Source organism: Natronococcus pandeyae, from assembly GCF_008122205.1.
Lineage (GTDB): Archaea > Halobacteriota > Halobacteria > Halobacteriales > Natrialbaceae > Natronococcus > Natronococcus pandeyae.
The window spans coordinates 1-340799 of the sequence record NZ_PHNJ01000005.1 but is presented as its reverse complement, the minus strand read 5'-3'; the positions used below and the strand labels follow the sequence as shown (position 1 = coordinate 340799).

Genomic DNA, 340799 nt, shown 5'->3' with positions numbered 1-340799 from the left:
TCGTTCCTCGTCTGGATGCACCACATGTTCCTGACGACCATCAACCTCGAGATCAAGACGCTGATGATGGCGACGACAATCGGGATCTCGCTGCCGTTCGATCTGATCGTCTTCGCGCTGATCTACACGATGGTCAAGGGACGCGTCCGGTTTACGACACCGTTTCTCTTCGCGCTGGGCGCACTCGTGTTGTTCATCCTCGGTGGGATCACCGGCGTCTTCTTGGGTGCGGTCGTGCTCGACTACGAGTTCCGTGGCACCTACTGGGTCGTCGCCCACTTCCACTACGTGATGGCCTCTGGCGTGACGGCGTTGGTCGGCGGCCTCTACTACTGGTGGCCGAAGATCACGGGGAAGATGTACTCCGAGACGCTGGGCAAGCTCAACTTCGCGGTCTACTTCGTCGGCTTCAACCTGCTGTACTTCCCGCAGTTCATCGCGTGGGAGACGCCGCGGCGTGTCTTCCACTACGCCGAGGGCGTTCAGTTCTACCACCAGCTCTCGACGGTCGGAGCGTTCGTCTTCGGCGCGTCGTTCCTGATCATGTTCGCGACGTTCGCTCACAGCTGGGTTGCAGGACCTCGCGCTCCCGAAAACCCGTGGGAGTTCTCCCGGACTGCCGAGTGGGCAATCCCCTCGCCCCCGCCGCTCGAGAACTGGGACGGTCGTCCCAGCTACGCCAGTGGCTCCCTCGAGTTCGTCGACGACTCGGCGGCCGCGACCGACGGCGGTGCCGCACACAGCGAGGGGACGACTGCTGGGGTCAGCACCGCCGGCGAGGAGGAACACGCCGACCACGCCAGCATCTGGCCGCTCGGCGTCGGCTTCGGGCTCTTCGTGTTCTTCCTCGGACTGACCGGCATCACGCCGTACACCGTCGACTTCGCCGAGGGAACCGGCGTCGCACCGGAGGGACTCGTCGGCACCGGCGCCGAACCGAACATCGTGTATCCGGTTCTCACCGCGCTCGGCGTGGTGATCCTCGCGTACACGCTGTTCCACTTCGGTCGCGAGCAGTTCGTCGTTCCCGAAATGGCCATCGCCGAGCGCTGGCCGTTCGGGGGCGTCGGTAACACGAAGTTCGGCGTCTGGGTGTTCCTCGCCTCCGACGTCGTCGTCTTCGGTGCCGTCATCGGGGGATACATCTTCATGCGTCTCCACGCAGGGTGGGGCGACTGGACGAGAGTCCCGTTCGCTTCCTGGCCCGGCCTGTTGAACACGTACGTCCTGCTCACCTCGAGTTTCACGGTCGTCCTTGCGCTCGTGATGGCCGAACGGCAGAACAAACGAGGACTGTTCGCCTCGCTCGGTGCGACACTGCTGCTCGGACTGACCTTCATGGGTGTGAAGGCCTACGAGTACGGCTACAAGTTCTCGATCGGCGAGTACTGGTGGACCAGTATCGAGCACTCGATCTACTTCGTAACCACCGGGTTACACGCACTCCACGTGATCCTCGGGCTGCTGATCGCCATCTTCATGCTCTACCGGATCTGGTCGATCGACGCCTACCTCGAGGACCACCGGCCGGTCGAGTTCTTCGGCCTCTACTGGCACTTCGTCGACATCGTCTGGGTCTTCCTGTTCCCGCTGTTCTACCTGATGTAGCGGGCCGTCCGCGACGTTCGGAGGCACGGTCCGGTCGCTGCGGATCGTCGGGCGGACGTTCGAGCACCCGAAGACGTATTATCCACAGCTACTTTGTGAGTTTCGTGTATCTCCGTACCTCTTTATGCGTTATCCGTGTATTTCTATACGTATGTTCGAGAAGATCCTCCTTCCGACGGACGGCAGCGAGCGGGCCGAGAAGGCGGCGCCGTACGCCGTCGAACTGGCGGAGCGATTCGACGGGACCCTGTACCCGATGTACGTCGTCGACACGGACGCGATCAGCCACGCGCTGGGACCAGAACAGGTCGAGCGAATCGACGCCGGACAGTTCGGCGAGATGACCGAACTCCACGAGCAGGCCGCGGCCGCGATCGACAGCATCCGCGACTACACCGAGTCGGCCGACGTCTCGGTCGATCCGGTGATCGAGGCCGGCGTGCCCCGTACGGTGATCTCCCGGTTCGCGGAGGAGAACGACGTCGACCTCATCGTGATGACTTCGCAGGGCCGCGGCGGCGTCAAGCGTGCGCTCTTCGGGAGCGTCACCGAGACCGTCGCTCGCGAAACGAGCGTTCCCGTGATGGTCGTCGACGCGAAAGACGAACGCTCGGACCGAACCGAACCGGAACCCGAAGCAGCCTGAATCGTCGGCCGACGGACTCGCCTCGAGGGCGTCGTCTGCCGGGGAGGACTTTTTTGACGCTACCGAACCACCGGCGGGAGTCGACCGCAGGGTTACAAGCCACCAGCGGCGCAACTGCCCGACATGACGCTCGAACTCTCCACGGTCGTCGACCGACTCGACGAGCAGCTACGCACGGACGACTACGCCGATATCGACGCCAGCGCGAACGGACTCCAGGTAGGTCCCGACGAGGGAAGCGTCGACCACGTCGCGTTCGCCGTCGACGGCGTCGCCGAGACGTTCGAGCGCGCGGTCGACGCCGGCGCGGACGCGCTCGTCGTCCACCACGGCATCTCCTGGGGTGGCTTCGACCGGGTGACCGGCCGCACCTACGACCGGCTCGAGCCCCTGCTCGAGAACGACCTCGCGCTGTACGTCTCGCACCTGCCGCTGGACGGCCACCAGGAACTGGGTAACGCCGCCGGCGTCGCCGACGTGCTCGAACTCGAAGCGCGAGCACCGTTCGGTGAACTCGGGCCCGAACACATCGGCCAGCGCGGGACGGCGGCCGATCCCTACGCGCCCGACGAGTTACGGCGACGCCTCGGGGCCGAACTCGAGAACGGCGGCCAGCCGGTCCGACTCCTCGAGTTTGGCCCCGACGAGATCGATGAGGTCGCGATCGTCACCGGCAGCGGAACCGACTGGCTCGACGAGGCCGTCGCGACGGGCGCGGATGCGCTCGTCACGGGCGAAGGCAAACAGAAGGCCTACCACGAGGCCAAGGAAGCGGGAATCCACGTCGCGCTGGCGGGCCACTACGCCACCGAGACGTTCGGCGTCCGGGCGCTGCAGGAACTCGTCGAGGGCTGGGGGCTCGAGACGACGTATCTCGAGGTCCCGACCGGGCTGTGATCGGGCAGCTGTACGTCCCCCCATCCCTCGTCAGGGGCGACGTACACCGTCGTCTCGATCCGTAGCCGGGACGTACAGTCGGTACGGTCGGCCGAGAGGCGGTCGTCACAGCCAGACGGAGCCTCGACGGTGAACCCCGCGCTACGGAGTCGTTTCCGCTCCGGAGCACTGTTGGGCCTCGTGAACCGTTCTGCAGACTGTCGATAACAATGGTCGATGCGGCGTAACTCACTGGTGTTCTCGGGGTCGTTCCCGGGGAAACCAACCAATGACACAAGAGACCCCTTCTAGACGAGAGTGGCTTCGAAGGGTCACCGTTACGACCGCGGTGATCGGTGGTGCGTCGGGAGCCGTCGCGGGCACCGCCATCGGCGACGGTCGAATCGACGACGAGACGACGACTGACAGCCCGAAGAGCGGCGACGAGAGCCGCGTCGCTCCGACGGACGTTCGACTCACGCCCGTCTGCGCCGGCGAAAAACACGACTCGGCGGTTTTCTGCGTGACTAACGACGGGACTCACGAGGTTACGCTCGAGTGGCGACCCGTAACTCCGCCCGAGGAGCGCATCGAGTTCGTCGACTGCCAGACGGTCCGCGTCTTCGGCGAGTTCGTCGACGTGATTCTCGAGGCGACCTTCGTCGGCCCAGGCGGCGAGATCGGGAACGTGATCGAACCGGTCGGCGCCGTCGACGGCGCCCGAACGTTCGACGTGCGCGACCTCGAGCAGATCCCCGACGACGCCATCGTCGGCACCGCGGAGGCGTTCCGGGGCGATCCCGTCGTTCCCGGCGCCGGCGACCTCACGGCGTCGAACCCCGCGTTCGACGCTTGCCAGGAGGAATTCTTCGGCGAGATTATCGTCGGAAGCGACGGGGATGGTGCGGACGACGCGACCGACGACCGCGATCGAGAACCGGCCGAGAGACGCGACGACGCGGACTCCGCTGCCGACGACCTCCAGACGCTGACGGTGCCGCCGGGCGCGACGACGTGTTTCCCCGTCGAAGCACCCGACGGCTTGATCGCCGTCCAGCTCTTCCGCGAGGACGACCTGCTCGCCGAACGATCCAGCGCCGTCGACGTGGCGTGCCCGTTCCCGATCCCGGTCGAACGGATCGGCCCTGTCACGCTTCCGACGAGCGTTCTGGACGCGTCCCTGTCGGCGACCCGCGACTGAGAACGGAGGGGGTCGCCCGGCTGTGTGACCGCCCCAGAACGAGACCGCGGCGTTCAAAGCGCTGGCCCGCCGACTCGGGGACATGACCGAGGAGCACGGCGACGGGAGCGACGAAGACGACCACGCGCACCACGAACCCGAGCGAGAGACGTTCGAACACGATCCGGTCGGCCACGCCGAGGCTCGAGCCGGGATGACCGTCGGCGAACTGGCCGACGAGTACGGCAACGCGGGCGTCGGGGCGGCGAACCTCCACGAGGCGGTCAACGTGACGGAGGCGATGTTCGACGACGACGTGACCGTCTTCTTCGGGCTGGCGGGCGCGATGGTCCCGACGGGAATGCGACGGATCGTCGCCGACCTGATCCGGGACGGCTACATCGACGCGCTGATTACGACCGGGGCGAACCTCACCCACGACTCGATCGAGGCGATCGGCGGCAAACACCACCACGGCTGCGTTCAGGCGGAGGGAAAGACCGAGCGCGAACACGACGAGACGCTCCGCGACGAGGGCGTCGACCGGATCTACAACGTCTATCTCCCACAGGAGTTCTTCGCGACGTTCGAATCGCATCTCCGCGAGGAGGTCTTCCCCGTACTCGAGGAAGAGGCCGAGGAGTCGGGACCGGTCTCGATCGAGCGACTCACTCGCGAACTCGGCCGGGCGAACGCCGAAGTCAACGAACGCGACGACGTCGGCGAGGGGCCCGGCGTCGCCGCCGCGGCCTACGAGAACGACGTCCCGATCTACTGTCCCGCGGTCCAGGACTCCGTGCTCGGCCTCCAGGCGTGGATGTACTCCCAGACCTCGCCCTTTTCGCTCGACGCGCTCGCCGACATGACCGGTCTCACCGACCTCGCGTTCGAGGCCGACGAGGCCGGCGCGTTCGTCGTCGGCGGCGGCGTTCCGAAGAACTTCACCCTCCAGACGATGCTCGTCGCGCCCGGCGCCTACGACTACGGCGTTCAGTTGACGATGGACCCCCAGCAGACCGGCGGCCTCTCGGGCGCGTCGCTCGAGGAGGCCCGTTCCTGGGGCAAACTCGAGAAGGACGCCGAGAACGTCTCGGTTTACGGCGACGCGACGATCACGCTCCCGCTCGTTATCGCGGCCGTGCGGGAGCGACTCGAGTCGCGGTAGCTTTTTCGCCCGAACTACCGGGACGCGTGTGCACATGCACGCCGTACCGTCAACACGCTCCGAGGTGGAGTTGGCGCCGATGAGCGACCACTCGATTCCGTCCTACGAGGTCGTCGTCGTCGGCGGCGGGCCGGCCGGCCTGACGACGGCGATCTATACGACGCGCCTCGGCCACAGCACCGCCGTCTTCGAGAAGGAAGGCGGTCGCCACGCGACCGTCAATCACGTCCACAACCTGCTCGGCGTCTCCGAGAACGTCTCGGGGAGCGAACTGGCAGCCCACGCCGTCGCCCAGTTCGAGCACTACGGCGGGGACTTCTACGCGGACGCAGTCGACTCTATCACCGAGACCGGAGACGACGGGGGCCGGTTTCGGCTCGAGGCCGCCCACGCCACCGTCGAGGCCGACAGGGTGGTCTTCGCGACCGGCTTCCGCGACCGTAGTCCGGAGGTTCCGGAACTCGAGCGCTTTACCGGCCGCGGACTCCACTACTGTCTCCACTGCGACGCCTACACGCTGGGCGACGGCCCCGTCTTCGTCCTCGGCCACGACGAGAGCGCGGCCCACGTCGCGATGACGATGCTCAACTTCACGGCCGACGTCGACCTCCTGCTGGACGGCCGGGAACCCGAGTGGAGCGACGAAACCGACGAGCAGCTGCGGGCGCATCCGATCGATCGCGTCGACACGAGCGTCGTCTCGGCGTACGCAGACGAGAGCATCGACGAAGACGAACCGCCGTGGCTCGGCGGCCTCTCCTTCGGTGATGGGACCGAACGCGACTACCTCGGCGGCTTCGCGATGTACGGGACGGCCTACAACGCCGACCTCGCCGCCGATCTCGGCTGCGCGCTCACCGACGAGGGTGCGATCGACGTCGACGAAAATCGGGAGGCCAGCGTCGACGGCGTCTACGCGGTCGGCGACGTCACCCACGGCCAGAACCAGACGACGATCGCGATCGGCGACGGCGCGTACGCCGGGCTCGCGATTCACAAGGATCTGCGCCGCTTCCCGAAGTCGCTCGAGGAGCTCGAAGGGGACGACGAGACAGTGGCCGACGACGACCTCGCGGTGCCTGGGACGGCGCCCGATCTCCGGGCCACCATGCGACGCGTGCGCGACCTGAAAACCCATCCGGGACTTCGCGAACCGTCGCCGGGAGGGGACTGATCTGGCGGGTCGATCACAGACGGGATCGATTCCGTCGCCGTCGAGACTCGAGTGCGGTCTCAGTACGTCCGGTAGGTCGCCGACCCGATTTCGATCCGGACCAGCGTGTTCTCGGCGTAGGCGTCCGGCGACGCGCCGTACTTCTCGTTGATCCGTCTCTGCGCCGCGGCCGTCTCGTCCTCGTCGTCGACGATCGTCGCGGTTCCGAGCAGGGTAACCATCCACTTCGTCTCTCCGGCGTCGTCGGCCTGGATCGAGAGGGAGACGCGCGGGTTCTTCCGCACGTTCTCGAGTTTCCGTCCGGTCGTAACGATCTCGACCGCGTCGTCCTCGTACCGGTACCAGACGGGCGCGACGTGGGGTCGGCCGTCGACGCAGGTGCCGAGGTGGGCCATCAGCGGTTCGCTCTCGAGCAGCCGTTCGGCCTCCGGTGGAACCGTCGTCACGGTGCTAGGACCTGCTCGTATCCGCAAAAGCGGTCGGCCTGACGGTGCCGAGCGGGGGCGATCGACAGTCGGGTCGGCGGCGGGTCAGGTGCTCGCGCGGATCCGTTCGACGTCCAGCGTCGCGTAGTGCCAGAGCGTCCCCGTCAGACCGTCGTCGGCGATCCGCCGGCCCGAACTCTCCACGAGAACCGACGGGTAGTAGTCGGTCGGGAGCTGGCGAGCGAGCCGACGGCTGAACGCAGTATCTTCGTTCGGAACCGGCGGAAAGCCACCCACCTCCTCGAACGCAGCCCGGTGGACGAAGACGTTGAAGCCGGGGAGGATGGGGTACTCGAGCCGCGGGAAGACGTGGTTGATCGTCGCCTCCACGAGCTTCGCCCGCCAGGGGCCGGTCATCCGGCAGGCCGAGCTCGCGGCCGCCAGCCCGTTCGACTCGACGAAGCCGAGCATCTCCGTCAGGTAGGTCGGTCGGACGCGGGTGTCGGCGTCGACGAACGCCAGCCACTCGCCGCTCGCGCGTTCCGCGCCGCGATTTCTGTCGGCGGCGATGCTCGAGCCCTCGCCGACGATCAGGGTCGCGTCGTACTCGCGGGCGATGGCCCGGGTCTCGTCGGTCGATTCGCCGTCGACAACGACCACCTCGTAGGCGTAGTCCGTCTCGAGGGCCGCGATGCTCGCGAGCGTCTCGCGAAGGTAGTCCGCCTCGTTCTTCGCGGGGACGACGAAACTCACGTCCGGTTCGGGCATCGTTGTACTCGAGTACTCTGCCATCCGCCGGGATAACGTATCGGGGCGCAGGCGCCGACACGGTCGGTGTTCAGCGGAGTCGGTCGTGTGTTCGCGCATATTTGATCCATCACGAACTTTTATGATCTACCCCCCGGAAGGGAGAGGTACAGATGTCGGTCGTACACGTAGCCGTACTCGCCTAATTCTCGACGAGCTAGCACCGTCCGCCGCCGAACCAGCCGATCACGACCGACAATGAGCACACAACGACTTCACCCCCAGCCAGACTCGACCCGAAACCACCCGACAACCGGTCCGTACTCCGCCACGACGCCGCCAGAAGATGGGACCGAATCGCCGACCGATCGCGCCCCGGCGACGTTCTCCCGTGGGCGAACCAACCGACTCGAGAACCTCATCGACGAGTGGAACGCCGGCTTCGCCGCGTCGTCGGAGTGACCGCGTCGTCGGATTCAAACCGTAGCGTCGTCGTCGGATCCAAACCGTCTTTGGGAGGAGTAGCGTAGACTCGAGTGGCCGATGACGACGCACCCGCTCCGAGCCGGACTCGGCACCCGGTGGTGACGAGCCCTATGAGTGCCGAGGCCATTGATTTCGAGGAGACTATTACCGATAGACAGGGCATACTGCCAGGTACTCATCGTATCTGATAATACTCGTGAGGATTGCGGACGAGAGACGCACGACCTCACTGGCGACGGGCAGGACCTCCTCGAGGCCGCCGATTACCCGACGAGTTCACGCTCCCGCCGACTGCGACGACTGTGAGCGGACTACCGGTCGGTGATCCGCCTGAGCGCGACGCCAACGAAGGTCAGGAGGGCGCCGAGAACGATCCCCAGCGGCGGTGGGAGGGGAACGAGCCGTGCGATTCCGACGAGGATGACGACCGTCGAGAGTCGAGTCACGGACCCCCTACCCTGGCGACACTGAAAAGCTCGCTGCGCGCGTGAGCGAGCGAGAGACGGGATGGGGGTCCGGTTCCTCGTCTCTCGCACTCAGACTCGGCCGCCGAGCCGATCGGCAAACGTCCGTAGCGACTGTGTCACTTCGGCCGGGTGAGGGAGTCCGAGCCGGTATCGGATGCGGTCCTGTCGCTTGAACGGCTCGAGAAACGCGGGTTCCTCGAGGTCCCAGATCCGCGCCTCGTCGCGGATGCCGTGGCGCCGACAGATCGCGTTCGCGGCCCGGCGGCCGGCCTCGTTGGCCGACTCCATCGATGCGAGATCGCTGTTCGTTCGCACGTAGTCGCCTGCGAGCGTGAGGTTTCGAACCCCGACGTCTGCCGGCGGGCGGTTGCGCAGCGCGCCGACGGTGTTGATCAGCAGGGGGGAACGGTTCTCGACGCCGTCAACGGCGTCGCCGTCTCCTCGGTGTGTCTCCGACCTACTGCCGACCTCGACGAGCGCGGGATCGAGGAACCAGTCGACCAGTAGCTCGTCAGTAAGGCGGGTCTCGGGGCCGTTGAGGTGGCGCTTGAGCTGTTCCCAGATCTCGGTGGCGATCTGCTCGCGGCTGCAGTGCTTCGCCGGCTTGCCGTAGACGATTCCGGGCGTCTCCCAGTCGGAGGCGATCACCGAGAGGACGCCTTCGACCTCGTCGGGGCCGTGCTCGTCGACGTCGTAGCCGGTCCAGAACTGGCGCTGGGAGATCGAGGTGAGCGCCCAGGGCGCGTCGGCGTACACCTGGTGGCCGCGGGTGAGTTCGACGTCCTCGGCGAGGTAGAACTGGATCCCGTTCATCCACGCGGTCTCGAGGCGCTCGATCCGTCCGAGTTCGGGCGCCGCCCGTGCCAGCTCGGGCGTGACGAACTCGGGGGCGACCTCGACGGGCACCGCGAGAACGTACTCGTCGCCGTTCGCGCGGCTTCCGTCGGCCAGCTCGACACCCGTGATCCGTCGACCGTCGAAGGTGAGCCCGCGCGCCGGCGTTCCGGGGTGGAACTCGACTCCGAGACGGTCGAGGTACTCGATCCAGGGATCGATCCAGACCTCGTTCGTCGGCCCGTTTAGAATCCGCTCGGTCGGTCTCGTCGGATCGAGCTGACCGAACAGTAACTGCATGTAGATCGTCCCGATCGTCCGGGCGCTGCCGACCTCCGGCCGAAGCGCCACCAGCGACTGCGTGGCGAACGCGAGCCGATCCTGGAACTCCTGCGATCGGTTCTCGGCGTCGATGAACTCCCACCAGGAGATTTCGTCCAGTTCGTGCTCGCGTCGCTGCTCACAGGCGGTCAGCAGGTACGCCAGCCGCTCGAGCAGAAAGCGGACGTCGTCGGCGGGCAGATCCTCAGCGAACGCCGGCCGGAGTGCCTCGAGCCACCCGCGAAGCGAGTCGGGCGTCCCGGTTTCGGCGATCCGATCGGGCTGATACGTGCTCGCGATCAGTGTCGCCTCGGTTTCGACGAGGTTGTCGGCGACGGTCCCGGCGCCGTCGGGAATCCGCTCCATCGTGTCGACGACGTGACGGTAGAACGCCGGGAAGAAGCGAAAGCCGTGCTCGCCGTGGAGCGGCTCCGGCCCGTCGGCGATCGGCATCGACCGAGCTTTTCCGCCGAAACGGTCGTTCGCCTCGTAGACGGTCACGTCGAACCCGCGCTCGGCGAGTTCCTGTGCCGCCGAGAGGCCGCCGATCCCGCCACCGATCACGGTAACGTCGGTCATCAGCGTCGGTAGGAACACGACGCATCTAACCGACGTGCCTAACAGTGGTGTCCGCGAGCGTTCGGATACCGGCGGGCTACGCCATCGTCGTCCGACTCGAGGGTCTTTCCCGACGGAACTCGTCAGTTCGTCAGAGGTCGACTATTTGTCCCTCCTCGGTGAGAGGCTCCCTATGACTCGATCGTTCGAATCACCAGCAGCGTACGTACAGGGCCGCGACGTCGTCGATCAGCTCGGGGATCGACTCAAACCGGTCGCCGATTCGGCGCTCGTGCTCGCCGACGCCGACGTCCTCGAGATCGTCGGCGAGCAGGCCGAAACGAGCCTCGAGGGGAGCGACGTCGACGCGACGCTCGAGGAGTTCGGCGGCGAGTCTTCCGAGGCGGAGATCGATCGGCTGACGGAGGTCGCTCGGGACGCCGATGCCGACGCGATCGTCGGCGCCGGCGGCGGGAAAGCGCTCGATACCGCGAAAGCCGTTCGGGAACAGGCGGGCGGTGCGATGGTATCGATGCCGACGATCGCCTCGACCGACGCGCCGACCTCGAGTCTCTCCGTGATCTACTCCGAGGACGGCGAGTTCGAGCGCTACTGGTTCTACGAGGAGCATCCGGATCTGGTGCTCGTCGATACGTCGATCATCGCCGGCGCACCCGTACGGTTCTTTACGTCGGGGATCGCGGACGCGATGGCGACGTGGTTCGAGGCCGACGCGGTTCGTCGGGCCGACGGGGAGAACTTCTTCGACGAGGACCCCACTTACGCCGCACACTCGCTCTCGAGGCTCTGCTACGACCTGTTGCGGGATCACGGCGTCTCGTCGGTACAGGCGATCGAGAAGGGGATCGTCACCGAAAGCGTCGAAGCGGTCACCGAGGCAAACACCCTCCTGAGCGGACTCGGCTTCGAAAACGGCGGCATTGCGGCCGCCCACTCGGTCCACAACGGGCTCACGCAACTTGAGGAGACTCACCACGCGACCCACGGCGAGAAGGTGAACGTCGGGACGATCACCCAACTCGTCCTCGAGGGGCGAAGCGACGCGTTCGTCGAGGACGTGATCGACTTCTCGATCGAGGTCGATCTCCCCGTAACGCTCGCCGAAGTCGGCGTCGAGGATCCCTCACACGACGACCTCGACCGGGTCGCGCAGGCAGCGGTCGCCGACGAGGAGACGATTCACAATGCGTTCGACGTCAGTAGTGACGAGGTCCGGGACGCGATGATCGCAGCCGACGAACTCGGTTCCAGGCGGCTGTCGTAGTCCGGTCGTCGAGGTCGATCGCCCGACTTCGTCAGTCGCCGATTCGTTCGAGGTCCGACTGCTCGATCGGCAAGAACCGATCGGGGAGGTACTCCAGGACGGGGTCGGGGACTCGCTCGAGCAGCCACTCGGCGACCACGACGAGCGGCTTTCGCACGAGCGCGTACCCCGCCGAAACCGCGAGCAGCGCGATCACGACGGTCTGGACGATCCCGTCGAAGACCACCAGCGCGGGAACCGCCAGCACGCCGGCGAGCGCGAGGTCCGCCGGCGACCCGTCGTAGCGAACCCAGCGTCGCGGCTCGAGCCAGCGGCCGTGGTAGTGGCTGTAGACCGCCCGGTCGGAGGTCCCCTCCCACGGCTTCAACTCGAGGCCGCCGCCGAAGACGTCCGTAAACGAGTGCAGCGCGGCGGCGAGGAGGAAGACCGCGACGGCGACGGTCGTCTCGGTCGGGACGGCCACCGCGACGACGGCCGCCGGCGCCGCGAGCAGCCAGTAGTAGACGGGGAAGTGGAGCGTCCGCCGGTGACCCGCATAGAGGTCGAGGTCGGGAAATATCCCGCCGGCGATCGCCGCGACGGCGACGACGAACGCGAACTGCGGCGCGACGAGTGCGAGGACGGCGGCGAGTGCGAGTCCCGCGAACGCGTGGGTCGTGGCCATCATCGTGTGATCACACGTGTTCGATAGGGAACCACATATGGGCGCGGCGTGTTCGAGCAAGCGGCCGTTGCGCTCTCCCCCCCCACCCCACCCTCGGTCGAATTCTGCAAGCCTCGAACTTTACCTCAAACTCGACATACGGTGCACTGACCCGCCGATATCGACCGCGTACGACGGACGACGAACGAACCTGTTGCCTGACGATGTCACGCACCCCAACTCGAGCGTTCCACGGCGAGCGATCGAACGCCGCGATCTCCTGGCTAGCGCTCGCAGTCGTGCTGTTCATCGGTGCGCGAGCGCTCCTCGACGGTCTCGTCCACGAAGTACTGTTCGCCGCGACCGTCGCGACGGTCGCGCTCGTCCCCGTGATCGCGCTCGGTTCGAAGCAGGCGGCCCTCCCCTGGGAAGTGACGGCGATCGCGATCCTCCCGCTGCTTGCGGCCGTGTTCGCTCCCGACCTCTGGAGCCGCCAGCTCGTCCTCTACGCCGGCGCCGCGGCGATCGCGCTCGCGCTCACGCTCGAGGTGCACGCGCTCACCGAGGTTCGGCTCGAGCGGTGGCTCGCCGTCAGCTTCGTCACGATGCTGACGGCAGCGATCGCGGCGACCTGGGCGATGCTCACCTGGGCACAGGACCTCGTCGCGGGAACCGGCATCCTCGCGAACAACACGCAGCTGATGTGGCTGCTGATCACCGCGACCGCGGCGGGGCTCTTCGCGGGGGTCTGCTTCGATCTCTACTACCGGCGCTTTCCCGGCGAAGAGCTCGTCTCGGCGCCCGTCGAGGGCGTCGACGAGGATGTGTTCGCGACGAAAGCCGACATCGACGGTCGCCCGCCACTCGAGGAGCGCCTGCCGTTTTCCGAACGCGCACAGGGCGGACTCGTCTGGGCGCTTCGGCTCGGGATGGTCGCGATCCTCGTCTACGGCGTCACGACGCTCGACACCGGGGCGATCTCCAACGCGACCGCAATGCTCGCGGTGACGTTCGTACCCACCGTGCTCCGTCGGCGGTACGATATCCCGTTCGATTCGGGACTCGTGCTCTGGATCACGCTGGTCGTCTTCCTCCACGCGATCGGCTCGTTCTACATCTACGACCGCTCGTTCTGGTGGCACAACATCACCCACCCGCTCTCGGCGACGCTCGTCGGTGGCCTCGGTTACATCGCAATCCGAACTCTCGACGAGCACCGCGACGAGATCCATCTTCCGTCCGAACTGACGCCGGGATTCATCGTGGTCTTCGTCCTCGCGTTCGGCGTCTTCTGGGAGATCGGCGAGTTCGGGTTCGACGTCGTCGCGGGCGTCACCGGCCTCGAGATGCCCCTCGCCCAGCACGGACTCGACGACACGATGACGGATATCGTGTTCAACACGATCGGCGCGATCGTCGTCGCCCGCTGGGGGCTTCCCTACCTCACCGACGTCACCGACGCCGTGACGGATCGGCTCGAGGGGTGGTGGATCCTGGGCGAGTGATCGGGGCCGTCACTGGGAGTCCGAACCGTCCTCCGGGGCCGATCCCCAGTCGGTCTCTCCGTACGGCGGGCAGGGCTCGTACCCGGGTTCCGCGGCGCCCGGATTCCCCGAGATGCAGGTCCCGTCGTCCGGAAGCTGGTCGGCGTGGGGACCGTCGTACTCGAGGACGTAGAGCCCGCTGTGGACGTCGGCGTAGACGACGGAGCCGTCGTGGATCACGGGGAAGCTGAACGCGAACAGGTGGTTCGGTCCGGGCGCGGGTCGTCGCAGGGCGAGGTCGTCGTCGACGTCCGCCGGGCCGAGGTTCGGGGGAAGGTCGTCTTCGTCGAGGTCGGTTTCGTTCCGGTACTCCGTCTCGCCGTAGATGCCGTAGGATGCCCAGCGAACCTCCTCGACCGGGTCGTTGAAGAAGTAGCCAGCCTCGACCGGGGAGAACGGGTTCGAGATGTCGATCGCCCGGAGGCCGGCGCCGTAGTACGTGACGAACGCGACGTCCGGGAACACCGTCGCGTAGTGGGGGCTGAACCACGCCGGGAGCGCGACTTCGTCCCCGTTCTCGTCCTCGTCCGGTTCCCACCCCTCAGGCCCGCAGTGCTCGAGTCGCTGCTCCGGGAGCCCGAAGACGCCGGCGATTTCGGGGTGGCGATCACCTCGCATCGGCTCGCCCCGGCCGGCCGGCCCGTGGGCGTACTCGTCCTCGCCGACGTAGACCAGCCTGGTGAACGCGCCGGGGCAGTTGGCCGTGAGGATTTCTTCGTCGTCCTCGTCCCAGCGCGGACCCGCGGACTCCGACAGCGACAGGAGGTACGGCCGGTCGGGAACCTTGAGCGGCGTGTGGTGCCACTCGCCGTGGAAGGGCGGATCCGTCTCGAGCCGATCGTCGACGTCCGGATTGAGGAGGGTCAACCGGTGGTCGTCGCCGGGGGTCGACTCGGGCGGCGCGGGGTTGTACTCGTCGGCGTCGTCGCGGAGGTCCGAGAGCAGGTTCGTGCTGTCGAGCAGGAAGAGGCCGGCGTCGAACTGCGAGACGTACAGTCGCCGGCCGTCGGTCGACAACATCGCCTCGTGCGTGTGCTCGTCGATCCCGGTCTGGGTCTCGAGCGCCCACTCGGCGACGACTTCGGGGTCGCAGTCGTCTTCGTCGGGACAGCCGGTCAGATCGAGGACCATAATGTTCGGCACGTCGGTGAACGACTGGACGGCGAGCAGTCGCTCCGGTTCCTCGGGATCCCGCCAGAGCGAGACCGCGTGGACGTCGAGCCCGCCGTAATCGTACCGCGTCACGAGTTCCGGCTCTCGAGGCGTCGAGACGTCGTAGACGCTCAACCCGCGCTCGGGGTCGTCCTCGGGGGGAGTGAACTCGAGGTCGCCGAGCGGATCGCGGTGGTCGATCACCAGTACGTCGCCGCTCGCTTCGATACCCTCGATGCCGTTGCCGACGCCCGGAACGGCGTCGGGAACCGGACCGACGACCTCGGGATCGCTCGGATTGCCGATATCGACGATCAGTGGCGGCTGGTAGCCGACGAACGAGCCGACGTAGACGCAGTCGCCGGCGACGGTGATATCGCCGTTCGATCCCCTGGGAACGTCGAAGAACTCGTCGCCGACGTACTGGTGCTCGTCGAGCAGGGGCACGTGGCCGACGAGTTCGAAGCCGTCACCGGTTCCGCCCGGCGGAATCTCGTCGACCGGCGGCGTCGGCGTCGCACCGGGCGTCTCCGCTTCCTCCTGCTCGGACTGGTCTTCTGCAGCGGTCGTCTCCCTGATACCCCCGAGTGCGCCCGCCGCACCGACCGCCCGGAGCAGGGTTCGCCGCGTCGGTTCCATCTCGCTCACCCGGTTCTCGTCGTACCTCGAGCAGCGACTTCGTGCTTCGGGGTGGTTCGCTGGTCCGAATCGCCCGGCGGGTGCGACCGCGTTACGTCTCCCAGGACGTCTCCTTGTCCGCGGCCCGGGGCGGCGCCTCCGGGTCGGGCATCGTCGGTCGATCGTCCGGCGTCGGCTGGTCGCGCCAGTCGCCGGCCTCGAAATCGCCGTCCTCGGCCCGTTGCTCCTGTTCCTCGTACACCGCGGTGACTCGCTCGGATCCGTCGCTCACGGCCGCCTCGGACTCGATGTCCTCGGGGAGACTCGAGCGGAACTCGTTGTCCGCGAATCGGTTGTCGTCTCCCGCGGGGTCGCCGAGCGCCAGGTCGGCGACTCCGGAGTCGCCGACGTCGTTCTCTCGCACCTCGTTTCCCGACGGTTCGGCCACGTTCGGTTCGGCGGCGATGCCGAAATTCTCGTGGTCGCGCACCTCGTTGTCTTCGACGAGGTTGTCCAGGCCGCCCCAGAGGAGGATCCCCGTCCCGAACGCCGGGTAGGTGAGTTCCTTCGCCGGCGCGTCGGTGTTGTGGTTCTCGTAGACTTCGTTGTTCACGATGTGGTTCTCCTCCTGGGGCGGGTCCGCCTCGTCCAGCGTGTTCGGAACGATTCCGGCCCTGTTGTACCGCCAGGTCGAGTCCCGGATCGTCAGGTCGCCGCCCGCGCTCGTGCCGGAGTACCCCAGGTTGTTGTGCTCGGCCACGACGTTCTCGATCACGGCCTCGAAGGGGTGGTTCCGCCCGAGGTAGAAGCCGGCGCTGACGTGCCCCGACGCGTAGCTGTGCTCGAACCGGCCGTCGCGAGATCGGTAGCCATAGACGCCGTAGTCCCCGTTGTTGTACGCCGTGAGGAAGCTTCCCCGGAACCCCTCGACGTACCGCCAGTAGAAGGCGTTGACCCGGTAGTGTCGTGCGGTCATGTTCTCGAGTGCGACGCCGTCGGCTTCGACGACGATCCCGTGCTCCCGGTCGAACTCGCCGTCCAGGACGACCTCGTTACGGTCCGTTCCCCGGATCGTGAGTTCCGGCGTCTCGACCTCGATGGCCTCCTCGTACGTGCCCGGTTCGACGAGGACGAGGGTACCTGGATCGGCGTCGTCGACGGCCGCCTGGATCGTCGAGCGGTCCTCGGGAACGCGAATCGTCTCGTGGTCCGCTCGACGGGTCCGCGCCCCGGACGGGACGGCGACGCCGGCGAGCCCTGCGATGCCGACTGTCCGGAGGAGCGTTCGCCGGGTTTGGTTGGTGTTCTCATACAGCATGGGTTCGTTCAACCGGCACACTACCTCGAGCAGCGGCTTTGCTTTTCGGGGAGTGGTTCGGTCAGCGGGGACGACGCGCCACGAGACGCACCGTACAGTCCTCCGGCGTCACCTCGAGTGGTTCCTCGTAGCGAACGATCCGCAGGTCGAGACACGCGCGGAGGAGTTCGTTCGGCTGGACGCGAAAGCGGTGTCCCTCGCCGGTCTCCAGTCGGTGTTCGTAGCAGAGCACGCCGCCCGGCGTGAGCGCGTCGACGAGGTCGGGGAGTCGCTCCCGCGTCCGGAAGTAGGTGACAACGATGACGTCGTACGTCTGCTCCCCGAGATCCATCGCGTCCACGTCCGTTCGAACGAAGTCGACGTCGACGCCAGCGTCGTCGGCGCGTCGGCGAGCGTGCTCGAGCGCCTCGTCGGAGATGTCGGTCGCCGTGACGTCGAAGCCGTGCTCCGCGAGGAAGATCGCGTTCCGGCCGCCGCCACACGCCACGTCGAGGGCGGTCCCTCGCGGGAGGTCGTCGACGTGCTCGTGAACAATCTCAGCGGGCGTCTCCCGCGGCTCGTCCCCCCGGTAGCGGCGGTTCCAGCGGTCGCGGTCGTCCATAGGGAATCGGTCGCATTCGGCCCCGATCAACGCTCCGCTTGCGGTGACGGCCGAGTTCGAGCGACCCGATCCCTGAATAGTTCTGTCCGACAGTATGACGATCGGTACGCTCTCGAGGCGCTACGGTAATCGCCGAGAGAAAACGTATCGAGACGTTATCGGGCACTGTCGGCCAGCGTCGGAAGCGTGAACGAGAACGTCGAGCCGCGACCGGGTTCGGACTCGACCCAGATCTCGCCGCCGTGGCGCTCGACGATCCGTTCACAGAGCGCGAGCCCGATCCCCGTTCCGTCGTACTCCTCGCGACTGTGGAGTCGATCGAAGACGTCGAAGATCCGCTCTTGCTCGCTGGGTTCGATCCCGATCCCCTCGTCGTGGACGGCGATCACCCACGAGTCGCCGTCTCGTTCGGCCGTCACGTCGATCTGTGGCGGCGATTCTCCCGAGTACTTGATCGCGTTACACAGGAGATTCTGGAACAGCTGTCGAAGCTGGTTACTGTCACCCTCGACGCGGGGAAGCGACTCCGCCGAGAGCGCCGCATCGGTTTCCTCGAGGTGGAACCGGAGGTCTTCACGGACGTCCTCGAGAACGGGATCGAGGTCGAGCGGTTCGAACGACTCACCACACCGCTCGATGCGAGAGTACGTGAGGAGTTGATCGATCATGTTGCGCATCCGATCGGCGCCGTCGACCGCGAAGTCGAGGAACTCCTCGCTCTCCGCTGAGAGTTCGTTGTCGGACCGCTGCTCGATCAGCCGGAGGTAGCTCGAGACCATCCGAAGTGGCTCCTGTAAGTCGTGGCTGGCGGCGTGTGCGAACTGCTCGAGGCGTTCGTTCGAGGTCTCGAGGCGATCGACCGTCCGTTCGAGTTCGCGCTCGCGCTGGTGTTGCTCGAGTTCGTACTTCACCCACTGTCCCATCGACCGGAGGAAGGCGTGTTCGTCCTCGGAGAACCCGTCGTTGCGCGGTTCGGAGGAGACGAAAAAGAACGTTCGGTCGGTGCCGCCGTCGACCCCGATGTACGTTCCGAGATACGCTCGAATGCCGAACTCCCGGTAGACGAAGATGTCGTCGTACCCTTCCCGTTCGGGATCCGAGACGCTCCCTGCGGCCCTGATCTCGGTCGCGGCGGTGCAGTACGTTTCCGACAGCGGCAGTTCGACGCCCGGTTCGAAGTGCTCGTGGTCGTCGCTGACGTACTCGACCTGGAACCAGTCGTCCTCGGTGTCGACGCGGGCCATCGCGCCGAGTTCGAGACCGAACCGCTCGGAGCCGAGATCGAGCAGCGCCTGGAGCTTCTCCTCGAACGACTTCTCGGGATCCGCCGTGATCTCGTTCTGTCTGCGGAGGTACCGTTCGCGCTCCTGTAGCTCGGCTCTCGCCTCGGTTCGGTCGAGCAGCGTTCCCAGCATCCGGTCGAGTTCGTGGTCCGACTGGCCCGGGCTGCAGAACGCCTCGGGCGGCGTGTAGTAGAAGTTGTGACAGACCGTGTTGTCGTAGATCAGGTGAGGGTGGACTCGAACGACGTCGCAGATGACGTCCGAGGGAAACTTCCGGCGATCGTACTGACAGAGCGCGATGGCGTCCTCGTCGTCGAAGAGGTCGTTCACTTCGCTCTCGTACTCCATGCACTCCTCGACCGTCACGTCGGCCTCGAGGATCCACGTCATCTCGGCGGCCAACCGAAACGCCTCGTACTCCGCGGTGGCGTCCTCGATGTAGTCGGCGTACAGCGACATCATCCTCTCGGCGTCGAACCCGCCGTCGCCGAGGTAGGTGTCCTGGATCGTCTCGAACGAGAGCGCTCCGGACTCGACGGCGGCGACGACGTCGACGCCCCCCGCTTCGAGCGCCGCCCGGACGCTGGCTTCCGAGTTCTCTCCGACGACGTACAGACACCGCTCGCCTCGTTCGAGCCCCTGGCGGATGAAGGGGACCGCGGCCGCGAACTGGTCGGCCGTGGACTCGTAGATCAGCGCGAAGTGATCGTTACACGAGTCACCGTTTAGTGACTCGACGGGTCCCTGGAAGTCGGCGCTCGTTTGCAGTGCCTCGATGGGGCTCTCGAGGCTCAGCGCCTCCTCGCTGGTAGTTTGAGTAGCTTCCCTGGTTTGGTTGCTCTCACTCATATGGGCTCGAGTATCAGTTAACCCAACTCAGTGATCTGGTGACATAAATGCCGCGGTCGAATGCCGATGACATTTCGTGATCGAACTGCGATATCTGTTCACGGCCGAACGAGTTCGTAGTCCGGAATTCGGACACACGCCTCGACTCACTCACGACACACGTCGCCCAATAGTAGATCGTAGCGCGATTTCGTTATTCAGCGTTGGTCGTGAAACTCGCGTTACGTACGAGGGAACGACGTATCACTTCCGAAAGCGGAGTACGCGGTCCGGCTCCCTTCCTGCGGTGGCGCGCGCTGTCGACCGGCCGAACGTAGCGAGGTGCGAGCCTGCGAGCACCTCGGAAAGCGAACGGTGACCGAAGGGAACCGTGAGCACCAGTGAGGACGGTCGACACCAGTGTGCGAGGGACGAACGAGCGCAGCGCGGCGCGTAGCGCCGCGGAGCGGCGAACGGCCAGCGGCCGTGAGCCCGTCAGCGAGTGAGTCGGCTGGGGAGGGCGTGGCTATCCCGTGTGTTCGTGCGAGCAGGAGCTGCTCCCGGAGCGAGTACCGCGAAAGCCCCTGGCCCTTTCAGCCCCACCTGGCAATGGGTGGGGAGGGTTGCAGGCTCGACGCCGGACGCTCCATGCGCTTCTCTACGCAACGATTCGACCGACGCAGATTCAGCACCAGGACTGAATAACGAAACCGTATTCCCAACTACTGCTAACTGTTTCCAACGACGTGAGTGGATATCGGGAGCTGTCGACGGTCGTCAGTTCGAAGACGGTGGTAGCGTCGCAGTAGATACCCAAAATTCGACGAACGCCTGGATGCGATCCGCGAACTGCTCGGGGTCGACGGGCTTGATCAGACACGCGTTGGCGTGCGTCTCGTAGGCGTCGATCAGATCGTCTTCGGCCCGCGAACTCGTCAGGATAATCACCGGGATCCGCCGCAGATCGGGGTCGGATTTGATCTCCTCGAGCACGGTGTGACCGCTGGTCCCCGGCAGGTTCAGATCCAGCAACACGAGGTCGGGACGCGGCGCGTCCGCGAACGCCTCGTGGCGAGAGAGCCAGTCGAGGGCGTCGTCCCCGGTCTGGACCACGTGTACCGTCCCTGGTAGCTCTCGAGTGTCGAACGCCCGTTCGATCAGGTGAATGTCGCCGTGGTTGTCTTCTACCAGCAGAATATCGATGTCGTTCATGTTCCCGTCGTGTCACCCTGCTCGGACGCCCGGCTCGACGTGCTCGTGGTCGCCGAGCGGTTCGACGGGCCCGCAAAACGCCTGACTCTGGCGGAGCGCCTCGAGGCCGAACACGTCCCCCCGGGTTCCGCTTTCGGCCTGTTTGCTCATTACTGGCACCTCGCGCGCGAAACGGTTAAGCGTGGTGTCGCAATGCGGTGTACTCGCCGTTGACACGGCCGGGAGGATGCCGTCGGCCGGCTGGTCGACGCCCGTGAGCAGCGTCAAGCGACCCCCTTTCGTGGCCCCCGTCGGCCAGTCACACGGACGATTTCTCGAGAACGAACCGCTTTTACTCGGATTGTGCGAACCCACGGTATGGAGCGACTCCTCGACTCTCTGGACGACGCACCGATCATCGACAAGGACGGCTACGAGTACCTCGTGCATCCGATCAGCAACGGCGTCCCGATGCTCGACCCCGCTCTGTTGCGAGAGGTCGTCGTCGAAGTCATGAAGACCGCCGACCTGGACGTCGACAAGATCGTCGCGCCGGAAGCGATGGGGATCCACCTCGCGACCGCCGTCTCGCTCCAGACCGACATCCCGCTGGTCGTGATCCGCAAACGTCCGTACGGTCTCGAGGGCGAGGTGTCGCTCCACCAGGAGACGGGCTACTCGGAGTCGGAGATGTACATCAACGATATCAGTGAGGGAGATCGCGTCGTCGTCATCGACGACATGCTCTCGACCGGCGGAACACTGGCGGCGATCTGCGAGTCCCTGGACGATATCGGTGCCGAAATCGCGGACATCGTCGTCGTCATGCGGAAGGTCGGCGACTCGGCGCTCGACGAGACGGCGTTCGAGGCGACGAGTCTCATCGACATCACCGTCGAGGACGGCGAGGTGACCGTTCACGAGACGCTGGAAACCGTCGACGACGACGTAGCCCCCAATTCTATGCACGAAAGTGAATAGATAGTGGGTATCCAGGTGCCGATTTGGGCGCCATTGCGAAATTTTTTGTAGGCCGGTTCGTAACGTGGCGGCCATACTATGTCGGCTAACACGGATGGGGAGATGGAACTCGAGTACGGTCTCGACGACAGGCCGCCGTGGCCGAAATCGATCCTGCTCGGGTTGCAACACGTCGCGGTGATGATCGTGCCGGCGACCGCGGTAGCGTACATCGTCGCCGACGGCATCGGTCTCGCTCCTGGGGATACAGCCTACATCGTCCAGATGATCCTGCTGTTCTCGGGACTGGCGACCGTCGTCCAGGCGTACACCGTTGGCCCCGTCGGCGCCCGGTTGCCCCTCGTCATGGGTACGAGTTTTACGTTCGTCGGCGCGATCACGACGATCGGCGCCGACTTTGGGCTGGCCGCGGTCTTCGGCGCAATCCTCGTTAGCGGCTTCGCGGTCGAGGGACTCATCGGCTGGCAGTTCGACCGCGTCAAACCCTTCTTCCCGCCGCTCGTCACCGGACTCGTCGTCGTCATCATCGGTCTCTACCTCATCCCGGTCGGGATGGAGTACTCCGCGGGTGGCGTCGGTGCGGAGGACTTCGGCGCGCTCCACAACATCGGACTGGCCGCGCTCGTTCTCGCCGTTGCAGTCGGACTCAACCTCTTTACGCGCGGTATCGCCCGCCTGCTGTCGATCCTCGCGGCGATCGTCGTCGGCTACGCAGCAGCCGTCGCGCTCGGACTCGTCGACTTCTCGCCCGTCGGCGAGGCGGCGTGGGTCGCCGTCCCCTCGCCGACCAGGTACGGCTTCGAGTTCGAACCGATCGCGATCGTTACTTTTGCCTTCCTCTTTCTGGTCTCCGCGATGGAGACCGTCGGCGACATGTCCGGCGTCACGGCCGCCGAGGGTCGCTCTCCCTCCGAGGAGGAGGTCCGCGGCGGACTCTTCACCGACGGAATCGTGAGCTCTCTCGGCTCGATCTTCGCCACGTTCCCCGTGACGACGTTCTCCCAGAACGTCGGCATCGTCAGCTTCACGGGCGTGATGAGCCGCCACGTCGTCGCCGTCAGCGGGGTCATTCTCGGGGTGCTCGGCCTGAGTCCGAAAGTCGGTGCCGTCGTCACGACGATCCCCAGCGCAGTCTTCGGCGGCGCCGTCCTGCTCATGGTCGGCATGGTCGCCGCCAGCGGCGTCCGTCTCATCATCCTCCACACCGAACTGGACCGCCGAAACATGGTTATCGTCGCCGTCTCGCTCGGTCTCGGCCTCGGCATCGCGACCACTCCCGAAGCGCTCGCGGGGCTGCCGTCGGCCGCCCGGACCTTCTTCGGCGAACCCGTCATCCTGACCGCGCTGTCGGCGCTGGTGCTCAACACGTTCGTTCCCGGCGAACAGAGCCCGCTGTTCGACGACGCTTCCGCCCAACCGGGACTCGAATCGCCGACGGTCGGTCCGAACGACGACTGATACGGTCCGTTGTAGCGTTTTACCGGTGATCGCTGCCCCGTCCAAGCGATCACCGATAACGAACGACAACGGACCGTATGAGGCCGCTCGCTATCGACAGCGGTCGTCGCACGAGTCGATTCATCCCTTCCTCGCTGTAGAACCAGAATCTACGTGTAATCGGGCTCGTTCACCGTGTAAGGCGTGAACCACTCGAGCAACTGGGTGGCCCGATCCGGTTTCGCGACCAGGACCGATCGCATCGCCGGCGGATCGTCGACTCGAGTCGCCTCGAGAACGCCGTCGGGAACCGCGAGCGTCCCCGACGGGACGTCGTCGGCCGCGAGAACGGGGAAGTGGCTCTCGTCGACCTTCACAAGAAGTGGTTGGTCCGCCCGTCCGATGCCGTCACCGACGTCGTACACCTGCTCGTTCGCTGCTTCGTGTTGCGTACACTCCATGACCGCGTGTTCGCCGTCGTACGCCGCGACGCAGAGTCGGCTGATGTAGTAGCCGTCCGAGAACTCCTCGAGCATGCTGTTTGATAGCATAGTACGTTTCGAACGCTAATAAGAACGTCGCGGAGCCGGTAACGTGGAACGCAAATCTATCTCCGGTTCCCAGTTCGAAATCGAGTGTAGATACTGGCTGTGCGGTCCAAAACTAGCCTATATATGTTGTTATTCGGAAAATAGATTGTATGGGAAAACACTCGTCAATATCTGGGCAAGTAATCTTTATGTGCTTCGGTAGCATACATCATGCTGTAACGGACGAAGCCACGAGGAGACACCGAACAACTCGGTTCGTTCGAACCGAGTGAGAGGTACAACTGAAGACCCGGTTATACGGGGACGAGGTGAACGCCTCGAAGGAGACCGAAACGGCCCGTAATCCATCCGCGACTGCGGATGGTGGGAAGGCTCAGTAACGGATCCCGCGCGAGCGAGATTCGCGAACGATGGCCGAAAGGGTCGTCGAAACGTACTCCTGTTCGGCTCCAAACCGTGGCGTTCGTCCGTTTTTTCGTTTTATACCGATCGGTAGCGAGACGCTCGCTCCGCGTCCGACGGCCAACGTCGGTCACGGCGGATCCCCTTCGTTAGACGACACGCCATTCTTGACTCTTGGTCCCGTCGAAACGGTATGCGCGTTGCAGTCGCCGGCACGTTCGGGCCGATCCACGACGGCCACCGACTGTTGCTAGACCACGCCCTCCGGTTCGGCGAGGAGCACGTGATCGTCGGACTGACGAGCGACGAACTCGCCGTCGAGACGCGCTCCGTTCCGCGGCCGATCCCATCCCACGAGGAACGAAAGCAGTCACTCGAGTCGGTCATCGACGCCATCGACGAGTGGGATCGCGACGTCACGATCAGCGAACTCGACGATCCGCAGGGGATCATCTCCGACGACCCCGCGATCGACGCACTGGTCACCTCGCCCGAAACCGTCGACGAACTCGAGGCGGTCAACGAAACCCGAAGAGAACGGGGATTCGATCCGCTGACCGGAATCGTCGCCCCCTACGTACTCGCCGAAGACGGCGACCGCATCTCCTCGACGCGGATCGTCCGTGGAGAGATCGACGAACACGGCGCAGTACTCGAGCAGGGAGACGATTCGTATCCAGCCGACACACCGTAACGCGATTTCGAGACGACTGCAATATATGAATGTAGTATAATGCCATACTAGGTATCTTGTATGTTTACCGGGTAGATTTATATTGTAGTTCGATGACCACTCGAGTACCATGTCCGTGAACACGACGACGACCTGGTCCGATCCCGGCACCTGTCCGTTCTGCGGCAGCGAACTGTCCGATCCCGGCGCCGGCTTCATCGATCACATCGACGAGAACGATGGTTGCGAAACTGATTTCGACAACTGGCGAACGAACCTCGCAGACGACCTCACCGGCGAGTGGAGCGGCTAGAACCAGAACGGCGACCGATCGTCCGACGGAAGTTCTTACCGAACGCGAACGGCAGCGGATCTCTCGTACTGGCGAATCTCTCTCTCTCTTTTTAACAGTCCGCACACTCCACGAGTGAGCGGGCGCTACGTTGAAAATGCGTCCGGCTCGAGGGGCTTCGCCGTCCGCCAGTAGTGGTCGTAAGTATCCTCGGCCCACGAACGCACGGCCCGATCGTCGGTATCGATCGAGGCCCGGAGGACGCCGTTCTCGTCGCGCAGGAGCAGGTAGACCACGTCGTCGACAATCATCGCCGCGATGGGAACGCCCTCGTCGCGGACCCTGATCTCGACGGTTTCAGTCTCGAGAAGCGTTCGGAGCCGCTGAGCCAGTTCCGGTTCGTCAGTGAGGGCGTCGATGGCGTTCCGCGAGAAGACGCCCCTGAACCGCTGGTCGCCCGTCGCCGTCCGCTCCTGGACGACCGCGAGCGTCTGCTCGTTGAACGCGTGTGAGAACGTCCGAACCTCGTTCCCGTCTCGCAGCAAGCCGAGCAGGCGCGAGAGCGGCGCGTTCGGTCGCGTCTGGGACGGGACGGTGATCGTCGCGTCGGCCAGGCGTCGCAGGTCGACGTCCATTGCGTGGGTCGGCAGGTAGTCGACGACCTCGCGGAGTCGCATCTCGGCCTCGAGAATCTCCTGGAGATCCGTAAATCCCGAGGCGACGATCCGACCCGTCGCCGTCGCCACGTACGCCTCCTCGTCGCGCCTGATCCACGACCGCTTCTCGAAGTCGCCGAGAATTCGGCCGAGCGTCGCCTGCGAGGCACCGGTTGCCTCGGCCAGTTCGTTGCGGCGGTGTCGCCGCTCGGCGAGGAGGCTGAGTACCTCCACGCGGTTCGCCGAGAGCGCGAGAAATTCGATCTCCTCGAGTGCCGATTCCATACCCCTGCTCTGGGCTCCCTGACTAAACCGCTTTCGTACCCTGAAATAATTTCACACCGCGAAACGGAGACACGGGGCAGCCATCTTTCTTGCTATGAAATAATTTCTGAACGAAACTATATGCCCGGCGTTCGTACGGAATACCAGGATGATGTTTCTGAAATTTTCACGCTCCGCGTTCGATCGAACGGAGGTGTACAGTCAGTGATCGATCGCCGAACGTTCGCGCTGTTCGTGCTCTCGAGTGTCTTCTTCGGCGGCACGTTCGTCGCCGCGAAGGCCGGTCTCGAGTACTTTCCGCCGCTGCTGTTCGTCGCGCTCCGGTTCGACATCGCCGCCGCCCTCATGCTGGTGTACGTGGCGATCCGGTTCTCCCGCGAGGAGTTGCTCCCGCGCACGGCTGGCGACGTCGTCGGCATTCTCGCGACCGGCGTCCTCGTGATCGGACTGGCGAACTCGCTGCTGTTCGTCGGCCAGCAGTACGCGACCAGCGCCGTCGGGGCGATCGTCTTCAGTCTCAACCCGATCCTGACGCCGGTCTTTGCAGCCGTGCTCCTCTCGAACGAGCGACTCTCCGCTCGCGGAACGGCCGGGATGGTACTCGGTCTGCTCGGCGTCGCGCTCGTGGTCAGTCCCGATCCAGCAATGTTGCTCGGTGGCGACGCGCTCGGTCGGGCCATCCTGTTCGCCGGCGCGGTGAGCGCTGCGCTCGGCGCGGTCCTCATCCGACGGGCCGACGCGACGCTCTCGAGTTCGGTCCGCATCGCGTGGGGGCTGCCGCTCGCGGCGGCGCTCAGTCACGGCCTGGCCCTGATCAACGGTGAATCCGTGGCGGCGATCACGTGGAGCACCGGCGCGATCCTGGCGCTCGGATACGTCAGCGTCTTCGCCGGCGTCCTCGCCTATCTCGCGTACTTCGCCCTCCTCGACGAGACCGGGGCGATCCAGGCGAACCTGATCTTCTACGTCGTGCCGGTCGTCTCGACGCTCGGGGGGTGGGCGCTTCTCGGCGAACAGATCGCGCCGCTGGCGGTCGTCGGCTTCCTGACGATCTTCGCTGGTTTTGCGGTCCTCGGCAGCGAGTCGATCGATATCCGCTCGCGACTCCCCGCTCTCCCACACCGGACCGAGAACGTCTGGCCGGACCGCGACGCCCACCGCGCCGAGGAGCGGTCGTCGGTGGCGGACGAACCGAAGTGGCAGCGTTCGGACTGAGCGCTGCTCGATCGGCACGCTCGAGCCACGGGGCTTGATACCGCCGGCAGTCTCCCTAATCGCGCGCTTCCTCTAGCCCGGGACGGTTGCCGGTCCGACGGTCACCCCGCCCCCGGATCGGTACTCGACTCCATGTCACTCTCAGACTACGAACTCCACGAGCAACTCGATCGGCTCTCCGGAACCGTCGCTGACCGGGACGTGCTCGTTACCCTCGTCGTTCCGCCCGACAACTCGATCGGCGAGGCGCGCCAGCCCGTCGAAACCGATTACGCCGAAGCGACGCAACTCGACGAGCAGTCGTTTCCACAGCCACTCGTCGACGCGCTCGAGGCCGTCCGGCGGATCTTAAACGAGTACGACGAGGTTCCGGAAAACGGGCTCGTCGTCTACGCGGGCGCTGCCGACGGAGACCTCCTCACGTCGGTCTTCGACGACTTGCCAGTCGAGATCGAGGAGTCGGTGTACGAGCACAGCAACGAGTTCCATCTCGAGCCCCTGGAGGCCATCACCGAGCCCTCCTCGACGCACGGACTGCTCGTCGTCGAGCGCGGCGGCGCGGCGCTGGGCCGACTCGACGACGAGGGCGTCGAAGCGATCGACTCGTTCGACAGCGACGTCCCGGGGAAATCCAGCGCCGGCGGTCAGTCGGCCGAGCGGTTCGAACGCGACCGCGAGCGCCAGAAGCGCGAGTTCTTCGACGAGGTCGCCGAGCGGGCCGCGTACACCTTCCTCGAGGACGACGAGGTCGACGGCCTGTTACTCGGCGGCACGACGGGAACGATCGAGCGGTTCCGCGAGGAGGCCGACCTCGACCACCGCCTCGAGAACGAGATCGTCGGCGAGTTCGCCGTCGAGTACGCCAGCGAGCAGGGACTCGACCAACTCGCCGAGAAGGGCCAGGAAGCCATCGACGAGCGCGACCGGCACGAGGCCCGCGACGCACTCGGGACCTTTCTCGACGAGGTTGGGTCGGACGAAATCGCGTACGGATACGACGAGATCGATCGGGCGCTCGAGTACGACGCGGTCGAGACGCTGTTGCTCTCGACGACGCTCGACGCGCCACAGCTCCAGTCGCTGGGCGAACGGACGGAAGAACAGGGCGGCGACACGGTGGTCGTTCCCGACGATTTCCCGGACGGAAACCGGTTCGCGGACGCGTTCGACGGGCTCGGAGCCGTTCTCCGGTTCCCGATCGACTGATCGAAAACAGTCGGGAAGCCTCCGGGGAGCGTGGTCGACTCGAGAGCGCTCTCCGTTCTGCGTCGATCGAGACCGTGGACTGGCGGTCGAACCGGACCGACGGGGCTACCGCGAACAGAAATCCTCATAGGACCTGGGTCACAACCCGACGACAATCCATGAGTCTCGTCACTCCCGGTGGCATCGTTCCGAGTATCGTCCCGTTCGATCCCACGATCGGTATCACAGCCGTCGCAACCGTCATGCTGGCGCTGTTCGTCATCATGATGGTCTTCCCCGCCGTCGCGCCGCTCTTTTCCTCGACGTGGGGCGAACAACTGGATCCGAGCGCAAGCCGCGGCACCTCCCCCGAGGCTACCGACGCCGACGCTGACTCCGAAGCTACCGACGCCGGCGCTGACTCCGAAGCTACCGACGCCGGCGCTGATTCCGAGGCCCACGACATCGAGGCTGGTGCAGGCAGTACATCTTTCGACGAAGATGAAGCAAGTGGCAGTATGTCCGGGACGTTTACGAACGAGGAGATCGGCAAACTCGTCGAACGAGCCGACGGCAAGGTGATCGGAACCGTCGCGTCGGCCAGCGGCGAGACGGCCCACGTCGAACCGAAACCCGACGCCATCGACCAGATTCTGATTCGCCTCGACCGAAAGGAGACCGGCGGCTCCTTTACGCTCGAGGCCGACTCGGTTCGCGAGATCAGCGACACGCGAGTTCACCTCGAGCGCGATTTCGTCCGACCGACCGACGGCCCGACAACCGACGCCAACGCCGATGACGTCTCGGCCGCCACGGAGTGAGGACCGGCCGTCCCCCATAGCGGCGCTGAACGCAAGACGGGCGGACGCATAACCGGCTGTTGCAGGCACCACAAATTTTTCTCGACTGTCGATAGGTCGCCCCATGTGCGGGACGTTCACAGACGACGATATCGGGAAACTCGTCGAAACCGCCAGCGGCGAAACAGTTGGCGTCGTTGCCGCAGTCGACGGTACCGTCGCCCGCGTGAGTCCGGTTCCGACGACCGAGGACTCGGATCCGCTCACGCCGTCGATGGGGACCGAAACCGACGAGGTTCGGCCGATCGAGGCACCGCTCGCTCGCGAAGTCACCGACGACCGAGTCGTTCTGACGGAGGAAGCCCCCGTTCCGACCGAGACGGAGACACCCGATTCGAGCGGACGGACGACGGAAGCAACGACCGACGCTTCCGGGAAACTCGACGAGAAACCGACCGGGCCCGGCGCGACGGTCGATCCGGAGGCGCTGACCGAAGACGATCCCGAGGCCGAACTCAGCGTGGACGACGTCGACCGCCGGACCGACGCGGCGGTTTCAGTCGACGACGAACCGCGTCGAACGGACGCGGCGGTCGATTCGGACGATGATGCACGACGCAGCGACGCCGAACTCGAGTCCGACGAGTCCTGACTGTCGGTGAGCCATCGCGCGGAACCCGCGTTCGGCCGTGTCGACTCGTCCGCCGACGTTCTGGACGGTCTCCGGCACGAGTCCAACCGTTTGCAAAAACAGAATTCTTGCAAGAAGGTACAACGTGGGTGAGAATTTGTTCACAGTCGGCGTTCATAGTATCCATACTGTTATCTTTTCACTTACAAAGCAATCTAAAACTATTTCAGTCCACTGTCTGTTTCTTCGACCGTACGAATGGTTGCAATACAAACAGATTCGCTCACGCGGCGATTCGGCGACGTTACGGCCGTCGACGGGCTCGACCTCGAGGTGAAACGCGGTGAGGTGTACGGCTTTCTCGGCCCGAACGGGGCCGGAAAATCGACGACGATCAACATGCTTCTCGGATTTACGCCGGCGACGGCGGGCGCCGGGAACGTCCTGGGTCACGACATCGGGCGCGAATCGCTCGCTATCCGGCAGTCGACCGGCGTCCTTCCCGAAGACTTCGGGATGTACGACCGTTTGACCGCGCGAAAGCACGTCCAGTTCGCTATCGAGACGAAAGGAGCATCGGACGACCCCGACGCGTTGCTCCGGCGCGTCGGTCTCGAGGAGGCCATCGATCGCAAAGCCGGCGGCTTCTCGACCGGGATGAAACAGCGCGTCGCACTCGCGATGGCGCTCGTCGGCGACCCCGAACTGCTGATCCTCGACGAACCGTCGTCGGGTCTCGACCCGAACGGTGCCCGCGAGATGCGACAGATCATCCTGGAAGAGGTCGACCGCGGCGCGACGGTGTTCTTCTCGAGTCACATCATGGAACAGGTCGAGGCGATCTGTGACCGGGTCGGCATCATGCGCGGCGGACGGCTCGTCGCTGAAGATACGATCGACGCGCTGAAAGAACAGTTAGACGCCGAATCGCGGCTTCTCGTCACGGTCGACGCGGTGCCTGACGGACTGCTCTCGGAGCTTCGGACGATGGCGAGCGTCTCGGACGTTCACCGTTCGGGGAGCGACATCGTCGTCGTGTTGAACGACTCGAGCCGAAAGGCGGCCATTATCAACGCCGTCGAGGAAGCCGGTGCCGAGATAGCCGACATCACCTCGGAGGAGCCGTCGCTCGAGGAGCTGTTCGCGGCACTCACGACGTCGGACGACGGTCGACTCGAAGACGCCAACTCGGAGGCGATCGACGCATGAGTTGGATACACATCGCCAGGAAGGACTTCGCGGACGCGGGGCGGTCGCTGATGCTGTGGGCGTTGACGGTGCTGTTGATCCTGCTCGTCGCCGGTGTCTCGTCGATCCCCTCTCTCCTCGCGACCGATGGAGCGACACCAATGTTCGAAGACGCGCTCAGCTTCCTGTTCACGCCGATCGGCTTTCTGATCCCGATCATCGGACTGGTCGTCGGCTATCAGGCGATCGTCAGCGAGCGCGAGTCGGGGAGCATTCGGTTCCTGCTCGGCCTCCCGAACACCCGCCGCGACGTCGTTCTCGGGAAGGTCCTGGGGCGAACCGGCGTCGTCGCCATTCCGACCGTGATCGGGTTCGCCGTCGGCGCGGTCGTCATCGTCGCACTGTACGACGGGTTCGCGGTCGTCGACTATCTCGGACTCTTGGTCTTTTCGCTGCTCATGGGACTCGTCTACGTCGCGATCGCAGTCGGTATCTCGGCGAGCGTCAGTTCCCGCGCGAAGGCGCTCGCGGGCGTCCTCGGGTTCTTCGTGCTCTTCGACTTCCTCTGGGAGTTCGTGACGATGGGGATCTACTGGGCGGTCGAAGGCAGCCTCCCCGGGTTCGACGGGCTTCCCGCCTGGTACCTGTTCGTGTTGCGGCTGAGTCCGGGCCAGTCGCTCAGCGCAATCGCGCTGACCCTCGTCGACTTCGCGGGCGCGGGAGACTTCGACATGACCGCCGCCGGGCGCGTCGCCGGCGAGGTGCCGTTCTACCTCGAAAACTGGTTCGCCTGGATCATCGTCGCGATGTGGATCCTCGTTCCGCTCGGGATCGGCTACGCTCGTTTCAAGAACGCGACACTGAGTTGATCTCGCTCTAACCCCTCTCCGCCGCGAACAGCACTCTCGAGCCGCCCAGACGGGGGTTTCGCTCAGGTCGGACTCGTCCCGTGCGAGCGGATCGGGGATCGTAGGGAAACCGCGAGTCGGTCGCTCGTTCGGATCACGTGACACGTCGCCGGTGGTCCGAACGAACGCACGGTGTTCGCCACGGACCGGTTTGCGCGCCGACTCGCGAGGACGGACTGAACGACGCCATACCGCCACCAGAATCCTTTTCGCCCGCTTCGAGCTATCACGATCAATGCCAAACGCACTGCGGATCGGTATCGTCGGAACCGGCGGCTGGGGAACCCACATCGCGGAGCAGTTTCACGAGAATCCCGACGCGGAAGTCGTCGCGCTTACCGACATCTCGGATGCAAACCGCGAACGGGCCGGTGAGGTACTCGAGGTGGATCCCGAACACCAGTACGAGGGTCACCGGGCGATGCTCGAGGACGAGGAACTGGACGGCGTCCAGATCAGTTCGCCGCACGAACTCCACTACGACCACGCCGTCGCCGCGCTCGACGAGGAGCTTCATATCTTCTGTGAGAAGCCGTTCGTCCCGGATCTCGGACGGGCACGAGAGCTCACCCACCGGATCGAAACCAGCGATCAGGTGACGATGATCGGATATCAGCGCCACGTCAACTCGGCCTACGTCGAAACCCGCGAAGCGGTCACGAGCGGTGATATCGAACCCAAACTCGTCACCGCCGAACTCACGCAAGGGTGGATCCAGGAGGTGTCCGGGACGTGGCGCGTCGATCCGGATCTTAGCGGCGGCGGTCAACTGTACGACAGCGGCAGTCATCTGCTCGATGCGATCGTCTGGATGATCGACGAAATCCCGGTCGCTGTCACCGCGGAAATGGAGTTCGTAACCGAGCGCATCGACGTTCAGGCGGCGCTCACGGTTCGATTCGACGAGGGGACGGTAGCCAGCATTACCGTCTCCGGAGACGCGCCCGACGTCTCCGAGCGGATCACCGTGCGCGGAGACGGTGGCCGCTGCACGATACAGGGAACGGGGTGGTCCGACCGTGAACTCTCTATCACCGATACGGAGGGAACAGAGGTGTCAGCGGTCTCCGAGGAGCTCTCGTCGTACGATAAAGTCGATGCGTTCGTGCAGGCGGTTCGATCCGGCGAAACGCCGCCGGCAACGGCGAGGGACGCGCTGTACGCGACGGCACTGACCGAAGCGGCGTACGAAGCGGCGCGCACCGGCGAACGCGTGGCCGTCGGTATCGAATCGTCAGACACAGCCCCGTCTTCCTGAGGTTCGTTCGTAATTTCCACTCTCGGTAGCCTCCCGTTACCGATCCGTACTCTCACCTCTCGATTGCTGTAGTTTGATATTGCGGTATGCGATTTATCTTGGACATCTCGTTCGGATGCGGGCTAGTTAGGAGAACCGACTCGAGTGCCATCGCCGGGCTGTGAACTAAGGACTTCCTTGTGGTACGAACGCTGGCGATGCCAATATTCGGAGACAGCGACAACCTCGAGGGTGTCGATATCGACGGTCCAGCGGACGCACAGGCCATCGTGTTCGTACACGGAGCAATGTTCACGCGGACCATGTGGCTGCCCCAACAGCGGGCGCTGTCCGACGAGTTCCGCGTGATCGCGCCCGATCTCCCCGGCCACGGAACGTTCGGTGACGAGACGTTCCGGATGGAGCCGGCGATCGAGCGCCTCGAGGCGGTGATCGAGACGCAAACCGACGGAAGCGCGGTCCTCGTCGGCCTCTCGCTCGGCGGGTACGTGGCGACGGAGTACGCCTCCCGACACCCCGAGGAGGTCGACGGGCTAGTGTTGACCGGCAGCAGCGTGAATCCCGTTCGGGGAATGAACCTGCTCACGCGGGTGAACGGCGGGCTCGCCCGGCTCCTCACCAAACCCGACATCGGTAAGCGCGCCGTCGATCGGCTGGCGACGCGGTGGGTTCGCAACCGCGAGCTGCCGCCGGATATCGAGACGGCGATCATCGACGCCGGATTCTATCCCAAGCAGTTCGGGGACGCAGGGCCGGACGTCGCCGGCGTGAACTTCCGGGAGAAGCTGTCGACGTACCCCGGGCCGACGCTGATCCTCAACGGCGAGAACGACAAGATCATGCGACGCGGCGAGCAAGAGCACGCGGCCGCCGCGCAGGACGCCCGCATCGAGGTGCTCGCGGACGTCGGCCACATCTGTAACCTCCACCGTCCGCGCGCCTACACGTCCCGCGTCCGGAACTTCGTGCGCCAGCGGGTCCCACAGAAGCGGTGAACGCGACCGACCGGTCGCACCGTCGGTCCGGCCTCCCCAAACAAACAACCGTTCTCACGGCGGAGTTGCGACTATGACGACCGACGGAACCCACGCGGTGACCGAGATCCCCGTCAGCGACACGACGCTCGAGGGCGAACTCGCCGTTCCGGCCGACGCGAGCGGGCTGGTCGTCTTCGCTCACGGAAGCGGCAGCAGTCGACACAGTCCGCGAAACAACGCCGTCGCAGAAACGCTGCGCAACCGGGGACTCGGGACGCTCCTGTTCGACCTGCTGACCGAAACGGAGGATAGAGACCGGGAGAACCGATTCGACATCCCCCTCCTGACCGACCGACTCGTCGAGACGACGGCCTGGGCTCGCGAGCGAGCCGAGATCGGGGACGCGTATCCGATCGGCTACTTCGGCGCCAGTACGGGCGCTGCGGCGGCTATCCGGGGTGCCGTCCGTTCCGAAACGGATATCGACGCCGTCGTGTCCCGCGGCGGCCGGGTCGACATGGCGTCCGAGGTACTCGACGATCTCGAGACCCCGACGCTGCTGATCGTCGGCGGGGAGGACGAGTCAGTGCTCGGGCTGAACCGGGAAGTCCACGAGGCGATCTCCTGCGAGTCGGACCTCCGGATCGTCGAAGGGGCCGGCCACCTCTTCGAGGGGCCGGGCGAACTCGAGGCGGTGGCCGACCACGCCGCGGACTGGTTCACGACGCACCTCGGCTGACGGCTACGGCTCGAGTTCTCGTCGCTATTCGCTCGAGTCGAGATCGTGTGTCTCGAGCGCGAGCGTCTCGGGATCGAGCGTGTAGTACCGCTCCCAGGCCGGCTCGAGGCTCACGACGCGTGTTCCCTCGATGGTCGCCTCGCGGTGGCGGTGGTGGTGTCCGACCAGGCAGAGTTTCGGAGAGACCGCCTCGAGGATCTCGTCGACGTGCTCGCAGCCCGGATCGTAGCCGTACGACAGCAGTCCGGTCGGGGCCTCGTGGGTGAGGAAGACGTCGACGTCGGACAGCGATTTCGCCCGCTCGACGTCCTCGTGCGTGAAGTGGCGGCGTCGCTCCCCCGAGAGCTCGGATCTGGGGAGGTCGTACTTCGTCGGCGCGTGGTTTCCCGAGAGGCCGGCGACGCGGACGCCGTCGACCGTCGCGGCCGTGCTCGAGAGGAGGTGGACGTTTCGCGTCTCTCCGGTTTCCCCGGCGCGGAGCGCGTCGATCACGTCGAACTCCTCGTTGTTGCCGGCGACGAACCACGTCGGCGCCGGCAGGTCGTAGCACTCGAGGTCGCCGAGCTGTACCACCGCGTCCGGCTCGAGGGCGCGATAGTGGTCGAGCAGTGCCTCCCGGCGCTCCGGGTCGGACGCGTGGGCGTCACCGAGCACGAGCATACTCGGTGAGACGGGCGCGGTTCGAATACGTCTGGTGGCGACCGCTGCCTGCAGAGTCGGCGCGGTCGCGGTAGCCGGGAAGCACATTCAGGGCTCGAGGTTTAGGTCGAGCGCGTCGATACCATACGCTATGGCAGATACGTCAGATCCAGCGGACGCTCCGGTTCGCGCGCCATCCGGACACAGCGAGGTTCGGACGAGCCGTCTCGCGGACGGAAACTGGCTCGTCGCCAGCGTCCCGGACGGGGAGCCGATTTCGGAGTCCGAGGACCGACGCGACCGCGACTCGAGCGGGGGGTCGTAACGTCTCATGACCGACATCGGCTTTCACGCATCCCACGAGCAGTTCGCGCCGAGTGACCTCCTCGAGTGCGCCAAACTCGCGGACGAGTACGCGTTCGACGACGTGCTCGCATCGGACCACTTCCACCCCTGGAGCGAGCGTCAGGGCGAGTCGGGGTTCGTCTGGTCCTGGCTCGGCTCGGCGATGGAGGCGACGTCGCTGTCGTTCGGGACGGTCAACGCGCCCGGCTACCGCTACCACCCCGCGATCATCGCGCAAGCGGCGGCGACGCTCCGGGAGATGTACCCCGAGCGGTTCTGGCTCTCGATCGGCAGCGGACAGCTACTCAACGAGGGAATCGTCGGCCCGGACTGGCCCGTCAAGTCGGACCGAAACGCGCGACTCGAGGAGTGTGCCGACGTGATGCAGCGACTCTGGGACGGCGAGGAGGTCACCCACGACGGGCAGATCACCGTCGAGCGGGCGACGCTCTACTCCCGGCCCGAGACGCCGCCGCCGCTGATCGGCGCCGCCCTCTCCGAGGAGACCGCCCGCTGGCTCGGCCAGTGCGACTGGACCGACGGCATGATTACGATCGCGACGCCGGCCCACGACGAGGTGGCCCAGCGCGTCGAGGCGTTCCGGGAGCACGCACCCGACGAGCCCGTCTACCTCAAGGTGCAGCTCTCCTACGATACCGACGAGGAGGCCGCGCTCGAGGGCGCGTACGACCAGTGGCGGACGAACTGCGTTCCTGGGCCGGTGACCCAGCAGCTCCGGACGCCCGAGGAGTACGACGAACTGGGCGAGGAGATCAGCCGGGAGCAGGTAGAAGAGAACGTCCGGGTCTCGGCCGACCTCGAGCAACACCTCGAGTGGCTCCAGGAGGATCTGTCGCTCGGCGTCGACAAACTCGTGCTTCACAACGTCAACCGGGAGCAAGAACAGTTCGTCGACGATTTCGGCGAGAACGTGCTGCCCGAACTCGACTGATACGGTCTGCTGTAAGCCATTGACGGTGCAACCGCGACTCGTCTTGCGGTTGCACCGGTAAATCGTTACAGTAAACCGTATGACACGTCGAGAACGAACGGCGCTCGCGCTGTGCGGAGCTGCGTCGCCGGTAGCAACGAGTCGTCGAGTTAGGCTTCGGCCTGGTCGATCCAGTCTCGAGCGCGCGACGTCGAGACTTCCGCGGCTTCGGCGACGGTTTCGGGATCGGATCGCGTCAGATCGTCGACCGTCGCGATTCCGGCGTCCGCGAGACGCTCGCGGGTCGTCGTCCCGATTCCTTCGATGTCCTCGAGTGTGTGCTCGGGATCGGTCTGGATCTTCGTCTGCTCCTCTTCCTGCGCGTCGAACTGCTGTTGGACCTGCTCGGCCTGCCGCTCGAGTTGCTGCTGGAAGGACTCGATCTGCTCGGCCTGGCGCTCGAGCAGCTGCTCGACGTCGCCGGTCTGGCTCTCGAGCTGATCTTCGAGTTCGTCCTGCATCTCCTGGGTCTGCTCGAGCTGTTCGCGGAGCTGCGTCGAGAGCTCGCCAATGTTTTCGACCGTCTGGTCCTCGATCGTGTGCGAGGACTCGAGCAGCTGTTCGGTCCCTTCTTCCATCGCGTCGACGAACTCCTCCGAGAGCTCGTCGATCGACTCGACATCGCGCTCGAGTTCGCGCTCGAAGGCGTCGTAGAACTCGGCGTGGGCCGTTTTCAGCTGGTCAAAACTCTCGTCGATCCCCTGGTGGGCGTCCGACTGGCCGCCGCCGGGCATCATCGCGGTCATCGCGCTGACGGCGCCGTGAGTCGCAGCCTGGCCGATCTCGAGTTGCTGGCGCTGCAGCGACTCCTGACCCTTGAGCCCGGTGAGGGCGACGTGGTCGGCGTTTCGCTGGGCTGCGAGGCTCTGCTTGAACAGCTGCTGGCCCTGTTTGATCGCGGTTCGCTGGACGTCGAACATCGCTCGGATGGGTGATTCTGACTGACTCATGATCGTCGAGTGTCACTCCGCCCGTGGACGTAATAAGCTGAGGGCTTGCATACCTCTGCATGGTACTGGATGGTACTGAGTGGTCCGTAAGACGTTCATCGGAGCCGACGGAAGCGTCGAGCCGATCGTCTCACGTCCGTTCTGAAGCGGTGACTGTCCCGATTTCGACGACGAACCATTATGAGCCACGTCGTGGTCGGCTTTCTCATGGTCGACAGCCGAACCTACGAGTTCGAGGGGGCGTCCCCGTCGATTCACGAGGAGGCGCGCGTGAGCCGAGACGCCACGCTCGTCGGCGACGTAACCGTCGAGGCGGATGCGAGCGTCTGGCCGGGCGTCGTGCTCCGCGGCGACATCGATCCCGTTCGTATCGGGAGAGAGACCCACGTCGGTGACAACGCGACGCTTCACGCGGCGACGCTCGAGGACCAGGTGATGGTCGGTCACGGCGCTGTTCTCAACGAGGCGACCGTCGAGACGGGCGCGCTGGTCGGGTTCAACACGACGCTCAACACCGACGCGACAGTTGGGACCAGCAGTATCGTCGCTGCGGGAACGGTGGTTCCCGACGAGTACGCGATTCCGCCGGAGTCGTTCGTCCGCGGCGTTCCGGCCGAGATCACGCCACTCGAGGAGACGGGCATCGATCCCGAGGCCATCTTCGAGGACTTCTCGTCGGGCGAGTACACGGACCTGGCCAAGCGCCACACAGACCTGTTCGAGTAGGCCGCTTTCCGCGATCAGCGAACCGCGCCGGACTCGAGGAGGCGCTCGATTTCGCCGTCGCTGTAGCCTGCGTCGGCGAGGTACTGCTCCGTCTGCTCGCCCTGTTCTGGGATCGTCTCGGCGGTCCCCGTCGATCCCTCGCTACAGCGCGCGGGAAACCCGATCCGCGGTGGCCCGTCGTCGGGACGTTCGACGAGTCCCCGCGCCCGAAATTGGGGATTCTCGAACGCCTCCGCGGGTGTGTACACGCCGGCGAACGCGGCATCGACGTCCTCGAGTCGCGCCTCCCACTCGTCTCGCGTCCGTTCGCGGAACAGCTCTCGGAGTTCGTTTCGAAGGGCAGCGCGTACGTTCGGATCCTGCGAGCCGTGTTCGTCGGCGAGGTCCTCCCGATCGACCGCCTCGCAGAACGCGCGCCAGAACTTCGGTTCGAGGGCGGCTAGCGTCACCCATCTCTCGTCGGCGGTCTCGTAGCTATCGTACCACGGTACGCCACCGGTTAGCGGCGTCTCCCCGGGTCGCGGCTCGGCCGGATCCCCGGTGAGCGCCTGGTAGGCGACCGGCTGGGAGAACGAGGCGACGACGTCGGCCATCGCGACGTCGACGTACTCGCCGCCGGTGTTGCCGAGTTCGCGCGAGAGCAGCGCCTCGCAGACGGCGAACGCGGCGAACAGCCCGCCGGCCATATCCCCGATCGGGTAGCCGGGGACCTGCGGCTTTGCGTCGGGCGAGTCACGAGTCATATCGAGCAGCCCCGAGAGGGCGACGTAGTTGAGGTCGTGACCGGCCCGATCCGCCCAGGGGCCGTCCTGGCCGTAGCCGGTGAGCGAACAGTAGATCAACTCGTCGTTGTACTCGGTGAGGGTCTCGTAGTCGATCCCCAGGCGCTCGGCGACGCCCGGTCGGAACCCCTCGAGGACGACGTCGGCGTCCTCGACGAGCCGATAGAAGGCCGTCCGACCGTCCTCGTCTTTCAGGTCGATCGAGACGCTTCGTTTTCCCCGGTTTACCATCTCGAAAATCGCGCCGACGCCGCGGGACGTCCGCGGCGCCATCGATCGGGCGTAGTCGCCCGCGTCGGTGTCCTCGATCTTCACCACCTCGGCCCCCGAGTCGGCCAGCAGTTGCGTCGCGTACGGGCCGGGCAAGAGTCGCGAGAGATCGAGCACTCGAACGCCGTCCAGTCGCATGTCCGGTTCCTGGTCGTACTGATACTTTACCGTACGGGGACCAGGCGTCGAGCGAGGCGCTCCCCGTGATCGCCGCGGGCGGCAGCAGAACGGAACCGGAACGCCTTACGATCGCTGCGTCGCAGCGCCGATCTCGAAGATCTCCTCGAACAGACTCTCCGCGAGTCGGTCTAGCTCCGCCTCTGCCTCGCTGGCATCCATGGTGTCGCCGACGCCCTGCCACTCGACGGAGAGCCGGCTGACCGGCACCAGCGCGATGCCGCCGATCCTGATCGATCCGTCGGGGGTGTGGACGAGCCACTCCGTTCGCATCCCCTCGGACGTCTTCGTCACGTCCTCGATCCGCCCGCCGGCGTCGGCCCACCGCTCGACGAGTCCGTCCGTGAGCCGGCGCAGTTTGCGTTCGCCGAGCAGGTGGACGGCGACGCCGCCGCCTGCGAGCACCGCGAACGCGACGATCCCGACGGGAAGCCCGCCGTACGGAACGTTCAGCGACGCCGCGAGCGCCGCCGTCACGACGACCAGTCCGAGTACCCGTCCGTCGAGTGCGCTCGGAACCGTCCCGCGCCAGCGGCTCTCCTGAGACTGCTGCTCGAGTTGCATATCGCCGTCTGTGGACGATGGAAGCATAGACCTTGCCATGTCCTGGTTTCGTCTTTAAGAAGGGGCGGTCGCGATTCACTCGACCTCGAGTACTCGATCCCCGGTTGGATCGGTCTCGCCTCGAGAGAGACACTCCTGTACGGACGACACCCGCGTGGAGACCCAGTTTACAGTCGTATTTATTGGTGATCCAGCCGAACAGTCGACTATGTATCGGGTCCTGCTCCCCGTCGACACGAACGAAGAGCGAGCGCGCGCCCAGGCCGAGTACGTGACGTCGTTGCCGAGTGCGGACGAACCGATCGAGGCGTACGTGCTGTTCGTCTTCACCGATGACAGCGACGACCTCCCGAAGGAGTTCCAGCAGTTCAAGACGGCCACGCGAATCGGCTCCGTTCGGCGAGCCATGGAACACCTCGAGGACCACGATGTCGACGTCACTGTCCTCGAGGACAGCGGCGACACCGAGGCCGACATCCTCGAGACGGCCACGGAGTACGACATCGATTCGATCGTGCTCGGCGGCCGAAAGCGCTCTCCGGTCGGGAAAGCGATCTTCGGCAGCGTCAGCCAGTCGGTCATCCTCGAGGCCGACCGGCCGGTGGTTGTGACCGGAAACGTGACACGCTGAGATGCCCCGTTCGGGTTACAGGTTTACGTACCGAGCACCCCAACGGGAGGACGATGACCGACGATATCGAGATCACGGCCGACCGACCGGACAGTCCGATCCAGCTTTCGGGAACCGACCACGTCACCCTCGTCGGGAGCAACGAAGAGGATACGATCGCGTTCTACCGCGACCTGCTCGGCATGCCGCTGGTGCTCAGACAGCCGAATCTCGACGATCCGGATTCGATGCACCTCTTCTTCGACACGGGCGACGGTCGGATCATCACCTTCTTCGTGAGCGACGACCGGCAGTCGAACCCGCAGCCACTTCGCCACCAGATCGGCTCCGTCCACCACCTCTCGTTTTCGGTCGACCCGGAGCGGTTCGTCGAGACGAAAGAAGCGCTCGAGGAGGCCGAACACAGCTACAACGAGTTCGACCGCGGCATCTTCCACTCGCTGTACACCCGGGATCACAACGGCCTCACCATCGAGCTCTCGACCGACAAGTTCGACGTCCCGGACGACCGCCGCGGCGAGGTACTCGCGACGGCCCAGCGACTTCGCGAGGCGGACGGCGCCGACTTCGCCGAGGAACGTCACCTCGAGGGCGCGCTCGAGGAACTGGGACTCGAGGTCGAGAAGTACGAGCTACCGGACGCGCCCTCGGGCGCTGGGCTCTAGGAGTCTGTGATAGCTGACACAGTAGCAGTAGATGGTAGCACGGTTTCTTTATTCAGAATCGCGTGCGAAACTCCCGTTACGTGTAGGCGATATAATCAACAATATCGATTCAATCTCTATAGTTTCTGTCAAAGCCCAAGTGCAACTCGAACGGCTATGCTGAGGACTGGATGGGAACGTAGTTGAGAAACACTACTCCTGAGTGGTAGAGTCGTAGCGTGGATGAGCCTTTTTGAACAGCGGCCATGCCAGTATCATCAATCCGCTCCAAATACCGACGAACGCAATCCCGAGGAATCCGACCGATAGTCCGAGGAGATACAGGCCGAACGTTGCACCAATTGCGAGTACAACGATACCCATACCCACCGCCTGCATACCGTTGTATCCGCCAGTAACGACTGTATCACCTTGCATGAGAGAAATAAAATTATGAAAATGTAAATGCTTTCTGTCATCAAATTGCGTGTTGCACTCGCATCTGCACGTAGCGATTCAACCGGTTCATGTTCAGTTCCACGACTGAATAACAAAACTGTATTACCAACTACTGGTAACGACGGAGCAGCAAACGCGATCGAACGCAAAGTAGCGAAAACGGCCTCCGGCGTGAGTTAGACGATTCCGTCGTCCTCGTCGTCCTCGCCGTCCTCGTCGTTGCTGCCGTCGCCTTCGTCAGCGTCGTCTCCCGCCTCGTCATCGCTCTCGTCAGCCTCTTCGTCGTCCTCGCCGTCTTCGCCTTCCTCACCGCCGTTCTGCTCGCCGGCGTCTTCGACGTCCTCGAGGACGTGTTCGACGAGCGAGCGCACGTTTGGTTCTTCCTGGCCCTCGAGGCGCTCCGGATAGACGCCGATCGTCACGAGCAGGTCGTCGTCGGTCTCGACGGCCTCCGTAACGTGGAGGTTCACGTCGACGCTCTGGCCCTCGAACTCCGCGTCGGCGACGAACGTCGACATCGTCGTCGACTGCTCGAGGATCGTCACCTCGTCGTCCGAGACGTGCTCGACGTCGCCGACCGCGTCGTAGTTGCCGGCGATCAGTTCGACGAGTTCGGCGGCGGACTTGTCCTCGACCGGATTGAAGTTCTGTCCGGCGACCCCGACCTTTGGAGTCGAGAGGATTGTAAACTCCGCTCCTCGCTGTTCGCCGAGCGGACCCATGTCGACGGCCTTCTCGTGTTCGGTGAGATAGTTCGTCACGACGATTTCTTCGGAGGCCGCGGAGACGCCGACCTCCTCTTCGATCCGCAGGTCGTCGACCTCGGTTTGTTCGTATCCGGTGTCGTCGCGGACGGCCGGATCGACACCGGCCGGCGAGGCCTCGTGTGCGTCGAGTCCGGCCAGCCCCAGACAGCCTGCGAGGCTCGCGAGGCCGATACTTCCCGCGCCAGCGATGACGTGTCGACGTTTCATTTCGGCAGAGATTTAGTCCAACCTTATAAGTCTCTTTTGGGATCTGTGAATGTCAGACGGCCAAGTACTACGAGACGCTCTCTCGGAGCAACCACGTTCGACCAGCAGTCAGCTCTCGCCCGAAAACAGCGTGTAATCCTTCTCCGAGGCCGCAAACGGCATGACGGTCGCGTTTCGCTGTGCGACCCACGACAGCCGGAGGACGAACGACGCCAGGATCGCCAGCGGCGCGAAACAGGCGACCATGGCGACGAGCGTCGCCCCGACGATCGTGGCCACGGGGAGGGCTTCGATCGCGGCGAGATCGTACACCGCGAGCGTCGCCGCGAGGAACAGTTGCGCCGGGAGCCCGACGATCAGGAGCACCCTCGAGAGGAAGGAGAGCTCCTTGGTGATGTAGACCGTCCGGAAGTACTTCCGGGCGACGTCGATGTGGAGCAGGTGTTCGCGGATCGAGTCGAACAGCTCGCGTTGCTCGTCCGAGAGCTGGGCGTCGTACTCCGTTTCGACGCGGGAGAGGTCGTACAACTGCTCGGCCTGCGTCGTGCCCAGCGTCGCCGCGATCGCGCCGAAGATCTGTTCGTCCGCGGCGGGCGTATCGAGCGCTCTCGTAACGTCCCGGACGTCGCCCCGGAGCGCGCCGACGAGTTCGTCGATCTCCGCGGCGAGATCGTCGTCGCAGGGATTCGTGATCGTTTCGCGCAACGCCTGTGCTCGTTTGCCGAGGTTCTCGTGAAGCACCAGCAGGAACGAGCCGGGCATCACCGGGCTCACCGTACGATCCATCACCTCCTGGACCTGGTTGCGGTACTCGACGGCGTTTCGGGTTCGCTGCTCCAGATTTCCGGGCGAGCCGAGTTCCCGCGAGAACACGAGCTGGTTGATCGCGATGACGACGGTGATGAGCGTGAGGTTTCCGCCCAGAAACGCACTGATGAGGAGATAGAGCGGGTCGCCGGGCGCTCGCGGAAACAGATTCACGGCGAGCAAGACGAGCAACAGCAGCAGTATCCCGCCGAGGAGCGTGCCCGCGACGATCAGTCGATTCCCCTCGATGACTGTCCACTGGAATGCCGAGTGGCGCCACTCGGTCGTCTCGTCGCTCATAGACCCTGTACAGGGACCACCCACCTGAAGTTTCTACCAGCCAGTGAGAGCGGACGGCTCCACGATTGGACCCACTCGAGCCGGTTTCACGTCGCCGGAGATGCCACCGTCGTCGCCGTCGCCGGCTCCGACTCTCCCGTCTCCTCGATGACGTACCGCTGGCCCACCATCGGATCGAGCAGGCTGTCGACCGGCGCTCTGTCGTCACGCAACACCGGGACGTCGTCGGTTTTGGGATCGGCCATCTGGTTATCGATCTCGTCGCTCAGGTCGACACCCAGCGCTCGCTCGTCGTTTCGCTCCTCGAGGTCGGCCTGCGTGAGTTCGCCGTCGTCTTTCGTCGCGACGAGTCCGATGTTCTGGACGGAGCTCTGTTCGGACGTCCGGAAGCTGTAGACCTTCGGGAACGCCTGCTCTATGGTCTTGTACTCCGCGCGGTAGAACTCCGAGGCGGGTCCGTCCGGCGAGGAGATGACGTTCGCGAACAGGACGCCGTCGTCGCTCAGCCGGTCCGACGCGAGCTGCATGAACTCCTCGGTAGTCAGGTGGAACGGGACCTGGTCCTGCTTGTAGGCGTCGAGGACGATCACGTCGTACGTCTCGTCGGTCTCCTCGAGGAACTGCCGGCCGTCCTGGGCGTAGACGGTCACGTCCTCGTCGTCCCGGTCGAAGCCGAAGTAGTCCTCGGCAGCCTCGGTCACTTCGGGATCGATCTCGACGACGTCGACGGTGACGTCGTAGCGCTCCTCGAAGTCCTGCGGGCCGGTGTAGCCGCCACCGCCGATGAAGAGGACGCGGTCGACGTCGTCGGGATCGTCGGTCATCAGCATCGGCAGGTGGAAGTACCTCGTGTAGGCGAAGACGTGGCGGTCGGGGTCCTCGAGGTCTATCGCGCTGTGACGGGAACCGTCCAGATACATCGTTCGAACGTCGTCGCGGTCGTCCACGACCTCGAGTTGCTGATGAGGGGTCTGACTCTCGTAGACGACGTCACCGCGGTAGTCGAACGCGGCGGGACCGCCGCCGGCCGCGCCGACGAGCAACAGCACGACGACCACGCTCGCGACCGTCGGATTGCGCGACGGCGACGGCAGCGTGAGCGCGAGCGCAGTGGCGACGAGGGTGAGTCCGAAGAGGAGTCCGATCTCTCCGATGCTCAGGACGGGAATGAGGACGAACGTGGTCGCCGCCGAGCCGAGGATACTCCCGATAGTTCCCAGCGCGTAGACGTGGCCCGACGCCTCGCCGATCCCCTGTTTCTGCGAGAGTTCGGCGGCGTAGGGGCTGATGAATCCCAGCAGGTAGGTCGGCGGCCCGAAGAGGACGATCACGGCCGGGAGCGAGGCGTACCGCGGCGGCAGCGCCAGCGTCGACGTGTACGCGAGCAACAGATCGCTCGAGTAGACCACCACTGCGACGTACACCGCGGTCGCGAGCATGATCCAGGACATCTCCCGGTTCGTCGCCAGCCCCGCCCGCTTGCCGCCCTGCCAGTAGCCCAGACTCAGCGCGGCGAGAAAGACCGTCAGAATGCCGCCGACGGTGTAGATGTGGCTCCCGAACTGCGGTGCGACGACGCGCACCGCGAGAATCTCGAGGCCCATACTGGTCACGCCCGAGACGAAAACGGCTATCTCGGGTTTCGTGGGCCGATAGGACGTGAGCGCCTCCCTCTCCATTCGTTGTCCGCACAGTATCGACCGGTCCGTGAGTACCTGTCGGCTCCGACCGACGGCCGCGACACCTCTCCCGCTCGCCTACTGGAGGGAGGCGACCTCGGTCGGCGTGAGCGACCGGTACGGGACGTCGTTCGACTCGAGAACGCGCTTCAGTTCCTCGAGGCCGCGCTCGATGTCGATCCCGACCCGGTCGACGTGCGCGTCGGGCGATTCGCTCGGATCGGTCTCGAAGTGGGCCGTCAGTTCGAGCCCCTCGGGGTGGTGGTAGCCCCGAACGTGAACTTGCCACCACTCGTAGCCGCTCGGGTGATCGGTGACGTACTCGACTCGCCGGAGGTTACACACCTCGCCGAAGTACGCGAACGACATGTCCCAGTTCGGAGCGAAGTGGTGCTCGCCGAGCAGTCGCTCCGCCTCGGCCGCGGAGAGCGAGACGAGGACGGACGGCTCGAGGGGCTTCGGTCGCGTAAAAAAGCGCCCTCGCATCGACAGGAGCAGCCGTCTGCAGTCCCGAAGGAAGACGTCGGTAAGGTTCGCTCGAGAGACGCGTCGCGACATGACGCTCGTACGACGGGTGAGTTCGTAAAACAGTGGGTCTACTGTCTCTCTCGAGGTTCTCCGGAGGAGACAGGTTATCGTCGCTGCCGTCGTCTACTCTCCCATGCCGACCGTTCGCTTTCTCGAGGGAGAGGACACCGACCGAATCGCTGCGCTGAGCGACGGGCTGTTCGCGATCGTGTTGACCCTGCTGGTGTTGCAGTTCCAGGTGCCGGAGATCCCCGCGGATCGCGCAGCGACGGAGCTTCCGGCCGCGCTCGCCGACCAGCAGACGCTGCTGTTGAGCTATAGTAACAACTGAAACGATTTACACACTGATCGCACAGCTGTCGTGCGATCAGGTGTGCATTGACTTTCAGTGGCTACTATACCTGCTCTCGTTTTTCGTCGTCGGTATCTACTGGATCGTCCACCACAACCTCTTCCAGCACATCGTCCGACACGACCGAGTGTTGCTGTACGGCAACCTGCTGTTCCTGCTCGTCGTCTCGTTTCTGCCGTTTCCGACCGAGTTGCTCGGCATCTACGGAACGCGCTTTACGTGGACGCTCTACGCGCTCAACATCTCGCTCGTCGGCCTCACGCTAACGTTCGTGTGGTGGTACGCACACCGTCGCGGATTCACGGGGCCGGAGATTGACGACCGAACCGGGCGGTTCGTCGCGATCCGCGGGCTGATCGTCCCAGCCGTCTTTCTCTGTTCGATCGGCATCGCTGCCGTGAACCTGCCGGCCGCGTTCGTGACCCCGCTCCTGATCGTCCCGCTACAGGCGCTCTGGGTGCGTCGGTTTCGCCGCCAGTAACGGACGTGTCGGTACCGCTGATCCGATCACGATCGGGTCATGACGAGGGTGAGGACGAACAGCCCGATCGCCACGGCGGCGACGGTCGTGAGACTGTACTCGAGCACCCCGATGAAATCCGCGCCGGTAACGAGCATCAGAGCGAACAGCGTCGAGAGGATCGCGTTGAGGACGAGCAGGACGCGAGGATCTCCGTGCGAGGACTCGAGCCCTTCCTGGAACCCCTCCCTGTCGGCGTCGGGACCGCTCATAGGTGAACACGCGAACGTCGCTCACTTAGCCTTTCTGTCCGCTCGTGGGCCAAACGACACCGGTATTTATGTCGGCCGGCGCGAACGACAGCGGTATGCGGGAGGTGACAGTGTCTCGGCGGATCGATGCGACGCCCGTCGAGATTTCGTCGCGATTCGATCCGCCGGCGATCGTCGAGGCTGAGGGCAGCTTTACCGTCGAGATCGTCGACGAGCGCGACGAGACGACGATCGTGGTCGCCAGCGGCCCCGGCATGCAGCTTCCGCTGCGATTCGAATATCGCGACGACGCACTCTACTACACGCAGGAGGGGGAACAGGGACCGTTCGAGCAGATGGAAACGTGGCTCGAGTTCGACGCACTGAACGGTGAAACGGAGGTCACGTTCCGCTCGTCCGTCTCGCTCGCCGCGCCGCTTCCCTTCGGCGATCGGATCGCCGCCTGGAAGCGAAAGGGAGAGCTAAACCGCGCGCTCGACGAGATCGAAGCGGCGTTCGACTAATCGACGGCCGAATCAGGGCTCGCGGAGCACGACCGTCTCCTCGGCCTCGCCCGGAAACGGACTCTCGAGCGTCTCTGCTTGCTCCCACTCCTCGTCGGTGACCAGACAGTCCCGGAGCCGCGATCGCAGCCGCTCCTCGTCGAGATCGGTTCCGATGACGACGAGTTCCGTCCGCCGGTCGCCGTGCTCGTCGTGCCAAGCGAGGTTGGGGCGGTTAGACCGGTATAGGTCCCGCTGGATCTCGGGGAGGGCTGCGACCCAGGGACCGTTGTTCGTCGCCCGGACGGAGGGGCCGGCCTGGGAGAGTTCGATCTTCGCGTCGCGGCCGGCGATCCATACTACTCCCTTCGATCGGACGACGCCGTCGGGCAGTTCCCGCAGGAACGACGCGAACCGTTCGGGGTGGACCGGTCGTCGCTCCCGGAAGACGATCGACTCGACGCCGTAGACCTCGTCGGGATGGCGGTGGTCGTGATCGTGGTCGTGGCCGTGATCGTCCGCGTGGGTCGCCGAGTCCTCGTCGGCTTCGTCGTCCTCCTCGAGCGCCCGCTGCCACCCGGCCCCCTCGCCGAGGTGCTGGGGCTCGAACAGATCGACCCCGAGCAGACGGTTGGGATCTACCACGGAGAACTCCGTTCGGATCGTCTCCGCGTCCGGCTGGAGCGCCCGGACGAGGGCTTCGGCCTCCTCGAGTTCCGAATCGCTGCACAGGTCCGCCTTGTTGAGCAACACGAGGTTCGCTACCTCGAGCTGTTCGATCAGGAGGTCCGAGAGGGGGCGGTCGGCCTCGCCGTCGGGGTCGCCGCGGCGCTCGGGGACGTCCTCGCCGGCGAAGGCGTCGAGGAACAGTCGAGTGTCGAGGACGGTCACGAGTGCGTCGATCTCGTACCGGGCGGCGACCCGCGAGGCGGTCGTGAACAGGCTGGCGACCGGTTCGGGTTCGGAGATACCCGACGATTCGACGATCAGGTGGTCGAACTCCCGGTTGCGGGCCAGTCGAACGACTGCCGTCTCGAGGTCGTCCTGAAGCTCACAGCAGATGCAGCCGTTCGAGAGTTCCGCGACGCCGCCGGCGTCCAGATCCGATCCCTCGGCGACGAGTTCGGCGTCGACGTTCACCGAGCCCATGTCGTTGACCAGTACGGCGAGTTCACGTTCGCCCGCATTTCGCAGCAGGTGATTGAGCAGCGTCGTCTTTCCCGCTCCCAGACTCCCCGAGAGGACGGTGACGGGAATCGTCGATGACATACGTGTGTGATTGTGACTCGAAGGTTAAGAAGCGTCGGCTCTGGGCCGGTTTCCAGCATCGAGTATCGCCGGCTGTCTCGCTTCAGCATCGGATCCGCTGGAAATCAGTCATTTCGACAGTTCATGTTTCTATAACAGAATGTAATGAAAAGTTACTTGTAGATAAACTATCAACTAACTCGTGTATGAAGCAGTGTCCCCGCCGTACCCTCCTCGGTGGTATCGGCACGACGATTACTGTTGCACTGGCTGGAAACGCCGCGGCGGCAGCGGACGACCGCTCGGCGTCGGCCGCCGACGCCGACGAGTCGGCCGTCTCGACGTTCGAGTCGGTACTCGACTACCTGCCGGCGTCGGTCGCCGAGGACTCGATGATGCTTACGGCGACGGACGTCGAACGACAACTCGAGGCCGACGAACCCCACGAACGGCGACCGTTCGGCGGCGCGTTCGAAATCGAACCGGAGTCCGTCTCGAAGAAGGCCCTCGTCTACGCCAACGAGGACGGGTTCTCCCGACCGATCAAAGTCCTCACCGGCGACATCGAACTCGAGGGCGACAATGAATCCCGCGAGACCGACGGCGGGGTCTCCTACGAGTACTACGACGACGGTCGGGTACTCGCCGGAGTCGCCGACGACGTCGTCGTCCTCGCCGACGAACGAGAGACGATCGAGGACGCCTTCGACGCAGGCGCCGACGAGACGGAGCGACTTCTCGAGGCCGAATCCGTCCTGGAAGAGGCCCTCGAAACCTACGACGGCGTCGACAGCTGTCACGTCCAGATCGGCGACGACGAAGATCTTCACCTTCCGATCGACGTCGACGACGAGGACGACGCCATCCGGTATCTGGTACACGGAACGACGGTCGTCGATTCCGACACGATCGAGATGACACACGGGATCGAGTTCGCGGACGAATCGTTCGTCACCGAGGAACTGGTCGACGCCCTCGGGGCGGACCTCGGATACATGGCCGTCAAAGACGAGCCGACAGTCGAGGTCGACGAGACGCTCGTCACAGCCACCCTCACGCGAGATCTCGAACTCGAGCGAGCCGTCCGGGAACACGACAGCCCCGGATTCCTCCGTCCGTCCCGGAACATCGATCCGGACGACGACGTCCTCGAGATCGAACTCGGTCGCGGCGACCCGACGCCGGTCGAGGATCTCACGCTCGAACTCGACGGCGAGGAGTACGATCGAGAGATCTGGGCAGACGGTCACGGCAAACTCGAAGAAGGTGATATGATCGAGGTCGATATGGACGACGTCGAACCGAACCTGTCCGTGCGGCTTCACCACGATCACGAACTCGGCTCGAGCGGAAGCGGGACGACGATCCTCTCGCATTTCCGGTTCACGTTCGACTACGACGTGGACAGCGAGACGGTCACCGCCGAGTACGGCGATGAGTATCCCCTCGACGGCGATCGGGTCTTCCTCGCAGCGTACGAGGAGCGACACCACTACCGACCGGGCGAGGACGAACCAGAGCCACGCGCCGAGAGCCAGCCCTGGACGGACGAGACGCTCAGCAGCGGCGACACTGGGACGCTCGAGGGCGTCCAGCCCGGCGACCGAATCGTCGTCGGCTGGGACGGGACGAGTTCGCAGGACAGTATCGGTCACTTCCGAGCACGACCGCCGGGACGGGTCCGGTTCGACTACGAGTACGAGTCGGAGACGCTCTCGGCGACGCTCGAACTCGAGGACGAACGGTCCGCCGACAGGTACGAGCTGCTGGTCGACGACGAACCCGCAGACACGCAGTGGGTCGACGAGGCCACGACCGTCGAGAGCGGTGCGACGATCGACGTTTCAGACGTCCCGGTCGGCTCCGACGTCACCGTGGTCTGGGACGACGACGTCCGCGTTAGTGGAACGAGACCGCAGCCGCGAGTCGACCTCGTGTACGACGACGGCGACGTCGAACACCTCGACGGCGACGCCCTGCCCGCTTCGAAACTCGAGGCGCGGGTCTGGACCGAGGACGAGCGCCTCGAGATCGATCTCGTCGACCAGATCGACGGCGAGTTCGAGGTTGGTGATAGTTTCACGGTCGATGCTGACGAGATCCACGGTGTGACGTTGATCTACGACGAGCAACATCGGATCGGCCACGCGTATCCGACACGTTAGCCGTCTTCGCGAGTTCTTCTTTCTGACCCAAAAGCTGTGAGCGGATAGCTCGGTCCGTCGTCCCGCTCGTTTTTCGAAACCGCCACTCGGAACAGAGCGTTCGACCCGAAGGAGTTCGTCGTCGACGATTTCTCGAAATAAATCCTATTTTGCGATATTAAATCTCGAGGCAGGCGGGCCACGACACACTTTAGGCTCCAGCACCGAGGATGAGTGACGATGACACTCGCCGATCGGATCGCAACGTTTCGGGCTACGCTCGAGGAGTGGGTCCGGGGGCTCTACCACGGAATGATCAGCCACCCCGCCTACGAGAAGATCGAAGCCGAGGCCGAAGACGAGGAGGACGGGTTCATGCTGGCGTGCTTCCCCGACGCCTTCGGCATTCCGAGCCCGGTATCGTACTACACGGCCGAACTCCTGCCGTACCTGGAAGACGAGTACGAGGCCTGGGAACGACGGCTGTGGGATCGCCAGTCGGTCGTCGAACGCAAGGGCCACCAGTACCACTTCTAATGACCGAGTTCGTCTTCTTCGGCGGCAAAGGCGGGGTCGGCAAGACGACGGTCTCGAGCGCCTACGCGCTCGAGTGCTCCGATACGGGACTCGAGACGCTCATCGTCTCGACGGACCCGGCACACAGCACGGCCGACGTCTTCGACCAGGAGTTCGGCGACGAGCCCCAACCCGTCGAGGGGTACGACGGGCTCTCGGCGCTGGAGATAGATCCGGAACAGGAGGTCCAGGATCACCTGCAGGGACTCAAACGCCAACTGAACTCACAGCTCTCTGCGGCGATGGTCAACGAGGTCGACATTCAACTCGAGATGGCCCACCAGACCCCTGGCGCCTACGAGGCCGCCCTCTTCGACCGGTTCGTCGAGGTGATGCGCAACGCCGACCCCTACGACAGGGTGGTGTTCGACACCTCGCCGACGGGATCGACGCTGCGACTGCTCGCGCTACCGGAACTGCTCGAGCAGTGGATCGACCGGCTGATGGACAAACGCGAGCGCAGCATCGACCTCTACGAGAAGGCTGCGATCGGGAACCGGGAGCCCCGGCGGGTGATGGAGGGTGACCCGATCCTCGCCCGGTTACAGGAGCGCAAGGAACGGTTCGAGTTCGCCGGGGAGGTGTTGCGCAACGACGCCGCCTTCTACCTCGTGATGAACCCCGACGAACTCTCGATCCGGGAGACGCGCCGGTCGGTCGAGACGCTCGGGGACGCCGACCTCCCGGTTCGCGGCCTCGTGGTCAACCGGCTGACGCCCGAACCGGAGCCCCACGAGGAGGGACGGGGGGCGCGCTACCTCCGTCAGCGGGTCGCGACCGAACGCGACCGACTCGAGCAGATCGACGGCGAGTTCGACGTTCCGGTCGTCGCGACGATCGAAACGCGCGTCGAGGAGGTTCGAGGATCGATTCTCGAGGAGGTCGCCGCCGAACTGGAGATTACGGTCGAGGACGAGGGCTCAGTGCGGTCGCCGTGAGTCGAGCGGTAGTGCGATATTGACTCGCGGTACTAGTAGATTGACACGCTCGCCGATAGACTCGCCGCGATTTTCGATAGGATAACCGGTCATTGGAACCTAAACAAATTATATTTATGGTCCGTGGGTTCGTTCGCCGTCACGTGAGCTTATAGCATGGTAGGAGTCATCTGGATCGTCGCACTGGTGCTGACGACGTTTACCGTCGCGTACCTCGTGTACGGCCGGTACCTCTCGCAGTTCGTCAACCTCGACGACAGCCGAGAGACGCCGGCACACAAGTATCAGGACGGCCAGGAGTACGTGCCGGCAAAGAAGTCGGTGTTACTGGGGCACCATTATTCGAGCATTGCGGGGGGAGCACCCGTCGTCGGGCCGATCACGGCCGCACTGGTCTGGGGTTGGGTCCCTGCCGTGCTGTGGGTTGCGATCGGGAACCCGCTGATGGGTGCGGTCCACGACTTCGTCTCGCTGTCGAGCAGCCTTCGACACGAGGGGAAGTCGATCGGCTACATCATCGGCGAGTACGTCGGTGAGCGGGGCAAGAATATGCTGTTGTGGTTCGCGTTCTTGCTGACGATCCTCGTCGTCGCAGTGTTCGCACTGGTTATCGGGGTCGTGCTGAACGCGTACCCGTCGGCAGCGACCGCGAGTCTGCTCTACATTACGCTCGCGTTCGTCTTCGGGGTCTGGCTGTACCAACTGGGACTTCCGTTCTCGGTCGGCACAGTCGTCTTCGTTACGGGCGTCTTCGCGTCGGTCTGGGTCGGTATCCAGTACCCGCTCGCGATCGTCCCCGGCGACTACCCCGCTGGGACGATCGTCTTGCTCGAGTCGGCGGCGTTCTTCCCGGAACTGCTCGACAGTGCGAACATCGGCGCCTGGGTGCTGGTGATACTCGTGTACGGGGCCGCCGCGAGCATCTTGCCGGTCTGGATGCTACTGCAGCCGCGTGACTACCTCTCGTCGTTCCTCCTGTACACGGGGGTCGGTGGGAGTTTGCTCGCGGTTATCGTCGGCACGTTTATTACCGGAATGGGAAGCGACGCGATCCACCCCGAGACCGGTGATCAGTTGAGCTTCGAGATCACGACTGGGGCCTGGTACGGCTTCCTCGGACAGGGCGGCCCGCTCGCGGAGATGCTTCCGCTCATGCCGCTGTTCCCACTGTTGTTCCTCACCATCGCGTGTGGGACCATCAGTGGCTTCCACTCGCTGGTCTCCTCGGGGACGACGTCCAAGCAACTGAACAAGGAAACCGACGCCAAACTGATCGGTTACGGTGGCATGCTCGCGGAGGGACTGCTCGCGGCAGTTGCACTCTGTGCGGTGACGCTCGTCGCAATCCCGGCCGGCGCCGGCGGGATCGGACTGGCGTTGCCGAACTTCGCGACCGGTGGCGGCGCGATCCTCACTGCGCTCGGCATTCCGTTCGAGTACGCCGCACCGTTCATGGCACTCGTGCTCGCGAGTTTCCTGCTGACGAGCATGGACACGGCCGTCCGACTGGGTCGGTACATGTTAGAAGAGATCGTCGGCACGCCGGAGACGCAGGTCGAGGAGTACGCGGCCAACCGCTACGTCAACACGACGGTCATCGCCGTCGCCGCGTTCCTCCTGCTCGGTAGCGGCCGGTGGGAGGACCTCTGGACGCTGTTCGGCGGTGCGAACCAGCTGCTGGCGTCGCTGGCACTGCTCTCGGCCACCGTCTGGCTGGCCAACTGGAGCAACTCCAAACAGCTGATTTCGACCGGCGGCCCCATGGTGCTGATGGGCTTCATCACGGTCGCCGGTCTCAGCTGGGTCGGGCTCTATCAGATCCTCGGCGGTCGGCTGCTCGGCATCACCGCCGAGGCGGAGACGGGACTGATCGGGCAGCTGTCGGCGGTCGCCCAGATCGTCATCATCGCGATCCTGCTCTACCTCGCGCTGTCGCTGTTCAAGATCGGCTACGACAACATGCAGACGGTTCGAGAGACCGGTGACGGCGTTGCAGCCGATGTGAGTACCGACGACGACTGATCGCGATCCCGGGATCGGGATTCGACTGCAATTTTACTTTTTTGACTCGAGTAAGAGCGACTGCGTCGCACGTACGTAGACGAACGAAACGCAAAACGACTCGACGCGTCGACCAACGCCGTCGTATCGGTCGCGACTATAGCTGTAACCGTCGGGAGATCAGGTCGAGAATGCCGGGCTCCTCGCGTTCGATCGGGTCCCAGAGTCGGAAGGCCGTCGCGACGTCGGCGTTCTCGCTCGCGACGAGGTCCTCGCTCTCGGGGGCGACGACGGCCAGATTGATCTCGTAGTGGCCGTGGTAGCCGTACTTCAGCAGGGTTCGGCCGTCGAATCCCGAGACGCGGTCACGGATCTCCTCGGGGATCGACGGGGCGACCGCGACGAACGTAAAGTCGGTCGAGAAGTGTTCTTCGTCCGGGTCGATCCACTCCTCAGCCAGTCGCTCGCCCAGTTCGACGAACCGATCGAGCGTCCGGTCGTCGGCGCGGTCGACCCGCCTGACGAACAGGTGTTCGGTCGACTCGTGTTCGGCCAGCGAGAGCGCGGGGTGGAGGAAGTGCTTCTTGCTCGAGAGCGCCATCTGTCCGTACAGCGTGAACACCTCGCCCTCGACCGAATACTCCTTCTCGAGATCGTAGTTGTGCATGAGCCGGTCGCTCACCCGGTCGACGTACTCGTCGTCCCAGTTGGGAACGCCCTCGCACGCTTCGAGAGGAGGGCGCTCCGCTTCGGGTTCGGTCTTCGGCGCGTCGTCGGCGTCCATGGTTGGCGATACCAGGGAGACGGCAAAAGTGCGTCGGCGTCGCTCCGATCGGTCTCTAGACCCGAGGCTGCGATCGCGTCCCGGCGAGCTAGTTCGTCGTAATAACCTCGATTACGTCCCGCGATTCGACCTCGTAGCTCTTGCCGAGTTGACGGTTCGACCGACAGTCGATCGCGTGGAGGAAGCCGTCGCCGATGTCCGAGTGGAGGCTGTAGGCGAAGTCCTCCGCGCTCGAGTTCGGCGGGATCAGGTAACAGTCGGGCAGCACTTCGCCGCGTTCGTTGCCGAGTCCGTTGGCGCCGCCGGGGAAGACCGGAACGACGCCGAGCACGTCGAACAGCGCGGTCTCGAGGGCCGCCTGGACGCCGGTCGCGCCGTACGCACCGAGGAAGTCGCGGATCTCTTCGAGGCCCTGTTCTTGCTCGCCCGAGACGTCGCCCGTAATTTCGAACTCGTCGTCCCCGGGACGGTAGTCGACGACGTCCGCCTTGTCGGCCGACTTGAGCGCCCGTTCGGCGTGGGCGCTCGCGGGAACGATCGTCAGGTGTTCGTAGTCGGGATCGGTCGTGATCTCCTCGTAGTTCTCCTGTGCCTCCGGGGTGTCCATCTTGTTCGCCGCGATCACCATCGGTTTGGTCTCCGTGCGGATCTCACGGGCGAGCGCGAGTCGATCCTCGTCCTCCCAGGCAGCGGGGTCGAATCCGACGTCGGTCCGCCGGATCAGGCGCTTGATCTCGTCTTCGTTCGTCTTGAAGGCGCTCATCTGCTCGGCGAGCTCTTCCTCGATGGCGTCGTCCTCGGTCGTGTATCCCGACTCGTACCTGTTGATCCCCTTCTCCAAGATGCCGAGGTACCACTGGTCGAGTTCCTCCTCGAGGAAGTCGATGTCCTTCCGGGGGTCGTGATCCTCGGTGGGTTCTCCCTCGAGGTCGGTCTCGCCGGAGAAGTCGACGACGTGGATCAGGACGTCGGTCTCGTTCAGGTCGGTCAGGAACTGGTTGCCGAGGCCGGCACCCTCGTGGGCGCCGGGGATCAGCCCGGCGACGTCGACGAGTTTCGTCGGGACGAATCGCGTTCCGTGGTCGCAGTAGCCGACGTTCGGCGTACACTCCTCGTCGAACTCGGGGGCCGCACACTCGACGCGGACGTACGCCTCGCCCACGCTGGGGTCGATAGTCGTGAACGGGTAGGCCCCTTCTGGCACGTCGTTCATCGTCGCTGCATTGAAAAAACTCGATTTGCCGACAGAGGGTTTTCCGACTAACCCGATCCGGTAACTCATTGACTGCTCTGGACGGGCAGCGCCTAAACGGGTTTCTCTCTCGTCTAGCAGTGCGGCGTGCCTACGTAGCACACGGGAGGAAGGGGTCGGTTACGTCGCCGGTCACCGTCGGGGTCTCTCAGGTGTTACTCCTGCTGACCGCTCGCCAACTCCAGCCGGCGATAGCGAGGACGACGAGCGCGAGGACGCCGAACGCGGCCCACTGTCCCGTCTCGGAGTCGGCGACCGGTGCGAAGACGTCGACGAGCCCGGTCGCCTGCATCATCCCGATGACGAGCAAGAGCAAGCCGAGTATCGAGACGACGGCGATCCCGACCCAACTGCGAGCCATCCACTTCCCCTCGCGTTCGGCTTCCTCCCTGTCCTCCGTCGGTTTCTCGGTGGGCTCCTGATCAGGTTCGTCCATGCGGAAAACTAGTCTAGACTCGTGGGAAACGGTTCCACCTGCAGGTTCCGGGTGCGCCAGAGAGCCGGACTCGTCACTCGAGTACGTTCGCGATCGCGTCCATCGTTCGCTCCACGCGATCCGTTCGCGCGTTGTGGCCCATGTGACCGATCCGGAGGATCTCGTCCTCGAGGTCGCCGAGGCCGGTCGCGAGGACGATATCGTGTTCCTCCAGCACCGCTTGCTGTACGTCGGTCGCCCGCTCGACGTCGAGCGCGGTCACGGTCGGCGAGCAGTCGGCCTCGTCCTCCGCGTACGTCTCCAGGCCGAGGTCCGCGGCGCGCTCGCGACACAGCGTCGCGGTCTCCTCGTGGCGCGCGAAGACGTCGTCGAGTCCCTCCTCGAGCAGCAGGTCGACCGCGGCGTCGAGTCCGTACAGGTTCGACGCGAGGTGCGTGTACGGGAACCACTCCTCGTCGGCCGCGGTTCGCCACGGTTCGAGGTCGGCGTAGAGCGTCGGGTTCTCGACGGACTCGATGCGGTCCCAGGCGCGTTCGCTGACCGCGCAGGTAGTGAGTCCGGGCGGCGCGCTGAGACACTTCTGGCTCGCGCCGAGGCAGACGTCGATCTTCCCGGTCGGGACGGGCGTTCCACCGAGCGAGGAGACCGCGTCGACGACCGACAGTACGTCGTACTCCTCGAGCACGTCCAGGACCGGTTCGAGGTCGTTCAGCGTTCCCGTCGGTGTCTCGCAGTGGACCATCGTCGCCACGTCGAACGGCCCCTCCTCCTCGAGGACGTCCGCGACGACGTCGACGTCGAGCGTCTCGCGCCAGGACACCTCGCTGACGACCGCCTCGCCGCCGTAGTTCTCGACGAAGTCGGCGAACCCCTCGCCGTAGAGGCCGTTGGAGAGGCAGAGCACCTGATCGCCCTCGCCGACGAGCGACGCGATGGCGGCCTCGAGTCCCAGAATGCCTTCGCCGCCGAGGACGACGACGTCCTCGTCTCGCTCGCTCGCACTCGTCCCGTCGGCGTCTATCCCCGCGTGATAGATCGTCTCGAGTTTGTCGGTCAGCGACCGGTAGAACTCGAAGAACTCGGGCTCGAGGTCGGGGTTCGGCGTCGGTTCGCTCATCGCCTGGCGGACGGCGGTCGGGACCTCGGTGGGTCCCGGCGTCATCCGCAGTCTGTCGTCGCTCATGGCTCTATCGGGGGTCTCCTCCCAGATAAAGACCGTCGCCGGCCGCTCCCTCGATCCCGTTCCGACGAGGCAACCGGTGGCGCGGGCGAGGATTCGTTCACCGCGACGGAACACATTTAATTTCGACTGTTTTATTTCCGATATGACCCTCGAGCTTCCGCGCAGGCGGATCTGTGCGCTCCTGTCGGTCGTGCTCGCGAGCGGCGCCGGGTGTCTCTCCGTCTTCGACGAACCGAAGCCCGATATCGGACTTCGACTGGTGAATTTTAGGGAGTCGGAACAAACCGTACACGTCACGTTCGAGGTGCCGGACGACGAGACGGCCCTGGCGGAGTCGTACGAACTCGACGGCGTCGGCGAGGAAAGCCACGACGAGTACACCCGCCGCGACATCGACGACGCGCTCGAGCCCGGTCGATACTCCGTCACCGCCGAACTGCCCGACGGAACGCGCGACCGGTTGGATTACCGGGCGACCTGTAACGCGGACGACGACCTCGAGAACCGCGTCTCGATCGTCGTCAGAGACGACGAAGTGAGCCTGTCCGAGACTTTCTGTGGGTCGTAGCTCGAGGACGATCGCGGGACGGACGCGGAGTCGGTAACGGCTAACTCCCGTCAGTCCGAAAGGGGTGCGTCGCGGCGCCGTCGCAGCGTCCCGCGCACGATCGGCGTCGCCGGAAAGAGCCCGAACGCGATGCGCTCGATCTCTTCGACTGCGAAGGCGTCGTGACAGACGAACCGCTCGACCGTCTCGCGGTTGAGCTGGCAGCCGCCGGCGGCGCGGCTCCAGAGCGGGTTCAGGAGGTCCTGGCCGGTCGCTCGCCAGCCGTCGGCGTGGACGTGCTCGAGGAACCGCAGTTCGCCGCCGGGTTTCAGCACGCGGGCGACCTCCTCGAGGGCGGCGTCGGGATCCGCGATGGTACAGAAGACGAGGCTGGAGATGACGACGTCGACGCTCTCGTCGGGGTAGGGAAGCGATTCGGCCCGGGCGTCCCGCAGCGTCACACTGCAACCGACGTCTCGCGCCTTCTCGGCCGCCTGCTTTCGCATGTGGGGGTCGGGTTCGATCGCGTGGTAGGAGATGCGCTCGCTGTCGTCGGCGACGTAGGTAAAGTTCGCTCCGGTTCCGGCCCCGACGTCGAGCACGCGTCCCGAGAGGTCGTCGGTCAGGTACTCCCGGTGGGGCCCGAAGAGAAACCGGTCGGGGACGACCCAGTCGTAGACCGCCGCGACCAGCGGGTGGGAGATGTCGTCAGTTCCCGTCGCGGCCGCCGCTCGATCGTCGCCGTGTGAAGCCATTGTAGTCGAGCCGACGAGAGACCGTCAGAAATGGGTTACGGGGCTCGAGTCGCGACGGTCGTCAGCGGATCGTATCCGGAATCCGGTCGATGACGTCGGTCGCGAGGACGCCCGGCCCGAACTCGGCCGTCGCGAGTTCGCCGCTCTTGCCGAGGATCCACGCGGCCAGTTCGGCGGCGTCCTCGCGCTCCATTCCCTGCCCGAGCAGCGAGGCAGTGATACCGGCCAGCGTGTCGCCCGTGCCGGCGACGGTCAGCGCCGAGGTTCCGGTGTAGTTTTCCATTCGTTTGCCGCCGGCGATGATCTCGTCGGTACCTCCCGTGAAGGTGATGACGGCACCCGTCTCCTCGGTAAACACCTTGAGCGAGTCGTAGGACTCGGTAATCGTATCCTCTTCGTCGTCGTTCGGCGTGAGCACCGCGTTCGAGAGGTCGGCCTCGAGCGCCGGTTCGATCGCGATGGCGTCGACGACGGTCGGGACGTCGATCCGGTCGATCGTCTCGCGGATCGCCGCCGGCTCGGCGTCGGCGAAGCCGGGACCGATCACCATCGCGTCCGCCCACTCGCTGACCTCGACGGCGCGCTCGACGGCGACCTGGTCGAACCGTTCGCCCTCGTACTTGCTGGCGAGCAGGTTCGGATCGTGAGTCGCGACGATCTCGTAGATCTCTTCCGTGACGACCGCGCGGACGTGATCGGAGCCCGTTCGAAGCGCGGCCCGGCCGACGAGCGCGGGCTGGTTCGGGTAGTCGACGCTGCCGGCGACGATGCCGACGCGGCCGCTGTCGGTGCCGGATTCCTCGGAGATATTCGAGAGCGTTCGCTGGAGTCGTCCCATACTGGTTTTCTCGGCCAGTGACGGGTAGCCGTTCGGCAAGCGTGTTCCAGTCGCCCGACGGAATCGCTGCCGTCGTATGCTACGCCAAGACATAGTACGTGGCCGTCGTAGGACCGTCCATGTTCGAGGATCGAACCGATGCCGGCAACCAACTCGCAACGGAACTCGAACGTCGCGGTCTCGAGGCCGACGTCGTCCTCGGGATTCCTCGTGGTGCGTTACCGGTCGCTCGACCGGTCGCCGACGCGCTCGAGGCCGATCTCGACGTCGTCGTCGCCAGAAAGATGGGCGCGCCGAACAACCCGGAACTGGCGATCGGGGCGGTCGCGAGCGACGGCAGCGTCTGGCAAAACGAGGAGCTCATCGACCGGCTCGGCGTGTCCGAGTCGTACCTCGAGGACGTTCGCGAGGAGGAAGCCGAGAACGCCCGACAGAAGGCCGATCGCTACCGCGACGAGCCGGGGCTGCCGGATCTCGAGGGGAAACGCGTCGTCGTCGTCGACGACGGCGTCGCGACCGGCGCGACCGCGACGGCTTGTCTCCGGCAAGTGCAAGATTCCGGGGCCGAGTACGTCGCGCTCGCGGTTCCCGTGGGCTCGCCCGACTCGGTCAACTCCCTGCAGGACGAAGCCGACGAGGTGATCCCCCTCCAGACCCCCGCGAGCTTCCGGGCCGTCGGCCAGTTCTATCGAACGTTCGGCCAGGTGAGCGACGAGGAGGCGATCGAGTACCTCGAAGGGAACGATCGGTAGCTGGCTCGAGGCTGGATCGGGATGGAACGCCGACTCGGACGCCGAAACCGTGACCTGTGGGGATACCTGCTGTTCTCGCACGGCTGGAGCTGGTTCTTTTGGGGTATCGTCGTCGCGACTGGCTGGGAGGCGTTTTCGTATCCGGGCGTCGTCTTCCTCGTCCTCGGCGGAACGGGACCGATGCTCGGCGGAATCGTGATGAGCTGGGCCGTCGGCGGCCGAGCGGGGCTTCGTGATCTCGGCCGGCGGCTCGTCGACCCGCGGCTCGTTCCGGCCCGCTGGTGGGCGGTCACCGTCCTGTTCGTTCCCGCGCTCACGGCGGTCGCGGCCGGACTGGTCGTCGGGCTCGGACTCTCGAGTCAGCCGGCCGACCTCGAGGGCGCTCGCGAACTGCTCGCCAGTCCGGAATCGCTGCTCGCCTTCGCCGCGTTCGTCCTCGTGCTCGGGCCGCTCCCCGAGGAGATCGGCTGGCGCGGCTTTCTGCTCGATCGCTGTCAGCGACGGTGGAACGCGACCGTCGCGAGCCTCCTCGTCGGCCTCGCCTGGCTGACCTGGCACGCGCCGCTGTTCGCGATGGTCGGCTACTTCGCGGCCGCGGGCGGGCCGCCGGAGCCCGTCCGGTTCGCGGTCGGCATCGTGATCGCGTCCGTCTTCTACACCTGGATCTACAACAACGCGAGTCGAAGCGTCCTCGCGGCGATCGTCTTTCACTTCACGCAGAACTTCACGGGCCAGTTCTTCGATCTGGCACCCGAGACGCGGACGGTCCAGAGTTTCCTGTTCGTCGTCGTCGCGGTCGTCGTAGTGGCCCGGTGGGGGCCGACCCACCTCCGACGGGACGGGACTCGACCCGAACCGCCGTACTGACACGAAAAAACGGCGCCGACGCTCGAGGTCGCCGCTCAGGGCCAGAGCCCTCGCGCCTCGTGTGCATCGGCGATTCGCGAGAGCGCGACGACGTAAGCCGCGTCGCGCCAGGAGACGTCCCGCCGCTCGACCTCCTCGCGGAGGTCGTTCCAGGCCCCGACGATCTCGGCCTCAAGTTCTTCGTTGACTCGCTCCGCGCTCCACGTCCGGCGGTTGATGTCCTGAAGCCACTCGAAGTACGAGACGGTCACCCCGCCCGCGTTGGCGAGGATGTCCGGCAGCACACGGATCCCGCGCTCGGCGAGGATCGAGTCGGCGGCGAACGTCGTCGGCCCGTTCGCCCCCTCGACGACGAGGTCGGCTCGCACGTCGGCGGCGTTGTCCTCGGTGATGACGTTGCCGACCGCGGCCGGGATCAGCACGTCGACGTCGAGTTCCAGGAGCTCCGCGTTCGAGATCCGAGTGCCCTCGGCGTTTCCGGTGACCGCTTCTGGCTCTTCGTCGTGGGACGGGATCGCGGCCACGTCGATCCCGGCGGGGTCGTAGACGGCGCCGTTGACGTCGCTGACGGCGACGACGGTCGCGCCCCACTCCTCGAGCAGGCAGGCTGCGTTGGCGCCGACGCTGCCGAACCCCTGGACGGCGACGGTCGTCTCCTCGAGCGGGGAGTCGTAGTACGCGCAGGTCTCGCGCGTAACGATGGCGACGCTGCGACCGGGCGCTTCCTCGCGGCCGTAACTGCCGCCGATGGCGGGGGGCTTGCCGGTGACCACGCCGGGGATCGTCTCCCCTTCCTGCATGCTGTAGGCGTCCATCAACCAGGCCATCGTCTGCGGATCGGTTCCCATATCGGGGGCGGGGATGTCTTTCGTCGGTCCGACCACCTCACGGATCTCCTGGGTGAACCGGCGAGTGAGCCGCTCCTTCTCGTCGTCGCTCAGCGATTTGGGGTCGACGACGATTCCACCTTTCGCGCCGCCGAAGGGGAGATCCATGACGGCACACTTCCAGGTCATCCACATCGCGAGCCCCACGCACTCGTCGCGGGTGACCGCCGGGTGGTATCGCAACCCCCCTTTGAACGGGCCGCGGACGCTATCGTGCTGGGCTCGGTATCCCGTGAAAATCTCGACCGAACCGTCGTCGCGCTCGAGCGGGATGGTTACCTCGTGGACCTTCGCTGGATGCTTGAGCCGCTCTACGACCGTGTCGTCGAGTTCGAGGTGGGTCGTCGCGCGACGAAGCTGTCTGCGCGCGGTCTCGAGGGCGGTCTCCGAATCGGTGGCCTCCGAGGCCGGCGCATCCGCTGTCGGTGAAGAAGAACGCTGCTGTGAGCTCATCGTTACTCGAGCGGCGTCTGGCGATTACGCATGTCGGCGCCGCAGTCGGGACAGGTGGCCGACGACACCGATCGGACGACGGTCCCGCAGTTGAAACACTCGTAGGTCGATTCTTCACTCGGGTCGAGTTCAACGTCTTTCATGGTGGACACGACGAGCGATTTGAATCGAGGCTCCGTCGTGTATGAACAATAATAGGGATATTAGGTTGAGCATGTCCGTCAGATAACTAGCGTCAGCGTTCGGTGAGGGTTCACTATTCAACCCCTGGCGTGGCGCCGGCTGGGAGGCCGGTCTCCTCGAACAGGACCGCAAAGAGCGAGCGCTGGACGAGCCTGATGTGGCGGTAGAACGCGGCCGGGGAGATGCCGAGCGTCTCGGCGACGTCCTCGCCGGATCGCTCTCGGGGGGATTCGAAGTAGCCGCCGTAGTAAGCCATCTGGACGACCTCGAGCTGTCGCTCGGTCAATCGGTCGACCAGCTCCGAGTGCAGATCACGCGGCGAACTCCGTTCGATACTCCGCTTCGACCGGAGTTCGACGTCCGTGAACGCGTTCGAGACGACGTCGACGCTGCCGCTCGGGTTGACGGCACTCGGGACGTCGACGACGAGCTGTGCGGCCTCCGGCGTCGCCTCGATGCGACGCAGGACGACTCCGTGGTCCGCGAGCTGGAGTGCCAGAAACGGCTGCGCGAGTTCGAGGAGCACCGTCCCACCGGGCTCGTCGCCGCTTTGCTCGTCGCTGATGATCTGGACGTCCTCGACGGCGACGAGATCGGTAGCAGCAGTCGCGACGTCGGTCACCGGCGCCCCGTCGACCGTCACGAACACGGAGATCCGTTCGTCGTGCTGGCGAACGCCGCCGTTGAACGAGAGCATGCAGTCAGCCCGCCGCGCGAGCCGCGTGAAGACGAAGCTGTCGTCGTTCACGTCGAATTCGAGGCGCGTCTGCGAGTCGGTCAACAGTGCCCGCTTGCGCTCGACCGCGGCGATCGCGGAGGCGATCGTCTCGCCGAGTTCCGCGAGGACTGCACGCGTGGTCTCGTCGAACGCGTCGGGCCTGTCGGCGTAGACGGTCAACACGCCGTAGGTGAACTCGTCGTACGCGAGCGGGACGCCGATCGCCGACTGGTAATCCCTCGAGAGCGCGGCCTTCCGCCACGGCTCGTCGTGAAGGCGGTCGACGACGTTCGGAACGACGGTCACCTCGCGCGTCGACGCCGTCCGGGCCGCGGGTTCGGTCGCATCAGCGAGCGAGAACGAGACGCTGTCGAGGTACTCTTGCCCCCGGCCGGTGCCGTCGTGGGCGTTCGACTCGAGGTGGTCGCCGGCGGCGTCGGTCGTGCCGATCCAGGCGAAGGCGAACCGATCCGCCGTCGTGAGCCGCTCGCAGACGGCGCGTTCGATCTCTTCACGGGTCTCGGCTGTGACCAGCGCGGCATCGATCTCCCTGATGATCTCGTTCACCTGGTTGAGCCGGGTGAGCTGCCTGTTGCGGTGTTTGAGCTCCCGGTCGCGTTCGCGAAGGGTCCGTTCTCGCTCGACTCGGTCGAGCGCCGCTTCGGCCGTCGCCGCCAGCAGGTCGGTCAGCTCTCGCGAGACGTCGTCGAAGGCGTCGACCTCCGGCGAGCCGACGACGAAGACGCCGTGGTCCCCGAGCGGAACGTAGCCGGCGCTGCGGAGTTCCGTGGCCGGATTCGACAGCGACGGCGACTCGTGGACGTCCGCGAAGAATCGGGGCTCGCCCCCGACGAAAACCTGGCCGGGGATGCTCTCGTCGTTCGCTCGCCTGGTCGGCAACGGTCCGTGCAGTCGGTCCATCCCCGGCGAGGACGCCACCGGTCGTAACACGTTCTCGTCGGTGTCGAAGCGGAAGGCCGCACTGGCCTCCAGATCGAGGACGTCCGTGCCGTCCGCGACGATGCGGTCTGCGATTTCGCGGTCGGTTTCGGCGTACAGCAGCTCCCGGGCGGTCCGATGGAGTCCCGTCAGCGCCTCCTCGCGGCGCTTGCGTTTGGTGATGTCGCGACAGCTGTAGAGAATCGTCCCGTCCTGGATCGACACCTCGCGGACGTTGACCAGCAGGGTGTGCTCTCGTCCCGCCTTGTCCGTCGCCGTACACTCGATGTTCGTCAGCACGCCCTCCTCGGCGAGGTCTGCGCGGTCGAACAGATCGGGTGCGAGCAGTTCGTCGATCGACCCCATCTCGTGGATCTCGTCGTCGGTGTAGCCGAAGATGAAGTGGACGTTCGGGCAGACGTAGGTGAACGCGCCGTCGTCGTCGGTGATGAGGACGGTGTCGGTCATGTGGTTGAGCGTCACCCGGTGGAGTTCCTCGGACTCCCGAAGCTCCGTCTCGAGCCGGACGCGCTCGGTGACGTCCGTCGCCTGGACGAACAGCGAGACGACCGCACCCGTCTCGTCGCGCACCGGTCGCACCGTCACCTCGTAGGTCCGCGAGCCGTCCCCGTCGGTCCGGTCGTGTTCGGCTGCCGGCGGCGCCGTTCGGGTCAGCTCTCGGTGCGCGACCGTTCCGTTCGCCGCCTGCTCGACCGCGGTCCGGATCGCTTCTCCGCCGTCTTCAGTCCGGTCCCACCAGGGGAGCGTCCAGAACGGCAGGCCGCGGACGTCGCTTCCGGTCGCGTCGATCGCCTCGAGCGCTCCGGTATTCGTCCGCCGAACGTCGCCGTCGGGCTCGAGCACCCACGAGTAGGTGTCCGGGTCCTCGAAGATCGACTCGAACTGGCGGGCGCGCTCCTGGGCAACTCGGTCGGCGCGGCCCTGCGAGATCGCGCGGTCGATTGCCGACACGAGCGAGTCCCGTCGGTCACGAGGGACGTACTCGGTGACGCCCGCGGCGACCGCGTCGCTGGCGAGCGTCTCGTCGCCGTTCGCCGGTGCGAGCACGACCGGCAGGTTCAGCTCGCGGTCTCGAATCGTCTCGAGCAGGTCGAGACCGGTCGTCGTCTCCAGTTCGTGAGCGCTCACGACGCAGTCGATCGCGTTCGACTCGAGAAACTCGAGCGCCGCCTGCGCGCTCGCGAACTGGCGGACGTCGGCGGCGTCGCCCTCGCGCGCTCGTTCCGTGATCGCGCTCGTCTCCTCGTCCCCGGAGGCGGGTTCGACGACGAGGAGACGGGCATCGTCGCGAGTCGGTTCGGGAGCCATTCGTCGTGACTATGTGTCCGTGCTGATAGAAGGTGTCGGTCCGAACCGTCGCGGATCGATACCCGTTCCCCGATCGGGAACGTACCCGTCGCTATGCGCGTCGCGGTCACCGTCGACGATCGGGAACCCGCCGGACTGGTCGAGGCCGTACGGAGTCACGCCGACGTCTCTGCGGTTGCGGTCGATCGACTCGCAGCCGGTGATCTCGTCATCGGATCGGTCGCTGTCGAGCGGAAAACGCCTCGAGATTACGTCAACGGCGTCATGGGCCGCGCCGGCCCGGATCTCCACGACCAACTCGAGCGTCTGGCCGCGAGCTACGACCACCCCTACGTCCTTCTCGAGGGAGACTTCACCGATCTCGACACCATGCGAACGAGTATCGATCCGGCCGCGATCCGGGGTTCGATGGCCTCGATCACGGCCCGCCAGGCCGTCCCGGTCATCCCCTGTACGGATCGCCGACGGCTCGTCGACTTCGCGATCCGTCTCGGGCGCAAGCACGCAGAGGAGCCGTCCCGGCGGCCGCTTCCCGTCGGGTCAGTTCCGAGCCGCCGCGAACCGACGACGAAGCAGATGTACGGCTGCATCGAAGGGATCGGCCCCGAACTCGCCGCGACGCTGTACGAGGCGTACCCGACCGTCGCGGAACTGGTCGAGGCGAGCGTCTCGGACCTCGAACGGATCGACGGGATTGGGGAAACGCGAGCACGGGCGATCCACACCGCATTTCACGACTCTGGCCAGTACTAGGCGGAGAAGGGTAATAGACGGTCTGTCGTCGGTTCTGAGCCGGTCGGACGAGGGCGGATAACAGCACACTAACTATCAAATCCCAATTGTTTCACTCCTTCCAACAGTGAGTATGATGGTGATAGTGACATACGTGATCAGTGATGGATAAGATATGTCGAACCACAATAGACGGAGCCTGATCGCGGGAGGGACGTCGCTGATAACCGTTGGCGCGCTCGCCTCACTCACGACGGTCGGTGCACGAGACGACGATTCCGCCGAAGGAGAGCTCGAACTGTCGATCTCCGCGCCCGATTCGGTTCCCGTTCGAGAGGGATACGCAGATTTCCTCGTCACAGTGACGAACCACGGCGACGACCCTGTCTCGGTGCCGGTCGTCCTCGAGATCGCACACATCTACGACGAACTCGAGACGCTCGAGCTAGCGCCGGGCGAGAGCGGGAACGCGTACACGAGTATCGAGGCCAGAAGCCTCGGCTCGGGCGAGCACGACTGGACGGTTACCGCCGACGGCGAGGTCGAGACCGGCACGGTGACCGTCGAGTCCCACGAGGAGTACGACGAGGACCGCGAGGATCTCGAGTTGACGGTGCACCTCCTCGACGGAGCGACCGCCCGGATCCAGGACGGCGAAACCACCACTCGAATCGGATGTGACCTGACCGTCTTCAACCACGACGACGATCCAGTTTCGGCGGACGGTTCGTTCGAGATCGCCGGCGAACGCGAACCGATCTCCGTCGAACTGGACGGCCGCGAGTCCGAGTACATCTCCACGACGGTCGAACTCGAGCGGGGCGAACACGAGTGGACCGCCACCATCGGCGACGAGACCGAAACCGGCACGCTAGTCGTCATCTGCTGAGCGCGGAGAGCGGTTCCGTCCTGTCTCGCTCCGATTCACTTCTCAGGCGTTTTTCATCCACACCTCTTGCATCGGTACCCACTCCTCGTCGGGATCGACGCGACCGGCCAGAACCGCGTTGAGTACGGCTCCCAGGAGGAGACAGAGCCCGCCGAGGTAGACCCACGTCAGGATCAGCAGGATCGCGCCGGCGATGCCGAAGAGTGCGACGCTCTCTGAGGTGACGACGTAGAACCGAAACCCGGCGCCGAGAACCGTCCACGTAATCGCGGCGAACGCCGTTCCCGGCAGCACCTCGGTTATCGAGACGTCGGCCTGCGGAAAGAGGTAGTACATCGGGAAGAAGACGACCGGCAGGAGCAAAGCGAGACCGACGGCGCTCCCGATCGCCGCCGCCATCCCGCCGGCTTGCACCGGGAGGGTAATTCCAACGATGCTTACCAGGACGATCCCGAACGCGAACGTCGCGGTCAGGAGCAGGGCGTTGACGACGGTCACCGCGGTTACGGTGGCGACGTTACCCACGTACGACTGGTCGTCCCGGGAGTCGTACACGTCGGTAAACGCGCTGTTGACCGCCTGGAACAGTCGGGCGGCGCTCCACAGCAGGATGACGAGCGCGAGCAAGGCTGCTCGGATTCGATCCCCACTCTCGCCGGCCGCCTCCTCGAGACCCTCGTCGGTCACTACGTCTTCTAACCCGAACGCCTCGGCGACCACCTCGAAAATCGGCTCGAGTGCGTCGACGAGCGTCGCGCCGACGAGAACGAGGATGACGAGCGGGACGAGCGTGTTGAACGCGTGGTAGGCCAGTCCCGCGGATTTGACGCTGATCTGTCGTTCCCGGCTGACGGCCGTGACGTCGGTGGCCAGTTCGAGCCACCACGATCTTCCCATGGCCGAACGTCGTCATCCACGAGGATATCGATTCCCCCGGCGATAGAACGGGAGGCGGGAGCCGGGTGCCGAAACGATCGCTACTCGTCGTGGACCACGGACTGGACGTGACCGACGACGCCGTTTTTCAGCTTGACTTTCGGTCCGTCCGGATTGTCCTCGTAGATCGTCCCGATTTCACCGATCAGCGGCTCCGTGTCCTCGGAGAGGACGTCCTGGTCCTCCTGGACGATCTCGACGGTGATTCCCTGTCGCAGTTCGTCCGCAGTCGGTCGTTCGTTGGACATGGACGATGGTGTGCCGTTTTCGTCGAAAAGGGTGCTGCCTGCATTCGCTTCGGCGGACGTTACTCGTCGTCGAACTCGAGCGCGACGGAGTTGATACAGTAGCGCTTGCCCGTCGGCTCCGGTCCGTCCTCGAACACGTGGCCGAGGTGGCCGCCACAGTTCGCACAGAGCACCTCGGTGCGGTTCATCCCGTGGCTGGTGTCGGTGCGGGTTTCGACGCGGTCGTCGTCGACATCGTAGAAACTCGGCCAGCCACAGCCGGAGTCGAACTTCGTTCCGGACTCGAACAGCGTGGTACCACAGCCGGTACAGGCGTAGCTGCCGTCTTCCTTGTGGTCGACGTACTCGCCGCTGAACGGGGCTTCGGTGCCCGCCTCGCGAAGGATTCGATACTCCTCGTCGCTGAGTTCGTCGCGCCACTCGTCGTCCGCACGCGGGAGATCGCTGGTTTCGTTGCTCATGGGACACGGTAGAACGGAGACGGTGAAGAATCTGTCTGCGTCGCTGGATACGCTGTCACACCCCGAACTGCCGTTCGGTGGCGCTTACCGGTGTGTCATGACGTCCGTGCTGCCACACTCCGGACACTGGGTCATCCGGCCGAGTTTCGGGACGTCGATTCGGACCCACGCGTCGTCGCCGCCTGGCGCCTCGAAGCCACAGTTTCGACACCGGGACGCGCCGAGTGTAGATGTGCCGTTAGCCATGTATTGGGATATGGTGTCGAGTGTCATATAGGTTGGTCCCGTACCAGCTCGCGGGGTCGGAGGGAGCGAGCCGACCGGTCGCCGTCGCCGTGCTCGTCAGTCCGTTGCCAGCTCCGTTACCACCGTCGCGGGGTTTCCCTGGACGACGACCTCGGCGGGGACGTCCTCGGTTACGACCGCCCCGGATGCGACGACGGCGCCGTCTCCGACCGTCACACCGGGATTGAGAACCGCCCGTCCACCGACCCAGACGTCGTCACCGATCGTGACCGGGTTCCCGTACTCTCGCCCCTCAGTTCGCTCGCTCGCATCGAGCGGGTGGGTCGCCGTGTAGATGTGGACGCCCGGTCCGAGCAGACAGTTCCGTCCGATCTCCACCCGGCAGACGTCCAGGACGACGCAGTCGAAGTTCGCGTAGAAGTTCTCGCCGACGTGGACGTTGTAGCCGTAGTCACAGCGAAACGGCGACTCCACCTGACACTGGTCTCCCACCGAGCCGAACAGTTCGTTCAAAAGCCGCCGTCGCCGTTCGTGGTCGTCCGCCGGCGTCCGATTGTACTGTCGCGTAAGCTCCCGTGCGCGTCTCCGTTCGGTCACGAGTTCGGGGTCGCTCGCATCGTACAACTCCCCGCGAAGCATCTTCTCCTTCTCACTGCCCATGACCTCCCTCGATCGTGCCGTCGAATAGGCGTTCGTGTTCCGGGAGGGCACTCTCCCGTTCGGTGCAGCCGACACGGCTGCCGCGTGCTCGAGTCGGGTGACGCACAGCGGCTCTGCCATCAGCGACGGTGAGCGATCGCGGTCCCCAGAGCCAGAGCCAGTGCGACGCCGGCCGTACCGGCGGCGAATCCGGGGATAGAGTCGTCTTCGTCGTCGGTGTCCGTCTCGTTCTCGACCTCACTTTGCTCCTCGGTCAGAGAGTCGTCCGTCGCGTCGGGATCGACGCCGTCGACGACGACCGTGTCCGTGACGTCTCCCTCCTGGACCGTTAGCTCGAGTTCACCGTGTCGTTCGATCGTCACGGTCGCCGAACCGTCGTCGTCCGTCGTCGCGACGGTCGAGCCGTCGAGAACGAGTTCGGCGTCGTCGACCGGGTCGCCGTACTCGTCGGTCACGTCGACGCCGACGGTTTCCCCGACGAGGACGCGCTCGTTGGAGGCCTCGAGCGTCAACGCAGGCGCGCGCTCGACCACGTACTCGACCGCTGTCGCGGACTCGCCGACGGTGAACTCGTGTTCGTTGCTCGCGTCGTCGTACTCGTCCGCCTCGACGACGGCCGTATACGCCGTGTTGACCTCGAGCGGGACGCTTCGTTCGCCGTCCGCGTTCGTCGAGAGCGTGGCGTCGCGTTCCCCGTCGTGTCGGATCGTGACGTCGGTCTGAAGCGGTTCCTCGACGTAGCCGTCGGTGACCGAGACGGTGACCCGTTCGGTTCCTGACTCGAGCGCGACGGTCGTTCCGTCGTTCGATCGCAGGTCGACAGACGCGGACTCGTCGTAGTAGCCCGCCTTTTCGACGTCGATCTCGTAGGTGCCGACCTCGATAGCGTCTGCAGTAAAGACGCCGTCGTCGTCGGTCGTCCCCGTCGCTGCGGTTCGGGTGTCGTCCTCCCTGGTGAGCGTGACCGTCGCATCGGCGATCGGGGTGTCGTTTTCGACCACGGTGATCTCACCGTCGGTTTCGGGGTAGAGATCGGCGCTGACCGTCGTGTGGTCGCTGACGGTGCCTACCTCTTTCGGATTGTTCTGGACGAGATCGTCGTGTTCGACGTCGACCGCGACGTCTGCACCGCTCGGAACGTCGATCAGCACCTGTCCGTTCGACCGCGTTTCGTCCGTGCGCTCGCCGTCGTCCCACGACACCGTGACCTGTGCGCCGCCGACGGCGTTCTCGTCGTCGTCGGTAACAGTCACTGCCAGTGTCACATCCTCGCTCGCAACGGCGGTTCCGACGCCGACGAGAGGTGCAGTTATCACGAGAGCCGCGACGAGAAGGGCGATCCGTTTCATAGCACCGGATGGATACCGAACTCACTTAAATTCATCTTTGTTGATCTATACTATTCTTGATGTTTGCGGCGACTCGGGGATATTCGCCAGAGACGCACAGATTGACGGTCCCCGGTCGCCAACTACGGGGCAATGACAGTCTCGCGAACCGTAGAACTCGAGGGCCACATCATCGACTCGGGATCGATGGGCGCGTGTTTCGGCGCCGTGATGGACATGGGTGGCGAGTTCGAGGTCGAGGAGTTCGAGGTCGGGCGCCACAAACACGAAGAAACCTACTGTCGGATGCGAGTGCTGGCCGACACCGAGGAGGATCTCCGGGCGATCCTCCACGAACTCAATCAGCAGGGGGCGGCGGTCGCCGACCCCCGCGACGCGACGCTCGAGGCGGCACCGGGCGACGGGATCGTGCCCGCCGACTTCTACTCGACGACCAACCACCCGACGGTCGTCCGCGTCGACGGCGAATGGCTCGAGGTCGAGGACGTCGAGATGGACTGCGCGCTCGTAGTCGAACGCGAGGGGGGCGAAACCCGCGTTCATACGAAGGTACTCAACGCAATCGAGGAGGGCGATATCGTCGTGACGGGCGAAACCGGGATCAGAGTCGATCCGCCGGAACGACCCCGAAACGGCGGCGGTTCGTTCGGCTTCATGCAGGGCGGCGTCTCGAGCGAACGCCCGTCGGCGTCGCTCATCGAAGAGATCGCCGACGAGATGCGCGAGGTCAACGAGAACGACGGCACCGTCCTCGTGGTCTGTGGACCGGCGATCGTCCACTCCGGCGGCCGAGATGCGCTCGCCGAACTGGTCCGGACGGGGTACGTCGACGCACTCAGCGCAGGGAACGGCTTCGCGGTCCACGACCTCGAGCGAGATCTGTACGGGACGTCCCTCGGCGTCGATACGGAGAGCCTGGAACACCCCCGAAAGGGCCACAAACACCACATCTACACGATCAGCGAGATCGCCCGCCTCGGCGGGATCGAGGCGGCCGTCCACGAGGGCGTCGTCGACGGGGGCGTGATGTACGAGTGCGTCGAGAACGACGTTCCGTACGTGCTCGCGGGGTCGATCCGCGACGACGGTCCGCTCCCGGACACGATCACCGACTCGATCGAGGCCCAGGACGCGATCCGCGAGCAGGCCCAGGAGGCCGACCTCGTGCTCATGCTCTCGACGCTGTTGCACTCCGTCGCCGTCGGCAACTGCCTGCCGTCGACGACGAAGACCGTCTGCGTCGACATCAACCCCGCGACGGTCACCCAGTTACTCGACCGCGGCAGCGCCCAGGCGATCGGGATGGTCACCGACATCGGGACGTTCATCCCGATGCTCGCCGACGAACTGCTCGAGCCGTAACCCGGCCTCGCCCGTTTTCACCGTCGGTACCAAACCATCTCGGCGAACTTCTCGGAAAACAGGTACGTCACAACCACACTAGTGAGGGGGAGTGGTTTTATATGTATCTGCCGTATGATTTGTATCCAATCGTTGTCAGGCGCCGATATCGGCAAAGCAAGGACGGGAAAAACAAACTAGCAAATGCAACAGGAACACATCGACGCAGGCGAGGAGATTCAGAAGCGAACCGGGAAGACGTTCTATCTCGCAACGCGGTTTCTCCCGGACCGGGTTCGCAACGCGACGCACATCCTCTACGCGTTCTTTCGCATCGCCGACGAGGTCGTCGACGACGCAGCGGGCGTCCCGCCCGCACAACAGCGTGCGGAACTCGAGTCGCTTCGCGCCCAGGCGCTCGGCCGCGCCGAACCTGAGGATCCGGTCCTCGAGGCGTTCCAGGAGCTTCGGCGGCGGTACGACATCACCGATAGCGAAGTCGATTCGTTCATCGACGCGATGGAGACGGATATCGCCACCAGCCGGTACGAGACCTACGACGACCTCGAGACGTACATGCGCGGGTCGGCCGCAGCCGTCGGCGTGATGATGACCGCGATCATGGAACCCGACGACCCGGAGACTGCGCTCCCGCACGCGATCACACTCGGGGAGGCGTTCCAGATGACGAACTTTCTCCGGGACGTCCGCGAGGACGTCGTAGAGCGCGACCGAATCTACGTTCCACAGGAGACGCTTCGATCCCACGGCGTGTCCGAGGAGGAGATCGAGAACCTCGAGTACTCGGCGTCGTTCCGGGCGGCGATGGCGGAGGAACTGAAGCGAACGGAGCGACTCTACCGCGAAGGGGTCGCCGGAATTCGGTACCTGCCGGAAGACTGTCAGCTCCCGGTGTTGCTCGCGGCCGTCCTCTACGCGGAACACCACGCCGTCATCCGGGCCCAGGGGTACGACGTCCTCTCGTCGGAGCCGTCGCTCTCGACGAGTCGCAAGCTATGGTGTCTCGCGAAAACGCGCTGGTACTGGCACTGGAACCGAGACCCGGAAGCGGTCTTCGAGCGCGTCTCCGCGATCTCCTCGCCCGAACCGGAACGCCACGGTCCCGAACACGGCGAAGGCGTCCCGACGCAGTGACTCGAGGCGTCGCGGACTCGAACCAACCGGGTTCGACTACCGGACCTATCTACTCTCTGTTCTCCCAGAACTCAGTTTCAGCCGTTCGGTGATCGGTCCGGAACTGGAGAGAACCAGCCCTGGTTCGCTCGTGTCTTCAATACCCTCTATATCGTGGCTCACAATTCGTTGTCGGCGGGCGAGATCGTACAGGTATGAGTCTGGATACGACGCACGACCCTCTCGAGATCGACCGTGAAAACGCTCGGCTCGCCGCCATCGGCCTGGGGATCTGGCTGGCGATTACGGCCGCCGTCATCATGCTCTTGCTCCAGTTCGGCCCCGCCCTGAGCGGCATCTTCGTCTAACGGCCCGTCGAACGTCGTCCTCCGTCGACGGGACGCTCAGGAAATGTCTTCCTCGAGCGCCGTCGTCTCCTCGACGACGAGCCGCGCCAGCTTCCGCTTCTCGTGGACGCTGACGAGGTGGTCCTCGAGCCCCTGGTCGGGCGGCATCGTCTCGCGACAGAGCGGACACTCGACTGGTAATCGGGACGCCATACGTACGACAGAATACTCACGGGGAAAAGGTTGTAGCCGGCAGGTTCGCCGTTTCTTATGCGCCCTCGAGCAAGCGCGCCGCGACCGGGAAACGGATTCGAATCTGCCCGTCAGCGCGTATCCGGAACCGCCGTCCGGAGCATCTCGAGATCGTACCGGCCCGTTCGGAACAGGCCGAGACAGAACAGGCCGGCGACGCCTGCAGCCAGCCAGTTGCCGTAGAGCAGATTGATCGTCCCCCACAGCAGGACGAAGCTCACCAGGTCGTCGAGGATGAACACGCAGCCGCGAACGCGCTCGAGCAGCGCCGCCCGGTCGAAGGCGAGATCGACCAGGACGACCGCGACGCTTCCCGAGATGATCCAGCCGACGTAGTTCGAGAGCGGGACGCCGTAGTACGCGCCGGATTCGAACGCCCAGAAGCCGATGGCGACGGCGGCGGGATCGAGCACGAGGTCGATCGCGACGACGGCGGCGATCGCCGTCGGAACGCGAACGAGGGCGGAGTCGGCCCAGTCTCCGAGCACCAGCAGCGTCAGCAGGTAGGCGTTCAACACGAGCGGGATGAAAAACAGCGGCAGCGCCAGCGGTACCTCGCCGAACAGCATCGGGCCGAGCTGGATCGTGTACTCGAAGGCGCCGTAGGGCCAGTCCGTTCGCACGCCGACGGTCTCGATCGCGTACGTGTAGGCGGTCAACAGGCCGAGACACGCCAGTGCCCACGAACCGATCCGTGGCAAGAGCCCGACGAGTAGCGGCGACCGCATCACCATCGTGCCGAACAGAATCAGCAGGGGGTTGTAGGCCAGCGGCTCCGGCAACAGCCCTTCCGCGCTCGCAACCAGCGTCACCGCGCCGATGAAGGGGAAGACCACGGCGATCGTAAACCGGTTCTCGCGGATGATCTCCTCGAGGCGGCGCTGTACGTCTGCTCGCGTCCAGTCGTTCGTCCGTGATGTCATCGTCTCATCCATACAGAGTCACCCAGAGGCCGCCCATCGTCAGCGTCCCGCCGACGACGGTGTTGATCGCTGGAAACCACCAGTAGGCCCGATCGACAGCCACGCTCGAGGTCGCGATCAGGCCGACGAGAACGGGGTAGACCGCCATGAGCGCGCCGAGGCGGTAGTCGAGCGCACCGAACGCGATGGCGCCGGCGAGCCAGCACGCCCCGCAGTAGGCGTAGGTCCGGCGCTCGCCGAGTACCGTCGCCGTCGTCCGAACGCCGGTCTCTCGGTCGGGTTCGATGTCCGGAATCGCCGAAAACGTGTGCATCCCCATCGCCCACAGCCAGCCGCCGAGAACCGCGAGCGTGGGCGGCTGCGAGCCGGCGACGGCGGCGTACGCCGCGGCTCCCGGCATGATGTAGAGCCCGTTCGAAACCGAGTCCAGCAGCGGCGTCGTCTTGAACCGGAGCGGCGGCGCGCTGTAGGCGGCGCCGAGAACGAGAAAGCCGGCGATCCAGCCCCAGGCTGCCGTCGGGACCAGCGGAAGCACCGCCAGCGCGAGCGCTCCGGAGACGGCGACCGCGAGCGGGACGGAACGCTGCCCCCGGTACCGCGCCTCCCGCTCGTCTTTCTTCGGATTCGCGGCGTCGATCTCTCGATCGAAGATGTCGTTGATCCCGTAGAGGAAGACGTTCGCCGGCAGGAGGAAGTAGCCGAACAGTGCGATCGCTGCGGGCGTGAACAGGTCGTCGGCCGAGCCTGCCGCATAGGCGACGCCGACGAGGACCGGGCCGGCCAGGTAGAGCCAGAACCGGGGCCGCGAGAGCGTCAGCAGGTAGCGTAGCCGGTTGGCAACGCTCGTCTCGCTCGAGACCGCGGTCGAGTTTCCCGTCATTCGTGGATCGTCTCTCCGGTGCCGCCCGACACCCGTCTCACCCGTGATCCTCGAGAACCTTCTCGGCGGTCAGTTCGCCGCTGATGAGACACATCGGGACGCCGATTCCGGGCGTGGTGTCCCCGCCCGTGATGTAGAGGCCGTCGACCCGCTTGGAACGGTGGGGTGGCCGGAAGAGGGCGGTCTGGCGAAGCGTGTGTGCGAGGCCGAGCGCCGTCCCGTCGTAGCTGTTGTACCGATCCGCGAAGTCCTCGATGGAGAACTGTTCCTCGAGGACGATCCGGCCGCGCAGGTCGGTTCCCGTGTTCTCGGAGAGATCGTCCAGGATCGTCTCGCGGTACTGCTCGCGGTTCTCTGGGGTGTCTTCGAGTCCGGGTGCGATAGGGACGAGGACGAAGAGGGCGCTGTGTCCGTCGGGAGCGACGTCGTCGTCGGTCTCGGAGGGGACACAGCAGTAGTAGGCCGGATCGTCGGGCCACGCCGGCTCTTCGAAGATCTGGTCGAAGTGCTCGTTCCAGTCGGTGGGAAGGACGAGGGTGTGGTGGGCGAGTTCGTCCACGTCGCCCTCGATCCCGAGATAGAGCAGAAACGCGGAGGGTGCGTACGTTCGCGACTCCCAGTAGTCGGCGTCGTACCCCTGCCGTTCGGGCGACAGCAGTTCCTGGTCCGTATGTGGGTAGTCCGCGTTGCTGACCACGAGATCCGGACGCAGGGGGCCCTCCGGCGTCTCGACGACGAACGCCCCCTCTCGACCCTTGATCTGGGTCGCGGGACGATTCGTCTCGTACTCGACGCCCAGTTCTCGCCCGAGGTCGGCGATTCCGTCGATGACGCCGCCGATACCGTCCTCGGGGTACCAGACGCCGAGGTTGAAATCGACGTGACTCATCAGGTTGTACAGCGCCGGCGTGTTCTTCGGGGAGCCACCGAGGAACACCAGCGTGTACTGCATGATCTGCTGGAGTTTCGGGTGCTCGAAGTAGTCCTCGACGTGGCCCTGCATCGAGCCGAGAAGCGAGAGGCCCCGAGCCTGCCGGGCGACGTCGAGATCCAGGTAGTCCCGGAGCCGGGATCGGTCCTCGTAGACGAAGTGTTCCATCCCGACCTCGTAGTTCTCCTTCGACTTCTCGAGGTAACGCTCGAGGGCCTCGCCGGCCCCGTCCTCGTACTCCTCGAAGACGTCTTTCGTTCGCTCGAGATCTGGCGTCACGTCGACCTGATCACCGTCCTTGAAGAAGATTCGGTAGTGGGGGTCGAGGTGGGTCAGTCCGTAGTAGTCGCTCGGCGTCCGGTCGAAGGTATCGAAAAAGCGTTCAAAGACGTCCGGCATCAGGTACCACGAGGGCCCCATATCGAACCGAAAGCCGTCCCGCTCGAGGCGGCTCGCCCGTCCGCCGAGCTGCTCGTTCTTCTCGATCACCCGGACGTCGGCACCCGCGTCGGCGAGGTAGCAGGCCGTCGAGAGCCCCCCGACGCCGGCGCCGATCACGACGACCGACTCTCCGGCAAGCGATTGCATGGGTAATACTGAGTGTTGGCTCGGTGATAAACGTACGTCATACCTGCGTAGGTTTCCGGTCCTCGTCGCCGCCCCCTCTGCCGGTCGGGACGGAATCCCCGGTTCCGATGGTTTCCTGTGGCTTCCCGGCTTACATCGGCTATGGACGAGCAGACAGTCGTCGTGACGGGCGGGACGCGCGGAATCGGACGGGCCGTCGCCGACGCGTTCGCACGGGAGGGCGCGACCGTCGTCGTCGGCGCTCGAGACGGGGATGCGGTCGAGGAGACGGTTTCCGAACTCGAGGACGCCGGCGCGACGGCGGCGGGGGTTCGAACGGACGTCCGCGACGAGTACGACGTAGAACGGCTGGTCGAGACCGCCTCGAGAACCGGCGACGAGCGCGGTGTCGACGTCGTCGTCGCCGCAGCAGGCGTCTACCACGGCGATGCGGGTCAGACGCCGACCGATCGGGAGTCCTACGCGGCGTTCGACGACCACTGGCGGACGAACGCCCGCGGAATCTTCGCGACGATCCAGGAGGCGCTCGCCCACCTCAACGAGGGTGCACGGGTGCTCGTTCCGACGGGGTCGATCGCTCGTGAGACGAAACCCGGCTACGGCTCCTACGCGATCTCGAAGGCGACGGCCGAGGCCGTCGTACGCGGCTTCGCGGCCGACACGGACCACGTCGTCGGCTGTCTCGATCCGGGCCAGGTCGCGACGGGACTCGCCGGCGGTCAGGGACGCGACCCCGAAGCCGTCGCCGAGATGTTCGTCTGGGCCGCGACCGACGCGACGGCGGACGATCTGGACGGAGCCGTACTCGGCCTTCGCGAGTGGAAGCAGGCTACCCGGTGAGCGTCACTCGTCTTCGTCCCGCTGAACGTGCTCGCGGGCGAACTCCGACAGCGAGTCCCAGTCGAGGTCGTCGCCGAGGTCCTCGAGGGTTTCGCCGAGCGTCTCGCGGGGCTCGAGTTCGCGCTCGGTTTCGGGCACGTCGACGACCGTCTCGTCGGCTTCGTCGTACTCGCCCTCGAAGACGGTTCGGTTTGCCGTATCGAAGAACATCGGATTCCCCTTCGTCGTCGATGCCACGTACTCGACGTCGTCCTCCCTGTAATCGTCGAACTTCACCGCCGCATCGTATCTGGAGTCGTACATGTCTACCGAGACGACAGCCACTCGGTCAAACGTTTTCGTTGCAAAAGACTGCAGTCGCCGTTCGTCGAGACGTGACGTCGTCTCACCGGTCGCTCTGAGGAGTAACAAATAGCTCCGTTCTGAGGCGTCGCTGCGCGACGTGAACGTAAATTAGTCGATGTGGCCTTCGCGACGCAGCTGATCTGCGTCCTGGCTGGTGTAGCGCCACTCGATGGTGGCCTTCTCGTCCTGCCAATCCCACGGCTCGGCGACGACGATGTCGTCTTGCTCGATCCAGGTTCGGTACTTCATTCGCCCGGGAATGCGGCCGAGACGCTCTTCGCCGTCCGCACACTGGAGCTGGACGTGGTTGCCACCCAGGTGTTCGGTTACGACGGCGAATACTTCATCGCTGTTGGGCATACGGAGGTTCCGACGCCCGGAGTTTTCTGTCACAGTTACTCTACGGGGAGGACACGTTTAAATCGTTGGAGAGACGTGGTATCGTGACACGTGGGTGCACGGAACTCGATTTTCAGCGGTATCTATAGCTCCCGGTCCGAATCCGGGTTCTCGAGTTCCCACAGCAGTTCCGGGAGGAAGGCCTCGAGATTGTCGATGACCGTCCGATCGCTGACGTTCAGGCCCTCGCAGTGCTCGTGTGCGGAGTCTCGAATGTCGACGTGAAGGTCGCCGTCCTCGAGCCAGACCCCGAGCGGGAAGACCGAACACCGGGTCGGCTTCCAGTCCTCCTCGAGGTGAAGCGAGCAGAGGCCGTCCTCCCGGAGAAACGCGCAGGCGCAGCCGTCTTCGGCGACGTGCTCGTCGCGGTCTTTCTCCTCGCGGGTGACGAACTTCTCGCCGCGGAACTCGGTCGTCGTCTCGACGAGGTTCGCCCGCTGGGCGAGTTCGAGGAGGTCCTGATCGTAGAGTAAAACCCCGTGCTGGCAACACCAGGTGCAGTCGTCGACGCACTCGAAGGTGAGTTCGGGATCGAACTCGACGACTGCCTCCCGGCCGGGATAGACCTCGACGCGGCGTGTAGCGTCGGCGCTCACGTCAACAGGGATGGACCGAGTGCGGAAGTGTGTTGCTTTCCGGGGCGGTCGGTCACTCGATCTCGAGCGCGCCGTACATGAAGCCCGCGTGGGGCGAGCAGTAGTACGGCTGCGTGCCAGCCTCCTCGGCGTCCCACTCGAAGGTGTCGTCCTCGCTCGAGATCGTCGCGTCGAACTCGTCGCCGCCGCTCTGTCGACTGTCGATCGAGTCGGTCGACGTCACCGTGTGGAAGACGCCGTCCGTGTTGACCCACTCGATCGCGGTCCCCGCGTCGACGCGGACGAACGCCGGATCGAAGACGAAGTCGGGTTCGTCGTCCTCACCTCTCCGGGTCTCGATTTCGACGGCGTCCTCGCCGGTCATGTCGACGAACTCCTCGTCGATCTCGTCCTCGTCGATCTCGTCCTCGTCGATCTCGTCCTCGTCGTCGACCGGATCGTCGTCCGCATCCTCGTCGTCGACCGATTCGTCGTCCGCGTCGTCGGCTCCCTCGGGGTCGTCGTGGACGTCTTCGGCCGCCTCGAGTTCCTCGTCGTCGACGTCGCCGACGGCGAGCGTCCCGATCATGAATCCGGCGTGGGGCTCACAGTAGTAGTGCTGGATGCCCTCCTCCTCCGGAGTCCACTCGAAGGTGTCTCCCTCGGCACGAATCTCCTCGTTGAACTCCTCGCTCGCGGTCCGATTCTCGAGCGAGTCCGTCGCCGTGACAGTGTGGAAGACGCCGTCGGTGTTGACCCACCGGACGGTCGTGCCGGGCTCGAGTTCGGCGATCGCGGGATCGAAGACGAAGGCGGGTTCGTCGTCCTCGCCCTCCCGGGTCTCGATCTCGAGGACGTCGTCCGCGTCGTCGTCGTTCGTCTCGTCCCCGTTCGCACCGCCCTCGTCGTCGCCGAGACAGCCGGCGAGGGTGGCGATCGTGACGGTGCCGGTCCCGGCTGCTCCGAGCAACAGCTGTCGTCGACTCTGCTCTCGGTCGTCCATCGATCGCTACTCCTCGACAGGGGTGGGCATGAACTCGCGGTCGATGCCGACGTTGGTGGGTTCGTCGTGGAACGGCATCTCGAGTTCCCGCACGGCGTGGTGAACGAGCCACATTCCGTGCTGTTCGGGATCCTGGCCGCCGTGGCCGGCCTCCCAGCCGTCGGCTTCGTGCTTGTGGAAGTGGGTGAAGTCGTCCTCCTGGCCGGCCGGGATGTCGTCGCTCGTGAACTGGCCGCGTTCGCCGATACCGAAGTAGAGCAGATTCTCCGCCTCTTCGGGATTCGGTTCGTCCCAGTGCAGGAACATTAGCGTCTCTTCCGTAATCCACTTCCAGACGTGGCTCGGCGTGTAGCCGTTGGCCTCCTGTTGGTCCTCGTTGGTCCACTCGCCGTCGAAGAGTTCGATCAGTTGGTCCCGGTCGTCGTCAGAGAGATCGCCCTCGCCGTCGTCGGGTGCCTCCCAGGCGACATCGTGACCCTCGCTGCCCTCCTCGGGCGGCGTCGGCATGAATCCGTAGTCGACCTGCGGGTCGATGGGTTCGTCGTGGAACGGGTACTCGATCTCGCGAACCGCCATGTGGGTCAGCCAGTAGCCCTCGTCGCCGGTCTCGCCGCCGTGACCGGCCTCCCAGCCCTCTGCCGTGTGTTGATGGAAGTGCGAGAACTCCTCGTCGGGCTGACTCTCCTCGGTAAAGAGGCCCTTCTGGCCGACCGTGATGTAATCCAGCGCCGTCGCCTCCTCGGGGTTCGGGTCGTCGAAGTGAAGCCCGATCAGCGTCTCGTCGCTGACCCACTTCCAGACGTGTCGCGGCGTGTAGGACCGCTCCTCGCCCTCGATCTCGTGTTGCTCCTCGCTCATCGGCTGATCGTCGAACGCCGCGACGAGCGCCTGGATGTCCTCCTCGGAAAGCGGTTCGCCCTGGGGTGTTTCCTCGAGACTCGCCAGTTCTTCGTCCTCCTCCTCCTCTTCTTCCTCCTCGGCTGGCTCGTCCTCGTCGTCCATCGTCTCTTCGTCGTCTTCTTCTGCTGCCTCTTCGTCACCGACACAACCGGCGAGTGCGAGCACACCACCTGCACCCAGCGCCTGAATCACTCGTCGCCGATCGATCGTCGGGGATCGTTCGATTGTCATACACTGATACCGACGGACGAAGAGGCGATGTCGCTATGGTGGTCGTGTGCGGGCCGCGCACGAGACCGAAACTGATTATGTTTCGGTTCCTCAGCCGCAGTAGCAGTTCCCCTCCGGACAGACTGTCGGTTCCCGGTCGCCGAACTCGAGGCCAAGCGATGCGAGTGCGGCCCGAAGCTGCTGGCCCGTATTCGCCTCCGGCCGGGCCATGCCGCCGACGGCTCCGGTCGGCGATTCCCCGGCGTCGATCGTCGCGACGAGTTCGCGCTCGGCGTGGTCGATGACCGCAACGTGGTTCGCCGTCTGGACGGGGACGTACAGTTTCTCCCGGCGTGGTCCCCACGCCCCCGAAATTGCACTGCCACCGACGTCGATCTCCCGATCGATCGCCCGGTCCACGAGGTCGAGCACGGTCACGCTGTCGGCGCTGGGAGTGAACAGATAGCCGGCCTCGCTGTCGGGATCGATCTCGCTCGTGATCGGCATCGCCGGAAGGCCGTCCTCGCGCGTGATGCGCTCGAGTTCCTCGGGGGACTCGGGCGTGGAGATGTCCCAGATGCTCTCGGATCCTTCTCGCGGCACCTCCGGATCCTCCCCGAGCGTTCCTTCCCCGTTTTCGACGAGCAACAGGTCGCCGGCGAACGACGCGGTGCACATGAACGGCAGGACGTTCCCCTCGCCGACGGGGTCGCCGACGTCGATCTCGGCGGCGGTCTCGAACGGGTCGACGCTGACGACCCTGAGCGTCTCGGCTGCGATGTCGGCGACGAACGCGTACTCGCCGCTCGGCTCGAGCGTGACGTCACACGGACCGGTGTAGCCGGTCCGAATTTCGCCGGTGACCTCCCCGAAGCTATCGCTGTCGCGGTCGGCGTCGACCCGAACGATCACGTGGTCGTCGGGGTCGTCGGGATCGGGTTCCGGATCCATCGACGTCGTCCCGCCCGCAGCCACGATCAGGTGGTCCTCGTCCGGTGTCAGGTTGGGGTAGTTGGGCTCGAAGCCGGTCTCGACGTCGGCGACCTCCTCGAGCGTCCACGCGTCGAGTGCCCTGACGCCGCCGCTGACGTTGATCCAGAGAGTATCGTACGTGGAGTCCGCACCGGTCCCGTACTGGTTGGCCGGGAACGACGCGGTGGTGTCGACGTGGACCGTCTCGAGCGCCTCGTCGTTCTCGGCGTCGATGACCGTCACCGTTCGGTCGCCGGTGTTGAACGCGTAGACGGTCGGGTCGCGCGTCTGATCGCCACCGTCGCCATCGTCCAGACAGCCAGAAAGCGTCGCGGTTGCGCCGATAGCGACCGACGACCGCATGAGGCGACGACGGTCGACACCGTCTTCGAACGGGTTTTTTCGAGTCGGAGTGCTCAGACGATCGTCGTCGGTCGTCTCGTGGTCTCGAGGGGGATTCATACCTCGTTCTCGGGAAAGAGCCACCGCCGCAGTTCGTTATCTCGGGCTCGTCCCGCGCGTTCTCGAACGGGTGGCTGTGTCCCTCCTGTCTGCCTCACGGCCCAAACTCCTCGATGCGTCCGTGAACCGTCTTGGCCCACTCGTCGACCGCCTCGTGCATCACTTCCTGTGCCTCGGGGACCGGAACCGCGAAGTACTGATACACGTAGCCGCCGCCGTCCAGCAGCCGCCGCTCTCGTTCGACGAGTTCCTTCTCACGCAGCGTCGAGAGCGAGCGGTTCACGTTGCTCCTGTCCCGGTCGAGTGCCGAAGCGAGTTCGGCGACGGTGCTCCCCGGTAGCTCGAGCAGTCGGAAGTACGTCCGCGTTTCGTGGGGTTGAATCCCGAAGACGCACTCCATGATCCGCTCGAACTCCGGGCTGTCGACGAGCATGAGTTCTTCCATGCTCTGCTCGCGATTCGGCATAGCCGTCTGTTCGGGCACCAGGAGGTTAACGTCTCCGCCGAGAGAGAGCGTTCTCGCTACTCTCTGATCTGTGCCGGTGTCTCTTCGTCCGTCTCGCTCGCAGGCTCCGGCCGCGCGAGTCGGTATCGCTCGAGACAGGTTCGCATCTCCCCGTCGGTCTCGGAGGTGAGCAGTTTCATCGGGGTGTCGCAGTAGTACGTTCCCTCCTGACGCCGGAGCGCCATCCGCAACGTCTTTCCGAGAACCTCGACGTCGACGATTACGCGATTTCCCTGCTCGAGTTCACGAATGATTTCCGTCGACGTCCGGCCCTTTCGACCGAGACGGATCGCCTCAGTATCACTCGTCGAAACGAGACACTCAGCTAATAATCAGTGTCCGGGCGCAACCGAGACGGTACCGACCCGTGCGGTGCTCGTCGAGAGTACGCGGAGGGATCACCTCCGCCCTCGAGGCGGCTTATGCGTCCGGATCGACGACCGTATTCCGAAGGGTTCCGACGCCCTCGTAGGTAATCTCGACGGCCTCACCGGGTTCGACGAGTCCGGGGTTGGCGGGGCTGCCGAAGGCGACGACATCGCCCGGACGAAAGGTGAACCGTCGCGAGAGGTAGGAGACGACCTCGTCGGGGTCGAACAGCATCAGCTCCGTGTTCGCCTCCTGGCGGCGCTCGCCGCCGACGTCCGTGTGCATATCGATCCCGGTGGGGTCGAGGTCGGTCTCGAGCCACGGACCGAGCGGTCCGGAGCCGTCGAACGCCTTCCGCGCGGTCCGGCCCTGCTGGTCGAGCGCGTCCACGTCGTTCATGATCGTGTAGCCGCGCACGACGTCGGACACCTCGTCTTCCGAAATATCGTGACAGCGTTCGTCGATGACCGCCGCGAGTTCGCCGGCGTAGGTCAGTTCGTTGGTAAACTCCGGGTAGGGAATCGGTTCCTCGTGGGCCAGCAGCGACGCCGGCGGTTTGATGAAGAAGTCGGGTTCGTCGGGTCGGTCGTACTCCATCTGGGCCAGGGTCGCCGCGTAGTTTCGACCGACGCAGTACAGGGCCGAGGGGTCACAGGGCGGGAGCAGGTCGCCGTCGGTGCCGACCTCGTAGCTGTCGCCGTCGGCGTGAACGACGCCGTCCTCGTATCGTCCGGTAACTGGTCCGTCGGGAGTCGCGATCCTCGCGAGTCGCATTGTCGACTGTCGCGACGGCCAGCCGCGTAGAACTACCGGTTCGATTTCGAACGTGTCGTTCCGACCTGTGTTACGTTTTTGCCCCTCCTCGTCGGAGCCACCGTCGCATGTCCGAGCACGACGCAGACGTTCTGGTTTCGGCGGATTGGGTCGAAGACCACCTCGAGGAGTTCCAAGACGACGATCCCGACTACCGACTCGTGGAAGTCAACAGCCCCGAATCGCCCGAGGAGGGCGACTTCCCCTCGCGGTACGACGAGGGCCACATCCCGGGCGCGATCGGGATGCAGTGGGACGAGGATCTCTCCGATCAGGATCAGCGGGACATCCTCAAGAAGGACGACTTCGAGCAGGTCGTCGGCGACCGCGGCATCAGCGAGGAATCAACGGTCGTCTTCTACGGCAACGGCTGGATCCCCAACTGGTTCGCGCTCTTCGCCTACTGGGAGTTCAAGTACTACGGCCACGACGACGCCCGCATCCTCGACGGCGGGAAGGATTACTGGGTGAACGAGGATTACCCGCTCACTGACGAGGAAACCGATTTCGACGCCGTCGAGTACAGCGCGAAGGGCCCCTTCGAGAGCATCCGCGCCTATCAGGACGACGTGGACAAGGCCCGCGAAGCCGGCATCCCGATGGTCGATGTCCGCTCGCCCGAGGAGTTCTCCGGCGAGATCATCGCCCCCGAAGGGCTCCAGGAAACCGCCCAGCGCGGCGGCCACATCCCCGGCGCATCGAACGTCCCGGTAAAGACGAACCTGCGCGACGACGGCCGGTTCAAGGGGCCCGACGAACTCGAGGAGCTGTACGCCGACGAAGGGATCGACGGCGAGGAAACGGTCGTCACCTACTGCCGGGTCGGCGAGCGATCCGCGATCGCGTGGTTCGCGCTCCACGAATTGCTCGAGTACGAGGACGTCCACAACTACGACGGGTCGTGGACCGAGTGGGGGAATTTGATCCGGGCGCCGATAGAGAAAGGGGAGAATTGAGCAGAGCGAAATTCTCCCAAAAAGCGAACGGGGAGCGCGAGCGACCCGTGAGAAGGGCGACGACTGAGCGCAGCGAAGTCTTCGGGAACGCGAACGGGGAACAAAGTGACCCGTGAGGTGGGGCGAGGGCGAGTGAACGGAGTGAGCGAGTCCTCGAGGTGGAGCGGACCGAGGGCAGCGACTGAGCGCAGCGAAGGAGGCCGCTCACTTCGCTCGCGACGTTCCGCACTCTGCGATCGTTCCACTCGCACCTCTCCGTATCGAACCGCCCGGTCCAGATTCGACTCCAGTTCTGAACGACGATACCGGACTGTCAGCTACTGTGCGGGGAAACGGTGTCTGGGACGGAAAAGAGCGGCTCAGAAGCCGTCGAGTCGGGTCTGTCCACCCTCGCTGCCGTCGACGTCGGCGAGCTCCGCCGCGCGCTGGATGGCGTTCTGGAACGTTTCCTCCTGACTGCGGTCGTACAGCGTCGCCGCAGGGTGGACGCAGATCAGCAGTCGGCGCGGCGTGTCGCCGATCCGGACGTCTTCGACGGATCCGGCCTCTTTCGTGACCGCCACGTCGCGCTCGAGCAGGTGCTCGGTCGGGACCTTGCCGAGCGTGACGATTACGTCCGGATCGAGCAGGTCGATTTCCCGCACGAGGTAGCCCCGACAGTTCTCGAGTTCCGCTTTCGTGGGATCGCGGTTCTCCGGGGGACGACAGCGGACGCAGTTGGTGATGCGGACGGTATCGCGATCCAGGCCGACGGTCCGAAGCTGTTCGTCGAGGACGGAGCCGCTCCGGCCGACGAACGGCTCGCCTCCTTCGTCCTCTCGTGCACCCGGCCCTTCGCCGACGAACAGCACGTCGGCGTCCTCGGGGCCGGTGCCGTTGACGATCTGGCTTCGCGACTCGACGAGCGCCGGACAGCGCGTACAGTCGGTGACACAGAGGTCGTCCATTTCTCCCATAGCGGTCCCTCAAGTGGCCGCCTACTACGTCTTTCGGGTCGCGGTGGTGGCGATCGGAAGCCGAACTGGCGAGCGACGTGGATCAGTCGAACGACTCCGCGTAGGAGTCCGCCGCTCGAGCTGCCTGCCGGGCGACGCGAATCGGCTCCGGACGACCGCCTTCAGGGGTGAAGGCTCGGACGACCGCATCGCCGTCGTCGGGTTCGATCCCGGCACTCCGGACGTAGACGGTCTCGTCGTTGACCGAGACGGGCCGTCGTTCCGGAAGTGCGCGATACGTCTCGAGGCGCTGCTCGAGTTCCACACCAGAAAAGGCGTCTTTGAGGCCGGCCTCGAGACCGTCACTCTCCTCGAAGGTGACGGCGATCACCGGCCGCTCGGCGGCGTCGTGGATCGCCGATAGATCCAGGACGTTGTACCACGCCGGGGCGACGGCGCCGAGCAGGACGTACCGAACGTCTGGTCGACCGAGTTCGTCGACGAGTCGACAGACGGCCGTCGTCGCGTCGGTGCCGCCGACGGTACATCGCTGGTACTCCAGACCGTTGAATACGCGGTCGGCCCGAACGACAGCCCCGGCGACCGTACTTCGACACGCCTCGCGAGTAGGGCCGGGTTCGTCGCGGTACGACTCGGCAACGCCTAGCGCCCGCGCCCCGGGCTTCATTCAGGAATCGTCCTTGATCTCCTCCAGACGATCGAGTAGTTCGTCGCTCGAAGCGCCGTTTTCGAACTCGAACGTCCCGTTGTGGTTGTTCTCTGACGACTGAACGGCATCATCGTCGTCAAAATCAGCGTCCACCTCTTGCTGCTCGGATTCGTCGTAGCTCCCGAATCCCATACAGTGTAGAATAGGGGATTGGGACTGAAAAATCTCGTGGTAGAATGTCAAACCGTTGAAATTAGGTCGCGACGGTACCGCGTTCGGACGCCATCGTTTTGCCACCGGCTCACGACGGTCATCGTATGGAGGTCCATCACGTCACCGAAGACGCGGAGACGTTCACCTGTAACGCCTACCTGACAATCGGCGACCGAACGACGCTCGTCGACGCCGGCGGCTGGGACGGCGTCGTCGACGAGATCCGGGAGCACACCGACGACCTCGACGCGGTCGTGATGACCCACCAGCACGGCGACCACGTCGCCCAACTCGAGGCCGTCTGCGACGCGTTCGATCCCGAGGTGTACGCCTACGACCACCACCCGGAGCGAACGCACTCACTCGACGACGGCGACACGGTCCGGATCGGCGACGAGGAGTTCGACGTGGTCTACACGCCGGGCCACGCCGACGACCACGTTTCGTTCGTCTCCGAGTCGACGCTGTTCTCGGGCGACGTGGTCGTCCACGACGACGGCGCCTTCGACTACGGCAGCTTCGGCCGGACCGACATGGCCGGCCAGTCCCGTGAGCGGCTCATCGAGAGCATCGAGGACCTGCTCGAGCGCATGCCAGACGGGGTCGAGCACATGTACGCAGGTCACGGCGACGTCTTCCACGGGGACGTGCGAGACGTCGTGGAGACGTCGCTCGAGCGAGCGGAGAAGCGGGAACCGAAGTACCCCGAGGAGTAGCAGTAGCGAGTAGGACTGGTTCGGTATTGAGAAAGACTCGTGAAAATTCGGTCCGTACAGGTCAGGCAGGTAACGGAGAGACGATCAATCTCTCCGATAGCTGTCAAAAGCCGCCTGCTGAATATAGAGTGTGGATGCAGTACCAGTCTCCGCACGAGCAAAGCGAGCGCGGTTCCCGGACGGCGAGGCCGAAGGCCGAGTCGTCCGCCTTTTTCATCGAAGTTTTTGTGCCCAGCGCGGGACCTTCGGTCCCGCGAGCCGTGCGAACGGGCACAAAGTGCCCGTGAGCAGAGAGAGGTTCGCCACAGGCGAACCCGAGGCGGAAAAAGTTCGCGCCCTCTATTCAGCACGGCTCTAGCAACACATATATTATCTGATGTAGATGATTGCATTAGGTTCGTACATCCACGTATCGGTTAGTTCACCGAAACCGGAATACAAACGACCCCATGAGAATCGTTCTGTGACACCTTCGTGCCGGTTATTTATTGTGTTAGATGTAATACGTTTGATCACAGACAAGAAATGCGAGAGCGAGCACTGACGCGGCGACGGCTCATCACAGGAACGGGCGCGACTCTCGTTACAGGCGTTGCTGGCTGTGTCGGCGATGCGGACGACGATACCGGAACGTTCGATCATCCGGCTGAAGTCCGAGCCGACGAACCGTTCGAGCTAACGATCGATGACCTTCCTGCAGAGACACCGCTGGAGGTGACCATGGAATCCGAGGCCGGGATCGAAGCGAGCGTCACCGTCGAGACCGACAGCGATGGGCGGATCGATCTCGCCCGTTCGTCCATCGTTGACGGCGACGTACCGACCGACCTCGATGTTCCGACCACCGTCGCCCTGATCCAGTTCGCGTCCGAGTCGTTCTGGGAGTATCAGCCGCCAGAAGAGGAACGGCTGACCTACAGCGTGAGAACAGCTGACGAAGCGTTCAGTTCGACCGAACTGACGCGCTCTCATCTCGACCGAGGAGCGTACGATGAGCCCGAGCATGACGAGTTAGTCGGCGGGGTGTTCACCCCGCCTACCGACGACGAGGGGCCGGGTGTTCTCGTCCTGCATGGATCGGAGGGACAACCACAGTTCGAGTATGCAGCCGCATTGGCCCACCGGGGATTCACAACGTTTGCACTGCAGTATTTCGGCGGCCCCGGCCTTCCTGACGACCTCGTCGAAATTCCACTCGAGTACGTCGAGACGGCAGCCCAGTGGCTACTCGAGCACGAGCGCGTGTCGAGCGGCCGAATCGGTGTGATCGGCATGTCGAGGGGCGGTGAACTCGGACTCCTCGCCGGAAGTCGGTTCGACGAGATCGGCCCCGTCGTCTCGGTCGTCGGCAGCGGCCTCGTCTGGGAGGGCGGTGCCACCATCGCCGACCTGCCGGAAACCTCGTCATGGTCGCTCGACGGAGAACCGGTTCTGTACGTCCCGTACGATCTGGACGCGGCCGAAGACGGGATGTCCGGTCGAGAATTTTTCGCGGCAATGCTCGAGGCCGCGAGCGCGGAAACGATCGACGAGGCTACGATTCCTGTCGAAGAGATCGACGGTGACGTGTTACTGGTCTCGGCCGGTGACGACGAACTGTGGCCGACCGAGCGACTCCACGACGTCGCGGCGGATCGACTCGAGGACCATCGCCAGCCGAGCGTCGAACACCTTCGGTACGAGGATGCCGGCCACGGGATCTTTCCGCCGTACAGTCCGGTCATGGGGACGAATAGGGCCGACTTTGGCGGTTCACGGGCCGGAAACGCGCGGGCAGCCCACGACCACTGGCCGTCCGTTCTCGAGACATTATCGACACTCGACTGAATCTCGTCTTGACCTCGCTCACACAGCTCGAAGACCGACGTGAACTGGCGGCCCATCGTGTTAGGACTTCAACCCACTCCCGTGTTAGGAACTGGAGCGGCAGAAATTCGAGAAAACCAATTACTCGGGAGGACTGTCTGGGTCAGTCGCGCTATACTACAGAAGAGCGATCGTTCCTCTGCACTGAGCGATCATCCCTTACGTAAATCGAACCAGATGTCGTGTATCATTCGCGCTCTCTATCCCGCAGATCGTAGTCGAGCTATCGAGCCGCTGTCAAAAGTGGCCTGTTGAATACAGAGGGTTAGTGCAGCACGACACCTCCGTTTGTTACACGACGAAAGCAGTGAACCATCCGCTCACGACACGTGCGAACCTACCGCTGTTACTTCTATCAGCTATCAGTGGTATTGGCAGAGTCGTGCTAAATACACAGCGCGTTTCGGTCACGACACTTACAGACCCGATATAAACGGCTTATTCGATTAAGAGAGAGATCAATCCGGGCACGGTCGGTACATGTTAGTATGGCACAAAGATGCCGTGCTGATGACCGAGGCAGCGACACCGAACCAAAATTCTACCTCCCCGCCGTGGACACCCCACCGTTCTATACCAGTCGCTTCGAGCGTCTCTGGGCGTCGCTATTCAACCAGCACATTGAATCGCCATAATAGATCTCCCTGAGATGCTGTCACAATTTAATGAATTCCTTGAAGGAGAGGATATGACTGGAAAACAGGCAGCGCTAATAGTTGCTGTCTGGATGGGAGCCACCGCCCTCTTTGGAATAATTTCCTATATTATAGTGTTCGTGATTATGTGATCTTGATTATTATTGCTTGCTCTGTCTCTCACCTGTACTGAACGATCACCACCTCCGCAAATTACGCTGAATCTCGTGCCACATTCGCGCTCTCTATTCAGCACTGTCCGACTGTTACCTATAGGATCTGTTAAAAACGGTCTGCTGAATATAGAGGATGGGTGCAGCAAACGGACTTCGTTTGTTTCGCGCCGGAATCAATGAACCATCCGCTCACTACATCTGCGTAGTTAACGGTAGATAGGGGTAGTGAAAGCGAGTGGGTATGACTATGTATCACGGAGATTCAACAACCATCTGAACGATATATACCAAACTGTGGCTCCCCATTATCATCTGGCTTGATGTTGAGACGATATTCACGGCACGTGATGTCTGTATTATCAGCTCTAGCCCAAAACTCGCCCTCTATATCTTCAGGCCGCTGAGCAAGATTAAAATAAACGTCGTAGACTCCGGGTTCGTCGGGTATGTCTTCCACTTCCCGAACCGACGGTGAATCACCATCAGCAGGCGGAACTGCGGTGAAATCCCCGTACACCTGTTCGCCCTCATCTTCAACGATCACTAACACTGACTGCTCGTACTCAGTATGATTTTGAAGTTCTACCTTGGTCAGCCTTGCTTCCTGTTCATCAGACCAAGACAAATCAATGCACCCAGCTAAACTCGTGCTACAGATCGCACCACTGAGTTGGAGGATTTCACGGCGGGACAGGGACATACATCATCATGCTATATTGAGTAGGTGTAAACCTTCTCGTTTGTTTTTATTAACTATATGACCTGTTCTGACCGATCACTAACTCTCGCAGATCGCCTCTCGGTCCGTGCCACATTCGCACTCTCTATTCAGCACTGACTGATTGTTTCCTATAGAAGCTGTCAAAAACAGGTTGCTGAATACAGAGCATGGATGCAGCAAACCGACCCCATTTCGAATGCCACTTATTGTTCTGGCGGAGACTGCACGCAAAAGCCGTTCCCCTCGGGGTCGCGCATAACTGTCCAGGCCTCAGTGTACGGACCTGTGGTTTCGGTCTTGGTTTCTACAATAGATGCGCCGAGTTCAGCGAGTCGTTCGACCTCTTCCTCGCGGTCAGCAGCGTTAAGATCGAGGTGAATCGGAATATGTTCAGGCGACGAGCGGGGCATTTTCTTGAAAAACAGCCGGGGGCCATGACCATCCGGATCGATTGCTGACGCGGCTGCGTTCGGATCGCCGCCCTCAGCCTCTATTGCCTCGAGAAGCCCCGGCGGGGCCTCCTGAAGCTCGTAGTCGACTGCTGCGGTCCAAAACGCGGCGAGGCCGTCGGGGTCCTCGCACGCAAACGTGATGTTGCCGATCGACGCCATGAACTCTAGACGGTGCGCTCCTCGATAACTGTTCACGTCGGATGATTTCGAGGTGAAATCTGTTAGAAACGCTACAACATTCGCGCTCTCTATCCAGCACGGCTCTCCCAACATCTCTAGTAGCTGACCGAAGTAAGCGCGTTACGTTCGCACTCGCTACGTAACGAATCGACTCCGCCTAGGTTCAGAAAAACGGGATAACGAAACCGGATACCCAACTACCGGGAAACGAACTCAGTCCTCCGGCCCGACGACCTCGACTTTGATCCCCTCGGGATCCTCGCAGTAGAGCGCGTAGTAGCCGCCGGCGAACGGATGGCGCTCCTCGTACAGCAGACTCGCTTCCTCGCGGTCGCGAACCTGGCGCGTGAGGTCGTCGACCTGCTCTCGAGAGGCGGCGTGGAACGCGACGTGGTTCACCCCGGCGGCTCGGCGGTCGAACGACTGGTCGGACTCGTCGGCCTGTACGAGCACGACGTAGGTCGGGCCGTTAATCCAGGAGCGGCCGCCCTCCCACTCGGTTTTGGGCTCGTAGCCGAGTTCGTCGAGTAGCCAGTCCCAGAACGGGAGCGAGGCCTCGAGATCGGAGGCGTACAGCTCGAGGTGGTGGAGCTGTCCGGCGCGGTCCGGATCAGCGTGATCGTCTTCCATGGTTGAACGTGCTGACCGACAGATACGAACTACTTGACAGTACCGTCCGTCAACCGGACGGTCGGGTTCGAACGGCAGCCGAACGGCGTCGTTCCCGGACAATGACGCCGTTTCCGGACGACGGCGTACGTGAGCGGAGGCCGGCCGAAAAGCAGAGGGTCAACGCGCGGTCGAACCCGTTCAAGGTTTCCAGATGGCGGTCACCACGTCGTCGTCTCGCTCGAGGGTCTCGTAGGCGTAGCCGCGGTCGTCCAGCTTCGGAAAGAGAAACCGGGGAACGCGGTCGTTACGCTGCAGGAGGACCGTCTCGTCCGGGAGTTCGGCGAGCCGCTCGAGCGTCCGCTGGAGCGGTTCCGGCGGGCCGAGCGAGCGAACGTCCAGGTGGTCGGTCGGTCGATCGGTCGGGGCGTCGGTCCGGTCGAGCATCGATGGCTCCATACGCGAGGATTCGGTCCGACCCGACCAGACGTTCACCCCGAACCCGTTCGGACGGGTCGTGGCGCGCTCGCCGCCCTCGTCCGTTCAGTCGGCTCGCTTCGGGAACGTCGCCTCGAACTCGTTCGGACCGGCCCGTTCGACGGCGTAGCCGTCCGCGTCGAACGAGTCGACTTCCGCCTGGAACTCGTAGAACAGCGGTTTCGGTTCGTGGTCGTTGACGATCGTGAGCGATTCGCCGGGCTCGAGGTCCTCGAAAGCCTCGTGGATCATGGGGTGGCGCTCCGGTGGCGAAACCTCCCTGACGTCGAGTTGCGTCATACACGTCGAGGTCGGTTCTCGAGAGGTATCGGTATTCGTCCGAACGGGTTCGTGTCGGCTCGAATCGTGGGTCGTGTCCGGGGACCTGACGCGCCGACTGAGCGACGCGACTCAGCGACGGTCGATCAGCACATGCCACTCGTTCTCGCTTCGCTGGTCCGTCTCGAACGCGAACCCGCGTTCCTCGAGCACCTCGTACAGCGGAACCGGTTCGAAGCTCGCGATCAGCCGCAGCTGTCTGCCGTCCTCGAGCCGCTCCAGAGCGGCGGTGATCTCGCCGAACGGCGGGCCCTCGATCTCGCGGACGTCGAGCGTCGTTTCGGTCGTGTTCGTTCCCATACGGGATCGATAGCGCGCCGCGGACGGTGGTCGTTCCCGCGAACACGTTCGAGGTCGATTCGATTCCGATGGCGCCGTCCGTTTCGCGAGTACCGAGGACGGAAGGTCCGCCGAATCGGTTCGGGAACAGCGCGACGGACGGGCGGATCGAACGTCGAGACATGAAGACGATTCCGGACGGACTGCGGACGGATCGAACGCCGCCGATCGCGATTCCGCTCCGACACTTTCTGGTCGGCCTGTGCTTTCTCGTCGTCGGAATCGCGGCGGGGGCCGCAGCGTACGTCGCGTCGCCGTCTGGACCGGCCGACGTCGCCCGGCTCCACGTGTTCCTGGTCGGCTGGATCGCCCTGACGATCATGGGAGCGATGACGCAGTTCGTCCCGGTCTGGTCCGGCGTCGAGCTTCACTCGCGGCGACTCGCGAGGGCGCAGCTCTGGCTGGTCGCGGGCGGACTCGTCGGTTTCGCCCTCACCCTCGGTGCCGAAGCGTTCTCGTCCGTGCCGATCACCGCAACGGTGCTGTTCGCGGGAATGTGGCTCTTCGTCTACACCCTCGGGCGAACGCTCGCCCGGGCCCGGCCGCTCGACCGGACGGAACGCCACTTCGCGTTCGCACTCCTCAGCTTCGCCGTTCTCGCCCCGCTCGGATACCTGCTCGCGGTCGGGTTCTCGACGCCGCTGTTCGAGTCCCTGCCCGTGACGCGAGGCGACGTGTTTCTCGTCCACACCACGGTGGCGCTGTACGGGGCCGTACTGGTGACGATCGCCGGTGCGCTGCCCCAACTCGCGACGATGTTCACGCAGACGGAGCACGGCGCGCTCGAGCGGCGGCTCCTGTCCGTCGAGGAGGCGGCCCTCTACGGTGGCGTCACCGCGTTCGCCGTCGGCCGCGGCGCCGGTCTCGAGTCGGTCGCCCGCGTCGGCGCGCTGGCGCTTCTCGTCGGGGCCGTCGCCCTCGGAATCGTGATCGCCCGGTTGCTCTCCCGGTCGACGGTCGAGCGAAGTCCGATGACCGCTCGGTACTGGGTCGTCGCCGGATCGCTGCTCGCCTGGGCCGCCCTCGCCGTGCCGGCGTGGTGGCGCGATCCGACGGGTCACGCGGGCGTGTTCGGCGCACCAGGGACGAGCGAGCTACTCGTCCTCGGCGTGTTCGGCTTCGTCGTCGTCGGCACGCTCTACCACGTGATCCCGTTCATCGTCTGGCTCGAGCGCTACAGCGACCGCATCGGACTGGAACCCGTCCCGATGATCGACGACCTCTACTCGAGTCGACTCGAGCGCGCCGACTTTCGGCTCACGCTCGCCGGGTTCCTCGTGCTCGTCGTTGCGGGCTGGGCTTCGCTTCCGTCGTCGATCGCCGCGGTCGGCGGTCTCCTCGCGAGCGTCGGCTTCGGACTCTTCGCGGTCAACCTGGCGTGGACGATTCACCGGCACGGCTCCAGCGGCGTCGGCTCCGAGAGTCGCGACTCCGCATCGGAAGAAAGTCAAATCGATCGCGTCGGCGAGTAGCCCCGCCGGTCGGAACCGCTGCCGTCTACTCCCGTGTCCCGTGCTCGATAGCCGCCGGGATTCACTTCGAGGTTTCTTGGTCGTCGCGCTCCCGTTCGGCGCGCTCGAGCGAGTCGTCGAGCGCGTCGGCCTGCTGGTGCATCGGGTGGACGCGCACCCGGACCCGGTCGTACTCGTGGCGGTCCGCGAGATCGTTCCAGGCCCGGAACGATCCCGTGACGAGCGCGTCGGCCATCGGACAGAACGCCGTCGTCGGGGTGAACTCCGCGCGGAGAGTTCCGGAGTCGTCGGCGTCTACCGCGTACCTGAAGCCGGCGTCCGGGTGTCGCCGGTCGAGGTTGAGTTTGGCGAGATTGTACCCGAACGTGGCGTCGTACACGCCCCGTTCTTCGAACAGGTCCCGAGTGAGCCGGTGAAACGCCGCGTGGGCGTCGCCACAGAGGAGGTCGTGTCCTTCGAGAAACGGCCCCGGATCGGGGACGTGAGCGGGGACGAACTCGTTCCAGCCGTCGAACTCCGCTTCGGCGTCGTTCGACCGAGTGCGAGAGAACGGATTCATCTCGTTCGAGGGTAAGGACGACGACATCCTCGATGTATCCCCGAACCAGTTCGGCCGCTTCTCGCCGCTCTCGAGCGACGAAAGTCGAGAAAGTCGACGATCCGCCGGGGCCCGCGAACGAGCGTCGTAGGCGGAGTGGGTTCCCGGAACGGTTAGGCCGCGCGCTGCTCCTTCGCCTTGGGACGAAGGTTCTTGTAGCCGCACTTGCGGCAGCGGTTGGCTTCCGGCGAGTTTCGCGCGTTGCAGCGCATGCAGATCATCTTCTCGAGCGTTCGTTTTTCGGCGGCGTCGAAGCTTGGCATGTCGCTTCGTTGGCCCGTAGTGCATATAACCGCTGTGGTCGCGAAACTATCGGAACGCGAATAATTATCAGCCGGCGACACGAACCATCGGCTATGTCCGGATCCGTCCACGAGTGGTCGGCCCTGCCGGAGGAGACGCCGCTTCGCCGGCTGCTCCTGTACGCGCCGTACGGTCTGTACGGCGGGTTCGGCGCGTGGATCGTCGCGGCCGCCGTCCTGTTCACCGTGGGCCAGGCGCTCGTCGGTTCGCCGATCGCGTTGGTGATTGTCGTCGCGCTCGTCGGCGGGCCGGTCTCGATCGTCGCCCTCTGGCTGCTCGTTCGCCACGACAGCTTCCCGAAGTGGATGGACAAACTGTACCTGACGGACAGACTCTCCGCCCACGGGCTCGCAATCGCGATCGCCGTCGGTGCCGCGATCGTCGGCATCGTCGGCCTCCTCTCCCCGCGAGGAACGGTGTTGCTCGTCTTCGTCGGGACGCCCGCGCTGGCGCTCGTCTCGAGTTCGGCCGAGACGACGGTCCAGTTCGATCCGACCGCCCGGCGAGTCGTGGTACGGAACGATCGACGACGCGACAGCGGAGGGACGAAGCGAATCGATCTCGTAAACGTCACGTCCACGTACCGGATCCCGCTCGGGACGGTCGGCCTGTACGTGTGCCGACGCACCGGTTCGAATCCGGTACTCGTCTCGGTTCCCGAGCGCCACCGGCCGGCTTTCGAGCGGGCACTCGAGGAAGCGGAACGGATGGAGCCGGCCGCGGCGCCGAAGACTCCGAGTACCACCCGGCCGATGCGAATCGTGCTCGTCGTCGTCGCCCTCAAGTTCATCGCAATCGCGGTTGGCGTCGGCTATCTCGGTTACAGCGCCGCGGGCAGGGACATCGGTCAAATACTGTTCGCGCTTCCGGGACTGCTGTTGTTCGGTGGCGTCTCGCTCGGCTACGCGTGCTACGAGTCCTGGCTCGCCCGTCGAGAACGACTCAGGCAGTCGTACGAGTAGTCTCGTCGAATCGGCGGAATCGGTAGCGACGCTCCGGCTACGCCGACTCCTCGTCGGCCAGGTAATCCTCCTGGACGGCGACGACCTCGCTCGAGTCCGCACACTCGCTGTACCGGCGCAGTGGCTCCTCGTTGAGCGTGAGAAACGTCTCGCCCCAGCGAAACGGCTCGAGGAGGTCCTCCGCGGCGTCCTGGTCGCCGAAGATACAGAGTGCGGCCGCGAGCGCCTCGACGGTCGTCAGCTGGAAGGGCCGACCGTAGTTGACCGGATTCGCGGCGACGAGGAAGGGCAGCGCCCGGTGGACGCCGTTCATTCGGAAGGATGCCTCCTCAGCGGACTCCCACGAGCAGTCCAGCGCGACCACTGTCTCGAGGCTCTCGTCGGCGTCGGCCGGTGAGAGCGCCTGCTCGGCGTGCGGATTGAGGACGACCCCGTAGGGGACCTGCGCCATCCGTCGGTAGAGGATCGCCTTGTCGAACTTCTCGAGGCGACGGGCGGTGCACTTCTTCGGGTCGTCGTCGCCCTCGTAGTAGACGTGACACTCCACAGTCAGCCTACGATCGGGGACGAAAAAAGGCAGTCGATGCCGAGTCGTTCTCGGTAGCCCGAGATCGACCCGAGATGCGGTCCAGACCCGACTCGGATCACAGAACTCGCCGCCCAATAGTCACACATCTAACGATAACTACAGAGAACCCGACCATCTGCAAATAACTCGATTCGGATTACTATTCGCCGTATGTTTACTATACTGCCCATTGACTGGTCGACAGAAGAATAATAAAAGAGTTTTGGACGTTTATTCATCCGAGAATTTATATACCCCCCACATAAGTTAGCAGTGTGGAAATGGTAGAGGATAACACATCGCGGAGAAGGGTGCTCAAAGGTGCAGGGGTTGCAGGGGCTACGGGACTTGTTACGAGTTTTGCCGGCTGTCTCGGCGACGACGACCCGGACGTCGAGGGGGCAGACGAACTCGACGAAGAGGTGCCGGAGATTCACTTAGTCGCGCCGACTGCGGGCACGAATCCGTTCCGGAACGAACTCGCTTCGATCATTGCCGACAACTGGGAGGAGATCGGGTTCGAGGTCGACCTCGAGGAACTCGAGTTCGGCGCCCACGTCGACAAGGCGGTCGTCCAGCAGGATTTCGACGCATCGCTTCTCGGCTGGGGTGGGACGCCGGAACGGATCGACCCTCACACGTTCATTTACGACATGCACCACTCCAACAATACGGCGGAGGGTGGGCGCAACACGCCGGGGTACGAAAACGACGAGTACGACGAACTCGCGGAGTTGCAGGTGACTCAGGTCGACGAGGACGAGCGCCAGCAGACCGTCTACGACGCCCAGGAGATCATCGCCGAGGACCAGCCGCGAACGTACATCGCGAACGAGGGCGGCTACCATCCCTACGCCAGCGCTCGCGTCACCGACGTCGACCCGACGCTCGGCGAGGGACTCAACTCGTTCTGGAACATGATCTCGGCGACGCCGACCGACGACGACACGGTTCGCTTCGGCTACCCGTCCGAGATCATCTCGCTGAACCCGATGCAGGACCTGGCGACGCCGGACCGTCAGTTCGTTCGACTCATCTACGATCAGCTGTATCGGATCGACGAGGACGGGTTCCCGTCGCCGTGGCTCGCGACGGACGATCCCGAGATCGAAGACGACGGCATGACGTACACTCTCGAGATCCGTGACGGCGTCACGTTCCACGACGGCGAGGATCTCACGGTCGAAGACGTCGAGTTCACGTACGAGATGTACGCCGACTCACCGACCTACAGCGATCTCGTCGACGTGATCGACGAGATCGACACCTCCGGGAACGAGATCACGTTCCACCTCGAGGAACAGTACGCCCCGTTCACGGCGAACGTCCTCGGACAGGTGTACATCTTCCCAGAGCACATCTGGGGGGACGTCGATCCGGACGACCTCGTCGATTTCGAGGACGAGAACTGGACCGGCAGCGGGCCCTTCGAGTTCCGCGACTGGGAGCGCCAGGCTGAACTGCAACTCGAGGCGTTCGACGATCACTTCGAGACGCCGAACGCCGACACGTTCATCCGCATTCCCGGTTCGGACACCTCGACGCTCGTCAACAGCCTCGAGTCCGGACAGATCGACATGGTCGGTGCGGTCCCACAGCCGACGGCCGTCGATCGCGTCAGAGACGACGACGAACTCGACCTCGCCGATTTCGACGCCGTCGGTTACGCGATGGTCGAGTACAACACACGCCGAGAGCCGTTGGACGACCGTCACGCTCGCCGTGCACTCTCCTACGGGGTACCCAAAGAGGAGTACGTCGAGTTCATCCGCGACGGGATGGGGACGGTCACCCACACGACGATCTCCGAGCACAACGAGTTCTGGCACAACCCCGACGTCGAGGAGTTCTACGAGGACCTCGAGGCCGCACAGCAGGAGTTAGCCGATGGGGGGTACGGCTGGGACGACGACGGCCGACTGCACTACGGCGCGGACCAGTAACCGGTCGAAGCCGCCTTTCAGTATTTCAATACGAACATATGACACTCACTAGAGACTCGAGGTGGAGTAGCCGATGGGACTGAGAGCGTACGTTGCCCGACGGATTCTCCAGCTCATCGTTACCTTCTGGGCGTTCTTTACGCTCCTGTTCGTTCTCTTTCGGATGATGCCCGGCGATCCGACGTCGATGTTCATCATGGACGGCATGACTCCGGAACAGCGCGAACAGCGGATCGCAGAACTCGGACTGGACCAACCGCTGTACGTCCAGTACGTCGAGTACGCCCGGCAACTGCTTACCGGCGACTTCGGCCAGTCGTTCATCTACCGCGACCCGGTGATCGACATCATCGTCGTTCGCTTCATGAACACGATCGTCCTGATGGGGACGGCACTGGTCATCGCCTACCTCATCGGAATTACGTTCGGCGCCATTATGGGCTGGTGGCGGGATTCACGCTTCGAGCGCGGCGGAATCGTCGTGACGCTGATCGCCCGCTCCTCACCCGAGTTCTGGGTCGGGATCGTGCTCCTGTCGGTGTTTGCCTTCTGGCTCGGCTGGTTCCCCTCGAGCGGGATGCGGACGACCGGGGGCGAACTCGGCGGCGGCTTCGTCGCCAGGTACGGCTCCGCCGACTTCCTCAGACACCTGTTCCTCCCGGCGTTGACGGGAGCGATCGTCTATCTGGCGACGCCGACGCTGTTGATGCGAAGCACGATGCTCGACGTCCTCAACGCCGATTTCATCGAAATCAAGAAGGCGGAGGGGCTTCCCGAGCGAACGGTGTTGTACAAACACGCTGCCCGGAACTCGATCCTCCCGATCGTGACGGTGATGGCGATTGCTACCGGCGCCGCGATGGGCGGCTCCGTCGTCATCGAGACGGTGTTCAACTGGCCCGGCATGGGACGCGAGATGGTGAACGCAGTGAACAACAACGATTACCCGCTCGCGATGGCGGCGTTCTTCCTCATGGGTTCGGTCGTGATTATCATGAACTTTATCGCTGACCTCACATACGTCTACCTCGATCCGAGGGTGGAGTACGAATGAGCACCGAACGAACGTCTCCGATCGACAGTGCGACGGGAGCCGTCGGCGACGGCCTCGACTACGTTCGGACGAAACTCGAAGTGTTCGAGGGCGACAGGCTCGGCCAGATCGGACTGGCCATTCTGGTTACGTTCCTCCTCATCGGCATCTTCGCCCGGCCGTACACGATCGAGTTCCTCGACCTGACGATTCCGGGACTCACACCCCACGATCCGGGTGAACGCGCCGTCGGCGGACGGCTCGAGTCTCCCTCGGCCGACCACCCGCTTGGAACGACCGACATGGGACGCGACGTGCTCTCGCAGCTGATCGCCGGAACCCGCGTGACGCTCATCGTCGGCAGTCTCGCGGCCTTCATGGCCGTCTTCATCGGGACGAACGTCGGCCTGGTCAGCGCCTACTTCGGCGGCTGGGTCGACGACGTGCTGATGCGGATCACCGACATCGTCTACGGCGTTCCGTTCCTGCCGTTTGCGATCGTCCTCGTGGCGATCCTCGGCAGCAGCCTCGTCAACATCATCGTCGCGATCGTGTTGATCCTCTGGCGATCGACCGCCCGCGTGATTCGCTCGCAGGTACTGAGCCACAAGCAGCGGCCGTACGTCGAGAGCGCACAGGCTATCGGGGCGAGTCACACGCGAATCATGTATCGCCACATTCTGCCCAACGTGTTGCCGCTTACGTTCCTGTACGCGGCCTTCGCGGTCGGCTGGGCAGTTATCGCCGAGGCGAGCCTCTCGTTCCTCGGCTTCGGCGATCCGAATATGCTCTCGTGGGGTGAGATGATCTACAACGTCTACACCGCGAACGCGATCCGCGAGGCCTGGTGGTGGGTCTTCCCACCGGGTATCGCTATCATGCTGTTCGTCATGTCGGTGTTCTTCATCGGTCGCACCCTCGAGGAAGTGGTCAATCCCGAACTCAGACATCAAAAATGACGCTACTCGATATCACCGAACTGAAGACGTACTACCGGGCCGACGACGGCTGGGTCCGTGCAACGGACGACGTCTCGCTGTCGATCGATCGCGGCGAGACGGTCGGACTGGTCGGCGAAAGCGGCAGCGGCAAGACGACGCTCGCGAAGTCGATCATCCGCCTGCTTCCCGACAACGCCGAGGTCGTCGACGGCTCGATCGATTTCGACGGCACCGAAGTCACCGAGCTGTCAAACAGAGAGTTACGCAAACAGATTCGCTGGTCGGAGATCTCGATGATCCCACAGAACGCGATGAACGGGTTCGATCCAGTGTACACCGTCGGCGAACAGATCGTCGAGGTGATCACGTACCACGAGGATACCTCCAAAGCAGAGGCTCGAGAACGGGCGCGAACCCTGTTCGACGACCTCGGGGTCGATCCTGACCGCGTCGACGACTACCCCCACCAGTTCTCCGGTGGAATGGCCCAGCGAGCGATGATCGCGCTCGCCCTCGCACTCTCGCCATCGCTCGTGCTCGCCGACGAGCCGACGACGGCTCTGGACGTAGTGATCCAGGATCGCATCCTCGAGACGATCAAAGAGTTACAGGAGGAACTCAACAGCGCGATGATCATGATCACTCACGACATGTCCGTCGTCAGTGAAACCTGTGACCGGATCGCCGTGGTCTACGGCGGCCGTATCGTCGAGATTGCCGACGCAGAAACGATCATCATGAACCCGCGCCACCCCTACACGCTCGGGTTACGAAACGCCTTCCCCGATATCAGCGACGACGATCAGGAGCTCATCTCCATTCCCGGAACGCCGCCGGATCTCGTCGATCCGGACGACGGCTGTCGGTTCGCGCCCCGCTGTCCGTTCGCCGAAGAGGAGTGCTGGGAGGTGACACCGGAACCCGAATCGTACGGCGACGGCCACGCCGTCGAGTGTCACCGTGCCGACGAGATCGAGCACCTGCAGGAGGAAGCCGGTAAGAAGGAAACCTGGGTCGAACAGGACCTCGGCCGGTCGGAAGAGATCGAACCGAGCCCGCCCGAGGAGGTGGAGCTCGATGACTGACGCAGTCGAGGTGGAACGGGAGACCGACCCCGACGAGACGTACAAGCTCAGGGTCGAGGGGTTGGAGAAACACTTCCCGGTCAACACCGGTCTCGTCTCGCGCATCCTTCGTGGCGAGACCGACGAGGCGGTCAAGGCCGTCGACGGCGTCTCGCTGGGCGTTCGCGAGGGCGAGGCGTTCGGCCTCGCCGGCGAGTCCGGTTGCGGGAAAACGACGCTCGGAAAGAGCGCGATCAGGCTGATCGAACCGACCGGCGGGAACATCTACTTCGACGGCAAGGAGATCACCGACGCCGGCGGCAGCGAGTTGAACCAATTCCGTCGCGAGGCACAGATCATCCACCAGGACCCCTACAAGTCGCTCAACCCGCGGTTTACGGTCTACGAGTGGGTGAAAGAGCCGCTCGACGTCCACGACATCGGGACCGCCGAAGAGCGCGAGGCGCGGGTCTACGAGACAATCGAGCAGGCGGGTCTCGAGCCCGCGGAAGCCTACGCCCACGAGTACCCGAGCGAACTGAGCGGCGGAGAGCGCCAGCGGGTCGGTATCGCCCGCGCGCTGGCGCTCGAGCCATCTTTCCTGCTGGCCGACGAGCCGGCGAGCATGCTCGACGTCTCGATCAGGGCGAGCATCCTCGACCTGTTCAAACGCCTGCAGACGGAGCTCGGACTGACCGCAGTCTACATCAGTCACGATCTCTCGCTGCTCAAGCACATGTGCGATCGGATCGGCATCATGTACCTCGGCGAACTCGTCGAGGTCGGGCCGGCCGACCAGATCATCAACGACCCGAAACACCCCTACACGCAGGCGCTGGTCTCCTCGGTGCCGCGAATCGATCCGACGGAGGACCGCGAACGGATCGAACTCGTCGGCGAGGTTCCCGATCCCATCGACGTGCCGAGCGGCTGTCGGTTCCATCCCCGCTGTCCGAAACTCGTCCAGCCGGAGGGGTACGAACTGGCACAGAACGACTGGCGGGCGGTCGCGAACTTCCGCGGCGATCTGCTTCGGGACGATCTCACGCTCACCGACGAGGAAGAGGAAGCGACGCCCGAAGCGATCCGCGAAAGCTACGACATCCCGCCGCAGCTATCCGATCCGGGGGCCGAAACCGTCCTCTCGGACGTGCTCGCAACCACGACGAACGGGGACCGTGAGGCGGCTCAGGCGACGATCGAGACGGAGTTCGCGACGCCCTGCGAGCGAGGCGAGATCGAGACCTATCAGGTCGAGCCGGATCAGACCGCAAAGTGCGTCCGCTACGACGATTCTTCGCAGTACGGACCGGACGGCGGCGGAACGATCGGCGACGACTGAGTCTACTCGCTTCCCTCGTGGATCGTCTCGCCTCGATTGAGCCGCTGGGCGATCGTAAACGTCTGTTCCGCTTCACGACGGGTCGGGAAGTGCGCGGCCATGTATCGTGCCGTCGCGATCAGCGGGACGCGGCGACGGGACTCGAGGTCGATCGACGTCTCGTCCCCGCCAACTGTCCGCTCCTCGGCGAGGTCGAACTGTCGAAACGCGGCCTCGAGGTTCTGCAGCGTGTGAAAGCCGGCATCTTCTCGCAGGAGCCCGTGACCGAGCGTTCGCTTCAGATCGGCGGAGTCGCCGCCGCAGTCGAAGAACTCGCCGACGAGCCGTCCCGCCTCGTCCACCTCGCCTTCGGCGTCGAACGTCTCGAGGAGGGCCTCGAGAATCGCATCGGGATCGCGACCCGTCTCGTTCGCCCCCGGCTCCGGGATCGGTGCTGGCGGCGTGTTGAGGAACCGGTCGAGGTAGACGCTGATCGCGGCGTCGAAGACACCCCGGTAGAGTTCGATCGCGTCCGTCCGGCGCGTCGCCTGGTGGACCGCGTTGGCGTACGTGAACGTGTGGTGGACCGTGTTCCAGTCGGAGAACTCGTTGGCGGTCCCGAACTGGGCGACGCGCGTGGCGGCGGCGTGAACCACCTCGGCGGCGAGTTCCTCGGTCGTCGCGCCCGCCGAGACCGCGTCCGCGAGCGCGTCGACGACTGTCTCCGGATCGTCCGAGAGCAGCGTCTCCTGGAAATCAGCGGGTGGCTCCCAGGATATCCCCGCACCAGCCGTTGTGAGCTCCTCGAGCCCGCTCGTCTCGGTGACGTCGCCGCCGTAGACGTCCTCGAGCAGCGAGACGAGGTCGATCGGCTGGCGCCAAGACGACTGCTCGTCGCTGCGGGTCGCAGTGACGAGCGGATCGACGAGGCTGGCAAGTGCGTCATCCGCGTGCTCCCAGCCGACGTGTTCGAGGCTTTCGAACGATTTGTTCGCGAAGTCGAGCACGTGACCGCTCGAGAGGTACGGGTGGTCGGTCGCGGCGGCGAAGACCAGTTCGGCGACCTCGGCCTCCGACCGGCCCGACGCGACGGCGGTCCGGAGACAGCGCTCCGCGCCGTCGGCGTCGCGCACCTCGACGCAGTCGCGGAACCAGCGCTTGAGCCGGTCGAACTCGACTTCGCGCGTCGAGAACGACGGCTGATCGAAGTTCGGCGGTTCGTCCGCGCAGTCGCTCGCCACGCGCCGAACCCCGGTGTACAGCGCCCGTTTCCGGTCGTCGGGCTCGAGGTCGTCGATCAGGTTCGCCATGCAACCGAGGATCGTCAGTCCCGGCCCCCAGCCCGACTCGCGGTAGCGGGTGCCGAACTCGAGCGTCGTCGCCGTCGGCTCCCGGTAGTCGACGCCGGCGTCCAGCAGTCCGATGGTCGACTTCGCGACGACCAGCCGGAGGTTCTCCTCGAGGCCGGTCTCGAGGCGGCTCGCCCAGTGCTCCGCCGGCGGCAGGTCGCGCTCGGGGTTCGGGTTCACGTAGACCGTTCCGTCGCTGATCTCGACGGGGTAGGTCCTGACGTCGTCGGCCCACGGATCGAACGTGTCGCCGCAGGCGAGTTCGAACCGCGCGTGGTGCCAGTGACAGGTCAGGATTCCGTCCTCGACGCTCCCCTCGGAGAGGGGAAACCCCATATGCGGACAGCGGTTGTCGACGACCCGTACCTCGCCTTCGTGGTAGAACGCCGCGAGTGGCGTCCCGTCGACGCTCACCTGTGCGCGCTCCCGTTCCTGTAGCTCCTCGAGCGGGAGGAGCTCTCGGAATTCATCGGACGTTGCCATGTGGATGTGATAGACACACGCGATCGTAAGCGTTCGCTGAACGACATTTTTGTAATAATTCGGAGAAGAGGCTCCGTCGAGCCCCTCGAATCGCGATAGGCTTTCGGTAGCCGTGGTACGTATCGGGCAGGTAGTGAGTGGTCGTTCCCAGAAAACTGTCCGACGAGTAGCGTTCTCGAAAATAAAACGGAATACTGTTACCCGGATCATCACATCTAGCGGTCGTCGCGAAAAAAATTATTAAAGAGCGTCGCGACACGTGTTACCATGATTGTCCAGGAACTCGTCCATCTTCGTGCACTGCTGTCGGAAGTGCGTGTATCTCTCGAGCGGGAACGCACCATCTCTTCCAGCAGGTTCGATGCCGACGACGCACAACCGGTTCGCCCGACCCACCTTCATCGTCGGAAAGAGGCACACAAAAGAGCGATTACCTTTTGATTAGACTCCCCTCATTTGTCCTATTCGAAGAGCTCTACGATCGAGCAAACGATACGATCATAAATGAACTCACGTTTCGAAAACCCAGCGGAAAAAAGAGAGCTGAGCGGTGTCGTGGTTGAAAATCCGAACACGCCCAACGTGTGCGTTCTCTATCCAGCAGCGGTGACGGACGAACAGCTTGAAACGATGTGGATTCGAGCGGAAGAAGGCGATTACGCGTGTGTAGAGAACAGTCGATGACGAACGGGCGTCGTAGCCGAGATTCCGAGAGTGCCACAGGTTACGCACCCGTGAGTGCGACAACAATCAGTCTATGCCCCTACCTAACAGCTGCTTCGGCCAAAAACGCGGCTGAAAACGGAGGTTCAACGGAGCCGGAGAAGACGGCGTCTGGACTCCCAGAGGAGTGAGCGAGATGACGGGCGGAGACGTGATGACGCCGCTTTTGACGATCACACCGGTAGGGTCGATATGGACACCGTCGCCCTGGTCGAACGATACTACGACGCCCTCGATGGACACGAGTACGACGCGCTCGAGGAGATTCTCGCTCCAGACTTCGTCCAGCAACGATCGGATCGGCGGTTCGAGAGCCGGGAGGCGTTCGTCCGGTTCATGCGTGACGACCGTCCGAACCCCGACACCCGGCACGAACTCGAGGACGTGATCGACGACGGCGACCGCGTCGCGGTTCGCGGCCGCGTGGTCGACGAGGGCGAGGAGCGGACGCTGTTCGAGTTCGCCGACTTCTTCGACCTCGGGGACGGGAATATCGAGCGGCTCGAGACGTACTCGCGGTAGGCTGCGGCCGACGCCGCCTACGCCGAGCAGTTGTTCGGCCCCAACTCGAGTTCGATCCGATCCTCGGGCGGCAGTTCGAGCGCACCCCGATTACGTTCGATGATCTCCTCGTAGTTCGACGGTTTCTCGCCGGCGTCGGCCATCCGGTCGACGAATGCCTCCTCCTCGAGATTCAGGACGTCGATGCCCGTGCGCGCGTCGCGGATCGTCGTCGTGACGGCCTCGCCGGGCGAGCCGTGGGCGAACTCGCCGTCCGCGGTGACGGTGACGTGTCCCGGCAGGACGAGGACGCTCTCGGGTTCGGCCAGGATCGTCCGGTGGAGCGTCTCGTAGAGCATCCTGGCGCCTTTTTCTCCCTCGTCTTCGCTGAACTCGAGTTCCGTCCGGCCGGTCGAGTCGACGTGGAGCGTATCGGCCGTCAGCAGCGCCCGGTCGTCGACGAGGACGTTGATCATCTCGCTGGTATGGCCCGGCGCGACGACGGCTTTGAGTTCGCGCTCGCCGACCTCGAGCACCTCGTTGCGCTCGAGCGCCGTGTACTCGAACTCGACGTCGCGCTCCTCGGCGCGGTCGCCGAGGTAGTAGGGGACGTCGAACTCGTCGGCGAGCTGGCGACCGCCGGAGACGTGGTCGGCGTGGACGTGGGTGTCGACGACGCCGACAATGGAGAGGTCGGCCTCCTCGGCGGCGACGGTGAACTCGTCGGTGTCCGCCGTCGGATCGACGACGACCGCCTCGCCCGTCTCCTCGCAGCCGACGACGTAGCTCAGACAGCCCTTCGCGCGGCGCTGGACCTGGACGATCCGGGCGTCGCCGGTGCCCTCGATCTCGACGTGGTCGTAGACGCCGCTCCACCCCTTCATCCCGCCGTCGACGGTCTGGACGTCGTACGCGTCGGTGGCCGACTCGAGTTGGGTCGCCAGATTCCCGGAGGAGAGCCCCTTCGCGCAGATGGTGATCACCCGTTCGGCGTCGCCGACGACGTCCTCAAACTCCTCGAGGCGGCCGTCGAGTTGCTCCTCGGGCCCGAACGGGAAGTGAATCGCCCCGGAGACGTGCCAGGACTCGTAGCTGTCCTCGGGACGCGTGTCGACGAGCGCGAACTCCTCGTCGTCGTCCTGTAGTTCCGCGAGCCGGTCCGCAGAGAGTGTCGTGACCATACCTACCAGTACGCGGTCGGGTCACGTAAACGTCGCCGCCACGTGTGCCGGCCGTGCTCAGATTCTACTGTGAGAGATCAGGTTCCGGTGAAACCACCACAAACGCCTCTTTCATTTCCTCCTGAGTCGGCTGCCTGGCCAGCCATCGCGGGTGGGAATGAAAAGGGCTGGGCCTTTCGTAGTGTTCGATTCTCTCAACGAATCGGTATAATCTGAACACCGTCACGTGCGCCGTGGCACCCACCAGACGGCATCTTCGAGCGCCCCCGTAGCTGAATCAGTGTCCCCGAACATCGCTCGCGCCGGTCGCGGACGGAGCACAACCACTACGGTACCGCCCTTCGAACGGGACGACGAACATGTCGACACTGCGTAACCTCCTTCGCGGCCTGCTCGGAAGCGTGATCGGAATCGTCGTCATCGGCCTCGTCGCGACCGTCGTCTTCGCGGTCGCCATCTTCGTCGTCTCGACCGGCGCCGGACTCGCCGGCTACGACCCGAGCGCCGACTTCGTCGTCCTCTCGGCGGCGCTCGTGGTCGTCGCAGTCATCCTCACGGGTGGGTTCACGCCTCGGCTGTCGAACCAGGAACCCGACGAGACGACCGACGAGTTCGACGACCGTACGTTCAACTGACGACGGAATGCAACCGATCCCGCCACCGATTGCGGTCGATCGACGGCCGGTTCCGCGAACGGATGATTTAACTCCGAATTCGAGAAACTAGCGATATGACACTTTCAGCGTCGATCTCCGCCGCCGTCGCGGTTCTTCGACAGCGGCCGAGCGATCTCCTTCCGTTCTACTTGCTCGGTGCGGCAGTCCCGGCCATCGTTCGTCTCATCCCGTTTCTCGGGCTCTTCCTCGGCTACCTCTACCTCGAGTTGACCGGACGGCTCGAACTGCTCCGGGCCGAGTTCGAGGCGGGAACGCTCGATCCACCCGATCCCGAGGCCGAACCCGACGCGTTCGACGCGTGGGCGGAGGGGCTCGTTCCGCTGCTCGAACAGCTGATCACGTTCGAACTCGGCCTGCTCGTGCTGGTGACGATTGCCGCGACCGTGGTGAGTGGAATCGGGCTCTTCGCGGTGATCTCCGCCGGACAGCTTGCGGCCTGTTACGGACGGCTCCGTGACGACCGCGGGCTCCTCGTCGGACTCGCGGGTGCCCGGCGATTCTGGCTGCGGTTCGCCGGACTCTACGTCCTCGAGTTCGTCCTCTGGATCCTCGTCTTCGGGCTGATCGCTATCGGTGTCGCCCTGTTCGGTGCGGTGCTCACTGCCGTCACCGGGACGGGGCTCGCGACGATCCTCGTCGGCCTGCCGGCGGTGTTCCTCGCGGGTCTTCTGGTCGTGGTCATCCGAGCGGTGTTCGCGTTCGCACCGGTCGCGATCGTCGTCGACGACGCGAGCGTGTTCGACTCGGTCTCTCGAGCCGCCGGCTTTATCCGGCGTCAGCCGATCGGTGCAGCGTTCTACTACGTGATCGCCGTCGGAAGCCTGGTCGCGCTGTCCGTCGTCACCGGCGTCCTGGCGATGGTCGACGTCCTCTCCGTCGGCACGCTGGTCACGACGCTCGTTCTGTTCCCGTTTCTCGATCTGCTGAAGACGGCGTTGTACGGCGACTCGAGGGGGAGACTCTCACCGCCGTCGGTTCCGGAGCGGTCGCTCCGTCACCAGTTTACTGGCGGACTTCGTCGAGGCTGGCGCGAGATGCTGTCGTTCGTCCGGGCGACGCCGCTGTTGCACGCCTTCGTCGTCGTCGCGGCCGTCGCGTCGTTCTGGGCGGGCTGGGAGGTCGCCGAGCCGCTGGCCGGCACCGTCGAGACGTCCATCGCGGCCCGACTCGAGGGCCACATCCCGCCGGCGGCAGCCCTCGAGTTCTTCGGCAACAACTGGATGGTCGCCTACACGACCGCGTACGCCGGGCTCGCGCTCGCGATTCCCGCGTTCGTCTCGCTCGCGTTCAACGGCTTCGTGATGGGGATCTACGCCCGACTCGAGGTCGAACTCGTCGAACTCGCCGCGTTCGTCGTCCCCCACGGGATCATCGAGGTCCCAGCGATCTTTATCGCCAGCGCGCTCGGCCTCTGGCTAGGACTCGTCGGCTGGCGATCCATCCGCGGCCGTGCGACGCCCCGCGATCTCGCCGACGCGCTCGAGCGGGCCTTCTGGGTCGTCGTCGGTCTGGGCATCCTGCTCGCCGTCGCAGCGTTCATCGAGGGGTTCGTCAGTCCGTACTACTACGGACTCTTCCTCTGAGTATCTCGGTTCCTCGAGGATGACCGTGACCCTCGACTCGCTTCAATTTCGTTACTCGTCCATCCCGAACGGAACCGTGAACTGGGGCAAGAAGAACGGACCGGGCTGTGAACCCCACGTTCGGTCGTCGTAGTGATACGCACCGACGATCACGAACTCGTCGACGACGTCGAGGGGACACTCCGTCACTGGGATCCGATCGACCCCCGCCTCCTCGTCGGTCGTCGCGCCCGGTGGAAGCGTGAGTTCGGCCGGCTCGTCGACGGTCTCGAGACGACCGACACCGTCGGCGTCGGCGCGGAACACGTTGTTCTCGCCGTCGTTTCCGCCGAGCGGCCTGTGCCACGTCGGCCGGTGGACGACCCAGGCCGTGTAAACGCCTCCGGGGATCAGGCCCTCGAGGTCGAGTTCGACCGTCGCCCGTCGGTTCCCGTCGCCGTCCTCTCCGCGCGTCGTGACCGTCGCGGTTCCCTCCGGGTTGCCGTACTCACCCCAGGTGAGGGGTTCGCCTTCGGGATCGACGATCGATCGGCGCGAATCGAGAAGCGGACCGCTCCCGTGGGGCTCCAGGTACGCTTCGGCCTTCTCCCCGAACTCGTCGACCATCTCGTCGTAGGTGACGTAGGGCGGGAACTCCGGCTCCGGATCGAACAGTTCGGTCCCGTCGTCGGGCTCCTCGAGGGGCGCGCCGCTGCTGTCGACGTAGTCTTCGGGGTCGGGGCCTGCGACCCTCGCCTCCCGGCGTCCGTTTCGGGCTCCGTCGTGTCCGTCGTCGGCGGCTCCAATCGCGGCGGCACCGATACCGAGCGCGCTGGTGCCGAGTACCCCGAGCGCGGTTCGTCGCGTCGTTCGTGATACGCCGTCCGCGTCGCCGGGCTGTGGTAGATTGTCAGTCATGATCGTTCACCGACGGAACCAACCAGAAAGAGCCCACTAAAGGTGGGGCGGTCGTGCGCGAGCGGTGAACACCCGCTGTCGAACCGGAACGAGTCTGATGCTGGCGAATGCCACACCGTCACCGGGGCTCCGCCGCGAACGATCGTTCGCGGCACGAAGCGGGGTTCAACCGAATCAATAAAGGCCGACGGGTTCAACCTCAGTGACATGGCAACGACGCTCGGAACGGCGAGCGCGGACCCCGGTGAGATCGATACGGGTCGTCTCGAGGTCGGCGAGACTCGAGACGGCACTCCCTTCGGTCTTCCCGTCGCCGTGATCAACGGCACGGGGTCGGGGAAAACTCTCTATCTGCAGGCGGCGAGCGACGGTGACGAACTCAACGGTGTCGGCGTGATCCAGCGCGTCGTCCCCCAACTGGATCCGACCGAACTCAGCGGGACGATCCTGATCGTCGGCATCGTCAACTTCCACGCCTTCCAGGTCGCCGAACACCGCAACCCGATCGACGACACGAAGATGAATCGCGCCTACCCGGGCAACGAAACCGGAACCTCGAGCGAGCGGATCGCCGCCGCCACCTTCGACGTGGCCACTCGGGCGGACATGATTCTCGACCTCCACCAGGGCTCGACCAGCCGGATGATCGACGAGGTTCGCGTCCGGTGTGGCTCGCGCCACCGCCTCCACGACGAGTGTCTCGAACTCGCGAAGGTGTTCGACTGTGGCTACGTCCTCGACCAGAAGGGACCGGACGGGCAACTCGCCCGGGCAGCACCGGACGAGGGGATCCCCACAGTCGACCCCGAACTCGGCGGCTGCGTCGGCTGGGACGAGACGAGCATCCAGAAGGGCGTCGACGGGGTGTTCAACGTGCTCCAGTACTACGGCTTCCTCGACGGCGACGTCACCCTCCACTCCCAGACCCGCGCGAAGGGGTTCGAACAGTTCGGCGCGCCCGCCGGCGGCCTCGTCCGCTTCGAGGCCGACCTCGGCGACCGCGTCCGTCACAGCGAGACGCTGTTTACGGTGACGACACCCTTCGGCGAACCGAAGAGCGAGGTGACGGCCGACAGCGACGGGATCCTCTGGCGAACGCGCCGACTGCCCCAGGTCGCGACGGGCGAGTACGTCTGCTCGGTCGCAACCGAGATCGACGAGTACTGAGATGGCAGCCGATCTCATCTGCCCCGACTGCGCCACCGTCTACGAGGCCGGACCCGACGAACCGTGGCGCTGCGCCTGCGGACACGCCCTCGAGTTCACGGACCGTCCGCATCCGCAGGGCAACCCGCTCCCGCTCTCGCAACTCGACACCAGCCAGGGGCTGTGGACCTTCTTCGAGTTTCTCCCGATCGAACAGCACGTCACGTTCTACGAGGGCTTTACACCGATCGTCGAGGCACCCGAGTGGGACGCCGAGTTCAAACTCGAGTACGTCTTCCCGACGGGATCGTTCAAGGATCGCGGCGCGACGACGACGCTCTCGCGGGCGGTCGAACTCGGCGTCGAGAAGGTTCTCGAGGACTCCTCGGGCAACGCGGGGGCCGCAATCGCGACCTACGCGGCCCGCGCGGGGATCGACGCCGACATCTACGTCCCAGCGGACGTCAAACAGTCGAAGCTGATGACGATCCAGCGGGCCGACGCCCGCCCGGTGCGGATCGAGGGCAGCCGACAGGACGTCACCGACGCCTGTATCGAGGCCGTCGAGGGCGAGAACGGAGGCGGAACCGGTTCGGAGAACGAGGGCAACGCGACCGCGGAACCCAATCAAACCGGCGAGGGCTGGTACGCCAGCCACGCCTGGAACCCGGCCTTTTACGCCGGAACGATGACCTTCGCGTTCGAGGTCGCCGCCCAGCGCGACTGGACGGTTCCCGACGCCGTCGTGCTCCCGGTCGGTCACGGAACGCTCTTCCTCGGCGCCTACCGCGGGTTCTCGTTGCTGAACGAGGCCGGCATCGTCGACGAGATGCCGCGACTGCTCGGCGCACAGAGCGCGGGGTACGCGCCGATCGCCGACGCCCTCGGAGCAGCAGCCGACGAGGAAGGCGACGAAACCGAGACGGAGACCATCGCCGACGGCATCCAGATCGCCGATCCCGCCCGCAGAGACGAGATCTTCGAGGCGGTCGAGACGACCGACGGCGACGTTATCGCGCTCGAGTCGGACTCGATCGAGACCGCACTCGACCGCCTCCACCGGGGCGGCTTCTACGTCGAACCGACCAGCGCGGCCGCTCCGGCGGCGCTACTCCAGTACCGAGAGGCCGGCGTCGTCGATAGCGACGACGACGTCGTCGTTCCGCTGACCGGGAGCGGCCTGAAAACACTTTGAGATGGTGGGTCGACCAGCCGAATTCTGTCCCCGCTGTGGCACCGATCTCGAGTCGGTCCGCGTCGAAAATCGCGAGCGCGAGCACTGTTCGAACTGCGAGCGCGTGATCTGGCACAACCCCGTTCCCTGTGCGACCGTCGCCGTCGTCGACCGTGCGGGACCCGAACCCGCCGTACTGTGCGTCGAACGCGGCGTCCCGCCGGGCGTCGGCGAGTGGACCCTTCCCGGCGGCCACATGGAGATCGACGAACAGCCCGAGACGGCCGCCGCACGCGAACTCGAGGAGGAGACCGGCGTCGTCGTCGATCCCGACGCGCTCGAGGTGCTGGACGCCGCGTCGCTGCCGCCTCGAGACGGAAAACAGGTGATGAACGTCTACTACGTCGTCGACCGCGCCGAGACCGACGGCGAACCGGTGGCGGGAAGCGACGCGACGAAGGCGCGGTTCTGGACGTCCGAGGAGTTCGACGCGAGCGACGAGACGTTCCGGCCGGTACACGAGGCGCGGTTCCGAACGGTCGCGACGCTGGACGAGTCGTCGGTCCAGTTCTGCAAAAGATAATGTCGGCGTTCGTCCGCTACTCGAGTCGAAACCGTTAGTTGAACGTCAGGCCGTTCTCGAGCATCGCGTAGAGCTCCTTCTGCTGGAAGTACGCCGCGGCACCGAGCAGCGTCGGCGCCCAGAGACCGACGAAGAGACCCGCGGTCTTGTCCTCCTTCAGGTAGAACAGGTACCACGAGAACGCGACCGAGAGCGCTGCGAGAACCGACACCGGATCGCCGGACGATACCGGCGTCTCCTCGAGCGGGTTCGATTCGTCCGACTCCTCTGACTCGGATTCATCAGCATCAGTTAGTGTCGTCATGCACTTGATAGAGGCCGTGACTGTGTTTGACGCTGATGCCGTCGCACGCAGGGAGGAGCCGTGATCGATAGCGGAGTGGGAACCGAACGCGACGAAACCCGACATCCCTTTAGTCGGCCCCTGAATACGAGCGGGTATGTTCCTTGCCTTACGCGCGGAGGTCGAGAGCGCCATAGCGGAGGCGCTGTCGACCCTCGAGTTCCCGACGGACGACCTCGGGATCGAAGAACCGCCGGAAGACGTCGAAAGCGTACTCGCCTCGAGCGTCGCCTTCCGACTCGCCGGCGAAGCCGGCGCACCGCCGCCGCAGGTAGCCGGTCAACTCGCCGACGAGATCGACGTCGACGCCCTGACCTACGTCTCGGACGTGCAGACCCAGGGACCGTACCTCAACTTCCTGCCGAGCGACGCCTACCTCGGCGAGACGCTCGAGACCGCGACCGACGACACGTACGGCGCACTCGAGGACCGCGGGGAAGACGTCGTCGTCGAACACACGAGCGCGAACCCGACGGGGCCGGTCCACGTCGGCCGCGCGCGGAACCCGATCATCGGCGACGCCGTCGCCACTCTACTCGACTACGCCGGCTACGACGTCGACCGCCACTACTACGTCAACGACGCCGGCCGGCAGATGGCCGTCTTCACCTGGGCCTACGAGACGTTCGACGAGGCGGATCTCGAGTCGGAACCGGAACGCGACCGCCCCGAGTACGACCTCGTCCGCTACTACCGGAAGGGCAACGCCTTCCTCGAGAACGGCCCCGAAGACGAGGTCGCCGAAGCCGAAGCCGAGATCGAGTCGATCATGCAGGGCCTCGAGGCGGGCGACGACGAGGCCTACGAGCGCGTCAGCGAGGTTGTCGACCAGGTGCTCGGCGGCATGAAGGAGTGTCTCGCGCGCCTGCCCGCGGAGTTCGACGAGTTCGTCAAGGAGACGAAATTCATGCGCAACGGCGATACCGACGAACTCGTGAGCCGACTGAAGGAACTCGACGAGGCCGTCTACGAGGAGGACGCCTGGCAACTCGAACTCGAGGATCACGGGATCGACAAGAACCTCGTCTTCCTGCGCGCCGACGGCACCTCGCTCTATCCGACACGCGACCTGGCTCACCACGAGTGGAAGTTCGACAACTACGACCGCGCGGTGACGGTGCTCGGCGAGGACCACAAGCTCCAGGCCAAGCAGCTTCGGACGACCCTCGAGTTGCTCGGTAACGAGACGGAGCCGCTGCGGCAGGTGCTGTACTCCTACGTGAACCTTCCCGAGGGGAAGATGAGCACTCGTAGAGGGACCGGCGTCGATCTGGACGACCTGCTCGACGAGGCGATCGACCGCGCTCGCGACGAGGTCGAAACCCGCCTGGACGACCGGATCCGCGACGACGACCTGGACGAGGAGGACATCGAGCGCATCGCCCACCAGGTCGGTATCGGCGCAGTTCGGTACGACATCGTCTCGAAGCAGCCCACGAAGGCGATCACCTTCGAGTGGGACCAGGCGCTCGACTTCGAGGCGCAGTCCGCCCCCTACGTGCAGTACGTCCACGCGCGCTGCTGTGGAATTCTGGAGGAGGCCGACGTCGATCCCGAGGGTGACCTCGAGGCGCTGGACCTCGACGCCGCCGACGCCGACCTGCTCGAGACGCCCGAAGAGCGCGACCTGCTCGAGACGATCGCTCGCTTCCCGTCGGTCGTCGACGAGGCAGCCGACGATCTGGAGCCCCACCAGGTCGCGACCTACACCCGCGAGTTCGCCGACCGGTTCAATGGCTTCTACCGGGAGTGTCCCGTCCTCGCGGACGAGGTCGACCCCGAAGTCCGCGAGGCGCGGCTCGCGCTCGTGGCCGCTTCGAAACACACGGTCGCGAACGCGCTCTCGATCCTCGGCGTCGACGCGCCGCGCTCGATGTAGCGGTCGCTATTGCTTTCGACAGACGGGAGTCACGACCCGACTCGTCGCTCGAAAGAACACCGGCGGCTCGAGTTACGGCGGACTCGAGTTTCGAGGAACAGGCTCTCGTCTCGACGGGCGATCGCAGGCGTCCGCCTGCGAGAGATACCGGTGGCTGTAAGTCAGTGTGGTGGATTCGCCGCGGCCGTCCGGCGAATCCGACAAACAGTTACAGTCGACAGCGTGCCCCTACTGGGCCGTCGCCGCGATCTTGTCGACGAGCTCCTGCAACGTGAGCTTGCCCTTCAGGTGCTTGACGATCCAGTCGACCTTGACGTAGAACGAGGCGACCAGGTTCTTCTCGTGTTCGACGTGCCAGTAGACGGTGTCGATCTCCGCGGCGAACTTTTCGGGATCGACGACCGCGTCCTCGTGCGTCTTCACGAGCGACTCGATTTCGGCGGCCAGTTTGTCCTCGTCGAGCGTCTTCGTGTCGACGACGACGACCAGCTTCTTGCCGTCACGCTTGATCTTCTCGATCGAGAGCAGGTCGCTTTTGAGGTCGACCTTCCCTTTCTTGAATCCGGGGATCTCGTGGTCGTCCTTGTCGTCGTCTTTGTCGTCTTTCTCGTCGTCGTCTTTGTCAGCGTCTTTCTCGTCCTTGTCGTCGTCTTTGTCGTCTTTCTCGTCGTCTTTGCCGTTACCGCCGACCGAGCTGTCGTCCGAGTCGTCCGAACGTGGATCGTCGGTTTCTGAACTCGAGCAGCCAGCGAGTACGGTTGCGAGCACTGTTCCACTACCGAGGAGGATTTTTCGTCGCTCCATACGAGGGCCGTCGAGAGACTCCCCGATTAGTAATCACCTCGTTCCAATCGGAAAGAAGAGAGAAACGGACTGTCTCGCGGCGAGTACAGTTATTGAAGGTGAAATACCGTCTTTGGGCCCTTCCCAGGCGCTATCACTACCGTTTCTGATTTCGAGACGTCCATCTCACAACGACCGGTCTCGTCGAGAGTCGTCGTCTCGTGGTAGTTTCCCCTTTCGACACATCTCGGTCGCAGACGAGGCCTGCTGGCCCGTCCAGAGACCCCCTACCGTCGCGGTAGTGGCCAACAAACGGCTTCATCACGGCGACCGTCGTCCGGCGTTACCGCTCGGCTTCGGCCTCCGTGATTGCACTCGAGACGTCGTCCTGTTGCGCCTCCGAGTCACGGGTCGCGTCTGCGCTCGCATCCGAATCGTCGGCGGGTGGCGTACCCGATCCACTACCCGATTCGGACCCTCCGTCAGGACGATCGTTCAGAACGTCGACTCCGGCCAGATCGGCTGTGAGCTGGCGATACGCGGCCGACGCAGGGCTGTCGGGTGCGTGAACGACCAGGGGGGTTCCGGCGTAGACGCTCTCGCGGGCCGCGGGATCCTCCGGAATCGTCCCGAGCAGCGGGAGGCCGAGCTGGTCGGCGATCTCCTCGTAGGAGACGTCCGTCTCGGGACGCGTCCGAGTGAGGACGAGACCGGTGACCTCGCCGCCGGCGCGCTCGGTCAACTCGAGCGTCTTCGTCGAGTCGTGGACGGCCGCGGGTTCGGGCGTCGAGACGACGACGACGGCGTCGGCGAGGCCGAGCGGAAGCACGGTTTCGTGGGAGACGCCGGCGCCGACGTCGAGGAGGACGGCGTCGTACTGCGACCGGAGTTCGTCGACGACGTCGCGGAGTTGTTCCGGTGCAGTCTCGGCGTAGTCGTCGAGGCTGGTCCCGCTCGGGACGGCGACGATGTTCTCCGCCAGTCGGTAGGTTGCGTCGTCGACCGACGCGCTCTCGGCGAGGACGTCGGAGAGCGTCGTCGAGTCGGGGTTGAGGCCGACGAACCCTGCCAGGTTCGCCATCCCAAGGTCCGCGTCGACGATGGCGACGCGCTCGCCCGCCTGGGCCAGTGCAGTTCCCAGATTCACCGTCGTCGTCGTCTTCCCGACGCCGCCCTTCCCGCTCGCGATAGCATATACAGTTTCGTAAGACATACTCGATTTCTGTACTGACTGTGGAACGGGAGGCCCTTAAATCGTCACCTCGAGAATCCAGCCAGTGCCGACGGCGTTTCGGCGAGGGCAGTCACGACGCGATCCAGTGGGTCACCCGCGCTACAGAGGCAGCTGAAACGGATCACACACGACTGTGTAATCGGGTGTGCACCGACTGTCGATGGGTACTGTAACCGATGCGTGTCAAAGAATACTTAGCCACAGCTCCGTTTTGTACGGCTAATGAGCCAGGAGGGCGAGCAGGAGCAATCCGACCGGAAGAAGTACGAGTTCCGGAAGGTTATCGAGGATCTCAAGGACTTCGAGGGCTCTGGCACGCAGCTCGTATCGATCTACATTCCCGAGGATCGCCAGGTCAGTGACGTCGTCCAACACGTCACCCAGGAACACAGCGAGGCGGCCAACATCAAGTCCAAGCAGACCCGGACGGCCGTCCAGGACGCGCTGACGAGTATCAAGGACCGGCTGCGATACTACGACACCTTCCCGCCAGAGAACGGGATGGTGGTGTTCTCCGGTGCAGTCGACTCCGGCGGCGGCCAGACCGAGATGGTCACGCGGGTGCTCGAGGGCCCGCCCCAGCCCGTCGAGTCGTTCCGCTATCACTGCGACTCGGACTTCCTGATCGAACCGCTCGAGGAGATGATGGCGGACCAGGGCCTCTACGGCCTGATCGTCCTCGACAGGCGCGAGGCCAACGTCGGCTGGCTGAAGGGCAAACGCGTCGAACCGGTCAAATCCGCCTCCTCCCTCGTTCCCGGCAAACAGCGCAAGGGTGGCCAGTCCGCCCAGCGGTTCGCCCGACTGCGCCTCGAGGCGATCGACAACTTCTACCAGGAGGTCGCGGGGATGGCGAACGACCTGTTCGTCGCCAAGCGACACGAACTCGACGGAATTCTCGTCGGCGGTCCCTCGCCAACCAAGGACGAGTTCCTGGACGGCGACTACCTCCACCACGAGATCCAGGACAGCGTGATCGGAAAGTTCGACGTCGCCTACACCGACGAGTCCGGCCTGAAGGACCTCGTCGACAACGCCGAGGAGGCGCTGGCCGACGCCGAGGTGATGAAGGACAAAAAGCAGATGGAGGAGTTCTTCGAGGAACTCAATGCGGGCGACCTCGCCACGTACGGGTTCGAACAGACCCGACGGAACCTCATGATGGGCGCGGTCGACCGCCTGCTGATCAGCGAGGACCTGCGGAAGGACGTCATCAGCTACGACTGCGAGGAGTGTGGCAACACGGACCGAGAGGTCGTCGACCGACGCAAGTCGACGCCTGCCCACACCTGTACCGAGTGCGGATCCGACGTCGAGGCCACCGAAGAGGACCGCGAGGACGCCATCGACCACCTCATCGAGATCGCCGAACAGCGTGGTACCACGACGAAGTTCATCTCGACCGACTTCGAGAAGGGCGAACAGCTCTACAACGCCTTCGGCGGCTTCGCCGGCATCCTGCGCTACAGCACCGGCGTGTAAACCCTCGAGTAGCGATCGATCGCTCCGCTCTCCTGTGAGATTTTTAGAACCGTTCAGGGGCCGGCTCTCCAGTTGCACGTCTCACAACAGCCCTTCCAACCCGTTCGCACCGCCTACTGTGCGTGAATCAGTCCTTTCGGACGGAACGGTCCCCGGTCATTATCGCTCGACAGCAGCGAAGCTCCGACGAGTATGTGGGGGAAGAGACCACTCCGACGTCGCGTTCTCCAGGGAGCCACAGCCGGGACGGTAGCCGTGTTCGCCCTGGGTGCGACCAGAACTAAGAGAGCCGAGAGCGCCGACGAAACGACCGTTCGAATCCGCGAAACGAACACACCCGTCGAAACGGGCGAGTGGCTCGAGGTGACAGTCGACCTCGAGAACCGCGGCTCCGAGACGGCGGTCGTCGACAGCCGGCTCGTCGTCGGCCACGACCCCGAAACCGTGGCCGACGCGACGGTTTCCGTCGATCCCGGCTCGAGCGAGACGATCACACTGGGTTACGAGACGGCCCGCGTCGCGAACACGCAGCAGTTCCCCGTCAGGGTCGAGGCGGCCGGCGGGAGCGACGAGCGAACCGCGACGGTGATCGGACTCGACGACGACGGCTCCGCCGCGATTCGACCCGCCGACGAGGTGACGGTTCGACCGGAAACGTCGGTGTTGTTCGAGGTCGCGTCGACGGAGCCGCTCGAGCCCGGTGACGTCGAGTGGGACGTCGACGACGACGTCGCGGGTGACCTCGCGCTGGCCACCGACTACACCTACGCGACCGGAATCGGGGCGTACCTCGCCGAACCGGACGCAGAGGGGACGTACGACGTGCGCGCCACCGTTCCAGCGAACGGCGACACTGCGACCCACGAGTGGACGATGCAGGTCGCGTCCGACGGGCCCGAACCGCCGTCGATCACCGACCTCACCACCGACCCCGGTGCGGACGCGGTCGTCGGCGTCGACGAGACGGTCGAGGTCGATCTGACTGCCCACGATCCCGAGGGAACGCTCGATCGGCTCGTCTGGATCGAGGGGCAGAATCACACGGTGGTCGCCGTCGACGATCTCTCCGGGAGGGACGACGACGCGACGTTCGCGCGGGAGCATCCGGGGTGGATCGCCGCCGGCTACCCGACGATGGCGCGGGTCGTCTGCGAGGACGGCCGAACGAGCGACCTCGTGACGGACGACGGCCCCGAGATCCGACCGCCGTTCGCGGTCGAGATCCTCGAGACGAACGCCCCCGTTACCGGCGGCGAGCGCCTCGAGGTAACCGTCGCCGTCGAAAACGAGGGCCACATGATGATGATCGGCGACACGACCCAGGAGATCGAACTGCTGGTCGGTCGAGAGCCCGAACGGGTCGATTCCGCGACCGTGACGGTGGACGCCGGGACGAGCGAAACGGTCGTGCTGGGGTACGAGACTTACCCCGTCGAACGGGACGACGAGTTCCCGATCCGGGTCGAAACCGCCGACGATTCGGACGAACGCACCGTCAGGGTGCATGGAACCGGCGACTGACGACGAGATCCGGACGATCAAGGTTTATTTCAATCCGGCAATTACTTTCGGTGTGCCGATGCGTCCGCCCAGTTCAACGCTCGACGTCCTCCAGACCGTCACGCGACGCCGCCCCCTCCTCGAGGCGCTCGAGAGCGAGCCACGCGACAAGCAAGCGCTCTGTGAGTCACTCGAGTGCTCCCGGTCGACTGTCGACCGCGGGATTCGCGAACTCGAGTGGCTACAGTTCCTCCGGCGCGACGAGGGCACCTATCGCCTGACCGTCGCCGGTCGACTGGCACTCGCGGAACAGCGCCGGAGCGCCGAGACGCTCGAGTCGATCGGCGACGCCAGCGAACTGCTCGCGGACGTGCCGCGGGGCGCACCGATGTCGGCCGCGTTACTGGCCGGTGCACGGACGATCGAGCCACCGTCTCACGCGCCCGCCAAACCGCTTCAGGCGATCGTCGATCTCGTCAGTTCGGCCGAACGGGTACGCGGCGTCAGCGCCGCCGAACGGGTCCCGCAGCTTCGGACGCAGCTGTACGACAGCGTCGTGGACGGGGATCTCGAGGGCGAAGCCGTAGTCACGGCGGAGTTCGCCCGGTTCATTCGGGAGGAGTATCCGGACTGGGTCACCGACGTCGTGATCGACGGCGGGTTCGACCTGCACGTGATCGACTCGGTCCCCTACGAACTCGCGCTCGTCGAAACGCCGTCGGAATCGCGCGTATTCGTGTTCGTTCACGACGAGTCGACCGCGATTCGAGGACTCATCGAGAACGAGACGCCGGAAGCGTTCGAGTGGGGAGAGCGCGTCTACCGGGAGTTCAGGGACGCGTCGACACCGCTGTCACCGTCGATGTGACACCCAGTCGCCGACACCGGGTGACGCTTTTGCACGTTGCGAACGAAGAACACGTATGGCGAGCGAGCAGTACACGATCGTCGTCGCGCTCGCGAATCCCGCGGCTGTCGAGCAGTTGCTGCGGACCGCCTCGGACCTGGCGAACCGACACGGCGGGCGCGTTCACGCGGTCGCAGTCGAGCACAAGCCAGTCACGTCCCCGTTCTTGCTGTTCTCCGACGAGCACGTCGCCGCCGAGTACGCCGACGAGAGCACGCAAGTCCTCGAGCACGCGACGGAGGTCTCAAACGCCGAGATCACGACCGAGCTGCGGATCGACAGCGACGTCCCCGACGCCATCCGATCGGTCGTCGACGACGTCGACGCTAACGCCTTGCTCCTGGGCTGGCGCGAGCCCTCGACCGCCGCGGACGCGGTCCTCGGCACGTCGGTCGATCCGATCCTTCGGCGGCCCCCGTGTGACACCTTCGTCGAGCGCATGGGGACGATCGCCGACGGCGTCGACCGCGTGCTGATGCCGACCGTCGGCGGCCCCCACGTCGAACTCGCGGCCGACGTCGTCGGTGCGGTTGCCCTCTCGAACGACGCCCGCGTGACCGTTCTCTCGATCGTGACACCCGAAGGCCGGATGGCCAACGAGGAGGCCGCCCGCCGGGAGGTTCGGGAAACCGCCGCGCACCTGCCGGACGTTCCGGTCGACCGGTGCGTCGAGAACGCACCCTCGTCGACGACTGGAATCCTCGAGTTCGCCGAAGAACACGACCTCGTCGTACTGAGTGCGACCGGAACCGGTCGAATTCGGCCACCGGTAATCGGTTCGGTCGCGAGAACCGTCGGCCGGGAAGTGACCTGTCCGGTGGTCATCGCAAAACACCCGACGGAGTCGTGGATCGAGCGCGCGCTCGAGCGAGTTCGATCGGCGGCGTTCGCTCGGTAGCGGAGAGAACGGTACTACAGGGTGCCGCGGAGGTAGACGGCGTCGTCGGTGATCTCCTCGATACTTCCCTCGTCGAGTGGGTGTGCGTCCGCCCTGACCTCGCCCCAGCCGAGTTTGGCCTTGATCGTGTCCGTGATGCTCGGGTTCGGATCGACGTAGCCGCGGCCGTCGCTCACCTCCACGATCCGGCCGACCTCCGTGCCGTCGGTATTCAGGACCCGTTTTCCTTCGTCCGCTTTCGTGAGCGCCTCTCGTGTCATAATTGTGTCCAATCGAGCCGGGTCGTCTCCCACGTTCGGGTTTCCGGACGACGGTTCATCGGGCAATAAATCGGCAAAATCGTTTTGGTACACACCGCGCCGTTACGGCGTTTCGATCGCCTAACACGGGCTTGAAACGGCCGCCATCGACCACGAACTCGTATCAACCAACTGTTGCGCAGCGACAACAGAAGGGTTATGCCGGTAGTCACGTATTACCACTCGACCAATGGAGCGGTCCCCGACCTTCGCGGCATCGTTCGACGATCCACGAATCACCGAACAGTTCTGCCGACGGATCGCCGGAGCGCCGAACGATCTCGTTCTCCTCGGCGTCGTCCACGATCATCCGGCCAGCGTCGCCCGCGTCGAGCGCGTCCTCGAAGCGGTCGAGCCGGACGTCCTCGCGCTCGAGTTGCCACCTGCTGCGATACCACTGTACCGAGCGTACGCCCGCGACGGGGCGTCGCCGCCGCGATTCGGTGGCGAGATGAGCGCCGCGATCAGCGCCGCGGCCGACGCGACCGTCACCGGTATCGACGCGCCGAACTGGACGTTTCTGCGGCGTCTCGTCAGTCGACTGATTGCCGACCGCACCTCGCCGTCGACCGTCCGCCGGCTCTTCTCCAGTCTCGGTGGCGCGACGCGAGAGGCGCTTCGGTGTCGCCTCGCCGCGACGCTGACTCGCGCGACGTCGATGACCGTTGCCCGCGACGACCCGGTCGAGTACGAGTGCAGCCACGACGCCTCGCCCGAGCGCCAGGCCGCCCACGAGCGGTCACACGTCGCCAGCGTGCAGGCCCTCCTCGGCGGCGTCGCACCCGACGACGCGCTCGTGTACAGGGACGAAACGCGCGAGGAGTGCATGGTCGATCGACTCGAGGAGATCCGATCGCGCGCCGACGTCGTCGCAGTCGTCGGTGTCGATCACCTCGAGCCGATCGCGACGGCACTATCGACGTAGCCGACCGTCGCGGAGTCGCCGTCGACGGACGTGTAATCTCTGCTTACACGCCAGATTCATCGAGTAGAGCGACGTTGTCGGCACGTCCGTACAGCTAGTGTTGCAGTCTCGCTCGTGGCACTCGAGGGCGAAGCGGTTACTGTCGAAGCGTCGAAATGCAGTTCCAGCAGTAGGTAAACGTCTGGTCGGCCTCGTTGCGGGCGCCGCAGTGGGGGCATCGAATGGTCTCGCCGTCGAACTCGATCCCCTCCTCGAGTTCCTCGGGATCGCCGACGCCGTCGGGCGCGTGTGGGTAGTGGTCGGGGCCGGGAGAAGAGGGCGACTGGGTGCGCCCGGGATCGGTAAACGACGGAGACTGGACACCCTCCCCGTCCTCACGCCGAACGTAGACGTAGTACAGTAACAGGTGCAGGAGGGCAAACAACATCACGTATCCGATGAGCCAGCCCCAGAGCTCCATCGGTGTGATATACGGTCTCAACCCACTTGGATATTCCCTGCCTCATCGTATCTTGACAGTCGGCTCCGGTAGAATTATTTCGACGGCTGGAGATCGCGCTGGAACTCGTCGAAGACCTCGAAATCCTCTGGAAGGTCGTACTCGAGGTGGCGCTCCTCCTGGCGGTTGACGCCCGCTTCCTCGATCGGCGTCGCAATCTCCTCCCAGCCGGGCTTGATCTTGGCGCTCTTGGCGGGCATTCCGACCGCGATATGGTGGGCGGGGATGTCGTGTTGAACGACGCCGCGCGCGCCGACGATGGCGTTCTCCCCGACCTTGTTCCCGGCACGGACCATCGAATCGTAGGTGAGTCGGACGTCGTCCTCGACGATCGTGTGGTAGTTCCGAACCTCGGTCTGGTCGACGACGTCGTGATCGTGGCTGTAGACGTGGACCCCGTCCGAGACCGAGACGCGGTCACCGATCGTCAGTTTGCCGCGGTCGTCGAGGTGGACGTCGTCGTGGACGATGGTGTTGTCGCCGATCGTAATGTTGTGGCCGTAGGTAAACGAGATCCCCTTGAAGAAGCGGCAGTTCTCCCCACACTCCTCGAAGAGGTGATTTGCGAGCATCCCCCGGAATCGCAGCGCGAACTCGACGTTGTCCGCGATCGGCAGGCTGTCGAACTGGCGCCAGAGCCACTGGAGATGTTTCGAACGGCGGAACTTCTCCTCGTCCTTTTCGGCGTAATACTCGCTTTCGAGGGTCGTGTTACACGGATCGTAACTCTGGAGCCGAACCCGCTCGGCCGGTGAAACCGACTCGCCGTTCTGCCACCGTTCGTAGGCCTCGCGGTCGCCCGAAAGGTCGATCAGCACGTCCTCGACGACCGTACAGGTATCTTCGGCGCCCGACAGCCGTCGATCGACCTCGTCGATGAACTCGCGCATCCCTGCCTCCGCCTCGTCGGGGAGCGAGACGTACCGCTTTGTCATACGCCGATGTACTGTGCCGGAGTTCATAGGCATTCGGTTGTCCGTTCTCGATTGCCTTCCCCGGTAACACGAGCGTAATCAGACGTTACACAGGATTCGACGCCCCCGCTCGGAGCGGTCCGGCCGGAGCGGAGGGCTCGTGCCGACGAACGTCGTTATCCGAACTGCTCGACGAGGCGTTCACCGTCCACGTACTGCAAGTCGTTACGGTCCGCATACGCCTTCGCGGAGACTGGCGAGCGTGCCCGTCCCGTCTCGTCGTCGAGCATCTCACAGACCACCACCGCCGGTGACAGCTCCGCCATCTCCGCCAGTGCGATACCGAGTTCCGTATGCCCCTGCCGGTCGCCCAGCGAGTCGGGCGCTGCGCGCAGCAGGTAGACGTGGCCGGGCGCACGGAACGTTGCTGGGAAATCGAGGTTCTCGGGGGCTGCGGCGGCCGTTCCGAGTGTGGGGATAGTGAGCGCACGATCTTCGTCGGTGATTCCCGTGTCGGTGTCGTGGTGGTTCACCGTGAGCGAAAACGAGGACCGCTCGTCGTACTCGAGGTCGCGGTTCGCCGTCGTGGGATGGTTCAATGCCTCCTGAATGAACGGGAGGTCCCACTGTCGGGCTACCCGGTCGGCCACCGCCACGCAGACGAGCCCGCCAGCGTCGTTGCGCAACCGCCTGACCGTATCGGGCCTGACGGCCCGTGCCGGGTAGACGAGATCCGTCTCTCCCTCCCGGTCCGAGGCGTCGTGAATCAACACGGGGCTACCCGCACGGAACGCCGTGACCGCTTCGTCGACGCCCATCGATAGCTGGCGGCGACTGTTGGACATGGCTGTGTCTCTGTCCGTCCCCGGAGAAGGCGGCGGCTCGGCTCCTCCTGAAGAGACTCATGGTGCCGGCTCGATGTTCTGGTTCACACGGAAGAAGTTGTCAGGATCGTAGGTCGCCTTCACTTCCTGTAACCGCGCGTAGTTGTCGCCGTAGGAAGCGCGAATCCGGTCCTGCCCTTCTTCCATCATGAAGTTGACGTACGAGCCCCCGGCCGTGTGCGGATGGACGGCCTTCCAGTAGTCGCGGGCCCAGTCGGCGATCAGGTCGCTGTTGGACGGATCCCGATCGACACCGGCGATGACCATCGACCAGGTAGCATCGCGGTGCACCCAGGCGGTTTCGTCCTCGTCCACGCGGTCGACAGCACCGTCGACGGGGTAGAGGTGCATCGTCGACTGTGGCGTCGGCACCTCGGCAAAGCGCTGGTGTTCGGCGATGGCAGCGTCGGTCAGTTCGCTCACGAAGTCACCCTTCCAGTACCACTGGTCACCCGGCGGATAGAGATCGTCGAACATGCTCTGGAGCGCCGGATAGGGCATCGGTCCGACGTGTTCGAAGAGCGGCTCGGCGACGTCGCGGGCTGGTTGAATCACATCCTCCGCCTCGTCTTCCGGACCCAGATAGCACCACATGAGCCCACAGACCTGCTCGCCGTGGAGCTCCTCGGGGAAGGGGTCGCCCGGGACCTCGGCCGTGAGATAGAACGCGTAAACGTCCTCGGGTGCCTCCGGGAGCCACTCTCGATACCAGCGCATCGTGTCCTCGAGTTCGTCGATCCGCCAGAACAGCGGCCCGGCGACGACCGTCTCGACGGGATGTAACTGGAACTCGAACGACGTGACCACGCCGAAGTTGCCGCCACCGCCGCGCAGCGCCCAAAAGAGGTCCGGGTTTTCGTCCTTGCTCGCGCGAACCAGTCGGCCGTCGGCCAGCACGACGTCTGCGCTCACCAGATTATCGATGGCCAGCCCGTGCTTGCGGGTCAGATAGCCGTGCCCGCCGCCGAGGGTCAGCCCGCCGACGCCGGTCGTCGAGACGACCCCGCTGACCGTCGCCAGCCCGAAGGCGTGGGTAGCGTGATCCACGTCGCCCCACGTGCATCCAGCCTCGACGTGGACCGTCTCTGCGTCGGGATCCACGCGGATACCGGTCATATCCGACAGGTCGATGACCAGGCCGTCGTCGACCGTTCCCAGCCCGGCACCGTTGTGTCCGCCGCTGCGGATCGCCGTTTCCAGATCGTGTTCACGTCCGAACGTCACCGCTGCGAGTACGTCTGCGACGTTGGCACACCGGGCGATCAGTCGCGGGTGCCTGTCGATCATCGCGTTGTAGATCGCGCTCGCGTCGTCGAACTCCGGGTCGTCGGATTGGATCAGTTCGCCTCGGAGTGAGCCCTCGAATCGCTCGATCTCCGCGTCATCGCCTGTTGATGCTGTTGCCATGGTTTTTCTCTCTCGTTCTCTCCTCCGAAGAACGGCTATGGACTCTCGGCAACACGGATACCATCGTGTCGCCGAGCGCGATGGGATCTACAACGACGAGTGTGAGGTAGCTATCTAGTGCCACTCCGGCAGCTACTGACGTCTGTGCAGACGGTGGAAACTATCACTCGTTGCAAATGGGGGCGGTCTTCGCTTCCCGGATCGCGTTTCGAGGTGATATTCCCCACCACCCGACCAGATGCTGATCGCTCGAAGATCAGTCGCAACTGGTTGCGAAATCCGCGCGCTGTATTCAGCGAGCGACTGCTCTCGTATTCTGGAGAAACTGGCCCCGATCCAACCGGCTGGGAACTTCCGTACCCGCTAAGTATCTTCGCTTCCAACCCGCAGACATGCACTACCGGGAACTGGGCGACTCCGGGCTCGAGATCAGCGAGATCGGCTTCGGCGCGTGGGTCGTCGGTACCGACTGGTGGGGCGACCGCTCGGAGGACGACGCCATCGAGATGGTCCAGTACGCCGTCGACCAGGAGATTACGTACTTCGACACGGGTGACGTCTACGGCCACGGCCGGAGCGAGGAGCTGATCGGACAGGCACTCGCCGAGGTCCGCGACGAGGTCACCGTCGCGACCAAGGTCGGCTACGACTTCTACAACAATCCCCAGGCCGGCCACGGCGAACTGCCCAAGGAGATGGATCCGGAGTACCTCCGGGAGGCCGTCGAAAAGAGCCTCGAGCGTCTCGGGATGGACTCGATCGACGTCCTGCAACTACACAACGCGAACGTCGAGGAGATCACGCCCGACGTGCTCGAACTCCTCGACGAACTCGAGGAGGAGGGAACGATCGAGGCGACCGGACTCGCGCTCGGCCCGTCGATCGGCTGGCTCGCGGAGGGCGACCTGGCGATCGAGGAGGAGTTCGACTCCGTACAGCTGGTCTGGAACGTGCTCGAACAGGAGGTCGGCAACCACTTCCTCGAGACGATCGAGGAGACCGGCTCGTCGACCAGCCTGATCCCCCGCGTCCCCCACTCCTCGGGCATCTTGAACGAGCAGGTCACGCCCGAGACCGAACTCGGCGAGGGCGACCACCGCGGCTTCCGGCCCGACGAGTGGTACGAGACCGGCTGGGAGAAACTCGAGAAGTTGCGCTTCCTCGAGCGCGCGGAGCCACGGTCCGTCGACGGCTCGAGCGGGTCGGGAGAGCGAACGATGGGGCAGGCCTCGCTCGCGTGGCTGCTCAGCCACGACGCCGTCGCGTCGGTCACGCCGACGTTCCGCACGAAAGCCGACATCGACGAGTGGGCCGCCGCGAGCGACGTGCCCAAACTCTCCGACGAGGAGTTCGACCGCGTCGCCGAACTCTACGCGAACGATTTCGACATCAACCGCGACGACGGGATGGATTCGCTGCGCTCGTCCGTCGACGGCGAGGACATCGAGTCGGCGGGGCTCGACAAGCTCGCAGCCGACTGACGCTCGGCGAATTTCCTGACGACCGACCGTTCGACTGCTGTTTCACCCAACTGTGCTCGAATTTCTACTGATTCTGGCAGTTTCGAAAACGAATTCCCTTAGTCCCACTTAATCCCCTTGAAGACACACTTTTCACCCCGGTCGTTGTGCTCCTTGTCACTATGACTGAAATCACGTACGTTCAGAAAGCGTGTGCCTACATCACTCGCAGAACGGGCGAATTACTGGTGTTCGAGGGGCCGGGACACGACGGATTGCAGATTCCGAAAGGAACGCTCGAATCGGGAGAGACGCCTCGCGAGGCGCTGTTCAGGGAAGTCATCGAGGAGAGCGGCCTCGGGACGCTCAACGCGACTCGTCACCTGTCGACCGACGTCTGGACCCGCCGACAGTCACCACCCAAGCGCTACGTACGCCACTTCTTCCACTCGAGAGTCCACGAGCCACGCGACCAGTGGACCCACACCGTTACTGATGGCGGGGAGGAACACGGTGCAGAGTTCGACCTGTACTGGGTCAACCCGTCGACTGCCGGCGAGTTCGCGCTCGACCTCGACGATTACGTCCACCTGCTCCCACAGCTGGATCTGGCCGGTGACAGCGGCGGAGAACTCACGACGGCCTCGGATTGACGCCTTCGTCGCCTGCTGACGTCGTCTTCGTCTGCTAAACCGTCTTCGTCTGCTAAACCGTCTTCGTCCGCTGAACCATCTTCGCCTGCAGATCCTCAGTTGCCAAAACTTCCAAGACGAATCTCACTTCGAAAGCGCTCGCTCGACGGCCTCGGCAACGCTTCGGGCTTTCTCCGCCAGTTCCGTCGAAACGACGCCATCCGTGACAGCAGCCTCGAGTTCGTCCCGGTCGACGACCTCGACGGCCCCGTCGGGCGTTCGAATCACGTCGACGTAGAGGTCGACGTACCGAACGCAGTCGGGAAACAGCTCGAGGGGCGTACAGATGTTGACGTACGTCCCTTTCGCTGCTCCATCTGCGTCTCTGTACGTCGTCGGGTACCACCAGCGGCCCTCGCGGAACTTCGTGACCGCGACGTCGCCCGCTTCCTTGGGGACGCCGAGCGCGTCGTACGTGCCGCCGCCGCTCATCGAGCGCTCGAGCGTGATCGTCCCTTCGGGATCCCACTCGGTCACGTCGCCGTAGCCGAGCGAGATGAGTCGCCCGTCGGGTTTGCCGTGGCCGATCTCGAGGCGGTCGCCCTCGAGCGGACCGAACTGCCGGGAGACGGCATCGAAGGGGAACTCACCGCCGAAGCCGTCGCCGGCCGATCCACAGACTGCCTCCGCGAAGTCGACCGCGGCGCTCGCGGCCCGGTCGGCGGCCTTGGTCCGATGGTGGCCCGGCATCGTCGATTCGACCTCCCGCCGGCGGTCGTCCAGCGCGGACCGCGACTCGCGTCCGAACCAGAGCCAGACGGTTCGTTCGGGCGCCGCCAGCCGGGACGGCTCTCCGGGTTCGTCGGGCGTGTCACCGAGTGCGTCCTCGAGTTCCCGAACCCGGTCGACGGCGTCCTCGAGTGCGGTCTTCATCGCCTCGAGGTCCGCGTCGGCCGCCGATCGGTGCCAGCGCAGTCCCCAGCCATCGGGTATCTCGACCGAGAGGAGATCCGTCATCCCGACGAGTTCGTCCGCCCGCTCGTCGCGGACGTCCGCCGAGACGCCGTTTCGATCCCGCGAGAGCGTACAGAGTCCGCCTGCAGCCTCGAGCGTCGGTGCGACGCGCGGATCGTCGTCGTCCCACGGCGGCGTCGGCTCCCGGACCTGAACGCGGTAGCGGTTCCCGCTGTCGACGTAGTCGTCGGCGTCGTCGTAGCCGAGGTAGCCGCGGCGACCCTCGCCGAGGTCGACGACAGCGCCACCGCCGCCCTCGGCCTCGAGCACGTCGGCGTCGAACACCGCGCCGCGCGAGACGTCGGCCTCCCAGCGGAAGGTGTCGATGGCGAGCGACTCGAGCCGCGAGACCGCCTCCTCGACCGCGCCGGGGTCGCCCGAGACCTCGAGGCCCTGCCGGTCGCGGGTCGTCTCGATCGAAACGTCCGCCGGCGCGGTCGCGAACGACACGTCGAACCGCTCGCGGATCGGGGGCGAGGCCTGGACGACCTCCAGGCCGTCGTCGTTCAGCAACTGCGTCACCGCCGTCGTGTAGATGCCGCGCACTCGAGCGGTCGTCATCGTGGCCCCTCCGTGGAACTGCAGCCAGTTGCGAGCACGGGGATCACCGGAACGTCTCGCGGTCGGGAGCGAACCGTACCCGGTCGTTGATCGTCGGACCGAGCGTCAGTTCGACCGAGCCGTCCGGAAGAACTCGTCCGTCCTCGACGTAGACGCCCCAGGTGTCGAACCGGAGCCAGCCGCGCATCTCGTCGGCGTGGGTCGTCACGTCGAGGTAGTCGACGCTGTGTTCGGGATACTCGGTGCTCGAGTGTGCCATATCCATATCCGAATAGACCGTCCCGTGGTCGTCGAAAAACTGCTCGAGTGCCGCCGCGTCTTCGGCGACGGCCTCGACGACCGCCTCCGAGGCGGCACGGAGGTCGTCGGTCTCGAGGCCGACCTCACGAAGCGCCTGCTGCGTACGCTGGTCGAAGTGCATACGGACGCGTTAGCACGGGACCCCTTTGTGAATTCCGAGTCCCGTTCGTCGACGTCTCGTTGTACTGCCGGACAGCAGTCAGTGAGAAGTCGGTCTCGAAATTCCGGCCGTCATCAGCGGTGACGGCCGGCTTCGAGCGACCGGTCTTCAGATAGTTCTGTCTGAGTATTAGTCGTCGGCAGCGAGACCTGTCTCGCCCGCCGATGTCGTCACCGACGCTCCGTCGGTCGGTCGCTCGGACTCGTTCGCGGATTCCGATTCGGATTCGATCTCGTTCGTTCGCTCGTCTTCCCCCTCGTCCGCCGGACTCGGTGGGGCCGTGTAGTGGATACCGCGACTTGCGCTGTACATAGTGAACAGTTCTCACGAGTCAGCGAACATAAGTACACTCCTAATACGAGTCATGAGACTCAATATCATACTAGGACGGGGTGGTACCGAACTATTACCGGACGGGATCCCGTACGCACCGTCATGAAGCGAAGGCGAGACCCGGTCGAGCGGGCGAGCGACGAGTCGACCGACCTCTACGACGTTTCGACGTGGGAGCCGCGTACGGCGATGGACCGACTCTCGGTTGCCACCTATAACGGGATCACGAAGGGGCTGCGGGCGATCATCATCGTCGTCGCGCTGGCGATCACGCTCACCCTGCTCGTCCAGCCCGGACTGCTCGTGCTCGAGGATCCGTGGCTCGGCGTCTTCTTCGGACTGTCGGTCGTGCCGGCGGCGCTGCTCGCAGGGTTCATCTGGTACACCGATATTACGACGAACGAACCGTTGGGGTTGCTGGTGGCAACGTTCGTGCTCGCGATCCTCTTCGCGACGTTCGCAGCCGTCGTCAACTCGGTCGCGAGACCGCGGTTTCAGCTGCTCGGTGCGATCGGCACGGTCCTCTACTTCTTCCTGATCGTCGGCCCCGTCGAAGAGACGGTGAAGATCCTCGCGGTTCGCGTCTTCGCCTACCGGAGCGACACGTTCGACGCCGTCATCGACGGCGCCGTCTACGGTGCGATCGCCGGCCTCGGCTTCGCCGCGATCGAGAACACCATCTACATCACCGGCGTGGTCGCGGAAGCGCAGGTCGGGACGCTCACCGCTGCAACCGACATCGCCACCCAGCGAGCGCTCGTCGGCCCCGGTCACGTCATCTACTCTGCGATCGCCGGCTACTACCTGGGACTGGCGAAGTTCAACCGACAGCACGCCGGCCCGCTCGTCGTCAAGGGACTGCTAATCGCCGCGTTCGTCCACGGGACGTACAACGTCACGGTCGGGATCGTTCCCGGCATCGTCGCGTCGCTGTATCCCATCGGAATCGGCGTCGCGTTCGTGAGCTACGTGATCGTCTTCGACCTCGCGGTCGGCTACTACCTCTACCGAAAGATCGCCCGCTACCGTCGAACGTACCGGGACATTCGGGACGACACCGGCGAGCCACCGACGTCGGAACTGACCGAGTTCGATCCGCCGAAACGTTCGCAGTAACGCTTACTCGAACCGCTCCTCGAGCAGTCGCTCGACGTACTTCGCGAGGACGTCGACCTCGAGGTGGACCGGATCGCCGGGCTCCTTTGCCGAGAGGGTCGTCAGCTCGTAGGTCGTCGGGATGATCGCGACGGTGACGCGGCCGCTTTCGGTGAGGTTGGCGACGGTCAGGCTGATCCCGTCGAGCGTGATCGATCCCTTCTCGACGACGTAGCGCTCGTAGCCGGGCGGGAGTTCGAACTCGAAGAACCAGTCCTCCTCCACTGACTCGATGTTCGAAACCGTCGCGACCGCGTCGACGTGACCCTGGACGACGTGGCCGTCGAACCGACCCTCGGCGGGCATCGCCCGCTCTAGGTTGACCGCGTCGCCCTCCTCGAGATCGCCGAGGTAGGTTCGCTCGACCGTCTCCGAGGCGAGAAAGACCTCGAACCACGCCCCCTCCTCGTAGCGCTCGACCGTGAGACAGACGCCGCTGACGCTGATACTCTGGCCGTGCTCGAGCCCCGTCGCGACCTCGTCGGCGCCGATCCGGAGTCGGAGGCCGTCCTCGGTCCGCGTCCGAGCGTCGATCACACCCGTCTCCTCGACGATTCCCGTGAACATACGTGGAAGTGCGAGCCACCGAATAAAACCGCTCCGGAATCCTGACGCGTCCCAGTTCTGTGATGGTGCCCGTGAAGACGACGGCGTCAGTCGCCGCGCTTTTGACGGCGCTCGCCGTATCCGACTGCGATGGCCGGGATTATCGATACGATCAAACTGGCGGGCATACTCGTGCTCGCGCTCCCCGCCGCGCTCGCCGGACTCGAGTTCCTGCTGGTTCGCGGCGAGACGATCATCGGCGGAACTCTCATCCTGCTGGCGATCGGGCTCGTCGTCATCCAGCGACGACTCACCCTCCCATCGAACGTCCCCACCGTGCTCGCGAAACGGGTCGCCGGGACGGTGACGAAAGACGAGGATCACGACTCCGAAAAACAGTAACTGCGCTCGAGGCGATGAGCGTCGAGCTGAGACCTACTATCGGCCGAACAACGAGCCGTTCTGTAGCGGATTCGAGAACGGACACACCCCTCGTTTTCAGTGAAAGGGCTCGAGCGTGCGGTGCCGAAATCGATAAACAAGAGTCGCTTATATAGCGGGCTTCTCCCGAGAAAATCTCCTGTTGAGAGCACCCAGTACAGCACTCGTATCCGCCCTTACGTGCTACTACAGTACCCATACCATAACTCGTTCACGGGCGTTCGATCCGGAGTCGAAAAGGAGGTCTCAATTTCAACGCCTTTCACTGAAAACGAGGGGTGTCAACCAGTAGCGGTCCACACGAGACTGGCGTTCGAAGGCGTGTAAGCCGCGTCCAGAGTTTACTATCGTAGATCGAAACTGACGTCGAACCGTCGATCGGGGCTCCGGACGGAGGGCAGAGCCGACACACCAGGAGCCGATGTCACCCTCCGCTGGGACCGAGAAGAACGGGCAGCGTCGAACGAACGGTCGTGACTCGAGCGACTACACCGCCGGAACGGGTGGGAGCTTCGCGGTCTGCACCCAGAACTCCTCGACGGCTCGAGCGAGCGAGACGAACTCTTCCTGGCTGTCGGGCTTGGTGAGATAGGCGTTCGCGCACAGATCGTAGCTCTCGCCGATATCCGTCTCGTCGGTCGAATTCGTGAGGACGATCACCGGAAGCGTCACTAGCGCTGGATCGTCCCGGACCTCCTCGAGCACCTCGAACCCGTGCGTCCGTGGGACGTCCAGATCGAGCAACAGCAGATCGGGAAAGGGGGTGGTGTCGTCCTCACGGCCATCTGATAAAAATTCTAGCGCCTCGGTGCCGTCGGAGACGGAGTGGAGCCGAATTTCGTTGGTCACCATTTCGAACGCCTCCTCGACGAGTCGGACGTCCCCGGGATTATCCTCGACGAGAAGAACGTCGATCGGTTTGGACGGGGTCGTGGTTCTCATGTGTATGCTTACTCAGACGGTGCAATAAGGACGATCGCTATACACGTTGGTAGGTGGCACCTGCAACCCCATCGTATATATGGCCCATCTAGATGCCAGAATAACGTACAGTTCGGCCGGAAGAGACCGGCGAACGAGTTACTTGCTGAGTCCAGTCGACGGATCGAGCGACCGGGACGGCGCCTCGAACCAGCCGACCCCGTCGGGACCAACTTCGAGCAGATCCGCGACGTGAACCCGGCCGTCGTCGAGTCGAACGCCGGCGTCGAGACGAACCACGGTCTCCGGAGTAACCTCGTGGCGGCCTCGAGACGGTCGTTCGCGGGGTTCGAGACCGACGCCGGTGACACGCGTCTCGATGCCGTCGTCGTCACCGAAGCCGAACGCCCTGACTTCGGCCTCGAGGTCGGCTTCGACGGCGGTGACCGACTGCGAGTCGGCCGTAAGCAGGGCCGCCGCAGAGCGGAACGCGTGGGTAACGCCGACGTGGGCGCGTCGCTCCCGCCCACCGTCGCTGTCGACGACGAACGTGCGAACGAGTCCGCCGTGGTATCCGCCCGACTCCCGAGGTGCGACCTCGAGGACGACCGAGTCGTCCGGTCGGATCGCGTCGTCCCTGGCGTCGATCGAAACGGCAGTGTTACCGGCCGGAAGCGCCCCGGCCGAGACGACGGCTTCGTCGATTGCCGTCCGCAGGCGAGGGGCCGTCAGCGTCTCGCCGTCGATCGTCAGCCGGCCGTCGACGATCGTCGCGTTCGTGAGCAGCGACGCCGCCCGTCGGACTCCCGCAGTCGCAGCCGTCTGCGCGGTCGCGATCCGTCCGCACTCGGCGTCCGTCTTCGTCGCTCGAGTCCGGTCGACGACGTCTGACGAGGCGAGGCTGAATCCGGCGTCCTCGAGGTAGAGCGCGGCGTCGTGGGGAATTCGCGCCGGTGTCAGCACCGTTCCCGAAAGACCGTCGTCGGCCAACTGGGCGGCCAGCGCCTCGGCTGGGTGCGTCGAGCCGACCTCCGTCGAGCGAACGTGCCACTCGCGGCCGTCGAACGCGATCGCGTGGTAACCTGTCTCGAGCGACGGGCGGCAGTAGCGGATCGTCGGATCGCGACCGCTGCCGGCGTGGACGAACGCCGTCGCTCCGGGGCGCTCGAGGGCGCCAGTCAGCGCGTCCTCGAGGTGATGCTCGCCGCCGCCAGTCACGGCGCTTCGGCTTCGAGCTGGTCGGCTTCGGAGACGGGAGCCTGGGCCTGCTCGAGCAGTTCCTCGAGGGTCATATCGGTCAGCTGATTGTTGAGCAGGACGTCGATCGGCAGCGTCGGCGCGCCGTCGACGAGGTTCTCGAGGATGAAGAGCTGTTCGCGGGCCCGGGACATCCCGACGTAGAAGACGCGGCGTTCGTTGTCCGTGAGCACGGGAACGGGCGAGGTCGTCTTGGTGAACTCCTCACAGCCGGGGACATCCGTGGGATCGTCGACGGTCGCGACCATCTGCTCGACAACCTTCTCGGTGAGGTCGGTCCCGATGAAGACGTGGTCGGCCTCGCGTCCCTTTGCGGAGTGAATGGTGCCGACACGGACCCGGTCGGTGGCCATTCCCTGGTACTCGCCGATGCCGAAGTACGACCGAATACTCTTCTTCTGGAAGTTAGTGACCTTGCGGACCATGTCAGCCGCCGAGGCGGGGCCGGGCATGAACGGAGCGTGGTCCTCGATGACAGCACCGGGGATCATGAGATCCTCGAGGTCCTCGACGCCTTCCTCCTCCTGTTTCTCGTCGATGTAATCGAAGAGGTCGTCCCGCTCGTTGGTGCCAAACGCCGACTCCTGGAGCATATCTGCGAGCCGACGGGCCTGCAGCCCGGTGACGTCCTCGTCGCGGTCGAGCGCCTCGACGGCGCGGACGTACTGAGTGAGTCGGTCGGTCCACATCCGCTGGTCGGTCAGCGACCGGAACGGCACGCCCTCGGTGATGAACTCGTCGATAAACTGGAACATCTGGTAGCGCGCACGGAACAGCACCATGATCGTGCCGTCGCCCTCGACCAGCGTGCGCCGGACCATCCGGACGACGTCGAGCATCGATGCGTTCGCACGGGCGTCGACCGAACCGCCCTCCTTGCGCGGTTTGAGGTCCTTGTCCTGGCGCTTGTCGATGTGGCGAATTTCGCGGTTGACAGCGTTGAGAACGTTCGAGGGGAGCCGGTAGGAGTTCGGGAGAATGACGTCATCGTCGACCTCTTCCTCGAGTAAGAGCGCGGGGTCGGCGCCCTGCCAGGAGTAGACGACCTGGTCGTCGTCGCCGGCGATCAGGACCTGCTCCATGTGAGGCTTCCACTCCTCGTAGACGTCGTACTGCAGGGTGGTGATGTCCTGGAACTCGTCGATCACCAGGTAGTCGACGCTCGGCAGCAGGGAGCGCTGTTTGACGCGCTCGAGCATGTCCGCGAAGCCGATCTTCCCCTGTTCGCCCTTGTAACTGCGCCAGGCACGGATCGCCTCGGGGACGTCGATCCGGTCGTCGTCGGAGGGCCAGGTCGGCGTATACTTGTTGCCTTCCTGTGCGTTCGGGTCGATATCGGGCGGGAGTCGCACCTCTTCCTGGTCCCACTGGAAGGGGACGTCGTACCAGTCCGTGACGTCGCGCCGGGTTCGCTGGAGCCACTGGCTCGTGGCGATTACTTTGTTCCCGATCGTCGTCGAGCGAGCGGTCCGCCGACCGGCGCCGCTGTACTCGTCTTCGTACTCGATGCCGTACTCGTCGCAGAACGCTTCCTTATCAGACTCGCCAATAACGTCGCTTCGAGAGAGATCTAACAGCTCGTAGGCCTTGGCGTGCATCGTACAGACGTTGCCTTGCAACGCACGCGGGCTCTCGTCGAGCCGCTCGGCCAGTCGTTCGCGAACTTCCTGTGCAGCCGCTCGTGTGTACGAGACGACGAGAATGTCCCGGAACGTGACCCCCTCTTGATCGAGGATCTCTTCGACGTGATCGAGGAGTGCGGTCGTCTTCCCGCTTCCCGGACCCCCGAACAGCCGGGTGACCTTCGTCTCCGTAGTAGCCATTGTAGCTGTTCAAGAGCGCAATACCTATAAGTGACGTGGGTTACGGCCAAAAATCGCGTTCCGGATCGGTGACCGGCGTGAACCGATCCGGGCGGTCTCGAATCAGACTCGCTCCGGACCTCCGTGCCAGCAGATTGGAGGGTTACGGCGTCGGTTCCCAGCCACAGACGGTACAGGTGCTGGCGGACTGCTCGTGAAGTCCGCCGCAGTCCGGACATTGCTTCTTATTATAATCCTCTTCCCACCCGATTCGTTCTACCGTGTGACCGCGGTCCGCGAGGAATTCATCGAAGACATCGTCACCGGCATCATTGGGTGAGGTTGCCATAGGTATGCCAATGCGAACCACACTATTAAAATCCTCGGTCCACACAGTAATCTGCCGGATCCTTCGAAGACGTTCGGTCTCGAGCCGTCACCGTTGGTCATTTCACGAGGGTGAGGGCCGACCCCGCGGACTTTTCTCGCTCTCGCCCTAACGATTCTGTATGAGCGACCTGCGCCTGGACGCGACCCAGCTCGATCGCTACTCGAGACACGTGATCATGGACGAGATCGGCCCCGAGGGACAGCAACGCCTGCTCGAGGGCAGCGTCCTCGTCGTCGGCGCGGGCGGCCTGGGCTCGCCGGCGATCCAGTACCTCGCGGCCGCGGGAATCGGACGACTGGGAATCGTCGACGACGACGTCGTCGAGCGGTCGAACCTGCAGCGACAGATCGTCCACGGCGACGACGACGTCGGTCGGCCGAAGGTCGATAGCGCGGCCGACTACGTCGAAGCCCTGAACCCCGACGTCGACGTCGAGCGCCACGAGACGCGCATCACCGCGGACAACGTCGGGGAACTGGTGGACGGCTACGACGTCGTCCTCGACGCCAGCGACAACTTCGGGACCCGGTACCTGCTCAACGACCACTGCGTCCTGACCGGTACCCCCCTCTCTCACGGCGCGATCTACCGCTTCGAAGGACAGGTGACGACGTTCACGAACGAGCGCGGCGACGGGACGGATTCCGAGGGCGAAGACTCGCCGTGTTATCGCTGTATCTTCCCCGAAGCGCCCGAACCAGGCACCGTTCCCGACTGCGCCACGACCGGCGTACTGGGCGTGTTGCCCGGCACGGTGGGCTGCGTCCAGGCCACCGAGGTGGTCAAATATCTGCTCGAGAAGGGCGACCTGCTCGAGGGCCGACTCCTGATGTACGACGCGATGGGAATGACCTTCGAGACGGTCGACGTGCTCGCGAATCCGTCGTGTCCGGTCTGCGGCAACGAACCGAAGATCGAGTCCGTCGAGGACGTCTCCTACGAGGGGAGTTGCGAGATTTCGGCTGATTGAACGGGCCGGTCGGTTGGCATCGAATAGCTTCGATCGCTGAAAGATCGGACGCGAGCAGCCATCTTTCGGTGTTCTGTTCCGGAGAATCGTGGCGCGCCCGTGATGGCCGTCACGCAGAGAGTACGTACCGCACGCTGGAGCTCACAGTTTGCGAGCTATTTCTTCTACAGCGATCACTAATCGGTAAAATAGATAGAGAAGGTATACCGAGATTCCGATGGTGGCGACGCTGAATAGCCACAGAAAGATCTGTCTGGCCAGCAAGGCGTATGCGAGGCTTACGAACAGGACGATAGCAACCCCTGCACCGATTTCAGGAGGGAGTTCTTTCCGTGCGTTTCTGGAGGACATGTAATATCGTGGTAATTTTAGGGTAAAATATCTTCTTGTCCAGTGTCATTCTGTATTCGATACTTGTTGGATACTGTTCGGTAAACGGTCGCTCCATACGTAATACACACACTGACAACAGGGATTTCCACACCCTCCCCATCCGATTCGTTCCGCCGGTCCCGCGCTACTCGCGAAGACCTCGCACAGTATCGTCGATCGGGTCTCGCTGTACTCGCGGTTCCTGCCGGTCACCGCTCGTTTTTCGAGGTGCTCGCACGCTCGCGCCTCGCTTCGCTCGAACCCAATCGACAGCGCGCGCCACCGCAGCGAGGTTGGCCCGCTCAAAACGATACGTAGTTCACCCGAACTTAGCGCCGCGGGCCCCCGACACGATTACTTATTCGCGACTGCAACAGAGACCAGTTGGATCGCAGTGCTACTCAGTTGATACTGACTCTCCCATTGCTGCTGTAGTCTCTGTCTGCTTCGACGAAGCCGGTAACGTAAACGAGAACGTTGTCCCCTCGCCGGGATCGGACTCGACCCAGATCTCACCGTTATGACGTTCGATGATCCGGTTACAGAGTGCGAGTCCGATTCCCGTTCCCGAACTTTCCTCGTGGCTGTGGAGTCGCTCGAATACCTCAAAGATGCGGTCTTGTTCCTCCGGAGGGATTCCAAGACCGCTATCACGAACGGAGATGATCCACTCCTCGCCGTCACGTTCGGCAGAGATGTCGACCTGTGGAGGCGCGTCTCCACTGTACTCGATCGCGTTGGAGATGAGATTCTGGAAGACCTGTCGGAGCTGGCTCGCATCACCTTCGACGCGAGGAAGTTCCTCACTGTCGATGACAGCATCACGTTCGTCGATCTGTATCTCGAGATTTTGGCACGCATCCGCGAGTATTTCGTCGAGATCGATCGGTTCGAACGCTTCTCCCTGTGTTTCCACGCGCGAATATTCGAGCAAGCCGTCGATCATCTCCTTCATTCGTTCCGAGCCGTCGATCGCGTACTCGAGGAACTCTTCACCGTCCTCGTCGAACTCGTCGGCATAGCGGCTCTCGATGAGCTGCAGGTAGCTCGAAACCATTCGCAGTGGCTCCTGCAGGTCGTGGGAGGCCGCATAGGCGAACTGTTCGAGTCGTTCGTTCGATTCTTTGAGACGCTCTTCCGTTCGCTGCAGTTTCCGATTCTGGAGTTTGAGTTCTCGGGCACGTGTTTTGGCCCGTGCATCGTATATTCCGACACCGAAGCCAGCGACGCTGCTGAATCCGGTAAGAATGGGGAGAGAGCGTTCTGGATTGGTAATACCGGTGTCTGGCTGGAGATGATACAACGTTAGAATACCGATCATTACCCCGAATCCGGTGAGACACCTCCCTGCGACGGCGGGGTAACACGTCGGGTGGATGTCCGTTTCTGGCAGTCGATATCCGCCCCCAAAAAGGATGATCCCCGACCCGCCGATGAACGAAGAAACGATCAGGATAGTCGCAACGGACGTGCCCAGAGACGCCTGCCGAAAGATCCATCCAGCAGCGAGTGCGATGTACAGTCCTCCGAGAGCGAGAACGACACGTCTGCTTCCGGGGATGGAAAATACCCGGTTCCAGCGGGTCATTTCATTTACTGTTGCCTGTTCTATCGTTCCTTCCTCCACCATCTATCCTATTCCCCCGTTATCACAAACGAATAGCATCTGTTATGATGATGTGGGTTAACTATCTTCTGATCCCCCCTAGCTCGCAGTTACACAGAGGGCAGAATAGAATAGTTCAATATTTTTCACCTGGACTTGCGACCGGGTTCGATACCGCCCTTCACGATCACCTCGGAATTTCCACACCCTCCCAACCGATTCGTTCGGTTGCTCCGCTCCTTCACTCATCCCTCGCACTCGGTTCGAACGACGGCGAGGGACGAGCGTGCGAGCGCCCCGAAAAGCGAATAGTGCGAGACCGAAGGTCTCGCATACCATGCGAACGGACGCTGTGCGTCCGTGAGCAGACGGTGACCAACGAGAACCGCGAGTACAGCGGGAACGACCGACAGCGCGCCACCGCAAACACGGGGTCGTCAGCGGCTCGCTGTGTGGTGCTAACTCCGCAAGAGGCCGCCGTCGATCGGCACCTCGACGCCGTTGACGAAACTCGAGCGCGGACTCGAGAGGAAGGCCACGACTTCGCCGAGTTCGCGGGGGTCGCCGATGCGATCCATCGGAATCTCGGTCGCGAGGTCGGCCAGCCCCTCCTCGTAGTCGTCGTAGGTGCCGCGGTCGACGCGGGCCTCGACGAGTTCCTCGATCCGAGGCGTCTCGATCGTCCCCGGCAGCACCGCGTTGGCACGGATCTCGGGCGCGAACTCCCTGGAGACCGTCTTGACCAGCCCGATGACGCCGCGTCGCACGGCGTTCGACAGCAGAAGGCCGTCGGCGACCTCCTGGACGGTTCGGGAGGTGATGCAGGTGATCGTGCCATAGTCGGACTCGAGTAAGTGCGGATGGGCCTCCTCGATCGTCCAGACGACGCTCATCACCAGCAGGTCGTAGGCCTGGTACCAGTCCTGTTCGCTGGTCTCGAGGAAGGTCGTGCTCGGCGGCCCGCCGGCGGAGGTGACGACGTGATCGAGTCCGCCGAACTCCTCGACCGTCTCGCTCACGAGCCGCGAGACGTCCGCGGGATCGGTGATGTCGGCCTCGACGGCGAGCACCTCGCCCGCCGCCGTCTCGGCGATCTCCTCGCGGGCCGCCTCGAGTCGATCCTCGTCACGGCCACAGATCGTTACGTTTGCACCCTCCTCGGCGAGTGCCTGCGCGCTCGCGAAGCCGAGCCCACTTGAGGAAGCGGTCACCAGTGCGACGTTGCCGTCGAGATCGAGGTTCATACGGCGACAGACGGCTGCCGGATACAAATACTGTCGGAGAGAACTGTTCGAAGAGCGGTCGCGAACAGTCGGACACCGTCTCACCGCCTTTTGTCCGACAGTACCGCCCACCGTGCTCTGGCAAGCGCCCGCGGCCGACGACGGCTCGAGGGTGGTGGGGCGCTACTCCTGGTGACGAACCTGGACGACGCCCTCCGAGGTGACGCTCACGGTCAGCGACGCCGCGACCTGTCGTCCGGAGATGGCGTTGCCGGCGGCGTCGCTGACGACCTTCATCAGGTCCGGGGCACTGTGGTCGACCTTGACGCCGGCTTCGTCACAGGCCTCGTAGACGAGTTGTGGAACGTCGTAGAGGTCCGTCCCTTCGGGGACGCGGACGCGGACCGGCGCTCGCAGCGCTTCCGCGAACGCGACCGTCTCGCGCGCCTTCGCGACGTTCTCTCGGGCGCTCGCCTCGATCGACGAGACGTTCGCCCGGGAGGTCCCCAGCGCGTCGGCGATGTCGGCCTGAGAGACGTCGCGCTCGCGCAGTACGAGCACCTGTGCCTGCCGGTGGGTCAACACGCTGGTTTCGGGTTCGAAGCCGATCTCCTCGAGCAGTTCCTCGACGTCATCGATCACGGGAATCGCCTCCACCGGAACCCGGGGCTCGCGTCAACATATCAGTTGCTAGCTGTCGGTAGGATCAAAGCTTCCACGGTCGCAGCCGGTGATCGTCACTCGAGACGTCGGCGCGGAGAAGAAAAGCGACGCTGCGTTCCGATTCGGAGCTGTCCACTCCTGTCCGTTCGAGGGCGGTCGATCAGGAACCCCAGAAGTTCTCGCGACTGCCGAGGCGTTCGCGGGAGTAGGGGCGACTGCCGTCACGGTCGTCCTCGTCTTCGTCCTCGGCTTCTTCCTCGCTGTCGGTGTCGTCCTCGTCGGCGTCGTCCGCTTCGGCCTCGAGTTCGTCTCCCTCCTCGTCCATTTCCTCCGGATCCATCGGCAGTAACTCGAGTTTCTCTGCGCGTGCGTGGTTACTGTGGACGCGCGTGATTTCGACGCGTGCGCGAGCCTCCGGCAGGATGCCGTCGACCATTACGATGAAGCCGTCGTCGGTCCGGCCGACGCCGGCACCGCTCTCGTGCATGTCGACGACGTCGACGATAACCTCTTCACCGGACTTGACAGGCTGGGTTTTGAGGTCGTCGATCGGCTGATTGTAGTGGTTGCACCACTCCTTTCCACCCCGGTCACCGTAGTGCTGACAACCCATTCCCGAGATGCGTTCGGAGAAGCTCGGACAGTCGTCAGCGAGTGGACAGTCTGCCATGAGGCGTACTACCGGTGGCGTCGTTAAACCGTTTCCGTCTTGAGAGCGCCAGTTGGCCCCGTACGTCCGAAACACGGACGACGCGATCCGACACGACCACGGCACGAATCCCGATTTCCTCGCGGGGATGACGAATCAACTGGGACTGCGTGACACAGTGTTTCGAAAACGTTTACGGGTGGGGCGTACGAGCAATAGATGATGAAGATCCTCGTTACGGTCAAAGAGGTCTCGACCGTCGAAGACGAGTTCGAGATCGAGGGCACCAGTATCGCCGAGCAGTATCTCGGCGCCGATCTCAACGAATGGGACGACTACGCGGTCGAAGAAGCCGTCCAGATCCAGGAAGCCGGGATCGCCGACGAGGTCGTCACGGTGACGATCGGCCCCGAGGACTGCGAGCAGACGATCCGACAGGCGCTCGCGAAGGGCGCCGATCGCGCGATCCGCGTCTGGGACGACTCCCTCGAGGGCGTCGACGTGCTCGACGTCGGCGCGAAGACGGAGATCCTCCGGGCGGTCGTCGAGGCCGAGGATCCCGACCTCGTACTGACCGGCGTCCAGTCCGGCGACGATAGCTGGGGTGCCACCGGCGTCTCGCTGGCCGAAGAACTCGGCTTCGAGTGGGCCGCCGTCGTCAACCACCTCGAGCACGACTTCGAGGACGACCGCGCCGCCGTCCGTCGCGAACTCGAGGGTGGCGTCGAGGAGCTCACTGAGGTCGAACTCCCCGCCGCGCTCACGATCCAGACGGGGATCAACGAGCCCCGCTACGCCAGCCTGCGCGGTATTCGTCAGGCCCAGCGGAAGGAACTCGACGTCCAGACACTGGCCGACCTCGGCGTCGACGAGAGCACGATCGAGGGCGATGTCACGCTGACCGAGATGTACGAGCCCGAAAGCGAAACCGACGCGACGGTCTGGGAAGGAAGCGCCGAGGAGACCGCCAGCGAACTCGGGGAACTGCTCCGCGAGAAGGGGGTGGCGCCATGACGGACGTCCTCGCAGTCGCGGACCACCGCCGCGGCGAACTGCGCGACGTCAGCTACGAGGTTATCACCGCCGGCCGCCAGCTGGCGGACGACACGGGCGGCGACCTCCACGTCGCCGTCATCAGCGGCACCGTCGACAAGTTCGGCGAGAAACTCAACCGAGAGGGTGTCGACGCCGTCCACACCGTCGATCACGGCGAGGAGTTCAACCACGACGTCTACACGCAGGTGCTCACGCAGCTCTACGACGACCTCGCGCCGCAGTACGTCCTCGCACCGAACAGCGTCAACGGGCTGGACTACGCCCCCGCGGTCGCGAACGCGCTCGATCTCCCGATCGTGACCGACACCGTCGGCCTCGAGACCGACGGCGAGACCCTGGTCGCGACTCGAGAGATGTACGGCGGCAAGGTCGAGGTAACGACCGAACTCGAGGGTACCGCCGTCGCGACGATCCGCGGCGCCGAGTGGTCCGGCGCAGAGGGAACCGGCGACGCCTCGATCGAAGCCTTCGACGCGGAGATCGACGAGGACGCCGTCGGCTCGACGGTCACCGGCTTCGAGGAGGTCGGCGGCGGCGACGTCGACATCAGCGAGGCTGACGTGCTCGTCTCCGTCGGCCGCGGCATCGAAGAGGAGGAGAACCTCGAGATCATCCACGAACTCGCCGACGCGCTCGACGCGACGGTCTCGTCCTCGCGGCCGATCGTCGACAGCGGCTGGCTGCCGAAGAACCGGCAGGTCGGCCAGTCCGGGAAGGTCGTCACGCCGGACGTCTACATCGCGATCGGCATCTCGGGCGCCGTCCAGCACGTCGCCGGGATGAAGGGCTCCGATACGATCGTCGCGATCAACACGGACCCCAACGCGCCGATCATGGACATCGCCGACTACGCGATCCACGACGACCTCTTCGACGTGGTTCCGGCGCTGACCGAGGAGTTCGGCGGGTAAGCACCACTACCCGAGTCGAAGACGCGATCGACATTTTTCGTTCAGATCGTTTCGTGAGTGGTGAGCGAGCGGTGTGAAGACCGAGTGAACGCGAAGTTCTCGCTGCGATCCCGAGCGAAAAAGAAGGTTGCATCGTTCTTGATCCGTTAGCTACTTTTCTGCCCTCTCCTAAGCGCGGGTAATGGAACTTCTGGAGCGCCGCCAGGCGCTGATCGAGGAGCGTCTCGTCACCGTTATCGACGGGGTCGAACCCGAGACGCTCAACGAAGAAGTTCGCCACGTCGCGCTCTCGGGCGGCAAGCGTGTCAGGCCGATGGTCACGCTGCTCGCCTGCGAAACCGTCGGCGGACAGCCCGAAGACGCAGTCGACTTCGGTGTCGGTATCGAACTCGTCCACAACGCCTCGCTGGTCATCGACGATATCATCGACCGTTCCGACCTGCGTCGCGGGACGACGAGCGCCTGGGCAAAGTTCGGTCACGGGCCGGCGATCATCACGAGCGACGGCTTGCTCGGCGAAGCCTTCGCGCTGTTTTCCGCGGATCCGAACGCAACCCAGGTCGTCGCCGAGGCGATGGTCGAACTCGGGATCGGCGAGGCGACCGAACTCTCCGCCCAGCCGACCAACGAAGAGGAGTACATGATCCTTGCCAGGCGAAAGACCGGCGCGCTGTTCCGGGCCGCGGCCGAACTCGGTGCGATCGCTGCCGACTCCGATCCGTTCACGGTCGAAGCGCTCGGCGAGTACGCCGAGCGAGTCGGCATCGCCTTCCAGATCAGGGACGACGTCCTCGACGCGGTCGCCGCACCCGAAGACCTCGGCAAGCCGACCGGACACGACGCCACCCTGGAGCGGCCCTCGGTCGTGCAGGTGACCGACCTCAGTCCGGAGGAAGCGAACACTCGCGCTCGCACGGAGGCTAACCGAGCGATCGACGCCTTAGAACGCGTCGACGTCGTCGACCACGGGGCGCGAGACTACCTGCTCGAACTCGCGGAGTTCGTCGTCGAGCGCGAGCGGTAATCGTCGGAGACGGGTCAGGCGCTGTCAGTTCGAGGCGTCTCTTCGTCCGAGAAGTGTGATTCGGCGACCGCGAAGGTGAGCGTGCTCACGATTCCGAGCAGCGTGCCCGCGGTCAGTGCCGTCGCGAGGAAGGTGATACTGACCGCATTGAGGAAGTAGGCACTGACCGCGTAGAGGACGATCGCGATCGAAACGACGTAAAACGGTGCGTTGAGGTAGCGCCACTCGAGTCGGCCCGCAATGTACTCGTCGGTGATCTGCCCCAGACTCGTGGTGATACCGGCGGCGGCGAACCACTGGACCGAGCCGTACAGCAGCGCCGAAAGCATGACGGGGATGCCGACATCGCCGGCGGCCTCGGCCTGGACGCGCTCGAGTTCGTTCACCCCGCTGACCCCGCCGAGAACGAGCAACGCGGCGGCGACAACGTACGCGAGCAGCGTCGTGCGGCCGGCGTACAGCGATCGACGGGCGCTCTCGACGGTGTCGTCGAGTCGCTCGCCGAGGCCGAGTCCTCGCGAGATGAGATAGAGACCGAGCAGCGTCGAGGTCGTGCCGAGGACGACACCGGGCATCTCGAGCACCGTTCCGACCAGCGCGAGCGGGTAGATGAGCAGAAGGATCCCGAGCGGAATGAGCACCGTTCCGCGGGTCTCGGGATCGTTCAGCACCTGTTTGAACGTGTAGTACATCGACTCCAGGTTCTGGGCCTGCCTGACGACCACCCGACGGACGCCGTCGATGGGGACTCGCGAACGGATCACCGGGATAACGGACTCGTCCTGCGCACCGTCGGTGACCACGAGCGCGGTGACGTCCTCGGCCGTCGAGAGACTCGCGAGGACGGTGTCGACCTCCTCGCCGACCTCGCGGTTGGCGTTGATATCGCCGTCCTCGTTGCCGGTGACGACGGCGACCTCGACGCTCTCGTCGCGGCTCGCCAGATCGTCGTAGATGTGCACCCCCTGGAACGCGACGTTGACGTCGGAGTCTTCGGGGTCCGCTGTCGCGAGCGCGACGGCTGCCTCCTCGACGGCGTCACGGCCGATCACCGGGGTCGTGAAGTCGGTCTTCCGACCGAGGTCGTCGTCGAGGTCGACACACAGGACCAGCAGCATCGCTTCGTGGTTGCACGCCGCGGTATTTCCATCTTCTGGGACCACGGAATCGCAGGCGGATCTGCGTGTGACCCGCAGTCGGAACCAATCGTGTGAACACCACACAGCATTCAGTAACGGCGTTTCGCACAGTTTTTGAGGCTCGGCTGACTACGTTCTAGCGAATGATTTCGAAGGGCTGTGAGCAGTGCGCGAAAGGCGGCAAGATGGTGCTGTTCGTCTACGGTTACTGCGACCAGCGCGACTGCTTCTACTGCCCGCTCGGCGAGAACCGCAAGAACGTCACGGACGTCTACGCCAACGAACGGCAGGTCGAGTCCGACGAGGACGTCCTCACCGAAGCCCACCGGATGGACGCACTCGGCACGTCGATCACGGGCGGCGAGCCCCAGGAGGCCCTCGAGCGGACCTGTCACTACCTCGAGCTGCTGAAAGACGAGTTCGGCGAGGACCACCACACCCACCTCTACACCGGCATTCCTGGCGGGCGCGAGAACATGCGCCGCCTCTCCGAGGCCGGCCTCGACGAGATTCGCTTTCACCCGCCGCTCGAGCTGTGGGGAGAGATGCACGGCACCGAGTGGGAGGAAATCCTCTACATCGCCCGCGAGGAGGGACTCACGCCCGCGTTCGAGATTCCCGGGATCCGCGCCGAGGAGGAGTTCCTCGAGTTCTTAGACGAGGGCGCGGCCGACTTCTGCAACATCAACGAGTTCGAGATGTCCGACGGGAACTACCGCCGGATGCAGGAGAAGGGATTCGAACTCAAGGAGGGCCACATGAGCGCCGTCGACAACGACCGCGACGCTATTCTCGACGTCATGGGCGACCACGAGAAGGTGTACTTCTGTACCTCCGTGTTCAAGGACGCCGCCCAGCACCGTCGTCGTCTGAAACGGGCCGCCCGAAACGTCCGCCGGGAGTTCGACGACGTCACCGACGACGGGACGCTCGTCTACGGGAAGACCCACACCGACCCCGAGCGGTTCGCCGACCTGGGCGTCCCCGAGGAGTTCTACACCGTCAAGTCGAACCACGTCGAGGTCGCCTGGTGGCTCCTAGAGGAGATGATCGAGGAGGGCGATCTCGAGGAGGGCGAGATCGTCGAGCAGTATCCGACCTACGACGGGCAAGTGGTCGAGCGGACGCCGCTGGCGTAATTCACACGACGGATCTACCCGTCTTCGCTTCGTTTTACGAAGCGCCTGCGCGCTATGGCCGGGAGCACGTGCGAGCCACGGACGTGGCGAGCCGTGGGACTCGGGGAAGGGCAGGCAGTTTCTGATCTGCCGCGAACGACCGAAGGGAGTGAGCGGCTTCACCGAGCGCGCTTACAGCGCGCTCGGCCTTTTTTCATCGAAGTTTTTTGGTGGGGGTTGAGCGACCGGCCATAGGCCGGTCGCGATGCCCCCGCGAAAAAAGTTCGTTGCAAAAGGTTCGTTGCTTAGTCGATCTCCGTCGGATCGATCTCGGGCAGCGTGATGAGGTTCTCGCGACCGATTCGGAGCTTCTTGATCTCCTCGTCGTCGTCCATCTTCGAGAGGAGCTGTGACACCTTGGCGTTCGACCAGCCCGTCTCCGTGACGATCGAGGCCTGCTTCATTCGGCCACCGTTCTTCCTGAGCAGGCGCAGGACGCGCTCTTCGTCGCTCAACAGTTCGGGATCGACCTCGTCGTCCGCCTCGGCGTACGCGAACTCCTGGCCCGCGTCGTCGGACTGGTCCACGGCTTCGGGTGCGGGCTCCGGCGGCGAACGCGAGGCCGACGCGACACCGGCCTCCTCCGGCGGATCACTTCCGCTCGAGTTCTCGGTGGTGTCCTCCGTCTTCGACCACGGGAGCCGCTCGAGCGAGAGGTCGGTCGGCCACTCGCGGTCGGCCGACCGACGTGCGAGGACGTAACTCGTGGTGCCGACCGCCACGACGAGGAGGAAAATCCCGCCGGCGAGCCAGCGCGCACTGGGAATCAGGAAGCCGTCGGCGGGACCGGTGCCGCCATTTTCGCCAGCGCCGCGGAGGAAGACGACCTCGAGTTCGTCCCCACTGAACTGGTACGGTCCGTCGATGATCAGTGCGCCCTCTTGTGGACTGACTGGGAGATTGTAGTCGTGGAAGCCGTAGTTCGGCGGCGACTGGACGACGAGACGCTGGTCGTCGGCGAGCATCGAGAGCCAGGAGCCGTCGGCAGTCTGGAACGCGTCGCCGAAGTAGATCCGCTTTTCGTCCACCATCGCGAAGTTGGTCCAGGTAAACGAGTAGGAGAGAACACCGACCCTGGTGTCGTCCTCGCGGTCGTCGTCGGGGGACTCGAGACGCGGCTCTTCCCAGCCGTCGCCTTCGATCGACATCTCGCGGTCGGTCGTCTCCTCGGCAGTCTGGACGTGGGGCTCGAACTGATCACGATCGTAGGCACCGTCACGATCGCCGGATTCGACCGCATCGGCGTACTCGAGGAACGCCTCGACGTCCTCGTCGTCGGTCAGGAGGAATCGACTTTCGATCGTCCACTCGGCGTCGCCGCTCGTGGTCACGTTGATCCGGATCACCTGCGCCGGATCGGCGGGTGAGGATTGCTCGCTGATTTCGGCCTGGCTCGTGCCCGCGGTCGCGGCTGTCGATTCCAGCTGTGATTCCGCCGGAGCGTGAGTCGCCGCTGCTGGTGCGGACGCCACCGATGCGGCGACCGCTGCTCCCGAGACGGAGCCGACGAGAAGGACCACCAGCGCGAACGTTACCGCGGCGGATAACCGCATGTGTATCACCCGGTGGTCTCTCAGAGGAAAAAACACTTTCCATACGAAAATAAAACGTTACAGATGAAACTAAACGGTATCCGTCGGTCTCTGAGAGTCGTTTCACTCCGCTACTGGTCGACTATCTTTTATATCAGGAGTGTTTACCAGTGGAGCGATGAACGGCGCGACAGCTGTCCTCCTCGCGTTGCTGCTCGTCGTCTCGCTTCCCGCGGTGGCCGTCACCGCGGCCGATTCCGGAGCGGGAAGCGTGGGGAACGACCTGGCCGGTGTCGGCGAATCTCCGCAACAGGAGGATTCTCTGCACGTGAGCTCGGTCGAGTCCAATAACACGACGGAGTACGCCGCTCCCGTCGAAGCCAACGATACGACGAACCGCCTCCAGCTCGACGGCGACGTCAGAAGCGAACACACCGATCACAGCAACGACCTGGGGACTGCACTCGCCAGCAGCGACGACGAACTTCGAGTCGATCACAAACAGTATCGCCTGCTCGACCGCGAGTTCGACGACGCCTCGACCGAAGAACAGGCAGAGATGGTCGAGGCAGCCTACGACCGGCTCAAAGAGCGATCCGACGGACTCGAGTCCCGCGAGCGCGAGGTCGTCCGGGAACACGCGGACGGGGGTCCCTCGACTACCGAGCTGATACAGACGCTGATTCGAAACCACAACGAAGCGGAGGTGCTCTCGAGCGTACTCAGCGACCTGCGGGACCGAGCGAACGAGATCCGCGGCTACTCGATTTCGCCACAGGAAGCAAATGCGGTCGATAAGGTACTCAACTTCCATACGACGCCGATACGGAGCGATCTCGAGTCGACGATGCAACCGAATCAGCGCACGGAACTGCTGATCCAGACGTCCGAGGACGGATACAGCATCTCCACCGTCGACGACAGAAACTACGTCGTGGAGACGACCCGGTTCTCCCACCGAGACACCGACAAGCCGGACCAGTTCGCAACCATCGAAACGTCGGAGGCGCTCGATCGAACGATGGTGTTCTATCCGTGGGCAGATACGCACGGCTCACCGCACTTCCAGGACCACAGCTCCGAGAACCTCTACTGGCTCGACGTCGGTCATACGCAGGGAGCACTCGAGGTGTACGTCGACGGCGGGACCGCGAGCGTCCACCGCGAGATCCAGCAGTTGCGCGTCGCGTCCTTGCCCACCACGGACGAGACGAACTGGATCGAGGACGACCTCGAGCTATCGATCACCGAGACGCCCGCGAACGGGCCGGCGAAGGTGTCGGTAACCGGCGCAGACGATGACGAACCGCAAAACGCGACGGTTTCGGTCGACGGCACCGAAGTCGGGGAGACCGGCATCGACGGCACGCTGTGGATCCTGCCGCCTGCGAGCGAGTACGACGTCGAAGTTGCGTCCGCGGACGGAACCGTCGAAGTGACTGTTTCGGGCGGCGAGGGCTGAGCAGGACGAGTGCTGACGGAACGGGGACTGGGAAGTCAGTCGGAACGTTATCTGCGACTTTATGTACGAAGGCGCGGCCAGACGACCCGTGTCTCCGACATCGGTCGACCGACCCGAACGGGCAGGCAGCGTCGGCCGGCGCGGAATCGCCCCGCTGGTCGGCGTGCTATTACTCGTCGGCATTACCGTCGCGCTGGCGACCGTCGTCGTGATCGGAGCCAGCACGTGGACCATGGGGACCATGGAGCCGGCACGCGTGACCGCGGCGTTCGAACTGGCGGTCGACGGCGATTCGGGGACGATCACGCTCGAATACGTCTCCGGCGACCCGATCGATGTCGACGAACTCTCGGTCACCGTCGCAGTGGACGGGGAGTCGCTCTCGAAACAGCCACCCGTTCCCTTCGTCGGGGCGGACGGATTCGCCGGAGCCCCACGCGGACCGTTCAACGCAGCAAGCGATCAGACGTGGACGACGAGAGAACGAGCGGCGTTCACCGTCGCCGGAACGAACGAGCCACGGATCGAATCGGGCGATTCGATCACGGTCACGCTCACCCTCGACGGTCGCCGCGTAGCCTCCCCCGAGACGACGGCGACGTGACGCTTGGCGCGGTGAATCGTGACCCGAAACGCCGACCCGTGACTACTCCGGAGCGCGTCCGATCGTCGTGATCGCGACCTCCGGTTCGTACTCCGGGCCCATGAACGCGTGTTTGACCTCCTCGAAGCCGGCCGTTTTGAACATTCGGTCGGCCTCGTACTCGTCGTAAAAGAGCATTATCGCGTCAGCCAGTTTCTGCGTCACGGGGTTGTCGGGATAGTTCGGCCCGACGACCAGCACCTGCCCGCCGGGTTTCAGCACGCGCCGGAACTCGCGCAGGGCGAGAATCGGGTTCGGCCAGTACTCGATCGAGCCCGACGACCAGACGACGTCGAACGTGTTCGTCGCGAACGGCAGCCGTTCGGCGTCGCCGCGATGGAACTGTACCGGCGGCGCCCGCTTGCCGAACTTGGCGTAGGCCTGCTCGAGCTGGTGTTCGCTCTGGTCGATGGCGTACACCTCGTCGACGTGCTCGAGCAGTCCCTCGGTCGCGAAGCCGGTTCCACAGCCGACGTCGAGGACCGTCATTCCGGACTCGAGGTCGAGTAGCTCGAGGGCGTCGTTTCGCATCTCCTCGGTCCAGACGAAGGGGTTCACCCGATCGTAGACCTGCGAGAGGTACTTGTAGAACAGCCGGGCACGGGCCTTGTTCTCGAGAACTCCCATTGGGAGTGGCTTTCGATCCGACTGGCATATGTCTACTGTTCCCGGACGAACGGCGGCGTTCGGAGACACTGTCGCCGTGAGCCGGTGCGTTGGACTCGCCGGTTGGTCTCGTCGACTTCGACGGGCGGGTACAGCCGGCGGGATAATAACCGACTACCGCCGATTGAGACCGCAATCGGCCGGGATACTTTCGCAACTACCATATACGCGTTGCCGCAAACGTTCCCTTGCTTAGAGTATGCCGAGGCCAGAGGTTCTCGAACGAATTAAGTCGGCGGAGGAAGAGGCCGACGAGATCGTCGCATTGGCAGAGAACGACCGCGACGAGCGGATAGCCGAGGCCCGGAAACGTGCCGAGGAGATTCGCACGGAAGCGGAACAAGAAGCGCGGGATCTCAAGGAGCGTCGCCTCGAGGAGGCGCGCCAGGAGATCGACGAAGAGTGTGAGCGCGTCCTTCGCGAGGGCGAACAGGAGCGCGAGGCGCTCGCCGAGCGTGCCCAAGACCGGGTCGACGAAGTAACCGACTACGTCGTCGAACTGTTCCAGGAGGACGTCCATGCTCAGACCTGAGCGGATGAGCAAGGTTTCGGTGACCGGTTCGAAGGCTGTGATGCCGACGGTCATCGAACGAATCCACGAACTGAACCTGGTTCATCTCTCGGATTACGACGGCTCCTGGCAGGGGTTCGACAACGGAAACCCGATCGAAGGGGCGGAGAACGCCTCCGAGAAGCTGGTGACCGTCCGAGCGCTCGAGAGTGCCCTGGAACTGTCCGAGGAGGACACCGCCCCAGGGACGATCGACGACGACTGGGAACAGCGACTCGAGCGGATTCGCACGAAGATCAACCAGCTCGACGACCGTCGTAGCGAGGTCCGCGAGGAGCTCCGCCAGGTCAACGATCGTATCGACCGGGTCGCCCCGTTCGCGGAGTTGGGGATCGACCTCGACCTGCTGTCGGGGTACGAGTCGGTCGACGTCCTGGTCGGCGAAGGGCCGGTAGCGGACGTCGAGGACGCACTCGAGGCGTCGGACGAGATCCGAGCCTTCGAGACGTTCACCGGCGGTGACGTCGTCGCCGTCGTCGCCGCACCGACGGAAGACGCGACAGAGGAAAACGTCGTCGACGACGCGCTCGTCGGCGTCGAGTTCGCCCGCTACGAGGTGCCCGAAACCGAGCAGGGCCCCGACGCGTACGTCGCCGACCTCGAGGAACGAAAGCGCGAACTCGAATCCGAACTCGAGGAGATCGACGCGGAACTCGAGCAGATCAAGGCCAACGAGGGCTCGTTCCTGCTGCGCGTCGAGGAGGAGCTGACCATCGAGGTCCAGCGCGCGGAAGCGCCGCTGCAGTTCGCGACCAGCGACCGGGCGTTCATCGCCGAGGGCTGGATTCCCGCGAACCAGTACGAGGCGTTCGTCTCCGCGCTGCGCGACGCCGTCGGCGACAGTGTCGAGATCGAAGAGCTCGAGACCGCCGACTACGAGGAGCACGAACACGGTGCGGAGGCCCACACCGGAAGCGGCGGAGACGGTGACGGCGACGAGCCGAGTGCCGAGACCGAGGACGCCGACCAGCCGGCACAGCGAAAGGCCGCGACCGACGGCGGCCAGCCACAGTCCGGCGAACGCGGCAGCGGCGCCGTGACGATGGACGACGAGCCGCCGGTCATTCTCAACAACATCACGCCAGCGAAGCCGTTCGAACTGCTGGTCAAGATGGTGAGCCAGCCCAAGTACAGCGAACTCGATCCCACGGTGCTGGTGTTCCTGACCTACCCGTTCGCGTTCGGGTTTATGATCGGGGACATCGGCTACGGGATCCTCTACATGCTGATGGGCTGGGGCTGCTGGAAGATCTTTGACTCCGACGCCGGCAAGGCGCTGGGTACGATCGGGATCTGGGCCGGCGCGTTCACGATACTGTTCGGTTGGCTGTACGACGACATCTTCGGCGTCCACATGGCCGATCTGGGGCTCATGCTCCCGCTCGCGGGAACGCTCGATAAGGGCCTCCAGGCGACCGACTGGGCGATCTTCTGGATCGTCTTCAGCATCGGCTTCGGCCTGATCCACCTGAACATGGGACTGATCCTGGGCTTCATCAACGAGCTCGGTCACAGCGTCAAGGCTGCAGTCTACGAGCGTCTGTCGTGGATTCTCACGATGAACGGTCTGTTCATCTGGATCTTCAGTGTTCACCTGGTCGACGAGAAGCCCGAATTCCTCGTCGGCACCACCGAAGAAGCCGTTCTCTACGAGTTCTTCGGCTTCGCTGGACTTCCGGAGATCGTCGGCATCGTCGGCCTCGTCGCGTTCTTCGTCGGCGCCGTGATGGTCGGCGTCGGCGAGGGAATCGCTGGCCTCTTCGAGGTCCCAGCGTGGGCGTTCGGCCACGTCCTCTCGTACCTGCGGATGGTCGCCGTCCTGCTCGCGAAGGGTGGGATGGCGTTCGCCGTGAACCTGCTCGTCTTCGGCGGCTACACCCAGGACGGGTACACGGCCTTTAACCTCCCGACGTACGACGTTACGGGCTACGAACAGGACTTCGTCGGCCTCATCCACGCAGATCCGTTCTGGATCACGATTCCGGCCGCAATCCTCGTGTTCGTCCTCGGGCACATCCTGGTCCTCCTGCTGGGGATTACCGCAGCGGGTATCCAGATGCTCCGTCTGGAGTACGTAGAGTTCTTCCAGAAGTTCTACCAGGGCGGTGGCGAGGAGTACGAGCCGTTCGGCTACGAGGACTACGAGGAGACCGAAGAGTCGCCGTCGGCCCAACCACAGGCTGACTGAGACTCGCCTCGGGTAACGTTCTGTTTATATCATTTTTGTGTTGCTGACAACGGGCACCGGTCGGTCGACGTGAGTGAGATGGGTTAGCACGCCGTCTCGAGACCGACGAGAGGGGTTAGCTGTGTCGAATTGTTTCGAGAGTTTTATGGGGGGCGCAGAGACAGATACGGCTGTTCGGAGCAATCGAACCCACAGTGAGTATTAGACACCTATGATCGAAACCCTACCAGAACTCGCCCACATCGTACTGCAAAACGGAGAAGCTGTCGAGGAAGCGCCTTTCCTCACCGACGTGGGTGCCGCTGCACTCGCAGTCGGTCTCGCATCGCTCGCCGCAGGATACGCCGAGCGGGGTATCGGTGCCGCTGCCGTTGGCGCAATCGCAGAAGACGACGACATGTTCGTTCCCGGTATCGTCATGACCGTTCTGCCGGAAACGCTCGTCATTTTCGCGATCGTCGCCATTTTCCTGGTCCAATAAGCGACCACCCCCTCTTACAATGAGTTTGGACACAGTCGTAGAAGACATTCGGGAAGAAGCCCGCGCGCGTGCGGAGGATATCCGCGACGAGGGCGAGGCTCGCGCCGAGGAGATCGAATCGGCCGCCGAAGCCGACGCCGACGAGACTCTCGAGAACGCAGAGCAGGAGATCGAGCGCGAGACCGAGCAACTACGTGAACAGCGACTCTCCAGTGCGAAACTGGAGGCGAAACAGAAGCGCCTGGAGGCCCGCCGCGACGTCCTCGGTGACGTCCGGGAACAGGTCGAAGACGAACTCGCCGCCCTCGAGGGCGACACCCGCGAGGAGCTCACCCGCGAGCTGCTCGAGGCCGCGAGCACGGAGTTCGACGACAGCGAGGCGCTCGGCGCCTCGGACCGTTCGAGCGGGCAAAGCCCACAAGAAGGGGGCGACGACGTCAGCGTCTACGGTCGTGCGGACGACCGGGAGCTGATCGAGTCGATCCTCGACGACTACGACGGCTACGAGTACGCCGGTGAGCGCGACTGTCTCGGTGGCGTCGTCGTCGAGAGCGACCAGTCTCGGGTTCGGGTCAACAACACGTTCGACTCGGTGCTCGAGGACGTGTGGGAAGATAACCTCCGGGAGATCAGCAACCAACTCTTCGAGCAATGAGTGCAGGTGCCTCGAATCCGGAATACGTGAACGCTCGCGTTCGGTCACGCCGAGCCTCGTTGTTCTCGGACGAAGACTATCGCAAGCTGATCCGGATGGGGCCGAGCGAGATCGCACGGTTCATGGAGGAGACGGAGTACGAACGCGAGATCAACGCGCTCGGGACACGCTTTTCGGGAGTCGACCTGATCGAGTACGCGCTGAATCGCAACCTCGCGAAGCACTTCGACGACCTGCTGGACTGGTCGGAGGGACGGCTCTACGACCTCATCGCCCGGTACCTCCGGAAGTTCGACGTCTGGAATCTCAAGACGATCATCCGCGGTGTGTACACCGACTCGGACGCCGAGGAGATTCAGACGGATCTCATCCGCGCCGGCGACCTCGACGATCGGACGATCGATCGGCTGCTCGAGGTCGACGAGATCGAGGACGTGATCGACGTCCTCTACGGCACGATCTACTACGAACCCCTCAGCGTGGCGTACGAGGAGTTCGAGGAGACGGGCGCGCTCGTTCCGCTCGAGAACGCGCTGGACCGGGAGTTCTTCGAGCACCTGCTCGAGGGAGTCAGTCGGCCGAACGCCAGCGAACCCCAGGAGGGGCCGGAAGCCCTCTACATCGAGTTCCTGCAGGCCGAGATCGACTTCCGTAACGCACGGAACGCGCTGCGGCTGGCCCGCAGTGGCGCCGACCTCGACCCCGCAGCCTACTACATCGAGGGCGGCGTCCTGTTCGACGAGACGGAGCTGAGTCGACTCGTCACGGACTACGACGAACTCGTCGATCATATCGGCGAGAACAAACGGTACGGCGACCGACTCTCGGGTGCGATGGATCGACTTCGAGATGCTGACAGCCTTATCCAGTTCGAGCACGCACTAGACGCTGCGTTGCTCGAGTACGCCGATACGCTCTCGAGCATCTACCCGACCTCGGTCTCGGCGGTGCTGTCGTACATCCTCGCGAAGGAGCGCGAGGTCGAGAACATCCGTGCAATCGCACGCGGCCGAGAGGTCGGTCTCACCGAAAGCGAGATCGAAGAAGAGCTGGTGATCCTATGAGTCAGGAGATCGCAGTCGTCGGCAGTCCGGAGTTTACGACCGGGTTCCGACTCGCGGGCGTTCGACGCTTCGAGAACGTCCCCGAGGAGGAGAAAGCGGAGTCGCTCGACGACGCCGCGACGGCCGCCCTCGAGGACGAGGAAATCGGCATCGTCGTCATGCACGACGACGACCTCGAGTACCTCTCGCGGAACGTCCGCCAGAACGTCGAAACGAGCGTCGAGCCGGTCGTCGTCACCATCGGGAGCGGAACCGGTGGCGGCGGACTGCGCGACCAGATCAAGCGCGCGATCGGTATCGACCTAATGGAAGAGGACGAAGACAGCGAGTAACTATGAGCCAGGCAGAAGACATCGAATCCGTCGACGAAGACGGTGTAATCGAAAGCGTGAGCGGTCCGGTCGTATCCGCCACGGACCTCGACGCCCGGATGAACGACGTCGTCTACGTCGGCGACGAAGGACTGATGGGCGAGGTCATCGAGATCGAAGGGAACCTGACCACGATTCAGGTGTACGAAGAAACCTCGGGTGTCAGCCCGGGTGAACCCGTCGAGAACACGGGCGAACCCCTGAGCGTCGACCTCGGACCCGGGATGCTGGACTCCATCTACGACGGTGTCCAGCGCCCGCTCGACGAACTCGAGGAGAAGATGGGCTCGGCGTTCCTCGACCGCGGGGTCGACGCGCCGGGGATCGACCCCGAGAAGCAGTGGGAGTTTACCCCGTCCGTCGCCGAGGGCGAGATCGTCGAACCCGGCGACGTCATCGGCAAAGTCCCCGAAACCGCGAGCATCACGCACAGAGTGATGGTGCCGCCGGACTACGAGGGCGGCAAGATCACCTCGATCGAGGCAGGCGAGTTTACGGTCGAAGAGGTCGTCGCCGAACTCGAATCCGGCGAGGAGATCACGATGCACCAGGAGTGGCCCGTCCGCGAGGCCCGCCCCGCAGCCGAGAAGGAGACGCCGACGATCCCGCTGGTCAGTGGCCAGCGAATCCTCGACGGCCTCTTCCCGATCGCCAAAGGTGGGACCGCAGCGATTCCCGGTCCGTTCGGTTCCGGGAAGACGGTCACCCAGCACCAGCTCGCCAAGTGGGCCGACGCAGACATCGTCGTCTACGTCGGCTGTGGCGAGCGTGGCAACGAGATGACCGAGGTCATCGAGGACTTCCCGGAACTGGAAGACCCGAAGACCGGGAAGCCGCTGATGTCCCGAACGTGTCTCATCGCGAACACGTCCAACATGCCCGTCGCCGCCCGTGAGTCCTGTATCTACACGGGAATCACGATCGCGGAGTACTACCGCGACATGGGGTACGACGTCGCGCTGATGGCCGACTCCACCTCCCGGTGGGCAGAGGCCATGCGCGAGATCTCGAGCCGACTCGAGGAGATGCCCGGCGAAGAGGGGTATCCCGCATACCTGGCCGCTGCGCTCTCCGAGTTCTACGAGCGCGCCGGCCTGTTCCAGAACATCAACGGGACGCAGGGATCGGTGTCGGTGATCGGCGCGGTCTCGCCGCCCGGCGGCGACTTCTCCGAGCCCGTCACCCAGAACACGCTGCGTATCGTCAAGACGTTCTGGGCGCTGGACGCGGACCTCGCCGAGCGACGTCACTTCCCGTCGATCAACTGGAACGAGTCGTACTCGCTGTACCGCCAGCAACTCGACCCGTGGTTCCGGGAGAACGTCGCCGAAGACTGGCCGGAACGGCGCCAGTGGGCTGTCGACGTGCTCGACGAGGAGGACGAACTCCAGGAGATCGTTCAGCTCGTCGGCAAGGACGCACTGCCGGAAGACCAGCAGCTCACGCTCGAGATCGCGCGATACCTGCGTGAGGCCTGGCTCCAGCAGAACGCGTTCCACGACGTTGACACCTACTGCGACCCGAAGAAGACCTACCGGATGCTCGGTGCGATCAAGACGTTCAACGACGAGGCCTTCGAGGCGCTCGAGGCGGGCGTCCCGGTCGAAGAGGTCCAGGACGTCGATGCCGCTCCACGGCTCAACCGGATGGGTGTCGCCGAGGAGTGGAACGAGTTCATCGACGAACTCGAATCGGATCTTGAAGAGCAGATCAGAGCACTGTACTAACAATGAAAGAGTACCAGACAATCACGGAAATCAGTGGTCCGCTGGTGTTCGCCGAGGTCGACGAACCCGTCGGCTACAACGAGATCGTCGAGATCGAGACGCCGGACGGCGACACCCTGCGCGGACAGGTGCTGGAATCGAGTGAGGGTCTCGTCTCGATCCAGGTCTTCGAGGGGACGGGCGGTATCGACCGCAACGCGTCCGTTCGCTTCCTGGGCGAGACGATGAAGATGCCCGTCACCGAGGACCTTCTCGGACGGGTGCTCGACGGCTCCGGGAACCCGATCGACGGCGGTCCCGAGATCGTTCCGGACGAGCGCATCGACATCGTCGGTGAAGCGATCAACCCCTACTCCCGGGAGTACCCCGAGGAGTTCATCCAGACGGGTGTCTCCGCCATCGACGGCATGAACACGCTGGTTCGTGGCCAGAAGCTGCCGATCTTCTCCGGCTCCGGACTGCCCCACAACGAACTCGCACTCCAGATCGCCCGACAGGCGACCGTGCCGGAAGAGGAAGAGGAGGGTGACGACGACGAGGAGGGCTCGGAATTCGCAGTCATCTTCGGCGCGATGGGGATCACCCAGGAAGAGGCGAACGAGTTCATGCAGGACTTCGAGCGCACGGGCGCACTCGAGCGCTCGGTCGTCTTCATGAACCTCGCGGACGACCCCGCAGTCGAGCGAACGGTCACGCCGCGACTCGCGCTGACGACGGCGGAGTACCTCGCCTTCGAGAAGGGATACCACGTGCTGGTCATCCTGACGGACATTACCAACTACTGTGAGGCGCTGCGCGAGATCGGTGCCGCACGTGAGGAGGTTCCGGGTCGCCGTGGCTACCCCGGATACATGTACACGGACCTGGCGCAGCTCTACGAACGCGCCGGCCGTATCGAAGGCCGCGAGGGGTCGGTGACGCAGATCCCGATCCTCACGATGCCCGGGGACGACGACACCCACCCGATCCCGGACCTGACCGGCTACATTACCGAGGGTCAGATCGTGATGGACCGCGACCTGAACAGCCAGGGTATCGAGCCGCCGATCAACGTCCTGCCGAGCCTCTCGCGGCTCATGGACGACGGGATCGGCGAGGGGCTGACCCGCGGCGACCACGGCGACGTCTCCGACCAGATGTACGCCGCCTACGCCGAGGGTGAGGACCTACGCGACCTCGTGAACATCGTCGGCCGCGAGGCGCTGTCCGAGCGCGACAACAAGTTCCTCGACTTCGCCGACCGATTCGAGTCGGAGTTCGTCCAGCAGGGGTACGAGACCGACCGCTCGATCGAAGAGACGCTCGAACTCGGCTGGGACCTGCTCTCGATGCTGCCCAAGGAGGCCCTCAACCGGATCGACGAGGACCTCATCGAGGTCCACTACCGCGAGGAAGAAGCCGAAGCCGTCCAGGCCGACTGATCGGCGCTCGACTCGCGCTGCGTTCTCCCGTTTTTTCGGTGGCCTCGATGCTCTGGCACCAAGACACCGATTCGTGACCGTCGCCCGTAGCCGCGCTACCAGCCGACGAGCGAATCGGATCCGCAATCATTACCCGGTAGATCGTGAGTTACGGAGTATGTCATCGCGTGGCGTTCGGACGTGTACGTTCAACGTCCGGTACGACGAGCCGGCAGACGAACATCCGTGGGACGAGCGCAAATCACGGGTGCTCGAGGCACTCGACCGAATCGATCCGGATCTCGTCGGCTGTCAGGAAGCGCTCCCACACCAGTACGACGACCTGCAAGCGGGACTCGAGGCGTACGACTGGCACGGCGTCGGGCGCCGGAACGGTGAGCGCGACGGCGAGTTCGTCCCCGTCGGATGGCGATCCGACCGGTTCGAGTGCCTCGAGTCGGGCGCGTTCTGGCTTTCGGCGACGCCGACAGAACCGAGCGTCGGCTGGGACGCGGCCCTGCCGCGGGTCGCGACGTGGGTTCGCCTGCGGGACCGACGGTCGGCGGACACGGTCTGGTTCTGTAACACGCACCTCGACCACCGCGGAGAGCGGGCGCGACTCGGGTCCGCCAGACTCCTGCGGCGGCGTGCGAACGAGCGCCTCGAAGAGGGCGAACTACCGGTGGTGACGGGGGACGCGAACTGTACGGCCGGCTCGCCGCCACACCGGACGCTGACCGCGGGCCCCCTCGAGGACGCCCGTCGCGCCGCGAGCGAGGTCGCGGGTCCCGCCGGAACGTTTCACGGCTTCGACGGGAGCGTCGGCAACCGGATCGATTACGTGTTCGTTCCGTCCGGGGTCCCGGTGACGAGCTATCGGGCAGTGGAACCGACGGAGGGCGTGCCTCGATCGGATCACCTCCCGGTGTACACCGAGTTCGAGAGCGGTGACTGAGACAGCAGCCGGCGTCGGAGCCCGTGGCGAGAGAGGCGTGAGGGCGAGAAGCCGTCTGTCGGCCCGAACAAAACTGTAAACAGTTATCCGACTGGGAGCGCAACCACCCCACAAGATGGCCAAGGACGTCAAACCGACCCGCAAGAACTTGATGGAGATCGAGGATCGGATCGAACTCTCCGAACGCGGGCACGGGACCTTAGAGAAGAAACGGGACGGGCTGATCATGGAGTTCATGGACATTCTGGACAAGGCACAGGACGTCCGCGGGGAGCTCTCCGACGACTACGAGGACGCCCAGAAGAAGATCAACATGGCCCGAGCCATGGAAGGTGACGTCGCCGTTCGTGGGGCCGCGGCCGCGCTGCAGGAACACCCCGAGATCACGACCGAGTCCAAGAACATCATGGGCGTCGTCGTCCCGCAGATCGAGTCCTCGCGCGTCTCGAAGAGTCTCGATCAGCGCGGTTACGGGATCATGGGCACCTCCGCGCGCATCGACGAGGCCGCGGAGGCCTACGAGGACCTCCTCGAGAGCATCATCCTCGCCGCCGAGGTCGAGACGGCGATGAAGAAGATGCTCCGCGAGATCGAGACGACGAAGCGCCGCGTCAACGCGCTCGAGTTCAAACTCCTACCCGACCTCTACGACAGCCAGGAGTACATCGAGCAGAAACTCGAGGAACAGGAGCGCGAGGAGACGTTCCGCCTCAAGAAGATCAAGGACAAGAAAGAAGAAGAGGAGAAAGCCGAGCGCGAGGCCGAAGACGACGTCGAGGAGACCGAAGAAGCCGCGACCGGCGACACCGCGGGCACCGACTCCGACGAGATGGAACAGTCGACTGCAGGCGGACTCCCCGGCGGCGACTGAACGTCCGATGGCCTGTTCGGCGTGTGGTTCCGACTCGGCGATCGTTTGCTCCCTTTCTGACGAGTATCGCGACTACGCGCCGGCGGACGCCGCGGTAATCAGTATCTGTACGCACTGTCTCACCGTCGATCCCGCCGACGCCACGAGTGTGGACACCGGACGCGAGGTGGAGCCCGATTTCTCCCGTCTCAGTGATTCCGTCCCGACCCGTCCGGAGCGAGCGATCCCGCTCGTGCTCGCGATCGACCTGTGTTCCTCGATCGCGACCAACCGGTCCGCGATCGAATCACTCCTCGAGGAGGTCGAACGGGCCGGCACGGACCCGCTGCTGGTGATCGATCGACTGCGTGCGGATCCGGACGTCGAGCCGGCGGTCGACCTCGAGCGACGACGCCATCAACTCGAGCAGTTACTGTACTGACCGGCTACTGGAAACGGTTCGGCGCGAGCAGGAGAGTCGGTTCGGATCGATCGAGCGCTACTTCGCGGTCGGCGTAACGTTGTTGCTGACCGCCTGTTTCACCTGGAGCGCGGCGCTCGCGGCCAGTCCGCGCGCGACCTCGTTGCGCTCGTCGGCCGTGATGAGTTCCTCGGCCGCGTCCTCGAGGTCGGGGGTGAAGCCGGCGCTGACTGTGTGGCCGACCGGTGGCTGGACAGCCACGGTCACCTGGGGACCGGTGTGTCCGCTCGAGATATCGGCGTCGACGATGTACTCCTTCGGAAGGAACTCGCGGGTGCGGGCAGCGATCCGCGAGACGTCGCGGTTGAGCCGCCGTTTCTGGGTGCTCGAGAGATCCGGAATATCAGCCGCTGCACGCTGACCAGCGCCCGTCTCGCCCGGCAACCCCGCGTACGGCGTATTTCCGTTCATGAGAAGTCGTATCGGTGGTATCGGCCCGACCGGGTAAAAGGGTTCGCCTTCAGGCAGCTTACAGGATCGGCTCGCTCTCGCCGTACACCGCGAGAACGAGCGCCGTCGTGTACGTTCCCGACTCCGCCTGGCTGCTCTCGACGACGACGTTCGGGTCGTTGAACGTCCAGTCCCGAAGCTCCTGGCCAGCCTCGAGTCCCTCGCGAACGCGTCGCTCGACGGCTTCGCGGTCCATCTCGCCGGCCGTCTCGTAGAACAGGCCGGGTCCGTCGTCGATCGACTGTGACCACGCGAGCGCGGCGCTCGCCCGGCCCGGACCGGTGGTGGTGGCTCGAGCCTCGACGACCGTCAGGCGTTCGCCGACGGGGCCGAGGTCGGGTGCGGTGCCGACGGCTTCGACGTCGACGCCGGCTGGAACGACGGACGAGACGGAGACGAGATTGTAGTTCTCGACCCCGGCGGCGGCGAGCGCGGCGTCGTACGACGCCATCGCCGTCGGCGCGGAGCCGGTTCCCCAGACGACTCGAATCATGCTCATAGAGAGGGGTCAGGGACGAGCGGCGTAAGAAGTTGCGATCCGGACTCGATCGACTCGGATCACTGACCGAACCACAGTCCAGTGGTCGGGAGCGCGGCTCGAGCAGACGTGAGAGCCGCGCGTGCCGGGGAAGGGCAGGCGGTTCACCGACACGTACCGCGAGCAGCCGTCGGCTGCGAGCGGGCCGACGACTGACCCGAAACGAAGTGGAGGGGAAGGAGGAGTGCTTTTAATCGAATTTTTGCCGAGGGTGCGCCGGAGGCGCACCCGCAGAGCAAAACTTCGTTGCTTACTGGTAAAAGTAGCCCGCCGACGAGATGACGTCGCTCGAGTCGTCGTCCTCGATCTTCTCTAATGCCTCGAGGAAGTCCTGGTGGGAGACCTCGTCGCGCTCGTTGCGGATGGCGAACATGCCGGCTTCGGTCGTGAGACTCTCTATTTCGGCGCCGGAGTAGCCGTCGGTCTCGTCGGCCAGCAGTTCGAAGTCGACGTCGTCGCCGACGTTCATGCCGCGGGTGTGGATCGCGAGGATCTGCTCGCGGCCCTCGTGGCTGGGTTCGGGAACCTCGATGAGGCGGTCGAACCGACCGGGCCGGAGGATGGCGCGGTCGAGCATGTCGAAGCGGTTGGTCGCGGCGATGATGCGGATGTCGCCGCGGGCCTCGAAGCCGTCCATCTCTGAGAGCAGTTGCATCATCGTCCGCTGGACCTCGGCGTCGCCGGAGGTCTTCGACTCCGTCCGAGTGGTGGCGACGGCGTCGATCTCGTCGATGAAGATGATGGCGGGTTCGCGCTCGCGGGCCATCTCGAAGAGGTCACGCACGAGTCGAGAGCCCTCACCGATGAACTTGCGGACGAGTTCCGAGCCGGCCATCTTGATGAAGGTGGCGTCGGTCTCGTTGGCGACGGCCTTCGCGAGCATCGTCTTCCCGGTACCCGGCGGGCCGTGGAGGAGGACGCCGCTCGGCGGATCGATGCCGACCTCTTCGAACAGTTCGGGGTTCGTCAGCGGCTGTTCGACGGCCTCTCGGACCTCCTGCATCTGCTCGTCGATGCCGCCGATGTCCGCGTAGGTCACCTCGGGTCGCTCGGTGATCTCCATCGCCTGGGCACGGGCGTCGGTCTCGGTCTCGAGGAGGTTCTGGATGGCGAACGAATCGTTGACGGCGACGCGGTCGCCAGGGGAGACGCGCTCCTGGAGCCGCGGCGAGACGTCCGTGAGGACCTCCTGGTTGTTGCCGTGCTGTTTGACGATGACTTCGTCGTCGATCACGTCCTCGACGGTCGCGATGTACAGCGACGAGCTCTTGAGGGTCTCGTTCTCGCGTTCGACGCGGTCTGCCTTTTCATGGAGGCGCTGGCGGCGGTCCTCGGCGTCGTCGAGCTGCTCGGACAGCTGTTCGTTGACTTCGACGAGGTCTTCGAAGTGACCGCGAAGCGCCTCGAGCCGTTCGTCGTCGGGGAGATCGGGGTCGATCTCGCGGTGGGGTCGGTCGGGGATAGACGGGCTTCGAGACATCTGCTGTACGCCGATTAGTTTTCGACGATAAATGTGCCTTTGGGTCGCGGATGGATTTTGACGGCGATCGGAGCGGGTCGGTTACTCGGTCTCGAGTTCGGAAACCGGGTACTCGAAGAGTCGTTCGTCCGTTTCGGAACAGGTGACGGCGATCACGTCGTGGGACCGACAGCAGGACTCGACCGTCTCCTCGCCCATGACGACCGCCCCGCCGCTGGTCGGGCAGGTCTCGAGAAACAGCCGCAGGCTGTTGAGCAGTTCGCCCTTCACCGCCGGCTCGTAGGACGTCCAGTCGTCGTCGCGGGACTCGAGGACGCGGGCGGCGGTGACGTCGGCGACGAGCGCGGCCTGGGACGGCCAGTTGCCGATCAGCTGTCGGTCCCGCCGGAGCGTTCGCGCGTCGCCGCCGTGGTCGCCGATCTCGAAGGCGTGGTCGTCGACGTCGAACCCGAGCGCGCCGGCGGCGTCCTCGCCGTCGAGCTCGTCGGCGCCGATCCGGTCGATCTCCTCGTTCCAGGCGGACTCGAACGACGCCGTCAGGCAGAGGTCGTCGATCTCGTCGCAGGGCTCGACGGCGTCGACCTCGAGGAAGTACGTCTCCGGGGAGGGCGGCTCCGGCTGCTCGAGTTCGTTCTCGGCGCCGTCGACGGGAGCGTCCACATCGGAGTCTGCGGCCGATTCCTCGGCTCCAGTATCGGGACCGGCGGCGGACCCGCCGGTCGCGTCGGACTGGGAGTCGACGGCGCCGAGACCGCCGTGGATCGTCGGCTCCGGCTCCTTGCCGAACAGCCGAAGCACCGACGGCGGGAGGTACCGTTTCGTCAATTCGGGCGTCCCGGGAACGAGGTAGCCCCGAAGGTAGATCGCTGCGGCGGACAGTCCGACGACGAGCGCTCCCGCGAGCCTGGACCGGCGCGCGACGGCGACGCCGATCGCGCCGGCGATACCGAGGTTGAGAATCGTACACGGCGCACACCGGTTCTCGCCGGTGTACTCCGGTTGACGGAGCGCGGCGATGATCGTCTCTCGCATTCTTTCGTAGATTTCAGGTGAGTATCGTATCACGCTTTCGGTGGTTTCGATCCGGTACGAGGGCGGGCGTCGAACCACCACAGTCACGAGAACACGGTCCGGACTCGACTCGGACGGCGCCCGAAGAGAACGATTATGATACCTGTCGTGTGATTTTCACTATGGCACGATTCCAGCGCCGTTTCGCACTGGTCCTCGGTGTCGGGATACTCCTCTCGTCGGTCGCGGTTCTCGCGCTCGCCGATCCGGCGAGTTGGCCGTCGATCGTCGGCGCCGTCCTCTTTTGCGTCGCCGGCGCCGCGTTCGTGTGTTCGGCGACGACAGACCGGATCCGGGTCGCCGGTCGAACGATTCGCTGGCAACAACTGAACGGCGGCGGAACGATACTGCTCGCGATCGGCTGGCTGTTCACCGCGGTGCCGACGATCGGTTCGTCCCCGCTGTTCACACTGGCGGCGGTCGTCGGCGCGCTGTCGCTGGTTTTCTTCGGCGTCCAGGCGCTGACCGACGGTCCGCACGTCGACCTCGAGGGCTCGCCCTCGAGGACGCGCCTCGGCGCGGTGCTGGTGCTCGTGGTCGTCTCCGTCGGACTCGGGGTCGCGCTCGCGATCTGAACCGGACGCGCCGAACGCTCGAGACGGGCGTCTCCCGGGGAGAACGAAGATATATCGGCACAGCCCGACTCCGGGCAGACGTGAATCGGGACCGTCGGCGACCGCTGATCGTCGCCTCGCACGGACTCGCGGGAGTCGCGCTGATCGGCTACGGGGTTCTCGTGAGCGAGCTCCTCCTCACCGGCTTCGGAGCCGTGTTGCTCGCGATTGGCGTCGTCTACCTTCGGCTCGATCTCAGTTAGCCGTCGAGAAGCAAAGCGCGCCCTCAGGTGAGCAGATCGTCCAGCTGCTCGAGTCGGCGGCCGTACGTCTCGAGCGCGCGGTCGATCGGTTCCGAACTGCTCATGTCGACGCCGGCGACCCGCAGCAGTTCGAGGGGGTACTCCCTGGAGCCGCGTCGGAGGAACTCGAGGTAGTCTTCGGCCGCGTCCGCGCCGTTTTCGTCGATCCCGTCGACGATCGCCAGCGCGGCGGAGATCCCAGTCGAGTACTGGTAGACGTAGAACGCGCGGTAGAAGTGCGGGATGCGCATCCACTCGCGGGGGATCCGGTCGTCGATTTCGGCCGGCTCGTAGTAGCGCTCCTTGAGTCCGCCGTAGATCTCGTCGAGTCGGTCTGCGGTGAGTGGCTCGCCCTCTTCCTCGAGTCGGTGAGCCTCGTGTTCGAACTCCGCGAACAGCGTCTGGCGGTAGAGCGTCGAGCGCACCCGCTCTAAGAACTCGTTCAGGACGTGCTTGCGGAAGTCGGGATCCTCGACCGTCTCGAGCAGGTGGTTCGTCAGCAGCGCCTCGTTGACCGTACTCGCCACCTCGGCCACGAAGATTTCGTAATCCGAGTAGACGTAGGGCTGTTCCTCCTTCGTCAGTTCGGAGTGCATCGAGTGGCCGAGTTCGTGGGCCAGCGTGTACATCGAGGAGATGTCGTCCTGGTAGTTCATCAGGATGAACGGCTGGGTGTCGTAGGTTCCGCCGGAGTAGGCACCCGACTGTTTGCCCTCGTTCTCGTAGACGTCGACCCACTGGGACTCGAGGCCCTCGGCGACGCGAGACTGGTACTCCTCACCGAGTGGCTCGAGCGCGTCGACGATGTACTCGGTCGCCTGGTCGTACTCGACGTCCGGCCCCTCGTCGGCCGTCAACGGCATGTAGAGGTCCCACATCTGGAGCTCGTCGACCTCGAGGGCTTCCCGTTTGAGTTCCGCGTGGTGGTGGAGTTTGTCGAGGTTGTCGTTGACACTGTCGACGAGATTGTCGTAGACGTCGACGGGGACGTTCGGTCCGTCGAGGGCGGCCTCGCGTGCAGTGTCGTAGTTGCGGGCCTGGGCCATCTTGACGTCGGCCTTGACGCTGTTCTTGTAGGAGGCGGCGACCGTGTTGCGGACGTCACTCCACTCGTCGAAGTAGCCCTCATAGACCTCTCGACGGAACTCCCGGTCGGGCCGCTTGAGCAGGTTGACGAAATTACTCTGGGTGATCTCGACGGACTCTCCAGACGGGTCCTCGACCGTCGGGAACGACATATCCGCGTTCGAGAGCATGTTGTACACCTCGCCCGTTGCGCCCGTCACCTCGCTCAGGTCGGCGAGCAGGGCCTCTACCTCCGCCGAACGCGTGTGGGGTTTCATCCGCAACACGTCGTCGACGTAGTGATCGTAGGTCTCGAGACCGGGCTCTTCGTCGACCATCGACTCGAACTCCTCGCGAGTGAGGTCCTGGAGTTCGGGCTCGATAAAGGAGGCTGCCGACTGGGCGTCCGCCGCGAGCGACTGTGCGCGGGCGGACATGGCCTGGTACTCCTGATCGGTCGTGTCCTCGTCGCTTCGCATCCGCGCGTAGGAGAAAACGGTCGACACCTCGCGCATGATCTCGTCGCGAAGTTCGAGAACCGTCTGCAGCGTCTCGGCGTCGTCGGTCGCCTCTCCCTCGTAGGCTTCGAGTTCGGCGACGCGCTCGGCGACCGCCTCGTAGGCGGCCTCCCAGTCGTCGTCGCTCGTGTAGATGCTCTCGAGATCCCAGGTGTATTCCTCGTCGATCTCGGAGCGTTCTGGAACGGAGCTCATAGCCGAGGGTTGCAAACGAAGGTGGTAAAGGGTATCGAAGCCCACGTCTTCGGCCGGCCCGACGGCTTTTGTCGGTCGAGATGAAACGAAGGGACATGAAGGAGAGCGACGGAACGCCGGCGGATCGCAGTTCGGGTTCGGCACTCGAGCGTGCGCTCGGTCGCGCGTGGTCCGACGACCGGCCGTGGAACCTGCTGACACGACTGACCGAACTCCCCGATCGGATGGGCGGCTCGCCAGGCGAGCGGGAGGGCGCCGAGATCGTTCGCGATAGCCTCTCGGAGGCGGGGGTCTCGGACGTCCGGATCGACGACTTCCCGATGCAACACTGGAAGCGAGGGCAGACCGAGTTCGCCGTCGTCGGGAACGAGACGACGGCCGACGACGACAACGGCGAGGCGACTGGGGTTAACCGCTCGTTCGAAGCGATTGCGCTCCCCTACTCGCCGGCAGGAGACGTCGAAGGCCCGCTGGTCGACGTCGGCTACGGGACTCCAGAGGAACTCGACGAGGTGGACCTGCAGGGCGCGATTGCGGTCGCGAGTACGACGACGCCTCCGGGACAGCGGTTCGTCCACCGGATGGAGAAGTTCGGTCACGCGGTCGCCGCGGGCGCGGAGGCGTTCGTCTTCGCCAACCACATCCCCGGCCAGTTACCCCCGACGGGCGCGTTGAAGTTCGACGCCGAAGCCGCGGTGCCGGGTGTGGGCGTGAGCGCCGAAACGCACGACTGGCTCGTGGAGTACGCCGAGCGCGGCGCTCGAGGACGCCTTCGCGTGGACGCCTCGACGACGGACGGCTCGAGCCAGAACGTCCACGGCACGGTCGGCCCGGCAACCGACGAGGAAGTGATCGTCCTCGCACACTACGACGCCCACGACATCGCGGAGGGAGCGCTCGACAACGGCTGTGGCATCGCGACCGCGGTCGGCGCGGCGTCGATCCTCGCGGCGCTCGAGGACGACCTCGCGTGCCAGGTGCGGATCGCCGGCGTCGGCTGCGAAGAGATCGGGCTGCTCGGCGCCGAGGCGCTGGCGGACGAGGTAGACCACGAGTCGGTCCGCGCGGTCGTCAACGTCGACGGCGCCGGTCGGTTCCGTAACCTGAAGGCGCTCTCGCACGCCTCGGAGCCGCTCGCGGACCTGGCCGACGACGTGACGGAGGCGTTCGGACAGCCCGTCGTCCACGACCCGGATCCCCACCCGTTCAGCGACCACTGGCCGTTCCTGCGCGCCGGCGTGCCGTCGATCCAGCTCCACAGCGAGCCGCCGGAGGGCGGCGAGCGGGGCCGCGGCTGGGGGCACACGGCGGCGGACACCCGCGACAAGGTCGAGCCACGGAACCTGCGCGAACACGCCATGCTGACGGCGCTGCTGGTCCGCGAACTGACGCGGACGTCCGTGCCGCGCGTCTCGGCGGACGAACTCCGTGACCGGTTCGAGGAGCAGGACTACGTGCCGGGGATGCGTGCGGCGGAAGTCTGGCCGACGGCATGGGAGTAGCGACGCGACCGTGCACATGCAGGGTGTAGGGGTTTGTCTTCGGTAGGCGAACCTTGCTGTCATAACATGACATTCGATCCACCAGTCACGTGTCCGGTCTGCCAGGAGACCCTGGAGCTGGACCGGGGGCTCGAGGATCACCTCGTCGGAAAACACACGCAGCGAGAGGTGGTTCGGTACATTATCTCGAACCAGGAGCGAACCGAGATCGGATCGCTGGCCGACTGAACGGTTCTTTGAGACACGCTCTTTTACCCGCGCATCTCGGCGTCGACCGCAGTTCGGACGACGCGAGCGACGCCGAGCATCGCGAGGAACGCGCCGGCGAAGGTGAGCGTCGCGAACAGGAAAAGGCCGATCGCGATCGGGCCGGCCTCGGACTGCGAGAACAGCGGCGAGACGACGAATCGATAGCTCAGGAAGACGAGGACTACCCCCGCGGCGACGCGAATCGACGCGCGCCAGTAGGCGCCGTACTCATCGGGCGAGAGCTCCATGCTCCGTCGATCGAACGCGGGGGTCAAAAACGCTCCCCCACGCGGTGGGAAAGTTCGATCCGTCTCGCTCAGTCCACCCCGTCTCGCAACTGCCCGGCCACCCGCGCTCCCGTCCGTCGCTCGAGACGGCGCTCGGCGAACACCGAACGCGCGCTCGCCGCGGCCCGTTCGTCGATCTCGAACTCGAGGTCGGGATACTCGACGTCGGTCAGGACGAGCGGTTCGGGCGGTGCGGGTGCGATCCCCTCGTGACCGGGCAGCGGGTCGGGATCCAGCGCGCGCTCCAGGTCGTCGAACGATCTCTCGCCGATCCCGACCGATCGGGCGAGCGAGACGAGTTGGCGGACGAGTTCGCGGGCGAAACCGCCCGCCGTGACCGTGACGACGAGGTAGTCGCCGTCGCGGCTCGCCTCGACCGTCGGCGATCGCTCGGTGTTGTGGTCGTCGGGTGTGAGGTTGGAGAAGTCGTGAGCGCCGGAGAGGGCGTCGCAGGCATCGCGGAATCGATCGTCGTCGATGGCGTCACGAGCCGGCGGTGCTCCCGTCCCGTCGCGGCGTTCCGCAGGCGGCGCGTACAGGTGGTACGTGTACTCGCGGCGAGTCGCGTGATGGGTCGCGTGGAAGTCGTCGGGCGCGTCCGCGGCCGCCCACGCCCGTATTCCGGCGGGGAGTTCGCCGTTGAACGCTCGCGGGACGAGCCACGCCGGCGCGTCGAAGGCGACCGTCTGGGCGAGCGCGGAGACGCCGGCGTCGGTTCGACCGGCCGCGGCGTAGCCGGCGGGTTTGTCCGCGTCGGGGGCGAACACCTCGAGCGCCCGGAGCGCGTCGAAGATCGCGTCCTCGACGGTCGGGACGTCGGGCTGACGCTGGAAGCCGTAGTAGTCGGTCCCGTCGTAGGCGACCCGGAACGCGCGCATCGACATCTACCTGAATCGAGCGGGGCCACCGTGTTAGAGCCGTCGACCGACGCGAACGGCCGGGCGTCGCCATCGATCCGCGGCGAAACGCCGTTTCGGCCTCCATACTCCGGCTCAACCCTTACCACCAGCGGTTTCGAACTCGGTCGTGAGATGCTCGAACTGTACCAGGCCGAGAGCTGTCCGCACAGTACCGAGGTCCGCGAAACGCTCACCGAACTCGGCTGCTCCTACGTCGTCCACAACCCGCGGCTGCCCGGCGACGAGGGCGGCGACGTGCTCAACGAGCAGAGCCACCGCGCGCTAACCGAGCTCGGCGGGGAGGACTCGATCCCCTTCCTCGTCGACACGGAGCGGGAGGAACAGCTGTACGAGAGCGAGGATATCGTCGACTATCTCGAGGCGAACTACGGCTAATCAGCCCGATCTGCGCCCTCGAGCGCGTCGACGAGCCGACACAGCTCCGAGACGGCGACGTCGACGAGCACCTCGCCTTTCTCCGCGGTCGCGACCGTCGGATCGCCGATGTTGCCGGTGTGAGTCAGTTCGTCCATATCCTCCGCGGTGAGCGCCCAGCCGACCTTGTTGTCGCCGAGCGCGTCGTAGTCGGTGAGCGGCAGCGACTCCTCGGGGGGATCGACCCGTTCGGCCCGGTCCATGTCGACCAGCTCCGGCAGGAGTTCGAGCATGATGCTGGTCTCGAACTCCGAGGCGTGAAAGGAGACCTCGCCGGTTCGGATCTCTTCTGCGACCTCCGCGAAGAGGTTCACGAGCGGGGCGTGAAAGGCCTCGAGACCGTGTTCGGTCCGCAGTTCTCGGACGACGACCTCGAGTTCGGGATCCTGTGCGAGGTAGTGGCCGTTGAGCAGAACGACGTTCTCGATCCCCCACCGGCCGGCGGAGGCACAGATATCCGTGACGTAGCGCTGGAACGTCTCCGAGGAGAGCGTGAACGTTCCCGGCTTGAACGTGTGGTGGGGACTGACGCCGTACCAGATCGGCGGCGCGAGCAGCGCTGGGCTGCGCTCGGCGACGCGCTCGCCGAGCGCCTCGGGCATGTAGACGTCGACCCCGAGCGGGAGGTGGTGGCCGTGCTGTTCGGTGTTGCCGACCGGAACGAGCAGCGTCGAGGTTCGCTCGAGGGCCGCCTCGATCTCCTGCCAGGTCATCTCGGCGACGCGGTACGGGTCGTCGGTCGCGGCCGTCGGATCCTCGGCTTCGTCGGTCATACGTGTCGTTCGCTGTGCGGAGACTAAACCCGTTCGAACGGCGAGGGCTACGGCGCGCCGGATCGATCGGCGACGTCGGGTCGCCGGCGGCGGACGGCAACGCCGGCGCCCAGCAGCGCGGCACCCGTCACGACCGCGAGGATCGTCGCCGGAACGCCGAGCGGATTGCCGAGTGCCTCCCAGCCGACGCCGATGGCAGTTCCGACGAGCATCGCGGCGAGCACCGCCGTTCCCGGAACGCCCCGGAGGTACAGCGCGCCGTAGATCGGGACGAGGAACGCGCTGGTGAGCAGGATCGCGCGAAACTCGTAGATCGCGATGAGCGTCCCTGGCGGGTCCACGGCGATCGCAGTTGCGGTGATGCCGAAGACGATCGTCGCGAGCCGGGAGACTCGCATGAGTCGCTCGTCCGACGCGTCGGGATCGAAGTAGTCGTAGATGTCTCGAGCCGTCGTCACGCCGGTCGAGTGGAGGTAGGTGTCGGTCGTCGAGAGGATCGCGCTGAGCACGGCCAGCACGATGATCGTCCCGATCGTCGTCGGGAGGTACTCGGTGATGAGCACCGGGAACGCGAGGTCCGGGTTGTCGACGGCGAGGCCGGCGTCGACGAGCGCGACGGTCGTTCCCGCGCCGACGAGGACGAGCAGTACGTAGAAGATCGCGAGTACGAACGACGACGCCGCGAGCATCGCTTTCGCCGTGCGAACGTTCCGGGTCGCGTTGATGAGGATGATCTGATTTTGCGACGTGAAGGTCGTCCCGAAGAAGGCGATGAGCGAGGCACCCAGCCCGAAGAGGGTGTAGGTTCCGTCGCCGAGCGGGGCGACGTTCGTCGAGTCGACCGCGGCGAACTGGGTGTTGATCGCGCCGAGACCGCCGAGATCGACGAGGAAGTACGCGAAAACTACGGCGACGGTGGTGACCATGATCGAGGCCTGGATCAGGTCGGTGTACGCGACGCTGACCAGCCCGCCGAGCACCGTATAGAGGATGAAGACGCCGCCGATCAGCCAGACCATGTACCGGTAGGGGACGCCCGTGATCGTCGTCACGAGAAGGCTCGCCCCGACGAGTTGCATGATGAGGTAGGCCCAGGCGTTCCCCAGGAGGACGGTCGCGGTGATCGGCCGGGACCACTCCGCGCCCGTGATGTCAGCAATAATGTCCGGTAGCGTGATCTGGTCGAGTTCGCGGACCCGGCCGACGACGAAGTACAGCGCCGCCGTCCCGAGGACGAGTCCGAAGACGATCCCGGTCAGCACCGAGTAGCCGTCCCCGTAGATCGCCCCGATGAACCCGATCACGCTCACGGCGCTGACGAACTGGGCGACGTACGTCGCCGTTCCCAGTCCCGGCCCCAGTTCCTTTCCGTACACCCAGAAGTCGTCGATCGTCTCCGTCCGCAGGTACGCCCACGCGCCGATCGCGAGCACGATCAGCAGGTAGACGAGGAACGTCCCCAGATAGAACGGGTTCGCGTCCGAGAGGACCATCAGGGCCTCTCTTTGGCGGAAGCGGTGTCGTCGTCGGTCAGCAGATAATGAATCCCCGGGACGATCCCGGCGAGAAGGGTGAGCGCAAACACGACTATCATCTCAGATGGTAACCCAATCATCGCTCTCTGGCGCTCCTAACGGCCTGGCGAGTAGGTATACGTCGACCGCAACAAATCTCTCCGGAACTCGTGACTGTCGGAACGCAACGACGAACGGACGCCGATCACCGATCGGACGCAGCGTCCGTCCGAAGGTCGACCTCCTCCCAGTCGCCGGGTAAAACGGGCCCCTCGAGCAGCGGGTCGTCGGTCGTCTCCATCCACTCGAGTAACTCCTCGCGAAGCCGGTCGCAAACGTCGGCGTGCTCGGGATCGTCAGCGAGGTTCGTCCGCTCGAACGGATCGTTCTCGAGGTCGTACAGTTCGACGTAGGGTCGCTGCTCGCAGTAGTACACCTCTCGAACCTCGCGGCCGGCGGCGCTCTCGTAGATATCCCGCGTCAGGTAGATCTCGGGGAGGTGCCAGAAGTTGCGGACGTACTTCCAGCGCTTGGTCCGAATCGCTCGAATCGGATTGTACCGATCGTGCCAGGTCATGCCGGCGAAGACGCGATCGCGGGGGGTGTACTCGCCGCGGCCGCCGTCGCCTCCGTCGCCCGTCTCGTGTGCGCCGTCGCCGCCGGTCAGCAGCGGTTCGAAACTCCGACCGGCGATGTCGTCGGGGATCGGCGCGTCCGCGAAGTCGAGGAGCGTCGGGAAGACGTCGACGTTGCTCACCAGGTCGTCGACGACGCGCCCCTCCTCGAGCACGCCCGGATACCGCATCAGCAGGGCGGCCTCGATGCCGGGGTCGAAACAGCAGCCCTTCGCCCGCGGGAACGCCAGCCCGTGTTCGGTCGTGAAGACGACGAGGGTGTCGTCGGTGAGGCCAGTCCGCTCGAGGGCGTCCAGAATCGTCCCGACGCCGTCGTCGAGCGCGCCGAGCATTCCCTGGACCTCGGCGATGTCGGACCGGATACCCGGTCGGTCGGGAAGGAAGGAGAGGGGTTCGACCTCATCGGGGACGGGTGTGTCGTATCGCTCGCCGTCGAAGTCGAAGCCGTTCTCGCCCTCGACCCGGTGGAGTTCGAAGAAGCCGACCGAGGCGAAGAAGGGATCGTCGTGGTCCGCCGAGAGGAACCCCGCGACGTTGTCGGCTACGTCTCGAGCGCGGGCCGTCTCGTGGACTGCCGGCGGCGCGTCCGCCGTCAGCGGCTTTTCGGCGTGGATTCGATCGTAGCCGAGCCGGTCCGGATAGTTCGTGACGTGCTGGAGGCCGAAGAGGTGCGTTTCGTAGCCAGCCTCGGAGAGGCTCGTCGGGAGGAGCCGTTCCTCGGGATCGATCTCCCAGTCGGCGTGAGCGAGTCCGAGCATCCCGTTCTGGTGGGGGTGCCGGCCGGTCACGAGACTCGAGCGACTCGGCGAGCACTGGGGTGCCGTGACGAAGTGGCGGTCGAACCGAACGCCGCTGCCGGCGAGTTCGTCGAGACGGGGCGTGTCGACGGCCGCACCGTAACAGCCCAGATACTTCCCCAAATCGTGGCAGTGAATCAGGACGACGTTTGGCGGTGACATGACCACGACCGACGAGAACGGTGAGGGTAAGCGTTCGGCAGGAATCAACAGGCACGTCCTCTCGAGGGTGGGTTTCTTCGATCCGGAACAGTCGTAGATCCCGTGATCACCCTGCATTCTCCGGGCTTGTGACCTTATCTACGAGAGGCGGAAGTGATTCAACCATGGACGAATCCAACGGTCGTGATGACGAGTCACATACTTCTGTGCGGAACGTCGTCTTTGTGGTCTTCGACACGGCTCGAGCGAAAACGGTCAGCGAGGAAACCGCGCCGGCGTTAACGACGCTCGCGGACGAGGGCACGGTCTTCGAGAACGCGTTTGCGACCGCACCGTGGACGTTGCCCTCGCACGCTTCGTTGTTTACCGGGCTGTACCCCTCCGAACACGGCGCCCACGGTGGACACACGTATCTCGACGAGGAGCTCCGAACGCTCCCGGAGGCCTTCGCAGACGCGGGCTACGAGACGGTCGGCGTCTCGAACAACACCTGGATCACCGAGGAGTTCGGCTTCGACCGCGGTTTCGACGACCTCCGGAAGGGATGGCAGTACATCCAGTCCGACGCCGACATGGGCGCGGTCGTCCGGGGCGAGGATCTAAACGAGAAACTCCAGGCCACCCGAAACCGGCTTTTCGACGGCAATCCGATCGTCAACGCCGCGAACATCCTCTACAGCGAGGTGTTCCAGCCGACCGGCGACAACGGGGCCGACCGCTCGACCACGTGGATCCGCAACTGGCTCGAGAGCCGAAGCGACGAGCAGCCCTTCTTCTTGTTCTGTAACTTCATCGAACCCCACGTCCAGTACGATCCACCACGGGAGTACGCGGAACGCTTCCTGCCCGAGGATGCGAGCTACGAGGACGCACTCGCGGTCAGACAGGACCCGCGAGCCTACGACTGCGAGGACTACGACATCACCGAACGGGAGTTCCGCCTCCTTCGGGGACTCTACCGGGCCGAACTCGCGTACGTCGACGACCAGCTCGCACAGCTCCGGGAGGCGCTGGAAGCGACCGGCGAGTGGGAGGATACGCTACTGGTCGTCTGCGGCGACCACGGCGAAAATATCGGCGAACACGGCTTCTTCGGCCACCAGTACAACCTCTACGACACGCTGATCAACGTCCCGCTGGTGGCCCACGGCGGTCCATTTACCGACGGCGGGCGTCGTGAGGACCTCGTGCAACTGCTCGACCTGCCCGCGACGATGCTCGAGACGGTCGGCATCGACGATCCGGAACTGCTCGAGCAGGGACACAGCCGATCGATCCATCCCGACAGCGGCGATGACGAACGGGACGCTGTCTTCGCCGAGTACGTCGCACCGCAGCCCTCGATCGACCGACTCGAGGCCCGCTTCGGCGAGATTCCCGACCGGGTGCGTGCGTTCGACCGCCGCCTCCGGGCCGTCCGCACCAGCGACTACAAGTACGTCCGCGGCGACGACGGCTTCGAGCGACTGCACGACATCGAGCGCGATCCGTCCGAGCGAAACGACGTCGCGGCCGAGAAGCCGGAGCAGGTTCGAACTCTTCGCCAGCGACTCGAGTCGAACTTCGATCCGCTCACGGAGGCCGACGAGGGCGAGGAGGTCGCGATGCGCGAGGGAACGAAGGAGCGACTGGCGGATCTCGGCTACCTCTGAGCGCGGAATCGGGTGCGACGCGGACGGCCGAGAGTGTCCGATCTCGACGCGACGGTGACCGTTATTGTGTTCGGTCGTGTAGCACCGAGACGTGAGTGATTCTCACGCAGAGGGAGACCGGTGTCGGCTCTGCGGAACACCACTCTCCGAGACCACCGTCACTGCGTTCGGAGACGCGTTCTGTTCAGGGGGCTGTCGCGACGTGTACGACGCGCTCGGCGAACCGGGCGACGGTGACGAGGAGAGCGCTGACGCCGATCCGGCGAGTTGCGACGGGAAGACGAGGGCGGGCGGACGGGCCGGAACCGATCGGGGGCAGGGGGACGGTGAAATCGGCCAGGATCGGCCGAACGAAGAGCAGGAGATCGAACCAGCCAGCGCGTTCTTCCGTATCGACGGGATGCACTCCGCGCTGTGCGAATCGTATCTGGAACAGGTCGCCGACGCACACGACGGCGTCCTCGACGCCACGGCGAGCTACGTCACGGAAACCGTCCGGGTCGAGTACGATCCGGACCACACCTCGACGGCCGAACTCCGGGACGTCCTGAGTGGGGTCGGGTACACCGCGTACCGCCGCGAGGAGGCCGACGACGAGACGACGGGTGAAACGCACCGCTCGCGCGAGATGACCGGCCTCCGGAAGCGACGGGCGGACGACGTCCTCGAGCTTCGGTACATCGTCGGCGTCGTCTTCGGCTCCTTCCTCCTGGTGCCGTACATCACGGTCTTCTACCCGGTCTACCTCTCCGCGTTTCTCGAGTGGGAGTTCTTCCGGCGCTACGGCGAGGTGTTCGCGACGTTCGACGGGATACTGTTCCTGCCGCTGTCGCTCACCCTGGCGGGGGCCGTCCTCTACCTGACCGGGATGCCGCTCCTGCGCGGTGCATACGTCGGATTGAAACTGCGCCGGGCGAACACGCACCTGCTGGCGACCCTCACGATCGTCGCCGCCTTCGCCTACGGGACGCTCGCGTTCTTCCTCGAGCGAAGTGACATCTACTACGATCTGACGATCGTCGTCGCGGCGACCGTGATGGGCGCGGTCTTCTACGAGGCGACGATCAAGCGACGCGCCCTGGATCGGCTCACCGAACTCACCGTGTCGCAGGTCGACGAGGCCTGCCGGCTGGAAACGGACGGAGCGACGAACGACGTGCCGGTCGAGGAGCTGACGGCCGGCGACCGCGTTCTCGTCCGCCAGGGCGAGCGGATTCCGGTCGACGGCGTGCTCGCGGAGAGCGCGTGTACGGTCGACGAAGCGGTCGTCACCGGTGAGTCGCTCCCGGTCTCGAAACGGCCGGGAGACGACGTCGTCGGCGGTTCGGTCGTCACCGCCGGCGCCGCGGTCGTCGAAACCGGGACGGAGACCAGAAGCAGTATCGAGCGACTCACGGAGACCGTCTGGAACCTACAGAGCGCGACTCACGGCGTCCAGCGCCGGGCGGACCGGCTCGCTGCGGCGCTCGTCCCGCTCGTCGTCGTCGCCGCCCTCACCGTCGGCGCTGCCCAGTTCGCGTTCGGCCGGGACGCGACGAGCACCGCGATGGCCGTCCTCCTGACCGTGATCGTCGCGAGTCCGTGGGCGCTCGCGCTCGCGGCGCCGGTCTCGGTCGCCTCGAGCATCCGCGACGCGATGGCCCGCGGCGTCGTCGTCTTCGACGAGACCGTCTTCGAACGACTCCGCGGCGTCGACGTCGTCGTCTTCGACAAGACCGGGACGCTGACGACCGGCGAGATGCGCGTCCTCGAGACCGATGCCCCCGCGGAGCTGGTTCGAGCCGCGAGCGCGCTGGAGGAACGGGCGGCCCACCCCGCGGCGACGGCGATCGCGAAGGCGTTCGACCGCGGAGACGACAGCCAGGATCGAGTCCGATCGGACGGCGGCTCCGTCGACGGCGTCTCCGGCGAGGGCGACTCCCCGACGGTCCGGGAGTTCGAGAGCCACGCGACCGGTGCGGAGGCCGTCGTCGACGGCCAGCGGGTGCTCGTCGGCCATCCCGATCTCTTTCGAGAGCAAGAGTGGAGGCTCGAGCCGTCGCTCGAGTCACGGATCGAGGACGCTCGAAGCGGCGGCCGGCTCCCCGTCGTCGTCGGCCGAGACGGGAGCGCCGAGGGCGTGATCGTCGTCGGCGACGAGCCACGAACGGAGTGGGCCGACAGCGTGACGCGGCTGTGCGAGGCCGGGATCGACGTCGTCGTCCTCACCGGCGACCACGCGGCGGCGAGCGAGTTCCTCGAGCGCCACGCCGACGTCACGCACGTCTTCGCGGACGTGCCGCCGGCGGGAAAGACGGCGGCGATCCGCCGACTGGCCGCCGACCGGGAGGTGGCGATGGTCGGCGACGGGACGAACGACGCGCCAGCACTCGCCGCGGCGGACCTCGGCATCTCGCTCGGCAGTGGGACCGCACTGGCCGCCGACGCGGCCGACCTCGCGATCCTCGAGGACGATCTCGCCGCCGTCGAACGCGCGTTCGCGCTGTCGGCCGCCGCCGGCCGCCGCGTCACGCAGAACCTCGGGCTGGCCCTCGTCTATAACGCCATCGCGATTCCGGTCGCGCTGCTAGGGTTGCTGAACCCGCTGGTCACGGCCGCGGGTCTCGCCGTAACCGTGTTGCTGATCGTCGCGAACGTCTCGCGGCCACTGATCGAGGACCGCTGAGGCCGCGCTCGGAGCGATCAGGGACCGACGACCGGGCTCGAGAGCGGACAGCAACCTACTCGGAGCGTCGCCGGCATCTCACGGACGAATGCGTGGACGGGTCGCCGAACGAAGAACCGCGTACGGGCTGGTCACCGTCGCGACGCTCAGCTACACCTGCCTGATGTTCGTCTGGTTCTCGCTGCCGGCGTACCTCTCGACGATCATCGCGGAGCTCGAGCTGTCGGGGACGCAGGCCGGCGTCGTCGCGGGAGCGGTGCCGCTGACCTACATCCCGCTCGCGCTGTTCTCGGGGCTCGCGGTGGATCGGATCGGTCCCGGCCGGAGCCTCGCGGTCGGCGTGGTATGCTACGGGCTCGCGCAGGTCGGCCGGAGCGTCGCGACCGGGTTCCCGTCGCTGCTCGCGTTCACGCTCCTGATCGGCGTCGGCGCGACCGCCGTCACGTTCGGGCTGCCGAAGCTGGTCTCGGTGCTCTTCCCGGCGGACCGGACCGGGTTGCCGTCCTCGATCTACCTCGTCGGCGCGTCGGCCGGAACGGCGGCCGTCTTCGCGATCGGCAGACCGACGATAGGTCCGTGGCTCGGCGGCTGGCGCCCGCTCTTCCTCTGGAGCGGGGTCGTCGCGATCGGTTACGGGTTCGCCTGGTACCTCGTCGCCCGACGACTGCGGGTAGACGAGCGAGCCGCTGAGAACGACGAGAACGAGAGAGCGGGTGCGGACGAGAGGCCGAATAAGAACGGGACGGCGGGCGAGAACGGGGTCGACTCCGAACTCGAGTCGATCCGACGCGATCTGCGGCTGATCCTCACCCACCGCGAACTCCAGCTCGTGGTGGTCGTCGGCACGATGTACCTGCTGGCGAGCCACGGGATTCAGGGCTGGCTCCCGACGGTGCTCGAGTCGCGCGGCGTCTCGGCCGACCGCGCGGGTCAGACGACGGGGCTGTTCGTCGCCGCCTACGCGGTCGGCATCTTCGCCGTTCCCGCGCTCGCGGACCGGTATGGGGCGCGACCGGCCGCCCTGATGCTCTGCGGCGGCGTGTTCTTTGTCGGCGTGGCGGGGATGACGCTCGCGGGATCGCTCGGCGTCGTCCTGCTCGGCAGCGTCGTCGTCGCCGGCATCGGCGTCGGCGGGCTCTCGCCACTGATCCGGGCGATTCCGCCGGCGCTCGAGGGGATCGGCTCGCGGCTGACCGGCACCGCCGTCGGCTTCATCTTCGCAGTCGGCGAGATCGGCGGCTTTCTCGGCCCGGTCCTCGTCGGGAGCCTGCACGACGCGACGGGGTCGTACGCACCCGGCCTCGCGCTAATCGCACTCGCGGGACTCGTCGTAGTCCTCGCCGGCGGCGCGCTGCGTCGAGCGGCCATGTGACCGCGGTTACGGACTCGGAACCGCACGCCGAAGTCGCTCAACCGCGGTCACTCGACTACCAGTTCGGCGTCGCAGGCGGGACAGACGAGACCGGATCGTCCGTCGGTCGGGATTCGCATACTGTCCTGGTCGCAGTCGGGACACGAGACGTCCCGATCGTCGAGCACCGGGATCCGATCGATCCGGACGTCTTCGCCGTCTCGAGGTGCACCTAGCGCCAGGGCGACGAGCGCCTCGTCGGCGTCGTTTCGTCCGGACTGGAACTCGCCGGGTGCGAACCTGATCACCTCGTCTTGCCCGACGACGATCTCCCCGTCTCTCGTCTCGAACGTCGCCTCGCCCTCGAGGACGACGAACACCTCCTCCTGGTCCGCGTGAGCGTGGACGGAGCCGCTGAAGCGCTCGCCCGGCTCGAGGGCGTAGTACGCGATTGCGAGGTGGTCCGTGTCCAGCGGGTCCGACAGCACGCGCCGGTCCGACTGGTACGCCTCCTCGACGGGGTCGGGCTCGAGGTCGTCGATCGAGACGTGTTCCATGCGATCGCCTTCGCGTCTCCGGGCCAAAAGTCCCCCCTTCGACCCCGGGGTCGGCAGCGGGCCCGCGAAGGTTTATCCCGCCGCTGCTGGTGGGAGAAGGCCATGTCTTCGCAGCCACGAACGAACGCGCTTCGACGGATGCTCGAGACCGACGACGTCGCGCTGGGCGTCCTCGAGAGCACCTACAGCCCCCCACTCGTCGAACTCTACGGCGACCTCGGACTGGACTTCGTCTGGATCGACCTCGAGCACGCCGGACCGAGTCCGTGGGACGGCGACCGGATTGAGGACCTCCTCCGCGCGGCGGACGTGACCGACACGGAACTGCTCGTTCGACTGCCGGAGCCCGATCCGGGCATGGTTCGGAAGGCCCTCGACGCGGGCGTCAGGAACCTGTTCGTCTCCCGGATCGAGACGGCCGAGGAGGTTCGGCGGGCGGTCGAAGCGGCGCGGTTCCGGTACGACGGCGGACCCGAAACGCGCGGGTTCGCCAACGCGCGCGCGAGTCGGTGGGGAACGGCCGAGGAGTACGTCGAGACGGAGGACGAAGAGATCGTCGTCGGGGTGACGATCGAGAACGAGACGGCGGTCGACACCCTCGAGGAAATCCTCGAAGTGCCCGAACTGGGGTTCGTCTTCGCAGGCCCGCTCGATCTCGCGGTCGCGCTCGGCCATCCGGGCGAACCGACTCACGAGGACGTCCAGGCGGAGATCGAGACGATCCGGGAGGCAGCCCTCGAGGCCGACGTCCCCCTCGGCGGACTGGGGTTCGGGATGGACGACGTCAACGAGAAGGCCGACGCGGGCTACCGGATACTGAACCTCGGAACGACGACCGGAGCGGTACAGAGTGCGGTAGACTCGTGGTTCGACGACTACGACGGAGACCGTTAGTCGGCGTTGAGCGTCGTTTCTAGTCGGCGTCGAATATTCAGACTCATACAGAAGGCGTCGTGGACGGCACTCGTAGACGAACTCGGTGTGACCGACGGTCTCGGTGCCACTGATAATCGTTGGCCGCCGGTTACGACGCGCTACTCGACGACGTGTCGCGAATGCGCCTCTCGGTCAGGACGTCTGATATATTCTATTATAAAAGTATCCTGCGTAAGCAATGGCCAGGACCAACCGTCTGAGACAGCTACTAGACAGCGATGGGAGATGGACTCGCGAATGCCACCGCCGGAACCGCTGCTGCGATCCGACGGCCAGACGAGGAGCGACAGTCGCGTGTACTGGACGGGATAGTAAGCGGTGGAGCGGCGTTCGACGCGGTATTTTCGAGCGCCGCAGGTGGAACGACTCGAGGGGGCTGTCGAGAGTTGGTTCGATACAGCGTCGGTGATGAGGCGATCCGTAACGAGGGAGCGATCGGACAGGGAGCGGAAACGGATCGGTGCCCCCGATGACGGCCTCGGGCGACGTGGTGCTCGTCGAGGACAACCCCGGCGACGTCCGCCTCGTTCAGGAGGCATTTAACGAGTCTGCGGGCGATCACACGCTCCACGTCGCGACGACCGCCAACGACGCACTGGAGTTGTTGAACGAGCAAGCGCGGGATCCGGACCGGTCCCCGCCGGATCTCGTCCTCCTGGATCTGAACTTGCCCGGGAAGAACGGCTACGACGTGCTCGAGACGATCAGGGAAGACCCGATGCTCCGACGGCTGCCGGTCATCGTCCTCACGAGTTCGAAGGCCAGCGACGACATCAGGCGGTGTTATCGTGCGCAGGCGAACGCCTACCTGACGAAACCGATCGAGACGAGCAAACTCGTCTCCATGGTCCACGCGATCGAACAGTTCTGGTTCGAGCACGCGAGCCTGCCGCCAGAGCCGTCGTAGTCGCCGGAACGACCGTCGTTCGAACGGCGCACAGTCGACGGTGACGAATCGACCAATTCAGAGACACGGCCCAGACTGAATAACAAAACCGTACTACCAACTACTGTAACGGAAAACTGGGCTATTGACGACGAACCGCAACTGAGCCGGAGATCAAGACTCGCGGTCCAATCCCCGGCGAACCGGCGGCGTTTTCGAGACGAACTGCCCCCAGAAGTCGCGGTTGTCCGCGACCCAGCGGTAGCCGTGCTCGCGGAGTCGCTCGTAGTCCTCGAAGTTCCGGAGGAATCCGATCGCTTCCCGCGCCACCCCGTCCTCGTCGTCGATCCGGGCGAGACCCTCCTCGAGCGACGCGCCACAGGAGTACACCTCGTCCTCGGTGATCAGGTGCGAACACTCCTCGTAGTGCTCGGGCAGCCGCTCGCGCAGTTCCGCCGTCAGGTCGGTGAAGCCGACGATGCGGACGTCCGTCCGGTCGTCGAAGAACTCGGCCCACCACGTGCAGAAGCCGCAGTCGTCGTCGAAGACGAGCGTCGGTTGGGACATCGCTTGTCAGAGGAAAACGACGTGCGAGCACTTATATTGTCTGCCGGAAGTCAGGAAGCGATACGGACGTCCAGAAACACCGAGAGGCGGGTTCTCGACAGCCTCACACCCCCGGCCGACTCGACCCGAGATACTTGGCGGAATCGATCGGTATGGAGCGGTTCGTCCAGTTGCTCGTCGTTGGCGGCGTCGCCCTCGTCGGCGGCCTCTGGCTCGTCGCGCTCTTCGATTAGGCGTCGACGCCCTGGCCGCTCGGCATCGCGCTCGCACTGCTCGGGACGGTGAGCCTCGTCGCCGGCACGGTGCGCGAACTCGAGTTTTGAGTTTCCGAGCGGCGAGCGCGATCGACTCGAGGCTACAGGTCTCCGAAGACGGCCTCGATCGACGCCTCGAGCGCGTCGATGGCCTCGTCGATCTCCTCACGGGTGACGCACAGCGGCGGCGCGACAATGATCTGGACGTCGGGTCGGCCGCTGCCGAAGAGCGCGCCGCGGTCCTGTGCCTCGGAGCGAACGTCGGCGACGGGGTTGTCCGCGTCGTCGTCCACCCACGGGTGGACGAACGGCTCGCCCGTCTCCGGATCGGCGAAGACGACGCTCCACAGGAGGCCGCGCCCGCGAACGGTGTCGACGACGTCGAACCGCTCCTCGAGGCCGTGCAGCCGCGACTCCAGGTGCGGGGCGACCTGCCGCCCCTGGTCGATGAGTTCGTTCCGGTAGACGTCGATCGCGGCCTCGCCCGCGGCGCACGCGACCGGGTGGCCGGCGAACGTCTGCCCGAGATCGTACGAGCCGCCGCGGATTTCCTCGCCGATCCACTCGTCGGCGATCACCCCCGCGAGCGGGGCGTACGCGCTCGTCACGCCCTTGGCGAACGTCAGCAGGTCGGGCCGGACGTCCTCGGTCTCGATACCGAACCACTCACCGCACCGACCGAAGCCGGTGATCACCTCGTCGGAGATCAACAGCACGTCGTACTCGTCGCAGATCTCGCGGAGGCGCTCGAAGTAGCCCGGCGGGGCGGGGTACGCCCCGCTGGTCCCGCCGATCGGTTCGGTCACGATAGCGGCCACGGAGTCGGGACCCTCGTTCCGGAGGACGAACTCCACGTGGTTCGCGGCCTGCGCCGCGAGTTCCTCGGGCGTCTCGGCGTCGAAGGCGCCCGGAAGCGGCGGGAGAAACTTCCCGACGCCGGTCGTCGCCGCGCGTCGCTCGAGCGTCTTTCGCGTCCCCGGATCGCCGGTGAGCGCGCCCGAGCCGTACGTCCCGCCGTGGTACGACTGCCAGCGGGTGAGGATCGTCGGGGCGTCCTGGACGGTCCGTGCGATCTGAACCGCCGTCTCGTTGGCTTCGCTACCGGAGATGGCGAAGAACACGTCGGAGAGTGAGCCCGGGGCGATCTCCGCGAGATCGGTGGCGAGTCGGGAACGGGTATCGTTGTGCTTCGCGGAGGAGACGTACGGGATGCGTTCGGCCTGCTCCGCGATGGCCGAGACGATTTGTTCGTTGCTGTGGCCGGCGTTACAGCAGTACAGTTGCGAGAGGAAGTCGAGGTACGCGGTTCCCGCGTCGTCGTAGACCGTCGCGTCGTTTCCCTCCACGATCGTGATCGGCTCGGCGTCGGCGTCGTACCAGTGCTGGATGACGCCACCAGCATCCAATCGCTCGTTTGCCATGTCGTCTCATCTCGTACTGGCGGTCCTTAGCGTCTTGGATCGTCCGACGAGAAGCGTCGCGGTACCCGTCGGATCGTCGAAACATTAGTGATGGCGGTGGCGAATGCGGTCCCATGAGCAGTACGGCCCGGTCGTTCACCGAACCGCAGATCCTCGCCCATACGAAACGGCGGCTCTTCCCGGACGGAGATCCCGAACGCGCCTACGTCGTTGCCGACACGCAGTTCTCCCAGGAAGAGTGGCTCCCCGGCCGCCCCGTCGACCCCGACGTCCGCGAGTGTCTGGCGCCGTTCAACCACGTCCGGATCGGCGGCGGCTACCCGGACCTCGTGGGCGTCCGGACGCTCGAGTCGGAGCTCCTGGCCGTCGAGCGCTTCGGCGAGGAGCCGCCGCTGATCGCCGTCGAGGCGAAGGGCCAGACGAGCGGCGGCGTCGATACGCAGCTCGGGATCGTCCAGGCGTACGATCGGCTCCACGAGGCGAACGCGGCCTACTTCGCCGCGCCCGCGGAAGTCATCTCCCAGACCGACCGAACGCTCGCGCGGGAGTTGAACGTCGGCGTCCTCGGCGTCGAACCCGATGGAGCGGTGACGGCGCTCGAGGTGCCGCGGATCGTCGGGAACCGGACGACGACCGAGGCGACGGCGCTTCGGTTCCAGGCGAGCGCACAGGGCGTCGCCGAGAAGTCGTTCGGGCTGAACCACCCGAAGAACTACCTCGGCTATCCGCTGGCGCAGTACGCCGACGGCGACACCGAGACGCTGCTCTCGGAGTACAAGGTCGTCGGCGCGACGACGGAAGCGCGACGCGGCGCCGCGTTCCTGGGGCTGATCGACGACGGGCCGCGAGGCCCCGCACTGACGTCGCTCGGGACGGAAGTGGTCCGGTTCGCGCTGGCCCGCTGTGGCACCGTCGAGGCTGCCCTCGAGGAGTTCGAGGAGTGGTACCGATCGCGGAAACGGTTCGTCGACCTGGCGCCGGCGTGGGGACAGCTCGCTCGCCGGGTCGTGTTCGCCTACCCGGCGACGGAGCTGCTCGTGACCCAGCTCCAGCGGCTCCACGAGGACGGCAGCCGGGAACCGTCGCTCGTCGAGTTCGTCAGGTACCTCCACGAGCTCCACCCCTCGTTCACCGTGGAACTGTTCGTCCGCGGCGACGAGGCCGTCCGGCGACGCGTTCTGACCGCGGACGGCGAGCTTCGACGGGCAGCGCTCGAGGATGGCACCGTCTACCACTCGCCGACCGTCTTTCAGCTGAAGGCGATGCTGTACCACGCGGGAATTCTCACCGAGCGCGGCTGTGAGCCACACCGACTCGAGCCGACCGCCGACGTCTGGGCGCTTCGAGAGGTAGTCTGACGGTGAACGGGACGGCGGCCGCGCCGGACTCTCGGTAGACGCTCCGTAGCGATCGCTCGGCGAGTCCCTGTCGGATCTCGAACTCGTCTCCGCAGTTCGTCGCGTCCGGTTTCGGGAACGGGAACCGCTACGCCGGCGAGAGTCTACCAGCAGCGCTACGGCATCCAGCACCAACAACAGTACGACGTCCAGCATCAGTAACAGCGGTAGGCACCCGTTTCGAGGCGAACGGTCCTCTCTCAACCGGTCGCTACCGGGGAAGTTCACTCGAGAAACAGTACGCTATCGAACGTTTCACGGCGGCTACTTATGAGACCGTGAGTGTCACGACGAGCCATGCGAACAGCCAGGTACAACGGCGGGAGACGCCGACGGAGAGCGCGCGCGGTCGGTCCCGCGCCGTACGCTACTGCGACAGCCGGCGGATCGGGCCCTCGAGCGAGCGACCGGATGCCCGAACGACCATGACGGACGAGTACACGATCGCGACGGGCGGCACGTTCCCGGACAAAGAGTGGGTGCTGACGGAGATCGAGCAGATGCTCGACGGCGAGGCGCGGCTGACGATGGGTGACCACTGCTCGGCGTTCGAACGCGAGTTCGCCGACTACGTCGGCCGCGACCACGGGATCGTGACGAACTCGTGTACGTCCGCCCTGGAGACGGTGTTCCGGACGCTCGACGTCCGCGGCGAGGAGGTGATCGTCCCGCCCCAGACGTTCGCCGCGAACGGCTCGTCGGTGCTGTCGACCGGCGGCGAACTTCGGTTCGCGGACATCGACCCCTCCGACCACAACATCTCGCTCGAGTCGGTCGAAGAGCGGATCGGCGACGACACCGCCGCGGTCGTCGTCGTTCACTTCGCCGGTAACGTCTGCGAGCGAACGCCGGAACTGCGGGCGCTCTGCGAGGAACACGACGCCGTCCTGATCGAGGACTGCTCGCACGCACACGGCGCCGAACTCGACGACAGACCGGCCGGAAGCATGGGCCACGTGGCGTGTTTCTCCTTTTACGCGACCAAGGTGATGACGACCGGCGAGGGCGGAATGATCCTGACGGACGACGACGAGTTCGCCAGGGAGGCGGCAGCGATCCGGAATCGAGGACTCGATCCGGAAACGGAGTACTCGCGCTTCGAGTTCCTGGGGAGCAACTACCGGCTGTCCGAACTCGCGGCCGTGCTCGGCCGCAGTCAACTCGAGCACGTCGACGAGTTCGTCGACCACCGCAACGAGATTGCCCTGGTCTACGACGACGTCCTCGCCGAACTCGCCGCGGAGGGGGTCGCCCGGCCGGTCTCGCCGCCGTCGAACGTCCGCTCGAGTTACTGGCGGTACCCCGTCGCACTCGAGGACGGCCTGGACCGAACCCGGATCCGGGACCGCCTCGAGGAGGAGGGGATCACGGTCGACTTCGCGTACGATCCGCCGCTGCACCGCCAGCCGTTCGTGACCGAGCGGTGCGACACCGACGGCGTCGCCCCCAACGCGGAGGCGGCGATGAGCCGGCACATCTGTCTCCCGATCCACAGGGACATGTCGCCCGAAGACGCGAAACACGTCGGCGAGCGAGTCGTCAGCGCGATTCGAGAGGAAGAACCAGATCCGGGCGTATCGGAGGGCGGCGAACCGGTAGCGAACGCTTACGAGAGTCGGTAGACGCACGCCTCGTACGGCCGGAGTTCGACCGTCTCGCCGAGCGTGGGCTCCGTCTCGTAGTTGCCGATCAGGCGGTCCGCAGCCGTCGCCTCGAGCGGAAGGTCGACTCCGGGTTCGCCGTCGAAGAAGTTACAGACGACGAGCAGTCGCTCGTCCTCGAGCGTGCGCTCGTAGGCGAACACCTCGGGATGGTCGGGCAGGAGGAGTTCGTACTCGCCGTAGACGAGCGTCTCGTGGTCGTCGCGGAGCGCGAACAGGTCGCGGTAGTAGTGCCAGATCGAGTCCGGGTCGGCGCGGGCCGCCTCGACGGTGATCTCGTCGGCGTCGTCCGCGACGTCGATCCAGGGCTCGCCCTCGGTGAAGCCGGCGTTGGGCCCGTCCGACCACTGCATTGGGGTTCGAGCGTTGTCCCGGGAACACTCCTCGAGCAGCGGTCGAACCTCCTCGAAGGAGTCGTACTCCCCGGAAGCGAGGGCTTCGTCCACGAAGTTCTGCGCCCAGACGTCCTCGACGTCCGATCGGTCCTCGAAGGTCGTGTTCGTCATCCCGATCTCCTGGCCCTGGTAGACGAACGGGGTTCCCTGGAGCGTACAGAGCACCGTCGCGAGCATCGTGGCGGACTCCTCGCGGTACTCGCCGTCGTCGCCGAACCGGGAGACGGTGCGGGGCTGGTCGTGGTTGCTGAAGTAGAGACAGTTCCAGCCCTCCTCGGCGAGTGCGTTCTGCCAGCGCGTGAAGATCTGCTTGAGTTCGACCAGGTCCAGGTCGACCGGATCGTACTTGCCGCCCTCGCCCCGGTCGACGTTCACGTGCTCGAAGTGGATCGCCATGTTGAGCGCCCGCTCGTCGCCGATATACCGCGGCGCCTCCTCGGCTTCCATTCCGACCGTCTCCCCAACGGTCATCGCGTCGTAGTCGGCGAGCGCGTTCTCGTACATCTCCGACAGGTACGCCTCGAGGTCGGGTCCGTTGACGTACTGCTCCGCGCCGACCGGGAGCCCACTCGCGTCGGGGTCGCCGTCCGGAAGCCCCTCGGGTTTGGAGATCAGGTTGATGACGTCCATCCGGAAGCCGTCGATCCCCTTCTCGAGCCACCAGCTCATCATCTCGTAGACATCTTCGCGAACCGCCGGCTCGTCCCAGTTGAGATCGGGCTGGCTCTCGTCGTAGAGGTGGAGGAAGTACGCCTCGCGCTCGTGGTCGTACCGCCAGGCGGACCCGCCGAAGAACGACTCCCAGTTGTTCGGCGGGTTCGACTGGGCGCTCGAGGTCGATTCCGAACTCGAGGTCCCCTCTCCGCCCGTGCCCCCGTCTCCAGGGCGCCAGACGTAGTGGTCCGCGTACTCCTCGTCGCCCTCGCGCGAGCGGACGAACCACTCGTGGCGATCGGAGGTGTGGTTGACGACCAGGTCCATGATCAGGCGCATGTCGCGGTCGTGGAGCTCCTCGAGCAGGCGTTCCCAGTCGTCCATCGTCCCGAACTGCGGGTGGATGGCGCGGTAGTCGGCGATGTCGTACCCGTTGTCTTCCATCGGCGACTCGTAGACCGGGTTCAGCCAGACGACGTCGACCCCGAGGGCCTCGAGGTAGTCGACCTTCTCGACGATGCCGGGGATGTCTCCGATCCCGTCGCCGGTCGAGTCGTTGAAACTTCGCGGGTAGATCTGATAGACGACTGCCTCTTTCCACCACTCGCGGTCGGTCATGCAGGCGAATCACCAGGGAGGCGTATAGTATCCCTCGATCCCGCTCCGTCGAGCGGCGATTGAAGCGTTGATTCGATACCTCTCGACAGGCGTCTCGAGCCGGGAGAAAGTGGTCGGCAGTTCCGTCGCGCTGTCCTACGCCGACCCCCGCCTAGCCCGAAGGGCCGCTGTCGTCGTCGCGCTCGTCGTCCGACGGCTCCGCGTCGGTTTCGTCCTGGCGCTCTTCGTCTTCAGGGATGGTCTCGTTCTTCTCCTCCTCGTCTTCGGTCATACTGGCCCCTCCGTTCGAGCGTTCCTCGCGTTCGACAGCGAAGTTCCTGCGTCGCCGCGTCGAGTGATTTCGCTCATGGCACCAGAAACACACCCTCGAGCGGATTGAAGCTTTACCCGTCACTCGACGACCGTTGGTTCGACGGCTCGAGGGAACGGGAGGCTCGAGAAGACTCGGGAACGGAGGCGTGACGGGGGTGAGCGAACGCGGCGCGTTTGTGAGACGAGCGAAACGAACCGAGCGGGCGTGAGGCGAGCGGAGCGAGCGAACAGGCGCGACGGGATTGTGAACTACGCTCGAGAACCTGCGCTTCGCGCAGAACCTCGATCTAGTTCAAATCCCGCGCGGTTCGCTATTCGTGCTCACTGTCGTTCGCACAGAATAGCGGGCGCGACGGGATTTGAACCCGCGACATCTTGGTCCGGAACCAAGAACTCTGTCCACTGAGCTACGCGCCCTCGAGAACGAACCTAGTCTGACCGATCGTATAACGGTTCTCTTTCATCGACGCACACCGACCACCGTTCAATACCACCAGATACTACACGAGTTACAGCGACGACTCGGCATCGGCGGTGCTCGATGCGTCGGTGCCCAGATACTCCGCCTCTGCAAGCGAAATATCGATGCCCTCGTCGACTGCCTCGACGGTGACCGTCCGGCCTTCGTAGGAGAACGACAGCTGCTGGAACCCGGAACTCGAGTTACAGATCGAATCGAGTTTGTCCGGATCGATCGCGTTGTATAGCGGGTCGAGTGTGACCGGGTCGACGCCGTCGACGCGAGCAACCAGGTCGATAATCGCCGTACTCGGTTGCCGATCCTCCGCTTCGGTTACCCTCGTCGTCGGTGATTGCGAGTTCACTACTAGTGGTGAGCAGGGCAGGAGTAAAGAAAATGACCCAAGATTTCGGCCGAGAACCGACGGAGGAAATGAGTGTCACGTACCGGATCTCGAGCGAGCGTAACCCACGGGAATCGGCCGGTGTCAGGGTTCTCGCAGTGGAGACGGACCGCTGTACGCCAGCGCGTGAGCAGCGTTTCAGTCCTCTCGACGCGGCACCTCGTGGCGGCCGAAACCGTATCGAAGACGGTTCGCCAGTCGCCGCGAGAAGCGCCCATCGTCGGCCCTCGAGCCGAACCGTTCGACGAGTGCGGTGTAGATCAACGGCAGCGGCACTTCCTGCTCGAGCCCCTCCTGGACGGTCCAGGTGCCCGTCGAACCGCCCTCGATGCGGTCTGCGACGGTGCCGAGATCCGTCCCCTCCTCGCGGAACGCCTCCTCGCAGAGTTCGAGCAGCCACGAGCGGATCACCGCGCCGTTGTTCCAGACCGACGCCACGTTCTCGAGGTCGAGATCGTACCGCCCTTCGTGGAGCAACTCGAACCCCTCGCCGTAGGTCTGCATGAGCGCGTACTCGACGCCGTTGTGGACCATCTTGACGTAGTGGCCCGAGCCCGCCTCGCCCATGTGTTCGTGTCCGTCGGGGCCGGTCGCGACGGCGTCGAAGACGGGTGTCAGTTCCTCGTAGGCCCACTCGGGACCGCCGACCATGAGCGAGAAGCCGAGTTCCGCACCTGCCGGGCCGCCCGAGGTCCCGCAGTCGAGATACGCTGCGGAGCAGACTTCCGCTCGGCGGACGGAATCTTCGAAGTAGGAGTTGCCGCCGTCGACGACGACGTCCTCGCTATCGAGGTGTGGATCGAGGTCCTCGAGCGTCGCGTCGACCGCGTCACCCGCAGGGACCATCAGCCAGATACGTTTCTCCTCGCCGAGTCGGTCTGCGAGGTCGGAGACCGATTCCGCGGGTTCGGCCCCCGCGTCGGCGGCGGTCGCGACCGCTTCCGGATCGAGGTCGAAGGCGATGACGTCGTGGCCCGCCTCGAGAACCCGGTCGACGACGATCTGTCCCATACGTCCGAGTCCGATTACGCCCAGTTGCATGACCGTGGATGAGCAGGGCTGTGAGGTAGTGGTTGTGATTCGTCGTGGAGTCCGCCGGTCGCCGAAACGGGAAATCAAGAACGCGGCTGCCTGCGACGCCGAGACAGAAACGAGGACAGACGACGTTCGCCGCCGAAACTACTGGATCGGCTCTTCGAGTCGCGCCCAGCCGATCGCATCGAGGACGATGACGCGGTCGTCGTACTGGACGTAGACGCCGTTGTACTCGCCTTGATCGGCGTTGTAGTACGGCAGGGAGTCGCGAATCGCGTCGACGATCGACCACGCACCGTCGCGTTCGAGCGTCACGTGTTCCCACTCGTCGCGTGCGTTGCTGTGGATCGCACGTTCCAGTGCCGTTCGCGCGCCAGGAATCTCGGCGAGTCGGCGGGTCGAGGCGTCGATGACGGTCGCACCCTCGGGAACCTCCGCGACGATTCTGGCGCCGAGGTTCGCCTTCGAGCGTGCCGTGCAGTTCCGCGAGCGTTCAGACCGGAGGATGTAGCCGGCGGCCGCAGCCGTCCCCACCGCGAGTAGTGGTAGGGCCATGCCCTTGCCCCTGAACATCATGAGAGTACCTTACAGTAACTGACTAAGTATCTTTCGTAACAATGTTGTTTTCTAATAATTATAATAATGAAATAAATTCACGGAAAGCTAGATGAGCGCGGTCACGTTGGTCGTGACCGCACCGCCGACGACGAGCAACAGAACGGCGACGACCGCTCCGGCCTGGTACAGCGGCAACGCGTTGGCCGCGGGTTCCCGGAGCTTCTTGCCGTTGAGCCCGGTTTCGAAGCGCTTCGCACCGATCTCGACGAGGCCGGCCAGCACGAGCCAGAGGGCGACCATCACCAGGACGAGTTGGCCGTTGATCGTCCCGACGAGACTCTCAGCGGTGTATCCCGTCCCCGCGAGGTGACCGCCGCTGAGCAGCAAGACGAGCGCGCTCACGCGCGATATCGTCGTGAGTCGGCTAGAGATCACCTCGAGCGGTTTCGTCGTGTTGAACGCGCCGTCTCGGGCGAGCGGCAGGACGACGAACGCGACGTAGAAGACGCTACCAGCCCAGAGCGCGGCGAAGACGAGATGGGCCGTCTGAGCGAGAAACGTATCAACCATACCGAAGGGCTTTGCGAGGGATGGTATCAGCGTTCCGACTTTCCGCCGAGGCCGACCTCTCGTCTCACCTTACTCGTTCGGTCGCGGACTCGCCGGCCGTTGCAAACTCGCCGGGGCCGCTCGGCCCCGCCGCCCGCTCACTCGAGCCACTCCGGCAGCCACACGACCAGCCGACGACGAAGGAGGACGTAGACGATCGAGACGGCGACGCCTCCGACGACCAGCGCGGTGATCCACCCCTCGAAAACCAGGAGTGGCGGTACTGCGAGCACGACCGCAGCGATGCCGTCCTCGGGTGCACCGTCGTAGCGGATCCACCGACGGGGACGAATCCACCGGCCGCGGACGTGGTCGTAGACCGCACGATCGCCGGGGTCGGTCCAGGGATCCATCTCCGGCCCGTCACCGAGCGCGTCGCTCGCGGCGTGAAGCCACGCGACGACGGCAACGGCGGCGAGCGTGGCGGTCGCGCTCGAGGTCGCGAGGACGGCGAGTCCGACCGCGAGGGCAGCCACCGGGAGACCGACGACCGGAAAGTGGAAGCTCCGCCGGTGCTCGAGGACGAGGTCGAAATCCGGTGCAAGACCGCCGACAATCGCGCCGACGGCGAGCGGGGCGGCGAACTCTGGGGCGACGGCGGCGACGGGAGCGACGACTGCGAGGCCAGCGAACACGTGAGTCGTCGCCATCATGGCCCACCGTAGATGGGCGAGTGAGAAAACGGTAGGCAAATCGGCACGACGGGCAGCCTTCCATCCGGCAATCGTGAGGCGGTCGTGCGAGTGACTGCGCGAGTGCCGGCTGGCGGCTTATCGGCGTCGATATCCAACGGTGAACATGGATCTGGACGACGCTCGACCGCGACGGCGCATCCTTCAGGCCGCAGCCGTGACGATGGCGGGGTCGACGGCCGCGATCGCAGGCTGTGCCGATCAAGAGGACGACGAGGAGGAAACGGAGGCCGAGGAAGGAACCGGGAACGGACAGGAGCAGGACGGCGAAGAGCCGGACGAAGCGGAAGACGACGAGGACGACGATGACGTCGCCCACGACGACGACGGCGACCTCGGTGAGGACGAAGAGGACGACGAGGAGGATGAGGACGACGAACCCGACGAAGACGTCGAGCAAATTCTGCTCGCGACCGACGAGGACGAGGTCTGGATCGGACAGGAACCGTCGGAGATCGAGGGTGAGGAGAATCCTACCCTCGAGCTAGTCGCAGGATGGGAGTACGAGATCGGCTACGTGAACCGCGACGGCGACAGTCACAACCTCGCGCTCTGGGCGGACGACGAGGAGCGCGACGCGACGGACGTCAACGAGGAGGAAGACGAGGAGCAGTGGCTCACCGTCGAGGCGAGCGACGACCTGACGTCGTACCGCTGTGAGGTCCACCCCGACTCGATGGAAGGCGATATCGAGGTCGACGAGTAGCCGACTCCTCGTACTATCGGATAGAACTATTTGAAGATCGGGCGCCGAACTCGGCCGCCACCAGCGGCGACGGCCGGAATTTCACGATCGACGTCTCACTGACAGCCGCCCGACAGTATCAGTCCCCGCCAGTGTTCTCTGGGCGATCCGGCGCGAGTCCCTTCTCGGCGAGTTCTTCGAGCGCCGCGTCGGTCTTCTCGAGCCCGTCGAGTCCCATCCCCTCGAGTACGCTATCGGTTTTCGTGAACTGGATCTCCTCGTAGTCGACGAGCTGGACGCGGTTTCCCCAGGGATCGCGAAACTCGAGCCCCGGCACCTCGAGCCGGTCGACGCCGACCTCGTCCAGTCGTCGCGCAGCGGCGTCGCTGTCGTCGACGACGAGCCCGAAGTGGCGCTGTTCGTCCCGGCGGGTGTCGTCGGCTTCCGCGAGCGCGATGAACTGGTCTCCCATATCGACGAACGCCTTCGACTCCGACCGGCTCCGGAGGTCGAACTCGAACAGATCGCCGTAGAACTCGAGCGCGTCGTCGATATCCCCGACCTCGAGGGCGACGTGGTTGATCCCGACCAGCGTCGGACGTTCGGGTGGCGTCTCGGTCATGCGTACGGTACGTCACCGCTGGACGCCGTCAATGCTCGGCCGGCAGCGCGCAATCCGATTCACACAAAGAATATACAGATCGTTCGGATACAGTTATCCGAATGAGTAACTTTAATTTCGCGTATGCTGGTCTACTCACTGGCCTGTTCAGTCCGCTGGTCGGGCCGGTGGGGGCGTTTATCGGCGCGATCTTCGGGACGGCTCTCGGCGGATTGTTCTGGAAAAACGTTGCGGGAACGTCTCGAGAAGTCGCCGAACTCGAGCAGCGCGTGAGCGAGTTAGAGGGCGAACGGGGGCGAGATCGCGAGGAGTAGTCCGTCTCGGACGGACGTGTTCGATCGGCGCCGAGCGCCGTGAAGGGGGGACGGAGGCGACTGCCGGCTCGAACAACGGACGGGCTGTACCGTCCACTCGTTCAGCCGCCGGTAGCGAGCACGTCGACGGCCTCGTCGATTCGCTCGAGGATTCCGCGGGCGAGCAGGTAGTGCGCGTAGCCGTTGGCCTGCATCCAGCGCCAGTCTTCGTCGTCGTCGAACGAGGTTCGCTCCAGACTCCGGTCGCCGGAGTCGAGGCGCGACCGTGCACGGTCGGCGAAAAACAGCGCGAGCGGATCCGGATCCGACTCGAGGACGTCCTCGAGACGGTCGACCGCGTCGCGCTTTGCGGCGTCGACGAGCCCGCTGTCGAGTCGATCCTCGTCCGCCGCCTCGAGACGGTCGCGCTCGGCGCGGGCGGCGGCGAATCGGAGCCACAGCGTCGCGAGTTCGACGGTCCCGTAGACCTCGTATCCGCCGTCGACGATGCGGTCGATGGTCTCGACGCGCTCGCCCAGGGACCGCGAGTAGAGCGCGCTGTGGACGTCCCGGCGCTCGTCCCCGAAATCGGCGGTGCGATCCATCCAGATGTCGCGGTCGGCCAGCAGGTCCGAGACGCGGCCGGCGAGCACGTCCCGACTCGCGGCCATCGTCTCGCCGAACGGTTCGCCGCCGGAATCGCGCTCGCGAAGCGCCTTGCGGTACCCCCTCGCGTCGCGGACGCGCAGCCGATGGCGCTGAGTGTTGCCGTAGAGGTCCGCGATCCGTTCAGCGCGACTCGCGTGTCGACTCCCGTCGTCGATCTCGGCGTCCGTCAGCCGCGATAGGCCGAGTTCCGCCTGTCGAAGGCTGTACTCGACAGCGCGACCGTACGCGAGAAACGTCGACGGAGCTTCGGTTTCGTAGTCGAACTCCGCCTGAACGGACGCCCGTTCGTCGAGCCAGCGCTCCGCTCCGGCGGTCGGGTCGCGGTCGAACTCGTCGGCCCGCACGCGAGCGTAGGCGTCGCTGCCCGCCGCCTGCGAGAGGTGATAGCCCGCGGTCTCGACCGTGTCGATGGTCGGCGGTTCGGACGGAAGCGAGTCGGCGAACTCGAGGGCGTTCTCGAGCCGTCGACTGCTGTAGACGACGCGTCGCTCCGGACCGTCGATCCGATCCCAGACCTCGAGGCCGTCGGCGTAGGCGTCGATTTCGGTCGCCAGGTCGTGGAGGTGGTCGTCGGTCGTCTCGACGGCCGCAGGAACCGACGGGACGTCCCGAAATCTGGTTCTGGCGTAGGTGACGCGGTTCGGAAGCGCCCCGTAAACGGAGGTACAGCCGGCGAAAGCAGCCGTGGCGCCGACGGCGGCACCCGAGAGAAATCGTCGTCTGGAGGAGGACGCCGAGCGGTCCATATCAGTTCAGTTCGAATACCTATCGTAAAAATTATTTGTTCCGGAGCGTGTCGAAGGAGAGCATCCGACGGGGGAGCAGTCGAGTCGCGTCGAGAGGCGGGGGCAGGCGGCGGTCGATCGCCGATCAGTCGAGATTCTCGCCCTGGTAGCTGCCGTCGTAGACGTCCTCGTGGTCGGCCTCCGCGAACACTATCTGGGCGATGCGGGCACCGCGGGCGATTTCGACGTCGTGGTGGACCTGCAACAGCCCTTCGCCGCGACCCTCGTAGCCCGCATCCCAGACCGCCGTGTTGAGCATACACGAGTTGCGCATCAGTGACGAGCGCGGGTAGACGAAGCCGATGTGGCCGTCGGGAATCTCGATTCGTTCGCTGTACCGGGCGACGTAAGCGCCCTGGGGCAGGTAGTACGTGTCGGGAGCCTTCTGCTCGAGTTCCTCGAGCGGACGGGCAACGCGGTCGCCGATCTGTTTCCCGTCCCGACCGATACGACCCGGTTCCAGTTGTTCGAAGACGACGTCGAGGGTGAGGTCGACGCCGTTGGGCTGGACCTGGTCGTCGGTCGTCGGGGAGATGTGGTCGGCGACGAACGCGCCGGAACGGAACATAAACGCGATACGTCGTGGCACCGAGAAAAACGTGTTCGTTCGCATCGGTCGTGAGAGGCTGTCTCGATACACCCTGGGGCTGCCGTACCGACTCAGCGAGTCGAATCGACGCGCGAACTGACGAACGTCCACTCGAACGGCAATACTTACGCGAAACGTCACCGAGTGTGCGGAAATAACACGGTCGATCCCGATAGAAACACGCTGGATTTATCAGGACGGACGGCCGAGATTCGTACGCTATGGGACAGACTCTCACCGAAAAAATTCTCGACGACCACCTCGTCGAAGGCGAACTCGAAACCGGCGAGGAAATCGGGATCGAGATCGACCAGGTGCTCACCCAGGACACGACCGGAACGATGGTCTGGCTCCAGTTCGAAGCGATGGGACTGGACGAAGTTCAGACCGAGATTGCAGCCCAGTACTGCGACCACCAGACCTACCAGTTTGACTTTAAGAACACCGACGATCACCGTTTCCTCCGCTCTGCAGCCGGTACATACGGCGCTCATTTCTCTCGCCCCGGCAACGGTATCTGTCACAACGTACACCGCGAGAACTTCGCAGCACCCGGCAAGACGCTTCTCGGCTCCGACAGCCACACGCCGACCCCCGGCGGGCTCGGCGAGCTCGCTATCGGTGCCGGCGGGATCGACGTCACCGTCGCCATGGGTGGCGCGCCGTACTACATCGAGATGCCCGAGATCGTCAGCGTACGACTCGAGGGCGAACTCCCCGAGTGGGCCACGGCGAAAGACGTCATCCTCGAGATGCTCCGTCGTCTGTCCGTCAAAGGCGGCGTCGGCAAGATCCTCGAGTACACCGGCCCCGGTGTCGAGACGCTCACCGCTCCCGAGCGGATGACGATCACCAACATGGGGACGGAACTCGGCGCGACCACGTCGATCTTCCCGACCGACCACCAGACCGAGGACTACCTCGAGCGCGTCGGCCGTGGCGACGAATACGTCGAACTCCAGCCCGACGACGACGCCGAGTACGACGACGAAATCGTCGTCGACCTCTCCGACCTCGAGCCGCTGATCGCCACGCCCTCGATGCCGGACAACGTCGTTCCCGTCAGCGAGGTCGCTGGCGAGTCCGTCGAGCAGGTCATCGTCGGCTCCTGTACGAACGGTGGCTACGAGGACATCCTCCCCGTCGCCAAGATGCTCGAAGGTCGCGAGACCTCGATGGAGACGGAGACGATCGTCGCACCCGGCTCCAAGCAGGCCTCCGAGATGCTCGCCCGTGAGGGATGGGTCGCGGAGATGATGGCCGCTGGCGTCAACTTCTCCGAGGCGACGTGTGGTGCCTGTATCGGCATCGGCCACGTTCCGTCTTCGGACTCCGTCTCGCTGCGGACGTTCAACCGCAACTTCGAGGGTCGCTCGGGTATCGAAGACGACAACGTCTACCTCTGTTCGCCGGAGGTCGCCGCCGCCGCGGCGCTCAAGGGCGAGATCATCGACCCACGGGACCTCGAGGAGGAAGAAGAAGACCTCGAGGCTCCCGGCGTCGAGCTCCCCGACGAGTACGACGGCTCCAAGACGGACCTCATCGCACCCGACGAGGCCGTCGACGACGAACTCATCAAGGGCCCGAACATCGGCGACGTCCCGCTGAAGGACCAGCTGGGTTCGGATATCTCCGGTGAGGCACTGCTCAAGATGGAGGACAACATCACGACCGACCACATCATCCCTGCGACGCAGGACATCCTGATGTACCGGTCGAACGTCCCCAAGCTCTCCGAGTTTACCCTCTCGCGTGTCGACGACACCTTCGCCGAGCGCGCGCTCGAGGCCGACGGCGGCTTCCTCGTCGCCGGCGAGAACTACGGTCAGGGCTCCTCGCGTGAACACGCGGCCCTCTGTCCGATGTACCTCGGTATCGAGGGCGTCCTCGCACAGAGCTTCGCACGCATCCACCGTGCGAACCTCTTCAACTTCGGGATCGTCCCGCTGACGATCGACGAGGACACCTACGAGGACATCGATCAGGGCGACGAGATCGAGATCGTCGACAACGTCTACGACGCCGTCACCAGCGGACAGGAGGAGTTCACCGTCCGCGTCAACGGCGACGAGTACACGGCGACGCTCGACGCCTCCGAACGCGAGCGCGCAATCCTCGCGGCCGGTGGCAAGCTCTCCTGGACGAAAGACCAGGCCGAGGACAGCGGCGCCGCGACGGCCGACGACTGATCGAGACGCGACGCATCGAGTTTCCCGTTTTTTGTCGTCGAAACCGGTAGCGGACCGTCTGTCTTTCGAGACGCGAGTGTCACAACCGCCGGCGATGTTCGGCTCGTTGCGCAGGCCGCGGGCTATGTTCGAAGAACTCGTCTCTCAGACTGTCGGACAGCAGTCAGTGAGAAGGCGCTCGCGAAATTCCGGCCGTCACCAGCGGTGACGACCGGGTTCGAGCGACCGATCTTCGAATCGTTCTGCCCAACAGTATCAGCTCTCGTCGGGCACAGAAACGCGAGCGGGACGACGGGAGTAGCGACCGCGGTTCGGATTCACTCCTCGAGAACGTCGTCGACCTGATCTCGTATCGGGTCCAGCAACGGACGAACCGTCTCGAACTGCGGACCTCGTTGTACCTCGTTCGTCGTCCGATCCCACTCGACGAGCCCCGCCGCTTCGAGTTTCGGGAGGTGCACGTGGTACATCTGCACGTGGAGGCGTTCAAGCTCTTCGTCCCCGACGATGATGTCGTCCGGGATTTGGACGTTCGAACGAGTTTGAGAGTCGTGCTCCAGTAGTGCGACGAGCAGTCTTCGTCGGTGTCTGTCCGTCAGGACGTCGAGAACCGCATCCAGCGACGATCTCGAGGACTGTTTCTGACTCACGAGTGCTCACCGTCGACGTTCCGTTCGGACCACCGCTTTGCGAACTTCGAAATCATACCCACAGCTTCAGTGCCAGCCAGGGAAAGAATGATTACGAATATCTCCGAGGTACGCGAGAACTCCTACGAACTATCTAGAGTACAGAGTGGTACACTCGCGTCGGTGGCGCTCGAGAGATCTCTGTCTCTCTGCCCAACATCAGTGTGTGACCCGTCTATTTCGGTACGGAAGCGAGTTGTCGGACGAGCAGCCGCGACAGTGTTCGATCGAAATAGTTAGCTGAGAGAAATTACCCGACAGTTGACTCGCAGTCAGGGGTGCTCGAACGTTAGCTCACAGAGTTTGCGTTCGGCTTCGCGGAGGTGATGAGTAAACGTCGATTGAGAGATGCCGAGCGCGTCGGAGAGTTCGCTGCCCGTTCGGACGCGGGGTGACTCGAAAAATCCGCTCTGATAGGCCGTGTGGAGGACTTCCTTCTGCCGGGGAGTGAGACGGTCCTCGTAGGCCATCCGGAACGTGTGCTGGGTCTCGAGCGGGCGGCTACGGGTGTGGCGTGCGAGCAGATCCAGATCGGCGACGGTCTCTCGAAGACGCTCGATGAACTCCCGGACCTCTGCAGTCTGGTGGAGTTCGACGACTGCAGTCGCGACGTCCTCCTCGATGGTGAGCGAGCGAACCACTGCATCCTGCTCCAGAAACTGCGATGCGAGCGTCGGGTCGGACAGCCGTGCCTTGACCAGCGTTCCCTCCTGGTGTTCGGAGAGAAAGGTCAACTCCTCGATAGCGATGGACTGCTCGCCGGCGGTCGAGAGTTCGTCCGGCGAGACGCCCGTGGCGGTGAAGAAAATGGCTGCGACGTCACCCTCCGACTGGGGAACGAATCCCTCGAACTCGATCGTACATCCCGCCTGCCGTGCGAACCGACACAGCGGCGTGTCCACCTGCTGGAACCGGACCGTGAGTTCGACGACGCTGTCCGCCTGGAGCGTCTCTCTGGTTTCGACGGCGTTGATCGCGTGGGCGATCGTGCTGCCGAGTTCCGCCAACACGTCGTGATCGCGTTCGTCGGGTTGTGGAGTCCTGCCGTAGACCGTCACGACGCCGTGCAGTGATTGCTCGTAAACCAGCGGAATGCTGATGCACGAGCGGGCACCCCGTTCGAGGGTCGCCTCCCGCCACGAGCCGGCTCGTAGATCTGTGGCGATGTCCGCGACGACGTGCGTTTCTTGTGTCCGAAACGCGGCGACGACGGGATCCTCACTGTTCGAACTCCCGCTTGTCGTGACCGAGAGCCCATCCACGTAGCTGCCGTCGATACCGGCCCACTCCCGCGGTTCGATCGTATCAGTGACCGCGTCGTACTCGCCGATCCAGGCGAACTCGAACTGGTCGGAATCGGCCAGTCGCTCGCAGACGGCCAGATCGATCGCCTCGAGCGTGTCGGCCTGCACCAGCGCCTGGTCGATATCCCGAATGAGGCTGTTGAGTCGGTCGAGGCGCGTCAGTTCCTCGTTTTGCCGTTCCAGCCGTCGTTCGCCCTCGGCACGATCCAGCGCCGTTTCGATGGTTGCGACCATGGTCCCCGCGATATCGACTCTCGTCTCGTCGAACACCGCGCTGTGAGTGGATGCCAGACAGATGACACCGTGCCTGCCGAGCGGAACGAGCACGCTACTCCGGAGCTGTGACTCCGACGGCGTGCTCTCGGACGTCGGGAGATCGTTCTCGACGGCGATCTCGTGGCTGATGAACGTCTGCCAGATCTGGTCCGTGAGTCGGTCGGGGAGCCGAATCGACTCACGGTCTGCGTCCGGATCGATCCGAGTGGTGCCCTGCTCGAGTTCCCCGGTCGTCTCGTCGTACTGCCACAGTGCGGCGTACTCGACGCCGAGTACGTCCTGGGCGATGTCGGCGGTCCGGTCGTGGATCTCCTGGGTGTCGGCTTCCATCAACTCCTGACTCACGTCGTTGAGTCGCTCGATGGCGTTCTGGGTCCGTTTGCGCTCGGTGATATCCTGGAAGATTACTCCGACTTGCTCTCTCGACCCGTCTCCGACCTGAAACGCGTACAGCTCCAGGATCCGTCCCTGCGTCGGAAGCTCGCGCTCGAGTCGAATCGGCTCCCCGGTTCGGAGGACGGTTTCGTACGTCTCGACCCACTCTGCAGATTCTCTCGGAAACACCTCCTGGAGCGTCTTCCCGACGACGTCGGCGACGCCGGAGTGCTCTTCGAACGCGGGGTTCACCTTCACGTACCGGAAATCGGTCGGCTTCCCCGAATCGGCGTCGATCCGCTCGATGACGCAAAAGCCCTCGTCGATCGATTCGAACAGCGTGCGGTAGCGCTCCTCGCTCTCGCGCAGTCGTTCGTACGCCCGTTCTTTCATCCGGTGTAACTCCTGTCCGCGCAGGATGACGTCCGTCGTGAGATGGGAGTCGCCGGCGTCGAGATTTCGGAGGACGTCGTCCCTGCCGTCTTCTTTGAACCGCTGAACGACCGACGTGACGTCCTCGACGCGGTGAATAATGTAGTCGATCTCGTTCGTGGCGCTGAACACGGGCGAGTTGACCGGACTCCACCATCGATCCTCGAACCCGCCGCCTTCGGATTCGGGCCGCGGAATCGGATAGTACGTTACGGGCATCATGTCGGCCTGTCGCTCGGCTTCGACCCTGGCGAGTGACTCCCGCAATCTGGAGACGCCCTCGGAGTCCGGATCGTCGGGATCGGGCGGGAAGACCTCGAACAGCGTCTTTCCCATAATGTCCTCGCGTTCCGTCATCGTCGCCTCCAGGTACGCGTCGCTCACCGCCACGATCTCGTAGTCTTCCGGCGCCACGACGAGGTAGAGACCGGGCGCCTTTTCGAACAGCTGGCGGAAGGTCGATTCGGTGGCTTCCGCTTCCGCCCGCCGTCGCTCGGTGGTGTCGCGGGAGATGCCGGCGACGAACTCGACGCTGCCGTCCTGGCCGCGGATCGGGCTGAAGATGTAATCGTAGTAGGCGTTCACACCGGACGAGTCAGTGCAAGAAATCTCGCCGGACGTGGACGCTCCGCTCTCGAAAACTCGCTCGATCTCTCGTTCGAATCGATCGCACAGTTCGGGTGGAAGCCCCAGTTCTCGGTTGGTTTTCCCGAGGTACTCGTCGCGGCTCATCTCGTAGAGCTCTTCCAGGCGCTCGTTCCCGTAGACGTACTCCTTCTCGCGGTTCCAGACGTGCACGTGATCGTCGACGTTAGAGAGAATCGCCTCGAGAAAATGCGCCTGGTGTTCGAGCGCATCACGGTTCTCGTCCGCGTCTTCGCTCCATGCGAGACTAGCGTGTCTGGCTATCGGTTCGGAGGCGGCGGAATCGCGTGCTCGAGGCGGGCGCCACCAGACGCGCCCGCGAGAGCCGACTTTCTTCGTCTCGAGGACGCCGTCGTCGACGAGCGAATCCAGCTTGTTGTAGATCGTTCGGGCCGTACAGTCGAACTCGTCGGCAACCTCCGGCGTCGTCAACGGTGTGCCGGGCGGGGCGAGATCGTCGACCGCCTCGAGAACTGTCGCAGGTGATGGCGCAGACGAACCCATACCTCTGGGTCTCGACGAACGAGTAAAAGGATTCTGTCGACGGAAACGCGAACCGTCGTCGAGCGGGCGATCGACTCGGTACGGCAGCGTTCAGTTCGAATCCGTAGCCGGGTGCGGTGAACCGGAACGAACAGCGTCTTGTAGATACGGCCGATAGCTCGAGCGAATGCCCTCCGGACACGCAAACGCGGGCTATCGGCGGTTGTTCGATCGGAGCGGGCTCACCTTCGGCGCCGGCTTTCCGTTGACGGGAACGAACCGTTCGACGCCGGATCCCGAGGCCGAAATCGAACTCGCGAAACACGCCGAGTCCGTCGGCTTCGACGGCCTCTGGGCGCGTGACGTGCCGACCTACTGGCCGAAATTCGGCGACGCGGGTCAGACGTTCGACACCTGGCCGTGGCTCTCGCACGTCGCCGCCCACACCGACGAGATTGCGCTGGGGACCTCGAGCGTCGTCCTCCCGCTTCGTCACCCCCTCCACGTCGCGAAGTCGGCCGCGACCGTCGACCGCCTCTCCGACGGCCGACTCGTCCTCGGGGTCGCCTCGGGCGACCGTGATCCGGAGTACCCCGCTTTCGACGTCGATCCCGATAGCCGGGGCGAACTGTTCCGCGAGAGCGTCGAGGCGCTCCGAACGGTCTGGCGGGAGGACTACCCCGAACTCGAGGACCGGTGGGGACGCCTGGAGGGCGACCTCGACGTCGTGCCGAACCCGACCGAGGAGACGATCCCCCTGCTGCCGACGGGCAACTCACGGCAGTCCGACGAGTGGATCGCCGAGCACGGCGACGGCTGGCTGTTCTACCACCTCCCGGAGTCCACACTCGAGTCCTACATCCGGCAGTGGCGCGAGGCGACGGCCGACAAACCGTTCGCGATCGCGATCCGGGTCGAACTCGCCGACGATCCGGCGGCCGGACCCGAACCCCTGCACCTCGGCTTTCGCGCCGGCGTCGAGTGGTACCGCGACTACTTCCGGCGACTCGAGGGGTACGGACTCGATCACGCGATCGTCGGCCTGCAAAACGACGACCGGGAGCGAGCGTTCGAGACGTTCGCAGCGGAGATCATCGAGCGGGTGTAGCGGTCCGGGTTCGGTCGGGGCGACTCAGAATCGGTCCAGCGAGAACATCTCGATCGGGTGGTCAGTCTCGCCCTCGAGGGCGAGATCCGCGAGAATCTCGCCGATCACGCTGGCGAACTTGAAGCCGTGCCCGGAGAAGCCGGCACCGACCGCCACCTGTGGGTGGTCGGGCAGCGTATCGAGGACGAAGTGGTCGTCCGGCGTGTTGGTAAAGAGGCAGGTCTGTAGACGCATCGTCGGCCCGGCGCCCTCGGGGAAGTACCGCTCGGCGAACGAGCGGAGGAGTCGCTCGTCCTCCTGGGTCGGCTCGCGCTCGAAGGCGTCGGGATCGACGGTCTTCTCGCGGTGGTTGTAGCGGCCGATCTTGAACCCCGGAACGTCGTGGATCGGAAAGCCGTAGAATCGCCCCTCGGGAACCTGCAGGTTCCAGACCGGGAACCGATCGGGTCGGAATCGGTCGGGTTCGCGGGGCTGGAGCCAGGCCAGCACCTGTCGCTCGGGGACGGCGACCGCCTCGAGCGCGTCGACGAACCGCGCGGCCCACGCGCCCGCCGTGATGACGAGTCGATCGGCCTCGTACGTGTCGTGGTCGGTCTCGACGCGGACGCCGTCGCGGGTCGGCCGCCAGTCCACTACGCGCTCGCGGGCGCGGATCGTCGCGCCTGCACGGTGGGCCTGGTCGACGGACGCGACGATGCACTGTTCGGGAACGAGGTAGCCGCCGTCGGGCTGGTAGACCGCCTCGTACTCCTCGGGGAGCTGATATCCGGGGTAGCGGTCCGTGAGCTCCGCACTCGAGAGTGGTTCGTACTCGAGGTCGTGTTCCTCGCAGGACCGTTTCGATCCCTCGACCAGTGGGCCGCCGGCCGGTCCGGCGTCGACCGAGCCCGTCCGGTAGAGCAGTTGTCGGTCGTGTTCGGCCTCGAGAGCCTCCCAGAGGTCGTACGCTCGCCGCAGGAGGGGCACGTAGGCGGGGTGCTCGGCGTAGGCGAGCCGGATCATTCGCGTGATACCGTGCGAGGAGCCGTAGTCGTGGGGGATATCGTAGCGTTCGAGGCCGAGCACGTCGGCGCCGCGATCCGCCAGGTGGGCAGCCGTGGCGCTTCCCATTCCGCCGACGCCGATGACGATGGCGTCGTACCGATCATTCATGGGTCAGCGTACGGTGTAGGGTTCGAAAACGCTTTTCAGTCGTCGCGAGCGCGGTCGCGCAGCTTCTGTTTCTGTCGGCGCTCGGTGACGTGTCCGATCCCGTCCGCGAGTTCGTCTCTGACCTCGTCTTCGAAGTCGTCGACGTCCTCGAGGAACGACGTAGAGAACTCCTCGACGAGTTCGAACGTCCACTGATCGCTGATCGCCCCCGCGGGGAGGTGGTCGTCGCGGAGCTGGTTCGCCCGCTCCTCGTGGCCGGCCTCGCGCAACAGCTCCTCGGCGTTGCCCATCCGGTCCATCGCGTGACCGAGTTCGTGGTGGAACTCGAGCAGATTTCCGTACGCCCGGTGGACGTACTCCATGCCGAGCTGGAGTTCGTGCAGGGCGTCCTCTTCGGCGTCGGTCAACTCGAGGTCGTCTGGATCGGAACTCATCTCTCGTCGTCACTCGACGAACACCTCAAAAGAGGTTTTCAGCCCGGCAACCGGTGCCGGTTCCGTGACCGCGACGAGAGACGCTCGTCGGTCGAACAGGGAGGCGACCCCCTATCGGCTCACCCGCGGGACGCTGTCGGCCACGGGCTCGGTCCCGGTAATCGTCCTCGTCGCCGGCATCGCCAGTACGCTCACCAGTCCACAGAGCGCCGCGGTGTGGTCCGCTCCGTCGACGTGTTCGCGACAGAGTCGGTGGGCCTCGCCGTAGTCGATCCCGGGAAGGGCTCGGATCGTCGACTCGCGGGCTCGCACGAACTCCGGAAGCCAGTCTCCTCGAAGGGTGTCCGCGTTCGTCCCACCGCCCGAGTTGCGGAACTGGTCGCCGTACAGCTGACCGAACCAGTGGAGCAACCGCGGCCGAGAGAGCGAGACGCCGCTCTCGTTGTGTGGGATCGCCGCGAGATCAGGGGCGATGCGCGAAACCGCCCGGTTGACGACGTTGTGCCGCATGGCGTCTGTTCGGGGGAGCCGAAGCGAGAGCTCGATCAGCCGTCGGTCGAGAAACGGATAGACGGTCGGAAGAACCTGCGTGTCGCCGTACCGGTCGAAGGAGGTCTCGTTCGTCAGCGGAAACCAGAACCCGGTCCGGCCGAGTTCCGCCACCGACGGGTAGTCGATTCCGTGATCGCGGACGCCGTCGCTCGTCTCTACGAGTGACTGCTCCAGAACCCGGTGGGCGGACGGAACGTCGTCGGTGTCGACGTACGCGGGCGTCTCTTCCGACCGCGTCTGCAGATACTGGCGTTGATCCTCGATACGGCGCTCGAGCGGGAGCGAAACGGAGCCGACCGGGGTCGAAAGCCGACGGTGGGGAAGGCTCCAGCCCTTGAAGAAAACGTCGGCGTACAGCCCCGAGACGAGCGTGTCGACCTCCTCACGTACCGCGTCCGTAACTGTGAGGGTGCGCCCCTCGTTGAACCAGCCGATAGCGTTGCCGTGTCGACCGTACTCCTCGAGGAGTTCCGGGTATCGGTCCGCCCCCAGTTCGAACCGGGTGAACGGAACGCCGACGGTTCGTGCGACGCGTGCCGCGACGGTCGACTCGTCGGCCGGCATCGACGAACCGGTGGTAAACCCGTACGCCCGTTCGGGATCGACGGTCGCTGCAAGAAGTCTCGAATCGCTTCCGCCCGAGAGAAGCAACCCGTGACGGCGACCGGATCGAATCCGATCCTCGGTGGCGGCGGTAAACCGGTCGACGAACTGGTCGACGAACCGATCGACGGGCTGGGACGTCGGTTGTAGGACCGGGTTCCAGTAGCGTTCGTGCTCGATCGGCTCCGGGTCCGCGAAGTCGACCGTCGTGATCGACGCGGGCGGCAACTGCTTGACGCCGGCAAACGGGGTCTCGACGCCTCGGACGCTCTTGTGCGTGAGATATTCGACGAGAGAGTCGGGATCGAACGCGGCCGCTACGTCGGGGTGGTGAACCAGTGACTGTGCGGACGTCGAAAAGAGGAGCCACTCCCGGTCCAGAGAGTAGTAGACCGGCTGGCTGCCGAGTAGATCCGTTACGAACCGTAGCGTTCGTCCCTCGTGGTCGACCACGACCGCGACGAACTCGCCGTTTAGCTCGGTCAACGCGTCGATTCCGTCGGCGGCGTACTCCTGTGCACAGTAGGCCGGGGTCGAGACACCTGTCGGCCGTCGATCCGACGAGCCGTCCTGAATTCGGCTGTAAACGCTCCCGAACACGAGCAGCGTCGCGTTTCGTTCCGGAACCGAAATCGGCTGTGACGACCGCCGGTGGGTCGCGGCGAAACCGGTCAGTGCCGATCCGTCGTGTCTCGCCCGCTCGCCGGCGCCGTCTCGGTCGATCCACGCGGGGATCGGATCGATCCCCGGGCGATTCCCTCCGAACGCACCACAGACCCCTACCATGATACCCAGGTTTGGGAAACACCGGGGATGAACCTTCGCCCTACCAAACCAAATTTTCTCTCTGGGGGTCGATACCGCCCGCCGCACCCCGAGTCCCCACCGACTCGAGAGCGAGCTACTCGGGGTCGGCCCGGAGCAGCGTGGTGAACTCCCTCGCGAACGCCTCGACCTCCTCCCAGTCGGTGTACTCGTAGTCCCGGGACGTGTCGGTGTCGCCAACCACCTTGCCGGCGATCCGGCGCATCACGAACCGTTTGAGGAGACCGTACTCGCGGTATTTGAGCGCGCCCGCGACCACCAGCGTGCCGTCCGGATCCCATCCCGTCTCGTCGAGAAACGTCTCGAGCAGTTCCGCTGCCGGCGCTCGAGCATCGGATTCGTCGTGGGCGGCCGTGAGACTCACGGAGAAGAACGCAGACGGGCATCGGTTCAACGCGGCTCGATGCTCGCGAACGAATTTGGTGACGTACCGCTGGTGAGAGCCCGCGTGGATCGACGCACCGACGACGATGCCGTCGTACGAGCCCGGATCGAGATCGTCGGGTGGATGTTTCAGGTGGACGAGCGTCACGTCGTGGCCCTCGTCCTCGATGACGTCGCCCATGTGTTCGGCGATCGTCGACGTCTGTCCCTCGCTCGTCCCGTAACAGAGCAGGACCCGCGCCATCAGCGATCACCTCGAGCAGGCAGGCTGGGAACGGTCATACGGCCGGTTCACCGCGCACGCCTATCAAGGGATAGCCGCCGGCGCGGGTGCCCTCAGACTGGACGCCGATCGCCGAGCGGCGGTGCACTGGCGTCGAACCCCTCCGACTGGAGTTCGTCGGCGAACGCCTCGCAGCGGTCGCCGTGGTTGACCAGCACCCGAGCGTCGGAATAGGACTCGAGGAACTCGAGCAGCCCCTCCCGGTCCGCGTGCGCGGAGAAGTCGTACTGCTCGACCTGGGCGCTGACCCGCATCGCGCGGCCGTCGATCACCGCGCTGCCGGACTCGTACAGTTCGCGGCCGGGCGTCCCCTCGACCTGGTAGCCCGTCATGGCGATCTTGTTCGTCGGGTGGGTGCGGATCGCCGGCACGTACGTCATCGCGGGGCCGCCGTGGAGCATCCCGCTGGTCGTGACGATCACCGTATTCTGTTCGGCGATCCGCTCTCTCTGGCCGTCGCGACCGTCGACGAACCGGGCGTTACCCTTCGCTCGGCGGAGCAGGTCGGGGTCGCGCAGGAACTCGCGGTTTCGCTCGCGAAGGAACAGGTCCGTGACGCGTTTGCCCATCCCGTCGACGTAGCACTCGAGGCCGTACTCCTCACAGATGCAGAGCACCTCCTGGGTTCGGCCGATCGCGAACGCGGGAACGACGACGGTCCCGCCCTCCCAGAGCGTCGTCTCGAGGCTGTCGACGAACGCCCGTTCGATCTCCTCGCGGGGCGGGCGAGTGACGTCGGAGTAGGTGCTCTCACAGATCACGACGTCGGCGTCGGGGCGGGCCGTCGTCCCGGAGAGCAGTTGCTGGTTCTCGGTGTGGAAGTCGCCGGTGTAGAGCAGTCGTCGTTCTCCATCGCTGATCAGCACGTGGGCGCTCCCGGGAACGTGACCGGCGTCGAAGAACGTAATCTCGTATCCTGCGGCGTGGAACGGCTCGCGGTAGCCGTGGGTCTCTGAAACCTGGGCGACGCGAGCCACCTCGGCTTCGGTGAACGGACAGTCGTACGTTCCCCCGTGGAGCTTGATGGTGTCCCGTGCGAGCACCATCGTGAGGTCGTAGGTCGGCGGCGTCCAGTGAATCGTCGGACGGGTGTCGCCCGACAGCAGGGTGGGGATCGAGCCGACGTGGTCGAGGTGACCGTGACTGACGACGACCGCGTCGGGGTCGGCGTCGTCGATCGGAAACGACGGTGGATTCCCCGAATCCATCCCGAAATCCAGCAGCAGCGAGTCGTCGATCAGCACCGCGCTGCGACCGATCTCGCGCGCCCCACCCAGGAACTGAACGTCCATGGCGGCTCGTTCTCACTCGAGGGGCTTGCCTCCGTTGATTCGCCACCTCGGCGCGGTCCCGGCCGTATCCGCTCGGCTTCAGCGAGCGTCTCGGAACGTCCGTCCGGCGAGAACGAGCAACCCGAGACACAGGAGTACCATCACGGCCTGCGAGCCCGCGGCGACGGGGCTCTCGACGGTACCCCCCGTCGCGAGCGTCCAGACGTCTGCGAGCCCCCGCGTACTGCCGGCGATACCGAGTAACGCCAGCAGTCCGTAGCCGTAGACGGCCAGTCGTCGCCGACCCGTCGAACGGCCGATCCAGCCGAGGGCGACGACTGCGATACCGAAAAACGACGGGATGAGCGCCGTGACGCTCGCGAATCCGGTCACGACGTACGCGATACCACCGAGCAGAATCAGCAGGACGCCGATCGCGATCCCACCGTCGAACAGGAACGTGTCGTCCGTTGCCATGTTAGAGACGTCTTCCGGGACCGGTATACTCGTTGTGTTCGAGTCGGGCGACTCGAGCGAGCCAGGGGCTGGCAGGTCGTGCGCTCGAACGCAACGGCCGAAGGGCTCTTCGACTGGACCCCAGCGACGCGTAGTGCGATCTCGAGAAGCGAGCGGAAGCAGCGACAGCCGACTGGACCCAACGAGCGCGGTCAGGACGAGCCGTTCGAGCGGGCATCACCCGTCGACGGATCGCTCGAGGCGTTCGCCCGACGGGTGACTCCGATGAGATAGATATCGAGCAGGCAGGCGAGCAGGACCGCGAGCGGGACGGCGACGTCGGCGTAGCTGACCGCCTCGAACTGGAGGGCGGTGAGGACGAAGGGCTCGCCCGGCTCGAGCGCGCCCGAGAGGGTCCGCGCGCTGAGAAAGACGAGCGCGATCGCGTAGAGTGCGAACCAGGCCACGCCGCGTTTCCACTGGCCGAGATACCAGTGGCCGAGTCCGGCCACGAGAGCGGACAGCGGGTACGCTGGCCAGAGCGGGCGCGCTCGATCGGTCATAGCTGTGCGTTCACCGTGGAAGGCAATCCGTGTTTTCCCCGAACCGATCCCAGCGCGCACCGGGAGTCTGGACGCCACACGAGCATTCAATCACCCGGCTCCGGCGTCGGCCCGGTCGGCTCGTCGCTCACGACGTTCTCGGTCCAGGTGCCGCGCAGGAACCACGCCGTGGTGACGATCGCCGAGAGGACGTAGGAGATCGCGATGGCGTACCAGACGCCGACGACGCCCATGTCGAAGAGGACGATCGCGACGGCCGCGATCGGGATGCGGTACAGCCAGAGTTCCTGGATCGACAGGAACATCGCCGCACGAGTCGAGCCGCTACCCCGGAGTCCGCCGAGCAGTATCTGGAAGACCCCGAGGAACAGATAGGAGGGGCCGGCGATCACGATGTAGGCGGCGCCGTACTCGATTACCTGAGCGGACTCCTCGCCTTCGATGAACACCGCCGTGATGGGTTCGGCGAGCGGGTAGGCGATCGCGATGACGACGGCGAAGATCGAGACGATCATCACCGTACTGAGTTTGACCGCCCGCCTGGCCCGGTCGACCTGCTCGGCGCCGAGGTTCTGGCCGACGACAGTCTCGGTCCCGCGGGCGAGCCCGAGCGCGGGAAGGAACATCAGCGACGAGAGCCGGTTGACGATTCCGTAGGCGGCGACCGCGTCCGTCCCGGCGAGTGCGATCAGTGCCGTGAGGACGGTGATGCCGAACGCGCGAAAGCCCTGCTCGGTCGCGGTCGGTCCGCCGATCTCGAGGATCTTCCGGACCGTCTTCGACCGGAGCCACAGATCCGAGACCGACGGCTCGAGTCCCACCCGGCCCGAAAAGAGCAGGTAGAGACCGATGGTAGCGGCGATCCCGCGCGAAAAGACCGTCGCGATGGCGGCGCCGGCGACGCCGTAGCCCTCGAAGCCGGTGGCGTCGTAGAGGGTGGCCTCGAGTCCCGTCGCCCCGAACCAGACGAACATCGGGTTCTCGGTGAAGCCGAGGATGAGAAACGGGTCGATGACGACGTTGATGACGACGCTGACCAGCATCAGGTACAGCGGCGTCCGCGTATCGCCCCAGCCGCGCGAGAGCGCGTCGAAGATGAAGAACCAGAACATGAACGACACGCCCACGAAGATGATCCTGGTGTAGGTGACGGCGTAGGTGAACGCGTCGGTGCCCGGCTCCGCGCCGATCATGCGGATCATCCAGGGCGAGAGCGCGTAGCCGATGATCGCGAAGGCGATCGCCACGAGCGTGACGAACGAGAGGGTCTGCCCGGCGACGTGGGAAGACTGCGTGAAGTTGCCGGCGCCCTTGTGCTGGGAGATGAGGACCGTCCCCGCGACGGTCAGGCCGCCGCCGACGCTGACCATCAGGAAGACGATCGCCCACGAGTACGAGAGCGCGGCGACGGCGTCACCGCCGAGTCGCCCGACCCAGTACGTGTCCGCGAGATTGTAGCCGACCTGCAGTAGCTGACTGGCGACGATCGGTGCCGAAAGGACCACCAGCGGTTTGAATAGGTCGCCGTCGGTGACGTTGACCGAGCGATCGGTGCCGTCGCCCGCGTCGCCCATGTCGTCCGCGTCACTCGTGTCGCCCGCGTCGTCCGCGTCGTCCGCGTCGTCCGCGTCGCTCACCCCCGGTCACCCGCGTCGCCGTCACCGGGTTCGTCGTCCTCGAGGCCGTCGCCATCGCGAGCCTCGGCGTCGTTGGTCTCGTCGGTGTCAGCCCCACCGGCGTTATCGGCGTTCGTCTCCTCGTCGGCGGCCTCGCCGCGCTCCGCATCGGCGTCACGAGTACCGAAGTCGGCGGCGAGTCGGTTCTCCTCGTCACCCTCGGGAAGCGTTCTCGGGTGTCGCTCCGCCGGGAACGACGCGTCCTCGGCGAGCAGGTCGTCGAACACCCACGTCACGGTCGCCGACCGGACCTGCTCCAGGTACTCGTCGCGGTCGATGGTCAGCTGACGGATGCGCGCCCCGTCGAAGGCCGCGATCAGCAGCGCTGCCGTCTCTTCGGGATCGTGTTCCCTGAACTCGCCCGACTCGAGGCCGTCGCGCAGGATCTCCTCGAGCGTGTCGCGGAGTTGGTCGTCGCTCTTGCGGAGCTTCTCGCGGTAGCGCTCGTTGTACGGCGCCTGCGTTCGCAACTCGAGTATCGCGGTGTGGAACGACTGGCGGTCGTCCTCGCCGGGGCCGTAGAGGAACCAGTCGACGAACGTCGCCAGCCGCTCGACCGGCGGCAGATCCCGGGTCTCCTCGACGCGGTCGTCGAACCGTTCGAGGAGGAACTCGACGAAGTCGGCGAGCAGGTCCTCCTTGGAGTCGTAGTGGTAGAACAGCAGCGACTTGCTCTTGTCCGTCCTGTCGGCGATATCCTGTGCCGTCAGCTCGGTGTAGCCGTGCTCGCAGAGGGCCTCGTAGGTTGCGCGCATGATCGACGCGCGAACGTCCGGATCGGTCACTAACTGACTAGTTAGTCAGGGCGGATAAAGGATATTTCGGTTCGAAAGGGTACGCGAGAGTACCACCCTCACCCCCGGTACCGGCGAACGGCGAACTCCTCGTAGCCGCCGAAGGCAATCTCGAGCGAACCGATCCACCAGTTCCACCGCTCAGGCGGCCCGCCGTCGGGCGCGTCGTCGAGTTCCTCGATCACGACGTCGACCGAAAGCTCGGCGCCGACGTCCGTCTCGTATCGGCCGGCGTCCGCGAGGTCGGCGGCCTGGCGGGCGACGACGCGGGCTGCGCCTCTCGTGCCGCCGAACTCCTCGCGAAGCCGACTCTCGAGCCGGTTACGATCGATAGACACGGACGGTGGTACGGTCCGGAGGTGCTAAACGGCGACGACCGGGAGGGTAGTGTGATTCCGGTTTCGGTCCGGCTCATGTTTCGATGTGTTTTTGAGCGCGCGCCGTTTTTTGCCGGGCATGGCAAGTTTCACAGTCGTCGTTGGCGACCCGGAGTCCGGGTCGACCTACCAGCTCGAGGCGGAGGAACAGGACGCGAACCGGTTCATCGGCAAGTCGATCGGCGAGGAAGTCGACGGCGGCGCCGTCGGTCTCGACGGTTACACGCTCGAGATCACCGGTGGCTCGGACGATGCCGGCCGCCCGCTCAGCCCCGACGTCGGCGGCCCGAACCTCGAGGAGGTCCTGATGAAGGAACAGCAGGTCGGCTACCGACCGAACCGAAAGGGCGAGCGACGCCGAATTACGGTTCGCGGCCGCGAGGTCTCCGACGCCGTCGCCCAGATCAACGCCGCAATCGTCGCCCACGGCAGCGACGACGTCGACGAGCTTCTGAGCAGCGACGACGAGTAACGACCCCCGTTCTTTCTACTCACGATGGCAGACAGAGTTTCGAGCGACCACCCGTCAGTCCGGACCGTTCGCTCGACGTGTGCCGAGACCGCGACAGGTAGCAAACTCGAGATACCCGCAGACGACCGCGACGCGTTCGCCGCCGGCGAGGTCGTCCGAATCGTCCTCGACGGAACGGAGCGATTCGCGACGGTTGAACGGGCGTTGACCGGCGAGGAGCTGTCGGTTTCCGGGATCTACGATACGCCCGATCAGGCCCGCAACCCCAGCGGCGGACCCGACCGGCTCCGGGAGTGGGTCGACGACCAGAACGTCCGTGACGGCGGCTCGGTGCTGATCGACGTCGTCGAACCCGAGTTCCTCTACGGGCTTCGATCCCCCGGTGAGACGGTCTACTACGACGCTCGCGAGCCGCCAAACAGCAGTCTGAGCGACATCGCGAGCGATCTCGAGAACGGAGAGTAGGCGATCCCCCGTCGCCTCGTTTCCCCGTCCGGATCCGAGGCCGTTACTGATCGTCCGCCCCGAGCTGTGGCAGGAGTTCGGACAGCAGTAGCCCGAACGCCAGATGCTGCACCATCGTCCGTTCGACGGCCGCCCGAACGTACTCCTCGTCTTCGATGGAGTACTCCTTCGTCTGGACCTTCGCGTGCATCGTCAGGACGCCTCGTTCCTCCAGGTCGTGGAGACAGGGGTAGACCGTTCCCGGACTGAGTTCAGTTTCGAAGATCCGAGAGAGATCCGAGAGGAGTTGCTTGCCGTGCGTTCCGTCGTGAAGCGCGACGAGCAGGAGGAGAATATCCTCGAGGTTTTCCTTTACGATCGCCTCGTCGAACTGGAACTCGCCGACCGGCAGCGCGTCGTCTACCTGGTTGCACAGTCCGTTGATCGTCCGGTCCACGTCGTCGGTCGACTCGAGGTCGGTATCGGATCCACCATCCTGTGACAGCCGCTTCGCGTCCGTCGTTGTCCGTGATAGTGCCTCGAATACCGGTTCGGAGTTGGGGGAAGTCTCGTGCATTGATAGTCGTGACCGTCTTCACACGCGGCACCGCACCCACGAGCACGTTCCGTGGCATCTGTCGCGTGCCGGCCACTGGTACTGGAGCGGATCCCGCGTGACGGTTACATTCTGTGACCGGTAGATAATAAATATCACTAATGGATACATTCAAATTTCCAATAATTACCGAGTGTGGATACTGAATCGGTGATAGCAGAAGGGAGACCGTACGCGATGATCATCGCGTTTCCCATCGAGTCTCGAGCCGAGTGTTGTCCCCCATCTGACACGCCGTTCGACGGGTCGTTCGCACCGACGAATGACGCGTCCTTTTTCCCACTCGAGCGACGAACACGCCCCATGAGCAATCCACGAGCGGAGTTTCTCGCCGGCGAACGCCCGGATGACGTCGCGCTGTTCCTGGCCGACTCCTATGTCTCCGACGAGCGATTCGAGAAGTTCGGCGACGCGGTCGAGAACGGAATCGTGATGATCGTCGACGGCGAGAGCGGCCGGAACGCGTTCAAGGCCGCGACCGACACCGACGCGATGGGCTTCGCGAAGACCGCGATGCAACAGGAGGGGGAGATCACGGACGATCTCACCGGCGGCAACTGTCCCGACGCGGGCGACGAGGCCGACAGCGAGGAGCACGAACCGCAGTACATCTTCGCCTTCGCGGAGGAACAAAACGAGGACGTCGGGGGTATCTACGCCGAGGGCGCCGTCGTCCACGCCTACGCCCAGTGTACCTGCGGGACGTCGTACTCCGACCGCTGGAACGCGACCGACGCGTAACGGTCGCAGACCCGAGAGTGATCGACTTCGGGCGGCCGTGAGCGGTTGCGAGCATCCGGAAGGAGCAGCCTTTTCCTGTCAGACCGGATAGCCTACTGCAATGAGTTCATTCGAAACTCCGCACGAGACCGAACGCGGCTTCGGACTCTCGGGTCGCGAGGTACAGGTGATCGGCGGCGCGAGCGGGCTGATGGCGATCACTGTCGCCCTGATGTACGTCTTCGCGATGACGCCGCTCGCGGTCGTCAACGACTATCTATTTGCAGCCCCGATCGTCGGCGTCCTCGTCTACGGTGCCGCGATCATGGGCGGCGAAATCGTCGCCGAGCGCGGCGTCACGAACGGTGACATGGGAATCGCGTTCATCGGGATGGTAATTCTCCAGCTCGCCTTCGGTATCTTCGGTGCGGGAGTCATCTCGTTCGCACCGCCGGATACTCGAGTCACGATCCTCGGCATCACGGCGATCGTCACCGCCATCCTGACGGCGCTGATCTCGGGCTACATTTACGCCCGCTCGGCGACGTTCGAGCACTGGGGGAAGTTCGCGAACTTCGCGTTCCTCGGCGGGATCGGCGTCATCCTCGTCGGAACGTTCGTGCTTTCGGAGCTGTTGCTGGTCGGCTTCGTCCTGATCTTCCTCGGCTTCATGCTCCGGCTCGGATACGAGATCTGGCAGGTCCGGGACAAACGCGACGCCTCGGTCGCCCTGCAGACGATCGGCGTCTACATCGCCGTCGCCGGTGTCTTCGTCCACGTCCTGCAGCTGGTGATGCGGTACGTCCTCTCGCAGGAGTGATCGCGATGGCGCCTCGAGACGCCTACTGACGCCGGACGCGGCGTTACGCCGACCCCGACTCTTCGTCCGCCGCAGACTCCTCGGCCGCTTCGTCCTCCGACTCGGCGACGTCCCGGAACGCGTCGAGCAGCACCTGTTTTGCGACCGCGCCGCGGGAGGTCCAGTGCATCGCGTAGTCGAGCATGTCGTCGTAGATGTCGGGTTTGCAGCCCGCGGCCTTGGGGTGGCCGCCGCCGTTGACCTGCCCCGCGACGTCGTGGCAGTGCTGGAATTCGTCCGTTCCCCGGATCGACGCGGAGCCGGCGGGTTTAACGATGATCGAGGCGTCGGCACCGCGCTCGCGCATCGCCTCGGCGACCTCGTTCTGTGAACAGCGGCCGTAGGTGATGCCGACGGTGTAGCCGCCGATCTCGCGGAACTCCGAGCGGCCGACGGCCTGTTCGATGAGCGCCTCCTTCTCGACGCGTCGCTCGGTGAGAAAGTCCTGGACCCACTCGGGCAGGTCGACGCCGTACTCGCGGACGACCTCCACGTACTCGGCGGGGTCGCTCCAGTAGGCGTAGTCCGCGAGGTCGTCGCTGCGTGGATCCTGGCGCAGCCAGAGGTCGTGATCCCGCGTCACGGCCGCCAGTTCTTCGTACATCGGGCTGAACTCGTACCCGAGCGAGCGGAAGACGACGTCGGCGGTACACTCCTCGTCGGAGTCGCCGACGACGAGGTCGGCACCGGCCGCTCGAACCGCCTCGGCAACGTCGTCGCCCCACTGGTGGTGATCGTACCACGAAACTCGATCCGCGGTCTCGAGGGCTGCCTCGAGTTCGTCCTCGACGTACTCGTATCGGTCCGGACAGAGATCGCAGACGAAGATGTCGATGCCGTCGTCGCCGTACTCGGCGACCCGGGCCAGGGCGTCTTCGACGTCGTGTGGACTCGCCGGAATGAGCGCGACGTTGTGCGGCGTCGGCTCTGGCTCCTCGAGCGGCTCCTCGGCGTTTCCGGCGGTGAGGGGAATGTTCTCCTCGCCGGCGTCGTTCGCCGCGTCGGCGTCTCCAACCGACTCGGCTTCCTCGTCTGGCTCGGGAACGTCCCGAACGTCGTCGTACGCCTCCCGGAGCAGCGCGACACAGGCCAGTCCGTCCGCGTCCGGGTCGGCGACGACCGCGACCTCGGCACCCTCGAGGGCGGCTTCGGTCTGCTCGTCCTCGAGGTCCTCCTCGAGGTCGTCGGGCAGGAAGAACCCGGTCCCCGGGAGCACCGATTTCCGGGCGAGCGGGAGGTCGCCGCTGTCTATGAGTTCGTCGTACATATCGCAGAATGCGGGATCCGCCGGGAAGTAACCGCCGGTCTCGACCCTGAAAACGGCGGCGTTCTCAGGCGTCCGCGACGGCGTCGTCGGTCGTCTCGAGCTGTCTGACCGTCAGTACGGGAACGGGTGAGCGGCGGACGACGCGCTCGGCGACGCTGCCCAGCAGCAGGCGATTCTCACCGTGGCGGCCACGGGTTCCGGTCGCGACGACGTCGGCGTCGACGTCACGCGCGTACTCGCAGATCTCGGCGGCGGGCCGGCCCTCGCGGACGGCGGTCGTCACCTCGGCGTCCGTCCGGTCCTCGACGGTAGCGAGGGCGGCGTCGGCGGTCGTCTCGAGAGCGGTGCGCAGTTCCGTGCGGAGCTGTTCCGGCGAGGCGTCGACCTCGCTCGCATCGATCACGGAGAGGGCGTGGACGTCGGCGTCGAACCGATCCGCGAGATCGAGTGCGACGTCGACGGCGCGGTTCACGCTGTCGGAGCCGTCAGTCGCGACGACGACCGTATCGAACATATCCCAACCTACGAGCGAGACGGCTTAAACACAACCCATCGCTCCCGACTGTCGGCGTCGGTGGGGAGTCTTTTTGACGTCGGGCCACACACTCCCGCGTATGGACGACAGCGAGCCGTTTGCCGTCGACACGGTCCTCGCCCCGGTCGACGGCAGCGAGGAGTCCGCCACCGCCGTCGAGTACGCCGTCGCCGTCGCCGACCGATACGACGCATCCGTTCACGTACTGTTCGTGCTCGGGCGTGGCGTCGTCCGCGGGTTGGACGCCGGAACGGTCGAGGAGGAAGACGTCGCCGACAGCACGCAAGGGTTTCTCGACGACGTCGGCCGCATCGCCGCCGACAGCGGCGTCTCGCTGTCGACGTCGGTCGATCACGGCTTCTCGACGACGCGAAAAACCCGCCATCCCGGTAACGTCATCCTCGACATCGCCGACACCGTCGACGCCGACTTCATCGTCCTGCCGCGAGAACCCGTGACCGGGACGTCCGCCGAGGTCCTCGAGAAGGCCGCCGAGTACGTTCTCTCGTACGCGAGCCAGCCCGTCCTCTCAGTGTGACGCGGTAAACTGCCGAGCGCTCACTCGAGTCGGATCCCCATCTCCTGTTCGAAGTTCTCGGTCCCGGTCGGCTCGAAGCCAACGCGTTCGTACAGCGCGATCGCGGGCGTGTTCCAGCGTTCGACCGTCAGCCACACGTGTTCGATGCCGCGGTCGCTCGCGTAACCGAGCAGGTGATTCAGGAGCATCGTTCCGATCCCGGCGCGCTGGTAGTCCTGCAGGACGAATATCGCGAGTTCCCACTCGACGTCGCCCGGTTCGTCGATCGCCGACGGATCGTCGGTGTCGGGAACGAGCACCGCGTGGCCGACGACGTTCTCGCCGTGGTAGGTGACGACGTTGACGCTGTTCTCTGCGATCGTCTCGAGCCAGTTGCGGATCCGCTCCTCGCCGGTCGGCGGGATCCCCTGTGCCCGGTCGGTCGGGTCGAACTCCGTGTACATCTCGACGGTATCGTCGAGGATGTTCCCCTCGATCCCGTCGGCGGGCCGAATCTCGATCTGCCGGCCGGACTGGTCCTCGGCGGTCGTCGGCGGGCAGGGGAACGGTCCGGATCGGTCGTCCGGATACACTCGTTCGACCATCGTTATCGCACCAGTTTGACCGTGGTCGGCGCGTTCAGCAGGACGAACTCGGTGACCGAGCCGAGCTGAATCTTCCCCATCGGACTCTGGGTGCCACCGCCGATCACTAGCTGGTCGAACTCGCCCTGTTCGGCGTAATCGACCAGCGAGCTTCCCGGATCGCCCTCGAGTCGTTCGATCCGCGCGTCGAGGCCGGCTTCCGCGAGCAGTTTCTCGGCCTGGCGATACATCTCCTCCTGCGTTCGATCCGTCTCCGATTTCTCGACGACCGCAACCGTGAGGTCGTCGTCGGCCTGTTCGGTCCGTTCGATCGTGTGGCGCAACGCCGTGACCGACTCGTCACTTCCTGCGAGACCCAGCAACACGTTCATGCCTACGTGTGTGAGCCGATGGACGAAAACCGTTGTGCCGATGGGATCGGTGTGGTGGAGCCGACGGGGAGCCGAAAACCGAGCGCGTTCACGACCGCCGCGAATGACGCGGATGACGACGACGTTAAGAGTGCGTGGAGAATACGTTGACCGAATGAGTGACGCAGCGCTCGATGTCGTCGAGTTCGTGCTCACGACGAGCGTGTATTCCGACGACAGGACGCTGGACGAGAACGATCTCCCGCCGTCGTATCGTCAGGTCTTCTGGACCGGCGGGAGCGAAAGCAGCGACGACACCGACGAGCGACGGCGCGCCGGAATCAGCCGTCCGCTCTCGGCGACGAACAGCACCGCGCGCGAGGCGACCGGCGTCGACCGTCCCTGGGAAGCGATCTCGGGCCTGATGTTCACCGATCGCGACGAGTTCTCGGGGACGATCACGCTCACCCAGGAGGAGATGGCCGAGCAGTGGTTCGTGGATCGCGTCGACGACGAGCGCCTACTCGAGAACCCGACGCTCGCGAAACACTTCGCGGCACACGACGAGTACGACGTCGACGTGAGCCACGAGGCGGCCCGCGAGCAGAACCGCCCGATCCAGGCCGACCGGGTCTGGATCGACGGCCTGCTCGAGGAGTACTTCGACGATGAGGACGACGAGGAGATGCTCGACCTGGTCGACGTGCGCGCACCCGAAGAGGTCGACGTCACGCTCGACGATCTCGTTCTTACGGAGGGCCAGGAGGCCGAAATCGACAAGATCGCGAAAGCGATCGAACACCGCGACTACCTCGCGGAGATCGGCCTGCGCGAGATCGGCAAACTGCTGTTCGTCGGTCCGCCGGGGACCGGGAAGACCTCCACGGCCCAGGCGCTAGCCCAGGACATGGACCTGCCGTTCGTCGAGGTCAAACTCTCGATGATCACGAGTCAGTACCTCGGTGAGACGGCGAAGAACGTCGACAAGACGTTCGAGGTCGCAAAGCGACTCTCCCCGTGTATCCTCTTCATCGACGAGTTCGACTTCGTCGCCAAGACGCGGCGCAGCGACGAGCACGCCGCGCTCAAGCGGGCCGTCAACACCCTGCTGAAGAGCATCGACAACATCTCGCTCATTCAGGACGACGTCCTGCTCATCGGCGCGACGAACCACCCCGATCAGCTCGACGCTGCCGCCTGGCGCCGCTTCGACGAGATCGTCAACTTCCCCAAGCCCGACTACAACATGCGGGCGGACATCCTCCGGGTGATCACCCGGCAGATGCGGATCGACGAGTTCGATCCGGAACTCATCGCCGAAGCCACCGAGGGGCTGACCGGCAGCGACCTCCGGATGGTCCTTCGCGAGGCCGTCCTCGAGGCGCTGACCGAGGACCGAACCATGCTGACACAGGACGATCTGTTGAACGCCGTCGAGGAGTTCGAGGAGCGAGACAACCTGAAGAACATGGACATGATCGAGGGCGACCACGAGGCGCTCGTCGCCGGCGGCGACGTCGGGAAGGCGAGCGACGGGAGCGGCCACTCGCACGATCACGATCACGACCACGACCACGATCACTGAACGAGTCCGCAGGGACGACCAACTATCCAACCGGTGTCGAATCAGCATGTACGATTTCCACGCACACACGAACTACTCCGACGGGACGTTTCTCCCGGGGATGGTCCGGGCCGCCGAGTCGGCCGGCCTCGAGGGAATCGGCTTTACCGACCACTGTTCGGTCAGTACGCGCGACCCGGCGAACGCCGTTCGAAACCGGTACGGGTTCAATCTCGACCTGACCTACGAGCGACGGCGCGACGCGATCGAACAGGTTCGGGAGAGGACCGATATCGAGGTCTACGACGCTGTCGAGATGGATTACGACCCTCGCGACGAAGCCGAGATCGAGGCCTTTCTCGACGAGGCGAACTTCGACTACACGATCGGGAGCGTCCACGCAGTCGAAGGCGAGAACGTCCAGATCGCTTCGAACTTCGAAGAGCTAACCGAGTCCGACCGCGACGACGTCGTCGACACCTACGTCGACGAACTGATCGCGCTCGTTGAATCGGAGCTGTTCGACGTCGCGGCCCACCTCGACCTGATCGAGCGGACGCCGCCGCTGCGCGGCATCGCGACGGGCGACCACTACGAAGCGGTCGCGCGGGCGTTCGCCGACTCGCGGACGATCCCGGAGATCAACGCCGGACGGGCGACGAGGGAGGCCGGAATCGTCCACCCCGACGAGGAGTTCCTCGAGGCGCTGCGCGAGTACGACGTTCCGGTCACCCTCGGAACCGACTCCCACGACCCCGACGAGATCGGCGAACGGGCGGCGTTTCTCGAGGAGTTCGTCGCGGCCCACGACCTCGAGCCGGTCTCGCCGCCGAGCATCCACTGATACGGTCTGTTATAAGTCATTGCCGGTGCAACCGCTGACGTATCGCGGTTGCCCCAGTAAATCGTTACAACAGACCGTATGACCACGCGAGTGCGAGCCCGGGCACAAACGCGCCGACGTCGGCGACGCCATCCTTTTCCGCTCCCCGCCCAACGTGCCGGTATGCCCACCGACCGGAACGTGTTCGGGAGCGAACTCGAGCCCTGTAGCACCGACCCGACGACCGGCTTCCTGCGGGACGGCTGCTGTCGCCGCGTCGAGTCGGATCGCGGCCGTCACGAGCTCTGTGCGGTCGTCACCGAGGAGTTCCTGCAGTTCAGCGCGGCGCGGGGTAACGATCTCACGACGCCCCGACCCGAACTCGAGTTCCCCGGCCTCGAGCCGGGCGATCGCTGGTGTCTCTGTCTCGCGCGCTGGCTCGAGGCCGAGGAGGAGGGCTGTGCGCCCCCGGTCGTCCTCGAGGCGACTCACGAAGCCGTCCTCCGGGACGTGGAGCCGGATCTGCTCCGCGAACACGAGTACGACCGGCGAGAGCGCGGCGATCGAAGCGGGAGAGATCCCAGTTCGGAGACAGAATCATCAAAGTGATCGACGGGACGTGGTGCACGAACGGCGTACGTGTCGAGTGACCACAAACAGAGTCTACCCACCACTGATTGGCCGAGTAGGACGGTGAACAGCGGGTAGGGGCGCTCGTAATTTCTGTTCACCGACATAGCTCCCGTTGAGTGGTGCTGCTACCCACAGACACTGACACGTAATTCAGCGGCGACAGGGGTTTATTTTTCCGTCGGGTGAAGACGGCCTCGTCGCCGGCGATCGCCCGCCGTAGCGACGGAACGGTGACCTCGTATGCCCGAAATTAGATCAATCGTCCGGGAACAGGTGGTACACACGTCGCCAGACGCACCCCTTACCGACGTAGCGCAGTTGATGGACGACGAACAGGTCGGCAGTGTCGTTGTCGTCGAGGATGACCGCCCGCAGGGGATCGTCACGGATCGCGATATCACGATCAGCGCAGTTGCCCGGGGCGAGGATCCCGAGGCGAAGACCGCTGCGGACGTGATGAGCGAGGACCTCGTGACGGTCGAGGCGGACAGCGGGATCTTCGACGTGCTCCGAACCATGGAGGAATCGAACGTGCGGCGGATACCGGCTACCGATTCGGACGGAACCCTCGCCGGGATCGTCACGTTCGACGACTTCGTCGTCCTCCTCGGCCGCGAGTTCAAACTGCTCAGCGACGTCGTCGAAGCCAAAATTCCGCCGTACGAACACGCCTGAGCAGGCGACTCGCTCGAAACCGATCTGCAGGTCGTGTGGCGAACGATTCGAGGTGGACGGAACGAGCGAACAGTTTCGACGATCGACGACGCGCTCCGGTTCCTGCACGACCTGCGGGGAACACCCTTTATACGACGGCTCCGAATGATCGCCCAATGAGCGATGGAACGGAACAGACGGACGCCCCGGCGGCGTTCGCCGAGCGAGCGCAGGCGAACCACGGCGAGTCGATCCGTCACCTCGTCGCGTTCGGCAGCGCCGTTCGCGGCGACGACCGCGGCGTCCACGCCGAGGTGGAGGTCCTGCTGGTGCTCGAGGACACCGAGCCGGAACGGGAACTCGAGGCGCTCGCCCGCGACGTCGGACTCGAGCACGGCGTCGTCTTCTCGGTGCACGTCCTGCCGGCCGAACGGTTCGAGGAGCGCGAGGAGCACTCGTTCATCCAGACGGCGTTCGAGGAAGGGCAGGTGTATGTGTAACCGCCGGCGGGTCGACGGCGTCTCGAGGTCGAGACGTGAACGCGACGCGGCGGACGACCGGAACGAGGGCGAGGACGGGGACGAGTAGCGATGGCGATGCGCGTCACCCTGCTGGGGACCGGCGACACGACCGGGACGCCGACCGTCGGCTGCGACTGCGAAACCTGTCAGCTCGCCCGAGAGCGCGACGTCGAACGCACCCGGTTCTCGGTGCACGTCGAAAACGAGCGGACCGGCGAGTCGCTGCTGATCGATTTCAGCCCGGACTTTCGCTACCAGTTCTTGCGCGACGACGTCCCCTTGCCCGACGCCGGCATCGTCACCCACGTCCACTTCGATCACCTCGACGGTCTCGGCAACGCCTTTCGCGTGTTCGACTCGCTGGACATCTACGCGGCCGACGAGACCGACCCCGAGACCGGCAAGAGCGTCGCGGAGACGGTCGCCGACGACTATCACTACCTCAGGACGATCTCGGTTCAGCCGACGACCCCGCTCGAGACGGTCCGCATCTGCGGCCTCGACGTGACGCTCGTCCCGGTCGATCACCTGCCGCTCGTCTGCTACGGCGTCGCGATCGAGGATCCCGAGACGGGTGCGAAGCTATCGATCACGGGTGACACGAGCTACGACGTTCCCGAGAAATCCCGCGAGGTACTGGACGACCCCGACCTCCTGCTGGCCGACGCCATCGTCCCGGCACATCTCTGTTCGTCCCACCCGATCGGCGGTCGACACGAGGGGCCGGACGGCGTCCCGCGCACGTTCGGGACGAAGCACATGACCCGCGAGGGGGCGCTCACGCTGGCCGACGAACTGGACGCGAGCCAGACGCGCCTCGTCCACGTCGCACACTTCTATCCCGCGAACGAGGCGTTCGAAGCGCCGCTCGCGATCGACGGCGAGGCGTACGTCCTCGAGTAAAAGCCGCCGCCGAACAGCCGATCGAGGACGTCCTGGACCGCGAGGGCGGCGAGAACGACCGCGAACAGAACGAGCGCCGCGTTGACGACGTTTCGCTTCAGGGTGTTTCGGTACTATCGGTCCCAACAGCGCGGCCGCAACGAACAGAATCACGATGGTGGTGGTGCCGACGACGGTGTAGCCGGCCGCCAGATCCCAGCGCGCGGCGGGAAGGCCGTTCTCGTCGGTCACCCGAACCGGTCGAGGCCCGACTGCCGATGTCGCCTGCCGTCGGGATCGGCGACCCAGGACGTCCGACGGTCGCGCTCGGCCGCGAGGTCGACGTCGGCTGCGGATGCTGCCTCGTAGCCCGGACAGGCGGTACCGCAGTCGGAGCCGGCGTCGACGACGCGTTCCGCCCACTCACAGTGAGGAAGCGTCGCACCGCCCGAGTCGTCGGCTCGACAGGCCGCACAGTCGGGGAACGCGTAGGTTCGCCACCCCTTGCCGTAGGCTCGCTCTGCGATCCGGCGTCGTACCCGTGCCTTCTCCGCGGGCGAGACGACGGCGATGTCGGTACGGGCGGGGTGGCTCTCGAGCGGCTCGATTCCCGGTTCGTCGACCGCCAGTGGAGAGGGGTCCCGGACGACCTCGACCTCCTGGACTGCGCCGTCCTCACGGTGGACGCGCCAGATCCCGACCTCGTCGGGGATCCGGTTGCGGTGGGCTCCCGTCACGTAGCTCTCGGTCGCCAGAACGACCTCGTCGACCAGGCCGAGGCTGACGTCCGTGCGTAACTGCGCCTCGAGGTCGCCCGGCCGGCCGAGGTCGGGTTTGTTCTCGATTCCGACGATGCGGCCGTACCAGTCCGGATAGCGGGCGACCTGCCGGACGTAGTCGCGGCCGTTGCGCCGGTCGCGTTCGAAGAAGCCGATCTCGAGGGCGCGTTCGGTCGCCCGGCGCGCTCGCTCCGGGTGGCAGTCGAACGCGTCCTTCCAGTATCGGGCTCGTCCCGTGCCGACGGCGGCGTCGATGGCGGCGCCGGGGATCGGTTCGGGCGTGATCGCGGCCCGGTCGTCGAACTCGGGACCCGGTTCGATGCAGACGACGTCGAGAATTCGCCCGCCGGGGTCGGCCACGCTCGCGCCGAGCTGTCGGGCGAGGAGCTCCTCGCGGCGTGACTCGAGGTGGGCACAGAGCTCGAGTTCGAACGCGAACTCGCTCACGGACGCGAGAAGGGGCGGCGGCGAGAAAAGGAATCGGATTTCAGCCCCTCGTGGGTCGGGGCTCGGGACGCTCCGCGTCCGCAGCCGTCGGCCGCCGGCCGCGCCGCCGGAGGTACTCGAGGAGTCGGCGAGCGAGGACGGACGCACCGATCGGGACGGCGAGGACGGTCGCGAACCCGACGACGAGGGCGACCGAGGCGGTAACCAGCGGAGGACCGCCGACGACCGTCGCGGCGGTGGTCGCGGCCACGAGTGCGGCGCCGAACGCGACGACGGTGAGTACGCTCGAGACGAGCGTCGAACGAAGACTGCGGTCGGCGGTGGACGGTGCAGTCGAACGGTGAGGGTACGGCGGGTGCATCGTTCTTCGAACGAGTAGACGGGCCGCGTCAGTGTAAGTGTAATCTGAAATATATTTCTGTAGCGCCAGTTACTGAAGACGTTTTCAGGAAGCGGGTGGTCAGAACCGGTCGACCTGGGTCAGCGGCGGACGAGTCGAGGATTCGCAGCTCTGGCGTGGTCGTGTGCGCAGCTACGACAGTCTTCGAGAGCAGGATTAATCACCCTGGATCTGCAACCCGTAGAGACAATGGGGGTAATCGAATCGCTGCGAGAGCGAGCATCCAGCACTACTACGCTGTACGAGTGCCGGAACTGTGGCGAGAAGCTCACCGAGGAGAGCGACGAGTGCCCCAGTTGCGGTTCAGCGGAGATCGCACACTACGAGCTGTAGGCCCGACCGAACTGGTGGGAGATGGGACAGCAGTCGCAGCTACACTGAGAATCGACGGCGTTCGTCTCAGCGGTCCGTCTGCAGCCGCGTCTCGAGCACCTCGAGTTCTTCGTCCATTCGGACCCGAAGTTCGTCGCCGGCCAGCGGCATCCGAACCTCGAGGCGGTAGGGATCGCGCTCGAGGACGCGAGTGTACTCGGGGGAGACGCACCACGGGAGCGTCCAGTAGGGTCGCTCGTCGAGCGAGACGCCCCGTTCGTCGTGGAAGCGAACGACCGCCGAGTGATCGAGCAGTCGGAGGCCGGCAGCCGAGCAGAGGGCGTGGCCGCACTGGGCGCACTCGTGGTCGACGCGCACGTCGACCCCGAGACAACAGTCCCCCGTCTCGACGATTCGGGTTTCCATCCGACCGTTACACTCCGGACAGACGCCGTCGGCCGCCAGGCAGTGGAGGTGGCGAACGCGCTGGTCGAAGGCGTCGGCGATCTCGTCGTGCGTTCGGTCGTTCAGTCCGCCCGGCGGAAACGCGTACTCGCCGTGGCACTGGCCGCAGTCGGCACAGTCGATCCCGAGTCGTTCGTCCTCGTAGACGGCCTGGAGCGAGCCGCCGCAGTCGAAACACTCCCCCTCGACCGGGAACGGCTCGAGCGTCGGGTGCTGGTTGAACGAGCCGGCGATCACCGACCGGACGACCTTCTCGCCGGCGTGTTTGAACGTGTAGCCGTCTTCCCGCTGCGTGACGAAGTGGTCCGTCAGCTTCTGGAGGTGGTAGTTGAACTGCGCCGAGTCTCGCATCCCGACTTCTCGACGGAGGTCCGAGAACGAGACCGGCCGATCGTCGGCCGCCCACAGCGCCTCGAGGATCGCCAGCCGGGTCTCGTTGCCGATCAGCGCGAACGCATCGGCCGGCTCGAGACAGTCCGTACACTCGAGGACCGACTCGCGCTCGGACTCGCTCGAGGTGGATGATCTGCTCATGCGGGACGGTACCACCCTCTTCGGCTAAAACGTTCGCTAAACGTCGTTTTTGTAAATTTGTTGTCGGATCGCTACTCGTTTCGGACGGTGCCGCCGATCACGAGCGCGGCGCCGATGATGACGAGGTTCTTGACGATATACTGTCCCTCGACCGTCAGCGCGTACGGGAACGCAACGTACACGACCTCGGGGAGGAGAACGAGCGGCAGGAACGTTCCCGGAAGCTGGAGGAACAGGAGGAAAATGCCGAGTCGGATGAGCGGCCGGTAGAGCAGACACAGACCGATGAACACCTCCCAGACGCCGAGGACGGGGACGAACAGCGACGGCGGGACGACGTAGACGGTCGCCGCGACGAGGTCGGCGGCCGGCGAGACGCCAAAGACCTTCAGCCCGCCGAACCAGATGAACACGACGGCGACCGCGACCCGCAACACCGGCATCCCCCAGCGATCCATTTGTGCGGCGATCGTCGCGTCGAGTTCGTCGAACCGCCGTCGGTACCGCCGGACCCGTTCGGAAACCGCGGTTTCGACCATACGGGAGCTAGCGCCTCGACGACGAAAGTGCTCCTGGTCGACGTCTCGAAACGTCCCCGGAGACGTCCGGTGGACGAACGGGCAGACCGGGCGAAGCGATCATAAATCGTGCAGAATCGAGCGGATCGTAACGACCTTTGCCCGGGTCCGACTGCGCGCAGATAACAATGACCGACGATCGACGCTCGTCGACGCGGCGAGGCGTGCTCGCGGCCTCGAGTTCGCTCGCGACGCTCTGTCTCGCAGGCTGCCTCGACGACGGCTCCGACGGAGGCGAATCGGACGACGACGACGGCCTCGACGACCGCCTCGACGACGATATCGAGGAGGAGGATTTCGACGACGATCTGTCGGACGAGTTCGACGAGGGCGATCACGAGGTGGACGTCTCCGAACTCCTCCTCTACGACCGGGAGAGCGACGAACAGGTCGCAAACGCCCACGCCGGCCACTGGCACTACGAGACGGAGACCGGGGGGTTGCCGGTGCTCGAACCGGGCTCGGCTATCGAACTCGAGACCGTCTTCACGAAAGACGGCGAAGAACTGCCGCTCGGGGCCGACGAAGCGTCTCGGCTCGAGGTGTCGTTCGCGGACGACGCGCCGGCGGACGTCGTGAGCATCGACGCCCAGCCGGATTACGCCTCGCTCACGGGCGAGGAAGCGGGCGAAACGGCCGTCGTGTTCCAGCTCGTCGAGGACGACGAAATCGTCTGGGAAGCGCCGCCGATCGACGCGTTCGTCGAGTAGCGAGCGGCCGGCCGTCCCCGACGCTCGCTGGCGACTGTCGTTCCCCTGATACGCCCCGAGAACAGTAGGTTTATCAGGCGCACGGCGGAACCTCTACCTAAGATTACTCATCGTCTTATGGAAGGAAATCGACAACCGGAGGTGAACATCGGACTCGTCGGCCACGTCGACCACGGCAAGACGACGCTGGTGCAAGCGCTCAGTGGCTCGTGGACGGACCAGCACAGCGAGGAGATGAAGCGCGGTATCTCCATTCGTCTCGGCTATGCGGACGCGACGTTCCGCCACTGCCCCGACGTGGACGAACCCGAATGTTACACCGTTGAGGAGGAGTGTCCGGACGGCTCGGAAAGCGAGCCGCTGCGGACCGTCTCGTTCGTCGATGCCCCGGGTCACGAGACCCTGATGGCGACGATGCTCTCGGGTGCCTCGCTGATGGACGGCGCGGTGCTGGTCGTCAGCGCCAACGAGCCCGTCCCGCAGCCCCAGACCGAGGAGCACCTGATGGCGCTCGACATCATCGGCATCGAAAACATCGTCATCGCTCAGAACAAGATCGACCTCGTCGACTCCGAGACCGCTCGAGACAACTACGAGCAGATCCAGGAGTTCGTCGAGGGGACCGTCGCCGAAGACGCGCCGGTCGTTCCGATCTCCGCAGGCCAGGAGGTCAACGTGGACCTGCTGATTCAGGCGATCCAGGAGGAGATCCCGACGCCCGAACAGGATCCCGACACCGACGCCCGAATGCACGTCGCCCGGAGTTTCGACATCAACAAGCCCGGGACGACCTACGAGAACCTCACCGGAGGCGTCCTCGGCGGCAGTCTCATCCGAGGCGAACTCGAACTCGACGACGAGATCGAGATCCGTCCCGGCCGGGAGGTCGAGGAGGGCGGCCAGACCGAGTACGTACCGATCGAGACGACGATCCGATCGCTCCAGGCCGGTGGCGAGAGCGTCGACTCGGTCACACCGGGTGGCCTGCTCGGCGTCGGGACGGGCCTCGATCCGTCGCTGACGAAGGGTGACGCGCTCGCCGGCCGGATCGCCGGCCCGCCGGGTTCGCTCCCGCCGACGTGGGAGGAGTTCACGATGAGCGTCGACCTGTTGGATCGCATCGTCGGCACCGACGCCGGCGACGTCGAGGAGATCAGCACCGGCGAACCGCTGATGATGACGGTCGGCACGGCGACGACCGTCGGCGCGGTCACGAGTGCCCGAAGCGGCGAGTGCGAGGTCAAACTCAAACGACCCGTTTCGGCCGAACCGGGCGCAAAGATCGCGATCAACCGCCGAATCGGCGCTCGCTGGCGGCTGATCGGACTCGGAACGCTGCAGGAATAACACGACGACAGCGAACATGAGTACCCGGGTCGCTCTCGATACGAGTGCGTTGATGATGCCGGTCGAACTCAACGTTCGGCTGTTCGACGAACTCGACAGGCTACTCGGCGTCTACGAACCGACGGCGCCACAGCCCGTCGTCGAGGAACTTCGACGGCTATCGGAGAAAGGCGGCGCCGAGGGCACCGCGGCGAACGTCGGCCACGACCTGGCGACCGAACGCTGTCTCGTCGTCGACACGGAGGAATCGTACGCCGACGACGCGCTGGTCGAACTCGCCCGCGAGGGTGCCGTCGACTACGTCGTCACGAACGACCGCCCGCTGCGCGACCGGGTGCTCGAGACGAGCATACCGGTAATTGCATTACGCGGGAGAAACAAGTTGGCAATCACTCAACCATAGATGTACAAACGGGTCAGATTAAAGGATACGGTCGAAGTACCGCCGGAAGCGCTCGGCGACGTCTCGCCGAAGCTCGTCAAGCAACTGCTGCAGGACAAACTCGAGGGACGCATGGACGAGGAGGTCGGTAGCGTCGTCTCCGTCACCAAAGTTCACGACATCGGTGACGGGGCGGTCCTCCCGAACCGTCCGGGCGTCTACTACGAGGCCGATTTCGACGCCGTCACGTTCGATCCGGAGATGCAGGAGGTCATCGACGGCACGATCGTCGAGGTCGTCGAGTTCGGCGCCTTCGTCGGGATCGGTCCCGTCGACGGGCTGCTCCACGTCTCGCAGATCAGCGACGAGTACCTCGCCTTCGACGGCGAGAACCAACAGCTCGCCTCGAACGAGTCCAACCGGACCCTCGGCGTCGACGACGCTGTCCGGGCACGCATCGTCACCAAGAGCATCGACGAACGCAACCCGCGCGACTCGAAGATCGGCCTGACGGCCAAGCAGCCGGGGCTCGGCAAGCACGGCTGGCTCGAGGACGAACACGAGAAGCGCGAAGCCACCACGGGTGAGTAACGATGGCATCCGATCGCCTCGTCTGTCGAGAGTGCCACCGGGTCAACGAACCGACCAACGACACCTGTGACTCCTGTAACTCCTCGTCGCTGACCGAGGACTGGGCCGGCTACGTCGTCATCGCCCACCCCGAGGAGAGCGAGATCGCCACGGAGATGCAGGTTACCGAACCAGGTGCGTACGCGCTGAAGGTTCGGTAGACGTGACTCGCGACGACGCTCGAGACGCCGAACTCGGAGACGACCAGCTACTGATTCTGCCCGACGAACTCCGTCACGAACTCAAGGAGCCGATGGGCCCGATCGAAACCGACGCCGAGCAGTTGCTCGAAACCCTCGAGGGACCGCTGATCGCCGTCGGCGACGTCGTTACCTACCACTTTCTTCAGGCTGGTCGACTGCCGGACGTCGCGCTCGTCGACGAGCGGACCAAACGGGAGACGGTCGAGGAGGAGATCCGTGAGACCGTCACGCAGCGAGCCAACGTCGAGGCGACGAACCCGCCCGCGGAACTCACCGCCGACGTCGTCCGCACGCTCAGGGACGCTCTCGAGCGCGACGAACCGACGACGATCCTGGTCGACGGGGAGGAGGACCTGGTCGCGCTCCCGGCCATCGTCGTCGCGCCCGACGGTGCGAGCGTTGTCTACGGCCAGCCCGACGAGGGGATGGTCCACGTCGTCGTCGACGACGAGGTGCGCGCGGAGGTCCGGGCGCTGCTCGAGCGCTTCGAGGGCGACCAGGAGCGGTTCTGGGAGTTGCTCGAGGGCGCGTCCCGAGACGAGTAACACGCATCGGGATTCGTTCTCCGAACGCGACCGGATCGAAACAGCTTCCGAGCCATAATTGCGTTTCTGTGGTCTGTGCCTACCGATACCGCGATATTTGGCGGCGAGTCAATATACTCGTGGACGCCTACTCACACCGATAATGGGAGAGCAAGTTTCTGAGTAGTCAGCGAGTGGGGACGGTCGTCGAACACGGAGAACGCATTACCCAGCCCCTTCGAGAACTCGCGTCCAGAGCGAGCCCGAGTACCGCGGCCGGTTCGCCGACGCCCTCGAGGAGCGGGACGAGTGCCGCCCGAAGGTCCACGAGCGCTTCGAGCGGGACGTCGAGGAGAAGACCGCCGGAAAGGCGGTCGGGAACGGATCGGAGCCGAGCGAAGAGCTGCATTCCCCACGGGTAACCGCACACCACCGCGGTGACTCCCGGTCCGGTTCCCGGTTCGTCGGTGTAACACTCACAGAGGGCGACGCGTGATTTATAGTATTTCGAACACGAACGGATGGAGTATGTCTGACCGATCCGACTCGTCGGAATGGCCGTGGCCGGAATCGCTCGACGCTGCCGAAGCCGCGCCGGATTCGCACCGGATACTCCTGGAGAACGATCGCGTCCGGGTCGTGGAAGTCGTTATTCCGCCCGGCGAGAAAGAACCGGTTCACACTCATCGGTGGCCGAGCGTGATGATGACCGATCGGGCTGCCCGCATCCGCTACTACGACGAGAACGAGGAACTGGCGTACGAGTCGCCGGAACGCGCAGACGGCGAGACAGCCACCCGTTCTCCGCCGGAGACCGAATGGATGGAGCCGGAAGGACCTCATGCAGTCGAAAACATCGACTCGGTCCCGTATCACGCGGTACGGGTCGAGTTGAAGAACAGGTAGCCAGACGATACGTTTGTACGTACATGTGCCGCGGGACGTTTGCGCAGGACTGGTAGCGGTCGTTCGATTTGTTCCGCGGTTGCGGTATTGCCCAGTGCCGGCGGTAATTCTACCACTCCTGTCTCCTTACGCTCGCGGGGAATGTTCGTCTCCAACCTCGCTGCAGAATCACCACCGACCACCTCGCCACACCGCCCATCACGGCTCCCAGGGTCACGTCCGTAGAGTGAGGTCCCGGTGGAATCGATCGACCGATACTCGTTTGCGGTCGACCCGCCGTTCGCAGTATATTTACCGACCCGCGAAAACCTGTTCGACATGTACGACTTCGTCGTCGTCGGCGTCGGTCCCGCCGGCGCGCGGTTCTCCCGTCGGGCCGCCGAGAACGGCTACGACGTGCTCGCACTCGAGCAAGGAACCATCGGCACGCCGCTTGCCTGTTCGGGTCACGTCAGCACGGATATCTGGAGTTTTACCGGCGACGGCGCCCGCGACGAACTCTTTCAGAACGAGATCTACGGCGCACGATTTCACGTCGGCGGTCCGCAAAGCGACGCCTACCCCTTCTACATGCGGGAAGTCGCCTCGAACGTCATCGACCGCGTCGGGCTGGATCGCCACCTCGCCGATCTCGCCCGCGAGGCCGGTGCCGACGTTCGCGAGCGCCACACCGTCACCGGCGTCACCGAACACCGCGACCGCGTCGAAGTCGTCGCGAGCGGTCCCGACGGCCCCGTCACCCACGAGGCGAAGATGGTCGCCGGCTGTGACGGGCCGCGCTCGAGGGTCCGCGACGAACTCGGGCTGCCGGAGCCCGACGAGTTTCTACACGGCGTGCTCGCCTTCTCCGAGGAGGAGGACCACCAGGATTTCGTCGACGTCCACCTCACCGCGCCGACGTTCTTCGCGTGGCGCATTCCCCGCGGCGACGCCGGCGTCGAGTACGGGCTCGCGGCCCCGCCGGGCGTCGAAGTGAACAAGCACTTCGAGGAACTGATCGACGGCTACGAGATCGACGTCGCCCATCGCTGCTCGGGCGCGATCCCGGTCGGCCCGGCGGATCGCGTGACGAGTCGTCGTGGCTTGCTCCTCGGCGACGCGGCCGCCCAGACCAAGCCCTTCACCGGCGGCGGCATCCTCTACGGGATGACCAGCGCCGACCACGCTGCACGGGAGATCGACCCCGACCGACCGACCAGCCTCGCGGCCTACGAACGCGCCTGGCGCGACGACTTAGAGCGCGAACAGCGACTCGGCCACTACCTGCGGCGAGCGTACTCCTTCCCCGAACCCGTTCAACGGATCGGACTCGGGTCGCTCTCCGGCGAGATCGGTGTCCACATGGATCGGCCCACGTCGCTGCTCTCGACGGACCACCTCAGGACGATGCTCTCGCGGCTTCGCCCGTGAGGGGCGCCTCGAGGCCGCGCGGTCGCGCGGGCCACAGCGCCTCTCGCAAGCGCAGCCGACAGACCGAAGACGCGGTGTGCGAAACGACCGAGAGATGACGGATCGACGGACGGCCGCAGTGGAGTTCGTCGCGAGCGCGCTCGAGCGCGCGGGCATCATCGACGCCGAGCGGTTTCGCCCGACGATGGAGCTCGCCTGGCCCCGGATCGTCACCGGGGTCGCGATCATGTCCAAGCAGACGGCCGACCTCGCGATGGTCGGGATCGCCGTCGGCACGGCCGGCACCGCGGGGCTGGCATTCGCGCTGGCGTACTGGGAGATCGTGACGATGCTGGGGCTGGGGCTCGCGGGCGGCACCATCAGCCTCGTCTCCCAGAACTACGGCGGCGAGGAGACCGAGCGCGCGTCGGTCGTGGTCACCCAGAGCGTCCTGCTCGCCGTAGTGATCGCGGTTCCGATGGCGGCTCTCTTCCTCGCGTTCTCCGACCAGTTGATCGGGCTGTTCGGCGCCGGGCCAGAGTCGCTCGCCCACGGCAGCACCTACCTCGTCTTCGTCGCGCCGGCCGTCCTTTTCGAACTCCTCAACCTCATCGCCAGCCGAACGTACACGGGCGTCGGCGACACGTTCACGGAAATGATGGCCCGGGCCGGCGGTGCGGTGCTCAACATCCTGCTCAGCGCGCTCCTCATCTTCGGGTTCGGGATGGGCGTCGCCGGCGCGGCGATCGGCACGACGCTCTCGACCGGCTTCGTGACGGTCGTCCTGGCGTGGGGGATGGTCGGCCGGTCGTACGGACGGCTCGGGATGGAGCCGAGTCCGGTACCGATCGGCCGCGGGGGAGCGTGGCTCGAGCCGACCGTGATCCGACAGCTGATCGAGATCTCCACGCCGGAGATCGGCCGCCGACTCGCCCAGGGGATCGTCGTCTTCCCGCTGCTGTGGATCGCCGCGTCGTTCGGCCCGGTGATCGTCACGGCCCTCGAGGTCGGCCGGCGGGTCCGCAGCCTGATCAACAGCGTCAACTGGGGGCTGTCGCTGGCCTCGAGTTCGCTCGTCGGACAGCACCTCGGCGCGAACGAGGAGGAGGAAGCGGGGGCCTACGGGGCGGCGATCATCCGTCTCTCGACCGTGCTCTACGCCGGGATCGCCGTCCTGGTCGTGCTCCTCGCCGAACCGATCGCGAGCCTGTTCGTGAGCGACTCCGCCGAGGTCGCTCGGGCCGCGCCGTTCGTCGCCATCGGCGCCGTCAGCGCGATCGGCTTCGGCCTCGACGGGGCCGCAACCGGCGTGCTCCTGGGCGCCGGCGACACCCGCTGGCCGTTCGTCGCCGCGCTGGTCGGCCGGTACGCGTTCGCGCTGCCGGCCGCCGCACTGGGTCTCGTCACGCCGCTCGGAGTCGCCGGCCTCTACCTCGCGCTCCTGCTCGAGACGTACGTCCCGGGCGGGATCAACTACTGGCTCTTCAGGCGGGGGCGCTGGAAGGTCGTGAGTCGGCGGTATCGACCCGACGTCGATCCGGGGTCGGGCTGATCCCTTCGGGTTTCTTCGCGTCGGTTCAGTTCGCGGCGCGGCGGCTCCGACGCCACCGTCAGCGCGTCGCAGTGGAGTTGTCGACCGTTCTCGATACCAGTCGAAAAACCGCTATAGGGCGACGGGAGCGTCAGTGGTCGGTGCCGACGATCCCGCACGCGATCGATTCCGGCTCGAGCAGTTCCACGCCGTCGACCGCGTCCGGATCCAGCAGGAGAATCGTATCGTCCGGCATCTCGTCTTCGACCTGCACCTCCCGGCCGAGTTCGTCCTCGAGTTCCTCGACGTCCTCGAGGTCGTACTCGCGCTCGAGCAGGAGTTCGGCGTTGGCCCGGGAGAGCACGAAGACGAGCGAGCCCGGTTCGTCGACCCCGGGCTCGGCGGCCTCGAGCAGTTCCGACAGCGCGTCGGGGTCGAGTTCCTGGAACGAGCGGATCGTCACTCGATCGGTATCCGATCCCGCGGCGTCTTCCGACTGCGTGCGAACGCGCGACGCCAACTCCTCGAAGTCGGTACTCGTATCCATAGTCGAAACACCACGGGCGGCGTCCTTCATGCTGTGCCCGGCCAGTTCCGGCCCGTATCGATTCGCCTGCGTATCGGTCGGCGTTACTCCGACGGCTGCGTACTGAAGTTACCGTGATGGCTGCTATTGAACACCGTCTGCGAGGAAGTGAGCGTCTTCGAAGGAGTGAGCGTCTCCGAGAGCGAATAAGCGGAACGACGTGTCCTGCTATCGTGGCAACACGGAGACGCCACGTCCTCCCCAGCCGATTCGTTCGTTCGCAGTCGCTCACTCACTCATCCCTCGCACGATGTCATCGACCGCCCTCGCTCGCGCTCGGTCGGCCGACAGCGCGCGCCATCGTGTGTCGGAAGCCAGGCACGAAGCCGGTCCGAAGCGGTGCATCGTTCCCCTGTGGCGGGTTCGTGACTTTCAGAAGCGAGGACTCGAGAGAACCGGGACTGCTACTGATACTCCGGCAATCGATCCGAGCGGTCTGACCCCTCGACGAACGGCAGGTCGGTGCGCGTCGCCGGCACCTCCTCGCCCTCGACGCGGACGGTCACCGAATCGGACTCGAGGCCGTAGTCGACGACCGCGAGCGCGATCACGTCCTCGAGCAGCGGGCTGGTATCGGCGCGGGTCACCTCGCCGACCGACGAGTCGCCGTCGAAGACCGCAGCGCCGGATTCGGGAATCGCCCGCTTCGCGTCCCCGTCCTCGTCTGTCCCCTCGAGCGTGAGTCCGACGAGTTTCCGGCTCGGCTGGCCCCGATTCTCGACGCGGGAGACGACCTCCTGGCCGACGTAACAGCCCTTCTCGAAGTCGAGCGCGTTGCGCAGGCCGAGCACGTTCGGGATTCGTCCCTCGAGTTCGGTCTCGAACAGCGGCGAGCCGGCCTCGAGACAGAGCGTGTCCCAGGTCCTGTAGCCGAAGGGCGCGGCGTTCAGCCCCTGGTTCAGGAGCACGTCGTAGACGTCCTCGGCGACGTCGACGGCACAGATCACCTCGTAGCTCTCCTCGCCGGTGAGCGCGTCGGTCCGGATGACGGTGACGCCCGAGTCGCCCATCGTGCCGCGGACGAACGAGTAGCGCTCGTCTGGGGAGCCGGCGCCGTTGAGGACGCTCGCGATCTTCTCCGTCGCGTGCGGACCGTGAACCCCGAAGATGGCGTACTCGTCGGTCGCGACGCGGATCTCGACGTCCTGGATGAACACCTTCTCGGACCACTCCTCGGCGAGCGGGTCGGCGTGTGCCGGCGGCGTAAAGAGCAGCAGTCGCTCGCCAGCGTTGTAGACGTAGAGTTCGACCTCGATCCCGCCCTGGGGGTCGAGCACCAGCGCGTAACAGCCCTGCTCGTCCTCGGCCGGGATTCGGTTCGAGACGACGTTGTCGACGTACTCGAGGCGGTCCTCGCCCTCGACGACGATCACGCCGTAGGCGGCCTCGAACAGACCGACGCCGTTTCGGACGGCGCGATGGGCGCGCTCGGGTCGTCCGTAGTGTTCGGCGACTGTTCGGCCGGCGCGCTCACCGAACGTCGCGCCGAGATCCGTATGAATGGTCTCGATAACGCTCATGGCTACGCTCAGGTGCCAGACCTCCACAGGCGTTTCGATTCAAAAGGGAATTCGTTCGCGAATCCAGTCGCCGATCGACTGCTCGGCTTCGTCGTCGACCGGGGCGTCGGGGACGACGCGCTCGTCGGGCTTGATCACGACCCCTTCGCTGCCACCCGACTCGACGACGATCAGATCGTCCTCCTTGAGCGCCGAGAGGGCCTGCTCGAGTTCGTCGATCCCGACTTCGACTGCGGCCCGAAGTTCGAAAACGGTCATCCCGTCGTCGACCCGGTCGACGAGCGCGTCGAGTACCGCCACCTCCGTCTCCGCGCGGTTCCGGTACTCCCGCTTTGCTTTCATCGGTCTTCCTATTCGTCGACCCGGGATTTGACGTTTGTCGTTCGCTATCGCTGACCCAGCCCCCGATCCGAGGGCAGGCGCTCCCGAACCGAGCGGATTTTCGGGAAGACGTCACAGTGCGGACACAACCCAGGCAGTACGTTTTTTATGGCGTGACTTGATACGGTGAGACAATGGTCCTGCGATGTTCGCTGCTCGGACACGACTACGGTGACTCCGATGTCGAACGCGAGCGCGAAGAACGGGGCAGCGAAGTCGTCGTAACCGTCCGGGAGTACGAAGAGTGTACTCGCTGTAGTGATCGACACGTCATCAGCGAGAACACCGAAGTGCGGAGTCTCTCGACCGCGACGGGCGTCGACTCGCGTCCCGACGAATCCGAACCGACGCCGGCACGCGAACCAGCATCCGAACCGGACGGGCCGGACGGCACGGACGCTACGTTTATCGATGCCGACGAGACTGAACCGGGCGCGGCCACGGGAGAAGCGTCGCCGCCCGAGGTCGATACACTGGAAGTCGACGCCCCGGCCGACGACCTCGAGATTCCGACCGACGAGAACGGCGATCCGGTCACCGACGACGGGGAAATCCTCGAGGACGACGGGACGACCCCGCGCGACCGCGAACACGGCGAGTGGCCCGACTCCGACGACGTCGGCCCGCCAGTCGACGCCGAACGCGGGCCGACGGAGTGGCCGGACGACGAGTCCGAGCCGATCGAGAACGACGGCGCCGAACTGATCGAAAACGGCGAGTCCGAACCGGCCGAGAACGACGACGCCGAACTGATCGAAAACGACGACGCCGTGTTACTCGACACCGGAACGACCGACGACGCCGCGGCGACCACGGTCGAGACGGAACCCGCACCCGAAGCGGCGGCTGGCGGGCCTCCCTCGGCCGAGGAGACGTCCACCGGCCCCGGAAGCGGCATCGAGCGCGCCGGATCGGCGCCGACACCCGGGAGCGAGGGCGGAACGCCGGCGGACGACAGCCCGTCGGAACTGTACTGTCCGCGCTGTGAGTTCGTCGCGGGAAGCGACCGGAGCTCGCTCCGTACCGGCGACATCTGTCCCGACTGTCGAAAGGGCTATCTCGGCGAACGAGGATCCCAGTAGCGTCCGGCGGAGTTCTCCTGCAGCAACATCGTCTCTCGAGCGCGTCGTCTCTTCCCCACTCGAGTGAGCGATCGACCCTCGGGAGTAGTCGGCCAGCGCGCCGTTGCGCTCACCGGCGCCGCCACTCGTTCTACGGCCACGATGTCTATGAAAAGAGGTAAACACTCCGCCGTGTATCACCAATTCATGAAGGAGTACAAGATGCGCCGCGGTGAGTATCTCGAGGAGCGAATCCCCGATATGGAGGCCACTGTCGAGGACTACTTCGGCCCCATTACAGAGACCCAGGAGTACAAGGGGAGCGACCTGTTCGTCATCGGCGAACCCGACAACCCCGTCTTCGAGAAAGTCGTCGTCGGTACCATCGAGTACTCGGGCAAGAAGGACAAACTCGGCGTCGAGTTCTACGAGCGCGACCCCACCGAACTCGGCCCCGACGAACTCGAGGCCGCCGGCGACGCCGTCGACGCGAAGAACGACTTCCTGCTCGAGGCCACCGGTCGCGACGCCAAATCCCGCCGCGACTCGATGAAGCGGACCGTCGAGGACGACCCGGACCACGACTTCGACTAGTCGGCCGTTATTTTGCCGTTTTGAGTTCGAGAAGCACGAGAGGGTGTCGGAGAGCGACGCTCTCGTGAAAGAGCAAACGCGTCGCGTTTGCGATCTCGAGGAGACCGCTGGTCTTGCAGTATGCCGAGACGCCGTCGGCGTCTCGAACTGCGGTTGTCTCGAACCGTGGTTGTCTCGAACCGCGGTTGTTTCGTGCCGGAGCGAAAGCACCGCTCCACGACATGCCGACACCCGTAGCCGGTCGATCAGGAGCGACGGAAGACGCTCCCGCTCAGTTCGTCCGGTGAGCCGACTCGCGGTTCCACCGTCTGCTCGCGGCGAAACCGGTGCAACTGCCTGCCCTCCCCCGAGTCAGGCGGGTCACCGCGGTTTGCGGTGACCCGTCTTCCCGGCCGTAGCGGGATGTGGAACTACAGATTCTCGAGCGATCGCAGACTGGTCGGAGTCGAGGTTCGAAACGGCTATTGGATTCACGTCAAACTACACCGATAATGGACCTCGCAGCGTTTCTGCTCGCGACGGCGGTCGCGCACGTCGGCTTCGCGATCTTCGTGACCGCACACGCCTTCCTGACCGACCGAGACGCCGGAAACTGGCCGTACATTACGCTCGTGCTCGGTCTGGCGGGTATCGCCGGCTACTTCTTCTACGACGAGACCGCCGAGTCGGGACAGAGCTGACTCAGTCGTCCGCAGCGAGACCTTCCTCGCCGTGTTCTGGAGTCGGCGCGTCGCTCCAAACTCCCTGAGTGAAGTCGATCGCGCCGGTCCACTTCCCGACGACCGACGATACCGCAAGATCGCCGGTGACGTTGTTCATCGTCGCGATGCGACCCAGAATCGGGTCGACGCCGGCGACGAAGCCGACGATCGCGAGCGGCAACCCGAGCGCGCTCAGGATGACCGTGAGCATGATCAGGCCGGCCCCGGGAACGCCCGCGGTGCCGATACTGATCAGGATCACAGTAAAGAGGACGAGGATCTGCTCGCCGAGACCCAGCGAAACGCCGACCAAGTTGGCGGCAAACACTGCCGTCACCGCCTGTCGGATCGCCGCTCCGTCCATGTTGATCGTCGCGCCGAGCGGCAGGCCGAAGCCGTACACCGACTCGTCGATCTTGAGGTTCTCCTCCGCGTTCGTGATCGTCACTGGGAGGGTACCGCTCGAGGAACGGATCGCAAATGCCGTCAGCATGGCGTCTTTCGCTCCGCTCAGGAAGGCCAGCGGCGACTGGCCGAGGATCCCGATCGTCATCACGCCGAGGTAGGTGACGGCCATGTGGATCGCGATCCCGATCGCGATGACGCCGACGAGCGAGCCGAGCTGGACGATCGCCCCGAGCCCCTCAGTTCCGATCGCGGCGGCCATCAGCGCGAAGACGCCGATGACGCCGTACTCCATCACGCCCCAGACGATCTTGAACAGCGCCTCCGTGCCGGCGTCGACGAACGCGAAGAAGCCGTCGATCGCGTCCGCGATCGACTCCTCGCTCGTCGCTTCGCGGACCATCGTCAGCGCCAGTCCGAAGACGATCACGAAGAAGATGGTCGCGAGGATGTCGCCCTGCACCATCGCCGCCAGCGGGTTCTCGGGGACGATTCCCAGCAGGACTTCCGTGACCGTCGGGGGTTCGGCTTCCTGTGCCTCGCCGCCGGTAAACTCGACGGCGCTGCCGGGGTCGAACAGGTTCGCGACCGCGAGCCCGATGACGGCCGCGATGGTCGTCGTCACGACGTACAGTCCCACAGTGAGGCCACCGACTTTCCCCAGTCTCGAGGGCGTCAGCTTCCGCATCCCGCCAAGCAGCGTGAAGACGACGATGGGAATGATCAGCATCTCGAGCAGCCGCAAGAAGAGATCCCCGAGCGGGCTGAGAACCCCCGCTTGCTCGCCGACCGTCGCTCCCAGTGCGGTCCCGAGAACGAACGCAACTGCGATACGATAGATAATTGGAACGGATCGATACCGGCGCCACGTCCGCCGCAGAATCGACTCGTGCGTCTCGCTCATCGAGTAAACGCTAGAACCGGACGTATCAACGGATGTCGATATCGGTGAGACTGACCGTCACTTGCGACGGTCAGTCGGCCTCAGGCGAGGAAGACGTGTCGCGGTCGATCCTCGAGGACGTCGCGGCCGAACTCGACGGCGTCGGCGAACGCGTCGCTTCGGAAGAACTCCATGGCGTCCTCGCGGGAGTCCCAGCGGCTGGCGATGAACATATCGTTCTCGTTCTCGCGGTTGACGAGCAGGTCGGTCTTGCGGTGGCCCTCCATCTCCGCGAGCAGCGATTCGGCGTCGCCGAACGTCTCGACGAAGTCCTCGCGGTGTTCCGGCTTGACCGTGTAGAACATCCCCATCGTCCCCCAGGAATCGTCGCTCGCGGGGCCGTCGCCCCGCTCGCCATCGGCGCCAGCAGGCGCCCTGTCATCCCCCGCCTGTCGAACGATATCCGGCAGGTCGGCGAGGAAGCCGGCGGCCGTGTTGGCAGCACGCTCGGTCTCCCAGAGGCTGACGACCGCGTTTTCGCCGTCGTCGTCTCGAGTGCCGTACACCGCCGTCTTCACGTGCGTGTCGTAGTGGTCGAAGTTCGTCCGCAGTCCGTCGACCTCGTCGAAGAGTTCGTCTTCGTCGGCCGCGGAGTAGAGCACGACGGCGTGGACGTCCTCGCCGTGGGGCTGACCCGCGTAGACGCCCATCTCCTCGAGTTCGCTGCGGACCTCTTCACCCTCGTCCTCGTCGTCGCCGGAGCCGCCGGACTCGCCGTGGTGATGACCGCTCGAATCACCGTGGTGACCGCTCGAGTCTCCGTGGCCGCCGCGTGCCGACTCGCCCGCTCCGTGCGGGTGTCCGCCGTGCGGATCGGCGTCGTCCTGCGGGATCGGTTCGCCGGCGAGGAAGGCGCCGAGTTGCTCGGGCGGGAACCGCCGCGCGGAGAGGAACCGGCCGAACTCCGCGAATCGGGAACTCGAGGGATCGAACCGCATCTCGTAGAGCAGTTCCTTCACGTCGGTCGGATCGTCGGCGAACAGCGTCACGCCCCACTCGAAGTCGTCGAGACCGATGCTGCCGGAGATAATCTGGGTGACGCGTCCGGCGTAGTCCCGGCCGATGTCACCGTGACTCGAGAGGTGTTCTGCGCGCTCGTCGAACGGCAGATCGTACCAGTTGTCCTCGGGACCGCGGCGCTTGTCCATCGGGTAGAAGCTGACGAACTCACTGTCGGGGATCTCGGGTTTCAGCCGGGACTCGATGTAGCGTTTCATCCCGGTGTCCTCGACCTCGCTCTCCTCGTCGAAGAACTCCTCGGACATGTAGCCCGAGACCTCCGTTACCGAGAGATAGGAGTCGGCACGCTCGGTGAACTCGGCGAGTGCCGTCTGCTCGAACCGGCGCTCGAGGGCGTCGATCTCGGCCAGCGTCGGCCGCAGGTGGAGCACCAGCAGGTCCGCCTTGTGGCCGAGCACCGCGAACGTCGCGGAGTCGCCGGCCTCGGCGTCGTCGACGCGTTCGGCGCCGGACAGATACTCGATACCCTCGTCGATCGCTCGCGATCGACGCCGTTCGGGGGCGTCCCGCCAGGCATCCCAGTCGATCGACCGGAAATCGTGCAGGACGTACCAGCCCTCCTCGGTCTGTGGCGGTCTCCGTCGTTCCATGAACGCGGGTTGGGCCGGCGCCGCCAAGAAGGAACGGGTTTCGCCTGGCGGCCAGTCGCGTAGCGACACCCCCGCGAGTGTCGGCCGACGCTTCATACGTTTCGCTGGCGAAACACGTCCGATGGCTCGAGACGATGGACGGTCGCGTCGATCAGCGCTCCAGCTGATCGGGGTGACGGCCGGACTCGCGCTCGTCGCCGGTTGTACCGAGGGGACGGGAGACGGTGAAGGCGAACCCGACCAGAACGAGACCGACGAGTCCGTTACGAACGAAACGGACCTGGACGATCCCGATCCGCCAGAATCCGACCGGGACGAGTGGGAAGACGTCTCGACGATCGAGTTCGAGGCCGACACCGACGGCTGGATCGGACGACAACCAGCGATCATCGAGGACGAAGAGAATCCGAATATCGTACTCTACGAGGGTCGAGAATACGAGTTCCAGCTAACGAACGGGGACGGCGACGTCCACAACCTCGCCCTCTGGGACGAGACCGATCCCGTCGTCGCCTCGGAGTTCCTCGAAGACGAGGGAGAGACAGCGACGTTTGTCGCCGAAGCGACCGACGAGATGGAGCAGTACCTTTGCGAGACACACGAAGACGAGATGGCCGGTGCCATCGAACTCCGGAGCGAGTGACGGCTCCGCGATCCGCTCGAGGACGGGTACCGAAACCCTTTACGCTCGTCCGTTTAAACGTCGGGTCACATGCGGAAGAGTGGACCGCCGAAGGGAGTGATCGCCTATCTCGTTCTCGAACTCCTCGAGGAGAAGCCCCGGTACGGCTACGAGATACTGAAAGAGATCCGCGATATCAGCGGTGGCCACTGGGAGCCGTCCTACGGCTCCGTCTACCCGATCCTCTACAAGTTCGAGGAGAAGGGGTGGACCGAGCGCATCGAACGCGAGGACGAACCCGACCGGAAGTACTTCGAACTCACCGACGACGGTCACGAGGAACTCGGCGAGCGCAGAGCGTCCGGCGCCGAAAAGGCCCGGGACTTCGGCGACGTCATTCTCGGCTTCTTCCACGTCTACGCCGCGTTTTCGACGGACGAGCGCTTCGAAATCCCCGAGCAGGACGGCGAGTGGCAGTTCAACGAGGAGTTCAGCGCCTGGATCGTCGAACAGGTCGTTCGCCACCACGAGCACTACTTCGACACCGACTTCGAGCGCATCGAGCAGACGCCCGAGGAGTTCTACGAGCGCCACGGGATCGACGAGGAAAGCTAGCGCCGCGGACGGATCGGGTCTCGACGCACCGCGTCTCGAGTAGTCGCACCTGGCCGCAGCCACTGTTCGGAACCTCCTCCCCTGTCGAAATATCCGTCGTTGATACGCCTTCGCAACTCACGTCGCGTGCAGACAAACGATACTAACGCGACGAGTGCAATCCGTCCAGAACCTATCGTAACGGCGTTTGAAATGAGTCAGTCGCGCAGTCGCGCTACGTACTGAACGAGCAGCAGTGGTCAGTCGACTTACTCCTCTCGAAGAGCGGTAATAGGCGGGTCTTCGACGATTCGAAACTCCGTCGACCCACACTGACAGCCATTTTTCGTTCCAATCGGTTGAATCGTCCCGTCGGTCCATCTTGTAGCCGCATAGGCGGAACCGCAGGCGAGACATTCGGCAAGCGTGCGTTCGCTCTCCCCGTCAGGCATATACGTCTATTGCGGACGGCCAGCATCATCAGCGTATCTTGGTTTATACAAAACCCTTTTTAAGCACCTATCGGTTTGGACGCTCCGTTTCGGGAAGCGTACTCCCGAGGATGTGGTTAATCCCGCGCCGGAGTCGGGACGCGACGGCCTGCTGTGAGATGCCGAGTTCGGTACCGAGCTCGTCCATCGTTACCTCACGTGGGGTCTCGAAGTAGCCCCAATCGTAAGCGAGCACCAGCGCCTCTTGTTGGGTATCGGTCAGTGCCGCCTCGGTCTCCGTTTCGACCGGTGTGAGCGCGTGCAGCTTCGTCAGCGTGATTGGAACGTCTAGCTCCCGACAGCGTTGCTGGAAGGCCGCGATATCGCTTCGGTCGTCGCCGCGCACTTCGAACGTCCACTGCTGCTTCGTACCAACGGCTTTGACGAGTGGAATCCCCGTCTCCACTAGCGTGCTTAGAACACCGGAATAATCCAGCGTCCACTCGACACGCAACAGATACTCGTCAGCGACGGAGTCAACGAGGCGGATGTCTTTCACTCCCGGATGGTCAGTAAACTTCTCCTCGATACTGTCGACATCACTCCCTCGCACCCAGAAGTAGGGCACTACCACGTCCCGAGACGGGATAATTCGCTCTAGAGTAACCTTCGCATCCGGCAGTTGCTCGAACACGGTTCCCAGGGGAAACTGATCGGATGGAACCGTAAACGTCGCTTCAGTAGCCATCGTCCGAACTGTGCCCCTCTGAGGGTAAATATCCACCACGAAAGGATACGACGGAGGTCGAACTGATCTGACAACCCACTTCGACACCTCGTGACGTGCCGAACACACGCAACTTGTTCAGCACCACTCGGCGGAAGTTACCGGTGCCTGATAGAAGTCCTGACGATCGGTTCGTAGAGCTACCTACCAGTTGTTTCGGACGAGAGTCACGCCTGAAGGACCCGATTTCGCTGAAGGTCGATTGCCGTGTGTCCGAGAAAATCGTCCGTCGACGGCTCAGTTCAACAACTGCGGGCCGAACAGCATCAGCACGAAGCTGGCGAGCATCGCCAGGCCGACGGTCGTCGTCACGACCCGGACCATGCCGCGAGTCGCGTCGATCGGCAGCCGCGAGACGATCGCCTCCGTACTCGTCCGGAGGATGTGCCCGCCGTCGAGCGGGAACGCCGGGATGCAGTTGAAGAAGCCGAGCTGGACGTTGATCCAGCCGGTCCAGAACAGCAGGTTAGCGGCCATGAAGATCGTCCAGTCGCCGAAGACCGAGAGCGGCCCCTCCACCTGGTAGAAGTTCTCGATACCGCCGGCGAAGCCCGCGAAGTTGTACGGGAGCACCTCGAGGATACCGGCGAGCGGGAGGAACAGCGCGAAGCCGATCTTCCCGAGGAACGAGTCGGCGAGCGGACCGAGGTCGGTGTCTCCATCACCGCCGAGCGCGGTCAGGTACGCCTCCGCGGGATAGTACTGGACGCCGAGGGCGTCCGCGGAGATCCCGGAGATGCCCGAGATCGGGTGGTATCCGGCACTGCCGCCACCGGTTACCTGGCTCCGGTCGCCGAGAGTGAGTTCGTACTCGACGCGTTCGCCGTCGAGATAGCCGGCGACGGTGATCTCGTCACCGGGGTCGGTCGTTCCGATACGATCCTGAAGCGCCTCCTGTGACGAGGTGCGCTCGCCGTCGAACTCGGTGACGACGAACGTCTCGCCGACCGGTGCACCGGCATCGGCGAACGGTCCGCCCTCGGCGATCTCGACCGCCGCACCGATCGGGACGTCCCGTTCCGTGGTCTCGCCGTCCGCGCCGATCGTCAGCGTCGCGATCTCGTCGTCACCGACGGCCTCGAGCAGTTCGTCCTCGGTCGCGACCGACTGGCCGTCGACGGCGAAGATCGAGTCACCGGTGTCGAGCTCTCCCGGGTTGTCCGAGATGGCGGCCGTCACTACGAGCGACCGCTGGACGGAGACCGTTTGCTCGCCGTTTCGTTCGACCTCGATCGCTTCGTCGTCGGCCGCCTCGAGTTGCTCGAGGAAGTGGTCGTTGTCCTCGATCTCCTCGCCGTTGATCGCCGTGATGCGATCGTTCGGCTCGATACCTGCCTCGGCGGCCGGCGAGTCGGGGGCGACCCCGCCGACGGCGGCGCCGGGGGCGACGGCGATCGCGCCTGCGATCGGCCCGAAAAGGAGCGCGAACGCGATGATCGTGATCGCGAAGTTGTTCGTAACGCCGGCGGCGAACATCCGGGTCTGGCCGCCGCGGGAAGCGTCCTTGCTGCTCTCCTGGTCGGGTTCGACGAACGCGCCGATCGGGAGGATCGCGAGCATCGCGACCCCCATCGACTCGATGTCGATGTCTTCGACGCGACAGAGCAGTCCGTGGCCACCCTCGTGGACGACGAGGCCGACGAGCAGCCCGAAGACGATCCCGGGCGTCGCCGAGAGCGGCAGGAAGTCGTTGACGCCGGGGATGATCAACACGTTGCGCGGCTGCTGGACCGACGACGTCGGCTGTGGCGAGGAGAGGGCGGCGATCGCCGCGAAGAGCAAAAAGACGAACATCGCGACCATCACGACGATGGCGATACCGATGCCGAGGTTGGCCCAGGCACGCCAGAAGCGCTTGGGCGTCGCGAGCCAGTCGAGGAACTCCCGACCGCGCTTCGTGTGGAACGTCAGGATGGGCCCCTGCGTCCCGATGTAGCTGGGGAGCAGGCCGGCGTTTCGAAGCGAAATGATCGCAAACCAGTAGACCGCGATCCCGATGAGTACCCACGTCAGCGTCGACGAACCGAAGAGCTCCGGCACCGAGACGAGAGCGGGAGAGCCGTAGTGCATCTACACTAACTCCGGGTGGCGCTGTCAAATGGTTTTTGTTGCCGGGAACGGTCGGCCGCGCTCAGCGTTCTCGGCGAAGCCGCGCGACGACGAACTCCCGGTCGACCTTTCCGAGGAACGGCCCGAGCTTCGGTCCCTGCTCCTCGTCGAAGAACAGCCGGTAGCCGGCGCTGAAGAACTCCCCGACGTCGACGTCGTGACGCCTGGCCGTCTCGTAGATCTCACCCTGGATCTCGTCGGGATCGTGTCCCTCCTCGACGAAGTCGGCCAGTTCCGCGAGCGCGGCCTCCGTCGCGTCGTCGAACTCGTGGTCCGGGATCTCGCTGCGCTTCAGTTCGTAGTCGAACTCGTTTTCGGTCCGTCGGGCCCAGTTGCGGGCCTGTTCGACCCGGTCGAGCGCCCCTTCGACGGCCCACTCCGGCGCGTCGTCCGGTACGTGGCCCTCACGGCGGGCGATCTCCTCGCGCAGGTCGGGATCGTCGGTCATGCCGAGGACGGCGGCGAAGGTGTACGGCAGGCGGATGCGCTCCTCGCGCGGTTCGTCCGCGCGCTCTGGACCGGCGGCAGTAGCCGCCCCGTCGACGACCAGCGGATAGACTCGCTCCGCGAACGCCTTCTCGTCCTCGCTCCCCTCGATTTCGCCGAAGTAGATCGCCTCGAAGCGGTCGAACTCGTCGACCAGCTGGTCGAGCCGTTCGATGCTGAAGTCTCGAGCGCGCGAGGGATCCTTCGCGAAGAAGTATCGCAACACCTCGGGCTCGAGCAGTTCGAGGACGTCCGAGACGAGGATGACGTTCCCCGCCGAGGAGGAGAACGGTTCGCCCTCGAGCGTGAACCACTCGTAGACCATCGGCACCGGCGGCTCGATCTCGAGGACGTTGCGCGCGACGTCCTGGCCGCTCGGCCACGATCCTTCCGCGTGGTCCTTGCCGAACGGTTCGAAGTCGACGCCAAGCGTCTGCCACTGGCCGGGCCACTCGAAGCGCCAGGGCATCTTCCCCTCGCGGATCGTGGCCGTCCCCTCGTGGCCACAGCCCTCGATAGTCTGGTCGCCGGCGTCCATGTCGGTACAGCGGTAGTCGACGGTCGCGGGGTCGCTCTCTAAGTCCACGCCCGTGACCGTCTCGGTCACCTTCCCGCACTCCTCGCAGATCGGGTTGAACGGGACGTAGTCCTCGTCGACTTTGTCCTGGTACTCGGAGAGCACCTCTCGTGCGCGGTCCTGGTTCGCGAGCACGTGACGCGTGACGTCGTCGAGCTCACCAGTTTCGTAGAGTTCGGTGGTCGACACCATCTCGATCGGGACGTCGACGGCGTCCGCGCTGTCCTGGATGATCGTCGAGAAGTGGTCGCCGTAGGAGTCACAGCAGCCAAAGGGGTCCGGAACGTCTGTGTAGGGCGTTCCGAGATTCCGCCCGAGCGCGCCCGCGTTCACCTCTCCGAGGTCGACGAGATTCCCCTCGAGATCACAGAGCGTGCGGGGCAGCTTTCGAAGCGGGTCGCGGTCGTCGGCGGTGAAGACCTGGCGGACCTCGTGGCCGCGCTCGCGGAGTACCTCCGCGACGTAGTAGCCGCGCATGACCTCGTTGACGTTCCCCAGGTGCGGGACGCCCGAGGGCGAGATGCCGCCCTTGATAACGATCGGTTCGTCCGGCTCCCGTTCCGCTACGCGGTCGGCAACCGCATCGGCCCAGAAGACGTGGCGAGCCTCGTCGCCGTCCTCTCGCTGGAGGGTGTAGGGGCTCTCGGCGTCCGGCCCGCCCGGCTCGTTCGCGTCGTCTTCGTCGGTGCTCATTGTTCGTCGCTCGCCCAGTAGGTCGGCTCCTCGCCGACACCGTCCGGGATGACGTCCGTTCCCTCGTGGTCGCCGTGGCGGATCGCACGGGAGATCCGTTCGGGGTCGGTGCCGTCGAGGACGATCGTTCGCATCCCCGATCGTTCGATGATCTTGGCCGCCAGCAGATCCACCGGTGCCGACGCGCCGGCGTTCATCTCGAGGCCGGCGATCACGTCGACGAGGTCCGCCGCGGGGAGTTGGTCGTACTTCGTCGCTTCGTCGACCTCGTTCGGGTCGTCGCTGTAGACCCCGGGAACGCTCGTCGCGTAGACGAGGAGGTCGGCGTCGACGTACTCCGCGAGCGCGGCGCCGACGGCGTCCGTCGTCTGTGCCGGCGCGACGCCACCCATGACGGAGACGTCCCCCCGTCGGAGCGCCTCGCCGGCCTCTTCGTAGTCCTCCGCCGGTGCGGTTACGGCGCCCTCGCCGAGCGCGGCGATGAGGAGTCGTGCGTTGAGCCGGGTGACGTCGATCCCCAGCTTGTCGAGTTCGATCTCGTTCGCCCCCAGATCCCGAGCGGCGCCGATGTACTCGCGGGCGACGCCGCCGCCCCCGACGACGACTCCGATCCCGCAACCGTCCCCGATGAGGTTCTCGACGACCGCGGCGTGTTCGGCAACCCGATCGGTCCCGAGTTCGGGGACGAGTACGCTCCCGCCGATAGAAACGACCACTTTCATTCTAACCCGGTGTAACGGGGTTGCTATCTTAAGGATTGCCAACTGGGTGGCGACTGTGACGGCGTACCGCTCGTCCGTCGAACGAACGGTCTATTCGTCGAGCGAGAGGACGAGCGCGTCGCCCTCCCGGTCGAACTCGGTTCCGAACGCTGCCGACAGCTCCCGCATTCGGTCCCGGGACCACTCGGCCGCGTCGGGGCTCGCCTCGTGGACCGCACAGTTGTCGATCTCGATCGGATGCAGGCGCAGTTCGGTCGGGTCGCCCGCGTCCGTCACCGAGAGCACGAACAGGAAACTCCGGTCGTTGCGCAACCGACGGTCGACCGCGTAGTCGTCGACGAAATCCCCCGCGTCGTAGATGATCGGACTCCCTTCGTGCACCTCGATCCCGTGGAAAACGTGGGCGCTGTGACCGTGGACGACGTCGACGCCCTCTTCGACCAGCCAGCGACCGAACTCTCGAAACGCCTCGGGCGGTTCCTCGACCATGTTCGGTCCCCAGTGCAGCGAGGCGACGAGCAGGTCGGGATCCGACTCGCGTGCGCGCTCGAGCGCGTCCCGGACCCGTCGCCTGGTCGTCTCGTTTTCGACGTCGTCGTCGGACCGCGTCCGACTGCTCGAGTCGCCTCGCGACTCGTCGATTGCGATCCAGGCGGTTCCCGGCGACTCCGCGTCGGCCGCGTACTCGGGAGTGTTGTCGGTAAACGAGACCACCGCGACCTCGAGGCCGTCGATCGAGACGGCCGCCGGCTCGAGCGCTTCGTCGAGCGTCTCGCCTGCGCCCGTCCGTGCGATTCCCGCCTCGTCCAGATGCTCGAGGGTATCGCCCAGCGCCACCTCCTCGTAGTCGAGGACGTGATTGTTCGCGAGCGCGCAGACGTCGACGCCGGCGCGCTCGAGCGCGGGCACCGCCCAGTCGGGATCCGCGCGGAAGTGAAACGGTCGGTGGGTCCGCTGCCACTGCTGGCCGCGCGTCGAGAGTACGCACTCGAGGTTGATTATCAGTCCATCCAGCCCGCGAAGTCGCTCGAGGACGGTTCCCCACACCGCATCGACGGGACGGCGCCGCTGGCGATCGTCGACGACCCGTCCGAGCATGACGTCGCCCGTAAAGCCGATTCGACGGGACATACGCGATCGTTCGCGCCGCAGGAACAAAGTCCGAACCCACCGACGCCGACAGCTACAAACCACGACCGAACCAATCGTCCGACATGTACGTACTCGGCTGTCTGAACGGCGGCGAGAGCCGTACCACGTTCGAGCGCGTCGTCGATCGCGCCGTCGACCGACTCTCTCGCGAGGGCCGCGTCGGCGTCGTCCGGTACGACGCGACGATCGCGGACGGCACGCACGAATCGCTCACGCTCGGCGGCGACGTCACCTACGGACTCGGTGCCGACGGTGACTGGACCGCCTCGGGGACCGGGATGTCAGTTACTGACGCGCTGGACGCGCTGGCGACCGACTGCGACTACGCGGTCGTCGTCGGCGTCTCCGGACTGCAGTATCCGATGCTCGCCGTCGGCGATTCGGTCGACGAGCGCGAGGAGGTGATCGCGACCGTCTCGGGTCCCGGCGACCTCGACGAGGACGAACTCGTGACGGCACTCGAGTCCTCGGAGGCCTACGAGACGCTCGGCTCGCTGGTCGCGCGAGTCAAACGATCTCCCCGTGCCGACCGCGCGGGAGCGATCGCGACGTTTACCGGCCGCGTCCGCGCGAAGGACGATCCCGACGACGCGCGCACGGAGTACCTCGAGTTCGAGAAGTACGAGGGGGTCGCCGATCGACGAATGGCCGCCCTCGAGGCGGATCTCGAGGCCCGCGACGGCGTACTCGACGTCGAACTCTACCACCGCACGGGTATCGTCGCGGACGGCGAGGATATCGTTTTCGTCGTCGTACTCGCGGGACACCGGGAGGAAGCGTTTCGGACCGTCGAGGACGGAATCAACCGGCTGAAGGACGAAGTACCGCTGTTCAAGAAGGAAGTAACCGTCGAGGACGAGTTCTGGGTTCACGAGAGTTAATAAAGGTTTCTCCTACAATTGTAGGTAAGATCGGGACAGTGGCGGACACAGTTCGGAGTTCGATAACAGTACTAGCGTTTTGTACCTGCCATTGCAAGCACACCCGAAACAATACTAGACAGAGATAGTAATTCTTCACTAACAACTATAGAGAGATATAATAAGTTAGGTCCGCCTATAAAACGTCTCGAGCGATTTTAGCCGCTTGTAAAACATCCGTCGGAGGCCGATGAAAAGACGATTATTCCGCGAAGTGATGAACGCAATCGAAACGCCGCTAACCATCCTTTCTTTATAACATATCCTCGCCACAAGCGGTTGATGTCGATGAGCACGACAGCCCAACCCTCCACGGAAAGCAAAGAACACCGCCTGAAAAGCTACCTGCGCGAACGCGCAGAAGACGGAGAGCTGTACTTCAAAGGGAAGTTCATTGCAGACGATGTCGGCATGTCCCCGAAAGAAATCGGCGCGCTGATGGTCAAGCTCTCGGAGTCCGCGACCGACCTCGAGATCGAGAAGTGGTCGTACACGAGCGCGACCACCTGGCGCGTCGCCCCCGCGTAGCTGTCGAACCATCGACATAACACACACCACTGCCCATCCCGGATCACAGCCGATCCACTCACCCGCGCCGGCGCGTCATCGACGCCATCCGGTGCGGTCCGATCCCCCTGATCGACGCATCGCTACCGACCACCACAGCCAATTACGGTACCACCGTACCCGCAGTTGTCTCGTGCGTGCCCGTTGCTCGCTCCACTTCGGGCACGCAACTCCCCAACTCAGTTCGCTCAGCACCGACTCGAAGACGACCGTTCTCGACCGCGAACAGCAGTCGCCGGGAAGGAAGGCGATTTATACGAGCGGCTGATGAACACGGATGATGGACGACGTCGATTCGTCCGGATTCCGTGCGACCGCCGACGAGGCGGCATCGCTCGAGAACGGACCGCCGCTCGAACGCATCGAGTCGGTGTTCGCCGTTTACGAAGTCCGAGTCGAGGACGACCAGATCCTGTACTACGGAGATCCGCTGGCCGCCCACCAGCCGCTGCTCCAGGAGCTGTGGCCGGTGTTTCGCGAGGCGGGCTACGACGTCGAACTGGCGCAACGACACGGAGAGTACGTCCTCGTCGCCGAGCCGACTACCATCGGTGTCGACGGCGTTCCCTGGACGAACATCCTCCTGTTGCTCGCGACGGTCGTCTCGACGCTGTTCGCCGGGTCGATGTGGTACCACATCGATCCCTTCGCGGACCCGCTGGCGATGTGGCAGGCCTGGCCGTTCATGGTCGCGATTCTCGGCGTCCTCGGGGTTCACGAAATGGGCCACTACGTGTTGAGCCGGTACCACGGGGTCGACGCCTCGCTGCCTTACTTCATTCCCGTGCCGACGCTCATCGGGACCATGGGCGCGGTGATCAAAATGAAAGGCCGAATGCCCGACCGGAGGGCCCTGTTCGACATCGGCGTCGCCGGGCCGCTGGCAGGACTGGTTGCGACGGTCGTCGTGACGATCGTCGGGCTACACCTGCCCCCCGTCGTCGCCCCGGACGACGTCGTCGCCGACCCCAACGCGATCCAGATCGAACTCGGCTACCCGCTGTTGCTCGAGTGGCTCGCCCTCGCGTTCGATCAGCCGCTGTACAGGGACGATCCGGCGACGGCGGTCAACCCGGTCGTTATCGGCGGCTGGGTCGGGATGTTCGTCACCTTCCTCAACCTGATCCCCGTCGGCCAGCTCGACGGCGGACACATCCTCCGGGCGATGGCTGGCGACCTCCAGGAGACCATCGCGGCGCTCGTTCCGGGCATGCTGTTCGCGCTCGCCGCCTACCTCTACTACGTGAGCGGCTACAGCGGCAACTCGGTGTTCATCTGGGTGTTCTGGGGAATCTTCACCGCGGTGCTCGCGTCGGTCGGCCCGGCGCGGCCGATCCACGACGAGCGACTCGGCACCGGCCGGTTCCTGCTCGGCGTCGTCACGTTCGGACTGGGCATCCTCTGTTTCATGCCGGTACCGATCGCCATCGTCGGGTGACCGGTCACTCGGTTCCGCCGCGACGGTTACGTTCCCTCCCCGTGCGTGTAGCCGCGGTCCTCGAGTCGTGTCCCGTCGAGCGTAATCCCTTCCTCGGCGTCGACGACGGAGCCGATCACCGAGAGGGGGACGTCGGTCGCTTCGCGAGCCGCCTCGAGTTCTGCGTCGGGGATCGTGACCACGAGTTCGAAGTCCTCGCCGAACGTCGTTCCGACCTCGAGCGCCTCGTCGTCGGTGTCGGTGACCGCACGGACCGCGTCGTCGATCGGGATCGGATCGGCGTCGACCGCGAACCCGCAACCGCTCGCCTCGCCGAGCTGGTGCAGCGAGCGGGCGAGACCGTCGCTGGAGTCCATCATCGCGCTCGCGTGCGGTGCGAGTGCGCTGCCGGCCGCGACGCGAGGCTCGAACTGAAAGAGCGCGTTCGCGCGCTCGAGGGCCGCCTGGTCGCCGTCAGCGGCTCGGTCGAAGTACCGGAGCGCCGCCCCACTCCGGCCGAGCGTCCCGGTGACGCAGACCCGGTCCCCGGGTCGTGCACCGCTGCGGGGAACGGGGTCGTCAGTGTGACCGATCGCGGTCGTCGCGACGGTAAACTCGTCGTGTCCGTCGAGGTCCCCGCCGACGTACTCCGCGTCGACGAGTTCACAGACGTCCGTCGCGCCGCGAACGAACGCGAGCAGTTCCTCCTCCACGAACTCGGGTGCGGCGTAGGCAGCGACCGCCGCCGTCGCATCGGCACCCATGGCAGCCACGTCCGACAGCGAGGCGGCGACGGAGCGCCACCCGGCCGTGTAGCGGGTCGTCCCCGCCGGAAAGTCCGTCCGTTCGTGGAGCATATCAGTCGTCACGACGAGTCCGTCGACGACGGCGGCATCGTCACCGACGGGCTCGAGTTCACCCTCCAACAGCGCCAGGGCGGCGCGTTCGTCCATACCGACCGTTTCACCCCCCACGACGAAAAACGACCCGAACCGCGACCGGCCGAAGACCCGCCCACGGGGGCGAGCTCGGGGAACAACGATGGTCTTAAATGCCGCGGAAGGAAACCCAACGCCAATGGCTACGATGTATGACGTTCCGGCGGACGACCTCATCGAGGCACTCGCCGAGGACCTCGACGGCCGACTCGACGAACCGGACTGGAGTCAGTTCAGCAAGACTGGCGTCGACCGCGAACTGCCACCCGAACAGGAGGACTTCTGGGCGACTCGCGCCGCGAGCCTCCTGCGGAAGGTTTCCGACCGCGGCCCCATCGGTGTCGAACGACTCTCGACCGAGTACGGCGGCGGCAAGAGTGGCTCGAACCGCTACCGCGTCGCGCCCGACCAGCGGACCGACGGCTCGCGAAACGTGATCCGGACGATCCTCCAGCAGCTCGAAGAGGAGGACCTCGTCGAGACCGCCGAGGGTGAGGGCCGTCGCATCACCCCCGAGGGACAGAGTCTGCTCGACGACACCGCCGGCAACGTTCTCGAGGAGCTCGATCGGCCGGAACTCGAGCGCTACGCGTAAGACGCAGACCGGAAGCTCGTTTTCGCGGCGCACACCGCACCAGTGGCGTCGCTGCCGTCGTCCGTAATCATTTTCCCCGTTCCCAAGCAAAGAGAGAGTATAGCTATGAGTGGTTCACCAGACGAAGAGAAACTCGAGGAGCTTCGACAGAAGAAAATGGAGCAGCTCCAGGATCGTGCCGAATCGCAGGGCGACGAGGGTGCCCAGGAAGCCGCCCAGCAGCAGGCCGAAGCGCAGAAACAGGCGGTGCTCCGGCAGCATCTGACCGACGACGCGCGAAAGCGGCTCAACACCGTCAAGATGAGCAAACAGCAGTTCGGCGAACAGGTCGAGCAACAGGTCGTCGCGCTGGCCCGGAGCGGCCGCATCCAGGGCAAGATCGACGACGAGAAGATGAAACAGCTCCTCCAGGAACTCAAGCCCGACTCGAAGAGCTTCGATATCAAGCGCCGGTAATGGAGCTCGGACTGCTCTACAGCGGGGGGAAGGATTCGACGCTCGCAGCGCTCTTGCTCGAGGAGTTCTACGACGTCACGCTGACGACGGCCCAGTTCGGCATCAGCGACGACTGGAAACACGCCCGCAAAACCGCCGAGACGGCTGGTTTCGAGTTCGAACGGCTCGAACTCGACCCCGACGTGGCCGACGAAGCGGTCGAGATCATCCGCGAGGACGGCTTCCCCCGAAACGGGATCCAGCACGTCCACCTGCACGCACTCGAGGAACTCGCCGAGCGGGGGTTCGACGCGATCGCCGACGGAACCCGCCGGGACGACCGCGTCCCGACCGTCTCCCGGGCGCAGGCCCAGAGCCTCGAGGATCGCCACGACGTCGACTACATCGCGCCGCTGTCCGGCTTCGGCCGGACCGCAGTGGATCGGCTCGTCGAGTCCCACCTCGAGGTGACCGTCGGCCCGAGCGAGGCGATCGATCGGGCGGACTACGAGGCAGAGCTACGGACGCTCATCGCCGAGGAAGACGGTCCGGCGGCCGTCGGGGACCTCTTCCCGGACCACGAGCAGACGTACGTGACCGACGTCCGGTGACCGACGGGCGGGCGTTCGTCACCGGTTGCGTTTCCAGATTCTGTAGTTGATCGTCGTCGCGAACGCGACCCAGAGCAGGTACGGGACGAGCAACAGCGCCGCGCGGCGATCGACCCGGGCGAACGCCGCGAGCGTCAACGCGATCGCTGGACCAAGCAGCGCGATGACGACAAGACCGCCGAAGGTCGACCGTCGGCCGAAGAAGACGAGCGTCCAGAGCGCGTTCAGAGCCAACTGGAGGAGAAACAGTCCTTCGGCTCGCCGTTTTCGGGCCGTATCCCCGGTTCGCGCTCTCCGGATCAGGTGCCACGCAACCCCCATCGCGGCGAACAACACGGTCCAGACGGGAGGAAACGCCCAGTCCGGAGGTGTTCGCGGTGGTTTCTCGAGCGTCGGATACCAGTTCTCTCTCGCGTCTGCAGTGATGAGGCCGGGGACGACGCCGGTGAGTTCGCAGAACGCGATCGCCGAGGCCAGTTCTCGCCACTCGCTGTCGCCGTCTTGACCGCGGAGTTCCACCTCGGCGTTTCGATCCAGTGTGAACATACGGCCAGTACCACGAGTTCCGAATAAATTCATACTCCTGAGAACGGGAACACCGGTTCAACCAGCGAAAGTCGTCTCGAGGCTGTCCGTCGAAAGTGCGCCGAGGTAGAGTTTGCGAACGAGTCGTTCCGTGCGATAGCTGGCGTATCGTCAAACGAAAGGTTAGAAGTCCGCCGTCGCCGAACGGTGTCGTATGTACGACGGGATCAAGGGCTTTCGTGACTTCTACCCCGGCGAGATGGCCGCCAGACGGGCGACCATCGACGTCCTGGAGGACACCGCCCGCCAGTACGGCTTCCGCGAGATCGGAACGCCGGCCTTAGAGCGCGCCGAGATGTGGACCGACAAGAGCGGCGACGAGATCGTCGAAGAACTGTACGCCTTCGAGGATCAGGGCGGTCGCCACGTCACGCTGACCCCTGAACTCACCCCGACGGTCGCCCGGATGGTCGTGGCGAAACAACAGGAGCTTTCGAAGCCGATCAAGTGGTTCTCGACGCGTCCGTTCTGGCGCTACGAACAGGTCCAGCAGGGCCGCCAGCGGGAGTTCTACCAGACCAACGTCGACATCTTCGGCTCTTCCGAGCCCGAGGCCGACGCCGAGATCCTCGCGTGGGCCGCGGACGCGATGACGGGACTCGGCCTGACCGGCGACCACTTCGAGTTCCGAATTTCCCACCGCGATATTCTGGGGGGCGTCCTCGAGACCTACGAGGGGGACGTCGACGTCGACGAGGCCATCCGTGCGGTCGACAAATCGGACAAGATCTCACAGGCCGAGTACCACGACCTGCTGTTCGAGGCCGGCCTCACGTACGATCAGGCGGCCGAGTTCGACGACCTCGTCGCCGCCGGCGACCTCGAGGCCGTCGAATCCTTCGCCAACACTGAACGTGTCACCGCGGCCGTCGAGAACCTCCAGAACGTGCTCGCGGCCGCCGAGGACTTCGGCGCTCGAGAGCACTGTACGATCTCGCTCGAGACGGCGCGGGGACTGGACTACTACACGGGCGTCGTCTTCGAGTGCTTCGACTCCGCCGGCGAGGTCTCCCGATCGATCTTCGGCGGCGGCCGCTACGACGACCTCATCGAGAGCTTCGGCGGCCAGCCGACCCCCGCGGTCGGCGTCGCCCCCGGCCACGCGACGCTGCCGCTCCTGATGCAGCGGGCGGGCGTCTGGCCCGAGGAGGAAGTGACGACGGACTACTACGTGCTCCAGGTCGGCGACACACGCGCCGAGGCCGCTCGAATCACGCGCGAACTGCGCGATCGCGGACACGTCGTCGAGACGGACGTCGCTGGCCGCTCGTTCGGCTCGCAGTTGAACTACGCCGACTCGATCAACGCCGAGACGGTCGTCATCGTCGGCGAGCAGGACCTCGAGAACGACGAGGTGACGATCAAAGACATGGAATCGGGCGAGCAGGTCCAGACCGCCGTCGACGACTTCCCCGGCGACCGCGAGCGGCCGACGTTCGAGGACTTCTCGTAACGGTAGTCGGACCGGGTTCGTCTCGAGACCGAGCGCGCTCGTCCGACCGGTCACCGTTTCCGTCGACGGACGAACCGAGTTTTCCAGACTCACTGCCGGGAGCGAACGTACTGGATCCCCGGACAGCCGTCGGCGTACCAGAGTCCGAGAGCCAATCCGAACAGCGCGAACTCGAATACGAAGAACGTAAGCGGGTCGGTAAACGGTGTCACGAGCAGTTCGACGACTGCAGGCGGCTCGAAAACCCGCTCGGCGTACCCGAACTCCTGGTACGGAAGGAACGGCCAGAACAGAAACTCGCTGCCGAACGGATATCCGAGAACTACCCGTGGCGAAAGATCGGCCACGAGGTGAGACAGGTGTGCGATAACGAACGCGGTGGCCGTTTCGACTCGGTCGAGGGCGAATCCGATGGCGTACACGACGACGATCAGTCCCGCCGCGAACAGCAACGAGTGAGCGAGCGATCGGCCGCTCGGAAGAACGCCGAGCCACCAGGCGAGCGGTTTGTCGATCAGATCTGGGAACTGCGAGCCGATTGCCACTGCCAGCGCTGGTCCCGGACGCGGCGGTCGTCGAAACCGTCCGCGAGAGTACAGCGAATACAGGATGTACGCGACGCCGAAATGGCCCCAGGGCCACATAGACCAGAACAGTCCGCTTCCGATAGTAGTTATCCCACGTCTACTGGTTGGTATAGCGCGGTTACGGCGGGTTGGAACAGCGAATCGGATTCCCGTCTGGGAAGCGGTCCGCTCGAACGGGGCGAGAGAACGCCTACAGCTCCGGTTCGCGGTCCACCCGTCGCTCGTCGCTCTCCGCTCGTTGTTCGACCGAGTGTCCAGTCTCGACGTAGTGGTCGATCATCGCCTGATTGAGTTCGGCGCTCGCTTCGTCGTCGATCCGGCGTTCCCAGTCGCACTCGCTGCAGTACGCGATCGGCACGTGGAAGACGTCGAACAGGTAGCTCTTGAACGATGTGGTTTTCGTGCGTGAACCGCCTCGGCCTGCTCCGCCTGTCGGATCGACCGACTGCCAGGAGCAGCGTTAACTGCGACCCTGCCGTACGTCGGCCGATGGCTGACGCAGACGATCGTCCGAACGTATTGCTCATCCTCACCGATCAGGAACGCTACGATTGTTCCGCGCCAGACGGTCCGCCGGTCGAGACCGAGACGATGGATCGGCTCTCGAGCGACGGGATGCGCTTCGAGCAGGCGTTCACGCCGATCAGCATCTGTACGAGCGCCCGTGCATCCCTGCTTACTGGCCGGTTCCCCCACGGCCACGGCATGCTGAACAACAGCCACGAGGCCGACGCGATTCAGTCGAACCTCCCCACGGAGCTGCCGACCTTCTCCGAAGCGCTCGCCGAGTCGGGCTACGAACTCACTTACACTGGGAAGTGGCACGTCGGGGACGACCAGACGCCCGAGGACTTCGGCTTCTCCTATCTCGGAGGCAGCGACAAACACCACGACGACATCGACGAGGCGTTCCGCGAGTACCGAGAGGAGCGAGGAACGCCGGTCGAGGAGACCGACCTCGAGGACGAGATCTACACTCGCGGCGGCAGGGAAGAGGGGACGTTCGTCGCCGCGACGACGCCCGTCGACGTCGAGGACACGCGGGCGTACTTCCTCGCCGAGCGGACGATCGACGCGATCGAGGCCCACGCGACGGGCGAACGGGACGATCCGTTCTTCCACCGGGCCGACTTCTACGGCCCGCACCACCCCTACGTCGTGCCCGAGCCCTACGCCTCGATGTACGACCCCGGCGACGTCGAGCGCCCCGAGAGTTACGCCGAGACCTACGACGGGAAGCCACAGGTCCACGAGAACTTCCTTCACTATCGGGGCGTCGCCGACTTCGACTGGGAGACCTGGGCCGAGGCAATCGCGAAGTACTGGGGGTTCGTGACGATGATCGACGATCAACTCGAGCGGGTGCTCGAGGCCCTCGAGGAACACGGCCTTGCCGAGGAGACCGCCGTCGTCCACGCCTCGGATCACGGCGACTTCGTCGGCGCCCACCGCCAGTTCAACAAGGGGCCGCTGATGTACGACGACACCTACCACATCCCGCTGCAGGTGCGCTGGCCCGGCGTCGTCGAACCGGGATCGGTCTGTGAGGCCCCCGTTCACCTGCACGATCTGGCGGCGACGTTCCTCGAGATGGGCGACGTCGACGTTCCGGACTCGTTCGATTCGCGGAGCCTCCTCCCGCTGCTCGAGAACGACGGCGACGCGTCCGTGGAGCGGCCCGACTCCACCTTCGCGCAGTACCACGGCGACGAGTTCGGCCTCTACACGCAGCGGATGGTTCGCACGAAGCGCTACAAGTACGTCTACAACGGCCCGGATATCGACGAACTGTACGATCTCGAGAACGATCCGGCCGAACTGCAGAACCTGATCGATCACCCCGGCTACGAGGACGCTCGCGGAGAGATGCGAAACCGGCTGGTCGACTGGATGGACGAGACCGAGGATCCGAACCGGAAGTGGGTGCCTGACGTCCTCGCTGACTGAGGGATCGACGGCCGGTAGGAGATGGAAGCGTACGTTTACAGTGCCGAGGCGGCTACCATCGTCCATGACCGTCGACGCAACCGCAACGGAGGGGAGTCGCTAATGGGAGTTCGAGACGACGAACCGGATCCGGAGGAGCTTCGCGAGAGGGCTGCGGAGTACGAAACGATCGCCGACGCGCTCACGGACCTGGTTATCGAACTGCGGGACGAACCAGTCAGGGAGTCCCGACTCGAGGGCCTCTTCGACGAGGCGACGACGAGCAACCCGCAGATCTGGAACACCGTGACCGCCTTCATCGACGTCGAAGACGGCGAGGCCGTCGTCACCGACGAATCGAAGCTCGCGGAGGGGAAGTGGGCGCCCGAGATCGTCGAGGGCTGTGACGCGATGGTCACGGTCGACGTCCAGCGCGGATTGATGCCGGACGATTTCAAGTACCTCGTCGGGAGTAAACTCGAGGACGAGATCACCGAGTTCGGCGAGGAGGCGGCGAAGGCGAGACAGAAGGCCGACGAACTGGAGGAGTCGTCCGACTCCTAACCGGCTACACCAAGTGGCTCGGCCGGCGGGTCAGCCGAACCACTCGCTGTTGAGTCTCTCGTCGCCGTTCCAGTACCACCGGAGAAACGAGTAGCCGATACCGATCGAGACGCCGACGAACAGGACCGTTCCTATCGTTTCCATAGACTAGCTGGAAAGTCACGGTACAAGAACATACTGCTCAGACGTGGATGGATCCGGCGACGCGGCCCTCGTCACGGAAGGGCGTTCGAATCGACAAGTGACGGCTGAACGAGATGCCGGATTGCGGACGCGAGCGCACCGCTCCGGAGGAAGACGAGGGCGAACTGGAGCAGCGTCGGATAGCTGTCGAAATACCGGCAACGGGTCAAACGATCATTCGAGCACGACGTCTTCTCGCTCGAATCGGCCGTCGCCGTCGTCGGAGGCGCGCCAGCGCCAGGAACCGATCTCGAACGGTTCGAGCGAGACGATCAGGTAGGAGCGATCCGGCCAGGTCGCGCTGGCCGCATCGGTCTTGCTCGGTCGCGGCGGCCCGCGCGGGTGGGAGTGGTAGAAGCCGACGATCTCCTCGCCGCGATCCTCGAGTCGCTCGAAGATCTCGAGCTGTTCCTCGGGGTCAATCCGGTACCGCGTCCGGGGGGTCTCGGCGACGTTTTCGGCCGGATACTGCGAGCGAACGATACTCCGGCCCGTCTTCTCGTACTTGCCGCCGAAGACCCCGCAGATCTCCCGTGGACGTCCCTCTCGAGCACGGCGTACGATCGCGTTCCGAATCTCGGGTGGAAGGACCAGCACGGCTACGGTGCCGGATCGGCTCGCGACTCGGTCGGCTCGTGACCGTCCGACTCGAGCGCCTCGAGGTCGTCGAACGGCACCGCCACCGACTCCGGCGGGCCGTCGAACAGTTCCGGCTGGACGATCGGGGCGAGCGCCTCGAGCGTGTCCACGAGTCGCGGCCCGGGTCGGTTGAGATAGTGGTGGCCGTCTATCGCCCAGACCCGGTCGTTCCGGACCGCCGCGAGGTCGTCCCACCCCTCGCGCTCGGTGAGGTCGGTTCGATTAGCAGCGGTCTGCTCGAGGTCGAATCCGCAGGGGGCGACGATCACGAGTTCGGGATCGTACTCGCGGATTTCCTCCCACTCCCTGGGCCGCGAGCGCTCGCCGACGTCGGCCAGCCCGTACTCCCCGCCGGCCCAGTCGACGAGTTCGGCCGTCCAGTGGCCCGCGATCATGACGGGATCCGTCCAGTCGAAGATCGCGACTCGAGGCCGGTCGCGGTCGTCGATCTCGGCCGTCCGGCTCTCTACGGCAGCATCGTCGGACTGTGTCCGACTGCTCGAGGTGCGACGCACCTCGCTGATTCGATCCTCGAGGTCGGAACGAACGTCGCTGGCGCGCTCCTCCAGGCCGGTCGCGCGACCGACGCGCTCGAGGTCGGTGAGCACGTCCTCGACGGTGTGAGGATCGACGGTCAGGACGTCGGGATCCGCGTCGATGCGCTCGAGCGCGTCCGCGACGACGGCCTCGTCGACCGCGCAGACGTCGCACATGGCCTGCGTGACGATCAGGTCGGGCTCGAGGTCGTCCAGGAGCTCGACGTCGACCTCGTAGACGCCGTCGTCGGTTTCGCCGATCTCGAGGACCTGACGATCGATCTCGCCGCTCGAGGCGTCGGCGTCGACGCGCGAGCGCGTAATCGAGGGGATCGACTCGACGCCGGGCGGATAGTCGCACTCGTGGGAGAGGCCGACCGGCTCGAGGCCGAGCGCGGCGACGAGTTCGGTCGCCGAGGGAAGCGTCGTAACGATTCGCATACCTGCCGTAGGAGCGGCACGGTCAAAAACAGCGGCCTCCGGACGAGTGTTAGCGTTCGTCGGGCTGGAAGTCGTCCGTGCTGTCGAACTCGTCGGACTCCGGCTCGTCGTCAGTGTCGAACTCGCCGGACTCCGGCTCTTCTGCGTCCGGTGACTCGTCGATCGGGCCCTCTTCGATCTCGATGGTCGTCTCGGTGCTCGAGCCTGCCGAACCGGATTCGTCGCCGATGTCGAACTCGTCGGTCTCGAGTTCCGAGCCGTCGACGCCGACGCTCCCGTCGGTGATCTCGACGGTGACGCCGTCGTTCGTGCGTTTCTCGCCGACGAGTTTGCCGGCCGCGGACTCGACCTCGTCGTTGACCGCCCAGACGAACTGCAGGACGGACTCGAGTTCGGCGCCGGCCTGCCGGATCCCCTGCTCGGCGGGGAGTTCGCCCAGACTCCGTGCACCCTCCGGGTGGAGATACTGGATCGGGTGATCGTTGGGCACCTCGCGCAGGTCGACGTCGAACGACCAGAGGTACGGCAGCAGCTGTACGGCGTACCCCTGTGGTTTCGGTGCTCGTCGACCGGCCGCAGTGAGAGCGACGGTCACGGCGGGCGATTCCGCATCGGTATCGTAGTAGAGGCCCCTGAAGCCGGGGATCGAAACTCGCATACTCGAGCGGTAGTACGCGCCAGCGGTGAGTCTGCACCCGGCACTCTCATCCGCCTTTTAAGCGGGTCAGAAGCTGTCGGCGAACTTGTCCCGCCGGTTGATGTCGAGTTCGCTCACGCTCGAGTGATCCTGACTCGCGGCGAAGCGGATCGCCTCGGCGACCTCCTCGGGTTCGCTGGCCTCGTTCGCATCGAACGCCTCGGCGAACGTCCGGCCGTCGGCCGTCTCGAACTCCGAGCGGACCTCCGCCGGGTTGACGACGGTGACGCCGACGCCGTCGTCGCCGACCTGGGCCGCGACGCTCTTGGCGAAGCCGCGCACCCACCACTTCGAGGCGGCGTAGACGGGGTTGAACGAGCGCGGGTACTGGCCGGCGAAACTCCCGACGAAGATCAGATGGCCACCTCGCGCGCGAACGTGGGGGATCGCCGCCCGAGTCGCGTAGAAGACGCCGTCGACGTTGGTCTCCTGCATCGTCTCGTAGTCGTCGGTCGTCATCTCCGCGATCTCGCTGCCCCGGGAGAGCCCCGCGTTGTTCACCAGAGTATCGAACCCGCCGAACTCGTCGACGGTCTCCTCGACGAGCGCGCCGACGTCGTCCTCCTCGCGAACGTTCGTCGGCACGACCAGCGTCTCGACGCCGTGTTCGGTCTCGAGTTCGTCCGCGAGGGCCTCGAGTTCGTCCTCGCTCCGGGCCGCGAGGGCGACGTTCGCACCCTCGGCCGCGAACGCACGGCAGGTCGCCGCACCGATGCCGGAACTCGCGCCGGTCACGATCGCCGTCTGTTGCTCGAGAGACTGCGTTGGCATATCGTTACCAGCCACAGCCGCCGATCTAAGCGTTTCCGAAGTGGGGATATTTTCCGTCAGTCCGTCGGCGAGCCAGTTCTCGCCCAGAACGACGGACGGGAATCGAGACGACGGTCACCTCCAGCGCCGCGGTCGGTTCAATACCCCGAGAGGCCGTAGAGGTCGCCGTACTTCGACTCGACGTACTCGAGGAAGTAGTCGGCGGTGAGCGGTTCGCCCGTCGCGACCTCGATCAGCTCCTCGGTCGGGTAGCGCTGGCCGTGGCGGTGGACGTGCTCGGTCATCCACTCCCAGAGCGGTTCGAACTCGCCCTCGCGGACGAGGCCGTCGACGTCCAGGTCCTCCCGGATCGTCGCATCGAGCTGGGCGGCGAGCACGCTGCCGACGGTGTAGCCCTGGAAGGCCGCGAAGCTGGCCGACCAGTGGGTGTCCTGCAGACAGCCATCGGTGTCGGTCTCGGGGACGACGCCCAGGTAGTCGTCCATCTTCTCGTTCCAGACTTCGGGGACGTCCTCGACCGGAAGGTCGCCCTCGACGAACGCCCGGTCGATCTCACACCGGAGAATGATGTGGAGGTGGTAGGTGAGTTCGTCCGCCTCGACCCGGATCAGGTTCCCCGGGTAGATCCGGTTCACCGCGGCGTAGGCTTCGTCGACGGTGACGTCCTCGAGGTGGGGGAAGTGCTCTTTCATCGTCGGGAGGAAGAACTCCCAGAAGGCCTTCGTGCGGCCGACGTGGTTCTCCCAGAACCGCGACTGGGACTCGTGGACGCCCGAGGAGAGCGACGCGCCGAGGGGGGTTCCGTACTCCGCTTTCGGGAGTCCGAGCTGGTAGCTCGCGTGGCCGAACTCGTGGATCGTCGCCATCAGCGCGTCGATCGGATCGTCCTCCCTGAACCGGGTGGTGATCCGGGCGTCGAACTGGTTGCCGGACATGAACGGGTGTGGTGCGGTGTCGAGACGACCGTGCTCTCTGGGGTAGCCGAGCAGGTCGACGACCTCCTGGGAGAGGGCCATCTGATCGTCCGCGTCGTAGGTGTGGCCCGTGAACACCGACGGGAGCTCCCGTCCGTCGGCTTCGATCTCCTCGATCAGGGGAACGAGCCCCTCGCGAAGCTCGTCGAAGATGTCCTCGACGGTCTCGAGCGGCAGGTACGGCAGGCTGTCCTCGTACAGCACACGGTAGGGGTTCGCGCCGGGCTCGATGGCCGCCGCCCGTTCGCGATGGAGGTCGATCAGTTCCTCCAGCGCGGGCGCAAAGTGGTCGAAGTCGTCCTCGACTTTCGCTTCCTGCCAGACCTGCTGGGTTTCCGCCTGGTGGGCAGCGATCTCCTCGACCAGGACCCCGGGCACTTCTGCTGATCGGTCGTGCTCCCGGCGAAGCTCCCGGACGACCGCGGCCTGGTCGTCGGTCAGGTCGGCCGAATCCAGTTCAGCCAGCCACTCTCCGACCTCGTCGTCGACGAGCAGTTCGTGACCCAGCCCCGAGAGCGTCGAGAGCTGTCCGGCCCTGGCAGGGGTGCCGCCCTCGGGCATCATCACGCGCTGGTCCCAGCCCAGCGCCATCGAGGCCATCCGCACGTCCGTGAGCTTCTCGGAACGCTCGAGGAGGTCGCGGTAGGCGTCGGGAGCGTCGGCGGTATCGTGAGTCTCGTCAGCGGTTGCCATGTTTCGGTTCGAAATATGCAACAGTCGGTACTAAACTCTCGGGTCGAGGCGACGATAGAGTGGTGCTGATGGCTCGAGTCCGTGTGGTGGATCTGGGAGCGGGTCTGTGGGGAGACCTCGTTATGTAGACAGGCGCACTGAACAACCGCCGTTGAGACTGCAGTGCCGATCAGCCGCTATCGGGTGGGACCGAAAGGGGCCAGGGGCTTTCGGGGTGATAACTACAGTAGCGTATCCTACTCGCACGAACACAGGGGATCGCCACGCCCTCCCCAGCCGACTCACTCGCTGACGGGCTCACGGCCGCTGGCCGTTCGCCGCTCCGCGGCGCTACGCGCCGCGCTCCGCTCGTTCGTCCCTCGCACGGTGTCATCGACCACCCTCGCTCGGCTCGGGCGGTCGACAGCGCGCGCCACCGAAGCGGGGTGGATTGATCTGCAGTGATACATAGTTCACCTGTACGGAGCAGTCGTTCTGTACGGAAGAACGGCGAAACGATATCGGCGGCCGACCTCAGTACCCCTCGAGCTCGTACAGCTCGCCGTACTTCGATTTCGCGTACTCGAGGAAGTAGTCCGCAGTAAACTCCTCGCCGGTCGCCTGTTCGATCAGTTCGGGCGTGGTGTAGCGCTTGCCGTGCTGGTGGATGTTCTCGCGGAGCCAGCCGTTGAGGTCGTCGAAATCACCGTCTTCGATGCGGTCGTCGAGGTCGCCCAGATCGTCCTCGGCGGCGGCGTAGAGCTGAGCCGCGAGGACGGAGCCGAGCGAGTACGTCGGGAAGTAGCCGAAGGAGCCGTGGGACCAGTGGATGTCCTGCAGGCAGCCCTCCGCGTCGGTCTCGGGGCGCACACCGAGGTACTCCTCGTACTTGTCGTTCCAGGCTTCGGGAACGTCCTCGACCGCAAGGTCGCCCGAGATCAGGTCGCGTTCGATCTCGAAGCGGATCACGATGTGGAGGTGGTAGGTGAGTTCGTCCGCTTCGACCCGGATCAGGTTGTCGTCGTAGACCTGGTTCGCGGCTTCGTAGGCGTCTTCAGGGGTCGCGTCCTCGAGTTCCGCGAACCGATCGGCGACGGTCGGCAGGAACTGCTCCCAGAACGGCTGCGATCGGCCGACGTGGTTCTCCCAGAGTCGCGATTGGGACTCGTGGACCGTGAGATCACGCGATTCGCCGAGCGGCGTGCCGTAGTTCTCGTCGGGGAGACCGAGCGTGTAGTTGGCGTGGCCGAACTCGTGGATCGTCGAGGTGAGCGAGCCCAGCAGGTCGTCCTCCTCGAAGCGGGTCGTCACGCGGGCGTCGAACTGCGTCCCCGAGGAGAAGGGGTGGGGTGCCGTGTCGAGACGGCCGCGGCCCCAGTCGTAGCCCAGCGAGTCGAGGACGTCGCGGGCCAGCGCCTCCTGATCGTCGTCGTCGAACTCGCCGGCGAACGTATCGGTGGCCAGGTCGACGTCACTGTCGTCGATCGCGTCGATCAGGGGGACGAGCTCGTCGCGCAACTGCTCGAGGACTTGTTCGGCCGTCTCGAGGTCGAGATACGGCTCGTAGTCGGCGAAGAGCACGGCGTACGGGTCGGCGTCGGGGTCGATGTGGTTGGCGTACTCGCGCTTGAGTTCGACCAGTTTCTCGAGGGTCGGCGCGAACTGCTCGAAGTCGTCCTCCTCTTTGGCCTGTTTCCACGTCGGATGAGCGTTCGCGGTCGTCTCCGAGATCTCCTCGACGAGTTCCTGGGGAACGCTGGTCTCGCGATCGTACTTTCGGCGGACCTCGCGGACGGCGGCCTGTCGCTCCTCGGCGAGGTCGCTACTCGCGGCTTCGCCGCTTGCTTCTCGAGACGACTCCGTCGTCTCGCCTGCCTCGAGTTGCTCGAGCAACTCGCCGGTCTCGTCGGCGGTCAGGAGTTCGTGGCTGATCGAGGACAGCGCCGAGAGCTGCTGGGCGCGGGCCGGTGTCCCCTCTTCGGGCATGACAACCTCCTGGTCCCATCGGAGGATGCCGGCGGCGTTTCCGACGTTCGTGATCCGCTCGATTCGGTCTTCGAACTGTTCGTAGGCATCGGTGCGCTGCTCGCTTTTCGCCTGGTCGGTTGCCATTGGCTGGCAATACTTACGGAAGCGTCATCAACGTCGTGGTTCCGGTAGCACGGACGAACCGGGAACGCGAGACGAATCGCACACGACACTGCGGGCCGTCGTCGATCCTCGCTTCGAACGTCGTCGAAAGACGGGGCGAATGATAGAATTGTGGAACGTGCAAGCCACGAACTGTTTACTCGCAGCGGCGAGCGTTAGAGCGTAATGGTCGCAGCATCACTCGTCGTATTCCTCGTCAGCCTGCTGATCGGGGCGCTCGGTATCTTCGTTGGCGCGAAGGTCGTCGTCGACACCGAAGACTACACGTACGCGTTGGTGACCGCGCTCATCGGCGCGATCGTCTGGGCGCTCGTCGGATTTTTCCTCGGATGGATTCCGCTGTTGGGCCCGATACTGGTCTTCCTCGCGTACCTCGCGGTCATCAACTCCCGGTACCCCGGCGGCTGGGTAGAGGCGGTCGCGATCACCGTCATCGCCTGGCTGTCGGTGCTGGTCGTCCTCTACGCGTTCGCGTTCCTCGGCGTCACCGGGTTCGAGGCGGCCGGTGTCCCCGGCGCCTAGGGCCCGACACCACCAGTTACCCGGTAAATCCGGGATCGCCGTTCGTGTCGTGACTGGACGACCGTCGTAGAGTGACGATATTTTCGAAAGCGCACATTGGCGTCTTGGTTCCGAAATTCCGACTGAGCGGGGTACCTCGAGAAAGTTATCGATCGATACCGCTGATTGTAGCCGCTCTCCGCACAGAACGGGGACGAGAAACCCGACCGGTGATAGGAATGTGGAACGTGCAAGCCGTGAACTGTTCGCCCGCAGTGGCGAGGGTTGAGATGCAATGGTCCTAGCATCAGCCGTCGTGTTCCTCGTCAGCCTGCTCATCGGTGCGCTCGGCATCTACGTCGGCGCACGTGTGATCGTTGGCGGTGGAGACTACGACCACGCCATCGTCACGGCGTTAATTGGCGCGATCGTGTGGGCTGTCGTCGGCTTTACGGTCGGCTGGATCCCACTCCTGGGGCCGTTGCTGGCCCTGATCGCGTACATCGCAGTGATCAACTTCCGGTACCCCGGCGAGTGGACGGCCGCCGCGATGATCGGTATCCTCGCATGGGTTACCGTGTTGATCGTGCTGTACGCCCTCGCGGCGCTCGGCATCACCGGGTTCGAGGCCGTCGGCGTCCCCGGCGTCTAACGACCCGCTAGCGGCGACTCGCCGATCGGCCGTGCGACGCAGCCTTCGGCCCACGTCGACGAACCTTCGGCCATTTTTCGGCCGAGAGAGCCGCACTCCATAGCGGAGAGGTATCGCAGCCGCTCGAGACGTCGTACCGCCGGTTAAAGCGATTTTCGCTCGATCACAGTGCCGTGTTGCTATCGAGCGGGGAACGACGTTCACCCGACCGTCTCAGGGAAGTGGTGAAGAGTTATCCGGTTCGATCGTCAAGGTGTGACAAATGGGCTTTTTCGAGAATCTCGGCCGGAAGGTCGGAAAATTCACGCAGGAGGCGAAGGAGGCGGCCGACAACGAAGCGAGCTACGCCTGTGCGGAGTGCGGTGAACGGTTCTACACGGAACACGACGAGTGTCCGGAGTGTGGCAGCGAGGACGTCCGCGAACTCGAGACGACGACGGAGACGAAACCCGACGTGACTGAGGAGGACACCGTCACTGCGGAAGACGACGGAACAGAAGCCGGTGAGGCGACCGAACCACCAACCGCCGACGAATCCTCGGCCGACGAGACGCCCGAACCGACCGACGTATCCGACGCTGACGAAACGACGGACCACGAGTGACGCCCGCTCACCGCGGCCAGCGTTCGGCCGCCCGCCGATAGAGTTCCGCACAGCGCTCGAGCACAGCAATCGAGACGCTCTCGTCGTCGGTGTGCGCCTCGCCGGGCTCTGCGGCACCGCAGACCACGCACTCCGTCCCGGCCGCTGCGAGCCAGCCGGCGTCGGTCGCGTGGGGCTTCGTTACGAGCGCCGGCGTCTCGGGCTGGACGGCGTCGGCCGCCTCGAGGACGGTCCGGGCGAAGGCGTCGTCGTCACACTGCATCGGCGGTAGATCCTGATCGATCACCCACTCCACACCCGCGAGATCCTCGACCGCCTCGAGGGCCGCCCGCTCGCCGGGGACCGTCCGTTCGTCGACGGTAATCTCACAGCGATCGGGAACGACGTTCATCGCCGTTCCGCCCTCGATCTCCGTGACGACGGCGCTGCCCTCGAGCGTTTCACCGGCGACCTCGACGCTCGGCGGCTCGAGGTCGCGAACGATCTCGACGGCGTCCGTCGCGCGGTAGATCGCGTTCTCGCCGGCCTCCTGCTCGCTCGCGTGGGCGCGCTCCCCACGGGCTGTGATCGTACTTCCGCGACGGCCCTTGTGGGCGACGGCCACGTCGGTGACGCCGGGCGCCGAGTAGCCCGTCGATCCCTCGCCGACGATCGCGTACTCGGGCGCGAACCCCTGATCGATGGCGTGGCGCGCACCGACACCGCCGACCTCTTCGCCGACGAAACTCGCGAAGACGAGTTCGCCAGCCGGCTCCGCGTCGTCGGACTGCGTCCGGCCGCTCGAGGTGCGTGGCACCTCGCTGTCCCGAAACGCGATCGCCGCCGCGGCGACCGCGCCCTTCATGTCCGCCGTGCCGCGCCCGTAGAGGCGGCCGTCCCGCTCTTCGACGACGTACTCGTCTTCGTCGCCAGCCACCTGTGACGCGGCAGGTTCGACGACGTCGTGGTGGCCGACGAGTGCGAGCGTCTCGGCGCCCTCGCCCTTTCTTGCGATCACGTTTCCGGCGTCGTCTCGGGTCACTGCGGCCGCGGTCTCGCGGCGAAGCCACTGCTCGAGCACGTCACCTACGGCCGTCTCGTCCTCGTGGCTCGGGATCGCTACGAGTTCGCGCGTTAGTTCGGCGACCGACATACCAGCTCGGTTGGTTCCCCAGCGAGTTGATTGCACCGCAATCGGCGACTCGTGCGCCACCGACCCTTCGTATGCTTGAATATCCTTATTGCCGTTCGGAAACCACTATGGGGTATGAACGTTGTTCCGGATACGAGCGTCGTTATCGACGGTCGCGTCTCAGCGACGATCGAAGACGGGCAGTTCGAGGGAGCGACGATCTCGGTGCCGGAAGCCGTCGTCGCAGAACTCGAGGCCCAGGCAAACGACGGGCTCGACAGCGGCTGGGACGGTCTCTCCGAACTCCAGCGGCTCGCCGAACTCGCCGACGAGGGGGTCATCTCCCTCGAGTACATCGGTGAACGACCCAGCGCGATCGAGCGCGGACACGCCTCCGAGGGCGAGATCGACGCGCTGATTCGCGACCTCGCGGAGGGACTCGACGCCACCTTCCTCACCAGCGACATCGTCCAGGCCGAGGTCGCCCAGGCCAAGGGACTCGACGTCGAGCACGTCTCACCGGAGATCCGAGAGGTCGGAACGCTGACCGTCGAGGAGTTCTTCGACGACCAGACGATGAGCGTCCACCTGCGGTCCGGCGCCGTCCCGAAGGCCAAACGGGGAGAGCTCGGCGAGATGCGCTACGAAGAGATCGCCGACGAACCGCTCGGCGAGGAGACGATCGACGAGTACGCCCGCGAGATCGTCGACGGCGCCAAGGAATCCCACGACGGCTTCATCGAACTCTCGGAGCCGGGGATGAAGATCGTCCAGTTTCGCGACTACCGGATCGCCATCGGCCGGCCCCCGTTCTCGGACGGCATCGAGATCACCGCCGTCCGACCGATCGCCCAGACCGACATCGAGGACTACGAGAAGGCCGACGAGCTGAAGGATCGGCTGCTCGAGCGCCAGCGCGGCGTCCTGATCTCGGGTGCGCCGGGCGCCGGGAAGTCGACGTTCGCCCAGGCGGTCGCCCGGTTCATCTCGGAGCACGACTACGCGGTCAAGACGATGGAGAAACCCCGCGACCTGCAGGTCGGCCCCGAGATCACCCAGTACACGGAGCTGGCCGGCGAGATGGAGAAGACCGCCGACGCACTACTGATGGTCCGGCCGGACTACACCATCTACGACGAGGTCCGCAAGACCAACGACTTCGAGGTGTTCGCGGACATGCGCCTGGCCGGTGTCGGCATGATCGGCGTCGTCCACGCGACGCGACCGATCGACGCGCTCCAGCGACTCGTCGGCCGCGTCGAACTGGGGATGATCCCGCAGGTCGTCGACACCGTCGTCTACATCGAAGCCGGGGAGGTCAACACCGTCTACGACGTGCGGACGGAGGTCAAGGTCCCCGCGGGCCTCACCGAGGAAGACCTCGCCCGTCCCGTGATCCAGGTCACCAACTTCGAGACTGGTGAGCCGGAGTACGAGATCTACACCTTCAACCGCCAGGTCGTCACCGTCCCCCTCAAAGACGACGAGGGCGGCCCCGGAACCGAATCCGGCGTCGACCGCATCGCCAAACAGGAGATCGAACGCGAGATCCGGTCGATCGCCCGCGGCTACGTCGACGTCGAACTCAGGAGCCAGGACAAGGCCGTCGTCTACGTCGAAGACGACGACATCTCGAGCGTCATCGGCAAGGGCGGCGGGCGCATCACCGACGTCGAGAACCGGTTGGGGATCGACATCGACGTCCGAACCCACGACGAGAACCCCAACTACGGGGCGAACGCCGGTGGCGGCGGTGGCGCTGGTGCTGGTGCCAGCGGTGGCGGCGGCTCCCAACCCGGACAGATGGTTCAGCCGGAGATCACCTCGAGGCACATCGTCATCCCCGTCGACGGCAACCACGGCGAGACCGTCGAGGTCCAGGCTGGTGGCGAGTACCTCTTTACCGCGACGGTGAGTCGCGGCGGCGAGATCCAGGTCTCGAGAGGGAGCGCTATCGCGGACGACCTCGAGCACGCGATCGACCGCAAGGACCCGGTTACCGTCGTTCCTTCGTAAGGAAGCGGCCGCGAGTGAGCGGCTCTTTTTTGGTGCAGATTTTTTCGAGGAGTGGTGAGCGACGCGAGCAACGGTGACGAGAGAATCGCGTTTTGGTACGGCAGGTGTCGCGACGAGAATCGTCCGGTCAGCTCTACAGGATCGATGACGAGATCGATACCCACACCGAGACTACTAGTTGTTTAACCAAAGGGCATTTATACCAGACAGATATAGCAACATCCATGAGGAGAGTGCAGGAATGAGTGGGAGTGTCGGAGGAGAGAAGACATTCGTATACTCGGGAGTAGAGCAAAAGAACGGCTCCTTTATTACGAGCGATAACGGAGTCGAGACGATCCGCGAACGCATCATCGCGGAGATACAGCGACTCGTCGCTACCGCGGATGCAGACGGTGTCGTCGTCGCGATGAGTGGCGGCATCGATTCGACGGTGACGGCAGCACTGGCAGTCGAAGCGCTGGGAGGAGACCGCGTGCTCGGACTCGGACTCCCCTGTCACAAGGCCGACCAGCGACACGTCAACGACGCCCGTACGATCGCCGACGGACTCGGCATCTCGTTCCACGAGATTCAGCTACAGCCGTTGCTCACCGCGTTCGAGGAGACGATCATGGCAGAACTCGAGCCGGAATCGGACGGTCGTCCGAACGAGCGTAACCGAACGATCGGCAACGTGATCGCTCGACTGCGGATGTGCTGTGCGTACTACGCGGCGAACCGCCAGTCTCGAGTCGTGCTCGGTACCGCGAACCGCTCGGAGTTGTTGCTCGGATACTTCACGAAGTACGGAGACGGCGCGGCCGACGCCTATCCGATCGGAGACCTGTACAAAACTGAGGTCCGCGCCCTCGCGAAACGACTCGGCGTTCCACGACGAATCATCAGCAAGGATCCGACGGCCGGCTTCTGGGCCGACCAGACGGACGCGGCCGAACTCGGCGCCACTTACGACGTGATCGATCCGCTGTTGCAGCGACTCGTCGACGAGGACGAATCGATCGCGGAAATCACCGCTGCGCTCGAGGTCGATTCACGAACCGCTCGCGCGCTCGCATCTATGTACGTCGAGATGGGTCACAAACGGACGATGCCTCGAACCCCCGGAGTCGCGGGTCGTGAGAACGTCACCGAGAGAGATCCCTGACCGGTCGACACTCTCTCAGTCGAGATCGCGGTAGACCTCCGGATTGCGCCACCAGAACAGCCCCCAGGAGAGCATGAAGCCGACGGCCATCGCGGCGATGTCCTGCAGCATCGGCCAGAGGCCCATATCGACGATCGCGACCAGCGTGATCGCCGACCCCAGCGCTGCGCCGGCGACGATGAAGATCAGGTCGCCGACGATCTGTTCCTGCGATTGCTCCCAGTAGTGTTGACGGTCCTCGTCGTACCAGACGCCGACGTAGATCAACACCGGCGACATGAGCGTAATGACCGTAATCGACTGATACGCTCTCGGCAGCCCGGCCGGATGCAAAACGAGTTGATTGATCAGTTGTGCGACGATCGACATCGCGAACAATCCGGCTAGCAGCCACCCCCACCGAGGTAATCGCTCCTTGTCCATGTAGGAGGGCGGTCACCACTGGAAAATAATCCTGCCGTTTTCCCGACTACTCTGCGCAGCAGGCGTCTTTCTTCGGAGACTCTTCGACCCCGCTGCCGTCGGCCGCGACGGGTTCCTCGAGTCGGTAGAGGCTCTGTCGAGCGTCCGCAAAGTAGATATCCTCGTCGACGATGCCGATCTCCTCGAGCCGTTCGAGCGCGTAGCGAACGGTTCGAGCCGAGAGCATCGACTCCTCAACGATTTGTTTCTGCGTCAGCGGGCCGTCATACTCGAGGACTTTGAAAACGAGTTTCGCGCTCGGTGGCAAGTCTTCGATGTCCTCCCCGTCAGTCGCTTCCATACTACGATTCGAAAGCACCCAGCAGTATAAAAGTTGAGCCTTACTGGGAGGGTACCCGGAAAAATATTCTACAGTATACTACTTGTAAAATGTCTACAAACCCGCCGGAAATACGATATTGGAGGATTTTGACCGGTCAGTCAGTTTTGAGCGGATGTGGGGTGAAGATAATAAGCGACCGCTGCGTTGTGCTCGGCCTATCAGGAGTAACCGTTGGCTACTACACCCGTGTGTCTTCATAAGGGAACAACTCGGGAGTAGAGAACCGACTACGAGTCGGGCACCCCGTGGACCCCGCGCTATCTCGGTTTAGATCTGGTCCCACGCATCGTCGTCGTCCGGATCTGGAAGGTCTTCGGAAAGGTCCTCTCGAGGCGTCGGGACCGTCGGTGGTTCGTCGACCTCGTCGTCGACGGCGGACTGCGTCCCGAGTTCCAGTTCCGGCCAGGCGGTCTGCTCCCACTGGCCGCGCTCGGCGTAGTAGTAGACGACCTCGCCGTTGACGACCGCGAACAGGCCCCGCTGTTCGTCGTGGACGACGCGCTCGTTCGTATCGATCGCGACGTCGACGACGTCCTCGAGACTGTCGAGTGCAACGTGGTAGTCGCCGACCCACATCGGGATCGACCCGCGCGAGATCCACTCCGCGTAGCGGTGTTCGTGTATCGATCGGCGGGCCGTATCGACGTCGATCGGCCCGCGTGTGACGACGACCGCGGCTCCGGCGAGCGCGATCGCCGCGACCAGCGAGAGTCCGCCGATCACCGCGGTGTTCGGCGACTCCTGGACCTCCATCTGGGCGGTCTGGCTGTGCTCGGTCGAGTCGGCCAGCGACTCCTCGAGCCAGTAGGCCTCCTCGGTCGTCTGGAGCGACGTCACCAGTACCTGTTCGCCGCTGTAGGTCCCCGTTTCGTACTCGACGACGACCTGGACGACGGTCCTGATCGTTCCGACGCCGTCGAACTCCTCCTGGAGTTCCGTCTGCCGGTCACGGACGGCTTCGACGTCGATCGTCGCCTCGGAACTGGCGACACCGTCTTCGACGGATGCCGACATCCGCGACTGCTGTTCGGTTTCGTCCCAGAAGACCGAGCCGTCGCGTTCTGCTTCGTGGTGGACCTGCACTTCGTGCGTGACCGACGTCTCGTCGGTCGGGACGGACGTCTCCGGCGTGAGCGTCAACTCGGGCGTCGCAGACAGGACGTAGACCGGGCTGTCCTCGAGTTCCGTTCCCTCCTCCCAGGGCCCGTCCTCGACGACGATGGCGCTCGTCGTCGTCTCGGTCGCGATCGACTCCTGGTCGACCTCCTGAGTCGTCGTCGACGTCGCTGGCGTGGCGGCGACCCAGCCGGTCGCGAGGAGTGCGAGGAGACCGATCCCGACGAGTACGATCGTGAGCGTTCGGCCGTGTTCCGCGATCAACAGATCCAGCCGCGGGTTCTCGATCACGTTCGTCCCTCCGAAGTGTAACGCCGGGTGCTCGGGTCCCCCCTCCCTCGAGCCGTCTCCGAACGAACAGTTCGGATGACGGGACAGTCCATACTGACATTCAGTATATCAAATACTATAACAGTAGTGGTTCCACCCCGTCTGGTCCGTCGCTGCGCGCCGCGCTCAGCGCCACCGGCGAAGTCGGCGGCGCATTCGTGTCGAGAATGGGACGTGATTACCTGCGGTGCGAATCCGGAAGTCGCCCCGCCCGAACAGGAGCAGGGTCGCTCCGACGACGACACCGACGACGACCAGATCGACGGCGGCGATCGCGGCGAGCGGGTGGACGCCGTGCAGCCAGACGAGCACCGACGGCGGGAGGACGGCGAGATACCGATGCTCCCCGACGTGACGAGTGTACTCGCCGGTCGACTCCGGCGCGGACAGCGATAGCGCCGTCTCCCCGCTGTCTCGAGGGCCAACCGTCTGCCAGCCCGGGTCGGCCTCGATGCCGCCGCTTTCGGCCTCGTGAACGACGACGACCGGGACGTAGCCCGCGTTGTCGACGGCTCGAGTCAGTTCGGACGTCCCACCCGGAGCGAGAACCTGCGGATCGTCCGTCGGCGACTCCGTGCTCACGACCGCGTACTCGTACGTGCCCGCGGGGACCACCATCGCCGCCGTCGCGAGTCCCACGACCAGGAACAGCACCAGCGCGAGCGTTCCCCAGAAGGCGTAGACGTTCTCTCGAGACGTCGATCGCGTCGTGTCCCGCCTGTGCGGTCCCCCGTGATCCAGGAGAAAGCCCACCCCGAACAGCGCGACCCCCAGCGCGACCAGCATCGCCCCGAGGTTGTCGCCCTCGAGCGCCGTCGTGAGACCGAGCGCCGAAGCGAACAGCCCGTACCCCGACTCCATCGCACCGTGGACGCCCATGATCGCGGTTCCGAGGTGCGGAATCGTCACGGCTTCGCCGTTTATTTGCCAGGCGACGGCGACGATCTGACCGTCCCTCACCGGCGGCTCGCCGCCGTCCTGATCGGTGAACGGATTCGCGTCCCCCTTCGTGACGTAGCCCTCGTCCGTCTCGCCGACGACCCGGTGCGTCGTGAGCCCGCCGTCGTGGAGCTCTCGAGCGTCGAATACGACGACGTCACCCTCGCTCGGCGAGCCGGTCACGGCGCTCGGAACCGCGACGAAGCCGTCGCCGGCGTCCATCGCTGGCTCCATGCTCCCCGTCGCCACGTAGCCGAGCAGGATCGGCTGTCCGAGCACCTGGCCGAGGATGAGCAGGAGGACCGCGAGCACGGCGACGGCGGCTATCCCTCGTCTGACGAGCCCCGCCGCAGTCATATGTCGGTTCGTACGAGTGTCATAGTCGAGGACTTGTTCGGTTCTCGAGATATGGCCGAGACATTATAAATTCCACCGCCGACGGACGACCCCCGCGACGAACAGCATTCCGACCGCACCCGACAGTCCGACGACTGCGACCGAGGGAGAGCTAAATACCCGGTTGAGAACCTCGTATTCGCGCGGTTCGCCGACGGTGACGGTGCCCGCCTCGAGTCCGCTGACTGCGACGTCGTACGTCCCGGGTTCGTCGAACTGCCACTCGAAGGTCACCGTGTCGGATTCGTTCGGCTCGAGTTCGACGGACCGGTCGTTCACGACGATCCCGCCGACCGCGAGTTCGGCGAGGAACTCGCCGGTCGCGTTGCCGGTGTTCTCGACCGTGGCGGTGACGCGCGTCGACTCGCTCTGGGCGATGGAGTCCGCTGCGAGGTCGGCGTCGGTCACGTCGAAGTCGGGTGCGGGTTCGTCGGGTGGCTGGGCGGTGACGGTCTTCGGTTCGCCGTCGTCGACGCCGACTGCGAACGTCCCGGACTGCTGCATCGTCCGTTCGAAAGTGACCGTTTCGGTCTCGCCGGCTCCGACGGAGACGACCTGTTCGTCGACGACGACGCCGTCGACAGTCAGTTGCGCGACCGTCGTTCCGCTCACGTCGCCGTGATTCTCGTAGGTCGCCTGCACGGTCAGCGTCTCGCCGGCGGTGACGGCCCGGTCGACGGTCGTCATCTCGACGAGTTCGATATTGGCGCTCTTCTCGTCCTCGCCCTCGTCTTCGTACTCGGCGTGAAGGGTAAAGGTCCCGCTCGAGGGCGGGTCCGCGTGCGTGCTGACCGTGACGCCGACGGTGGTCGTCTCGCCCGCGGCCGCCTCGAGCGGCGACGTCTCGTCGATCCTGTCGTGGGCGTTGCCGTCCTGGTAGAACTGGACGCCGTCGGGCGCGTCGGACAGCCAGATCCGTTCGACCGAGTCGTCGGTGACGGTGATCTCGAAGACGTCGTCGAACGTGGATACCGCGCGGTCGTTCAGCGCGTCGAAATCGAGCTCGAGTTGGCCGTCGTCGGTCGTGGTTGCGTAGGGGCTGGTTGGCTCGAGAGAGATATCGTCATTCGCTGGGTTCTCGTTAACCGTGACTGCTGTAGTCGGCACTGCGAGGACGAGGAGAAAACAGACGACCGTGATAACCAAGATATGAGTAGATGCCATTTTGAATATAGAACCCATATTCCATTAGTTTGTTATTATTGTCAGTTTATTCTTGGATGATTAGTTATGGGTTTGATCCGTTTATCGTATAGATCAGAGGTTACCGAAAACGAGCCGACAGTCCCGGGAGATCATATTTACGTATTATAAACGTCTTCGTCCGCAAAGAACGTCACTTCGTCTGGGAAGTCGTTTACGTCAGTATCCTCATCTGCATTGATTTCAAGTGAAATAGTAGTAGATCCATTTTCAGAAGAGAGATCAACCGCGTTGCTGTTTTCGATAATAGTATCTTGGTTTTCTGCTTTGAAATTGAGTAACTCATCCTCTCCAAGATCTTCTTTACTTTCGACGTAAAACCCAACATCTTGAGAGCCGTTGTTGGTAACTTCAAGAAGATCTATGAACGTCGTGGTAGCATTGACATTGACACCCGTATCACCGGTGTCTGAATTATCGTCATCACCAATTACAATTTCAATAGAATCATCGCTGTCATCTACATAGTCACCTGCGTCACCGTTATAACCCTCATTTGGTACAATTTGTAACAATGCACTATCGTCACCGTCTGTTTCAATAGTTACACTTCGATCTGCTTCCACACTACTAAACGCGCCCGTTCCGAGCGCGGCTCCACCGCCTGCGACGATCGTACCCAGTCCAACTAGCACATTGCGTCGATTCAGTTTCATACTGTGTTCACCTTCGATCCGTTCGACGACCGTCGTCCGCCGGACGCGGCCACCGAGCGGTCCTTACTGAGTCCATACGAAGCCACCCCCTTTGTATTAGTTCGCCAGAAATTCGGATCTCCGAGTAATACCGGTTTCAAGCCTGGTCTGAAGACCGGCACTGCTGTCTAACAGATAGATAGTCGTGCTTGAAATCGTCGTTGTAAGTGACTCCCACGCACGTTCTAGCCAGTAATCTTATCTATCAAGGATCGTTATTCTTGTGCGAACAGACATTCTAATGGCGACGAACACAGCCTCGGGTAATGCAGACAGATGCGCCGGCAGCGCGGACACTGATCGCGGTGAGATCTTCGACCTGCTCTCGAATCACCGCCGGCGGTACGCCATCCACTACTGTAAGCGCGAAGACCGACCCGTTGAACTGGGTGAACTCGCCGAACACGTCGCCGCCTGGGAACTCGACAAAGATGTCGAGGGGGTAACTTCGACCGAGCGCAAACGCGTATACACGTCGTTGCAGCAGACGCATTTGCCGACACTCGAGAAGGCGAATATGATCGACTTCGACGAGCGAACGATCGAACTCACAGAGGAAGCCACAGAGTTAGACGTCTACCTCGACGTCGTTCCAGCGGACTCAATTCCGTGGGGACTGTACTATCTGGGTCTGGCTGTCCTGGGTTCAATCGTAATGGCTGGGTTGTGGCTCGAGGTTGTGCCGACGGCAACGATCACCGAACTTGGATGGGCAACGTTAGTGTTCATATCGTTTGCAGTGTCGACGATCGTACACGTGGTGCAGAGCCGACGGATGCGACTGGGTGAGATGGAACAACCACCGTAACACATGTTCCAGCATCCGACACGAAACGTGGCACTCCTGTTCATTGCTGTTGGATTAGTTTTGATTATAGGGCCGGTGTTCGGGTTTACTACGTTTAGCGCTGATCGAGGAGTCGTCGTGAGCACCGCAGAGGATCCAAACGGATTGCTCGGTATCAACGACAACACTATCGAGGAGGAACTCGCCCTCAGCCCGGAACAAGGATGGGGAGACGAGACGGTCGAAATTTACGAACTCGAAGATGAGACCAACCAGTTTGAGGAAGGCGATTTCAGCGCTGACATCTCTCAAATCAGGAACGAAGAAGGGGAGTTAGTCTTCGATCCGGCGATTGATGCGTTCGTAGAGGAAAGCGGCGAGGAGTTCGAGCTTGTGATAGCGTGTGCTGAAAATGAAGACGAAGGGGTTGACGACGATGATTATTATGTTACTGTCAATACCATCGTGAGCGGATCGAATACAGCAGTAGAGTTTGAGCGCGAAACGGATGATTCCGTTCAGATACGCTGTGCCGGCGAAATGCCCGATCAACCACCGTTCTTCGACGTCGAGATCGACGGAACGAACTCCCCAATAGAGGGCGGAGAGGCATTAGAAATCGACGCGGAAGTGACGAACCGAGGTGACGAGACGGATACACAAGATATCCGACTCGAAATCGACGGTACCGAAGTAGATCGGATTGAAGGTGTAACCCTCGGTCCTGACGATGAGGCGATGGAACTCCTCAAATGGGAAAATGCCAAAGAAGGGGAACGGGACGTGACTATCCGTAGTGACGACGACAAGACGACCCGAACAGTGACGATCGGAGATGCAACGTTGGTTACTGCCGTCGCTGAGGACGAATTTGGGAACAACGACGAGACCATCACAGCGTTTGAAATCTACACTGATGAGGGAGTCTACGAATTCGAAATACATCTCGAGACATCGGGTGGAGGCTCCGATGAATGGGAACAAAAGGAAGTCACGATTGATGAAGAAACCTTCGAGTTGACTGACGAGGCAGCCAACGACATTGCAGTAGATATGGTTGAGCAAGATCTGCTCTTGTCCGAGACGTACGAGGATGCAGTCGACGATGAAGAGACACTAATTGAGGTACGCGATTCACTCGATACGGATTCGGAGGTCCAAAATAAGGAGAACACTGGACAAGGAAATCCCATAGATTTAGAAATTGAAATTGAATAATCGACTTTGCTATTATAATCTCTGGTCGACCGATAACCTGCTTCTGGCTCGATGCATCAAATTCAGTCTGCTCCTCCGACACGGAACCCGAACCCCTTTTCACCACCGAAAACAGAACTCAACCCATGTCGACCGAATCGATGAGTGACAGACGCGAGCACATCCGCTCGATCAGCGTGACGGCACTGTCAGCGCTGTTCGGCGTCGGTGCCGCGTTCGCCTCTGTCGCGATCACCGGCGATATGGCGCCCGCCGAGGCGGCGACCGACACTCGAGCGCTGTTGCTCGTGCTGGGTGCGATTCTCGCTCAGTTCGTCCTCTTCGACTTTACGAGTATCTACGGCGAGGACGAGTTCGGCGTGAAACACTACCTGTTCATCACGTTCATGACCTTCTCGTTCTGGTTCGTGGTGTGGGGCATTCTGCTCACGACGGAGGCAATGGCGTAAGATGGCGGACGACAGCATCGCCGTCGTAGACTTAGATCGGTGCCAGCCGGACCGATGTAGCTACGAGTGCAAGAACTACTGCCCGCCGAACCGCACCGGCAAGGAGTGTATCACGCTGCGAGGCGACGAAACGCCCCAGGGCCAGCCGGACCAGGTACACATCTCCGAGGAGATCTGTCTCGGCGAAACCTGCGGGATCTGCGTCGAGAAGTGTCCCTTCGACGCGATCGAGATCATCAATCTCCCCCAGGAACTGCAGGACGACCCCGTCCACCGCTACGGCGAGAACGCGTTCTCTCTCTACGGACTTCCCGCACCACAGGAGGGGAAGGTTACGGGCATCCTCGGGCCGAACGGGATCGGGAAGACGACCGCCGTCCGCATCCTCGCGGGCGACCTCGAGCCCAACCTCGGCCGCCACGACCAGGACGTCGACTGGGACGACGTGCTCGAGGCCTACCGCGGAACCGAACTCCAGGATTACATCGCCGACGTCCGGGACAGCGAGGTCACCGTCGCCCAGAAGCCCCAGTACGTCGATCAGATTCCCGAGACGTTCGACGGCAACACGCGAGAGTTGCTCGAGCGCACGGACGAACGCGGCGCGCTCGATTCGCTGGTCGAACGGCTCGAGATCGGCCCCGTCATGGAGCAGTCGATCGACGACCTCTCCGGTGGGGAGCTCCAGCGCGTTGCGATCGCCGCAACCCTGGCCAGGGATACGGATTTCTACTTCCTCGACGAGGTGACGCCGTATCTCGACATCGGACAGCGAGTGACGGCCGCGCGGCTGATCCAGGAACTCGCCGAGGAGGAGGACAAGTCGATGCTCGTCGTCGAGCACGACCTCGCGATCCTCGACCTGCTCGCGGACACGCTGCACGTCGCCTACGGTGAGCCCGGCGCCTACGGTGTGATCACCTCACCGAAGTCCGTCCGCAACGGGATCAACGAGTATCTCTCGGGCTACCTCGACAACGAGAACATGCGGATCCGCCCGGATCCCATCGAGTTCGAGGAGCACGCCCCGCGGACCGCAACCCACGGCGACGTGCTCGTCGACTACCCCGACCTCACGAAGAGCTACGGCGAGGGCGAGTTCACCCTCGAAGTCCAGGGCGGCGAGATCAACGAGAACGAAGTCCTCGGCATCGTCGGCCCCAACGGGATCGGGAAGTCGACGTTCGCGAAGCTGCTGACGGGCGACCTCGAGCCCGACGAGGGAGATGCCGACCTCGATCTGGACATCTCGTACAAACCCCAGTACGTCACCATCGACCAGCATATGCGGGTCGACGCCTTCCTCTCGTCGATCACGGACCAGTTCGGCTCCTCGTACTGGAACACCGAGATCGCCCAGCCGCTCCAACTCGAGCGCATCATGGAGCAGAACCTCTCGGATCTCTCCGGCGGGGAGCGCCAGCGCGTTGCGATCGCAGCCTGCCTGTCGGATTCGGCCGACCTCTACCTGCTCGACGAACCCTCTGCACACCTCGACGTCGAACAGCGTGTCCAGGCGACGAGCGCGATCCGGCGCTACGCCGAACAGCAGGACGCCACGGTCATGGTCATCGATCACGACATCTACATGATCGACCTGCTCGCCGATCGACTGATGGTCTTCGACGGCGAGCCGGCGGTCCACGGTCGCGCCGGTCAGCCACAGCCGATGCGCAACGGGATGAACGAGTTCCTCGCGAACCTCGAGGTCACGTTCCGCCGAGACGAGCGAACCTCGCGTCCGCGGATCAACAAGCCGGACTCACAGCTGGATCGCGAGCAAAAACGCGAAGGTGAGTACTACTACGCGCCCTGAGACGACGATAAAAAAACCGATAGTTCTCGAGACCGTTACTCCTGTCTCGAGAGCAGGTCGCCTCGCTCCTTTCGCAGTTCGTCGATCCGTGACTGGGCGGTCAACCGACTTTCCCCGACTACAGAGCCGACGAGCGCTCCGAGTGCGGCGCCGGAACTCGCAGCGCTCCGACTGAACAGACCGCCGATCCCGCCGCCGATTGCGGCGCCGATAGCTGCGTACCGTGCGCGGCTGAGCATCAGTTCGAGTTGCTGTTTTACCATGCGAGACTCTCTATTCGGAAGCGGAATAAACGTGTTCCCGGAGAGTCGCAACCACGAACACGTGCGGGGACGAGATCGCGTTTCGCAGTCGGTACGATGGCGACGCGCGTCTCGGTCGCATCGAACCGGTCGTCGTACGCCCCGGTGTGCGTCTCGAACGGGCGGATCGTCGTTATTCCCCATCGTAGTGTGACGAACAGGAACAGCGTGCCGAACAGAAAAATAGCGGACCTGGCGACTGTGAATCGAACCGGTGTGGTCGATGATCAAACGCTGACAGCCTGATCAGTGGATCAAACGCTGACAGCTGCCACAGAGGTTCTCTTCTTTGATGTCGACCTCTCGAACCGTCGGCGAGAAGTTCATCACGCAGCGGTTGTTGTCGCAGTGTTCGAGCCCGTAGGTGTGACCGATCTCGTGGACGATCTCCTTTCGAACGCGGTTTTCGAAGATCTCACTCGAGCTCTTGTTCGAGAAGCCGCCGTCGCTCGACGTCTGGAGGCGGTAGGTGGAGACGACGCTGCCGCTGCCGTCGAGGTACGCGAGCCCGAAGACGTAGTTTCGACGCCGGTAGAAGAGATCGTGTGGCGTGATGGCGATGTTCTTCTCTCCGCGGCCGACGCGTTCGGCGAGCTGGATGAACGTCTCGGCGCAGTACTGGTTCCGTCCGGAGTCGTACGCACCGGTCGGGACTGACTGCGAGTCGTTGACTGTAACGTCGCAGTCGTAGACCGATCGAAGCGCGGTGGAGGCAGCCCGCTTGACCTCTGCGGGCACGCTGCCGACCGGCACGATATCGACGAGCATAGCAACGGCTATGATGGCGGGTGGCATAAACGTCCCGCCATGGCGACTCCCTGCCGTGATCCCGTAACGATCGAAACACATCTCGCAGCGTACGACCGGGTCGTCGAGGTCGGCATCGGGCGCCGAACCGATCTAGCGGCGTCGCTCGCCGACGCGGGAGCGACCGTGACGGCGACGGACATCTACCAGCGTGATGTCCCTGACGGCGTTCGGTTCGTCCGTGACGACATCGTCGATCCCACCCCACAGATCTACGCGGAGGCGGACGTGATCTACGCGCGAAACCTGCCGCCGGAGCTTCATCGACCGGCGCTCGAGGTCGCCAGACGAGCGAACGCCGACTTCCTGTTCACGACGCTAGGCGGGGATCAGCCGGCGATTCCGGTCGAACGACGAACGGTCCGGGAGGGCACACTGTACGTCGCTCGCGCGCCGCCGCGGTGAGACACGAAGGTATTACTTGGATCACGATAGTTTCTCGAGCGATGAACAGCGAGTACGTGATCTACGCCGTCGCTGCGGTGGCTCTCGTTGCAGTGCTCGCACTCGCGGTGAGGGGGATCGAGTATCTACTCAGATACCTGTTCCACCTCTTTGCGTTCCCCGGCGTCGTCGTCCACGAGTTCGCCCACGCGACCGCCTGTCGGGCCGTCGGCGTGCCGGTGCTCGAGGTCGTCTACTTCAGGTTCGACGATCCGCCGGGGTACGTCCGTCACGTCAATCCGGCGCGCTATCGCCAGTCGGTTGTCATCAGCGTCGCCCCGTTTCTCGTCAACACGATCGTCTCGTTCGGCTCGTTCCTGGGCGTCGGCGTCCTGATATCGATGACCGAAAGTCTCGGCACAGCCCAGCCCGAGACGATCATCGCGGGAGTCGTACTCACCTGGATCGGCCTTTCGGTCGGAATGCACGCCTTCCCGAGCACCACCGACGCGAAGACGCTGTGGGATCGGTCGCGACAGGAGTGGCGGCGCTCGCCGGTCGTCCTGCTCGGGATTCCGGTCGTCGCCCTGATCTACGTCGTCAACCTGCTCTCCTGGCTGTGGGCGCACGTTTTCTACGCGATCGGGTTGCTCGTCACGGCACTCTACCTCGTCTGGACGCTCCTCTTTTGACCCGTCTCGAATCCGACCGCCTTTATTTTCGGGAACCCGTTCGAGTCGGTATGAACGCAGATGCCGTCGTTCTCGACATCGATGGGGTACTCGTCGACGTCGCCGACTCCTACCGTCGAGCGATCGTCGACTCCGTCGAGCGCGTCTACGACCGGACGATTCGCAAGGAAGACATCCAGCAGTTCAAGAACGCCGGCGGGTTCAACAACGACTGGGAACTGACCTACGCGGCCGCTCTCTACGTGCTGGCGACCGAAGAGGGCTACCGCGGATCGATCGACGACTTCACCGACGCGATCGCCGCCGAAGGCGGGGGCCTCGAGGCCGCTGAATCCGTCGTTCGCGATGCGATCGGCGCCCAGGCAACGCAGCGGATACAAAACCGCTGGGATCCCGAGGAGCTCCGGGACGTCTTCCAGCAACTGTATCTCGGCGCCGACCTCTACCGGGGTCTCGAGGGCGGCGAACCGGACATCGAGACCCGCGGGTTCATCCACGACGAGCCGGTGATCCTCGAGGCCGAGACGCGGGACGCCCTCCTGGAGCGTTACGACGTCGGCGTCCTGACCGGCCGCCCCGCCGCGGAGGCCGAGATCGCCCTCGACCGCGTCGGCCTCGAGGAGGCGATCCCCCTCGAGCACCGGTTCACGATGGACGACTGGGAGGAGGGCAAGCCTCATCCGCGGGCGCTGACCACGCTCGCCGACCGGTTCGACGCCGAGCGCGTCGTCTTCGTCGGCGATACGCTGGACGACGTGCGGACGGCGAACAACGCCGAGGAGGCGGACCCCCAGCGCGAGTACGACGGCGTCGGCGTCCTGACCGGCGGGCTCACCGGCGAGGAGGGACGCCGAGCCTACGAGGCCGAAGACGCCACGGCGGTGCTCGAGTCGATCAACGACCTCCCGACGCTGCTCGAGTGACGATCGCTCGAGTGCGGTGAGTCGACCGAAGGACGCCTCGATACGGGGCGGCCTGCATCTCCCCCCTCCCGTTTTTTGCGTGCCTTCGGTGTAGTACAGGCCCGTTCTATGGCCGAACCCACCCGCGGCGGCGACCTTCCCGGCGAACCGACGTCTCTCTGGCTCGCGAGTACGCACGACGACGACCCCGAACCGGAACCGCTCGAGACCGACCACACCGTCGACGTCGCCGTCATCGGGGCGGGGATCGCCGGCCTCTCAACGGCGATCAACCTGCGCGAGCGAGGACAGACGGTCACGGTCCTCGAGCGCGACCGCGTCGCGACGGGCGTGACGGGGAAGACGACGGCGAAGCTGACCAGCCAGCACGGGACGATCTACGACCACCTGCGCCGGGAGTTCGGCCGCCGGAAGGCGAGCCAGTACGCCTCGGTCCAGGAGGCCTCGATCGACGAAGTCGAACGCCGGATCGACGAGTTAGATATCGACTGCGGGTTCGAGCGCCAGCCCTCGTACCTCTACAGCAACGAACCCGACGAGATCGAACGCGAGACCGACGCCGCCCGCGCCGCGGGACTCGAGGCGAGCTACGTCACCTCGGTGCCGCCGTTCGAGCGCGCCGCGGCCGCCGTCCGCTTCGACGATCAGGCGTGGTTCCACCCGCGAAAGTACCTGCTCGCGATCGCTGACGAACTCCGGGACGACGACGGCGCGTCGCTCCACGAGGAGACCCGCGTCACCGACCTCGAGCCCGGCACGCCCTGTCGCGTCCGGACCGAGCGGGCGACGGTGACGGCGCGCAACGTCGTGCTCGCGACCGGGTTCCCGATCCTCGACCGGGCGGGCTACTTCGCTCGGATGCACCCGAAACGCTCCTACGTGCTCGGCATCCGCCTCGACGGCGCGCCGCCGGAGGGGATGTACTACCGCAGCGGCAACAACTACCGCTCCGTCCGCACCCACCGCGACGAGGACGGCGAACTCCTGCTGGTCGGCGGCGAGAACCACAAGACGGGGCAGGGCGGCTCGACCGCGGAGCGATACCGACGGCTCGAGACGTGGGCGCGCGAACGGTTCTCCGTCGACGAGATCGCCTACCGGTGGTCGACCCAGGACTACAAGCCGGTCGACAAGGTCCCCTTCATCGGCCGCGCCGGCGCCGGTACCGAGAACGTCTTCGTCGCCACCGGCTTCCGCGGCTGGGGGATGACCAACGGCACCGCCGCGGGCCGACTCCTGGCCGCAGAAATCGACGGCGAGCGCCCCGCCGCGCTCGACCTCTTCGATCCGCTTCGGCTGACACCGAAGGCGTCGTTCGGCAAGACGGTCACCGAGAACGCCGACGCCGCGAGCGAGTTCACCACCGACTGGGTCCGGGCGTTGCTCACCCCCGACCGCTCGAGTCTCGACCCCGGCGAGGGGAAGATCGTTCGCGAGGGCGGAAAACCGATCGCCTGCGCCCGCGACGCCGAGGGCGACGTCCACGCCGTCTCGGCCGTCTGCAGCCACATGTACTGTCTCGTCGAGTGGAACGACGCCGAGGAGAGCTGGGATTGTCCCTGCCACGGCTCGCGGTTCGACCCCGACGGCGAGGTGCTCGAGGGGCCGGCGAACGAGGATTTACCGGCTCGAGACCGGCCGTAACGACCGCCGGAGCTATACACCTCGAAATTATCAGTCAGGTGTAATGGATACCAGCGTTCGGGTGGACGTGAACGGAATCCTCGCGACCGTCGCCGCCTCGATCGGGACGTTCGTCGGGGTGGCCTGGCTCTGTTTTCTCGCCGGAGCGGCGGTCGTTCGCCTTCTCGACGTCTCGCTCGCCGGAGTGCCCGACCAGGCCGTCACGCTAACTCTCGTCGTCGTCGCCCTCGGAGTCACCGGCTGGCTCGAGGACGGCGGGTTCGAGCGACTCGGCGCGGACCCCGACGGTGGTCCCCGATTCGCCTGGCTGGCGATCTTTTTTCTCCCGCTGGCGTTTTCGCCGCTGCCGGTCGCCCTACGGCTGCTCGCCGATTCGACGTCGCCGTTCGGCGCGTTCGTCCTCGGGAGCACGGTCCTCGCGGGCTGGCTCGCGTTCTACGGCGGCCTCGAGCGACTGGGACTCGAACCCGACGATTTCGTCCGGGTCTTCGGCGTCGCCCTCGCGCTCGGAGCGGTTCCCGTCGCGGCGGTCGTCCTGCTCGACGTGGCGTGGCTGACCGAAGCCCCGATCGTGGTCGCTATCGCGGTCGTCGTTCAGTGTCTCGCGCTCTGGGTCGGACTCGAAACGGTTCAGAACGACCGCGAACCGAGCCCCGGATAGTCCGCGATGATCCCGTCGACGCCCGCCGCGGCGAGCTGGTCGAACTGCCCCCAGGTATCGACGGTCCAGACGTTGACGGTCCGGCCCTCGTCGTGGACGGTCTCTACCACGTCGAGGGCGGGTTCGTCCGCGGGAAGGCCGTAGTACGGTTCCGTTGCGAGCGGCGTGCCGGCGATCGCGTTTCGCGGCGGGTGGATCGCCTCGCAGTCGTAGCGGCGCGCGATCTCGAGCCCGGCCTCGAGGTCGTCCCAGACGAGCGCGCCGGCGGCGTAGTCGGGCGCGACGTCGCGTGCGGCGGCGAGCGCGCCCTCGCAGAACGACGAAAAGAGGATCTCGCCGTCGAACGCGTCGCAGGCGTCGACGACGCGCTCGACGAACGGCTCCCAGACGTCGCGCCGTCGACCGCACGCGTCTTCCGACAGGGACTCGGCGAACCGCAAATCCGTCGTCCCCGGATTCTTCAGTTCGACGTTGACGCCGACCGTCTCGGGGACCGCCTCGAGCAGCGCCTCGAGCGTCGGAACCGTTTCGTCGGTGCCGAGCACGTGCGTCGACTCGAGGTCTTCGAGTGCGGTCTCCCAGACCAGTCCCTCGGCATCGGTGATCGGTCGGCCGTCACGCGTGCCGTCGAGTCGTTCGTCATGGAAGACGACCGGCGTCCCGCAGGCCGCGGGCTGGACGTCGATCTCGAGCATCGCGGTCTCGTCGTGGTCGGCCGCGGCGACGGCCGCAGCGACGGTGTTCTCGGGGGCGACGCCGGCGTAGCCGCGGTGCGCGATGACGGCTGGGCGGGACATACCGGTACCTCGAGGGCGAGCCTAACAGTAGTTGGTAATCCGAATTCTGTTGTTCAGACGGAGACGTGACGCTGATACTCTCGATCGATAGCATGCGAACGGAACGCCGGTCTCGAGTCTGCGGTGCCGGCCAACCACCGTCGGGTGGGACTGAAAGGGGCCAGGGGCGTTCGCGGTACTCGCTCCGTGAGCAGGTTCTGCTCACACGAACACACGGGATGGCCACACCCTCCCCAGCCGACTCACTCGCTGACGGGCTCACGGCCGCTGGCCGTTCGCCGCTCCGCGGCGCTACGCGCCGCGCTCCGCTCGTTCGTCCCTCGCACGGTGTTATCGACCCCCTCGCTCGCGCTCGGGCGGTCGACAGCGCGCGCCACTGCAGAAAGAGCGGATGGCCCAGAGCGAGACGTCGTCCGCCTGTACGTAACGCGATTTTCAGAGTTCAGGGCGAATAACGACACCGTGCTACTGTTGGCTGCGACTACCGACTCCGCTCGAGCGTTCGTCTGCCGGGTTGATTTTCAATACCCTCTCGCTCGAATCCACGCCCATGACGGACACGACCCTCGACGACGTCGAACGGAATCTCGACCGCGCGGCCGACCTCGAGGCCGACGAGGCGATTTCGGTGCTGCAGACGGCCAAACAGGACCTCGAGGCGCTCGGCACCGACGCCGACGTCGACGAGGCGCGCCGCCAGGCACTCGAGGATCGACTCGATCAGCGGATGCGAGAAATAAAAGAGCGCGACGCCTACGACAGCGGGCTGGGTGCGGCGATGAATCCGGACGAAGACGACGCGCCCTGATACGGTTTACTGTAACGATTTACCGGTGCAACCGCAAGACGAGTCGCGGTTGCACCGTCAATGACTTACAGCGGACCGTATGACTCGAGCGGGCGTCGACTGCCGGGCCAACGAATTTGAGGACGGCGCCGGCAGTGCCGACCATGGAGGACTATCCTCGCGGACTGGCACACGTCGGGATGACGGTTCCCGACATCGAGGCGGCGATGGACTGGTATGCGGACGTCCTCGGCTTCGAGCCGATCATGGGCCCGGTCGAGGTCGAACACGGCGAAGAGCACATCGGAAAACTCTGTGCGGACGTCCTGGGCGAGTTCGACACCGTCTCGATCGCGCACATGACGACGGGCAACCAGGTCGCCGTCGAACTGTTCGAGTTCGAGGAGACCGGTCCCGAGAACGACCCCGATCCGACCGAGGCCGGCTACTTCCACGCCTGCGTGATCGATCCGAACATCGAAGAACTTGCCGCCGAAATCGCTGACAGCGGCGGCGAACACCACACCGACATTTGGAACCTCTTCCCCGACCAGCCCTACCGGATGACCTACTGCAAGGATCCGTGGGGGAATATCGTCGAAATCTACACCCACAGTCACGAACGGATCTACAGTAATCAGGGCGACTACTAGTCCGCGACGACGCGGAACTCGGGATCGAGCGGTCTCCGTATCCGAGAACCCGGCGAGATCGGCCGACCCCCTACCATTTTATTCGGGTGCCGTCCTGAAAGACGGATATGCGAATCGCACTACTCGGTGGAACCGGCGACATCGGACAGGGGCTCGCACTCCGCTTCGCGCGCGATACGGACCACGAGGTCCTCATCGGCTCTCGAGACCCCGAAAAGGCTCGCGACGCGGTCGAGCGCTACGAGGCGGAACTCGAGGGGCGCGGCGCGGATGCGAACATCAAGGGGTTCGTCAACGAGATGGCGGCCGACCGCGCCGACGTCGTGGTCCTCTCGGTCCCGCCGTACTACGCGGGCGACACGGTCGAAGCGGTCGAAGACGTCCTCGACGAGGAGACGATCCTCGTCACCCCCGCCGTCGGCATGCAGGGCGACGAGGACGGCCTCCACTACCACCCGCCGAGCGTCGGCAGCGTCACGCAGTTGGTTGCCCAGCGCGCACCCGACGAGGTCCCGGTCGTCGGTGCGTTCCACAACCTCGCGGCGGACGCCCTGTCGAATCTGGACGACGAACTCGAGTTGGACACGCTCGTCGTCGGCGACGACGCGGACGCCAAGCGGACGGTACTGAACCTCGCGAACGAAATCGAGGGGCTCCGCGCGCTCGACGTCGGTCCGCTCGCCAACGCCGCGGAGGTCGAGAGCGTGACGCCACTGGTCATCAACATCGCTCGGTACAACGAGGACCTCCACGACGTCGGCGTGCAGTTCCACTGAGAACGGCGGGGCGCTCAGACCCGTTCGAGTGAGTTCACCGTCTCGAGGAACTCCTCGGAGTCGACCGGCTTCGTGAGCGCGGCGTCGACCGGAAGGTCGTCGGTTCCGAGGACTTCGTCCCGCGCCGGGTGGCCGGTCAGGACGATGAGGGGGATCTGCGCCAGGTCCCCCGTGCCATCGATCTTGGCCGCGACTTCGTCCCCGTTCAGTCGTGGCAGTTTGAAATCGAGGAGGATGAGATCTGGTCTGGGTGAGTCGGCGTACTCGCCCCGCTGGTGGAGAAAGTCGATCGCTTCGTCACCGTCGGTGACGACGTGAAACTCGTGTTCGATCGACGTCGCTCGCAGCGCTTCCTTCGTCAACCGAACGTCCCCGGGATTGTCTTCGACGAGTAAGATCTCTAACGCTGTGGGGGACTCACCAGCACCATCCGACATGGTCTCAGTTCGGCGTCGTGGACGGATCCCATCGCTGCCTGAATCTGAAGGCATTGAAGTACTATTCGTCGATCAACGTCCTCTCGACGAGCGTTTTCGTTCCCCGTCGAAGGCGTTCTGAGACCGACTGCGACGCGATGTCGAGTTGTGCGGCGACGTCGGGTTGAGAAGCCCCTCGCGGAACGTCGAAGTAGCCCGACTCGTAGGCGGTGACCAGCGCCTCGTGCTGGTTCGACGTCAACGATGCGGTAGCCCCGTTCGCACCTCCCGTCTCCTGATACAGCGACCGGAGGTGAAACTCGAGTCCGCGATCCCGTAACGCGGCCCGATACTTCGCGAGGGCCTCGCGGTCGGGGAACCGAAGTCGACCCGTCCACCCCTCGTTCGTTGCCGTGATGTCGACCGAGACGATATCGAGGGCAGACCACTCTCGGTACGTCGTGCCTGCCTCCCCCTCGTCGGAGACGGTCACCCGGTACATGGTCCGTGACGGCGTCTCCGCGATCTGTGTCGACTCGGTGACGGTCGGGTCCGCCTCGAGTGCCGACTGAAACTCCCCGTCGCTGACCCCATCCCCTGCGGCCCAGAACAGCACGCGGATCCCTTCGGGAGCGGCGTAGTGCTCCTCGATCGAAAGCGTCACTTCAGGCGCTCGCTCGAGGGCAGTCCGGAAGAGCGGCGAGTCGATCCGGAACTCCGCAATTAGCATACTCGAACAGAGACGTGCTGGGAGCAAAAGGTTGCCTGGTCACCGGTGGCGCTGCGGTCGTCTCCGAACGCAGTACTCGTCAGTAACAGTAGTTGGTAATACGGATTTCTTTATTCAGTCTTGTCTATGAATCCGAATCGGTCGATTCGTTACGTAGATGTGCGCATGGAACGTTGCAGGAGACGCCAGCATTCGCGAACGAAGTGAGCGATTGCCCACCGGAGCGGGGTTTCACCCCGCGACGGCGGGCTTTTTTCATCGAAGTCCGCGAGCGTTCAGCGCTCGCGGGCCCATCAGAAATCTCTGATTTCTGAGGACGTTTTTGGCAGGGGTTGAGCGACCGGCCTGCGACCGGTCGCGATGTCCCTGTTAAAAAAGTTCGCTGTGCGTAACACGAGTTTCACGCGATGTTCTGAATAACGAAACCGTGCTACTATCTACTGGTAACGGTGGAACAAAACGTCGAGAACGGAGTCGTTCGACGACCGGTTACGCGCCTGCGTCCTCGAGGGCCTCTTCGAGGTCCTCGCGCTGGGTGACGCCGACGAATCGCTCGACGACGCCGTCGTCGTTCTCGATGATGAGCGTCGGCAGCGAGCGCACCTGGTACTCGTTCGCGACGTCCTGTTGTTCGTCGACGTTTACCTTCTCGACTTCGAAGCGCCCCTCCCAGTCCTCCTCGAGGTCCTCGAGGATCGGGTCCTGGGTCTTGCAGGGGCCACACCAGTCTGCGTAGAAGTCCTTGAGCGTGACGGACATGTGATCACGGGTATTTGCCACGCGCCGCGCATAAGGGTTTCCCACTCGGGTGTCTCTTGCTCCCATTCGAATGGTCTCGCCTCACGACGGCCGGGTCCTGAGGGTGATGGCTCCCTGCCGTCACTCGAGCCAGTCGACGAACGACCCCTCGAGCAGCGTCTCGCGCTGCTCGTCGATGTACGTCCGCTGTACCTCGGGTATCGCCTCCGTCAGCGACGCGCCGGCCTCGAGTCGCTCTCGAACGCGTCGCCGTTTCCACGCGGCGGGCGTCACCTCCCGATCGACCCGGACCGACAGCGGCTCGAGGTAGCGATCGATCGTCTCGGCGGCGAGCCCGCGCGTCTCGAGGCCGTCCCGTGCCGCCGAGAGGAGTTCGTCGTAGCACCGCTCGCGATCGGTCGTTCGATCGCCGTTGCTGTCGATCCAGACCAGCTCCGCGTCGAGTCCGTCCCGGACGGCCGCATAGAAGTTCTCCCGCGCCCGTTCCCACTCGAGCGTCCCGATCGGATGCTCGCGCCGAGGCAGACTCTCCATGAGCCCTGCGAACGCGGCGAGAAACGCGATGCTGTCGCGGACGGTCGGCTGGGCGGGCAGCGGGCGGAACTCGATCCGGGCGTTCGCCGTCGTCTCGCTCGGAGCGTCGAACACCGGGCGGAGCCACCGCCAGTAGCTGCCGTGTTTGTAGGAGAGGTGACGATACCGGTCGTCGAACCGGCCCCGATCCGGGATCTCGTTTGGGACGATCGGCACGTCCGCGGCGATTCGATCGACGGCGTCCTCGACGGTTTGGATATCCCGCGGGAAGCGAACCTTATCCGGCGTCTCGTCGGTCGGGTTCATGACGGTCTCGAAGATCCCGATCCGGTGTTCCATCCAGCCGTCCGCGAGCACCGCATCCGGGTCCGGATCTTCGTAGAGTTCTGGCGGGAAAAACGGCGAGTTGACGCCGATCGCGAGCAGCGGCCCCGCGATCCGAACCGCGTACCGGAAGAACTCCGGCAGGTCCGCCGCGTACGGCACCTGATAGTGGGGTTGAATCGAGGTGATCAGCGACTCGAGGGCAACCGTATCCGCCGAGAAGTCGACGTGCGGTGCCTCGAGTCGCATCCCCGCCGGATAGCTCGCGTTCGACATCGCCTGGTACCTGACGTCCGGACTCGCGTTCGTCGAGATCGTGATCCCGCCCCGATCGACGGTGTCGGTGAGGTAGCGATTGGCGGACTCGCCGGTCGGCGGGATCGTCCAGATGCCGTCGCTGACGAGTTCGACCCCCTCGGTCCGCGTCCGCTCTCGAGCGGCCGCGAGGCGCGACTGAACCTCCCGTTGCTGGGCCGCGAGTCCGTACGAGTTCAGCGGCTGCGGGCTCGTGTTCAACTCGGCGTTGTGCAAGCCAAGCTCCTTCTCGAAGCCGATGAACCGGAGCAGCCAGCGCGGGATGCGGCGCAGCGCGGCTGTCTCCCGGTCGACGCCGTAGAATTCGTACTCGAGACCGACGATCGCCTGTGGATTGTCGAACGTTCCCTCTCGAACGTCGTCCTTGAGCCGCTCGGCCTCCCGCTCGACACATTCGGCGAACCGATCGGAATCGGTTGCGATCGACGCCCTGACGCTGTCGACGAGGTCCGTATCGATCATGGCCCTCTCACGGAGCATTCGTTCGGCTGGATAATGAACGCTCGTCTCGGTTCCACCGCGGAGACGAGCATGCGTCGAAAGCTTTAGTTCCGGGAGCCCGTATGAGTAGGTATGGATAAAGGACAGAACACCGGTGGGCTGATGTCCAGTGCCGGACTCGTCCGGTACTTCGACGCAGAAGACTCGAACGCGATCCGTATCGACCCGAAGACGGTCATCGCAACCGGCGTCATGCTGGGCGTCCTCGTTCAGCTACTGACGTTCGTCTCGTAACGCGTCGCATCGCCTCCCTTTTGAGACCCAACCGTTCTCGAGCGGCCGCGCTCTCGAATCGGACGGTCGACAGACGGTCAGGACCGGATAGCGTACCGTGACCGGCGACGAGCGGGACTGGTAACGGGTCGAAACCCGTGGTGCGATCCGTGACGTGGCACTTTTGCCGGCCCTCTTCATAGGAGGGGTATGACACTGGTCGCCGGCGTCGTCGCCGTCCAGGGCGACGTCGAAGAACACGCGAAGGCCATCGAACGAGCAGCACGGGCACACGGCCGAGAGGTCACCGTCCACGAAGTTCGCGAGTCGGGGATCGTCCCCGATTGCGATCTGCTGGCGATGCCGGGCGGCGAGTCGACGACCATCTCGCGACTCGTCCACGACCAGGGAATCGACGACGAGATCCGCGACCACGTCGACGCCGGGAAACCCCTGCTCGCCACCTGTGCCGGCCTGATCGTCGCCTCGAGCGACGCGAACGACGACCGGGTCGACGAACTCGGCCTCGTCGACGCGAGCGTCGAGCGCAACGCCTTCGGCCGCCAGAAGGACAGTTTCGAGGCCCCGCTCGAGGTCGCCGGTCTCGAGGAGCCGTACCCGGCGGTGTTCATCCGCGCACCAGCGATCGACGACGCCGGCGAGACCGACGTCCTCGCGCGCTGGGACGGGCGCCCCGTCGCGGTTCGGGACGGGCCGGTCGTCGCAACCGCCTTCCACCCTGAACTGACCCCCGACAGCCGTATTCACGGGTTAGCGTTCTTCGAAAACGAGGAGTCGATCGGTCCGGCCCTCGAGGAGACGGCGGAATGATCGCTCGAGCGCGCCGGAAGCGGGCCGCAGAGTTCTCGAATCGTGCCAGCATTTGCGGCCGAACACGTTTTTCTCCCTCGCCCACATCGGTTGGAGTATGAACGCATCTATCGACGCGGTTCGCGTCGCGGGAACCCCGCAGGGACCGGTGCCCGTGGTCATCCTCGCTGTCGATGGGGAAGACGACATCGTCCCCATCTTCATCGGGTTCAACGAGGCGACCAGTATCGCGCGGGGACTCGAAGCCGAGGATATCGGTCGGCCGCTGACCCACGACCTGCTGCTCGACGTGATGGAGGAACTCGGCAGCCGGATCGACCGCATCGTCGTCAACGAGATCGAACAGCAGGCGGACGGCCGCGGGGGCACCTACATCGCCGACCTCCACCTCCAGACGCCCCGCGGCGAGACCGTCATCGACGCGCGGCCGAGCGACTCGCTCGCGCTCGCCGCCCGCACGAACGCCCCGATCGAGGTCACCGAAGACGTCTTCGAGGACGGACGAGACGACAGCGAAAAGTTCGACCAACTCGAATCCATCCGCAACGTCTCCGGTGAGTTGTAGATGGAAGATACACTCGACGACCTGTTCGCCGTTATCGAAGACCGCAAGGAAACGCTACCCGAGGACTCCTACACCGCGTCGCTGTTCACCCACGAGAAGGGAGAGAACGCGGTACTCGAGAAACTCGGCGAAGAGACCACCGAACTCGTGCTCGCGGCGAAAGACGACGACCACGACGAGATCGCCTACGAGGCGGCCGACATCGTCTACCACCTGCTCGTCCTGCTCTCGATGAAGGAGATGGATCTCGAGGAGCTAGAAGCGGAACTCCAGGCACGACGCTGAAAGATAGCGGTTCGCGATCCGTTCTCGACTCCTTGCAGTCGCTCAGACTACTTTGATGGACGCGACCGGTGATGCTCGACTGCAATGGCACTCGAGCAACTCGAACACGCGGACGACCACATGCAGGAGTGTATCGACAACTGCCTCGAAGCCGCGCAGGTCTGTGAGTGGTGTGCGGACGCCTGCGCCGAGGAGGGCGAGGGGATGGCCCGCTGTATCCGGCTCTGTCGGGACGTCGCCGACATCGCGTCGCTGCACGCACGGTTCATGGCTCGCAACTCGGGTTACCACCAGGAACTGGGCGAACTCTGCGCGGACCTCTGTGAGGAGTGTGCCGAAGAGTGCGAGCAACACGACCACGACCACTGCCAGGCCTGTGCGGAGATCCTCCCGAAATGTGCCGAAAGCTGTCGCGAGATGGCGTCGGCCTGAGTGATCGCGGATGGAGACGCCACTTCCGGGCACGGCCCAACGAGTGCCCGCGAGCACCAGCGAAGAGATCAACGAGGCGATCAGACACGAGACCGGCGACCGACTGCAGTACTACGCCGAACATCCCGAGGAGATCGACGACCGACTCGCCGAACTCGAGCGCGAGTGGGATATCGAACGGACGCTCGAAGCGAACGCGTCCGCGCTGATCCTGGTCTGTCTCGGACTGGGCGCAACCGTCGATCGAAAGTTCCTCGCGATGCCGGCGGTCATCGCGGCGTTCCTGTTCCAGCACGCGCTCCAGGGGTGGTGTCCGCCGATTCCGGTCCTCCGCCGGCTGGGCGTCCGAACGCAGCGGGAGATCGACGCCGAGCGGTACGCGCTCGAGGCGTTACAGAACGCGCAGTGACCGTCCGACAGCGCTAGTACCGGTCGGCGGGCTGACCCGTTCGGTCGGATCGACCGGGGTTGAGCACGCCGCCGATGGCCCCGGCGATCGCGCTCTCGAGCGCCATAATGAACGAGATGAGCAGCGCCATCGCGAAGATTCCGAGGCCGGCGACGCCGCTGATCGCACCGCCGATGGGCCCGCCCGCCCAGCCGGCGATGCCGACGACGATGGCGATCAGCAATCCGCCGACGATACCGCCGAGGGCGCCGGCGAGCAGCCCGTGCCAGAATCCGCTCCCGAGACCGCCGCCGGCGATGTAGCCGGCGACGAACCCCCCGATCAGTCCTGCGGCGAGCTGTCCGACCCCCGGCAGGGCGAGGCCGAGGATTCCAAGGACGGTCGCGACGAGGAAACCGATGATGACGGCACGCCAGTTTGTCATAACTGAAACCAGGTCTCGAGCGGACATAAGCGCTCGGCGTGTATACTGCGGGCTGCAACTCAGCGAGTGGGATTCATCGACGATGTCGGGCGAATTCACAGCCAGTTACAGCCCGCAGGATAACGAACGACCTTTTACGACCGCGCGTTCTATCTCTGGATATGATTTTCGAAGACCTTCCGACGACGCCCACGTCGGAAGAGCTGATCGACAAGGCGTTTTCGCGGGCGGCCCGGGCCGGCAAGGCCAAACACAGCCTCGAGGCCCAGCAGTCGATGCTCCAGACCGCGGCGAACATCATCTCGGACAACTTAGAGAACGTGGTCACCGCGTGGCCGGACTTCGCGTACGAGGACGACGTGCACCCGTTCTACTACGAACTCGCGGACGCGATCGTCGACGTGGACCGGCTCCGCCAGAGTCTCTCCGAAGTGATGTGGGCCAGTCGCAAGGCTCGAGAGATCCACCAGGAGTACCAGCCGAAGCTGCGCAAGACGGACGTCGACACCGCGCGCAAGCACCGCAAGCAGGCGTTCGCGCGGCTTGCAGACATCGTCGAACAGGTCGACGACGAACTCATCTACATCAACGAGTCCCGTAACGACCTTCGGGACCTGCCCGAGATCAACCCCGACGAGCCGACGATCGTCGTCGCGGGCTACCCGAACGTCGGCAAGTCCTCGTTCGTCAACGACGTCACGAACGCCCGCGGCGAGACCGCCTCCTACCCGTTCACGACGAGAGGAATCGGTCTCGGCCACTTCGAGCGGGATCACATCCGCTACCAGATCGTCGATACGCCGGGGCTGCTCGACCGGCCGCCGGCGGAGCGCAACGAGATCGAGACCCAGGCGGTCAGCGCCATCGAACATCTGGCCGACTGTATGCTCGTCGTGCTCGACCCCAGCGCCGAGTGCGGCTACCCGATCGAGTCCCAACTCGAGTTGCGGGACGCGATCGCCGACCGGTTCGAGGACGTCCCGGTACTGACGATCGCGAACAAGGTCGACCGACGCGAGCACTGGAACGCCGACATCGAGGCGGACCACGAGATGAGCGTCGAGACCGGGACGAACGTCGAGGCAGTGCTCGAGGCGGCCGTCGAAGCGATCGACTACGAGCCCAGACTCCCGTTCGAGGAATGAGACAGCGTTCGAGAAGGATACCATGAAGGGACCGGGAATCTTCTGGATGCTTCAGACCGCGGCGGGTCTCTCGATGGCCGGCCCGATGTTCGTCGTCGGAATCGAGTTCGCGCGTACCGGCAGCCCCGTCGCCGGGGTCGGCTTCTTCGCGCTCGGTGCGATCGCGCTGTACTTTCCGACCTACCTCGTCAATCGGATCGGCGGCCCTCGGACGTGGATCCGGCGGCGGTTCGGAGGCAGCGACGGCGACGGCGACGACGAGGGATCGAGCCGTGGACGGTCGGGTGCCGACGCCGGCGAGGAACACGGCGGACTGCGAGCGTCCGTCCTCGACAGACTTCGAAACCGGTGAGAAATCCGCTCGGATCGGGCCGCGTCAGGGCCGCTATTCCTCGAAGATCGCGATATACCTGATCTCGACTTCGATAGGCCCGTCCGAGTGGTGTTCGATCCGATCGCGGAGATCTGAGCCGAGCCCCGGCGCAGTTTCACCCGGCGGACCGCCGATCGTGACGACGACCCGTTCGGGGCTCTGGAACGGGTAGTCGTCGTCCATAATCACCTCGAGTTCGAGCAGCTGGTACTCGGCGAACTCGTCCTCGGAGAGGGCGAGCGCGACCTCCTCGCGGGCGTTCTCCTCGAAGTTCCCCGCCTGGTAGGAGGTGTAGGTAATCACGCCGAGGAACGCGGAGAAGATCAGGACGATCACGACGAGGCCAACGACCCGCTTTCGGACGCGTTGCTCCGTCTCTCCGAGCGCGAACAGGTTCTCCGGTCGGTAGCCGAGGTACCAGAGGGTCAGGAGCCCGGCGAGGTTCACCGAGAGGACGTTCACGAAGACGAGCACCGTCGAGCCGATGGCCGCGTCGGGTTGGCCCCACGCGATCGCGATTCCCGCGGCCGCGGCGGGCGGAATCAGCGCCGCCGCGATCATGACACCGACGAGCGCGACGGAGATCCCCGTCGCGATGCTGACGATGCCCGCGACGCCGGCGCCAAGCGCAACCGCGAGCGAGAGCAGGTCGGGTGCGAGTCGCTCGGAGATTTCGTCGACCTCTCCGAGGACGAGACCCGGCGGGACGATGTTGGTCACCCGGACCATCCAGGCGAAGACGGCCGCAGCGGCAATCGCGAGGATGACGCCGATTATCTGGTAGGTTATGCTCTCGACGAACAGTTCCTCCTCGTCGATCACCGAGCCGACGCTGGCGCCCAGCGCCGGACCGATCAGCGGCGCGATCACCATCGACCCGACGACGACTGCGGGCGAGTCGAGCAACAGCCCCGCCGTCGCGACGACCGAACTGATGATCGTCATGATCGAGTAAACGCCGAACGTCGGCGTCAACGACTCCGCTTCCGTCCGAAGCTCCTGTCGGGAGATCCGGTCGGATTCGACGTCGCCCTCCTCGTACTCCTCGCGCAGTGCCTCGAACCGGCGGGAGACGACCGTCTCCGCGTCGACGACGACCGTGTAGGCGTCCTCGTCGACACCCGCGTCCTGGAGTTCGTCGAGCACCGGCTCGACCGCCGGTGACGGCAGCGGAAAGTACGCGACCGCCGCGTAGTCCCGATTACCATCCTCGTCGGTGACGACGTAATCGATCTCGCGGTCGTCGAGCGTCTCGAGGATCGTTTGTCGCTTACCCGTCGGAACCGTCAGCTGTACGAGCCGCACATGAAGTGGATAACGGCCCGAGGGTCATAACTTCGGGCGCTTTCACTGTGCAGGATGTCGGTTTCACTGGTCCGAATCCGGCGTCTCACGACGGTGGCGACGGCCGGCCGGTCGTGCGTGAACTATACCCGTCTCGCGTTCGTTCCACGAGCTATGACCCGCCGAGTGACGGTCTCGCTGGACGACGACGCCCACACGGCCCTCGAGACGCTCGGCGCCGAAACGGGGATGGGACAGAGCGAACTCGTCCGCCGCGCGCTCTCGTTCTACGCCGCGAACTTCGAAGCCGCGCGCGAACGGCCGAGCGACAACTTAGAGCAGTACTACCAGATGCTCTCCTCGGGCGAGCACGTGCTACTGGACGTGGACTTCCTGCACGCCTTCCTCGAGCACCTTTACGCCGGTGGCGACCCCGATCCAGCGTTCGTCGAAGCGGCCGACCGCGTCTCGGACTATCACGCCCACGAGTACGCCGAACGGTTCGACGAGGTCGGCGAACTCCTCGAGTGGCTCTCCTTCTGTGGGTTTCTCGAGGTGCGCCACGAGGCCGAGAAGGTCTACCACGTCGTCTTCCCCTCGGAAGCGATTCAGTGGTTCATGACCCGCTTCATCGAGCGCAGCACGGCCTCGATGCCGACGGAGATAGCGATCGAACGAGGCGTTTCGAAGACGCTCGTCATCGAGCAGCCGGGCGACTGATCGTCGGGGAGTGCAGACGGTCACAAACCTTCATACGAATTCATACGCCGGTCGGCCGGAGCTGATCGTTTCCCCAATCGTATGATCAATTCTCAACAACCCTTATACCGTTCTCGGAGAGCGGTGTATGTGTACATCCAACATGGGACTTATAGACAGGCTGAAGGCGATCGGACCGGGGGCGCTCGTCGCTGCGGCGTTCGTCGGGCCGGGAACCGTCACGACTGCGAGCGTTATCGGCGCGGAGTACGCGTATCTGCTCGTGTGGACGATCGCGTTCTCGATCCTCGCGACGATCGTTCTCCAGGAGATGAGCGCACGACTCGGGCTGATCACGAAGGAAGGGCTCGGTGAGGCGTTCCGAGACGAGTTCTCGAACCCGCTCGCGAAGGGTGCGACCGTCGTGCTCGTCGTGAGCGCGATCGGCATCGGGACGGCGGCGTTTCAGACCGGCAACATCGTCGGCGGTGCCGCCGGCCTGTCGACGATCACCGGCGTTAGCGAGAACGTCTGGGGGCCGCTCATCGGCCTCGTCGCCGGCGCACTGCTATGGACGGGGAACTACAAACTGATCGAACGGGTGTTCGTCGGCCTCGTGATCGTCATGGGACTTGCGTTCGTGCTCAACGCAATCATGGTTCGTCCGGACCTCGGGGCGTTCAGCGGGGGACTCGTCCCGACGGTGCCCGAGGGCTCAGCGTACTTGATCGCCGGTCTCGTCGGGACCACCGTCGTCGGCTACAACCTGTTCCTGCACGCGAGCACCGTCCAGGAGCGCTGGGGCGGCGCGAGCGATCTGGCGGAGTGTCGCACCGACACGATCGGGATGATCGTCGTCGGCGGGATCATCACGACCTCGATCGTCGTCACGGCCGCCGCGGTGTTCCCCGAGGGAACCCAGATCACCGACGTCGGCGAGATGGCGGACCAGCTCGAGCCGGTCTTCGGCGGCTACGCGCTGACGTTCTTCGCGATCGGCCTCTTCGCGGCCGGCTTCACGAGCGCGATGAGCGCGCCGCTGGCCGGCGCCTACGCGACCGCCGGCGCGCTGGGATGGGAACGCGACCTGAAATCGACCCGGTTCCGGGCGATCTGGGGGACGATCCTCGGCGTCGGCATCGTCTTCTCGGCGCTCGACTACAACCCGGTCGAAGTGATCGTCTTCGCGCAGGTTGCCAACGGCCTGCTGCTCCCGATCCTGGCCGTCTTCCTCATCTACGCGATGAACAACGACGACCTGCTCGGCGAGTACACCAACAGCAGCCTCCAGAACGTTCTCGGCGGACTCGTTACGCTCGTCGTGATCGGCATCGGCGTGCAGACGCTCTACGACGTCCTGATACTCTAATCACGAATGAACGACGCACACGACACACCGGAGAGACGCACAGCACCAAACCACGCCACCTCGACGCTGACGGACGGCGGAACGATCGCCGACTCGAGCGAGACGCGAATCGGCGTCGACGTCGGCGGCACCTTCACCGACGTCGCGCTGTCGGTCGACGACAGCCTCGTCACGGCGAAGGTGCCCACGACCCCCGACCAGCACGTCGGCGTGCTCGAGGGGATCGCGAAGGCCTGCGACCGGGCCGGAATCGATCCCGCCGAGATCGACGCCTTCGCCCACGCGATGACCGTCTCGGTCAACGCCCTGCTCGAGCGCGGCGGCGCCCGAACGGCCCTGGTGACCACCGAGGGGTTCCGCGACGTTCTCGAGATCGGCCGCCAGGATCGACCCGACCTCTACGACCTCGAGGCCGAGAAGCCCGACCCGCTCGTGCCGCGACGACGGCGCTTCGAGGTCGACGAGCGGACCACGACCGACGGCGTCGAGCGACCGGTCGACCCCGACGAAGTACGGGACCTCGCGGCGACCCTCCGAAAACAGGGCGTCGAGAGCGTTGCGATCTGCCTGCTACACGCCTACGCTGACCCCGAGAACGAACAGCAGGTCGCCGAAATCCTGCGCGAGGAACTCGAGGTGCCCGTCTCCGCGTCCCACGAGGTGCTCGCGGAGTTCCGCGAGTTCGAGCGCACGTCGACGACCGCCGTCGACGCCTACGTTCGGCCCGCGATCGACCGGTACGTCGGTCGGTTGGTCGACGAAGCGGAAGAGTCCGGAATCCCCGCGCCGCGGATCATGCAGGCAAACGGCGGAATCGCCGACCCCGAGACGGTTCGCGAACACGCCGTGACGACGACCCTCTCCGGACCGGCGGCGGGCGTCGTCGGCGCCGCCGCGACCGTCGGCGACGAGGACGTCGACGGCCTCGTCACGTTCGACATGGGCGGCACCTCGAGCGACGTGAGCCTCGTCCGGGACGGCGAAGCCGAGCGGACGACCGACGCCGAGATCGACGGCCTCCCCATTCGAACGCCGATGGTCGACGTCAACACCGTCGGCGCGGGCGGCGGTTCGATCGCCTGGGTCGACGCCGGTGGCGCTCTCCGCGTCGGGCCCCGTTCGTCGGGCGCCGAACCCGGCCCCGCCTGCTACGGGAAGGGTGGCACCGAGCCGACCGTGACCGACGCCAACGTCGTGCTGGGCTACATCGGCCCCGAGACGGCACTGGGCGGCGAGATGACCCTCGACGTCGAGGCGGCCCACGACGCGCTCGAGCGCCTCGCCGAGGAGGCCGGCCTCGAGAGCGCGCTCGAGGCGGCCCGCGGCGTCTACCGGGTCGCGAACGCGACGATGACCCGGACCATCAGGTCGGTCACCGTCGAACGCGGCCACGACCCGCGAGAGTTCGCGCTGGTCGCGTTCGGCGGCGCCGGTCCGATGCACGCCACGGCGCTGGCCGAGTCGCTCGAGGTCGACCGCGTCGTCGTCCCCCGTCCCGGCGGCGTCCTCTCCGCGTTCGGGCTGCTCGCGGCCGACGAGAGCTACGACGCCGTCCGAACGGTGGGTGTAGCTCTCGATAGCGCAGAGCCAGCCGATCTCGAAGCGGTCTACGAAGATCTCGTCGCGGACGTGCTCGCGGACGCGTCCGATCGGGACGCCGCACGGGTCGAACGCGCGGCCGACTGCCGATACGCGGGGCAGAGCTTCGAGTTGACCGTCCCCGTCGACGAGTCGTTCGATGCCGAGGCGGTGGCCGAGCGGTTCCACGCGGCCCACGAACGCGCTTACGGCTATGCGATGGACGAATCTCTCGATATCGTCAATCTCCGAGCCACGGCGACCGTGCCGGGGGCGGAGCCAGTCGTCAAGCACGACGGCACGGGTGACGCGCTCGTCGGAACCCGGGAAGCCCACTTCCCCGGTACCGAAGAGAGCGCGACCGGCTCACAGGAGACGACCGTCTACGATCGGGATCGCCTCGAGTCGGGCGCGACGATTTCTGGCCCGGCGATTCTCGAACAGGCCGAAAGTACGACCGTCGTTCCGCCGACGTGGACCGGCAAAATTCTCGACGACGGAACGCTCGTGATGACGCGAGCGGCGAACGAGACGGAGGTAACCGACCGATGACGGAGCATTCGACGGCAGACACGACCGACGCTGACAGTATCGATCCGGTGACCCTCGAGGTGTTGCGCAACCAGCTCGAGAGCGTCGCCGAGGAGATGGGCCAGACCCTCATCCGCGGGGCGTACTCGCCGAACATCAAGGAGCGCCGGGACTGCTCGACGGCGCTGTTCGACGCCGAGGGGCGGATGATCGCCCAGGCCGAGCACATCCCGGTCCACCTGGGGGCGATGCCGGAGGCGGTCGACGCCGTCCGCGAGTTCGATCCCGAACCCGGCGACGTGTTCGTGCTCAACGACCCGTTCGCCGGCGGAACCCACCTGCCGGACGTGACGATGGTGTCACCGATCGCTCCCGCCGAATCGGCGGGCGACGACGGCGACGAAGCCGACGAGAGCGACGAGACCGACGAGACGCTCGAGGGCGCCGAAACCGACGCGGATCGCGAGATCGTCGGCTACGCCGTCTCGCGTGCTCACCACGCCGATGTCGGCGGGATGACCCCCGGCAGCATGCCGGCCGGCGCCCGCGAGATCTACCAGGAGGGGCTCCGACTGCCGCCCACACGGCTCGTCGAAGACGGCGAAATCCGGGAGGACGTCCGGTCGCTGGTGCTCGCGAACGTCCGCAACCCGCGCGAGCGCCGCGCCGACCTCCGGGCACAGCTGGCGGCGAACGACCGCGCGGCCGACCGACTCGCCGCGCTGTTCGACGAACACGGTCGGGCAACCGTCCTCGAGGGGTTCGACGCCGTGATCGACTACTCCGCCGAGCGGATGCGCGACCAGGTGCGGGAGCTGCCCGACGGCACCTACGAGGCGACGGACGTGCTCGAGGGAGACGGCATCACGGACGAAGACATCGAAATTTCGGTCGCAGTGACCGTCGACGGCGAGGCGATCGAGGTCGACTTCGCGGGTACCGCGGGCCAGCTCGAGGGGAACCTCAACGCCCCGCTCGCGGTCGCAAAGAGCGCGGTCTACTTCGTCGTGCGCTGCGTGACGGATCCCGAGATCCCGCCGAACCACGGCTGCTACGACCCCGTCGAGGTACACGCCCCCGATGGGTCGCTCCTGAATCCGAACCCGCCCGCCGCCGTCGTCGGCGGGAACGTCGAGACCAGCCAGCGCGTCACGGACGTGGTCTTCACCGCCCTCGCGGCCGCCGCACCCGAGCGCGTCCCCGCCCAGAGCCAGGGGACGATGAACAACCTGACCGTCGGCGCCCGCGACGGTTCGTTCACCTACTACGAGACCATCGGCGGCGGCTTCGGCGCCCGCGCCGACGCCGACGGGATGGACGGCGTCCAGGTCGGGATGACGAACACGCTCAACACGCCCGTCGAGTCGATCGAGACGGAGTACCCGCTCCGCATCGAGCGCTACGCCCTGCGACCCGACAGCGGCGGTCGCGGCCGCCAGCGCGGCGGACTCGGCCTCGAGCGCACCGTCACCGTCGAGAAAGACGCGACCGTCTCGCTGCTGACCGAGCGCCGGCGCCACGCCCCGAGCGGCGTCGTCGGCGGGGAGTCGGGCGCCCGCGGGGAGAACCTGATCGACGGCGAGTCGGTGCCAGCGAAGACGACCGTCGACGTCGACGCCGGGACGACGGTCACGGTCCGGACGCCGGGCGGCGGCGGTCACGGCGACCCCGAGGAGCGCGATTCGGGGGCGCTCGAGCAGGACCGCGCCGACGAGAAGATCACCTCGGGAGACGATGACTGAACCCACCCCCGACCGACGGACGCGACTGGGGCTGATCGTCCCCTCCTCGAACACGACGGCGGAGCCGGAGTTCCGGCGGTACGGCCCCGAGGACGCGACCGTTCACGGGGCGCGGATGGCCCTCGAGTCGGTCACCGTCGACGAACTCGACGAGATGAGCCGCGGCGCGGTCCGCGCGGCGGAGTTGCTCGGCCACGCGGACGTCGACGCGGTTGCCTATGCCTGCACGACCGGCAGCCTGATCCACGGGCCGGGGTTCGACGCCGAACTCGAGGCGGATCTCGAGGCCGCGGCGGGCGTCCCTGCCGTCGCGACCGCCCGCTCGGTACTCCGGGCACTCGAGGCGCTCTCGGCCGACCGGATCGCCGTCGCCACGCCCTACACCGCGACGCTCGACGAGAAGGAGCGGGCGTTCCTCGAGGCGGCCGGGCTCGAGGTCGCGACGATCGACGGCCGCGGGATCGAAGCCAACACCGAGATCGGGGCGCTCGGTCCCGAAGACGCGCGCCGGCAGGTCCTGAACCTCGACAGCGACCGTCCCGCCGACGTCGACGCCGTCTTCATTTCGTGTACGAACTACCGCTCGCTCGAGGCGGTCGCGGATCTCGAGGCCGAACTCGGCGTTCCAGTCGTCACGAGCAACGGGGCGACGCTGTGGGACGTCTGTCGAGCGGCCGATATTCCGGTCGATGCGCCGGGCGCACTCTTCCGAACGGAGTAGTTCCCGGAAAATCACCGCTGCTACGAGGGTGCTCTCCGCGAGCGCCCGTCACGCCACTTATAAGCCGCGACGCGACTACGGCTACACATGTTCGATACGCGTCCCGACCGCGAGGCGGAAGTCGCCCTCGTCGGTCGCTCGAACGTGGGCAAGTCCACGCTCATGCGCGAGTTGACCGGCCACTCCTTCGATACCGGCGGCAAACCCGGCGTCACCCGCGAGCCGAATCACTACGACTGGGCTCCGGAGGATTTCGTCATCACCGACCTCCCCGGTTTCGGCTTCATGAGCGGCGTCCACGAGGACCGCCGCGAACAGATCAAGACCGACATCGTCCACTACCTAGAGGAGTACGCCGACAACATCCTCGTCGGGATCCTCGTCGTCGACGGCAAGAGCGTCATCGACATCATCGACCGCCACTCCGGTCCCGACGAGATCCCCTACGACGTCGAGATGTTCCACTTCCTGCGCGAACTCGACGTTCCGACGGTGGTCGCCGTCAACAAGATGGACAAGGTCGACGACAAAGACGAGCGCCTGAACGAACTCTGCGATCGGCTGGGGCTGCTCCCGCCGTGGAAGCAGTGGCAGGAGACCATCGCGCCGATCACCGCCAAGCGCGGCCAGATCGAGCCGTTGAACGAGGCCGTTCGCACGCACCTCCACGAGCAGCAGCGAGACGATCTGTTCAAGTTCTTCTAACAACCTTTTGCTCTGCGGTCGTACACGCTCGCGACGGGAATCCCGTCGCGAGCGCGCCGTCCCTCGGCAAAAGGTTGATCAAAATCGCTCCTCCTTCCGTTCAGGCGTGCAAAGCACGCCTTCACATCAGTCGTCGGCCCGCTCGAGCGCCAGCCGGCGCTCTCGCGGCGAACTGCGTGAACTGCCTGCCCTTCCCCGGGTTGCACGGCTCTCGCAGTGCTCGAGCCGTGCGCCCGGCCGGTCGCGCGGCTAACCGTTCGCCTGTACGGGCGTTTCACCGACTGGTAGCCTGCAGTGCCTTCTTGCGTCCGTCCGTGGTCACTCCAATCATGGTCGAACCCGGACGGATCGCGATCTGTCAGTACACTGGACGCATCGTCGACGGCGACGAAGTGGGAGAGCCGTTCGACACCACCGACGCCGACCTCGCGAGGGAGGCCGGCATCTACCACGACGACCGAGACTACAAACCGCTCCAGATCCGCGTCGGCGAGGGCGAAGTCCTGCCCGGCGTCGAGAACGCGCTGCTCGACCTCGAGGCCGACCCCGACGACCTGCCCGTGGAGACGACGATGCGGCTCGAGCCCGAGGAAGCCTTCGGCGAGCACGACGAGAGCCAGGTCGTCGAGATTCCGGTCGACGAGATCGACGACTCCGAGGCGGAAGGGTCGCTCGAGCCCGAGACACCGGTCCACACCGATGACGGCAAGACCGGCTGGGTGACCGACGTCGGCGACGAAACCGCCCTCGTCGACTTCAACCACGAACTCGCCGGCGTCCCCGTCCAGATCGAACTCGAGGTGCTCGAGGTGCGCGACGAGCAGCCGAAAAGCGAGTGAGTCGGCGGCCGGCGGACAGCCCCAACGCGGCTACTCGCAGCCGTCGTCGTCGGAAACCTCGACGCGCTCGACCCGGTCGTCACCTCGCTCGCGGCTGTACGACTCTCGAACGATGAACGTGTCGGCGCGATCCCATTGCGCCGTAACAATCAATCGGTCGCGGACCATCCCGCCGCTTTACACGAACCAGTCGGCCCCTCGTCGCGGTTGCACTCAACGAAACTGATCTCGAGTTACGAGGACGATAGCCGTTTCCGCATTCGGAGTCCCGCGAGCGACACGTCGTCGGCCATCTCGAGTCCGACCGTCTCCTCGCCCTCGTACCCCTGGCGACGGTAGAAGTCGATCGCGTGTTTCGACGCGACGAGGACGACCGCCTCGAGACCGGCGTCGCGGGCGATCCCCTCGAGTCGGTCGAGGAGCACGCTGCCGATCCCTTCGCGAACGACGTCGGGACGGACGTAGACGGCGACGATTTCGCCGACCGACTCGTCGCGGCCGCTCGAATCGCAATCGAGCCAGCCGAAGCCGGCGAGTCGATCCGTGCGCTCGGCGACGAGCACGTGGATCCCGGCGTCGGTCTCCTCGATCGGATAGCGCTCCGGATGGACGTTCTCGAGCCACGCTCGCACCTGCCGATCGTCGTAGTCGCCGCCACCGAGTTCCCGGACCGCCGCGGCGTGAACGGCGGCGATCGTCTCGGCGTCCGCCGGCGTCGCCTCCCGTACTCGAACCTCCGTCACGCTCACACGACCTGATTGTAGAACTGCTCGTCGTCCCCGAGTCGGTCGACGTTCTCGCGGACGATCTCGCCGACGTCCCGGAAGTAGTCCCGTGTGTAGGCCGCGCAGTGGGGGGTGACGATCACCTCGTCCATCTCCCAGAGCGGCGACTCCTCGGGGAGCGGTTCGGTTTCGAAAACGTCCAGGGCCGCCCCGGCGAGAGCGTCGGCCTCGAGGGCGTCGATCAGCGCGGGTTCGTCGACGACGGAGCCGCGACCGACGTTGACGAAGTAGGCGTCCTCGGCCATCGCGTCGAACGCGTCGGCGTCGAAGCGGTGGTGGGTCTCGTCGGTCAGCGGCAGCGTGACGACCACGAAGTCGGCCTCGGCGATCGCCTCGTGGAGGTCGTCGCTCGCGTACACTTCCTCGAAGCCGGGGACCGGCTCGCCGGAGCGCCGAACTCCGATCACCCGAACGCCGAGCGCGCCGAGCACGTCGGCGACGCCCGTGCCGAGCGTTCCCGTGCCGACGACGCAGGCCGTCGTTCCCGGCAGCGTGAACGCCTCGTCCCACTCGGGGCGTTCCCACCGGCGGTCCTGCTGATCGGCGACGTGGTCGTGTAGCCGACGGGAGAACGCGAGCAGGTAGCCCGCGACGGTCTCCCCGACTGTGCGGTCGTGGATCCCCGTGCTGTTCGTAAGGGTCACGCCGTGTTCCTCGAACTCGTCGAACGGGAACCGGTCGACGCCCGCCTGAATCGAGTGGATCCACGAACACTCGAGAAAGGCGTCCCGGTGCTCGAGGGTGACGATCGCGTCGCAGTCGGTGATCTCGTCGTCGCCGACGACGGTGACGTCGGCGGGGAGCTCCGAGAGGAAGTCAGCGAGTTCCGCGGGCGGAAACACCGCCTCGACAGAGTCGTGGACGCCGAGTCGTTCGAGTTCGAACTGCATGGCTGGCGCTACGAAGGACTCGAGGTTCAACGTTTGCATGAAAGGCGGCTCGGAGAAAATCCCTCGTCACAAGGGGCTCGGAGGGGGTAACACTTCGTCACGGCCGCCACGTTCGGTGCTACGCTCGTCACACGCAAAAACCCCACGAACCGCTCGAGTTCGCCGAAACTCGCCGTAAACGACCGCCCGCGTGCTACCGATCGCGCTCGTCCTGCCTCTCCTCGCGCAGTAGCCCGTACTGGATCGTATCGCGGTAGCCCCCATCGACGAACCGATCCTTGCGGATTCGACCCTCCTCCACGAAGCCGAGCGACTCGAGCAACCCGCGGGACACATCGTTGAAGTCGTACGCCGCCGCGCCGACCCCGGGCACGTCGTCCGTCCGGAAGACGTAGTCGACGACCAGGGAGACCGCCTCTCGGCCGTAGCCTTCGCCGTGGACCTCCGGAACGAGCCAGTAGACGAGGTCGGGCCGTCGCCAGTCTGCGTCTTCGACGGTAACCGCGCCGATTCGGCGAGTCGATCCCTCGTCGGGGGTGCCGTCGTCCGCGTCGTCTTCGTCGAGACAGACGAGAAATCGGTCCGCGTCGTCTTCGATCCACGCCTCGAGACGGTCCCGACTCTTCAGCGGCGCCCCGAGCGGGTAGCGAAGTTCGGGATTCGCGTAGGCCCGCTGGAGAAACGGGAGGTCCTCGTCCTCGAGCGACCGCAGCGTCACCCGCTCGCCGCGCTGGATGCGTGCTCCCGGCATACGTTATCGATAGCGACAGTCAGGAAAAACGTTGTGTGTCGGTCGGTGACGCCGCTACGCGTCTCGCCACGCCTCGAGTTCGCGAAGTTCGTCGGCCACGTCCGCTACGTCGCCGGTCTCGAGCCGTCCGCGCTCGGTAGCGACCTCGGTCACGCAGTCGGCGGGCGTCACGTCGAACGTCGGGTTGACGACGTCGATAGCCGCCTCACCGTCGTACACCGCCGATCGAGTCCCGGACTCGAGGTTCACCTCCTCGCGGGTCGAGATCTTGTCCGTGGCCGCGACGACCGTCACCGGCACACCTTCTCGGGCGGCGGCGATCGCGAGTGCCCGCGTCCCGGTCTTGTTCACGACGGCGCCGTCCGGACGGATCGCGTCCGCACCGACGACGACTCGGTCGACGTCCTCGCTCGCGAGAACGTGTGCCGTCGCCGCATCGGTGTGCAGCGTCACGGGGTACTCGTCCGCCAGTTCCTCGGCGACCGTGACGCCCTCTCGAGCCGGGCGGGATTCGGCGACGAACACCCGCGACGGATTGCCGTCGCGGAGCGCCTCGAGGACGGTCCCCGACCGCGAGAGCGTCACGACCGACCCATCGAGCAGGTCGGCCGCGGTCGTCGCCGCCTCGGCGTCGGCCTCGAGCGCGCGGTCGATTCCCGCGAGTGCGGACTCGAGAACATCGGGAGCACCCGCGGTGTCGTCCCCGGTGTCGTCGATAGCATCGGACATCGCTCGGTTCACCCGGTTCCGGAGCACTGCCATCGAGGGTCGGGCCTCGAGGAGTTGTCCCGCGAGCTGGGCGAGTTCGTCCCGCTCGCCCTCGGGGTCGTCGCCGTACTCGACTCGTTCGGCCACTAACAATCCCGCGCGATCGCGCAGCACCTCGAGCGCGCGGATCGACAGGGACGCGGCACCGTGTTCGTCGTCGGCGGCGATCGAGCGGACCGTCGGCGCGACGCGCTCGTAGGCGGTCCAGAGCTTCGGCACCGTTTCGCGGTCCGATTCGGGGTCGAGGAGTTCGGTCGGCGGAACCCACTCGAGTGCGTCGTGTTCCTCGCTCAGTTCGACGTCCCGATCCTCGCAGTCGAAGAGGGAGGGGTGGACGACCCACTCGCGCTCGAGGTCCGGATCCGTGAACTCGACGGGGCGGCCCGAACGGACGAGCGAAACGCCGTCCTCGAGGCCGGTTTCTTCGCGAATCTCCCGTCGAACCTGCTCGTCGGGATCGTCCTCTGCGAACCCCGAGACGCCGCCCCACTGCCCTGTATAGGTGCCGACGGCGTCGCTGCGGCGCAACAGGAGGATCTCGCCTCCGCTGCGGAGAAATGCGGTGACGACGTGAGACGGCTCTGCGTCCTCAGCTTTGCCGGTCATATCTGGCCGGATGACGCCGACGGTGGAGTCGCTTTCGGACGGGTCGGCGTCGTCAATGCGCAATTTCTGGCAGGAAATATAGATATTTATGAAGTTATCTATCGTCAACTACTTATACAGAACATATCAGTATACCACACTGTACACGATAGCTGTTGCAGCGCTGTCGTGTCTGGGTGGAAAATCAATGACGCAGGAGAGAGACGGAGCAGACGAATCTGTATCGTATCGACGAACGTTTTTGACCGCAGCGACCGCCGGCAGCGTCGCGCTCGCCGGCTGTCTGAGCGGCGACGACGACGGCGGCACCGACGACGAGGCCGAGAACGACGAAAGTGACGGCGATAACGGCGGGGACGACGAGGAGTCGAGCGACGAACTCCACGAGCGATACGGCTACCCGTCGACGTCGATGGACGAGGAACCGCCCGTCGACTACGATCACGAGATCGATCTCCTCATGGACTATCCCGGGGAGGACGAGGATCGGCCGCCGGAGTTCTACTTCGAACCGGCGGGGCTGGCGATCGAAGCGGGGGACGTGGTCAAGTTCAACTTCCTGACACCCGACCACGCGGTCGCGGCCTTCCACGAAGGCTTCGGACGAACGCACCGGGTACCCGAAGGCGCGGAACCGCTCTCCTCGCCGATGATGGACGTCGACACCTACTGGCTCTGTTCGTTCGAGGAGAGCGGCGTCTACGACCTCTACTGTCCGCCACACGAGTTCCTCGGAATGGGGATGCGGCTGGTCGTCGACGAAGCGAGCGGCCCCGCCACCGAACCGGCCGTCACGGAGGCCGAGGGGCAGGTGCGTCCGCCCGAGGAGGCGCTCGCCGCGACCTTCAACGCCGACGCGCTCGAGGCCGAGCGGATCCTCGAGGAAGGCAGCGTCTCCTGGCACGACCTCGAGTAAGCGGAGCGGAGTACGTCGACCGTCGTTGCGGGCAGGAATCGCGCGTTCGGCCGACCGTTTTCAAACCCGACTCCCGTAGTCTCGCCCATGTCGCGAATCGCCATCGTCGCCGATACGCACGTTCCATCGCGAGCGACCGGCGTTCCCGACTGGATCGCTGACGAAATCGAACGATCCGATCACACGATCCACGCGGGAGACTTCGATTCGGTACAGACCTACGAGCGGGTACGAGAGCTCACTGGCGGGGACCTGACGAGCGTGCGCGGGAACATGGACCCCCCGACCCTCGAGGTGCCGTCGGTGGCGACGCTCGAGATCGAAGGGACGACGTTCGTCGTCACACATGGAACCGGATCGCCGGACGGCTGGCACCAGCGAGTAGCGTCGACCGCTCGTGAAGAAGCGGGTCCGGATGCGATCGCCGTCGCGGGCCACACTCACGAGATCGTCGACACGACGATCGACGGCATTCGAGTGCTCAACCCGGGCAGCGCGACCGGCGCGAGCCCTGCCGACCGCGAGACGATGCTCGTCGCGACCGTCGACGACGGCGACGTCACCGTCGAGACGCTGACCGGGTGAGTTGTGGTGACGAACCAGACGGCCGAATGCTCCGGTGACGGTGCGTTTTTGGCGACGGTCGCCCACCTTCCTGTATGGAACTACACGCGGTGCCGGATCTGCCCGAGATCCGGCCCGGCGACGACATCGCTACGCTCGTCGCGGATCGGGCCACCCTCGAGCCCGGAGACGTCCTCACGGTCGCGAGCACGATCGTCTCGAAGGCCGAAGGGCGAACGGCGAACCTCGAGGACTACCCCGTCAGCGGCCGCGCGAAGGAGATCGCGAGTCGGATCGAAGACGTCGCCGGCGAGGAGAAAGATCCCAGGTTCGCACAGGCGGTGCTCGAGGAGAGCACCGAGTTGCTGATCGACTGCCCGTTCTTGCTCACCGAGACGCGATTCGGCCACATCTGCGTCAACGCGGGGATCGACCGCTCGAACGTGCCGGATCACGACATCCTGTTGCTCCCGCGAAAGCCGGCCGAGAGCGCCGAGCGCATTCGAGAGGGGCTGGCGGCCCGCGGCCACGAGGACGTCGCCGTGATCGTGACGGACACCTGCGGGCGGCCGTTCCGTCACGGCCAGCGCGGCGTTGCACTCGGCTGGGCGGGGATGCCCGCGAGCCGGGACTGGCGCGGCGAGGTCGACCGCGACGGCCACGAACTCGGCGTCACCGTCCAGTCGGTGGTCGACGAACTCTCGAGCGCCGCGAACCTCGTCACCGGCGAGGCGGCCGACGGGACGCCCGCCGTCGTCGTCCGGGACTGGGAGTTCGGCAACCTCGAGGGGAGCGACGAACTGTTCAGGGACGTCGAGGACGACCTGGTTCGCCAGGCCCTGCGAGAGTGGCGGTTCGAATCATGACTAACGCTAACACATCTGTAGACGACGAGACGACCTGGGGTATCGAACTCACGCCCGAACACCCGCTGGATCGGATGGCCGACCTCGCGGCACTGGCCGAAGACGAGGGGTTCGACGTCGCGTTCGCGAGCAGCCACTACTTCAACCGCGATCCGTTCGTCGCGCTCTCGCAGATGGCCGACGCGACCGACTCGATCCGGCTCGGACCGGGCATCGTCAACCCGTACGAGACCCACCCCGTGAAGCTCGCGAGCCAGACCGCGACGGTCGACGAAATCAGCGACGGCCGCGGCGTCTTCGGCGTCGGAGCGGGCGATCGATCCACACTCGCGAACCTCGGAGTCGAGCACGAGCGCCCGCTCCGGCGGGTCCTCGAGACGTTCGACGTCGCCCGCGATCTGTGGGCCGGCGAGACGGTGACCCACGAGGGGACGTTCACCGCGCGAGATGCCTCGCTCAATCTCGACGAGCGCGAAATCCCCGTCTACGTCGGCGCACAGGGGCCGCACATGCTCCGGATGAGCGCGAAACACGCCGACGGCGTGCTGATCAACGCGGCGCATCCGGACGACCTCGAGTGGGCCGCCGGCCAGCTCGAGAAGGGACTCGACGACCGGTCTAGTGATCGCGGAGAATTCGAGGCGCTCGCCTTCGCGAGCGTCAGCGTCGCTGCGGACGAGGACGCGGCGCGAGAGGCGGCCCGTCCGCCAGTCGCCTTTATCGTCGGCGGCGCGGCCGAACCGGTGCTCGAGCGCCACGACATCGACCGCGACGCGGCGAGTGCGGTCGGTGAGGCGGTCGAGCGAGGTGACCTCCAGGAAGCGTTCGGCCAGGTGACGCCCGCGATGATCGACGCCTTCTGTATCGCCGGAACGACGGAAACGGTCGCAGAACGGTTCGATGCGGCGCTCGAGCACGTCGACGGACTGGTCGTCGGCTCCCCGCTGGGGCCGAACCTCGAGGATGCGATCGAACGCGCGAGTGACGCAATCGAGCGCGTCGACCGCTCACCGAGCAGTTAATTCGACGTAAAGAGACTGCCGACGGCACCGAGGGTCAGCGCGCCGAAGACGCCGATCGAGAAGACGATGAGTAGCGTGCCAGCGAGGACGAGCAGGGGTGCGAGTCCGTCGCCCATCGCGACCTCGGTGAAGTGTTCGTTCATCTCCTGGATATTTTCCACGATGACGTTCAGCACTACGGCGGATTCCATGCGTGGGAATTGTCACCGGTGGTACTTGGGGGTGCCGGTCCGACCGGACGGGAGGTGCGGGCGAACGGAGGAGTCGGCCACAGCGGAGCGATTAAACCGATCCCATTCGTACGACGGCACGTGACTGACGACGCGACGCTCACCGATTTCGAGGCTGCGACGGACGAAACGGACGACGAGCGAGCGGCGCGCGAAACGACTCCCGACGCCGCCGAGCCCGACGAGACGGATACCGACGGGGATTCGGACGACTCGAGCGCAACCGAGTCGAACGCCGGGACGGCCCTGTCGACCTACGCCTGGGGAACGTACGCGTGTGCTCGCTGCGGGACGACGACCGAACGCGCCTGGCGCGACGACGGTGACTACGTCTGCCCCGGTTGCAAGCCCTGGTGATAGCCGATACACCCGAAATCGAGGGAGCCTCCCGAACATTTATATCTTCGTCGCGGCTCTATAAACTTGCAATGGCGAAAGGTACGGTCGACTTCTTCAACGACACTGGCGGCTACGGATTCATCGAAACTGAGGACGCAGACGAGGACGTGTTCTTCCACATGGAAGACGTCGGCGGCCCCGACCTTGAGGAGGGTCAGGAGGTCGAGTTCGAAATCGTCGAAGCCGATAAAGGGCCACGCGCGACCAACGTCGAACGGCTCTGAGGTGAATCAGCGGGAGGTATCGTTTTCCGATCATCGCTCGGTGAGTGGCGACGCTCGTTCTCGACGGAGTTCCGAGGAAACAGCCGGTCAGTGACTCGAGTCGCGGTCAGTATCGGAGCCACCGGACGTCGGTGTACAGCCAACCACACAGCCCTCACGCGATCGAATTACTGTAGGTGTGTGATCCGATTCGGTTGGTACAACCCATCTCTTCGGCACGCACACCTGAAACGGACCGTCAACCTGATCGACACAAAACATATGTTCCTAACACACAGATGACGTACTGATGAGCAATTCGGCCGGGTCCCCCTACGGAGATCGTTTTGAGCCATGACTGACGCCAACCCGACATCTGCGACTGGTCGCGAACCGCACACCCCGAACACCCTCCCCATATCCGCGATCGAATCCCTCTGTTCCGACGTCGAAGCGAACGTTTCGCGCGTGATCGTCGGCCACGACGACGCTATCGAACACGTGATCACGGCGATTCTCGGCCGCGGTCACGTCCTGCTCGACGACGTCCCCGGCGTCGGCAAAACGATGCTCGCTCGCTCGCTCGCGAGATCCGTCGACTGCAGGTTTCGCCGCGTCCAGTTCACGCCCGACCTCCTCCCCGCGGACGTGACCGGTGTCAACGTCTTCAACCAGAAGACGCGGGAGTTCGAGTTCAACGAGGGCCCCGTCTTCGCCAACGTCGTCCTCGGCGACGAGATCAACCGCGCACCGCCGAAGACCCAGTCGGCGCTGCTCGAGGCGATGGCCGAACAACAGGTGACCGTCGACGGCACGACGCGAGAGCTTCCGGACCCGTTTACAGTCATTGCGACCCAGAACGCCGTCGAGCCGAACCAGACCTACGAACTGCCGTTCGCCGAGGTCGACCGCTTCATGAAGAAACTCACCCTCGGCTACCCCGACGCCGACGAGGAGACCGAACTGCTCGGGCGGGCGGTCGGCCACCACCCGATCGACTCGCTCGAGCCGGTAACCGACCTCGAGACGCTCGTTCGCGCCCGCGAGACGGTCGCCGGCGTTCGCGTCGAGGAGCCGATCCGGGAGTACGCGACGCGGCTGGCGGGGTACACTCGCGAACACGCAGAGATCGGCGTGAGCCCCCGTGCGACGATCTCGCTGTTACGGGCCGCACAGGCCCGCGCGGTCACCGACGGCCGGGAGTACGTCATCCCGGACGACGTCCAGACGGAGGCCCCCGTCGTGTTGAGCCACCGCATCAAGACCGACAGTCGCGACCGGGACGGCGCGTCGGTCGTCGAGGACGCACTCGAGTACGTCCGCGTCACATGAGACTCACGACTCGGGGCTGGACCGTCGCCGCCATCGTCGCGTTCGGCATCACGATGAGCTGGCAGTACGGTCCGCGAGCGCTCAACGCCGTCGTCACGCCGCTGCTCGTCGTCCTGTTCGCCGGCGTTCTCACGACGGTCCGCGCCGAGCGCCCGCGAACGAGGCGGCGCCCCGTCGCCGAGGGATTCATCGGCGAGCGTCGGACGGTCACCGTCGCGATCGAAACCGACTCGAGCGTGGCGGCGACCGTCCGCGACGACGTCGGCGACGGACTCTCGGCACCGGGAGCCACCGCAGAGACGACGCTCGAGGGTGAAACCGGGTTCGAGTACGACCTCACCCTCGAGGAGCGAGGCGAACACCGGATCGGACCGCTGTCGATCACCGTCAGCGACATCTTCGGGCTCTTTGAGCGACGGTTCGAGTACGAGGAGACGACGACCGTCCTCGTCTACCCGCGCGTCTACGACCTGCGCGCGGGGGCGAGCCGCGACCTCGAGTTGCTCGCCGACGTGGCGAAGCGGGAGGATCGCGAGGAGTTCGACCACCTTCGGGAGTATCAGCGCGGCGACCCGCTCCGGGACGTCCACTGGAAGTCCGCCGCCAAGCGGCCGGGCGACGAACTGGTCGTCAAGGAGTTCGCCGCCGACGAGACGAGCGGGTCGGCGACGATCGCCGCCGAGTGTATCCCCGGTCGCGAGGACGAACTGGCGGGCGCCGCCGCCAGCGTCGCGACCTACCTGCTCGAACTCGACGTCAGCGTCGGTCTCACCGTCGCGGACGACGGGCGTCCGTCGAGCACCGGTCGCGACCACCACCGATCGCTCCTGCGATTGCTCGCCGTCGTCGAGGGCCGCGAACTCGATGACCGCGACCGGACGGAGGCGGACGTGCTCATCCAGTCCGACGCGAACGGGACGGTCGTCGTCATCGACGGGTACGAGATCCCGTTCGATCGGCTTCGCGGTGCCGCCGGAGACGACGCTCGTGTCGATCGTGAGACCAGCCCCGACGGCGGCTCCTCGCGAGGGGTGGCCGCATGAGCACGGAATCTCGCGGTCGAACCGTCGGCGTCGACCTCGACGAGACGATCGGCCCCGACCCGTTCCGTCTGCTCACACTCGGCTGCGTCGCAGTGTTGATCGGCTCGTACGTCCACGTTCTGCGGGAGGTGACCGGAGTCGTCGGCGGAACCCAGTCGCTGCTGTTGCTCGTCGGCGCGATGATCGTCGCGGCGACGGTGCTCGCACAGACGATCCGACCCCGAACCGCGACGATTGCAGCCGTCGTGGCCGTCGCCGTCGGCTTCACCTACTACTTCGAAGCGACCGGTGCCGGCGTCGGTACCGCGCTCACGGCGAGCGGGACGATCGTGTCCGATACCATTGCGCTCGCGACCGGCCTTCCGCTCCTTCGAATGGTCGAGGTCGGTCTCTGGACGCTCGGGTTCGCGCCCGGCCCCGCGTTCCTCTCGTGGTACCTCGCGCTGCGCGGGCGATACGCACTGAGCGTCCTCCCCGCGGGGTTCGCGCTGCTGTTTCTCGTCCTCACGGGTGACGCGGGAACGACGATCACGCTGATCGGGACGGTCGGCGCGATCGCCGCCGTCGGTTTCGGCGAACTCGAGCGCCGTGGCGGTTCGATCGCACAGGCCGACCTGCTCGCCGTGCTGTTCGCGGCGATCATCGTGCTCTCGCTGTCGGTGACGTTCCTCCCCGGCGACGATAGCGGTCCGGCGTTCGCGGACGGAAGCAGCGGGACCCTCGAGGGAACGATCGACACCGCGGACGAACAGTCGGGGATCAGCGGCCAGGTCGACCTCTCGCCGGAGGTCCGGTTTACGGTCGAGGCGGAGGAGCACTCCTACTGGCGAACCGGCATCTACGACCGGTTCGCCGGTGACGAGTGGGTCCGATCGGGCCAGACCGAGGAGTACGACGGCCGGATCGGCGCGCCGCCGGGCGAACACGAGACGACGACGCAGCGGATTACCGCCGAAACGGAACTCGGCGTCCTCCCCGGCGCGCCCCAGCAGGTCGGACTCGAGGGGCCGCCGGTGAGACACGCCGACGTCTCGAGTCACGGCCAACCACAGCCCGCGGATACGCTCGTCGAGGGCGACGAGTACGAAGTCGAGAGCGCGGTGATTGATCCCGATCCCGACGAGCTCCGGGCGGCGGGAACAGACGATCCTGAGTACGTGACCGACGAACACGACTACCTGCAGATGCCGGAGGACACCTCGAGCGAGTTCGAGGAGTACACCGCCGAGGTGACCGAGGGCGCGGAGACCCGCTACGACACGGCCGCTGCGATCGAACGGTACCTCCGCACGTCGAAGGGCTACTCGCTCGAGGTCGACCAGCCCTCGGGCAACGTCGCCGAGGAGTTCCTGTTCGAGATGGACGAGGGCTACTGCGTCTACTTCGCGACGACGATGGTCCAGATGCTGCGGAGCGAGGACGTTCCGGCACGGTACGTCACGGGCTACACGACTGGACAAAAGATCGACGACGACGAGTACGTCGTCCGCGGGCTGGACGCCCACGCCTGGGTCGAGGTCTACTTCCCCGACCACGGCTGGGTCGCGTTCGAGCCGACCCCCGGCGACGCCCGCGAAGACGTCCACAACGACCGCCTCGAGGACGCCCGCGACGAGGGCCGCGACGACGTGGATACGGAAGAGAGCGAAGACGTTCCGATCTCCGACGAAGCGGACGAGAACGAGTCCGACGACGAACGGGACGACGAGGAGAACGGCGACGACGAAGAGAACGGCGACGACACCGACCCCGACGACGACCCGCCCGGGAGCGACGACCATCCGAACGACGACACGGATGACGGATCCGGCGTCGACGACGGTGACGGCGACGGTGACCGCGATCTGAGCGAACTCGTCACGATCACGCGCGAGCAACTCGCGATCGGATTCGTCGCACTCGTCGGACTGGTGGCCGGCGTCCGCCGGACCGACGCGACGACGCAGGCCCGCCGAGAGTTCCGACTGTACTGGCACGGACGCCGGAGCGACCCCGACGCGGACGCTCGCCGCGCGTATCGCCGGCTCGAACGACTGCTCGCACGCGAGTATCGACCCCGCCACCGCGCGGAGTCGAGCCGGCAGTACCTGGCGGCACTGTCGGCCGAGGAGTCGGTCGATCCCCGTGCGAAACGGGTCGCGGAGGCCTACGAGCGGGCGACCTACGGCGGCGGCGTCGACCGTGAGGAGGCGAACGAGGCGATCACGACCGTCGACGAACTCGCTCGAGAGCGGCTCCCGATCCTCCGTCGGTTCCGTTGAGCCATCGATCACTCAAAAAGAATCGCACGACGCGATGTAGGTCCCGATAGTGTTTAATATGCCCATTTCGTATCATCGGACGTAATGTCGGAAGTCTGCTCGACGTGCGGGCTGCCCGAAGAGCTTTGCGTCTGTGAGGACGTAGCCAAGGGACAACAGCAACTCAACATCCGCATTGACGAGCGCAGATACGGTAAAGAGGTAACGATCGTCGAAGGATTCGATCCGAAGGACGTCGATCTGGACAGTCTCTCGTCGGATCTCAAGTCCAAGTTCGCCTGTGGTGGCACCGTCGAGGACGGCCAGATCGAACTCCAGGGCAACCACACCGGCCGCATCGAGGATTTCCTTCGGGACCGCGGCTTCAATGTCGCCTGAGCCCGCGATGATCTGAGACGACTTCCGAACCACGACTGCGGCGCGCATCGCCTCGGTATCGATTTCTCCGTCGTACGTGCGAAAGCGCACTGATAGCGACCAGCCCCGCGGCTGGTGAAAAAACGCTTCGAAGACGGAAGGCCGGTCTAAACGGAGCGACTCAGAACGGAGACTCGGCGTTCGCGGACTCGTCGGCGTCGCTCTCCTCGTCTCGAACGAGACCGTACTTCAGCCCGTACTCCTCTAACCCACCAGCCATGCTCTCGACCGTCGCGTCGGCGGTACCCTCGTAGGAACCGATGAGTCGGGCGGCCTGGACGCTCGCCTCACCGTGCGGACAGACGGTGACGATACGGTCGGCATCCTCGAGTTCCTCGATACGACCCGAGAGTTCGTGGAACGGGAGGTTCTCGCTGTCGGGGATGTGGCTGTGTCCGAAGCTGTGCTCGTCGCGGATGTCGACGATACGAACGTCGGCATCGTCATCGAGGAGTTCCTTGACTTCCTCGGTCGAGATTTCGCCGTCCATGTTTCGCGAGTTAGAACGCCGCGTGAATAAGCCCCACGGGTTACTGTCCGTTCGAGCGCGTCCTCGTTAGAGCACCCCGTCCTCCTTCGCGAGCAACAGTGCCGTCATCGTCGAATCGTTCGCCGGCTGCTCGCGAGCGCGCTCGAGCGCGTCGTCGATCGGCACCGTCGTCACCTCGAGGAACTCGTTGCTGTCGAGTTCGCGCTCGCCGGGCTCGAGTCCCTCGGCGTAGACGATGGCCCGATCGTGGCGGAGCACGCCGGTCGCGACGGCGTACTCCTGTAGCAGCGACGTACTCGAGGGGCGAAAGCCGGTCTCCTCCTCGAGTTCGCGAGCGCCGGCCCGCGTGTAGGATTCGCCGTCCTCGACGATTCCAGCGGGGAGTTCGAGGTGGGTCTCGCGGATCGTCGGACGGTATTGCTCGACGAACAGCAGGCGGTCGCCGTCTTCGTCGTCCGCGTCCTCGAGCACCTCGGCGTCGATCCGGGCGACCACGACGACCGCGGGCGGCAGATCGGCCCAGTAGTAGCGCTGTTCGCTCCCGTCGGGCTGGACGAGTCGGTCGTAGCCACCATCGTACCAGGGCGTCTCGTACTCGGTCACTTCCTCCAGTAGCTCCCACTCCTCGGGGTCGGTCATGGTGGAAGGCTGCGTCCTCGAGGGTGTAATAGGTGCCGTCTCCGTCGGTCGTCCCCGTCCAGAATCGACGATCAGCGGCGCTTTTGCCAGTCCCTCTCCCGTTCGAAACGTGTTCGGCGATATCGTCCCCGACGCACCGCGGGAGCGACAGACGATCCGCGTCTCGAGGGCGGAGTTCGAGTCGTTCCGAGAGTGGGGGATCGACGGCACCGGACTGACGGCCGCGGCTCGCGTCCGTGACTCCCGTGGCCGAACTGCGCTCGTCAAGAACCGGTGGTCAACCGGCTGGATACTGCCCGGCAGTGTGGTCGAGCCGGGCGAACGCCTTCGTGAGGCCGCACGGCGTGAGGTTCGCGAAGAAACCGGCTTGCATCCGATGATCGACGAACCGCCCGTCGTGCTCGAGCAGACGTACGTCTCGAGTCCCGACGAAGCGCAGTTCGACGCGGCGTACGTGGTCTATGCGGCCAGCGCTGGCGGCAGGATTCCGGATAGTCGCGAGCCAGGAGAGACTCCGGACGAGATCAGGGCCGCGCAGTGGTTCGAGACGCTACCCGACGAACTTCACGACGGCGACCTGCTCCGCCCGTATCTGTAATCGGTCTCGACGCGCCGTTTCCGTTCAGTCAGAATCCTCGAGGAACTCCCGATAGAGCCGGCCGAACGCCTGCCGTCGCAGCGTGGCGACCGCGGCGTCCTCCTCGTCCTGGAAGGTCGCCGCGACGGCGTCGCCAGTCGGCCCGGCGTGCCAGACGACGTGGTCGACGTCCTCGTGGCCGACTTCCGTCACGTCGCCGTCGGCGGACTCGCGCCACTCCTCGTACTCCTCGCGAGAGCCGACGGTAACCTCGAGTAGACTCGCAAACAGCGCGTCACGGGCGGTCTCGACGACGTCGCCGGTGACGCGCTCGTCGTACTCCTCGCGGTCGAACTCCATCGATTTCGCGACCTCGCGGACGACCGTCTGTGCCGCGGGGCCGACCGACTGGTACTGGGTGCGTGCTTCCTCCGGCGACTCGAACGTGAACGTCCCCACCGTGTGCATACGCGACCAGTCGACGGACGGGCAGTTACGCGTTTTCGTTTTCGTCTCCGGACTCGTTCGCATCCGGATCGTCGGCAGAATCGGGAGCCCCCATCTGACGCGTCATCTCGCGTGCTTCCTCGAGCACGCTCTCGGCTTCGGTCGTCATCGCGCCGCGGCCCGGCTGGTTCGCCTGGCGCGCGAGTTCGTCCTCGAGCGCCGGCGGACGGCCGGGGTCGTGTGCGTGATCGTCGAACTCGGGCGTCTCGACCTCGGTCGCGTGCTCGCCGACGATCTCGCCGAGTTCCTCGGGGCCGCAGTCGGCCCAGTCGGGGGCGTGCTCCTCGAGCCAGGCTTGATGGTCCTGACGGCCGAGCGAGGCGGTGACGGCGAGGTGGTTTGCGAGGTGAACCGCATCGGCCTCTTCGACGTCACAGACCGGGCAGACGTATCCCATGGGCGGCCGTACGAACGCCGGCGGTAAAACGTCCTCGCACCCCGCTGGCTCACTCGAGCTTTCGGAGCATCACGATCGCGTCCTCGTCGTTGTAGTACCCCGGAACCCGGCGAAGCCCCTCGAAGCCGAACTTTCGGTAGAGGCGTTTCGCGCCGTCGTTCGACTCCCGAACCTCGAGTTTGACCGAGTCGGCACCGTGGGCCGCGAGGACGGGGAGTACCTGCGACAGCAGCGCGGAGCCGACGCCGCCACCGCGTCGGTCAGGGTGGACGGCGATATCCTTGATGTGGCCGAGATCACGGCCGTAGTTTCGCGTCACGTCGGCGACGACGTATCCCGTGATCTCGCCCTGTCCACCAACCGCGACGAGAAATCCGGGTTCCTCGACGAACCGTTCGAACGCGTCGTAGGGCCAGGGCTGGGCGAACGACGCGTTCTCGATGCGAACGACTGCCAGCAGATCGGCGCGCTCTGCGGATCGGATCGAGAACCCGCTGTCGTCGTGGCTCGTCGGAACCGGGGTTGTCACACCCGTTACTACCGTCTCGAGGCCTAAAAGAGGTGACGCCAGAGACGGCTCAGACGCGATCGAGACGGTCGATCTCTTCGCTCGACCAGTCGTAGTAGTGCATATCGGTGTGTTTGAGCGCGTCGACACACTCGTTGTGTTGCTGGCGGGCCTCGTCGGCCAGCGGATCGTTCGGGTTGTTCTCGATCCACTCGCGCAGCTCCGCGAGCGACTCCGGCGAGTAGGTGTCCATTCGGTCCTGGTGTTTCAGAATCTCGACTTTCCGGTCCTCCTGGCGCAGCGTCCGCACGAGCGACCAGGTCGCGATGCCCCAGAACGCCAACAGAGTAAAGGCGAGCATCCCGATGACTTCGGCGGTCAGCGCCATCAGTCATCACCCCCAGTGAGGTCCGCGGTGTCCGGTTGTTCGCCGCGACCCTCGATGACGGACATGAGCGCGTAGCCGATGATCGGGAACAGCACGAGCACGAGCATGCCGCCGATCATCTCCGCCGTGCCGAAGTTCTCCCAGGCGAAGTAGGCCATGATGAACAGCATCACGGTGGGGATAACGTACTTGATGACGGGATTCCACCAGCGGCCGACGTGGATGCCGGCGTTCTGATTGACCGCGAGCAGGCGGAGCCGTTCGGGGCCCATCACCCAGCCGATGATACCGATGATCATGAGCGTCGCCAGCGGCAGTCCCCAGTTGCCGAAGACGAAGTCCAGGTAGTCCAGGATGTCGACCGAGTACGCGCTCGGCAGGCCGAGCAGCCAGATGCCGCCACAGACACCGAGGACGGTCTGGGTCCGCGTGAAGCGCGTCTCCTCGGCCAGTGTCGTGACGCTCACCTCGGTGATCAACAGCCCGGAAGTGAACGTCGCGAGGAAGAACCCGACGAAAAAGAGGATGGCGACGAGCCCACCGAGCGGAATCTCGGGGAAGACCTCCACCAGCGAGACGAACGCCAGTCCAGCGCCCGCGTCGGGTTCGATACCGACGGCGAAGACGATCGGGAAGATCGCGAGCGCTGCGAGGATGCCGATGCTCGACTCGCCGATCGCGGTGAATACGCCGCCGCCCAGCGGAACGTCGTCGTACTCCCGCAGGTAGCTGCCGACCGTCAGGGCGATCCCCCAACCCAGGCCGGTCGAGAACAGCGCCTGTCCGAGCGCGGCGATCCAGGTGTCGCTGTAGGTCAGAAACGCCCAATCGATCGTGAACGCGAAGGCGATCCCCTCGCTCGCACCGTCGAGTGTGAGCCCGCGGATCGTCATGACGGCGAGGGCGATCACCAGCGCAGGCACGGCGTAGACAACGATTCGCTCGACGCCCCGCCGGATGCCGAGCGCGAGTATCGCGGCAATCGACCCCATCACGACCGTGTGGAGCCCGATCATCAGTGCTGCGTTGTCGAAGAGGCCGAGCATGAACGGCTCGGCTTCGAAGCCGGGTTGCGTGAACGTAAACAGCAACGAGTGGACCGCGTAGTACAGCGTCCACGCGATCACCGGTGAGTAGTACGACATCAGCGCGATGTTCACGAGGAGGACGACGACCCCGAGGCCGACCATTCCTCCCCGACCGACGACGTCACGGAACGCGCCGATGACCCCCTTGTTCGTGTATCGGCCGAGCGCAACTTCGGCCATCAGTCCGGGAACTGCGAGGAGGAACAGGAGCACCAAGAACGCGAGGACGAACGCACCACCGCCGTTGTTCCCCATCACGTACGGGAATCTCCAGATGTTTCCAGCACCCACCATGGCACCGATCATCGCCATCAAGAACCCGAAACGCGTTCCCCACTCCGCTCGAGCCGTTTTTGTCGGAACGTCTGCCATCGTAGACTCACCACGATTCGCACGACCCGCATCGTCGTATAGGTGGGTTATACGTTATCGTGAAACACAGCAGTAATGATCGATTTCGACTGGCCTGGAAAACGGTGCTCAGCAGGCATAGTTCCCTTTGGCCGGAAGCGCGTACGGATCAGCCACACACCGACGGAGCGTCGGTTGCGGGCGCTCAGGAGGGGGAAGCGACGTCGTCTCGAGGCACCTCATCGACCTCGACGAACGAACGGAGGTCGACCTCGACGCGCTCCCGCCGCTGTACGAGCGAATCGAGCCAGACGCGCTCGCACAACTGCTCGAACACAGTAGCGGTCACCTCTCCGTCTCCTTCGTCTACGCAAAATACTGGATCACCGTCACCGACGTCGGTCAAATCAGTTCGATCCGCGATCGAACGTCGCGATGTCGGGCTGACGGTTCTTCGCGAGTAGCTGATTCGTCGTGCCAAAAAATCGGACCGAAACGAGCTACGTCTCGTCTTCCTCCTCCTCGTCCTCGTCGGAAGAGGTCGTTGGCTGCTTGTCCTCGGTTCCACCGTACTGGGTCTGTTCCTCGTCGTTTTCGTTCTCGTCTGTCTCGTCAGTCATGGGTTTACTCGGCCGGGATCGCGTCCATCTCGAAGGACTCGGTCAGCTCCTTCAGTTCGTCGAGCGCGTCCTGTTCTTCCCGAAGGTTCTCCTCCAAGAGGTCGGCTGCGTCGTCCAATCCGAGCTGGTCCGCGAGCGGGATCAGGTTCCCGTAGGCGGCGATTTCGTAGTGCTCGGTCTTCTCCGCTGCGGCCATGCTGTGGTAGTCGAGTACCTCCTGGGACGGGTTCTCCTCGGTAAACTCCTCGTACTCCTGAATCAGCCCCTTGATCCCCTCACACTCTTCTTTCTCGGGCGGCTCGCCGAACATCTCGAAGACCTCCTCGAGCCGATCGATCTGGCCCTCCGTCTCTTCGCGATGCTCGGCGAACGCCTTGGCGATCTCCTCGCGTTCGGTGTGCTGCTCGAGATCCTCGAGCGCATCGAGTAGTTCGTGTTCCGCGTGATAGATGTCCTCGAGGCCGTGCTCGAACAGATCGTGGATGGTATCGACGCTCATGGGTTAACCAGCAATGGCTCCGCTATCCGGGTGAAAAAGTCGCGTCCCTGCGAGGGCAGGCGATACCGAGATCACCACTCTTGGAGCGGCTGTACTGGTAGAGCACCATTTCGAGGAAGTCGTTCCCCGGCTGGTACAGCGCCGAGAGCCAGTCCCGACTCGAGTGACGCCCCATAAGACTCCATGTACTTGCACGCAACGCACTCACTCGCGTTCGTCCACCAGTGTCTACCGGCGCGATCGCGCCGGGGATTCGAATGACCGCGAACGAAAGCGACCTCCTCGAGCAAATCGCATCGACCGACCCCGTCGACTCGACCGAGAGCGCGCGCGAGGTCGTCGAGGCAACGATGGAGACCCTCGGCGAACGAATCACTGACGGACAGGCCACAGATCTCGCGGCGACACTGCCCGACGTCGCCGCCGACCCGCTGCGAGAGGCGCATCCACGAGAGGCCGAGGAGTTCTCGCTCGCCGCGTTCGTCGCCCGCGTCGACGAGCGAACGGACGCGACGGACGACAGTGACGACCCGGTAGAACCCGTCGACCGCATCCGCGCAGCACTGACCGGGATCGGAACGGTTGCCGACGAAACTGAACTCGAGCGCACGCGGGACCAACTCCCCGGAGCGTTCGACGTCGTCTTCGAACCCGGCCAGCTGCTGGACGACGAGGAGTTCTACGGTATCGTCGCAGAGGGCCTTCCGGACACCGTCGACGCTGGACCCGAAGAAGCGACGGACGCGACACTCCACGTCCTCGCGGAGCGCATCACCGGCGGACAGGCTGGTGATCTCGCGCTGTACCTGCCACGGGAGGTTCGACGGCCACTCGTCGACAGCGACGAAGAGACCCGCAAGTTCGACCGAGACGAGTTTCTCGAGCGGATCGCGACGCAGACCGACGTCGAACGGAGCGACGCCCCCGACCTCGCGCGGGCAGTGTTCGACGGGATTCGCGAGTCGACGGCCCGCGAGGAACTCGAGAACGTCCGTACGCAACTCCCCGACGAGTTCGACGACCTCTTCGATAGCTACTCCCCACCACAGGATGACACCGGGTCGTCGGCCCACTCGCGTCGTGGGACTCGGGAGAGCTGACAACCGTAGAACACAACCTCCCTCACCAGTGCCTCACCTATCGGCTAATTTTGCCACACCTCAAAAATTCGATCCGTGATAGTCTCTGTGAAGGCGATTTCGGTTCCGGGAGAGTGATCGTCTTCCCTTCGATGACCGGTCGGAAGCGTCGAACGGACAACTCAAAAAAACGCGCGCGGTTCACAGAACGTCCGTAACGACGGCCCCGACAGCCCGAACGTACCGTCTTCCAGTCCCGGCAACCGAATCGGTCCAGTCCGAAAAACGGAATCACCGAGCCTCGAGTGGACACAAACTGGCTGACAGGGAGCGCGCGCGGAAATAGCACCGTCGCGGAATCGTTCTATTCCGGTGGGCTCTGGTGAGAGTGGCGTCCGAGATAACGGCAGAACTCACCTCTAGGACAGAGCACGGGTATCGCTTGCGGCCGAAGCGCTACTTATCCCTCCGGACCTCGAAGGGGGTTCCATGACTGACGCGGTCGAGCACACACCAGAGACATCCGAGGAAGACGACGAACGCGACGACTCCCACCTCGACGACATCGAGGAAGGCGCGGGTTGCACGGAAATCTGGGAGCACCTTGCAGAGAAACGCGGAAACTGAGTGAGATACTTACCGTAGCATCGCCCTTTTTGACTGCGCCACCCCTACCAGAAGTCATGACTGACAACCGGCCCCGCGAGAACGCTGTCGACCGCGACAAACGTGGTCGATCAGTTCCCACAGACCGTGAGTCACCCGTTGGCACGCCGGTCATCCGGGGCGACGAATCGGTCGCTGGAACGCACGCCCGCGAGGCCGTCCAGTTCAATCCCGACGATCCAGAGAGCCTCGCCAACGCCGCCGAAACCGTCCACCAGTTCGCCAGTGGCGAAATCGCGGACGACCACCTCTACATGCTTCGCGGCGCTGCTGCCTGTGCCGCACTCGTCCGCGGAGAGGGGTCGTACAAGGCCGCAGCCAAACGTGCGGGGGGAGATGCAACCATCTCGTTCATTCGGAAATGGGCCCGCGTCCACGATCTGCCGCGGTCGGTCCGCAAACAGGTCGCGCTCGGCCAGATCGCGCCGACAGCGGCTAAACACATCGCTCGTGTGGCCGGCGAGGCCCGTCTCCTGCTCGCCTGGGCAACCCTCGACGGAGATCTCACCGTTCGTGAGGTTCGCAGCGTCGCCAGTGCCGTCAACGACGGCACCCCTATCGAGCAGGCACTCGAAGAGTACGACGTCGAGCTCGGCCGGATCGACGTAACGCTCTCACCAGCCACGTACCGGGATCTCCGGCGTCGTGCTTCCATTGACGACGTCAAGCCCGGTGAACTCGTGACGAACGCGCTCGAGGAGTACTTCGAGTAATCTCCGTCGTATTCCAGACCGAGAAAGAAACGTTTAACCACTACTCACCGATAGTAGGAAACGAAGGGCCGGTAGCTCAGTCTGGCAGAGCGTCTGGCTTTTAACCAGACGGTCGCGTGTTCAAATCGCGCCCGGCCCGCTTTTCGCCGCGAGCAAATCCTCGAGTGGCAAAACGGTCACAAGCGATCTGAAGGAGAGAAGTCGCAGTGCAAGCGGAGCGAGCAATCGTCTTCGCGTAGTTCATAACCGCGCCCGGTCCACGTTCTGACGAGAACAGTTCAAGACAGGGAGAGCAACGACCGTACTGTAGATCGCCGTACGTTCTCCCCTGTTCCGATACCCAGCTGATCCGCCGCGATTAGTGGCGGCGAACAGTCAGTCTAGTCGACCAGCGAAACTGGGAGTCGAACTCGAACGACTGTCATCATTGAGAACCCCCAAAACGGGCCCACAGTCATGGATACCAATTTGATTAGGAGCTAGAATTATTTTCCCATAGCAGATACGGTAAGACGCAGTTAACTCCATTGACAGTCACAGTGATCCTACCGGTGTTATTCAACGCCGGAGGTCACATTTTCGATACACAACCCGTAGTCAACAGTTTGTTACTCTGAAGAGCTACAAATCAAGTGAGCGTATTGGGAAAGCTCAGCCGTAACGTCTCTCGTTCTGCGCTCAGACGAGAGATACACCAAAAATTGGACAGAGCAACAGCTCAGAGACGAGTGACGACAACGAGCCAAGGACCAAGTTTGAACCAGAGAAAGATCCACTCCGTTCGCCGTGCGTGACTCAAATCGACAACAGTTGTTACTCGCGACGAACTGTTCTCGCAAAAGCCAAGGGCCGGATTTGAACCGGCGGTGGGCGGCTCTGCAGGCCGCTGCGTTCGGCCGGACTCTGCCACCTTGGCGCGGTTTAGTGTTGTTACTGCGTTCGTTTAAACGTAGCGGTACGGCCCAGCGAGACGAAACTCCGTACGCTGAGGCGTGCCAAAATACAAAAATCCCACCCGGAGCTGATGCTCCGTGTGAGTGATGGAACCGGGCAGTGGAAGGACCACTCCCCGGACGGTGCGACCGCTGGTCGGTCGCGTGATGAATGAAAGTATGAGTGGAGGCGGCGAATCGGATTTCCCAGAGGCTCGCGCACTCCAGTACTCGCCGAAACGCAGGCGG

Annotated in this window: 367 protein-coding genes, 3 tRNA genes and 3 pseudogenes; 187 read left to right on the top strand and 186 right to left on the bottom strand. The window is 64.8% G+C overall.

The window, feature by feature from the left end; translation table 11 throughout:
• From CV102_RS12445 to CV102_RS12420, 6 genes are all read left to right on the top strand, one after another.
• Positions 1-1608, top strand: a 1608-nt coding sequence (locus CV102_RS12445; RefSeq protein ID WP_187432953.1) for a cbb3-type cytochrome c oxidase subunit I, incomplete at its 5' end; no start/stop codon positions are given.
• Between the two features lie 151 nt (positions 1609-1759).
• A complete protein-coding gene (locus CV102_RS12440) occupies positions 1760-2254 on the top strand; it encodes a universal stress protein (protein WP_148858325.1) in 495 nt (164 codons plus the stop codon).
• Positions 2255-2377: 123 nt separating this feature from the next.
• Positions 2378-3151: a Nif3-like dinuclear metal center hexameric protein gene (locus CV102_RS12435; protein ID WP_148858324.1), complete on the top strand. Its 774-nt coding sequence runs from the start codon at positions 2378-2380 to the stop codon at positions 3149-3151.
• A 268-nt stretch (positions 3152-3419) separates the two neighbouring features.
• The gene (locus CV102_RS12430; protein ID WP_148858323.1) at positions 3420-4331 is read left to right on the top strand and encodes a hypothetical protein; all 912 of its coding nucleotides are present in this window, start codon (positions 3420-3422) and stop codon (positions 4329-4331) included.
• A gap of 82 nt (positions 4332-4413) precedes the next feature.
• On the top strand, positions 4414-5475 hold the full coding sequence (locus CV102_RS12425; RefSeq protein ID WP_148858322.1) for a deoxyhypusine synthase: 1062 nt from the start codon (positions 4414-4416) through the stop codon (positions 5473-5475).
• A gap of 79 nt (positions 5476-5554) precedes the next feature.
• A complete protein-coding gene (locus CV102_RS12420; RefSeq protein WP_187432952.1) occupies positions 5555-6649 on the top strand; it encodes an NAD(P)/FAD-dependent oxidoreductase in 1095 nt (364 codons plus the stop codon).
• Between the two features lie 59 nt (positions 6650-6708).
• Here the strand turns inward: CV102_RS12420 and CV102_RS12415 are convergent, their stop codons facing one another.
• Both CV102_RS12415 and CV102_RS12410 read right to left on the bottom strand, forming a co-directional pair.
• Positions 6709-7095, bottom strand: a complete 387-nt coding sequence (locus CV102_RS12415) for a pyridoxamine 5'-phosphate oxidase family protein (protein WP_148858320.1) — start codon at positions 7093-7095, stop codon at positions 6709-6711.
• Between the two features lie 84 nt (positions 7096-7179).
• On the bottom strand, positions 7180-7842 hold the full coding sequence (locus CV102_RS12410) for a glycosyltransferase (protein WP_233710678.1): 663 nt from the start codon (positions 7840-7842) through the stop codon (positions 7180-7182).
• 237 nt (positions 7843-8079) lie between these two features.
• Here CV102_RS12410 and CV102_RS12405 point away from each other — a divergent pair, with 237 nt between their 5' ends.
• Positions 8080-8283 (top strand): hypothetical protein, encoded by a 204-nt coding sequence (locus tag CV102_RS12405; protein WP_148858318.1) that lies wholly within the window; start codon positions 8080-8082, stop codon positions 8281-8283.
• Between the two features lie 335 nt (positions 8284-8618).
• Here the strand turns inward: CV102_RS12405 and CV102_RS26370 are convergent, their stop codons facing one another.
• Both CV102_RS26370 and CV102_RS12400 read right to left on the bottom strand, forming a co-directional pair.
• Positions 8619-8753: a transporter gene (locus CV102_RS26370; protein WP_222863693.1), complete on the bottom strand. Its 135-nt coding sequence runs from the start codon at positions 8751-8753 to the stop codon at positions 8619-8621.
• Positions 8754-8843: 90 nt separating this feature from the next.
• The gene (locus CV102_RS12400) at positions 8844-10508 is read right to left on the bottom strand and encodes a hydroxysqualene dehydroxylase (protein ID WP_148858317.1); all 1665 of its coding nucleotides are present in this window, start codon (positions 10506-10508) and stop codon (positions 8844-8846) included.
• 172 nt (positions 10509-10680) lie between these two features.
• Between CV102_RS12400 and CV102_RS12395 the strand changes: the two genes are divergently transcribed.
• Positions 10681-11772, top strand: a complete 1092-nt coding sequence (locus tag CV102_RS12395) for a glycerol dehydrogenase (protein ID WP_148858316.1) — start codon at positions 10681-10683, stop codon at positions 11770-11772.
• A gap of 31 nt (positions 11773-11803) precedes the next feature.
• Here CV102_RS12395 and CV102_RS12390 read toward each other — a convergent pair whose 3' ends face one another.
• Positions 11804-12439, bottom strand: coding sequence for a metal-dependent hydrolase (locus CV102_RS12390; RefSeq protein ID WP_148858315.1), 636 nt, complete (start codon positions 12437-12439; stop codon positions 11804-11806).
• Positions 12440-12639: 200 nt separating this feature from the next.
• On the opposite strand from CV102_RS12390, the gene CV102_RS12385 reads away from it, so the two are divergent.
• Complete coding sequence (locus CV102_RS12385; protein WP_148858314.1) at positions 12640-13920, top strand: hypothetical protein; 1281 nt, start codon at positions 12640-12642, stop codon at positions 13918-13920.
• Positions 13921-13929: 9 nt separating this feature from the next.
• Here CV102_RS12385 and CV102_RS12380 read toward each other — a convergent pair whose 3' ends face one another.
• The 6 genes from CV102_RS12380 to CV102_RS25975 all read right to left on the bottom strand — a co-directional run bounded on the left by CV102_RS12380 (position 13930) and on the right by CV102_RS25975 (position 21121).
• Complete coding sequence (locus CV102_RS12380; RefSeq protein WP_233710682.1) at positions 13930-15750, bottom strand: LVIVD repeat-containing protein; 1821 nt, start codon at positions 15748-15750, stop codon at positions 13930-13932.
• A 91-nt stretch (positions 15751-15841) separates the two neighbouring features.
• A complete protein-coding gene (locus tag CV102_RS12375; protein WP_148858312.1) occupies positions 15842-17047 on the bottom strand; it encodes a right-handed parallel beta-helix repeat-containing protein in 1206 nt (401 codons plus the stop codon).
• A 61-nt stretch (positions 17048-17108) separates the two neighbouring features.
• The gene (locus CV102_RS12370) at positions 17109-17648 is read right to left on the bottom strand and encodes a class I SAM-dependent methyltransferase (RefSeq protein WP_148858311.1); all 540 of its coding nucleotides are present in this window, start codon (positions 17646-17648) and stop codon (positions 17109-17111) included.
• Positions 17649-17803: 155 nt separating this feature from the next.
• Positions 17804-19780, bottom strand: coding sequence for an MEDS domain-containing protein (locus tag CV102_RS12365; protein ID WP_148858310.1), 1977 nt, complete (start codon positions 19778-19780; stop codon positions 17804-17806).
• 756 nt (positions 19781-20536) lie between these two features.
• Positions 20537-20971 carry a response regulator gene (locus tag CV102_RS12360; RefSeq protein ID WP_148858309.1) on the bottom strand — a complete coding sequence of 145 codons (435 nt, stop codon included), beginning with the start codon at positions 20969-20971 and terminating at the stop codon, positions 20537-20539.
• 12 nt (positions 20972-20983) lie between these two features.
• The gene (locus CV102_RS25975; protein WP_187432951.1) at positions 20984-21121 is read right to left on the bottom strand and encodes a hypothetical protein; all 138 of its coding nucleotides are present in this window, start codon (positions 21119-21121) and stop codon (positions 20984-20986) included.
• Positions 21122-21328: 207 nt separating this feature from the next.
• On the opposite strand from CV102_RS25975, the gene hpt reads away from it, so the two are divergent.
• Positions 21329-21931 carry a hypoxanthine/guanine phosphoribosyltransferase gene (gene hpt / locus CV102_RS12355; RefSeq protein WP_148858308.1) on the top strand — a complete coding sequence of 201 codons (603 nt, stop codon included), beginning with the start codon at positions 21329-21331 and terminating at the stop codon, positions 21929-21931.
• Positions 21932-22009: 78 nt separating this feature from the next.
• A complete protein-coding gene (locus CV102_RS12350; RefSeq protein ID WP_148858307.1) occupies positions 22010-23389 on the top strand; it encodes a uracil-xanthine permease family protein in 1380 nt (459 codons plus the stop codon).
• A 149-nt stretch (positions 23390-23538) separates the two neighbouring features.
• Here the strand turns inward: CV102_RS12350 and CV102_RS12345 are convergent, their stop codons facing one another.
• Positions 23539-23919, bottom strand: a complete 381-nt coding sequence (locus CV102_RS12345; RefSeq protein WP_233710677.1) for a DUF5802 family protein — start codon at positions 23917-23919, stop codon at positions 23539-23541.
• Between the two features lie 595 nt (positions 23920-24514).
• On the opposite strand from CV102_RS12345, the gene CV102_RS12340 reads away from it, so the two are divergent.
• Together CV102_RS12340 and CV102_RS12335 are read left to right on the top strand one after the other, a co-directional pair.
• Positions 24515-25015, top strand: a complete 501-nt coding sequence (locus tag CV102_RS12340; protein WP_148858306.1) for a phosphopantetheine adenylyltransferase — start codon at positions 24515-24517, stop codon at positions 25013-25015.
• A gap of 109 nt (positions 25016-25124) precedes the next feature.
• A complete protein-coding gene (locus CV102_RS12335) occupies positions 25125-25307 on the top strand; it encodes a DUF7501 family protein (protein ID WP_148858305.1) in 183 nt (60 codons plus the stop codon).
• A gap of 125 nt (positions 25308-25432) precedes the next feature.
• On the opposite strand, the gene CV102_RS12330 is transcribed toward CV102_RS12335, so the two are convergent.
• Complete coding sequence (locus CV102_RS12330; protein WP_148858304.1) at positions 25433-26227, bottom strand: helix-turn-helix transcriptional regulator; 795 nt, start codon at positions 26225-26227, stop codon at positions 25433-25435.
• A gap of 204 nt (positions 26228-26431) precedes the next feature.
• Between CV102_RS12330 and CV102_RS12325 the strand changes: the two genes are divergently transcribed.
• The 9 genes from CV102_RS12325 (at position 26432) to CV102_RS12285 (ending at position 35128) form a co-directional block, all read left to right on the top strand.
• Complete coding sequence (locus CV102_RS12325; RefSeq protein ID WP_148858303.1) at positions 26432-27442, top strand: DMT family transporter; 1011 nt, start codon at positions 26432-26434, stop codon at positions 27440-27442.
• Between the two features lie 132 nt (positions 27443-27574).
• The gene (locus CV102_RS12320; protein WP_148858302.1) at positions 27575-28648 is read left to right on the top strand and encodes a Vms1/Ankzf1 family peptidyl-tRNA hydrolase; all 1074 of its coding nucleotides are present in this window, start codon (positions 27575-27577) and stop codon (positions 28646-28648) included.
• Between the two features lie 158 nt (positions 28649-28806).
• Positions 28807-29448: a hypothetical protein gene (locus CV102_RS12315; RefSeq protein ID WP_148858301.1), complete on the top strand. Its 642-nt coding sequence runs from the start codon at positions 28807-28809 to the stop codon at positions 29446-29448.
• A gap of 103 nt (positions 29449-29551) precedes the next feature.
• Positions 29552-30079 carry a hypothetical protein gene (locus tag CV102_RS12310; protein WP_148858300.1) on the top strand — a complete coding sequence of 176 codons (528 nt, stop codon included), beginning with the start codon at positions 29552-29554 and terminating at the stop codon, positions 30077-30079.
• Positions 30080-30316: 237 nt separating this feature from the next.
• On the top strand, positions 30317-31267 hold the full coding sequence (locus CV102_RS12305; protein WP_148858299.1) for an ABC transporter ATP-binding protein: 951 nt from the start codon (positions 30317-30319) through the stop codon (positions 31265-31267).
• Complete coding sequence (locus CV102_RS12300) at positions 31264-32115, top strand: ABC transporter permease (protein WP_148858298.1); 852 nt, start codon at positions 31264-31266, stop codon at positions 32113-32115. Before CV102_RS12305 ends, CV102_RS12300 begins: the two co-directional genes overlap by 4 nt.
• A gap of 274 nt (positions 32116-32389) precedes the next feature.
• Complete coding sequence (locus tag CV102_RS12295; RefSeq protein WP_148858297.1) at positions 32390-33412, top strand: Gfo/Idh/MocA family protein; 1023 nt, start codon at positions 32390-32392, stop codon at positions 33410-33412.
• Positions 33413-33609: 197 nt separating this feature from the next.
• Entirely contained in the window at positions 33610-34407 is a 798-nt protein-coding gene (locus CV102_RS12290) for an alpha/beta fold hydrolase (protein ID WP_148858296.1), read from the top strand.
• A 73-nt stretch (positions 34408-34480) separates the two neighbouring features.
• A complete protein-coding gene (locus tag CV102_RS12285) occupies positions 34481-35128 on the top strand; it encodes a dienelactone hydrolase family protein (protein WP_148858295.1) in 648 nt (215 codons plus the stop codon).
• A 24-nt stretch (positions 35129-35152) separates the two neighbouring features.
• Here the strand turns inward: CV102_RS12285 and CV102_RS12280 are convergent, their stop codons facing one another.
• Positions 35153-35788, bottom strand: a complete 636-nt coding sequence (locus CV102_RS12280) for a metallophosphoesterase family protein (protein WP_148858294.1) — start codon at positions 35786-35788, stop codon at positions 35153-35155.
• 130 nt (positions 35789-35918) lie between these two features.
• Here CV102_RS12280 and CV102_RS25970 point away from each other — a divergent pair, with 130 nt between their 5' ends.
• Positions 35919-36092, top strand: coding sequence for a hypothetical protein (locus tag CV102_RS25970; protein WP_187432950.1), 174 nt, complete (start codon positions 35919-35921; stop codon positions 36090-36092).
• A 6-nt stretch (positions 36093-36098) separates the two neighbouring features.
• The gene (locus CV102_RS12275) at positions 36099-37064 is read left to right on the top strand and encodes a TIGR03885 family FMN-dependent LLM class oxidoreductase (RefSeq protein ID WP_148858293.1); all 966 of its coding nucleotides are present in this window, start codon (positions 36099-36101) and stop codon (positions 37062-37064) included.
• Positions 37065-37213: 149 nt separating this feature from the next.
• Here CV102_RS12275 and CV102_RS12270 read toward each other — a convergent pair whose 3' ends face one another.
• A complete protein-coding gene (locus CV102_RS12270; protein WP_148858338.1) occupies positions 37214-38023 on the bottom strand; it encodes a helix-hairpin-helix domain-containing protein in 810 nt (269 codons plus the stop codon).
• A gap of 237 nt (positions 38024-38260) precedes the next feature.
• Here CV102_RS12270 and CV102_RS12265 point away from each other — a divergent pair, with 237 nt between their 5' ends.
• Entirely contained in the window at positions 38261-38779 is a 519-nt protein-coding gene (locus CV102_RS12265; protein ID WP_148858292.1) for a gamma carbonic anhydrase family protein, read from the top strand.
• Positions 38780-38793: 14 nt separating this feature from the next.
• Here the strand turns inward: CV102_RS12265 and CV102_RS12260 are convergent, their stop codons facing one another.
• Entirely contained in the window at positions 38794-39969 is a 1176-nt protein-coding gene (locus CV102_RS12260) for a CaiB/BaiF CoA transferase family protein (protein WP_148858291.1), read from the bottom strand.
• Positions 39970-40074: 105 nt separating this feature from the next.
• A complete protein-coding gene (locus tag CV102_RS12255; RefSeq protein WP_148858290.1) occupies positions 40075-40572 on the bottom strand; it encodes a hypothetical protein in 498 nt (165 codons plus the stop codon).
• Between the two features lie 208 nt (positions 40573-40780).
• Between CV102_RS12255 and CV102_RS12250 the strand changes: the two genes are divergently transcribed.
• Positions 40781-41203 carry a universal stress protein gene (locus CV102_RS12250; RefSeq protein ID WP_148858289.1) on the top strand — a complete coding sequence of 141 codons (423 nt, stop codon included), beginning with the start codon at positions 40781-40783 and terminating at the stop codon, positions 41201-41203.
• 53 nt (positions 41204-41256) lie between these two features.
• A complete protein-coding gene (locus CV102_RS12245; protein ID WP_148858288.1) occupies positions 41257-41868 on the top strand; it encodes a VOC family protein in 612 nt (203 codons plus the stop codon).
• Positions 41869-42060: 192 nt separating this feature from the next.
• Here the strand turns inward: CV102_RS12245 and CV102_RS12240 are convergent, their stop codons facing one another.
• The 5 genes from CV102_RS12240 to CV102_RS12220 all read right to left on the bottom strand — a co-directional run bounded on the left by CV102_RS12240 (position 42061) and on the right by CV102_RS12220 (position 46624).
• Complete coding sequence (locus tag CV102_RS12240) at positions 42061-42285, bottom strand: hypothetical protein (RefSeq protein ID WP_148858287.1); 225 nt, start codon at positions 42283-42285, stop codon at positions 42061-42063.
• A 197-nt stretch (positions 42286-42482) separates the two neighbouring features.
• The gene (locus CV102_RS12235) at positions 42483-43280 is read right to left on the bottom strand and encodes a DUF6517 family protein (RefSeq protein WP_148858286.1); all 798 of its coding nucleotides are present in this window, start codon (positions 43278-43280) and stop codon (positions 42483-42485) included.
• Positions 43281-43388: 108 nt separating this feature from the next.
• Entirely contained in the window at positions 43389-44387 is a 999-nt protein-coding gene (locus CV102_RS12230; RefSeq protein ID WP_148858285.1) for a hypothetical protein, read from the bottom strand.
• Between the two features lie 86 nt (positions 44388-44473).
• Complete coding sequence (locus CV102_RS12225; RefSeq protein ID WP_148858284.1) at positions 44474-46066, bottom strand: spermidine synthase; 1593 nt, start codon at positions 46064-46066, stop codon at positions 44474-44476.
• Positions 46067-46144: 78 nt separating this feature from the next.
• A complete protein-coding gene (locus CV102_RS12220) occupies positions 46145-46624 on the bottom strand; it encodes a hypothetical protein (RefSeq protein WP_148858283.1) in 480 nt (159 codons plus the stop codon).
• A gap of 103 nt (positions 46625-46727) precedes the next feature.
• Here CV102_RS12220 and CV102_RS12215 point away from each other — a divergent pair.
• A pseudogene (locus CV102_RS12215) lies at positions 46728-47427 on the top strand (TMEM175 family protein).
• Between the two features lie 26 nt (positions 47428-47453).
• Here the strand turns inward: CV102_RS12215 and CV102_RS12210 are convergent.
• Complete coding sequence (locus CV102_RS12210) at positions 47454-47678, bottom strand: hypothetical protein (RefSeq protein WP_148858282.1); 225 nt, start codon at positions 47676-47678, stop codon at positions 47454-47456.
• Between the two features lie 95 nt (positions 47679-47773).
• Between CV102_RS12210 and CV102_RS12205 the strand changes: the two genes are divergently transcribed.
• Positions 47774-48181 carry an SRPBCC family protein gene (locus tag CV102_RS12205; protein WP_148858281.1) on the top strand — a complete coding sequence of 136 codons (408 nt, stop codon included), beginning with the start codon at positions 47774-47776 and terminating at the stop codon, positions 48179-48181.
• 12 nt (positions 48182-48193) lie between these two features.
• On the opposite strand, the gene CV102_RS12200 is transcribed toward CV102_RS12205, so the two are convergent.
• Positions 48194-49429 (bottom strand): CobW family GTP-binding protein, encoded by a 1236-nt coding sequence (locus CV102_RS12200; RefSeq protein ID WP_148858280.1) that lies wholly within the window; start codon positions 49427-49429, stop codon positions 48194-48196.
• 185 nt (positions 49430-49614) lie between these two features.
• Here CV102_RS12200 and CV102_RS12195 point away from each other — a divergent pair, with 185 nt between their 5' ends.
• The 4 genes from CV102_RS12195 (at position 49615) to CV102_RS12180 (ending at position 55088) form a co-directional block, all read left to right on the top strand.
• Positions 49615-51573 carry a hypothetical protein gene (locus tag CV102_RS12195; protein ID WP_148858279.1) on the top strand — a complete coding sequence of 653 codons (1959 nt, stop codon included), beginning with the start codon at positions 49615-49617 and terminating at the stop codon, positions 51571-51573.
• Positions 51574-51792: 219 nt separating this feature from the next.
• Positions 51793-52089, top strand: a complete 297-nt coding sequence (locus CV102_RS12190) for a hypothetical protein (protein WP_148858278.1) — start codon at positions 51793-51795, stop codon at positions 52087-52089.
• On the top strand, positions 52089-53066 hold the full coding sequence (locus CV102_RS12185; RefSeq protein WP_148858277.1) for an ArsA family ATPase: 978 nt from the start codon (positions 52089-52091) through the stop codon (positions 53064-53066). Before CV102_RS12190 ends, CV102_RS12185 begins: the two co-directional genes overlap by 1 nt.
• 156 nt (positions 53067-53222) lie before the next feature.
• Positions 53223-55088, top strand: coding sequence for a carbon starvation CstA family protein (locus CV102_RS12180; protein ID WP_148858276.1), 1866 nt, complete (start codon positions 53223-53225; stop codon positions 55086-55088).
• Between the two features lie 136 nt (positions 55089-55224).
• Here CV102_RS12180 and CV102_RS12175 read toward each other — a convergent pair whose 3' ends face one another.
• From CV102_RS12175 to CV102_RS12160, 4 genes are all read right to left on the bottom strand, one after another.
• On the bottom strand, positions 55225-55851 hold the full coding sequence (locus CV102_RS12175) for a hypothetical protein (protein WP_148858275.1): 627 nt from the start codon (positions 55849-55851) through the stop codon (positions 55225-55227).
• An 88-nt stretch (positions 55852-55939) separates the two neighbouring features.
• Positions 55940-57133, bottom strand: a complete 1194-nt coding sequence (locus CV102_RS12170) for a redox-regulated ATPase YchF (protein WP_148858274.1) — start codon at positions 57131-57133, stop codon at positions 55940-55942.
• A gap of 118 nt (positions 57134-57251) precedes the next feature.
• Positions 57252-57539, bottom strand: a complete 288-nt coding sequence (locus CV102_RS12165; RefSeq protein WP_148858273.1) for a hypothetical protein — start codon at positions 57537-57539, stop codon at positions 57252-57254.
• 73 nt (positions 57540-57612) lie between these two features.
• Positions 57613-58722: a pyridoxal-phosphate-dependent aminotransferase family protein gene (locus CV102_RS12160; RefSeq protein WP_148858272.1), complete on the bottom strand. Its 1110-nt coding sequence runs from the start codon at positions 58720-58722 to the stop codon at positions 57613-57615.
• Positions 58723-58864: 142 nt separating this feature from the next.
• Here CV102_RS12160 and CV102_RS12155 point away from each other — a divergent pair, with 142 nt between their 5' ends.
• Entirely contained in the window at positions 58865-59290 is a 426-nt protein-coding gene (locus CV102_RS12155) for a hypothetical protein (RefSeq protein ID WP_148858271.1), read from the top strand.
• A 50-nt stretch (positions 59291-59340) separates the two neighbouring features.
• On the opposite strand, the gene CV102_RS12150 is transcribed toward CV102_RS12155, so the two are convergent.
• Entirely contained in the window at positions 59341-60024 is a 684-nt protein-coding gene (locus CV102_RS12150) for a class I SAM-dependent methyltransferase (RefSeq protein ID WP_148858270.1), read from the bottom strand.
• 61 nt (positions 60025-60085) lie between these two features.
• Positions 60086-60862, bottom strand: a complete 777-nt coding sequence (locus tag CV102_RS12145) for an NAD(P)H-hydrate dehydratase (RefSeq protein WP_148858269.1) — start codon at positions 60860-60862, stop codon at positions 60086-60088.
• 119 nt (positions 60863-60981) lie between these two features.
• Here CV102_RS12145 and CV102_RS12140 point away from each other — a divergent pair, with 119 nt between their 5' ends.
• The gene (locus CV102_RS12140; protein ID WP_148858268.1) at positions 60982-61614 is read left to right on the top strand and encodes a phosphoribosyltransferase; all 633 of its coding nucleotides are present in this window, start codon (positions 60982-60984) and stop codon (positions 61612-61614) included.
• A 21-nt stretch (positions 61615-61635) separates the two neighbouring features.
• On the top strand, positions 61636-62481 hold the full coding sequence (locus tag CV102_RS12135) for a CPBP family intramembrane glutamic endopeptidase (protein ID WP_148858267.1): 846 nt from the start codon (positions 61636-61638) through the stop codon (positions 62479-62481).
• A gap of 35 nt (positions 62482-62516) precedes the next feature.
• Here the strand turns inward: CV102_RS12135 and gdhB are convergent, their stop codons facing one another.
• From gdhB to CV102_RS12120, 3 genes are all read right to left on the bottom strand, one after another.
• Complete coding sequence (gene gdhB, locus CV102_RS12130) at positions 62517-63821, bottom strand: glutamate dehydrogenase GdhB (RefSeq protein WP_148858266.1); 1305 nt, start codon at positions 63819-63821, stop codon at positions 62517-62519.
• 2 nt (positions 63822-63823) lie between these two features.
• Positions 63824-63964 carry a rubrerythrin-like domain-containing protein gene (locus CV102_RS12125; protein WP_148858265.1) on the bottom strand — a complete coding sequence of 47 codons (141 nt, stop codon included), beginning with the start codon at positions 63962-63964 and terminating at the stop codon, positions 63824-63826.
• Positions 63965-64077: 113 nt separating this feature from the next.
• Entirely contained in the window at positions 64078-66990 is a 2913-nt protein-coding gene (locus CV102_RS12120; protein WP_148858264.1) for a bacterio-opsin activator domain-containing protein, read from the bottom strand.
• 93 nt (positions 66991-67083) lie between these two features.
• On the opposite strand from CV102_RS12120, the gene CV102_RS12115 reads away from it, so the two are divergent.
• Together CV102_RS12115 and CV102_RS12110 are read left to right on the top strand one after the other, a co-directional pair.
• A complete protein-coding gene (locus CV102_RS12115) occupies positions 67084-67743 on the top strand; it encodes an ERCC4 domain-containing protein (protein WP_148858263.1) in 660 nt (219 codons plus the stop codon).
• A 154-nt stretch (positions 67744-67897) separates the two neighbouring features.
• Positions 67898-68611 carry a hypothetical protein gene (locus CV102_RS12110; protein WP_148858262.1) on the top strand — a complete coding sequence of 238 codons (714 nt, stop codon included), beginning with the start codon at positions 67898-67900 and terminating at the stop codon, positions 68609-68611.
• A 42-nt stretch (positions 68612-68653) separates the two neighbouring features.
• Here CV102_RS12110 and CV102_RS12105 read toward each other — a convergent pair whose 3' ends face one another.
• From CV102_RS12105 to CV102_RS12085, 6 genes are all read right to left on the bottom strand, one after another.
• Positions 68654-69508: a YihY/virulence factor BrkB family protein gene (locus tag CV102_RS12105; protein ID WP_148858261.1), complete on the bottom strand. Its 855-nt coding sequence runs from the start codon at positions 69506-69508 to the stop codon at positions 68654-68656.
• A gap of 80 nt (positions 69509-69588) precedes the next feature.
• Positions 69589-69795, bottom strand: a complete 207-nt coding sequence (locus CV102_RS12100; protein WP_148858260.1) for a YwbE family protein — start codon at positions 69793-69795, stop codon at positions 69589-69591.
• Between the two features lie 59 nt (positions 69796-69854).
• Positions 69855-70256 (bottom strand): peptide-methionine (R)-S-oxide reductase MsrB, encoded by a 402-nt coding sequence (gene msrB, locus CV102_RS12095; RefSeq protein WP_148858259.1) that lies wholly within the window; start codon positions 70254-70256, stop codon positions 69855-69857.
• An 84-nt stretch (positions 70257-70340) separates the two neighbouring features.
• Positions 70341-70502 (bottom strand): hypothetical protein, encoded by a 162-nt coding sequence (locus tag CV102_RS25965; RefSeq protein ID WP_187432949.1) that lies wholly within the window; start codon positions 70500-70502, stop codon positions 70341-70343.
• 96 nt (positions 70503-70598) lie between these two features.
• A complete protein-coding gene (locus CV102_RS12090) occupies positions 70599-71162 on the bottom strand; it encodes a sugar O-acetyltransferase (RefSeq protein WP_148858258.1) in 564 nt (187 codons plus the stop codon).
• Between the two features lie 119 nt (positions 71163-71281).
• On the bottom strand, positions 71282-72511 hold the full coding sequence (locus tag CV102_RS12085; RefSeq protein ID WP_148858257.1) for a carboxypeptidase-like regulatory domain-containing protein: 1230 nt from the start codon (positions 72509-72511) through the stop codon (positions 71282-71284).
• 132 nt (positions 72512-72643) lie between these two features.
• Between CV102_RS12085 and CV102_RS12080 the strand changes: the two genes are divergently transcribed.
• From CV102_RS12080 to CV102_RS25960, 3 genes are all read left to right on the top strand, one after another.
• The gene (locus CV102_RS12080; RefSeq protein ID WP_148858256.1) at positions 72644-73873 is read left to right on the top strand and encodes an ornithine cyclodeaminase; all 1230 of its coding nucleotides are present in this window, start codon (positions 72644-72646) and stop codon (positions 73871-73873) included.
• Positions 73874-74056: 183 nt separating this feature from the next.
• Entirely contained in the window at positions 74057-75007 is a 951-nt protein-coding gene (locus tag CV102_RS12075; protein ID WP_148858255.1) for a phytoene/squalene synthase family protein, read from the top strand.
• A gap of 194 nt (positions 75008-75201) precedes the next feature.
• On the top strand, positions 75202-75354 hold the full coding sequence (locus CV102_RS25960) for a hypothetical protein (protein ID WP_187432948.1): 153 nt from the start codon (positions 75202-75204) through the stop codon (positions 75352-75354).
• A gap of 36 nt (positions 75355-75390) precedes the next feature.
• Here CV102_RS25960 and CV102_RS25955 read toward each other — a convergent pair whose 3' ends face one another.
• From CV102_RS25955 to CV102_RS12060, 4 genes are all read right to left on the bottom strand, one after another.
• Positions 75391-75546, bottom strand: a complete 156-nt coding sequence (locus tag CV102_RS25955) for a hypothetical protein (protein ID WP_187432947.1) — start codon at positions 75544-75546, stop codon at positions 75391-75393.
• Between the two features lie 110 nt (positions 75547-75656).
• Entirely contained in the window at positions 75657-76520 is an 864-nt protein-coding gene (gene cruF, locus CV102_RS12070; RefSeq protein WP_148858254.1) for a bisanhydrobacterioruberin hydratase, read from the bottom strand.
• A complete protein-coding gene (locus CV102_RS12065) occupies positions 76513-77388 on the bottom strand; it encodes a prenyltransferase (RefSeq protein ID WP_148858253.1) in 876 nt (291 codons plus the stop codon). The genes cruF and CV102_RS12065 overlap by 8 nt, the downstream gene beginning before the upstream one ends.
• Positions 77389-77425: 37 nt before the next feature.
• Positions 77426-79003: a phytoene desaturase family protein gene (locus CV102_RS12060; protein WP_342765778.1), complete on the bottom strand. Its 1578-nt coding sequence runs from the start codon at positions 79001-79003 to the stop codon at positions 77426-77428.
• Positions 79004-79048: 45 nt separating this feature from the next.
• Here CV102_RS12060 and CV102_RS12055 point away from each other — a divergent pair, with 45 nt between their 5' ends.
• Complete coding sequence (locus tag CV102_RS12055) at positions 79049-79747, top strand: SDR family NAD(P)-dependent oxidoreductase (protein ID WP_148858251.1); 699 nt, start codon at positions 79049-79051, stop codon at positions 79745-79747.
• A gap of 3 nt (positions 79748-79750) precedes the next feature.
• Here CV102_RS12055 and CV102_RS12050 read toward each other — a convergent pair whose 3' ends face one another.
• The 9 genes from CV102_RS12050 to CV102_RS12010 all read right to left on the bottom strand — a co-directional run bounded on the left by CV102_RS12050 (position 79751) and on the right by CV102_RS12010 (position 86261).
• Positions 79751-80050, bottom strand: coding sequence for a hypothetical protein (locus CV102_RS12050; RefSeq protein WP_148858250.1), 300 nt, complete (start codon positions 80048-80050; stop codon positions 79751-79753).
• 150 nt (positions 80051-80200) lie between these two features.
• The gene (locus CV102_RS12045) at positions 80201-80485 is read right to left on the bottom strand and encodes a translation initiation factor eIF-1A (RefSeq protein ID WP_148858249.1); all 285 of its coding nucleotides are present in this window, start codon (positions 80483-80485) and stop codon (positions 80201-80203) included.
• Between the two features lie 89 nt (positions 80486-80574).
• The gene (locus tag CV102_RS12040) at positions 80575-81087 is read right to left on the bottom strand and encodes a hypothetical protein (protein ID WP_148858248.1); all 513 of its coding nucleotides are present in this window, start codon (positions 81085-81087) and stop codon (positions 80575-80577) included.
• Positions 81088-81139: 52 nt separating this feature from the next.
• Positions 81140-82069 carry a cupredoxin domain-containing protein gene (locus CV102_RS12035; protein ID WP_148858247.1) on the bottom strand — a complete coding sequence of 310 codons (930 nt, stop codon included), beginning with the start codon at positions 82067-82069 and terminating at the stop codon, positions 81140-81142.
• A gap of 6 nt (positions 82070-82075) precedes the next feature.
• Positions 82076-83200, bottom strand: coding sequence for a hypothetical protein (locus tag CV102_RS12030; protein WP_148858246.1), 1125 nt, complete (start codon positions 83198-83200; stop codon positions 82076-82078).
• A 90-nt stretch (positions 83201-83290) separates the two neighbouring features.
• Entirely contained in the window at positions 83291-84613 is a 1323-nt protein-coding gene (locus CV102_RS12025; RefSeq protein ID WP_233710676.1) for a YncE family protein, read from the bottom strand.
• 94 nt (positions 84614-84707) lie between these two features.
• On the bottom strand, positions 84708-85058 hold the full coding sequence (locus CV102_RS12020) for a helix-turn-helix domain-containing protein (RefSeq protein WP_187432955.1): 351 nt from the start codon (positions 85056-85058) through the stop codon (positions 84708-84710).
• Between the two features lie 77 nt (positions 85059-85135).
• On the bottom strand, positions 85136-85303 hold the full coding sequence (locus tag CV102_RS26580) for a hypothetical protein (RefSeq protein ID WP_233710675.1): 168 nt from the start codon (positions 85301-85303) through the stop codon (positions 85136-85138).
• 235 nt (positions 85304-85538) lie between these two features.
• Positions 85539-86261: a fumarylacetoacetate hydrolase family protein gene (locus tag CV102_RS12010; RefSeq protein ID WP_148858243.1), complete on the bottom strand. Its 723-nt coding sequence runs from the start codon at positions 86259-86261 to the stop codon at positions 85539-85541.
• 107 nt (positions 86262-86368) lie between these two features.
• Here CV102_RS12010 and CV102_RS12005 point away from each other — a divergent pair, with 107 nt between their 5' ends.
• A complete protein-coding gene (locus CV102_RS12005) occupies positions 86369-87256 on the top strand; it encodes a sulfurtransferase (protein ID WP_148858242.1) in 888 nt (295 codons plus the stop codon).
• Positions 87257-87615: 359 nt separating this feature from the next.
• Here the strand turns inward: CV102_RS12005 and CV102_RS12000 are convergent, their stop codons facing one another.
• The 3 genes from CV102_RS12000 to CV102_RS11990 all read right to left on the bottom strand — a co-directional run bounded on the left by CV102_RS12000 (position 87616) and on the right by CV102_RS11990 (position 89053).
• On the bottom strand, positions 87616-88212 hold the full coding sequence (locus CV102_RS12000) for a uracil-DNA glycosylase (protein WP_148858241.1): 597 nt from the start codon (positions 88210-88212) through the stop codon (positions 87616-87618).
• 82 nt (positions 88213-88294) lie between these two features.
• Positions 88295-88879 (bottom strand): endonuclease dU, encoded by a 585-nt coding sequence (locus tag CV102_RS11995; RefSeq protein WP_148858240.1) that lies wholly within the window; start codon positions 88877-88879, stop codon positions 88295-88297.
• Positions 88880-89053, bottom strand: a complete 174-nt coding sequence (locus CV102_RS11990; RefSeq protein ID WP_148858239.1) for a DUF5786 family protein — start codon at positions 89051-89053, stop codon at positions 88880-88882.
• A gap of 125 nt (positions 89054-89178) precedes the next feature.
• Here CV102_RS11990 and CV102_RS11985 point away from each other — a divergent pair, with 125 nt between their 5' ends.
• Positions 89179-89790, top strand: coding sequence for an MBL fold metallo-hydrolase (locus tag CV102_RS11985; protein ID WP_148858238.1), 612 nt, complete (start codon positions 89179-89181; stop codon positions 89788-89790).
• A 720-nt stretch (positions 89791-90510) separates the two neighbouring features.
• Positions 90511-91617, top strand: a complete 1107-nt coding sequence (locus tag CV102_RS11980) for an acyl-CoA thioester hydrolase/BAAT C-terminal domain-containing protein (RefSeq protein WP_233710674.1) — start codon at positions 90511-90513, stop codon at positions 91615-91617.
• Between the two features lie 1112 nt (positions 91618-92729).
• Here CV102_RS11980 and CV102_RS11975 read toward each other — a convergent pair.
• From CV102_RS11975 to CV102_RS11950, 6 genes are all read right to left on the bottom strand, one after another.
• Positions 92730-93167: a hypothetical protein gene (locus CV102_RS11975; RefSeq protein WP_148858236.1), complete on the bottom strand. Its 438-nt coding sequence runs from the start codon at positions 93165-93167 to the stop codon at positions 92730-92732.
• Positions 93168-93391: 224 nt separating this feature from the next.
• Positions 93392-93799: a VOC family protein gene (locus tag CV102_RS11970; RefSeq protein ID WP_148858235.1), complete on the bottom strand. Its 408-nt coding sequence runs from the start codon at positions 93797-93799 to the stop codon at positions 93392-93394.
• A 234-nt stretch (positions 93800-94033) separates the two neighbouring features.
• Positions 94034-94450 carry a VOC family protein gene (locus CV102_RS11965; RefSeq protein ID WP_148858234.1) on the bottom strand — a complete coding sequence of 139 codons (417 nt, stop codon included), beginning with the start codon at positions 94448-94450 and terminating at the stop codon, positions 94034-94036.
• A 180-nt stretch (positions 94451-94630) separates the two neighbouring features.
• The gene (locus CV102_RS11960) at positions 94631-94888 is read right to left on the bottom strand and encodes a DUF2249 domain-containing protein (protein WP_148858233.1); all 258 of its coding nucleotides are present in this window, start codon (positions 94886-94888) and stop codon (positions 94631-94633) included.
• A gap of 84 nt (positions 94889-94972) precedes the next feature.
• The gene (locus CV102_RS11955; RefSeq protein WP_148858232.1) at positions 94973-95206 is read right to left on the bottom strand and encodes a DUF2249 domain-containing protein; all 234 of its coding nucleotides are present in this window, start codon (positions 95204-95206) and stop codon (positions 94973-94975) included.
• A 111-nt stretch (positions 95207-95317) separates the two neighbouring features.
• Positions 95318-95545, bottom strand: a complete 228-nt coding sequence (locus CV102_RS11950) for a DUF2249 domain-containing protein (RefSeq protein ID WP_148858231.1) — start codon at positions 95543-95545, stop codon at positions 95318-95320.
• 161 nt (positions 95546-95706) lie between these two features.
• On the opposite strand from CV102_RS11950, the gene CV102_RS11945 reads away from it, so the two are divergent.
• On the top strand, positions 95707-97056 hold the full coding sequence (locus CV102_RS11945) for a hypothetical protein (RefSeq protein ID WP_148858230.1): 1350 nt from the start codon (positions 95707-95709) through the stop codon (positions 97054-97056).
• Positions 97057-97117: 61 nt separating this feature from the next.
• Here the strand turns inward: CV102_RS11945 and CV102_RS11940 are convergent, their stop codons facing one another.
• Positions 97118-97615, bottom strand: coding sequence for a hypothetical protein (locus CV102_RS11940; protein ID WP_148858229.1), 498 nt, complete (start codon positions 97613-97615; stop codon positions 97118-97120).
• A gap of 152 nt (positions 97616-97767) precedes the next feature.
• The gene (locus tag CV102_RS11935; protein WP_148858228.1) at positions 97768-97917 is read right to left on the bottom strand and encodes a 50S ribosomal protein L40e; all 150 of its coding nucleotides are present in this window, start codon (positions 97915-97917) and stop codon (positions 97768-97770) included.
• Positions 97918-98010: 93 nt separating this feature from the next.
• Between CV102_RS11935 and CV102_RS11930 the strand changes: the two genes are divergently transcribed.
• On the top strand, positions 98011-98919 hold the full coding sequence (locus CV102_RS11930) for a hypothetical protein (RefSeq protein WP_148858227.1): 909 nt from the start codon (positions 98011-98013) through the stop codon (positions 98917-98919).
• Between the two features lie 37 nt (positions 98920-98956).
• Here the strand turns inward: CV102_RS11930 and CV102_RS11925 are convergent, their stop codons facing one another.
• Positions 98957-99466, bottom strand: a complete 510-nt coding sequence (locus CV102_RS11925) for a DUF367 family protein (protein WP_148858226.1) — start codon at positions 99464-99466, stop codon at positions 98957-98959.
• Between the two features lie 302 nt (positions 99467-99768).
• Between CV102_RS11925 and CV102_RS11920 the strand changes: the two genes are divergently transcribed.
• The 5 genes from CV102_RS11920 to CV102_RS11900 all read left to right on the top strand — a co-directional run bounded on the left by CV102_RS11920 (position 99769) and on the right by CV102_RS11900 (position 105810).
• Positions 99769-101430, top strand: coding sequence for an ABC transporter substrate-binding protein (locus tag CV102_RS11920; RefSeq protein ID WP_148858225.1), 1662 nt, complete (start codon positions 99769-99771; stop codon positions 101428-101430).
• A 73-nt stretch (positions 101431-101503) separates the two neighbouring features.
• Positions 101504-102484, top strand: a complete 981-nt coding sequence (locus CV102_RS11915) for an ABC transporter permease (RefSeq protein WP_148858224.1) — start codon at positions 101504-101506, stop codon at positions 102482-102484.
• Positions 102481-103422, top strand: coding sequence for an ABC transporter permease (locus tag CV102_RS11910; protein ID WP_148858223.1), 942 nt, complete (start codon positions 102481-102483; stop codon positions 103420-103422). The genes CV102_RS11915 and CV102_RS11910 overlap by 4 nt, the downstream gene beginning before the upstream one ends.
• On the top strand, positions 103419-104489 hold the full coding sequence (locus tag CV102_RS11905; RefSeq protein WP_148858222.1) for an ABC transporter ATP-binding protein: 1071 nt from the start codon (positions 103419-103421) through the stop codon (positions 104487-104489). The genes CV102_RS11910 and CV102_RS11905 overlap by 4 nt, the downstream gene beginning before the upstream one ends.
• On the top strand, positions 104482-105810 hold the full coding sequence (locus tag CV102_RS11900) for an ABC transporter ATP-binding protein (RefSeq protein ID WP_148858221.1): 1329 nt from the start codon (positions 104482-104484) through the stop codon (positions 105808-105810). Before CV102_RS11905 ends, CV102_RS11900 begins: the two co-directional genes overlap by 8 nt.
• Positions 105811-105812: 2 nt before the next feature.
• Here CV102_RS11900 and CV102_RS11895 read toward each other — a convergent pair whose 3' ends face one another.
• Entirely contained in the window at positions 105813-107621 is a 1809-nt protein-coding gene (locus CV102_RS11895; RefSeq protein WP_148858220.1) for a Rieske (2Fe-2S) protein, read from the bottom strand.
• 267 nt (positions 107622-107888) lie between these two features.
• Between CV102_RS11895 and CV102_RS11890 the strand changes: the two genes are divergently transcribed.
• From CV102_RS11890 to CV102_RS11885, 3 genes are all read left to right on the top strand, one after another.
• Positions 107889-108062 (top strand): UPF0058 family protein, encoded by a 174-nt coding sequence (locus tag CV102_RS11890; RefSeq protein WP_148858219.1) that lies wholly within the window; start codon positions 107889-107891, stop codon positions 108060-108062.
• 63 nt (positions 108063-108125) lie between these two features.
• On the top strand, positions 108126-108305 hold the full coding sequence (locus tag CV102_RS27395; protein ID WP_449289630.1) for a DUF7511 domain-containing protein: 180 nt from the start codon (positions 108126-108128) through the stop codon (positions 108303-108305).
• A gap of 231 nt (positions 108306-108536) precedes the next feature.
• Entirely contained in the window at positions 108537-108866 is a 330-nt protein-coding gene (locus tag CV102_RS11885; RefSeq protein ID WP_148858218.1) for a nuclear transport factor 2 family protein, read from the top strand.
• Positions 108867-108883: 17 nt separating this feature from the next.
• On the opposite strand, the gene CV102_RS11880 is transcribed toward CV102_RS11885, so the two are convergent.
• Positions 108884-110026, bottom strand: a complete 1143-nt coding sequence (locus CV102_RS11880; RefSeq protein WP_148858217.1) for an MBL fold metallo-hydrolase — start codon at positions 110024-110026, stop codon at positions 108884-108886.
• A 359-nt stretch (positions 110027-110385) separates the two neighbouring features.
• On the opposite strand from CV102_RS11880, the gene CV102_RS11875 reads away from it, so the two are divergent.
• The gene (locus CV102_RS11875) at positions 110386-110661 is read left to right on the top strand and encodes a hypothetical protein (protein WP_148858216.1); all 276 of its coding nucleotides are present in this window, start codon (positions 110386-110388) and stop codon (positions 110659-110661) included.
• Between the two features lie 95 nt (positions 110662-110756).
• A complete protein-coding gene (locus tag CV102_RS11870) occupies positions 110757-112286 on the top strand; it encodes a stage II sporulation protein M (protein ID WP_148858215.1) in 1530 nt (509 codons plus the stop codon).
• A 51-nt stretch (positions 112287-112337) separates the two neighbouring features.
• On the opposite strand, the gene CV102_RS11865 is transcribed toward CV102_RS11870, so the two are convergent.
• Positions 112338-113183 (bottom strand): hypothetical protein, encoded by an 846-nt coding sequence (locus CV102_RS11865; protein ID WP_148858214.1) that lies wholly within the window; start codon positions 113181-113183, stop codon positions 112338-112340.
• A 207-nt stretch (positions 113184-113390) separates the two neighbouring features.
• Here CV102_RS11865 and CV102_RS11860 point away from each other — a divergent pair, with 207 nt between their 5' ends.
• Genes CV102_RS11860 through CV102_RS11850 form a run of 3 tightly spaced genes read left to right on the top strand, consistent with a single transcriptional unit; the run spans position 113391 to position 116086 of the window.
• Positions 113391-114350 (top strand): succinylglutamate desuccinylase/aspartoacylase family protein, encoded by a 960-nt coding sequence (locus CV102_RS11860; RefSeq protein WP_148858213.1) that lies wholly within the window; start codon positions 113391-113393, stop codon positions 114348-114350.
• Between the two features lies 1 nt (position 114351).
• A complete protein-coding gene (locus CV102_RS11855; protein WP_148858212.1) occupies positions 114352-115524 on the top strand; it encodes a pyridoxal-phosphate dependent enzyme in 1173 nt (390 codons plus the stop codon).
• Between the two features lies 1 nt (position 115525).
• On the top strand, positions 115526-116086 hold the full coding sequence (locus CV102_RS11850) for an NUDIX domain-containing protein (RefSeq protein WP_148858211.1): 561 nt from the start codon (positions 115526-115528) through the stop codon (positions 116084-116086).
• A 34-nt stretch (positions 116087-116120) separates the two neighbouring features.
• On the opposite strand, the gene CV102_RS11845 is transcribed toward CV102_RS11850, so the two are convergent.
• Positions 116121-116390 carry a hypothetical protein gene (locus CV102_RS11845; RefSeq protein WP_148858210.1) on the bottom strand — a complete coding sequence of 90 codons (270 nt, stop codon included), beginning with the start codon at positions 116388-116390 and terminating at the stop codon, positions 116121-116123.
• Between the two features lie 136 nt (positions 116391-116526).
• Between CV102_RS11845 and argS the strand changes: the two genes are divergently transcribed.
• The gene (argS, locus tag CV102_RS11840; RefSeq protein WP_148858209.1) at positions 116527-118308 is read left to right on the top strand and encodes an arginine--tRNA ligase; all 1782 of its coding nucleotides are present in this window, start codon (positions 116527-116529) and stop codon (positions 118306-118308) included.
• A gap of 228 nt (positions 118309-118536) precedes the next feature.
• Here the strand turns inward: argS and CV102_RS11835 are convergent, their stop codons facing one another.
• Together CV102_RS11835 and minD are read right to left on the bottom strand one after the other, a co-directional pair.
• Positions 118537-119112, bottom strand: a complete 576-nt coding sequence (locus CV102_RS11835; RefSeq protein ID WP_148858208.1) for a hypothetical protein — start codon at positions 119110-119112, stop codon at positions 118537-118539.
• A gap of 322 nt (positions 119113-119434) precedes the next feature.
• Positions 119435-120304, bottom strand: a complete 870-nt coding sequence (gene minD / locus CV102_RS11830) for a cell division ATPase MinD (RefSeq protein WP_148858207.1) — start codon at positions 120302-120304, stop codon at positions 119435-119437.
• Positions 120305-120547: 243 nt separating this feature from the next.
• On the opposite strand from minD, the gene prf1 reads away from it, so the two are divergent.
• The 4 genes from prf1 to CV102_RS11810 all read left to right on the top strand — a co-directional run bounded on the left by prf1 (position 120548) and on the right by CV102_RS11810 (position 125112).
• Complete coding sequence (prf1, locus tag CV102_RS11825) at positions 120548-121807, top strand: peptide chain release factor aRF-1 (RefSeq protein WP_148858206.1); 1260 nt, start codon at positions 120548-120550, stop codon at positions 121805-121807.
• Between the two features lie 192 nt (positions 121808-121999).
• Entirely contained in the window at positions 122000-123328 is a 1329-nt protein-coding gene (locus CV102_RS11820) for a hypothetical protein (protein ID WP_148858205.1), read from the top strand.
• Positions 123312-124175 carry a helix-turn-helix transcriptional regulator gene (locus CV102_RS11815; RefSeq protein ID WP_148858204.1) on the top strand — a complete coding sequence of 288 codons (864 nt, stop codon included), beginning with the start codon at positions 123312-123314 and terminating at the stop codon, positions 124173-124175. Before CV102_RS11820 ends, CV102_RS11815 begins: the two co-directional genes overlap by 17 nt.
• Before the next feature lie 55 nt (positions 124176-124230).
• Positions 124231-125112 (top strand): universal stress protein, encoded by an 882-nt coding sequence (locus CV102_RS11810; RefSeq protein WP_148858203.1) that lies wholly within the window; start codon positions 124231-124233, stop codon positions 125110-125112.
• 14 nt (positions 125113-125126) lie between these two features.
• On the opposite strand, the gene CV102_RS11805 is transcribed toward CV102_RS11810, so the two are convergent.
• A complete protein-coding gene (locus CV102_RS11805; RefSeq protein ID WP_148858202.1) occupies positions 125127-125372 on the bottom strand; it encodes a PRC-barrel domain containing protein in 246 nt (81 codons plus the stop codon).
• Between the two features lie 229 nt (positions 125373-125601).
• On the opposite strand from CV102_RS11805, the gene CV102_RS11800 reads away from it, so the two are divergent.
• Positions 125602-126336, top strand: a complete 735-nt coding sequence (locus CV102_RS11800; protein ID WP_148858201.1) for a hypothetical protein — start codon at positions 125602-125604, stop codon at positions 126334-126336.
• Positions 126337-126472: 136 nt separating this feature from the next.
• Here CV102_RS11800 and CV102_RS11795 read toward each other — a convergent pair whose 3' ends face one another.
• The 4 genes from CV102_RS11795 to CV102_RS11780 all read right to left on the bottom strand — a co-directional run bounded on the left by CV102_RS11795 (position 126473) and on the right by CV102_RS11780 (position 130040).
• Entirely contained in the window at positions 126473-126796 is a 324-nt protein-coding gene (locus tag CV102_RS11795) for a DUF7577 domain-containing protein (protein WP_148858200.1), read from the bottom strand.
• 74 nt (positions 126797-126870) lie between these two features.
• The gene (locus CV102_RS11790; RefSeq protein WP_148858199.1) at positions 126871-127770 is read right to left on the bottom strand and encodes an acyltransferase; all 900 of its coding nucleotides are present in this window, start codon (positions 127768-127770) and stop codon (positions 126871-126873) included.
• A gap of 155 nt (positions 127771-127925) precedes the next feature.
• Positions 127926-128594 carry a 3,4-dihydroxy-2-butanone-4-phosphate synthase gene (gene ribB, locus CV102_RS11785; RefSeq protein WP_148858198.1) on the bottom strand — a complete coding sequence of 223 codons (669 nt, stop codon included), beginning with the start codon at positions 128592-128594 and terminating at the stop codon, positions 127926-127928.
• Positions 128595-128651: 57 nt separating this feature from the next.
• Complete coding sequence (locus CV102_RS11780) at positions 128652-130040, bottom strand: FAD-binding oxidoreductase (protein ID WP_148858197.1); 1389 nt, start codon at positions 130038-130040, stop codon at positions 128652-128654.
• A 392-nt stretch (positions 130041-130432) separates the two neighbouring features.
• On the opposite strand from CV102_RS11780, the gene CV102_RS11775 reads away from it, so the two are divergent.
• A complete protein-coding gene (locus tag CV102_RS11775) occupies positions 130433-131521 on the top strand; it encodes an aldo/keto reductase (RefSeq protein ID WP_148858196.1) in 1089 nt (362 codons plus the stop codon).
• A gap of 161 nt (positions 131522-131682) precedes the next feature.
• On the top strand, positions 131683-132153 hold the full coding sequence (locus CV102_RS11770) for an NUDIX hydrolase (protein ID WP_148858195.1): 471 nt from the start codon (positions 131683-131685) through the stop codon (positions 132151-132153).
• Positions 132154-132276: 123 nt separating this feature from the next.
• On the opposite strand, the gene CV102_RS11765 is transcribed toward CV102_RS11770, so the two are convergent.
• The 3 genes from CV102_RS11765 to CV102_RS25950 all read right to left on the bottom strand — a co-directional run bounded on the left by CV102_RS11765 (position 132277) and on the right by CV102_RS25950 (position 134479).
• A complete protein-coding gene (locus tag CV102_RS11765) occupies positions 132277-133707 on the bottom strand; it encodes a DUF402 domain-containing protein (protein WP_148858194.1) in 1431 nt (476 codons plus the stop codon).
• A gap of 43 nt (positions 133708-133750) precedes the next feature.
• On the bottom strand, positions 133751-134128 hold the full coding sequence (locus CV102_RS11760) for a DUF7532 family protein (RefSeq protein WP_148858193.1): 378 nt from the start codon (positions 134126-134128) through the stop codon (positions 133751-133753).
• A 168-nt stretch (positions 134129-134296) separates the two neighbouring features.
• Positions 134297-134479, bottom strand: a complete 183-nt coding sequence (locus CV102_RS25950) for a hypothetical protein (RefSeq protein WP_187432946.1) — start codon at positions 134477-134479, stop codon at positions 134297-134299.
• Positions 134480-134602: 123 nt separating this feature from the next.
• Here CV102_RS25950 and CV102_RS11750 point away from each other — a divergent pair, with 123 nt between their 5' ends.
• The gene (locus CV102_RS11750) at positions 134603-135616 is read left to right on the top strand and encodes a PrsW family intramembrane metalloprotease (protein WP_148858191.1); all 1014 of its coding nucleotides are present in this window, start codon (positions 134603-134605) and stop codon (positions 135614-135616) included.
• Positions 135617-135619: 3 nt separating this feature from the next.
• On the opposite strand, the gene CV102_RS11745 is transcribed toward CV102_RS11750, so the two are convergent.
• Complete coding sequence (locus CV102_RS11745; RefSeq protein ID WP_148858190.1) at positions 135620-136222, bottom strand: riboflavin synthase; 603 nt, start codon at positions 136220-136222, stop codon at positions 135620-135622.
• Between the two features lie 129 nt (positions 136223-136351).
• On the opposite strand from CV102_RS11745, the gene CV102_RS11740 reads away from it, so the two are divergent.
• Complete coding sequence (locus CV102_RS11740) at positions 136352-136603, top strand: DUF7533 family protein (protein WP_148858189.1); 252 nt, start codon at positions 136352-136354, stop codon at positions 136601-136603.
• A 525-nt stretch (positions 136604-137128) separates the two neighbouring features.
• On the opposite strand, the gene CV102_RS11735 is transcribed toward CV102_RS11740, so the two are convergent.
• The 4 genes from CV102_RS11735 to CV102_RS11720 all read right to left on the bottom strand — a co-directional run bounded on the left by CV102_RS11735 (position 137129) and on the right by CV102_RS11720 (position 140971).
• Positions 137129-137584: a response regulator gene (locus CV102_RS11735; RefSeq protein ID WP_148858188.1), complete on the bottom strand. Its 456-nt coding sequence runs from the start codon at positions 137582-137584 to the stop codon at positions 137129-137131.
• Positions 137585-137722: 138 nt separating this feature from the next.
• Positions 137723-138781 carry a M24 family metallopeptidase gene (locus CV102_RS11730; RefSeq protein WP_148858187.1) on the bottom strand — a complete coding sequence of 353 codons (1059 nt, stop codon included), beginning with the start codon at positions 138779-138781 and terminating at the stop codon, positions 137723-137725.
• Positions 138778-140643, bottom strand: a complete 1866-nt coding sequence (locus CV102_RS11725) for a UvrD-helicase domain-containing protein (RefSeq protein WP_148858186.1) — start codon at positions 140641-140643, stop codon at positions 138778-138780. Before CV102_RS11725 ends, CV102_RS11730 begins: the two co-directional genes overlap by 4 nt.
• Positions 140644-140785: 142 nt before the next feature.
• Entirely contained in the window at positions 140786-140971 is a 186-nt protein-coding gene (locus CV102_RS11720) for an HVO_0416 family zinc finger protein (RefSeq protein WP_148858185.1), read from the bottom strand.
• A gap of 160 nt (positions 140972-141131) precedes the next feature.
• Here CV102_RS11720 and ubaA point away from each other — a divergent pair, with 160 nt between their 5' ends.
• Positions 141132-141983 carry an SAMP-activating enzyme E1 gene (gene ubaA, locus CV102_RS11715; RefSeq protein WP_148858184.1) on the top strand — a complete coding sequence of 284 codons (852 nt, stop codon included), beginning with the start codon at positions 141132-141134 and terminating at the stop codon, positions 141981-141983.
• Between the two features lie 141 nt (positions 141984-142124).
• Here ubaA and CV102_RS11710 read toward each other — a convergent pair whose 3' ends face one another.
• The 5 genes from CV102_RS11710 to CV102_RS11690 all read right to left on the bottom strand — a co-directional run bounded on the left by CV102_RS11710 (position 142125) and on the right by CV102_RS11690 (position 146517).
• Entirely contained in the window at positions 142125-142334 is a 210-nt protein-coding gene (locus CV102_RS11710) for a hypothetical protein (RefSeq protein ID WP_148858183.1), read from the bottom strand.
• A gap of 418 nt (positions 142335-142752) precedes the next feature.
• Entirely contained in the window at positions 142753-143412 is a 660-nt protein-coding gene (locus CV102_RS27135) for a sensor histidine kinase (RefSeq protein ID WP_306438842.1), read from the bottom strand.
• 1007 nt (positions 143413-144419) lie between these two features.
• Positions 144420-145205 carry an SDR family oxidoreductase gene (locus CV102_RS11700; protein ID WP_148858182.1) on the bottom strand — a complete coding sequence of 262 codons (786 nt, stop codon included), beginning with the start codon at positions 145203-145205 and terminating at the stop codon, positions 144420-144422.
• Positions 145206-145367: 162 nt separating this feature from the next.
• Positions 145368-145826: a Tfx family DNA-binding protein gene (locus CV102_RS11695; RefSeq protein ID WP_148858181.1), complete on the bottom strand. Its 459-nt coding sequence runs from the start codon at positions 145824-145826 to the stop codon at positions 145368-145370.
• 181 nt (positions 145827-146007) lie between these two features.
• Positions 146008-146517: a TRAM domain-containing protein gene (locus CV102_RS11690; protein ID WP_148858180.1), complete on the bottom strand. Its 510-nt coding sequence runs from the start codon at positions 146515-146517 to the stop codon at positions 146008-146010.
• 201 nt (positions 146518-146718) lie between these two features.
• Between CV102_RS11690 and CV102_RS11685 the strand changes: the two genes are divergently transcribed.
• From CV102_RS11685 to CV102_RS11675, 3 genes are all read left to right on the top strand, one after another.
• On the top strand, positions 146719-147510 hold the full coding sequence (locus tag CV102_RS11685; protein WP_148858179.1) for an electron transfer flavoprotein subunit beta/FixA family protein: 792 nt from the start codon (positions 146719-146721) through the stop codon (positions 147508-147510).
• Entirely contained in the window at positions 147507-148463 is a 957-nt protein-coding gene (locus CV102_RS11680; RefSeq protein WP_148858178.1) for an electron transfer flavoprotein subunit alpha/FixB family protein, read from the top strand. Before CV102_RS11685 ends, CV102_RS11680 begins: the two co-directional genes overlap by 4 nt.
• 181 nt (positions 148464-148644) lie before the next feature.
• The gene (locus CV102_RS11675) at positions 148645-149487 is read left to right on the top strand and encodes a polyprenyl synthetase family protein (protein ID WP_148858177.1); all 843 of its coding nucleotides are present in this window, start codon (positions 148645-148647) and stop codon (positions 149485-149487) included.
• Between the two features lie 14 nt (positions 149488-149501).
• Here CV102_RS11675 and CV102_RS11670 read toward each other — a convergent pair whose 3' ends face one another.
• Positions 149502-150605: a DUF373 family protein gene (locus CV102_RS11670; RefSeq protein WP_148858176.1), complete on the bottom strand. Its 1104-nt coding sequence runs from the start codon at positions 150603-150605 to the stop codon at positions 149502-149504.
• 164 nt (positions 150606-150769) lie between these two features.
• Between CV102_RS11670 and CV102_RS11665 the strand changes: the two genes are divergently transcribed.
• Positions 150770-151765, top strand: coding sequence for a radical SAM protein (locus tag CV102_RS11665; RefSeq protein ID WP_148858175.1), 996 nt, complete (start codon positions 150770-150772; stop codon positions 151763-151765).
• A 284-nt stretch (positions 151766-152049) separates the two neighbouring features.
• Here the strand turns inward: CV102_RS11665 and CV102_RS11660 are convergent, their stop codons facing one another.
• Positions 152050-153357 (bottom strand): helix-turn-helix transcriptional regulator, encoded by a 1308-nt coding sequence (locus CV102_RS11660; protein WP_148858174.1) that lies wholly within the window; start codon positions 153355-153357, stop codon positions 152050-152052.
• A 157-nt stretch (positions 153358-153514) separates the two neighbouring features.
• Between CV102_RS11660 and CV102_RS11655 the strand changes: the two genes are divergently transcribed.
• Complete coding sequence (locus CV102_RS11655; RefSeq protein WP_148858173.1) at positions 153515-154798, top strand: DUF7096 domain-containing protein; 1284 nt, start codon at positions 153515-153517, stop codon at positions 154796-154798.
• Between the two features lie 88 nt (positions 154799-154886).
• On the top strand, positions 154887-155402 hold the full coding sequence (locus CV102_RS11650; protein ID WP_233710673.1) for a type IV pilin N-terminal domain-containing protein: 516 nt from the start codon (positions 154887-154889) through the stop codon (positions 155400-155402).
• Positions 155403-155444: 42 nt separating this feature from the next.
• Here CV102_RS11650 and CV102_RS11645 read toward each other — a convergent pair whose 3' ends face one another.
• The gene (locus CV102_RS11645; RefSeq protein ID WP_148858171.1) at positions 155445-156068 is read right to left on the bottom strand and encodes a methyltransferase domain-containing protein; all 624 of its coding nucleotides are present in this window, start codon (positions 156066-156068) and stop codon (positions 155445-155447) included.
• Positions 156069-156306: 238 nt separating this feature from the next.
• On the opposite strand from CV102_RS11645, the gene ahaH reads away from it, so the two are divergent.
• The 11 genes from ahaH to CV102_RS11590 all read left to right on the top strand — a co-directional run bounded on the left by ahaH (position 156307) and on the right by CV102_RS11590 (position 166811).
• Positions 156307-156639 carry an ATP synthase archaeal subunit H gene (ahaH, locus tag CV102_RS11640; RefSeq protein ID WP_148858170.1) on the top strand — a complete coding sequence of 111 codons (333 nt, stop codon included), beginning with the start codon at positions 156307-156309 and terminating at the stop codon, positions 156637-156639.
• Positions 156626-158866 (top strand): V-type ATP synthase subunit I, encoded by a 2241-nt coding sequence (locus tag CV102_RS11635; RefSeq protein ID WP_187432945.1) that lies wholly within the window; start codon positions 156626-156628, stop codon positions 158864-158866. The genes ahaH and CV102_RS11635 overlap by 14 nt, the downstream gene beginning before the upstream one ends.
• A 211-nt stretch (positions 158867-159077) precedes the next feature.
• Complete coding sequence (locus CV102_RS11630; RefSeq protein ID WP_148858169.1) at positions 159078-159347, top strand: hypothetical protein; 270 nt, start codon at positions 159078-159080, stop codon at positions 159345-159347.
• A gap of 19 nt (positions 159348-159366) precedes the next feature.
• The gene (locus CV102_RS11625; RefSeq protein ID WP_148858168.1) at positions 159367-160002 is read left to right on the top strand and encodes a V-type ATP synthase subunit E; all 636 of its coding nucleotides are present in this window, start codon (positions 159367-159369) and stop codon (positions 160000-160002) included.
• Positions 159999-161066: a V-type ATP synthase subunit C gene (locus CV102_RS11620; protein ID WP_148858167.1), complete on the top strand. Its 1068-nt coding sequence runs from the start codon at positions 159999-160001 to the stop codon at positions 161064-161066. Before CV102_RS11625 ends, CV102_RS11620 begins: the two co-directional genes overlap by 4 nt.
• Positions 161063-161398 (top strand): V-type ATP synthase subunit F, encoded by a 336-nt coding sequence (locus CV102_RS11615; RefSeq protein WP_148858166.1) that lies wholly within the window; start codon positions 161063-161065, stop codon positions 161396-161398. The genes CV102_RS11620 and CV102_RS11615 overlap by 4 nt, the downstream gene beginning before the upstream one ends.
• A gap of 2 nt (positions 161399-161400) precedes the next feature.
• Positions 161401-163164, top strand: a complete 1764-nt coding sequence (locus tag CV102_RS11610) for an ATP synthase subunit A (RefSeq protein ID WP_148858165.1) — start codon at positions 161401-161403, stop codon at positions 163162-163164.
• A gap of 2 nt (positions 163165-163166) precedes the next feature.
• The gene (locus tag CV102_RS11605; protein WP_148858164.1) at positions 163167-164585 is read left to right on the top strand and encodes an ATP synthase subunit B; all 1419 of its coding nucleotides are present in this window, start codon (positions 163167-163169) and stop codon (positions 164583-164585) included.
• 157 nt (positions 164586-164742) lie between these two features.
• Positions 164743-165519, top strand: a complete 777-nt coding sequence (locus CV102_RS11600; protein ID WP_148858163.1) for an endonuclease/exonuclease/phosphatase family protein — start codon at positions 164743-164745, stop codon at positions 165517-165519.
• A gap of 115 nt (positions 165520-165634) precedes the next feature.
• Entirely contained in the window at positions 165635-166390 is a 756-nt protein-coding gene (locus CV102_RS11595; RefSeq protein WP_148858162.1) for a V-type ATP synthase subunit D, read from the top strand.
• A 7-nt stretch (positions 166391-166397) separates the two neighbouring features.
• Complete coding sequence (locus CV102_RS11590) at positions 166398-166811, top strand: DUF6276 family protein (protein WP_148858161.1); 414 nt, start codon at positions 166398-166400, stop codon at positions 166809-166811.
• A gap of 57 nt (positions 166812-166868) precedes the next feature.
• Here the strand turns inward: CV102_RS11590 and CV102_RS11585 are convergent, their stop codons facing one another.
• From CV102_RS11585 to CV102_RS11570, 4 genes are all read right to left on the bottom strand, one after another.
• Positions 166869-167261, bottom strand: a complete 393-nt coding sequence (locus tag CV102_RS11585; RefSeq protein WP_148858160.1) for a DUF5811 family protein — start codon at positions 167259-167261, stop codon at positions 166869-166871.
• Between the two features lie 58 nt (positions 167262-167319).
• Entirely contained in the window at positions 167320-167799 is a 480-nt protein-coding gene (locus tag CV102_RS11580) for a pyruvoyl-dependent arginine decarboxylase (RefSeq protein WP_148858159.1), read from the bottom strand.
• A gap of 289 nt (positions 167800-168088) precedes the next feature.
• Positions 168089-169318 (bottom strand): proteasome-activating nucleotidase Pan2, encoded by a 1230-nt coding sequence (gene pan2 / locus CV102_RS11575; protein ID WP_148858158.1) that lies wholly within the window; start codon positions 169316-169318, stop codon positions 168089-168091.
• Between the two features lie 81 nt (positions 169319-169399).
• Entirely contained in the window at positions 169400-170350 is a 951-nt protein-coding gene (locus tag CV102_RS11570) for a hypothetical protein (protein WP_148858157.1), read from the bottom strand.
• A gap of 161 nt (positions 170351-170511) precedes the next feature.
• Between CV102_RS11570 and CV102_RS11565 the strand changes: the two genes are divergently transcribed.
• Together CV102_RS11565 and CV102_RS25945 are read left to right on the top strand one after the other, a co-directional pair.
• Entirely contained in the window at positions 170512-170964 is a 453-nt protein-coding gene (locus CV102_RS11565) for a hypothetical protein (protein WP_148858156.1), read from the top strand.
• An 80-nt stretch (positions 170965-171044) separates the two neighbouring features.
• The gene (locus CV102_RS25945; protein WP_187432944.1) at positions 171045-171206 is read left to right on the top strand and encodes a hypothetical protein; all 162 of its coding nucleotides are present in this window, start codon (positions 171045-171047) and stop codon (positions 171204-171206) included.
• Positions 171207-171229: 23 nt separating this feature from the next.
• Here CV102_RS25945 and pepF read toward each other — a convergent pair whose 3' ends face one another.
• A complete protein-coding gene (gene pepF / locus CV102_RS11560; RefSeq protein ID WP_148858155.1) occupies positions 171230-173023 on the bottom strand; it encodes an oligoendopeptidase F in 1794 nt (597 codons plus the stop codon).
• Between the two features lie 95 nt (positions 173024-173118).
• Between pepF and CV102_RS11555 the strand changes: the two genes are divergently transcribed.
• Complete coding sequence (locus tag CV102_RS11555) at positions 173119-174525, top strand: M28 family peptidase (protein ID WP_148858154.1); 1407 nt, start codon at positions 173119-173121, stop codon at positions 174523-174525.
• A gap of 66 nt (positions 174526-174591) precedes the next feature.
• Entirely contained in the window at positions 174592-174753 is a 162-nt protein-coding gene (locus CV102_RS25940) for a hypothetical protein (RefSeq protein ID WP_187432942.1), read from the top strand.
• 23 nt (positions 174754-174776) lie between these two features.
• Here the strand turns inward: CV102_RS25940 and CV102_RS11550 are convergent, their stop codons facing one another.
• On the bottom strand, positions 174777-175022 hold the full coding sequence (locus CV102_RS11550) for a hypothetical protein (RefSeq protein ID WP_148858153.1): 246 nt from the start codon (positions 175020-175022) through the stop codon (positions 174777-174779).
• A gap of 68 nt (positions 175023-175090) precedes the next feature.
• Positions 175091-175945 (bottom strand): tRNA pseudouridine(38-40) synthase TruA, encoded by an 855-nt coding sequence (truA, locus tag CV102_RS11545; protein WP_148858152.1) that lies wholly within the window; start codon positions 175943-175945, stop codon positions 175091-175093.
• Positions 175946-176092: 147 nt separating this feature from the next.
• Here truA and CV102_RS11540 point away from each other — a divergent pair, with 147 nt between their 5' ends.
• Positions 176093-176356, top strand: a complete 264-nt coding sequence (locus CV102_RS11540) for a glutathione S-transferase N-terminal domain-containing protein (protein WP_148858151.1) — start codon at positions 176093-176095, stop codon at positions 176354-176356.
• On the opposite strand, the gene CV102_RS11535 is transcribed toward CV102_RS11540, so the two are convergent.
• The 3 genes from CV102_RS11535 to CV102_RS11525 form a co-directional block, all read right to left on the bottom strand.
• Entirely contained in the window at positions 176353-177168 is an 816-nt protein-coding gene (locus tag CV102_RS11535) for a creatininase family protein (protein WP_148858150.1), read from the bottom strand. The genes CV102_RS11540 and CV102_RS11535 overlap by 4 nt on opposite strands.
• Positions 177169-177215: 47 nt before the next feature.
• Positions 177216-178661 (bottom strand): sodium:solute symporter family protein, encoded by a 1446-nt coding sequence (locus tag CV102_RS11530; protein WP_148858149.1) that lies wholly within the window; start codon positions 178659-178661, stop codon positions 177216-177218.
• A 226-nt stretch (positions 178662-178887) separates the two neighbouring features.
• Positions 178888-180276, bottom strand: a complete 1389-nt coding sequence (locus tag CV102_RS11525) for a sulfatase family protein (protein WP_148858148.1) — start codon at positions 180274-180276, stop codon at positions 178888-178890.
• A gap of 164 nt (positions 180277-180440) precedes the next feature.
• Here CV102_RS11525 and CV102_RS11520 point away from each other — a divergent pair, with 164 nt between their 5' ends.
• From CV102_RS11520 to CV102_RS11510, 3 genes are all read left to right on the top strand, one after another.
• Positions 180441-181928 carry a sulfatase gene (locus CV102_RS11520; protein WP_187432941.1) on the top strand — a complete coding sequence of 496 codons (1488 nt, stop codon included), beginning with the start codon at positions 180441-180443 and terminating at the stop codon, positions 181926-181928.
• Positions 181929-182019: 91 nt separating this feature from the next.
• Positions 182020-184593 (top strand): heavy metal translocating P-type ATPase, encoded by a 2574-nt coding sequence (locus CV102_RS11515; RefSeq protein WP_148858147.1) that lies wholly within the window; start codon positions 182020-182022, stop codon positions 184591-184593.
• A gap of 88 nt (positions 184594-184681) precedes the next feature.
• Positions 184682-185965 carry an MFS transporter gene (locus CV102_RS11510; RefSeq protein WP_148858146.1) on the top strand — a complete coding sequence of 428 codons (1284 nt, stop codon included), beginning with the start codon at positions 184682-184684 and terminating at the stop codon, positions 185963-185965.
• Positions 185966-186012: 47 nt separating this feature from the next.
• Here CV102_RS11510 and CV102_RS11505 read toward each other — a convergent pair whose 3' ends face one another.
• Positions 186013-186501 carry a cupin domain-containing protein gene (locus CV102_RS11505; protein WP_148858145.1) on the bottom strand — a complete coding sequence of 163 codons (489 nt, stop codon included), beginning with the start codon at positions 186499-186501 and terminating at the stop codon, positions 186013-186015.
• 102 nt (positions 186502-186603) lie between these two features.
• Between CV102_RS11505 and CV102_RS11500 the strand changes: the two genes are divergently transcribed.
• Both CV102_RS11500 and CV102_RS11495 read left to right on the top strand, forming a co-directional pair.
• Entirely contained in the window at positions 186604-187395 is a 792-nt protein-coding gene (locus tag CV102_RS11500) for an HpcH/HpaI aldolase family protein (protein WP_148858144.1), read from the top strand.
• 511 nt (positions 187396-187906) lie between these two features.
• Complete coding sequence (locus CV102_RS11495) at positions 187907-188344, top strand: response regulator (protein WP_148858143.1); 438 nt, start codon at positions 187907-187909, stop codon at positions 188342-188344.
• 153 nt (positions 188345-188497) lie between these two features.
• Here CV102_RS11495 and CV102_RS11490 read toward each other — a convergent pair whose 3' ends face one another.
• Positions 188498-188890, bottom strand: coding sequence for a DCC1-like thiol-disulfide oxidoreductase family protein (locus CV102_RS11490; protein WP_148858142.1), 393 nt, complete (start codon positions 188888-188890; stop codon positions 188498-188500).
• Between the two features lie 355 nt (positions 188891-189245).
• Positions 189246-190565, bottom strand: coding sequence for an aminotransferase family protein (locus CV102_RS11485; protein WP_148858141.1), 1320 nt, complete (start codon positions 190563-190565; stop codon positions 189246-189248).
• Positions 190566-190678: 113 nt separating this feature from the next.
• On the opposite strand from CV102_RS11485, the gene CV102_RS11480 reads away from it, so the two are divergent.
• Positions 190679-191923, top strand: a complete 1245-nt coding sequence (locus tag CV102_RS11480; RefSeq protein ID WP_148858140.1) for a hypothetical protein — start codon at positions 190679-190681, stop codon at positions 191921-191923.
• A gap of 464 nt (positions 191924-192387) precedes the next feature.
• Positions 192388-193584, top strand: coding sequence for a DegT/DnrJ/EryC1/StrS family aminotransferase (locus CV102_RS11475; RefSeq protein ID WP_148858139.1), 1197 nt, complete (start codon positions 192388-192390; stop codon positions 193582-193584).
• Here the strand turns inward: CV102_RS11475 and CV102_RS11470 are convergent.
• From CV102_RS11470 to CV102_RS11440, 7 genes are all read right to left on the bottom strand, one after another.
• Positions 193569-195290, bottom strand: a complete 1722-nt coding sequence (locus CV102_RS11470; RefSeq protein WP_148858138.1) for a glycoside hydrolase family 13 protein — start codon at positions 195288-195290, stop codon at positions 193569-193571. The genes CV102_RS11475 and CV102_RS11470 overlap by 16 nt on opposite strands.
• Positions 195291-195946: 656 nt before the next feature.
• Positions 195947-196019, bottom strand: a tRNA-Arg gene (locus CV102_RS11465).
• A gap of 92 nt (positions 196020-196111) precedes the next feature.
• Positions 196112-196426 (bottom strand): HalOD1 output domain-containing protein, encoded by a 315-nt coding sequence (locus CV102_RS11460; protein WP_148858137.1) that lies wholly within the window; start codon positions 196424-196426, stop codon positions 196112-196114.
• A 177-nt stretch (positions 196427-196603) separates the two neighbouring features.
• On the bottom strand, positions 196604-197506 hold the full coding sequence (gene gnd / locus CV102_RS11455; protein ID WP_148858136.1) for a phosphogluconate dehydrogenase (NAD(+)-dependent, decarboxylating): 903 nt from the start codon (positions 197504-197506) through the stop codon (positions 196604-196606).
• 138 nt (positions 197507-197644) lie between these two features.
• The gene (locus CV102_RS11450; protein WP_233710672.1) at positions 197645-198076 is read right to left on the bottom strand and encodes a hypothetical protein; all 432 of its coding nucleotides are present in this window, start codon (positions 198074-198076) and stop codon (positions 197645-197647) included.
• 87 nt (positions 198077-198163) lie between these two features.
• Complete coding sequence (locus CV102_RS11445; RefSeq protein ID WP_148858135.1) at positions 198164-198628, bottom strand: copper resistance protein CopD; 465 nt, start codon at positions 198626-198628, stop codon at positions 198164-198166.
• A 137-nt stretch (positions 198629-198765) separates the two neighbouring features.
• Positions 198766-199320: a metal-dependent hydrolase gene (locus tag CV102_RS11440; RefSeq protein WP_148858134.1), complete on the bottom strand. Its 555-nt coding sequence runs from the start codon at positions 199318-199320 to the stop codon at positions 198766-198768.
• A gap of 145 nt (positions 199321-199465) precedes the next feature.
• Here CV102_RS11440 and CV102_RS11435 point away from each other — a divergent pair, with 145 nt between their 5' ends.
• A complete protein-coding gene (locus CV102_RS11435; RefSeq protein WP_148858133.1) occupies positions 199466-200065 on the top strand; it encodes a hypothetical protein in 600 nt (199 codons plus the stop codon).
• A 118-nt stretch (positions 200066-200183) separates the two neighbouring features.
• On the opposite strand, the gene CV102_RS11430 is transcribed toward CV102_RS11435, so the two are convergent.
• Positions 200184-200666, bottom strand: coding sequence for a VOC family protein (locus CV102_RS11430; protein ID WP_148858132.1), 483 nt, complete (start codon positions 200664-200666; stop codon positions 200184-200186).
• A 101-nt stretch (positions 200667-200767) separates the two neighbouring features.
• Here CV102_RS11430 and CV102_RS11425 point away from each other — a divergent pair, with 101 nt between their 5' ends.
• On the top strand, positions 200768-200980 hold the full coding sequence (locus CV102_RS11425) for a hypothetical protein (protein ID WP_148858131.1): 213 nt from the start codon (positions 200768-200770) through the stop codon (positions 200978-200980).
• Between the two features lie 101 nt (positions 200981-201081).
• On the opposite strand, the gene CV102_RS11420 is transcribed toward CV102_RS11425, so the two are convergent.
• Both CV102_RS11420 and CV102_RS11415 read right to left on the bottom strand, forming a co-directional pair.
• Positions 201082-202374, bottom strand: coding sequence for a hypothetical protein (locus CV102_RS11420; protein ID WP_148858130.1), 1293 nt, complete (start codon positions 202372-202374; stop codon positions 201082-201084).
• A gap of 124 nt (positions 202375-202498) precedes the next feature.
• Positions 202499-202981, bottom strand: coding sequence for a deoxyuridine 5'-triphosphate nucleotidohydrolase (locus tag CV102_RS11415; protein ID WP_148858129.1), 483 nt, complete (start codon positions 202979-202981; stop codon positions 202499-202501).
• 242 nt (positions 202982-203223) lie between these two features.
• Here CV102_RS11415 and CV102_RS11410 point away from each other — a divergent pair, with 242 nt between their 5' ends.
• Positions 203224-205191, top strand: coding sequence for an aconitate hydratase (locus CV102_RS11410; RefSeq protein ID WP_148858128.1), 1968 nt, complete (start codon positions 203224-203226; stop codon positions 205189-205191).
• 317 nt (positions 205192-205508) lie between these two features.
• Here the strand turns inward: CV102_RS11410 and CV102_RS11405 are convergent, their stop codons facing one another.
• Together CV102_RS11405 and CV102_RS26365 are read right to left on the bottom strand one after the other, a co-directional pair.
• A complete protein-coding gene (locus CV102_RS11405) occupies positions 205509-205841 on the bottom strand; it encodes a DUF7344 domain-containing protein (RefSeq protein WP_148858127.1) in 333 nt (110 codons plus the stop codon).
• Between the two features lie 311 nt (positions 205842-206152).
• Complete coding sequence (locus CV102_RS26365; protein ID WP_222863692.1) at positions 206153-209416, bottom strand: bacterio-opsin activator domain-containing protein; 3264 nt, start codon at positions 209414-209416, stop codon at positions 206153-206155.
• 166 nt (positions 209417-209582) lie between these two features.
• On the opposite strand from CV102_RS26365, the gene CV102_RS11380 reads away from it, so the two are divergent.
• Entirely contained in the window at positions 209583-210503 is a 921-nt protein-coding gene (locus CV102_RS11380) for an LLM class oxidoreductase (protein WP_148858126.1), read from the top strand.
• 24 nt (positions 210504-210527) lie between these two features.
• On the opposite strand, the gene solA is transcribed toward CV102_RS11380, so the two are convergent.
• The 10 genes from solA to CV102_RS11330 form a co-directional block, all read right to left on the bottom strand.
• Positions 210528-211655, bottom strand: a complete 1128-nt coding sequence (gene solA, locus CV102_RS11375; protein ID WP_148858125.1) for an N-methyl-L-tryptophan oxidase — start codon at positions 211653-211655, stop codon at positions 210528-210530.
• A gap of 35 nt (positions 211656-211690) precedes the next feature.
• Positions 211691-212089, bottom strand: coding sequence for a hypothetical protein (locus tag CV102_RS11370; protein WP_148858124.1), 399 nt, complete (start codon positions 212087-212089; stop codon positions 211691-211693).
• A 111-nt stretch (positions 212090-212200) separates the two neighbouring features.
• Positions 212201-214030 carry an asparagine synthase-related protein gene (locus tag CV102_RS11365; RefSeq protein WP_148858123.1) on the bottom strand — a complete coding sequence of 610 codons (1830 nt, stop codon included), beginning with the start codon at positions 214028-214030 and terminating at the stop codon, positions 212201-212203.
• A gap of 115 nt (positions 214031-214145) precedes the next feature.
• On the bottom strand, positions 214146-214697 hold the full coding sequence (locus CV102_RS11360; protein ID WP_148858122.1) for a flavodoxin domain-containing protein: 552 nt from the start codon (positions 214695-214697) through the stop codon (positions 214146-214148).
• 92 nt (positions 214698-214789) lie between these two features.
• On the bottom strand, positions 214790-216028 hold the full coding sequence (locus CV102_RS11355) for an MBL fold metallo-hydrolase (protein WP_148858121.1): 1239 nt from the start codon (positions 216026-216028) through the stop codon (positions 214790-214792).
• Between the two features lie 78 nt (positions 216029-216106).
• Positions 216107-216484, bottom strand: coding sequence for a hypothetical protein (locus CV102_RS11350; RefSeq protein WP_148858120.1), 378 nt, complete (start codon positions 216482-216484; stop codon positions 216107-216109).
• A 191-nt stretch (positions 216485-216675) separates the two neighbouring features.
• Positions 216676-217026 carry a hypothetical protein gene (locus CV102_RS11345; protein WP_148858119.1) on the bottom strand — a complete coding sequence of 117 codons (351 nt, stop codon included), beginning with the start codon at positions 217024-217026 and terminating at the stop codon, positions 216676-216678.
• Positions 217027-217112: 86 nt separating this feature from the next.
• The gene (locus CV102_RS11340) at positions 217113-218600 is read right to left on the bottom strand and encodes an MATE family efflux transporter (RefSeq protein WP_148858331.1); all 1488 of its coding nucleotides are present in this window, start codon (positions 218598-218600) and stop codon (positions 217113-217115) included.
• Positions 218601-218659: 59 nt separating this feature from the next.
• On the bottom strand, positions 218660-219487 hold the full coding sequence (locus tag CV102_RS11335; RefSeq protein WP_148858118.1) for a TetR/AcrR family transcriptional regulator: 828 nt from the start codon (positions 219485-219487) through the stop codon (positions 218660-218662).
• Between the two features lie 68 nt (positions 219488-219555).
• Entirely contained in the window at positions 219556-219834 is a 279-nt protein-coding gene (locus CV102_RS11330; protein ID WP_148858117.1) for a hypothetical protein, read from the bottom strand.
• Between the two features lie 118 nt (positions 219835-219952).
• Here CV102_RS11330 and CV102_RS11325 point away from each other — a divergent pair, with 118 nt between their 5' ends.
• The gene (locus CV102_RS11325) at positions 219953-220345 is read left to right on the top strand and encodes a 30S ribosomal protein S6e (RefSeq protein WP_148858116.1); all 393 of its coding nucleotides are present in this window, start codon (positions 219953-219955) and stop codon (positions 220343-220345) included.
• A gap of 24 nt (positions 220346-220369) precedes the next feature.
• Positions 220370-220810, top strand: coding sequence for a DUF7112 family protein (locus CV102_RS11320; RefSeq protein WP_148858115.1), 441 nt, complete (start codon positions 220370-220372; stop codon positions 220808-220810).
• 43 nt (positions 220811-220853) lie between these two features.
• Here the strand turns inward: CV102_RS11320 and CV102_RS11315 are convergent, their stop codons facing one another.
• The gene (locus tag CV102_RS11315) at positions 220854-221366 is read right to left on the bottom strand and encodes a PadR family transcriptional regulator (protein ID WP_148858114.1); all 513 of its coding nucleotides are present in this window, start codon (positions 221364-221366) and stop codon (positions 220854-220856) included.
• A 342-nt stretch (positions 221367-221708) separates the two neighbouring features.
• On the opposite strand from CV102_RS11315, the gene CV102_RS11310 reads away from it, so the two are divergent.
• Both CV102_RS11310 and CV102_RS11305 read left to right on the top strand, forming a co-directional pair.
• Entirely contained in the window at positions 221709-222146 is a 438-nt protein-coding gene (locus CV102_RS11310; protein WP_148858113.1) for a DUF5807 family protein, read from the top strand.
• 100 nt (positions 222147-222246) lie between these two features.
• Positions 222247-222945, top strand: a complete 699-nt coding sequence (locus CV102_RS11305; protein ID WP_148858112.1) for a hypothetical protein — start codon at positions 222247-222249, stop codon at positions 222943-222945.
• A gap of 43 nt (positions 222946-222988) precedes the next feature.
• Here CV102_RS11305 and CV102_RS11300 read toward each other — a convergent pair whose 3' ends face one another.
• Both CV102_RS11300 and CV102_RS11295 read right to left on the bottom strand, forming a co-directional pair.
• Positions 222989-224251: a DHH family phosphoesterase gene (locus CV102_RS11300; protein WP_148858111.1), complete on the bottom strand. Its 1263-nt coding sequence runs from the start codon at positions 224249-224251 to the stop codon at positions 222989-222991.
• 64 nt (positions 224252-224315) lie between these two features.
• On the bottom strand, positions 224316-224765 hold the full coding sequence (locus CV102_RS11295; protein ID WP_148858110.1) for a universal stress protein: 450 nt from the start codon (positions 224763-224765) through the stop codon (positions 224316-224318).
• A 100-nt stretch (positions 224766-224865) separates the two neighbouring features.
• Here CV102_RS11295 and CV102_RS11290 point away from each other — a divergent pair, with 100 nt between their 5' ends.
• Positions 224866-225324 (top strand): universal stress protein, encoded by a 459-nt coding sequence (locus CV102_RS11290; protein ID WP_148858109.1) that lies wholly within the window; start codon positions 224866-224868, stop codon positions 225322-225324.
• A gap of 20 nt (positions 225325-225344) precedes the next feature.
• Here the strand turns inward: CV102_RS11290 and CV102_RS11285 are convergent, their stop codons facing one another.
• Together CV102_RS11285 and CV102_RS11280 are read right to left on the bottom strand one after the other, a co-directional pair.
• The gene (locus CV102_RS11285) at positions 225345-225908 is read right to left on the bottom strand and encodes a GNAT family N-acetyltransferase (protein ID WP_148858108.1); all 564 of its coding nucleotides are present in this window, start codon (positions 225906-225908) and stop codon (positions 225345-225347) included.
• A gap of 2 nt (positions 225909-225910) precedes the next feature.
• Positions 225911-226279 carry a universal stress protein gene (locus CV102_RS11280; RefSeq protein WP_148858107.1) on the bottom strand — a complete coding sequence of 123 codons (369 nt, stop codon included), beginning with the start codon at positions 226277-226279 and terminating at the stop codon, positions 225911-225913.
• Positions 226280-226433: 154 nt separating this feature from the next.
• Here CV102_RS11280 and CV102_RS11275 point away from each other — a divergent pair, with 154 nt between their 5' ends.
• The 6 genes from CV102_RS11275 (at position 226434) to CV102_RS11250 (ending at position 231356) form a co-directional block, all read left to right on the top strand.
• The gene (locus CV102_RS11275; RefSeq protein ID WP_148858106.1) at positions 226434-227843 is read left to right on the top strand and encodes an ATP-binding protein; all 1410 of its coding nucleotides are present in this window, start codon (positions 226434-226436) and stop codon (positions 227841-227843) included.
• A gap of 46 nt (positions 227844-227889) precedes the next feature.
• The gene (locus CV102_RS11270; protein ID WP_148858105.1) at positions 227890-228666 is read left to right on the top strand and encodes a PHP domain-containing protein; all 777 of its coding nucleotides are present in this window, start codon (positions 227890-227892) and stop codon (positions 228664-228666) included.
• A gap of 162 nt (positions 228667-228828) precedes the next feature.
• Complete coding sequence (locus tag CV102_RS11265) at positions 228829-229254, top strand: DUF2237 family protein (RefSeq protein WP_148858104.1); 426 nt, start codon at positions 228829-228831, stop codon at positions 229252-229254.
• A 264-nt stretch (positions 229255-229518) separates the two neighbouring features.
• Positions 229519-229953, top strand: a complete 435-nt coding sequence (locus CV102_RS11260) for a CBS domain-containing protein (RefSeq protein WP_148858103.1) — start codon at positions 229519-229521, stop codon at positions 229951-229953.
• 155 nt (positions 229954-230108) lie between these two features.
• Positions 230109-230432, top strand: a complete 324-nt coding sequence (locus CV102_RS11255; protein WP_148858102.1) for a hypothetical protein — start codon at positions 230109-230111, stop codon at positions 230430-230432.
• Between the two features lie 96 nt (positions 230433-230528).
• Complete coding sequence (locus CV102_RS11250) at positions 230529-231356, top strand: MBL fold metallo-hydrolase (protein ID WP_148858330.1); 828 nt, start codon at positions 230529-230531, stop codon at positions 231354-231356.
• Positions 231357-231583: 227 nt separating this feature from the next.
• Here the strand turns inward: CV102_RS11250 and CV102_RS11245 are convergent, their stop codons facing one another.
• The 4 genes from CV102_RS11245 to CV102_RS11230 all read right to left on the bottom strand — a co-directional run bounded on the left by CV102_RS11245 (position 231584) and on the right by CV102_RS11230 (position 234811).
• The gene (locus CV102_RS11245) at positions 231584-232561 is read right to left on the bottom strand and encodes a DUF5787 family protein (protein WP_148858101.1); all 978 of its coding nucleotides are present in this window, start codon (positions 232559-232561) and stop codon (positions 231584-231586) included.
• 40 nt (positions 232562-232601) lie between these two features.
• On the bottom strand, positions 232602-232922 hold the full coding sequence (locus CV102_RS11240; RefSeq protein WP_148858100.1) for a hypothetical protein: 321 nt from the start codon (positions 232920-232922) through the stop codon (positions 232602-232604).
• 438 nt (positions 232923-233360) lie between these two features.
• On the bottom strand, positions 233361-234272 hold the full coding sequence (locus CV102_RS11235) for an ArsR/SmtB family transcription factor (protein WP_148858099.1): 912 nt from the start codon (positions 234270-234272) through the stop codon (positions 233361-233363).
• Between the two features lie 71 nt (positions 234273-234343).
• Positions 234344-234811, bottom strand: coding sequence for a hypothetical protein (locus CV102_RS11230; protein WP_148858098.1), 468 nt, complete (start codon positions 234809-234811; stop codon positions 234344-234346).
• A gap of 167 nt (positions 234812-234978) precedes the next feature.
• Between CV102_RS11230 and CV102_RS11225 the strand changes: the two genes are divergently transcribed.
• The 10 genes and pseudogenes from CV102_RS11225 (at position 234979) to CV102_RS11180 (ending at position 242493) form a co-directional block, all read left to right on the top strand.
• A complete protein-coding gene (locus tag CV102_RS11225; protein ID WP_148858097.1) occupies positions 234979-235560 on the top strand; it encodes a hypothetical protein in 582 nt (193 codons plus the stop codon).
• Between the two features lie 117 nt (positions 235561-235677).
• Positions 235678-236907: a translation initiation factor IF-2 subunit gamma gene (locus CV102_RS11220; protein ID WP_148858096.1), complete on the top strand. Its 1230-nt coding sequence runs from the start codon at positions 235678-235680 to the stop codon at positions 236905-236907.
• 16 nt (positions 236908-236923) lie between these two features.
• Complete coding sequence (locus tag CV102_RS11215) at positions 236924-237310, top strand: PIN domain-containing protein (protein ID WP_148858095.1); 387 nt, start codon at positions 236924-236926, stop codon at positions 237308-237310.
• Positions 237311-237880 (top strand): DNA-directed RNA polymerase, encoded by a 570-nt coding sequence (locus CV102_RS11210; RefSeq protein ID WP_148858094.1) that lies wholly within the window; start codon positions 237311-237313, stop codon positions 237878-237880.
• A gap of 2 nt (positions 237881-237882) precedes the next feature.
• Positions 237883-238080: a transcription elongation factor subunit Spt4 gene (spt4, locus tag CV102_RS11205; protein ID WP_148858093.1), complete on the top strand. Its 198-nt coding sequence runs from the start codon at positions 237883-237885 to the stop codon at positions 238078-238080.
• A 2-nt stretch (positions 238081-238082) separates the two neighbouring features.
• Complete coding sequence (locus tag CV102_RS11200; RefSeq protein WP_233710670.1) at positions 238083-238667, top strand: GTP-dependent dephospho-CoA kinase family protein; 585 nt, start codon at positions 238083-238085, stop codon at positions 238665-238667.
• A gap of 298 nt (positions 238668-238965) precedes the next feature.
• Positions 238966-239142: pseudogene (locus CV102_RS27390) on the top strand (hypothetical protein); the annotation flags it as partial.
• Between the two features lie 32 nt (positions 239143-239174).
• The gene (locus CV102_RS11190) at positions 239175-239552 is read left to right on the top strand and encodes a hypothetical protein (protein WP_148858091.1); all 378 of its coding nucleotides are present in this window, start codon (positions 239175-239177) and stop codon (positions 239550-239552) included.
• Positions 239553-239870: 318 nt separating this feature from the next.
• On the top strand, positions 239871-240962 hold the full coding sequence (locus CV102_RS11185; protein WP_148858090.1) for a geranylgeranyl reductase family protein: 1092 nt from the start codon (positions 239871-239873) through the stop codon (positions 240960-240962).
• 94 nt (positions 240963-241056) lie between these two features.
• Positions 241057-242493: an MATE family efflux transporter gene (locus CV102_RS11180; RefSeq protein ID WP_148858328.1), complete on the top strand. Its 1437-nt coding sequence runs from the start codon at positions 241057-241059 to the stop codon at positions 242491-242493.
• A 130-nt stretch (positions 242494-242623) separates the two neighbouring features.
• On the opposite strand, the gene CV102_RS11175 is transcribed toward CV102_RS11180, so the two are convergent.
• From CV102_RS11175 to CV102_RS11165, 3 genes are all read right to left on the bottom strand, one after another.
• Positions 242624-243019 (bottom strand): hypothetical protein, encoded by a 396-nt coding sequence (locus CV102_RS11175; RefSeq protein WP_148858089.1) that lies wholly within the window; start codon positions 243017-243019, stop codon positions 242624-242626.
• 443 nt (positions 243020-243462) lie between these two features.
• Complete coding sequence (ygfZ, locus tag CV102_RS11170; RefSeq protein ID WP_148858088.1) at positions 243463-244578, bottom strand: CAF17-like 4Fe-4S cluster assembly/insertion protein YgfZ; 1116 nt, start codon at positions 244576-244578, stop codon at positions 243463-243465.
• A 39-nt stretch (positions 244579-244617) separates the two neighbouring features.
• On the bottom strand, positions 244618-244920 hold the full coding sequence (locus CV102_RS11165; RefSeq protein ID WP_148858087.1) for a DUF6432 family protein: 303 nt from the start codon (positions 244918-244920) through the stop codon (positions 244618-244620).
• Between the two features lie 173 nt (positions 244921-245093).
• On the opposite strand from CV102_RS11165, the gene CV102_RS11160 reads away from it, so the two are divergent.
• The 3 genes from CV102_RS11160 to CV102_RS11150 all read left to right on the top strand — a co-directional run bounded on the left by CV102_RS11160 (position 245094) and on the right by CV102_RS11150 (position 247294).
• Entirely contained in the window at positions 245094-246041 is a 948-nt protein-coding gene (locus tag CV102_RS11160) for a DUF7093 family protein (protein WP_148858086.1), read from the top strand.
• 186 nt (positions 246042-246227) lie between these two features.
• A complete protein-coding gene (locus CV102_RS11155) occupies positions 246228-246614 on the top strand; it encodes a DUF5611 family protein (RefSeq protein ID WP_148858085.1) in 387 nt (128 codons plus the stop codon).
• A 491-nt stretch (positions 246615-247105) separates the two neighbouring features.
• A complete protein-coding gene (locus CV102_RS11150; protein ID WP_148858084.1) occupies positions 247106-247294 on the top strand; it encodes a hypothetical protein in 189 nt (62 codons plus the stop codon).
• 1 nt (position 247295) lies between these two features.
• On the opposite strand, the gene CV102_RS11145 is transcribed toward CV102_RS11150, so the two are convergent.
• Both CV102_RS11145 and CV102_RS11140 read right to left on the bottom strand, forming a co-directional pair.
• Positions 247296-248624, bottom strand: a complete 1329-nt coding sequence (locus CV102_RS11145) for a dicarboxylate/amino acid:cation symporter (protein ID WP_148858083.1) — start codon at positions 248622-248624, stop codon at positions 247296-247298.
• 80 nt (positions 248625-248704) lie between these two features.
• Complete coding sequence (locus tag CV102_RS11140; RefSeq protein WP_148858082.1) at positions 248705-250273, bottom strand: heme-binding protein; 1569 nt, start codon at positions 250271-250273, stop codon at positions 248705-248707.
• 121 nt (positions 250274-250394) lie between these two features.
• On the opposite strand from CV102_RS11140, the gene CV102_RS11135 reads away from it, so the two are divergent.
• Both CV102_RS11135 and CV102_RS11130 read left to right on the top strand, forming a co-directional pair.
• Positions 250395-250916 (top strand): cupredoxin domain-containing protein, encoded by a 522-nt coding sequence (locus CV102_RS11135; RefSeq protein ID WP_148858081.1) that lies wholly within the window; start codon positions 250395-250397, stop codon positions 250914-250916.
• Between the two features lie 69 nt (positions 250917-250985).
• Positions 250986-251510 (top strand): PadR family transcriptional regulator, encoded by a 525-nt coding sequence (locus CV102_RS11130; protein ID WP_148858080.1) that lies wholly within the window; start codon positions 250986-250988, stop codon positions 251508-251510.
• A gap of 498 nt (positions 251511-252008) precedes the next feature.
• Here the strand turns inward: CV102_RS11130 and CV102_RS11120 are convergent, their stop codons facing one another.
• The 5 genes from CV102_RS11120 to CV102_RS11100 all read right to left on the bottom strand — a co-directional run bounded on the left by CV102_RS11120 (position 252009) and on the right by CV102_RS11100 (position 258425).
• On the bottom strand, positions 252009-252668 hold the full coding sequence (locus CV102_RS11120) for a helix-turn-helix domain-containing protein (protein ID WP_148858078.1): 660 nt from the start codon (positions 252666-252668) through the stop codon (positions 252009-252011).
• Between the two features lie 276 nt (positions 252669-252944).
• Positions 252945-254777, bottom strand: coding sequence for a site-2 protease family protein (locus CV102_RS11115; RefSeq protein ID WP_148858077.1), 1833 nt, complete (start codon positions 254775-254777; stop codon positions 252945-252947).
• Positions 254778-254838: 61 nt separating this feature from the next.
• Entirely contained in the window at positions 254839-256572 is a 1734-nt protein-coding gene (gene lysS / locus CV102_RS11110) for a lysine--tRNA ligase (RefSeq protein WP_148858076.1), read from the bottom strand.
• The gene (gene pyrH, locus CV102_RS11105; protein WP_148858075.1) at positions 256569-257294 is read right to left on the bottom strand and encodes a UMP kinase; all 726 of its coding nucleotides are present in this window, start codon (positions 257292-257294) and stop codon (positions 256569-256571) included. The genes lysS and pyrH overlap by 4 nt, the downstream gene beginning before the upstream one ends.
• A gap of 90 nt (positions 257295-257384) precedes the next feature.
• A complete protein-coding gene (locus CV102_RS11100) occupies positions 257385-258425 on the bottom strand; it encodes a CapA family protein (RefSeq protein WP_148858074.1) in 1041 nt (346 codons plus the stop codon).
• 83 nt (positions 258426-258508) lie between these two features.
• Here CV102_RS11100 and CV102_RS11095 point away from each other — a divergent pair, with 83 nt between their 5' ends.
• The 3 genes from CV102_RS11095 to CV102_RS11085 all read left to right on the top strand — a co-directional run bounded on the left by CV102_RS11095 (position 258509) and on the right by CV102_RS11085 (position 261371).
• Positions 258509-259327 carry a molybdopterin synthase gene (locus tag CV102_RS11095; protein WP_148858073.1) on the top strand — a complete coding sequence of 273 codons (819 nt, stop codon included), beginning with the start codon at positions 258509-258511 and terminating at the stop codon, positions 259325-259327.
• Positions 259328-259648: 321 nt separating this feature from the next.
• Positions 259649-259894 carry a DUF7123 family protein gene (locus tag CV102_RS11090; protein WP_148858072.1) on the top strand — a complete coding sequence of 82 codons (246 nt, stop codon included), beginning with the start codon at positions 259649-259651 and terminating at the stop codon, positions 259892-259894.
• A gap of 319 nt (positions 259895-260213) precedes the next feature.
• Positions 260214-261371, top strand: a complete 1158-nt coding sequence (locus CV102_RS11085) for a site-2 protease family protein (RefSeq protein ID WP_148858071.1) — start codon at positions 260214-260216, stop codon at positions 261369-261371.
• Positions 261372-261397: 26 nt separating this feature from the next.
• On the opposite strand, the gene thiL is transcribed toward CV102_RS11085, so the two are convergent.
• Positions 261398-262303, bottom strand: coding sequence for a thiamine-phosphate kinase (gene thiL / locus CV102_RS11080; RefSeq protein WP_148858070.1), 906 nt, complete (start codon positions 262301-262303; stop codon positions 261398-261400).
• Positions 262304-262427: 124 nt separating this feature from the next.
• On the opposite strand from thiL, the gene CV102_RS11075 reads away from it, so the two are divergent.
• The 3 genes from CV102_RS11075 to CV102_RS11065 all read left to right on the top strand — a co-directional run bounded on the left by CV102_RS11075 (position 262428) and on the right by CV102_RS11065 (position 263929).
• Entirely contained in the window at positions 262428-262883 is a 456-nt protein-coding gene (locus CV102_RS11075) for a 30S ribosomal protein S19e (RefSeq protein ID WP_148858069.1), read from the top strand.
• A 105-nt stretch (positions 262884-262988) separates the two neighbouring features.
• On the top strand, positions 262989-263339 hold the full coding sequence (locus CV102_RS11070) for a DNA-binding protein (protein ID WP_148858068.1): 351 nt from the start codon (positions 262989-262991) through the stop codon (positions 263337-263339).
• Positions 263339-263929, top strand: coding sequence for a DUF7411 family protein (locus CV102_RS11065; protein WP_148858067.1), 591 nt, complete (start codon positions 263339-263341; stop codon positions 263927-263929). The genes CV102_RS11070 and CV102_RS11065 overlap by 1 nt, the downstream gene beginning before the upstream one ends.
• An 18-nt stretch (positions 263930-263947) precedes the next feature.
• On the opposite strand, the gene CV102_RS11060 is transcribed toward CV102_RS11065, so the two are convergent.
• On the bottom strand, positions 263948-264475 hold the full coding sequence (locus CV102_RS11060; protein WP_148858066.1) for a TspO/MBR family protein: 528 nt from the start codon (positions 264473-264475) through the stop codon (positions 263948-263950).
• Positions 264476-264668: 193 nt separating this feature from the next.
• On the opposite strand from CV102_RS11060, the gene hisS reads away from it, so the two are divergent.
• On the top strand, positions 264669-265967 hold the full coding sequence (hisS, locus tag CV102_RS11055) for a histidine--tRNA ligase (protein ID WP_148858065.1): 1299 nt from the start codon (positions 264669-264671) through the stop codon (positions 265965-265967).
• An 89-nt stretch (positions 265968-266056) separates the two neighbouring features.
• Here the strand turns inward: hisS and CV102_RS11050 are convergent, their stop codons facing one another.
• Together CV102_RS11050 and CV102_RS25935 are read right to left on the bottom strand one after the other, a co-directional pair.
• Positions 266057-266611, bottom strand: a complete 555-nt coding sequence (locus tag CV102_RS11050) for a metal-dependent hydrolase (RefSeq protein WP_148858064.1) — start codon at positions 266609-266611, stop codon at positions 266057-266059.
• 133 nt (positions 266612-266744) lie between these two features.
• Complete coding sequence (locus CV102_RS25935; protein WP_187432940.1) at positions 266745-266912, bottom strand: hypothetical protein; 168 nt, start codon at positions 266910-266912, stop codon at positions 266745-266747.
• A gap of 131 nt (positions 266913-267043) precedes the next feature.
• On the opposite strand from CV102_RS25935, the gene CV102_RS11045 reads away from it, so the two are divergent.
• Positions 267044-268501, top strand: a complete 1458-nt coding sequence (locus CV102_RS11045; protein ID WP_148858063.1) for a sulfatase-like hydrolase/transferase — start codon at positions 267044-267046, stop codon at positions 268499-268501.
• Positions 268502-268603: 102 nt separating this feature from the next.
• Positions 268604-269044, top strand: a complete 441-nt coding sequence (locus CV102_RS11040) for a hypothetical protein (RefSeq protein ID WP_148858062.1) — start codon at positions 268604-268606, stop codon at positions 269042-269044.
• 357 nt (positions 269045-269401) lie between these two features.
• Here CV102_RS11040 and CV102_RS11035 read toward each other — a convergent pair whose 3' ends face one another.
• The 6 genes from CV102_RS11035 to CV102_RS11010 form a co-directional block, all read right to left on the bottom strand.
• Positions 269402-269824, bottom strand: coding sequence for a desampylase (locus tag CV102_RS11035; protein ID WP_148858061.1), 423 nt, complete (start codon positions 269822-269824; stop codon positions 269402-269404).
• Positions 269825-269826: 2 nt separating this feature from the next.
• Positions 269827-270843, bottom strand: a complete 1017-nt coding sequence (locus CV102_RS11030) for an ABC transporter substrate-binding protein (RefSeq protein WP_148858060.1) — start codon at positions 270841-270843, stop codon at positions 269827-269829.
• Positions 270844-270892: 49 nt separating this feature from the next.
• Positions 270893-271501, bottom strand: a complete 609-nt coding sequence (locus CV102_RS11025) for a hypothetical protein (RefSeq protein ID WP_148858059.1) — start codon at positions 271499-271501, stop codon at positions 270893-270895.
• A 66-nt stretch (positions 271502-271567) separates the two neighbouring features.
• The gene (locus tag CV102_RS11020; protein ID WP_148858058.1) at positions 271568-272311 is read right to left on the bottom strand and encodes an SDR family oxidoreductase; all 744 of its coding nucleotides are present in this window, start codon (positions 272309-272311) and stop codon (positions 271568-271570) included.
• 137 nt (positions 272312-272448) lie between these two features.
• Complete coding sequence (locus CV102_RS11015) at positions 272449-273978, bottom strand: carboxypeptidase M32 (RefSeq protein WP_148858057.1); 1530 nt, start codon at positions 273976-273978, stop codon at positions 272449-272451.
• Between the two features lie 513 nt (positions 273979-274491).
• On the bottom strand, positions 274492-276069 hold the full coding sequence (locus tag CV102_RS11010; RefSeq protein WP_148858056.1) for a carboxypeptidase M32: 1578 nt from the start codon (positions 276067-276069) through the stop codon (positions 274492-274494).
• Between the two features lie 204 nt (positions 276070-276273).
• Here CV102_RS11010 and CV102_RS11005 point away from each other — a divergent pair, with 204 nt between their 5' ends.
• From CV102_RS11005 to CV102_RS25930, 3 genes are all read left to right on the top strand, one after another.
• Positions 276274-276630 (top strand): hypothetical protein, encoded by a 357-nt coding sequence (locus tag CV102_RS11005; protein WP_148858055.1) that lies wholly within the window; start codon positions 276274-276276, stop codon positions 276628-276630.
• 274 nt (positions 276631-276904) lie between these two features.
• The gene (locus tag CV102_RS11000) at positions 276905-277261 is read left to right on the top strand and encodes a hypothetical protein (RefSeq protein ID WP_148858054.1); all 357 of its coding nucleotides are present in this window, start codon (positions 276905-276907) and stop codon (positions 277259-277261) included.
• A gap of 262 nt (positions 277262-277523) precedes the next feature.
• The gene (locus CV102_RS25930) at positions 277524-277865 is read left to right on the top strand and encodes a zinc ribbon domain-containing protein (protein ID WP_187432939.1); all 342 of its coding nucleotides are present in this window, start codon (positions 277524-277526) and stop codon (positions 277863-277865) included.
• A gap of 7 nt (positions 277866-277872) precedes the next feature.
• Here CV102_RS25930 and CV102_RS10990 read toward each other — a convergent pair whose 3' ends face one another.
• Entirely contained in the window at positions 277873-278997 is a 1125-nt protein-coding gene (locus CV102_RS10990; RefSeq protein WP_148858053.1) for a M20 family metallopeptidase, read from the bottom strand.
• Between the two features lie 114 nt (positions 278998-279111).
• On the opposite strand from CV102_RS10990, the gene CV102_RS10985 reads away from it, so the two are divergent.
• Positions 279112-280992 carry a PINc/VapC family ATPase gene (locus tag CV102_RS10985; RefSeq protein WP_148858052.1) on the top strand — a complete coding sequence of 627 codons (1881 nt, stop codon included), beginning with the start codon at positions 279112-279114 and terminating at the stop codon, positions 280990-280992.
• Positions 280993-281233: 241 nt separating this feature from the next.
• Entirely contained in the window at positions 281234-282139 is a 906-nt protein-coding gene (locus tag CV102_RS10980; protein ID WP_148858051.1) for an NAD+ synthase, read from the top strand.
• A gap of 15 nt (positions 282140-282154) precedes the next feature.
• Here the strand turns inward: CV102_RS10980 and CV102_RS10975 are convergent, their stop codons facing one another.
• From CV102_RS10975 to CV102_RS10950, 6 genes are all read right to left on the bottom strand, one after another.
• Complete coding sequence (locus CV102_RS10975) at positions 282155-282562, bottom strand: hypothetical protein (protein ID WP_148858050.1); 408 nt, start codon at positions 282560-282562, stop codon at positions 282155-282157.
• Between the two features lie 46 nt (positions 282563-282608).
• Positions 282609-282902, bottom strand: a complete 294-nt coding sequence (locus CV102_RS10970; RefSeq protein WP_148858049.1) for a MarR family transcriptional regulator — start codon at positions 282900-282902, stop codon at positions 282609-282611.
• A gap of 309 nt (positions 282903-283211) precedes the next feature.
• A complete protein-coding gene (locus CV102_RS10965; RefSeq protein WP_148858048.1) occupies positions 283212-284351 on the bottom strand; it encodes a DUF5305 domain-containing protein in 1140 nt (379 codons plus the stop codon).
• A gap of 165 nt (positions 284352-284516) precedes the next feature.
• Entirely contained in the window at positions 284517-285686 is a 1170-nt protein-coding gene (locus CV102_RS10960) for a S26 family signal peptidase (protein WP_148858047.1), read from the bottom strand.
• 63 nt (positions 285687-285749) lie between these two features.
• Positions 285750-286889, bottom strand: coding sequence for a CARDB domain-containing protein (locus CV102_RS10955; protein WP_187432938.1), 1140 nt, complete (start codon positions 286887-286889; stop codon positions 285750-285752).
• Between the two features lie 137 nt (positions 286890-287026).
• Positions 287027-287584, bottom strand: a complete 558-nt coding sequence (locus CV102_RS10950; RefSeq protein WP_148858045.1) for a hypothetical protein — start codon at positions 287582-287584, stop codon at positions 287027-287029.
• Between the two features lie 280 nt (positions 287585-287864).
• Between CV102_RS10950 and CV102_RS10945 the strand changes: the two genes are divergently transcribed.
• The 4 genes from CV102_RS10945 to CV102_RS10930 all read left to right on the top strand — a co-directional run bounded on the left by CV102_RS10945 (position 287865) and on the right by CV102_RS10930 (position 291893).
• Positions 287865-288431 (top strand): DUF7344 domain-containing protein, encoded by a 567-nt coding sequence (locus CV102_RS10945; RefSeq protein WP_148858044.1) that lies wholly within the window; start codon positions 287865-287867, stop codon positions 288429-288431.
• 117 nt (positions 288432-288548) lie between these two features.
• Positions 288549-289628: a hypothetical protein gene (locus CV102_RS10940; protein WP_148858043.1), complete on the top strand. Its 1080-nt coding sequence runs from the start codon at positions 288549-288551 to the stop codon at positions 289626-289628.
• 125 nt (positions 289629-289753) lie between these two features.
• A complete protein-coding gene (locus tag CV102_RS10935; protein WP_148858042.1) occupies positions 289754-290077 on the top strand; it encodes an EMC6-like membrane protein in 324 nt (107 codons plus the stop codon).
• A gap of 1 nt (position 290078) precedes the next feature.
• A complete protein-coding gene (locus CV102_RS10930) occupies positions 290079-291893 on the top strand; it encodes a ribosome biogenesis/translation initiation ATPase RLI (RefSeq protein ID WP_148858041.1) in 1815 nt (604 codons plus the stop codon).
• 35 nt (positions 291894-291928) lie between these two features.
• Here CV102_RS10930 and CV102_RS10925 read toward each other — a convergent pair whose 3' ends face one another.
• Together CV102_RS10925 and CV102_RS10920 are read right to left on the bottom strand one after the other, a co-directional pair.
• Positions 291929-292156: a glycine zipper 2TM domain-containing protein gene (locus CV102_RS10925; protein ID WP_148858040.1), complete on the bottom strand. Its 228-nt coding sequence runs from the start codon at positions 292154-292156 to the stop codon at positions 291929-291931.
• 285 nt (positions 292157-292441) lie between these two features.
• Entirely contained in the window at positions 292442-292963 is a 522-nt protein-coding gene (locus tag CV102_RS10920) for an archaemetzincin family Zn-dependent metalloprotease (RefSeq protein WP_148858039.1), read from the bottom strand.
• Positions 292964-293002: 39 nt separating this feature from the next.
• Between CV102_RS10920 and CV102_RS10915 the strand changes: the two genes are divergently transcribed.
• The 5 genes from CV102_RS10915 (at position 293003) to CV102_RS10895 (ending at position 297306) form a co-directional block, all read left to right on the top strand.
• On the top strand, positions 293003-293407 hold the full coding sequence (locus CV102_RS10915; RefSeq protein WP_148858038.1) for a UPF0146 family protein: 405 nt from the start codon (positions 293003-293005) through the stop codon (positions 293405-293407).
• Positions 293408-293448: 41 nt separating this feature from the next.
• Positions 293449-294078, top strand: coding sequence for a metalloprotease family protein (locus tag CV102_RS10910; protein WP_148858037.1), 630 nt, complete (start codon positions 293449-293451; stop codon positions 294076-294078).
• A 50-nt stretch (positions 294079-294128) separates the two neighbouring features.
• Positions 294129-295001 (top strand): TIGR01548 family HAD-type hydrolase, encoded by an 873-nt coding sequence (locus CV102_RS10905; RefSeq protein ID WP_148858036.1) that lies wholly within the window; start codon positions 294129-294131, stop codon positions 294999-295001.
• Positions 295002-295109: 108 nt separating this feature from the next.
• On the top strand, positions 295110-296645 hold the full coding sequence (locus CV102_RS10900; protein WP_148858035.1) for an FAD-dependent oxidoreductase: 1536 nt from the start codon (positions 295110-295112) through the stop codon (positions 296643-296645).
• Positions 296646-296688: 43 nt separating this feature from the next.
• Complete coding sequence (locus tag CV102_RS10895) at positions 296689-297306, top strand: hypothetical protein (protein WP_148858034.1); 618 nt, start codon at positions 296689-296691, stop codon at positions 297304-297306.
• Here the strand turns inward: CV102_RS10895 and CV102_RS10890 are convergent.
• Positions 297276-298103 carry a glycerophosphodiester phosphodiesterase gene (locus CV102_RS10890; protein WP_148858033.1) on the bottom strand — a complete coding sequence of 276 codons (828 nt, stop codon included), beginning with the start codon at positions 298101-298103 and terminating at the stop codon, positions 297276-297278. The genes CV102_RS10895 and CV102_RS10890 overlap by 31 nt on opposite strands.
• A gap of 550 nt (positions 298104-298653) precedes the next feature.
• Here CV102_RS10890 and CV102_RS10885 point away from each other — a divergent pair.
• From CV102_RS10885 to npdG, 3 genes are all read left to right on the top strand, one after another.
• Positions 298654-298911 (top strand): hypothetical protein, encoded by a 258-nt coding sequence (locus CV102_RS10885; protein ID WP_148858032.1) that lies wholly within the window; start codon positions 298654-298656, stop codon positions 298909-298911.
• 143 nt (positions 298912-299054) lie between these two features.
• The gene (locus CV102_RS10880) at positions 299055-299543 is read left to right on the top strand and encodes a VOC family protein (protein ID WP_233710669.1); all 489 of its coding nucleotides are present in this window, start codon (positions 299055-299057) and stop codon (positions 299541-299543) included.
• 107 nt (positions 299544-299650) lie between these two features.
• Positions 299651-300319 carry an NADPH-dependent F420 reductase gene (gene npdG, locus CV102_RS10875; protein WP_148858031.1) on the top strand — a complete coding sequence of 223 codons (669 nt, stop codon included), beginning with the start codon at positions 299651-299653 and terminating at the stop codon, positions 300317-300319.
• A 14-nt stretch (positions 300320-300333) separates the two neighbouring features.
• Here the strand turns inward: npdG and CV102_RS10870 are convergent, their stop codons facing one another.
• The 4 genes from CV102_RS10870 to CV102_RS10855 all read right to left on the bottom strand — a co-directional run bounded on the left by CV102_RS10870 (position 300334) and on the right by CV102_RS10855 (position 303859).
• Positions 300334-300756, bottom strand: a complete 423-nt coding sequence (locus tag CV102_RS10870; RefSeq protein ID WP_148858030.1) for a response regulator — start codon at positions 300754-300756, stop codon at positions 300334-300336.
• Positions 300757-300817: 61 nt separating this feature from the next.
• The gene (locus tag CV102_RS10865; protein WP_148858029.1) at positions 300818-301465 is read right to left on the bottom strand and encodes a helix-turn-helix domain-containing protein; all 648 of its coding nucleotides are present in this window, start codon (positions 301463-301465) and stop codon (positions 300818-300820) included.
• A 489-nt stretch (positions 301466-301954) separates the two neighbouring features.
• Positions 301955-302224: a thioredoxin family protein gene (locus CV102_RS10860; RefSeq protein ID WP_148858028.1), complete on the bottom strand. Its 270-nt coding sequence runs from the start codon at positions 302222-302224 to the stop codon at positions 301955-301957.
• A 120-nt stretch (positions 302225-302344) separates the two neighbouring features.
• Positions 302345-303859 (bottom strand): hypothetical protein, encoded by a 1515-nt coding sequence (locus CV102_RS10855; RefSeq protein ID WP_148858027.1) that lies wholly within the window; start codon positions 303857-303859, stop codon positions 302345-302347.
• Between the two features lie 111 nt (positions 303860-303970).
• Here CV102_RS10855 and CV102_RS10850 point away from each other — a divergent pair, with 111 nt between their 5' ends.
• From CV102_RS10850 to CV102_RS10825, 6 genes are all read left to right on the top strand, one after another.
• A complete protein-coding gene (locus tag CV102_RS10850) occupies positions 303971-304132 on the top strand; it encodes a preprotein translocase subunit Sec61beta (protein ID WP_148858026.1) in 162 nt (53 codons plus the stop codon).
• Between the two features lie 189 nt (positions 304133-304321).
• Complete coding sequence (gene pdxT / locus CV102_RS10845) at positions 304322-304942, top strand: pyridoxal 5'-phosphate synthase glutaminase subunit PdxT (protein WP_148858025.1); 621 nt, start codon at positions 304322-304324, stop codon at positions 304940-304942.
• Between the two features lie 97 nt (positions 304943-305039).
• Positions 305040-305507 (top strand): bifunctional nuclease family protein, encoded by a 468-nt coding sequence (locus tag CV102_RS10840; RefSeq protein WP_148858024.1) that lies wholly within the window; start codon positions 305040-305042, stop codon positions 305505-305507.
• Complete coding sequence (gene hisE, locus CV102_RS10835) at positions 305508-305792, top strand: phosphoribosyl-ATP diphosphatase (protein WP_148858023.1); 285 nt, start codon at positions 305508-305510, stop codon at positions 305790-305792.
• An 84-nt stretch (positions 305793-305876) separates the two neighbouring features.
• Complete coding sequence (locus tag CV102_RS10830; RefSeq protein WP_148858022.1) at positions 305877-306224, top strand: four-helix bundle copper-binding protein; 348 nt, start codon at positions 305877-305879, stop codon at positions 306222-306224.
• Between the two features lie 10 nt (positions 306225-306234).
• Positions 306235-306633, top strand: coding sequence for a DUF2892 domain-containing protein (locus CV102_RS10825; protein WP_148858021.1), 399 nt, complete (start codon positions 306235-306237; stop codon positions 306631-306633).
• 13 nt (positions 306634-306646) lie between these two features.
• Here CV102_RS10825 and CV102_RS10820 read toward each other — a convergent pair whose 3' ends face one another.
• A complete protein-coding gene (locus CV102_RS10820; RefSeq protein ID WP_148858020.1) occupies positions 306647-307057 on the bottom strand; it encodes a DUF5518 domain-containing protein in 411 nt (136 codons plus the stop codon).
• Positions 307058-307218: 161 nt separating this feature from the next.
• On the opposite strand from CV102_RS10820, the gene CV102_RS10815 reads away from it, so the two are divergent.
• Both CV102_RS10815 and CV102_RS10810 read left to right on the top strand, forming a co-directional pair.
• A complete protein-coding gene (locus CV102_RS10815; protein WP_148858019.1) occupies positions 307219-308202 on the top strand; it encodes an NOG1 family protein in 984 nt (327 codons plus the stop codon).
• Positions 308203-308224: 22 nt separating this feature from the next.
• Positions 308225-308554 (top strand): hypothetical protein, encoded by a 330-nt coding sequence (locus tag CV102_RS10810; RefSeq protein ID WP_148858018.1) that lies wholly within the window; start codon positions 308225-308227, stop codon positions 308552-308554.
• A 33-nt stretch (positions 308555-308587) separates the two neighbouring features.
• On the opposite strand, the gene CV102_RS10805 is transcribed toward CV102_RS10810, so the two are convergent.
• The gene (locus CV102_RS10805) at positions 308588-309880 is read right to left on the bottom strand and encodes a TIGR00341 family protein (RefSeq protein WP_148858017.1); all 1293 of its coding nucleotides are present in this window, start codon (positions 309878-309880) and stop codon (positions 308588-308590) included.
• 153 nt (positions 309881-310033) lie between these two features.
• Here CV102_RS10805 and CV102_RS10800 point away from each other — a divergent pair, with 153 nt between their 5' ends.
• The 7 genes from CV102_RS10800 (at position 310034) to CV102_RS10770 (ending at position 318043) form a co-directional block, all read left to right on the top strand.
• Complete coding sequence (locus CV102_RS10800) at positions 310034-310579, top strand: ribbon-helix-helix protein, CopG family (protein WP_148858016.1); 546 nt, start codon at positions 310034-310036, stop codon at positions 310577-310579.
• Positions 310580-310721: 142 nt separating this feature from the next.
• Positions 310722-311927, top strand: coding sequence for an Nramp family divalent metal transporter (locus tag CV102_RS10795; protein ID WP_148858326.1), 1206 nt, complete (start codon positions 310722-310724; stop codon positions 311925-311927).
• Positions 311928-311933: 6 nt separating this feature from the next.
• Complete coding sequence (locus tag CV102_RS10790) at positions 311934-314057, top strand: hydantoinase/oxoprolinase family protein (RefSeq protein WP_148858015.1); 2124 nt, start codon at positions 311934-311936, stop codon at positions 314055-314057.
• Positions 314054-315778, top strand: a complete 1725-nt coding sequence (locus tag CV102_RS10785; protein WP_148858014.1) for a hydantoinase B/oxoprolinase family protein — start codon at positions 314054-314056, stop codon at positions 315776-315778. The genes CV102_RS10790 and CV102_RS10785 overlap by 4 nt, the downstream gene beginning before the upstream one ends.
• Positions 315771-316499: a maleate cis-trans isomerase family protein gene (locus CV102_RS10780; RefSeq protein ID WP_148858013.1), complete on the top strand. Its 729-nt coding sequence runs from the start codon at positions 315771-315773 to the stop codon at positions 316497-316499. The genes CV102_RS10785 and CV102_RS10780 overlap by 8 nt, the downstream gene beginning before the upstream one ends.
• Positions 316500-316586: 87 nt before the next feature.
• Entirely contained in the window at positions 316587-317204 is a 618-nt protein-coding gene (engB, locus tag CV102_RS10775; RefSeq protein ID WP_148858012.1) for a GTP-binding protein EngB, read from the top strand.
• 329 nt (positions 317205-317533) lie between these two features.
• Positions 317534-318043 carry an FKBP-type peptidyl-prolyl cis-trans isomerase gene (locus CV102_RS10770; protein ID WP_148858011.1) on the top strand — a complete coding sequence of 170 codons (510 nt, stop codon included), beginning with the start codon at positions 317534-317536 and terminating at the stop codon, positions 318041-318043.
• Positions 318044-318073: 30 nt separating this feature from the next.
• Here CV102_RS10770 and CV102_RS25925 read toward each other — a convergent pair whose 3' ends face one another.
• The 5 genes from CV102_RS25925 to CV102_RS10750 all read right to left on the bottom strand — a co-directional run bounded on the left by CV102_RS25925 (position 318074) and on the right by CV102_RS10750 (position 321843).
• On the bottom strand, positions 318074-318211 hold the full coding sequence (locus tag CV102_RS25925) for a hypothetical protein (protein WP_187432937.1): 138 nt from the start codon (positions 318209-318211) through the stop codon (positions 318074-318076).
• A gap of 65 nt (positions 318212-318276) precedes the next feature.
• A complete protein-coding gene (locus tag CV102_RS10765) occupies positions 318277-318786 on the bottom strand; it encodes a GNAT family N-acetyltransferase (protein WP_306438840.1) in 510 nt (169 codons plus the stop codon).
• Between the two features lie 2 nt (positions 318787-318788).
• Positions 318789-319718: a D-2-hydroxyacid dehydrogenase gene (ddh, locus tag CV102_RS10760; RefSeq protein ID WP_148858009.1), complete on the bottom strand. Its 930-nt coding sequence runs from the start codon at positions 319716-319718 to the stop codon at positions 318789-318791.
• Between the two features lie 193 nt (positions 319719-319911).
• Positions 319912-320469, bottom strand: a complete 558-nt coding sequence (locus tag CV102_RS10755) for a GNAT family N-acetyltransferase (RefSeq protein ID WP_148858008.1) — start codon at positions 320467-320469, stop codon at positions 319912-319914.
• Between the two features lie 54 nt (positions 320470-320523).
• Positions 320524-321843: an NUDIX domain-containing protein gene (locus CV102_RS10750; protein ID WP_148858007.1), complete on the bottom strand. Its 1320-nt coding sequence runs from the start codon at positions 321841-321843 to the stop codon at positions 320524-320526.
• A gap of 187 nt (positions 321844-322030) precedes the next feature.
• Here CV102_RS10750 and CV102_RS10745 point away from each other — a divergent pair, with 187 nt between their 5' ends.
• From CV102_RS10745 to CV102_RS10730, 4 genes are all read left to right on the top strand, one after another.
• On the top strand, positions 322031-322759 hold the full coding sequence (locus tag CV102_RS10745) for a cupredoxin domain-containing protein (RefSeq protein WP_148858006.1): 729 nt from the start codon (positions 322031-322033) through the stop codon (positions 322757-322759).
• 87 nt (positions 322760-322846) lie between these two features.
• Positions 322847-323344 (top strand): metallophosphoesterase family protein, encoded by a 498-nt coding sequence (locus CV102_RS10740; RefSeq protein ID WP_148858005.1) that lies wholly within the window; start codon positions 322847-322849, stop codon positions 323342-323344.
• A 74-nt stretch (positions 323345-323418) separates the two neighbouring features.
• Positions 323419-324189 (top strand): coenzyme F420-0:L-glutamate ligase, encoded by a 771-nt coding sequence (locus CV102_RS10735; RefSeq protein ID WP_148858004.1) that lies wholly within the window; start codon positions 323419-323421, stop codon positions 324187-324189.
• Positions 324186-325211: a 5,10-methylenetetrahydromethanopterin reductase gene (locus tag CV102_RS10730; protein ID WP_148858003.1), complete on the top strand. Its 1026-nt coding sequence runs from the start codon at positions 324186-324188 to the stop codon at positions 325209-325211. Before CV102_RS10735 ends, CV102_RS10730 begins: the two co-directional genes overlap by 4 nt.
• On the opposite strand, the gene CV102_RS10725 is transcribed toward CV102_RS10730, so the two are convergent.
• Complete coding sequence (locus CV102_RS10725) at positions 325208-325402, bottom strand: hypothetical protein (protein WP_148858002.1); 195 nt, start codon at positions 325400-325402, stop codon at positions 325208-325210. The two genes, CV102_RS10730 and CV102_RS10725, sit on opposite strands and share 4 nt — an antisense overlap.
• Before the next feature lie 120 nt (positions 325403-325522).
• Between CV102_RS10725 and CV102_RS10720 the strand changes: the two genes are divergently transcribed.
• The 6 genes from CV102_RS10720 (at position 325523) to yciH (ending at position 331057) form a co-directional block, all read left to right on the top strand.
• Positions 325523-325798 (top strand): DUF7573 domain-containing protein, encoded by a 276-nt coding sequence (locus CV102_RS10720; RefSeq protein WP_148858001.1) that lies wholly within the window; start codon positions 325523-325525, stop codon positions 325796-325798.
• Between the two features lie 71 nt (positions 325799-325869).
• Positions 325870-326064, top strand: coding sequence for a cold-shock protein (locus CV102_RS10715; protein WP_148858000.1), 195 nt, complete (start codon positions 325870-325872; stop codon positions 326062-326064).
• Between the two features lie 333 nt (positions 326065-326397).
• The gene (locus CV102_RS10710) at positions 326398-327375 is read left to right on the top strand and encodes an AAA family ATPase (protein ID WP_148857999.1); all 978 of its coding nucleotides are present in this window, start codon (positions 326398-326400) and stop codon (positions 327373-327375) included.
• Positions 327372-328418, top strand: coding sequence for a DUF58 domain-containing protein (locus CV102_RS10705; protein WP_148857998.1), 1047 nt, complete (start codon positions 327372-327374; stop codon positions 328416-328418). Before CV102_RS10710 ends, CV102_RS10705 begins: the two co-directional genes overlap by 4 nt.
• Positions 328415-330679 carry a transglutaminase TgpA family protein gene (locus CV102_RS10700; protein WP_148857997.1) on the top strand — a complete coding sequence of 755 codons (2265 nt, stop codon included), beginning with the start codon at positions 328415-328417 and terminating at the stop codon, positions 330677-330679. Before CV102_RS10705 ends, CV102_RS10700 begins: the two co-directional genes overlap by 4 nt.
• Before the next feature lie 84 nt (positions 330680-330763).
• A complete protein-coding gene (gene yciH / locus CV102_RS10695; protein WP_005553381.1) occupies positions 330764-331057 on the top strand; it encodes a stress response translation initiation inhibitor YciH in 294 nt (97 codons plus the stop codon).
• A 160-nt stretch (positions 331058-331217) separates the two neighbouring features.
• Here the strand turns inward: yciH and CV102_RS10690 are convergent, their stop codons facing one another.
• Both CV102_RS10690 and CV102_RS10685 read right to left on the bottom strand, forming a co-directional pair.
• A complete protein-coding gene (locus CV102_RS10690) occupies positions 331218-331586 on the bottom strand; it encodes a rhodanese-like domain-containing protein (RefSeq protein ID WP_148857996.1) in 369 nt (122 codons plus the stop codon).
• Between the two features lie 66 nt (positions 331587-331652).
• Positions 331653-332225 (bottom strand): NUDIX hydrolase, encoded by a 573-nt coding sequence (locus tag CV102_RS10685; RefSeq protein WP_148857995.1) that lies wholly within the window; start codon positions 332223-332225, stop codon positions 331653-331655.
• 109 nt (positions 332226-332334) lie between these two features.
• On the opposite strand from CV102_RS10685, the gene CV102_RS10680 reads away from it, so the two are divergent.
• Positions 332335-332823: an NUDIX domain-containing protein gene (locus CV102_RS10680; RefSeq protein ID WP_148857994.1), complete on the top strand. Its 489-nt coding sequence runs from the start codon at positions 332335-332337 to the stop codon at positions 332821-332823.
• A gap of 24 nt (positions 332824-332847) precedes the next feature.
• On the opposite strand, the gene CV102_RS10675 is transcribed toward CV102_RS10680, so the two are convergent.
• The 5 genes from CV102_RS10675 to CV102_RS10655 are packed head-to-tail and all read right to left on the bottom strand — an operon-like array spanning position 332848 to position 336062.
• On the bottom strand, positions 332848-333270 hold the full coding sequence (locus tag CV102_RS10675) for a DUF5809 family protein (RefSeq protein WP_148857993.1): 423 nt from the start codon (positions 333268-333270) through the stop codon (positions 332848-332850).
• 25 nt (positions 333271-333295) lie between these two features.
• Complete coding sequence (locus CV102_RS10670) at positions 333296-333706, bottom strand: DUF5810 domain-containing protein (RefSeq protein WP_148857992.1); 411 nt, start codon at positions 333704-333706, stop codon at positions 333296-333298.
• Positions 333707-333755: 49 nt separating this feature from the next.
• Complete coding sequence (gene rimI / locus CV102_RS10665; RefSeq protein WP_148857991.1) at positions 333756-334235, bottom strand: ribosomal protein S18-alanine N-acetyltransferase; 480 nt, start codon at positions 334233-334235, stop codon at positions 333756-333758.
• Positions 334236-334284: 49 nt separating this feature from the next.
• Positions 334285-334602 (bottom strand): hypothetical protein, encoded by a 318-nt coding sequence (locus CV102_RS10660; RefSeq protein ID WP_148857990.1) that lies wholly within the window; start codon positions 334600-334602, stop codon positions 334285-334287.
• Positions 334602-336062, bottom strand: coding sequence for a sodium-dependent transporter (locus CV102_RS10655; RefSeq protein WP_148857989.1), 1461 nt, complete (start codon positions 336060-336062; stop codon positions 334602-334604). Before CV102_RS10655 ends, CV102_RS10660 begins: the two co-directional genes overlap by 1 nt.
• Positions 336063-336189: 127 nt before the next feature.
• Between CV102_RS10655 and CV102_RS27215 the strand changes: the two are divergent.
• Positions 336190-336390: pseudogene (locus tag CV102_RS27215) on the top strand (HalOD1 output domain-containing protein); the annotation flags it as partial.
• A gap of 275 nt (positions 336391-336665) precedes the next feature.
• On the opposite strand, the gene CV102_RS10650 reads toward CV102_RS27215, so the two are convergent.
• Positions 336666-337160 carry a ferritin-like domain-containing protein gene (locus CV102_RS10650; RefSeq protein WP_148857988.1) on the bottom strand — a complete coding sequence of 165 codons (495 nt, stop codon included), beginning with the start codon at positions 337158-337160 and terminating at the stop codon, positions 336666-336668.
• Positions 337161-337417: 257 nt separating this feature from the next.
• Between CV102_RS10650 and CV102_RS10645 the strand changes: the two genes are divergently transcribed.
• The 4 genes from CV102_RS10645 to CV102_RS10635 all read left to right on the top strand — a co-directional run bounded on the left by CV102_RS10645 (position 337418) and on the right by CV102_RS10635 (position 339757).
• Positions 337418-338260 carry a DUF2267 domain-containing protein gene (locus tag CV102_RS10645; protein ID WP_148857987.1) on the top strand — a complete coding sequence of 281 codons (843 nt, stop codon included), beginning with the start codon at positions 337418-337420 and terminating at the stop codon, positions 338258-338260.
• A gap of 468 nt (positions 338261-338728) precedes the next feature.
• Positions 338729-338866, top strand: a complete 138-nt coding sequence (locus tag CV102_RS25915; RefSeq protein ID WP_187432935.1) for a hypothetical protein — start codon at positions 338729-338731, stop codon at positions 338864-338866.
• 56 nt (positions 338867-338922) lie between these two features.
• The gene (locus tag CV102_RS10640) at positions 338923-339618 is read left to right on the top strand and encodes a DUF7119 family protein (protein WP_148857986.1); all 696 of its coding nucleotides are present in this window, start codon (positions 338923-338925) and stop codon (positions 339616-339618) included.
• A gap of 65 nt (positions 339619-339683) precedes the next feature.
• Positions 339684-339757 (top strand) — tRNA-Lys (locus CV102_RS10635).
• A 701-nt stretch (positions 339758-340458) separates the two neighbouring features.
• Here CV102_RS10635 and CV102_RS10630 read toward each other — a convergent pair.
• Positions 340459-340534: transfer RNA gene (locus CV102_RS10630), tRNA-Cys, on the bottom strand.
• Between the last annotated feature and the right edge of the window lie 265 nt (positions 340535-340799).

Excerpts from the sequence above, each read along its gene's own strand:
- CV102_RS12440 (WP_148858325.1), top strand. The coding sequence starts at position 1,760 with ATGTTCGAGAAGATCCTCCTTCCGACGGACGGCAGCGAGCGGGCCGAG.
- CV102_RS12435 (WP_148858324.1), top strand. The coding sequence starts at position 2,378 with ATGACGCTCGAACTCTCCACGGTCGTCGACCGACTCGACGAGCAGCTA.
- CV102_RS12430 (WP_148858323.1), top strand. The coding sequence starts at position 3,420 with ATGACACAAGAGACCCCTTCTAGACGAGAGTGGCTTCGAAGGGTCACC.
- CV102_RS12425 (WP_148858322.1), top strand. The coding sequence starts at position 4,414 with ATGACCGAGGAGCACGGCGACGGGAGCGACGAAGACGACCACGCGCAC.
- CV102_RS12420 (WP_187432952.1), top strand. The coding sequence starts at position 5,555 with ATGAGCGACCACTCGATTCCGTCCTACGAGGTCGTCGTCGTCGGCGGC.
- CV102_RS12410 (WP_233710678.1), bottom strand. The coding sequence starts at position 7,842 with ATGCCCGAACCGGACGTGAGTTTCGTCGTCCCCGCGAAGAACGAGGCG.
- CV102_RS12405 (WP_148858318.1), top strand. The coding sequence starts at position 8,080 with ATGAGCACACAACGACTTCACCCCCAGCCAGACTCGACCCGAAACCAC.
- CV102_RS12400 (WP_148858317.1), bottom strand. The coding sequence starts at position 10,508 with ATGACCGACGTTACCGTGATCGGTGGCGGGATCGGCGGCCTCTCGGCG.
- CV102_RS12395 (WP_148858316.1), top strand. The coding sequence starts at position 10,681 with ATGACTCGATCGTTCGAATCACCAGCAGCGTACGTACAGGGCCGCGAC.
- CV102_RS12390 (WP_148858315.1), bottom strand. The coding sequence starts at position 12,439 with ATGATGGCCACGACCCACGCGTTCGCGGGACTCGCACTCGCCGCCGTC.
- CV102_RS12385 (WP_148858314.1), top strand. The coding sequence starts at position 12,640 with ATGTCACGCACCCCAACTCGAGCGTTCCACGGCGAGCGATCGAACGCC.
- CV102_RS12380 (WP_233710682.1), bottom strand. The coding sequence starts at position 15,750 with ATGGAACCGACGCGGCGAACCCTGCTCCGGGCGGTCGGTGCGGCGGGC.
- CV102_RS12375 (WP_148858312.1), bottom strand. The coding sequence starts at position 17,047 with ATGCTGTATGAGAACACCAACCAAACCCGGCGAACGCTCCTCCGGACA.
- CV102_RS12370 (WP_148858311.1), bottom strand. The coding sequence starts at position 17,648 with ATGGACGACCGCGACCGCTGGAACCGCCGCTACCGGGGGGACGAGCCG.
- CV102_RS12365 (WP_148858310.1), bottom strand. The coding sequence starts at position 19,780 with ATGAGTGAGAGCAACCAAACCAGGGAAGCTACTCAAACTACCAGCGAG.
- CV102_RS12360 (WP_148858309.1), bottom strand. The coding sequence starts at position 20,971 with ATGAACGACATCGATATTCTGCTGGTAGAAGACAACCACGGCGACATT.
- CV102_RS25975 (WP_187432951.1), bottom strand. The coding sequence starts at position 21,121 with ATGAGCAAACAGGCCGAAAGCGGAACCCGGGGGGACGTGTTCGGCCTC.
- hpt (WP_148858308.1), top strand. The coding sequence starts at position 21,329 with ATGGAGCGACTCCTCGACTCTCTGGACGACGCACCGATCATCGACAAG.
- CV102_RS12350 (WP_148858307.1), top strand. The coding sequence starts at position 22,010 with ATGTCGGCTAACACGGATGGGGAGATGGAACTCGAGTACGGTCTCGAC.
- CV102_RS12345 (WP_233710677.1), bottom strand. The coding sequence starts at position 23,919 with ATGCTATCAAACAGCATGCTCGAGGAGTTCTCGGACGGCTACTACATC.
- CV102_RS12340 (WP_148858306.1), top strand. The coding sequence starts at position 24,515 with ATGCGCGTTGCAGTCGCCGGCACGTTCGGGCCGATCCACGACGGCCAC.
- CV102_RS12335 (WP_148858305.1), top strand. The coding sequence starts at position 25,125 with ATGTCCGTGAACACGACGACGACCTGGTCCGATCCCGGCACCTGTCCG.
- CV102_RS12330 (WP_148858304.1), bottom strand. The coding sequence starts at position 26,227 with ATGGAATCGGCACTCGAGGAGATCGAATTTCTCGCGCTCTCGGCGAAC.
- CV102_RS12320 (WP_148858302.1), top strand. The coding sequence starts at position 27,575 with ATGTCACTCTCAGACTACGAACTCCACGAGCAACTCGATCGGCTCTCC.
- CV102_RS12315 (WP_148858301.1), top strand. The coding sequence starts at position 28,807 with ATGAGTCTCGTCACTCCCGGTGGCATCGTTCCGAGTATCGTCCCGTTC.
- CV102_RS12310 (WP_148858300.1), top strand. The coding sequence starts at position 29,552 with ATGTGCGGGACGTTCACAGACGACGATATCGGGAAACTCGTCGAAACC.
- CV102_RS12305 (WP_148858299.1), top strand. The coding sequence starts at position 30,317 with ATGGTTGCAATACAAACAGATTCGCTCACGCGGCGATTCGGCGACGTT.
- CV102_RS12300 (WP_148858298.1), top strand. The coding sequence starts at position 31,264 with ATGAGTTGGATACACATCGCCAGGAAGGACTTCGCGGACGCGGGGCGG.
- CV102_RS12295 (WP_148858297.1), top strand. The coding sequence starts at position 32,390 with ATGCCAAACGCACTGCGGATCGGTATCGTCGGAACCGGCGGCTGGGGA.
- CV102_RS12290 (WP_148858296.1), top strand. The coding sequence starts at position 33,610 with ATGCCAATATTCGGAGACAGCGACAACCTCGAGGGTGTCGATATCGAC.
- CV102_RS12285 (WP_148858295.1), top strand. The coding sequence starts at position 34,481 with ATGACGACCGACGGAACCCACGCGGTGACCGAGATCCCCGTCAGCGAC.
- CV102_RS12280 (WP_148858294.1), bottom strand. The coding sequence starts at position 35,788 with ATGCTCGTGCTCGGTGACGCCCACGCGTCCGACCCGGAGCGCCGGGAG.
- CV102_RS25970 (WP_187432950.1), top strand. The coding sequence starts at position 35,919 with ATGGCAGATACGTCAGATCCAGCGGACGCTCCGGTTCGCGCGCCATCC.
- CV102_RS12275 (WP_148858293.1), top strand. The coding sequence starts at position 36,099 with ATGACCGACATCGGCTTTCACGCATCCCACGAGCAGTTCGCGCCGAGT.
- CV102_RS12270 (WP_148858338.1), bottom strand. The coding sequence starts at position 38,023 with ATGTTCGACGTCCAGCGAACCGCGATCAAACAGGGCCAGCAGCTGTTC.
- CV102_RS12265 (WP_148858292.1), top strand. The coding sequence starts at position 38,261 with ATGGTCGACAGCCGAACCTACGAGTTCGAGGGGGCGTCCCCGTCGATT.
- CV102_RS12260 (WP_148858291.1), bottom strand. The coding sequence starts at position 39,969 with ATGCGACTGGACGGCGTTCGAGTGCTCGATCTCTCGCGACTCTTGCCC.
- CV102_RS12255 (WP_148858290.1), bottom strand. The coding sequence starts at position 40,572 with ATGCAACTCGAGCAGCAGTCTCAGGAGAGCCGCTGGCGCGGGACGGTT.
- CV102_RS12250 (WP_148858289.1), top strand. The coding sequence starts at position 40,781 with ATGTATCGGGTCCTGCTCCCCGTCGACACGAACGAAGAGCGAGCGCGC.
- CV102_RS12245 (WP_148858288.1), top strand. The coding sequence starts at position 41,257 with ATGACCGACGATATCGAGATCACGGCCGACCGACCGGACAGTCCGATC.
- CV102_RS12240 (WP_148858287.1), bottom strand. The coding sequence starts at position 42,285 with ATGCAAGGTGATACAGTCGTTACTGGCGGATACAACGGTATGCAGGCG.
- CV102_RS12235 (WP_148858286.1), bottom strand. The coding sequence starts at position 43,280 with ATGAAACGTCGACACGTCATCGCTGGCGCGGGAAGTATCGGCCTCGCG.
- CV102_RS12230 (WP_148858285.1), bottom strand. The coding sequence starts at position 44,387 with ATGAGCGACGAGACGACCGAGTGGCGCCACTCGGCATTCCAGTGGACA.
- CV102_RS12225 (WP_148858284.1), bottom strand. The coding sequence starts at position 46,066 with ATGGAGAGGGAGGCGCTCACGTCCTATCGGCCCACGAAACCCGAGATA.
- CV102_RS12220 (WP_148858283.1), bottom strand. The coding sequence starts at position 46,624 with ATGTCGCGACGCGTCTCTCGAGCGAACCTTACCGACGTCTTCCTTCGG.
- CV102_RS12210 (WP_148858282.1), bottom strand. The coding sequence starts at position 47,678 with ATGAGCGGTCCCGACGCCGACAGGGAGGGGTTCCAGGAAGGGCTCGAG.
- CV102_RS12205 (WP_148858281.1), top strand. The coding sequence starts at position 47,774 with ATGCGGGAGGTGACAGTGTCTCGGCGGATCGATGCGACGCCCGTCGAG.
- CV102_RS12200 (WP_148858280.1), bottom strand. The coding sequence starts at position 49,429 with ATGTCATCGACGATTCCCGTCACCGTCCTCTCGGGGAGTCTGGGAGCG.
- CV102_RS12195 (WP_148858279.1), top strand. The coding sequence starts at position 49,615 with ATGAAGCAGTGTCCCCGCCGTACCCTCCTCGGTGGTATCGGCACGACG.
- CV102_RS12190 (WP_148858278.1), top strand. The coding sequence starts at position 51,793 with ATGACACTCGCCGATCGGATCGCAACGTTTCGGGCTACGCTCGAGGAG.
- CV102_RS12185 (WP_148858277.1), top strand. The coding sequence starts at position 52,089 with ATGACCGAGTTCGTCTTCTTCGGCGGCAAAGGCGGGGTCGGCAAGACG.
- CV102_RS12180 (WP_148858276.1), top strand. The coding sequence starts at position 53,223 with ATGGTAGGAGTCATCTGGATCGTCGCACTGGTGCTGACGACGTTTACC.
- CV102_RS12175 (WP_148858275.1), bottom strand. The coding sequence starts at position 55,851 with ATGGACGCCGACGACGCGCCGAAGACCGAACCCGAAGCGGAGCGCCCT.
- CV102_RS12170 (WP_148858274.1), bottom strand. The coding sequence starts at position 57,133 with ATGAGTTACCGGATCGGGTTAGTCGGAAAACCCTCTGTCGGCAAATCG.
- CV102_RS12165 (WP_148858273.1), bottom strand. The coding sequence starts at position 57,539 with ATGGACGAACCTGATCAGGAGCCCACCGAGAAACCGACGGAGGACAGG.
- CV102_RS12160 (WP_148858272.1), bottom strand. The coding sequence starts at position 58,722 with ATGAGCGACGACAGACTGCGGATGACGCCGGGACCCACCGAGGTCCCG.
- CV102_RS12155 (WP_148858271.1), top strand. The coding sequence starts at position 58,865 with ATGACCCTCGAGCTTCCGCGCAGGCGGATCTGTGCGCTCCTGTCGGTC.
- CV102_RS12150 (WP_148858270.1), bottom strand. The coding sequence starts at position 60,024 with ATGGCTTCACACGGCGACGATCGAGCGGCGGCCGCGACGGGAACTGAC.
- CV102_RS12145 (WP_148858269.1), bottom strand. The coding sequence starts at position 60,862 with ATGGGACGACTCCAGCGAACGCTCTCGAATATCTCCGAGGAATCCGGC.
- CV102_RS12140 (WP_148858268.1), top strand. The coding sequence starts at position 60,982 with ATGTTCGAGGATCGAACCGATGCCGGCAACCAACTCGCAACGGAACTC.
- CV102_RS12135 (WP_148858267.1), top strand. The coding sequence starts at position 61,636 with ATGGAACGCCGACTCGGACGCCGAAACCGTGACCTGTGGGGATACCTG.
- gdhB (WP_148858266.1), bottom strand. The coding sequence starts at position 63,821 with ATGAGCTCACAGCAGCGTTCTTCTTCACCGACAGCGGATGCGCCGGCC.
- CV102_RS12125 (WP_148858265.1), bottom strand. The coding sequence starts at position 63,964 with ATGAAAGACGTTGAACTCGACCCGAGTGAAGAATCGACCTACGAGTGT.
- CV102_RS12120 (WP_148858264.1), bottom strand. The coding sequence starts at position 66,990 with ATGGCTCCCGAACCGACTCGCGACGATGCCCGTCTCCTCGTCGTCGAA.
- CV102_RS12115 (WP_148858263.1), top strand. The coding sequence starts at position 67,084 with ATGCGCGTCGCGGTCACCGTCGACGATCGGGAACCCGCCGGACTGGTC.
- CV102_RS12110 (WP_148858262.1), top strand. The coding sequence starts at position 67,898 with ATGTCGAACCACAATAGACGGAGCCTGATCGCGGGAGGGACGTCGCTG.
- CV102_RS12105 (WP_148858261.1), bottom strand. The coding sequence starts at position 69,508 with ATGGGAAGATCGTGGTGGCTCGAACTGGCCACCGACGTCACGGCCGTC.
- CV102_RS12100 (WP_148858260.1), bottom strand. The coding sequence starts at position 69,795 with ATGTCCAACGAACGACCGACTGCGGACGAACTGCGACAGGGAATCACC.
- msrB (WP_148858259.1), bottom strand. The coding sequence starts at position 70,256 with ATGAGCAACGAAACCAGCGATCTCCCGCGTGCGGACGACGAGTGGCGC.
- CV102_RS25965 (WP_187432949.1), bottom strand. The coding sequence starts at position 70,502 with ATGGCTAACGGCACATCTACACTCGGCGCGTCCCGGTGTCGAAACTGT.
- CV102_RS12090 (WP_148858258.1), bottom strand. The coding sequence starts at position 71,162 with ATGGGCAGTGAGAAGGAGAAGATGCTTCGCGGGGAGTTGTACGATGCG.
- CV102_RS12085 (WP_148858257.1), bottom strand. The coding sequence starts at position 72,511 with ATGAAACGGATCGCCCTTCTCGTCGCGGCTCTCGTGATAACTGCACCT.
- CV102_RS12080 (WP_148858256.1), top strand. The coding sequence starts at position 72,644 with ATGACAGTCTCGCGAACCGTAGAACTCGAGGGCCACATCATCGACTCG.
- CV102_RS12075 (WP_148858255.1), top strand. The coding sequence starts at position 74,057 with ATGCAACAGGAACACATCGACGCAGGCGAGGAGATTCAGAAGCGAACC.
- CV102_RS25960 (WP_187432948.1), top strand. The coding sequence starts at position 75,202 with ATGAGTCTGGATACGACGCACGACCCTCTCGAGATCGACCGTGAAAAC.
- CV102_RS25955 (WP_187432947.1), bottom strand. The coding sequence starts at position 75,546 with ATGGCGTCCCGATTACCAGTCGAGTGTCCGCTCTGTCGCGAGACGATG.
- cruF (WP_148858254.1), bottom strand. The coding sequence starts at position 76,520 with ATGGATGAGACGATGACATCACGGACGAACGACTGGACGCGAGCAGAC.
- CV102_RS12065 (WP_148858253.1), bottom strand. The coding sequence starts at position 77,388 with ATGACGGGAAACTCGACCGCGGTCTCGAGCGAGACGAGCGTTGCCAAC.
- CV102_RS12055 (WP_148858251.1), top strand. The coding sequence starts at position 79,049 with ATGGACGAGCAGACAGTCGTCGTGACGGGCGGGACGCGCGGAATCGGA.
- CV102_RS12050 (WP_148858250.1), bottom strand. The coding sequence starts at position 80,050 with ATGTACGACTCCAGATACGATGCGGCGGTGAAGTTCGACGATTACAGG.
- CV102_RS12035 (WP_148858247.1), bottom strand. The coding sequence starts at position 82,069 with ATGGACGACCGAGAGCAGAGTCGACGACAGCTGTTGCTCGGAGCAGCC.
- CV102_RS12030 (WP_148858246.1), bottom strand. The coding sequence starts at position 83,200 with ATGACAATCGAACGATCCCCGACGATCGATCGGCGACGAGTGATTCAG.
- CV102_RS12025 (WP_233710676.1), bottom strand. The coding sequence starts at position 84,613 with ATGAATCCCCCTCGAGACCACGAGACGACCGACGACGATCGTCTGAGC.
- CV102_RS12020 (WP_187432955.1), bottom strand. The coding sequence starts at position 85,058 with ATGGAAGAACTCATGCTCGTCGACAGCCCGGAGTTCGAGCGGATCATG.
- CV102_RS26580 (WP_233710675.1), bottom strand. The coding sequence starts at position 85,303 with ATGGCGCTCCGGCGTCAGGAGGGAACGTACTACTGCGACACCCCGATG.
- CV102_RS12010 (WP_148858243.1), bottom strand. The coding sequence starts at position 86,261 with ATGCGACTCGCGAGGATCGCGACTCCCGACGGACCAGTTACCGGACGA.
- CV102_RS12005 (WP_148858242.1), top strand. The coding sequence starts at position 86,369 with ATGTCCGAGCACGACGCAGACGTTCTGGTTTCGGCGGATTGGGTCGAA.
- CV102_RS12000 (WP_148858241.1), bottom strand. The coding sequence starts at position 88,212 with ATGGGAGAAATGGACGACCTCTGTGTCACCGACTGTACGCGCTGTCCG.
- CV102_RS11995 (WP_148858240.1), bottom strand. The coding sequence starts at position 88,879 with ATGAAGCCCGGGGCGCGGGCGCTAGGCGTTGCCGAGTCGTACCGCGAC.
- CV102_RS11990 (WP_148858239.1), bottom strand. The coding sequence starts at position 89,053 with ATGGGATTCGGGAGCTACGACGAATCCGAGCAGCAAGAGGTGGACGCT.
- CV102_RS11985 (WP_148858238.1), top strand. The coding sequence starts at position 89,179 with ATGGAGGTCCATCACGTCACCGAAGACGCGGAGACGTTCACCTGTAAC.
- CV102_RS11980 (WP_233710674.1), top strand. The coding sequence starts at position 90,511 with ATGGAATCCGAGGCCGGGATCGAAGCGAGCGTCACCGTCGAGACCGAC.
- CV102_RS11975 (WP_148858236.1), bottom strand. The coding sequence starts at position 93,167 with ATGTCCCTGTCCCGCCGTGAAATCCTCCAACTCAGTGGTGCGATCTGT.
- CV102_RS11970 (WP_148858235.1), bottom strand. The coding sequence starts at position 93,799 with ATGGCGTCGATCGGCAACATCACGTTTGCGTGCGAGGACCCCGACGGC.
- CV102_RS11965 (WP_148858234.1), bottom strand. The coding sequence starts at position 94,450 with ATGGAAGACGATCACGCTGATCCGGACCGCGCCGGACAGCTCCACCAC.
- CV102_RS11960 (WP_148858233.1), bottom strand. The coding sequence starts at position 94,888 with ATGGAGCCATCGATGCTCGACCGGACCGACGCCCCGACCGATCGACCG.
- CV102_RS11955 (WP_148858232.1), bottom strand. The coding sequence starts at position 95,206 with ATGACGCAACTCGACGTCAGGGAGGTTTCGCCACCGGAGCGCCACCCC.
- CV102_RS11950 (WP_148858231.1), bottom strand. The coding sequence starts at position 95,545 with ATGGGAACGAACACGACCGAAACGACGCTCGACGTCCGCGAGATCGAG.
- CV102_RS11945 (WP_148858230.1), top strand. The coding sequence starts at position 95,707 with ATGAAGACGATTCCGGACGGACTGCGGACGGATCGAACGCCGCCGATC.
- CV102_RS11940 (WP_148858229.1), bottom strand. The coding sequence starts at position 97,615 with ATGAATCCGTTCTCTCGCACTCGGTCGAACGACGCCGAAGCGGAGTTC.
- CV102_RS11935 (WP_148858228.1), bottom strand. The coding sequence starts at position 97,917 with ATGCCAAGCTTCGACGCCGCCGAAAAACGAACGCTCGAGAAGATGATC.
- CV102_RS11930 (WP_148858227.1), top strand. The coding sequence starts at position 98,011 with ATGTCCGGATCCGTCCACGAGTGGTCGGCCCTGCCGGAGGAGACGCCG.
- CV102_RS11920 (WP_148858225.1), top strand. The coding sequence starts at position 99,769 with ATGGTAGAGGATAACACATCGCGGAGAAGGGTGCTCAAAGGTGCAGGG.
- CV102_RS11915 (WP_148858224.1), top strand. The coding sequence starts at position 101,504 with ATGGGACTGAGAGCGTACGTTGCCCGACGGATTCTCCAGCTCATCGTT.
- CV102_RS11910 (WP_148858223.1), top strand. The coding sequence starts at position 102,481 with ATGAGCACCGAACGAACGTCTCCGATCGACAGTGCGACGGGAGCCGTC.
- CV102_RS11905 (WP_148858222.1), top strand. The coding sequence starts at position 103,419 with ATGACGCTACTCGATATCACCGAACTGAAGACGTACTACCGGGCCGAC.
- CV102_RS11900 (WP_148858221.1), top strand. The coding sequence starts at position 104,482 with ATGACTGACGCAGTCGAGGTGGAACGGGAGACCGACCCCGACGAGACG.
- CV102_RS11895 (WP_148858220.1), bottom strand. The coding sequence starts at position 107,621 with ATGGCAACGTCCGATGAATTCCGAGAGCTCCTCCCGCTCGAGGAGCTA.
- CV102_RS11890 (WP_148858219.1), top strand. The coding sequence starts at position 107,889 with ATGATTGTCCAGGAACTCGTCCATCTTCGTGCACTGCTGTCGGAAGTG.
- CV102_RS27395 (WP_449289630.1), top strand. The coding sequence starts at position 108,126 with ATGAACTCACGTTTCGAAAACCCAGCGGAAAAAAGAGAGCTGAGCGGT.
- CV102_RS11885 (WP_148858218.1), top strand. The coding sequence starts at position 108,537 with ATGGACACCGTCGCCCTGGTCGAACGATACTACGACGCCCTCGATGGA.
- CV102_RS11880 (WP_148858217.1), bottom strand. The coding sequence starts at position 110,026 with ATGGTCACGACACTCTCTGCGGACCGGCTCGCGGAACTACAGGACGAC.
- CV102_RS11875 (WP_148858216.1), top strand. The coding sequence starts at position 110,386 with ATGTCGACACTGCGTAACCTCCTTCGCGGCCTGCTCGGAAGCGTGATC.
- CV102_RS11870 (WP_148858215.1), top strand. The coding sequence starts at position 110,757 with ATGACACTTTCAGCGTCGATCTCCGCCGCCGTCGCGGTTCTTCGACAG.
- CV102_RS11865 (WP_148858214.1), bottom strand. The coding sequence starts at position 113,183 with ATGACTGACAATCTACCACAGCCCGGCGACGCGGACGGCGTATCACGA.
- CV102_RS11860 (WP_148858213.1), top strand. The coding sequence starts at position 113,391 with ATGGCAACGACGCTCGGAACGGCGAGCGCGGACCCCGGTGAGATCGAT.
- CV102_RS11855 (WP_148858212.1), top strand. The coding sequence starts at position 114,352 with ATGGCAGCCGATCTCATCTGCCCCGACTGCGCCACCGTCTACGAGGCC.
- CV102_RS11850 (WP_148858211.1), top strand. The coding sequence starts at position 115,526 with ATGGTGGGTCGACCAGCCGAATTCTGTCCCCGCTGTGGCACCGATCTC.
- CV102_RS11845 (WP_148858210.1), bottom strand. The coding sequence starts at position 116,390 with ATGACGACACTAACTGATGCTGATGAATCCGAGTCAGAGGAGTCGGAC.
- argS (WP_148858209.1), top strand. The coding sequence starts at position 116,527 with ATGTTCCTTGCCTTACGCGCGGAGGTCGAGAGCGCCATAGCGGAGGCG.
- CV102_RS11835 (WP_148858208.1), bottom strand. The coding sequence starts at position 119,112 with ATGGAGCGACGAAAAATCCTCCTCGGTAGTGGAACAGTGCTCGCAACC.
- minD (WP_148858207.1), bottom strand. The coding sequence starts at position 120,304 with ATGTCTTACGAAACTGTATATGCTATCGCGAGCGGGAAGGGCGGCGTC.
- prf1 (WP_148858206.1), top strand. The coding sequence starts at position 120,548 with ATGAGCCAGGAGGGCGAGCAGGAGCAATCCGACCGGAAGAAGTACGAG.
- CV102_RS11820 (WP_148858205.1), top strand. The coding sequence starts at position 122,000 with ATGTGGGGGAAGAGACCACTCCGACGTCGCGTTCTCCAGGGAGCCACA.
- CV102_RS11815 (WP_148858204.1), top strand. The coding sequence starts at position 123,312 with ATGGAACCGGCGACTGACGACGAGATCCGGACGATCAAGGTTTATTTC.
- CV102_RS11810 (WP_148858203.1), top strand. The coding sequence starts at position 124,231 with ATGGCGAGCGAGCAGTACACGATCGTCGTCGCGCTCGCGAATCCCGCG.
- CV102_RS11805 (WP_148858202.1), bottom strand. The coding sequence starts at position 125,372 with ATGACACGAGAGGCGCTCACGAAAGCGGACGAAGGAAAACGGGTCCTG.
- CV102_RS11800 (WP_148858201.1), top strand. The coding sequence starts at position 125,602 with ATGGAGCGGTCCCCGACCTTCGCGGCATCGTTCGACGATCCACGAATC.
- CV102_RS11795 (WP_148858200.1), bottom strand. The coding sequence starts at position 126,796 with ATGGAGCTCTGGGGCTGGCTCATCGGATACGTGATGTTGTTTGCCCTC.
- CV102_RS11790 (WP_148858199.1), bottom strand. The coding sequence starts at position 127,770 with ATGACAAAGCGGTACGTCTCGCTCCCCGACGAGGCGGAGGCAGGGATG.
- ribB (WP_148858198.1), bottom strand. The coding sequence starts at position 128,594 with ATGTCCAACAGTCGCCGCCAGCTATCGATGGGCGTCGACGAAGCGGTC.
- CV102_RS11780 (WP_148858197.1), bottom strand. The coding sequence starts at position 130,040 with ATGGCAACAGCATCAACAGGCGATGACGCGGAGATCGAGCGATTCGAG.
- CV102_RS11775 (WP_148858196.1), top strand. The coding sequence starts at position 130,433 with ATGCACTACCGGGAACTGGGCGACTCCGGGCTCGAGATCAGCGAGATC.
- CV102_RS11770 (WP_148858195.1), top strand. The coding sequence starts at position 131,683 with ATGACTGAAATCACGTACGTTCAGAAAGCGTGTGCCTACATCACTCGC.
- CV102_RS11765 (WP_148858194.1), bottom strand. The coding sequence starts at position 133,707 with ATGACGACCGCTCGAGTGCGCGGCATCTACACGACGGCGGTGACGCAG.
- CV102_RS11760 (WP_148858193.1), bottom strand. The coding sequence starts at position 134,128 with ATGCACTTCGACCAGCGTACGCAGCAGGCGCTTCGTGAGGTCGGCCTC.
- CV102_RS25950 (WP_187432946.1), bottom strand. The coding sequence starts at position 134,479 with ATGTACAGCGCAAGTCGCGGTATCCACTACACGGCCCCACCGAGTCCG.
- CV102_RS11750 (WP_148858191.1), top strand. The coding sequence starts at position 134,603 with ATGAAGCGAAGGCGAGACCCGGTCGAGCGGGCGAGCGACGAGTCGACC.
- CV102_RS11745 (WP_148858190.1), bottom strand. The coding sequence starts at position 136,222 with ATGTTCACGGGAATCGTCGAGGAGACGGGTGTGATCGACGCTCGGACG.
- CV102_RS11740 (WP_148858189.1), top strand. The coding sequence starts at position 136,352 with ATGGCCGGGATTATCGATACGATCAAACTGGCGGGCATACTCGTGCTC.
- CV102_RS11735 (WP_148858188.1), bottom strand. The coding sequence starts at position 137,584 with ATGAGAACCACGACCCCGTCCAAACCGATCGACGTTCTTCTCGTCGAG.
- CV102_RS11725 (WP_148858186.1), bottom strand. The coding sequence starts at position 140,643 with ATGGCTACTACGGAGACGAAGGTCACCCGGCTGTTCGGGGGTCCGGGA.
- CV102_RS11720 (WP_148858185.1), bottom strand. The coding sequence starts at position 140,971 with ATGGCAACCTCACCCAATGATGCCGGTGACGATGTCTTCGATGAATTC.
- ubaA (WP_148858184.1), top strand. The coding sequence starts at position 141,132 with ATGAGCGACCTGCGCCTGGACGCGACCCAGCTCGATCGCTACTCGAGA.
- CV102_RS11710 (WP_148858183.1), bottom strand. The coding sequence starts at position 142,334 with ATGTCCTCCAGAAACGCACGGAAAGAACTCCCTCCTGAAATCGGTGCA.
- CV102_RS27135 (WP_306438842.1), bottom strand. The coding sequence starts at position 143,412 with ATGGTTTCGAGCTACCTGCAGCTCATCGAGAGCCGCTATGCCGACGAG.
- CV102_RS11700 (WP_148858182.1), bottom strand. The coding sequence starts at position 145,205 with ATGAACCTCGATCTCGACGGCAACGTCGCACTGGTGACCGCTTCCTCA.
- CV102_RS11690 (WP_148858180.1), bottom strand. The coding sequence starts at position 146,517 with ATGGCAGACTGTCCACTCGCTGACGACTGTCCGAGCTTCTCCGAACGC.
- CV102_RS11685 (WP_148858179.1), top strand. The coding sequence starts at position 146,719 with ATGAAGATCCTCGTTACGGTCAAAGAGGTCTCGACCGTCGAAGACGAG.
- CV102_RS11680 (WP_148858178.1), top strand. The coding sequence starts at position 147,507 with ATGACGGACGTCCTCGCAGTCGCGGACCACCGCCGCGGCGAACTGCGC.
- CV102_RS11675 (WP_148858177.1), top strand. The coding sequence starts at position 148,645 with ATGGAACTTCTGGAGCGCCGCCAGGCGCTGATCGAGGAGCGTCTCGTC.
- CV102_RS11670 (WP_148858176.1), bottom strand. The coding sequence starts at position 150,605 with ATGCTGCTGGTCCTGTGTGTCGACCTCGACGACGACCTCGGTCGGAAG.
- CV102_RS11665 (WP_148858175.1), top strand. The coding sequence starts at position 150,770 with ATGATTTCGAAGGGCTGTGAGCAGTGCGCGAAAGGCGGCAAGATGGTG.
- CV102_RS11660 (WP_148858174.1), bottom strand. The coding sequence starts at position 153,357 with ATGCGGTTATCCGCCGCGGTAACGTTCGCGCTGGTGGTCCTTCTCGTC.
- CV102_RS11655 (WP_148858173.1), top strand. The coding sequence starts at position 153,515 with ATGAACGGCGCGACAGCTGTCCTCCTCGCGTTGCTGCTCGTCGTCTCG.
- CV102_RS11645 (WP_148858171.1), bottom strand. The coding sequence starts at position 156,068 with ATGGGAGTTCTCGAGAACAAGGCCCGTGCCCGGCTGTTCTACAAGTAC.
- ahaH (WP_148858170.1), top strand. The coding sequence starts at position 156,307 with ATGCCGAGGCCAGAGGTTCTCGAACGAATTAAGTCGGCGGAGGAAGAG.
- CV102_RS11635 (WP_187432945.1), top strand. The coding sequence starts at position 156,626 with ATGCTCAGACCTGAGCGGATGAGCAAGGTTTCGGTGACCGGTTCGAAG.
- CV102_RS11630 (WP_148858169.1), top strand. The coding sequence starts at position 159,078 with ATGATCGAAACCCTACCAGAACTCGCCCACATCGTACTGCAAAACGGA.
- CV102_RS11625 (WP_148858168.1), top strand. The coding sequence starts at position 159,367 with ATGAGTTTGGACACAGTCGTAGAAGACATTCGGGAAGAAGCCCGCGCG.
- CV102_RS11620 (WP_148858167.1), top strand. The coding sequence starts at position 159,999 with ATGAGTGCAGGTGCCTCGAATCCGGAATACGTGAACGCTCGCGTTCGG.
- CV102_RS11615 (WP_148858166.1), top strand. The coding sequence starts at position 161,063 with ATGAGTCAGGAGATCGCAGTCGTCGGCAGTCCGGAGTTTACGACCGGG.
- CV102_RS11610 (WP_148858165.1), top strand. The coding sequence starts at position 161,401 with ATGAGCCAGGCAGAAGACATCGAATCCGTCGACGAAGACGGTGTAATC.
- CV102_RS11605 (WP_148858164.1), top strand. The coding sequence starts at position 163,167 with ATGAAAGAGTACCAGACAATCACGGAAATCAGTGGTCCGCTGGTGTTC.
- CV102_RS11600 (WP_148858163.1), top strand. The coding sequence starts at position 164,743 with ATGTCATCGCGTGGCGTTCGGACGTGTACGTTCAACGTCCGGTACGAC.
- CV102_RS11595 (WP_148858162.1), top strand. The coding sequence starts at position 165,635 with ATGGCCAAGGACGTCAAACCGACCCGCAAGAACTTGATGGAGATCGAG.
- CV102_RS11590 (WP_148858161.1), top strand. The coding sequence starts at position 166,398 with ATGGCCTGTTCGGCGTGTGGTTCCGACTCGGCGATCGTTTGCTCCCTT.
- CV102_RS11585 (WP_148858160.1), bottom strand. The coding sequence starts at position 167,261 with ATGAACGGAAATACGCCGTACGCGGGGTTGCCGGGCGAGACGGGCGCT.
- CV102_RS11580 (WP_148858159.1), bottom strand. The coding sequence starts at position 167,799 with ATGAGCATGATTCGAGTCGTCTGGGGAACCGGCTCCGCGCCGACGGCG.
- pan2 (WP_148858158.1), bottom strand. The coding sequence starts at position 169,318 with ATGTCTCGAAGCCCGTCTATCCCCGACCGACCCCACCGCGAGATCGAC.
- CV102_RS11570 (WP_148858157.1), bottom strand. The coding sequence starts at position 170,350 with ATGCGAGAGACGATCATCGCCGCGCTCCGTCAACCGGAGTACACCGGC.
- CV102_RS11565 (WP_148858156.1), top strand. The coding sequence starts at position 170,512 with ATGGCACGATTCCAGCGCCGTTTCGCACTGGTCCTCGGTGTCGGGATA.
- pepF (WP_148858155.1), bottom strand. The coding sequence starts at position 173,023 with ATGAGCTCCGTTCCAGAACGCTCCGAGATCGACGAGGAATACACCTGG.
- CV102_RS11555 (WP_148858154.1), top strand. The coding sequence starts at position 173,119 with ATGAAGGAGAGCGACGGAACGCCGGCGGATCGCAGTTCGGGTTCGGCA.
- CV102_RS25940 (WP_187432942.1), top strand. The coding sequence starts at position 174,592 with ATGACATTCGATCCACCAGTCACGTGTCCGGTCTGCCAGGAGACCCTG.
- CV102_RS11550 (WP_148858153.1), bottom strand. The coding sequence starts at position 175,022 with ATGGAGCTCTCGCCCGATGAGTACGGCGCCTACTGGCGCGCGTCGATT.
- truA (WP_148858152.1), bottom strand. The coding sequence starts at position 175,945 with ATGTCGATGCGCGCGTTCCGGGTCGCCTACGACGGGACCGACTACTAC.
- CV102_RS11540 (WP_148858151.1), top strand. The coding sequence starts at position 176,093 with ATGCTCGAACTGTACCAGGCCGAGAGCTGTCCGCACAGTACCGAGGTC.
- CV102_RS11535 (WP_148858150.1), bottom strand. The coding sequence starts at position 177,168 with ATGACCGACGAAGCCGAGGATCCGACGGCCGCGACCGACGACCCGTAC.
- CV102_RS11530 (WP_148858149.1), bottom strand. The coding sequence starts at position 178,661 with ATGGTCCTCTCGGACGCGAACCCGTTCTATCTGGGGACGTTCCTCGTC.
- CV102_RS11525 (WP_148858148.1), bottom strand. The coding sequence starts at position 180,276 with ATGTCACCGCCAAACGTCGTCCTGATTCACTGCCACGATTTGGGGAAG.
- CV102_RS11520 (WP_187432941.1), top strand. The coding sequence starts at position 180,441 with ATGGACGAATCCAACGGTCGTGATGACGAGTCACATACTTCTGTGCGG.
- CV102_RS11510 (WP_148858146.1), top strand. The coding sequence starts at position 184,682 with ATGCGTGGACGGGTCGCCGAACGAAGAACCGCGTACGGGCTGGTCACC.
- CV102_RS11505 (WP_148858145.1), bottom strand. The coding sequence starts at position 186,501 with ATGGAACACGTCTCGATCGACGACCTCGAGCCCGACCCCGTCGAGGAG.
- CV102_RS11500 (WP_148858144.1), top strand. The coding sequence starts at position 186,604 with ATGTCTTCGCAGCCACGAACGAACGCGCTTCGACGGATGCTCGAGACC.
- CV102_RS11495 (WP_148858143.1), top strand. The coding sequence starts at position 187,907 with ATGACGGCCTCGGGCGACGTGGTGCTCGTCGAGGACAACCCCGGCGAC.
- CV102_RS11490 (WP_148858142.1), bottom strand. The coding sequence starts at position 188,890 with ATGTCCCAACCGACGCTCGTCTTCGACGACGACTGCGGCTTCTGCACG.
- CV102_RS11485 (WP_148858141.1), bottom strand. The coding sequence starts at position 190,565 with ATGGCAAACGAGCGATTGGATGCTGGTGGCGTCATCCAGCACTGGTAC.
- CV102_RS11480 (WP_148858140.1), top strand. The coding sequence starts at position 190,679 with ATGAGCAGTACGGCCCGGTCGTTCACCGAACCGCAGATCCTCGCCCAT.
- CV102_RS11475 (WP_148858139.1), top strand. The coding sequence starts at position 192,388 with ATGACGGACGAGTACACGATCGCGACGGGCGGCACGTTCCCGGACAAA.
- CV102_RS11470 (WP_148858138.1), bottom strand. The coding sequence starts at position 195,290 with ATGACCGACCGCGAGTGGTGGAAAGAGGCAGTCGTCTATCAGATCTAC.
- gnd (WP_148858136.1), bottom strand. The coding sequence starts at position 197,506 with ATGCAACTGGGCGTAATCGGACTCGGACGTATGGGACAGATCGTCGTC.
- CV102_RS11450 (WP_233710672.1), bottom strand. The coding sequence starts at position 198,076 with ATGATGTTCAGGGGCAAGGGCATGGCCCTACCACTACTCGCGGTGGGG.
- CV102_RS11445 (WP_148858135.1), bottom strand. The coding sequence starts at position 198,628 with ATGGTTGATACGTTTCTCGCTCAGACGGCCCATCTCGTCTTCGCCGCG.
- CV102_RS11440 (WP_148858134.1), bottom strand. The coding sequence starts at position 199,320 with ATGATGGCGACGACTCACGTGTTCGCTGGCCTCGCAGTCGTCGCTCCC.
- CV102_RS11435 (WP_148858133.1), top strand. The coding sequence starts at position 199,466 with ATGGATCTGGACGACGCTCGACCGCGACGGCGCATCCTTCAGGCCGCA.
- CV102_RS11430 (WP_148858132.1), bottom strand. The coding sequence starts at position 200,666 with ATGACCGAGACGCCACCCGAACGTCCGACGCTGGTCGGGATCAACCAC.
- CV102_RS11425 (WP_148858131.1), top strand. The coding sequence starts at position 200,768 with ATGAGTAACTTTAATTTCGCGTATGCTGGTCTACTCACTGGCCTGTTC.
- CV102_RS11420 (WP_148858130.1), bottom strand. The coding sequence starts at position 202,374 with ATGGACCGCTCGGCGTCCTCCTCCAGACGACGATTTCTCTCGGGTGCC.
- CV102_RS11415 (WP_148858129.1), bottom strand. The coding sequence starts at position 202,981 with ATGTTCCGTTCCGGCGCGTTCGTCGCCGACCACATCTCCCCGACGACC.
- CV102_RS11410 (WP_148858128.1), top strand. The coding sequence starts at position 203,224 with ATGGGACAGACTCTCACCGAAAAAATTCTCGACGACCACCTCGTCGAA.
- CV102_RS26365 (WP_222863692.1), bottom strand. The coding sequence starts at position 209,416 with ATGGGTTCGTCTGCGCCATCACCTGCGACAGTTCTCGAGGCGGTCGAC.
- CV102_RS11380 (WP_148858126.1), top strand. The coding sequence starts at position 209,583 with ATGCCCTCCGGACACGCAAACGCGGGCTATCGGCGGTTGTTCGATCGG.
- solA (WP_148858125.1), bottom strand. The coding sequence starts at position 211,655 with ATGAATGATCGGTACGACGCCATCGTCATCGGCGTCGGCGGAATGGGA.
- CV102_RS11370 (WP_148858124.1), bottom strand. The coding sequence starts at position 212,089 with ATGAGTTCCGATCCAGACGACCTCGAGTTGACCGACGCCGAAGAGGAC.
- CV102_RS11365 (WP_148858123.1), bottom strand. The coding sequence starts at position 214,030 with ATGGTAGGGGTCTGTGGTGCGTTCGGAGGGAATCGCCCGGGGATCGAT.
- CV102_RS11360 (WP_148858122.1), bottom strand. The coding sequence starts at position 214,697 with ATGGCGCGGGTCCTGCTCTGTTACGGGACGAGCGAGGGACAGACGTCG.
- CV102_RS11355 (WP_148858121.1), bottom strand. The coding sequence starts at position 216,028 with ATGGACGTTCAGTTCCTGGGTGGGGCGCGCGAGATCGGTCGCAGCGCG.
- CV102_RS11350 (WP_148858120.1), bottom strand. The coding sequence starts at position 216,484 with ATGGCAACGGACGACACGTTCCTGTTCGACGGTGGGATCGCGATCGGC.
- CV102_RS11345 (WP_148858119.1), bottom strand. The coding sequence starts at position 217,026 with ATGACCGATCGAGCGCGCCCGCTCTGGCCAGCGTACCCGCTGTCCGCT.
- CV102_RS11340 (WP_148858331.1), bottom strand. The coding sequence starts at position 218,600 with ATGGGCGACGCGGGCGACGGCACCGATCGCTCGGTCAACGTCACCGAC.
- CV102_RS11325 (WP_148858116.1), top strand. The coding sequence starts at position 219,953 with ATGGCAAGTTTCACAGTCGTCGTTGGCGACCCGGAGTCCGGGTCGACC.
- CV102_RS11320 (WP_148858115.1), top strand. The coding sequence starts at position 220,370 with ATGGCAGACAGAGTTTCGAGCGACCACCCGTCAGTCCGGACCGTTCGC.
- CV102_RS11315 (WP_148858114.1), bottom strand. The coding sequence starts at position 221,366 with ATGCACGAGACTTCCCCCAACTCCGAACCGGTATTCGAGGCACTATCA.
- CV102_RS11310 (WP_148858113.1), top strand. The coding sequence starts at position 221,709 with ATGAGCAATCCACGAGCGGAGTTTCTCGCCGGCGAACGCCCGGATGAC.
- CV102_RS11305 (WP_148858112.1), top strand. The coding sequence starts at position 222,247 with ATGAGTTCATTCGAAACTCCGCACGAGACCGAACGCGGCTTCGGACTC.
- CV102_RS11300 (WP_148858111.1), bottom strand. The coding sequence starts at position 224,251 with ATGTACGACGAACTCATAGACAGCGGCGACCTCCCGCTCGCCCGGAAA.
- CV102_RS11295 (WP_148858110.1), bottom strand. The coding sequence starts at position 224,765 with ATGTTCGATACGGTCGTCGTCGCGACTGACGGCTCCGACAGCGTGAAC.
- CV102_RS11290 (WP_148858109.1), top strand. The coding sequence starts at position 224,866 with ATGGACGACAGCGAGCCGTTTGCCGTCGACACGGTCCTCGCCCCGGTC.
- CV102_RS11285 (WP_148858108.1), bottom strand. The coding sequence starts at position 225,908 with ATGGTCGAACGAGTGTATCCGGACGACCGATCCGGACCGTTCCCCTGC.
- CV102_RS11280 (WP_148858107.1), bottom strand. The coding sequence starts at position 226,279 with ATGAACGTGTTGCTGGGTCTCGCAGGAAGTGACGAGTCGGTCACGGCG.
- CV102_RS11275 (WP_148858106.1), top strand. The coding sequence starts at position 226,434 with ATGAGTGACGCAGCGCTCGATGTCGTCGAGTTCGTGCTCACGACGAGC.
- CV102_RS11270 (WP_148858105.1), top strand. The coding sequence starts at position 227,890 with ATGTACGATTTCCACGCACACACGAACTACTCCGACGGGACGTTTCTC.
- CV102_RS11265 (WP_148858104.1), top strand. The coding sequence starts at position 228,829 with ATGCCCACCGACCGGAACGTGTTCGGGAGCGAACTCGAGCCCTGTAGC.
- CV102_RS11260 (WP_148858103.1), top strand. The coding sequence starts at position 229,519 with ATGCCCGAAATTAGATCAATCGTCCGGGAACAGGTGGTACACACGTCG.
- CV102_RS11255 (WP_148858102.1), top strand. The coding sequence starts at position 230,109 with ATGAGCGATGGAACGGAACAGACGGACGCCCCGGCGGCGTTCGCCGAG.
- CV102_RS11250 (WP_148858330.1), top strand. The coding sequence starts at position 230,529 with ATGCGCGTCACCCTGCTGGGGACCGGCGACACGACCGGGACGCCGACC.
- CV102_RS11240 (WP_148858100.1), bottom strand. The coding sequence starts at position 232,922 with ATGCACCCGCCGTACCCTCACCGTTCGACTGCACCGTCCACCGCCGAC.
- CV102_RS11235 (WP_148858099.1), bottom strand. The coding sequence starts at position 234,272 with ATGAGCAGATCATCCACCTCGAGCGAGTCCGAGCGCGAGTCGGTCCTC.
- CV102_RS11230 (WP_148858098.1), bottom strand. The coding sequence starts at position 234,811 with ATGGTCGAAACCGCGGTTTCCGAACGGGTCCGGCGGTACCGACGGCGG.
- CV102_RS11225 (WP_148858097.1), top strand. The coding sequence starts at position 234,979 with ATGACCGACGATCGACGCTCGTCGACGCGGCGAGGCGTGCTCGCGGCC.
- CV102_RS11220 (WP_148858096.1), top strand. The coding sequence starts at position 235,678 with ATGGAAGGAAATCGACAACCGGAGGTGAACATCGGACTCGTCGGCCAC.
- CV102_RS11215 (WP_148858095.1), top strand. The coding sequence starts at position 236,924 with ATGAGTACCCGGGTCGCTCTCGATACGAGTGCGTTGATGATGCCGGTC.
- CV102_RS11210 (WP_148858094.1), top strand. The coding sequence starts at position 237,311 with ATGTACAAACGGGTCAGATTAAAGGATACGGTCGAAGTACCGCCGGAA.
- spt4 (WP_148858093.1), top strand. The coding sequence starts at position 237,883 with ATGGCATCCGATCGCCTCGTCTGTCGAGAGTGCCACCGGGTCAACGAA.
- CV102_RS11190 (WP_148858091.1), top strand. The coding sequence starts at position 239,175 with ATGTCTGACCGATCCGACTCGTCGGAATGGCCGTGGCCGGAATCGCTC.
- CV102_RS11185 (WP_148858090.1), top strand. The coding sequence starts at position 239,871 with ATGTACGACTTCGTCGTCGTCGGCGTCGGTCCCGCCGGCGCGCGGTTC.
- CV102_RS11180 (WP_148858328.1), top strand. The coding sequence starts at position 241,057 with ATGACGGATCGACGGACGGCCGCAGTGGAGTTCGTCGCGAGCGCGCTC.
- CV102_RS11175 (WP_148858089.1), bottom strand. The coding sequence starts at position 243,019 with ATGGATACGAGTACCGACTTCGAGGAGTTGGCGTCGCGCGTTCGCACG.
- ygfZ (WP_148858088.1), bottom strand. The coding sequence starts at position 244,578 with ATGAGCGTTATCGAGACCATTCATACGGATCTCGGCGCGACGTTCGGT.
- CV102_RS11165 (WP_148858087.1), bottom strand. The coding sequence starts at position 244,920 with ATGAAAGCAAAGCGGGAGTACCGGAACCGCGCGGAGACGGAGGTGGCG.
- CV102_RS11160 (WP_148858086.1), top strand. The coding sequence starts at position 245,094 with ATGGTCCTGCGATGTTCGCTGCTCGGACACGACTACGGTGACTCCGAT.
- CV102_RS11155 (WP_148858085.1), top strand. The coding sequence starts at position 246,228 with ATGAAGGAGTACAAGATGCGCCGCGGTGAGTATCTCGAGGAGCGAATC.
- CV102_RS11150 (WP_148858084.1), top strand. The coding sequence starts at position 247,106 with ATGGACCTCGCAGCGTTTCTGCTCGCGACGGCGGTCGCGCACGTCGGC.
- CV102_RS11145 (WP_148858083.1), bottom strand. The coding sequence starts at position 248,624 with ATGAGCGAGACGCACGAGTCGATTCTGCGGCGGACGTGGCGCCGGTAT.
- CV102_RS11140 (WP_148858082.1), bottom strand. The coding sequence starts at position 250,273 with ATGGAACGACGGAGACCGCCACAGACCGAGGAGGGCTGGTACGTCCTG.
- CV102_RS11135 (WP_148858081.1), top strand. The coding sequence starts at position 250,395 with ATGGCTCGAGACGATGGACGGTCGCGTCGATCAGCGCTCCAGCTGATC.
- CV102_RS11130 (WP_148858080.1), top strand. The coding sequence starts at position 250,986 with ATGCGGAAGAGTGGACCGCCGAAGGGAGTGATCGCCTATCTCGTTCTC.
- CV102_RS11120 (WP_148858078.1), bottom strand. The coding sequence starts at position 252,668 with ATGGCTACTGAAGCGACGTTTACGGTTCCATCCGATCAGTTTCCCCTG.
- CV102_RS11115 (WP_148858077.1), bottom strand. The coding sequence starts at position 254,777 with ATGCACTACGGCTCTCCCGCTCTCGTCTCGGTGCCGGAGCTCTTCGGT.
- lysS (WP_148858076.1), bottom strand. The coding sequence starts at position 256,572 with ATGAGCACCGACGAAGACGACGCGAACGAGCCGGGCGGGCCGGACGCC.
- pyrH (WP_148858075.1), bottom strand. The coding sequence starts at position 257,294 with ATGAAAGTGGTCGTTTCTATCGGCGGGAGCGTACTCGTCCCCGAACTC.
- CV102_RS11100 (WP_148858074.1), bottom strand. The coding sequence starts at position 258,425 with ATGTCCCGTCGAATCGGCTTTACGGGCGACGTCATGCTCGGACGGGTC.
- CV102_RS11095 (WP_148858073.1), top strand. The coding sequence starts at position 258,509 with ATGTACGTACTCGGCTGTCTGAACGGCGGCGAGAGCCGTACCACGTTC.
- CV102_RS11090 (WP_148858072.1), top strand. The coding sequence starts at position 259,649 with ATGTCGATGAGCACGACAGCCCAACCCTCCACGGAAAGCAAAGAACAC.
- CV102_RS11085 (WP_148858071.1), top strand. The coding sequence starts at position 260,214 with ATGGACGACGTCGATTCGTCCGGATTCCGTGCGACCGCCGACGAGGCG.
- thiL (WP_148858070.1), bottom strand. The coding sequence starts at position 262,303 with ATGGACGAACGCGCCGCCCTGGCGCTGTTGGAGGGTGAACTCGAGCCC.
- CV102_RS11075 (WP_148858069.1), top strand. The coding sequence starts at position 262,428 with ATGGCTACGATGTATGACGTTCCGGCGGACGACCTCATCGAGGCACTC.
- CV102_RS11070 (WP_148858068.1), top strand. The coding sequence starts at position 262,989 with ATGAGTGGTTCACCAGACGAAGAGAAACTCGAGGAGCTTCGACAGAAG.
- CV102_RS11065 (WP_148858067.1), top strand. The coding sequence starts at position 263,339 with ATGGAGCTCGGACTGCTCTACAGCGGGGGGAAGGATTCGACGCTCGCA.
- CV102_RS11060 (WP_148858066.1), bottom strand. The coding sequence starts at position 264,475 with ATGTTCACACTGGATCGAAACGCCGAGGTGGAACTCCGCGGTCAAGAC.
- hisS (WP_148858065.1), top strand. The coding sequence starts at position 264,669 with ATGTACGACGGGATCAAGGGCTTTCGTGACTTCTACCCCGGCGAGATG.
- CV102_RS11050 (WP_148858064.1), bottom strand. The coding sequence starts at position 266,611 with ATGTGGCCCTGGGGCCATTTCGGCGTCGCGTACATCCTGTATTCGCTG.
- CV102_RS11045 (WP_148858063.1), top strand. The coding sequence starts at position 267,044 with ATGGCTGACGCAGACGATCGTCCGAACGTATTGCTCATCCTCACCGAT.
- CV102_RS11040 (WP_148858062.1), top strand. The coding sequence starts at position 268,604 with ATGGGAGTTCGAGACGACGAACCGGATCCGGAGGAGCTTCGCGAGAGG.
- CV102_RS11030 (WP_148858060.1), bottom strand. The coding sequence starts at position 270,843 with ATGCGAATCGTTACGACGCTTCCCTCGGCGACCGAACTCGTCGCCGCG.
- CV102_RS11025 (WP_148858059.1), bottom strand. The coding sequence starts at position 271,501 with ATGCGAGTTTCGATCCCCGGCTTCAGGGGCCTCTACTACGATACCGAT.
- CV102_RS11020 (WP_148858058.1), bottom strand. The coding sequence starts at position 272,311 with ATGCCAACGCAGTCTCTCGAGCAACAGACGGCGATCGTGACCGGCGCG.
- CV102_RS11015 (WP_148858057.1), bottom strand. The coding sequence starts at position 273,978 with ATGGCAACCGCTGACGAGACTCACGATACCGCCGACGCTCCCGACGCC.
- CV102_RS11010 (WP_148858056.1), bottom strand. The coding sequence starts at position 276,069 with ATGGCAACCGACCAGGCGAAAAGCGAGCAGCGCACCGATGCCTACGAA.
- CV102_RS11005 (WP_148858055.1), top strand. The coding sequence starts at position 276,274 with ATGGTCGCAGCATCACTCGTCGTATTCCTCGTCAGCCTGCTGATCGGG.
- CV102_RS11000 (WP_148858054.1), top strand. The coding sequence starts at position 276,905 with ATGGTCCTAGCATCAGCCGTCGTGTTCCTCGTCAGCCTGCTCATCGGT.
- CV102_RS25930 (WP_187432939.1), top strand. The coding sequence starts at position 277,524 with ATGGGCTTTTTCGAGAATCTCGGCCGGAAGGTCGGAAAATTCACGCAG.
- CV102_RS10990 (WP_148858053.1), bottom strand. The coding sequence starts at position 278,997 with ATGTCGGTCGCCGAACTAACGCGCGAACTCGTAGCGATCCCGAGCCAC.
- CV102_RS10985 (WP_148858052.1), top strand. The coding sequence starts at position 279,112 with ATGAACGTTGTTCCGGATACGAGCGTCGTTATCGACGGTCGCGTCTCA.
- CV102_RS10980 (WP_148858051.1), top strand. The coding sequence starts at position 281,234 with ATGAGTGGGAGTGTCGGAGGAGAGAAGACATTCGTATACTCGGGAGTA.
- CV102_RS10975 (WP_148858050.1), bottom strand. The coding sequence starts at position 282,562 with ATGGACAAGGAGCGATTACCTCGGTGGGGGTGGCTGCTAGCCGGATTG.
- CV102_RS10970 (WP_148858049.1), bottom strand. The coding sequence starts at position 282,902 with ATGGAAGCGACTGACGGGGAGGACATCGAAGACTTGCCACCGAGCGCG.
- CV102_RS10960 (WP_148858047.1), bottom strand. The coding sequence starts at position 285,686 with ATGACTGCGGCGGGGCTCGTCAGACGAGGGATAGCCGCCGTCGCCGTG.
- CV102_RS10955 (WP_187432938.1), bottom strand. The coding sequence starts at position 286,889 with ATGGCATCTACTCATATCTTGGTTATCACGGTCGTCTGTTTTCTCCTC.
- CV102_RS10950 (WP_148858045.1), bottom strand. The coding sequence starts at position 287,584 with ATGAAACTGAATCGACGCAATGTGCTAGTTGGACTGGGTACGATCGTC.
- CV102_RS10945 (WP_148858044.1), top strand. The coding sequence starts at position 287,865 with ATGGCGACGAACACAGCCTCGGGTAATGCAGACAGATGCGCCGGCAGC.
- CV102_RS10935 (WP_148858042.1), top strand. The coding sequence starts at position 289,754 with ATGTCGACCGAATCGATGAGTGACAGACGCGAGCACATCCGCTCGATC.
- CV102_RS10930 (WP_148858041.1), top strand. The coding sequence starts at position 290,079 with ATGGCGGACGACAGCATCGCCGTCGTAGACTTAGATCGGTGCCAGCCG.
- CV102_RS10925 (WP_148858040.1), bottom strand. The coding sequence starts at position 292,156 with ATGGTAAAACAGCAACTCGAACTGATGCTCAGCCGCGCACGGTACGCA.
- CV102_RS10920 (WP_148858039.1), bottom strand. The coding sequence starts at position 292,963 with ATGCTCGTCGATATCGTGCCGGTCGGCAGCGTGCCCGCAGAGGTCAAG.
- CV102_RS10915 (WP_148858038.1), top strand. The coding sequence starts at position 293,003 with ATGGCGACTCCCTGCCGTGATCCCGTAACGATCGAAACACATCTCGCA.
- CV102_RS10910 (WP_148858037.1), top strand. The coding sequence starts at position 293,449 with ATGAACAGCGAGTACGTGATCTACGCCGTCGCTGCGGTGGCTCTCGTT.
- CV102_RS10905 (WP_148858036.1), top strand. The coding sequence starts at position 294,129 with ATGAACGCAGATGCCGTCGTTCTCGACATCGATGGGGTACTCGTCGAC.
- CV102_RS10900 (WP_148858035.1), top strand. The coding sequence starts at position 295,110 with ATGGCCGAACCCACCCGCGGCGGCGACCTTCCCGGCGAACCGACGTCT.
- CV102_RS10895 (WP_148858034.1), top strand. The coding sequence starts at position 296,689 with ATGGATACCAGCGTTCGGGTGGACGTGAACGGAATCCTCGCGACCGTC.
- CV102_RS10890 (WP_148858033.1), bottom strand. The coding sequence starts at position 298,103 with ATGTCCCGCCCAGCCGTCATCGCGCACCGCGGCTACGCCGGCGTCGCC.
- CV102_RS10885 (WP_148858032.1), top strand. The coding sequence starts at position 298,654 with ATGACGGACACGACCCTCGACGACGTCGAACGGAATCTCGACCGCGCG.
- CV102_RS10880 (WP_233710669.1), top strand. The coding sequence starts at position 299,055 with ATGGAGGACTATCCTCGCGGACTGGCACACGTCGGGATGACGGTTCCC.
- npdG (WP_148858031.1), top strand. The coding sequence starts at position 299,651 with ATGCGAATCGCACTACTCGGTGGAACCGGCGACATCGGACAGGGGCTC.
- CV102_RS10870 (WP_148858030.1), bottom strand. The coding sequence starts at position 300,756 with ATGTCGGATGGTGCTGGTGAGTCCCCCACAGCGTTAGAGATCTTACTC.
- CV102_RS10865 (WP_148858029.1), bottom strand. The coding sequence starts at position 301,465 with ATGCTAATTGCGGAGTTCCGGATCGACTCGCCGCTCTTCCGGACTGCC.
- CV102_RS10860 (WP_148858028.1), bottom strand. The coding sequence starts at position 302,224 with ATGTCCGTCACGCTCAAGGACTTCTACGCAGACTGGTGTGGCCCCTGC.
- CV102_RS10855 (WP_148858027.1), bottom strand. The coding sequence starts at position 303,859 with ATGATCGATACGGACCTCGTCGACAGCGTCAGGGCGTCGATCGCAACC.
- CV102_RS10850 (WP_148858026.1), top strand. The coding sequence starts at position 303,971 with ATGGATAAAGGACAGAACACCGGTGGGCTGATGTCCAGTGCCGGACTC.
- pdxT (WP_148858025.1), top strand. The coding sequence starts at position 304,322 with ATGACACTGGTCGCCGGCGTCGTCGCCGTCCAGGGCGACGTCGAAGAA.
- CV102_RS10840 (WP_148858024.1), top strand. The coding sequence starts at position 305,040 with ATGAACGCATCTATCGACGCGGTTCGCGTCGCGGGAACCCCGCAGGGA.
- hisE (WP_148858023.1), top strand. The coding sequence starts at position 305,508 with ATGGAAGATACACTCGACGACCTGTTCGCCGTTATCGAAGACCGCAAG.
- CV102_RS10830 (WP_148858022.1), top strand. The coding sequence starts at position 305,877 with ATGGCACTCGAGCAACTCGAACACGCGGACGACCACATGCAGGAGTGT.
- CV102_RS10825 (WP_148858021.1), top strand. The coding sequence starts at position 306,235 with ATGGAGACGCCACTTCCGGGCACGGCCCAACGAGTGCCCGCGAGCACC.
- CV102_RS10820 (WP_148858020.1), bottom strand. The coding sequence starts at position 307,057 with ATGACAAACTGGCGTGCCGTCATCATCGGTTTCCTCGTCGCGACCGTC.
- CV102_RS10815 (WP_148858019.1), top strand. The coding sequence starts at position 307,219 with ATGATTTTCGAAGACCTTCCGACGACGCCCACGTCGGAAGAGCTGATC.
- CV102_RS10810 (WP_148858018.1), top strand. The coding sequence starts at position 308,225 with ATGAAGGGACCGGGAATCTTCTGGATGCTTCAGACCGCGGCGGGTCTC.
- CV102_RS10800 (WP_148858016.1), top strand. The coding sequence starts at position 310,034 with ATGACCCGCCGAGTGACGGTCTCGCTGGACGACGACGCCCACACGGCC.
- CV102_RS10795 (WP_148858326.1), top strand. The coding sequence starts at position 310,722 with ATGGGACTTATAGACAGGCTGAAGGCGATCGGACCGGGGGCGCTCGTC.
- CV102_RS10790 (WP_148858015.1), top strand. The coding sequence starts at position 311,934 with ATGAACGACGCACACGACACACCGGAGAGACGCACAGCACCAAACCAC.
- CV102_RS10785 (WP_148858014.1), top strand. The coding sequence starts at position 314,054 with ATGACGGAGCATTCGACGGCAGACACGACCGACGCTGACAGTATCGAT.
- CV102_RS10780 (WP_148858013.1), top strand. The coding sequence starts at position 315,771 with ATGACTGAACCCACCCCCGACCGACGGACGCGACTGGGGCTGATCGTC.
- engB (WP_148858012.1), top strand. The coding sequence starts at position 316,587 with ATGTTCGATACGCGTCCCGACCGCGAGGCGGAAGTCGCCCTCGTCGGT.
- CV102_RS10770 (WP_148858011.1), top strand. The coding sequence starts at position 317,534 with ATGGTCGAACCCGGACGGATCGCGATCTGTCAGTACACTGGACGCATC.
- CV102_RS25925 (WP_187432937.1), bottom strand. The coding sequence starts at position 318,211 with ATGGTCCGCGACCGATTGATTGTTACGGCGCAATGGGATCGCGCCGAC.
- ddh (WP_148858009.1), bottom strand. The coding sequence starts at position 319,718 with ATGCAGTTCGAACTCGAACGACTCGGCGTCCACGACTCTGTCGAGGCG.
- CV102_RS10755 (WP_148858008.1), bottom strand. The coding sequence starts at position 320,469 with ATGCCGGGAGCACGCATCCAGCGCGGCGAGCGGGTGACGCTGCGGTCG.
- CV102_RS10750 (WP_148858007.1), bottom strand. The coding sequence starts at position 321,843 with ATGACCGGCAAAGCTGAGGACGCAGAGCCGTCTCACGTCGTCACCGCA.
- CV102_RS10745 (WP_148858006.1), top strand. The coding sequence starts at position 322,031 with ATGACGCAGGAGAGAGACGGAGCAGACGAATCTGTATCGTATCGACGA.
- CV102_RS10740 (WP_148858005.1), top strand. The coding sequence starts at position 322,847 with ATGTCGCGAATCGCCATCGTCGCCGATACGCACGTTCCATCGCGAGCG.
- CV102_RS10735 (WP_148858004.1), top strand. The coding sequence starts at position 323,419 with ATGGAACTACACGCGGTGCCGGATCTGCCCGAGATCCGGCCCGGCGAC.
- CV102_RS10730 (WP_148858003.1), top strand. The coding sequence starts at position 324,186 with ATGACTAACGCTAACACATCTGTAGACGACGAGACGACCTGGGGTATC.
- CV102_RS10725 (WP_148858002.1), bottom strand. The coding sequence starts at position 325,402 with ATGGAATCCGCCGTAGTGCTGAACGTCATCGTGGAAAATATCCAGGAG.
- CV102_RS10715 (WP_148858000.1), top strand. The coding sequence starts at position 325,870 with ATGGCGAAAGGTACGGTCGACTTCTTCAACGACACTGGCGGCTACGGA.
- CV102_RS10710 (WP_148857999.1), top strand. The coding sequence starts at position 326,398 with ATGACTGACGCCAACCCGACATCTGCGACTGGTCGCGAACCGCACACC.
- CV102_RS10705 (WP_148857998.1), top strand. The coding sequence starts at position 327,372 with ATGAGACTCACGACTCGGGGCTGGACCGTCGCCGCCATCGTCGCGTTC.
- CV102_RS10700 (WP_148857997.1), top strand. The coding sequence starts at position 328,415 with ATGAGCACGGAATCTCGCGGTCGAACCGTCGGCGTCGACCTCGACGAG.
- yciH (WP_005553381.1), top strand. The coding sequence starts at position 330,764 with ATGTCGGAAGTCTGCTCGACGTGCGGGCTGCCCGAAGAGCTTTGCGTC.
- CV102_RS10690 (WP_148857996.1), bottom strand. The coding sequence starts at position 331,586 with ATGGACGGCGAAATCTCGACCGAGGAAGTCAAGGAACTCCTCGATGAC.
- CV102_RS10685 (WP_148857995.1), bottom strand. The coding sequence starts at position 332,225 with ATGACCGACCCCGAGGAGTGGGAGCTACTGGAGGAAGTGACCGAGTAC.
- CV102_RS10675 (WP_148857993.1), bottom strand. The coding sequence starts at position 333,270 with ATGCACACGGTGGGGACGTTCACGTTCGAGTCGCCGGAGGAAGCACGC.
- CV102_RS10670 (WP_148857992.1), bottom strand. The coding sequence starts at position 333,706 with ATGGGATACGTCTGCCCGGTCTGTGACGTCGAAGAGGCCGATGCGGTT.
- CV102_RS10660 (WP_148857990.1), bottom strand. The coding sequence starts at position 334,602 with ATGGCGCTGACCGCCGAAGTCATCGGGATGCTCGCCTTTACTCTGTTG.
- CV102_RS10655 (WP_148857989.1), bottom strand. The coding sequence starts at position 336,062 with ATGGCAGACGTTCCGACAAAAACGGCTCGAGCGGAGTGGGGAACGCGT.
- CV102_RS10650 (WP_148857988.1), bottom strand. The coding sequence starts at position 337,160 with ATGAGCGTCGATACCATCCACGATCTGTTCGAGCACGGCCTCGAGGAC.
- CV102_RS10645 (WP_148857987.1), top strand. The coding sequence starts at position 337,418 with ATGACCGCGAACGAAAGCGACCTCCTCGAGCAAATCGCATCGACCGAC.
- CV102_RS25915 (WP_187432935.1), top strand. The coding sequence starts at position 338,729 with ATGACTGACGCGGTCGAGCACACACCAGAGACATCCGAGGAAGACGAC.
- CV102_RS10640 (WP_148857986.1), top strand. The coding sequence starts at position 338,923 with ATGACTGACAACCGGCCCCGCGAGAACGCTGTCGACCGCGACAAACGT.